At 45.4% G+C, this 461,373-nt stretch carries 427 protein-coding genes, 2 tRNA genes, 1 pseudogene, 1 riboswitch and 1 other annotated feature (2 of these 432 cut by a window edge); of the genes and pseudogenes, 82 read left to right on the top strand and 348 right to left on the bottom strand.

Going from position 1 to position 461,373, the window contains the following annotated elements; translation table 11 throughout:
- From ABIN22_RS06550 to ABIN22_RS06330, 45 genes are all read right to left on the bottom strand, one after another.
- A protein-coding gene (locus ABIN22_RS06550) for a hypothetical protein (RefSeq protein ID WP_346907433.1) crosses the window boundary here: on the bottom strand, positions 1-88 show its beginning. 92 nt of this gene lie to the left of the window's left edge; only the first 88 of its 180 coding nucleotides appear in the window; its start codon is at positions 86-88; its stop codon lies beyond the left edge, outside the window.
- 56 nt (positions 89-144) lie between these two features.
- On the bottom strand, positions 145-297 hold the full coding sequence (locus ABIN22_RS06545) for an XkdX family protein (protein ID WP_346907431.1): 153 nt from the start codon (positions 295-297) through the stop codon (positions 145-147).
- Between the two features lies 1 nt (position 298).
- The gene (locus ABIN22_RS06540) at positions 299-448 is read right to left on the bottom strand and encodes a hypothetical protein (RefSeq protein WP_004605279.1); all 150 of its coding nucleotides are present in this window, start codon (positions 446-448) and stop codon (positions 299-301) included.
- Position 449: 1 nt separating this feature from the next.
- Positions 450-1,748 carry an RNA-directed DNA polymerase gene (locus tag ABIN22_RS06535; protein ID WP_346907429.1) on the bottom strand — a complete coding sequence of 433 codons (1,299 nt, stop codon included), beginning with the start codon at positions 1,746-1,748 and terminating at the stop codon, positions 450-452.
- Positions 1,749-2,205: 457 nt separating this feature from the next.
- Positions 2,206-3,444, bottom strand: a complete 1,239-nt coding sequence (locus ABIN22_RS06530; protein WP_346907427.1) for a hypothetical protein — start codon at positions 3,442-3,444, stop codon at positions 2,206-2,208.
- A complete protein-coding gene (locus ABIN22_RS06525) occupies positions 3,444-3,830 on the bottom strand; it encodes a hypothetical protein (protein ID WP_055062296.1) in 387 nt (128 codons plus the stop codon). The genes ABIN22_RS06530 and ABIN22_RS06525 overlap by 1 nt, the downstream gene beginning before the upstream one ends.
- 17 nt (positions 3,831-3,847) lie before the next feature.
- Positions 3,848-4,699 (bottom strand): BppU family phage baseplate upper protein, encoded by an 852-nt coding sequence (locus ABIN22_RS06520; protein ID WP_055062297.1) that lies wholly within the window; start codon positions 4,697-4,699, stop codon positions 3,848-3,850.
- A gap of 4 nt (positions 4,700-4,703) precedes the next feature.
- On the bottom strand, positions 4,704-5,714 hold the full coding sequence (locus ABIN22_RS06515) for a phage tail protein (RefSeq protein ID WP_207724089.1): 1,011 nt from the start codon (positions 5,712-5,714) through the stop codon (positions 4,704-4,706).
- An 11-nt stretch (positions 5,715-5,725) separates the two neighbouring features.
- Positions 5,726-6,433: a phage distal tail protein gene (locus tag ABIN22_RS06510; RefSeq protein ID WP_055062298.1), complete on the bottom strand. Its 708-nt coding sequence runs from the start codon at positions 6,431-6,433 to the stop codon at positions 5,726-5,728.
- Positions 6,434-6,437: 4 nt separating this feature from the next.
- Complete coding sequence (locus ABIN22_RS06505) at positions 6,438-9,791, bottom strand: phage tail tape measure protein (RefSeq protein WP_346907424.1); 3,354 nt, start codon at positions 9,789-9,791, stop codon at positions 6,438-6,440.
- 20 nt (positions 9,792-9,811) lie between these two features.
- Positions 9,812-10,336 (bottom strand): hypothetical protein, encoded by a 525-nt coding sequence (locus tag ABIN22_RS06500; RefSeq protein WP_055062299.1) that lies wholly within the window; start codon positions 10,334-10,336, stop codon positions 9,812-9,814.
- Positions 10,333-10,668 carry a phage tail assembly chaperone G gene (gpG, locus tag ABIN22_RS06495; protein WP_055062300.1) on the bottom strand — a complete coding sequence of 112 codons (336 nt, stop codon included), beginning with the start codon at positions 10,666-10,668 and terminating at the stop codon, positions 10,333-10,335. Before gpG ends, ABIN22_RS06500 begins: the two co-directional genes overlap by 4 nt.
- Positions 10,669-10,700: 32 nt before the next feature.
- Positions 10,701-11,336 carry a major tail protein gene (locus ABIN22_RS06490; RefSeq protein WP_346907421.1) on the bottom strand — a complete coding sequence of 212 codons (636 nt, stop codon included), beginning with the start codon at positions 11,334-11,336 and terminating at the stop codon, positions 10,701-10,703.
- Entirely contained in the window at positions 11,333-11,701 is a 369-nt protein-coding gene (locus tag ABIN22_RS06485; protein ID WP_226970632.1) for a hypothetical protein, read from the bottom strand. Before ABIN22_RS06485 ends, ABIN22_RS06490 begins: the two co-directional genes overlap by 4 nt.
- Before the next feature lie 5 nt (positions 11,702-11,706).
- Positions 11,707-12,162, bottom strand: coding sequence for an HK97-gp10 family putative phage morphogenesis protein (locus ABIN22_RS06480; protein ID WP_003506178.1), 456 nt, complete (start codon positions 12,160-12,162; stop codon positions 11,707-11,709).
- A 29-nt stretch (positions 12,163-12,191) separates the two neighbouring features.
- Entirely contained in the window at positions 12,192-12,509 is a 318-nt protein-coding gene (locus ABIN22_RS06475; protein WP_004605268.1) for a phage head closure protein, read from the bottom strand.
- Complete coding sequence (locus ABIN22_RS06470) at positions 12,506-12,817, bottom strand: head-tail connector protein (protein ID WP_003506174.1); 312 nt, start codon at positions 12,815-12,817, stop codon at positions 12,506-12,508. The genes ABIN22_RS06475 and ABIN22_RS06470 overlap by 4 nt, the downstream gene beginning before the upstream one ends.
- Before the next feature lie 53 nt (positions 12,818-12,870).
- Positions 12,871-14,238, bottom strand: a complete 1,368-nt coding sequence (locus ABIN22_RS06465) for a phage major capsid protein (RefSeq protein ID WP_346907419.1) — start codon at positions 14,236-14,238, stop codon at positions 12,871-12,873.
- A 19-nt stretch (positions 14,239-14,257) separates the two neighbouring features.
- Positions 14,258-15,085, bottom strand: a complete 828-nt coding sequence (locus tag ABIN22_RS06460; RefSeq protein WP_003506170.1) for a head maturation protease, ClpP-related — start codon at positions 15,083-15,085, stop codon at positions 14,258-14,260.
- A 2-nt stretch (positions 15,086-15,087) separates the two neighbouring features.
- Entirely contained in the window at positions 15,088-16,518 is a 1,431-nt protein-coding gene (locus ABIN22_RS06455) for a phage portal protein (protein ID WP_430517195.1), read from the bottom strand.
- Positions 16,515-18,308 carry a terminase large subunit gene (locus ABIN22_RS06450; RefSeq protein WP_044910793.1) on the bottom strand — a complete coding sequence of 598 codons (1,794 nt, stop codon included), beginning with the start codon at positions 18,306-18,308 and terminating at the stop codon, positions 16,515-16,517. The genes ABIN22_RS06455 and ABIN22_RS06450 overlap by 4 nt, the downstream gene beginning before the upstream one ends.
- Positions 18,309-18,851, bottom strand: a complete 543-nt coding sequence (locus ABIN22_RS06445) for a phage terminase small subunit P27 family (protein WP_003506163.1) — start codon at positions 18,849-18,851, stop codon at positions 18,309-18,311.
- Positions 18,852-18,915: 64 nt separating this feature from the next.
- The gene (locus ABIN22_RS06440; RefSeq protein ID WP_346907415.1) at positions 18,916-19,524 is read right to left on the bottom strand and encodes a hypothetical protein; all 609 of its coding nucleotides are present in this window, start codon (positions 19,522-19,524) and stop codon (positions 18,916-18,918) included.
- A 175-nt stretch (positions 19,525-19,699) separates the two neighbouring features.
- Positions 19,700-20,137, bottom strand: a complete 438-nt coding sequence (locus tag ABIN22_RS06435; RefSeq protein WP_346907413.1) for a hypothetical protein — start codon at positions 20,135-20,137, stop codon at positions 19,700-19,702.
- Positions 20,085-20,459: a hypothetical protein gene (locus tag ABIN22_RS06430; protein WP_346907411.1), complete on the bottom strand. Its 375-nt coding sequence runs from the start codon at positions 20,457-20,459 to the stop codon at positions 20,085-20,087. The genes ABIN22_RS06435 and ABIN22_RS06430 overlap by 53 nt, the downstream gene beginning before the upstream one ends.
- Before the next feature lie 20 nt (positions 20,460-20,479).
- Positions 20,480-20,911: a single-stranded DNA-binding protein gene (locus ABIN22_RS06425; RefSeq protein ID WP_003506157.1), complete on the bottom strand. Its 432-nt coding sequence runs from the start codon at positions 20,909-20,911 to the stop codon at positions 20,480-20,482.
- The gene (locus ABIN22_RS06420; RefSeq protein ID WP_346907409.1) at positions 20,908-21,495 is read right to left on the bottom strand and encodes a hypothetical protein; all 588 of its coding nucleotides are present in this window, start codon (positions 21,493-21,495) and stop codon (positions 20,908-20,910) included. The genes ABIN22_RS06425 and ABIN22_RS06420 overlap by 4 nt, the downstream gene beginning before the upstream one ends.
- Positions 21,492-22,067: a type II toxin-antitoxin system PemK/MazF family toxin gene (locus tag ABIN22_RS06415; protein WP_346907407.1), complete on the bottom strand. Its 576-nt coding sequence runs from the start codon at positions 22,065-22,067 to the stop codon at positions 21,492-21,494. The genes ABIN22_RS06420 and ABIN22_RS06415 overlap by 4 nt, the downstream gene beginning before the upstream one ends.
- Before the next feature lie 11 nt (positions 22,068-22,078).
- Positions 22,079-22,234, bottom strand: a complete 156-nt coding sequence (locus ABIN22_RS06410; RefSeq protein ID WP_346907405.1) for a hypothetical protein — start codon at positions 22,232-22,234, stop codon at positions 22,079-22,081.
- On the bottom strand, positions 22,231-23,595 hold the full coding sequence (locus ABIN22_RS06405; RefSeq protein ID WP_346907403.1) for a ParB/RepB/Spo0J family partition protein: 1,365 nt from the start codon (positions 23,593-23,595) through the stop codon (positions 22,231-22,233). Before ABIN22_RS06405 ends, ABIN22_RS06410 begins: the two co-directional genes overlap by 4 nt.
- Positions 23,549-23,860 carry a hypothetical protein gene (locus ABIN22_RS06400; RefSeq protein WP_003506150.1) on the bottom strand — a complete coding sequence of 104 codons (312 nt, stop codon included), beginning with the start codon at positions 23,858-23,860 and terminating at the stop codon, positions 23,549-23,551. The genes ABIN22_RS06405 and ABIN22_RS06400 overlap by 47 nt, the downstream gene beginning before the upstream one ends.
- Positions 23,861-23,926: 66 nt before the next feature.
- Positions 23,927-24,265, bottom strand: coding sequence for a hypothetical protein (locus ABIN22_RS06395; protein ID WP_346907401.1), 339 nt, complete (start codon positions 24,263-24,265; stop codon positions 23,927-23,929).
- Between the two features lie 25 nt (positions 24,266-24,290).
- On the bottom strand, positions 24,291-25,265 hold the full coding sequence (locus ABIN22_RS06390; protein ID WP_346907399.1) for a DNA cytosine methyltransferase: 975 nt from the start codon (positions 25,263-25,265) through the stop codon (positions 24,291-24,293).
- A complete protein-coding gene (locus ABIN22_RS06385) occupies positions 25,240-25,401 on the bottom strand; it encodes a hypothetical protein (protein ID WP_171902342.1) in 162 nt (53 codons plus the stop codon). Before ABIN22_RS06385 ends, ABIN22_RS06390 begins: the two co-directional genes overlap by 26 nt.
- Positions 25,402-25,403: 2 nt before the next feature.
- The gene (locus tag ABIN22_RS06380) at positions 25,404-26,183 is read right to left on the bottom strand and encodes a ParA family protein (RefSeq protein ID WP_227065937.1); all 780 of its coding nucleotides are present in this window, start codon (positions 26,181-26,183) and stop codon (positions 25,404-25,406) included.
- A gap of 35 nt (positions 26,184-26,218) precedes the next feature.
- Entirely contained in the window at positions 26,219-26,359 is a 141-nt protein-coding gene (locus ABIN22_RS06375) for a hypothetical protein (RefSeq protein ID WP_004605252.1), read from the bottom strand.
- 15 nt (positions 26,360-26,374) lie between these two features.
- Positions 26,375-26,659 (bottom strand): hypothetical protein, encoded by a 285-nt coding sequence (locus ABIN22_RS06370; protein WP_003506140.1) that lies wholly within the window; start codon positions 26,657-26,659, stop codon positions 26,375-26,377.
- 14 nt (positions 26,660-26,673) lie between these two features.
- Complete coding sequence (locus tag ABIN22_RS06365; RefSeq protein ID WP_346907397.1) at positions 26,674-27,159, bottom strand: VRR-NUC domain-containing protein; 486 nt, start codon at positions 27,157-27,159, stop codon at positions 26,674-26,676.
- Complete coding sequence (locus ABIN22_RS06360; protein WP_004605249.1) at positions 27,131-27,283, bottom strand: hypothetical protein; 153 nt, start codon at positions 27,281-27,283, stop codon at positions 27,131-27,133. The genes ABIN22_RS06365 and ABIN22_RS06360 overlap by 29 nt, the downstream gene beginning before the upstream one ends.
- Positions 27,270-28,055, bottom strand: a complete 786-nt coding sequence (locus ABIN22_RS06355) for a lytic transglycosylase domain-containing protein (RefSeq protein WP_346907394.1) — start codon at positions 28,053-28,055, stop codon at positions 27,270-27,272. Before ABIN22_RS06355 ends, ABIN22_RS06360 begins: the two co-directional genes overlap by 14 nt.
- Positions 28,052-28,972, bottom strand: a complete 921-nt coding sequence (locus ABIN22_RS06350) for a rolling circle replication-associated protein (RefSeq protein WP_100932010.1) — start codon at positions 28,970-28,972, stop codon at positions 28,052-28,054. Before ABIN22_RS06350 ends, ABIN22_RS06355 begins: the two co-directional genes overlap by 4 nt.
- A 306-nt stretch (positions 28,973-29,278) precedes the next feature.
- Positions 29,279-29,440, bottom strand: coding sequence for a hypothetical protein (locus ABIN22_RS06345; RefSeq protein WP_003506130.1), 162 nt, complete (start codon positions 29,438-29,440; stop codon positions 29,279-29,281).
- A 5-nt stretch (positions 29,441-29,445) separates the two neighbouring features.
- Positions 29,446-29,667 (bottom strand): hypothetical protein, encoded by a 222-nt coding sequence (locus ABIN22_RS06340; protein ID WP_003506129.1) that lies wholly within the window; start codon positions 29,665-29,667, stop codon positions 29,446-29,448.
- 85 nt (positions 29,668-29,752) lie between these two features.
- Positions 29,753-30,070 carry a hypothetical protein gene (locus ABIN22_RS06335; protein ID WP_004605244.1) on the bottom strand — a complete coding sequence of 106 codons (318 nt, stop codon included), beginning with the start codon at positions 30,068-30,070 and terminating at the stop codon, positions 29,753-29,755.
- 249 nt (positions 30,071-30,319) lie between these two features.
- Entirely contained in the window at positions 30,320-30,736 is a 417-nt protein-coding gene (locus ABIN22_RS06330; protein ID WP_055062315.1) for a hypothetical protein, read from the bottom strand.
- 151 nt (positions 30,737-30,887) lie between these two features.
- On the opposite strand from ABIN22_RS06330, the gene ABIN22_RS06325 reads away from it, so the two are divergent.
- Positions 30,888-31,259: a helix-turn-helix domain-containing protein gene (locus ABIN22_RS06325; protein ID WP_055062316.1), complete on the top strand. Its 372-nt coding sequence runs from the start codon at positions 30,888-30,890 to the stop codon at positions 31,257-31,259.
- Positions 31,256-31,444: a hypothetical protein gene (locus tag ABIN22_RS06320; protein ID WP_145981893.1), complete on the top strand. Its 189-nt coding sequence runs from the start codon at positions 31,256-31,258 to the stop codon at positions 31,442-31,444. Before ABIN22_RS06325 ends, ABIN22_RS06320 begins: the two co-directional genes overlap by 4 nt.
- A 252-nt stretch (positions 31,445-31,696) precedes the next feature.
- On the opposite strand, the gene ABIN22_RS06315 is transcribed toward ABIN22_RS06320, so the two are convergent.
- Positions 31,697-31,894, bottom strand: coding sequence for a helix-turn-helix domain-containing protein (locus ABIN22_RS06315; RefSeq protein ID WP_004605235.1), 198 nt, complete (start codon positions 31,892-31,894; stop codon positions 31,697-31,699).
- A 71-nt stretch (positions 31,895-31,965) separates the two neighbouring features.
- Here ABIN22_RS06315 and ABIN22_RS06310 point away from each other — a divergent pair, with 71 nt between their 5' ends.
- The 3 genes from ABIN22_RS06310 (at position 31,966) to ABIN22_RS06300 (ending at position 34,038) form a co-directional block, all read left to right on the top strand.
- A complete protein-coding gene (locus ABIN22_RS06310) occupies positions 31,966-32,418 on the top strand; it encodes a hypothetical protein (RefSeq protein ID WP_346907389.1) in 453 nt (150 codons plus the stop codon).
- Positions 32,419-32,593: 175 nt separating this feature from the next.
- The gene (locus tag ABIN22_RS06305; RefSeq protein WP_055062318.1) at positions 32,594-33,685 is read left to right on the top strand and encodes a tyrosine-type recombinase/integrase; all 1,092 of its coding nucleotides are present in this window, start codon (positions 32,594-32,596) and stop codon (positions 33,683-33,685) included.
- Between the two features lie 14 nt (positions 33,686-33,699).
- Complete coding sequence (locus tag ABIN22_RS06300) at positions 33,700-34,038, top strand: hypothetical protein (protein WP_226970647.1); 339 nt, start codon at positions 33,700-33,702, stop codon at positions 34,036-34,038.
- A 218-nt stretch (positions 34,039-34,256) separates the two neighbouring features.
- Here the strand turns inward: ABIN22_RS06300 and rpsI are convergent, their stop codons facing one another.
- Both rpsI and rplM read right to left on the bottom strand, forming a co-directional pair.
- Entirely contained in the window at positions 34,257-34,649 is a 393-nt protein-coding gene (rpsI, locus tag ABIN22_RS06295; protein ID WP_109733943.1) for a 30S ribosomal protein S9, read from the bottom strand.
- Between the two features lie 26 nt (positions 34,650-34,675).
- The gene (gene rplM, locus ABIN22_RS06290) at positions 34,676-35,104 is read right to left on the bottom strand and encodes a 50S ribosomal protein L13 (RefSeq protein WP_109733942.1); all 429 of its coding nucleotides are present in this window, start codon (positions 35,102-35,104) and stop codon (positions 34,676-34,678) included.
- 284 nt (positions 35,105-35,388) lie between these two features.
- Here rplM and ABIN22_RS06285 point away from each other — a divergent pair, with 284 nt between their 5' ends.
- On the top strand, positions 35,389-36,699 hold the full coding sequence (locus ABIN22_RS06285) for an alpha-amylase family glycosyl hydrolase (RefSeq protein WP_346907385.1): 1,311 nt from the start codon (positions 35,389-35,391) through the stop codon (positions 36,697-36,699).
- Between the two features lie 54 nt (positions 36,700-36,753).
- Here the strand turns inward: ABIN22_RS06285 and ABIN22_RS06280 are convergent, their stop codons facing one another.
- The 24 genes from ABIN22_RS06280 to ABIN22_RS06165 form a co-directional block, all read right to left on the bottom strand.
- Complete coding sequence (locus tag ABIN22_RS06280) at positions 36,754-37,857, bottom strand: aldo/keto reductase (RefSeq protein ID WP_109733940.1); 1,104 nt, start codon at positions 37,855-37,857, stop codon at positions 36,754-36,756.
- A gap of 186 nt (positions 37,858-38,043) precedes the next feature.
- Positions 38,044-38,550, bottom strand: a complete 507-nt coding sequence (locus ABIN22_RS06275; protein ID WP_109733939.1) for a flavin reductase family protein — start codon at positions 38,548-38,550, stop codon at positions 38,044-38,046.
- Between the two features lie 108 nt (positions 38,551-38,658).
- Positions 38,659-39,882, bottom strand: a complete 1,224-nt coding sequence (tyrS, locus tag ABIN22_RS06270; protein WP_109733963.1) for a tyrosine--tRNA ligase — start codon at positions 39,880-39,882, stop codon at positions 38,659-38,661.
- Between the two features lie 509 nt (positions 39,883-40,391).
- Positions 40,392-41,135, bottom strand: a complete 744-nt coding sequence (locus ABIN22_RS06265) for a copper homeostasis protein CutC (RefSeq protein ID WP_346907382.1) — start codon at positions 41,133-41,135, stop codon at positions 40,392-40,394.
- A 78-nt stretch (positions 41,136-41,213) separates the two neighbouring features.
- Positions 41,214-42,653, bottom strand: a complete 1,440-nt coding sequence (gene nagE, locus ABIN22_RS06260; protein ID WP_346907380.1) for an N-acetylglucosamine-specific PTS transporter subunit IIBC — start codon at positions 42,651-42,653, stop codon at positions 41,214-41,216.
- 93 nt (positions 42,654-42,746) lie between these two features.
- Positions 42,747-43,232, bottom strand: a complete 486-nt coding sequence (locus ABIN22_RS06255; RefSeq protein WP_118622418.1) for a PTS sugar transporter subunit IIA — start codon at positions 43,230-43,232, stop codon at positions 42,747-42,749.
- Between the two features lie 14 nt (positions 43,233-43,246).
- On the bottom strand, positions 43,247-44,089 hold the full coding sequence (licT, locus tag ABIN22_RS06250; protein WP_109733936.1) for a BglG family transcription antiterminator LicT: 843 nt from the start codon (positions 44,087-44,089) through the stop codon (positions 43,247-43,249).
- 246 nt (positions 44,090-44,335) lie between these two features.
- Positions 44,336-45,373 (bottom strand): hypothetical protein, encoded by a 1,038-nt coding sequence (locus ABIN22_RS06245; protein WP_346907378.1) that lies wholly within the window; start codon positions 45,371-45,373, stop codon positions 44,336-44,338.
- The gene (gene nagA, locus ABIN22_RS06240; protein ID WP_346907376.1) at positions 45,370-46,488 is read right to left on the bottom strand and encodes an N-acetylglucosamine-6-phosphate deacetylase; all 1,119 of its coding nucleotides are present in this window, start codon (positions 46,486-46,488) and stop codon (positions 45,370-45,372) included. The genes ABIN22_RS06245 and nagA overlap by 4 nt, the downstream gene beginning before the upstream one ends.
- Before the next feature lie 52 nt (positions 46,489-46,540).
- Complete coding sequence (nagB, locus tag ABIN22_RS06235) at positions 46,541-47,272, bottom strand: glucosamine-6-phosphate deaminase (RefSeq protein ID WP_109733933.1); 732 nt, start codon at positions 47,270-47,272, stop codon at positions 46,541-46,543.
- Between the two features lie 323 nt (positions 47,273-47,595).
- Positions 47,596-48,981, bottom strand: a complete 1,386-nt coding sequence (locus ABIN22_RS06230; RefSeq protein WP_346907373.1) for an FAD-binding oxidoreductase — start codon at positions 48,979-48,981, stop codon at positions 47,596-47,598.
- A complete protein-coding gene (locus tag ABIN22_RS06225; protein ID WP_109730219.1) occupies positions 48,978-50,171 on the bottom strand; it encodes an electron transfer flavoprotein subunit alpha/FixB family protein in 1,194 nt (397 codons plus the stop codon). Before ABIN22_RS06225 ends, ABIN22_RS06230 begins: the two co-directional genes overlap by 4 nt.
- Positions 50,172-50,209: 38 nt before the next feature.
- Positions 50,210-51,001 (bottom strand): electron transfer flavoprotein subunit beta/FixA family protein, encoded by a 792-nt coding sequence (locus ABIN22_RS06220; RefSeq protein WP_109730218.1) that lies wholly within the window; start codon positions 50,999-51,001, stop codon positions 50,210-50,212.
- 89 nt (positions 51,002-51,090) lie between these two features.
- The gene (locus tag ABIN22_RS06215) at positions 51,091-51,954 is read right to left on the bottom strand and encodes a MurR/RpiR family transcriptional regulator (protein ID WP_109730217.1); all 864 of its coding nucleotides are present in this window, start codon (positions 51,952-51,954) and stop codon (positions 51,091-51,093) included.
- 119 nt (positions 51,955-52,073) lie between these two features.
- Positions 52,074-52,754, bottom strand: a complete 681-nt coding sequence (locus tag ABIN22_RS06210) for an N-acetylmannosamine-6-phosphate 2-epimerase (protein WP_109730216.1) — start codon at positions 52,752-52,754, stop codon at positions 52,074-52,076.
- A 36-nt stretch (positions 52,755-52,790) separates the two neighbouring features.
- Positions 52,791-53,867 (bottom strand): iron-containing alcohol dehydrogenase, encoded by a 1,077-nt coding sequence (locus ABIN22_RS06205; RefSeq protein WP_346907370.1) that lies wholly within the window; start codon positions 53,865-53,867, stop codon positions 52,791-52,793.
- Positions 53,868-53,934: 67 nt separating this feature from the next.
- Positions 53,935-54,768: a carbohydrate ABC transporter permease gene (locus tag ABIN22_RS06200; protein WP_109730214.1), complete on the bottom strand. Its 834-nt coding sequence runs from the start codon at positions 54,766-54,768 to the stop codon at positions 53,935-53,937.
- A complete protein-coding gene (locus ABIN22_RS06195; protein ID WP_109730213.1) occupies positions 54,769-55,641 on the bottom strand; it encodes a carbohydrate ABC transporter permease in 873 nt (290 codons plus the stop codon). It abuts the gene before it with no gap.
- Between the two features lie 66 nt (positions 55,642-55,707).
- Entirely contained in the window at positions 55,708-57,030 is a 1,323-nt protein-coding gene (locus ABIN22_RS06190) for an ABC transporter substrate-binding protein (protein ID WP_346907368.1), read from the bottom strand.
- Positions 57,031-57,051: 21 nt separating this feature from the next.
- The gene (locus ABIN22_RS06185) at positions 57,052-57,993 is read right to left on the bottom strand and encodes a dihydrodipicolinate synthase family protein (protein WP_118622408.1); all 942 of its coding nucleotides are present in this window, start codon (positions 57,991-57,993) and stop codon (positions 57,052-57,054) included.
- A 328-nt stretch (positions 57,994-58,321) separates the two neighbouring features.
- Positions 58,322-59,059 carry a tRNA pseudouridine(38-40) synthase TruA gene (gene truA / locus ABIN22_RS06180; protein ID WP_346907366.1) on the bottom strand — a complete coding sequence of 246 codons (738 nt, stop codon included), beginning with the start codon at positions 59,057-59,059 and terminating at the stop codon, positions 58,322-58,324.
- 46 nt (positions 59,060-59,105) lie between these two features.
- Positions 59,106-59,930, bottom strand: a complete 825-nt coding sequence (locus tag ABIN22_RS06175) for an energy-coupling factor transporter transmembrane component T family protein (protein ID WP_346907364.1) — start codon at positions 59,928-59,930, stop codon at positions 59,106-59,108.
- The gene (locus tag ABIN22_RS06170) at positions 59,923-60,771 is read right to left on the bottom strand and encodes an energy-coupling factor transporter ATPase (protein ID WP_346907362.1); all 849 of its coding nucleotides are present in this window, start codon (positions 60,769-60,771) and stop codon (positions 59,923-59,925) included. Before ABIN22_RS06170 ends, ABIN22_RS06175 begins: the two co-directional genes overlap by 8 nt.
- Complete coding sequence (locus ABIN22_RS06165) at positions 60,756-61,607, bottom strand: energy-coupling factor transporter ATPase (protein ID WP_346907360.1); 852 nt, start codon at positions 61,605-61,607, stop codon at positions 60,756-60,758. The genes ABIN22_RS06170 and ABIN22_RS06165 overlap by 16 nt, the downstream gene beginning before the upstream one ends.
- A 319-nt stretch (positions 61,608-61,926) precedes the next feature.
- Between ABIN22_RS06165 and ABIN22_RS06160 the strand changes: the two genes are divergently transcribed.
- On the top strand, positions 61,927-62,634 hold the full coding sequence (locus ABIN22_RS06160) for a FadR/GntR family transcriptional regulator (RefSeq protein ID WP_109730207.1): 708 nt from the start codon (positions 61,927-61,929) through the stop codon (positions 62,632-62,634).
- Positions 62,635-62,692: 58 nt separating this feature from the next.
- Here ABIN22_RS06160 and ABIN22_RS06155 read toward each other — a convergent pair whose 3' ends face one another.
- The 5 genes from ABIN22_RS06155 to ABIN22_RS06135 all read right to left on the bottom strand — a co-directional run bounded on the left by ABIN22_RS06155 (position 62,693) and on the right by ABIN22_RS06135 (position 67,594).
- Entirely contained in the window at positions 62,693-63,628 is a 936-nt protein-coding gene (locus ABIN22_RS06155) for a DMT family transporter (RefSeq protein ID WP_346907357.1), read from the bottom strand.
- Positions 63,629-63,643: 15 nt separating this feature from the next.
- Positions 63,644-64,162: a peptidylprolyl isomerase gene (locus tag ABIN22_RS06150; protein ID WP_109730205.1), complete on the bottom strand. Its 519-nt coding sequence runs from the start codon at positions 64,160-64,162 to the stop codon at positions 63,644-63,646.
- Positions 64,163-64,293: 131 nt separating this feature from the next.
- Entirely contained in the window at positions 64,294-65,931 is a 1,638-nt protein-coding gene (locus ABIN22_RS06145) for an aryl-sulfate sulfotransferase (protein ID WP_346907355.1), read from the bottom strand.
- Between the two features lie 122 nt (positions 65,932-66,053).
- Entirely contained in the window at positions 66,054-66,656 is a 603-nt protein-coding gene (locus tag ABIN22_RS06140; RefSeq protein WP_346907353.1) for a hypothetical protein, read from the bottom strand.
- A 77-nt stretch (positions 66,657-66,733) separates the two neighbouring features.
- Positions 66,734-67,594, bottom strand: a complete 861-nt coding sequence (locus ABIN22_RS06135) for a DMT family transporter (RefSeq protein ID WP_109730203.1) — start codon at positions 67,592-67,594, stop codon at positions 66,734-66,736.
- Between the two features lie 291 nt (positions 67,595-67,885).
- On the opposite strand from ABIN22_RS06135, the gene ABIN22_RS06130 reads away from it, so the two are divergent.
- The 3 genes from ABIN22_RS06130 to ABIN22_RS06120 all read left to right on the top strand — a co-directional run bounded on the left by ABIN22_RS06130 (position 67,886) and on the right by ABIN22_RS06120 (position 70,666).
- The gene (locus ABIN22_RS06130; RefSeq protein ID WP_118622993.1) at positions 67,886-68,998 is read left to right on the top strand and encodes an ABC transporter ATP-binding protein; all 1,113 of its coding nucleotides are present in this window, start codon (positions 67,886-67,888) and stop codon (positions 68,996-68,998) included.
- Between the two features lie 257 nt (positions 68,999-69,255).
- Positions 69,256-70,164 carry a PucR family transcriptional regulator gene (locus ABIN22_RS06125; RefSeq protein WP_346907350.1) on the top strand — a complete coding sequence of 303 codons (909 nt, stop codon included), beginning with the start codon at positions 69,256-69,258 and terminating at the stop codon, positions 70,162-70,164.
- A 1-nt stretch (position 70,165) separates the two neighbouring features.
- Positions 70,166-70,666: a DUF6106 family protein gene (locus tag ABIN22_RS06120; protein ID WP_118621372.1), complete on the top strand. Its 501-nt coding sequence runs from the start codon at positions 70,166-70,168 to the stop codon at positions 70,664-70,666.
- 90 nt (positions 70,667-70,756) lie between these two features.
- Here ABIN22_RS06120 and trxB read toward each other — a convergent pair whose 3' ends face one another.
- From trxB to ABIN22_RS06070, 10 genes are all read right to left on the bottom strand, one after another.
- A complete protein-coding gene (gene trxB / locus ABIN22_RS06115; protein WP_109730199.1) occupies positions 70,757-71,665 on the bottom strand; it encodes a thioredoxin-disulfide reductase in 909 nt (302 codons plus the stop codon).
- 46 nt (positions 71,666-71,711) lie between these two features.
- Positions 71,712-74,078 carry a ribonucleoside triphosphate reductase gene (locus tag ABIN22_RS06110; RefSeq protein ID WP_118621373.1) on the bottom strand — a complete coding sequence of 789 codons (2,367 nt, stop codon included), beginning with the start codon at positions 74,076-74,078 and terminating at the stop codon, positions 71,712-71,714.
- Between the two features lie 190 nt (positions 74,079-74,268).
- Positions 74,269-74,964, bottom strand: a complete 696-nt coding sequence (locus ABIN22_RS06105) for an anaerobic ribonucleoside-triphosphate reductase activating protein (RefSeq protein ID WP_346907347.1) — start codon at positions 74,962-74,964, stop codon at positions 74,269-74,271.
- A 71-nt stretch (positions 74,965-75,035) separates the two neighbouring features.
- Positions 75,036-75,620: a TetR/AcrR family transcriptional regulator gene (locus tag ABIN22_RS06100; protein WP_181368597.1), complete on the bottom strand. Its 585-nt coding sequence runs from the start codon at positions 75,618-75,620 to the stop codon at positions 75,036-75,038.
- Between the two features lie 95 nt (positions 75,621-75,715).
- Positions 75,716-76,192, bottom strand: a complete 477-nt coding sequence (locus ABIN22_RS06095) for a NanQ anomerase/TabA/YiaL family protein (RefSeq protein ID WP_346907345.1) — start codon at positions 76,190-76,192, stop codon at positions 75,716-75,718.
- Positions 76,189-79,284, bottom strand: coding sequence for a glycosyl hydrolase (locus ABIN22_RS06090; RefSeq protein WP_346907343.1), 3,096 nt, complete (start codon positions 79,282-79,284; stop codon positions 76,189-76,191). Before ABIN22_RS06090 ends, ABIN22_RS06095 begins: the two co-directional genes overlap by 4 nt.
- A 68-nt stretch (positions 79,285-79,352) precedes the next feature.
- The gene (locus ABIN22_RS06085) at positions 79,353-80,639 is read right to left on the bottom strand and encodes a TRAP transporter large permease (RefSeq protein ID WP_109730193.1); all 1,287 of its coding nucleotides are present in this window, start codon (positions 80,637-80,639) and stop codon (positions 79,353-79,355) included.
- Positions 80,636-81,136 carry a TRAP transporter small permease gene (locus ABIN22_RS06080; protein ID WP_109730192.1) on the bottom strand — a complete coding sequence of 167 codons (501 nt, stop codon included), beginning with the start codon at positions 81,134-81,136 and terminating at the stop codon, positions 80,636-80,638. The genes ABIN22_RS06085 and ABIN22_RS06080 overlap by 4 nt, the downstream gene beginning before the upstream one ends.
- An 89-nt stretch (positions 81,137-81,225) precedes the next feature.
- Positions 81,226-82,284, bottom strand: coding sequence for a sialic acid TRAP transporter substrate-binding protein SiaP (locus ABIN22_RS06075; RefSeq protein WP_181368596.1), 1,059 nt, complete (start codon positions 82,282-82,284; stop codon positions 81,226-81,228).
- A 161-nt stretch (positions 82,285-82,445) separates the two neighbouring features.
- Positions 82,446-83,366 carry a dihydrodipicolinate synthase family protein gene (locus ABIN22_RS06070; RefSeq protein ID WP_346907340.1) on the bottom strand — a complete coding sequence of 307 codons (921 nt, stop codon included), beginning with the start codon at positions 83,364-83,366 and terminating at the stop codon, positions 82,446-82,448.
- 258 nt (positions 83,367-83,624) lie between these two features.
- Between ABIN22_RS06070 and ABIN22_RS06065 the strand changes: the two genes are divergently transcribed.
- A complete protein-coding gene (locus ABIN22_RS06065; protein WP_182440757.1) occupies positions 83,625-84,503 on the top strand; it encodes a helix-turn-helix domain-containing protein in 879 nt (292 codons plus the stop codon).
- A gap of 112 nt (positions 84,504-84,615) precedes the next feature.
- Here the strand turns inward: ABIN22_RS06065 and proC are convergent, their stop codons facing one another.
- Together proC and ABIN22_RS06055 are read right to left on the bottom strand one after the other, a co-directional pair.
- Positions 84,616-85,410 carry a pyrroline-5-carboxylate reductase gene (gene proC / locus ABIN22_RS06060; protein ID WP_109730246.1) on the bottom strand — a complete coding sequence of 265 codons (795 nt, stop codon included), beginning with the start codon at positions 85,408-85,410 and terminating at the stop codon, positions 84,616-84,618.
- Positions 85,411-85,582: 172 nt separating this feature from the next.
- The gene (locus ABIN22_RS06055; RefSeq protein ID WP_109730188.1) at positions 85,583-85,852 is read right to left on the bottom strand and encodes an acylphosphatase; all 270 of its coding nucleotides are present in this window, start codon (positions 85,850-85,852) and stop codon (positions 85,583-85,585) included.
- 172 nt (positions 85,853-86,024) lie between these two features.
- On the opposite strand from ABIN22_RS06055, the gene ABIN22_RS06050 reads away from it, so the two are divergent.
- On the top strand, positions 86,025-86,660 hold the full coding sequence (locus tag ABIN22_RS06050) for a GntR family transcriptional regulator (RefSeq protein ID WP_109730186.1): 636 nt from the start codon (positions 86,025-86,027) through the stop codon (positions 86,658-86,660).
- A gap of 52 nt (positions 86,661-86,712) precedes the next feature.
- Here the strand turns inward: ABIN22_RS06050 and hypD are convergent, their stop codons facing one another.
- From hypD to ABIN22_RS06035, 3 genes are all read right to left on the bottom strand, one after another.
- Positions 86,713-89,088: a trans-4-hydroxy-L-proline dehydratase gene (gene hypD, locus ABIN22_RS06045; RefSeq protein WP_346907337.1), complete on the bottom strand. Its 2,376-nt coding sequence runs from the start codon at positions 89,086-89,088 to the stop codon at positions 86,713-86,715.
- A gap of 4 nt (positions 89,089-89,092) precedes the next feature.
- Positions 89,093-90,001, bottom strand: coding sequence for a trans-4-hydroxy-L-proline dehydratase activase (locus tag ABIN22_RS06040; RefSeq protein WP_346907335.1), 909 nt, complete (start codon positions 89,999-90,001; stop codon positions 89,093-89,095).
- A gap of 168 nt (positions 90,002-90,169) precedes the next feature.
- Positions 90,170-90,802 carry a pentapeptide repeat-containing protein gene (locus ABIN22_RS06035; protein ID WP_346907333.1) on the bottom strand — a complete coding sequence of 211 codons (633 nt, stop codon included), beginning with the start codon at positions 90,800-90,802 and terminating at the stop codon, positions 90,170-90,172.
- Between the two features lie 428 nt (positions 90,803-91,230).
- On the opposite strand from ABIN22_RS06035, the gene ABIN22_RS06030 reads away from it, so the two are divergent.
- From ABIN22_RS06030 to hydF, 4 genes are all read left to right on the top strand, one after another.
- On the top strand, positions 91,231-91,488 hold the full coding sequence (locus ABIN22_RS06030) for a TM1266 family iron-only hydrogenase system putative regulator (RefSeq protein WP_346907331.1): 258 nt from the start codon (positions 91,231-91,233) through the stop codon (positions 91,486-91,488).
- A 78-nt stretch (positions 91,489-91,566) separates the two neighbouring features.
- Positions 91,567-92,619 carry a [FeFe] hydrogenase H-cluster radical SAM maturase HydE gene (gene hydE, locus ABIN22_RS06025; protein ID WP_346907329.1) on the top strand — a complete coding sequence of 351 codons (1,053 nt, stop codon included), beginning with the start codon at positions 91,567-91,569 and terminating at the stop codon, positions 92,617-92,619.
- A gap of 78 nt (positions 92,620-92,697) precedes the next feature.
- Entirely contained in the window at positions 92,698-94,119 is a 1,422-nt protein-coding gene (gene hydG, locus ABIN22_RS06020; protein ID WP_346907327.1) for a [FeFe] hydrogenase H-cluster radical SAM maturase HydG, read from the top strand.
- 81 nt (positions 94,120-94,200) lie between these two features.
- On the top strand, positions 94,201-95,415 hold the full coding sequence (gene hydF / locus ABIN22_RS06015) for a [FeFe] hydrogenase H-cluster maturation GTPase HydF (protein ID WP_118621381.1): 1,215 nt from the start codon (positions 94,201-94,203) through the stop codon (positions 95,413-95,415).
- A 23-nt stretch (positions 95,416-95,438) separates the two neighbouring features.
- Here the strand turns inward: hydF and ABIN22_RS06010 are convergent, their stop codons facing one another.
- The 22 genes from ABIN22_RS06010 to ABIN22_RS05905 all read right to left on the bottom strand — a co-directional run bounded on the left by ABIN22_RS06010 (position 95,439) and on the right by ABIN22_RS05905 (position 116,846).
- Positions 95,439-96,395, bottom strand: a complete 957-nt coding sequence (locus tag ABIN22_RS06010; RefSeq protein WP_346907325.1) for a CPBP family glutamic-type intramembrane protease — start codon at positions 96,393-96,395, stop codon at positions 95,439-95,441.
- Between the two features lie 100 nt (positions 96,396-96,495).
- A complete protein-coding gene (locus ABIN22_RS06005; protein ID WP_346907323.1) occupies positions 96,496-98,745 on the bottom strand; it encodes a sensor histidine kinase in 2,250 nt (749 codons plus the stop codon).
- Complete coding sequence (locus tag ABIN22_RS06000; RefSeq protein ID WP_109730177.1) at positions 98,717-99,415, bottom strand: response regulator transcription factor; 699 nt, start codon at positions 99,413-99,415, stop codon at positions 98,717-98,719. The genes ABIN22_RS06005 and ABIN22_RS06000 overlap by 29 nt, the downstream gene beginning before the upstream one ends.
- A 92-nt stretch (positions 99,416-99,507) precedes the next feature.
- The gene (locus tag ABIN22_RS05995) at positions 99,508-100,137 is read right to left on the bottom strand and encodes a lysophospholipid acyltransferase family protein (protein WP_181368594.1); all 630 of its coding nucleotides are present in this window, start codon (positions 100,135-100,137) and stop codon (positions 99,508-99,510) included.
- Positions 100,070-101,356, bottom strand: coding sequence for a glycosyltransferase (locus ABIN22_RS05990; protein WP_346907321.1), 1,287 nt, complete (start codon positions 101,354-101,356; stop codon positions 100,070-100,072). Before ABIN22_RS05990 ends, ABIN22_RS05995 begins: the two co-directional genes overlap by 68 nt.
- 13 nt (positions 101,357-101,369) lie before the next feature.
- Positions 101,370-101,879 carry a DedA family protein gene (locus ABIN22_RS05985; RefSeq protein WP_109730175.1) on the bottom strand — a complete coding sequence of 170 codons (510 nt, stop codon included), beginning with the start codon at positions 101,877-101,879 and terminating at the stop codon, positions 101,370-101,372.
- Positions 101,880-101,974: 95 nt separating this feature from the next.
- Positions 101,975-102,541, bottom strand: a complete 567-nt coding sequence (locus tag ABIN22_RS05980; RefSeq protein WP_118621385.1) for a CDP-alcohol phosphatidyltransferase family protein — start codon at positions 102,539-102,541, stop codon at positions 101,975-101,977.
- Between the two features lie 57 nt (positions 102,542-102,598).
- The gene (locus ABIN22_RS05975) at positions 102,599-104,005 is read right to left on the bottom strand and encodes a glutamate synthase-related protein (RefSeq protein ID WP_109730173.1); all 1,407 of its coding nucleotides are present in this window, start codon (positions 104,003-104,005) and stop codon (positions 102,599-102,601) included.
- Between the two features lie 167 nt (positions 104,006-104,172).
- Positions 104,173-105,891, bottom strand: coding sequence for an extracellular solute-binding protein (locus ABIN22_RS05970; RefSeq protein ID WP_346907318.1), 1,719 nt, complete (start codon positions 105,889-105,891; stop codon positions 104,173-104,175).
- Positions 105,888-107,609, bottom strand: a complete 1,722-nt coding sequence (locus ABIN22_RS05965) for a sensor histidine kinase (RefSeq protein ID WP_346907316.1) — start codon at positions 107,607-107,609, stop codon at positions 105,888-105,890. Before ABIN22_RS05965 ends, ABIN22_RS05970 begins: the two co-directional genes overlap by 4 nt.
- Positions 107,581-109,116 carry a response regulator transcription factor gene (locus tag ABIN22_RS05960; RefSeq protein WP_109730170.1) on the bottom strand — a complete coding sequence of 512 codons (1,536 nt, stop codon included), beginning with the start codon at positions 109,114-109,116 and terminating at the stop codon, positions 107,581-107,583. Before ABIN22_RS05960 ends, ABIN22_RS05965 begins: the two co-directional genes overlap by 29 nt.
- 128 nt (positions 109,117-109,244) lie before the next feature.
- Positions 109,245-110,084, bottom strand: a complete 840-nt coding sequence (locus ABIN22_RS05955) for a carbohydrate ABC transporter permease (protein WP_109730169.1) — start codon at positions 110,082-110,084, stop codon at positions 109,245-109,247.
- Positions 110,084-110,926 carry a carbohydrate ABC transporter permease gene (locus ABIN22_RS05950; protein ID WP_346907313.1) on the bottom strand — a complete coding sequence of 281 codons (843 nt, stop codon included), beginning with the start codon at positions 110,924-110,926 and terminating at the stop codon, positions 110,084-110,086. Before ABIN22_RS05950 ends, ABIN22_RS05955 begins: the two co-directional genes overlap by 1 nt.
- A 75-nt stretch (positions 110,927-111,001) precedes the next feature.
- Positions 111,002-112,345 carry an ABC transporter substrate-binding protein gene (locus ABIN22_RS05945; RefSeq protein WP_109730167.1) on the bottom strand — a complete coding sequence of 448 codons (1,344 nt, stop codon included), beginning with the start codon at positions 112,343-112,345 and terminating at the stop codon, positions 111,002-111,004.
- A 128-nt stretch (positions 112,346-112,473) separates the two neighbouring features.
- Positions 112,474-113,178: a 3'-5' exonuclease gene (locus ABIN22_RS05940; RefSeq protein WP_346907311.1), complete on the bottom strand. Its 705-nt coding sequence runs from the start codon at positions 113,176-113,178 to the stop codon at positions 112,474-112,476.
- Positions 113,172-113,807, bottom strand: a complete 636-nt coding sequence (locus ABIN22_RS05935) for an HAD family hydrolase (protein ID WP_346907508.1) — start codon at positions 113,805-113,807, stop codon at positions 113,172-113,174. The genes ABIN22_RS05940 and ABIN22_RS05935 overlap by 7 nt, the downstream gene beginning before the upstream one ends.
- 37 nt (positions 113,808-113,844) lie before the next feature.
- Positions 113,845-114,018, bottom strand: coding sequence for a hypothetical protein (locus ABIN22_RS05930; RefSeq protein ID WP_181368593.1), 174 nt, complete (start codon positions 114,016-114,018; stop codon positions 113,845-113,847).
- Between the two features lie 37 nt (positions 114,019-114,055).
- Positions 114,056-114,637, bottom strand: a complete 582-nt coding sequence (locus ABIN22_RS05925; protein ID WP_118621390.1) for a xanthine phosphoribosyltransferase — start codon at positions 114,635-114,637, stop codon at positions 114,056-114,058.
- A 32-nt stretch (positions 114,638-114,669) separates the two neighbouring features.
- Positions 114,670-115,179 carry a hypothetical protein gene (locus ABIN22_RS05920; protein ID WP_346907308.1) on the bottom strand — a complete coding sequence of 170 codons (510 nt, stop codon included), beginning with the start codon at positions 115,177-115,179 and terminating at the stop codon, positions 114,670-114,672.
- A gap of 18 nt (positions 115,180-115,197) precedes the next feature.
- Positions 115,198-115,827, bottom strand: a complete 630-nt coding sequence (locus tag ABIN22_RS05915) for a YesL family protein (RefSeq protein WP_118621392.1) — start codon at positions 115,825-115,827, stop codon at positions 115,198-115,200.
- 240 nt (positions 115,828-116,067) lie between these two features.
- Complete coding sequence (locus tag ABIN22_RS05910) at positions 116,068-116,670, bottom strand: flavin reductase (RefSeq protein ID WP_346907306.1); 603 nt, start codon at positions 116,668-116,670, stop codon at positions 116,068-116,070.
- Between the two features lie 105 nt (positions 116,671-116,775).
- Positions 116,776-116,846: transfer RNA gene (locus ABIN22_RS05905), tRNA-Gly, on the bottom strand.
- A 206-nt stretch (positions 116,847-117,052) separates the two neighbouring features.
- Here ABIN22_RS05905 and ABIN22_RS05900 point away from each other — a divergent pair.
- Positions 117,053-117,289, top strand: a complete 237-nt coding sequence (locus tag ABIN22_RS05900; protein WP_346907304.1) for a hypothetical protein — start codon at positions 117,053-117,055, stop codon at positions 117,287-117,289.
- 35 nt (positions 117,290-117,324) lie between these two features.
- Here the strand turns inward: ABIN22_RS05900 and ABIN22_RS05895 are convergent, their stop codons facing one another.
- Positions 117,325-119,466, bottom strand: coding sequence for a sensor domain-containing diguanylate cyclase (locus tag ABIN22_RS05895; RefSeq protein WP_346907302.1), 2,142 nt, complete (start codon positions 119,464-119,466; stop codon positions 117,325-117,327).
- Between the two features lie 247 nt (positions 119,467-119,713).
- On the opposite strand from ABIN22_RS05895, the gene ABIN22_RS05890 reads away from it, so the two are divergent.
- Complete coding sequence (locus ABIN22_RS05890; RefSeq protein WP_346907300.1) at positions 119,714-120,031, top strand: DUF6465 family protein; 318 nt, start codon at positions 119,714-119,716, stop codon at positions 120,029-120,031.
- A 79-nt stretch (positions 120,032-120,110) separates the two neighbouring features.
- On the opposite strand, the gene ABIN22_RS05885 is transcribed toward ABIN22_RS05890, so the two are convergent.
- The 3 genes from ABIN22_RS05885 to ABIN22_RS05875 all read right to left on the bottom strand — a co-directional run bounded on the left by ABIN22_RS05885 (position 120,111) and on the right by ABIN22_RS05875 (position 123,207).
- Positions 120,111-121,520 carry an amidophosphoribosyltransferase gene (locus ABIN22_RS05885; protein WP_109730158.1) on the bottom strand — a complete coding sequence of 470 codons (1,410 nt, stop codon included), beginning with the start codon at positions 121,518-121,520 and terminating at the stop codon, positions 120,111-120,113.
- Positions 121,521-121,637: 117 nt separating this feature from the next.
- On the bottom strand, positions 121,638-122,438 hold the full coding sequence (locus ABIN22_RS05880) for a tyrosine-protein phosphatase (RefSeq protein WP_346907298.1): 801 nt from the start codon (positions 122,436-122,438) through the stop codon (positions 121,638-121,640).
- A 100-nt stretch (positions 122,439-122,538) separates the two neighbouring features.
- Positions 122,539-123,207 carry a Crp/Fnr family transcriptional regulator gene (locus ABIN22_RS05875; RefSeq protein ID WP_346907296.1) on the bottom strand — a complete coding sequence of 223 codons (669 nt, stop codon included), beginning with the start codon at positions 123,205-123,207 and terminating at the stop codon, positions 122,539-122,541.
- A 169-nt stretch (positions 123,208-123,376) separates the two neighbouring features.
- Between ABIN22_RS05875 and ABIN22_RS05870 the strand changes: the two genes are divergently transcribed.
- A complete protein-coding gene (locus tag ABIN22_RS05870; protein ID WP_346907294.1) occupies positions 123,377-123,988 on the top strand; it encodes a 4Fe-4S binding protein in 612 nt (203 codons plus the stop codon).
- A 58-nt stretch (positions 123,989-124,046) separates the two neighbouring features.
- Here the strand turns inward: ABIN22_RS05870 and ABIN22_RS05865 are convergent, their stop codons facing one another.
- Positions 124,047-124,814, bottom strand: a complete 768-nt coding sequence (locus ABIN22_RS05865; protein ID WP_346907292.1) for a MerR family transcriptional regulator — start codon at positions 124,812-124,814, stop codon at positions 124,047-124,049.
- 297 nt (positions 124,815-125,111) lie between these two features.
- On the opposite strand from ABIN22_RS05865, the gene carB reads away from it, so the two are divergent.
- Complete coding sequence (gene carB, locus ABIN22_RS05860; protein ID WP_346907290.1) at positions 125,112-128,336, top strand: carbamoyl-phosphate synthase large subunit; 3,225 nt, start codon at positions 125,112-125,114, stop codon at positions 128,334-128,336.
- A 313-nt stretch (positions 128,337-128,649) separates the two neighbouring features.
- Here carB and ABIN22_RS05855 read toward each other — a convergent pair whose 3' ends face one another.
- The 8 genes from ABIN22_RS05855 to thiS all read right to left on the bottom strand — a co-directional run bounded on the left by ABIN22_RS05855 (position 128,650) and on the right by thiS (position 135,343).
- Complete coding sequence (locus ABIN22_RS05855; RefSeq protein WP_118621399.1) at positions 128,650-129,570, bottom strand: aldo/keto reductase; 921 nt, start codon at positions 129,568-129,570, stop codon at positions 128,650-128,652.
- 165 nt (positions 129,571-129,735) lie between these two features.
- Positions 129,736-130,170, bottom strand: a complete 435-nt coding sequence (locus ABIN22_RS05850) for a hypothetical protein (RefSeq protein WP_118621400.1) — start codon at positions 130,168-130,170, stop codon at positions 129,736-129,738.
- Positions 130,171-130,295: 125 nt separating this feature from the next.
- Positions 130,296-131,678, bottom strand: coding sequence for an alanine/glycine:cation symporter family protein (locus ABIN22_RS05845; RefSeq protein WP_118621401.1), 1,383 nt, complete (start codon positions 131,676-131,678; stop codon positions 130,296-130,298).
- Between the two features lie 242 nt (positions 131,679-131,920).
- Complete coding sequence (locus ABIN22_RS05840; protein ID WP_346907287.1) at positions 131,921-132,520, bottom strand: thiamine phosphate synthase; 600 nt, start codon at positions 132,518-132,520, stop codon at positions 131,921-131,923.
- A complete protein-coding gene (thiH, locus tag ABIN22_RS05835) occupies positions 132,513-133,730 on the bottom strand; it encodes a 2-iminoacetate synthase ThiH (protein WP_346907285.1) in 1,218 nt (405 codons plus the stop codon). Before thiH ends, ABIN22_RS05840 begins: the two co-directional genes overlap by 8 nt.
- Positions 133,731-133,738: 8 nt before the next feature.
- Positions 133,739-134,512, bottom strand: a complete 774-nt coding sequence (locus tag ABIN22_RS05830; RefSeq protein ID WP_346907283.1) for a thiazole synthase — start codon at positions 134,510-134,512, stop codon at positions 133,739-133,741.
- Positions 134,512-135,141, bottom strand: a complete 630-nt coding sequence (gene thiF / locus ABIN22_RS05825) for a thiamine biosynthesis protein ThiF (protein WP_346907281.1) — start codon at positions 135,139-135,141, stop codon at positions 134,512-134,514. The genes ABIN22_RS05830 and thiF overlap by 1 nt, the downstream gene beginning before the upstream one ends.
- 4 nt (positions 135,142-135,145) lie before the next feature.
- A complete protein-coding gene (gene thiS, locus ABIN22_RS05820; protein WP_346907279.1) occupies positions 135,146-135,343 on the bottom strand; it encodes a sulfur carrier protein ThiS in 198 nt (65 codons plus the stop codon).
- Between the two features lie 175 nt (positions 135,344-135,518).
- Positions 135,519-135,625: riboswitch (TPP riboswitch) on the bottom strand.
- 217 nt (positions 135,626-135,842) lie between these two features.
- On the opposite strand from thiS, the gene ABIN22_RS05815 reads away from it, so the two are divergent.
- Both ABIN22_RS05815 and ABIN22_RS05810 read left to right on the top strand, forming a co-directional pair.
- The gene (locus ABIN22_RS05815) at positions 135,843-137,114 is read left to right on the top strand and encodes a DNA methyltransferase (protein ID WP_346907277.1); all 1,272 of its coding nucleotides are present in this window, start codon (positions 135,843-135,845) and stop codon (positions 137,112-137,114) included.
- 2 nt (positions 137,115-137,116) lie between these two features.
- Entirely contained in the window at positions 137,117-137,986 is an 870-nt protein-coding gene (locus tag ABIN22_RS05810; protein ID WP_109730144.1) for a DNA methylase, read from the top strand.
- A 6-nt stretch (positions 137,987-137,992) separates the two neighbouring features.
- On the opposite strand, the gene ABIN22_RS05805 is transcribed toward ABIN22_RS05810, so the two are convergent.
- The 3 genes from ABIN22_RS05805 to asnB (ABIN22_RS05795) all read right to left on the bottom strand — a co-directional run bounded on the left by ABIN22_RS05805 (position 137,993) and on the right by asnB (ABIN22_RS05795) (position 142,059).
- Positions 137,993-139,366: a dicarboxylate/amino acid:cation symporter gene (locus ABIN22_RS05805; protein ID WP_346907275.1), complete on the bottom strand. Its 1,374-nt coding sequence runs from the start codon at positions 139,364-139,366 to the stop codon at positions 137,993-137,995.
- A gap of 262 nt (positions 139,367-139,628) precedes the next feature.
- A complete protein-coding gene (locus ABIN22_RS05800) occupies positions 139,629-140,504 on the bottom strand; it encodes an AraC family transcriptional regulator (RefSeq protein ID WP_346907273.1) in 876 nt (291 codons plus the stop codon).
- A 16-nt stretch (positions 140,505-140,520) separates the two neighbouring features.
- On the bottom strand, positions 140,521-142,059 hold the full coding sequence (gene asnB / locus ABIN22_RS05795; RefSeq protein WP_346907271.1) for an asparagine synthase (glutamine-hydrolyzing): 1,539 nt from the start codon (positions 142,057-142,059) through the stop codon (positions 140,521-140,523).
- 842 nt (positions 142,060-142,901) lie between these two features.
- On the opposite strand from asnB (ABIN22_RS05795), the gene ABIN22_RS05790 reads away from it, so the two are divergent.
- The 5 genes from ABIN22_RS05790 (at position 142,902) to ABIN22_RS05770 (ending at position 148,207) form a co-directional block, all read left to right on the top strand.
- Positions 142,902-143,159, top strand: coding sequence for a hypothetical protein (locus ABIN22_RS05790; protein WP_346907269.1), 258 nt, complete (start codon positions 142,902-142,904; stop codon positions 143,157-143,159).
- A 103-nt stretch (positions 143,160-143,262) separates the two neighbouring features.
- Positions 143,263-144,465: a helix-turn-helix domain-containing protein gene (locus ABIN22_RS05785; RefSeq protein ID WP_346907267.1), complete on the top strand. Its 1,203-nt coding sequence runs from the start codon at positions 143,263-143,265 to the stop codon at positions 144,463-144,465.
- 82 nt (positions 144,466-144,547) lie between these two features.
- Positions 144,548-145,927 carry an MFS transporter gene (locus ABIN22_RS05780; protein ID WP_346907265.1) on the top strand — a complete coding sequence of 460 codons (1,380 nt, stop codon included), beginning with the start codon at positions 144,548-144,550 and terminating at the stop codon, positions 145,925-145,927.
- A gap of 16 nt (positions 145,928-145,943) precedes the next feature.
- Positions 145,944-146,171, top strand: coding sequence for an HPr family phosphocarrier protein (locus ABIN22_RS05775; protein ID WP_346907263.1), 228 nt, complete (start codon positions 145,944-145,946; stop codon positions 146,169-146,171).
- A gap of 14 nt (positions 146,172-146,185) precedes the next feature.
- Entirely contained in the window at positions 146,186-148,207 is a 2,022-nt protein-coding gene (locus tag ABIN22_RS05770; protein ID WP_346907261.1) for a beta-galactosidase, read from the top strand.
- A 225-nt stretch (positions 148,208-148,432) separates the two neighbouring features.
- On the opposite strand, the gene ABIN22_RS05765 is transcribed toward ABIN22_RS05770, so the two are convergent.
- The 11 genes and pseudogenes from ABIN22_RS05765 to ABIN22_RS05715 form a co-directional block, all read right to left on the bottom strand.
- On the bottom strand, positions 148,433-148,525 hold the full coding sequence (locus ABIN22_RS05765) for a putative holin-like toxin (protein WP_018593238.1): 93 nt from the start codon (positions 148,523-148,525) through the stop codon (positions 148,433-148,435).
- 278 nt (positions 148,526-148,803) lie between these two features.
- Complete coding sequence (locus ABIN22_RS05760) at positions 148,804-149,490, bottom strand: D-lyxose/D-mannose family sugar isomerase (protein ID WP_118621410.1); 687 nt, start codon at positions 149,488-149,490, stop codon at positions 148,804-148,806.
- Between the two features lie 94 nt (positions 149,491-149,584).
- Positions 149,585-150,430: a MurR/RpiR family transcriptional regulator gene (locus ABIN22_RS05755; protein ID WP_242995955.1), complete on the bottom strand. Its 846-nt coding sequence runs from the start codon at positions 150,428-150,430 to the stop codon at positions 149,585-149,587.
- 29 nt (positions 150,431-150,459) lie between these two features.
- Positions 150,460-151,323, bottom strand: a complete 864-nt coding sequence (locus ABIN22_RS05750) for a ketose-bisphosphate aldolase (protein ID WP_346907258.1) — start codon at positions 151,321-151,323, stop codon at positions 150,460-150,462.
- 98 nt (positions 151,324-151,421) lie between these two features.
- A complete protein-coding gene (locus ABIN22_RS05745; protein WP_118621412.1) occupies positions 151,422-152,738 on the bottom strand; it encodes an ADP-dependent glucokinase/phosphofructokinase in 1,317 nt (438 codons plus the stop codon).
- 28 nt (positions 152,739-152,766) lie between these two features.
- Positions 152,767-153,603 carry a carbohydrate ABC transporter permease gene (locus ABIN22_RS05740; protein WP_109730137.1) on the bottom strand — a complete coding sequence of 279 codons (837 nt, stop codon included), beginning with the start codon at positions 153,601-153,603 and terminating at the stop codon, positions 152,767-152,769.
- A 2-nt stretch (positions 153,604-153,605) separates the two neighbouring features.
- The gene (locus tag ABIN22_RS05735; protein ID WP_109730136.1) at positions 153,606-154,511 is read right to left on the bottom strand and encodes a carbohydrate ABC transporter permease; all 906 of its coding nucleotides are present in this window, start codon (positions 154,509-154,511) and stop codon (positions 153,606-153,608) included.
- A 107-nt stretch (positions 154,512-154,618) separates the two neighbouring features.
- A complete protein-coding gene (locus tag ABIN22_RS05730; RefSeq protein WP_346907256.1) occupies positions 154,619-155,917 on the bottom strand; it encodes an ABC transporter substrate-binding protein in 1,299 nt (432 codons plus the stop codon).
- Between the two features lie 966 nt (positions 155,918-156,883).
- Entirely contained in the window at positions 156,884-160,489 is a 3,606-nt protein-coding gene (locus ABIN22_RS05725) for a YobI family P-loop NTPase (protein ID WP_346907254.1), read from the bottom strand.
- A 73-nt stretch (positions 160,490-160,562) separates the two neighbouring features.
- Positions 160,563-161,894 carry a M48 family metallopeptidase gene (locus tag ABIN22_RS05720; RefSeq protein ID WP_346907252.1) on the bottom strand — a complete coding sequence of 444 codons (1,332 nt, stop codon included), beginning with the start codon at positions 161,892-161,894 and terminating at the stop codon, positions 160,563-160,565.
- Between the two features lie 143 nt (positions 161,895-162,037).
- Positions 162,038-162,366 (bottom strand): annotated as a pseudogene (locus tag ABIN22_RS05715) (TnpV protein); the annotation flags it as partial.
- A 266-nt stretch (positions 162,367-162,632) separates the two neighbouring features.
- On the opposite strand from ABIN22_RS05715, the gene ABIN22_RS05710 reads away from it, so the two are divergent.
- Complete coding sequence (locus tag ABIN22_RS05710; RefSeq protein WP_346907250.1) at positions 162,633-162,857, top strand: hypothetical protein; 225 nt, start codon at positions 162,633-162,635, stop codon at positions 162,855-162,857.
- A 418-nt stretch (positions 162,858-163,275) separates the two neighbouring features.
- On the opposite strand, the gene guaA (ABIN22_RS05705) is transcribed toward ABIN22_RS05710, so the two are convergent.
- A complete protein-coding gene (gene guaA, locus ABIN22_RS05705; protein ID WP_346907248.1) occupies positions 163,276-164,568 on the bottom strand; it encodes a glutamine-hydrolyzing GMP synthase in 1,293 nt (430 codons plus the stop codon).
- Positions 164,569-164,751: 183 nt separating this feature from the next.
- On the opposite strand from guaA (ABIN22_RS05705), the gene dpsA reads away from it, so the two are divergent.
- From dpsA to asnB (ABIN22_RS05690), 3 genes are all read left to right on the top strand, one after another.
- Positions 164,752-165,648, top strand: coding sequence for a dipicolinate synthase subunit DpsA (gene dpsA / locus ABIN22_RS05700; protein ID WP_346907246.1), 897 nt, complete (start codon positions 164,752-164,754; stop codon positions 165,646-165,648).
- A 13-nt stretch (positions 165,649-165,661) separates the two neighbouring features.
- Positions 165,662-166,240: a dipicolinate synthase subunit B gene (locus tag ABIN22_RS05695; protein WP_346907244.1), complete on the top strand. Its 579-nt coding sequence runs from the start codon at positions 165,662-165,664 to the stop codon at positions 166,238-166,240.
- Positions 166,241-166,319: 79 nt separating this feature from the next.
- On the top strand, positions 166,320-168,170 hold the full coding sequence (gene asnB / locus ABIN22_RS05690; RefSeq protein WP_346907242.1) for an asparagine synthase (glutamine-hydrolyzing): 1,851 nt from the start codon (positions 166,320-166,322) through the stop codon (positions 168,168-168,170).
- 104 nt (positions 168,171-168,274) lie between these two features.
- Here asnB (ABIN22_RS05690) and ABIN22_RS05685 read toward each other — a convergent pair whose 3' ends face one another.
- The 13 genes from ABIN22_RS05685 to ABIN22_RS05625 form a co-directional block, all read right to left on the bottom strand.
- Positions 168,275-168,958, bottom strand: coding sequence for a YoaK family protein (locus tag ABIN22_RS05685; protein ID WP_346907240.1), 684 nt, complete (start codon positions 168,956-168,958; stop codon positions 168,275-168,277).
- Between the two features lie 169 nt (positions 168,959-169,127).
- Entirely contained in the window at positions 169,128-171,485 is a 2,358-nt protein-coding gene (yicI, locus tag ABIN22_RS05680) for an alpha-xylosidase (protein ID WP_346907238.1), read from the bottom strand.
- Positions 171,486-171,508: 23 nt separating this feature from the next.
- On the bottom strand, positions 171,509-172,864 hold the full coding sequence (locus ABIN22_RS05675) for an MFS transporter (protein WP_346907236.1): 1,356 nt from the start codon (positions 172,862-172,864) through the stop codon (positions 171,509-171,511).
- Positions 172,865-172,975: 111 nt separating this feature from the next.
- A complete protein-coding gene (locus ABIN22_RS05670) occupies positions 172,976-173,827 on the bottom strand; it encodes an AraC family transcriptional regulator (protein ID WP_346907234.1) in 852 nt (283 codons plus the stop codon).
- Positions 173,828-173,842: 15 nt separating this feature from the next.
- Positions 173,843-176,509 carry an ABC transporter permease gene (locus tag ABIN22_RS05665; RefSeq protein ID WP_346907232.1) on the bottom strand — a complete coding sequence of 889 codons (2,667 nt, stop codon included), beginning with the start codon at positions 176,507-176,509 and terminating at the stop codon, positions 173,843-173,845.
- The gene (locus ABIN22_RS05660; RefSeq protein ID WP_346907230.1) at positions 176,506-177,213 is read right to left on the bottom strand and encodes an ABC transporter ATP-binding protein; all 708 of its coding nucleotides are present in this window, start codon (positions 177,211-177,213) and stop codon (positions 176,506-176,508) included. The genes ABIN22_RS05665 and ABIN22_RS05660 overlap by 4 nt, the downstream gene beginning before the upstream one ends.
- A gap of 127 nt (positions 177,214-177,340) precedes the next feature.
- Positions 177,341-178,300, bottom strand: coding sequence for a sensor histidine kinase (locus ABIN22_RS05655; protein WP_346907228.1), 960 nt, complete (start codon positions 178,298-178,300; stop codon positions 177,341-177,343).
- 10 nt (positions 178,301-178,310) lie between these two features.
- Positions 178,311-178,982, bottom strand: coding sequence for a response regulator transcription factor (locus ABIN22_RS05650; protein WP_109730113.1), 672 nt, complete (start codon positions 178,980-178,982; stop codon positions 178,311-178,313).
- 153 nt (positions 178,983-179,135) lie between these two features.
- Positions 179,136-181,676, bottom strand: coding sequence for an FAD-dependent oxidoreductase (locus tag ABIN22_RS05645; RefSeq protein ID WP_346907226.1), 2,541 nt, complete (start codon positions 181,674-181,676; stop codon positions 179,136-179,138).
- Between the two features lie 104 nt (positions 181,677-181,780).
- Entirely contained in the window at positions 181,781-182,458 is a 678-nt protein-coding gene (locus tag ABIN22_RS05640; protein ID WP_346907224.1) for an alpha/beta hydrolase, read from the bottom strand.
- Positions 182,442-182,960, bottom strand: coding sequence for a nitroreductase family protein (locus ABIN22_RS05635; RefSeq protein ID WP_346907222.1), 519 nt, complete (start codon positions 182,958-182,960; stop codon positions 182,442-182,444). Before ABIN22_RS05635 ends, ABIN22_RS05640 begins: the two co-directional genes overlap by 17 nt.
- Before the next feature lie 439 nt (positions 182,961-183,399).
- The gene (ebgA, locus tag ABIN22_RS05630) at positions 183,400-186,468 is read right to left on the bottom strand and encodes a beta-galactosidase subunit alpha (RefSeq protein ID WP_346907220.1); all 3,069 of its coding nucleotides are present in this window, start codon (positions 186,466-186,468) and stop codon (positions 183,400-183,402) included.
- An 18-nt stretch (positions 186,469-186,486) separates the two neighbouring features.
- Positions 186,487-187,950, bottom strand: a complete 1,464-nt coding sequence (locus ABIN22_RS05625) for an amino acid permease (RefSeq protein ID WP_109730109.1) — start codon at positions 187,948-187,950, stop codon at positions 186,487-186,489.
- A gap of 402 nt (positions 187,951-188,352) precedes the next feature.
- Between ABIN22_RS05625 and ABIN22_RS05620 the strand changes: the two genes are divergently transcribed.
- A complete protein-coding gene (locus ABIN22_RS05620) occupies positions 188,353-189,219 on the top strand; it encodes an AraC family transcriptional regulator (protein WP_109730108.1) in 867 nt (288 codons plus the stop codon).
- 88 nt (positions 189,220-189,307) lie between these two features.
- On the opposite strand, the gene ABIN22_RS05615 is transcribed toward ABIN22_RS05620, so the two are convergent.
- The 4 genes from ABIN22_RS05615 to ABIN22_RS05600 form a co-directional block, all read right to left on the bottom strand.
- On the bottom strand, positions 189,308-190,615 hold the full coding sequence (locus tag ABIN22_RS05615) for a putative ABC transporter permease (RefSeq protein WP_346907218.1): 1,308 nt from the start codon (positions 190,613-190,615) through the stop codon (positions 189,308-189,310).
- 49 nt (positions 190,616-190,664) lie between these two features.
- On the bottom strand, positions 190,665-192,500 hold the full coding sequence (recQ, locus tag ABIN22_RS05610; RefSeq protein ID WP_346907216.1) for a DNA helicase RecQ: 1,836 nt from the start codon (positions 192,498-192,500) through the stop codon (positions 190,665-190,667).
- Between the two features lie 79 nt (positions 192,501-192,579).
- Positions 192,580-192,945, bottom strand: a complete 366-nt coding sequence (locus ABIN22_RS05605) for an MGMT family protein (protein ID WP_346907214.1) — start codon at positions 192,943-192,945, stop codon at positions 192,580-192,582.
- 30 nt (positions 192,946-192,975) lie between these two features.
- Complete coding sequence (locus tag ABIN22_RS05600; RefSeq protein WP_346907212.1) at positions 192,976-193,470, bottom strand: peptide deformylase; 495 nt, start codon at positions 193,468-193,470, stop codon at positions 192,976-192,978.
- Between the two features lie 169 nt (positions 193,471-193,639).
- Here ABIN22_RS05600 and ABIN22_RS05595 point away from each other — a divergent pair, with 169 nt between their 5' ends.
- Positions 193,640-195,016, top strand: a complete 1,377-nt coding sequence (locus ABIN22_RS05595; protein ID WP_346907506.1) for an MATE family efflux transporter — start codon at positions 193,640-193,642, stop codon at positions 195,014-195,016.
- Between the two features lie 64 nt (positions 195,017-195,080).
- Here the strand turns inward: ABIN22_RS05595 and ABIN22_RS05590 are convergent, their stop codons facing one another.
- A complete protein-coding gene (locus ABIN22_RS05590; RefSeq protein WP_109730103.1) occupies positions 195,081-195,269 on the bottom strand; it encodes a hypothetical protein in 189 nt (62 codons plus the stop codon).
- 340 nt (positions 195,270-195,609) lie between these two features.
- Positions 195,610-195,805, top strand: a binding site (T-box leader).
- 53 nt (positions 195,806-195,858) lie between these two features.
- Here ABIN22_RS05590 and thrS point away from each other — a divergent pair.
- Complete coding sequence (gene thrS, locus ABIN22_RS05585) at positions 195,859-197,820, top strand: threonine--tRNA ligase (RefSeq protein WP_346907210.1); 1,962 nt, start codon at positions 195,859-195,861, stop codon at positions 197,818-197,820.
- Between the two features lie 97 nt (positions 197,821-197,917).
- Here the strand turns inward: thrS and ABIN22_RS05580 are convergent, their stop codons facing one another.
- The 13 genes from ABIN22_RS05580 to ABIN22_RS05520 form a co-directional block, all read right to left on the bottom strand.
- Positions 197,918-198,598 (bottom strand): DUF2461 domain-containing protein, encoded by a 681-nt coding sequence (locus ABIN22_RS05580; RefSeq protein WP_346907208.1) that lies wholly within the window; start codon positions 198,596-198,598, stop codon positions 197,918-197,920.
- Between the two features lie 12 nt (positions 198,599-198,610).
- Positions 198,611-199,465: an RNA polymerase sigma factor gene (locus tag ABIN22_RS05575; RefSeq protein WP_346907206.1), complete on the bottom strand. Its 855-nt coding sequence runs from the start codon at positions 199,463-199,465 to the stop codon at positions 198,611-198,613.
- Positions 199,466-199,659: 194 nt separating this feature from the next.
- Positions 199,660-199,917 carry a TfoX/Sxy family protein gene (locus ABIN22_RS05570; protein ID WP_109730100.1) on the bottom strand — a complete coding sequence of 86 codons (258 nt, stop codon included), beginning with the start codon at positions 199,915-199,917 and terminating at the stop codon, positions 199,660-199,662.
- Between the two features lie 81 nt (positions 199,918-199,998).
- Positions 199,999-200,889, bottom strand: coding sequence for an N-acetylmuramoyl-L-alanine amidase (locus ABIN22_RS05565; RefSeq protein ID WP_346907204.1), 891 nt, complete (start codon positions 200,887-200,889; stop codon positions 199,999-200,001).
- Between the two features lie 85 nt (positions 200,890-200,974).
- The gene (locus ABIN22_RS05560) at positions 200,975-204,187 is read right to left on the bottom strand and encodes a UvrD-helicase domain-containing protein (RefSeq protein ID WP_346907203.1); all 3,213 of its coding nucleotides are present in this window, start codon (positions 204,185-204,187) and stop codon (positions 200,975-200,977) included.
- Positions 204,188-204,203: 16 nt separating this feature from the next.
- Positions 204,204-204,536, bottom strand: coding sequence for an MmcQ/YjbR family DNA-binding protein (locus ABIN22_RS05555; RefSeq protein WP_109730097.1), 333 nt, complete (start codon positions 204,534-204,536; stop codon positions 204,204-204,206).
- 15 nt (positions 204,537-204,551) lie between these two features.
- On the bottom strand, positions 204,552-205,193 hold the full coding sequence (locus ABIN22_RS05550) for a hypothetical protein (protein WP_346907201.1): 642 nt from the start codon (positions 205,191-205,193) through the stop codon (positions 204,552-204,554).
- 54 nt (positions 205,194-205,247) lie between these two features.
- Positions 205,248-205,532 (bottom strand): AAA family ATPase, encoded by a 285-nt coding sequence (locus ABIN22_RS05545; protein WP_346907199.1) that lies wholly within the window; start codon positions 205,530-205,532, stop codon positions 205,248-205,250.
- On the bottom strand, positions 205,514-205,876 hold the full coding sequence (locus ABIN22_RS05540) for a hypothetical protein (RefSeq protein ID WP_346907197.1): 363 nt from the start codon (positions 205,874-205,876) through the stop codon (positions 205,514-205,516). Before ABIN22_RS05540 ends, ABIN22_RS05545 begins: the two co-directional genes overlap by 19 nt.
- 63 nt (positions 205,877-205,939) lie before the next feature.
- Entirely contained in the window at positions 205,940-206,407 is a 468-nt protein-coding gene (locus tag ABIN22_RS05535) for a low molecular weight protein-tyrosine-phosphatase (protein ID WP_346907195.1), read from the bottom strand.
- Between the two features lie 36 nt (positions 206,408-206,443).
- Entirely contained in the window at positions 206,444-208,504 is a 2,061-nt protein-coding gene (locus ABIN22_RS05530) for a restriction endonuclease FokI C-terminal domain-containing protein (protein WP_346907193.1), read from the bottom strand.
- 89 nt (positions 208,505-208,593) lie between these two features.
- Positions 208,594-209,034 carry a hypothetical protein gene (locus ABIN22_RS05525; protein ID WP_346907191.1) on the bottom strand — a complete coding sequence of 147 codons (441 nt, stop codon included), beginning with the start codon at positions 209,032-209,034 and terminating at the stop codon, positions 208,594-208,596.
- A gap of 136 nt (positions 209,035-209,170) precedes the next feature.
- Positions 209,171-210,313, bottom strand: coding sequence for a hypothetical protein (locus ABIN22_RS05520; RefSeq protein ID WP_346907189.1), 1,143 nt, complete (start codon positions 210,311-210,313; stop codon positions 209,171-209,173).
- A 958-nt stretch (positions 210,314-211,271) separates the two neighbouring features.
- On the opposite strand from ABIN22_RS05520, the gene ABIN22_RS05515 reads away from it, so the two are divergent.
- The gene (locus tag ABIN22_RS05515; protein ID WP_109730088.1) at positions 211,272-211,487 is read left to right on the top strand and encodes a helix-turn-helix domain-containing protein; all 216 of its coding nucleotides are present in this window, start codon (positions 211,272-211,274) and stop codon (positions 211,485-211,487) included.
- Positions 211,488-211,553: 66 nt separating this feature from the next.
- Positions 211,554-213,536, top strand: a complete 1,983-nt coding sequence (locus ABIN22_RS05510; protein ID WP_346907187.1) for a DNA cytosine methyltransferase — start codon at positions 211,554-211,556, stop codon at positions 213,534-213,536.
- A 42-nt stretch (positions 213,537-213,578) separates the two neighbouring features.
- Here ABIN22_RS05510 and ABIN22_RS05505 read toward each other — a convergent pair whose 3' ends face one another.
- The 4 genes from ABIN22_RS05505 to ABIN22_RS05490 form a co-directional block, all read right to left on the bottom strand.
- Complete coding sequence (locus tag ABIN22_RS05505; RefSeq protein WP_346907186.1) at positions 213,579-214,526, bottom strand: hypothetical protein; 948 nt, start codon at positions 214,524-214,526, stop codon at positions 213,579-213,581.
- Between the two features lie 12 nt (positions 214,527-214,538).
- Entirely contained in the window at positions 214,539-215,789 is a 1,251-nt protein-coding gene (locus tag ABIN22_RS05500) for an MvaI/BcnI family restriction endonuclease (protein ID WP_346907184.1), read from the bottom strand.
- Positions 215,786-216,304 (bottom strand): helix-turn-helix domain-containing protein, encoded by a 519-nt coding sequence (locus tag ABIN22_RS05495; RefSeq protein ID WP_346907182.1) that lies wholly within the window; start codon positions 216,302-216,304, stop codon positions 215,786-215,788. Before ABIN22_RS05495 ends, ABIN22_RS05500 begins: the two co-directional genes overlap by 4 nt.
- Before the next feature lie 142 nt (positions 216,305-216,446).
- Positions 216,447-216,908 (bottom strand): very short patch repair endonuclease, encoded by a 462-nt coding sequence (locus ABIN22_RS05490; protein ID WP_346907180.1) that lies wholly within the window; start codon positions 216,906-216,908, stop codon positions 216,447-216,449.
- Positions 216,909-217,172: 264 nt separating this feature from the next.
- Here ABIN22_RS05490 and ABIN22_RS05485 point away from each other — a divergent pair, with 264 nt between their 5' ends.
- Positions 217,173-218,246 (top strand): M24 family metallopeptidase, encoded by a 1,074-nt coding sequence (locus tag ABIN22_RS05485; protein WP_109730084.1) that lies wholly within the window; start codon positions 217,173-217,175, stop codon positions 218,244-218,246.
- A gap of 59 nt (positions 218,247-218,305) precedes the next feature.
- On the opposite strand, the gene ABIN22_RS05480 is transcribed toward ABIN22_RS05485, so the two are convergent.
- Positions 218,306-220,063: a DUF2075 domain-containing protein gene (locus tag ABIN22_RS05480; RefSeq protein ID WP_346907177.1), complete on the bottom strand. Its 1,758-nt coding sequence runs from the start codon at positions 220,061-220,063 to the stop codon at positions 218,306-218,308.
- 279 nt (positions 220,064-220,342) lie between these two features.
- Here ABIN22_RS05480 and ABIN22_RS05475 point away from each other — a divergent pair, with 279 nt between their 5' ends.
- From ABIN22_RS05475 to ABIN22_RS05465, 3 genes are read left to right on the top strand one after another with little or no spacing between them, the layout of a single operon-like run.
- A complete protein-coding gene (locus tag ABIN22_RS05475) occupies positions 220,343-220,789 on the top strand; it encodes a LytTR family DNA-binding domain-containing protein (protein ID WP_346907175.1) in 447 nt (148 codons plus the stop codon).
- Positions 220,790-221,230 (top strand): hypothetical protein, encoded by a 441-nt coding sequence (locus tag ABIN22_RS05470; RefSeq protein ID WP_346907173.1) that lies wholly within the window; start codon positions 220,790-220,792, stop codon positions 221,228-221,230. It abuts the gene before it with no gap.
- 20 nt (positions 221,231-221,250) lie between these two features.
- Entirely contained in the window at positions 221,251-221,751 is a 501-nt protein-coding gene (locus ABIN22_RS05465) for a hypothetical protein (RefSeq protein WP_346907172.1), read from the top strand.
- Between the two features lie 2 nt (positions 221,752-221,753).
- Here the strand turns inward: ABIN22_RS05465 and ABIN22_RS05460 are convergent, their stop codons facing one another.
- The 14 genes from ABIN22_RS05460 to ABIN22_RS05395 form a co-directional block, all read right to left on the bottom strand.
- Positions 221,754-222,626 carry a DNA-3-methyladenine glycosylase family protein gene (locus ABIN22_RS05460; RefSeq protein ID WP_346907170.1) on the bottom strand — a complete coding sequence of 291 codons (873 nt, stop codon included), beginning with the start codon at positions 222,624-222,626 and terminating at the stop codon, positions 221,754-221,756.
- 5 nt (positions 222,627-222,631) lie between these two features.
- Positions 222,632-223,285, bottom strand: a complete 654-nt coding sequence (locus tag ABIN22_RS05455) for an endonuclease III domain-containing protein (protein WP_346907168.1) — start codon at positions 223,283-223,285, stop codon at positions 222,632-222,634.
- Between the two features lie 89 nt (positions 223,286-223,374).
- Complete coding sequence (locus ABIN22_RS05450) at positions 223,375-224,640, bottom strand: MFS transporter (protein ID WP_346907166.1); 1,266 nt, start codon at positions 224,638-224,640, stop codon at positions 223,375-223,377.
- Positions 224,641-225,357 (bottom strand): hypothetical protein, encoded by a 717-nt coding sequence (locus tag ABIN22_RS05445; protein WP_346907164.1) that lies wholly within the window; start codon positions 225,355-225,357, stop codon positions 224,641-224,643.
- Positions 225,354-226,061, bottom strand: coding sequence for an ABC transporter ATP-binding protein (locus ABIN22_RS05440; RefSeq protein WP_118620981.1), 708 nt, complete (start codon positions 226,059-226,061; stop codon positions 225,354-225,356). The genes ABIN22_RS05445 and ABIN22_RS05440 overlap by 4 nt, the downstream gene beginning before the upstream one ends.
- Positions 226,062-226,176: 115 nt before the next feature.
- Positions 226,177-226,851, bottom strand: a complete 675-nt coding sequence (locus ABIN22_RS05435; protein WP_118620903.1) for a TetR family transcriptional regulator — start codon at positions 226,849-226,851, stop codon at positions 226,177-226,179.
- A 134-nt stretch (positions 226,852-226,985) separates the two neighbouring features.
- The gene (locus ABIN22_RS05430; RefSeq protein ID WP_346907162.1) at positions 226,986-227,738 is read right to left on the bottom strand and encodes a hypothetical protein; all 753 of its coding nucleotides are present in this window, start codon (positions 227,736-227,738) and stop codon (positions 226,986-226,988) included.
- Between the two features lie 114 nt (positions 227,739-227,852).
- On the bottom strand, positions 227,853-229,124 hold the full coding sequence (locus tag ABIN22_RS05425; protein ID WP_346907160.1) for a sensor histidine kinase: 1,272 nt from the start codon (positions 229,122-229,124) through the stop codon (positions 227,853-227,855).
- A complete protein-coding gene (locus ABIN22_RS05420; protein ID WP_346907158.1) occupies positions 229,124-229,837 on the bottom strand; it encodes a LytR/AlgR family response regulator transcription factor in 714 nt (237 codons plus the stop codon). The genes ABIN22_RS05425 and ABIN22_RS05420 overlap by 1 nt, the downstream gene beginning before the upstream one ends.
- Before the next feature lie 43 nt (positions 229,838-229,880).
- On the bottom strand, positions 229,881-230,621 hold the full coding sequence (locus ABIN22_RS05415) for a LytR/AlgR family response regulator transcription factor (protein WP_346907156.1): 741 nt from the start codon (positions 230,619-230,621) through the stop codon (positions 229,881-229,883).
- Positions 230,618-231,760 carry a GHKL domain-containing protein gene (locus ABIN22_RS05410; RefSeq protein WP_181368588.1) on the bottom strand — a complete coding sequence of 381 codons (1,143 nt, stop codon included), beginning with the start codon at positions 231,758-231,760 and terminating at the stop codon, positions 230,618-230,620. The genes ABIN22_RS05415 and ABIN22_RS05410 overlap by 4 nt, the downstream gene beginning before the upstream one ends.
- A gap of 469 nt (positions 231,761-232,229) precedes the next feature.
- Complete coding sequence (locus ABIN22_RS05405) at positions 232,230-235,277, bottom strand: glycoside hydrolase family 3 protein (protein WP_346907154.1); 3,048 nt, start codon at positions 235,275-235,277, stop codon at positions 232,230-232,232.
- Positions 235,278-235,297: 20 nt separating this feature from the next.
- A complete protein-coding gene (locus tag ABIN22_RS05400) occupies positions 235,298-235,930 on the bottom strand; it encodes a hypothetical protein (protein ID WP_118620909.1) in 633 nt (210 codons plus the stop codon).
- Positions 235,931-235,972: 42 nt separating this feature from the next.
- Positions 235,973-237,280: a hypothetical protein gene (locus tag ABIN22_RS05395; protein WP_346907152.1), complete on the bottom strand. Its 1,308-nt coding sequence runs from the start codon at positions 237,278-237,280 to the stop codon at positions 235,973-235,975.
- A 425-nt stretch (positions 237,281-237,705) separates the two neighbouring features.
- Here ABIN22_RS05395 and ABIN22_RS05390 point away from each other — a divergent pair, with 425 nt between their 5' ends.
- Together ABIN22_RS05390 and ABIN22_RS05385 are read left to right on the top strand one after the other, a co-directional pair.
- Positions 237,706-239,538: an NAD(P)-binding protein gene (locus tag ABIN22_RS05390; protein ID WP_346907150.1), complete on the top strand. Its 1,833-nt coding sequence runs from the start codon at positions 237,706-237,708 to the stop codon at positions 239,536-239,538.
- Positions 239,532-241,253, top strand: coding sequence for a [FeFe] hydrogenase, group A (locus tag ABIN22_RS05385; RefSeq protein ID WP_346907149.1), 1,722 nt, complete (start codon positions 239,532-239,534; stop codon positions 241,251-241,253). Before ABIN22_RS05390 ends, ABIN22_RS05385 begins: the two co-directional genes overlap by 7 nt.
- A 50-nt stretch (positions 241,254-241,303) precedes the next feature.
- Here the strand turns inward: ABIN22_RS05385 and ABIN22_RS05380 are convergent, their stop codons facing one another.
- The 7 genes from ABIN22_RS05380 to ABIN22_RS05350 form a co-directional block, all read right to left on the bottom strand.
- Positions 241,304-244,264, bottom strand: coding sequence for a TOTE conflict system archaeo-eukaryotic primase domain-containing protein (locus ABIN22_RS05380; protein ID WP_346907147.1), 2,961 nt, complete (start codon positions 244,262-244,264; stop codon positions 241,304-241,306).
- 30 nt (positions 244,265-244,294) lie between these two features.
- Positions 244,295-244,885: a class I SAM-dependent methyltransferase gene (locus ABIN22_RS05375; protein WP_346907145.1), complete on the bottom strand. Its 591-nt coding sequence runs from the start codon at positions 244,883-244,885 to the stop codon at positions 244,295-244,297.
- Complete coding sequence (locus ABIN22_RS05370; protein WP_346907143.1) at positions 244,875-245,993, bottom strand: HNH endonuclease domain-containing protein; 1,119 nt, start codon at positions 245,991-245,993, stop codon at positions 244,875-244,877. The genes ABIN22_RS05375 and ABIN22_RS05370 overlap by 11 nt, the downstream gene beginning before the upstream one ends.
- A 60-nt stretch (positions 245,994-246,053) precedes the next feature.
- Entirely contained in the window at positions 246,054-246,440 is a 387-nt protein-coding gene (locus ABIN22_RS05365) for a hypothetical protein (protein WP_346907141.1), read from the bottom strand.
- Between the two features lie 259 nt (positions 246,441-246,699).
- Positions 246,700-247,131 (bottom strand): NUDIX hydrolase, encoded by a 432-nt coding sequence (locus ABIN22_RS05360; RefSeq protein WP_109730063.1) that lies wholly within the window; start codon positions 247,129-247,131, stop codon positions 246,700-246,702.
- Between the two features lie 24 nt (positions 247,132-247,155).
- On the bottom strand, positions 247,156-247,530 hold the full coding sequence (locus ABIN22_RS05355; protein WP_109730062.1) for a hypothetical protein: 375 nt from the start codon (positions 247,528-247,530) through the stop codon (positions 247,156-247,158).
- Positions 247,531-247,956: 426 nt separating this feature from the next.
- Entirely contained in the window at positions 247,957-248,079 is a 123-nt protein-coding gene (locus ABIN22_RS05350; RefSeq protein ID WP_346907138.1) for a hypothetical protein, read from the bottom strand.
- A 136-nt stretch (positions 248,080-248,215) separates the two neighbouring features.
- Between ABIN22_RS05350 and ABIN22_RS05345 the strand changes: the two genes are divergently transcribed.
- Entirely contained in the window at positions 248,216-248,377 is a 162-nt protein-coding gene (locus ABIN22_RS05345; protein WP_346907136.1) for a hypothetical protein, read from the top strand.
- Positions 248,378-248,512: 135 nt separating this feature from the next.
- A complete protein-coding gene (locus tag ABIN22_RS05340) occupies positions 248,513-248,746 on the top strand; it encodes a helix-turn-helix domain-containing protein (protein ID WP_346907504.1) in 234 nt (77 codons plus the stop codon).
- Between the two features lie 220 nt (positions 248,747-248,966).
- On the opposite strand, the gene guaA (ABIN22_RS05335) is transcribed toward ABIN22_RS05340, so the two are convergent.
- The 24 genes from guaA (ABIN22_RS05335) to ABIN22_RS05220 form a co-directional block, all read right to left on the bottom strand.
- Positions 248,967-250,514, bottom strand: a complete 1,548-nt coding sequence (gene guaA, locus ABIN22_RS05335) for a glutamine-hydrolyzing GMP synthase (RefSeq protein WP_346907134.1) — start codon at positions 250,512-250,514, stop codon at positions 248,967-248,969.
- Between the two features lie 260 nt (positions 250,515-250,774).
- Positions 250,775-252,130 (bottom strand): MATE family efflux transporter, encoded by a 1,356-nt coding sequence (locus ABIN22_RS05330; RefSeq protein ID WP_346907132.1) that lies wholly within the window; start codon positions 252,128-252,130, stop codon positions 250,775-250,777.
- A gap of 331 nt (positions 252,131-252,461) precedes the next feature.
- Positions 252,462-252,692, bottom strand: coding sequence for an HPr family phosphocarrier protein (locus tag ABIN22_RS05325; RefSeq protein ID WP_109730058.1), 231 nt, complete (start codon positions 252,690-252,692; stop codon positions 252,462-252,464).
- Between the two features lie 124 nt (positions 252,693-252,816).
- Entirely contained in the window at positions 252,817-254,346 is a 1,530-nt protein-coding gene (locus ABIN22_RS05320; protein WP_346907130.1) for a response regulator transcription factor, read from the bottom strand.
- The gene (locus tag ABIN22_RS05315) at positions 254,321-256,078 is read right to left on the bottom strand and encodes a sensor histidine kinase (RefSeq protein WP_346907128.1); all 1,758 of its coding nucleotides are present in this window, start codon (positions 256,076-256,078) and stop codon (positions 254,321-254,323) included. The genes ABIN22_RS05320 and ABIN22_RS05315 overlap by 26 nt, the downstream gene beginning before the upstream one ends.
- Entirely contained in the window at positions 256,075-257,310 is a 1,236-nt protein-coding gene (locus ABIN22_RS05310; RefSeq protein ID WP_109730055.1) for an ABC transporter substrate-binding protein, read from the bottom strand. Before ABIN22_RS05310 ends, ABIN22_RS05315 begins: the two co-directional genes overlap by 4 nt.
- Positions 257,311-257,411: 101 nt before the next feature.
- Positions 257,412-257,663 carry a sporulation transcriptional regulator SpoIIID gene (spoIIID, locus tag ABIN22_RS05305; protein WP_109730054.1) on the bottom strand — a complete coding sequence of 84 codons (252 nt, stop codon included), beginning with the start codon at positions 257,661-257,663 and terminating at the stop codon, positions 257,412-257,414.
- Positions 257,664-257,859: 196 nt separating this feature from the next.
- On the bottom strand, positions 257,860-258,759 hold the full coding sequence (iolE, locus tag ABIN22_RS05300; protein WP_346907126.1) for a myo-inosose-2 dehydratase: 900 nt from the start codon (positions 258,757-258,759) through the stop codon (positions 257,860-257,862).
- Between the two features lie 87 nt (positions 258,760-258,846).
- The gene (gene iolG / locus ABIN22_RS05295; RefSeq protein WP_118620922.1) at positions 258,847-259,857 is read right to left on the bottom strand and encodes an inositol 2-dehydrogenase; all 1,011 of its coding nucleotides are present in this window, start codon (positions 259,855-259,857) and stop codon (positions 258,847-258,849) included.
- A gap of 194 nt (positions 259,858-260,051) precedes the next feature.
- Positions 260,052-261,086, bottom strand: a complete 1,035-nt coding sequence (locus ABIN22_RS05290) for a LacI family DNA-binding transcriptional regulator (RefSeq protein ID WP_109730041.1) — start codon at positions 261,084-261,086, stop codon at positions 260,052-260,054.
- A gap of 158 nt (positions 261,087-261,244) precedes the next feature.
- Positions 261,245-262,972, bottom strand: a complete 1,728-nt coding sequence (locus tag ABIN22_RS05285; RefSeq protein ID WP_346907123.1) for a cache domain-containing sensor histidine kinase — start codon at positions 262,970-262,972, stop codon at positions 261,245-261,247.
- Between the two features lie 160 nt (positions 262,973-263,132).
- Entirely contained in the window at positions 263,133-264,152 is a 1,020-nt protein-coding gene (locus ABIN22_RS05280) for a Gfo/Idh/MocA family protein (protein WP_109730039.1), read from the bottom strand.
- A 40-nt stretch (positions 264,153-264,192) separates the two neighbouring features.
- Positions 264,193-264,792, bottom strand: a complete 600-nt coding sequence (locus ABIN22_RS05275; RefSeq protein WP_109730038.1) for a cytidylate kinase-like family protein — start codon at positions 264,790-264,792, stop codon at positions 264,193-264,195.
- Positions 264,793-264,794: 2 nt separating this feature from the next.
- Positions 264,795-266,186, bottom strand: a complete 1,392-nt coding sequence (locus ABIN22_RS05270) for an MFS transporter (RefSeq protein WP_346907121.1) — start codon at positions 266,184-266,186, stop codon at positions 264,795-264,797.
- A 257-nt stretch (positions 266,187-266,443) separates the two neighbouring features.
- Positions 266,444-267,367, bottom strand: a complete 924-nt coding sequence (locus ABIN22_RS05265) for a substrate-binding domain-containing protein (protein ID WP_346907119.1) — start codon at positions 267,365-267,367, stop codon at positions 266,444-266,446.
- Between the two features lie 18 nt (positions 267,368-267,385).
- Positions 267,386-267,793, bottom strand: a complete 408-nt coding sequence (locus ABIN22_RS05260) for a metal-sensing transcriptional repressor (protein ID WP_109730036.1) — start codon at positions 267,791-267,793, stop codon at positions 267,386-267,388.
- A 78-nt stretch (positions 267,794-267,871) separates the two neighbouring features.
- Positions 267,872-268,903: an SseB family protein gene (locus ABIN22_RS05255; protein ID WP_346907117.1), complete on the bottom strand. Its 1,032-nt coding sequence runs from the start codon at positions 268,901-268,903 to the stop codon at positions 267,872-267,874.
- A 39-nt stretch (positions 268,904-268,942) separates the two neighbouring features.
- Positions 268,943-270,274: a J domain-containing protein gene (locus ABIN22_RS05250; RefSeq protein ID WP_346907115.1), complete on the bottom strand. Its 1,332-nt coding sequence runs from the start codon at positions 270,272-270,274 to the stop codon at positions 268,943-268,945.
- A 1-nt stretch (position 270,275) separates the two neighbouring features.
- Complete coding sequence (locus ABIN22_RS05245) at positions 270,276-272,075, bottom strand: Hsp70 family protein (protein WP_346907113.1); 1,800 nt, start codon at positions 272,073-272,075, stop codon at positions 270,276-270,278.
- Positions 272,076-272,188: 113 nt separating this feature from the next.
- Positions 272,189-272,794 carry an ABC transporter ATP-binding protein gene (locus ABIN22_RS05240; protein WP_118620928.1) on the bottom strand — a complete coding sequence of 202 codons (606 nt, stop codon included), beginning with the start codon at positions 272,792-272,794 and terminating at the stop codon, positions 272,189-272,191.
- A 9-nt stretch (positions 272,795-272,803) separates the two neighbouring features.
- Positions 272,804-273,727 (bottom strand): ABC transporter ATP-binding protein, encoded by a 924-nt coding sequence (locus ABIN22_RS05235; protein ID WP_346907110.1) that lies wholly within the window; start codon positions 273,725-273,727, stop codon positions 272,804-272,806.
- 88 nt (positions 273,728-273,815) lie between these two features.
- Entirely contained in the window at positions 273,816-274,643 is an 828-nt protein-coding gene (locus tag ABIN22_RS05230; protein WP_430517194.1) for an ABC transporter permease, read from the bottom strand.
- On the bottom strand, positions 274,640-275,632 hold the full coding sequence (locus tag ABIN22_RS05225; protein WP_346907108.1) for an ABC transporter permease: 993 nt from the start codon (positions 275,630-275,632) through the stop codon (positions 274,640-274,642). Before ABIN22_RS05225 ends, ABIN22_RS05230 begins: the two co-directional genes overlap by 4 nt.
- A 102-nt stretch (positions 275,633-275,734) precedes the next feature.
- Positions 275,735-277,345: an ABC transporter substrate-binding protein gene (locus ABIN22_RS05220; protein WP_346907106.1), complete on the bottom strand. Its 1,611-nt coding sequence runs from the start codon at positions 277,343-277,345 to the stop codon at positions 275,735-275,737.
- A gap of 219 nt (positions 277,346-277,564) precedes the next feature.
- Between ABIN22_RS05220 and ABIN22_RS05215 the strand changes: the two genes are divergently transcribed.
- A complete protein-coding gene (locus tag ABIN22_RS05215) occupies positions 277,565-278,581 on the top strand; it encodes a virulence RhuM family protein (RefSeq protein ID WP_346907104.1) in 1,017 nt (338 codons plus the stop codon).
- A gap of 185 nt (positions 278,582-278,766) precedes the next feature.
- Here the strand turns inward: ABIN22_RS05215 and ABIN22_RS05210 are convergent, their stop codons facing one another.
- The 9 genes from ABIN22_RS05210 to ABIN22_RS05170 all read right to left on the bottom strand — a co-directional run bounded on the left by ABIN22_RS05210 (position 278,767) and on the right by ABIN22_RS05170 (position 288,813).
- Positions 278,767-279,636 (bottom strand): aldose 1-epimerase family protein, encoded by an 870-nt coding sequence (locus tag ABIN22_RS05210; RefSeq protein WP_346907500.1) that lies wholly within the window; start codon positions 279,634-279,636, stop codon positions 278,767-278,769.
- Positions 279,637-279,852: 216 nt separating this feature from the next.
- Positions 279,853-280,722, bottom strand: coding sequence for a DUF5104 domain-containing protein (locus ABIN22_RS05205; RefSeq protein WP_346907102.1), 870 nt, complete (start codon positions 280,720-280,722; stop codon positions 279,853-279,855).
- 78 nt (positions 280,723-280,800) lie between these two features.
- Positions 280,801-282,075 (bottom strand): L-cysteine desulfidase family protein, encoded by a 1,275-nt coding sequence (locus ABIN22_RS05200; protein WP_346907100.1) that lies wholly within the window; start codon positions 282,073-282,075, stop codon positions 280,801-280,803.
- A gap of 145 nt (positions 282,076-282,220) precedes the next feature.
- Positions 282,221-283,237 carry a LacI family DNA-binding transcriptional regulator gene (locus tag ABIN22_RS05195; protein ID WP_109730026.1) on the bottom strand — a complete coding sequence of 339 codons (1,017 nt, stop codon included), beginning with the start codon at positions 283,235-283,237 and terminating at the stop codon, positions 282,221-282,223.
- Positions 283,238-283,335: 98 nt separating this feature from the next.
- Complete coding sequence (locus tag ABIN22_RS05190) at positions 283,336-284,292, bottom strand: ABC transporter permease (RefSeq protein ID WP_346907098.1); 957 nt, start codon at positions 284,290-284,292, stop codon at positions 283,336-283,338.
- The gene (locus ABIN22_RS05185; protein ID WP_346907096.1) at positions 284,292-285,269 is read right to left on the bottom strand and encodes an ABC transporter permease; all 978 of its coding nucleotides are present in this window, start codon (positions 285,267-285,269) and stop codon (positions 284,292-284,294) included. Before ABIN22_RS05185 ends, ABIN22_RS05190 begins: the two co-directional genes overlap by 1 nt.
- Positions 285,266-286,786: a sugar ABC transporter ATP-binding protein gene (locus ABIN22_RS05180; protein WP_346907094.1), complete on the bottom strand. Its 1,521-nt coding sequence runs from the start codon at positions 286,784-286,786 to the stop codon at positions 285,266-285,268. The genes ABIN22_RS05185 and ABIN22_RS05180 overlap by 4 nt, the downstream gene beginning before the upstream one ends.
- Before the next feature lie 92 nt (positions 286,787-286,878).
- Positions 286,879-288,045 carry a substrate-binding domain-containing protein gene (locus tag ABIN22_RS05175; protein ID WP_346907092.1) on the bottom strand — a complete coding sequence of 389 codons (1,167 nt, stop codon included), beginning with the start codon at positions 288,043-288,045 and terminating at the stop codon, positions 286,879-286,881.
- 24 nt (positions 288,046-288,069) lie between these two features.
- Entirely contained in the window at positions 288,070-288,813 is a 744-nt protein-coding gene (locus ABIN22_RS05170) for an N-acyl homoserine lactonase family protein (protein WP_242995950.1), read from the bottom strand.
- Positions 288,814-289,240: 427 nt separating this feature from the next.
- On the opposite strand from ABIN22_RS05170, the gene ABIN22_RS05165 reads away from it, so the two are divergent.
- From ABIN22_RS05165 to ABIN22_RS05150, 4 genes are read left to right on the top strand one after another with little or no spacing between them, the layout of a single operon-like run.
- The gene (locus ABIN22_RS05165) at positions 289,241-290,854 is read left to right on the top strand and encodes a class I adenylate-forming enzyme family protein (protein ID WP_346907090.1); all 1,614 of its coding nucleotides are present in this window, start codon (positions 289,241-289,243) and stop codon (positions 290,852-290,854) included.
- Positions 290,855-290,858: 4 nt separating this feature from the next.
- A complete protein-coding gene (locus tag ABIN22_RS05160) occupies positions 290,859-292,448 on the top strand; it encodes an acyl CoA:acetate/3-ketoacid CoA transferase (protein WP_346907088.1) in 1,590 nt (529 codons plus the stop codon).
- Positions 292,449-292,462: 14 nt separating this feature from the next.
- Positions 292,463-293,206, top strand: a complete 744-nt coding sequence (gene fabG, locus ABIN22_RS05155; RefSeq protein WP_109730020.1) for a 3-oxoacyl-ACP reductase FabG — start codon at positions 292,463-292,465, stop codon at positions 293,204-293,206.
- Between the two features lie 24 nt (positions 293,207-293,230).
- Positions 293,231-294,418 carry a thiolase family protein gene (locus tag ABIN22_RS05150; RefSeq protein ID WP_346907086.1) on the top strand — a complete coding sequence of 396 codons (1,188 nt, stop codon included), beginning with the start codon at positions 293,231-293,233 and terminating at the stop codon, positions 294,416-294,418.
- A 154-nt stretch (positions 294,419-294,572) separates the two neighbouring features.
- Here the strand turns inward: ABIN22_RS05150 and ABIN22_RS05145 are convergent, their stop codons facing one another.
- The 3 genes from ABIN22_RS05145 to cls all read right to left on the bottom strand — a co-directional run bounded on the left by ABIN22_RS05145 (position 294,573) and on the right by cls (position 297,811).
- Positions 294,573-294,815 carry an HPr family phosphocarrier protein gene (locus ABIN22_RS05145; protein WP_109730018.1) on the bottom strand — a complete coding sequence of 81 codons (243 nt, stop codon included), beginning with the start codon at positions 294,813-294,815 and terminating at the stop codon, positions 294,573-294,575.
- A 209-nt stretch (positions 294,816-295,024) separates the two neighbouring features.
- The gene (gene tig / locus ABIN22_RS05140) at positions 295,025-296,098 is read right to left on the bottom strand and encodes a trigger factor (RefSeq protein WP_109730017.1); all 1,074 of its coding nucleotides are present in this window, start codon (positions 296,096-296,098) and stop codon (positions 295,025-295,027) included.
- A gap of 237 nt (positions 296,099-296,335) precedes the next feature.
- Positions 296,336-297,811 carry a cardiolipin synthase gene (gene cls, locus ABIN22_RS05135; RefSeq protein ID WP_118620938.1) on the bottom strand — a complete coding sequence of 492 codons (1,476 nt, stop codon included), beginning with the start codon at positions 297,809-297,811 and terminating at the stop codon, positions 296,336-296,338.
- 168 nt (positions 297,812-297,979) lie between these two features.
- Here cls and ABIN22_RS05130 point away from each other — a divergent pair, with 168 nt between their 5' ends.
- Both ABIN22_RS05130 and ABIN22_RS05125 read left to right on the top strand, forming a co-directional pair.
- Positions 297,980-299,752 (top strand): MutS-related protein, encoded by a 1,773-nt coding sequence (locus ABIN22_RS05130; RefSeq protein WP_346907083.1) that lies wholly within the window; start codon positions 297,980-297,982, stop codon positions 299,750-299,752.
- Between the two features lie 118 nt (positions 299,753-299,870).
- Positions 299,871-300,293 (top strand): hypothetical protein, encoded by a 423-nt coding sequence (locus ABIN22_RS05125; RefSeq protein WP_430517196.1) that lies wholly within the window; start codon positions 299,871-299,873, stop codon positions 300,291-300,293.
- Positions 300,294-300,360: 67 nt separating this feature from the next.
- Here the strand turns inward: ABIN22_RS05125 and ABIN22_RS05120 are convergent, their stop codons facing one another.
- The 6 genes from ABIN22_RS05120 to ABIN22_RS05095 form a co-directional block, all read right to left on the bottom strand.
- On the bottom strand, positions 300,361-300,825 hold the full coding sequence (locus ABIN22_RS05120) for a YwiB family protein (RefSeq protein WP_346907080.1): 465 nt from the start codon (positions 300,823-300,825) through the stop codon (positions 300,361-300,363).
- 46 nt (positions 300,826-300,871) lie between these two features.
- On the bottom strand, positions 300,872-301,693 hold the full coding sequence (murI, locus tag ABIN22_RS05115; RefSeq protein WP_181368584.1) for a glutamate racemase: 822 nt from the start codon (positions 301,691-301,693) through the stop codon (positions 300,872-300,874).
- Between the two features lie 18 nt (positions 301,694-301,711).
- Positions 301,712-302,728 (bottom strand): 6-phosphofructokinase, encoded by a 1,017-nt coding sequence (gene pfkA / locus ABIN22_RS05110; protein WP_109730011.1) that lies wholly within the window; start codon positions 302,726-302,728, stop codon positions 301,712-301,714.
- Between the two features lie 150 nt (positions 302,729-302,878).
- On the bottom strand, positions 302,879-306,352 hold the full coding sequence (locus ABIN22_RS05105; RefSeq protein WP_346907077.1) for a DNA polymerase III subunit alpha: 3,474 nt from the start codon (positions 306,350-306,352) through the stop codon (positions 302,879-302,881).
- A gap of 149 nt (positions 306,353-306,501) precedes the next feature.
- Complete coding sequence (locus tag ABIN22_RS05100; RefSeq protein ID WP_109730009.1) at positions 306,502-306,741, bottom strand: polya polymerase; 240 nt, start codon at positions 306,739-306,741, stop codon at positions 306,502-306,504.
- A 75-nt stretch (positions 306,742-306,816) separates the two neighbouring features.
- Positions 306,817-307,638 carry a CvfB family protein gene (locus ABIN22_RS05095; RefSeq protein ID WP_346907075.1) on the bottom strand — a complete coding sequence of 274 codons (822 nt, stop codon included), beginning with the start codon at positions 307,636-307,638 and terminating at the stop codon, positions 306,817-306,819.
- 172 nt (positions 307,639-307,810) lie between these two features.
- Between ABIN22_RS05095 and ABIN22_RS05090 the strand changes: the two genes are divergently transcribed.
- Positions 307,811-308,287: a DUF1648 domain-containing protein gene (locus tag ABIN22_RS05090; protein ID WP_109730007.1), complete on the top strand. Its 477-nt coding sequence runs from the start codon at positions 307,811-307,813 to the stop codon at positions 308,285-308,287.
- 3 nt (positions 308,288-308,290) lie between these two features.
- Here ABIN22_RS05090 and ABIN22_RS05085 read toward each other — a convergent pair whose 3' ends face one another.
- The 19 genes from ABIN22_RS05085 to ABIN22_RS04995 form a co-directional block, all read right to left on the bottom strand.
- Positions 308,291-309,460 carry a hypothetical protein gene (locus ABIN22_RS05085; RefSeq protein ID WP_346907073.1) on the bottom strand — a complete coding sequence of 390 codons (1,170 nt, stop codon included), beginning with the start codon at positions 309,458-309,460 and terminating at the stop codon, positions 308,291-308,293.
- Positions 309,429-310,157, bottom strand: a complete 729-nt coding sequence (locus ABIN22_RS05080) for an ABC transporter ATP-binding protein (protein ID WP_118620944.1) — start codon at positions 310,155-310,157, stop codon at positions 309,429-309,431. The genes ABIN22_RS05085 and ABIN22_RS05080 overlap by 32 nt, the downstream gene beginning before the upstream one ends.
- Positions 310,148-310,885, bottom strand: a complete 738-nt coding sequence (locus ABIN22_RS05075) for a hypothetical protein (protein ID WP_346907071.1) — start codon at positions 310,883-310,885, stop codon at positions 310,148-310,150. The genes ABIN22_RS05080 and ABIN22_RS05075 overlap by 10 nt, the downstream gene beginning before the upstream one ends.
- A gap of 24 nt (positions 310,886-310,909) precedes the next feature.
- On the bottom strand, positions 310,910-311,365 hold the full coding sequence (locus tag ABIN22_RS05070; RefSeq protein WP_346907069.1) for an RNA polymerase sigma factor: 456 nt from the start codon (positions 311,363-311,365) through the stop codon (positions 310,910-310,912).
- Between the two features lie 221 nt (positions 311,366-311,586).
- Positions 311,587-312,288 (bottom strand): acyl-[acyl-carrier-protein] thioesterase, encoded by a 702-nt coding sequence (locus tag ABIN22_RS05065; RefSeq protein ID WP_346907067.1) that lies wholly within the window; start codon positions 312,286-312,288, stop codon positions 311,587-311,589.
- A gap of 66 nt (positions 312,289-312,354) precedes the next feature.
- A complete protein-coding gene (locus tag ABIN22_RS05060) occupies positions 312,355-313,542 on the bottom strand; it encodes a cation diffusion facilitator family transporter (protein ID WP_346907065.1) in 1,188 nt (395 codons plus the stop codon).
- Between the two features lie 27 nt (positions 313,543-313,569).
- Positions 313,570-314,214: a stage II sporulation protein R gene (gene spoIIR, locus ABIN22_RS05055; protein ID WP_242995949.1), complete on the bottom strand. Its 645-nt coding sequence runs from the start codon at positions 314,212-314,214 to the stop codon at positions 313,570-313,572.
- A gap of 150 nt (positions 314,215-314,364) precedes the next feature.
- Positions 314,365-315,042, bottom strand: coding sequence for a GntR family transcriptional regulator (locus ABIN22_RS05050; RefSeq protein WP_109730000.1), 678 nt, complete (start codon positions 315,040-315,042; stop codon positions 314,365-314,367).
- Positions 315,032-315,988: a 4-(cytidine 5'-diphospho)-2-C-methyl-D-erythritol kinase gene (gene ispE, locus ABIN22_RS05045; protein ID WP_346907063.1), complete on the bottom strand. Its 957-nt coding sequence runs from the start codon at positions 315,986-315,988 to the stop codon at positions 315,032-315,034. Before ispE ends, ABIN22_RS05050 begins: the two co-directional genes overlap by 11 nt.
- Positions 315,989-316,230: 242 nt before the next feature.
- Positions 316,231-316,869, bottom strand: a complete 639-nt coding sequence (locus ABIN22_RS05040) for an SGNH/GDSL hydrolase family protein (RefSeq protein ID WP_118620948.1) — start codon at positions 316,867-316,869, stop codon at positions 316,231-316,233.
- Between the two features lie 52 nt (positions 316,870-316,921).
- Positions 316,922-317,878, bottom strand: a complete 957-nt coding sequence (locus tag ABIN22_RS05035) for an ABC transporter permease (protein WP_346907061.1) — start codon at positions 317,876-317,878, stop codon at positions 316,922-316,924.
- Positions 317,879-317,894: 16 nt separating this feature from the next.
- On the bottom strand, positions 317,895-319,376 hold the full coding sequence (locus ABIN22_RS05030; protein ID WP_346907059.1) for a sugar ABC transporter ATP-binding protein: 1,482 nt from the start codon (positions 319,374-319,376) through the stop codon (positions 317,895-317,897).
- 121 nt (positions 319,377-319,497) lie between these two features.
- Positions 319,498-320,490, bottom strand: coding sequence for a sugar ABC transporter substrate-binding protein (locus tag ABIN22_RS05025; RefSeq protein WP_109729995.1), 993 nt, complete (start codon positions 320,488-320,490; stop codon positions 319,498-319,500).
- A gap of 81 nt (positions 320,491-320,571) precedes the next feature.
- A complete protein-coding gene (locus ABIN22_RS05020; RefSeq protein ID WP_346907057.1) occupies positions 320,572-321,585 on the bottom strand; it encodes a LacI family DNA-binding transcriptional regulator in 1,014 nt (337 codons plus the stop codon).
- A gap of 269 nt (positions 321,586-321,854) precedes the next feature.
- Positions 321,855-322,508, bottom strand: coding sequence for a flavodoxin family protein (locus ABIN22_RS05015; protein ID WP_346907055.1), 654 nt, complete (start codon positions 322,506-322,508; stop codon positions 321,855-321,857).
- On the bottom strand, positions 322,505-322,984 hold the full coding sequence (locus ABIN22_RS05010; RefSeq protein ID WP_346907053.1) for a flavodoxin family protein: 480 nt from the start codon (positions 322,982-322,984) through the stop codon (positions 322,505-322,507). Before ABIN22_RS05010 ends, ABIN22_RS05015 begins: the two co-directional genes overlap by 4 nt.
- On the bottom strand, positions 322,981-323,565 hold the full coding sequence (locus ABIN22_RS05005) for a TetR/AcrR family transcriptional regulator (RefSeq protein ID WP_346907051.1): 585 nt from the start codon (positions 323,563-323,565) through the stop codon (positions 322,981-322,983). The genes ABIN22_RS05010 and ABIN22_RS05005 overlap by 4 nt, the downstream gene beginning before the upstream one ends.
- Positions 323,566-323,819: 254 nt before the next feature.
- Complete coding sequence (locus ABIN22_RS05000) at positions 323,820-325,379, bottom strand: DUF3794 and LysM peptidoglycan-binding domain-containing protein (RefSeq protein WP_109729990.1); 1,560 nt, start codon at positions 325,377-325,379, stop codon at positions 323,820-323,822.
- Positions 325,380-325,391: 12 nt separating this feature from the next.
- Positions 325,392-325,808 (bottom strand): protease complex subunit PrcB family protein, encoded by a 417-nt coding sequence (locus ABIN22_RS04995; protein WP_346907049.1) that lies wholly within the window; start codon positions 325,806-325,808, stop codon positions 325,392-325,394.
- Positions 325,809-326,080: 272 nt separating this feature from the next.
- Here ABIN22_RS04995 and ABIN22_RS04990 point away from each other — a divergent pair, with 272 nt between their 5' ends.
- Positions 326,081-326,815 carry a lysophospholipid acyltransferase family protein gene (locus ABIN22_RS04990; protein WP_346907047.1) on the top strand — a complete coding sequence of 245 codons (735 nt, stop codon included), beginning with the start codon at positions 326,081-326,083 and terminating at the stop codon, positions 326,813-326,815.
- 139 nt (positions 326,816-326,954) lie between these two features.
- On the opposite strand, the gene ABIN22_RS04985 is transcribed toward ABIN22_RS04990, so the two are convergent.
- The 12 genes from ABIN22_RS04985 to ABIN22_RS04930 all read right to left on the bottom strand — a co-directional run bounded on the left by ABIN22_RS04985 (position 326,955) and on the right by ABIN22_RS04930 (position 341,170).
- Positions 326,955-328,355 carry an MFS transporter gene (locus ABIN22_RS04985; protein ID WP_109729987.1) on the bottom strand — a complete coding sequence of 467 codons (1,401 nt, stop codon included), beginning with the start codon at positions 328,353-328,355 and terminating at the stop codon, positions 326,955-326,957.
- Between the two features lie 91 nt (positions 328,356-328,446).
- Entirely contained in the window at positions 328,447-329,310 is an 864-nt protein-coding gene (locus ABIN22_RS04980) for a sugar phosphate isomerase/epimerase family protein (protein WP_346907045.1), read from the bottom strand.
- 22 nt (positions 329,311-329,332) lie between these two features.
- Positions 329,333-330,334 (bottom strand): Gfo/Idh/MocA family protein, encoded by a 1,002-nt coding sequence (locus tag ABIN22_RS04975; RefSeq protein ID WP_346907043.1) that lies wholly within the window; start codon positions 330,332-330,334, stop codon positions 329,333-329,335.
- A gap of 18 nt (positions 330,335-330,352) precedes the next feature.
- Positions 330,353-331,558, bottom strand: a complete 1,206-nt coding sequence (locus tag ABIN22_RS04970; RefSeq protein ID WP_346907041.1) for a Gfo/Idh/MocA family protein — start codon at positions 331,556-331,558, stop codon at positions 330,353-330,355.
- 70 nt (positions 331,559-331,628) lie between these two features.
- The gene (locus tag ABIN22_RS04965; protein ID WP_346907039.1) at positions 331,629-332,504 is read right to left on the bottom strand and encodes a sugar phosphate isomerase/epimerase family protein; all 876 of its coding nucleotides are present in this window, start codon (positions 332,502-332,504) and stop codon (positions 331,629-331,631) included.
- 132 nt (positions 332,505-332,636) lie between these two features.
- The gene (locus ABIN22_RS04960) at positions 332,637-333,857 is read right to left on the bottom strand and encodes a helix-turn-helix domain-containing protein (RefSeq protein WP_346907037.1); all 1,221 of its coding nucleotides are present in this window, start codon (positions 333,855-333,857) and stop codon (positions 332,637-332,639) included.
- Between the two features lie 134 nt (positions 333,858-333,991).
- Complete coding sequence (locus ABIN22_RS04955; RefSeq protein WP_346907035.1) at positions 333,992-336,070, bottom strand: cytidylate kinase family protein; 2,079 nt, start codon at positions 336,068-336,070, stop codon at positions 333,992-333,994.
- Between the two features lie 37 nt (positions 336,071-336,107).
- Entirely contained in the window at positions 336,108-337,010 is a 903-nt protein-coding gene (locus ABIN22_RS04950; protein ID WP_118620956.1) for a sugar phosphate isomerase/epimerase family protein, read from the bottom strand.
- Positions 337,011-337,033: 23 nt separating this feature from the next.
- Positions 337,034-337,930 carry a myo-inosose-2 dehydratase gene (gene iolE, locus ABIN22_RS04945; protein WP_346907032.1) on the bottom strand — a complete coding sequence of 299 codons (897 nt, stop codon included), beginning with the start codon at positions 337,928-337,930 and terminating at the stop codon, positions 337,034-337,036.
- A gap of 19 nt (positions 337,931-337,949) precedes the next feature.
- Positions 337,950-338,783: a sugar phosphate isomerase/epimerase family protein gene (locus tag ABIN22_RS04940; protein WP_346907030.1), complete on the bottom strand. Its 834-nt coding sequence runs from the start codon at positions 338,781-338,783 to the stop codon at positions 337,950-337,952.
- A 106-nt stretch (positions 338,784-338,889) separates the two neighbouring features.
- Complete coding sequence (locus ABIN22_RS04935; RefSeq protein ID WP_109729978.1) at positions 338,890-339,894, bottom strand: Gfo/Idh/MocA family protein; 1,005 nt, start codon at positions 339,892-339,894, stop codon at positions 338,890-338,892.
- A 250-nt stretch (positions 339,895-340,144) separates the two neighbouring features.
- Complete coding sequence (locus ABIN22_RS04930; RefSeq protein WP_346907028.1) at positions 340,145-341,170, bottom strand: LacI family DNA-binding transcriptional regulator; 1,026 nt, start codon at positions 341,168-341,170, stop codon at positions 340,145-340,147.
- Positions 341,171-341,407: 237 nt separating this feature from the next.
- On the opposite strand from ABIN22_RS04930, the gene ABIN22_RS04925 reads away from it, so the two are divergent.
- Positions 341,408-342,811, top strand: a complete 1,404-nt coding sequence (locus tag ABIN22_RS04925) for a Sapep family Mn(2+)-dependent dipeptidase (protein WP_346907026.1) — start codon at positions 341,408-341,410, stop codon at positions 342,809-342,811.
- Between the two features lie 20 nt (positions 342,812-342,831).
- On the opposite strand, the gene ABIN22_RS04920 is transcribed toward ABIN22_RS04925, so the two are convergent.
- The 6 genes from ABIN22_RS04920 to ABIN22_RS04895 form a co-directional block, all read right to left on the bottom strand.
- On the bottom strand, positions 342,832-343,506 hold the full coding sequence (locus ABIN22_RS04920; protein WP_346907024.1) for an aspartate/glutamate racemase family protein: 675 nt from the start codon (positions 343,504-343,506) through the stop codon (positions 342,832-342,834).
- 81 nt (positions 343,507-343,587) lie between these two features.
- The gene (locus tag ABIN22_RS04915) at positions 343,588-344,532 is read right to left on the bottom strand and encodes an aminopeptidase (RefSeq protein WP_346907022.1); all 945 of its coding nucleotides are present in this window, start codon (positions 344,530-344,532) and stop codon (positions 343,588-343,590) included.
- A gap of 19 nt (positions 344,533-344,551) precedes the next feature.
- Positions 344,552-345,229 (bottom strand): AroM family protein, encoded by a 678-nt coding sequence (locus ABIN22_RS04910; RefSeq protein ID WP_346907020.1) that lies wholly within the window; start codon positions 345,227-345,229, stop codon positions 344,552-344,554.
- Between the two features lie 49 nt (positions 345,230-345,278).
- Entirely contained in the window at positions 345,279-346,217 is a 939-nt protein-coding gene (locus ABIN22_RS04905; protein WP_109729973.1) for a DUF1177 domain-containing protein, read from the bottom strand.
- Between the two features lie 250 nt (positions 346,218-346,467).
- Positions 346,468-347,259 carry a class I SAM-dependent methyltransferase gene (locus tag ABIN22_RS04900; protein WP_346907018.1) on the bottom strand — a complete coding sequence of 264 codons (792 nt, stop codon included), beginning with the start codon at positions 347,257-347,259 and terminating at the stop codon, positions 346,468-346,470.
- A 30-nt stretch (positions 347,260-347,289) separates the two neighbouring features.
- Positions 347,290-347,559: a hypothetical protein gene (locus ABIN22_RS04895; protein WP_346907016.1), complete on the bottom strand. Its 270-nt coding sequence runs from the start codon at positions 347,557-347,559 to the stop codon at positions 347,290-347,292.
- A 350-nt stretch (positions 347,560-347,909) separates the two neighbouring features.
- Here ABIN22_RS04895 and ABIN22_RS04890 point away from each other — a divergent pair, with 350 nt between their 5' ends.
- From ABIN22_RS04890 to ABIN22_RS04865, 6 genes are all read left to right on the top strand, one after another.
- Complete coding sequence (locus tag ABIN22_RS04890; protein WP_346907014.1) at positions 347,910-349,358, top strand: nicotinate phosphoribosyltransferase; 1,449 nt, start codon at positions 347,910-347,912, stop codon at positions 349,356-349,358.
- Between the two features lie 106 nt (positions 349,359-349,464).
- Positions 349,465-350,523 (top strand): D-alanine--D-alanine ligase family protein, encoded by a 1,059-nt coding sequence (locus tag ABIN22_RS04885; RefSeq protein WP_346907012.1) that lies wholly within the window; start codon positions 349,465-349,467, stop codon positions 350,521-350,523.
- Positions 350,524-350,532: 9 nt separating this feature from the next.
- Positions 350,533-351,903, top strand: a complete 1,371-nt coding sequence (locus ABIN22_RS04880; protein WP_346907010.1) for a UDP-N-acetylmuramoyl-tripeptide--D-alanyl-D-alanine ligase — start codon at positions 350,533-350,535, stop codon at positions 351,901-351,903.
- A gap of 2 nt (positions 351,904-351,905) precedes the next feature.
- Complete coding sequence (locus tag ABIN22_RS04875) at positions 351,906-352,721, top strand: Cof-type HAD-IIB family hydrolase (protein WP_346907008.1); 816 nt, start codon at positions 351,906-351,908, stop codon at positions 352,719-352,721.
- Between the two features lie 11 nt (positions 352,722-352,732).
- Complete coding sequence (locus ABIN22_RS04870; protein WP_181368580.1) at positions 352,733-353,086, top strand: Hpt domain-containing protein; 354 nt, start codon at positions 352,733-352,735, stop codon at positions 353,084-353,086.
- Positions 353,087-353,098: 12 nt separating this feature from the next.
- Positions 353,099-355,177 carry a GGDEF/HDGYP domain-containing response regulator gene (locus ABIN22_RS04865; RefSeq protein WP_346907005.1) on the top strand — a complete coding sequence of 693 codons (2,079 nt, stop codon included), beginning with the start codon at positions 353,099-353,101 and terminating at the stop codon, positions 355,175-355,177.
- Here the strand turns inward: ABIN22_RS04865 and ABIN22_RS04860 are convergent.
- Together ABIN22_RS04860 and ABIN22_RS04855 are read right to left on the bottom strand one after the other, a co-directional pair.
- Entirely contained in the window at positions 355,140-356,063 is a 924-nt protein-coding gene (locus tag ABIN22_RS04860) for a DMT family transporter (protein WP_346907003.1), read from the bottom strand. The two genes, ABIN22_RS04865 and ABIN22_RS04860, sit on opposite strands and share 38 nt — an antisense overlap.
- Before the next feature lie 116 nt (positions 356,064-356,179).
- On the bottom strand, positions 356,180-356,626 hold the full coding sequence (locus ABIN22_RS04855; protein ID WP_109729963.1) for a MarR family winged helix-turn-helix transcriptional regulator: 447 nt from the start codon (positions 356,624-356,626) through the stop codon (positions 356,180-356,182).
- Between the two features lie 211 nt (positions 356,627-356,837).
- On the opposite strand from ABIN22_RS04855, the gene ABIN22_RS04850 reads away from it, so the two are divergent.
- The 4 genes from ABIN22_RS04850 to ABIN22_RS04835 all read left to right on the top strand — a co-directional run bounded on the left by ABIN22_RS04850 (position 356,838) and on the right by ABIN22_RS04835 (position 362,725).
- Positions 356,838-358,586 carry an FUSC family protein gene (locus ABIN22_RS04850; RefSeq protein ID WP_346907001.1) on the top strand — a complete coding sequence of 583 codons (1,749 nt, stop codon included), beginning with the start codon at positions 356,838-356,840 and terminating at the stop codon, positions 358,584-358,586.
- 118 nt (positions 358,587-358,704) lie between these two features.
- Entirely contained in the window at positions 358,705-360,294 is a 1,590-nt protein-coding gene (locus ABIN22_RS04845; protein ID WP_346906999.1) for a response regulator transcription factor, read from the top strand.
- A gap of 11 nt (positions 360,295-360,305) precedes the next feature.
- Positions 360,306-361,283 (top strand): sensor histidine kinase, encoded by a 978-nt coding sequence (locus tag ABIN22_RS04840; protein ID WP_346906997.1) that lies wholly within the window; start codon positions 360,306-360,308, stop codon positions 361,281-361,283.
- Between the two features lie 5 nt (positions 361,284-361,288).
- Positions 361,289-362,725: an ATP-binding cassette domain-containing protein gene (locus ABIN22_RS04835; protein ID WP_346906995.1), complete on the top strand. Its 1,437-nt coding sequence runs from the start codon at positions 361,289-361,291 to the stop codon at positions 362,723-362,725.
- Between the two features lie 72 nt (positions 362,726-362,797).
- On the opposite strand, the gene ABIN22_RS04830 is transcribed toward ABIN22_RS04835, so the two are convergent.
- From ABIN22_RS04830 to ABIN22_RS04795, 8 genes are all read right to left on the bottom strand, one after another.
- Positions 362,798-364,360 (bottom strand): xylulokinase, encoded by a 1,563-nt coding sequence (locus tag ABIN22_RS04830; protein WP_346906993.1) that lies wholly within the window; start codon positions 364,358-364,360, stop codon positions 362,798-362,800.
- A 39-nt stretch (positions 364,361-364,399) separates the two neighbouring features.
- A complete protein-coding gene (gene dhaK, locus ABIN22_RS04825) occupies positions 364,400-366,154 on the bottom strand; it encodes a dihydroxyacetone kinase subunit DhaK (protein WP_346906991.1) in 1,755 nt (584 codons plus the stop codon).
- Between the two features lie 21 nt (positions 366,155-366,175).
- Complete coding sequence (gene rhaD, locus ABIN22_RS04820) at positions 366,176-366,994, bottom strand: rhamnulose-1-phosphate aldolase (protein WP_346906989.1); 819 nt, start codon at positions 366,992-366,994, stop codon at positions 366,176-366,178.
- 25 nt (positions 366,995-367,019) lie between these two features.
- Positions 367,020-368,063, bottom strand: coding sequence for a 2-hydroxyacid dehydrogenase (locus tag ABIN22_RS04815; RefSeq protein WP_346906987.1), 1,044 nt, complete (start codon positions 368,061-368,063; stop codon positions 367,020-367,022).
- On the bottom strand, positions 368,060-369,061 hold the full coding sequence (locus ABIN22_RS04810) for an ABC transporter permease (protein ID WP_346906985.1): 1,002 nt from the start codon (positions 369,059-369,061) through the stop codon (positions 368,060-368,062). The genes ABIN22_RS04815 and ABIN22_RS04810 overlap by 4 nt, the downstream gene beginning before the upstream one ends.
- A 23-nt stretch (positions 369,062-369,084) precedes the next feature.
- Positions 369,085-370,581, bottom strand: coding sequence for a sugar ABC transporter ATP-binding protein (locus tag ABIN22_RS04805; RefSeq protein ID WP_346906983.1), 1,497 nt, complete (start codon positions 370,579-370,581; stop codon positions 369,085-369,087).
- 74 nt (positions 370,582-370,655) lie between these two features.
- The gene (locus ABIN22_RS04800) at positions 370,656-371,669 is read right to left on the bottom strand and encodes a sugar ABC transporter substrate-binding protein (protein ID WP_346906981.1); all 1,014 of its coding nucleotides are present in this window, start codon (positions 371,667-371,669) and stop codon (positions 370,656-370,658) included.
- Between the two features lie 251 nt (positions 371,670-371,920).
- Entirely contained in the window at positions 371,921-373,978 is a 2,058-nt protein-coding gene (locus ABIN22_RS04795; protein ID WP_346906979.1) for an oxidoreductase, read from the bottom strand.
- Positions 373,979-374,156: 178 nt separating this feature from the next.
- Here ABIN22_RS04795 and ABIN22_RS04790 point away from each other — a divergent pair, with 178 nt between their 5' ends.
- A complete protein-coding gene (locus ABIN22_RS04790) occupies positions 374,157-374,909 on the top strand; it encodes a helix-turn-helix domain-containing protein (RefSeq protein WP_346906977.1) in 753 nt (250 codons plus the stop codon).
- Here the strand turns inward: ABIN22_RS04790 and ABIN22_RS04785 are convergent.
- The 11 genes from ABIN22_RS04785 to ABIN22_RS04735 form a co-directional block, all read right to left on the bottom strand.
- Positions 374,906-377,026 carry an ADP-ribosylglycohydrolase family protein gene (locus ABIN22_RS04785; protein WP_346906975.1) on the bottom strand — a complete coding sequence of 707 codons (2,121 nt, stop codon included), beginning with the start codon at positions 377,024-377,026 and terminating at the stop codon, positions 374,906-374,908. The genes ABIN22_RS04790 and ABIN22_RS04785 overlap by 4 nt on opposite strands.
- 15 nt (positions 377,027-377,041) lie before the next feature.
- Entirely contained in the window at positions 377,042-377,680 is a 639-nt protein-coding gene (gene pgmB / locus ABIN22_RS04780; protein WP_346906973.1) for a beta-phosphoglucomutase, read from the bottom strand.
- Positions 377,677-379,995 (bottom strand): glycoside hydrolase family 65 protein, encoded by a 2,319-nt coding sequence (locus tag ABIN22_RS04775; RefSeq protein WP_346906971.1) that lies wholly within the window; start codon positions 379,993-379,995, stop codon positions 377,677-377,679. The genes pgmB and ABIN22_RS04775 overlap by 4 nt, the downstream gene beginning before the upstream one ends.
- Positions 379,992-381,032: a Gfo/Idh/MocA family protein gene (locus tag ABIN22_RS04770; protein WP_346906969.1), complete on the bottom strand. Its 1,041-nt coding sequence runs from the start codon at positions 381,030-381,032 to the stop codon at positions 379,992-379,994. The genes ABIN22_RS04775 and ABIN22_RS04770 overlap by 4 nt, the downstream gene beginning before the upstream one ends.
- Before the next feature lie 95 nt (positions 381,033-381,127).
- Positions 381,128-381,919, bottom strand: a complete 792-nt coding sequence (locus ABIN22_RS04765) for a sugar phosphate isomerase/epimerase family protein (RefSeq protein ID WP_109729949.1) — start codon at positions 381,917-381,919, stop codon at positions 381,128-381,130.
- A gap of 1 nt (position 381,920) precedes the next feature.
- On the bottom strand, positions 381,921-382,985 hold the full coding sequence (locus ABIN22_RS04760) for a zinc-dependent alcohol dehydrogenase (protein WP_109729948.1): 1,065 nt from the start codon (positions 382,983-382,985) through the stop codon (positions 381,921-381,923).
- A 28-nt stretch (positions 382,986-383,013) separates the two neighbouring features.
- Positions 383,014-383,850, bottom strand: coding sequence for a carbohydrate ABC transporter permease (locus ABIN22_RS04755; RefSeq protein ID WP_181368577.1), 837 nt, complete (start codon positions 383,848-383,850; stop codon positions 383,014-383,016).
- Complete coding sequence (locus tag ABIN22_RS04750; RefSeq protein ID WP_109729946.1) at positions 383,843-384,733, bottom strand: carbohydrate ABC transporter permease; 891 nt, start codon at positions 384,731-384,733, stop codon at positions 383,843-383,845. The genes ABIN22_RS04755 and ABIN22_RS04750 overlap by 8 nt, the downstream gene beginning before the upstream one ends.
- Positions 384,734-384,829: 96 nt before the next feature.
- A complete protein-coding gene (locus tag ABIN22_RS04745; RefSeq protein ID WP_346906966.1) occupies positions 384,830-386,146 on the bottom strand; it encodes an ABC transporter substrate-binding protein in 1,317 nt (438 codons plus the stop codon).
- Between the two features lie 70 nt (positions 386,147-386,216).
- The gene (locus tag ABIN22_RS04740) at positions 386,217-387,890 is read right to left on the bottom strand and encodes a sugar phosphorylase (protein ID WP_346906964.1); all 1,674 of its coding nucleotides are present in this window, start codon (positions 387,888-387,890) and stop codon (positions 386,217-386,219) included.
- 105 nt (positions 387,891-387,995) lie between these two features.
- A complete protein-coding gene (locus ABIN22_RS04735; RefSeq protein ID WP_109729943.1) occupies positions 387,996-389,000 on the bottom strand; it encodes a LacI family DNA-binding transcriptional regulator in 1,005 nt (334 codons plus the stop codon).
- Positions 389,001-389,372: 372 nt separating this feature from the next.
- On the opposite strand from ABIN22_RS04735, the gene ABIN22_RS04730 reads away from it, so the two are divergent.
- Positions 389,373-389,642 carry a hypothetical protein gene (locus tag ABIN22_RS04730; RefSeq protein ID WP_109729942.1) on the top strand — a complete coding sequence of 90 codons (270 nt, stop codon included), beginning with the start codon at positions 389,373-389,375 and terminating at the stop codon, positions 389,640-389,642.
- A gap of 83 nt (positions 389,643-389,725) precedes the next feature.
- Here the strand turns inward: ABIN22_RS04730 and ABIN22_RS04725 are convergent, their stop codons facing one another.
- The 3 genes from ABIN22_RS04725 to pfkB are packed head-to-tail and all read right to left on the bottom strand — an operon-like array spanning position 389,726 to position 393,345.
- Positions 389,726-390,469, bottom strand: coding sequence for a DeoR/GlpR family DNA-binding transcription regulator (locus tag ABIN22_RS04725; RefSeq protein WP_118619997.1), 744 nt, complete (start codon positions 390,467-390,469; stop codon positions 389,726-389,728).
- 38 nt (positions 390,470-390,507) lie between these two features.
- The gene (locus ABIN22_RS04720) at positions 390,508-392,421 is read right to left on the bottom strand and encodes a PTS fructose transporter subunit IIABC (RefSeq protein WP_346906961.1); all 1,914 of its coding nucleotides are present in this window, start codon (positions 392,419-392,421) and stop codon (positions 390,508-390,510) included.
- A gap of 18 nt (positions 392,422-392,439) precedes the next feature.
- A complete protein-coding gene (gene pfkB / locus ABIN22_RS04715; protein WP_346906959.1) occupies positions 392,440-393,345 on the bottom strand; it encodes a 1-phosphofructokinase in 906 nt (301 codons plus the stop codon).
- Positions 393,346-393,775: 430 nt separating this feature from the next.
- Here pfkB and ABIN22_RS04710 point away from each other — a divergent pair, with 430 nt between their 5' ends.
- The gene (locus ABIN22_RS04710) at positions 393,776-395,296 is read left to right on the top strand and encodes a DUF1538 domain-containing protein (protein WP_346906957.1); all 1,521 of its coding nucleotides are present in this window, start codon (positions 393,776-393,778) and stop codon (positions 395,294-395,296) included.
- A gap of 2 nt (positions 395,297-395,298) precedes the next feature.
- Positions 395,299-396,000: a P-II family nitrogen regulator gene (locus tag ABIN22_RS04705; RefSeq protein WP_109729937.1), complete on the top strand. Its 702-nt coding sequence runs from the start codon at positions 395,299-395,301 to the stop codon at positions 395,998-396,000.
- Here the strand turns inward: ABIN22_RS04705 and ABIN22_RS04700 are convergent.
- The 9 genes from ABIN22_RS04700 to ABIN22_RS04660 all read right to left on the bottom strand — a co-directional run bounded on the left by ABIN22_RS04700 (position 395,981) and on the right by ABIN22_RS04660 (position 405,974).
- Positions 395,981-397,381 carry an MATE family efflux transporter gene (locus tag ABIN22_RS04700; protein WP_346906955.1) on the bottom strand — a complete coding sequence of 467 codons (1,401 nt, stop codon included), beginning with the start codon at positions 397,379-397,381 and terminating at the stop codon, positions 395,981-395,983. The two genes, ABIN22_RS04705 and ABIN22_RS04700, sit on opposite strands and share 20 nt — an antisense overlap.
- Positions 397,382-397,396: 15 nt before the next feature.
- Entirely contained in the window at positions 397,397-397,702 is a 306-nt protein-coding gene (locus ABIN22_RS04695; RefSeq protein WP_346906953.1) for a DUF2752 domain-containing protein, read from the bottom strand.
- Positions 397,703-397,869: 167 nt separating this feature from the next.
- Entirely contained in the window at positions 397,870-398,475 is a 606-nt protein-coding gene (locus tag ABIN22_RS04690; RefSeq protein WP_346906951.1) for a CD225/dispanin family protein, read from the bottom strand.
- Positions 398,476-398,589: 114 nt separating this feature from the next.
- Positions 398,590-399,567 (bottom strand): DUF1848 domain-containing protein, encoded by a 978-nt coding sequence (locus ABIN22_RS04685; protein ID WP_346906949.1) that lies wholly within the window; start codon positions 399,565-399,567, stop codon positions 398,590-398,592.
- Between the two features lie 14 nt (positions 399,568-399,581).
- On the bottom strand, positions 399,582-400,928 hold the full coding sequence (locus ABIN22_RS04680; RefSeq protein ID WP_346906947.1) for an MATE family efflux transporter: 1,347 nt from the start codon (positions 400,926-400,928) through the stop codon (positions 399,582-399,584).
- 129 nt (positions 400,929-401,057) lie between these two features.
- On the bottom strand, positions 401,058-402,125 hold the full coding sequence (locus ABIN22_RS04675) for a DUF8371 domain-containing protein (protein WP_346906945.1): 1,068 nt from the start codon (positions 402,123-402,125) through the stop codon (positions 401,058-401,060).
- Positions 402,126-402,142: 17 nt separating this feature from the next.
- Complete coding sequence (rlmD, locus tag ABIN22_RS04670; protein ID WP_346906943.1) at positions 402,143-403,534, bottom strand: 23S rRNA (uracil(1939)-C(5))-methyltransferase RlmD; 1,392 nt, start codon at positions 403,532-403,534, stop codon at positions 402,143-402,145.
- An 88-nt stretch (positions 403,535-403,622) separates the two neighbouring features.
- A complete protein-coding gene (locus ABIN22_RS04665) occupies positions 403,623-404,564 on the bottom strand; it encodes a 3'-5' exoribonuclease YhaM family protein (RefSeq protein WP_346906941.1) in 942 nt (313 codons plus the stop codon).
- 120 nt (positions 404,565-404,684) lie between these two features.
- Positions 404,685-405,974, bottom strand: coding sequence for a S1C family serine protease (locus tag ABIN22_RS04660; protein WP_109729915.1), 1,290 nt, complete (start codon positions 405,972-405,974; stop codon positions 404,685-404,687).
- A 138-nt stretch (positions 405,975-406,112) separates the two neighbouring features.
- Here ABIN22_RS04660 and ABIN22_RS04655 point away from each other — a divergent pair, with 138 nt between their 5' ends.
- The 3 genes from ABIN22_RS04655 to ABIN22_RS04645 all read left to right on the top strand — a co-directional run bounded on the left by ABIN22_RS04655 (position 406,113) and on the right by ABIN22_RS04645 (position 410,730).
- A complete protein-coding gene (locus ABIN22_RS04655) occupies positions 406,113-408,488 on the top strand; it encodes an endonuclease MutS2 (protein ID WP_346906939.1) in 2,376 nt (791 codons plus the stop codon).
- A gap of 99 nt (positions 408,489-408,587) precedes the next feature.
- Entirely contained in the window at positions 408,588-409,289 is a 702-nt protein-coding gene (locus ABIN22_RS04650) for a response regulator (RefSeq protein ID WP_109729913.1), read from the top strand.
- 31 nt (positions 409,290-409,320) lie between these two features.
- The gene (locus ABIN22_RS04645) at positions 409,321-410,730 is read left to right on the top strand and encodes a sensor histidine kinase (protein ID WP_118619978.1); all 1,410 of its coding nucleotides are present in this window, start codon (positions 409,321-409,323) and stop codon (positions 410,728-410,730) included.
- Positions 410,731-410,843: 113 nt separating this feature from the next.
- Here the strand turns inward: ABIN22_RS04645 and ABIN22_RS04640 are convergent, their stop codons facing one another.
- Positions 410,844-411,605 carry an SDR family NAD(P)-dependent oxidoreductase gene (locus ABIN22_RS04640; protein ID WP_346906936.1) on the bottom strand — a complete coding sequence of 254 codons (762 nt, stop codon included), beginning with the start codon at positions 411,603-411,605 and terminating at the stop codon, positions 410,844-410,846.
- Positions 411,606-411,672: 67 nt separating this feature from the next.
- Complete coding sequence (gene baiCD, locus ABIN22_RS04635; RefSeq protein WP_346906934.1) at positions 411,673-413,601, bottom strand: bile acid Fe-S flavoenzyme BaiCD; 1,929 nt, start codon at positions 413,599-413,601, stop codon at positions 411,673-411,675.
- Positions 413,602-413,826: 225 nt separating this feature from the next.
- Here baiCD and ABIN22_RS04630 point away from each other — a divergent pair, with 225 nt between their 5' ends.
- Positions 413,827-415,011 carry a helix-turn-helix transcriptional regulator gene (locus ABIN22_RS04630; protein ID WP_346906932.1) on the top strand — a complete coding sequence of 395 codons (1,185 nt, stop codon included), beginning with the start codon at positions 413,827-413,829 and terminating at the stop codon, positions 415,009-415,011.
- 127 nt (positions 415,012-415,138) lie between these two features.
- Here ABIN22_RS04630 and ABIN22_RS04625 read toward each other — a convergent pair whose 3' ends face one another.
- On the bottom strand, positions 415,139-416,302 hold the full coding sequence (locus tag ABIN22_RS04625) for a substrate-binding domain-containing protein (RefSeq protein WP_109729908.1): 1,164 nt from the start codon (positions 416,300-416,302) through the stop codon (positions 415,139-415,141).
- Between the two features lie 226 nt (positions 416,303-416,528).
- On the opposite strand from ABIN22_RS04625, the gene fdxA reads away from it, so the two are divergent.
- Both fdxA and ABIN22_RS04615 read left to right on the top strand, forming a co-directional pair.
- The gene (fdxA, locus tag ABIN22_RS04620) at positions 416,529-416,699 is read left to right on the top strand and encodes a 4Fe-4S ferredoxin (protein WP_109729907.1); all 171 of its coding nucleotides are present in this window, start codon (positions 416,529-416,531) and stop codon (positions 416,697-416,699) included.
- 179 nt (positions 416,700-416,878) lie between these two features.
- Positions 416,879-417,610: a helix-turn-helix domain-containing protein gene (locus tag ABIN22_RS04615; protein WP_118619975.1), complete on the top strand. Its 732-nt coding sequence runs from the start codon at positions 416,879-416,881 to the stop codon at positions 417,608-417,610.
- 83 nt (positions 417,611-417,693) lie between these two features.
- On the opposite strand, the gene dnaB is transcribed toward ABIN22_RS04615, so the two are convergent.
- The 18 genes from dnaB to ulaG all read right to left on the bottom strand — a co-directional run bounded on the left by dnaB (position 417,694) and on the right by ulaG (position 435,718).
- Positions 417,694-419,040 carry a replicative DNA helicase gene (gene dnaB / locus ABIN22_RS04610; RefSeq protein WP_109729905.1) on the bottom strand — a complete coding sequence of 449 codons (1,347 nt, stop codon included), beginning with the start codon at positions 419,038-419,040 and terminating at the stop codon, positions 417,694-417,696.
- 13 nt (positions 419,041-419,053) lie between these two features.
- Entirely contained in the window at positions 419,054-419,503 is a 450-nt protein-coding gene (gene rplI / locus ABIN22_RS04605) for a 50S ribosomal protein L9 (protein WP_109729904.1), read from the bottom strand.
- Between the two features lie 2 nt (positions 419,504-419,505).
- Positions 419,506-421,551: a DHH family phosphoesterase gene (locus tag ABIN22_RS04600; protein WP_109729903.1), complete on the bottom strand. Its 2,046-nt coding sequence runs from the start codon at positions 421,549-421,551 to the stop codon at positions 419,506-419,508.
- Positions 421,552-421,629: 78 nt separating this feature from the next.
- Positions 421,630-422,844: an AI-2E family transporter gene (locus ABIN22_RS04595; protein ID WP_346906928.1), complete on the bottom strand. Its 1,215-nt coding sequence runs from the start codon at positions 422,842-422,844 to the stop codon at positions 421,630-421,632.
- Positions 422,845-423,045: 201 nt separating this feature from the next.
- Positions 423,046-424,098, bottom strand: coding sequence for a hypothetical protein (locus ABIN22_RS04590; RefSeq protein WP_346906926.1), 1,053 nt, complete (start codon positions 424,096-424,098; stop codon positions 423,046-423,048).
- Positions 424,095-424,967 (bottom strand): L-ribulose-5-phosphate 3-epimerase, encoded by an 873-nt coding sequence (locus ABIN22_RS04585; RefSeq protein WP_109729900.1) that lies wholly within the window; start codon positions 424,965-424,967, stop codon positions 424,095-424,097. Before ABIN22_RS04585 ends, ABIN22_RS04590 begins: the two co-directional genes overlap by 4 nt.
- Positions 424,968-424,993: 26 nt before the next feature.
- A complete protein-coding gene (gene ptsP / locus ABIN22_RS04580; protein WP_346906924.1) occupies positions 424,994-426,679 on the bottom strand; it encodes a phosphoenolpyruvate--protein phosphotransferase in 1,686 nt (561 codons plus the stop codon).
- Positions 426,680-426,690: 11 nt separating this feature from the next.
- On the bottom strand, positions 426,691-426,972 hold the full coding sequence (locus ABIN22_RS04575; RefSeq protein WP_346906922.1) for an HPr family phosphocarrier protein: 282 nt from the start codon (positions 426,970-426,972) through the stop codon (positions 426,691-426,693).
- A gap of 28 nt (positions 426,973-427,000) precedes the next feature.
- Positions 427,001-427,489 (bottom strand): hypothetical protein, encoded by a 489-nt coding sequence (locus ABIN22_RS04570; protein ID WP_109729897.1) that lies wholly within the window; start codon positions 427,487-427,489, stop codon positions 427,001-427,003.
- A gap of 280 nt (positions 427,490-427,769) precedes the next feature.
- Complete coding sequence (locus tag ABIN22_RS04565; protein ID WP_346906920.1) at positions 427,770-428,468, bottom strand: L-ribulose-5-phosphate 4-epimerase; 699 nt, start codon at positions 428,466-428,468, stop codon at positions 427,770-427,772.
- Between the two features lie 65 nt (positions 428,469-428,533).
- Entirely contained in the window at positions 428,534-429,346 is an 813-nt protein-coding gene (locus tag ABIN22_RS04560) for a DeoR/GlpR family DNA-binding transcription regulator (RefSeq protein WP_346906918.1), read from the bottom strand.
- A gap of 256 nt (positions 429,347-429,602) precedes the next feature.
- The gene (locus ABIN22_RS04555; RefSeq protein ID WP_181368575.1) at positions 429,603-430,631 is read right to left on the bottom strand and encodes a uroporphyrinogen decarboxylase family protein; all 1,029 of its coding nucleotides are present in this window, start codon (positions 430,629-430,631) and stop codon (positions 429,603-429,605) included.
- A gap of 64 nt (positions 430,632-430,695) precedes the next feature.
- A complete protein-coding gene (locus ABIN22_RS04550) occupies positions 430,696-430,995 on the bottom strand; it encodes a PTS sugar transporter subunit IIB (RefSeq protein WP_109729893.1) in 300 nt (99 codons plus the stop codon).
- A 39-nt stretch (positions 430,996-431,034) separates the two neighbouring features.
- A complete protein-coding gene (locus ABIN22_RS04545) occupies positions 431,035-432,387 on the bottom strand; it encodes a PTS transporter subunit IIC (protein ID WP_346906916.1) in 1,353 nt (450 codons plus the stop codon).
- A gap of 220 nt (positions 432,388-432,607) precedes the next feature.
- A complete protein-coding gene (locus ABIN22_RS04540) occupies positions 432,608-433,447 on the bottom strand; it encodes an HAD family hydrolase (protein WP_346906914.1) in 840 nt (279 codons plus the stop codon).
- Positions 433,440-434,180, bottom strand: coding sequence for a creatininase family protein (locus tag ABIN22_RS04535; RefSeq protein WP_346906912.1), 741 nt, complete (start codon positions 434,178-434,180; stop codon positions 433,440-433,442). The genes ABIN22_RS04540 and ABIN22_RS04535 overlap by 8 nt, the downstream gene beginning before the upstream one ends.
- Positions 434,177-434,638, bottom strand: a complete 462-nt coding sequence (locus ABIN22_RS04530) for a PTS sugar transporter subunit IIA (protein WP_181368574.1) — start codon at positions 434,636-434,638, stop codon at positions 434,177-434,179. Before ABIN22_RS04530 ends, ABIN22_RS04535 begins: the two co-directional genes overlap by 4 nt.
- Before the next feature lie 21 nt (positions 434,639-434,659).
- Positions 434,660-435,718, bottom strand: a complete 1,059-nt coding sequence (gene ulaG, locus ABIN22_RS04525; RefSeq protein WP_118619970.1) for an L-ascorbate 6-phosphate lactonase — start codon at positions 435,716-435,718, stop codon at positions 434,660-434,662.
- A 356-nt stretch (positions 435,719-436,074) separates the two neighbouring features.
- On the opposite strand from ulaG, the gene ABIN22_RS04520 reads away from it, so the two are divergent.
- A complete protein-coding gene (locus ABIN22_RS04520; protein WP_109729888.1) occupies positions 436,075-436,278 on the top strand; it encodes a cold-shock protein in 204 nt (67 codons plus the stop codon).
- Between the two features lie 101 nt (positions 436,279-436,379).
- On the opposite strand, the gene ABIN22_RS04515 is transcribed toward ABIN22_RS04520, so the two are convergent.
- From ABIN22_RS04515 to ABIN22_RS04460, 12 genes are all read right to left on the bottom strand, one after another.
- Positions 436,380-438,962, bottom strand: a complete 2,583-nt coding sequence (locus ABIN22_RS04515) for an FAD-dependent oxidoreductase (protein ID WP_346906910.1) — start codon at positions 438,960-438,962, stop codon at positions 436,380-436,382.
- A 20-nt stretch (positions 438,963-438,982) separates the two neighbouring features.
- Positions 438,983-439,324, bottom strand: a complete 342-nt coding sequence (locus ABIN22_RS04510; RefSeq protein ID WP_109729886.1) for a DUF134 domain-containing protein — start codon at positions 439,322-439,324, stop codon at positions 438,983-438,985.
- 158 nt (positions 439,325-439,482) lie between these two features.
- The gene (gene rpsR / locus ABIN22_RS04505; RefSeq protein WP_109729885.1) at positions 439,483-439,749 is read right to left on the bottom strand and encodes a 30S ribosomal protein S18; all 267 of its coding nucleotides are present in this window, start codon (positions 439,747-439,749) and stop codon (positions 439,483-439,485) included.
- A gap of 49 nt (positions 439,750-439,798) precedes the next feature.
- Entirely contained in the window at positions 439,799-440,242 is a 444-nt protein-coding gene (locus tag ABIN22_RS04500) for a single-stranded DNA-binding protein (protein WP_109729884.1), read from the bottom strand.
- 14 nt (positions 440,243-440,256) lie between these two features.
- Positions 440,257-440,544 carry a 30S ribosomal protein S6 gene (rpsF, locus tag ABIN22_RS04495; RefSeq protein WP_109729883.1) on the bottom strand — a complete coding sequence of 96 codons (288 nt, stop codon included), beginning with the start codon at positions 440,542-440,544 and terminating at the stop codon, positions 440,257-440,259.
- A 130-nt stretch (positions 440,545-440,674) separates the two neighbouring features.
- Entirely contained in the window at positions 440,675-440,863 is a 189-nt protein-coding gene (locus ABIN22_RS04490; protein WP_109729882.1) for a DUF951 domain-containing protein, read from the bottom strand.
- A 73-nt stretch (positions 440,864-440,936) separates the two neighbouring features.
- Positions 440,937-441,737 (bottom strand): class B sortase, encoded by an 801-nt coding sequence (srtB, locus tag ABIN22_RS04485; RefSeq protein WP_346906906.1) that lies wholly within the window; start codon positions 441,735-441,737, stop codon positions 440,937-440,939.
- Between the two features lie 14 nt (positions 441,738-441,751).
- Positions 441,752-443,722, bottom strand: coding sequence for a sensor domain-containing diguanylate cyclase (locus tag ABIN22_RS04480; protein ID WP_346906904.1), 1,971 nt, complete (start codon positions 443,720-443,722; stop codon positions 441,752-441,754).
- A gap of 107 nt (positions 443,723-443,829) precedes the next feature.
- Positions 443,830-444,714 (bottom strand): Cof-type HAD-IIB family hydrolase, encoded by an 885-nt coding sequence (locus ABIN22_RS04475; protein ID WP_109729879.1) that lies wholly within the window; start codon positions 444,712-444,714, stop codon positions 443,830-443,832.
- A 70-nt stretch (positions 444,715-444,784) separates the two neighbouring features.
- Positions 444,785-446,296, bottom strand: a complete 1,512-nt coding sequence (locus ABIN22_RS04470) for an ATP-binding protein (protein ID WP_346906902.1) — start codon at positions 446,294-446,296, stop codon at positions 444,785-444,787.
- A gap of 21 nt (positions 446,297-446,317) precedes the next feature.
- On the bottom strand, positions 446,318-447,622 hold the full coding sequence (locus ABIN22_RS04465) for a vWA domain-containing protein (protein ID WP_346906900.1): 1,305 nt from the start codon (positions 447,620-447,622) through the stop codon (positions 446,318-446,320).
- 15 nt (positions 447,623-447,637) lie between these two features.
- Positions 447,638-448,597, bottom strand: a complete 960-nt coding sequence (locus ABIN22_RS04460) for a leucine-rich repeat protein (RefSeq protein WP_346906898.1) — start codon at positions 448,595-448,597, stop codon at positions 447,638-447,640.
- 221 nt (positions 448,598-448,818) lie between these two features.
- Between ABIN22_RS04460 and ABIN22_RS04455 the strand changes: the two genes are divergently transcribed.
- The 7 genes from ABIN22_RS04455 to ABIN22_RS04425 all read left to right on the top strand — a co-directional run bounded on the left by ABIN22_RS04455 (position 448,819) and on the right by ABIN22_RS04425 (position 455,086).
- A complete protein-coding gene (locus ABIN22_RS04455) occupies positions 448,819-449,289 on the top strand; it encodes a YbaK/EbsC family protein (RefSeq protein ID WP_118619963.1) in 471 nt (156 codons plus the stop codon).
- A 42-nt stretch (positions 449,290-449,331) separates the two neighbouring features.
- Positions 449,332-450,006: a response regulator transcription factor gene (locus ABIN22_RS04450; RefSeq protein WP_346906896.1), complete on the top strand. Its 675-nt coding sequence runs from the start codon at positions 449,332-449,334 to the stop codon at positions 450,004-450,006.
- On the top strand, positions 450,003-451,034 hold the full coding sequence (locus tag ABIN22_RS04445; RefSeq protein ID WP_346906894.1) for a sensor histidine kinase: 1,032 nt from the start codon (positions 450,003-450,005) through the stop codon (positions 451,032-451,034). Before ABIN22_RS04450 ends, ABIN22_RS04445 begins: the two co-directional genes overlap by 4 nt.
- 130 nt (positions 451,035-451,164) lie before the next feature.
- Positions 451,165-451,929: an ABC transporter ATP-binding protein gene (locus ABIN22_RS04440; RefSeq protein WP_346906892.1), complete on the top strand. Its 765-nt coding sequence runs from the start codon at positions 451,165-451,167 to the stop codon at positions 451,927-451,929.
- Positions 451,919-453,955 (top strand): ABC transporter permease, encoded by a 2,037-nt coding sequence (locus tag ABIN22_RS04435; protein ID WP_346906890.1) that lies wholly within the window; start codon positions 451,919-451,921, stop codon positions 453,953-453,955. Before ABIN22_RS04440 ends, ABIN22_RS04435 begins: the two co-directional genes overlap by 11 nt.
- Positions 453,956-454,112: 157 nt before the next feature.
- Complete coding sequence (locus tag ABIN22_RS04430; protein ID WP_109729870.1) at positions 454,113-454,820, top strand: transglycosylase domain-containing protein; 708 nt, start codon at positions 454,113-454,115, stop codon at positions 454,818-454,820.
- A 195-nt stretch (positions 454,821-455,015) separates the two neighbouring features.
- Positions 455,016-455,086 (top strand) — tRNA-Cys (locus ABIN22_RS04425).
- A 485-nt stretch (positions 455,087-455,571) separates the two neighbouring features.
- On the opposite strand, the gene ABIN22_RS04420 is transcribed toward ABIN22_RS04425, so the two are convergent.
- The 4 genes from ABIN22_RS04420 to xylB all read right to left on the bottom strand — a co-directional run.
- A complete protein-coding gene (locus ABIN22_RS04420) occupies positions 455,572-456,918 on the bottom strand; it encodes an ABC transporter substrate-binding protein (RefSeq protein ID WP_346906888.1) in 1,347 nt (448 codons plus the stop codon).
- 2 nt (positions 456,919-456,920) lie between these two features.
- Entirely contained in the window at positions 456,921-459,071 is a 2,151-nt protein-coding gene (locus ABIN22_RS04415) for a hybrid sensor histidine kinase/response regulator (protein WP_346906886.1), read from the bottom strand.
- Positions 459,072-459,259: 188 nt separating this feature from the next.
- The gene (locus tag ABIN22_RS04410; protein ID WP_346906884.1) at positions 459,260-459,898 is read right to left on the bottom strand and encodes a lactate utilization protein; all 639 of its coding nucleotides are present in this window, start codon (positions 459,896-459,898) and stop codon (positions 459,260-459,262) included.
- 138 nt (positions 459,899-460,036) lie between these two features.
- On the bottom strand, positions 460,037-461,373 hold the 3' portion of the coding sequence (gene xylB / locus ABIN22_RS04405) for a xylulokinase (RefSeq protein ID WP_346906882.1). The gene runs 136 nt beyond the window's last position; 1,337 of the gene's 1,473 nt are visible here — the last part of the coding sequence; the start codon falls outside the window, past its right edge; the stop codon is at positions 460,037-460,039.

Raw genomic sequence — 461,373 nt, 5'->3', positions numbered from 1 at the left:
CGTCTGCCTCATTGACCATGTTCCGGAGTTCCTCTTTGACCCCCTCCTCCACTTTTGAGCGTTCAATCATTTCTTGCTGCTTTTTCACGATTCCGGACAACTCCTCCGTTATCTCGCACAACCGTGATATTATTTCAAGCGGTGTCATTTTGCCTCACCACCGGAATATTTTTTTCCCGTGATGTATTCATATTCCTCCGCTGAAATACTTCCTTTTGTGACACGCTCTGCGATCTGTTCCTCGGTGAGAGTGCCTTTCTTGTACATTCTTTTCAGACTTTCGACAAGCATTTTCATATTAAATCAACCCCTCCTCAATCAACTGTTGTGTGTATTCGTCGATGACTGCATCTTTCTGAAACTGTGTCACGGATTCAACGATTCCTGTTGTGTTGGATGCAACAACCTCCTGCATGAGCGTCAATCTGTCATATTCCTCCCGTGACATCTCACGCTCCTCTCGCTGCCATCCGGTGATTTTCTTTCCGTCTGCATCCTCTTTCGTTGCTTTCTTGATATTGCGTCTCTGATATACCGTTGTCGGTGACGCTGTTGTGTCGAACTCCTCCGGCTGTTCTGCCTCCGTTCCGAACACTTCTCTCCATTCTTTCATGTTTTTCTCGCTCCTTTCGCTTTGAATGTTTGCTAACTATTTTCTTTAATTTCTTAACATTCACATAAGGCTTGACCCTTTGCAGGTACATGTCGTATGTGTCTGTATTGCTCAAGTAACCCATGTATGACAGAATTGCGGTTGCATCGTACCATGTGATTTTCTCTTTCTTTGCGACACGGTTGACTTTCCGTGTGCAACTCAACATGATGCTTTCCCGCAGAATCGTCTTGTCGTGATAGAACTGGAATCCCATGAAATCGAGTGGTCTCCCTTTTCTCTTTCCGGTCTTTTTCTCTGTGTAATCGAACCGGAACACCTGCCAGTTTCCTTTCATCTGCAAGTTGAACTTTTCTCTCAAGAATCTCTCAATCTCCTGCTGCATCCTGTGGAGTTCCTTTTTGTTCTTTCCGAACACCACCATATCATCCATATACCGGATATAATGCACCGCTTTCAACTGTTCTTTGATGAAATGGTCGAGAGGCTGCAACATGAAATTTGACAACCACTGCGATGTGTAAAACCCTAAAGGCAACCCGACCTCGCTCCCGTCAATTATCAGTTCGAGGATGTGCAACATTCTCTCGTCTCTGATTTTCTTCTTGAGCCACGCTTTCAAGACATCATGGTCAACACTCTCGAAAAAGTGTCGAATATCCATCTTGAGAACATATTTGCAGTTCTTTTTGTCTCGCTGAATCCACCTCTCGATGTACTTTTTCCCATAATGAGCACCCCTGTTCGGTACGCTCCCGCACGAGAACTCATACATCCCTTTCATGAAAATGTCATAACACGCAGAGACGACAATGTGGTGAATCACCTGCTCATAATTGTATCGAGGTTTCTCAATCATTCTCACTTTTCTGCTCGTTCCCTCGTTGATGCAGACTTTCCCGTGTCTTGATGGTTTCCATGCCTTTTCCGGATGCGGTACGTCGTACCCCTCCGGTGCAGTGTTCTCAAGTTGCTCGACGACGTTCTTGACATGTCTCTGAATGTTGGTCGGCTCTAATATCACTGCAACGTCCGGACGCTCTGTCTTGCCCTTTGCTGCTTTATGAAATTTTTGCTCAACATTGCTATGTTCTAACATAGGCTTGTACAGGTTATTGACGGATTTCTTTCCCATCTTTCTTATCACCTCAAGGTCTTTCTGATATTCTTACTCGACCCTGCCTGCATCGGTATCATTTCCACTGGTTAGGTGTATTTCAACACCCTGCGGTGTAGGAAAAAGGTGTGCTTTTGGTTAAATGCTCCATAATTTGATAAGATTGGCTCGCCACGATGTTCGTGTTCACGTTCGTCGCAGGGTTGTTCACATTCCAGTACGACAAACCGCACTTCGACCCGTTGCCACGGTTGCCACCGAACAGGGCAATGACGCACACCGATTCCCCTGTCATGTCAAGGTCATCTTTTTGTCATGTCGGAGATTCTATCACAATTTTTTCTGTTTGTGTCGGATGTGCCTCCCGTTTCCATCATCGTGGAAAATCCTTGTCATACCGGACACCTCGGAGGGTAAACCCTCCGAACCTCCCTTTTTATTGCGGGGGAGTATCTCCCCCGTTCCCCCTCGCTGCTTACGCAGCAGCAACAGGCGGTTTACAAGAAAGGCTCGCCACGAGGTCCGTGCTCACGCCCGTCGCAGGGTTGTACACACTCCAGCACGACAAACCGCACCCCGACCCGTAGCCACGGGAGCCACCGAACAGGGCAACTGCAACGATCGTATTGTTGAACCATAACCCATCACATTCGTATGTGGTCTCACTTCCGGATGCAACGGTCGGGATTCTTCCGATGTCGGATGCCATTTCCATTCTTGAACAGTAGCCTCCGGATGTTCCGGACGGTGTCAGTCCTGTGTTTGTGTACCCCGCACCTGTTGAGTTATACGGAGGAACTGCTTTCACATGATACACTCCGTTGATAAGCAGCAGACCTCTCAAACGTTTCCAGTAGTTCGCAAAGAAGTTCTCGCAGTAAAATACTTTGACTGCCTGTGTGGTCGATGTATAACCGAAAAACTGTCCTTTTCCGTTGAGCGTTCCGGTCTGCAAGAAATTGTCGGACTGACTGTTTCCGTTTCCAAACTTGCCTTGTGAGTTGGTGCTGCATGTAATCATCGTACACATTTCATACATGAGGTTGATTTCAGAAAATGACTGTTTATCCCATCTGTCACCGTTCTGCTTTGCTGCGGTCGTCTCCTGCTCGTCTGTCATGGACGCTGTCGGTGTGAGACCGGAGAGTGAACGCATCCTGTTGTTGACAACCGAACCCTCGTACATCGGGAAATATGTCACAGGCAGGACATTTCCGTCTGCGTCGGTGTGTGCGTATGCTTTGTATGTGTCATCGTACTGCTCCTCACAGAACACAACAAAATGATAATTGTTCTGTGTCCATCTCTTGACCCAAATCAGAGGAATCTCGGACATTGCATTTCCACCGTATGATGTTTTTGTGATGTCCGATGCTCCTCCGTTCAGCTTGAGAGCATGGTTTTCATGATTCAGTTCATAGTCAACCGTTCCGTCAGTTCTTACCATGACCGGACGGTTTTTCTTTACGAACCAAATATCTCCCCAGTCTCCATAATCGAACCCGCCTCCTGCGAAATTCATTCCTGCGGGTGTCATTCCAACCGCATCATAAAGATATTTGACACGGGTTGCCGGATTGCTGTCGAGGAGGTTGATTCTCATTCCGTATCTTTTCGGTTTTGCTTTTGCGTCCTCGATAATTTTCTTTGTGTTGGAAAGAATCTCCTGCGACGTGGATTCTTTCGCCATGAATATTCTGTCACCTGCTGCCATTATTCACTTGCCTCCTTTGTGATTTCCTCAAAATACAACGTACCGTTTGAGATACCCATTCGATACTTGATTTGTGTCGCATCGTCCTCCAGTTCGACAGTCGTTGCCAGTGCTTTCATTTCTGCAAGCAACTCCGTTCCCTTTTTTACCATGTCGTCATAGTACGTTTTTGCATCTTCGTCCATTCCGGTCTTGATTTCTCTGACCTCCTCGATGTCAAATGCGACAGGGAGGCTCATGAACTCTGTCGAACCGTTACCGATTCGGATGATTCTGTGACCGCTTGTCGTGGTTTCGAGACCCAGTTCTCCATCATCGAGAACCCTCTTGCTCTCCGTCCACTCTGCGGTCGTTCCCTTTTTCAAAGTGATTGTTGCTGTTGCCATTCTTTTTCACCTCTTTCTCAAATTGTGTGTGACGTTCCTGCGATGTACTTGTCATAATCGGTCGTGAACGGTGTTCCTCCCTTGACAAGCAGGAGGTCGGTTGATTTTGGTGTTCCTCCGTCCACATTGATGTTGATGTCCGTCTCAAGTTCTCTGATGCGTTCATAGTAGTCTTTGACTGCTGCCAGTATCGCATCAAGACCGGACTGACTGATGATGATTTTGTTTGCCTCCTCGGTCGCTGTCAGACATTTCTTTGTCTGCTCGATTGCTGCCTCCATCGCCTCGACACATTTTGCAATCGCCTTTGCGGTGTCATCCTCTCTCCGGCTCTCTTTGATTTCTCTTGCCTTTTCAGCAGCCTCTCTCAACCGCTCCTGTGCCTGTCTGACCGCCTCTGCTGCATCAATGGTGTTCTGTGTGTCCTGTGCGATTTGCAGAGCCTCTCTCGCTGCTGCAATGGTGTTCTCCAGTCTTGTATATTCTCCGGAGTGAATGATTTCCGATTCATCCCGCTGTGACGGAAAAATCTCCATCTCAAACGTCGCACTCGTCAGCAATGCACCATTTTGATACAACTGCACCTCACACAATGCTGTTCCGTGAACCTGCAACATGCCTCTTGTGAGAGGAATGAGAGCCTCATTTCCGGACTTTTCTCCATCGTTGTGAACGTGTGTCTTGTCCGGTTTGGTCATGTTGATAATGACCTCCACATTGTCCGGTATCTCATACACGACACCGTCCTCCATGAGCGTCACTCCGATGTACCGTGTTCCCATATCCATCTGTTTCGCTGCAACTGCAAAATGCTGTGTGTCTCCATACAAATCCACTTTGATGTGTCTAATGATTTCCAATTTTCTCACCTCCTCATGACAATTCTTGCTCGGTTCTCTGAACCTCCTCGAATGACAGTCTTGTGTTTGCCAGTTCGACCTTGTTCTTTTCTTTCGTCAACGGGTATTCATAGAATTTCACAATCCTGTGGCTCTCACGGATTCCCGTTGACTTTGAGATCAGCAGCACCGTGTCTCCCAGTGCTATACTGAACACCTCTTTGTACTGTTCTTTTTTCTCCTCGTCCTGCACTGCCTCAACAAGATTGATGATTTCTGCTGTGTACGACCTGTATGGTTTGGAAAGTTCGTCCAGTTTCGCCTCCGCATCCTCTTTCAGTGATTCCGCATCCGTGTATCTTTCATCTTTCCACGTCATCGTTTTCACTTTCTTTGAATACTGGTGATTCTCAACATAATTTTTCCCGTCGATATTCAACATCAATCCATCTTTCCCTATCGGAATGAGCCTTGTTGCAAAGTCGTATGAGTTTGACTGCACCTGCAACCGCTTGAGGTTCAGACGTTCAATGAAATATGCTCCTCTGTCCTCTCCGTATTTCTCATATACCGAAATTCCCTTGTTCAGAGAATCGAACACCATCTCGCATCTATACGTTGTAATTGCCTGTTGAGCGACATCCCATGCAGAACAGTTCTGCTCTATCCGGATTGTTCTCTTTTTGGAAACATCGCACCGGATGACTTTCCATCCAGTTCCGTCGATTGCCTCTGTTAGACATTCATCGACCGTCTTTTCCACAGTCTCGAATCCCTGCGGATATTGTTTGCCCTCCAGTTCCTCGACGTTCAATGTTCCGGTGCATTTGTACCATTCCCCGCTCGGCTCGACCTGTTTGATAACAAATTCGTCCGTGTCGGTTCTGATATATCCCTCCTCTTTGATGTCCGCTGCATACCTGTTTGTCTTTCGGAACTCGAATGTGATTTCCTTATCTCCAGTCTTGAGAGTGCTTGTGATGCACGTTTCTTTTATTCCGGATAAAATACACACCTTTTCGTGTGAATCATTGTACAAATCCATCTGACCGCCTCCTATAACCACATAGGTTTATACTGCAATGTGACAAGTGCGTTATTGTCAGAGAAAATGAGATGATGTTCCTTTTCCTGCCCTGTTGTGAGATACGGAAATTCCATCAATGACACATCCTTGAACTTGTTCTCTCCGTCCATCGTTGCGAATCCTGTTTCTCCGTCAATGATGACGGTTGCTCCTCTCGGAATCGTGTCGATAATAATTTCACCGCAGGAAAGACCGTTGATTCTTAACTGCTCAATGTACTCCGTTGCTGTGATTGTCAGTCTGCACGGTGTCGCCCTGTTTCCCTGTGCCTCAAATATTGCCTCATACGCTCCCTGCCAGTTCAAACTCACTTCGTCGCTGAACCAGTACCCCGTGAATTTGAACTCTGCTGTGTACCGTGTTTTCGTTATTGTCTTGCTCAACGAGTTCCCCGTCATATATGCCTTAAAATGTCGACTGTACCCGTCCAGTGTAAGGACAACACCTTTCTGCAACTCTGCATTGAAATCACTGACATGTTTTTGAACCTCGTCTCTGTCTTTTCCTCTGAACAGGACTGTCACTGTCAGTCCGGACAATGGTGTGTATGTTTCGGATTCCGACGGTATCAATGCCCCGTCGAACATCTCCACCGTCACCCCCGTCTGTGGAGGCTCGAAATCAACTGTCAACTGCTTTGCATCGAATGACCGAATGTCTATGCTGTCAATTTTCATGTCCTCACCTCCGTTTTTTTGTTGCTATTGCAAGATTATCACTGACCTTTTCGGTCGTTCTGCTTGCCACTTCGTCTCCGTCAATATAGTTGTGAACCTCGATAAAAGCGTTCACATTCTGATTGATCGCTTTCAGCTTTCGGTCAAGCATTGAGTTCAATTCTGTGTAAAACTCTGCAAGTGGCAAGATTGCCTCTGCTCCTGCCTCTCCTCCGACCATGAGCCTCGTTCCATTCATTCCGAACACTGTCGGACTTGTCATGATTCCTCCTGTTTTGTACCATTCAACACCGAATGACGGTACAGATGGAGGGTTCAGACTGAACGAACCGGATATACTAAAATGTGGCATTTTCAAATGTGGCAATGACCACTCAAAATTGAAAAATCCCTTGATTCTGTCGATAGCATTTGAGACCGCTGTCTTTGCGGATTCCATCTTTTCGCTGAATTTTGCTCGTATGCTCTCCATGACTGAACCGACCGTTGAAAGAGCACCGTTCAATTTTGTCGAGAAAGATGACTTGATGCTGTCGAGTTTTCCACCTGTCAACGTGTTCGCTGTGGACATGAGTGAGTTCATCGTGTCCTTGATGCCTGTGAATGTAGCCGACACAATTCCTTTCATGCCCCCGCCTTTTTCGTTATAGGCAGATTTCATATTTTCCAGTTTTGTGGAAACATTGGTCTTTGCGGTCTCCATGAGATTCGTCGCTGTGTCCTTGATGTTTGTAAACCTCGTTGACCATCCCTGTTTTACGCTCTCGACCTTGTTTGTAAAATCGTTCTTGAGTGACAGGAGTTTGTTGCTCGCATCTGTGTTCCACTGCTGCATCGTCGTTGAAATCGTCGATTTCATGTGAGACCATCCGGTTGACACATAGGACTGTATTCCGGAAATCTTCGTCGTGAAATCGGTTCTGATTTCCGTCAGTTTATTTGATGCGTTTGTTTTCCACTCGGTCATCTTGGATGTGACCGTCGTTTTCATATTCTCCCAACCCTCGGAGACTTTCGTCTTGATTTCCGATGTCTTTTCGGAGAATTTTGTCTTGATTTCTGTCAGTTTTCCTCCCGACAGATTATCAACGAACGTGAATCCGGCTGTGTAATAGCCTTTGATTCCCTCCCATCCTGCTGCAACTACTCCTTTAATACCGCCCCCGTTTTCCTCATAGGCGGTTTTCATGTTCCCCAGTTTCTCCTTTGCGGTGTCAACTGCTGCCCCCATGAACTTTGTGACAGTATTTTTCACCGCTGAAAACGTCTTTGTCGCTGCTTGTCCGACTGCACTATTCGCAACCGAATCTTTTATCTCGTTCACCTTATTCGTGACCGCCTCTTTTGCTTTCGAGAACGCTCCCGTTATGGTTTCCTTGATTGCGTTGAATTTCTCCTTGACGTTACTCCACAACTCGGATAATTTTTCTTTGACCTTATCCCAGTTTTTATATAAAGCGATTCCTGCTGCGATCAGTCCTGCAATCAGTGTCACAATTAAAATAATCGGACACAGATTCATGACTGCATTGAGGGCGGTCTGTGCCACCGTCATTCCTCCAGTCACTCCGGTCGCTGTCGCTGTTGCTGCGGTATGTGCTGCCTCCGCTGCTGCCCCTGCTGTGTCTGCTGCTGTTCCTGCTGCGGTTGCTGCTGTCTTGGCTGTTATCTTTGCGATGATTCCTCCGACAAACGATGCAAACTGTTGACCCGTTTTCACCGTCGTCGATATTCCCTGTGCTACTTTTCCGAATCCGATTGCTAAAGGACCCACCGCAGCCACCATAAGACCGACCTTGATGATTGTCTGCTGTTGCCCCTCGTCAAGAGAGGTGAACCACTTTGTCAGTTCTTGAATCTTTGTCGTCACCTTTTCGATTACTGGTGCTGCTGCGGTCTGTGCTGTTGTCGCCAGTGTTGACAATGCCAGTTTTGCATTGTTCATCGCTATTGTTGCATTATCAATCGGGTCGAGTGTTCCGTTGTATGTGTCCTCGACCGTCGTTCCATATTCCGACATTGAGGATGACAGGCTTGTGAGGTCAATTCTGTTCTCTCGGATTGCTGTCGCCATTTCCGCAGCACCCTTTTTCCCAAACAGTTCTGTCGCAATCTGTAAAGCCTCTGTGTCCGTCTTTGCGTTCTTAATGCTGCCGATTGTCTCCTCCAGTGCGACATCCATTGACTTTCCCTCGGCTGTTGCGTTCTGCAATGCCTTTTTCAGTCCTGCCAGTGCTGTCGTAGAATCAACACCGTTCGCATCGAATTGAGCCATCAAATTGATTGCTTGTGGTAATGACAACCCCATCTCTTTGAACGCTGAATTGTTATCCAGTACATAACTTTCGAGTTTGTCAACGGAAATTCCTGTCTCCTGTGCTTTTGATGTCAGCAATCCCAACAGATTCCCCGTCTGTGATGTGTCTATGTTCCACGCTTTCATGATTTTGTCCACTTGGTCAACAGACTGTGTCACATTCGTTCCGTTTATGCTCGAAAACTGAATGAATTGCGTTGACAGGCTCTCCAGTTCCTCTCCTGTCGAATGAAATCTCGTGTTTACTTCACCGATAGCCTCTCCGACCGTTGACATGTCCTCCGGCATACTTCCGAAAACATTGTCCGCAGATGCGGTCAATCCCTCCAGTGCCTCTCCGGTTGCTCCGGTCTTTGTCACTATCGTGTCATATCCCTCGTCGAGTTCCTTGAACGCTGCGATTGATGCTGCTCCTATTGCAGCAATTCCCGCAGAAACGACGGACATTTTCTTTCCGAAACTCTCCATCTTTTGTCCTGCTTTGTCACAACCGCTTGTAAATTCATTCAGTTTATGATTTTTCAGTTCCTTGTTTACTTTTTCGAGTTCAGATTCCATCTCGACGAGTGATGCTTTTGATGCGTTCGTCTTTGTGGTCTGATTTGCAAGAGCAGTCTCCGTCTTTCCGATTGCTGTCTCGTTTGCCTTAAATTCCTGCTCCAGTTTGTCGAGTTCCTCTTTCAGTGCCTTTGACTGCTCTGAATTTGCTCCGGTCGCCTTTGTTGAATCCTCATAGGCTTTCTTTGCTGCCTCGACCTTTGTTTTCAATTCCTCCTGCTTTGTCTTTTGGTCTGAAAGTTTCTGCGTGAGTTTTGCTTGTTGCTCACTGTTTAATTGAACGATATTCTTTTGCAGAGTGATTTTTTGAGTGAGGCTCTCGGCTTTCGCCTTGAGTTGGTCTGCTGCCGAACCGAACGCTTTTGCTTGCGTCTGTGCCAGTTTGAACTCACTGGATAACACTTTCATCTGTGACGCAGCAGATTTCATTTGTGACTGATAATCAGACGAATTTGCTGAAATCTTCACGCTTGTATGTGCCATCGGTTCTCCTCCTCTCTGTGTTATGTGTTCTCGTTCACCGTTTCAAGTTCAAATTTCAGATATTTCAGCAGTTCAATGATATTTTCTTTCATGCACTGCCCGTATGATTCCCGCATGAGCCGAATCGCAATTTTTGTCACACGGTCAACGATTTCTCCGCATATCTTCCATGTGTTCTGTTCTTCCTGCTCCTCGTCCTCATATCCATTCTCACGGTCATATTCGTCGAACGCAGATGTCTCTCTTTCGATTGGCTCTGTCTCGACAATGTTCAGCAACGCATCGGAAACAATATCCTGCATGATGAAATGAATCCCCTTTGATGCTGTCAGAAATTCAATGACATCCACCTCACCCAGTTCATCGAGAGACATCCTGTTTCCGAATATCTCTTGAATAATTCTTTTGTTGAAAAACAGTGCATCCGTTATTTTGTCCGAACCGTTTTTCTCCATGAGTGCAGCATATTTCTTGTACTGCTCAACCGTTATGTTATTGATGAATACTTTTCCTGTGCTGCAAGTGATTGTTATTTCCGGAATCACTTGCCACTCTGAAAATTTTTCATCATCTTGTCCATTCTCTTGTTCATTTCCTCTGCGATTCCCATGTCAATCATGTTGAACTCGATGACGATTCCTGCTGCATCCAGTCCGCTCTCTGCGTCCTTTAACTCGTCAACCGTGAACTGATTTCCGTATGCTTTGCAGATGAACAACATCATCGCCTCAATTTCCTGTCGTGAGTATCTTTTTGACGCTCTCTCGGATGTCGCAGCGTCAATCTGTTCTGCAAGTTCGAGATATTCCATGTATGTGTCCGCAGACATTTTCTCCATTTTGAACTCTTTATGATTCACGATAATTTTTCTATTCATTGAATTATCCTCCTGTTATATCCTCTCTTGTTTTACGCTGCTGCGTCCGGTACTTCCTGCACTTTTGAGAACCAGTCTTTGATTGCTTTTGCTGCATCCGTGTCCTCTGCTACAAGGTTGGATTCATCAACAGATACCTCATACAGATTGTCGATGCTACGCTCGTAGAAACTGCCCTTGATGCTCTTGGTTGTAGGTGACAGTTTTCCCTCTTTAGTGCTTGCCTCCTCGCTGATACCCTCTGCAAACTTTCCGACATAAAGCCACTTGAACTCATATTTCCCGTTGAGTTTTCTTTCTCTCCATCCGACAGCGACCTCCGGTGCTCTGTCGTCAGATGACTTTTTCAAGAATCCTTTCTCGTACAACTGCCCGAACAGAATCACTCTGTCCTGCGGTGCAAGAGCATTGATCTCCAGTTCGACATCTGTTCCCTCGTATGAGGTGATGACCTCCTCGGTGTTATCGTCGGAGTAGATTTTCTCACTTGTCCACTTTTCATCAATTTTCGCTTTGATTGCCCTCGCTAATTTCACCGGAGTTCCGGCTGTGTATGCTGTTGCAGTATTGCTCTGCACCAGTGCGATGTAGAAATCTTTCAGACCGCAAGTTCTACTCCTTACAATCTGCTGTGTGGTTTCATTTACCTGTGTTACTGTTTCGCTCATGATTTTTCCTCGCTTTCATAATATTTTGTGAATCGCTGTGCTTTCATATAGATTCCATCTTCCGGTTTTGAATCGTCTCCGTTTCTCCCCTCGAATGAGAACCCATTCTCTTTCATGAGAGACTTGATTTCCCTTGCCAGTTCCACCTCGTCCTCCTTTGAGAAAATGGTGATTTGCAAGGAAAGTGTCACTCCCTCCGCATCATCATCCGAAAAATTGTCATCGGTTTCGCCCAAATCCCACAATGTCACATGACATTTGTTGAGGTCTTTGTCATACCACCCCTGCATCACGGTGATTCCTCTGTCCTCTATCGGCTTGAGTGCGTCTGATGCGTCTTTTATAATGTCCGGACTGCTGTCCATGCTTATCACCCCACTGTCCTGTCTAAATACGCTTGATATTCCTGTTCTGCTATCTTTTGCAGTTCTGCATCTGCCTCCCTGCCTGTTGCATATATGAACTCTTGTGGCGGTCTGTAAATCGTTCCCCAGTTAATAAAACGGACGTAGAAATGACCGCCCTCGTCCTGTGTGTTCTTTTCCCATCCGACATCTGCTGTCGCTCCCGTACCGTTCACCTTTACTTTCCCGATAGGGATTTCATCTGCTGCATGTGCGGACACGGATGATTTTGAACCGAACCCTCGCCCACTTTTTTTGATGTCCTTTGACTTTGGGATTTTTCCGGACATGATTCTCTGTACAACCGGTTCACCTTTTTCAGCGATCGTTTTATTTACCTGTGCAATATCTTCATCCGATGCAGCACTTTCAAACGCTTTCACCAGTTCCTCCAGTCCTTTGAACTCCATGTCAATTTTCATGTCCTCACCTCCGTGTCAGAATGTGACACCTATGCAACCGCACGACATTTCACAAGCACCCATCCGTTATCTGTGAACATCGGTGATGCGTCATAGATGTCGAATCGTGTTCCGTCATACTCTGCATAGAACTCTTTCATTTTCTTTCTGACCTCTTTCATCCGCTTGCAATTCCGAACCTTGAAAACAATGGTGTTCTCAAGACCTGCTTGCAGTGCTGTGTATTTCTCATTTGTTCCCAAACTCTGAACATCGCACCAACACTCATAAAACACCTCTGTTGTCGGTTCTTTCCTGCCCGCCTTGATTTCTGTGGTCACTCTGATTATTTTCACCCGTCCGGTCATTCACTGCTCCCTCCATACTTTTCATTGAGTAGCATGGTTGAGACCGCATTTGTGAGTTGCTGTGTACCGTTCTGATACTTCTCCCTGTGGTCGTACAATTCCTTGACGAAAGAATATACAAGCAATCTCTGACGGGCGGTCAAATTGTATGGGTCGAAATTCGGAATCAGTTCCATCAACTCCTCTGATGCAATCGCCTCAACCATAGTCTCGACAATGTCCTTGTCGTCGTCATAGTCGATGTGATTGTATTTCATGCAGTCCTCAACCAGTTTGTCTCTATACTCTTTCTTTTCCTCGTCCGTCATTTCATTCACCTGCTTTCAATCACAGGGCGGGTGTTCCCGCCCTGCTGCATTTCTTATCCCTGCACAACTTCCGTGATGTTGCCTTTGATGATTGCTCCATCATCAACAGGCTGCACGTCGAAACGGTCACGAACCTTGATTCCGGTCATGTCTTTCTCCCACAAACCTGCTGCCTTGTCGTTCATGTCGATTGTGATGACATTTCTGTCAAATAATGTGATAGCCTCTTTTAAATCGCCCATATACACAGGATGCTTGTATGCTGACACCTTTGCATCGACTGTCGTTTCCTGCTCCTGTCCTTTGCAAGTTACAATATACTTTCCTTTCACGACTTTCCATGCTGTTACGTCGGACGTTGCTGATGCGTCGATTGCTGTGGTTGTTCCGTCGATTGCTAATTTGCTACCGGAGATTGTGAACGCAGGTGAGTACACTGGTTCAGATTTCACAGTCCTGTTTGACACCTTGACAATCGGATATTTACCGAACAACATCATCTGTGTCGGCTGTGTAGGATTCGGCTGCAAAATGTACTTTCCATCCTTATCCTTTAACTTGTCGAGGTAGTTGTACCCGTTCTGATTTGCGATGACCATTGCTCCGGTTGTGATAGCAGGGTCGAGACCCACGTTGAACACGTCCTTGAGGCTGTCGATTGTGGAAATCACAACCTCTTTTCCCTTTGTCATCTCGTCCGCAACCTTGAGAATCATCGCATTTCTTGTCGCCTTTGTTTTCTTGGCAATCCATTTGTTGATGTATGCCATGACATTGGCTGCGGTGTCCTCAAACAGTTCTGCGGTGATTTTTAAGATGCCACCTTTTTTCTTGATTGCATACACAATCTTTTTGAACTTCGGCTCATCCATGTCGGGGAAATCCGCCTCCTCGTCCACATTGTCGAACGGAGTGGAATCTGCATCGACCTCAATGTTTCGAGAACCGCTCTTTGTTGTCACTCCCTCCACATTGACATACTGCTCCAGGTTGTCCTCTGAACGTCTTAACTCGATGATGTCTGTTCTGATGTCCTCCGGAACGGTGACACCGATTCCCATTTCATCATCGTCTCCCTTTGTGGTGTCTGTGCTTAACGCATCCTTGTACACCTTGACATCTCCCTCGTCCGGTTCTCTCTTTAAGAATCCGCACTTGACGATATTGACGAACGCTTTCACGAGGTTTTTCTTGTCTGCTTTTGCCCCGATGGTCTTTGCTGTTCCCGTCGCCACCTTGTCCTCGATCTCCTCATGTTCCTCCTCGTCCAAATCGAACAGTAGGTCAAACTTTTCCTGTAACTCTTTGAGTTCCTCTTTTGCTGCCTTTGCCTTGTCGAGTTTTCCATCGTTCACAAGGCTCTTGACCTCATTCTTTTTGTCGTTGATTGCTTTCAACAGTTTCTGCATTTCCTTGTTCATGAATCATGTCCTCTCTTTCTTAAATTCCATACATGTCGAGGTCTGCAAGAATATCCTGCTTTTCTGCCTCGATTCTCTGTTTCTCTGCCTCTGCTGCTGCATTGTTCCTGTTCTCCAGTTCCGCAAGCACCGCATCGACAATGTCCTTTGTGGCTGTTCCTTTGATGCTCTCCGGAACATGGTTGTATTTTTCAAAATAATCTGATGCACACGCTGCGACTGCTGCCTTTTCATCAATCAAAACGTCGAAATACTCTGCCAGTTCTGCACCGCTGAACCACTTTTCTTTCGCCATGAAAGACTTGATTTTGTCTCTCGTCACACCCTCTTTCAAGTGTTCCTCGTAAACGTCGAGAATTGAATCCTCGCATAAATCAAGTTGTTTGATGACCTCTTTGAAATCGTCTGCGTTGCCCCATGCCATACATAAAGGCTTGTGAATCATCGCCTGTGCTCCTGTCGCAAAATGCAGTTCATCACATGCGAACATGATGACAGATGCGATTGACGCAGCCATTCCATCAACATATCCGACTTTGTGTCCGGAGTATCGTTTCAACTGGTTATAGATTGCCAGTCCTGCGAATACATCACCTCCACCGGAATTGAAATAGATGTCGATGTCCTCATACCCATCCAACTGGTTGAGGAAATCTGCGATGTCCTGCGGGCATCTGTCCTCCTCGAACCACATGGATTCCCATGTTGCTGATACAATGTCACCGTAGAAATACAAGGAACATCTGCTCTGTTCCTCGTCCTGTTCCAAATCCAAATAGCCGACATTTTCAACTTTTCCGCTGCGTTTATTCTTTTTTGTGAAATCAAAACGTCTTTTCTTTGCCATGATTATTCACCTCCCTCCTGTTCTTCCTCGTCCTCTGCCTCGTCGGTTTCGTCCGGTTGTCCTGTTGTGTCCGGCTGCTCTGTGTCCGGCTCTGTTTCTTCCTCCGGTTGCTCCGGTTTTTCGGTCTCCTCTTGCTCGATTTGACCTTTCTGATATGCTGCTCCTGCCATTGTCAGCGGAACGATGCTGCCATTTGCAAGTAAAGTGTCGCCACCCTCTCCATCGGGGAGGTCAAGTTTGCGTCGTGCCTCATTCGGTTTCATGATTGAGCCACTGACACCGTTTTTCAGGTATTCCATTTGTGTCTTTGAATCTGTCCGGAAAAGAACTTTTTCATTGTATTTGTAATAAAAACCGTCATCCTGTTCCTCGTCCGTTAGCATTTTATAGTTGATTTCTTCCTCATACTGCTTGATGACGAACAGTTCTGTGTCAACGTAAAAAGACAACTGCTGCAACTCACTGTTCGCATAGGACGACTTTGAATAGTCGTTGATTTGATTCGGTTTCACACCGAACGCTGCTGCGATCTGCAATGCAGTGTATTTTTTCAATTCAAAGAACTGTGAATCTGACAATTTGATGTCGAGTGGTGTCAGTTTCATCCCTAACGGTACGGGGATGATTTTTCCTGTGTTTCTCGCTCCGCTGCCGAAATCCTCAAACGATTTCACGAGTGCCTCTTTTGCTTTATCATTCAACTCTCCCGTGTATTCAAGCGTCGCTTTCGCTGTCAATCCGCTTTCATACAAGCTGTTCATGTACCTCTGTGATGCCGATGCTCCGGAGATTGTGTCACGGAGAATCTGCTGCACTGGTAAACCTGTCACACCGTCAAAACTGAATGATGTTTTGAAGTGCATGACCTCACTCGTGTCAAATACATACTGACTTCCGGATGTCGGGTCTGTGTAGACATACCACAAGCGTCCTTTTCCTGCGAATATGCCTGCATCATCCACAACAATCTGAACACAATTCGACTGCATCACCCACAGGTCAAGAATTTTGACCTCTCCTCCGTATTTCTTCCGGATGAATTTCTTTCTCATGTACACATAAGCGTTCCCGTAGTGATTGCGGTTGATTTCCACTGTGTTCCAAAATACCGTCGGTGTCATGAACGGGTTCGGTCTCTTGGTCAGCAGTCTCGACGTGTCCGTCTGTTCTGCCTCAATGATTCCTTTGTCCGTTCTCTGATAATATTTGATAGGCATTTTCGCAAGAGTTTCCGACAGCATCTTGAGACATGTGAAATATGTCACCTCTGATGTTGTCTTTCTCCTCCTGCTCAAACCCATGCTCTCAAGGAATGACGGTGAGTTGAGCGTCATCACCCCGCCTGTCAGTTCCGTTGAATCACCGACCTCCGGTGCAGTTTCACCTTTCCACCAGTTCATCAAACTGTTTGCTATTTTTCTAAATGGGTTCATTCTTTCTCACCGCCTTTCCCCATGTATTTCTCATACATTTCAAGCCATTCATTCACAACCTCATTTGTGTCCGGCTTGTACTCCTCTTTCATTGCTGCTTTCCATGCGTCGATGATTGCGTCAATCGGGTCGATTCTGTCCTCGTCGAGTGCCTTGTCGATTTTGATTTCACCGTAACTGTTCGAGATAGTCTTTGCGTTTGCAATCGACCACGTCAGCAGTTCATCGAACGGAACAACCTTGCCTTTTCCGACTTCTGTTCCCTCAATCACGACGTTTCCTGCTTTTATCTCCAGTCTGAAATCAACTGTTGCGTCATTGAGTTCCTTTGCTGTCTGTGTAATTGCCACAGAATCGAATCCCAGTGCCTCAAGGTCTGACAGGAACGCAGATGCGTTGTGTGGGTCATAACACACAAGTTGAGGTTTCAAATCATTCTGTTTGATTAAATCCTCAAGGTACTTGATGATGTACTTGTAATCTGTCTTTATTCCTCCTAGTGTCTCCGTGACTGTCACGAGACCTTTTGAAATCCATACATCATACGGAACTTTGTCCGTCTTGATATGCTCGTCCACTCTGCTCGCAGGTATGAATGAGTGAGTATGCACAAAATACTTTTTCACACCGTCAACCATGTACGGGATGACGATTGCGATGGATGTCAAGTCGCCTCCGGACGACAGGTCAACTCCGACATAGCATTTTGAGCCTCTGAAATCCTTGAGCGTTCGCAATGCTGCACATCGTTTCCAGTCTTTAATGTCCTTGATGTACAGTGCGTTTGACCACTGCATCCACATGTTTAACTGCTTAACGAGGAAATCTCGCAAATCCTCCCCGCCCATATCACGGGCAGTATTCGCAACCGGAACGAGATTCTCCAGTGCATCCTCGTCATATTCGAGAATCGGGTTTGCTTTTATCCAGTTCTCCTTTTTGTATAGGTCATCCGCTGTGTCCAACTGTGCTATATACACGAACTGACTGTCGTTCTCAAACACACCTTTCAGCAGATTGCAGCAATACTCATATAACTTGTAGCAAGGCGATTTCAAATCGAACCCCGCTGTCGTTATGACGGAGATCAGTGCGGATTTTAATTTCTTGATACCTCCCTCAAGCAGTTTGTACATCTGATTTGTCTTGTGAGCGTGGTATTCGTCAACGATTCCCAAATATGCACGGTGTCCGTCCAGTGACTTGGTATCTCCGGATAATGCCTTGATTTCCGAATGTGTACAGAGACAATCTATCGTGTGATTATGCTCATGCACCTTGAACCACTCCGACAAATCCTCGTCGGAATTGATGAATTTTACAATTTCATCAAAAACAATGTTCGCTTGGTCTTGTTTTGTCGCAGTACAAAAGATTTTTCCGTATTTGTACCCGTCAAAATTGCCATAGTAACACGCTAAAATACCATTGATGAACGACTTTCCGTTCTGTCTGCCTAACTGTACATAGGACGTTCTGAACCGTCTGTGACCCTTTTCTTTTGTCCTCCACCCATTCAGAGACCCTAAAATGAAACACTGGAACGGGTACGCTGTCACATTTTCCTGTTCGTCACCCTCTGCGATTGTCAATTCTTCCGCAAAATTGATGATTTCCTCGGACTTTTCAACGTCGAAATAATATTTGTATGGTGCTGCTTTCGCTTTTTCGAGGTCGTCAAGATGCCTTTGACATGCCAGTCTGACATATTCACCTGCAATGATGACACCTGCAACGACATCAAGAGCGTATTGTGTGCAACGGTCGGTCACTGTTGCCCCTGCTGCCATTTATGAACTCGCATACTTGGCGAATTTGTTCTCCGGTTTTGTTTCCTTTGCTTTCGGAACTACCAACCGACACCGACTGCTGACCGTCATTCCGAAATCCGATGCCCCCTGCCGACATTGTTTCATGCAGCGGTCTTGTATAATCATGAGACGCTCCCTCTCACCGTTCACAACCTCCCGTGTTCCGACCTGTACACGTTCCTGTTCTCCTGTGTCCGGATTCTCTCGCATCTCATAGACCGGAACATCGACCATCAACGGAGTTTCTCTGATTTTGTCCGTTATCTCGATGTATTGGTCTTGTGCAATCAGTAATCTCGCCAGTGCATCACAATCCACGTTCGCAATGAGTTTGATTGCAAGCAGTTCTTTTGACAATTTCCGGAATTTCTTCTTTTGTTCCGGTGTCAAATATGCCGGAGGCTTGACTTTGTCGTTTGGGGCGACCACCTCCGCATTTTTTCTCGCCTCAATCTCTGCTTTTGTGAGGTGTTTTTTTCCTTTCATGACCACCAAATCGGTCGGTTGTCTCTGTCCTGCCATGCAGCATCAACCCCCTTTCCGTCCAGTGTTCACGAGTTTCGTGTCACATTCTGACACCTTTTCGTCACTCCCCTGCGTCTTGATTTTCTCGTGGGGAGTTTTCTCCAAAGAAAAGATGGGGTGCGACTAGGAAACGGTCACATAAAACTTTTTCATATCCCCCTGCCTCTTTGAAATGGTAATCAATCAGCGACCTCAACTGTGTCTGTGTTGCTTTCATGCTTGCATTGCTCTGTTTATATAGTGCTGTGATTGTGTTGTGTGTCCGATGGCTCAAGGGTATCAAGTTCAATGGGTTCAACCTCTGCTCCCAGTCCTCCTCAAGTTCTATGATGTGGTGGATGGGGTCTGAATCTTTCAGCGTTATCAACTGGTGTTCGACATACAGAGCATATATATCCACATACTCATACACACTCATGATGACAGGTCTCAACTCCCGCCATTCCTTTGACAGATAGAACTCTGCTGCTCGTGGGTCTCTGCGTGTATTGTTATATGTCACATGCCTTGACTGCTGCCTTGCCTCGCACTGCTCACACATGGTCAATGCCTGTGGGATAAGGCGACCGCATCCCTTACATGCTTTCAATAACACACTGCTCACTCCTCTCTGTCCATCAGTCTCCTGCTGCCTCTCATGCCTTTCAAGAGGCGGGCATACATCGCACATGATAGTGTCCTGCTGCCCGCATATAACAGGAGGGCAAACAGGCAAGAAAAAAGCGACTGCATCTCTGCAATCGCTCACTCAACTGTTCACGCTATCATATTAGCACGTTTATATTTGCTTTTGTTCACCCACTTTTTACCCCCGAAATCACCCTCATTTCACCCCGTTTTCACTCTCATTTCACTCCGATTTTGTCATTTTCGATTGCTTTTGCACCGAATAATTTGATTGAGAGACGTTCTGTCATTGATCTGCACCACTTTTTCGGTGAGTTCTTTCCGCATCCTGTCTCCCTCACAATATCCTCGTATGACTTGCCCTTTATATATACTGCCTCAAGTGCGTCGTACTTGTACCCCTCACCTGCTGCCTCTGCATCCTCTTTCAGCGATGCAAGAGCCTTTTTCATGTGCTCGAACAGAATGACCGTCTCTGCCTTGCACTCTCTGATAGACTGTAGGAACGCTTTTTCTGCCGATATGTTATATCTTGATACATCGTCAATCTGCGACACTTCTGAAATTGCGTCCTTGATATATCGCTCTATTTCCCGATAGTTCTCAAGATACACCTGCGTTTTCTGAATTGCTGTCGTTTCTTTTTCTGTCTCCACGTCGTTTTCCTCCTTTTGACCTTTTCAGAGGCAATCCATGATATTTCCTCCAATTATTTGACTTTTCCTGTCGCCTCGGTCTGTATATGCTCTCAAATGCGGTCAATGCCTCTTTTGCACTGATTCCCGCTTTCAAAAGAGCATCTTGCAGGTTTTCTCCTCCTGCTGACTTGATTTTCTCCGGATGTTCCGGAGATTCCGTCTTTTTCAAGACCGTTGCTGCCTCTGCTGCCTGTTCGATGATTTCAGACACCTCTTTCTCTGTCTTTCCCGCTGCCCGCAGTCTTGAAATGACGTTTTTCACCTTTTCCACGAATCCCATGTCTCCATCCTCCTCCGCACCTAATTGAAAGGGAGTTCTTCGTCGATTCCGTCCGGAATATTCATAAAACCGTCACCTGCATCCGAATACCCTCCGTTGTTCCCGTCCTGCTGCCCTGCTGCTTTCTTACTCTCTGCAAATTCCTGTTCCTCGACAATCACGTCTGTGGTATAGACCTTTTGACCGTCTCTGTTCGTATATGACCCCGTCTGAATCCGTCCAGTGACAACCACTTTCGTTCCCTGCTTGAGATATTTTTCTGCGAACTCTCCATCTCGTCCAAACGCAACGCAGGAAATGAAATCCGCTGACTGCTGCCCGTCTTTTGCTCCTCTACGGTCAACCGCAAGTGTATATCGTGCGATCGCCATTTCCTCCTGTGAATTGTTCCTCGGTGAATATCTGACATTCGGGTCTCTCGTGAGACGACCCATCAAAATGACCTTGTTCATCCGTTTTCCCTCTCTTTCTGCAAAATATACTCATTCTGTGCTTTCTGCAATTCCGTGATGCCTTTTTTGAACTCTGTATCATCGCCATTCATGCAGATTTCAAACAATTCCTCGTATCTGTCAATATTCTCGGTGATGAACGCTGCCTCTGTCTTTGAACGTCTCTGCGTGAGGAACATTCCTTTGATTGTCTCTCTCATGGTCTCGCAGTTCTGTCTCTCCTCCTCCGTTTCCGGAGGAGTTTCTTTCAGCATCTTATCAACGACCCTGTCCACCGCATCCGCAATCTGTTCTTTCCATCCGGATGACGCTTTTTCATCAATGAGTTGTGACTGGATGTCCTCGAACGATGCTCCCGCTGCTGCTCCCGTGATTCTGATGTCCTTTTTCCCTTTTGCAGTAATCAGAATCAAATCATCGTCATACGCTGCCATGTAATAGTCGAATTTTGCATTGAAATTCTCTTTCGGATTGATGACGACCTCCGGTTCACTGCTGCCCTCTGTCTGAATCATTACACCGATATATTTCTGACCTGTTCCCTTTGTCTCGATAAATAATGCTTTTAATTGTCCTTTTTTCACTTTCCCGTTCCTCCATTCAGCATCCTCTCGAATAACTTCTCATATAATGCCTTGTATGTGTCACGCTCCGTCTCAAGTCTCACAACGATCTCCGATGTCTCTCCTGCTTCCTCCTGTGGCTTTTCTGTTTCCTTTTCTTCTAACGACTGCTGCATCGCTTGAATTTTGTTGCGATAGTATTCAATTTCCTCCTGCTGTTTCTGAATCGTCTCGTTGTACTGCTTTGATGTCTTTCCTCCACCACTCAACTGTAAGGAAATCATGAGAGCGATGTCGATGTTCTTCATTTCCTGCTCCGATACCTGCCCGATGTAGTTATTCACACGGTCGGTCGATACCGACGACACCTGTTCACACAATACTGTGGATAATCGTCCGGTACTGCGGACGGTCACATGCGTCGGGAGGTCTGTTTTCGGCTGCGTCGTCATATACACAACCTCAATCACTCCGGAGTGCTTGTTGTTCTCGTCATTGCTGACTACGACTGCGGGTCTGTCCGCAAATTGCTCACTCCCGTTCGTCGCCCCCCCCTCGTGCGATATAGAATATCTCTCCTCGTCTGATGTCATCCATTGTTTTTTTACCTCCTCGCCTCTATATTGTCCATTTCCGAAATTGTCTCCTGTTCCGGAGTTGCCTCCTGCTCCTCGGATGGTTCAATCACCTCTCCGGTATGGAACAGGTCTCCGTCTCCTGCGACTACAACTCCGCACACGTTTCTTTTCTTTTCCATCATTCAGCACCCTCTTTCACGAGTGATGTTGCCATGATGCAATATCCGTCCTCAAGACCCGCAAACTCCTCAAGGATATATGTCACAAGCACTCTCACGGTGCGTCCGGTGTTCTTTCCGTCCTTGAACTCCATCATCTCAAGGATGTCGCCTTTTTTATAGCCTCTATCATTCTTCCGGAGTTCAAATGTCTTTTCTCCGGATGCAACCTCCTCAAAAAATGTTGCTCCCAGTTTAATGTGATGTACTTTCTGACCGTTCTCCTGTGTATCTGACGGGAGGTTGTTCATCTTCTCCTCCTCTGCCTGTTCACGGAGTTTCTTTTTCGTCTCACGGTCGATTGCATCCTGCTCCTCGTTGTATCTCTGTTCATCGGTCTTGTATGCCTCTGCACGGTTCTTGTACTGGTCGCATGAGGTACATGTTCCGGTCTTTACGTTGCATGTCTCGTATTCGGTGCAGGAATAGCAGATTGATGTGATTCCCTCCGGATGCGGTGTCTCATAATCATCGCCCGCTTTCTTTTCCTCCGGAGGATTCATGCTGTTTTCGGATGACTGCTGCCCTGCTGTGTCTGAATCTGACACGGTGTCCTGCTGCCCTGCTGCATCCTGCTCCTGTTCCTGTTTCTGCGGTGATTTCATGTCCTTAATTTCCGTATAGGACAATTCTCCGTTTTCCTTGTACTTTGCAAGTGCCTCCTGCTGCATCTCCGGAGACATCCCACTCAACTCATACGCTGCGGAGAATGTGAGACGCTCGTTGTTGAGTTCCTCTCGAAACTCCGGAATCAGATTGTTGTTGACACTCTCAATCTGTGCGATCTTGGTCTTTGACATCTTGAGCATTGATGCGATGACATCACGGAGGCGACCGGACTGGAGGTCATATCCCTTGATTTTCTTTCCATCCGCTTTCATTCGCTCAAGACACGCTTTGAGACGCTGTTCCTCCTCGATGACATCTTTGAGAGACTTTGTCCGGTATGCGTTTGCGATGATGATTTCCACCTGCTCCTCGTCCTCGTCCTGCGGTGTGGTCAGTTTACAAGTCGCAATCTCAAAATCTTTATATCCCTGCTCGACAAGGTGCTTGAGTGCAAGCCACCGTCTCTCACCTGCGACGATTCTATATTCACCCTGCTCATTCGGCTCAAATACAACCTCAAGATTCTGTTTGAGACCATACATGAGGATGTCTCCTGCCAGTTCCTCAATATCTGCTAAATCGTAGAAATTGAGTTTGTTCCGGTACATCTTGAAAATTGAAATGTCCTTTGTCCGGAATCTCGCCCTCGGTGATTCGTCAACTCCTGCCTTACTGTTCTTGTTCAGTGCGTCCATGACGCTGAATCCTGTTGCCATGTTCTTTCCTCCTGTTTTCTCCCGTCAGTGCGGTCACGATTTCTTTGTATTCCATTTCACACTCGAAAATCTGTGCGTCGAGTGCGTCCAGTCTCTTGTATAACTGGTTTTCGATGCTTTTCGGTACTTTCTCGCCATTCCGCAGCAATATACCGATTATCTGATATTTGCTCTTGCAGGTCAGTTCCGTCAAAATCTGAATCTGTTGCTTTTGATTCTCCGCTCTCCGGAATGACCCGCATATCTCTCTTTCGGTCACACGCATCCGCTCCCCTATTCTGTTAATTTCTGCTTTTTGGTCTCTGTACGCTCGACGTTTATCTCGCCTTTGCTATTCTGTGATATAGATGCTTTGACCCCCCCCTCGGAGGTTCAGAGTGACCTTTGCCAGTCCTCCGGTGTATATCTCCTCAACTGCTGCCTTGAGAATGTTCACGATGCCCTCACTGCATCTCTTTTCCGGTGCTGCTGCCTCTCCGAACAATGCAGCGACGTTCTGCATCGCCTTTTCTTTCCTCTGTTTCTCTTTCTGATACTCAACCGCCTGTTCACAGGTGCAGGACATTGTCGCCTGTTCCTCTGCCTGTGGCTGTGTCAGTTTCTCCTCACTGTCGATCTGCACCATCTGTCCGCAGAATCGGCACGGTGCTGTGTTGATGATGTTTCCCATGTTCATTCCTCTCTTTCTGTCGCTCTCATGCGACCTCCTGCAAAATTATCTTTCTGAATATGCTCTCAAATATTGGAACTGCTATGCTGTTCCCTGCTTGGTCATATAAAGCCTTGTAATATTTCCCGTTTCTCTCTTGAACTGCTTTCGCCCTGTCAAAATCCTCGTCTGTATATCCCATCAATCTCCAACACTCACGCTCTGTCAAATACCGATACCGTCCATCTCCTCGGTCGATGACCTGTGCAGGTGTCCGGTCTTGCCTTGTTGTGATTGTATATGCACAATCTTTGATGACCGTCGCTCTCCGGATTCCTTTTTCTCCGATACATGCAAGGACGGACGGTTGTGTCACATCGTAGATGTCCGGAACGTCATCCTCAAGGAACTCTTGCAGGTTTCGCATCGGTGTCCTTATGAGGTCATCGAACTCAAATTTTTCACCATTCAGAACAGAAACCGTGAACACTCTTTCTCTCGCCTGTGGCAATCCGAACTCTCTTGCATCTAAAACCGCATAATTATTCGTGTACCCCAGTTTTTCCATCTCGACCATGTATCTGTCGAAATTCGGTCTCATGTACTTTGATTTCACATTCTTCACGTTTTCCCATATCACATAACGAGGTCGCCATTCTCCCATATTCTCAATGATATGTATTGTCTCCCACATGAGAGAGGAACGTGTTCCGCTCCCCTCGTCCGAACCTTTTCCTCTGTTGATTCTTCCGTCTCCCGTCGCTTTTCCTTGATGCCCTGCGATGCTCATATCTTGGCAAGTCGAACCATGAATCAAAATATCCGGTTTCAGATTCCATCCGACGACCGTCTGTGTTTTATATTCTAATTCCTCACGGAACATCGAATTGTATGACCGGACTGCTTTTTCATTGATCTCCACATAGTCGATTGCTTTTGTCGGGATGTTCAAATTTCTCAAGGCACATCGGGGCGAACCGATTCCCCCGAATAATTCAAGAATCTGTATTGTATCGTTCATGTCCTGCTGCCTCCTGTTCCTTTATCACTAAATCCGGACACTCACGACAGTCTTGACCGTTCTCCTCACACTGTTCCTGTTCGTGTTCCGTCACATCCTCCATGTCTTTCCCGTACCATCTGCAAAAACCGCTCATGTCTACCCCTCCAGTTCCTTGAGTAATTCATGAACCACATTGCGATAGTCCTGTGACACGATGCAGTTCTTTGAAAACTGCGGGAGGACTGCCATTCTCATGGATGCCTTTTCCGCTACAATCGACCGACGAATCGGTGTGACGAACATGTCAAATCCGGAACTGGTTTTCATCCACTCCTCGAAATCCAGTGATGTCTTGTTTTTCTGCCTCATGGTCACAAGACCTTTGATTCGGAGTTCCGGATTGATTTCCCGCAGGTCGTCAACCTGCTCCTGCAAATTGTGAATCGCCTCGTTTTCATATCCTCCGACCTTTACGGGTGCAATGACGAGTTCTGCTGCCAGTAGAATGTTGATGACCACCATATCAAGCAGACGACCGCAATCACAAATGCAATAGTCGTATGCCTCGGATATTTCCTCCAGTGCATCCCGCAGCCTCGTGACTTGATTTGCCTCCTGCTTGAGCAGCAGTTTCATGTCTGTCTGCATGAGATACCCGTTTGCAGGAATGATGTCAATGTGACTGTACTGTGTGGGTCTTATCAAGTCCGTTGTCCGGTATGACCCGCCCACGCTCACATGACGCTCAAGCAGTTCACTCATTCCTGTTCCCTCCGGCTCGTATGCCTCAAATGTCTTTGATGTATCTCCCTGCGGGTCTCCGTCGAGAATGAGAACACGTTTCTCCTGCTCCTCCCCCAACATGTAGGCGATTGCATCCGATGTCGTTGTCTTTCCGATTCCACCTTTCGGTGACATAACTGCAATAATTCTCATTTTTTCTGTTCCTCCTGTTATCCTCTTGTTACCTGTTACATGAAACCTCTGTCGTCCGGCTGTCTCCATCCGCAGCGGTGCAGGTGCATCCCCTCGCCCACCTTGTAGAGTGTATATGTGAACCCTGCTCCCAGTGCTATGACAACGACTGCTGCCACAATGATGATTTTCCTCATGTCCTCACCTCCCCGCTATATCGTGATTGTGTGGTATATGCACAACTGCAAATCTCTGAAAGAATAGTCCGGTGTTTCCTCCGGTTTCATCGGTGCAATGAGACCCCGTTCCTTGTATTTTCTGTGAGTGATCTCCGGAATTGCTCGGAATCTCTTGACCTCTGCATCTCCTATCTGTGCGACGATGTCCTTGTCAACCTCCATGTTTGCAAAATACTGGTTGTATATCTCCTCACCGTCCTTGATGACCCGAACCCTGTCCGGACTTTCAAGCAACGTCATAATATCCTTGACCGTCATCCTGCTGCACCTCCTCATTTCTTTCTCGGTTTGCTCTCTTTGATTTCCCCGTTCTTGAGGATGCTGTTGTTCGGGATGCTCATTGTTGTTCTTTCCGCATCCTCGAAAAATCCCGTTTGTATTTCTTTCTCTAATTTCAGATATTCCTCAATGACCTTGATTGCCTCCTCTGCTGAATAGCAGGTTGCGACGAAATGTCCTGCTGCTGCCATGTCTGCAAGAAACTCTTTTTGTGTCTCCTGCTGCCTGTTATCACCGAATTTCATCTCGATGTACAATCCGCAGTACAGTCCTTTCGGGTACGGTAGGCATAAATCAGATACACCCGCCTTGACACCCATCTGTTTGAGTTTGACCGCCTCCTGCTTGTTCCTGCTGCCTCCGTTCGGTACATGATGCAGCCATTTCAATTCCGGATAACGATTCACATTCCAGTTCGCCCACGACACGACATTGATTTGCTCCGTGTCCTCACTTCTCATTGCATATCTCATGTTCATTCTCTTTCACCTCTTTCCTGCTGCCTGTCTCCTGCTTGCACATGTCATAATATTCACAGAACAGACACACATGTCTGCAATCCTTGACCCTCAACATGTGCAGAATCCTCTCAATCACCTGCATCCTGCTCCAGTTCCTCCTCAATTTCTTTCATCCGGCTCATGATGGTCTGATTGTACTCATACACATAGATTCCGTTTTTCCATAGGTGTTGTTTTGCTCCCTGCTCCCCGTAGTTATACGCTGCAAGTGCATCTTGAATCGTTCCGTATCTCTCAATCAGTTCCGACAGGTAATCAATCCCGACAAGTACGTTCTGATATGGGTTCGTGAGGTCTGTGACGTTCAGACGCTCCATCCTGTCTCTGTGGCACTCCTCATATATCTGCATGTACCCGATAGAATGACCATCATCACCAACCTTGTCGAATTTATATCCGGATTCTTTCTCAATCAGAGCGACCACAAGGTCATATCTGACCCCGTACTGCTTGCAGACGCAATATGTATATACCTGCATCTTTTCCGGAAAATAGCCACCTGTCCGACTGTATTCCTCCGGTATCTCATAGAGCACGAATCCATCCTCCTCGCCTCCCCAGTCTTCCGACATGGTGTCAAATACTGCATACTTGTCCGGTTCTGTGTCCTGCTGCCATGTTCGCACCTGCTCAAGCATTGCATTTTGTCCGGATGCCTCTCTTTTCTCGTCGATTCTCTGCATCCGTGCATTGAACTCCTGCGACTGCTGCTCATACTCCTCAAATTCCTTGTCATCTCGCATGACAGAGCGTGTCAGACCTATGCTCACAGCGATCGCCAGTAATACCATCACCGCAATATATGTCCGTTCCCGTCTCCTCCTGCTCATTCTTCTCTTTCTTTTTACTTTCATTGCTGCCTCCGTTTCCTCATTCTCGCCCGTATGTAGAACATTGAGTTGAAATCGTTGTAATAGATTCCCGCATCCGTAAAATCAAAATCCGGATACCATTTCAACATCTGCTCACGAACCTGCTCATGTCCTTTTCTCATGGTCTCGACGTATGTTCCGATTTTCTTATATCCTCCGGCTTTTGCTGTCGGTCTCTTGGAATGAACCACCTTGATGTCTGGGTCTCTCAATCCCTGTGAGGAGTTCCACCGTTTCTCCGATTTCACCCTGTTCTTTTCCTCGACGATATACTTTGCCATTCCTGTTAAACCGTTCTCGTCCTTTTGCAGCCTCCGAACCTCGTTCCTGCTGCTCTGTTTCCAACATCCCTCAACCACATCCATGTCCATGTCGCCATCCATGACAATGTGATGATGCCACCGGATTTCCTCTGTCGGATTGTAGGCGGTCACATAGACATATCTTGCGTTCGGGAGACCCCTTTTCTTTCTCTGATAATTCACCCGTCGGATGAATTTCTGCACGTTCTTGATTGCTGCGTCGATGTCTCCGTCTGGAGGGAGATGCTCATTGTCGTATGTAAACGTGAGCCACAAATCCCTGTCCGTGAAATTCTCATTGATAAGACGCTCCACATATTTCCTTGCGTTCTTGTCATTCAGATTCCTTTGAGCCTTGTCATTGTCCTTTTTGATACTCCGACCCTCCGGAGGTACTTCATCCATTTTCTTGAACTGTGGATATATCTCAACCTCGAACTGGTCTCCTGCTCGTATCTCCTTGAGTGCATATACAACCTTTTTCCCATGCTTGAACATCTGCTCAACAAAAAACTCATTCATGTCCTCAAGGCTCTTGTTGTATGCTGCCTCATAGTCATACGGGATGAACGTCATCCCTTTCTTTCTCTTTGCCATTCTGACACCGTTCCTCCTGCTGCCCTTATATATACTTTTCAACGACTTGTTACTATCCATCACAAGGTCGTCAAAAGGGTCTGAAACCCTTTGAATCACGGGGTTTCCCCCGCTTTTTCATGCTTGCAATATGGTGTCAGATTTGCTATAATATTTTTAGGTTTTGAGCGTCTGACACAGACTGCTAAACGGGAGACCGCTGCAACGGTCTCCTTTCTTTTTGCTCTTTTTTCTCATGCTCTGCATATTCATTTTTTAGGTGTATTCCTCGTAAATCGCCCCCTCCGTATCAAACACAAGTCATCCTCACGCTGTTGCAACCGCTGTCTTTCCCTGCTGCTCCCATTTCTGACGTTCCTCCTGTTTTCCTGCCATATATCCGGCAATATAGGACTTGTCAACGTCATCCATCTGTGTGAACCGCTCTGCGATATTCTCAATCATTTCTTTTCTTTCATCCTTTGACATATATGTCACGCTCCTCTCTTTCCTCTGATTCTCTCAAGTTCTGCCTGTATGTCTTTTCCGGAATAATCTGCAAGCAGTTTCTCCGAAATGTGATAAGTCCATATTGATGACATCTGCACCGCTGTTCCGATAGGGAGTTTCCCTTGCTGCATCGCTATTCGGATGAATTGCGGTGATACATTCAATATGACTGCTGCCTCGGTTGGCAATATACGTCCGACTTCCATCCGTCTGACCTCCTGTTCTGACCTGCCTTGTCAATGTGTGGGCGGTCATCCCACACAGACGGGCGACTGCTGCCCGTTTCGGCTCTCAATAGTCGTCCTCAATCTGTTCGTCTGCCTCTGTGTAATATTCCCCGTCATATCCTTTTGACATGATTCTCTGATAGCATCTGTCACACACCAGTCTGAACGGGATTCCATGACAATCCTTTGTGAAATACATATCCTCACGATCAACCTCATGTTCGCACACCGGACATGTCCGAATGTCACGCTCCTCGAATCTGCATGACAACCCATTCTGTCTCCTCCGGCAATCCTCGACCGTTCCGTCTCGTCCTGTCATGAGTTGGTTTTTGCAGATGTCGCAATCATTTCCCTCGTTGAAATATTTCATTTCCTGCATCCTGTTTCCTCCTGTGGAGGCTCTCTCGGTCTGTTCATGACCTCGCCTCTGTTCCGGCTGAATTTACCGTGTTGTGTCTTTTCGCCTTAAAAAGTCACCGAAAACCTGTCATCCAACTATGAACCTTTTAGCAAGTTCACCCGCTGCCATGTTTCTCACGGTATTCCGACGCTGTCTTTCGGCTTGCCATCGTCAGAGCGTCGGTCGCCATCCGGACGCTGACGGGGCGACTGCTGCCCCGTTTCGGCTTTAATAATTCAATTCAATCGGTCTTTTCTTCTCGTCGATGCAATCCTCATAATCAAAATCAAACCATGTGTTCAAATTCAAATCGTGTCCGTCTTTTGCCAACTGTTCAAAATCCTTGTCCTCAAGTGGCTTGATGATGTATTTCCCTGTTTTGATGTCGATGTCCACCAGTTCAACGTATTCGATATGGTAATAACACCCGTTCGGTGTCTTTCTGTAACCACTCCGGTCTCTCACAGCCATTCTCTTGATGTCCTTTTTCTTTTCCGGCTGCGGGATGCTCTTGAGCATTGTTCTGATGCTTTTCACAAATTCTGCTTTTTCAAGATTGCTACTCATGTATAATGTCTCGATTGCTTTGTACTGTTCATCTGTTACGTTTCTACCTGCAAGGGATTCAAATTCGGATTTCATCATTGTTTTGTTCCTCCTGTTTTGTATCTTGTAGATACATCATAATATCTCGCAGATACTTTGTCAATACTTTTTTGTATCTTGAGGAAACTTTTTTATTGATTTTTGTCAGTTACCGTGATATGCTTGAGAAAAACAAGGGAGGTGAAACTATATGACGCAGAATGAGCGTGTCAAGGAAGTGCGAAAGACCCTCGGTCTTACACTTGAAAAATTCGGTGATAGGCTCGGAATCAAAAAGGCAGCGGTTTCTAAAATAGAAAAAGGTGAAAATTCTCTCACCGATGCAAATATAAAAGCGATCTGTCGTGAATTTAGTGTTGATTATATGTGGTTGACGACTGGGGAGGGAGAAATGTTCGTCGAGACCGACGATGACTTTTTTGAAAGAATCGACCGCATCATGGCGGGTGAAAATGAGACCCGCAAAAATATGATAAAAATGCTCTTGTATGCCTCGGATGATGACATCAAGGCATTTGACAGACTTGTTGATTATTACATTTCATTGAGAGAGGAGAAATGATGAAAAAAGCATCTGATTTATATTCTCTCACTCGTCGAGAGTTGATTTTGCTTGAAATGTTTAACATGCTTGATGACGAGGAACAGGTTCAGCGTTTGTGTAGTCTTTCCGGTTATTTGCTCGGACGCAAAATCTTGTCGGAGGACGATTCGATGAAATACCTGCGTGAAATAAAAAAAGACTGACAGTCTTTTTCAACTGCCAGTCTCATGGGTGTACAGATATAAAACGAATTTATATATCCTCTTGAGGACTTTTTCGCTTTGTATCTTACCGACTAACTCAATGATAGTCTCTTTGTAATGCAAGGGAACACCACCCCTTTCCGAAACACATCATATCACATATTTCCATGATTGTGGAAATATCGGAGTTCATTTCCATAATTGTGGAAATCGTCTCCTGTTCCCGCTCACGGAACATGTCATGTGATACAATTATTTGTATTCGGATTCAAACAGGTCGGTGATTTTGACCTCCAGTGCAATCGCTATCGTTTCGAGTTGAAACAATGTCGGTGACACCTTACCGTTTTCGATGTTGTTGAGCGTCGATTTTCCGATTCCGGATTTCTTCGCCAACTCCATCAACGTGAACCCTTTTGAGGTTCTCGTTTCCCATAACAAAACTTTCATCCTGCTCACCTCCTTTCGTAAGGAAAGTGTACAAGGTGACAGATTTGTCCAAAAGAATGGAGGTGTTTTGCATGAAATACGGTGTCAGAAAACCGAATGTCAAAAAGAGCATAAAGGCAAGGACTACCGGAAAAGTAAAGAGGCAGGTCAAAAAGGCTGTGAATCCTCTTTATGGTAAAAAGGGAATGGGGATTGTGAATGACCCGAAAAAGGCTGCTTATAATGCAGTGTATAGTCGAACGACCGTCGGGGTCTCTGATGTGGTGAAAAGTGCATCATCCGGAAACGGACACACATCCGCATCCTATGACGCACCTGCTCCAGTGAAAAAGGAATATTCCGACCGGACATATAATGTCTGCGGAATTATCCTCATGGTTCTCGCTGTTGTGCTTGTGCTTTTGGGATTGCTCCTGCTGCTTGCTGTTCCTGTTGGCGGTGTTGCTGCCATCCTGTTGGGTGTCGGCTGTTTTGCCATCGGTCGCAAGTATCGGAAAATTGTGAAAGAACGCTCTGAAAAATAGATTTGCACATAAAAAGACGACCCGTGCTGCAACACGAATCGCCTTTGTGGAATCTCTTATCTCATGCCCTGCAAAAAGCATTTTGATAGAATCCGAATCCTGTTTCATTCTACCATAAAACCGTGCTTTTTGCACTGGTTTTATTTTTTATACTCTTTTTTAGGATGGTGATTGAATGAAACTACCGAACGGGTTCGGGTCGGTCTATAAATTATCCGGAAACCGACGAAATCCCTATGTAGCAAAAAAGACAAAAGGGTGGGAAATTGACCCTATAACCGGAAAATCAAAACAATTATATATAACCGTCGGATATTACCCGACACGCAAAGAGGCTCTCACTGCATTAGCGGAATACAATAAAGACCCCTTTGATTTACACCATGCAACTATTACTTTCGAGGAAGTATATGAGAATTGGTCGGAAATCCATTTTGAAAAAATTAAGGACACGAATGGTTATAAGGCTGCTTTTAACACATCGAAACCCCTGTGGAAAATGAGATTTGTTGACATCAAACTGGATCACCTGCAAAGTGTCGTCGATAACTCCGGCAAAAACACTCCCACACTTAAAACCTTGAAAATCCTGTGGGGTCTCATGTATGACTATGCTGTCATTCACGAGATTGTGTCTCAAGATAAAAGAGACATGGTCAGATATGTCGATATAAGCAAGGCGGGAAATCCGAACGCATACAACCGGAAACCTTTTTCAAAGAAAGAGATTTCTATTCTGTGGAAATGCAAGGATTCAAACATATATGTGACCGTCATCCTTATTATGATTTATTCCGGTGTCCGTATCGGGGAACTCCTCGACCTTGAGAAAAAGGACATCCATCTTGATGAACGATGGTTCTATGTGAAAGAATCCAAAACAGAGGCAGGAATCAGAGAAGTTCCCATTGCTGAAAAGATTGTACCATTCTTTGAATACTGGATGAACCGGAAATGTGACCATCTGATTTGTACACCCGACGACGAACCTTTTCAGTACCGGAATTATTATGATTCTTACTGGATTCCTCTGATGCTTGAGTTCGGTTTCGGGAAATTCGTCATTGATGAAACGAAAAGAGAACCTGTCTATGACGGACACCGCCCGCATGATACAAGACACACCTGCATCTCTCTCCTTACCGAAAAGGAAGTTGACGAGAGATTCATCAAGAAAATTGTCGGGCATAAAGGACAGGGTGTGACCGAAAACGTCTACACCCACATTGAACTCCCGACCAAACTTGAGGCAATCAATTTGATTTGATGGAGGACAATGTCATGAACAGAACAGAATACAAGAATAATTTTTATAAAGAGCATTATGAACGAATAAACCTCGCAGTTCCTAAAGGAATGAAAGATATTATCCGGACGCTCGCAGCAGACAAGGGAATGTCTATCAACGCATACATTCAAGACCTTGTCAGAAAAGACCAGTGCGGAATGTTCGACACGATGCAGGTTGCAGAAAAGAACAGGGAAATGATTTCCGGAATCACTGGAAACATGCACGACGGATATGACATCATATTCAAGGACGGTCATTCCTGTCACTGCCGGACGAAAAAAGATGTCCGGTCATGTATCATTGAATACTGCAAAGAAAAGGGTGATTGAATCGCCCTTTTTTTTTATGCAAAAATGTGTCTTGCACAAGATTTCAAAAGTATTGCACAAGACACCTGTTTTCGTGTTAGTTACCTGTGTGTTACCTGTTAGTTACCGGAACATTTTCGTGTGTTTTGATGGTGTCTGATAGATTTTCAGAATATAAAGAAAACCCCGAAAATACTGGATTTTCGGGGTTTGTTGCTCTTTTTCGATATTCGGTTGAATTATCTCTTGCTGAACTGCGGTGCTCTACGAGCTGCTTTGAGACCGTATTTCTTACGTTCTTTCATACGTGGATCACGTGTAAGGTATCCTGCTGTCTTCAGAGTAGGTCTGTATTCAGCATCTGCCTCAAGAAGTGCTCTTGAGATTCCGTGACGGATTGCTCCTGCCTGTCCTGTATACCCACCGCCGTGTACGTTAACCAGTACGTCAAATTTATCAACTGTACCAGTCGCAACGAGTGGCTGGCGGACAACAACCTTCAATGTCTCCAGTCCTAAATACTCATCAATGTCTCTTTTATTTATAGTGATTTTACCTGTTCCAGGTACAAGATATACTCTTGCGATAGATTTTTTTCTTCTTCCTGTTCCGTAATATTTTGCGTTAGCCACAGTAATGTCCTCCTTTCAACCTTTCCTTAAAATGTTAATACTTCTGGTTTCTGAGCCTGCTGTTTGTGCTCTGGTCCAGCGTATACATGAAGTTTCGTAAGCATTTCTCTTCCTAAAGGTCCTTTTGGAAGCATTCCTTTAACTGCTAATTCAACTACCATCTCCGGCTTCTTAGCCATCATCTCTGCCAGTGTAGTCTCTCTCATACCTCCTACATAGTCAGAGTGATTGTAGTAGATCTTCTGCTGTAACTTCTTGCCTGTTACTTTTACTTTCTCTGCATTAACTACTACTACGTAATCTCCTGTATCAACATGTGGTGTGAATTCTGGCTTGTTCTTTCCTCTCAGAACTTTTGCGATCTCTGAAGAGAGACGTCCTAATGTACATCCTTCAGCGTCAACCACATACCATTTTCTTTCAATCTTGTCTGGGTTAGCCATATAAGTTTTCATGGGTGTTCCTCCTAATAATAATCATCATATAACTTGCTTTGCTTTTATATGAAATCAGCGCACTCCGGGGCTTTGGTGTATGCTGTTTCTCCTTTTGTCATGCTGTACTATTATAGTATGTACGAATTCAATTGTCAACATATTTTTCAGCATCCGGACATTTTTTTCAGTTCGCGGGGTCTTTCAAGGCTCTTATATTTATGTTATACTTTAAAAGTATTTCCAGTTTTACTAATTAAATATGGAACTTTAACAATTACCTTATTAGAAAGCAGGTGGAACTTATGTGGGCTTATAATGAAACTTTCTATCAGATATATCCTATTGGATTTTGTGATGCCCCGGTTCATAACGATGGAGTGACAGTACCCAGAATACGGAAGATTGCAGGCTGGAGCGAATATCTCCAGAAGCTTGGGATCGGTTCTATTATCCTGAACCCGATCTTTGATTCTGACAATCACGGTTATGATGCCAGGGATTTCAAGAAGATTGACTGCCGTCTCGGAACGAATGAAGATTTTAAATATGTATGTGATACGCTGCATTCCCACGATGTCAAGATTATGCTGGATGGTGTTTTTAACCACGTAGGGCGCGGGTTCTGGGCTTTTCAGGACGTACAGGAGAAGAAATGGGATTCGCCTTACAAGGACTGGTTCCGTATCAATTTCGATGGAAACAGCGGTTATAACGATGGCTTCTGGTATGAAGGCTGGGAGGGACATTATGAACTTGTCAAACTGAACCTCCAGAATCCTGCTGTCGTGGATTATCTGCTGGAGTGCGTCCGTTTCTGGATTGAGGAATTCGGTATCGATGGTCTGCGTCTGGACGTTGCTTACAGTCTGGATCATAATTTTATGAAGCGTTTACGCCGGTACTGTGAGGAATTGAAGCCCGGGTTTGCATTGATCGGGGAAGTTCTTTTCGGTGATTACAACATTATCGTCAATGATGAGATGCTTCACAGCTGTACGAATTATGAATGCTACAAAGGGATATTTTCCAGTTTTAACAGCATGAACCTGTTTGAGATTGCACACTCTCTAAACCGCCAGTACGGACCTGAACAGTGGTGCATTTACCGCGGCAAGCATCTGATGAATTTCGTAGATAACCATGATGTTACCAGAATCGCAAGCATTCTCACGAACAAGGAGCATCTGCCTCTGGCTTATGGCATATTGTTTGGCATGCCCGGCATCCCATGTATTTATTATGGAAGTGAGTGGGGTGAGGAGGGCGTCAAGGCACCGGATAATGATTACGCGCTGCGCCCGGCCTTTGAGGATCCAAAACCGAATGAACTGACTGCGTTTATTACACAGCTGATAGCGGTCCGCCGTGAAAGCGACGCACTCTGCAACGGCGGCTACCATAATGTAGTCATCACCAACCACCAGCTCATTTTCGAGCGGAAAAGTGACAAAGAAAAAGTATTGGTTGCAATCAATGCATCTGACTCTGAATTCACTGCTAATAATGGCGAACTTCAGGGCGATTATACTGACATGATCACACAAAAAGAAGGCACACTGAGCGGGCAGCTCGATATGCCTCCATATAGCGTACAGTTCTTGTCTATTTCTTAACAAGCAGCTTCAAAGGGGTCAGACCCCTTTGAAAATGTGCAGTTACACTTTCATTTATAGTTCTCCGATTTCTTTCAGCCGGTCTACGATCGGCAGATGCTGGGTGCACTGCTTCTCGCATTTTTTGCAGGCAATGCATTCCAGCACTTTCTCTTTCGGGATATCCCAGTGGTTGTCAAGGCGGTCCGGTATGGCCTTTTTATTTCCCGTCAGTATGTACTGGTTATATGCATCCATGTATTTTGGAATTTCGATTTCTTTCGGGCATCCTTTGCAGTACGCACAGCCTGTACAGAGATTGTTCAGAGATTCTCCTCTCCCCTCATATTGTCTTATGATTTCCTCTGCCGGGCGTTCTTCCAGATTCTCTACAGCTTTTACTGCATCGTCCACATGTTCTTTTGTCGTACATCCTGCCAGAGTAATAGTTATTTCCCTGTGGGATGCGACAAACCTCAATGCTGCCTGTGCTACGTTGAGGTCAGTTCCCTCTGTAAGGTATGTAAATGCCTCCGGATTGTTTGGAATCATTCCCCCGCCGAGCGGATTCATGACGACAACGCCCATTCCTTCTTTATACGCCTTTTCAATACCGCTCTGACGGAAACGGTAATTAAGGGCATTATAGCCGATCAGCATGCCTCTGAATTTCCCAGTCTCCACAACAGTCTCAATGTCATTGCCCTGCATATGGGAGGAAAATACAATATTACGGATAAGGCCTTCTTTTTTAGCCTCCTCGAAGAATCCATACAGGACCTCCATATGCCTCTCCCATGACTGCAGATCCAGCATACACCACATATGATAAAAGTCTATGTAATCTGTTTTCAGCCTGTCAAGTGACATCTCCAGTCTTTTTCTGAAATCATCTCTGGTCGGGTTCTCTCCTATTGTATTAAAGTTCGTCTTAGAGGTAATATATACATCGTTCCTCTTCACCTGTGAAAGCGCAATTCCTGTGATAATCTCACTTTTATCATCGCAGTAGCCGGGAGCAGTATCCCAGTAATTGATGCCATTCTCCAAGGCATACAGCGGTATCTCCGCACACTTTTCGAATCTCCCCGCACTGACATCGTCGGCATCGTAGCGCATCGTCCCCAGGCCAATGGCGGACACCTTCATCCCTGTATTTCCATACTCTTTATAATACATAGAAGTTCCTCCTTCATGATTCTTTTCTTACATAATCTGTTTCACACTATTATATCACCTGTGCTTCACTTTATCACCTGTTTACTGTTATTTTTATACAGAAAGCCTCCATTTTATTGATGTTCGCCAGCGCAGGGGCCAAAGATCAAATTTGCCGGAAGCCCTGTCTGGCCTCCGGCAAAATAACTATTCTTTTACAAGAACTTTTACAATCTCTGCCATATACATGGTATGGTAATCCTTCTGGGGATAGCACTTTTCATCGTTTTCTTTTTCATCAAAATGTTCTGCAGCCATATCCTGATGATACTGTTTCTTACACACCAGTATCATATTTGCTTCTTCGAAAGCAGTCGTTCCGTCTACATAATATGGTGTCAGACCTGCCTCCGCTTCCTTATCGCAGTCGCGGCCGGACTTGCTTCCGCAGATGCCAAGTGCTTTTTTGTAGGCCTCATCGTAAAAGGAAAGTGTAAATGTGTCATTGGCATCCACAAATTCCTTTGTGTATCTCTGCGGACGGATATAAACGCTGACTACGTTCTTTCCCCACATGACACCAACGCCGCCCCAGCTTGCCGTCATTGTATTATGGCTGGTCTCATCTCCTGCCGTTACGAGCATCCATTCTTTTCCGATCTTGGTAAACGGATTAAACTGAAGTTCTTCCACAGATATTTCTTTAAATCCCATATTCATTTCCTCCTGTTTCATTAAACGGACCTTCCGGGAAAGTACTATGTTTTAACTGCTTTTGCACCACTCCGGACATCCGCTATAATAAAGTTACTGTACCTGACTCTATTTTATCACAACTTTACGGAAATTTTTCTTACCTTTTTTCAAAACAGCACCGTCCCCGGTAAAGGAATCTCTTGCAAATGCAGCATGGATATCTGACACTTTTTCTCCGTCCACAGCGACGCCGCCCTGCTCTACGGCACGTCTTGCCTCTGATTTAGAAGGAACGAGTCCGCTCTTTAAGAGCAGTGTCAGGATGTCAATGGAACCGTCTGTCATATCGTCGTCTGTCAGCTCTGCCGTAGGCATTTCTGCAGCATTTCCCTGACTGAACAGTGCTCTTGCACTCTCCTGTGCTTTCTTCGCTTCTTCCTCTCCGTGAACCATCTGGGTCAGTTCATATGCCAGAATTTCTTTCGCTTTGTTCAGCTGGCTTCCCTCCCAGTTATCCATCTCATTAATCTCTTCCAGAGGAAGGAAGGTCAGCATACGGATACATTTCAGGACGTCTGCATCCCCGATGTTTCTCCAGTACTGGTAAAAATCGAAAGGCGATGTCTTCTCAGGATCAAGCCACACTGCACCGGACTGTGTCTTTCCCATCTTCTTTCCTTCTGAATTCAGGAGAAGGGTAATTGTCATGGCGCTTGCATCTTTTCCAAGCTTTCTGCGGATCAGCTCCGTTCCGGCAAGCATGTTGCCCCACTGGTCATCACCGCCGAACTGCAGGTTACAGCCATAGTTCTGGTATAATGCGTAAAAGTCGTATGCCTGCATGATCATGTAATTAAACTCAAGGAAGGTCAGTCCCTTTTCCATCCTCTGCTTGTAGCATTCGGCTGAAAGCATACGGTTCACGCTGAAATGGGAACCAACTTCACGCAGAACATCGACATAATTCAGATCCAGCAGCCAGTCAGCATTGTTGACCATAAGCGCCTTGCCTTCTGAAAAATCGATAAAATTGCTCATCTGCTTTTTGAAGCAGTCACAGTTGTGCTGGATTGTCTCCATCGTCATCATCTGGCGCATATCAGATCTCCCTGAAGGGTCACCGATCATGCCTGTTCCTCCGCCAATCAGCGCGATTGGCTTATTCCCCGCCATCTGAAGACGCTTCATCAGGCACAGTGCCATGAAATGTCCTACATGGAGGCTGTCCGCTGTCGGGTCAAACCCGATATAGAATGTCGCCTTCCCGTTATTGATTAAATCAGCAATCAGCTTTTCGTCTGTGACCTGGGCAATCAGCCCTCTGGCCTGTAATTCTTCGTAGAGTGTCATTGTCTTCATCCTTCTTTCTTTTCATAATTTTTCACACCTGAACATCTGTATACAAAAAGAGCCCCTATCCTGAAAGGACGAGGGCTCATAAACTCGTGGTACCACCTTCATTCGCAGACAATTCGCACCGTCTGCCTCAGTGAGTGTATCCGGCAGGTAAACACGGGGCAAAAACCGCTTTATCATGCTTAATCACTCAGTACGTTAACGTGTACCATTCCGTCACAGCCTACTTGCTTCCTGCCGGCCTGTAAGGACCGCCGTCCGGCGTTCGGTGTGAAGCTTGGAGATGTATTCGTAAATAACCGTGTCATGCGCCTCTCATCAGCCGGCTGCTTTCTGTTTTCTCCGCATTATTACTACTTGTTCTCTTCAACGCTTTTCCAGTATTCAATCTTTCAATCCGGCATCTGAATCTGCCTGTGGATTGATGCATCCTATATATGGCTGCTTACGCTGAAATCTTATCTTATTCCCTGCTTTTTGTCAAGGAGTAAAATCAAAATTTTTTACAACTCACCCAATACCCGCACGGCCTCTTTTATGTTCTCCGCCGAAGTCTCCCATATCTCATATTCGCTGAAACCGGGAAATCCCATGCTGACGCCGTCTCTGCGAAATTCCATTCTGCTGTCCCTGACAATTTTTCCAGACATATGGCAGGCAGTCACACTGGTATATGGCACGAGTTCTCTGATTACTTCCGGACTGATCCCGGCGCCGGCCATAATCTCTATCCGCCCGTCACTCTCATTCACGAGACTTTTCAGCAGGTCGCGGCCCTCCCACGCACTGTTTTTCATTCCGCTTGTCAGTATGGTCTTAAGCCCCAGAGAAACAGCCTGTTCCAGAGTCACAAACGGGTCCCAGCTGACATCAAAGGCGCGGTGGAGTGCAACATCCATCTTCCCTGCCGTGTCAGCCAGTGCCTTCATCTGCTGCATATTCAGTGTCCCGTCAGGAGTCAGGATTCCGGTGACAAGCCCGTCTGCCCCCAGTTCCCTGTACATCTGGGTGTCTTCCTGCATCATGGCGAATTCATAATCATCATAACAGAAATCACCGAACCGCGGCCGCAGAAGCACCCTGATCTTCAGGTCAGTATACTTTCTCACCTGCTGAAACAAAGCCTTCCCCGGGGATGTCCCCCCTATAATCAGGTTTCCGCATAATTCTACCCGGTCCGCCCCGCCTTTCTGCGCCTCTATCGCTGACCGTACACTGTCAACGCATGCTTCCAGTATATATTTCATTTCCTGCTCCTTACTCCATGATTCCAAAAAGACCGCTTAACGCGGTCTTTTCAGAAAAGGGATTATATTTGACTCTGTTTATTTACAGAGTTTTTTAAATTCGTCAGCAACAAACTGAACTTTCGTTCCAATGATGACCTGTACAGCTGTCTTGCTAGGTCTGATAACGCCTGCAACACCTGCTGATTTGATCTTCTTTTCATTTACTGCTGTATAATCTTTGATTTCAAGACGAAGTCTTGTAATACAGTTGTCAACACTTGTAACATTTTCTTTACCGCCGACGCCTTCCAGAATGATCTCAGCGATTGCTGTGAAATCATCATTTGCCAGCTGTACCTGTGTTTCATCCATATCGTCATCTTCTCTGCCCGGTGTCTTCAGGTTGAATTTAACAATAACGAATCTGAATATGACATAGTAAATAATTCCAACTACGACACCAATCGGGATCAAAAGCAGTGGGTTCTCTGCAAACGGAGCCTTGAAACTCAGGATCCAGTCAACAAGACCTGCACTGAAGTTGAAACCAGCCCTCACAGGCAGGATTGCCACAACTGCTAATGAAATACCTGTCAGTACTGCATGGATGCCGTAAAGTGCCGGAGCAAGGAACATGAATGAGAATTCCAGAGGCTCTGTAACACCGTTGAAGAATGATGCAATCGCTGCTGAGAATAACAGACCTGCTGCAATTTTCTTCTTGTTTTCTTTTGCTGTATGGTACATTGCCAGCGCTGCTGCCGGAAGACCAAACATCATTACCGGGAAGAATCCGGACATGTACATACCTGTCTGTCCAAGGATACCGCCGTCCATGTTGCCCCAGAATTTACCGATATCATTGATACCTGCAACGTCGAACCAGAATACAGAGTTCAGTGCGTGGTGCAGACCGAACGGAATCAGGAGTCTGTTAAAGAATCCGTATAATCCAGCTCCGATCGCGCCGAGGTTCATGATCATCTCGCCAAATGAAATCAGCGCCTTGTAAATAACCGGCCAAGCGAAGAACAGAACTAAAGATGATACAATAGATGCTCCTGCTGTTACAATCGCAACACATCTCTTTCCACTGAAGAATGAGAATGCATCTGGAAGCTTCGTGCTCTTGAACTTGTTATAGCAGCCTGCTGCGATAATACCGCAGAGGATACCGATAAACTGGGTCTGGATCTTTGAGAATGCAGGGTCAACTGCATCTACTTCGATCTTTAAGAGCATAGAAACAACTGCAGGTGACAGAATCGTTGTAGTCATCAGCCATGATACAAGTCCTGCAAGTCCTGCGGTACCGTCATTGTCATCTGCCATACCAACCGCTACACCAATCGCAAACAAAATCGCCATCTGGTCAATCAGAACACCGCCTGCTTTGAGCAGGAATGCTGCAACAACGCTGTTAGCGCCCCATCCTGTCGGGTCAATCCAGTAACCTATACCCTGTAAAATAGCTGCAACCGGGAGACAAGCAACCGGGAGCATCAAGGATTTACCTAATCTTTGTAAATATTTCATATTTTTCCTCCTTCTCGAATCCTTTTGACTATTAATCCCTTTATTTATTTTAAACCGGTACACTGCCGGCTAAAATACATTGAACCAGTAACCTTATTTCTCTTCCACAGAAAGTACATCATCCCCGGCAGTTACATCCTTACCGGCCATTGCTTCCACAGCGGCATAGTCTCCTGTATTGCAGATCAGCATTGGAGTTATGATATCATATCCGGCCGCTTTCACTTTTTCCAGGTCAACGGTCAGAAGAAGGTCGCCTTTTTTCACCTTATCTCCTGCCTTCACGTGTCCTTCAAAACCTTCCCCGTTCATCTTTACGGTATCCAGTCCTACATGGATCAGCACTTCTGCGCCGTAATCAGTCGTCATGCTCACTGCATGGAGCGTATCAAATACCATTCCAATCTCACCGTCTGCCGGTGCATAAATCTTTCCTTCTGACGGAATGACAGCGACTCCTTTTCCCAGAATCTCCTCACTGAAAGTCGGGTCGTTTACCTCTTTGATTGATACCGCCTTTCCTGCTGCCGGTGCCCCGAGCAGATGTTTTTTGCTTTTTTTCTTTAAAAAATCGAACATGTCTTCTCCTCCTTTTATTTTTCGTTCTCCACCATTGTCACTCTCCGGATATGAATCGAGAGATACATGATCTCTTCCCCGGATATCTTACTATTAGTAGCATCCTCTATATATTTTGCCACCTGTCTGCTGCATGCATACTCTTTCGGATATTTCATCTGCATCATCTCGGCGAGTTCATTCTCCTCATTCGGAAGAAGCTCCTTCCGGTACACTCTCTGGAGCAGGAACTTCACATGTGTCACAAACCGCTCATAATGCAGGGAACCTTCATCGAATTCGATTCCCAGCTCACTCTTTACAATATCCAGAATGTCTTTCATCAGATTCGGGAAATTCAGTGCATCCCGGATATCAGTCCCATACTCCGCATTCACGAAATGAAGTGCTATAAATCCTGCCTCATCATCCGGAAGCGCGATGTGCAGCCTCTCCCAGATAATATCAACCGCATATTTCCCTAACTGGTACTCCTGCTGGTAAAAACGTTTTATCTCCCAGAGAAGTGCATTCTCCGGTTTAATCCCCTGACTGTACCTCTCAATTGCAAAATTAATATGGTCTGTCAGGGTCACATATATGCTCTGGTTCAGCTTCAGCTTTAAATGGCTCTTCGCGTAGGAAATGATATCATTAGATATCTGCGCATGTTCCAGAGGCATATTCGCCAGCAGTTCTTTGAACTGCTCCGCCAGACTCTGGCTCTTGATCTTGAAGATCTTTTCAATCTTCTGCTGTGCCACTTCTCTTCCCGGCTTTGTCCCGAAGCCGATGCCGCGTCCCATGATCACAACTTCCCTGCCTGTTTCGTCGAAGGCTGAAACTATGTTATTGTTAATAATCTTTTCAATTACCATAATTATCCTTCATTCCTATGAAATAAAAAAACCAAATCCTATAAGCATGGCGTAGTACGCCTTGCTTATAAAATCTGGTTTTGCCTGCCTTACAGTAACAATCCATTGGTATTAACTTGATGAATAGACTATAACAAAATTAGTGTCCAAAGTCAACCTCTATCAGCGAAACAGTTTATAATTTGGTTATAATGTTTATTTTTTTTTAATATTTTCGTACAATATTACCAAATTACTCATACAGATCTAGTATTCAAAATATTCCACAAACTTCAGGTGGTTCTTTGCCTCCTGCTGGGTCAGGTACTGCTGCCCTCCCAGGTCACTGCCTTTGGCAGCACTGGCATCCACGTAGATGGTCTGTCCGTTCATCTGGATGGCACAGAATACATACCCTTCCTGATTCATACTGCTCTTTCCCCATATCCCGAGCACGATATGTGACTCCATGCCCGCACGGCCGCACAGCTCTGACAGAATCTTCGCATATCCCAGTGAGGTCGCCTTATGTTCCGTTACAGCCGACAGGTTGTTGTATATATACGCTCCTTCAAATACATCCTCCATACTGGAGAAATCCAGTGCGTCCTCACCGATGCCCACAGCTACGGACATATTCTCATCCAGCCATTTCAGGAAATAATCCACCGCCTTTTTCTCACCGTAATCTGGCGGAAGCTTCTCCATAATCTGAGAGAGTATTTCTTCGGTCTCATTCTGGACTTTTACAATCCCTTCCACTTTGTCTCCGGAATTTCCTGCCAGTCCGTCCTGAATCTCAGACAGGTTCTTCACGGTGCCGTCTTTGTCATAATCACCGGCTTCATTGATCCCTTCCGCGCAGGAAAGGAACAGGATGGCCTTTGTTATCTTCTTTTCTTTGATGGTCGTCAGGTCCGTATTTTTATACTTCACATAGACATCATCTTCTGTCATCGGAATATCATAAAATCCGTAAAAATAATTGTATCCCTCATCTTCCAATGCAGTCGTAACACGGAGATATTCAGGTCCGCTCATGGCTTCCGGGAATTCTACAACCCCGCCTTCCATATTGTCGAGCCTGCTCTTCATCATGTCATAAACCGCGGCTTCCTTCCGGGTGAGCTGGTCGTAGTAAAACGTTGATACAACCGCCTCACCCTTCCTCGGCTCATCTTTCAGCTTCGTAGCCGTCGCACTGGACAGCGTCGACTGGCGCTGCCAGTATGCCAGCGTACAAAGAAGGATAACCGCCAGTCCGATTATAAAGACTGCTTTTTGATGTTTTCGGACAAAATTCATGCTTGTTTTCTCCCATTTACATAAACAGCTTTCACATTCAGTTCTTTATCTAAAAGAACGAGGTCTGCTGCTTTTCCTGGTGTAATACTTCCGCAGGAATCGTAAATTCCGATTTCTTTCGCAGGATTCATGGTCGCACATGCAACGGCATCCTCGAGCGGAATCTCCATCTGCTCCACCGCCACTTTCAGGCAGCCCATCAGGTTCGTTGCAGAGCCGGCGATCGTGCCGTCTTTCAGTGTAGCCTTTGCTCCCTTTACAAATACATCCTGGCCGCCAAGCGTATACTGGCCGTCAGTCAGCCCTGTCGCACGCATACTGTCGCTGATCAGGATGACCCTGTCTGCTCCAAACATAGCAAATGTAGCGCGTACAACAGACGGATGGATGTGGATGCCGTCACAGATCAGCTCTACATGGCAGTCCTCATCATCCCGTGCCGCCCCGATAACGCCCGGATCACGGTGGTTAAGAGGGGGCATTGCATTATATAAGTGCGTAATATGGCTTGCACCTTTCATAAGCGCCTCGGACGCTTTATCGTAATCTGCCGTCGTATGTGCGATTGAGATCACGGTTTCATCTTTTACTTCCTCGATAAACTCCATTGCACCTTCATTCTCCGGTGCAATGTCTACCAGCTTAATCAAGCCGCCGGACTCCTCCTGAAGTTTGCGATAGAGTGCAGTGTCACAATTGCGGATATGATCGGCCGCCTGGGCACCTTTTTTCTTGGCGCTGATAAATGGACCTTCCATATTGATGCCGACCAGTTTTGCACCGCTGCCGCCTTCATATGCCGCCGCCGTCTTCATGATCTCATGAAGCTCAGCCTCAGGGAGTGTCATTGTTGCCGGACATATGGAGGTCACACCGATAGACGCCTCATATTCTGCCATATGTTTGACAGCGTCCAGACTGGCATCGCAGAAATCATCCCCGACACAGCCGTGGAAATGAATGTCCACGAGTCCCGGAATGGCAAAACAGCCTTCTCCGTCAATCACTTCATTGTCATTTTCCGCAGAAGCTGCAAAAACATCTCCGCTGATCACTACCTCACCGGGAGTAAATGTCTTGTCTTCTCCGAAAACCTGTACATTTTTAATTATCATAATTCAAAAACCTTCTTTCTATCCCTGAAGCAGTTCTATGACTTATGCCAGACTATCTCGGGATTTTTGATAATGCTGCTGCATCAGCAACAATCGTTACATCAGGATGCATCTGCAGGATGGATGCCGGAACCGCCGGTGTCACATCGCCGAAGAATGCCTTTGCCACGATATCGGCCTTATCTTCTCCGCTGACAACCAAAAGAACCTTTTTAGCCCGCATAATTGTCCCAATACCCATAGTATACGCCTGTCTCGGAACATCATCCGCTGACGCAAAGAATCTTTTATTTGCCTCGATCGTACTCTCTGTCAGATTTACACAGTGAGTTATTTTGTCAAACACTTCCGCCGGCTCATTAAATCCAATGTGGCCATTGTGGCCCAGTCCGAGAAGCTGGAGGTCAACGCCGCCTAATGATGCGATCAGTTCTTCATATCCCGCACATTCTTTGTCAGAATCAGGCTCCATCCCGTTCGGCACATTTGTGCGCTCTGCATTGATGTTCACCCGGTCAAACAGGTGCTCATGCATAAAATAGTAGTAGCTCTGGTCATTCTCGCGGTCCAGTCCTTTATATTCATCCAGATTTACAGTGGAAATTCCTGAAAAATCAAGGTCTCCCTGCTCATACATCTCTACCAGCCGGTCATATGTACCAATTGGTGAAGATCCTGTTGCAAGCCCCAATACACAATCAGGTTTCATAGTAACCTGTGCTGCAATCAGATTCGCTGCCTTTCTGCTCATGTCTGCGTAATCCTTTGTTTCGATGATTCTCATAGTTTTTTTCCTCCACTATCACTTATTTTTTACCTCATTGCTGGCTTTATTATATACCGGGCGGTACACTTTCCACAAGTCAGTTATCGGAAAAAGACACACGGGTTATCATTTAGAAAGTTCTTTCATACAGCAAAACCAAATTCTGTCAAAAAGGAATAAAAAAACCAGACTCCCAGAGTATAGAGAAACCCTCTATACCCGGAAAATCTGGTTTTGCCTTCTTGGAGTAACAACCCAGTCTCTTAAATTGTTTTAATAGTAGCAAACTGCTGACAAAATGTCAAGGGAAGCCGGAAAATATTTATTTACGTTTTTTACCCTCAGATTACCTTCTGTGGGTTGAGCAGTCCTTTTGGATCGAATACGCGTTTTATCTCCCGCATCAGCCGTATCTGTTCATCTCCCACCTGTTCCCTGAGATACTTTTTCTTCGCATATCCGACGCCGTGTTCGCCCGAAACCGCTCCTCCCAGTTTTAACGCTTTTTCGTACATTTCCGCGAAAACTTCTGACAAAGTACATTTCCACTCTTGTTCTGCAAGCCGGTCCCGGCAGATATAGATATGCAGGTTGCCGTCTCCCGCATGCCCGAAACTGGGGATCCTGATATTGAATTTCTTAGAAAGGCTGTGGGTAAATAGTATAAATTCGGCCACACAATTTCTCGGCACCACCACATCACACTCATCCATCTCCGTAGTTGATGCTTTGATCGCTTCTAGAAAAGCCCCCCTTGCAGACCATACCGCGTCTCTGCGCTCCGGCGTGTCTACAATAAAGACATCTCTGGCTCCATGCTCCAGACAATACTGTGCTACTGTCTCGTATTCTGACTCAACCTGCACAGAAGAACTACCGTCGAATGTAAGCAGAAGGTAGGCTTCACTTTTTGTATCCGGAAACTTTCTTCCCAGAAATTCTTCGGCAAAAAGCAGGACATTTCTCTCCATAAATTCAATAGCCGTGGGAGTCGTTTTTAATTTAATAATCTTTGGTACTGTTTCGATCGCATCTTCTATTTTCTCATAGGGAACCAGTAAACTCACACTTTTGTTTGGTAAAGGCACTAATTTCAAAATTGCCTCTGTAATGATACCCAGCGTCCCCTCCGAGCCGACGATCAGATCTTTTAAGCTGTACCCCGAACTATTCTTTACTATTTTGCCGCCAAATTTCTCTACTTTCCCATTGGGAAGCACCACCGTCAGTCCTCTTACATAATCTCTTGTAACACCATACTTCACCGCCCGCATTCCTCCGGCGTTTGTACTTATATTTCCCCCTATAGTCGCCGACTTTTCCCCTGGATCAGGCGGATACAGAAAACTGTGTTCCTCTGCAAATTGTGCCAGTTCCATCAAAAGGACACCGGGTTCAACCGTCACTGTGAGATTCTCTTCATCCAGTTCTAGCACATGATTCATCAAGGTTGTCTCGATCATGATCCCCCCGCATACGGCTACTGCCGCACCTACAAGCCCGGTCCCTGCGCCCCTGACTACAACGGGAATATCCTGTTTATATGCATATGTCATGATTTTTGAAACTTCTTCTGTCGATATCACTTTTATAAGAACATCCGGATACGCGGTGATACCTCCCAGCTCATCATGACTGTAGTCTTCTCCGATCTCTTTTCCTGTCTGTATTCTTGCTGGCTCTATCAGCCTTTTTAAATAAATGAGCTGTTCCTCGTTTAACTTCATTTCGCACCGCCTTTCAATTGTCTCAGTAATACCGGGAGCACTTCATACAGATCTCCTGCAAATCCGTAATGGGCTACATCAAAAATACCTGCATGCTTATCCGTATTCACCGCAATGATACACTCTGCCGCCCTCATTCCCGCGACAAATTGAACAGAACCTGAAATGCCCAGAGTTATCAGCAGTTTCGGCTTTACGGTCCTCCCGCTTAATCCGATCTGATGCCTGGCATCAAACCATCCTGCTTCAATCAGTGGTCTTGTACATGCCACCTGTGCATTCAGCAGGCCCGCAAGCTCTTTCACCATGAGAAGGTCACTCTGGGTCCGGATTCCCCGGCCGACTGCTATAATTGTCTCTGCCTCTGCAAGATCAACCTCTCTGGGTTTTTCAACTCTGTGAAGTACTTCTATTCCTGATTTCATCTTCTCTTCCGGAATATCCATACTCTTGATGATGCCATCTGCGCCCTCATTTCGCTCAGGCGCGGTGAACACTTTGTACCGGACGGTACATAGCTGCGGGCGGGAGTTTGGTGTATTTATCTGCGCCATGATATTCCCTCCGAAGGCTGGTCGGATCTGTACAAGATCTGTGTTGCTTTTCATTTCAAGCGATGTACAGTCGGCTGTCAGTCCTGTCCTGAATCTGGCCGCAATCCGTGGTGCCAGCGACCTGCCTTTTATCGTTGCTCCAAACAGCATGACTGATGGGTGGACTTTTTCCACAAAGTTCTCTACAATATTGGCATAAAGAGATGCTTTAAATTCGAGGAATCTCTGATCCTCATAAGTATAAATGCAGTCAACCCCGTAATGTCTGAGTTCCTCCCCCGCTTTTCCCAGCTTGTCCCCAATCAGAAGGACCGATACCGGCTGCCTGTTTACCTCCGCCAGCTCCCGTGCCTTTCCGATCAGTTCAAATGTCACAGGATGAATACGGTCATCCTCCCATTCAGCATATACTACAATTCCTTTCCACGCATCTTTGTCTATCTCCGGCCTCTGAAATTCCTCATATGTAATGACACCTGAACTCCCCTTCTTTACACACGCTTTACACATCCGGCATCCGGCCCCGATTTCCAGCTTTTTACCTTCATATGTGATCGCATGGAAAGGGCACATTTTGCACATTTCCTCCGCCGTTTCTTCATTTACCCGGTCCTGATGCACTTTTAAAACTCCCATATCTTATCCTCCTGAGTCTTTGCAAAACCGTTATCCACCTAAACTACAAACTTCTTCAGTTTCAAAATCTCAAATATCCGGTCACCAAGCTCCCTGCCCGGACCTTCAAATAACTGTCTGGATTCATTCTTCTCGGGAGGGAAAATTCGCTCTACCTGAGTCGGAGAACCCAGCAGCCCATAATTTTCTTCATTTACATCCTCAAAATCTGAGAGCGACAATTCAACTATATCCGGGTTTTTCATTTCCGTCTTTCGTTTATAAGAAGGCAGTCTGGGAGAGTTTACATCTTTTTCAATTGTCAGGAGGCAAGGCGTTTTCAGACGGATTTTTCTAAAACAATTTTCTTGATTTTCCGTCACCAGAACCTCATAACCTTCGACTGCTGATATCTCCTTTACATTTGTTACATGCTCCATATCAAGGAACTCCGCTGTTTCCGGTCCGACCTGGGCTGTATCTCCATCTGTTGTCTGCTTCCCGCAGAGAATCAGGTCATACTGTCCTGCCTTTTTGATCCCCTGAGAGAGTGTATAACTGGTTGCAACAACATCAGCCCCGGCAAATTTCCGGTCACTGATCAAAATTCCTCTGTCAGCCCCCATATAAATAGCTTCCTCGAGAACCGCCTTTGCCTGGGCTGGTCCCATTGTAATTACATCTACATTTCCACCGTACTTTTCCTGCAGGATAAGCGCCTGTTCGACCGCATAGAGATCAAATGGGTTCATTTTTGATTCTACGCCATCCCTCTTCAGGACACCCGTCTCAGGATCGATTTCTACAGAAGTTGTTCCGGGAACCTGTTTAATACAAACTAGAATTTTCACTGTATCCCTCCTAAATCCGGGTATACAAAAAATGCCTCAAAATATCCTGTTGTCTACTTCGAGGCTTCTTTTGTATCCGGCACAGTTTGCTAATACATTTTATCTATGATAGACTGTGCAGTTTTCTGATTATACTCATAGCTGGATTCATATGTTTTTCGATAGTATTCGATATAAACAACCTCCATGATATACATCTGGCTCATCACAGCCGTTGTTGAGCCCCCCTGCAGGGGGCCCTCATTTGCGCCGCACAGTAAAACAACATCCGCATAATTCGTAAGAGGTGATTTTGCAAATCTTGTAATATCTGCTACATAGGCTCCTGCCGCCTTTGCCAGTTTGGCAATTAAAATCGAATCTTTTGTTGAACCGGAGTAAGAGATTACGATTGCCACATCATCCTCTGTCAGTGTAGATGCCACCATCGTCTGCATGTGTGAATCTGTATAGCAGTAAACTTTATTAACAATCCTCAGGAACTTATTTGCCGACATCATCGCCATAATCTGGCTCGCCCCCACACCAAAGAAGAAGATCCTCCGTGCCTGAATCAGCTTGTCTGTAAGTTCTTCTATTTTCCCGTAATCGAGCAGGGCCTGCGTTTCCATAAGCACACTGACATTCGAATTCAGCAGTTTTTGGGACATAACCTGAAAGCTGTCTTCCATACTGACGTTTTCTGTCAGAATTTCCTGGCCTTTATTCCTGTCTTCATCCTGAATACTAAGGGAGAGCTGAATCTTAAATTCCTGATACCCCTGCAGTTTCAAGCTTTTACAAAAACGAAATACTGTCGTTTCCCCGACTTTGCACGCATCAGCCAGATCTGTAATCGACATGTACAGAACTTCAGAAGCTTTCTCCAGTATGTAATCTGCAACTTTTTTCTCCGCCTTTGTTAAATGAGGATATGCCGAGCGTATCTGCATTGTAAAGTTATCCTGGCTCATATTTCTACCTCTCCCATATGATCTTGCTTAACGCATAAGTTTTAATCTCATTTTAACCCCTGTTCTCAGTGCAGCACAACAACTTTATTCATAAATTTTTATTCTGATCCGCTATCTCTTTATAAAACCTCGACAAATTTTTTCGTAATTTCCATCGGCCGCGTAATTGCCGTTCCTACTACCGCAGCCAGAACACCCGTATCTAATGCGGCTTTCAACTGCCTGGGCGTCCAGATGCCTCCCTCTGCTATAACCGGTTTTTCTACCTTTTCTACCAGCGTCCTCATCATCTCAAGATCCGGGAGGCGGACATCCTTTGTATACTCTGTATACCCCCTCAAAGTAGTCCCGATAAGGTCAAATCCTAATTCTGCTGCCCTAACCCCTTCTTCCAGCGTAGAACAGTCCGCCATAAATAACTGGTCTTTGTATTTTTCCCTGACTTCTTTAAAGAAATCTTCCAGACTGATATTACCGGGTCTCCTTCTGTCTGTGCCGTCGAGTGCAACAATCTCAGGACGAATCACCATTAACTGATCAATCTCTTTCATAGTAGGTGTAATGAAAACATCTGAATCGCCGTATACTTTTTTTATAATCCCGATCACAGGAAGATCTACCACTTCTTTAATTTGAACGATATCTTCGACCGTATTGGCGCGAATTCCTGCCGCACCTCCCTGCATAGCTGCAACAGCCATCCTCTGCATAATAAAAGAACTGTGCAGAGGTTCATCTTCTAATGCCTGACAGGAAACGATCAGGCCGCCTCTGACCGCATCCAATATTTTGTTTCCCATATAAATTCCTCCCTGAGCGATTATGATATTCCAATGTCAGATAATTTCCTGAAAAGCAAGGTTTAACCGCTTCAGGTCATCTTCATGTACAATATTATTTTTCATAATATTATATTCCCTTAGTTTTGCCACGTTTCCTTCCGTCGGTTCGACCCCTATATTCTTCAGTTTTGTAGGCATATTCATTTCTTTCATCATGGAAAGGATATTCTGGTATTCCTCCTCCGGGTCCCCATTAAAGCGCATCTGCATCAAAATCCCTACTGCCACAATCTCTCCGTGAAGCGCCCCTTTTGATTCTTCCGGGAAGAACATCCGCGTCCCGTCATACAGCCCGTGCGCAACCGCAAGCTGATCGGAACCACTGGAGAAGCCGCTCACCATAGATGTAATAATCAGATTTATGAGCACCAGGTCCGTGAGGAGTCTCTCATCTGCCTCTGGGTTCTGGTACACCTTTAATCCGTTTTCCGTTAAAAACTTATATATAAATCTGGAGTTCGCATATGCCATATATTTATAGATCGTAACCTCGGGGTAATCCATCTCTTTTCTGCCATTTACGATTTCGGGAAGCTTCGCTATTGAGTCCATGATTCCGGAAGCAAAAAGCCGCTTCGGAGATTTCCCGATAATGTCCAGATCCGCAAGTACGGAATCTACTTCTTTTTCTTTCGGAATCGAACAGTCATAACGCCCCTCTTCTTTTGTATACATAATACTTACAGCCGATGCCCCTGCACATGTAGCTACAGATGTCGGCACTGTTATAAGCGGCAGGCCGGCCAGATCTGAAAATACTTTACACAGGTCCATACATTTACCGCCGCCAATTGCTACGATAACCTCTGCCTTCTCTTTACCTGCATCTGCTGCCAGCCTTTTTGCAAAATCAACAGAATTTGGTTCATCCATGATTACCCAGACCACTGCAATCTTTTTCTCCCTCATCTGTGTATCTACCAGACCTCTGACTAAGGGCAGTGTGGTCTTCCCCCCAACCATAAATGCCTTGCTTCCATACCTCAAAATCTCGTCCGGCAGTTGTTGAATCACACCTTTTCCATATAGGAACCTGCTGACACCAATCTTTAAAATCCCTGTTCCATCCATATTTTCCTCTCCTTTTTGTTATTCTCTTTCCCTGATTACATATAAACACGACTCCACACAATAGCCACTATTTATCGCTGCCAGCCGTCAGGCCCCCAATCAGATATTTCTGCGCCATCAGATAGATCAGGATTGGTGGAACGATAGCCAGCACAGTTCCTGCCATAATCCAGTTCCAAGGTGTTACAATATCAACCATTCTGGATAACCCGACTGTCATAGAAACTTTCCCAGCCGAGGATGTCAGAATCATTGGATACAAATAGGCATCCCACCCCGTAAAGAAGGATAACGCGAATGCAGTTGTCACTGCCGGCAATGAAATCGGTAAAATTATTTTCACAAGCGCCATTACTTTCGTACATCCGTCAACCGCCGCAGCCTCCTCCAGATTTACTGAAATACTATCGAAAAATCCTTTCAGCAATAGGATTGGATTTGCTATTGCAGACGCCACCATCGCCAGAATTACAACAATGTACGTATCATACAGACCTGTGGAATTAGAGATTCCATATAATGGCGTTACTATTACGATCTGTGGAATAACCTGGATAGCGACGATCAGCATCATAAACGCTACCCTGAATTTAAATTTAAATCTGGATAACGCGTACGCTGCCAGAATTGAAATCACTATTGTAAAGATACTGGTACCGAGGGCATAAATGACGGAAGCCTTTAAGTACTCCCACATCGGCGTCTGTCCGGCCAGTTCCACATAATTCTGCCAGTGAAAGTACTTCGGATACAACATTTTTTCTCCCAGTTTTTCAAATGGGGTTAAAGAAGTCATTACCGCTGTATAAATTGGAAGAAGGGCAATGATTACCCACATAATTATAATAAAATACCGGATGACATAGTTTTTTATCTTTTTACGCTTCTTTATATTCATCATCTAATTCTCCTCCTTCGCGTTATGTCTCATAAGGAAGAATGCTATAATAGACACGAATATCATTGTAAAGATTGCTATAGCCGCCGCACCGCCTAAGTCAGAATTGATAAATGCCTTTTTGTATATGGTAATACTCAACAGTTCCGTTACATTTAAAGGACCGCCTCCTGTTATGACATATACCAGATCAAAGATCGTGAATGACCACGCCATCAAAATGGTACCGCTCATAATCATGACCGGTTTCAAAAGCGGAAGTGTAATGTGCCAAAAATATTTCAGACCAAGAGCACCATCAAGCCTTGCAGCCTCTTCCACTTCAGAAGGTATCGTCTGTAGTGCAGACAAGAGGCTCATAACAAGGAACGGTACACCTTTCCAGATTCTGATAAAAATAACCGTAGCAAGTGCAAGGTCCGCCCCCAGAAAACTAATCGGCTGATTTATAATCCCCAGACTCAGAAGAATGGTATTTACAATCCCATTTGAAGAATTCAGCACCCAGCTCCACATCGTGCCTGCGAACACATGCGGTATGACCCAGGGAATAATAACAACTGTACGGAAAAAACCTCTTCCCGGTATCGGTTTATTAAGGGCCAGCGCCAGTGTCGTCCCCACTAAAAAGATTCCGGCGATACCGCATACTACCCAGATCAGAGTCCTGACCAACGTTTTTCCAAACGCCGGGGTGAGCAGGTATTCATAGTTTTTCAGCCCGACCCATCCTCGGAAATTACCGATCAAATCTACCTTGGCAAAAGAATACCATAACAAATTGAAAAGGGGGATCGCGAAAATTGCAACAATGATAACAACTGCCGGTATCAGATAAATATAAGGCAGCTTATTTCTTTTTTTCTTTGGTTTCATATACCTGCCACCTTCCAAAAATGTTATTAAAACTGATGGGCAGTTATCCTGCCCATCATAAAATAACTAATCGCTGTAATTTGAGTTTACAGTTTCAATCATATAATCAATCGCCTCGTTGGCACTCATCTTTCTCGTAGCTGCTGCCTGCGCCCCGTCTGCAACTGCCTGTTCAATCATGGCTACATTTTTATCCTTCGGTCTGGAAGCAACTGTCTGCTCCTGCTCTACCAATGCATTCCAGTATTCACCTGAGAACTCTTCTTTTCCTTTCTCTGATTCGAGTATTGGAAGCAGCCCCCACTGAGAAGCATGTCTCGTCTGGTTATCGGAAGACATCAGGTGCTGGATCAGTTTCCACGCCTCATCCTTATTCTTGCAGGCCTCCGGAATTGCCCAGCCATCACAGCCCATAATTGGATGTGAACCGGCCGGACCTTCCGGGAACAATCCTGTATTAAATTTACTTTCTTCGCCTTTATTAAGCTCGTCCAGCAGTTCTTTCACTGCCCACACACCATCAAGATACATACCAACTTCACCGTCTCTGAATAACGTCCTGATTGCATAAGGGTTGTATTCGATCACATTCGCCTGTGTGATTCCATAATCGTTTGTAATGGCAGCTAATTCGTCCAAAGCCTCCGCAAATAACTTACGGTTCTTATCGTCCTTTTCAAATGTAAAACACTTGTCCTTGTCGCTCCAAATATCTGTACCTGTATAACTGGAATAAAAGCTTTCTACTACGTTTGCGAAATCTTCTGTTGCAGATATCCCCCAGCCTAACCCGGGAACACCTGTCTTCTCAGTAATGGTTTTGGCATAGGACACCATATCCTCCACCGTCTTCGGAGGCGTTTCAGGGTCGAGTCCTGCCTGCTTAAATAAATCTTTATTGTACCAGAGTCCAAAGGCGCCTGTAGCCGCGGGTACCCAGTACATCTTTCCATCTTCTGTAGTTGCAATATCAATAACAGACTGCGGTAATTCAGCACTCATTGTTTCATCTGATGCCAGCATATCGGACAAATCCATCAAATATCCTTCCGAAGCCAGATCCCATCCATTTGCTATATTTGTAAATGTCACATCCGGTAAATCGCCCTGTGCACCGAGAAGTTTCAGTTTTGTTGTAGCCTCTGCCCATGCCATCGCCTCAAAATTGACCTTAACACCCGGATTCTCCTGTTCAAAGCTTTCAACAATCGGCTTGAAAATAGGTTCTGCCTTTGTCAGGTCGCCCAGTCTTAATAAAGTTAATTCTGTCTTGCCGTCCTTAGAACCGCCTTCTTCTTTTTCCGCCTTCTTGTCTGATGATCCGCCGCATGCAGTCATAGAAATAACCATTACAGTACAAACTAGCAATGCCAGTATTCTCTTTTTCATAAATATTCCCTCATTTCTATTTTATACTAATCCTACTTCCTCCAGCATCCTCTTAATTTTGGCATCCAGTACTTCATCAATCTCCGGAAGTGGTATCCTGCCCGGTCCACAATTAGAACCTACAAGTGTAGCGGCCCGTTTCAATATTGCAAGCACTACCGGTTCACCGCCTGTCGCACTCTCAGAAGCGGCCAGATCAAGATACGGGGTAAGTCTGTCGCGGATAGCCTTCGCTTTTACATAATCCCCCACACTTCTGGCTTTCCACATCTCCACTGCAATTTCAGGTGCAAAATTAGATGTACTGGAAATAAAACCTGCTGTACCTGCAATCGCCGCAAATGGTTCAAGAAACTCCCCATGTCCATTAATAACCGTGATCTTATCTCCGATTTTACGCGCCACCTTTTCCATCTTGGCAAAGTTTGGTGTACATTCTTTAATGCCTACTACATTTGACGCGCCAACCAACTGCTCCATTACTTCAAGCGGTACATCTTTATGTGTAACCTCAAGGTTGTTATATAGTAAGATTCCAATATTCGTACCTTTGGAAATCTCTTTATAGAATCTTAAGACAGCTTCATCTGTCGGTACGTAATAATAAGGAGAAAGCACCATTACTCCGGCTGCGCCGGCCTGTTCTGCATGAGAAATCAGATCTTTTACGTCTTCAATATTGCTGTGGTTACAGCCTGCTATGATCGGCAGTTCTTCCCCCGCCTCTGCAACTGCAGTCTCAATAAGCCTCTTTCTCTCGGGAATCGTAAGCGCCCCGCACTCACCGGTACTTCCGCCGACAACCAGTGTACAGTGATTATCACGGCTGATCCCCTTGCTCTTCAGAAAACGAATATGTTTTTTCATCCCCTCATAATCAACCTGCCGGTCTTCTGTCATTGGTGTTACTGCAATCGCGCAAATACCTTTCAATGCTTCTTTTAACTCTTCTGGTTTCATCATGTTTTCCTCCTTTTTGAATCCTTTTGTTTTCCTTCTGTTTTCTCTGTTTTTTTAATGTTTCGTTGTAACTTATTTTCATCATATCATTCGCTCCGTAAATTACAATACTTTTTAGGAAAAAATTTCTTTTTCGTTGAATATAAATAAAAAATCTTTTCTTTTTTGTGCACTTTTCAAAAATTATGAAAGTATTTTCAGATAACATTTGTAATTTAGATTATAGAATAGAAGAAAACGGAATCTGCATACATCATTACGTTGCATTCCCGGATATATACGTCTTGAGTCAGGCACATTAAAAAAAGAACCAGAAAGCTCCGGTTCTTTTTTATTCATATTCAATACCCACTAGCATCAGTCCATGCGGCGGTGCGGTGACCCCTGCCGCCTGCCGGTCCTTTGCTTCCAATATGTCTTCCACCTGCTCAGGTGTATAGAAGTTCCTTCCGACACGTAAAAGTGTCCCCACGATGATCCTCACCATATTGTACAAAAACCCGTTTCCCCTGATGCGGATCGTGATCTCATCTTTCTCTTCGATCACACTCAGCTCATAAATCGTGCGCACGGTATCTTCCACGTTCGTTCTCACATTACAGAAACTTGCGAAATCGTGTGTTCCCACAAGATACCCCGCCGCCCTGCGCATTTTCTCCAGATCCAGATGATAGGATACGAAGTACCTCGTCAGTCTTCTTGTCGGGTCCTGGATCTTTGCATTCAGAATGTGGTACTCATATGTCTTTGTGCAGTTACAGTAACGCGGATGCCAGTCTAAAGGGACCTCTTCAGATTTCGTTATTACGATATCGTCTGGAAGCCTCTGGTTCAGCGCGTAGGCCAGACGTTCCGGCGGGATGCCGGTTTCAGAATCAAATACTGCCACGTTTCCGAGCGCATGCACTCCCGAATCGGTACGGCTTGCCCCGATGATCCGTATGTCCTCCCCTGTCAGTCTGGATAATTTCTTATTCAATACTTCTTCTATCGTAATTCCGTTTGGCTGTATCTGCCAGCCGCAGTAATTTGTGCCGTCATAGGCTACCGTAAGTTTGATTCTTCTCATAGCTTCACTTTCAGTTTTTATTATTTTTCCGCTCATTCAACGTTTTCTAGAAAATCCACAGATGGAAGGGGACATAACGCCCAATGCAGAACACGAGCACTACATAAATCAGCGTAGCCGCATAAGCCATGCGGTCTCTGCCCTGATAAACAAGGGGCTTCATCTTCGTCCTGCCGTCTCCGCCCCGGTAACAGCGTGCTTCCATTGCCATTGCCAGATCGTTGGCCCTCCGGAATGCGGATACAAATAGCGGCACGAGAATCGGTATCATCGCCTTCGCCTTCTGTATGATATTTCCACTCTCCAGATCAGCCCCGCGCGCAATCTGTGCCTTCATTATTTTGTCTGTCTCTTCCAGCAAAATGGGGATAAACCGCAGGGCGATGGACATGATCATCGCGACTTCATGTACCGGGACCCTGATCTTATTCAGCGGGTGAAGCAGCTTTTCGATCCCATCTGTCAGGGAATTTGGGGTCGTCGTAAATGTCATAATGGAGGAACCCATGATCAGGTAAGTCAGCCTGATCGCCATGTATACTGCTACATTAAGCCCTTTATCTGTGATGCGGAAGATCCATACGTGAACGAGTTCGTTCCCTTCTCTTGTCAGGAACAGATTGAACAGTACCGTAATCAGAAGGAGCATTATAATGGGCTTAAGCCCTTTTACAATGTACTTAAACGGTACTCTGCTCATACAGATAATGCCCCCGAGAAATGCTGTTGCAATCACATACCCCAGAATGCTGCTCTGCAAAAACAGAGAGATTAGAAACAGAAGGGTACAGACGATCTTCACCCTTGGGTCCAATCTGTGAATGACACTTTTTGCCGGATAATACTGTCCGATTGTAATATCTCTAATCATGCAAACTCCTCATAATTTCTTCTGCCGCTTCCTCCACAGTTGTTGCATCAGTATGCACATCCAGCCCGAGGGCCTTCAAAGCGTGCATGATGTATGTCACCTGTGGTGCTGCAAGTCCTACTTCTTCCAGTTCTTTGTAATGTGCAAACACCCTTTTCGGAATGTCATCCAGCATCTTTTCGCCGTGGTTCATGACAATGATCCGGTCAACATATCTGGCGATATCTTCCATACTGTGGGATACGAGAATCACAGTCATGTTGGTGTTTTTGTGCAGATATTCAACCTGATCGAGAATCTCATCCCTGCCTCTGGGATCCAGCCCCGCCGTGGGCTCATCCAATACAAGGACTTTCGGCCGCATCGCCAGAACTCCCGCTATCGCTGCACGACGTTTCTGGCCGCCGGACAGCTCGAATGGGGACTGTTTATAATATTTCTCCGGAAAACCGACTAATTCCAGAGCCTCTTTGGCCCTTTTTTCACACTCTTCAGGAGGAAGTCCCTGATTCTTCGGCCCGAAACAGACATCGCTGAGTACATCAACTTCAAAAAGCTGGTGCTCCGGATACTGAAAGACAAGTCCGACCTGATTCCTCAATTCTTTCATGTTATATCCGCTGTCGTAAATATTTTTTTCTTCATAATATAAGACGCCGTCTGTTGCTTTCATCAGGCCATTGAAATGCTGGATCAGTGTAGATTTACCGGACCCGGTATGCCCGATGATGCCGACAAATTCTCCCTGTGTGATTTCCAGACTGACGTCTTTTAACGCCTGCTTTTCATACGCGGTTCCGGGGCTGTATATATAATTAATGTGCTCTAATTTAATTGACATAATGCCTCCACCAGCTCCTGTGTCCTTAGGATTCCTTTCGGGAGCTTCAAGCCTCTTTTTCTCAGTTCTTCTGCAAGCATGGTCACCTGTGGAACATCCAGCCTGTACTTTTTCAGCTCTTCTACCTGACTGAAGATTTCCTTCGGTGTGCCATGCATGACAATATGGCCGCTGTCCATGACATACACCTGATCAGCGTCAATGACCTCTTCCATATAGTGTGTGATGAGGATGACCGTGACCTTCTTGCGTCTGCGCAGTTCCTGAATCGTACGGATGACCTCCTTCCGGCCGTTTGGGTCCAGCATGGCGGTTGGCTCATCGAGCACAATACATTCCGGCTCCATTGCAATGACTCCCGCAATTGCAACACGCTGTTTCTGTCCTCCGGACAGCTTATTCGGCGAATTTGTCCGGTACTCCAGCATACCAACCGACTTCAGGCTGTCTTCAACCCGTTTCCAGATTTCCTCTGTCGGCACTCCGAGATTTTCCGGACCGAATCCTACGTCCTCTTCCACCACGGTGCCAATGATCTGGTTATCCGGATTCTGGAACACCATCCCTGCAGACTGGCGGACATTCCACAATTCTGACGGATCCTTCGTGTCCCTGCCATTCACCCACATCGTACCGCCTGTGGGGATCAGTATCGCATTCATGTGTTTCGCGAGAGTCGATTTCCCGGAACCATTGTGTCCAAGTATCGCCACGAAGTCCCCCGGTGCGATCTGGATGTCTACCCCGTCGACTGCACGGTTCATCCCTGTCACATTGCCTTCTTCATCACGCTTTTCATATTCAAAAATCAGTTTTTCTGATCGGACCATATCCATATCAGCTGTGCCTCCGTTATTTTTTCATCCCCGGCCATTCTTGCCTGACCGTACAGGAAATATTTTTGATTATACTACGCAGGTATGCCTGCTGTCCACTATTGTACGGTATCAACTGGCTTTTGGCAAGGTACAATTATGCGTAGTCAGGCAAGGCCAGTTTGTCTGTTACTGCGTATACCTTTTAGTATACAAAGCAACGTACACAGTATTCATTTGCATCCTTCTGGGTTTCCAAGCTTGTTTAAACGAATTTTATGTATTATAATAGCAAATAAAAAACCGGTTTTCACCATGCCGGTAATTTGGAGATCTGCATATGGAATTTTCAAAAATAAGTTCACCCTCACTTCGGGATTTGTTTGTGGAACAGTTGGAACATTTGATTCTGTCAGGAAAATTAAAAATCGGAGAAAAGCTTCCGCCCGAACGACAGCTGGCTGAAATGATGCAGGTGAGCCGGGCCGTAGTAAACGGGGGTCTGGGGGAACTGGAGCGGAAAGGGTTTCTGGTCGTAAAACCGAGAATCGGAACCTTTGTAGCCGATTACCGGCGCAAAGGCACATTGGATACTTTGATGGCGATTATGAAATATAACGGCGGGCGTCTGCGCAACGAAGAAATCCGCTCTATTCTGGAGGTCCGGATTGCTCTGGATACCCTTGCAGCACAATTATGTATTGACCGGATTTCTGATGAGGAAGTGGAACTCCTCCGTGAAAAAAAGGAGCGGATACGGGAGACGGATTCTATCACAGAAGCCTCCCAGGCAGCTTTTGAATTCCAGCATGAATTTGCTCTGCTCTCCCATAATACACTGATCCCGCTGATCTTCCAGTCCTTCCGCACGCCGGTTTCCACTCTCTGGGAGCGTTTCTGTACCCTCTACGGGATACCTGCACTCTACGAGAATACACATACGCTCTGGACCTTTATCCGGGATCGCGATACAGACGGCGCCATCGAATGGATACAGGCTTCAATCGGGAATACAATAGACGGAAGCCGGAAAATCTACTATGACTGATTTTCCAGCTTTACCTAAGTACTTATATTTGTTTGTCTCCTTCACACAGTGCTGCTATTTAGACGGTGCTGTGTGATTTTTTTGTTACGGACTTCGTACTGTTGACGATCAGTATTCCCACGCTGACGAGTATCAGCGCAGACAGGTTTTTCAGGGAAACGAACTGTTCCCCGAGGAAAATGGCTGAGAGCACGACGCCGAATACCGGAATCGTAAAGCCATAAATCGCCACCCTGCCCACCGGGTTATACTTCAGCAGCAGCGTCCAAAGGCTGAATGCAACTGCAGAGATCAGTGCCATATAAATCAGGAGGATCGTAGATTTCAGGGTAAATCCCTCTACATGTCCCCCGAGTGCCAGACCGATTATGATCAGGAGTACACTTCCGAATAAAATCTGATAAGAAGTAATCGTCATCGGGCTTTCCTTATCTGAGATGATTTTCAGCACAACCGTGCTCACCCCATAGGCAACCGTACAGATAAACACCATACCTTCACCTTTGAGCGAAAATCCCGTCCCCCATGCCCCCGGAGCCAGATTGATCACCACCACTCCCGCGAGTCCCAGCAAACACCCGATCCCCTTCTTCCATGTCATTTTCTCCGACTTAATCATAAAATGTGCGGCAACAATGGAGACAAATGCATTCGATGCATTGATAATTGATCCCTTTGTTCCCGTCGTATTCGCCAGCCCAACGTAAAAGAAGAAATATTGTATCGTAGTCTGTAAGAGTCCCTGTCTGAGGATATAGGGAATAGAAGAACGTTTCATCGTCAGGAACCGTCTTTCCAAAATACATCCAAACACAAAAGTCAGGACACCGGCGAGGAAAAACCGGTAGCCAGCAAATAAAATCTGGCTCCCGGTTCCTTCTATTCCAAACCACTCATATCCAACTTTAATGCATGGGAATGCACTTCCCCATAACGCACAGCAGATTAACGCCAGCAGACAGACGACTGCCGGTTTCTGTAATCGCTTTTCCATTGGTAATTCCTTCTCCTATGCCTTCTCCGGCTCGCCGTAATCCTCACCGAAAGTATCGACAGTCACCTTTTTCATCACCTGTGCCTCTAACGGCTTATCACTATAATCCGTTGCAGTCTCGGCAATCTTATTCACAACATCCATCCCCTCCGTGATCTTGCCAAATGCTGCATAAGAACCATCCAGATGCGGAGAATTCTTGTGCATAATAAAGAACTGGGATCCTGCTGAATCCGGATGCATTGCACGTGCCATAGAGAGCACTCCCGCTTCATGGGCCAGATCATTCGCAAACGCATTCTGTGAAAACTCACCCTTAATCGTATATCCCGGACCGCCCATGCCTGTCCCATCCGGGCATCCGCCCTGAATCATAAATCCGCTGATAACACGGTGGAAAATCAGACCATCATAAAACCCTTTATTTACAAGAGATACAAAGTTTTTCACCGTATTCGGTGCGATCTCCGGGTATAATTCCGCCTTCATAATATCCCCATTTTCCATTTCGAACGTAACAATTGGATTAGCCATAATAAACTCCTCTTTTCTTATAAATTCAATACGTCTATTGTAGCGGATAAAGTCAGATTAGTCAATTAGGTACACCACTTAAGTCAATTGGGGACGTAGTATACTTAAGGTTTACTACGTCCCCAATTGACTTAAAATTGATATTTATATACACGGTATATGAACTTTTCCGCATTCATTTTATAACTTGCTATTAGTTTGTGTTCTTTGTTATATTCTCTGAATTCCCCCGCAAACCCTGAATCTGCCAGTACATTCCCGCTAATTTCCTGTACACTGCTTACATAACCTGAATATGGCACTTTGAAGGAATCTGCCAGTTTGAATGTTCTGTTGTTTTCGTCTACAAGGTATTTATAATAGTAGGAAGTGCTTCCGTCTTTTGCGCTTGTTTCGGTCAGGCCTGTGCTGCTCCAGTCGAAGCCGGGCCTTGTCTCGCTGTAGCCGATGTTGTTATTGAACATATAGAGATAATATTGTCCCTCTTTGAGCGTATCGTCTTTTACATATGTAACGGAATGCTGTCCGCCCTGTATTGTGAAGCTGCCGTCTTTTGTGAAAAGGAGATTTTCGTATCCGGTACCGGCCCAGAACTTGTCCGCCCCTATCATGTAATCGAGTTGGGGAGCTGTATACAGATTGCTGACTTTTAGTATCGTCGATGTCTCCCTTGAGCTTAACAGAACTTGTCCTGATCCCATCCATTGAATCGTATTGATGTGCATCCAGTCTAAGTCTCCGTCTGCATTTGCCACACAGGAGGCTTTATAGTTTCCGAGGAGGTCGCCGAGATCGAGTACCTCTGTCACCTGGCCGGTCCTGATATCCAGTTTTACCACTACATCTTCTACGCTGTCCTGTTTATTATCGGTTGCCAGTATCAGGATGTTCCCGTCATCATCGAAGACATAATCGTGATGCAGGCTGTAATCACCCAGGTCATATACGGAGACAACCTGTCCCAGCCGGTTTACTGCGGCTATTTTGGATTCTGATATACTGTAGTACATCGCGCTCTCATCAAATAAAATCCTGTGGCTCCGGTAGCCGAGCAGGGGGACTTCGCCTCTGAGGATGCCGTCATTATCATAATAATACATGAAATCAAGATGCGAGTCATCGTTCCCGAGTATGACATACAATCCATCTGATAGCTCTTCCTCTGCCTTCTCATCAATATCTGTCTCAAGCTTCACTTCCTCGTCTCCCAGCAGGCTCCCCATATTATAGGCATAGGAGCGGGTTGTCACCATCCCGTTTTCTTCCGTAATTGTGAACTTTACTTTATTTTCCATATCTGGAATGAGCCCGATCACCTGAAACTCATGCTCTGTCTGGTATTCCTTTTCCTGAGAAACCTCACGCGTAAAATCTTTGATTTCTTTGTCTGAAACACTGACGGTGTATGTAATCTTCGCGGGATTCTCTGTCTTGAAGTAGACATATGCCGACTGTGTATTCGTACCAAACGGATTATACTGAATCAGCATATTGTCTATCGTATATTCATTTTTAGCTTTTTTCGCCTCAAGTTTTTTAACGATCTTAGCCTGACCCGCAGTATCGTAAGTCTTCTTGATCTCTTCCAGCTGCTTTTCTTCTTCCTCTGTAAGCGCCACGGTCTGTTCTTCATCCGGAGTGCCCAATATCCTGCTGACAGTCGCCTCCATCGCAGAAATGGCCGTGGTTCTCCCAAATATCCCGATTCCTGCAATGATCAGCAGCGTCGGTACAATCCACTTTTTCTTCTTTCCCGGTTCTTTTAACATAAAACATTTCCTTTCACTGCGATAAATTAGCCTCTGAACATTCATATTGTAAAAGAAATTTGTGCCCATTCTATGAAATCTTTTTGAAATTTCATTTTTTATTATGGCTAAAATCAATTCTTTTACCTGACGCAGTATTGTATCAGACCGCCTTTTTCTTCATATCCCGTATTCCACAGGTCCTTCAGTGAGAAGGTTGACGCCTCTCCGTACGTTGCCACGGTGATTAGGAAATCATCCTCTTTTTCCTCGTACCCGTAACACAAGAACCAGTGCCATACAAAATCTTTATATTCCGGCTTTTTATGCCGCAGCATCAGATAAGGCACCGGAAATCCGGCATCGATCTGCTTTTTGATAAGATCTGCCGCCTCAGTGGTGGTATGCTCTCCGGCAAACTCCTGCATACTCAGCCGGTCGTCCCCTGTGTCATTTAAATATTTTGAAAATCCGTCAATGAACATGCTTAGTTTTTTCACCCCGCCGGCGCGTGGTCTTAAGTACGGTTTCATCTTCATCGAGAACTGTATATAATCTTCCTTTTCCAGATTATGGACATCATAGGGATACAGGTGGGCCTGCCCCTGATGCAGCGCAAAATAAATACAACTGTCACACGCGGTCGCAGCCGCACAGCCGCCGACATACATGACCACATTCCGGAACCATTCCTGATTCCCGCCGATTTCACCATCTATTGTAAAATAATCCAGTAATTTTTTCATATCTGCCTCCTGAGTTCTCCCGACGAGCCGACTTCACCTGTTACTGTACATCCCCTCCCTATAGGTGTGTACAGTAATCACTCTTCCCGGGATGATAAACGCGTCGAATAAAAGACTACACCCAAAATAATCACGCCGCCCGCAAGTTCTTTGATCCCCGGCTTTTCACCGAGGAATAGAAACGCCGCTATAATTCCATATACAGATTCCAGACCGGATATGATTCCCGCGGTCTGGACCTTCACATGTTTTAATCCTTCTATATACATAGTATGTGCAAAAGCAGTAAAAACTACCCCAAGCAGAACCAAAACGAGGATATCCTTCCCAGAAACCACCGGCTTCAAAAGGAACAGGGACGGCAGCAGTACAACAGCCGCAGTTGCCTGTTCGTAAAATGCAGTCAGGCTGCTTGTATATTTCTCCATAAACATCCGGTTCATCAGGGACAGGACTGCGTAGGACAGACTGCCCGCCATTCCCCAGATAACTCCCTGTGTCATCGTATTCCCCAGATGGAATTCCGGAACAATAAGCAGCACACCAGCCAGCATCACTACTGCCGAGACTACACTGGAAGACTTCAGCCTTTCATGGAAAAGTACCGGTTCCAAAAATGTAACAAACAGTGGGAATGTAGAAAACGTAAGTGTCCCGACCGCAACCGTGGAGGTCTGGATCGACTGCATAAACGTCGTCCAGTGGACCGCCAGTACAATCCCGGCGGTAATCATCAGTATATAATCTCTCCCCTTATCAAGGCGGACCCGGGCCCTTTTCACTTTTAATAGAAAGAACAGGGAGAGAGAGGAAAAAATAACCCGTCCCAGAACAATGATCACGGCCGGCAGCAGGACCCATTTTGCAAACAGGCCTGCAAGTCCAAACAGCAGGACAGCGATATGTATTGATATCAGACTCTTCTTCTGGTTCTTCATCTATTCTCCTTTATCAGCTTTATCATCATCCACCGCTATGCGTGGAATTCTTTTCAAACCTTTCATAGTATATCATACTCCTTTTCATCTTCCAAACAACATTTTTCCATTTCTTTACTAATCTTTTTTCTTTCCTCCGGAGGTCCGGAATGAATGCAAGGGCATGTATAGTTGTTATGTACATTTTTTTTCGGATTTTTTGGTTACTCGTGACATTGTCCCATTCTCTCTTTTTAGATATACTTATCTCAGAAAACAACGAAACAACATTTTTTCAAGGAGGCTATTAAAATGGCAAGTTTATCATTAAAAGGAATTCAAAAAGTATATCCTAACGGATTTCAGGCAGTAAAAGATTTCAATCTGGATATTGAAGATAAAGAATTTATCATCTTCGTAGGACCATCTGGATGTGGTAAGTCAACTACTCTTCGTATGATTGCAGGTCTGGAAGATATTTCAGGCGGTACTCTTGAGATTGACGGAAAAGTTATGAACGATGTTGAGCCAAAGGACCGTGATATCGCGATGGTATTCCAGAACTACGCTCTGTATCCTCATATGACAGTATATGACAACATGGCATTCGGACTGAAGCTGCGCAAGGTTCCGAAAGATGAGATCGATAAGAAGGTTCGTGAGGCTGCAAGAATCCTTGACCTTGAGAAATTATTAGACCGTAAGCCAAAGGCTTTATCAGGTGGACAGAGACAGCGTGTTGCTATGGGACGTGCAATCGTGCGTAATCCTAAGGTATTCCTTATGGATGAGCCTCTTTCCAACTTGGATGCAAAACTGAGAGTTCAGATGCGTATCGAGATTTCCAAGCTTCATGAAAATCTGGGCGCAACCATCATCTATGTAACACATGACCAGACAGAGGCTATGACACTTGGTACAAGAATCGTAGTTATGAAAGACGGAGTTGTTCAGCAGGTAGATACACCTCAGAACCTTTACAATACACCTTGCAACCTGTTCGTTGCCGGATTCATCGGATCACCTCAGATGAACTTTATGGATGCTATTGTAAAAGTAAATGGCAGCGATGTAACTCTTACAGTTGGAGAGCACGTACTGAAAGTTCCTGCTTCTAAGAAAAAAGCTCTTATTGATGGCGGTTATGACGGAAAGACAGTTGTTCTTGGAATTCGTCCGGAAGATGTACATGATTCAGAATCATTCATTGCAAACTCACCTGACAGTGTAATCAGATCCAAGATCAAAGTTTATGAGCTGCTCGGTGCAGAAGTATACTTATACTTTGATGTAGAAGGTACTCAGATGACAGCCCGCGTTAATCCTCGTACACCTTTGAGAAATGGTGATGATGCAGTATTCGCTCTGGATATGGAAAAGATTCATGTATTTGATAAAGATACAGAGTTGACGATTTTAAATTAATGCTTTAGAATAAGAATATATAAATGAGAGGGGCTGTGCTATTAAGTGCGGCCTCTTTGAATTACTGTCCACAGGCACGCCTGTAAACAGTAACGCGCCTGCCCATTTAGATTCGCCTACGGCGAGGGGGCAGGCTTACTGGCCGATTTACGTAACGGCCCCCAGCCTATCAGCGTAGTGATAGGCTGGGGAGTGAACAGTAACCATTTTGCTTCTATTATTTGATATCTATAATTCTTGGACAAAAGGAGATTCGTATGGGACCTGCGCAGGAACTCGAAAAGGCACTGGCGGAATTAAAACGGATTACCGGTATTACCCTTGAAGTCAGGGCAGATACCCCGGAAGAACTGGAACTCGCCCTCAATCAGATGCACTGCCTTTCACTTGCCTATAAGGAGAAGTATAATAAGAACCACTTTCTGCAGAATTTAATGGCAGATGGGATACCGGCATATGATATATTCGAACGCTCGGCGCGCCTCCATATCGAACCAGAGACCTCCAGAGTCCTGTTTCTGATTGAGACAAAGAACCCTGTGGACGACACCATTACAGAGGTCCTGAAAAACCTGTTCCCCTCTCAGTCCAAGACTTATCAGGTCAGCATGGGGGAACGCAGCCTTGTCATCCTGCGCCCTCTGAAATCATCTGAGACACCGGAGGATATCAGCCATATTGCACATATGATCGTGGATACGCTCAATATGGAGGCCCTGGCCCATGTTCAGGTAGCATACAGCGGCACGATAGACACACTCATGGATCTGCCGGGTGCCTATAGGGAGACAAGCCTTGCGCTGAAAGTCGGCAGACTGTTCTACTCCGAGCAGACTGTTTTTCCGCACAACCAGCTCGGGATTGGCCGTCTGATCTACCAGCTCCCTGTAACCATCTGCGAGAACTTCCTGAAAGAAATTTTCCGCGGTGAGGTTCCCGATACATTTGATGAAGAGACTACTGCCACGATCAACAAGTTTTTTCAGAATAACCTGAATATCGCCGAGACTTCGCGGCAGCTGCATATGCACAGAAACACCCTGATTTACCGCCTCGAACAGATTGAAAGACGGACAGGCCTGGACATCCGAAAGTTCGAAGACGCCATGACATTTAAAATAGCCACTATGGTTATCAACTATTTACAGACAGAAAGGAATTCCTGATATGAATGATGCTTTTTACGAACAACTTGTAGCCCGCAAATCCCGTCCCACAGATATGGTAATCCGCATTGCGATTATTGTGCTTCTTGCGCTCATCCTGCTTATTACCTTTCCCCTGTTAGGCTTTTTGGGAATCCTCATCACTGTGGTCCTTGCTTTCCTCGCCTATTATTTCGTGTTTCCAAAATTGAATGTGGAATATGAATATACTCTGCTGAATCATGATATGCAGGTAGATGCGATTTACAATAAGGCCAAAAGAAAGAAACTAATCACTTTTGATATCCAGCAGGCCGAGATTATCGCCCCGAAAGGATCTCCGAGACTGGGCTCCAGCCATCCGGAGAAGACGATTGACTATTCTTCCGGAGATGCCAGTGCGAAAGCATACGCCATCATGATCTCTCTGGACCAGAAGAATACATGTATCATTATCGAACCTGACCAGACAATGCTCGGACACATCCGCGGCTGGATGGGCTCCAAGTTTTATATGGATTAGGTCCTGATAGAATTAAAACAAAAAACGTTCCGCCTGCTGATTCGGTTAAGAAAGTCAGCAGACAGAACGTTTTTTATTGTCTATATACTATTATGCCCCTGCCAGATACTTGCATGCAGCGAGCGCCGCAACTGCTCCATCAGCTGCAGCCGTTGTCAGCTGGCGTACTTCTTTTGTACGGCAGTCACCGGCTGCATAGACGCCCGGACGTGAGGTCATGCAGTCTTCCGAAGCCTGAATGAAACCATCCGCATCCAGTCTGACATATTCTCTGAAGATGTTATTCTGTGGAATCTGGCCGATCGCGACGAAGACCCCTGACACATCTATTGTAAAGTCCTCCCCTGTCTTTTTATTATTCAGGATCAGTCCTTCTACCATTGTCTCACCGACAATATCCTTTACAGTTGCGCTTAAAACAAACTCTACGTTGTCTTTTCCTTTTAACACATTCACAAGACTGCTGTCTCCGCGGAACTCGTCTCTCCTGTGAACCACATAAACCTTGCTGCAGTAATTAGACAAAAATTCTGCATCCTGCAGTGCGGTATTCCCGCCTCCGATCACTGCTACATCTTTCCCCCGGAAAAACGCCCCGTCACATGTCGCACAGTAGGAAACTCCGGATCCTGTCAGTTTCGTTTCTTTCTCGATGCCAAGATGTCTGTGTGTCACCCCTGTTGCCAGAATCACCGTTCTGCAGGGATACTCTTTGCCTGTTGTCTCTATGATCCTGATTCCGTCTTCGTCGCGGATTCCTGTCACCTGTTCCATGACAGTCTCGGTTCCAAGTTTCATAGCCTGGTCCAGAAGATTCATGGAAAATTCACTTCCGCTTACACTGGCAATTCCCGGGTAATTCTCTACATTATGGGATGCCGTGATCTGTCCGCCAAAGTTCATGCTTTCGATGATCACCGTGCGTTTCCCGGCCCTCTGGCCGTATATGGCAGCCGTCATGCCTGCCGTACCACCTCCGATAATTCCAATATCATACATAGTTATTCCTCCATGCCATTTCAAAACTGCCGTTTATATTCTTATTCTAGTGTTTCTCAGCGTATGCTTTTATATTCGAAGCATTTGCCATTTTCTGCACACCGGACTCGCTGATTACGATCAGGGTCGGTGCCTGCATCACACCATATTTCTTTACTAACTCCTCATTTTCCTCGGCATCAACTACTTCATATGCAATATTTGCCTTTTCCAGTGAACTGCTCGCTATCCTGCAGTTCGGACAGGTCTTTGTTGTAAACAGAAGTGTTCTCATCTCACCTTCCGGTGCCGCAGTCTCACACTCCACTTTTTTTGCCTCTGACGTATGCACGTTCAAATGAGAATTGGAAATATCATATACCTTACGGTCCTTGAACTCCTGTGCTTTTCCGTCATTCCAGTTCTTTACCGGACGGTAGTATCCCGTAATACGGCTGTAAACCTCTGTCTCTTCCCCGCAGTCCGGGCACTTGAAGTGCTCGCCGGAAATATACCCGTGGTTCTTACAGATCGAATATGTTGGTGACATCGTGTAATAAGGAAGTTTATAATTCTCAGCAATCTTCTTCACCAGTGACGCCGCCGACTTCCAGCTTGGAAGCTTTTCACCCAGGAATGTATGGAATACGGTTCCTGATGTGTATAATGTCTGGAGCTCGTCCTGAATATCCAGTGCCTCGAATACATCCTCCGTATATCCTACCGGCAGGTGGGAACTATTCGTATAGTACGGTGTTCCGTCTCCTTCTGCAGCTGTGATAATATCCGGGAACTGTTCCACGTCATGCTTAGCAAGGCGGTATGTCGTTGACTCGGCAGGAGTTGCCTCCAGATTATATAATTCGCCGTACATTTCCTGATAATCGGAGAGGCGCGCCCTCATATGGTTCAGAACTTCCTTTGTAAATTCCTGCGTCTCGGTACTTGTCATGTCCTTTCTGATCCATTTTGCATTCAGTCCGGCTTCGTTCATACCGATCAGCCCGATCGTTGAAAAATGGTTCTCGAATGAGCCGAGATATCTCTTTGTATACGGATATAATCCCTCATCCATTAACTTGGAAATGACAGTCCGCTTTGTATGGAGGGAGTCAGCCGCAATGTCCATCATCTTGTCCAGCCTCTTGTAGAATTCCTCTTCATTCGCCGCCAGATAGGCAATTCTCGGCATATTAATCGTAACGACACCGATAGAACCTGTACTCTCACCGCTTCCGAAGAATCCGCCGGATTTCTTCCTAAGTTCACGCAGGTCCAGACGCAGGCGGCAGCACATACTCCTTACATCGCTCGGCTCCATGTCGCTATTGATGTAGTTTGAAAAATAAGGTGTACCATACTTGGCAGTCATCTCGAACAGCAGACGGTTATTCTCTGTATCCGCCCAGTCAAAATCTCTTGTGATAGAGTATGTCGGAATCGGATACTGGAATCCACGTCCGTCTGCATCTCCCTCGATCATCGTCTCGATGAAAGCCTTGTTGATCATATCCATCTCTTCCTTACAGTCGCCATAGGTGAAGTCCTGCTCTTTCCCGCCGACAATTGCCGGAAGGTTTGCCAGGTCGTCCGGCACGGTCCAGTCCAGAGTGATATTTGAAAATGGTGCCTGTGTTCCCCAGCGTGACGGGATATTCACACCATAAATAAAGGATTCAATGCATTTTTTTACTTCCGGGTAAGTCAGGTTATCGGCCTTTGCAAACGGCGCCAGATAGGTATCAAAGGATGAGAATGCCTGAGCTCCGGCCCATTCATTCTGCATAATGCCAAGGAAGTTTACCATCTGGTTACAAAGTACACTCAGATGCTTTGCCGGTGATGATGTGATCCTTCCCGTAATGCCGCCAAGCCCTTCCTGAATCAGCTGCTTCAGTGACCATCCCGCGCAGTATCCTGTCAGCATGGACAAGTCGTGGATATGGATATCCGCATTCTTATGTGCCTTCCCGATCTCCTCATCATAAATCTCAGAGAGCCAGTAGTTAGCCGTGATTGCGCCGGAGTTGCTTAAGATCAGTCCCCCGACAGAGTATGTGACTGTAGAATTCTCTTTTACCCTCCAGTCCGTGATCTTAACATAACTGTCCACGATTTCTTTATAGTCGAGCAGTGTAGAGTTCAGATTACGAATCTTCTCCCTCTGCTTTCTGTATAAGATATAGCCTTTCGCTACATCTGCATAACCGGTCTTGATCAGCACAGACTCTACGCTGTCCTGAATATCCTCCACTGACACAAGGCTGTTCTTTACTTTTGGTTCAAAATCTGCTGTAACTTTCAATGCAAGCAGATCAATAATGTCCTGATTGTACTCCCTCTCCTGGGCCTCAAATGCTTTTCTGATCGCCTCGCTGATCTTAGCCAGATTGAAGTCCGCTATTTTTCCGTCTCTTTTTGTAACCTGATACATACTGTACGGTCGCCCCTTTCTCTTATACTCGAATCGAATTGAGATAATTTTTGCCCAACCTTTTCAGTTGGGCATCTGAAATTATTCTATCACTGAGCTAATATCTTGTCAATATAAAACAACAATATGTAGTATGCAACTTTTTAGTTTCTAACTACATATTGTTGTTCACTTATCCAAACGAAATGTGTCATTCCACGCCGCGCAGTTCTGCACACGGTATATTCCTTTTCACAATTTCCAGAGCCTGCTCCATAATTTCCTTTGTATACGCCCGCAGTCCGGGCCGGATCAGGTCCCCCGAATCCACAAACCCCTGAAGGTAATAGCGCTCTGCCCCCTTCAGCCACCGGCCGATCGCGGCAAAGTCTTCCCTTTTATGGAATTCCCTGACAACGGTCGTCCGGAATTCATAAGAGACTGCCCCCGACTTTAAGTAATCCACACTCTGCAGAATATTTTCCAGATTGTATTCCTTGATTCCGATCGTCTCACCATATTTATTCGGGGCGTTTTTAATATCCATAGCAACATAATCAACCAGATTCTGTTCCACAAGCTGTCTAAGCCTGCCAATATTACTTCCGTTTGTATCCAGCTTGACCGAATAGCCGAGTGCCTTCACTTTTTCCATAAATGCTGCGAGATCCGGCTGCAGCAGTGGCTCCCCGCCTGTAATGCATACACCGTCGAGGACTCCCTTCCTTTTTTGCAGGAAGGCCAGCACCTCTTCTTCCGGTATATGATTATCCGGATCCACATGAGTAACCAGTGAAGCATTATGGCAGAACGGACATCTGAAGTTACAGCCGGCAGTAAAAATCGTGCAGGCCACCTTTTCCGGATAATCTAAAAGTGTAAGTTTCTGTAATCCCTGAATATTCATCACGGTTCTCCTTCCCTGTTCATGCGCCGTATGCATCTGTAACTCATACGGATATTCTGTTAAAAACCGCTTCAGGCCTTAAAGTGCTCCATCATAATCGGCATATATGCCTTGCTGTACTCTCCCAGTGAATAATCCCCCCTGCTCAGACACCAGTCAGAAATCAGCGCTCGCTCACACAGCGAATAATATTTTGTAATCTCACTAATTGACTTGTCCTGACGTATCTGCCCTTTTTTCTGCCCGTCCTCGATAATTCCTGATATCAGCCGGTAATATACCCTGTTCTGGTCAAGAAGGTGCCTCTGTCCTTTTGCAATCAGCTGTGTAGAATAAAGAGAAGCAAGAAGATCGATGCTGATCCGCTCCTCAATCATGGAATGTACTTTATAATTCAGATACAGGAGCTTGTCGTAATTATTCATCTCCTTGTCCATATCCACATGCAGTTCTTCGTAGTAATCATCCAGAACCGTGGACAGCGTGCTGAGCAGCTCATCCTTTGTATTAAAATAATAGTAGAAAGATCCCTTCGAAGTTCCCGATAATTCAATAATATCATCCACTGTCGTATGATCATATCCTTTATCATGGAACAGCTGCCATGCCGCCGACACGATTCTGGCTTTTACACCTTTATTCTCCGTAGTTTCCATAATCCCCAGCCCTTCTTTTTCATAGATTTCATATATACCATTCTACCATAAAATCACAAGTCTGCAATCGGAAGTTAAGGGACAATTTTTTTGACTTATTTTTGATTCCTGTCTTTTATACGGATTTTAAATACAATCTTCTTCACTTTTTCCTTCCGCCCCGTCTGAATACAGGGCATGTGGCTGTCCTGGGGGAACAGCAGCACAAACATTCCTTTTTTTGCTTTCACCCTCACATCCGGTTCACCACACTCAAGGAATATGACATCTTTTTCCGGCGTCATATCCTCTTTTACTTTACATTCAGAAGTCTCGTGGATATAAAAATATTCTTCTCCTTCTGCAATATACTGCAAATCCAGATACTCCCTGTGCGCCTCCATGACGGACTCTTCTCTCTTCCTTGTATCATAGATCTGTACAAGGGCATATAAGCCCCCGCCATAAAAGTCTGCTCTACCCTCTTCTGTATCTTCTTCCACTGCTTTTCTACAGAAATTCAGGATAAAGTCCAATTCATCCTCCCTGAATAATTGGTACTGTGGCAAATGTTCTATCTTATCAACGATCATCGTCCCTCTCCTTCCTCAACTGACAGTACGATCTGTTCCATGAGTCCATAAGGCTCTGTTACATATTGCGGGGTATAAAGATTCCCTTCTGTCCTGAAATCTTCCCAGCTTAACCTGCTGCATCCGGTATACGTCTGGTGGAACGGCCCCATAAGGTTCCTCAGGCTGCCGGTGACTGTCAGGGTTATCTCATTCACTTTCTTCTTCAGATACGGCGTGATTTCCATAGCTTCACACGACCTGCCAATCAGGACCCCCGCCTCTTCACCATTGACCCGGACGCTGACAAGCACTCCTTTATATGCACCTGCTTTCAGCATAATCCGTGCCCCTGCCGGAACTTCCGCCTGTATCAGGAACCGGTAAGAGACATCACCCGCATAGTGGAACAGCCCCTGCAGGCACCAGTCTCCAAAATAAAGGTGTCTCACCGGCTTTACGATGTACCTCCTGACATCGACACCGAAATCTCCTGTCAGGTATATGTCCTCCAGTTCCATATCATTCTTATAATTACCGGATACAGTCAATGTGTTGGTCCCTTCCGTCAGCCCGGACACCTTAAATTTTTGTATCCCCCGCTCAAGGAACCAGTCTCCGGATGCCGGGCATATTACACCGTTGCAGGATACTTCCAGTCCTTCCGGGTGCTCCACGGCCAGAAAAACGTCTCCTTCCGGCACGTCCTGCACCTTGGCTTCAAATTCCAGCTTAAATGCGGTTCCTCCGTTCTCACACGGTGTGTGGACCCACGTATATCTCTGGGGTGCACCGTTATAGTAAACCTGCCGCATCCCCAGTGTTTCCCTCAAAAGCTTCTGTGCTTTCCACACCGGAAGTTCCTCCTCCGACAACAGTTTGAGACAGTTTTCCCCCATATACACCCTGCATGTATCTAACGTCAGTGCATTCTCCATATTTAAGGATATGTCCGCCTCTGGTCCCAGCACACACCATACTTTGTCTGCCCTGTGCGGATGAAGGTAAGGGAATTCCAATACTCCCGGCCCTTGTCCGCAGGCAGACGCCTCCGTTTTCTCTCCACACTTTAAAAAGAACACTTTACTTTCAGCAGGTGAGAAATGGATCTGTAATCTGGTCCGGTTCTGATCCGCGTAAAACGATGCTTTTTTTATTTTTCCTGTCAGCGGTATATATTCTTCAATTTGGTTACAGTCTGGGAAAGAAGCTCTGACCGATACTCCATGTTCCCGGTTGTGGTTGACCAGAAATACAACATATCCATCCACTGTTTTCCTTACCATCGTCAGGATATCCCCTGCCTCACAGCCTTTCGGGTCTTTCAGGGAAATGATGCGCGGCTGCACTTTCTCAAGCATCCGGTAAGCATGCTCCTCATCCTCCGCCTGACAGAACCCTTCATAATTTCTCAGCACGCCGGCCATTCTTGACGGCGCCCCCTCAATCATGCCGATCATGCCGCCGATCCAGATTACATTTCCACCTGCACGGAGAAATTCCTCCAACTTATCCACAGTCGAAGCGAATAATGTAGTAACTGGGGGGACAATTACAACTGAATACGCCGCCTCCTTCACCCAGAACTTCCCTGATTCCACACGAGCTTCCTTTGCCATGATCATTTCATCCCCGAAATCAAAGTCATAGTGCATCCCTGCCAGTGCCGCTGCCAGACGGTTATAGCGCTCGCCTTCCCTGTTCAGGCCAAAAAGATTCTCATCGAGCCATCCCATGTTCATTTCCACCCGGTTCAAATCTTCCCACGGCGCCGAACGGCTTTTTGTCCATATCGTTGTCAGCGGGTGGATCACCAGAACATCCCTTGCTGCTTTCCCCGCCGTGGTGCATACGGCAAGCCTTGCAAAATAGTCTTCCAGCACATGCAGGTCCTTCCACCAGGTATTCTGATAGTTGAACACCGGCGGATAATCCCGTTTCCTGCATCCGGTAATAGAGTAAAGTGCAAGGTGCTGGCATCGCCTCGTCACGCCGAGCACAAACTGCCAGTCCCCCAGCCACTTCTGTCCTTCAAAGGTCAGCCCCCAGCCTGTGCATCCATAAGTCTCAGATACAACCATCTCTCTGCCATACTGGTTTGCCACACTGGTACACTGTTTCACCGTCAGATATTCCTGCGCCTGCTCCCCTAAAATGTCAATTCCGGGCGCGTGCATATACTGGTAGTGCGGCATAGCGCCCCCGCTGACCCGGACCCCATAACCCAAGTCGTTTTCATACAGCACATGTCCGGTCAGCATAAGCTGACGGTCACTGCACCAGTCATACAGCTGTTTCATATAGTTTTCCCCGAACAGCTCTGTCAGGGTCCACCAGTAATCATGGCGGGTTTTCTTGCAGTCCCCACAGTCATAGAACAGTCCGGGAAGCTTTTCCAGCAGGTCATACCCGCGGCGTTTTCTGAATTCTTTCGCAAATCCCCCGCTCCAGGGAAGCCAGGGACGCCCCTTAGTAAAAACGCTGAAAAAATCGCAGAAATTAGGTTCATCCGTGAAAAATCCCTTTACCGTTTTTCCAAATGCATCCCCGCATGCCTCCTGATACATTTCATGGGTCATTTGGATGAATGTCTTCACGGCATCCGGATTCAGATTATCCGTCGGGGCCATCCCGTTGTACCATTCACTCGGGCCTGAGGTCTCCTGCCGGAATACCAGCGTCTTTCCCTCCTGCCGGAATATGCCGAGGATATCACCGTCTTCCACCACCCGGGCATTTTTTCCGTCCAGTACCTCCAGTGTCAGTCCCTTTGCAGTAAACCGCTCCGGATCGGAAGCGCTCACCATCCCTCCCGCACTACCGGAAGGCCATTTATCCTCGTCATATATCCATGCCTCCAGCCCGTGTGATTCTGCGTACGCCACGGAATCTCTTACAAGGTCCATCCACTCCTTTGACAGGTACTCTGTCTCCAGTCCCTCCCGGGAATGAATGAAGAATCCCCCCATTTTTTCTTTTTTCATCTCCTGCATCTGCCGGTGCAGTTCCTGTTTTTCTAATTTTGCATTCCATCCCCAGAAAGGTGCACTCCTGTAAGTGTTGTCCGGGTCTGCAAGCATTTCCTGTATTTCTTTCAAGCTTTTTAATCCCATATCAGTCTCCATACAGCAAGAAGGCCCTCATCCCTCAGAACGGAGCCTTCTTAAAATTTTTATTTTAGTTACATAAAATGATTCGGTATATACAGGATAATGTCCGGTATATAAGTCACAAGGAACAACAGACCAATCATGATTGCGACCATCGGAATGATCTCCCTTATGACGCCCTGTATCTTCGTCCGCCCAAGACCGGATACGATGAACAGCAGCATGCCGAAAGGAGGTGTTGACAGTCCGATCATCATGTTCAGGCAGATCACTACGCCAAAGTGGACCAGATCGATGCCGAATGCATTCACAAGAGGCAGCACCATCGGTACGAATACAAGCTGGATCGTACTGACATCCAGTACACATCCCAGCAGAAGGAAAATAATATTCACAACAAAAAGGAAGATATACTTATTGTCTGTCAGTCCTGTAAACAGGGCTGCAACTGCGTTCGGCACCTGCTCCAGTGAAATGATGTAGGAAAACAGCATGGAGGTTCCACACAGCAGTGCAAGTGTTGCCGTATTCGCCGCTGATTTCTTAATGATTCCAAACAGTTTTTTCCATCCCAGAGTTCTGTATACAAATGCAGAAATCAGTAACGCATACGCTGATGCAACCGCCCCGGCTTCTGTCGGTGTACATATACCTGAGTAAATACCTCCCAGCAGGAGGATTACAGTAAAGAGCGCTGGTGCTGCAACAAGGGTCGCACGTCCGAACTGTTTCAGGCTCATTTTTACCCCTGCCGGGTAGTTACGTTTATGTGAAACGAATCCTACATAGATCATCAGCAGGATTGCCAGAAGCACTCCGGGCACCATACCGCCCATGAACAGCTTGCCTACGGATGCACCGGAAAGCATGGCATAGATGACCATCGGGATAGACGGCGGGAAAATAGGTCCGACCGTTGCGGATGCTGCCGTAATCGCGCAGCTGAATTCCGGATCATATCCCTCTTTTTTCATCTGTTCAATCTCCATCAGGCCGATTCCGGATGCATCTGCAATCGCCGATCCTGTCATTCCAGAGAAGATTAGGGAAATAAATACATTTACCTGTGCCGTGCCACCCTTCAGCCGTCCCAGAAGTCCGTTGCAGAAAGAAAATATCTTATCCGTAACCTCACCCTCATTCAGCACATTTGCCATGAAGATGAACAGCGGCGCTGCCAGCATGGTGTAGTTTGAAAACATGTTTCCCGTAATAACAGAAAATACCTGTCCTAAATTATCCGGTGCGGAAATCAGGAAATACACGATAGACGCCGCCAGCATAGATAACGATACCGGCATACGTATTATAAAACAGACTGCCATAACTACGAACAGTACAATCACGGCTGTATTCATAATTTCGCACCTCCCTGTGATTCTTTGTATGTCTTAAATGCCTCGGCGATTTTCAGTGCAGATCGGATAATCATTTCTGCAAGCATGTAGATAAATGGTGCAAATATAACAGTATAAGGCAGTTTCAGTACCCCCGTCACCATCTGCTTTCCAAGCAGTGTCCTGCAGCATGGTATAAACGTAATCGCCAGCAGTATAACCAGGGCGACATTATAAACTACCATGCAGATAAACTGCCCTCTTGGCTTCAATGTGTCGTATACGAGCCCGAACACCACATGCTCGTCCGCCTTAATTGCCTGCCCCACCCCGAAAAACATCGTCCACATGTAACCCAGCACGGATATTTCATAGCTCCATGTCACGGGCTGTTTTAAGAAATATCTGCAGATAATGGAAACCATGAACACAACGAAAATCACAGTGAATGTGACGCTGGGCACAAAATATCCCAGAAAATCCATGATTTTCTTTCCCGCCTTCTTGAATGCCTCCAATGTAAAGCCTCCCTTCCTCTCAGTCGGAGAATATACAGCGAAGCCTCACGGATCGCTGTATTTCTCTATCTCTTTTATTTCAGATACATTTACTCATATTTCGCGCCTTCATCCTGAATTTTGTTATACATATCCATGTCCCATGTGGATGTCTGGTCATCATGGCCTTCATAATAAGCTGTAACCTTTTCTTTGAATGCCTTCAGGTCCGGATAAGTAACTGTGCAGCCTTCAGACTCAAGAGTCTCGATGGCAGATTCCTCATCGGCGATTCTTGCTTCGTCATTGGTTGTCCTTGCGTATTCCATTGCCTCTGTCACTGCCTTCTGCTGGTCTTCTGACATGCTGTTCCATGTATCTGTGTTGATGCACGGGATGACAGAGTCTACTACATGGTTAGTGATTGCAAAGTAAGGTGCAACTTCATAGAATTTTGCACTGATACATGTCGGAAGCGGGTTGTCCTGCGCATCCACGGCACCTGTCTGCAGCGCGGTATACAGCTCTGAGAAGGAAAGCGGGGTCGGGTTCGCGCCGAGTGCTTCCCCTAAGTTCAGCCATGCCTCGGAATTTGGCATTCTCAAAAGCTGTCCTGACATATCTTCATATTTATTTACTTCTTTTGCCCTTGTATTGATGATACGGCTTCCCAGATAGAATGCAGAAAGCGGCTTGCAGTTTACATTGTCTGAAATCTTATCAAAGATTTCCTGTCCGGTCTCACCGTTTAATGTTCCTGTCATATGGTCGTAGGAATCCCAGAAATATCCGGAACCAAACATGGAACACCACTCCAGCCCTGACTGCGTGGAAAGTGTCTGGAAGGAAATATACGCCAGATCCGCTTCCCCGGAGAGAAGTGCATCAAATTCGTTTTCAGAAGAAAACAGTGTGCCATCTGAATATGTCTTGCATGTCACGCTTCCGTCAGAAAGCTCTTCCACCTTATCGGCAAACTCCTGCATTGCCTTTGTATGGGAATCGCCTGATACAGATACCGATGTGAAGATCAGCTCCACCTTTTCCCCGGAAGATGCACCGTCAGCTTTTTTGTCTCCTGCGTCCTCAGACTTTCCACTTCCGCACCCTGCCAGTAAGCTTGCTGTCATTGCCACGGTCAACAATACTGTCACTAATTTTTTTCTCATAATAATATCCTCCATACCTCTTTCATGATTTTCCTTTTCAGGAATCCTATTTTCGTTTATCTCATGCCCCTTCCTGCACAGATGGCTGCCTACTGAGCCGCGCCGGAGCTATGATTCTTTTTTATTCTCTTTCCTGTTCCCGCCGTATTTATCCAGCGGTATTATGACTTAAAAAAATTCTCCCTGAACGCCTGCTCCATTGCCCTGAACTGTACAATTTCCATCTGTTTACTTGCAGTCAGCTCTGCGGCGTCTTTTGTCCGGCAGTATGTAGACATTTCAAGCCCTTCCAGCTGCATATGGTATTTTGCATTGACCGGATAGACCTGGCATTCCACCAATGACGCGGCTCCTAAGAAGTTCTGCATTCTCTCCGCCTTCTCCGGCTCTTTTTCAAAATTCTCACAGAGCCATGTATATAGGTCCGCGTGAAAGTTTGCCATCACACCACTGTATCCCGCACATCCCATTTTCAGGCTTTCAAGCAGTGTAGCTGCATTCGCGTTAAAAATCTTAAGGTCTGTATGTTTCACAGCATCTGTCTTCGCTTTTAACTGGGCCAGATCACAGCACGTATCCTTCAGGAATGAAAACTTTCCGGTTTCCGCACAGAATTTCAGCAGTTCCGGCGACAGTACCCGCTTATAAGGGAATGGGCATTCATAAATGCCAAAACTCTCCGCCGGGATCTGGCTGATCAGAGTTTCAATTCCTCTTTTTGCCTCATCCTCACTTCCGCCTTCCTTCGCAAACTGGTTAGATATAAACACATAAGAATCTGCACCTACATCAATTACGGCTTTTGCTTCTTCTACCTGATCCTCCACTGTTTCTGCAACATGTCCGGAAGCAACAACCCCCATATTTTCCGGGGCATTGTCGATGATAAACTTAGCCAGTTCAAATCTCTCCTGCTTTGTCAGGAAAAACATCTCACTTGACTGACATACTGCAAAGACCCCGGCTACTCCCTGTCCATCATACCATTCCAGAAGTTTCAGTACCTGATTATAGTCGATTTTGTTGTCTTCTGTAAATGGTGTGATCATGACCGGCCATACACCGTCCTGAATTACTCTCATATACACCCTCACTTTCTTTGGTCAAATCTGTAACATCTTTGAAGTCCAATTGATTATTTTGTATAAAACAATTATAATATCGTTTTATTTTTTGCGCATTTAACATCATCCCGAGTACAATTTTATACTATTTGTGCATAATGCATATGTTTTTGCTGTACTTTTTTTCATTTCAGGAGCTGTTTTTATCATTTTTGCATAATTAAGTTGTTTTTTATGGTATCATAAATTATAATATCAGACAGGAGGATGATCATATTGAGGGAAATATTTGACGAGTATTGCTGGGAGAAACATAAGCAGGTCCTTACATTTGACTTTCATCAGATTGTAGGGCTTAAAAACTTTGCACATTGGAATATCAACCATGCCTCAAAGCCGACTCCCCTTCATTATCATTCTGACATCGTTGAAATCCACTGTCTGGCCAAGGGCACCCGGGAGACTACGGTAGGCAATAATCATTACATCATTACAGGGAACGAGCTGTTTATTACGTTCCCCTATGAACTGCACCAGACCACTGCAAGCGCAGAATCCCCCTGTGAATTCTACGGATTCCAGATCGACCTTAAGGAGAAGCAGAGCCTGCTCGGGCTGGATGCCAAGTACAGCCGATTTTTAGCCGACATGCTCACCTCACTCCCTAACAGGCATCTGAAAGTAACAAGCACCGGGATCCATATGCTGAAAAAGGCATTCGAGGGGCTTCAATCCAAGAACACGGCCCGCTACTATGCCGGTGTCCAGTATCTCTGCTGCTTTCTGTTCGAACTGCAGAACCTAAAACCGGTGACGGAAGAAGAGGCCCATTCTGACACCCCAATACAAAAAGTTGTTTCTTACATAGACGGGCATTTCCGCGAGGAGCTCAGTCTGGAACAGCTCGCTGATGTCTCCGGATATTCACTCTCGCGTTTTAAGATGAAATTCAGGGAAGAGGTCGGTATAACCCCCGCCGAGTTCCTGACCAGGAGAAGGGTGGAATACGCCAAGCAGCAGCTGGAACTGACATCACGGCCGATCATAGACATTGCTTTTGATACTGGGTTCTCATCCAGCAACTACTTCTGTTCCGTGTTTAAAAAATATGTATACTGCAGTCCGTTGTCATATCGAAGGCGGTTCCGCACCTGATGCAGAAGATGATAAATATCCTAAAACAGGACAGGCCCGCTCCAAATGCTTCTATATGCATTTGGAGTGGGCCTGTCCTTGTATGATAAAAAAATCTTAATCTTTAAACAGATTACATGTTTTTAGAAATTTCGGCACATGCTTTCATTGCCTCGATTACTGCACTTCTGAATCCCATGTTCTCGAGAACCCTAACAGCTTCGATCGTGGTTCCTCCCGGTGAGCATACCATATCTTTTAATTCGCCCGGGTGTTTGCCTGTCTCAAGTACCATCTTCGCACTTCCGTATACAGCCTGTGCTGCGAACTTGTAAGCCTGTGCTCTCGGCATTCCGTCTGCAACTGCTGCGTCCGCCATCGCTTCGATGAACATGAACACGTATGCCGGTGAACTTCCACTTGTAGAAACAACAACATCCATCAGTCTTTCCGGAACTACTTCGACTTTACCGAACGCACTCAAAATGCTGACCGCATACTTCAGTTCCTCTTCTGTTACATGCTCATTCGGGCATGCTGCCGTCATACCTTCGCCGACCATAGCCGGTGTATTCGGCATTGTACGGATGATCTTCACTGCTTTGCCAAACTGCTCTCCCAGCCATTCCAGAGTCTTGCCCGGTGCAATCGTAATGATGATCTGGCCTTCTTTTACACTATCTTTGATCTCTGCAATTGTAGATGCGTAGAACTGTGGTTTTACAGAAAGGACTACAATCTCAGAACTTTCTACTACTTCTTTATTATCTGCTGTCACATTGATGCCGTATTCAGCCTTCGCTCTTTCTCTTCCCGGCTCAAAGATGTCAGAACCGATAATCTCCTCTGGTTTGAAGATTCCTTTTTTGATGATTCCGCCCATGATGGCTCCCGCCATGTTACCTGTACCAATAAATCCTAATTTCATAATCATTCTCCTCGTTTCTTTTTTGTTCATCAGATCCAAAGGGAGTATTTCTCTCCGAGTCTGTCTTAAAGCTTCATAATTGTATACATATTCATAATTTGTATACAATTCTTTCTCTTGCATACAATATAGCATTTTCAGTGCTTTATGTCAATCGTTATTTCATGAAATTCTATCGTACATAGAAGCTGCTCTCCTTCTCCAATGGTATCTCCTTTGTGTCCATCCATTCTATAGAAATAAAGCTGCCTTGATTCAGGCCCACAAGGAGCTTATTAATCATTGGCTCACGTCCCTGCACTTCCATCGTAACGGTGCCGTCCCATTCATTTTTCACCCATCCGGTAAGCTGCAGTGACTGGGCAAGATATTTTGCCGTATAGCGGAAACCTACACCCTGTACTCTTCCGTAGAAGGTAATATGCTTTCTTACCTCTGCCATATTCTCTTCCCCTTCCCTTTATATCTTCCATTCTGCTACTCTATATCATAACATATCTGGAATAATATTGCATTCTGTCCTGATTTACTTTATAATTTGTATACAATTAGGATTTTTCCGTGCCGTGCACCCTGCTGCGCGGCATCATAATCTATATAAACGAGGTATCATTATGGCCGAAAAACATGTTTCTCTGGCGGACCAGGCTTACGAGACGATCCGCACGAATATTCTGAATCTTACTTATCCGCCCGGCATGCAGCTGACCGAGGCAAAGCTCACCGCCGATCTCAATATGAGCCGGAATCCAGTGCGCACAGCCATCAAAATGCTGCAGGCAGAGGGGCTGATCGTCACCGATTATTATAAGTCCATGACCGTGAAGGAAATCACGGAAAAGGACATCCGGGAAATCTACCAGCTGCGGGAACTTCTGGAGGGCAATGCATTCCAGCTCATATTCACCTCTGGCCGCTATGAAGAGTACTCCTACCGGATCGAGGAAAAAATCGTGCGTATGTGCGCCGCGGCCGGGGATATTTACCAGTGGGAGGTTGCCGATACGAACATGCATCTGGAGATCGTCAGCGTCTATGAAAACGACCGCATTAACCGTATTTATGAAAACAATCTCTCAGAACTCATCCGCATGGGACAGAATTCCGTAAAGAACGGAATGGATATTGTAAAAACGAATGAAAATTTAAAAACAATGGTCCAGTACATGCGCGAAAATAATTATGAAAAAGCCTACGCAATACTGAAAGCAGATCATTTTACAATAGGGAAAGAGACCGCACTGGGATAGCCAGGCAGTCTCTTTTTTCATTTATGAATCAATGTTCTGTTCAGATTGGTTCTTAATTAAAACTCTGTTCTGTTCTTTCAATAATCTCATCCTGCAGTGCCTTGCTCAGATTTCTGAAGTGGTCACTGTAACCTGCCACACGCACGATCAGGTCTTTATAATCCTCAGGATGCTTCTGTGCCTGAATTAATGTCTCTTTATCAATGACATTGAACTGAATATGGTGTCCGTCCATGTTGAAGTACGCACGGACTAAGTTCGCCATCTGTTCCAGGCCTTCTTCTCCTGCCACGACACTTGGGGTAAACTTCTGATTCAGCAGTGTACCGCCTGTCTGCAGGTGGTCCATCTTCGCACAGGATTTTACAACAGCTGTCGGACCGTTTGTATCTGCACCCTTCTCCGGGGAAATTCCTTCGGATACCGGTTTGTGTGCCAGGCGTCCGTTGGCGCTTGCCATCATAACGTCACCGAAGTAAACATGGCAGGTTGTCGGCAGCATGTTGATTCTGTACATTCCCCCCAGCATATTCGGCCGTCCCGTTACCTGGCTCCTGTAATATTCAAACACGGATCTCATGATATCATCTGCATAATCATCGTCATTACCGTATTTCGGCGTCTTGTTGCGAACCAGATTTGCGATTCTGTCGTGTCCCTCGAAGTTGTCATCCAGCGCTTTCATCAGTTCTTCCATTGTAAATGTCTTCTGGTCGTAGACGTTATATTTTACAGCTGCAAGGCAGTCTGTGATTGTTCCGATACCTACGCCCTGCAGATACTTGGTATTGTACCTTGCACCGCCGCCGTTGTAATCCTTCCCTTTGGAAATACAATCATTTGTGATGATAGAGAGGAACGGAACCGGCATATTTTCTGCATAGATCTTCTCGATCACGTTGCTTCCCTGCACCTTGATGTCTATGAAATACTTCATCTGTTTCTGGAAAGCTTCAAACAGCTCTTCATATGTCTTGAAATCTACTGCATTCCCCAGCTTCAGTCCGAGCTGTTTGCCCGTCATTTTATCGAAACCATTGTTCAGTGTCAGTTCAAATACTTTCGGGATATTGAAATATCCTGTGAGGATATAAGCCTCGTTTCCGAATGCCCCTGTCTCCACACATCCACTTGTTCCGCCGCGTCTTGCGTCCTCCAGAGATTTTCCTGCGTTCAAAAGCTCCTGCACGATTGCCTCGGTGTTGTAGAATGCAGGCTGTCCCCATCCTTTTCTGGAAATCTCACATGCACGTTTGAGGAACTTCTGTGGTGTCTTTCTGCTGATCTGGACATTGGAGCTTGGCTGGAGGAGTTTCATCTCGTCCATGCAGTCCAGAATCAGGTAGCTGACATTGTTGACGCCATTTTCCCCGTTCGGTGTGATTCCGCCTGTGTTCAGGTTTGCGAAATCGGTGTATGTGCTGCTCTCTTTTAGCGTAATTCCTACTTTCGGAGGTGCCGGCTGGTTATTGAATTTCACCCACAGGCATTCCAGCAGTTCGAGGGCCCTGTCGTCGTCCATGATTCCTGCTTCTGTATCTTTCTCATAGAACGGATTCAGGTGCTGGTCAAGGCGTCCTGGGCTGTACGCATCCCACGGGTTTAATTCGCTTGTAACTCCAAGGTGTACAAACCAGTACATCTGGATTGCCTGCCAGTAGGTCTCCGGCTTATGTGCCGGCACGACATCGCAGTTTACCGCAATCTGGAGCAGTTCTTCTTTTCTCTTTGCATCCGTCTCTTTTTCGGCTAATTCCCTTGCATAGGCTGCATATCTCTCGCCCAGGATCATGATGGCATCACAGGCAAGTTTCATACCTTCTAACTCATTCTTCTTGTCCAGTGCCTCCGGATCATTCATGAAGTCCAGACTGTCGATTGACTTCTGGATATCTTCTTTGTAGTCAAGGAAACCTTTCTCATAAATCTTAACAGATCCGACTGTATGCCCGGGTCCTCTCTGTTCCATAAATTCCGTGAAAATTCCTGCCTCATAGGCGTCCTTCCATTCCGGTGTCATCTGGCGCAGGATCTTGTTTCTCATAGAACGCTTATCCCAGTACGGGATCATAACGTCTTCCTGAATCTTATAATCTTCTTCCTTAACTTTGAAGTTGATCAGGTCTCTGTCATTCATGACATGCATATCTTCCACTGTATGGCAGCAAAGCTCCGGGAAAGTAGGCGCCGCCTGCGGAGAGTCACCTTTTTCTCCGACAATCAGTTCTCCTTCACCGATATATAATGTTTTATTCGAAAAATAATCCTTCAGCACCTGTCCGCGCAGTTCCGGCACTGACAGTTCTCCTTCATACTTCTTATAAGTCTCCGTCTCACTGAGCGCACGCTCCAGATCAATGTGCGCAGGAGTATCCAGACTTAACTTTCTCAGTTTTTTGATACGTTCGTTCATTCCTCTTTCTTCCATTTTCTTAACCTCCTATTTTTACATTATGGTATCCGGCCTGTTGGAACAACTCCACAAAATGATTCATCTCTTCTTTATCCGGTGCATGAAGGTCATTGCCTTCGTAACACATCCCGACTTTCGGGTATTTTCCTGATCCTGTATTGTGATAAGGGAGAAGGTTTACCTTCGCCGCATGAATGTTCTTTTCCTGAAGCCATGCAATAATTGCTTTCATTGCTTCGTCATTTCCATTTACTTCTTTTATCGTGGGGATACGGATATAGATCCTTGCCCCTGTCTGGCTTAGTTTTTCCAGATTTCCGAGTATAACTTCGTTTCCCGCACCCATGTATCGCTTATGTATCTCATTATCCATCGTCTTGATGTCATATAAAAACGCATCCACATAGGGCAGTATCCGCTCAAAGTTCCCATAAGGTGCCTGGCCACAGGTATCGATCATGACGGAAATCCCCATGCGGTGCAGCTTTTTGACAAGTGCTTCCACATAATCCATGTCTGCTGTCATAACCTCTCCGCCTGACAAAGTGACGCCGCCGCCTGACTCTTCATAAAACATCTCATCTTTTTTCAGTTCTTTAACCAGGTCATTCACGGAATATTCATCACCTGCGATCTCCCGCAGATTCAGGTTGCAGACGTCTATACACTGTCCGCACACCGTGCACTTCTCCCGGTCAGTGACCGCTTTCCCGCCAGATATCGTGACTGCCCCGTTCGGACAGGCCGCCGCGCATGCTCCGCAACCTACACACTTCTCCTGATCAAAAAGCAGCTCTTTTTTATAATTCTGTGTCTCCGGATTATGGCACCAGACACACTTAAGACGGCATCCTTTGAAAAAAACCGTCGTCCGTATCCCGTCTCCGTCATGGATAGAATACTTCTGGATATCAGTGATCAGACTCATGATTTAATCCCTCTCTTAACCTTGTCGGGAACAGCAGTTTTTCTCCTTTTAGACTGCCGTTCGTACTATAGTCTAAAAGTAACATATAAACCATTGTTTGTCAATAATTTATCAATATAAAAATGCACTTTTTATAAACATTTTATAACTTTCTTTTTATTCTTAATTTTAGTAACGTACCGCCTCTTCCCTGGTCATCCAGAAATGAATCCCGGTCGTGGACTCATTCCACCTGTCTTCATCAAAGTCCTGTACTTCCACCCACTCCCCTGTCCGGTAAACAAAATTCTCATCCACCGTAGACCATGCCTCGTCAAAATAAACCGAGCAGTCAATACTCTTAATCACAAGCACCTTTGCCCTGCTGCACCTGCATGAACTGCGGGTTGCAGATGTCCTCTTCGCATCTGCTGGAATCAGAAGTTCCGCAATCCTATTGTCACAGCATTTTTTATAGCCAACAAACGCCCCTTCTTCCGGACAGTACAGCCGGAAAAATTTTGTATTTTCATCCGAAATACAGTTCTCCAGCTTTGCCTTCTCCAGTACCGCGCAAAACAGGTTCGCACCCCGGATGTCACACGCCCTCATGTCCGCCCCGCGAAGCGCGCTTGCTTCCAGATCAGCTTCCCGAAGCACTGCACCACAGAAAGAACACTGCTCAAACAAGACATTTTTCAGAATACAGCCCGAAAGGTCTGCCCTGTCAAAACAGACATGATGAAACGAAGCACGCGAAAAATCTATCCCCCTGAGATCCATGCCGGATAAGTCCATATTTCTTAAAACGATACCCTGCATATTCCGCCTTCTTTCTAAACTTTTTATTCGTATATATCATACCACATCCTGTCCCATACCCGGTCACTTAAGTCCTGTAGTTAGACAACGAAAACACCATCGTTATAGAAGCACATTTTTGAACACTTTGCACAAAAAGAAAAACATTTCCCTGTTGATATTGTGAATAATGATCCTCTGTGTTATAGTTTATTATATATTTGTTCTGATTACGAAGGGTCACACCTGAGTAAAAAGGCGCACAGACAACATACAAAATGGGTTCCCTTATCACTTTTTGTGGATAATTAGGGGGAAAGTTTACCCTTTGGATACCTGCGCCTTCTGGTGCGGGTATTTTTTATTTCAAGCGAAACTCAATTTTGTTCCCTCGGGCAACGAGGTAAGTGAACAGTAACAAATATTTGACTTGAAAACAAGGAGGTCTTATGGAAACAAGAATCGCTCAGGTAGGAATCATCCTCAACAGTAACGAATCCGTAGATGAACTGAACCACCTGCTCAGCCAGTACGCACAGTATATCATCGGCAGGATGGGGATTCCGTACCGCGAGAAAAACATCTCCATCATCAGCATCGCAATGGATGCGCCGGGTGATATCATCAGCGCCCTCTCCGGCAAGCTCGGAATGCTGCCCGGAGTCAGCACAAAGACGATATATGCAAAAACAAAACAGACAGATTAACAAATGAAGCTCGTTAAATTATTAACTATGCACGTAGTATTTCTAAGGTTTACTACGTCCCCAATGAGGTACTCAAATATGAATAACTTGGTGAATAAATTAGAGCAAACGCAGTCTCTTTCTAAGGAAGAATGGTCTGCTCTTATCCGCGGCCGGACGACCGGAACGGCGGATTACTTGTTTGAACGGGCCCGTAAGGTCAGGCACAGGTATTATCAACACGATGTGTATATCCGTGGACTGATTGAGTTCACAAATTATTGTAAAAATGACTGTTATTACTGCGGTATCCGCAGAAGTAACCGGAATGCGCACAGGTACAGGCTTTCCAAAGAGCAGATTCTGGATTGCTGTGAAACCGGCTACCGGCTTGGTTTCCGGACTTTCGTCCTGCAGGGCGGGGAAGACGGACACTATACGGATGAGATGCTGGCGGATATTGTGAAGACAATCAAGAGCCGGTATACTGACTGTGCCATCACGCTTTCGGTCGGTGAACGTTCTTATGAGAGTTACCGGCTGTTGTTTGAAGCCGGGGCCGACCGGTATCTCCTGCGCCATGAGACTTATGATCCCCAGCATTACAGTAAGCTTCATCCGCAGGAGCTGACAGCCGCCCACCGGCAGCAGTGTCTCCGGGATCTAAAGGAGATCGGATACCAGGTTGGAACCGGATTTATGGTCGGTTCTCCGTGGCAGACGCCAGAAAATCTGGCGGATGATATGCTGTTTTTGAAAGAGCTTAATCCGCAGATGGTTGGGATCGGGCCCTTTATCCCGCACCACGATACCCCCTTTGCAGACCAGAAAGCCGGTACATTGGAATTGACACTGTTTATGCTGGGACTGATCCGGCTGATGCTTCCAAAAGTCCTCCTCCCTTCAACAACTGCCCTCGGCACAATTGCCCCGGACGGCAGGGAAAGAGGGATCCTCGCGGGTGCAAATGTTGTGATGCCGAACCTGTCCCCTACCGATGTCCGGAAAGATTATTTACTCTATGACAACAAAATCTGTACGGGGGATGAAGCCGCCGAATGCAGGGGCTGTATGGAAAGACGGATGAACTCGATTGGTTACAATGTAGTTGTCGCACGCGGGGATTCACTGAATGTGGATACACGGCCGTAAGTGTAACGATATATGACAGCTTTTAAAAAATATTTGAACCCTAATACAATTTTCAATGAAAGATGGAGGTAACAAAATATGTATGATGTAAACTCAAAACATGCGGACGATTTTATTAACCATGAGGAAATCGAAGAAACACTCGCTTACGCAGACGAAAACAAAGACAATGTGGAATTAATCGATGCCCTGATCGAGAAGGCAAAAAAGAGGAAGGGACTTACGCACAGGGAGGCTTCTGTTCTTTTAGCCTGTCAGATTCCGGAAAAGAACGAGGAAATCTTTAAGCTGGCGGAGCAGATCAAAAAAGATTTCTATGGCAACAGAATCGTTATGTTTGCCCCTCTTTACCTCTCCAATTACTGCATCAATGGATGTACATACTGCCCGTATCACAGTAAGAACAAACACATTGCCAGAAAACAGCTTTCGCAGGATGAAATCCGCCGCGAGGTTATCGCGCTGCAGGATATGGGGCACAAGCGTCTCGCACTGGAAGCAGGTGAAGACCCGGTCCGCAATACGATGGATTATTATCTGGAATCAATCAAGACTATTTACAGTATCAAGCATAAAAACGGGGCAATCCGCCGTGTCAATATTAATATTGCGGCAACAACTGTCGATAATTACCGCCTGCTGAAGGAAGCCGGAATCGGAACTTACATCCTGTTTCAGGAGACATATCACAAGGAGAGCTATCTTCAGCTTCATCCGACCGGGCCGAAGCACGACTATGATTATCACACAGAGGCTATGGACCGCGCTATGGAGGGCGGCATCGATGATGTTGGTGTTGGCGTACTGTTCGGGCTGGATAAGTACCGCTACGAATTTGCAGGACTTCTGATGCACGCCGAGCATCTGGAAGCTGCTTTCGGAGTCGGGCCTCATACAATCAGCGTTCCCCGACTGCGCCATGCAGATGATATCGACGCCGATGCATTTGACAACGGAATCGATGATGATACGTTTGCCAAGATCGTAGCCTGTATCCGGATTGCCGTGCCTTACACCGGCATGATCATTTCTACAAGAGAAAGCCAGAAATGCCGTGAGCGTGTACTCCACCTCGGGATTTCCCAGGTCAGCGGCGGGTCCCGCACAAGTGTAGGCGGTTACTGCGAGCCGGAACCAGACGATGAAAAATCAGAACAGTTTGATGTCAGTGACAAACGAACTCTGGATGAAGTTGTGCGCTGGCTGATGGAAATGGATTACATACCGAGTTTTTGTACGGCATGCTACCGTGAGGGACGTACCGGTGACCGTTTCATGTCTTTATGCAAGAGCGGCCAGATCCAGAACTGCTGCCATCCTAACGCACTGATGACATTAAAAGAATATCTGATGGACTATGCATCTCCTGAAACAAAGGCAATCGGTGACAAACTGATCGATAAAGAAGTGTTAAATGTACCTAATGAAAAAGCCCGTGCGGTAGTAGAGGAAAACCTGCGCCTGATCGCACAGGATAACCGCAGGGATTTCAGATTTTAACATATGGTTATAAATTTTGGAATCCAGATTCATAACGACTCTGGATTCTAAATTTTTCAGACAGACTTAAGGAGGTTTTACATGAGCTTAAATTCCACACCCTCATCCGACCGGATCCACATCGGAATATTTGGCAGGCGAAACGCAGGAAAGTCCAGTATTATCAACGCGATAACCGGGCAGAATCTTGCAATCGTCTCAGACATCAAAGGCACAACAACAGACCCTGTGACTAAGGCGATGGAACTTTTGCCTCTGGGCCCCGTTGTCATCATCGACACCCCCGGACTGGACGATGAAGGCGAACTTGGCCTGCTGCGGATCCAGAAAGCCTACCAGGTACTGAACAAGACAGACATTGCCGTACTCGTTATCGATGCATCCGTCGGAATGACTGCGGCAGATGAAAAAATCCTCGGGCGGATACAGAAAAAGCAAATCCCGTATGTCGTCGTATGCAATAAGGCAGATTTGTCTTCCGAAAAACAGCTGGGCAGTCTGTCAGGCACCGCCAAGATTGCCGCCGGCCAGTTTATCGCCGTAAGCACAGTCACTGGGGAAAACATCTATGAACTGAAAGAACTGATTGCGCGCCAGGCCCCCGTTTCCGACGAGCAGCACCGGATCGTGGCTGATCTGATCAGGCCGTCAGATTTCATCGTACTCGTGGTTCCTATTGATAAATCCGCACCTAAAGGTCGTCTGATTCTGCCGCAGCAGCAGACGATCCGCGACATTCTGGATACGGGTGCCGTTTCCATCGTTGTCAGGGACAGCGAGCTGAAAGATACGCTTGCCGGTCTGGGGAAAAAACCGTCCCTTGTCATAACGGACAGCCAGGCATTCGGAAAGGTTTCCAGAGAAGTCCCTGCAGACGTCCCTCTCACATCATTTTCCATCCTCTTCGCAAGGTATAAAGGAAATCTGGAAACCGTGGTACATGGCGCAGGCACGCTGGACGAACTACAGGACGGTGATACAATCCTGATATCCGAAGGCTGTACTCACCACCGCCAATGCGAGGATATCGGCACGGTAAAACTTCCCCTCCTTGTAAAGAAACATACAGGAAAAGAAATAAACTTTGAGTTTACGAGCGGGACCGAGTTTCCTCTGGACCTTTCAAAATACAGAATGATCATCCATTGCGGCGGCTGTACCCTAAACGAGCGCGAGATGAAATACCGTCTGAAATGTGCCGGAGATCAGGAAATCCCGATCACAAACTACGGGATTGCCATAGCTCATATGAACGGGATTCTAAAAAGAAGCATAGAAATGTTTCCAGACCTGTAAATCCACAAAAACAAAAGGCCGGATTAAATCAAAGTAACAGGCATGTGCATCATGCCGAACAAAAATAGCACCAAACCTCCGATAAACAGCATTCCCGATGCGGCCACGAGAAAAATAACGATCCCGGGCTTTCCGCCCGGGAAAAGTTTATCCCGGTATCCCGGCCTGCCGCTGTGAAGAAGATAATTTCCTATGTACAGACACGATGGCGCGGCAGCACACATCATCATATAGAGGCCCGCACTCAGCATAAACGTATAGCTGCCCTGCACCGCCGCCATATTCAATGAACCTTGGGAATCCCACACTCCCAGCTTCTCATATACCCCGCTCATTCCAAACAGCAGGATGATTGGGAGAAGATTATTGATAAAGTGAAAAATACTATTATAGACCATATTTTCACTTTCCAACAGAATATAGGCCATCACTGCACCACCGATCGCTGTCGGCACAAACCGGACCGGGTCCCCGTGGAAAATTCCGAATACCGCTGCACAGACGACGATTGCGGCCCACCTATGTTTTTCCGGATTCATGCTCCGCAAAAAGACGCCCCTGAATATGGCCTCCTCACAGATGGCCGGAGTAACCGCAACAATCAGAAATGCGGCTATAAAGGGAACATTGATCATCTGGGTACTTAACCCGATATTCACATTCAGGATTCGTTCCGGAAAGAAGATACTCAGCAGCAGCACTAATGTCATTTCAATCAAAAGCGCCCCCACCCACATCAGAACCGTACCAAAAATCCCGCCGGCAGACGGCCTTTTCACCGGAAACAGCTGTTTAGGATCTCCCCTGAATACCAGAACGAGCAGCAGCGCCCCGGCAAGCATAAGCCACTCCGCAAGCAGCGTTCCATATAACCCGAAAGGCGCCAGCATCTTCGGCGAAACAACAAAAATGATCAATGCTGCAAAAGCCAGCACGACCAGTCCCTGCCATAGTTTTAATTGTTTATAATTTTTATCCATTTTACCTCCCAACCATAAAAGCCTGACTTCATGATAAACAATTCTGAAAACGGAACGCAAAGGGGTCAGACCCCTTTGCGGAAGGGTCTCCCCCCTCCACTTAAGTATCTGACCTCACGCTCCTGTATTTACAGCCATCATCTTCTTTTTCCGCATTCTGGCCGAACATGGTATCTGCGGTGATCTGTATCTGCTCCTCCACTTTTTCCTCAGGAGGCTTCTCCCGCTTCGGAAATATGATATCCGCCTTGAATAAATCGGCCTCAGTGGATATCTTCAGTGTGCCATACTGCAGCTCTGTAAAGCTCTTTGCGATCGCAAGCCCAAGTCCTGAACCCTCGGTATTTCTTGAGGAGTCTCCGCGGACAAACCTGTCGGTAATCTCTTCTGTATTGAAGTTCAGTTCTGTGGCTGAAATATTCTTCATGGAGATGCGTACCTCCTGATCTGTCTCCTGCATATCGATGTATACCCGTGTATGCGGCATTGCATATTTGGTAATGTTTACGATCATATTTTCAAAAATCCGATAGGTCTTCTGGCTGTCCAGCCAGAGTACGATCTTGTGTTCAGGCAGTTTCCATCTGAAATCCAGATTTGATTCTTTTATCTTATTATCATACTCTAAACCTACCTGTTTAAGCAAGCCCACAATGTCTACATCCATAAAGTTCATGGCGACATTCTTGCTGGCTGCCTTGCTGATCTCGAATAAATCTTCGATCAGGACCTTCAGCCTCAGGGATTTTCTGTCTAATACTTCGATATACTCCTTTCTCTTATCTTCATTCTTCTCATTCTTCAGCAAATCCGTATAGGTGATAATCGCTGTCAGCGGAGTCTTTAAATCATGAGAGACATTTGTGATAAGTTCTGTCTTCATACGTTCACTCTTTACTTCTTCCTCCACCGCCTTTTTAAAGCCATTCTGAATCTTTTTCAGTTCCTCCTCGATCGGGTTGAAGATTCCCATGTCGCCCTCGATCGGTGTATCCAGATCCCCTTCTGCCAGCTGGTTCGTCGCCCGCAATAGCAGCTTATACTTCTTCTGGGTATCGTGGAAATACTTCCTCAGGAATAAAAACAGGACGATGGAATAAATAACCAGTGCCACCATTCCATAATACCAGAGTGCACAAACAACAATCAGAACTGCAAAGTTTATCAGTACAATCTTTAAAATCGTGCGGTTGGTCCGGTCCTGGAAATCCAGATGTATCAGCGCGTTATACTGTTTTTTGAAAAACGCTTTTCCCCTGCTCCAGAGACTGTCTGCCCCATCCTTTACTTTTTTACCATACGCGTCTCCACCTCTTTTCGACCAGCGTATCACTCTCGCACATAATGTCCTCTGCATCCAATACTCCTTTTTCATTGTAAATATAGAACTTAGACAGACAAAGCACCAGAAAACAATACCATATACGAGCAGCCATGCCGCCGCATTTATTACAAATGACAGAATATCCTTTGCGGGATATCCGGCATTGGATGATATCAAAGGGAGCTGGCTGCTGATTGTAAGCCACACTAATTTTGACATCAGATATCCGCTGCCAGTTACAAATCCCATTACGCACAGTACAATTTCAAAAGGTACATTGTTTATCTTCCCCCTGCCAAATGCAAAGCTCTCTTTCACAGTCAGGAATACCGCTGTGAATGCAAGAAGAACAACAAATGCAGTAATAAAGCCGTTATAAGTGATATTCCCATTTAAATCATAGATGTGATATTCCTGGGTAAATTCATTATCATTTAAATAGGCATTCAGATTCTCTTCTGTAAAACCATAAATCACCTGTACTGTGGATGGTTCTGAAATCGACTGCCATTCATTCGCATCCGTCTGTGACTCCAAAAGATATTGTTCCACCTCATACTGTGAGCGGGCATTCAACTGGTTCCCGCCAACTTCGATATCTGTCAGTTCACCGTCTTCATCGAAAGTAAATGCTGCCCTGAACGCATACGGGGTATTATTCCTTTTTCCCAGATCGGCTATCACATCACCGCTGTTCTTATCCAGCAGTGCATCACCACTCCAGTCAAAGATTTCATAATCCATGTATTTGCGCAGGAGATCGAATTGGTCTCCCCCGTACTCCTGCAGTATATATGCTTTGTCCGTTTCTTCATTTACTTCGTTGTATAAAATATAGTTCCCCTCGATCAGCGCTACTGACATATTCCTGAGAGAATCCAGATTGGCATCATTCCCGTCCAGTCCGTCCTGCATCTGATCCGAAAAAACAGGGTATGCCGCAATCATCCCCAGAGAACAGATGAGCAGTACGACCACTGCCAGTATGACTGCCAGCCTATGACTGTTTTTCAATTTTGTATCCAACTCCCCACACCACCTTCAAGTATTTTGGATTCTTTGGATCTACTTCAATCTTCTCACGGATGTTCCTGACATGCACCATGATCGTATCTGTACTGATCGCCTTCTCCTGCCACACTCTTTCATAAATCTCCTCGGCAGAAAATACACGCCCCGGATTCTTCGCAAGCAGCAGCAGAATCTTATATTCTATCGGAGTCATTTTCACCGGATTCCCATCCACCGAAACCTCCACCGTATCTTCGTTTATCTCAAGCCCGCCGATCACATGCACATTTTCCTTCGGTTCCAGTTTTTCCATAAACCGCCTGTAACGCCGAAGCTGTGAATTTACTCTGGCCATAAGCTCCATCGGCGTAAAAGGCTTCGTCACATAATCGTCGGCGCCAATATTCAATCCCATAATCTTATCTACTTCTTCTGATTTTGCGGAAAGCATAATCACCGGGAAATCGTACTTCTCCCGCAGTTTCATCGTCATGCGGATTCCATCCATTCTCGGCATCATAACATCTACAATAGCAAGATGGATTTCTTCCCTCTCCATCACTTCAAGCCCTTCCACACCATCTGCCGCCTGAAACACCTGATATCCCTGGCTCTGCAGGTAAATCTGTACACCTTCTCTGATCTCTTTGTCGTCTTCTACAATTAAAATATGATTTGTTTCCATCTCTTCCTCCCTGGTATATATTAAATGAGTATTTATGCTGAAAGTACTTTCAGCAATTCAATGATGTCTGCAGAGGGGTCTGACCCCTTTGCTTAGATTTCTTTTACCAGTATACCACATTCTGGTGCATTTGCACTTGTAGGAAGCTCCGGAATATGCTTTTTATCAACTTCTCCATAGTTATGGGCAGCTACTGTTACGGTAGAAAACGGAAGCGGTATCACGTATTTATCCCATCTCCAGCCCAGACGCAGCTTGGAGGAATAAGATACGGATATGCCGACAAAATCCTCCTGTGCCTGCTCTGACAAGTAGAATGCCAGTTTCTTCGGCTCATGTCTTGGTCCCAGCGGTCCGTCCAGTGCAACTGCAATGGAACGTGTCCTTTCATAAGCATTCTGTAAAATTCCTTTCAATGCACCGAAACTTGCGAAGCCGTCCGGAACCCTGAGTGCACTGCCGCCGCAGCGCTTTATCATCTTTTCTATATAATCGCCCCTTGTATCTGCGGTCACAATCACATCTACCGGGCTGGTCTGCTTTGCCAGCTCCGCGAGCACGAGATTCATAAAGAAACTGTCTTCATGCCAGAAACCGAATATCTGGCTGCCCCCGCACATGGAATTTTCGGCCCACTGTACGTTTACCGTTTTTTCAAGAAGCTTTAAATAACCTGTAAATAGATGCACTAAGATTTCCTGCCCAATTTGTCTCATTCTCATATTCTCTTCCCTCTTCTTTTCTCTGATTGATACACTGTGTGTAAAGCAGTTCCTCATATACTGCCAGGCTGGATGAGCGGAAACCGGCTGCTGTTATCTCTGCCTGCTGTTTTAATTTCTGATACCGTTCTTCATTCAGCGCTTCTAGAACTTTTCCCGTCCATTCTTCAATATCTTCATTCGTCATATAACCGTTCTTCCCATCTGCCACGATATCTTCCACACCGGTTGCCTTAACCGCGACTACCGGATTCCCGGCTGCAAAAGCCTCTGCCAATACGATTCCCTGTGTCTCTGATTTTGATGCAAAAAGGAATAATTCACAGGCATTCAGATAATGCTTCATTTCTGTATTTTCTACATTCCCGACAAATACAACTTCTTCAGAAATACCAAGTTCTGCCGCCATTTCTTCTAACTCGTCCCTCATGCTTCCTTCGCCGATAAGGAGCAGTCTGAAAGATTCGTCCATTCTCTCTTTCAGCCTTGCAATTCCTCTTAACAGGAACTTCGGATTCTTTTCCGCCTCCAGACGGGATACCGAACAAAACAGATGCTTTCTTCCCTGAAGGTACTTTTCCCTCAGTTCTGCCGACTTCTCTTCATCTTTAATATAAAATGAATCTTCCAGCCCTGTCGGGAAAACAGCCGTGGGAGTCTTTGTCCCGCCTTTTCTCATAGCCTCCTGCATGCTGGCCGTCGGCGCAAGTATCAGGTCACACTGATTCGTAAACCATTTCATATATCCGGGTACTAGCTTTTCCTTCCCAAACCTGTAAACATTTTGCCTTGCAGCGCTTCTTTCCTCCACATTTTCAAAAAGACGTATATAATGCAGATAATCTTCGTACTTCGTATGGTAGGTATAGATTACCGGGAGATTATATCTTTTTCCAAGGTACAGGGCCATCGGTCCTACATACATCGGGTGGTGCACATGGATGCAGTCAAATTTCTCTGTTTCAAATGCTTCGAGAATCTCTCTGCTTATCATACGCGGATATACCATTCCGTTATCCATCTTCCGCCTGCTGGTCCGGTACCGGATAACGTGTTCCTCACTGTACTCGTCACAATCCTGTGGTAACTCCTTATATTCAGGGGCAAAAACCATCACCTGATGTCCGAGCTTTGCCAGTTCCTTTGCCTGCCTCTCTACCGAGATCGGCACGCCGCCTACAAATGGTTTATAATTATTCGTCAACATTGCAATCCTCATTGTTACTCCTCCTTTATCCCAAAACCTTTATAGCTGCTTCACCGAAGAAATACCCGGCCCCTACAAATACCAGGTTCCATATAAAGATCCCCATTGCCGAGCTTATTGTATATTTCATAAAATCCATTTTTACCATACCTGCCGGGATAGAAATGATCGTCCTTACCATTGGGAGCAACTTGCTGACAAAAACACCGGTGCTTCCCTTCTCACGGATCATCTCCATCTTATTTTCAATCACGGCCTGCTGTTTTGGGAACTTTTTAAAATAGAACCCCATCACTTTCGGTCCGCCCAGTCTTCCAAGAAAATATAAAACCCAGCTTCCGGTCAGCCCTGCTGCCAGAGTCAGTATCATCACGACCGGAAAACTAATTTCTCCTTTCGCCGCCCAGATTCCCGCCAGCGGCATTATCAGGCCTGCCGGAAATCCCGGGAGGTTCATATACTCCAAAAGGACAATCAGGTAGATAAAAAAGGCACCATACTGCAAAAAATATTGAGTTAATGTTTGGATATTCATAGAATCAGCCTCCTTTAACTGTTTATAGAATAAAACAGATTTCTAAAGGAGGCTTACATAAGAATCAAAAGAATTTCTTAACAAGTTATAAGAATTTATGAATCGTGTGCCATCTTCCAGAACACAGGTATATAAGAAACAAAAGAGAAAAGCATCAGCGCCCCGCAAAGGGCAATCATTCCATTCGCCGCGCCCATCGGGATCTGCGGAAACAGGATCAGGATGAACATAACCACATACAGGACAGCCGTACAGACTTTCCCGAACCATTTTGCCCCGTCCAGCATTTTTCCTCTGCGAAGCATAACAATTCCCATGATGGCCATGAATCCTTCTTTTACAATGAACAAAATAATCAAAGGTATCATCCAGCGGAACCGGAAGGAAAGTGCCAGTACGATCGCTCCCTGTGTCAGCTTATCCGCAATCGGGTCCAATGCTTTGCCGACCTTCGTAATCATATGGAATTTGCGAGCCACAAAACCGTCCAGAAAGTCAGTAATGCCCGAAATCCCTATGATGACCGCTGCCGCGTAGTAATCGTTGATTGTCTCTGCTGTTACATATCTCCACACAATAAACGGAATCAATATGATTCTGAAATAGCCCATTAAGTTAGGTATTGAAAATAATTGTCTGCGGATCGGTGTATCTTCATTCATCTTCTGACGCTCCCTCTTGTAATGCCTTTGTCTTTTGCTGCACCTTATCGCTCGTTTCTAAGCGTGGGGGATATCTGTAAATTCGGAAATCTCCCTGCTGATCGTACACAGGTCTTCTGTACTCAGATCATGGATGTCTTCATGTCCCGTGATTCTGGCGAATGTCTTCAGTTCCTCAAAACTGCACGTTAAAAAGTTTCCAACCCTTCTCGATGCAGCATCTACTTTCAGTCTTTCCCGCAGTTCCGGATTCTGTGTCGCAACGCCTACCGGGCAGTTGCCGCTTCCGCATATACGGTACTGCTGGCATGCCGCAGCGATTAATCCTGCGGAAGCAACAGCCACGGCATCTGCCCCCATTGCAATCGCCTTTGCAAAATCAGAAGATACGCGGAGCCCCCCGGTAATCACAAGACTGATATCTTCGGCGCCGTGCTCGCGCAGATACTTCTTTGCACGGTACAGGGCATAAATAGTCGGAACACTCGTTGCATCACGCACAAGGCGCGGACTTGCACCTGTGGCGCCGCCGCGGCCGTCAATGGTAATAAAGTCCGGCTCAGCATACACGCAGTACTCAAGGTCCTTCTCCAGCTTTCCCGCCGCAATCTTGATTCCAACCGGCCGGCCGTCTGACGCAATGCGCAGTTGTGTGACAAGATCTTTTAGGTCTTCCTTGGAATTGACCTCTTCAAATTTTGAAGGGCTGATCACATCCTTGCCGAGCGGTTTGTTTCTGACCGCCGCAATCTCAGGAGTAACCTTTTCTCCCGGAAGGTGGCCGCCCATGCCGGGCTTTGTCCCCTGCCCGATCTTCAGTTCGATCGCATCGGCATTGCGCAGGTTCTCAGGTGTCACGCTGTATTTATTCGGAACATATTCGAATATGTACTTATGTGCCGCTTCCATTTCCTCCGGCAGAATACCGCCCTCGCCGCTGCACATTGCCGTCCCTGCCAGGGCCGATCCTTTTGCCAGCGATATCTTCGTCTCTCTGGAGAGCGCACCAAACGACATGTGGGAAATATATACAGGCCCGTCCAGCACCATCGGCTTCTTCGCATTCTTACCGATCACAGTCTTAATATTAACTTCTGCATGTTCATCCAGCGGAGGAGGATTCAGCTGTGCCCCCAGCAAGAGGATATCATCCCAATTCGGCATCGGCATCTTTGTCCCCATCGCCTCGATGATGGATTTTCCGCTCACTGCCATCTGGTGGATCTCTTCCATATACCGGCAGGAATCATCCTTTCTGTAGAACTCCGGGGAATAAGCGAGAGGGTCCTGCTCTTTCTCAACGGACGGAATCTCATGTTCCTTTTTCTCCTCTTCTCCCTCTTCCTTCTGGAATACACGTACCGGCTGTCTGCACACCGGACATGCCGTCAGCTCAGAAAACGGAACCTCTTCTTTCTCCTCATCATAAATGAATCCACATACTCCACACTTAAACTTTGCCATGCCGTATCCTCCTTTTACCAAATGTAATCTGCATCATATTGATTTCATTATAAACCCGGAAAATCATAAGGTCAACAAAAACAGGAATAATTCTTATTTTCAAATATAACATCACTGCTCTTCTGTAAATACGAATCAATCACTTTATCGTTCCCGATGCCGTGCAGCTAGGGACACGGCACGGTGTGAACAGTAGCGGTCAGTTCCGCCCCTCCCTCTTCATACCACTTCTGCACAAATTCATCAAAATAATTAAGCGGCTTCTCACCGCAGATAATCTGCAGGAATGTTTCGGTTTCCAGCCTTTTCAAATGATGCGGAATCTCCCCGTCTGCATCCCCCATCGGCAGCGGCAGCGTCCCCCTTCCTGATTCGGACAGCAGGCTGACCGCCTGAATCCGGGATGCATAGGCCGCCCATGCATTTACAGTCGTCAGCGTTCCGTTCATATAGGATTTACTTGTCTCATAATAAGCTCTCTCCATCCCGTTTAGTTCCTGAACGCGCATCTCCCCATCCATCACCTGTTTGATATTCGCAGTTGTCCGGTAAAGGCCGTCCCAGTAATCCACATTGATATTCATGGGCCGGGCAGTAGGGTCTACATTCATGGAGAAATAATCATTAATATCGTGGGCATTGAGATCCTCATACCTCGTATAGTCAAAGAGGACACTCACATACTTCCCTACTACCTCCGGATGTTCATAGCCCTTCCTCACAACCACATACTGCCAGTCGTTATAAGACTCCAGCACAGCTTTTTTCTGCCCACTTAAGAGATAGGGTTTCCAGACTGCTGCTCTGTTCCCTTTGCTTGTCGTGCTCAGCGGATTGTTTGGCGCCCACCAGTAACCGAACAGGGCGCCGCACTTTCCTTCCGCTACCATCTGGTCCAGATTCTCCGTACTGCGCAGGAGGAACCGCGGGTCAAGTATCTTCTCTGTATACAATTCGTGCATATAGCCAAGGGCCGCTTTTGTCTCTTCCATCACAGAACCATAGACGACATTTCCCGTATCATCCAGTGTCCATTTGCCCGGGACTGCACCGAACTCTGTGAAAATCGGGTCCGCCCCGTAAGTCGAACTGCTCCCTGAGATCAGCTCCGTGCTGCAGGCCAGCCCCACAGTACTGTTGTCCCCTGCCATGTCCTCTTCCACAAAACGCCGGGCAATCTCCATCGCATCTTCCATTGTCTCTGGTTCCGGAAGGCCGAGCTCCTCGATCCAGTCGGCGCGCATCCAGAGCAGCATCGTACCGTGGTCAATTACCGTATCCGGAAATGCATACAGCTTCCCGTCAAATGTTGCCGAACCAAGAAGTCCGTCCCCGTAGCTTTCATACATTTCCTTAATACGGTCTGTTGTGCATTCCTCGTATACCTGGGATAAATCCTCGATCATCCCCCTGTCTGCCAGACGTTTCAGGGTGTCACGCCCTTTAATGACCAGCACATCAGGAATATCGTTGTCCTCGATAGCCATCTCCACCGCCTGTTCATATGTAGAACCATCCTCCAGTTCAAAAACATCCTTATTCTGGATATTCAGCATCTTTTTTAAATACTGGGTATATGCATTGTCCTCATAGGTCGCCCCGACGGGAAGATTAGCGTGATTCGCCCCTGATATTTTCCCCAGTGTATAAGTAACCGTTTCGGGATATTTGCCATACGGTGTGTGGATAGCCTCCACCATCTGGACGGAATCCTTTTTTTCCTGTTCTGTCCTTGATGCGGCCGGAACATCAGCCTTTGAAGCTGTACGTTCCTGTCCTTCCGATTTTCCACAGCTGCCCAGCAAAAGCGCAGCCAGCCCCGCAGAAATAAAACACTTGGTCAGCAGGGATTTCCTCAAGCGCTTCTTACACCTTTTTTTCCTCATGCCGTCTCAATCCCGCTCCTTTCCTGTGGTTCGTCTATCTGTTTTGGAATACAGATCTCCACGCTGGTCCCTTCCCCTTCCCTGCTTTCAATCGTCACACTGCCCTTCTCTTTATAAAGCAGTTTAATCCTGTCATATACATTATGTACGCCGTATCCGGGAGACTGATATCCCAGAATCTGTTCTGCCTGTTCCTTTGGCATCCCATTTCCGTTATCTCTGACAATAAACGACAGCATGTCCTGTTCTTCCTTCACGATAATCCACAACTGCCTGTCATCCTTTTCCGAAGGGTCCAGACCGTGGTCGATCGCATTTTCAACAAGCGGCTGGAGAATCAGTTTCGGAATCTCACAGCCATATACCGCCTCATCCACGTCCTCGATTACCCGGAAGCTATTGTCATGCATGATCAGCTGAATCCGAAGATAGGCACGGATATTGTTCACTTCACTCTCAACCGTAGTCATCGTTTCTCCACGGTTCAGACTTGTCCGGTAATAGGTGGACAGGTCTAATGTAACCCTGCTGATGTCATCCTCACCTGCCTCGATTGCCTTCCAGTTGATGATAGACAGCGAGTTATACAGGAAGTGGGGATTAATCTGCGCCTGAAGCGCACGCATCTCTGTATGCTGGAGTTCGATCTTTGCCTCGTATACCTCTGAAATCAGCTTATCAAGCTCATCCATCATGCGGCTGAAAGAACGGATCAGCGTCCCGACTTCATCCTTAGAGTCACTGTGCACAGTTACCTTGCGGAATCCCAGATGTACCTGGTTCATATTTTCTGTCAGGCGTTCCAGACAGGACACAAGCCTTTTGGAAAAGAAATAACTAAGCGCCGCAAGCAGGATAATGCAGATTCCGATAATGGGAATGTTGCGCATAACCAGAAGATATGTGGATTTCGTAATGATTTTTTCCGGGCGGTATATGCAGAACGTCCAGTCTGTATTGGACATCTTCTGCTCGGAACAGACGTAATTCTCACGGAGGTATTCCAAAGACTCAGCCTTCTCTGGCCGGTAGTCCGGTTCCATCGAATAACTGGAATAGACGACATTTCCCTCCGCGTCAAACACAAGTCCCCCCGTATTGTCCTTCAGCAGGTTGCTGAAGGGCTCCAGTACTTTCGCATAGTCCAGACGCATCTCAAGGACCGCCGAGATATCCTCATTCCCGTAGAACTTCCTCGCGGCCACGATCTCACGGTCGGCCCCCCTCTTCACAAACCATTCCAGAAGGCTGCGTCCTGTCAGCCGTGAATACCATTCCTGATCACGGATCTCAGACATCGGAATCAGGGTAGTCCCGTGCGCCACCTCGATATTGTCGGAATATATTGTGATCCCCTTGATTTCCTGATGGTAAACAAGCGGCATCTCAAGGAGAGGGTCAACGACATCCGTATAGCGGATATAGGTTTCATAGTCCCGGCTCTCCTTCTGGCTCAGGACATTGCGCAGATCCTGGGAATACGACAGATAATCAATCAGGTTCTCATAGATCTGCACCTGGTTCTCGATGCTCTCCACGGCCTGGTTCACTGACTTATCCATACTGTCAGTCTCCCGCTCCTTCAATTGCCTGATCATGCCCGTCTGCATGTAGGCAACAATGATAATAACCGGCAGAATCCCCGCCGCGATCGTAAGCAGCGCAATCTTGTAGCGGTATTTTAAATCTTTATACTTCTGAAGTATTTTCCTGTTCATTCGCATCTCCCCGCCTGCAGGATTCCGGCGAAGTCCCGAAGAACTCCCGGAAACTCCTGCAGAAATAAGACGTATTTGAAAATCCCACCGACTTTGCAATCTGCGTAATCTTCATGTTTGTATCCTGCAGCATTTCCTTTGCTTTGTTCATCCTCACGTCCCTTATAAAACGGTTCAGGTTCATCCCGGTCTCTTCTTTGAAAACTGCACTTAAATAACCGGCGGACAGGTAAACCTGTTCGGCCAGCATCTCCACACTCAGGTTTTTATCATAGTTATGGTAAATATAACTTTTCACCTGCGTGATTTCTCTCCTGAATCCTTCATTCGTCTCCTGCTGGTAAGCCTCCAGTTCCCGGATCGACTTCTCGGTAATATCCAGCACCTCACGGATTGTCTTGCAGCGGTACAGCCTGTCCACGGTTTTGGACAGTTCCTTTTCTGCATCAGAAGACATGGCCTGAAAGATTTCTTTCACAATGCTTGAAAAGACAAATTTTACATACATCTCTGAAAACTGCTTCTCCGTGCGGTACTTCTGTTCGAGCCTGTGAAAATCCTGCCGCAGGTGCGTCATATCTTTATATTTGATATCCTCTGAAATGCTCCCGAGGATTTCTGCATCCTTCACGGCCGCCGTACTAACATCTTCCTGCTCCTGCCCCACAGTGAACACATGCTGCTTCGGCTGGTAGAACTGCTCCTCCAAAAGTTCTTCCATCCGCTGGAACTGTCCGGGCAGCTTCGAGGTATCCCCTGTCTCTTCACTGATCACAAAATAGCACTCCGTATCGTAACGCTGGCGGAAGAACTGGTACATCTGGTTCGCAAGCATTTCATAATCCGCGTACTTCTCCCTGAATAAAAAGAGGGACTCATTCGAATTCAGGTTCAGGTAAAAAAAGGCCCTGCCGGTCTGCTCTTTCAGGCTTGAAACGAAATGCTCCTCCTCTGTCTCGAAAAAATTATCGGAACTCGCCGCAAGAATCATCCTCACATATCCATCGAGCTCCCCGCCCGCTATTTCATCCAGTTTCCGTTCTTCCTCCTCATTTCCCGTATAGAGATAATTCAGCAGAAAATACTTCTTCAGATAACTTTCTTCCACAGTCCGCTTTTTCTCCTGTTCGAACCGTGCCTTAAGCTTCTCTGTAATCCTTGTAAATGTTTTATGAAACTCCGCGGGGTCTACCGGCTTAAGGACATAATCCACAACACCGTACCGCAGTGCATCTCTTGCATATGTAAAATCGTTATAGCCGCTGAAGATCACGATCTCCATATCGGGATACATCTCCCTCGCCTTCTTCGTCAGCTCCAGTCCGTTCATATAAGGCATCTTGATATCGGAAAACAAAATATCAACCGGCCCTGCGCTCAAAATCCCAAGGGCCGCCTTCCCATTTTCCGCCTCCAGGATCTCCAGTTCTTCTTCCTCCCGTTTCAAAAGAAATTTGATTCCGTTTCTCTCCAGTTTCTCATCGTCTACAATCAATATCGTAATCATTTCCCATTCCCTTTTACATGTCCGAAAACAGCAGTATTCCTCTGCCACACCTGACAGAAGAATACTGCTGCTTCCATATTAACGAGTCCCTTTTATTGTAAATCATATAACTCAGGATTACAAGCTTATTAGCCCTTCACTGCCCCTGCGACAACGCCTTCAATGATATATTTCTGGCAGGCAAGGTAGAAAATGATAATCGGCACGATCGCCAGTACGAGTGTCCCCATCATTGCCCCCATATCTACAGAGCCGTACCCTCCTTTTAAGTACTGCACCGCAATCGGAATTGTCTTATACTTCCTTGTATCCAGTACAAGTGACGGGAGAAGGTAGTCATTCCAGATCCACATGGCCTGCAGGATGGTGACTGTAACACAGGTCGGTTTCGTGACAGGCATAACGATCCTGAAAAATGTCTGGATCGGCGTACATCCGTCCATCATTGCCGCTTCCTCGATCTCCAGCGGGATGGATTTCATAAACCCGGTAAACATAAAGACCGATAGTCCCGCCCCGAATCCCAGATAGATAATAATAATCCCCCAAGGATTTCCCAGTTTGAGCATGTTTGCAATCTTGGACAGTGTATACATCTCCATCTGGAACGGCACGATCATCGCAAACAGACACATCAGATACAAGATCTTGGTAAACTTCGTATGCACTCTGCTGATATACCATGCACACATTGAGCAGCAAAGTATAATCACAGCTACCGAGCCGATTGTGATAAACAAACTCCAGCCGAATGCCTCGAGCAGGCCAGTTTTTTCGATACCGCGTACATAGTTCTCCAGACCTACAAACATATTGTCCGTCGGGATCTTAAACGGGAATTTACTGATATATGCCTTCTTCTTAAAAGAATTGAGAATAACCAGCGCGATCGGATATAAGTACAGCAGGCTGATGATTGTAAATATCAGTGTCAAGAGCCATCCGTGTTTCGTTTTTCTTGGATTCATTACTGCTGCACCTCCTTCGACCTCGTCAGTTTATTCTGTAAGACTGCAATGACACCTACAATGATGAAGAATATAACGGCTTTCGCCTGTCCGACGCCTTCATACCCGGTCCTTCCATAGAATGTATTATAGATATTCAGGGCGAGCAGTTCAGACATCTTGGACGGAGCACCGTTCGTCAGTGCCAGGTTCTGGTCAAAGAGCTTGAATCCGTTTGTCAGCGTCAGGAATGTACAGATCGTTATCGACGGCATAACCATAGGAATTGTAACGCTCTTTAAAATCTGCCGTGGGCTTGCGCCGTCAATCTTGGCCGCCTCGATCAGTTCCCCCGGTATGTTCTGGATACCGGAAATGTAAATAATCATCATGTATCCGACCTGCTGCCAGCACATCAGGATTACCAGCCCCCAGAACCCGTAGACGGATGAATATGTCAGTGTCCGCTCAAACTTTGCCAGAATACCGTTCAGCAGCAGCTGCCAGATATACCCGAGCACGATACCACCGATCAGGTTCGGCATAAAGAAGACTGTACGGAAGATATTCGTCCCCTTAATTCCTTTTGTCAGAAGAAGCGCCACCGCAAAAGCAAGCACGTTTATAAGCAGCACGGATGCAACCGTGAACAGCGCCGTATACCACATCGAATGCAGAAAGGTCGGGTCATCCAGTATCTTAACATAGTTCTTCAAACCGACAAATGTTCCGTCCGTCACCGTTGTAAACTTACAAAAAGATAAATAGATTCCCAGCAAAAACGGGGCTATGAATCCAATTGTAAATGCAATCAGTGTAGGAAGTACAAACACCGGAAAATATTTCTTTATCGCTTTTTCCATCTTCTCACTCCTCACTTAGATAAAAAGCTCCGCCAGAACTGCCGGAGCTTTTTTTGCTATGCTATATCTTCAGATCTACTCGTTTGCTGCCTTGTATTCTTCAGCCCAGCCGTCAACGAATGCTGTCTTCACTGCATCCCATTCTCCGGTTCCCTGTGCGTATTCCAGAAGAGCGCTTCCCACATTATTCTTCCAGTTTTCGGAAGGCATTGTTGTGAAATTCCAGCTTACAGGTGTTTTGCCTGCTTTTGTGTACTCGTCGTTTGCTTCTACAAGCGGATTGGATGGAAGGTAATCATCAAAAGTAGTAAACGGTGTTACGAATCCCATCTCAGTTGACAGAGCTTCGCGTCCTGCATCGCTCTCAACTACCCATTTCATAAAGTCCAGAGTTGCCTGAATATCTTCTTCGGATGCATTCTTGTTCACGCACCAGTAGTTTTCAGAACCTGTACAGAGTCCCTGGTCTTCCTCGCCTTTTGCACCGATGTAGATTGGAAGCATTCCAAGGTCTTCATCTGCTACTTCATTGTCTTTAATATCATTATAAGCCCATGTACCATTCTGATAGAATACAGCCTCACCGAGTGCAAACTCAGATGCCGCATCATCACCTGTCTTAGAAGAAATCAGGTTTGGTTCACATGTTGAATCTGTGATATAGAGATCCCAGATATTTTTGTAGTTATCCAGATATGTTCCTTTAATCGCATCTGTAGATGTGATTCCTTCATCCTTATATTCGTAATAAATCGGCAGGTTAGCCAGATGAGTCTTGAATCTCCAGTCAGAGGAAGAATCCATTCCTGCTGATGTAAACGCGCCTTCTACACCCAGATCATCCTTATGTGCCTGAATGCCGTCTGCAACTTTCTTAAGAGCATCAAAGCTGTTGAGGTCATCAATTGATTTCACTTCCGCATCTGGCAGTTCAAAATATTTATTCAGCAGTGCTTTGTTGTAGATAATGCCGTAAGTCTCGATTACATATGCGATTCCTTTGACTTCATCGCCTTCCTTCAGTACATAATCATCACTCTGTACATCTTTATAAACATCGCTGTCTGCAAGATCATAGCAGTAGTCTTTCCATGTTGCCAGACCTACCGGACCGTTTACCTGAAATAACGTAGGAGCTTCGTCCTTGGCCATTTCAGATTTCAGCTGTGACTCGTATGTTCCTGAAGCTGCTGTCTGTACATCTACCTGTACCCCGGTTTCATCCGTATATTGCTTCGCGAGGTCAACCCACTGGTCTGCCTGCTCCGGCTTGAAGTTCAGATAATACACCTTTCCGCTTCCGCCGCCCTTATCATCTGTTTTGGCTTTCTCCTCCCCGCCTTTACTTCCGCATCCTGCAACAAGGCCCGCTGCCATTGCCGCTGTCAACAGAACTGCAATCAATCTTTTCTTTTTCATAGTTTCTTCCTCCTTTTGATAAAACCTATGTTGTATCTGTTGAGTTCATTATAAGAAAATTCATCAAATCAGGATATAATAAAAAATTCAGAAACATGTTCAATTTCCATGAACCTGTTTCTGAACTCTTATTTCCGCCCGCCATTTAATATATCATCGATGATTCTAGATGCCTCACTTTTCGTAATCGTCTCCGGATCCCATTCCAGAGTTACGCCATTGTTGCGGATGAGGCGTTTCAGGAATCCGATCTGCTTGGGTGTTGCGGCCGTCTCCTTTTTCAGTTTATAATTCAGGGTTACCGGCTGAAACAGCTTCGGCTCCTTCTCCTCGAAATAGTGCGCCAGCGTCTGGTAAAGCTTCGCCGTAGCCAGTGCGTCATGATACGCCCGGTGTGCAGCCTGATTGTCGATATGGTAATAGTCACACAGGCTTCCAAGGCTTTTGGACTCCATATCCTTATGCACCTTGCGGGCAATCTTCAGTGTGTCAATTCCTTCTCTTTCAAAAGTAAGCCCTTGGGAAAGCGCGCAGACCTTCACGAAACTATAATCAAAGATCACGTTATGCCCGATCAGGATATCCTCCTCACAAAACTCCAGAAAATCCCGGACCACATCCTTACTGCATCTTGCGCCGGATACCATGCCATTCGTAATTCCCGTCAGATTCGTGATCACGGGTGATATCTCCTCCTTCGGGCATGCAAACTCCATGAAACGATCCTGTACCCTGCCATCCCGTACTTTCAGCGCCCCGATCTCTATAATCTCATTCTGGTCAGGACGAAGCCCTGTTGTCTCCAAATCAAATGCGATATATGACCTTAACATGTCTCTCCTTCCTTTAACAGCGAAAGAACATCCAAAAGCGTATCATACCGGTGCCATGCCATGTTCAGAATCTCCTGATCCGGCTCTACCAGATCTGGTATGATGACAGCCCTCATTCCCGCAGCCACAGCAGAACGGATCCCCGACGGAGCATCCTCCAGTGCCAGTGCATGCTCCGGGGAAACACCGATTTCGGCGCATGCCTTCTGGTAAATCTCAGGGTCTGGTTTGCCGGCCGAAACCATATCTCCGTAAACCGCACCGTCAAAATACTTTAAAAGGCCGTGCTCTGCCATCAGGCTTGAGGCATGGGCCTTTCTGGAAGAAGTTGCAAGAGCGGCCTTATACCCCTCTTCCTTCGCGAATCTCAAAAGCTCTTCTACTCCCGGTTTTACCTCAAGCCCTTCCTCGTCCACGATCTGGTGGTACTTTTCACGTGTCAGGACAGAAAACCTGTCCATCGGGAAGTCCGGGCATACATGTTCCCGGAAATACGCTTCCCTACGCTTCACATTGAACCCGATCGTATTATAAATATGTTCGCCGAACCTTTCATACCCCAGCACTTCACCCGCATAATCCCAGGAGCGCTGGACGACTCTCTCGGAATTGAAAATGAGCCCGTCCATATCGAAGACAAGCCCATATATAGGTGTTTGAAACTGATTACTCAAAATAAATCCCTCTGCCTGTACAATCATTAATATAAGTGACAACCGCTTCCAATTTCCCCACTGCAGTTTCCATTTCTTCCAGCTCTTCCCCGCGGAGGTCCTTTGAAACAAGAGATTTCTTTACATCCTTAAGCATATGAATAAGTTCCTGATTTTTACTGGCCATAATGACTTCTCCCTTCGTGCTTGTCTGATTCTGTATATTACTGTTCTCTGAAAACAATCTTTCCGGTCTTCGCGTCCATGCTCTCCACAATCGCCAGAGATTCCAGCTGGAATCCCAGATTACGGATACTGCGCCCGCCTGTCTGGAAGCCCTTTTCCACTGCGATCCCGATTCCTTCCACCGTGGCACCGGCTGACTGCACGATCTGGATCAGCCCCTGCAGTGCACATCCATTTGCAAGGAAGTCATCGATAATCAGTACATGGTCATCCGGTGACAGAAACTTCTGCGCCACAATCACATTATTTTTACATTTATGTGTAAAAGATTCTACTTCAGCCACGTACATCTCACCTTCCAGATTGATGCTCTTTGCCTTCTTGGCAAACACAACCGGAACATGAAAATGCTGTGCCACGACACATGCGATGCCAATACCCGAAGCCTCGATTGTTAAAATCTTATTGATCGGTTTATCCGCAAAACGCCTCTTGAACTCTTTTCCCATCTCGTCAAACAGATCGATGTCCATCTGGTGGTTCAGGAAACTGTCGACTTTCAGTACATTTCCTTCTTTCACAATCCCGTCTTTTAAAATTCTTTCCTCTAAAATATTCATCCCTGCGGCTCCTTTTGTTCTTTATCCCTGCTTTACTTTAATATCTTAATATCCTTTTCCGGCATGTTGGCCTGTACAATCTCCAAAAGGCCCTGCTCATCAAATGCCTTCCTTGTCATAACAAGGGCATACTGCCTCTCATAATAAAACCCGGCGGCCTTTTTCGTAATCCGTACTTTCCTGATCTCTTTCCATGTGAAAAACTTTTTATTCTTGTTCTGTATCACGGCAATCCCCCGGTCTGAGACAGAAAATGTAACAGGCTCGCGGTAAATCTGATTATTCCTCATCTGCCTTGCCGCATCAGTCCTCAGCTGAAACGGCGTGGAAAAAGCCATTGCAGCGGCAATTACGATCAGTGCAATCATCCAGCTTATACTGATTCTCCCAACCGCATACATCACCACCCCTGCTATCAAAAATGCAATGGAAAAAACAATGGAAAAAATTCCGGTTAATCCCGAATAGGAGTGGTGCAGCATAAAATCATACAGTGAATCTTTCGTCATCTGCATCTTAAATTTCTTTTCTCTGTTCCCCATGATAAAATAACCTCTCTTTTAATTTTCTTCTTCATCCTTATGGAAGATCTCAAAGACCTTGCGCAGAAGATAAGAATTCAGCCATGTGACCAGTGACACCCCTATCACGATCCAAAGCGCAATCCCTATCATCAGGGTACTTGTATTCAGAAATGTCAGAATCACAGGCCCCGCCGTTATCACGAGCATAAGCAGTGTATAAGGCAGTTTTGCCACTGAAAGTATCAGGGCGTTCTTAAATGTATTCCGAATCGAGTTCTCGTAACGGGCAGTCAGCGGGAACACATAGATTACTACGCAGAGCCATACAATGCTGAATATAATAAAAATACTCTGGAACACGGTCCTCATCGTAGACGACATTCCCGCAGCCACTCTGGAGTCAATTCCGATTATAATACCGAGTACGGCCAGAATCAGCCAGATAAGCGTACTCTTTTTAAAGTTCTCTTTAAAAGCCCCCAGAAACCCTTTTACAATATAACCTTCTTCATTCTTTACGACCTTCAGCATCACCGTATAAAGTGCCGTGGTTGACGCCCCTATCGTCACAAGCGGGATGGAACATACGACCCAGAGAATATTCAGCAGCATAAAATCACAAAGTCTGCCCAAAGCCCGCATTACTACATTATCTGTCCAATTCATGTTACTCCTCTTTTCTTGCTGTACTATACTTTCTGTTTCCATATCTGTCCGTAATTTAGACAAAATGGAATTCCGGCACACCTTGTCGAATCACGCCGGATTTTGAAACATAAAACAATTATACTTGAAAAGGCCAAAGGACACAACACACATTTCAAGAAATTTTTTATCTAGATACTGATAGCCGCTCTGCCTGTAAATCATAAGATTTAAGGGCCGGGCGGCTATTACCTTTTATTCCTATTGTATTGGCTCAAAATCGGAGGCCGGGTGCTTGCAGATTGGACATATAAAATCGGCCGGAAGTTCTTCCCCCTCATATACATATCCGCAGATCTTGCAGATCCACCCCTTTTTCTTCACCGGCTGCGGAGCCGGCTTGATATTCTTGTGGTAATAAGTATATGTTACCGATTCGGCATCTGACAATACTTCCGCATCTGTAACATCTGCAAGGAACATCGTATGGCTTCCCAGATCTGTTTCAGAAATTACTTTTCCTGAAATATATCCGTTCACCATATGGTCCGGATAAGCGATCCCGTTCGCTGCACGTGAAAAGGCGAAATCTGCCATCTTGTCAACATCTCTCCCGCTCTGGAAGCCGAAATGTTTAAAGAGCTCAAAATCAGCCTCTGTATCGATCATGGAAACATTGAATTCCTTCGTCTTCATAATCATGTCGTGCGTATAGTTCTGCTTGTTTACTACAATAATGATCCTGTTCGGCTCCGCCGTCACCTGCATCGCCGTATTGATAATACATCCGTTGTCCTTTTCCCCGTCTTTTGCCGTCAGTACAAATAAGCCGTACGTCAGCTTAAACATTGCCGCCTGATTCATATGATGTCCTCCTCTATATTCTTTCTATTCTTTTAAACTGTATAAAGCAAGTATATCATAGAAGGGTACAAAAAAACAGCCGGATTATTCCGACTGTTCTTTGTAAGCGGGTGATGGGAATCGAACCCACGTATCTAGCTTGGAAGGCTAGTGTTCTACCATTGAACTACACCCGCGTCATCTCTGACACGAGTGATATCATACCATACCTTTTTTTATATTGCAATACCTAAATTAAATTTTTTTTATTTTTTCTTATTTTTTACCATGCACTTTTCAGCCTGTGCCGCGCCTTCCCTCTTGCCAATCCCTGAAAATTGTTTTATATTTATAACTGTTCAGAAGCCTGAACAGAAATATATATCAGAGAGGAGTTACCGAGATGAATCTGAACCAGATTGCCATGCTCCAGAAGTTCAAAAGCAGCATCGACCAGTTCCGCAGTAACCATCCTAAATTTCCAATGTTTGTGCAGGCGGTTGCACAGGATGCCCTTGTGGAAGGCACAATTATAGAAATAGCTGTAACATCTCCCGAGGGGAAACATTACAGCTCTAATATTAAGTTAAAGGAAGAGGATATTGAGCTTATGAAGATGATTCAGCAGATGAACGTCTGAATCATGCCCTGTTTTGCAGGACACCCGGTATTTCTCTAAAATACGTGGTGTCCACCGAATTTCTCAAGAAAAACTTCCCGGGGCAGCGGTTCTGAAAAAAAGTACCCCTGCCCTACATCACAATGAAATTCTTTCAGGATATTTAGCTGGTCTTCATTTTCAATACCTTCTGCCGTGGATATTACCTGATTCAGTCTCCTGCACATATCAATCGAATTCTCTACCACAATCCTTGCCTTTGGATTACTTTTCAGATCATCCACCAGACTTTTATCCAGCTTCAGCTCCACAAAATTCATATTAATAAGGATCGCAAGATTCGAGTACTGGTAGCCATAGTCATCAAGTGATACAACAAACTTGTACTTTTCAAAATCTTCCATCAGCCCCTTTAAAGCTCTGGGTTCCATCTGGCTGACACTCTCTGTCACTTCGATCACGAGCAGTTCAGGCGGTACTTCATACCGTTCCCTGATCTCAGCAAGCCTGTTCACAACGCGGCTTCCCATCAGGCTGAGCCGTGAGAAATTAACAGATACCGGAACCGGGGTGCCCCCGCTTTTTATCCATTCCTGAAGCAGCTTGCACACTTCTTCGAAGGCATAGCAGTCCAGATACTGGATCACGCCTTCCGTCTCGTAAAGGGAAATAAACTTATCCGGAAGAAGGATTTCTCCATCTTCGCCCTCACGCCGCATCAGTGCTTCTGCACCGACCATCGCGCCCGTTTCCAGATTGATCTTCGGCTGGAGGTAGATTTCAAACCGTCCCGCCTCGATGTCACGGACCAGTTTTCTGGCAAGTGCTTTATGCTGCAGGCGCCTGCCGTCCAGTACAGATCCGTAATAGACCTGCTTTTCCACATACATCATGCTGTCGCTGTAGCCAATCTGCTCCTCAATATTAACGTTTCCCCTGCCAAAATTAACACCCATAGAGAAATCGCAGATACATTCATCCTCCGCATAATCTCTCAGGCCGTCCAGACACTCCTCAAATTCTTCCTTCGTCCCGTCTATATACAATGCAATAAACTCATCCCCGCCGATCCGGTAGGAATGTTCTGGGAAATACCGCCGTATCCCCTGTGCCACGCTCCGAATCATCTCATCTCCATATGGATGGCCAAAATGGTCGTTTGCATACTTTAAACCATTGATATCCACGAATACTACGCCAAGTGACTTTAAGTGTGCAGCTTTCAGGTCCTCGATTTTCTCCAGATAACTGTTCCGGTTTCCCAGTCCTGTCAGCGCATCGACATGGCTTAAATCCTTCAGTTTATAAATCATCCGGCGTTTATAAATATCATTGCTCACAAAGAATGCAACCGAATGAAGCAGGCTGACCTGTTCGATATCCTTCGTCGGGTTATCCACACCGATAAATCCGGCAATCTTCTTTTCACCCCCATACCTTTCAGAAGTCTCCTCCCAGATCGGCGCAGCCATATGCCTGTTAACGCCCAGCTTCTGAAGTATCTCTGGCAGCTTGGCCTCCCCTTCTTCACAGTATTGGGGGAAACAAACCGCCTCTTCCTCCTCAAAATGCTCTTTCCACTGGGACACATACTCCATCGGTATATTCTGGAGTTTCTTCTTTCTGGGCATCAGGTCTTTCCTGTGCCATTCATAGGTATTAGACACCGTGTTTTCAGAATAATTACATTCATAGATAAATGCATGCTCTGCCCTGTAAAAGCCCCCGATAATCTCCAGAAGACTATGGATCGCCACATCCATGTCTTCATTCCCTGAAAGCGCATGAATACACTGTACAACTGTCTCCTCGGCAGAAAGCTGCCGCTCCAGATCTTTATTGTGTACCTCACTATCCGTGATATCCACGCAGATCTCCAGCCTGTAATCCTTCCCGTCGATCTCAACAAGCTTATCACGCAGTTTAAAATATTTCCCCAGTTTTTCATTATAATGTTTCCATGTATAAAAACGCTCTTTTGTTATGCGGTCATTCGTACAAAAGGGGCACGGGGTTTTCCGGTTCTGAAAGAGTTCATAACAATATCTGCCCTTATAATCTTCCCCCGGAGCCAGGTCAAGAGTTTCCCGCATAGCCTGATTCAGATAAATCACTTCATATGTTTCCGGATCAGAGATATAGGCTATATTTTCACTTTCATCCACAATCAGAGGATATATCTTTTCTTTTTCAACCATATCATTCACCTGTTTATCCTTCCGCGCCTGCATAAAACATAAGGCATCTCATATTAATTATTCAGCATGTAAAAGAGCTGCCATTTTCCAGACGTATACTGCTATGCTCTGATATTCTTTTTATTATACTATATTTTTTCACGATTTCCTATACAGATTCATGGAAATTTGACAAATGCTTCTTTGACTTATCCGGATAAAAGTACTATAATTCCATAAGACATAATAGAAAAGGGAGTAGTGAAAGATGAGCAAAAGAATCGATAAGAAAAAACTGAAGAGACAAAGTGACTTAACCTCAGGCAGTGTTGGAGCAGCACTTGCCGTACCAGTATCTGAACCGGCCCCATCTGTCAATCCGAAGGCCTGCATGCAGACAGACTTCTTCATCCAATATCAGAATCAGGAATATCTGGAGAGGGAAATTATAGAAAAGATCAGGGAAAAATGTAAAGCTGAAGGAACCGAACTTTCGGCTGCTGGAAAGCTTTGTGTATATCTGAAACCTGAAGAGGGGAAGGCTTACTACACATATGGTGATATCAGCGGATTTGTAGAAGCATAGTCCGTGTTCTTTTCCCACAAAAAACTCCCCGCAGAGCCTGTTCTGCCGGGAGTTTCCTTATATCCATTTTAATCAGGTCCTATTCTTTTCCGTCAAAGCAGTACGTACAGAGCTTGCATGCCGGAAGCCCGATAGATTCCACCAGGTCATCCAGCCTGTGATAGCGCAGGCTCGTGAAATTCTGGCGTCTGCGAACTTCTTCCACCATTTCCTCATAGCGCTTGCAGCATGGGTCTGCATACTCGGCCAGGATTTCAGGTGTTACTTCCTCCTCACGCTCTTCAATGATTCTTCTGGTAATCAGGTCCAGTTCTGATTTAGAGCGGGAGAAATTCAAATATTTACATCCAAACAATAACGGCGGGCATGCCGGACGGACATGTACTTCTTTTGCACCGCTCTGGTAAAGAAATTCCGTCGTCTCCCTTAACTGGGTTCCTCTTACGATAGAATCATCAATGAGAAGCAGTTTTTTATTTTCAATCAGTGCCTGAACCGGGATCAGCTTCATCTTTGCAATCAGATTTCTCTGGCTCTGGTTGGTCGGCATGAAAGAACGGGGCCAGGTTGGTGTATATTTAATAAACGGGCGGGCATAGGGGATCCCTGATTCATTGGCATAACCAATCGCATGGGCGATTCCGGAATCAGGCACCCCGGCAACAACATCGGGTGTTACACTGCCGGCATCACGCTTTGCAAGCATACTTCCACATTTGTAGCGCATCTCCTCTACATTGACCCCTTCGTAGGAAGACGTGGGATAACCATAATATACCCATAGGAAAGAACACATTTTCATCTCTTCTCCCGGAGGGCTTACCGTCTCAACACCGTCCGGTGTGATAAATACGATCTCAGAAGGTCCCAGTTCTTTATAATCACTGTATCCAAGATTAATGTATGCGAAATTTTCGAAGGAAACACAGTATGCGTCCTCTTTTTTGCCAACTACAAGCGGAGTTCTGCCATACCTGTCTCTGGCCGCATATAGTCCTTCCGGCGTCATCAGAAGCAGAGTCATCGACCCGTCTACAATCTTCTGTACATATTGTATTCCGGCGGTAATCGTGTCAGCTTTACAGATCAGGGATGCAATCAGTTCCGTAGCGTTAATCTGGCCGCCGCTCATCTCCTGGAAATGAGTGTGTCCGTTCTCATATACCTTATCCAGCAGTTCATCCATATTGTTAATCTTACCGACCGTTGTAATTGCAAAACTTCCAAGATGTGACTGGATTAAAAGCGGCTGCGGCTCATAATCGGAAATACAGCCGATCCCTAAATTTCCACTTAATTCTTCCACATCTTTATCAAACTTGGTACGGAACGGTGAGTTCTCAATATTGTGAATCGCTCTTTGAAATCCGTCTTCTCCAAATGTTGCCATTCCACCTCTTCTGGTTCCCAGATGAGAATGGTAGTCCACGCCGTAGAAAAGCTCTAATGTACAGTTAGTCTTAGACGCCACACCAAAAAAACCACCCATGTTTTATTCTCCTTCTCAAAACAAATTTTCATCAGTACAGTACGGAGCTGCACAGTAACACCCCGTGACAGCATACAGTGTACCACATTAAACTTCCAGACGTAAAGTAACAGTCTGTCATTTTTCGAGATATTTATCCCGGAGTTTTTGTTTATTATCAACAGAAAGCCCAAGCTGGTTTTCCAGATAAGCATCCATCGACCCGTAGTTTTTATCAATCGTATCCAGTGCTTTTTCCAGATATGCCTGTTCTGCCCCGGCCATTGACTTCGCCGCTTTTACGGCCTCTTCTGGGAGCCCTTTGCTTCGGATAAACTGTTCTAACTGCTCAATGTTTTCGCGGTAATACTGGTTCGTAAGTATGTAGTCTTCCAAAATTGTTTCCCTGTCTACACCCAGCGCAGATAAAATCAGCACAGAGCCAAATCCTGCCCTGTCTTTTCCTGCTGTACAATGCCACAGAATGGCTCCCTCCCCATGATTGAGAAGGACCTCAAAAAAGTTAGAATATCCTTTCTGTGATACCGGGCTTAGTGCAATATCTACATACATATTCTCCATCGCACCGCCCGTAATGAACCCCATCACCTTTTCCAGCGGAAACGCACCTCCTGCCGCAGCCGCCGCCATTCCCTGATTCTCTTTCGCTGATTCGTCAAGAATACCAAAGTGGTAGCTGCACACACCCTCAATCTCAGGGTCAGGCGCCGCCTCTCTCTCAAATGTTGTCCTGAAATCTACCACTTCCGTCAGGTGATATACATTCTTCAGACGGTCCAGATCCCCTTCTTTAGCATCCGCCAGTTTTCCCGTGCGCAGCAGTACGTCCTTTTTAATGCGCCTTGAATCCGCCCCGGTATAGCCGCCGAGCTGTCTGGCATTGCCGATACCGGTAAGGCCTATTGATTTTAAATCCATACCTGCCTCCTGTTTTTACATCATACTTTTTTCGTGCTTTTTGAAAAAAGCACACTCTGTTTTATATTATAGCCTGTTTTCACGTGTTGTACAAGAAGCGTTACTCTTCGGACCGGGTTTCCAGTCTAAACTGATTTTTCTTATACGTCAGCAGCCCATCCTTCTGCATTCTGGACAGTTCCGCCGACAAGGCGCTTCGTTCCACTGACAGATAATCGGCCAGCTGCTGCCGGTTGAACGGTATCACAACACTTTGTCCACCCTGACGCAGGGCCTCCTGTGACAAATAGGACAAAAGCCTCTCCCTGATCGTCTTCGGTGTAATATGATTGATCTTCTGCGCCAGATTCAGATTCTTCGATGCCATGATCGTCACCAGATTCCTGATCAGTCGCTGGTGGTGTCTGCACGAGGAAACACACGTACTCATGACCTTCCATACATCCAGAAACAAGACTTCCGATGGCCTGACCGCAATCACATCCGCGAACATCGGCTCTTCAGATATACAGGCATAAGTCTCCGCAAACACCTCCCCCGGCATTATATTCCCGATAATGTTCTGGTTCCCCCACACATCTGTCCTCACAATGTGAATCCCGCCTGACAGCAGCAGTCCCATTTTGTGTATGGCCTGCCCCGCATGAAAGATGGTGTACTCCTTCGGAAAAGATTTTTCCTGCGCCCCCAGGCACCCCAGCATCTCTTCTGCCTCCTGCTTTGTGCAGCCCTTAAATAATTCTGTATCCGCAATAAACTGATAATCCATTTTTTTCACCTATACAATCTTTTTCTAATTTCGTTGTTTTAACAACATGATTATATTTTAAAGTATAGTACAATACGTATATTAAGTCAAAGTCCTGCATCAGACTGTGGGGATGAATGCTTGTAGAAATGCTTGTAGAAATGCTTGTAGAAAACCAGGAGGATTCAAAATGATACGAAAAATTATAGAAATCAACGAAGAAAAGTGTAACGGCTGCGGTCTGTGTGCCGAAGCCTGTCACGAAGGTGCAATCGAAATGGTTGACGGCAAAGCCCGTCTCATGAGGGACGATTATTGTGACGGACTGGGGGACTGCCTTCCGGTCTGCCCCGCCAATGCCATCAGTTTTGTAGAGCGCAAGGCCGCTGCCTATGACGCCGATGCTGTAAAAAAGCATCAGGAAGAAAAAACGGATGGCCAGCTGCGTCAATGGCCGGTACAGATCAGGCTTGCCCCTGTCACAGCCCCTTATTTTGAAGATGCGAAGCTTCTGATCGCAGCCGACTGCACCGCCTACGCTTATGCAAACTTCCACAAAGCTTTCATGCGCGGGAAAATCACACTGGTGGGCTGTCCGAAACTTGACGCGGTGGATTATGCAGAAAAACTGACCGAAATCCTGACCCATAACCATTTTCAGAGTGTCACCGTCGCACGCATGGAAGTCCCCTGCTGCGGCGGACTTGAGCAGGCTGTGAAAACTGCGCTGATTAACAGTAAAAAAATGATCCCGTGGCAGGTTGTCACATTCACTACCGATGGAAAAATACTCGATGTATAAATAAACACCCCGAAAAGGGAATGCGCTTCTTATGTGAAGGCATCCCCTTTTTCATACCCTATGGCAATTTTGCGGCCCAGTATTCAACTGCTGCCTTTAAGAATCCTGCACAGCCCGGTACGTCACTGTCATAATATTTCGTAAACCGTTCATCTGCCGTGTACATCTGCACCACACCAATATGTGCCTGTACGGAATATTTCTTCCAGGTCATACACAGCCATTCCTTATGAAGCCCGGCAATTCTTTTTCCTGCTTCACTCTCTGGTTCTTCCCCGGTACGTACGGCTACATTCAAACTTTCACAAATCTCTTTTTCCAGCCTCCGAAAGTCTTCATATTCCTCTTCTGTCATATTCAACAGTTTCTGATTTGATCCATCCACTTCTGCTTCCCCGTATCTGCTTCTGATCTCCTGACCATAAGCCTCCTCGTTTTTCATAACAGCATCCCTTTTGAATGCTTCGAATTTTTCCTGATTGCTCATCGTAATTTCTCCCTTCATTGACGAGATCGTCTTCTTCACGGCAGTTATCATACTGTTGATCCTGAGCTGCTCTTTTTCAAGCTCCTCAAGATGTTCATGGAGGGCGTCCATAATATTAAAATCGTCACCATACAGAATCTCCGCAATCTGTTCCAGCTTAAGCCCGCGTTCACGGTAAAATAAAATCTGCTGCAGCAGCTCCAGTTCCCGCTCCCCGTAGTAACGGTATCCCGATTCCCGGACTCCTGCCGGCTTCAATAATCCGATGCTGTCGTAGTAACGCAGGGTACGTGCACTGATACCCGCGATTTCCGATACCTGTCTGATACTGTATTCCATAAGTCTTACCTCCTGCCGTAATTCGAATATACCAGTTGACGCAGCGTCAAAGTCAAGTGGGGATTTATATTTTTATTTTGTATTTCAGGATAAGTGATCCTGTTTCTTCTATATTTATTATATCTGCTTATTAAGAATTATTACAGGCCTTTATATGCTTTTCATATTTAGACATTTTTTTACAATATACGCTCATCTTCGCGATAATTTTCTTTACTTCCACTGCCCTTGTCTACTATAATGTTATTTGACAGGTTATGCCAATTCATAAATTTAAAATAAATAGGAGGACAAAGTATGTCACAGAGAACAGACATCCACAAAGTACTTATCATCGGGTCAGGCCCGATCATCATCGGGCAGGCATGTGAGTTTGACTACTCCGGCACCCAGGCTTGTAAGGCACTCAGAAATTTAGGTTATGAAATCGTTTTGGTGAACTCCAATCCCGCGACCATTATGACGGACCCGGAAACAGCAGATGTTACCTACATCGAACCGCTGAATGTGGAGAGACTGGAACAGATTATCGCAAAGGAACGTCCTGACGCGCTGCTCCCGAACCTTGGCGGCCAGTCCGGACTGAATTTATGTTCGGAGCTTGCTTCAGCAGGTATTCTGGAAAAATACGATGTGGAGGTTATCGGTGTTCAGGTAGATGCCATTGAACGCGGGGAGGACCGTATCGAATTTAAAAAAGCCATGAATGAACTCGGCATCGAGATGGCAAGAAGCGAAGTTGCCTATACCGTTGAGGAAGCACTTGCAATCGCTGACGAGCTTGGATACCCGGTTGTTCTGCGCCCTGCATACACGATGGGCGGCGCCGGCGGCGGACTTGTTTATAACAGGGATGAATTAAGGACCGTATGTGCACGCGGTCTCCAGGCCAGCCTTGTCGGACAAGTACTGGTGGAAGAATCGATCCTTGGCTGGGAAGAGCTGGAGCTTGAGATTGTCCGCGACAAAGATAACAACATGATCACCGTCTGCTTCATCGAAAACATCGACCCGCTCGGTGTGCATACCGGTGATTCCTTCTGTTCCGCGCCGATGCTGACAATCTCTGAAGAGTGCCAGAAACGTCTTCAGGAACAGGCCTACAAGATCGTGGAATCCGTACAGGTAATCGGCGGTACAAACGTACAGTTTGCACACGATCCGGTGAGCGACAGAATCATCGTCATTGAAATTAACCCGAGAACCTCACGTTCCTCCGCCCTTGCTTCCAAAGCAACTGGTTTCCCAATCGCACTTGTCTCCGCTATGCTTGCTACCGGACTGACCTTAAAAGATATCCCGTGCGGCAAATACGGTACTCTGGATAAGTACGTTCCTGACGGAGATTATGTAGTCATCAAATTCGCACGCTGGGCATTTGAAAAGTTCAAAGGCGTCGATGACAAACTCGGGACACAGATGCGTGCAGTCGGTGAAGTTATGAGCATCGGAAAGACATATAAAGAAGCTTTCCAGAAAGCAATCCGCAGTCTGGAAACCGGACGTTACGGACTTGGCTATGCAAAAGACTTCGCTTCCAAAACAAAAGAAGAACTCCTCCATCTCCTGATCACGCCATCCAGCGAGCGCCATTTCATTATGTATGAGGCACTCCGTAAGGGTGCATCTGTGGAAGAAATCCACGGGATCACAAAAGTGAAGGAATGGTTCATTACACAGATGAAAGAACTGGTTGAGGAAGAGGAAGCTGTCGCAAAAGAAAAAGGACACCTCCCTTCAGATGAACTGCTGGCTTCTGCAAAGAAAGACGGATTCTCCGATAAATATTTAAGCCAGATTCTGGAGATTCCGGAAGATGATATCAGAAACCGCCGCATTGAGATCGGCGTGGAAGAGGCATGGGAAGGCGTTCACGTTAGCGGCACGCCGGACAGTGCTTACTACTACTCCACCTACAATGCAGAAGATAAAAACCCGGTAAACGAAGACAAGCCGAAGATCATGATTCTGGGCGGAGGTCCAAACCGTATCGGACAGGGAATCGAGTTCGATTACTGCTGTGTACATGCATCACTTGCATTAAAGAAACTTGGCTTTGAGACGATTATCGTAAACTGCAACCCAGAAACAGTTTCCACAGACTACGATACCTCAGACAAGCTTTACTTCGAGCCTCTGACTCTGGAAGACGTCTTAAGTATCTATAAGAAAGAAAAACCGGTCGGTGTCATCGCGCAGTTTGGCGGGCAGACACCACTGAACCTTGCCGCAGACCTGGAAAAGAACGGCGTGAAGATTCTGGGAACCGCACCGTCTGTCATCGACCTTGCAGAAGACCGTGACCTGTTCCGTGCAATGATGGAAAAACTGGAAATCCCGATGCCGGAATCCGGAATGGCTGTTAACGTAGACGAAGCAATCAATATCGCAAAGGAAATCGGCTACCCGGTTATGGTTCGCCCGTCCTATGTATTAGGCGGACGTGGAATGGAAGTGGTATATGATGATGAAAGTATGTCCAACTACATGCAGGCTGCGGTAGGCGTTACACCTGACCGCCCGATCCTGATCGACCGTTTCCTGAATCATGCAATGGAGTGTGAAGCGGATGCAATCAGTGACGGAACACATGCATTCGTTCCTGCAGTTATGGAGCATATCGAGCTTGCCGGCGTACACTCCGGTGACTCCGCATGTATCATCCCTTCTGTACACATTTCAGAGGAAAATGTAAAAACGATCAAAGAATATACAAGAAAAATTGCAGAAGAAATGCATGTCAAGGGCCTCATGAACATGCAGTACGCAATCGAGAATGGAAAAGTATATGTACTGGAGGCTAACCCACGTGCATCCAGAACCGTGCCGCTTGTATCCAAGGTCTGCAACATCCGCATGGTGCCGCTCGCTACCGACATTATCACTTCCGAAATTACAGGAAGACCGTCTCCGGTGCCGTCATTAAAGGAACAGAACATCCCGAACTACGGTGTCAAAGAGGCCGTGTTCCCGTTCAACATGTTCCAGGAAGTAGACCCGGTACTCGGACCTGAAATGCGCTCCACAGGAGAAGTGTTAGGACTCTCTGCCTCCTACGGTGAAGCCTTCTACAAGGCTCAGGAAGCAACCCAGACAAAACTCCCGCTGTCAGGAACTGTACTGATCTCCGTAAGCCGCAAGGACAAACCAGAAGTTGTAGAGATCGCAAAAAGCTTTGCTGAAGACGGATTTAAAATTGTAGCGACAGGAACGACCTACGACCTGATCCGTGAAAACGGAATCGAAGCTGAGAAAGTAAAGAAACTCTACGAAGGCAGACCAAACATCCTGGACCTGATCACCAACGGAAAGATAGACCTCATCGTCAACACACCGGTAGGAAAAGACAGCGCCCACGATGACAGTTACTTAAGAAAAGCAGCAATCAAAGGAAAAATCCCTTACATGACCACAATGGCAGCCGCAAGAGCCACAGCCAAAGGAATCAAGTACGTGAAAGAACACGGCAACGGGGATGTAAAATCCTTACAGGAACTGCACAGCGAAATCACAGATAAATAGGAATCATTTCTCATTTGAGTCACTACCTTCCGATTCGAATAAAGCAGCCCGGAGTAACCGGGGAAGGGGCTTATGGGAATGCGGGTTTTGATGAAAAGCAGCCCTAAATGAAAACGAGCGGGAAATGAAGGCTGAAATCAGGCTTACAAAGCCTGATTTCAAGCCGGCCTACAGAGTAAACGCATCCAGCGTTTACTCGCATGCCGGCGGTGCCTTCATTTCCCGCTCATTTTCATCTAGGGCTGCTTTTCATCAAAACCCGCACTCCCATAAGCCCCTTCCCCGGTTACGCCGGGCGGACTCTATTCGAAACCTAAGGCAGTATATGCCCCGCACTCAAATAAATCTGATACCACTCTTCCCGCGTCAGGTTTATTTCGCTTCCCTGTGCGATCTCTTCCAGCCTGTTCAGGTTGGTTGTCCCTGCGATCATCTGAACATGGGCCGGATGTCTTAGTATCCATGCTGTTGCTATTGTAGTTGGTGTGGCATCATAACGCTCAGCCAGATCCTCCAGCTGCTGATTCAGTTCCGGATACTTGCTGCTGCCAATAAACACGCCTTCAAAGAACCCATACTGGAATGGTGACCATGCCTGAATCGTCATATCTTTCAGCCTGCAGTAGTCCAGAACACTGCCGTCACGGTCTACTGCCCCGTCTGTCAGCATGTTCACTTCCAGCCCGCTGGCAATCATATTAGAAAATGGAATACTCATCTGAAGCTGGTCCGTTACGATGTCCTGCTTGACATACTTCTTCAGCAATTCTATCTGCATCGGCTTGTGATTCGATACACCAAAGTTTCTGACCTTTCCGGATGCGTTTAAAAGGTCAAATGCTTCCGCAACCTCTTCAGGCTCCACAAGGGCATCCGGGCGGTGGAGCACCAGAACATCCAGAAAATCTGTGTTCAGTCTTTTCAGGCTGTTTTCTACGGATTTAATAATATGTTCCTTAGAAAAGTCATACATAACACCGGGTACGATTCCACATTTGGACTGGAGGATAATATCCTCGCGTCTGAACTCGGTGCGTTCAAATGCTTCTGCGAACAGCGTCTCACATTTTCCGCTGCCGTAAATATCTGCATGTTCAAAGAAGTTCATGCCAAGTTCCATGCATTTATTGATATAATTCTCCAGATCTTCCTCATCCAGAGCATTAATTCTCATGCATCCCGCCGCGATTACCGGAACTTCCAGGCTGCTGGTTCCCAATGTCATTCTCTTCATCTCTTGTATCCTCCTGCATAATAATCGACTTCATTATAGTATCAAAATAAGGAAAAGACCCAACGTAGTCCGCTTGATAAAGTGGCATGTTGGGTTTTCGTTTCTATTATTATATGCTTACCAAAATAGCTTCGTCAAGAGCTTTCAGGGAAATCAGAGACGAAGCTACAAAAACGGCTTCATATCCTTCATGAAATCTTCAAGGGCTTTGACTAATTTTTTTGCTATGGACTTCGCCGGTTCTTCCGCCTCCGTATTGCTGTTGAGGGCCTCGCTAATTGATTTGATTCCCATGCTGCAGCCATCTATCATAAGTTTTGCCACCTCTCTGCGGTTACCCTTGACCATAAGTTTCATCTCTGTCGTCATCCAGGAAAAGGCTTCCGCCATTATGGGTGGTTCTTTTTCGGGTTCCCCGTATTTACGGAGCTGCTGTGCGGTTTCTTCGTCCAGCCTCTTGTATTTTTCATCATAATGCCCGATTACTTTCTCCAGTTCTGCATCTTCCGTGATGAACTTCCTGACCTGTTCGATGCTGTCGATCCCCATTTTACAGCCTTTGCTGCATTCATTCAATAGTTTTACCGTCTGTTCTCCCACACATAATACCTTCTTTCATTTTTTCTTTAGTGTGGGCTTTTTTTGTAAAAATATTCCTCTTCTTGTAAGATCAATTCTGTTGAAAAACGAAAAAGCGTGAGACCTTTCGATCTCACGCAGGGTAGTTATTTCTTTAATTTGTTCTTTCTGAAGTTATTATAGTAGTCGTCATGTACGCTCTTAACTACCTTACTTAAGAATACAAGGCCGATGATATTCGGAATAACCATCATACTGTTAAAGCAGTCTGCCATATCCCATACAAGGCTTACCTTTGCAATAGAACCAAGTACTACACATACACATACCAGAACTGTGTAAATCTTTACGGCTTTCGGTCCGAATAAGTATTTTATATTTGCTTCTCCGAAGAAATACCATCCAATAATGGTAGAGAATGCAAAGAAGAACATACAAATCGCGATAAAGATTGATCCGAATTTGCCGAATACTGCTGTAAATCCTGCCTGTGTCAGTGCTGTTCCTGTTAAAGAACCATCTGGTGTTACCGAGCGTGTTGTGATGATAACAAGTGCTGTTAATGTAAGGATAACGAATGTATCAATAAAAACTCCCATCATTGCTACAAAGCCCTGCTCTGCCGGATGATCTACTTTTGCAATTGCATGTGCATGAGGTGTGGAACCCATACCTGCTTCATTTGAGAACAGTCCACGTGCAACACCTTTCTGCATTGCCTTCTGGATTGTAGCTCCAAGCACACCGCCGCCGATTGCCTGAGGAGCAAATGCACCTACAAAGATTTCTTCAAATGCAAGCGGAATATTCTTGAAGTTAGCAAAAATTACGATAAGTGAACCAATGATATAGAACAATGCCATAATTGGTACGACTTTTTCTGTTACAGAAGCGATACGTTTGATACCTCCTGCAAAGATCAGGAATGCAAGGATGGCAACAATCACGCCTACGATAACAGGATTGATACCGAATGCTCCGTTGAATGCGTCTCCGATGGAGTTGGCCTGTACCGCATTTCCCATGAAGCCTAATGCAAGAATGATTAAAACTGCAAAGACCCCGGCAAGTATCTTACCAAACATATTGTTGTGGAATGCTGCCTTTATGTAGTATACCGGACCGCCGGTAACCACGCCGTCTTTTCCGACAACTTTGTACTTCTGTGCCATCATGGCCTCTGCATAGATCGTTGCCATTCCAAAGAATGCGCTGACCCACATCCAGAAGATCGCTCCCGGACCTCCGACTGCAATTGCTGTTGCCGCTCCTGCCAGGTTACCTGTACCTACCTGTGCAGCAATTGCTGTTGCCAGTGCCTGGAAAGATGACATACCGTCTGCCCCGGCTGCTCCCTGCTTTTTGAACAGGCCCCCAAATGTCCGGTTCCAGCCCTCTTTGAACCCTCTGATCTGAACAAATCCCAGTCTGACTGTAAACCAGACTCCTGCTCCGACGAGTACTACGATCAATAAATAGCTCGTCAGAAAATCATTCACCTTTACAACAATTTCTCCCAATGCTTCCAATGGCTGATCCCCCTGTTCTTAGATTATAGTGTGATTCTATAAATCTATTTATTTTACCTATTCACTAAAATAATATAGTATATTTGCCAACAATTCAATATGTGGAATTGCACAGAATTTATAAAAATTTAATAGAAATTTTATTAGTGAAATTTTTAACGGAGTCCTTTGATTTTACGGGGGTTTCCAACATTTTTGACATTTTTTTGTCTAATAATTACAAAAATAAATTTTGTGCACTTTTACCATTGCATACATTCTGACATCACACATATGCCTGCTGCGCCGCATAAAACCATACTTTCCACGCATTTTTCCGACGCGCTCATCCCGCCAATCGCGTAGACCGGAATCTTCACGGCTGTGCAGACGGAACGTAAAAAATCTTTCCCACGGGGTGCTGCTCCCGGTTTGCATCCGGTCTCAAAAATATGTCCGGCCGTGAGGTAATCCGCTCCCAGCGCTTCTGCCAGAAGTGCCTCTTCAACGGAATGTACCGAAGCTCCCTTCTTCCTGATATGAAGTATTTTTTTCTTAGATACAGGGTGATGCATCTCATCCTGCAGAAGATTCAGAGGATAATGAACCACATCAATTCCACATTGTACAGCCGCATCTGTATAAGTATGTGCAATGCATTGCACGCCATATCTGAGACAGATTTCCTGCACCTGTGCCAGAAGCCGTGCATACTCATTCACAGGCAAATCTTTTTCTCTGACCAGCACCGCTTTCGGATGCCTGGAGCAGATTCTTTCGATTTGCTCCATGTAAGGGCGGTCACATAAATTTCTGTTTGTAACCGCGATGATATTTTTATAACAATCTTCCCCCCTACACATACAGATAATCCTTCATGACCGGCTGCAGGTCCAGATCAAGCAGATCCTGATAGACCTCCTCCACCGAACGCCCGTCCGATATTTCAAACTGGTCGTCGCCCTTCTCTTCGATGTCTTCCACATGTTCGCCGATTCCCGTGCTGACGCCGGCGGAAATCTTCGTGGCCGCAATATTGACAAGATTGTTCCTTACCCGTGCACATTCCCTTGTCGAAACCGTTATACTCGAATACGGCATAAACAGTCTGTAGGCCGTAACTACCTGAAGGAGCTGCGGTTCATGGACATCCATCGGATTGATCTTCTCGTTATTGATAATCGGGCGCAGCCGCGGGCAGGAAAATGCGATTTCGGCGTGCGGATATTTTCTCTGGAGCAGGTAGGCATGCATTCCCGTCGCAAATGCGTCTTTGCGGAAATCGTCCAGTCCGAGCAGCGCCGCAAAACCAACGCCCCGCATCCCGCCTCTGAGTGCACGCTCCTGTGCATTCAGCCTGTACGGGAAGATTCTCTTATGCCCGGCCAGGTGGAGTGTCTCATATTTTTCTGCATTGTAGGTTTCCTGAAATACTGTCACGTAATCAGCACCGCATTTGTGGAGATAAGCGTATTCATCCGAATTCACGGGATATATCTCCAGACCGATGACGTTAAAATATTTTCGTGCAATTTCACAGGCTTTTCCGATATATTCCACACTGGATTTTGCCCTGCTCTCCCCTGTCAGGATCAGGACTTCTTCAAGTCCGCTTTCAGCAACCGCCTTCATCTCCTTCTCGATCTCTTCTTCGCCAAGCTGTGCCCGGTTAATCTTGTTATGACAGTTAAACCCACAGTAAATGCAGAAATTTTCGCAGTAATTGGCTATGTAGACAGGGGTAAACATATTTACACCGTTTCCGAAATGCTTCCTCGTCTCTATTCTTGCACACTGTGCGAGTTCCTCCAAAAGGGACAGCGCCGCAGGGGATAGAAGCGCCGCAAAATCCTCCGGTGTGCGGCTGTCGTGTGCCAGTGCACGCCGGACATCCGCTTCTGTATACTTGTTGTAATCGTATGTATTCATGGCAGATAATACCTGTTCCTGAATTTCCGATTCGATTACTTCCATCCCCGGGAGATAGGTCATATGGTCGATACGGTTTTTCTTCTGCCACTCCTTGATTTCAGCATTTAAAATACTTTCATTTACATGATTCTCTTTGCTCATTTCTCCTCCTATTCTGCCAGAAACCCGGTAAGCGGTGATGAGGCGCTTGCCCCCTGGTCCAGTACACGGCCCAGCCCTGAAAGATATGCACTGCGCCCGGCTTCCACTGCCTTTTTAAAGGCTTCGGCCATTGCAGGGATATCTCCGGCAGTCGCGATCGCCGTATTCGCCATGACCGCTGCCGCGCCCATTTCCATTGCTTCACAGGCCTGTGAAGGTTTTCCTATGCCGGCATCCACGATGACCGGAAGGTCAATTTCATTGATCAGAATCTGGATAAACTCTTTTGTACAGATCCCCTTGTTAGAACCGATCGGTGAACCCAGAGGCATGATACAGGCTGCACCGGCATTTGCAAGGTCCCTCGCCGCATTCAGATCTGGGTACATATAAGGCATTACGATAAAACCTTCCTTTGCCAGAATTTCCGTCGCCTTGATTGTCTCGTAATTGTCGGGGAGCAGATACTTGGAGTCATGGATAACTTCTATCTTCACGAAATCCCCGCACCCGATTTCTCTGGACAGACGGGCTATCCGCACTGCCTCCTCAGCATTCCGGGCTCCTGAAGTATTCGGAAGGAGCGTTACATTTTCCGGTATGTAATCCAGAATATTTGCCATTCCTCCCTCATTTGCCCGGCGCAGGGCCAGTGTAATAATCTGTGCCCCGGCCTTTTCCACGGCTGCCCGTATCAGTTCCAGTGAATATTTGCCCGAACCTAAGATAAAACGTGATTCAAAACAATGTCCCCCGAGGACCAGTGTGTCTTTTTGTTCCATTATTCTTTTCCTCCTATAATTAATTCTGTGATCAGATTTGCTTCATGGGCGGCGCAGAGTGCCACTCTGGGCGCCATCAGCCCATTTCCGGGCGCGGATTCTGCGGTCTCATCCCCGCACAGGTAAAAATGTTCTGTAATCTTCCTCGTATGGATCGCATTGCTGCCGCCATATCCAGCCATGCCGGATGCCGCTATAAGAAACTTGTCCGGGAAATGTTCCAGAATCCCGTTGACCAGCATTGCTTTTGCCTCCGGTTCATCGAACGCCTCACAGACAATATCTTCCTCCTGAAACAACTGCTTCAGATTCTCCGGCGTCACTTTCACACAATCTGTCTTAATATCCAGATACGGATTGATTTCCTCAAGCTCCTGTTTTAATGCCTCTGTTTTGTACAGGCCGATATGCCGGATAAAATACTGCTGCCGGTTAAGATTGGTGATATCCACCCGGTCAAAATCAATCAGGTGCAGGTGCCCGGCGCCGATCCGTGCCAGTGCAAAGGCCACATTGGAGCCAAGTCCGCCAAGCCCGGCCACCGCCACTCTCGCAGTCTTCAGTTTTTTCTGTATTTCCTCTGTATGCCGCTGGATAAGCGCCGCTTCTATTTCTTCGAATGTCAGCATATAATCAGCCCCCTCCCACAAAACTTACAACCTCGATCGTATCCCCGTCCTCCAGACAGACCTCTGAAAAACATCTCTTCGGCACGATATCCCCGTTTCTTTCAACAGCTACACGCTCCGCCGGGTGTTTCATTTCCCTAAGCAGGTCCGCCACGGTCATCCCGGCTGTAAACATCCTGTCCTTTCCGTTTACTTTCAGCATATCATTTCCTCCTCTCGATCATTTTCATGTTTCTTTTATTATGGAAAAAGAGTTCACAAAAGAAATACACCCGCGGTGGTGCACCCCTTCATGAACTCTCATTCACTCTCGTCGGTACTGCTTATGTAATTTAAAGCCAAAACGCAAAAACGGGAAATGCCTCAGGCACTTCCCGTAATATTACTTACTTCCGTTCCTACGTTGGCATTATCCAAATCAGGTATATGGGTCGAAGTTCACAACTTCCTCTCAGCCTATCTATAAGCTCCCCTGTTCAATTTATGTGTATAAATATACATGATCACAAATTTTTTGTCAAGCTTGAAAAAAGCAAATTCTGTACTTTTTTGCGATTATTTGTTACAATATAGGTCGATAACATAAAGTAGGCGTCCTCCGTGAAAAGATTGAAAAAATGCTGGAAATTCTATCAGGAACCCTTCGGGATTAAATTTTGTGTTATACTGTAATTTTAGACCAAAAATGAAAGGAAACAACGATGGCTAACAGCATTCAAAAAGACAGCACTTCAACTTTCATCGATAATATGTCCCTTCCACTCCACAGGTGGTACCGCTATTCAGCCGGTTTCTCAGCAGAGTGGGTTGAAAGTATGATTCATGAATATCTGGCCTCCAGCCAGCTTTCGAAAGATGCCGTCACCGTTATGGACCCGTTTGCCGGTTCCGGAACAACACTATTAGTATGTGATAAAATGGGGATCTCTTCCATTGGATATGAAGGACACCCGTTTGTTTATAAAGTAGCAAAAGCAAAGTTATCATGGCCTGCCGACACGGACCTGTTCATCCGCGAGGCCGATAAGATACTGGACTGTGCTAAGCATTTAAAGACCAAGATGTATACTTATCCTGATATCGTTTATAAGAGCTATGATATCGATAATCTGAAAAAAATAAATTATTTGAGAAAAGCACTGGAAATCAATAAGGATGATACAGATGAATATCTTCTGGCATGGATGAATTTTATTTCAATCCTGCGCAGCGCTTCGCATGCCGGAACTGCCACATGGCAGTATGTGCTTCCCAATAAGACAAAGGCAAGGGTCGCGGATGCATACGAAGCCTTTCAGAAACAGACGGACATCATGTGCGGGGACATGCAGTATATGCAGGCCCATTCCCATGAGTCCAAAGCAAATCTGTTATTTCAGGATGCGAGGGAAGATTCTGACGTCCCTGCTGACAGCGTAGATCTGATTATCACTTCTCCCCCGTATGCGAATAATTATGATTATGCCGACGCGACCCGTCTGGAGCTGTCCGTACTCGGGGAAATCAAGGGCTGGGGGGATTTGCAGAAGAAGATACGGCCAAATCTGGTCCGCTCCTGTTCACAGATGGTTTCCCGCGAGCGCAAAGATACTTATGAATTTCTGAAGTCACCGCTGCTCGAACCGATCTACGAGGAAATACTGGACGTCTGCAGGCAGCTGGACGCCGAGAAGGAGCTCCACGGCGGCAAAAAGAACTATCACACCATGATCGCGCTTTATTTTCTGGATCTCGCTAAAATCTGGAAGAACCTCCGCCGCGTCTGCAAGGATGGTTCCCTGACCTGCTTTGTAATCGGCGATTCCGCACCTTACGGGATTTATGTTCCGGTCGATGAATGGCTGGGCAGACTGGCTATTTCCGCAGGTTTTAAAGAATACTGGTTTGAAAAGACACGTGATCGAAATGTAAAATGGAAAAACAGAAAGCACAGCGTTCCCTTAAAAGAAGGGCGCCTGTGGGTGAGGGGGTAAAAATGGCAAAATCACCGGCACATCGTTTCGGGCAGATTATCGGCGACCTGCTGGAACTGACTATCATTAATTACTGCAGGCCGATTGCAGAAGAATACGGAATGTATCTGGACTATAAGCATAAAAGACCCGCCAGAAACGGGCGAAAAGAGGTCATATGGGCCGATGTCAACGAGAATAAGCACAAACTGGACATCGTGATAGAGGAGAAAGGCAGCGAGTTTGTCATGGGCCATCCCCGCGCTTTCATCGAAATGGCATGGAGACGGTATACAAAACACTCTAAAAACAAGGCCCAGGAAATATCCGGGGCCATCAAACCGTTAATCAGCAGATACAATATTTATTTACCGTTCTTTGGCGCGGTGCTTGCAGGGGATTTTACGGATAATTCGCTGAGACAGTTGAAATCGGAAGGTTTCCGCATCTTATACTTCTCAATGGCGGAAATCGAAAAGGCATTTGCCACTCAGGGAATCGATGCCCACTGGGAGGAAGATACTCCGGAAGAAGAACTTCAGAAACGGGTGGAACAGTACGAAGCGCTGACTCAGGAGCAGACTGACGTGATCGCCAAAGCCCTCCTTGACAATAACCAGAGCCAGCTGACTGCGTTCTGCGATGGTTTAAGAGATGCCCTCCAGAGTAAAGTCACCGGGATTGATGTCGTGACATTGTATGGCAGTTCCAATGAGTGTTCCAACGCCGCCGATGCATGTGCACATATTTCTAAGGGGATATCCACACAGACACTCGGCGCAGAACATTTTTACCAGTATGAGATTGTAATTAAATATTCAAATGGTGAGAAGATCCCCCTGCCCTTTCAGTCTCAGGAAGATGCGGTCAGGGCTTTAAATAAGTTGTTCTAAATATTTTTATTTGTTCCCCTGCTTTTCTGTAAGAAATATCTCGTCATCGAGAAGGTCTGTGCCCCGTGCAACGACTGCGGCCGCAACATTTGCGGTCGTAACATTTACCAGTGTGCGGGCCATGTCTGAAATATTGTTGATCGGCATCAGGAGCACAACGGCTGCGACCGGCAGGTTCATTGCACTGAACAGTGCAACCGCTGAGACGACTCCTATGCCCGGCACTCCGGCCCCGCCGAGAGACAGCACCAGTGTCATGAATGCCAGAATAACATATTCTCCCACTCCCCAGTCCAGTCCCGCCGCATTGACATAAAACAGAACCAGAAGCACCGGCCAGATGCAGGTGCAGCCCGGCATGCCAATTGTCGTTCCCAACGGCGCGGTAAAGTTTGCCACTTCTTCATCTACCCCGACTTTCTTCGTCAGCCCCTCGATTGTCACAGGAAGCGACCCGACACTGCTCTGCGTCGTAAACGCAACGGCCTGTGCATCAAAAATCTTCTGAAAAAATCTAACCGGACTTACCTTTGCATAAAACTTCAATAAAATGGTATTAAAACCGTAGGTATGCAGGAAGCTTACAAAATAAATCAGCGCAACGAGCAGAACCAGCTGGATCAATGCAGTCCTGTCGCTGAATAATTTCCCCGCCGATCCCGCTACAAGGCATAGTACCGCGTAAGGAGTCAGGTCGATCACATATGCCAGAATACGGTATATAATTTTCTTGACCGCCTCTATTAAATCCCGGAATCCTTTTACTTTCTCTTCCCCTTCCTCAGATGCCACACCGACATAAGAAACTGCCACGGCAATCGCAATTATGATGATGGCGGTCACATTGTTTGATGCCATATCCCCGATCACATTCGCCGGGAACAGGGACAGCAGGACCTGGTCAAACGATGTTTTCATCCCCTCATAGGAAGACAGCGTGCTGTCTGTTACCGAAGAAATATCGGAAAACACGGCGCCCCCGCTTTTACCGATCCCTGTTACAATTCCAAAGAACATACTCAGGGCAATAGCGGCCGCCGCTGAAAGCAGGAGCCAGAAAACGGATTTTAGTCCGATGCTTTTCATCTTTTCTTTATTATTCAGTGAAATAAAACCGGATATCACAGAAACGAGGACGACCGGGGCAACCAGAGCCGTGATGATATTCACATAGATCTTACCGATCAGTTCCAGCCAGATGAGCGATGCATTATCCTTTGATGAAAATAAGATACCCAATACAGCCCCCATCACAAGACTGCTCAGTATCACGAGTGTCCAGTTTACTTTGTAAGCGATATAATTCAATACTTTAAACAGAAGCAATGCAATGGCCAGCACCAGCAGCGCTGTCCAGTTTATACTTAACAAAAGGTCCATATAAAAATCTCCTTTTCTTTCCGCTATGACAATGATGCCTTTTTAGATATACCTCTATAGTTTATTACCTTGTAGCTTATCCATCAAATAGAAATTTATCATGTATTTATTGGCGATTTCTATAAAGTGGCTGTAATTCCCAGTACTTTTTATTCAATAACTCTAAAAAACGCACAGCAGACGTTCAGTACAGTCCTGCTGTGCGTTTTAAGATTCCGGCACAAATCACACCGGAAAAAACTTTTATTCTCTTGTCAAAACCTTATTTTTCTTCTACTGTAATCCAGATTTCGCAGTGATAGTCCGGGTCATCCACTTCTGCACTCGGATACACTTCAATGCACACGCCCCCGGCCGGCTGGTATTTACTCGCAGGGAAAAATTCCGTGTATATTTTCTTCCAAAGCTCCCTGAATGCGTCCGGCATGGCCCCAGTGCACGGAAAAATCACCCATGTTTCAGCCGGTATCTCTTCTACTGTCAGGCCTTCTTCGACTTCACCTTCTGTATATGCTGCCCCAATCGCATAGTCAAAATCTTTGCCTCGCATTTCCCCCATGCTGATTCCCACGATGGCATCGCCGAATATATTTTCCGGACGTAAATATCTGCATAAAGTGTCGATCGTACCATTCTCTATACACTCCGCCCATGTGGCCTGTATCGTTTTCTGCGTGATCTCCTCTTCGCCGCCTCCATACCTTTCCTTCTTTGCAATCACCCGGAATGCTTCTCTCTTCTCAATTCTGTAATCCATTGCCGTTCCACCTTCTAGTATCAGTTTTACGGAAACTCTGGAAAAGGATTTGAGATTCACATTCCCGGTTTTCGCCTGCTGGGGCGTAATCCCGTGGAATCTGGTGAATGCCCTGCTGAAACTCTCCGGATTGTTATAGCCGTACCTCAGTGCAACATCAATCACTTTACTGCCGCCCGCGGATAATTCCGTCCCCGCAAGTGACAGTCTCCGGTTCCGGATATACTCGCCTAAGGAATATCCACAGATAATATGGAAGACCCTCTGGAAATGAAAGTTTGATGAATAAGCCTGCGCTGCAACCTCCGCGTAGTCTATCTCTTCCCCAATATGGTCCTCTATAAAATCGACCGCATTCTGCAAGCCCTGCATCCAGTCCATCTTTGCATCCTCCTGTTTAGCGTTTTACAAAGTATTCTTCATACCAGACAAGGAATGTATAGATAGTCCATATTTTTCTCCAGTTATCGGAATTACCACCAATATAGTCGTCGAAAATCGCATTGATCTCGTCTACATTGAAGAACTTCTCGGCCATCTCACTGTGGAATTTCTCCCTCACATCCTGATTGTATCTGTCGTCTGCCATCCATATACGAATCGGCACAATGAATCCCAGTTTTTTACGGAAAGCAATCTCTTCCGGCAGTACTTTTGCCGCAGCCGTGCGGAACGCTACCTTATTCTGTTCTTCGTTTACTTTATATTTTGAAGGCATCCTTGACGCAATATCAAAGATTCTTGTGTCCGTAAGCGGCATCCTGATCTCCAGCCCGGCAGCCGTACTCATCTTATCGACATTCAGGTAAATATCTCCCTCAAGCCAGATCTGGATGTCTACATCTGACATCTTGGAAAGCGGGTCAAGCCCTTCCGTTTCCTCATAAATCCGTTCTGCCAGTTCGATCGGAAGAACGTCCGGATCGTATTTTTTCAGAATCCGTTTCTTCTCGTCTTCCTTCATGATGTTTGTATTGCCGACATAAAACGTTTTTAGATTTTCCCCATAGCGTTCTGCATTGCGGTACATATTATATCCGCCGAAGAACTCGTCTGCGCCCTCCCCGGAATAGCAGATCTTCGTATGGTCGGCCGCAACCTTACAGCCGATGGCAAACACGATGGCCGAAGCATCCCCGAGTGGCTGCTCCATATTGTACATCACATAAGGAACTGTTGCGAAATATTCTTCCGGAGTAATGACACGTCTGAAAAACTTACGCCCGAGAATATCTGCCGTCTGCTGTGCTAATTTCGATTCATCAAACCGTTCTTCCTCGTAGCCGCAGGAATCCGCCATCTTTACATCAGACATCGCCAGTACATAAGAAGAATCCACCCCTCCTGACAGGAATGACTGTGCAGTCTCATCAGCAGACTTCACCTCCGTCATAATCTCCTGAAGCGTTGTATGGATTTCATCCGCCCACTCATCAAGAGACTTACTTTCGTCCGGATGAAATTCCGGCGCCCAGTATCGATGAATCCTCAGTTCCCTTCTCTGCCATGTCAGATAATGCCCCGGCATAAGCTTCTTCATGCCGCGGAAGAAAGTGTTCTCCCCCGCCGGGTATGTAAACGTCAGATATAACTGCAGCATCTCCTCATTCAGCTCTTTCACAAATCCCGGCTGCTCCATAATCTTGCGGACAGAGGTGCCATACAGGAGCTTCCCGTCCGCCGTCTCATAATAATAGAACGGCTTCGTGCCAAACTGATCCCTCAGACAGAAAAGTTTCTTCTCCTCGTCATCCCAAAGGGCAAATGCAAACATCCCATGCATGTGATTGGCCATGTCAGCTCCCCATGCTTCATATGCCTTCACTAAAATTGCCTGCTCACGCTCTTCCCTCGGTAAAGAAGAGTCAATCTTAAGCTCCCTGCAAAGCGCTTCCCAGTTTCGAATATGTCCACTGTATTCCTGAATTTTTATCATGTGTGTGTCCCTTTCGTATAAATAAATTTTCTTATAAATAGTTTGACTTCTTCAGTTGATTTACTTGTCCATTTTAGCATATTATTAAATATTGGGCAACAAATGGGGTGGAAGATGGGGGCTTTCCAATCATTTTACCATACATACTCCTCCATCATTTCCTCCAAAGCAGTTTCTACCTTCTCATCAAATACTCTCGTGACTGACATTTTTGAAACAGCCATTATCCGCAGCTGCAGTCACGGTCAGATCATCCCACTCTTCGTAAAGAGCTAATAGCAAAAATTTCTGTGTAAGAAAAGAAATTTTGAAACAGGGTTTTAACGCTCTGGCTTCATTCTGTTTCAATAGCAGTCCTAGACCTGATGATCTTTCCATACAAAAGGGATTCCTTCTTCTAGCATTTTATCTCTGGAATAATAATTTAGTTATTTCAGATAAAGTACACAATATGCTCCTGTCAGACGTTCTATCTGCTTTTGCTGCCTGCGCAATACCGACAGGCCAGGATTATCTTTCGGTCTGGCTAGAATACATACCTGTTATTCTGGCTTACTGATTTTCTGTTGCCAAAGTGTTGCCACGCGAATATTATACATAAAATGCTCCAACAATCCAATTCTTTTATCGGAACAAAATACTTGTAAACCGTTGGGGTGATTTATAAAGAAAAGTTCTATGCTAGTTTAGAGTTAAATGGTGAGCAAGCAAAAAATAGAATTAACTTATGATTATTTAGAATCTGATAGAATAACTTCTAGAGGTATGGCATGGGTTGATGCAACACTGCCAGAAAAGTATCAATTGGATACGAAATTCCTCGAGAAACATCTGTATTCAGAATGTCTGAAAAAGTAGTTGGATCGCTGGAATATTGGAAAAATGAAACCGGGGATAAAGAGACCATACTATTATCCTTAACTGATTTTGATACATTAGAGATCTATTCTCTGCAGGAACATTATCGGTCATGTTTTATTAGGGATTATTGTATCGAAATGGAATTTAGCGTGGGGCATTTTGTTTGCCTGAAAAGTATTCATAATGTAGAATACTGCTATGTGACGACAGGTTCATTTTTGGTAGCAGGATGGAAATGAATACAGCCTGAATTTTATGCTAAGCAAGTATGAGAAACAAAATGATTTTATGATTGATTTGTTATAAAATAGTAAAAGAGAAAGTTGATCAAAGGAGAATAGGATGAAACTGAAGTATATTTGTAAGCAAATGGTCAGGATTTTACATTGTAACATCGTTTATATAAATTCTTTGGGGGAAATTGAAGCATGTTATGGGGATATGGCAGAAAATTGCAATCCATTATTTACGGATTTGGAGTTTTTTGTTGAAATTCATAACAGAGAGAAAAAGGACTATCCAGAGATGCTTTATGAGAAGAATAGTATTCTTTATGCGATTATCCCTTTTGAGAGTGGAAAAATTGTAGTAGGACCAATTAGTACAGAAAAGCAGACAAGAGATTTAAATAAGTATATGATCCAGACGCATAAAATAAGCGAAGAGGCTGGATTTAGATTGTCTTTCTGCGAACTTAAAGTATTTGGGGCAGGTGTGCTTATGCTTTACCACTGGATATCCGGTAATGAGCTAACCTTAAGCGAATTGTGGAAAAGAAATGAGATTGAGGAATTAGATATTGCTGAAGTTAAGGGAACGGTTTCACAGGTTATTTTTCAACATCAAGAACGAGAACTGCCTCATAATCCATATGATCAGGAATTACGCGAAATGGATAGTATTCGTCAGGGAGATGTAGAGATGCTTCGGCGAAGCCTTTCGGAAACCTATCGAGGGGAAGTGGGTCAGCTCGCAAAAACTCAGATACGCCAGGCTAAGAACATTGCCATTTGTGTGATTACCCTGGCATCACGTGCGGCAATCAGTGGTGGAATGATACCGGAAGAGGCGTTTTCTATTGTTGATGGATATATTATGATGATTGAAGATATGAACAATGCTGTGAAGATCGATGCAATGATGCGTCAGGCAGAATATGAATTTGCAGAACTCGTTGCAAAAATTCATCAAAACAGGCAGAAAAATGAGTTGGTAGAACGAACAAAGAATTATATTTTTCAAAATCTACATAGCGAAATAATCATAGGAGAGGTCGGAAAAGAAATTGGCGTAAATAGCAGTTATCTTTCAGGTTTATTTCACAAAGTAGAAGGGATTACGATTCAGCAGTTTATTAGAAGAGAAAAAGTACGTCTTGCAAAAAATATGCTCCGTTACTCCGAATATGATGTAAAGGATATTGCCAATTATCTATCTTTTTGTTCACAAAGTTACTTTGGAAGCGTGTTTAAAGACCAAACGGGGATGAGTCCAGCCAAGTATAGAAAAATGTATGGACAGTGGAAAAACAAAAATAAATTATAATTTGCTAAAATAAACTATATAATATAAGAAAAATCTCTGTTAGTATGTACCTACAAGAAAACAAGCATAGGAGGAAGAGAAGATGCTTTTAAAAAAATTCATTAACAAAAACGCATCGGAAAAAGTTACGGTAAAAGAAAGATTAGCGTATGGATGTGGAGATTTTTCAAGTAACATTATGTATTCTGCAATGGCAGCATTCCTGTTATTTTATTACACGGATGTAGTAGGGGTAAGTGCAGCTGCAGTTGGAATCATTATGATGTGCTCACGACTTTTTGATGGAGTCAGTGATTTGATTATGGGGGTAATTATAGACCGGACGAAATCACCATTCGGTAAGGCTCGAATCTGGATTCTTCGTTTGGTAGTTCCATATGCGATTGGTACGGTTCTATTGTTTGCTGTTCCTGCCGGATGGAGTGAGACTGCGAAGCTGATTTATATTTTCTTCAGTTATAACTTGGCGTTTACCGTATTATTTACGGGAATTAATCTTCCATATGCCACTCTGACAGCATTGATGACACAGGATCAGTATGAACGTTCTGTACTTAGTATCTTTCGTATGATTCTGGCGACCTGTGGTACACTGTTTATCAAAACCTGTACGCTTCCTGTAGTAAGATTTTTTGGAGATGATGCAAGAGCCTGGACAATGACATTCATTGTATTTGGAGCACTGGAAATCGTTACGTTTATGATCACATTCTTGTTTACGAGGGAGCGTGTGAATACTGCAGACGATGATAAGCGTTTAAAAATTCCAGTAACTATGGGTTTTAAGGCATTGGTAAAAAATAAATACTGGTTTATGGCTACTCTGAATCTGATTCTGATTTTTATTGCACAGGGAATCAATGGTTCTGCTGAAGTTTACTACACGAAAATTATACTTGGTAACAGTAATTTGGTTGGTACCTTTTCAGTTGCACTTCAAGCGACACAAATTATATGCATGTTTTTTATTGCAAGATTTGTCAAGAAGTTTGGAAAGAGAAATGTACTGATGATCGGTGCGGCTATAATGATTGCTGGATACAGTATTATGGGTATTGGCGCAGAAAATCTTACCGTTTTGATTGCAGGATGTATGCTTAGAGGTGTTGGTAACGCAGGAATTTCTGCATGTATGTTTGCAATGGTAACGGATACGATTGAATATGGAGAATGGAAAACAGGAATTCGTACAGAAGGATTGATTAACAGTGCTGCAAGCTTTGGACAAAAAATCGGAAATGGACTCAGTTCTGTTATTTTGGGAGCAATTCTTTCTATTGGAGGATATGTTGGAGCGGCGGTAACGCAGACAGCCGGTGCGATTACTGCAATCAAGGTAAGTTATATTTATGTCCCAGTTATATTGACAGTGATTCAGATTATTGTGCTTACCTTCTATCATCTGGATAAAGAATATGATTCTATTCTAACAGATCTGAAGAGTAGACGTATTTCGAAATAGCAGGAGGAAAACAGATATGAAATGTAAAATAAAATTGAATGGTATTAATGATGTAAAAGAATTTGTAAATATTACTTTTAAAGCAGAGAATGACGTTGATTTAATCTGCGGAAAATACTACATAGATGGTAAATCAATTATGGGGATTTTCAGTCTACCGTTGGATCAGCCTATTGAAATGGAACTGGCTGATGAGGATGCAAAAATGCTTAAGAACCAGCTTGAAAAATTCATTGTGAATTGATGGGGGAGAAAACGATGAAAGAACTTCTTTTTGGAGCTGCATATTATGATGAATATATGCCTTGTGAGCGGTTAGAGCAGGATGTTGCTATGATGAAAAAAGCTGGAATCAACACGGTTAGAATTGCGGAATCCACATGGAGTACCTACGAACCACAGGAAGGTGTCTTTGATTTTTCCCATGTGGAAAGAGTGATGGATGTCATGGAAAAAGCCGGAATTAATGTGATCATCGGAACACCCACTTATGCAGTTCCGACATGGATGGTAAAATCACATCCGGATGTTATCGCAGAAACAATACATGGGCGAGGGATTTACGGGGCACGTCAGATTATGGATATTACACATCCTGTATATCTTTTTTTTGCAGAACGTGTTATCCGTAAACTGATGAAGTGCACAGCACACAGAAAATGTGTCATCGGTTATCAGGTAGATAATGAAACTAAATATTATGGGACAGCAGGAAAAAATGTACAGGAGAAGTTTGTAAAATATCTTCGTAAAAAATTCAATAATGATCTTGATGCAATGAATCAGGAGTTTGGGTTAGCTTACTGGAGTAACCGGATTAATGCGTGGGAAGATTTCCCTGATATACGGGGAACAATCAACGGAAGTTTGGGTGCGGAGTTTGAGAAATTCCAGAGAACGCTGGTAGATGAATTTTTAAGCTGGCAAGCAGCTATTGTTAATGAATATCGCAGAAGTGATCAATTTATTACACATAATTTTGATTTTGAGTGGAGGGGATATTCCTATGGAGTACAACCGGATGTCAATCATTATCATGCTTCGCAATGCCTGACAATTTCAGGTGTTGATATTTATCATCCTTCCCAGGATGAACTTACAGGAACAGAAATTGCATTCGGCGGTGACATGACAAGATCTCTTAAAAATGAAAATTATCTGGTTCTTGAAACAGAAGCGCAAGGGTATCCGGGGTGGATTCCCTACAAAGGTCAGCTTAGACTGCAGGCATACAGTCATTTGGCTTCTGGCGCAAATAGTGTGATGTACTGGCACTGGCATTCCATACACAATTCCTTTGAGACATATTGGAAGGGATTATTGAGTCATGATTTTCAGGAGAATGATTCGTATCTAGAGGCTTGTGTGATTGGACATGAATTTCAAAAAATAGGGAAGTCTTTGATTAACATAAAGAAAAAGAATGAAGTAGCGATTCTTGTTAGCAATGAGGCTCTTACAGCGTTAAAATGGTTCGGAATACAGGCGACAGCAGCGGGAAATAAAGGCATAGGATATAACGATGTTGTACGTTGGATTTATGATGCTTTATATCAGATGAATGTCGAATGCGATTTCATCTGGCCTGAATCAGAAAATCTCAGTCGATACAAAGTGATCTTCGTACCGGCTCTCTATGCGGCTCCCAATGAATTGCTTCAGAAACTGAATAACTACGTTACGGAGGGAGGAAATCTGGTGGCTACTTTTAAAACTGCATTTGCAAATGAAAATGTGAAGGTAAGCCATGAAGTGCAGCCACACATTCTGAACAGCTGTTTTGGAGTAGAATACCATCAGTTTACTTTTCCAAAGAATGTAGGCTTAAAAGGAACAATTATCGATGAGAATTCTGAGGCAAAAGCAAAAACTTTCATGGAGTTGTTGATTTCGGAAGGAGCTGAAGTTTTAGCTTATTATGATCATTATAACTGGAAAGAGTATGCTGCGATCACAAAAAACCATTATGGAAAAGGAATGGCAGTATATCTTGGCTGTATGACGGATCAGGCAACATTGAAGGTCGTAATACGAGATGTCCTTCAGAATGCACATGTGGAAATACCTGTATATAGTTATCCAGTTATTATGCGAAAGGGAACAAATCAATTCGGAAAAAATGTAAAATATTTCTTTAACTATTCCGCTAATGAACAGAATATACCGTTTGTTTATAAAAATGGTGTAGAACTTTTATCAGAAACCCGGATTGAAACGCAGGAAACATTAGACATTCCGGCGTGGGGAGTGAAAATCATTGAGGAATATGATGAGAAGTAATCTATAATTCGGGAATGTAATTAATAAACCGGGAGAACGTCTGAACAGTAACAAATCCCAAGCACTATAACGAGACCAGATATCATGCCCTTGCAATATCTTTGTTCCTAGTATATACTAAACATATAAATAGAGCATCCGCCCACAAGGTGGAAGCCCTCAAGTTAAGGTTTTACGTCTTTTCAGACGCGCCTATCCTTGTTGGCACGACAGGGTAGGCATTTTTTATTTTCGCTTATTCCTATCTATATAGGTCAGCAATGCTATCAGGAACGAGCCGCCCAAAAACAGAAGGCTTAAAACCTCGTATGTATCCATCTGCACCACCTCCCCTCTTCAGTAAAGTATGGGAGGCTTCCACCCTGTACACGGTGCTCATAGGGAAATCTTATTATAAGATTGAGAAAGAATCAATCTCACCATCTTTCATTGATAGTATAAAAAAATTAGCACAAATATAGTTTCCATATATCAGACTCTGATATTATTATTCTTGTTCGTAGTTTTATTACACAAGAAACTGCTGTAAAATTCAACTTAAAATTTTACAGCAGTTTAGTTTTCCGCAAAATGTTACTCTATACCATATCCCCTCTCTATTCTACATCAGGATACTCATTGCATAAAAGCCGGTACGGCTTTTCATCCTCCTCCACTGCCGGAAAACGACCTACCGCTTTATCATAGAAGAAATTATCATTGTCATCATCATTGCACATAGAAACTTCCCCGAGAAGTACCGGTCCCCCCGTTTCCGGGACAATAAAATCATGATACATATATGGCGTAATCGTAATGCTCTGACCAGGTCTTAACCGCACTTTTGTCCCTGCAGGAACCATCTCCCTCTTCCCATCAGAGCATACCTCCACCTCTGTATCCAGCATGGTTTCTTCTTTAGTTCCATTATATACGGTGATATATACATCATTCCCGCCCCGGTTTATGATGTCTTCCATTTTGCTCACATGATAATGCATTGCAGCTGTCTGACCTTCGTAAAGCATCAGAAGCTTTTCTGCATAAGGCTTTTTATATTTCTCCTTCATCTTTTGGTTTCCATTCCGGATTGTAAATAAGGAAAAACCTACCTCTTCAAATTTTCCAAGGCCAAAGTCTGTGATGTCCCATCCCAGCTTGTTATCCCTTATTTCATCGTACTCATGCCCCGCCTTCCCCCAATCTTCTGTTGTCCATGATGCAAACGGGGGCATCTCAAAACCATGCTTTTTGATTAATTGTTCCATATCTTTTATGACTTGATTGATTTTTGAACGCTTCATTCTTTTTCCTCCTTAATCTTAGAAAAGAACAGCGGTACACCAGTCATGCACATCGACACGAAAGGTAAAACCGCTGTTCCAGCAAGAGTCAGAATTACATCTTATATTCTGACAAAATAATCTCCGGCTTATCAGCCTGTTTATTTTTAATCAGCTCTTCATTCATTACAAAATTCAAGAGTGCATCAATCACTGCCGTTTCATTCAGGTGTGCATATCCTTTATAGTAATTAAAAGGCTCTTCCTTGCCGGCAGAAAGCAGCACATAGTCTGCCAGAGCAGCCACCGGTGATTGTGCAAATGCGGTGATTGCAATAATTTTAAGTCCCTTTTCCTTACCTAGTTCCATACCCTGTACGACCTGTCTGGATGTTCCCGACTGTGAAATAGCTATCAGAATATCATCCGGATCAGCCAGATTCACATGATTCAAAAAATATTCTGCTGCCACATTATATGTACTCTTAATTCCAAGCCTTCCCAAACGAAATCCCATATACTGAGTCAGCGGACATGTATTTCCTACTGCCATAAGGTGTGCCTGCCTGCATGTCTTCAATAGGTTAACGCACTTCCACATAACATCCACGTCGATTCTTTCACCTATTGCTATCATTGCTTCTGCATAATCGTGGAATACCTTTCCCACCTCATCCTTATTCTGCAAACGCGATGATGTTGCATACTGCTTTCTTCCTAATTCCCGGCTCAGGGCTATCCTGAACTGGTAATATCCTGTATACCCTATGTGATGGCACATTCTGACAACAGTCGCATCACTCACACCACTTTGCTTTGCCAGCTCTGAAACATTAGAGTCTACCGCCTTCTGAGGATTCTGCAGCACAAAGTCTGCTACCTTCTTTTCTGCTGAAAATATAGAATCATAATTTTCCTTAATCACTTCTAATGCTTCTTTTTCAAATATCGTATTGTCCACTTTCTCTTTCTCCTATATTAAGTATCCCCTTAATATAATGAGGCCTTTCCTATCGTCTGAAATAATTCTAGTTTTTGTTTTGCACACGCTTTCATAGCTTCCATACAAACCGGCTCGATTACATTAGGTTCTCTTAAGCTCTCATCTTTCAGTACTTCTCTCATTTTCTGGAAATATGCAACTTTGATATCAGATGAAATATTAATCTTATTAATGCCCAATGTCACAGCTTCCCCAATCTCTTTATCCGGGTTATTCGAACCACCATGAAGTACCAGCGGTATATCCACCTTTGCTTCGATTTCTTTTAAGATATCAAGCTTAAGTTCTGGATTCATTCCTGCCGGATACAGGCCATGACACGTTCCGATTGCTATAGCAAGTGTATCCACGCCCGTTGCAGAAACAAACTTAGCAGCATCCTCCGGATCTGTGTAGATAATCTTAGCTGTTCCCCCTTCAAAATCAGCCGGGTCCGTAGATCCAATCGTTCCGAGCTCTGCTTCAACAGATACATTCGCCGGGTGAGCAGCTTCCACTACTTTCTTAGTATTCTCGATATTGTCTTCAAATGAAAGCTCCGCTCCGTCAAACATAACAGATGTAAATCCTGCCTGAATCGCATAAATGATTTTCCCGAAATCACCACAGTGATCCAGATGAATACATACCGGGACCGGTGATTTATACGCCCTTTCCCTGATAGCTGTTACCATTTCCGGCCCTGTAAAACTCAACTCATCCGGATGGATCTCGATAATTACTGGAGAATCTGTCTCTTCACAAATATCCATTATCCCAAGAAACATTGAATAATCGGAAATATTGAATGCAGGAATCGCAAATTTATTTTCCTTTGCAACAGATAAGATTTCTTTCATGTTCATTAACATAGCTATTTCCTCCGCATATCTTCTATTATTTTAGTTCAGACATTGAATAATGTCAATCATTGTATGAAATAAAATTTCATTCCCATATTTAATTTTACTCAGAAGCACATCTGCACTCCCCCCACAAAGGAATCCCCCAATCCAATCGTATATCTGGGCTTATCTATATATTTGGAAGGAACCAGTATGACTTCTTTTTGATATTCACTCTCTTTAATTTTCTGATAGTTCTCTGCCCCTTTCGGGCTTAATTCAAATCCCAGCACCTCTTTGACCTGCTCTTTTGTCCCATACCAGCCATTCTGTGCCTTTGCTGTTGCCAGCATATTTCCATACATCAGGCCTTTTTCTATATCTGCTTTCAGCGTATCCCCTACATACATGGAATAATCTTTCGTATGAACAATGACCCCCTTATGTATCCCAAACTTTTTACGAATAAATTTTGCGCCTTGTACACAAGAAATAATATTCTCAGTATCTACATCAAAATCATACATTTCTTTCAGTGTATATTTCAATTCGTCCTCATTCAGGCTTACAATGTCTACACACGAATAGACGGTTTCCAGACACAGCCTTTTCACCTCACTATTATGGTAGTGGGCATCTTCAAAGAAAACGATTCCTTCCGGATTATTCCTGCGGTATTTTTCCACATGCTGCTTCACAAAATCAAGACGTGCCTTTAAAACCTTTGGATCTAAAAGCGCATTAAAGCTTGACAATACATTACTGCTTACATTTTCTGCATTTTTCTCTATCCACTCAAAATATGGTATTGAAAATGGTACAAATTCATTTACGGTAATCTTAGTAATAATCAGACGGTTGGAACAGGGGATGGTCACCTCCTGACTCCCCAGCCTGATCATATCTCCTTTTTTAAACTGGATGATGCAATGAACTTCCTGACTCTGGGTCTGGGACAATTCGTCCGCATGCACCAGCTGCCCTTCCTGAGAAACTGTATAGACAGATGGCGTTTTTAGTAAATCACACACCTCTTTTGAATCGTCTGTCAAATGCACCAGAGACGGACATCCGATTTCCGCCAGAGCAAGCGCTGCCTGAACCGCAGTTCCCCCCATACCGTATTGAAATGGAAAGCACTCTTCTACGAGCCTCGTATCTTCAATATCCGCTTCACCACCTATTCCCCGTGAACAATAGTATACAATCGTCGATAACAGCTCTTCCATCGTATGTATACTGTCTACGATCCCCATCTCCGCCAGCCTCCCGTCCGGAAGGTATTCTTCAAGCATCTGATTCAAAAGCTCTGCCCGGAAATCACACAGAAGATCTAAGTTGCTCGTATATCCCATTGCCGTGTAGCGTTTTTTCTCCACCCGTGTCTGTACGATTTCCCCTAGTTCTTCAAAAGCATGTTCATATTTCTGTTCTATTTCCACATTCTCACCTCTTTTCTGGCAATGCTTATTAATTCTTTACCGATCCTGCTGTCATGCCTGCAATGAAATATTTCTGGAAGAAAAGGAAGAGCACCAGAATTGGCAGCGATCCAAGTACACTCATAGCCATCATCTGGTTCCATTCATATGCATGCTGCCCCATCAAGAGGTTGATACCAACCGGCACTGTACGCATATCATTTGTCTTAGTCAGGGCTAATGCAAACAAATATTCATTCCATGCCTGCATAAAGGTGTACATTCCAACTGAAACCAGTCCCGGTATTGCAGTAGGAACAAGTATTTTCCACAATGCTTTCCAGCGGGAACCTCCGTCAATCATAACAGCCTCATCCAGTTCCTTAGGAAGCGTATTGAAATATCCCGTTGTCATCAAAATGCAGTACGGAAGCGTAAATACTAAATATGTAAGAATCAGCGCCCCATATGTGTTATACAATCTGAGAGTCACTATCAGGCTGATATAAGGTATCAATAACGTAATCGGAGGAACTGCCTGTACACTTACGATAATTGTATTGATCAGCCCTTTCCCCGGAAAATTAAAACGGCTGAAGGCATACGATGCCATAATTCCTACGATCAAAGTTACTATTACAACCAGCCCTGCAATCACGTAACTATTTACAAAGAACCTTACCTGCTCCGGATTTGAAAATATCGCCTTATACGCGTCAAAGCTGAAATTCTCAGAGATCCAGGTCGGAGGCCATGCAAAAATTTCCGCATTAGGCTTAAAGGAGTTCAGGAACATCCACAAAATAGGGAACCCTGCCCATATGACACCCAGAATTAAGATAATAACAATTAAAATCTGAACCGATACTTTTTTCTTTCCTATCATACCTAATCCCCCGATCTCTGCTGTCTGACATAGAAGATTCCAATAATTGTACATACAATAAGAAGAATTACAGCCCCTGTCGATGCCATCGAATACTGATATTTCGTGAATCCCTGCTTATATATATAAGTACTGATCGTCTCTGTCGCATTGACCGGTCCACCACCAGTCGTCATCCATATCAAAGCAAACTGTTGTAATGTCCATACAAAATCCAACATCAGAAGACTGATAAGAATTGGCTTTAGCTGTGGCACTGTAATCCTGAAATATGTCTGGACTGCGTTCGCCCCATCCAAAGCGGAGGCTTCATACAAATCTGTGGAAATGCCTTGCAGGCCTGCCAAAATACTAATCATATAAAACGGATATCCAGACCAGATATTAATAAGAGTAACCGCTTTCAAAGCGATATCCCTGGAAGCCAGAAATGATATATTATCATTCACAAGATTCATTGATGTAATCAGATAATTGATCACACCATTGGGATTCAGCATCATTCTCCACAGAATCGCAATGACTGATGCTGTAAACATCCACGGCAGTGCATAAATCACTCTGAAAATGCCTTTCGTTTTGTCTCCAAGATATCTGGTATTCAGAACTAGGGCAAACACCATCCCTATGATAAGATGAGCTATAATACTGACAATTACAAAGAACAGTGTATTCCTTATCGCAACAAGAAAATTCGGATCGGATAATACTGCCTTATAGTTCTGCAATCCCACAAATACCGGATTCTTATTAATAATCACATTATCATAAAATGAATATCTGATGACCATAAGAATCGGTATCACCAGCAATATAAACATTAAGACGACCGTGGGTAATAAATATACATACGGTGTAGCCTGTCTTTTTAAGATATCCTTCTTGCCTTTCCCTGCTGTTTGGTTCATGAACCTGCCGCCTTTTGCCAATTCATCTCACTCCCTTCGTTTTTTGTTCGGGCTGCACGCGTACGCACAGCCCGTATTGTTCTTCTTTGAAAATATATTCTTCCTAATTATTCAAATGCCGGCTCCCAGGCTTTCTGGGCTGCTCCTAACATTTCATCTACAGATGTTGTATCTCCATCCAGATATAACACTAACTGCTCATTGAAACTTCTCATGAGATCTTCTGATGTCGGAAGGCCTGTAAACTCATTTGTTGCATATCCACTCTGGAAAATCTCAAATGCTTTTTTGAATAATTCATCGTTCTGGGAATAATCCGGGTTGGCATTCGCATTGCCAGGGAATGCATTTGCAAGCTGTGCTAACTCTGCATTTACTTCTGGGCTCATAAGATATTCTACAAACTGCATAGCCTCTTTTTTGTTCTCACAATTCTCAGCAATTCCAATTCCCCAGTTTGCAACATCCATTCCACTCTCGCCTTCGTATCCGTCCATGACAGGCATCTTTGCATAGTCAAAATTCAGGTCCGGGCTTTCTTCTTTGATCAGTGTCAGATGTGAAATTCCATCTACCATGAATGCAAGACGTCCATTTTCAAATTCATTTACCATATCCTGCTCCTTCATAGCCTCTGCCCCATCAGCGATATAGCCTTTATCTTTCATTTCTTTCACAAAATCAACCACCTTGGCAAGGTCTTTATTACCTTCTAAGTTCGGCGCGCCATCCTTCAGCATCGAACCGCCTGAAGCCCATAACCATGTCATAAACTGATTCTGAATGCCATTTGGTGCCTCCGTGGATAATGGAATAGAAAATCCGGCCGCATCTGTATTATTTTTGATCTTATCCAGTGCCGCCAAAAATTCTGACCAGGTGGCTGGAATCTCAGAAACCCCTGCTTTTTCAAGAATATCCATATTTACATACAATGGATATGCAAAATTCACAACCGGGATCATGTATGTATTTCCTTCGTATTTGATCTGGTCTGACAACTGTGAGTCATCATAGCCGTCTTCTTTCATCAGTTCTGTTAAGTTTGAAATGGAACCCTGTTTTGCAAAATCATATACCCACGCACCATCAAGCCCTACTACATCCGCCATTGTGCCTGCCGCTGCACCGGCTGCAATCTGTGTCTTCGTGTCGGCATATGGATTGCTCAAAAGTTCAATCTGGATTCCCGTATCTTTCGTAAAGTCATCACAAATCTTCTGCAGCGCACCTTCCGGAAGCTCTACACCCCACCACTGTTGGAATTCAAGTGTCACACCACTGCTGTCACCTTCCTGTTTCTTTTCGTCCTCTTTTTTTTCGGAGCCACAAGCCGCTAAGGAAAGTACCATAGCACTTGCCAGGCCAATAGAAAGCACCTTCTTCATAACCGTTTTCTTTTTCATAACTTCTCCTCCTTAAATTAAATTTTTTTTCAGCATTTTGAGTTCAGAATCTTTATTTTCTTATTAAAGGCGCATATTTTGTCTTTATTTGACAATTTTTCCGCCCTTTAACCTCAATTAATTATGCTTTTTGTATAAGTCCATTATAAAATAGAATTTCATATTGTCAATGCTTTTTTATGGGTTATATGCATAAACATAAATATGCACTAATACAATATCTTTATTTTGTGCAAAATCACGGTTAAAAAGCTGTTATAAGTAATTTTATTTCATATGTTTCAGGTGACCAAGTAGCTTTAGATTTAGGGGGGATTTATTTTATATAAGATGTTGGCAGACTAGATGCTTTTGGAGTTGAAAACAGTGAACTGCATTCACCTACTGCACTTGCTACAGACGGGAGGAAGACTTTTACAAGCTTGCGTTTCGCATTGGAGCACGCAAAGCATCGTAAATTAGATAGAATTATCTATATGATTGCATATCTGTCAATTATATGGATTATTAAAATACCAAAGCTCTTTACTTAGATTTGATAAAAATGAATTAGACATATATAAGGATGAAGCCGAAAAAGATTGCCAGATTAAGGGCCCACAGGCATAAAGAAACCTCGGAAGCCCTTGTAAAATGGGCATCCGAGGTTTTCTGTCCGTTATTCAAATTCGACAATCACTAGTCAATTTTGTTTAGAGATTATTCGTTGTCGTGTTTATAGTTCTTTTGATTATTTGATTTATCCATATTATCCTGCCTGTTTGAGCTAATGTTATCATTCTGTTATCGGAATTGATAACACACGCTCCGTAACTGTGGATAATAGTAATATGTTCCGTCTCAAATTATAAGCGGTTTTGCTTAGAAAATCAATTTCTCAAAACATACTTTGTTCACTACATCTTGAGAAAATATCATCTTTTTGTAGCTACACTTTCTTTTCTCCGTTCTTGAGCAAATCACGAATTACAATAATTCTTGAGGCAAGGTCTTCGTTGCCGATTTAAATCTGATAATTTTGTAATAGCCCTCCTTTTCAGAATTTTCTTGATAAGAATCAATCAAATTGTTTTCTTTGAAAGCAGTAAGTAGTTTTTCATTTTCATCATTGATTTCAAACTTGGGTCTACTGCGAGTATCAAATATTTTGAGATAGTCCGTTAAGTTAAGCAGGGTGAGAATCTCTTTTATACTATCCCGACATAACTCGGGCATTATTGCTATTAAGAAATCAATCTTTTTATCTCGACTCACCTTATCTGAATGGAGCAGATTATTTTTTAATTTCTCAGAAACAGAGATTGGGTTATCCATGATACTTTCTATATTTTTCACTGCATAATCAAATATTTTTGCTTGGATAGAGTCATCCCATTGCTCAAATGATGAAAACAAATCCGGTAAATCAGATACCGAAAAATTATTATTAAGAATATGCAGGCATACCACAGAAGAATAATTCTTTCCGATTACCGAAATTTCGTCATCAGAAAATTCAAGCAATTTGGTTTTTAGTTTATCACTAATGTCCCAAGTAAGTATCTCTAACAATTCTTTCCGCGAAAACAGAGCAGCGCCCATTATACCAATATACTTTTCTATGTTCTTGCGAATGAAATAACCTTTCGAGTTTAGATAATTTTCACGCATAAATTTTAGGTTGCCAACTGTCATTCTAATAATGTCTGTGTCAATTAGGATAGTGATCTTATCATCAGAAATCTCTGCGATATCAAAATTATCATAAATAAACTTCAATGACACCAATATTTGCTTGTACTTTGAGTTGTTGATATCATTGCATATAATCACGCTATCAAATAGTTTTTCTTTGATATCTTCATCATATTCAGTTTTTGAAAAATCCAAATCAACATCACATCTGTTGATATAAGAAATGACACTTTTATTGAGCTTCACAGTATTAAAGCAATCCATAATATTACACTCTGAATACTGTACTATATCGGCATCCAGCAATGATGCCCATAAGGAACTATCCTCAATCTCTTTTATAGAAGTAATGGTTGTCCGCAGAGCAGAAATATATGATTGTTTATGCTCAGTAGTGAGATCAGTGTTATTTAATACAATAACTGCTACCTTTTCGTCATCAAGAATAGTTCCTCCGCTTATCTGTAAAATAACATCAAAATACTCACTGATATTCTGATTGACATATTGAGTTATTGCGGAATCAGGGTGCAAATATAATAGCGTGTAATTCTTGTGAAAGAAATCATCTTCATTCTTTTCTTCTAAGATTTCTCTTTGAATGAGTTGCAGGTTTTCTGCATTGATTTCGTACAAAGATTTTTCATAGACAGCATGAAACAAATCTTTATTTAGTTCTGCATAATCAAAACCTATGAAACACACTCCAAGTAGCATGAAACAATGAATCAGTCTATCAATGTTAGGATTATCTATTGCAAGGTAGCCACGCGCATTGGAAATATAGTCACATAAGCAGTTTTCTTTATTGACTAATTCAATAATATCGTCGTCAGAATAATAAAGAGAAAAAATCGAATATCTGCGTATTTGATTTTCGGTCAGTAACCGTTCGCTAAGGGCTGTTGAAAATACTTCTGACCATCTCATATTTAAGTATTTAATAAAGGCTGACAATTCAACTGTTGTATCAAAATAAGCACCTATAAATTTAAAATTCTTTGTGTCTTTTAGTTGGTTAATCAATCTTTCTGTATAGTCGATATGAAAAGTCTGGAGCAAATATGTGAATAGGTCAAAATTTAAAGTTTCCTCTTGGTCGAAATCCACTAATCTAAGGTGTGAAACCACTAACTGTGGATCTTTCAATTTATAAGTATATTCTTTGGCTCTTTTATCGGTTATACTTCGTAGGAAAGTTTTATCAACACGGCTTAGGCTATTCTCGTAAAAATAAGTCATATAGTCGGCATAGGTTTCGTCAATATATCCATTGCGAATAAGATATTTTAAGAGATCAAAATATTCGCTGCTTTTTATCTCGTTAAAATAGGTTACTGTTCCAATCTCATTTGTATTTGTAATACTAAATATGGAATCGATATTATCTCTCGTTATAATTTCACAAAGTTGCCTATTTTGTATTATAATCCGTTCTTGTTCGAGAAACAATTTTTCATTTTCTAATTTAAGAATACTATTGTTTAATCGGTTCTCTATAGCCTGTTTGCGTTTTGCATAATTAACCTTATCTGTATCACTTAAATCCTGCTTATATCCATATAGCATAGATCTTTTATCTTCATATGCTACATCTAATTCTTTAATGGTATAAAGATGCTCATTTTTCGCCATATCAATTTCATTAACCTTTTCAGAGATTTGCTTATCAAGTTTTTCTACTTCTTCTGTAATGAATGAATCTTTGCTATCAAAAAGAATATATACAAATCCTTGATTAAGCTGCAAATCTGCAAAATCACGTGGAAATAGGTTCTTATATGCGATAATGGCAAGCATCTTATTACAATCAAGTTCTGTAATATTCAGCCTGTTAAAATAAACTACAAATTCATTGTAGATGTTTTTCAAAAGACGCATATCATCAATGTATAAAGATAATCCTTGCAGAAAGTTTTCGTCAAACTTCTCAAATATCCCTCCTTTTTTGAAATGAGAAATAAACTGATCGTAGGAATTGGAGCTATCCACAACAGGCACAACAGGAACAATATAGTCAAAAAACTTTGTCCTATCTTTGGAAACAAAAATATCATCACGCAACAAGTAAAAAAAACGAAGAACCTTTTTGTCTTCTTTCTGAAGTTGAATATTTGCAAGCGTATTTACTTCGCGAAGTCGCTCGAAAATTTTGTTTGCATTAAAGCGATCCATATCCTCAAATACAATTACATCCGCATCTGCATTCTCAAATAAATACAAAACTTCATTGAGATATTTATCAAAATAAGAATCCTCGCTTTCCTCAAAAATTTCAATTTCATTGCCTTGCAAGTTCAGTTTACGAAAAACATTTTTGTTCTTTTGCACACGTATTAACCCATATACGATAAATAAAAGCAATGTTACCATTAAAATTCCGTCTACCATCAAAGCATATTGATATGTGGATAGTGTTAATATAGATTTGAACCAATTGTTAGGCAGAGTATTTACATAGCTTTTCCATATATCAAAACAAGCAAAATAAATAGCTACAATAAAAAACAAAACTACTTCAATTGTTAGCTTTATAACACTTTTCGCACCCACTTTTTTCTTTACTCTAAAATTGGTCTGCGGTATCTTTTCTGACGGAATTTGATGTATTAGTTGATTAAGAATCTTGCCTTCTAATACAGATTCCTTTACTTCCGCCTCATCTTCTTGCTCTGGAGATTTGAAGTGTGCGAGAGAAATATGCAGAAAGTGCAAATCACTATGTTTTTTCTTATATGAAGCTAAAACGCTGCTTTTACCTGCACTGTATGCGCCTGAAATTGCGACATTCTTTATATCAGAATTATCAAACGCATAATCTATCGCTTCTTCATAAACGTGCAAATCCATATTGTCAATCGGTGTTAATCGTTCAAAATGAAGTGTTCTTTCTGCCACATTTATCACATCCTTTCTTCGTTTCAATAAATTTTATTTCCCAGTATCTTTCTGCTTCAAAATTCATAAAATTTTACCGCAATCGAACATAATAATAAATCATTACTTCCGCCTCTTCTGCAAACCAAGTATCTTTAGCAAATTGCGCTTTATCATCGATAACTATTTTCGCTACACATTCCTCTTTTTCTCCCCATCCAATTTTAGACATTGCCATCTCTTTAATCACAAAATTTGTAAATCCTAAGCCTTCTAATTCTTCTTTCACTTCTTCATAATTTCTTCCCAAGAAATGTTTCTGACTCTCACCAATCTTAATTTCTTCCGGATGTTCCAACGCAATTTCTTCCTCTGTCTTAGCCTCAAAATATTCAATTACTACTTCCGAACTACGTTTATACCAGCCATCTTCAGTAAAGCCATTTACCATAATAGAAATCACATTTCCTTCCTTAACTTTTACAGCTTCTGTATTTCTCACAGTTTCAATATTCACAAATCCCATAGTTAAAAGTTTCGCTTTAATATCGGCGACATTCTTTCCAAGCATTTTCTTCATGACCACTTCAACTGGGAGATTTTTCTCAGCCTCAGATGATTTGGAATTTACATATTCAAGAATATTCTGATACCGTTCACTCTGCTCCCATTCTTTTCCTTCATATGCTCGGACTGCATTTAGCGGATGATCATAGTTTTGGAAAAGAATAAACTCTAAAGTTTTATTCCATGCATTATCAGTTACCAAACTTTTATACTCAAATGCCTGTTCCATAAAAGCTTCACTATTTGCTTCTGCCATAATGTCTTTATCATATCCAGCAAAACGCATCATTACTTCTGTATTTTTTTCAGCTGTTCCATCACAAATAATGGCTGCCCTATCAGCTGAGAATTCACTACATCTCATCCAATACGCAAAGGCCAGCTGAATAGGATACATCGCTATATTCCCTAATCCAGAGACAAATGATGATGCTCCATTCAAAATAGCGCGTCCCATAGTAGTATATAATGTATGATGGCATGCTATATGCCCGCACTCATGTGCCAATACTGTCGGAATTAATTCGTCAGGCAATGTCTCAAACAATCCGGAAGTAATTACAATAAATGGTTTTGTATCTCCATATGTATACGCATTAGGATTCACATCCAATTCTACAAAAAGCTCTGGAATATCAATCCCTAACTTTTCACAAATCGGTGGTAACATATTATAATACTTCGCCATCTGATTATCATTCAAATGCAAATTTGTCGACATGTTGATAAGCCTAAATTGCTGCTCACTCCAAATTTTCATAAATGCTTTCATCACCTGTGAAAATCCTGGTATCGCTTTCAACGCTGCCATTGCAGCCTTATCTGAATCATGTAAATACAGCTTATAATCTAACGCCATCTTTATTGTCTCCTTTGTTCTCTACTAATCACGCATTCATAATTTTTTTCATATTAAGACTATTATACATCATCTATTGTTATAGGGAAAGAAAAAAGCAAGCCCTATCTAAGAGCCCTATCTAAGAACTTGCTCTCTTATTTCTAAGCATATATAATCTCTTTATCCACAATCTCTCTCACACACGTTTGTATATTATTCATTTTCTCTAACCACTCTGAAGTATCCTCTGCCTTTAACTGTTCTGTGATACTCTGTGCCTGCTTCATCTGCTATACAAGCCTTTCAAATCTTTCCTGTGCCTGTTCTTCTATGTCTGCCAGATAACTATTCAACCTGCCGCTTGTAAGCAGATTCAAATATACAACCTTACGATATTCTTTTAAATACCGCAAATGCCTTTTCCCCATACACCGATAAATCGCTGTTCTTCTTCCTCCGGCAAGGTAAGACAGGGGAGAAGATAATCCCCTTACATACAGTATTTTCACGTATCGAAAGGCTGCTAATGCTGTTCGATGGTACTTTTATTCCTTTAACAGAACTACAATTAACTGAATCTAGCACATCAGAGGATAATATATTGCATTCTATAAAGAACATTTTATAAAAAGTAGACTATCTTATTTTTCATCCGCTGACTTTTGTAGCTATAAAGTGAACAAATTGCTTTCCCTTGATTCTATTCTTACAACAGAATTATTGTGTAAATGGGAACAATTATTCAGAGAATTAGATATGGTGCATCAAATATACCTCTACTCATTAAGTGGTAGTGGAATAACCGTTGATGTTAAGTGTGCATTTTTAATTGAACTAGCTGAACCTCTTATAAAGATTGTAAAAAAATATACTAATTTTTTCTCCTCATTAACTCCCCGTCCTCGTGGTGCATCTCTTAAAAATTGTTTAGATGCGTTAATTATGAAATATGGTGTGGATATTTTCAGAAAGGAATTATGAGCAATTTTTATCAGCAATGGTTAATAGCAGGGTTAGAATAATGCATATTAAGTGAGAACAAAAGGGTCTATATTTTAATGGAAATGACTCTGTTTTATATACGTTAAAAATGAGTTTGTTATACCGACGCATAATTTTTGAAGTTTTTAATATTAATGAATCAAATTATATAGATAATCTAAGAAAATGTGTTTCAAGATTGGATAAATGGAATGATGTTTCAGATAAATTCATCTCAAAACTTTCCAAATAGATAGTTTAGATCCAAGAAATAACTTTCGGATTTAAAATTTGTAAAATCCTTATTAGTAAACATGCTAAATAAGCAGGTTACAAAAAGTCTTACTAAAATCTTACTTTTAGAGCAGAAGAAACCCCCGCAATCCTTGCAATTACTGACTTGCGGGGTTTCAACCCTCTACTCGAATTCTATCGTCGCCGGCGGCTTCGGTGACATATCATAGCACACTCTATTGACATTCTCCACCTCTGCCAATATCCTTCCGGTTATCTTCTCCAACACTTCCCAGTCTACCTTTTCGATGGTGGCTGTCATTGCATCTACTGTATTAATTGCCCTCAGGATGACCATGTATTCGAAGCATCTCTCATGGTTTTTCATTCCGACTGATTTGAAGTCCGGCACTACTGTGAAATACTGCCATACTTTTTTATCCAGTCCTGCTTTCTCGAATTCTTCTCGCAGAATCGCATCGGATTCTCTGACAGCTTCCAGTCTGTCTCTGGTGATCGCTCCGAGGCAGCGTACACCTAATCCCGGCCCTGGAAATGGCTGGCGGTATACCATGTGTGGCGGCAGTCCGAGTTCGATTCCGCATGCACGCACTTCATCTTTGAATAGTTGCTTCAGAGGCTCAACCAGTTCGAACTGCAGGTCTTCCGGCAGACCGCCTACATTATGATGAGACTTCACCATTTTAGCTGTCTTTGTTCCGCTTTCAATAATATCGGGGTAAATCGTCCCCTGTCCAAGGAAGTCGATCCCGTCCAGTTTGCGTGCCTCTTCCTCGAATACACGGATGAATTCTCCGCCGATAATTTTACGTTTTTCTTCCGGATCCGCGACGTTTTCCAGTTTGCCGAGAAAACGTTCTGTGGCATCTACATAGATCAGATTTGCGTGCAGCTGGTTCTTGAATACCTCTACAACACTTTCTGATTCATTTTTACGCATCAGGCCATGATTAACATGAACGCACACCAACTGCTGGCCGATCGCTTTCAGCAGAAGTGCAGCGACTACGGATGAATCTACACCGCCTGAAAGGGCAAGCAATACTTTGCGGTCTCCGACCTGACGTTTAATCAGCTCGGTCTGGTCCTCGACGAAATTCTTCATGTTCCAGTTTGCTTCTGCTTTGCACTCATCGAATACAAAGGACTTTAATGTATCCGTATCCGGCAGTTCCGCGTATTGTTTTTCACACATTGATCCCGGATAATCTACGGAAATGACCGGATATCCGCAGTCATAAACTGCCGGATTGACCTCGACTGCCTGTCCGTCTACAACACGGTTTTCTCCACCGTTTAAAATGATTCCTTTGACATTATCCAATGCATTCAGTTCTTCCACGGTGATATCGTGAGGGTGAATCTCGCTGTATACGCCAAGATCGCGGATTTCACGGGCAAGCACTGTGTTATTCGTACTCCCCAGGTCCAGAATAACTATCATGTCCTGTTTCATTTGTTTTCCTCTCTTTCGTTCGATCATTTATAATCCTCACATCTGTTCATTCCTATGAACAATTGCGAATCTTCTTCTATTATAACTGAACACTCTGTGTTTTTCCATCCATGAAATAGAAATATCACATATTTTATTCTCTGCATATAATAAATAAAATTGTATTTTGTCAGGAGTTTCACAATGGAGTATCCACAATACGATTACGCGGTCATTGGCGGAGATATGCGGCAGGTATATCTGGCTGAAGAACTGGCACACCATCAGAACCGCGTCATTTACTATGCCCTGATGGCTGCGCCGGATGAAAGCAGATGCTCAGACGCTTCTTATGTTGCCCCGGCCTCATCTCTTGAAGAAGCAATAAGCTCCTCCGACTGTATTATCTGTCCGATTCCTTTCAGTAAAAATGGCGTCCATCTGAATCAGAACGTTCTGGATAAAGACCTTACGCTTTCTTCCCTGCTGGATTTACTCAGAGAAGGCCAGACATTTTTTGCCGGCTGTATTTCCGGAGAATTTAGGGATGCGGCCCGCAAGGCAGGAGTTTCTGTAAATGACCTTATGCAGGATGAATCTCTTGCGGTTTATAATACGATCGCCACGGCAGAAGGTGCCATCTGCGAAGCCATTCAGAGGAGCCCGCAGAACCTTCACCGCAGCCAGTGTGCCGTGCTCGGTTATGGGAAATGCGGAAGTACGCTTGTTTCTTATCTGCGGGGCATGTTTTGCTATGTATATGCCTGTTCCGACCAGCCGAAGGAACGAGCACTTGCGGGAACGGTTAGTGACCGGACCGGAAGTCTGGAAGAATTTGCGGCATGTGCGGGGAAATTTGATTTTATATTCAATACAATTCCGGCAAAAGTAGTGACCGCAGAAATTTTAAATAATATGAAGTCTTCCGTAACGATCATTGATATTGCCTCTGCTCCCGGCGGAGTGGATTACGCAGAAGCCCGGCATCTGGGACGAAACGCAGTGTTATGTCCGGGGCTTCCCGGGAAATACGCCCCCTCATCTTCGGCCAAAGCGGTAAAAAGAGTCATCGAAGCTGCAATGCTTTCAAATAATGAATAAGGAGTGATGCAAATTGTCTTTAAAAGGAAAAACGATTGGAGTAGCCTTCACAGGTTCCTTCTGTACCTACGAAAAAGCATTTACAGAACTACAGAAACTGGTGGATGAAGGTGCCCTCGTACAGACGATTTTTTCCGATGCAGCAGGAAGTATCGACAGCCGTTTCGGAAGGGCGGAAACCTTCATCGATAAGGCGGAGGAAATCACGGGTGTAAAACCGATGCTGACTATATCACAGGCTGAACCGATTGGCCCCGGAAGCCTGCTGGATATTCTTGTTCTCTTCCCCTGCACCGGAAATACTCTGGCAAAGCTTGCCAACGGGATCACCGATACTCCCGCGCTGATGGCTGCAAAGGCTCATCTGCGGAACAACAAGCCTCTTCTGATTTCCGTCTCAACAAACGATGCCCTTGGAATGAATATGAAAAATATCGGCCTTTTGATGAATGCCAAAAATATATATTTCATCCCATTTGGTCAGGATAATCCGAAGAAAAAGCCGAATTCTATGATCGCGCATACAGAGCTTCTAATTCCTTCTATTGAGGCTGCTTTAGAAGGACGGCAGTATCAGCCGGTCATCCAGTAAATATTCCCCGGAGGGCACATCCCGTAACCCAGTCCCTCCGGGCAGATTCAATATAAGGTATGAAAAAGGAGAAGAAAAAATGTGCGGAATTGCTGGATTTTTTAATCCCTACAGGGATTATAAGACAGAAGAAACGAAGTGGCTCGGCATCTTGAGCGGTATGAATCATGCGCAGAAACAAAGGGGACCTGATGATGAGGGTACTTATTTGAGCCCCATCTGTGGCCTTGCACATGTCCGTCTGGAAATCATTGATCTGGTGACCGGACACCAGCCGCTTGTGAAAGCGTGGCAGGGCAGGGAGTGTGCGATTGTTTTCAACGGTGAGATTTATAACATGGATGAACTGAAAGCAGAATTGCTGCTGGAAGGGGTGAAGTTCCAGACGACAAGCGATACGGAAGTGATTCTGGAAGGCTATATGCTGCATGGCAGGGATTACATCAAAAAGTTAAACGGAATTTTTGCAATCGCCTTATGGGATTCTGCGTCGGAAGAACTATTTCTCTTCCGGGACCGGCTCGGTATTAAGCCGCTGTTTTATACGATGACCGGCGAGACTCTCGTATTTTCATCTGAGATAAAGGGGCTGTTTGCCTATCCGGGGGTAGAGCCGGTTCTTGACAGAGACGGACTGTGTGAAATCTTTGCCCTCGGTCCGGCAAAATCTTACGGGAAAGGTGTTTTTAAAGATGTTCTGGAAGTTCTGCCCGGCCAATGTATCACCTTTGACAGGACCTCCTGTACAGAAGACTTTTACTGGAAACTTGAGAGTCATCCCCATGAGGACTCTTTTGAAAAAACAGTCGAAAAGACCGCATGGCTGGTGGAAGATGCCGTGAAAAAGCAAATGCTCTCTGATATTCCGATCAGCACATTCCTCTCAGGCGGAGTGGACAGCAGCCTTGTTACTGCAATTTGTGCAAAGGAGCTGAAAAAGCAGGGGAAAGTCTTGAATACCTTTTCTTTTGACTTCACAGATAATAACAAATACTTCAAATCCAACTCCTTCCAGCCGAGTCAGGACCGCCCTTTTGTAGAGCAGATGGTCCAGTTTGCCGGAACAAATCACCGTTTTCTTGAGTGCAGCAATCAGGATCAGCTGGACTGTCTCTTTAAGGCAGTTGATGCCAGAGACCTGCCCTGCATGGCGGATGTAGAATCTTCTATGCTGTATTTCTGTTCTCAGGTAAAGGAATATAACAAGGTAACCTTGACAGGTGAATGTGCAGACGAAATCTTCGGGGGATATCCCTGGTTCCACAGTGAAGAGGCCTTCCGGACGGACGCGTTTCCGTGGTCCATGAGTATGCAGCCACGGCAGGCGCTTTTGGATGAAAGCGTCATCCATGAACTGCATATGGAAGATTATGCACGTGCCGCTTATGAAAAGACGATTCACGAAACACCCCTTCTCGCCGGAGATACACCGGAAGAAAAACGCCGTCGGGAAATAGCATACCTGAATCTGCGCTGGTTCATGGTGACCCTGCTGGACCGGATGGACCGCACCAGTATGTATAACGGACTGGAGGCAAGAGTCCCCCTGGCTGATCACCGGATCGTGGAATACATCTTCAGCGTCCCGTGGGAAATGAAGTGCCCGGACGGAATCGTGAAAGGACTGCTAAGGCACGCCGGTGAGGGTCTGCTGCCGAAAGAAATCCTGTGGCGCAGGAAGAGTCCTTATCCCAAAACTTACGATCCCACATATGAAAAGCTGCTCGGAGATCAGCTGAAAGAAGTACTCGCGGATGCAAACGCCCCGGTCCGTACCCTGCTGGATACAAAAAAAGTCCACGCATTCTTGAACAGTCCGTCCGACTACGGGAAACCCTGGTACGGACAGCTGATGGCCGGGCCCCAGATGCTGGCCTATATGCTTCAGGTAAATTACTGGCTGGAAAAATACAAGATCAGGATCATATAGATGGATCAAACAGATTATCCATTCCTAATGAAAGACAGGGCGGAAATGTACACACTCACATTTCCGCCCACATTCATTCTGAAACAACCCGGTTATCAGTCATTTTAAGATCTTTTTCCCATATCTTCTTTGATAAACATCAGTACAAATCCGACAAACAGCAGCGCCGCCGCAATCCAGATGACACGCAGTCCAATATGAATGCTCATCACTGCCCCAACCGCCGCTCCGACCGCGAAAATCAGAATCACAAAATAGTAATGCAGACTTTTTCTTCTTAATTCCTTATCCTTCGTGATATGGTACCTGCAAAGCATTTCCGTCGCACTCCTCATATTTCCGATGCACATGGTTGTCGCACACGGAATTCCCCTGAACTTGCGGAAACTGTTGACCTGCATGGCGCATGCAAAGGACATCAGCACATTTGCCAGTACATCCATCGAATGCGGCAGGAGTCCCACTATGACCAACAATACCACCTCGACAAGCAGTACAATCTGCCGCCAGTGTATTTTCTGATGCTCTTTATATAAATAATGCACCCATTCTGTCACATATACCCCGCCGATAAATGCTGCCAGCGGCATCAGGTAGTGGAGCGCTGTCCCGTAATTTCCCTGTGCCAGATTCTGCCCCAGCAGCACAATATTCCCGGTCTGTGCATTCGCAAAGACCTTCCCCCTGCAATTATAAGAATACGCATCCTGAAAACCCCCGGCCAGCGTCAGGAATACCGCAAGCATCATAGATTCCGACATCTGCCGGCCAGCCTTACATTTCATCATCTGTCATACCTCCCGCCCGTAATAAATATATTAAGAATTAACTGCTCCGTTTATTTTATTCCTCCACCATTATACGGCGTGCCGGGAGAATGTAAAGTTTTTTCTAAAAAGTTTCGGGCTTTGTGCAGATGGATATTATTCATCTGCACAAAGCCCACTTAATATGTCATCACAATTCTATCGTCACTTCGTGTGCCGCAGGAATCAGAATCACTCCCTGTTCGGTGATTTCTTTGATTTCCGCCCCGCTCACCTGTTTCACTTCCTTCATATTTCTGAGCAGATATGACATCTCCTCCACTTTAGAAGTTTTCAGTTTGATTCTGTTTCCGGTTCTGGTTCCGCTTACTGTAAGGCTTGTATTTCCCTTCCGGTCAGGAACATGGCAGACTGCTTCTTTTTCCTCCTGCAGTTCAAACACCTGAATCTGCACATTTTTCGCGAACTCATAATCCGCCGTCTGCTCATTTGCCCCGACAGGCAGGAGAGTATTATCCCTGACAAACAGCGGCAGTGACAGGAAATCATAGGTCTCCTTGTACCATGCCCTGCCTTCCTTCGTCTCTCCCGTAAGCAGGTGCGTCCACGTTCCTTTCGGCAGGTAATACTCAACACTTCCATCTGATGAGAATACAGGCGCCACAAGGATGCTGTCTCCGAGCATGTACTGCATATCCAGATATTTTACCGCCGGATCGTTTTCAAATTCCATAACCATTGCCCTCATGGACGGGATTCCCGACTGGTGGGAAAGGACGGCCATCTGATAAATATACGGCATCAGTTTTAGTTTCAGTTTTGTAAACCTGCGGCATACCTCGACTGCCTCGTCATCAAACAGCCACGGTACCCTGTAACTCTTGGAACCATGCAGGCGGCTGTGGGTGGACAGCAGGCCGAACTGGAGCCATCTCTTGTACACGTCCGGGCTCGCCGTCAGCTCAAACCCTCCGATATCATGGCTCCAGAAGGAGAATCCTGACAGGGTAAATGACAATCCGCCCCTCAGGCTTTCCGCCATTGACTGATAGGTAGCTGAACAATCCCCGCCCCAGTGAACCGGGAACTGTTGTCCGCCCGCTGTTGCGCTTCTGGCAAAAAGAACTGCCTCACCTTCTCCTTTTTCCTTCTTCAGAAGTTCAAAAACCTCTGTATTGTACAGGTTTGTATAATAATTATGCATACCCCACGGATCGGAACCGTCAAAATATTCCACATCCACCGGGATCCGCTCACCGAAATCAGTCTTGAAACAGTCGACTCCCATATCCAGCAGTTTTTTTAATTTTGCGGTGTACCACTTCACCGCCTCCGGGTTCGTAAAGTCCACAAGCCCCATACCCGGCTGCCAGTTGTCCACCTGCCGTATTCCTTTTCCATCAGCGCGTTTCAGGAGATAACCGTTTTTTAGTCCCTCCCGGAAAAACTTCGTCCCCTGGGCAATATACGGATTAATCCACACACAGATCTTCAGTCCCTTTTCCTTATACCGTTTCAGCATACCTTCTACATCCGGGAAAATTCTGCTGTCCCACTCAAAATCGCACCAGTGGAATTCCTTCATCCAGAAACAGTCGAAATGAAAAACATCCAACGGAAGGTCCCGGTCCTCCATCCCCTGTATGAAAGAGCTGACCGTCTCCTCATCATAGCTTGTCGTAAAGGAAGTGGACAGCCATAACCCGAAGGACCAGGCCGGGGGGAGCGCGGGCTTTCCGGTCAAATCTGTGTAATGAACCAGTACGTCCTTGATATCATCCCCGTAAATAAGGTTGTAGCGTATTTCTTCCCCCTTTACGGAAAATCCGACGGCCTCCACCTTTTCACTCGCCACCTCGAAGGACACATGGTCACTGTGGTCCACAAAGACTCCGTAGTGTTTGTTTGTCACATAAAATGGGATATTCTTGTAGGCGATCTGTGACGCCGTTCCTCCGTCTTCGTTCCAGCAGTCAACTACCTGCCCGTTTTTTACAAAGGCAGTAAAACGTTCTCCCAGACCATACACACATTCCCCCGGTGCTAAAGACAATTCTGTCATCATGTATGGCTGATAATCCGCGGCCATATAATTTTCCTCTGGAAACTTTGTCAGATGTTTCCGATCATACTGCATATATCCGAGATTATGGAATCCGCAGGAAGTCAGAAGTTTTCCATCCGCTTCAAAGGAAATCAGGAAATCCTGACGGTTTACACGCACCGTCATCCTTCCCGCAGTCATGACCGCTTCGTCTTCCGTGATCTCCACCGAAACATCCTGCATCTCCCTGTTCAATTCAAATCTTGGTTCCCGTTTTTCATAGCCCTCAAAATGATAGCTCCGCACACTGATAATATCTTTCCTAACCGCGGTAAACTCTGTCGTGATCGTTCCCACATCCAATGCCCCGGAACGATCGCTGATCACACGGAGAGGCGCCGTCACACGCATTCCATTTTCGATTTCTTCCACAGCAAATGCCTGTGCCGCATACTGTGCATTTGCCCGCTCATTCTTTTCCCAGTAACCTTCTGTAAATTTCATACCTGATCTCCTCCTCAATCCGTTTATACAGCTTCTGTCTTCCCGTTGCTTAAGTCTTCCACGATAGAATCATATTCCTTGTCCAGGTGGTAGAACAGCATGATAATAATCTGGATAACTGCGATTGCGGCCGGTATATAAATGAACAGTGCTTTAATCGCCATCACAGAGGACGCACTCTGGGCCACGGAATTTTCTGCATAGTTCCCCAGTGCAAGTATCCATCCGAGCATGGCGGATCCCAGTCCATTTCCGACTTTAAATCCAAAACTGGATGCACTGTTAACCAGACCTTCCGTACGGTATCCGGTCTTCCATTCGCCGTACTCGATCGTGTCAGAGACTATCGCAAACATGCAGGAAGAGATACATGCATTTCCGATTCCTTTCAGCGCAGATGCAAACATAACGCCTGCATAGCTCATTCCCACAAAAGCAAACAGTCCGAATCCGAGTCCATAGATTACCGCACCGACAATCATCATGTTTCGTTTTCCGATCCGCTTTACAAAGAAGGCCATCGTAAACATTGCCACGATCTGGACGACGCTGGCAACGAGGTTCATCGGTCCCACCATTTTCGCATCATGCAATATGACCTTTGCATAGTAAACTGCCGCGCCGCCATTGAGTGAATACTGGATAAAGATGAATACAAGAGTCAGTGTAATCATGATCCAGTACTTATTTTTAAAGAGAATTCCGATCCCCTTGAAAAATGGAACCTTCTCCTGCTTTGTTGTCCTCGAAGGTTTTACCCTTTCTTTTGTTCCCGCAAATGTGATCACAAAGATGATGACCGCAAAGATTCCAAATACTGCAAATGTCTTCGTCCATGCAGACAGATTATCCCCGAAGAATTCCACCAGCGGCAGTGTCAGATTTGTAATCAGCAGTGTCCCGGTTGTAGCCAGCGTCATTCTGAAAATACTTAAGACGGACCGTTCATACTGGTCCTGAGTAATCAATGCGTTTAATGTTGCATATGGCACATTGATTGCCGTGTATACAACGGATGAAACAAGATTGTATGTAATAAAGATATAAATGATTTTTGACGTTTCGCCCAGTCCCGACGGCACGGAAAACAGCAGTATTCCCGCAATGGCAAATGGGACTGCCATCCTTAAAATCCAGGGGCGGCATTTTCCGAACCTTGATTTTGTGCGGTCTACAATGACTCCCATGACCAGGTCCGTCACCCCGTCAAAAAGTCTTGAAACAAGCATGATTGTGCCAATCGTAAGGGCGCTTACTTTTACATAGTCCGTGTAATAGAACAAAACAAATGCTGACATGGCCGAATAAATAATATTGCACCCCAGATCTCCGAAGCCATACGCCAGCCGTTCCTTTACACCTATTTTTGTACCTTCCATTTTTCATTCTCCCTTCCTGAACTGTTACCTCAGATCAAGATGAAGTATATCACAGGTTTTTCAGCCGCATTAGGAGTAAAAACGACTCAAAAATAGTACATTTCCGACTTTTCACAATTTTTCCCGTTCCATTATACGCTTTTCTTTCGGTGTACAGCCAAATCTCTTTTTAAACCACCGCATCGTCACCCGGTAGTTGGTACAGCCATGCCGCTCAAATATCTCATTGATAAAATCATCTGTGTTCATCAGATCATAATATATGTAATTAATCCGGATTTCATATAAGTATTCACTGACCGTCATCCCGATCTGCCGTTTCATAATCCGGGATAAATAATCCGGGTGATAATTAAAGTGCTCCGCCACGGACTGCACCGTCAGCTGTTCTTCATGGTGCTTGTCCAGAAAGGTCAGAATCTCCTTCATTTTCTCCCTATTTTTCTGGTTCCGGCTGACCTCTTTCTCCACCAATTTTATGGAATATGAGTGGACCAGTGAAAACAGCAGGTCATACAAAAGGCTGTTGAACTTCAGCAGATACCCGTCCGGGCGCACCTCATAGATTACATACATATCATGGCAGATTTTCTTCAGCCGCTCCATCTTCGTCGCTTCGGCCGGACTCATCGGTCCGGGCACCGCCTGAAACTGGAGAAGTTCGTAGTCCGGCACATATTTTTCCAGAATTTTATCAGAAACCTGAAGCACAAGGGCCTGGTTCTTTGTACTCCAGATCGAATGGATTTCTTTAGAATTCAGGACAATCAGTTCGCCTGCCTTTACATGGATTTCTCTTGTCTCACAATGAATCTGGATTTCCCCCTCGAGCATATAGATCATTTCGATATGGTCATGCCAATGCGGGGGAACATATCCCCCGTCATCTGCAGATAAATAAAACCTGACATCAATGTCCGCATTACTGAAAACAATTTCGTGCCGCACTTCTTTACTCTCCATAAAGCCCCCTGTTTCTTATTCTCTTATTTCTTCTATAATCTGCTCTTTTAACACAGCCTGCCCGGATATGAGCACCGCCGCAACACAGATCCCTATATTCACCGCCGCCATAAGCAGTATCGGGATTGCCGGCAGTGATGCCTTCGGATGCAGATAGAGATAAACATGTATGATAAAGTAATATAAAAATTTCTGCAGAACCAGATATGCCGCAGCCATGACCAAACTGGAATAAATGCCGTACCTCAGTCCTTCTTTCATGAGCATCTTCCGAAAGCCGGCATCTGTGATTCCCATCGCCCGCATGATTCCAAACTCGTGTTTTCTCGCTGTCACAAGGTACTGCATGCTGTTCATAATATGCAGAAGGCTGATGACCAGCAGAATCAGCGCGACGCCATAGAAAAACAGCATCTTCCTCGCCAGAAACAGGTTCTGCGTCTCAATTTGCTGTGTATAATCCTTTACGATACATTTCCGTATCCCGGATGTTACCTTCTGGATTTTGGCCGACACATGTTCCGCATCTGCGCCTTCCTCCAGACGGATACTCATGGTCTGGTACCCCTCCACGCCAAAATTCTCTTTCATCTGCTCATTCGTCATGATGATGTCAACACGGTTTGTGCCGTCATCTCCGATATAGGTATCCACCTTTGCAAGCGGCCTGCTCGCGAGCGCGGATATCTTAAAATTCTTTTCCCGGTACTGGTTTTCTTCCGCCAGAAACTTCAGGACTTCCTGTGAAACTTCCGTATTTACCGGGGTCTTTAACTGTATTGAGTCTCCCGATGAGAGGCTGATCCCTTCATAGGTTCCCTGTCCGCCCATGAGTGTTTTCAGAATGACGGTATTCTCCTTACGCATTTTTTCAGGATCGATGGACCCTTCCAGTAGATACTCGTTCATTTCCTCAAGCATCCCGTCATCATATCCATAGATGTTGACTTTTAGCTTATAATCGTCTTCACCTGTCTGGACGGCTATGCCATTGTATTTCTCCATCAGAACCGGATCGGGGTCAAAACCTTCCTCCCCGGCGATTTCCGGATAATAACTCGTCCATTTCAGCATACCGTCCGGCAGAGAGATCTCGCCGGGCATATAGCGCACCGCATAGGCGGATTTGATGCCTTTTATATCACGCAGGCGGGCGGCTGTATCTTCCGGCATGATATCCGATAAGACATCGGAATCTTCCAATACCTGCATATCCGATCCAAGGCCGTCGTCCGCCTTAAATTTCAGTTCATTGTTAATCCTCGTGTTCTCTGTCACATAAGCCGTCCCGAGGAAAATGAGGCTCCCGGCCGACAGTGAAATCAGGACACCTGCAAATGCCCCTTTTCTTGCAAACATAAACTTTCTGGTCAGTACTCCCGTCAGGCTCTGGGTCTTTGTACTGTAAATTTTCCGGTTCTTCCTTTTTCCACTGTCTTTTGCGAGTAGCTCCCGGGCCGTCATCTTACGCATTTTCCTGACTAAAATCCATGCCAGAAAAAGAAGCACCAGAAACAGGAATGCAGCTCCCCCCGCTGCCACGCTGCGTGAAAAATGGAATGCTCCCGGGTCCGGCATATTCATCATCTGGGCTGCCTGCTCCTTAGCGGCGCCTGAGTGTACTATAAAATCCTCCGGCTGTACAAAGATTTTTCCTGCCTTCTGATATAAAAGTGCAGCCACACCGTTTCCCAGAAGACACCCCGCCGGATATCCTGCAAGGAAAATCATGCCCAGCTCTGCTGCAAGGATACCAAAAGTTGCCCCTTCTCCGAGGCCCGTTACCTGCATGATACTGTACTGCGACATTCTTTTAATGACGGATACCTGAAATAAACTATAAATAATGAAGATCCCAAACAGTCCAAGTGCTGCGAGGACTGCTTTTTCCGTCAGGTTCCAATACATATTCAGCACCGCCCATATATACGGGAACCCGGTTCCTTCCATAGAAATGCCCGACTTGACAGTCTCCCACAACGCTGCTTTTGCTTCCCCGCCTGCATATCTTGCAACCTTATCATTCATATATATACTCGTTTTATCGGTCTGGAACGTATTTGCGAAATTCACCATCTGACGGTAAACCCTTCTAGATTCATCAAACTTCAGATATAAAAATTTCCCGTTAGTCCCGTAATCCAGTCCTTCATTAACAAAAACCTGCATACCTTCCGATTCAGGCATATCCGATATGATTCCGCTTAAAATGAATTCCTCCCCGTCCAGTTCGAACCTTGCCCCCGGTTCAGCCTCAATCTGCAGATTTTTCAGTGTGTAGGTATCTGCGGCTGCTTCGTTATTCTCCCGCGGATAATGTCCTGCCTCTAACTGGCGCCCCATGAGGGTCATGTAACCGGCGTCTGCATAGCATAATTTTATCTCGAAAGGTTCTTCTATGATCTTGCGGACGGTCAGGACCCCTGCCTTCTCCACTTCATAGCCTTTCCCTTTTGTATGCTCCTGAAAGTCTGAATACCACGGATAATCACAGCGGAGAGAATAATGCCAGTCTCCGTATTTCTCCCTCGCATTTTCCTGAGAGGCAGTCCTGCCGCTGTCAAGCAGGGACCCGATCCCGGTCAGCAGCGACGCCGAAAGTACAATTCCCAGAAACAATGCAAGCGTCTGTTTCTTATAGTATTTTAAATAGGCAAATGCCAGGCGGATGCTGTTTTTCATTTTCCCTCACCGCCTCTTGTATAAAATTCCAGTTCCCCGTCATAGAGTTTCCCGTCTTCGATCCGGATCGTCCTGTCACAGGTCTGGGCAATCGCTTCATTATGTGTCACCATTAGAATCGTCTGATTATACTTTTTACTGCTGGCTTTTAACAATCCCATGACCTCGATTGTTGTATGTGAGTCAAGATTCCCAGTCGGCTCATCCGCCAAAATCAGAGCCGGTTTGTTGGCAAGCGCACGTGCAAGGGCCACTCTCTGCTGCTGGCCGCCGGACAGCTCATTTGGATAGTTCTTCCTCTTTTCCCAGAGTCCCAGTTCTGTCAACAGGTCCCTGATGTATTCGTGGTCCACATATTTCCCCTTGTCAAATGTTACCGGGAGCGCTACATTGTCATACACATTCAGCACCGGCATCAGGCTGTAGTTCTGGAATACAAAACCAATGTTCCTGCGCCTGAAAATCGTCAGTTCCTTCCGGTTCAGTTTTGCCACATCATGGCCGCGGACCACAACCTTTCCCTTCGTCGGCACATCCAGTCCGCCGATCAGGTTCAAAAGCGTACTCTTTCCGCTCCCGCTCGCCCCCACAATCGCCGAAAACTCGCCTAACTCCACGTCAAAACTTACATCACGCAGTGCATGGACCTTGTTTTCGCCGGAGCCGTATATCTTTTCCACATTCTGTACTTCTAATACTTTCATTATTCACACACGCCCTTTCTTTTTCACATGCTCCTTTACATATTTATCTTAACAAGGTCCTCTTACAGTGATCCTACAAATAAAAAAGAAAATCTTACAAAACTGTCAGAATCTATACCTCTCGGTCCTAATTCCGGCAGTTCTGTAAGAAAACAGAAAAACAGCTTCCTTCCCCTTTCACGGAAGCCACATTCATATACCCTTTTTCCTTTTCTAATATCAGTTTGCCCAAATACAGCCCGATTCCTGATCCTTCCACATTTTCCACGTCCGGGCTCCTGTAAAACCGTTTGAAAATCGAGTTCAGTTCCCCCTTATCGATTCCCCGTCCCGTGTCCCGGATCCAGATTTCTGTATACATCTCCATCCTTCTCATACCGATTGTAATCTTTCCGTACTCCGGCGTATATTTTACCGCATTCTCCAGAATATTCGCAAATACCTCCGTCGTCCATTTGGGATTGTGATACAAGAGACAGTCAGGGAAATACTCGGTCCCAATCTCAATCTGTTTCTTCTGGGCCTTTTCATACACCAGATTCACGGCATCAAGCAGCGTCTTTCTAATCAGGCCGGGGCCAGCCTCGAAGACTATCGCATTTTCTTCCAGTTTTACCATCTTAAACAGAGAATTCAATATCCAGTTCACTTTCTCAGACTGCACATGCATTTTGTCCAGAAAATGTTTCCGCTCTTCCTCCGAAAGACTTCTCCCGCCTTTTCCGTCCGCACTCAGGATCTCCTCATACATCATGATATTCGCAAGCGGGGTCTTCAGTTGGTGGGACATGTTAGAGATCAGGCTCTTAACCTGCTCCTTTTCCCCGGCTGCCTGACCGATCTCTGCGCGCAGCTTTTCCTGTATCCGCTCTGCCTTTCCTGACAGGACCGCAGTCTCCCCCTCTTTCAGTCCGGAAGGCGTAACAGCCTTATCATCGAGCAGCTCATCCATCATCTTACATGCCATCCGGTATATCCGGTTCTTTTCCCTGTAAAAAAACAGTGCCGCGGCAGCGCATATGACAGCCGCCATCACCGCACAGACCACGATGACCGGACCTGTGTTTTCCGCCCACATCCATTCCATTTCGTCTCTCCTATGATTCCTTCCAGACATATCCCAGCCCATGCACCGTCTTAATGCATGCCGGTTCTGCCGGATTCTCTTCTACCTTCTGCCGCAGCCTCCGTACATTTACCGAGACAATATTCTCATCCACGAATCTTCCCTCACTGTCCCAGATGCGCTCCAGAATCTGCTCCTTGGAGAGTACCTGGTTCTGATTCTCCATGAAAAACAAAAGAAGCTTATACTCCACCTTCGTCAGGGAAATCTCTTCTTCGCCTTTATAAACCCGGCATTCCTTCGGGTCCAGACGGATTCCGTGCGAGAGCAGGCACTGCCCTTCATCGTTCCTGCCAAGGAGCCGTTTCAGTCTGGCCTTGAGCACTGCAATGGAAAAAGGCTTTGTCATATAATCGTCCGCGCCAAGCTCCAGCGCCTTCACTTCATCCAGCTCCGTGTCCCTTGCCGTCAGCATCAGGATACAGATATTGCTGGTCTTCCTGATCTCCCTGCAGAATTGGAACCCGCTGCCGTCCGGCAGGTTGCAGTCCAAAATCATACCGTCAAAACAGTTCCCAGACATCACATGAACCGCTTCCTGAATACTTCCTGCTGTATATGTATCATATCCGTCCGTTCGCAGAGAAAAAGCCAGCCCCTCCTGCAAATCCGTGTCGTCTTCAATAATCAGAATCTTCTTCATCTCTTACCTCGATATCGTCATTATCATTGCTATACAGAATTATAATATGTCCGGACAGGAAACGTCAATGGCTCCCGGGCCTGTCATCTCATTGACAGGCTGGGAGCCAAAGTTTTTTTATGTCGTTTATAACTGCTGTTCTTCCCTTATTTCTCAGACCCCTGTCTTTGTCATGAGTTCTTTATAGCTCTTCCGTTTTTCAACGGCCTCCATCATTTCCCCCATCTCCGAAACGTCCCCGATCAGGATGACTCCACAGAGCCGGTTATTCAGGAAATAGTACTTTTTATACTGTTTTCTTCCCATATCTTTTAATTCTACCGTCTTATATATGAGATTCGTATTCTTTCCGGTATCTCCGACTGCATAAAGGGCCGTGTTCATTCCGTGGAAGGTCAGCGCTGCCGGAACCGGCGTGTACTCCTTATCGTCCCCTGTGGCATTTGCTCCGGCCGTCCTGCCCTGGTCTGCTGCCTCCGGCCAGATTGCATAATTGATCTGGTTATACTGTGCGCAGTCCCCGCATGCATAGATATCAGGGATACTGGTTTCCATCCTGCTGTTCACGACCACGCCTTTATCCGTCCTGAGCCCCATCTTTTCCGCAAGTCCGATGTTTGCACGTACCCCGCTCGAAATGATGACCAGTTCGGCCGGGATGACTTCCCCGTCTTTTAGTTTTACCCCTGTCACTTTCTCTGTTCCCTGTATGCTCTCTACCTGCACACCGACCCTGATTCCAATGCCGCATCCCTCAATGATGGACTGCAGAAGTGCCCCCGCAGGATAATCAAGCTGGCGTCCCATCAGCATAGGCGCAATTTCCACTACCGTCACTTGGCACTTTGCCTTCTTCATCTCCCATGCTGCTTCCAGTCCCAGAACTCCGCCTCCGATTACGACCACATTCTTCACTTCCGGCAGGAGCGCGGCAATCTTTCTTGTATCCTCCAGCCTGCGTATCGCAACGACAGACTTTTTCTCACTTCCCGGTATCGGCGGTATAAAACATTCTGCCCCCAGTGCATAGACCAGCTTCGTATATTTCAGCCTGCTGCCATCGTCCAGTGCAGCCTCCTTTTCTTCCGTATCAACCGATACCACCCGCCTTCCGAGGATCTGCACGATCTTTTGTTCCTCATACCAGCTTTCATTCTGTATCGCGATCTGGTCTTCATCTAATTCCGCCATGATAGACTTTGTCAGCATCGGCCTGTTGTAGGAACGGTAAGGTTCATCGGAAACGATGACGATCGATCCCGTCGCATCCCGCTCCCTGATCGCTTGTGCGGCATAAAATCCGGCGGCACCGTTTCCCAGAATCAGGTAAAAATCACTGGTGTCATGATGCCATGTGACTTCTTCTGCCTCAACCGGGACAAAGTTCTCCGGTCCGACTCCGCAGACCGGGCAGATTTCCAGGGATGAATCGAAGATTTCACCGCAGACCAGACACTTCACCAGCGTACTTCTGCCCGACTTTTTCTTCGTGTTCGGTTTCTCCAGAAGGACACAGCCAAAATTATAACCATAGTCAAAAGCATCCTGATGGTCCGCCTGATTCGGCTTGAACCGTACCCGGAATCCTTCCACGACCTGCATGCGAAGCTGTTTTAAACGCCCCTCGATATGCGGCACTCCTTCCCCGCTCCAGCCATAGCTTCCGAATGCTCCGGCCAGTTTGCCGCCATGTGTCACAGGAGTCATCGCAAGAGTCAGGTCCCATATCGGTTTCAGCGCCTCCCCTACGATCGTCGGGGTCCCGAACAGGATTCCGTCTGCAAATCCCAGCTCCGCGATTACTTTATCCGTGTCAGAGGTTACCATATCATAAAGCTTAACATCAATATCACCGCATTCCTGAATCCCTTCCGCAATATCCTGTGCCATCTGTTCGGTATATCCATAGGCACTGACATATGGAATCACCACCGTCTTGCGCTGGTTCGGGTTGATAACCGTGCACCATTCTTCATACCACCTGTACATCTGGTCAATCTTGTCATCCAGAACAGGCCCATGCCCGGTACAGATCATGGTGACATCCATCTGCTTTACCCGCTCCAGGGCCCGCTGCATATACGATTTAAACGGTCCGATAATACAGTCGAAATAGTATTTTGCCGCCTTTTTATAATCCTCCTGATTTCTGACCTTGCTGACAAGGACGTCACTGAAGGCGTAGTGCGATCCAAAAGAATCACAGGTAACCAGTATCTGTTCCTCTTCGATATAGGTGTACATCGTATCCGGCCAGTGCAGATTTGGAACTGCCATAAAATACAGCGTTTTGTCTCCAATTGTCATGCGCTGAGCGTCCTTAATCACGATTCCGGTAAAATCCCGGTTCACGATCTCCTTCAGAAACGTATTTGCCGTTCCCGTGGAAATAATCTTCAGGTGCGGACAAAGATCCAACAGACGTTCCACACTTCCCGCATGATCCGGCTCCGTGTGGCTGACCACCAGATAATCAATCTCACTGACCGTCGTGAGTTCCTCCAGTTTTTCAAGGTAATCATCCCAGAACTTTACCTTTGCCGTTTCAAATAAAATGGTCTTGTCTCCGGCTTTCATTACATACGAGTTGTATGTAGTTCCGAATTCCGTATACATAATAATATCAAACACCCGCAGATCACTATCTATAACTCCTGTCCAGTAAAAACCTTTCCTTAGCTCCAGACTCTTCATATGCTCCTCCGTTTCATAATAATTTTCCGTTTCGGTTAGCATTCCACAAAATGGATATTTTAAACATGGAACGTTCATCAGGATTGCTGTGTCTTATATATATGTTACATTTTTTCGATTTGTGTAATTCCCCAGGCGATTCTCTGCGCAACATTTGTGAAGTGGCCTCCGGGCACAGTTTCGTATGTTACCCGGCAGCTTTTTCCCCAGTAAACAGCCAGCTCTTCTGTAATCGTTTTTACCTGCGACATTCTCTGGTCTTTAGTTTTATGCTCCTTACTCCCCAGTGACAGGTAGACTGCCAGGTTTTCAGGTACAGGGGAATGTGTCAGGGCATACTCTTTCCAATTGTCAAACCAGAGCGAACCAGACATACAGGCTATGCGGTTGAAAACCGAGGTGTTGTACATTGCGTACACTGCAAAAAGGCCAGCCATTGAATATCCCGCCAGCCCTCTCACTTTTGGCTCAAAAGGAAGCTTTTCTTCTGCCCCCGGCAGCAGCGTTTCAAGGAAATATTTAAGATAGTCCGGTGCCCCGCCGCCGAAATCTTCCCCCTGCCGAAAAGCTTTTGAAGCAGGCCACGGGGAAAACTGGCGGTTCCAGTCATTACCGGTTACCGCAAGCAGAGTACTGATCCCGGAAAGCCTTTCCCATATTTCTTCCGCCTCCCCCGGAAAGGTGTGAAGCCAGATGACAGATGAGTCAGGAACAGAATCTCCACAAAAAATTTCTATCGTGTAATCGTCTATTTTGACAGAGTCCTTATACACGGATAACATATCCCTCTTTTCTCGGCTTTGCCTTTCCCTGTTCTGCTGCATAGCCTAAAATGCAGTGCCCGACGCCGATATATTTTTCAGGGTCGAGTCCCCACGTTTTCATAAGCTCTTTGCCCTCATTCCCTGCAAACACCTCTCTCGCACGGTGAATCCAGCAAGAACCTATCCCAAGAGAAGCCGCCGCATTCATCAGGTTCCCCATCACCAAAGAACCGTCTTCGACACAAGTTCCCCGCTCCTTGTCCGCCAGCACCACAATAACCGTAGGAGCCCCGTAAAACGGATCACTGTCAGTCCCCATCACCGCTGCATTCAGTGCAGACAACTTCCCGATCATCCCCGGATCCTGCACAACCACCATAACAGGAGACTGCATCCCCATCCCCGTCGGAGCATACGTCCCCGCCCGCAGAATCTCCTCCAAAACATCTTCCGGCACCTGCTCACACCTATAACTCCGAATACTCCTGCGCGTCTCCAACGTGTTCAAAGTCTCATTCATCAAAAACCACTCCTTCACCATATATTTCTTCCATTTTAACACGTAAAAAAAATATGGTAAATAATAATTGCTGCCTCCGTCACGAGCCCTCCTTAGCTGGCATACTTTTCTTACCTGATGCGCCAGCGAAATGAAGGGATAGCCTCCGGCCTGACAAGGACACGCATGCCGTTCTGAATCGCTAAAGCAGCCTCTAGAAATTCTTAGAAGGAGACAGCCGGAAAGGCGGGGAGCTTTTATGATTCCGAATCATAAAAGCGGATGGCCCAGCGCGGGAAATCATCAGCTTTCCCGTGATGTGCCATCTGTGCCCCATTTTCCCGGCTGGATGCTTCTTAGAATTTCTCAGGTCTGCGTCCGCAATTCAAAACGGCATACGTGCCCTTGCCAGACCGGCGGCCATCCCTTCATTTCGCGTCCCCAGTCTAAAACTTACCAGCTAAACTCGAACCCTCTCATGCGCTACGTGTTTGTCGCTTATTTCTTTATTGTTAAACGGCGTGATTCTGAATGACAGTTTGAATGGTTCAAATTTTGCACGGTATCTGTCAAGCTGCCACTCACCGCAGGCATATGTCCCGAGTGCATTTTGTTTGTAATCGATGTTGAATACAACATAATCCCGTTTTTTCAGATCGCATGTGTGTTTTGCATCGTCCAGATCTTTTTCCTCAAAGCGTGATGCACTGAAGTTAAAGCTATCTTCGGTTGACGCTACAAGGCCCATGCCTCTGTCGTTTGTCAAAGATACCCATTTGCAGTCCATGTGGTTTCCGTTTGCCTGTGGAACAACATAGTTGGTAAATAATCCGTCCACTGTATTTTCGTATACTCCCATCATGGCGGCTTCTCTGGAATCTGCATAATTCTCCCCCGGTCCCATTCCGAAGTACCGTACCTGATCCATTGACTGGTCCAGATGCATCGTCACCCCGATCCGCGGGAACATATCCGGCGCCAGATCTGTCCTTCCGGACGGCGTTCCTTCTACCTGAATCAGAACATCCCCTGTCGGGCATACCACATAGGAATACCTTGTCTTGAAATGCCATGCGCTGTTTGTGGTACTGTTGATCGTATCAACCTGTACTCTGAGGAAGTTATTTTCTTCCTGATATTGCACCTCTGTTACCACTTCGTGTTCCAAATGAAGGAAATGTACCTTCTTCATCTGGTCGATAATTTCCATATCGTTGCTGATCGGTGCCCTCCAGAGTGTCAGGCGCGGGCCTTTGCTCATCACTTCCATGCCGTCTCTGACAATGCTGGTGATATTACCGCGTACCAGATCGAAGTCTACATGGAAATTTGCGCCTTCCGCATGAAGGACTGTGTGTTCTTTTGTCACCCTCAGCATTCCCTCAGGAACTATTTCGATTCCTTCTTTATAAACCGGAAGCTTGAACTGTGCCGTTGCAAGCTCATGTCCGACCGGTGCATACGCTGTATGCTCCTTTAACTGGTAGGACAGATTCAGGTAGTATTCTGCCCCCGGCTTTGCCTTTACTGATGCAAAGTCATACGGAATCTTCACTTCTTTCTCTGACCTTGCCGGAATAGAAGGCAGTTCCATGCTTCCGCTCTGAATCATTACATCATCTTCCATTATGCTGTATACAAGACGGAACTGATCCAGATCCGCAAAATCATAACGGCTTATCAGGTGGATGATTCCCTGTTCCAGATTTACCGCTGATGTTGTTACCGGTTCTACAACTTTCTTATATTCATAGAGGCCCGGTGAAGGGGTGCGGTCAGGCATCAGCATTCCATCGATGCAGAAATCTTTGTTGCTCGGGTCATCGCCAAAGTCTCCCCCGTAACGGTAGTATTTTTCACCGTCTTCGGTGTATGACTCGATACCGTGGTCAAACCATTCCCAGATAAATCCGCCCTGAAGTTTGTCATGTGCGTAGAACAAATCCTGATACTCCTTCAGGTTGCCCGGCCCATTTCCCATTGCATGGCAGTATTCACAGAGAATGTGCGGTTTCTCGGATTTTTCTATGATATCCTTCATGAGGAATGGTTTATCCGGGTTTTCCAGCCAGGTATACATCGTCGAATATACATCTGCGGATTCCACATCAAAGTCACCCTCATAATGAACCAGTCTGGAAGAATCCATCTCGTGTGCCACTTCGGTCATCCTGCGGAAGTTGCAGCCGAAAGCAGATTCATTTCCCAGAGACCACATGATGATAGACGGGTGGTTTTTGTCACGCTCAATCATGCGTGTCATTCTGGATACATATGCCGTCTCCCATGTCGGATCGTCCGTGATCCATTTGTAGTCTCCGGTCAGTTCGAAGCCGTGGCACTCCAGATCTGTCTCATCAATCAGGTACATTCCGTATTCATCGCAAAGGTCGTACAGATAATAGGAATCCGGGTAGTGGCACGTACGGATTGCATTGACATTGAACTGTTTCATGAGGATAATATCTTTTTCGATCTCCTCTTTTGCCACAACACGCCCGTTTCTCGGATTATAGTCATGGCGGTTCATTCCCTTGAATATGATGGCAACGCCGTTCACGAGGAAGGTATCGCCATTCATGCGGATATTTCTGAATCCGACATTCTGCGGAATCACCTCAATTACCTGTCCGTCTTTTTCCACGGTCATAAGCAGCTTATAGAGATAAGGAATCTCTGCACTCCAATGTTCTGCGTTTTCTACAACAGCCTCCATGCAGACTTTTTCGCCGTGATTGCCAGCCGTCTCTGTCAGGACTGTATTCCCCTGTGCATCCATAAGTTCAAATGTTACCTGTACGTTTTCTTCTGTCCGCAGTGCCGCCTCAACACGCAGAAGCCCATTTGTATATGTTTCATCCAGATCCGCTGTTACTTTAAAATCACGGATTCCGTCCTTCGGAACGCCGAGCAGTTCCACATCACGGAAGATGCCGCTCTCCCACCACATATCCTGATCCTCAAGGTAGGTCCCGTCAGACCACTGGTACACACGAACTGTCACATCGTTCTCCTGGCCAACCTTTACCATATCAGTAATGTCAAACTCTGATTCATTTCTGGCGGCCTTGCTGTAGCCTGCTTCCTGCCCGTTGACCCAGAGGTGGTATGCGGAATCCACTCCGCAGAATCTTAAGATGATCTGTTTTCCCCTGAAGCTCTCCTCTATAAAGAATGTACGCTTATAGATGCCTGTCGGGTTCTCTGTCGGTACAAACGGAGGGTTGATCGGGAAATTATACCACAAGTCGGAGTAGTGCATTTTCCCATATCCCTGCAGCTGCCAGTTTCCCGGAACTGTGATGTCATCCATAGTGGATGTGTCATATTGGCTTGCAAAAAATCCCTCCGGACTGTATTCCGGTGCATCCAGAAACATGAATTTCCATACCCCGTTCAGATTTTTGAATGCATGTGTGTATTTGTTGTCATTAAGAAGTGCCTTTTCCCTCGTTGGAAATGTTAAAAAATGTGCTCTTGCTGGCATCCTGTTGATGCCATCTATTTGATGGTTTTCCCAGATTTTCATTTTGAATCCTCCAATATATTATTTGATCGTTTTCTGTTTTTTCTCATAACGGTTCCAGCAGATCCATGCAACACCTACGAATATAACCAGACCTACAATATTGTAAGCAAGTGTTCCGATCGGGTTTGCCGTTCCAGCCGGAAGTGTCCCGTCAATCGCCTGTTTCATGAGTGTCGGCTCCGGTACTGTTGACATGAAGAATACAAACAGGAATACAACCATCAGGAAAATACCTGCCACGATACCGAATGTTCTGCTGCCGAATTTGAAGTCCCGCTGCATCTTATCTTTCTTCCAGCGCAGTCCAATATATGCCGCAATCAGGAATAAGACAGGAAGCAGTGAAGTCGCCGCGGTCATGTTGATCAGCATCTCCAGAAAACTGTCCATATTACCGATTCCGAGTGCCGGAATCACTAACAGGATTGTTACAACGATTCCCTGTACAAATAATGCGTTTGTCGGGTTACCTTCCTCGTTCGTCTTAACAAGCCATTTCCCGAATACACCTTCCGGTATCTCGGAGAAAAATACTTTTACAGGGGCTGCCGTCCACAGTGCCAGTGAACCAAGGCTTCCAAGAAACAGAATCAGTCCTACCAGCCTGACAATCACACCGTTTGGAATTCCGAACTTGCCTGCCAGTATCTTGAAGATATCGAAGATACCGTTTGAGAAGTTGCCGGAGAGCACTTCTGATGGTACGACAAGACCTACCGCTACTGCACCCAGCACATACATCACACCAACTACAATTGTGGAGAGCACCATGATCTTAACAAATGTCTTATTACCGCCCTTTACGTCCTTAATATAGACGCCGATACTCTCTCCACCTCCGACTGCCTGTAATACCCAGGCCATTGTCATGAAGAAGGTCCAGTTAAACTTCGGTGTAATGGATTCCATTGTAAATTCCTGTGCCGGAGCCTCACCGAATCCGAATACGACGATAAACGCCAGAATAACAAATACCACACCCATTAATAAACGTGCACTTCCTGCAAATCCTGTAACTTTTGAAATCCAGCTGACTCCCTTTACACATACATAGGTTGCAAGCCAGAAGAGTACAACAGAGATGATTGCGATGATTCTTGTTCCGTTGTCACCCGTAAATACGTTTCTTCCGACAAAAGCATAAGACCCATAGATCAGTGTCTGCGGAAGAAGGGAGCAGAAGAAGAATAAGTTTACGAAGAAATATGTCCAGGCACCAAGGAATGCCCATTTTGGACCTAAAACACATTCCAGCCAGCTGTGCACTCCTGATTCTTTTCCTGAGTTTGCAGATGCAAATTCCGCGATCATCAGTATGAACGGAAGGAAATAAAATACAGAACCGAATATATACGCCGGGATTGTTGCAAGACCTATCTGGATGCTGTTATTGATGATACTAGGGAATGCAAAAACAGCAGAGAAGGTCATCATCATCAGGGCAGCTGCCCCCAGTCTTTCTCTTGAATTTGATTTTTCCATGAGAGTTTCTCCTTATCGTTTTCCTTTTTTTAGCATTTGCGCATCTGCTTTATGATTATTATTGTAGCACCCTGATATTCTGAATTCTATCAGATATGTTGAAGTGTTTTATACTTATGTTGACAGTTTTATATCTTTTATTTTAAAATCCCTTTTTCGTATATGGTAACATCCCCCCACATTTCAGCGTGTTTCCTGCTGTGATTTGATACAAAAATAACAATCCAGCCATTTTACGGCACCCACAGGATTTTATACGATTATCATCTATGTTGAATAGTTATACATATGTTGACTCGCTCTTTTTTCCTGCTTGAACAATCCCCTTACCGGAAGTATACTTTAGTAAATAGAACAATCTGCGTTCTTCAGCTGCAGACCGTAAATACAGGAGGGCATTTCATGGGAAAAATATTTAAAGACGATGCCAGCGTACTGGTTAACGACGATCCGATCGGCAACGAATTCCACCTTTGCGAATGCGGCTATGAGGAATGCCGTCCGACTAAACCTTATGAATTCATCCCGATCGACTACTGGGTCATACATTACTGCATCTCAGGCGAAGGATTCTTTCAGATATTAGACAAACAAAACCATATTCACCCGGGAGATATCTTTATGATCCCTCCACATACAAGAAATAAATATTACCCTGATGCCAAAAATCCGTGGAGCTACCGCTGGATCGGCCTGCGCGGCACAAATGTGAAAAAGGTGCTTGCAAGATGCGGCCTGTCACCGGAACACTATGTCATCCATCATAAAGTGGATCCGCAGCTGGAATCTCTATTTGAAAAAGTCTATGATCACTTCCAGAAGGACCATGAGCTAATGGCACTCGGAAGCGCATACTACCTGTTGGATTACCTCAGCAATAATGTACGCAATGCCCGGCTAGACCATCTTTCACCCGGAGAATTGTATTTTCATTCGGTACTGAATTACATACATAAAAACTATTTTAATAATATCACAGTCTCTGATATCGCTGCTGCCGCTAATATCGACCGGACCTATGTCTTTAAGCTCTTCCAGAAGTATATGGATATGAGTCCCAGCCAGTATCTGCAGCACTACCGGCTCGACAAGGCATGTGTCCTGCTTCGGAAAAGCTCCTTAAGCATAACAGATATCGGGTATGCAGTGGGGTTTCAGCATTCCCCTTATTTTACCAAGCTGTTTACCCAGTACATGGGGGTGACCCCTTCGGAATACAGGAAAGAATTCATGCAGTTCGGCGGTGACGATAACTTCAGCAGCCCTTGAAAAAAGCAGCCATCCGGTTTCCTCGTAAGAAAACCAGATGGCTGTTGTAATCAAGATCTATTTATTTTAAGCTGCCTGATAAGCGATTCTACTTCGTAACTTTGGCGTTCGGATAAATCCGCTCCATCCTCTCATCGGGAAAATGCTCATCAAAGAACTGCCCCACTGTCGTCTGCTGTATCTTCCCTGTCTGCCGCTCTGAATACCTGCCTAATGCAAGTCCGGACATTAGTATATTGATGATCATGAATACAATCATGAGATTGCAGAGAATCTTTCCTGCCCGCATCGGGAGCTTTTCTATCCATCCGCTTAAAACCGGATAAACGGCTTTCATCCAGATCACTGCCGCAATTCCCCAGAAGAAACAGTAAAGGAGGTTAATCCTGCCCCCAAGGTTAAATGCAAAGTCGCTGTAGTCCCAGAACACTGTCCCGAAGACCAGTTCCGTGAAGACGCTGCATATGTATTCATAAGCCCCGCCGAGCACTGTCCCGAATATGAAAATATAACGGTCGCTCTTATCCCTGTATTTATAGAGAATAGCCGTGAGAAGCCCGCAGGCCAGCCCCCATACAATGCTGAAAGGCCCATAGACAACACTGCTCCTGCTCATCAGTTCCCCCGATGTGGCAAGGCAGAAAATTGTTTCTACAATATCTCCCAGAAATGCACCGATAAAGAACAGCGAAACGAGTTTGTAGAAGCTGCAGCCTTCGGCGAATCTCTCCGGTTTTACCTTTTCCTTCTCTTCGGCAGCCGCCGGTTCAATCTCCGGAAATGCCTTCAGCATACGGTTCTGTATCCGCAGTGTAAGCGCATTTTCCAACAGCTTCGATGTCTTATGCAGTTCAGCCGTGATCTGGCTGATCCGTTTATTTTTCTTTAACCCCAGAATCGCAATGGACGACCCGGCCGTATCGATTCCCAGCAGGACAGCCGCAGCCCAGACAAGGATCATCCCGGCTAATTCCGGGATCAGTGAAATCAGGCTGTACAGCAAAGGGTTCAGGAATTTGATAGACACTACTGCACAGAGTCCCCATATAACAGAGGTTTTCAGACAGACATATCCCTCTATATGGAACCTTTCATTTGAATAGTCCCACCATTTTTTATGGAAAATCTTCTCCATGAGCCGCCCGGTCATGTATTCTATGAATGAGGCCAGAATCAGCCCGCCTAAGAACAGAAAGAAGATGTGGTGCTCAAGCTCCGGCAGAAATACCGCAAATGCCACGGCTCCCGCCCCGTAGATCGGACAGAGCGGTCCGTTTACGAATCCCCGGTTAATAAACTTATGTCTTGTTACTGCTGCTACGGCTACCTCACCGCACCACCCGATGAAGGAATAAATGAGGTAGATCCAGAGCAGCTCATATCCTGTATATATCATATTCTCTCCTGTCTTTTGTAGTAATTGGCGTCACCGGTACACCTTTCATTTATGCCTTGAGGGCCTCAAGAAACTTCTCACCATACTTCTGGTATTTTGCCTCTCCCACACCTGATACTTCGAGCATCTCGTCTTTCGACTGTGGCTTCACCGCACACATATGTATCAGGGTCTTATCTGAAAATACAATATAAGGCGGCACTTTTTCTGCCTTGGCAATCTCCATGCGCAGGGCACGCAGCTTCTCGAAAAGCCCCTCGTCCGCTTCTGTCAAATCCACTCCGGATAGTTTTTTCTTTTTCGCCTTCTTTTCTTTCTTAGCCTTGCTTTCCTCCCTCTCCTTCGCCACCTTCATGATGAGAGGTTCCTCCTGTACGAGTATCTCCTCAGACTGGTCAGAAAGTCTCAGAATCGGATATTCGTCATTGGTCAGTATGAGATATTCTTTTAATGTAAGGTAATTGATAATCTGGCGGAGCCGGTGCACCGGAACCTCTTTCAATATGCCATAGTAAGGATTTTCATCCATGCGGCACCTTTGGATTTTGGCATTGCTGCTGCCATGTACCGTATCAATAATCATGACGATACCGTATCTCTGGTGGCTTGTTTTCACACAGCCGATGATATTTTTTGCTATGTCACGGATGTCTACATCTTCAAACTGCGTCAGGCAGTTAGAACAGTTTCCGCAGTAATTGGGAGCCTTTTCACCGAAATAATTTAAAATATACTCCCTGAGGCATTCATTTGTAAAACAGTAAAAAGTCATCTTGCGCAGGCGTTCCCGCTCTCTTTCTTTGACAGCCTCCAGCGTGCCTGCGTCCATCTCATCGGCCGACTCCTGCTGCCTGTCGATAAAGAACTGGTTTGTCACAACATCCTGCCCGCCATAGAGCAGGATACACTCGGAAGGAAGGCCGTCACGCCCCGCCCTCCCGGCTTCCTGATAATAGCTTTCTATATTCTTTGGCATATTATAGTGGATGACATAGCGGACGTTGGATTTGTCAATTCCCATTCCAAACGCATTCGTCGCAACCATGACCTGCTTCTGGTCATAGATAAACTCATCCTGGTTATGCCGCCTCTCAGCATCCCCTAAGCCGGCATGGTATCTCGTCACACTGATACCTTCGCTTTGCAGCTTCTCCGCCACTTCTTCCACAAGCTTTCTTGTCAGGCAGTAGATAATTCCACACTCATCTATGTGGTCCTTCACATAATCCAGCGTAACCTGATAACGGTCTCTTGGATGCATCACGGAAAACTTGAGATTTTTCCGGTCAAATCCGGTTATCAGAACGGTGGGATTCGAAAGTTTTAAGAGTGAAATCACATCATCCCTGACTAATTTCGTTGCAGTTGCAGTGAATGCGCTTATGACCGGCCTGTCAGGGAGCCGTTCTATGAAATCAATGATTTTCAGGTAACTCGGCCTGAAGTCCTGCCCCCACTGTGAAATACAGTGTGCTTCATCAACACTGAGCATAGAGATTTCCACCTGCCGAACCGCCTGCAGGAAAGAATCTGTAAGCAGCCGCTCCGGCGCCACATACACAATCTTGTACTGTCCTCTTGCCATATTATCCAGTGCTTTATAATACTGGTTCTGGGTCAGTGAGCTGTTCAGAAATGCAGCATGCACCCCTGCCTCATTTAAAGCCGCCACCTGATCCCTCATCAGGGAAATCAGCGGTGAAATCACTAGCGTAATCCCCGGGAATATCAGTGCCGGAATCTGATAGCAAAGGGACTTGCCGCCGGATGTCTGTATAATCCCGAATGTATCTTTTCCTTCCAGAATGCTGTCGATTAAAGTCTCCTGCCCTTCCCGAAAAGTATCATAGCCGAAATATTTTTTTAGTATCTCTTCTTTTGTCATATCTGCTCTACTTTCTTTTTATACGATATATGGATCTTCATCAGAATCCCCGTATGCCTTTCCGGAAATATCCTGTGCCTCATATATTTTCTTTCTCGAATTCCCCGCGAAGTCGCAGTGCATCATCCAGAGTGTTCTTCCAGCCGTCCCGTTTCAGGTCGACCCGCCATCCCTCTTCTGTCCACTCTGCGTGCACCCCTTCCTTTTCCAGCATCTGCTTCTGCAGATCCGGTGTGGCAAAAGCAGCCGCACCGCTTAAGATCCCCTTCGCATTCACCACACGGTAGGCCGGTACATCTTCACCCGCACGTCCGTGTCCCAGTGCATAACCGACCTGTCTTGCATGTTTCGGCTTTCCGCACAGTAGTGCAATCTGGCCATAGGTCGCTGCTTTTCCTGAAGGAATCTCCCTGCATACAAGGGCAACTCTTTTATAAAAATCCATAAAAACTCTCCGCTTCGTTTTCTTATTAATCTACTTCTGGTTCATGGCTTCTTTTAAAAATAATGACTTCTGGTCCTTTGCCCTCATCACGGCCAGAATGCCGTCCAGATGATCATACTCGTGCTGCAGGAGTTCTGACAGATCACCTTCCAGCTTCATCTCACAGTCCTTCCACTCTTCGTCCTTATATCGGATGATGCATCTCCTGTAACGCTCTACCTTAACGAGCAGTTCGGGAAATGACATGCAGTCGTCCAAGACATCCATCTTTTCCTCATCGGGAAATGACAGGACCGGATTGATAAAAACTGTCGGTTTCTCAAGAAACATGTAGATCACTCTTTTATGTACGCCGATCTGCGGTGCGGCAACCGCACGTCCCGCATGGTATTTCTCCCGGAAGTCCATGAGGGTATCGTGTAAATCCACGATCGTCTGCTTCAGGCTCTGGAGTTCATTTTCATGAACCTCCGTGCTTGGTTTATAAAGTCTCTCGTTTCCCAGTAATAGGATCTCTTTTATCATAATCTGTAACCTCTCTGCAAATGTACGCAATCAATTTACCCTTAATTTTTAGTATATAACAGGCCTCTTTAAACTGCAAGGGCAGTGTTTGAATAGCTATTCTGGCAGATATTTGATATAATGGTATCAAATCTAATATAAAAAGGAAGCGATTTCATTGCATGGTTCAATGTCTCAGGATGAAAAATTTCAAATGATGACGGAGGCTCCGATCCCCGGTCTGATCGGGCGTCTGGCTGTCCCTACGATCATCAGCATGCTGATTACCTCATTTTACAATATGGCCGATACCTTCTTTGTCGGCAGGGTAGGCACCAGTGCTACGGCTGCGGTGGGGGTTGCATTTCCCATCATGGCCGTCATACAGGCGCTGGGCTTTTTTTGCGGCCACGGGTCAGGGAATTCGATTTCCCGCAGACTGGGGTCCAAGGATTCAGGCGCCGCCGAACAGCTTGCAGCGACTGGTTTTTTCCTTGCTCTTTTCCTCGGCATCGTCGTGATGGGGCTGGGACTGGTCTTTTTAAAACCACTGTGTATCCTGCTCGGCTCGACTGACACGATTCTTCCTTATACCGAGCAGTATCTCGGGATTATTTTAATCGGCGCGCCCTACATGACCGCCCAGCTTGTACTCAATAACCAGATCCGTTTTCAGGGAAACGCCTTTTATTCCATGATCGGCATCACGACCGGGGCCGTTCTGAATATCGCACTGGACCCGCTCTTTATTTTTGTGTTCCACATGGGAATTGCCGGAGCGGCACTGGCCACGATACTGAGCCAGTTTGTCAGTTTCCTCATGCTTCTGGCCGGAATCCGGATTTCCAAATGTATCCCGATCCGTTTCCGTAATATCCGGCTCCACAAAGACCGGCTTCAGGAAATCATGGGCGGCGGCCTGCCGTCCCTTTTCAGACAGGGGCTGGGCAGTGTCGCTACCATGACGCTGAACATTGCCGCAAATCCCTATGGAGACGCCGCAATCGCAGCCATGTCCATTGTAAGCAGGATCATGATGTTTGCGGGTTCCGCGCTGATTGGTTTCGGCCAGGGGTTCCAGCCCGTCTGCGGGTTTAACTATGGTGCCAAAAAGTTCGGGCGGGTGAGGGAGGCTTTCTGGTTCTGCATGAAAGTTTCCACTGTTGTGCTCTTTTTCCTCTCTATAGGAGGTATGCTTCTGTCCGGGCATCTGATCGGGATCTTCCGGAATGATGCGGATGTCATCCGAATCGGGACTACGGCCCTTCAGTTTCAATGTCTAACCTTTACACTGAACGGGTGGATTATTATGAATAATATGATGATGCAGACGATGGGCAAGACTGTATACGCTTCCATACTTGCCTCCGCCAGACAGGGTCTTTTCTTTATTCCGGCACTGCTGGTCCTGCCCCGGCTGTTCGGGCTTCTCGGAATCCAGATGGCACAGGCTGTGGCCGATCTTTGCACCGTCGTAATCACGACCGTACTCTGCAGGATTATTATGACACAGATGCGCAGGGAAGAACAGGAATATGCTGTTCTGGAACCAGAAGAGTCAGAATAGAAAAGGAGCCTGACAAATCAGAACATTATCTGATTCATCAGGCTCCTCCCTTTTTTTCACCATTTTACGCACTCACCCCGCCGACCGTAATTCTCGGCATCCAGAGGAACTTTGCCATTCCAAGAGTAATCGTGTTAGAATAGTTCAGCCCGCTCTCCGGCAGATACACATCTCCCTTTTCACTTGAAACACGCTTATAGCCCTTTTCCTCAAGCTTTTCACCTTCATTGGCAAACCTTGCCAATATCTCCATATAGGAGCCGCCTCAAGTATTGCACATCTCAGCATACAGGACAATGTCTTTTAGGTCCTTCTCATCCATGTACTCTTTTAGTTTATCATCCAATATAACATTCATATAAAATCCTCCTTCGCTTTAATATGTTTTTATCATACCCAACCAGAAGAAGAAGTTCCGTGATTAAGTCACAATAAATATAAAAAGTTTCGCTTGCGAAACTCGCGCCTGCGGCGGTCGCATCGCGACATCTACCACTTACGCCGCAGTGTGCATCCCGCCGGGAGGGTTTATACACTTCACCCTTGACATTCATTTGATTCATGATATACTAAAAACCAAGTTGAATCATATACGCAAAGCTATGACAGGAAGAGTAGGATAATCGATCATTCAGAGAGGGATGTATTTGGTGTGAGCATCTCATGGGACTTTATCTGAAGACCACCCTGGAGCGGCCCTAATCAGGCCCGGCCGACACCGTTACCGTCTAATTGAGTGGCACTTGCAAAAAGGGTGGAACCGCGGTATGAAAGTCTATCGTCCCTGAACAATCGGAAGAAATTGTTCAGGGACTTTTTTATGTTGAAAGGAGAAAAATAGAATGAAGATTACATTAAAAGATGGTTCTGTAAAGGAATATGAAGAGAGTAAATCGGTGATAGATGTTGCATTTGACATCAGTGAGGGGCTGGCAAGGGCGGCCTGTGCCGGGGAAGTGAATGGGGAAGTTGTGGATATGAGGACAGTGATTGACTGTGACTGTACTTTAAACATTCTTACAGCCAGAGATGAAGCCGGGCTTCGGGTTGTCCGCCATACTTGTTCCCATGTGCTGGCGGAGGCTGTGAAGAATCTGTTCCCGGATGCAAAGCTGGCGATCGGGCCGGCGATCGATACGGGGTATTATTATGATTTTGATTCCGCACCGTTTTCAAGGGAAGATCTGGATAAGATCGAAAAGGAGATGAAAAAGATCATCAAGAAGGGGGCGAAGCTGGAACGTTTTACACTTCCCCGTGATGAAGCCATTGCCTTTATGGAGGAGAAGGGGGAACCATACAAAGTGGAGCTGATCCGCGACCTTCCGGAAGATGCTGTGATTTCGTTCTACAGGCAGGGGGATTTTGTGGATCTGTGTGCGGGTCCTCACCTGATGAGTACGAAGGGCATCAAGGCATTTAAACTGACCTCTTCTTCCGGTGCATACTGGAGGGGTGATTCCAATAACGCGATGCTCCAGAGAATCTATGGCAGCGCCTTTGCTACAAAGGATGAACTGAATGATTATCTTGTTTATCTGGAAGAAGTCAGAAAACGGGACCACAATAAACTGGGCCGGGAGATGGAATTATTCACAACCGTCGACGTAATCGGACAGGGACTCCCCCTGCTGATGCCTAAGGGCGCCAAAATCATCCAGACTCTCCAGAGATGGATTGAAGACGAAGAGGATAACAACTGGGGCTATATCCGCACGAAAACCCCGCTGATGGCGAAAAGTGACCTGTACAAGATTTCCGGCCACTGGGATCATTACAAGGACGGCATGTTCGTGCTCGGTGATGAAGAAAAAGACAAAGAGGTTTTCGCACTGCGCCCGATGACCTGCCCGTTCCAGTATTATGTATATAAAGCAAGCCAGAAATCTTACCGCGACCTGCCGCTGCGTTACAGTGAGACTTCAACTCTGTTCAGAAATGAAGACTCCGGAGAAATGCACGGACTGACCCGTGTCCGCCAGTTTACAATCTCCGAAGGGCACCTGATTGTCCGCCCGGACCAGATGGTGGAAGAATTCAAAGGCTGCCTTGCGCTGGCGAAACACTGTCTGACAACACTCGGACTTCAGGATGACGTAACTTACCACCTTTCAAAATGGGACCCAGAAAACACCGGAAAATACATCGGTGATGCTGAAGTATGGAACCAGACTGAGGAACACATCCGCCAAATCTTAATCGAACTGGATGTCCCGTTCGTGGAAGATGTCGGAGAGGCTGCATTCTACGGCCCAAAAGTCGATATCAATGCAAAAAATGTATATGGCAAAGAAGATACTATGATCACGATACAGTGGGATGCACTGCTTGCGGAGCAGTTTGATATGTATTATATCGACCAGAACGGCGACAAGGTCCGCCCTTATATCATACACAGAACTTCCATAGGCTGCTACGAAAGAACTCTGGCATGGCTGATCGAAAAATATGCAGGCATGTTCCCGACATGGCTCTGCCCGGAACAGGTCCGCATCCTCCCTGTTTCCGACAAGTATCTGGATTACGCGGCCAACGTAGAAAAAGAACTGAAAGCAAATGGCGTCCTGAGCACTGTCGACGGGCGTTCCGAAAAAATTGGCTACAAAATCCGCGAAGCAAGGCTTGCTAAAATACCATATATGCTCATTGTAGGAGAAAAGGAAGAAAATGATGGCACCGTTTCTGTAAGAAGCCGTTTCTTAGGAGACGAAGGTGCAAAAGATTTGCAGGAATTCATCGGCGCCATCTGTAAAGAAATCAGGACAAAAGAGATTCGTAAAATAGAAGTTCAGGAACAAAAATAAGATTCATAAAAAATAAACACTGCCGGTCCGAATCCCCATATATACGGCTTCGGACCGGCAGACTCATGTCACATCCCTGTATCCTACGTATGATTTTCTATCTCACAGGCATCTGGAAGCCCCTCAGTGCTTCATTCAAATACTGGTTGAACGGCCTCAGCATGCGGAATCTTTTCACGGCATATTCGATAAATGCATCTGTATCATCCAGCAGCGCATCTTCAAAATGGTCTTCAATATACCAGCTTTTAAATTTCAGATAATCGGCCATAGGATTCCCGGGATCATAGCCTTTGGGAACATTTTTCAGGGAACTCCCTTCCACTTTGAAGGATTCCTTAAACTGTGGCTCCTCCAGTATATCTGTGAATTCTTCTGTATGTGTGCTGATATAATCGCGCACCATCTTTGTTGCATCTTTAAACATATCCGCAAACAGCCCGCCTCCCAGAAAAGATCGTCCCCCCGGACTGATGAAAAGAAAATCGCCAACCGGAACCGGCAGTTTTCCTCCCGGTGATATATGACAGCGAAACGCAGGGTTATAGGGCGACTTGTCGTGGCTGAACCGGGTATCACGCATGATCTTAAAGGTCAGTTCTCCCGGCTTAAACTGCAGAATCCGGCTGTCATCTTTTCCGAGCTCCAGCATCAGCCCCTCTATAAGCCCTTCAAACTGAGCCACCGCGTCCTGATATTCTGCCTTATGTGCATGAAACCACTCTCTGTTATTGTTCTGTTCTAAATTACTAAGGTATGTAAGAATATTATCTGCCATATTGTGTTCCTCCTAAAATTCCTGAATTTTCTTCATCTGGACGGACTTAAGAACCATTTCCATCCTGTCGCGGATTGTTTCCGGTGTCTGGTATGCAGGCAGTTCCTCAAATACCAGTGAAAGCTCGTCCAGCTTTTCCATCTCCTCCTTACAGGCTGACAGCACATCCTTATCCAATGGGTGCATCCTGACATACTCCAGTTTTTTCGGGTTTATCCGGTACTGCTTCACCGCATATGCCGTCCGGCGTCTGCAGCTGCACATACCGCCGCCGAGTCCGCAGTACTCTGCCAGAAATGCCGCCACCCTTTTTCTGATCCTTGAAAGCTTCTGTCTGTAGTTCTCCGGTGTCATATCCAGTATTTGACCGGCCGTGCGGCTGTCGATCTTAAACATGGTTCCCAGAATGAAAATGCATCTGCTCTCAGGATCAAGGCACTGCAGCATCACATTGGTACAGGACATTTTCAATTCCTCCGCCAGCTCTTCCCGGCTCTCCTCTTCAATGACCGCATCGGTCTCATCCAATACCGCAAACTTGATATCATTCCCATAAAACTCAAAATCAAGGGGCTGATGTGCAAACATGGATTTCTTATAATTGAGCAGATAATTTACTGCAATGCGGTAGACCCATGTTCCAAATTCACTGTCCCCGCGGAAGGAAGCCAGATTGGTCATAACGCGCACCAGAATATCCTGCGCCGCGTCCTCCGCATCCTGAACGGTTCCCAGCATCCTGAGTGAAAGGTTGAAAACCCGGTCCCGGATTCCTTCCATAAGTGCTTCCAGTGCCTGTGCATCGCCCTCAATGGCCGCAGCTGCGAGAGCATTTTCGTCTTTCCTATCTTCCTTTGCCATCTCCATATAAACCTCCCATATCTTCTGTATACTGATTCATCTGAATTTTTCCAGATATATTAATTAGACAGCCTGTTTCTTCATCTGTGACAGTTTTTCGAAAACTTTTTCCCCAGTCTGGAAAAAAGCCGGAAAATTTTCCCATCAGAAGAAAAACACCCGTCAGGGACAGCTTTTAGTCCCGGCGGGTGATCCGTATATTATAGTTTAAAATGGTTATAAAAATCTTTCAGGTCAGCTTTCACATCTGCCGGAAGCTGAGTCTTCTTAATCCCCCTGATCGCACCTTCCATCGAATACAGCCGGTGGATGCATGCGGAAGGATCAATGCTCTGAATCTTCAGCCATGCCTGTTTGCTCCCGATCTCTTTCAGCTGCTCGTATGTAGTAATACCAACCTGATTTAACTGTTCTTCCACAACTTCACCTATATTGGGAAGCTTTGATAATTCTCCCATCTTTCTCCTCCTGTTCCTGTATATGTACTGTTTTCATTATAGCTCTAATTTCAGCAATACACCATAGAAGACAGAAAGATTTTACCTGACTTTCCGTTTTAAGCAGTACTGCTCAATCCCCTGAGTAATACCGTCCGCCATTTTCTCCTGAAAAGAAGGATCGGCCATCCGGGTGTCCTCCTGCTCATTTGTCATAAACCCCATCTCCAGAATCACAACCGGAATCTGGCTCCAGTTCATCCCGGTCATGGAATCGCTGATCTGGATCCCCCGGTTTTCAAATCCTGTTGCTTCGCAGTATTTTTCCAGAATATCCTGTGCAAGTTCACTGCTTTCACCGTAGAGACTTCCTGCATATGGGTTTTCCTCAGACACCACCAGACAAAGCGCCCCTGTACTTCCGGGGCTCTCACTCCCGTTTGCATGAATTCTTACGCATAAAACGGCGCCGGAATCGTTTGCCTGTCTTGCCCTCTCCTGATTACTCATCGCAGTTTCGTTATTTTCCCTGCTCATTACCACTTCGTAACCAAGCCGGCTTAAGCGCTCTTTTACTTTTAACGCAATATCCAGATTCAGCTGATATTCTGGAAGTCCTGTATAACGCCCGGTTGTGCCAGAATTATTTTTCTGCTTCATCACGCCCGAACCCGGGGCATCCTCTTCCATACCACTCATATCGATTCCCGGCCCCTGATGCCCGGGGTCGAGCGCTATGATCATCTTCTCCTGGTGCTCCCCGTCATTTTCTTCGCTCTGTGACCGTACCTCCTGCGCTTCGCCTGCATTCACACTTTCTGTATCAGCAGGGCCCCTCTGCTCCACTTCTTGCCGAGACTGTGCGTGAGCCTCTGTCTTTACTGCCTCTGCCTTCTGCTCCAACTGCCCTCTTGCATACAGGCTTGTCCCCGCCAGCATAGTCATAATAACTGCCGCAGCAGCCAGCAGGAGAAATCCTTTCTTCTTTTTCATACCGTACCCTCCATCTGCAATACGTTACTGCAATACTACTATTATATGCCAATGGGTACCATACGTATGACTTCTATATTTACCGTTACATAAAATCAAAGAGACTCAGCTGTTTCCCGCTGTCTGCATTTTTTCGTTTATCTGCCTTTTCACGCATCACCGCCTGATCCGGCAGTTCACTGATAAACAGGGATTCTTCCCCGGAGGAAGTCAGAATCAGTTCTTCCTTCGCCCTTGTCATGCCGACATAGAACAGCCTGCGTTCCTCTTCCATATCTGTTTTGTTATCCTTTTCAAAAGGAATCAGCCCTTTACGCACGCCGTAAATAAATGTGACAGGGAATTCAAGCCCCTTCGCCCCATGCAGTGTCATCAGCGTTACGGCTTCACCCGTATACTTCTTCTCCCCACAGCGCTTCAGGTCACTTTCCACGCCAAGGCTCAGCGCCTCAAGAAACTCTGGCATAGTCTTATAAAATATCGTCATTCCTGCCAGTTTTTTCATCCCTGCATGCTCTTCCAGCTTCATTTCCCGGATCCATGTCTCCAGAAACTTCTGCGGTTTACTCTTCTTAAAAAGTGGGGCGAACTTATCATGCACGGTATCAAAAACACTGTCCGTCACCAGATTTTTATCCAGCTTCCACAGCAGTTTTAAGCAAAGCTTCCTCGAAAATTCATCTTCCGGATTTTCCAGACATTTGAAAAATGCGATACTCCCTCTTACTTCGTCTTCCATCAGGAAGTCTTCACGGCCGGCAGTTACATAAGGAATTCCTTCCGTTCTCAGACATTTTTCAAGCAGTTCGGCCTGCCTGTGTGTGCGGAAAAGTATGGCAATGTCACCAAATCCCCTGTTTTTCTTATTTCCCGCCCCGATTTCCTGTGCATCCAGCATGCCGATTCCGCCTGTCAGCCTGTTTATTTCCTTTGCCGTAAATATGGCCTCTCCCATCTCACCTGCGGCACTTACCAGACGCACCGGATTCTGTACTTTACTGTGCGCTTTCAGCTCCCTTGCATCCCCCGGATTATGGGAAATCAGCCCAGCTGCAGCCTCGACAATGGCCGGGGCACAACGGTAATTTTCCATAAGGCGGATCTCCCGGAGATCTTGGTAATCCCCTGCAAGCCTTGTAAAACATGCTGCGTCAGAACCGCGGAAACCATAGATGGACTGGTCGGGATCACCGATTACAAACAACTCTCTCCCGCCCTTGTTCCATGCCCTAATCAGGCGGTACTGCACGGGGCTGATATCCTGAAACTCATCGACAAGGAGATAGGAAAATCCCTTATCCCAGCCCGGGACGGCACTCCCCTCTTCCATGATTCGCAGTGTCTCAAGAAGCAGGTCGTCAAAGTCCAGCATGTTCTGTTCTCTTAAAATCTGCTGATACAGCTGAAAGCCCCCGTGCCAGTCTTTTCCTTCCGCCTCTAGTTTTATGGCCTCCTCACTTTCCGCGCCTGCTTCTGATTTTTCCAAAGAGATCAGCTTTAGGAGCTGTTTTGGCGTCAGCCCCAGATTTTCCTGTTCTGTAACAGTTCTGGCCGCTTCCAGCGCAGCCATGTCGTCCGCCAGTGAAAACTCCAGCCCCTGTGCTTTCAGGAAACGCAGACAGAGAGCATGGAATGTTCCGATCTGGAGCTGATTTATATTTCGTGACCTTCCCAGTTGTTTCTTAATTCTCTCCCTCATTTCCCCTGCCGCCTGATTGGTAAATGTTACAGCCGTGATCTCGGATGGTTTTACCTTCCGCACTTCGAGCAGATATAACAGATGGGAAATCAGAGTCTTCGTCTTGCCTGTCCCCGGTCCCGCAATGACTGCAATCGTTCGGTCAACGGCATTCACTGCCTGCTCCTGCCGTTCATTCAGTTGATCCGCCGCTGCGGAATTATTTTCACATTCAGAAACCGGCGTTATTGCCATTCCCTGATTCGCTGCCACCTGTTCCTTTATTTCACTCTGTCTCGACGTATTTTCCAATCCTTTTTTCTTTTCTGCATCTGTACTGATATGCAGGGTATCGAAAAAATTCATCTGTCCATTCAGACTGTCCAGATCTTCCTGCGTAAATAATTTGATGGTCCCGTATTCCCCATCAAATCCCGGAAAACGTTCTACCTTGCCATCACGCAGTTTCTGGATTCCCTCTGCCGCCAGATGTCCTGAAACCTTCCTAATGTCTTCGATCGGAACGTGACGAAGAATCTCAAATTCCGGTCCCAGACGGCGCAGCATCTTTTGATATTCCTTCTGCACTTTCGAACTGGCAGCGGAAGCACCTACCGAGGCTCCGATCACCTCCGGCAGCGGCACCAGACTCTCAAACGGCTTCGCCTCGCCGCGCACAAATCCCTCCGGCCTGTCGGCGAGCTGTTCGACTCTGTGTGACACCCCGATCGTCAGTTTCCTCCCGCACACTGGGCAGATTCCCCCGAATTTCTCCGTTTCCGCCGGGTTCAGACAAATACCACATTTCCGGTGGCCGTCAAAATGATATTTTCCCTCCTCCGGGAAAAACTCAATCGTACCGTACAGTCCCCGACCTTCCTGAATGGCATCCCGCAAACCGGAAAATGACAACTCGATATCCAAAAGATTCGCCTCCCGCCCCAGTTTGGCCGGAGAATGTGCGTCAGAATTCGAGATCAGCTGGTAGTTATCCAGCGCGGAAACCCGCCAGTTCATAGGCGGATCGGAGGATAAGCCTGTCTCCATCGCGCGGATATGACCTGACAGATCACCGAAACACTCCTCCACAGAGTCAAAACCCGAAAATGCTCCGAATAGTGAAAAATGAGGTGTCCATATGTGTGCCGGAACATAAACTGCCTCCGGGCACATTTCCAGCATAATCTCCAGAAGGTCATGACAATCTAATCCCAGTATCGGGCGCCCGTCAGAATGAATATTCCCGATCAGCTCCAGTTTCTTCGCCAGAATCTCCGCCGCTTCAAGTCCCGGCAGAAGCAGCAGGCTGTGGACCTTCCGCACTCGGTCATTCTTCTTATAAATAGAACTGATTTCCCCCGTAATTACAAAACGCGGCAGCATCATATCTGCCACGGATTCATCCCGTATCCTGTATTCTTCTTTTAACACATAGAGCCCTTCCTCTGCCGGCTCCAGTTTTTCCGCCATCTCTTCCCGCCACGCCGGATGTGTGAAATCCCCGCTTCCGACAATATGAATCCCCTTCCTTCTGGCCCAGAGATCCAGATTCTCCAGGTTACAGTCCCGGCTCGTAGCGCGGGAATAATGGGAATGGATATGTAAATCTGCAATGTACATTCTAACACCTTCTTCTCTAATGTTTCCCCTTCACCAGATCATAGCTCTCCGCGATTAGCTTCTCGACCGTTTCCTCTGGAATACTCCCGTCCAGAATCAGGGAATTCCAGTGTTCCTTGTTCAAATGATAACCGGGAACAATTGACGGAAACGCATCGCGCCAAAAATCGCGCCATTGGGGATCTGCTTTCACATTTACCCAGAGATTCCCCTGCCGTTCAAAGATCCATGCAAATATTTTTTTACTCCTGTTTAAACGGATCACCGTCCAGTTCGGGTCATGAAACGGGTAATCCTCATACGTCCCCGGAAATGTCAGACAGTATTCTATTAAACTTTTTCGATCCATAACGTTTCCCTCTTCTCAAGATAGTAATTTAAAATTATAACGTTCAATATCCATTGAAAGCCAGTCAACCGCGTCCTGCCATGTCGTAAAAACGGTACTTCCCTTTCTCCTCATCAGCTGGGAAAAATAAGTACTGACCACGGACACGCCGCCCCGGGTCCCCTTCACCGTCATTTCAGGCTCTACCGGGTACCTTGAAATAATATCAAGATACTCTTTTTTCATATAAATCGGATTCCGGCTACTTAGCAGAGAAATCTTCCCTTTACCGCATCCCGTTTCCCCGCCAGCATCAGGCAGCGGATATATCTGGAAAAAGATGTCCAGAGCCTTCCTTACCAGTTCCGGTGAACGATAAACCCCAAAGGAACAGGACAAAACCGTTTTTTCGCCCCGGTCAAGAAGCGTGCACAGGTAAATCTCTCCGTCTGATCCGGTATGGTATCTGCCAATCCCAACACACAGCCTGTCCGGAAAAGAAACCTGCATAACATCAGTATCATTCCACATCATATCTATTGTGCCTGTTGCTGACTGCTCCCCTCCCCATCCGGGCGCGGGACGCAGCTCCTCGTCCTGCTTCCAGCAATAGATCTCCTCCGGAATATTTTCGTAGTCTTCCAGATATAAAATAGGGTTAAAATCCTGAAGTCTCATTTTTCAGTTCCTTTTCTTCCGCTTAAAATTACTCTCCCAAAACTTCTTACTATATTAAAATTCATCTCTGTGCTTTTGAAAAAAATCATACATAAATCTTACATGATCCAGTTCGTTCCATTTTTTCACCTCTGCGTATCTGGAATCAATATCATAAATCCTAGCGTCCAGTGTCCCCAGCATGAATGGCGAATGTGTGGCTATGATGAACTGGCAGTTTAAAAACCTCGACATATCATTTAGTTTTTCTGCAAGGGCAATCTGGTTTTGGGGACTTAATGAAACTTCCGGCTCGTCCATCAGATATAAGGCATTGGGTTCTATCCAGTCGTCAAACAACTGAAGAGACGTTTCCCCGTTTGAATACTTCTCCTGCGCAAAGGTATCTTCTTTACCGGCCGCCCGTCCTCTTCCTCACCTAATGAATAGCCACACTGCGAACAGAACTCCGTGAAATATCCCCTGCTGCCCCATACCGCGACATCCTCAGTCCCATAAAGGGAAAGCACATTCCCGATAATATTGAGAAGTGTTGACTTCCCGCTGGCATTATTTCCGCATAAAACAGTAATCCTGCCAAAAACAAATGGGTCCCACTCTTTGTCAGCAAAAACATTATATGGGTATATGTTGGGATTTTTCACCTTTCCTCCGGACAGCCTGAAACTGCTTAAATAAATCATGTTTGAATGCTCCTCCTGTGATCCCACATCTCTGGCCGGCAAGTATAGGAGTTAACCCGGTATTTATGAAAGCCTGTCATGTTCCAGAATATACCGCAAAAGCCCTTCACAGCCTTCCACAACATCTTTATATGTTCTGTCAAAATTACCGGTATACCAAGGGTCCGCAATATCGCGTGGGTTATCACCGAAATCCAACAGCTTGTGCACCTTATGTTCCGGATCATCGCCGATAATCCGCAGAATATTGCGTATATTCGGATATTCCATGCCTATAATGTAATCATAAGTATGATAGTCCTGCTTCTTCATTTGGACTGCATATTTGCCGGATGTACTAATACCGACCTCTTTCAATTTCTGCACCGTTCCGTAGTGGACCGGATTGCCAATCTCCTCACGGCTGGTCGCTGCTGACGCGATCGAAAACAGGTCGGCCATGCCCTGCTTTTGGACCATGTCGCGGAAGACGAACTCGGCCATGGGGGAGCGGCAGATGTTGCCGTGGCAGATGAATAGTATTTTTATCATTTTAACACATCCTCACTTATATTTTAACCGGGTTAATTATTCCATTCCTTTTTCAATTACATTTGCTAGTGCTCTCATTCTATTTATTGTCCTTTTCTCATCACACAAAATATATTGAACATTCTCAGGAATAGTGTTTTTATTCACTTTTTTCAAGATACCTATTTGATTGTTTGAAAGGGTATTAAATCCCCTAATCAACTCTTCCAAAGAGGGAGAGATACTTGAATTTATTAATAGCAAAAATAAATCTCTAGGCGAAAGACTTTCTAACAATTCCTGCTTATTACAAAACTGTCTAATAATCTCTGAAATAACATCTAACTCTCTTCTTTTGGATGAAATAATCTCTTCGAGTTGCGAAAAGCCATCAGGTGCTTTAAACATAAGGGATATTTCCTGAATACTCAGTCCTAATGCTTCAGATGCGTTTGCAATTTCAATTAATTGTTTATCGGTAATAAGTGCATATTCTTTTTTTAGAGCAAAATTTCTAATAGTTTCGCCACTAAAGCCTGGCCCTATCACTGCAACATAATTAGCATCATTCTTTTCTTTATGAGTATCTAAAGCAATATCACTTATATCCCCATGAGATACTTGTCCGTTTGATTTTGACTTTCCATCAACAATTGCAACAACCATATCGTCATTATGTTTCCATTTTAAAACTACATCTGTATCACCAGAACCGCCTACATGTTCTGATTTAAATCCCATATAACTAAATATATCCGAAATAGCTTCTTCGAATGCCAATCCTGGATTTTTACCTTCTATACATGGATTCGTAGCTGATGCACTTAATCGTTCACAAATATTATCTAATTTACTAGCTCTCCTCTCACACCTGTTCTCTTCTTTCTTAACATTCTCTTCAGAGATATTACATTCTATTGACTTTTCTAATGGTAATGTTTTAGCAAAAATTAGTCCTAGCTTCGTCGTTTTTAAATGAAGGTACTGCGGCTCCTCTAACAATCCCGCTTCTAACAAAAATCCAACTATCCATCTAATTTTTTCATTATTCATGCAAAAACTCTGACCTTTAAGATAAATATTATTGCGAACAACATCATTCTCTGCATATAATAATATTTCTCCTACGAACCGCATATGGACATGAAGAATACGAATAAAATCTAAATCATTTCCTGTTTCTATCCATGCTCGAGCTGCTGCCGTTGCAATATAAATATTTCTACCTACTTCTTCTAACAAACCTGATGCTTTTAAAAAAGGTAACATTGATTCCACACTGCTTAATTTAAGTTCAAATTCATTTTCTATAAATTCAAAAAGTTCTTTTCTCGAAACTCTATTTAGGGCAAATTGAATAATTATTCGAAGATTTTCTATTCTATTTGGACTCGGAACACATATATTATAAGTACACCGTTTCTTATGCAATTCTGGACATTCTTCAAGTTTCTGTAATAATACAGCGATTTCCATAGGGGGTTCAGTAATTTCAGTCTCGTCCATATCAGAATCTTCATATTCTAATACCTCCGGATTTACAATACACCAATCTTTTAATGCTTTTTTTCCCTCTGCTGTTATTTCCCATTTATGATTTCCTGTCGCGTTTATTAATCCTAATATTTCTAGCCAGTCCATTCTTTTTCGAGTATTGCTCAAATTATTCCAATTCAAACCGTACTTCCTACATATTTTTTTGTCTGCCTCTTCTATAGTCACTGGTGCTTCACTCACAACGTCTAACATTTCTCCAAATAAACGAAATCTATCTTGCATTAAATCTGCCAATTTCCTTCTAGTCGGTTTCTCAGCAAAACTGTAGCCCTTATCTGATAAGACTAAACTACCTGAGTGATTATAAACAAGTCCCATCCCCTTCAAAAATGGTGCATATACTCGCCAAGTTTGAGAATTGACCAAGTCTCCAGTAAATGGGACTGCATTTAAATCACACTTCTCACCAGTTTGAAGTACTTTCACAAGTTTTTTTACAAGTTCGTACCAGATCTGTTTCCCACCCCTTAAATCAGGAATAGACCACGCTTTTTTTCTCCATTCACTTTTTTGCTTTTGTACATCTGCTACCAGAACATCAGATACTTGTTTTTTATCCATATTTCCCCTCTTTTCATTTTTCTCCTTAATTAAATGATAGCTACACGCCATTTTCTTATTAAAAAGTATTTATTGCATTATGAGAATGTTTATTCCTGTTTTTTGTACACAACTTTACACTGTTGATAGAGTTTTTTCGTTAATGACAGATTCCATGCATGCATTCTACTATGCCAGCGTTTGTTCTTCAGAAACGTATTCCAGTCCATTTCCACCACTGTCTGCAACTCATAGTCGTCATCAAACTTACATACAATAACATACTCGAACTTCTGGCGATCAGGTACCTCTGATCCTGGTTCTTCCAGTCCATAAAACACACCTGTTGTAGTATTGCTCGTTGATTTTATGCTATACCTGTCTCCTTTTCTGCTGATAGCGTCAATATTTTCTGTCCCCACCGGTGCAGGCGCAAGATTAGGTATACCGGGCGTACTATTATATATTTCAATTGCCAGATATTCCCCTAGTTCCCCGACTACATTATTTGTTCTAATGACTTTACGTCGTTTTAATTCCTTAATCGTCATACTGTATAAATGAATTATTTCCTTTGTATCTTTTTCATGTAAATTTTCCATTTCATTTTATCCTTTATATTCCTTACAATTTTTAGCCATTCTCTGAATGACTATCCTAATACTTCGTTATTACATTGTTTTATATCTAATCTATTAGACCACCTACAAGTGATGGAATAGTTTCTCTAAGTTCTCTTTCCAAAGCATTTATATCTAATACACAACTTTGATCTCGAACATACACTTCTACATTGCGTAACCAAAAATCCAAAGAAACCCAACTATCATTATTTACAAGTTTAATAATATCCTGCAAATACTCCCTTATCATAATTTCATGATTTTGGTTTTCTAATGCCTTTGTATATTTATCTGTAAAATTGCATTTTTCAAATAAATTTCCATTAAAATAATTCGGCTCAATTTTATGGGAAATTTTTAAATAATTAAGCATTAAATATGCCTTATGTAGCACATAAAGAATTTCACTTTTGGGTAACTCTTTTACGCGTCTAACTAAATTAATTAGTTGCGCAAAGGACTCCTGTAAATCATTATTATTTAAGTATGTTACTGCATCATTCAGGATACTCTCTTTATAATAAAATTCATCCTGTTGCTCCGAAACATATGCCACCAAAAATTTTGCCAACTCATAATATCTTTCTTCACCAATGTATTGGACTATCTTTGGCTTCTTACCATCTTTCCTTCTATAAAAATGCCACCCCGTTTTCAAGTAAGGTAAGTATATAAAATAAACGATATCATTTGTTATGGTTACCGCAGATAAAACAAACCATCTAATGCATTTGGATATGCTATTGCTTTCTAAAAGATAGTCTAAATTAATTTCATCTCCATCTATTAAACCACCTACAGGTATAATATTTTCTGAATCAACCTCTCCTCTTGCACTCAATTCATCTAGTATCCCAAAATCATTTTTAATAATATCAATTTTAATTTTCACGTTCAAGATGGGCGACTTTTGAGGGCTTTTTGCAAAAATGGTACCATTTCTTACATAGAAAAATGGCAAAGATCTCTCAAATTTATCCTCCTCCTCCATCTTACGTTTACTTTCCTTCTGTTTTTCTTTTTCTATACGTTCGTATCTATCTTTACTCACCTGAAGAAAATACATTAAACTCGGCACAGATAAAGGAAGGGTCAGTTCAATAAATCTAACAAGTGCCAAATTTCCACTTAATAAATGTATAATATTATCATTGCAGTAATAAATCCCCAACAAAATGATAACATAGCCTAAAATATATTTAAACAATAGAACGCCTCTTTTCTACAGTACTCGTAAAATGTACCATTAAAGTATACTCTTCCATATTATTTTTCTTAAAACACAAATTTAATAGCTAAATAATTCCCCTTCTGTTATTTACCTGATTTTATTTTAACAAAATAATTACTAAAAACCAACAATCTTTGATTTTTACTTAAAACCTATTGTAATCTTTGTTCTCAACGGGTGGCTTCATTGGTCACCTTTTTTTACTATTATATCTATCGAGTTATACATTGTCTCCTCATTTCCATTGTTAAATGAAAATTTCCACCTTCCACACCATCAAGGGCATTGTCGATTATAAATTGGGCATGGAATTATTTTTGGTTTATTAAAATTTTATAAAAAAGTACTTGTTTATCAACTTCCCCAAGTGATACAATACGAGCATAGTAATTTTTTCTATATGATTTTTTCAGAATTCTTAGCACAGTTTTGGTGCAGAATACCCCGTTTTATCCCCCCGAATGTTTAATCTACTCATTAAAATAATTACCTATTACCGCCTTCCTAAAAGCCAAACAAATACACTCTCTCCTTTCAACTTAATGTAAATATCCCTCTTTATTGGAACACAGTAAACAAATCTTTAAGATCATTAACATAGCTTTTCCGCAAAAAAATCAATCAAAGACTATATGCTAATTAAATTCATTATCACGCTTTTATTCTAGCGAATCTAAAGATTTATGTTGTTTTCTATTGTATCACATGCTATTATAGCGTGTATGGAAATGATCAGGTATACTTGCTGAATAAGATGTTACTTTGTAACTCAAATGTACCTTCCAGTATACCTTGGTTGTTGAATGATAATAAAACAGGGTGTCCTCCGGCATAGTTAACTAATTACATAGATTTATCCCCATCGAATTTCTGAAAGATTATATCTTCAATCATGGTAGATGAATCATCATATGGGATATGAAGGAATTTATATATGAAAAAGATTTGCTATAAGAAACTATGGAAACTCTTAATTGACCGGGACATGAAGAAGAAAGATCTTCAAAAAGCTGCTGGTATTAGTTCTGCGTCAATTACCAAATTAGGGAAAAATGAAAATGTTAGTACTGAAACATTAGTCAAAGTATGTAATTCTCTTAATTGTGATATCTGCGATATTGTAGAAATCATTAATGACGACACTGAATAATATACTTTTCCCTCAATTGCCCGATGTTATAACTTTCGATCTAATCATACTCAAAGGAGAAATTATATGGCAACTTTTATAGACTTATTCGCTGGTGCCGGTGGATTTTCAGAGGGATTCTTACAGGCTGAAGCTGCTGGAAAAACCTTTGATTTCCTACTTGCAAGCGATATAAATCCGACTTGTGAAGTAACGCATCGTATGCGTTATAATTACCAACTTGGTCTAGAAACTAAGTTTTTAACCAAAGATATCACGGATTCCGACTTTCTTGAAATATTGAAAGAAGAAATTAATAATCAAAATATTGATGTTATTGTCGGCGGTCCCCCCTGTCAATCTTTTAGTCTAGCCGGAGTCAGAAAAACAAATGATAAAAAAGACGATTTGTTTTCCTATTACCTGCAAGTCATTAAAATGCTTAAGCCCAAATATTTCGTTATGGAAAATGTGTATGGTATACTAACCAAATATCAAGGTAAGATAAAAGAACGTATTATTCATGAAATTAATAGTATTCTTGACCTATCTGTACTGGCCCGGTATATTACTACATCTGAAGAATTAGTATACAATAATCTTAAAGGATTTGAACAGGTTGAAGCAAAGTATTGTATTGAAAAATTAAAAATCTCATTAGATAAGGAACAACAAGAAATTGAGGTTAGTGACCGCTACGTTACTTCTATAAAAAAATTACATGATGGGGATTTTAATAAGGATGAATTGGCCTTTATAAAATGTGCTCTTCTTAAAGAAAAAAAGAATATATCTCACAAATTACTAGACAAATATTTAGATAAACTGATTAATATTTGGACGGATGCTTTTAGGAACAGCCCATCGGTTCCAGAGGCGGATCGAAATGTTGTCCGGGAAACTCTAGCGTTAATGAAACAAAGAGGTGAACTGTATAATCAGAAAATGGCTCTCAAAAAGTCCATCAGTGATGCCCACCTTACAGATTCACCTTCAAAAAGCCACTTTGATGCTGCCGTGGAAAGCATGGAAGACGACACCTTATTAAATATATTTTTTAATGGATGTCAGGTTGCATCTAATAAGGCTGAAAGTGATAATGCTAAAAATGTGATAACCGAAGTTAAACTTGCAATAAACATATTATACGAGCTTGCTACTAATACAGTTAACCGATTAAACTCTATCTTGTCTAAACATTTGGCACAAAAGGATATAGACAAATTAAAAGCTGTATCAACAAATATCCGACTCTATAATATAAAATCAGAACAAGTCCTCCTTGCCTCCGATTATGGTGTACCTCAAGATAGACGCCGGGTGATATTTATAGGTTGCCGCAATGATCAAGTACTTATTACAAATATTCCAGCTACCGTTGCTGAAGGGGAAAAAGTAACAGTCAATGAAGCACTAGATGACCTCATGGGAATCCAGAATGGTTCTATGCAAACAGAGTATGATCCAGACGTATATCAAAATTCATTAATTGATAAACCACTCAGGGAAGTGAATGGAAAACTTAATGGTACTGCACCAATGAAAACATATATTGACTGGTCAAGGGATGGACGTTTAAATCCAAAACGTTTTTTAAAAAAGAATCCAACGTACACTAGTGCTAGCTTTTGGGCAGATGTTCATGAAGATGAGTTTCATGAATATGAACTTGCAAACCACCAGATGTCAAACCAGAATGAAAAAGTATGCCGCCGCTATTCACTAATGAGGGAATGCGGAGATTTTGATCTGGCTAAGGCCAGATATCCAAATGACCCATCAATGAAAACAAATAAACGAGATTATCATTGTCTGCATGCCAATGAACAAAGTACTACCATAATGACATTAGGCGATGATTATTGTCATTATGCCGAAAATAGATCTTTGACCGTTAGGGAAATGGCACGCCTCCAATCCTTTGATGACGATTTTGTATTTCAAGGAAAGCGTACTACCGGTGGAGATCGTAGGAAAGTTGAAACCCCCCAGTACACCCAGGTAGGGAATGCCGTCCCCCCCCTTATGGCAAGAGCAATTGCAGAAGTAATTCTAAAGAATATAAATTAATAAGTAAGAAGGGGCAGTTCAAATTTTAGCTGCCCCTCTTTTTCACATCAATTGAAAATAGTTATATGTAGTCTCCAATTCTGGAATAAACGCTTTAATCGTAGTTATATGGCTATCATTACTCCCCGTTTTTAAATTACGATTCAGCATTTCCTTTACCGAATTCGCTATTCCAGCTTCGGATGGTAATCCCCAATAATTTCCTCCAGAAAGATACATCACCCTGAAAACGCACAATGAAGTCTTTTTAATCTTCTCCAATTTCACTGTAGGCACAGTAACAAATGAATAAGTAAAACGTTTCACATCAGTTATAGAATACCCATTTAATCCAACACTTACCCCTGACCTGAAGTTTGTTGCAGCATATACAGCATCCCAAAGCATTGGGATCTGCGCATTATCATTCCAGTTTGTCTTACATTGAATAATATGAATTTCTATATCATTAAAATCTCTAATACATAAGGCATCTAAAATTTCAAGGATATTATACTTAGACCTATTAGTCTTATATTTATGGATATCATCCCCATTCGTATCTTTTATAGAAATGCTATCCTTGTCACAAAAGTAATCCAATTTATCCGGGAAAGTGATAGCTATTAGGTCTGATTCTGTATTTGAAGGAAAATTACCATAATTTACAGTTATAGCATCATTAATACAAGGGGGCATTAACTTTACATTATGCTTTATTACTACTGTTCTTCGACCTATTAAGCATAAATTCAAATACCAACATACCAATGCCTCCCAATTTGCGCCCCCTCCCGATACATCACTCTGAGATCTGGCTTTTGATGTATTTGTGGTATAAAAGATATCTCTTAACGAATCCCCTAAATTGAATAATTGATACGCCGTTTTTAATGGAGCCAACCTTTTAATTTCTGTTGCCCAAGTCCGCCAAGCCTTTTTAAAACCTTTAGTGGCAAAAAGTTGTCTAATTGATTGTTCTCTTAAATATTCAATAATATTCTGTTGCATATTATCCTCCATTTACAAATCAACAGTCTCGATTTTACCAAATAACTCTGACTTGGCATAAGGCTTGATTCTCCATGCATTACCGTGATTTTTACCACTGTATCCCCCCTCCTTCGTGGTATATCCACGCCAATCGTAGGTAATTACCCCTGATTTTATCAAGGATAAAAATGTCGTAAATTGCGGTGCTCGTGAAAACTCAATTTCATTATATTTAAACTGAACCATGTCGCCAACAACACGGCTTTCAGCTCTTACCCAAAGTGTTGATGGGTGTTTAATATATAACTGTTCCTTTAAATCATCAAATGTCCAAAACGCTGCAACCTCACGCCTGCTGGTTACTGGATTTTCCCATACCAAATTAACCGTCCTCTCTTCATCATTTACGTGAAGGTAAAACCCTTGGCTATTTTGTGGTGCTTCGAAGGAACCTATTGTGATATAAAGGCTACTATAGCCTGAATGAGTTTCGGAATCATAACCATATAATCTTGTAAATGCGGAAACACGCTTTCTATCATTCAGTTCGATATCAGCAACTCGAGTTCCATCAAATCTAGGTCTTAACGTGAATAATGTATCCAACGTTCTCCCATTACCTTTTGCCTTAATTTCAATCAAGCCATTATAATCAGCATTACTTCGATTATTTGTACCTATTCCCAAAAGAGATTCCAGAGTATCTCCGACATCTTTAGGAGCAATTGCGCCAGAACCTTTTGAGTTATCATAAAACCCTCCCCTAATAATTTCTCTAAGAGTTGGCTTTATATCTTCAAACAATTGTGCAATAGCATCTGCCCCGATGGCATTTAAAATATCCTGCTCCATAGGAATATTGTGAGTAAGATTAATAAAATATATCTGTGGTTGCCCATCTTGTTTTTTAAAGGCAGATATGTATAAAAGGTCCCCCTCATTAATTTCACGTTCGTACATTTTGCGTCTAATAGTTTCAATTGAAAACCGACGATCTCCACGAGAATTTGCTACACGATAAAATTTCATATTTACCCATTCTGTTTTTCCTCTTTGAACAAATAAAGCCCTATGAGATATTCCATACTTACCACCATTCATCATCTGATCATATTGAACTATCCCCCAGGAACTGAGTAAATCCCTCAAAATCCCATTTGCATCCAAATTATTTTTATCAATCATTGTGAAAGTCATTCTTAACAATGCATAATCCTCATTTCGATATTTATGAATAAGGTTTATCACTTCGATCTCATCTGAATAAGGTGTAAAAATCATTGTCTTTCCTCCTCCGAAATACGTGAAAATAAATTATACATATCTCCATAAACAGCAAACGCCATAGCATACAAAGTTCTTAAAGTGGGGTTTCTATTTTTCCTATTTACAATTCTGCTTACCATTGATTCAGATACACCTGTCTCAAAATATACATACATCTGCAACTTCTCTAATTTTTGTAAATATCTTTGAAAATTCTCAATAAAAACCAGCAGATAATCATCTTCTTGAAATCCTCCTGAAAAATTCTCACCAGATTTCGGATCCTGTTCCATAAAGTTTCTTGAAAATAACGCTGGATAAGAAACATTAAGAACTTTTGCCAATTTAACAGATGTTATAAATTCTATATTTTGTTTACCATCTTCTAATTTGGATAAACATGTTCGATCATAATTAGCTAATTCAGCTAAAGCTACTAAGGACAAATTATTTTTTATTCGAGCTTTCCTTATGTTGCTTCCAAAAATGACCAATACCTTATCGGCGTTAAACTTATCATCTTGCCACACTATTCTCACCACCCTTATTTTTCTATCTTGGTGTAATTATACAGTTAAATTCCCTTCTCAAATTTACTTATAACCATCATATTTACAGGAAAAGAACCCGAGACATAAAATCTCGGGTTCTTTTTATCAGATCTATATTATTTTATTCGCTATCATCGAGCGTAAGGCAGGCGTCGTTAACAAGCTGTTCAAAGATGCATTCTTCTATAACTGTCACACAACGTGCAGTATCTTTAACAATTTCATCACCCCAGAACCGTATAACAGTCCACCCCATAAACAATAACTCTTTATTATTTTCCTCATCGCGTTCCATATTGCGCAAGATTTTGTTCTCCCAAAATTCTGCATTATTCCCCTTGCGAATCCTCGGACGTAACACCGTATACCAGTCTTTACCGTGAAAAAATTCAGAATCACAAAATATTGCAATCTTATACTTTGTTAATGCAATATCAGGTTTTCCTGGCAGTTTCGAATAATTCTTCCTGTAACGATACCCCTTATGCCACAAGGCTTTTCTAAGTTTAATCTCAATTGATGTATCCTTAGAATGAATGTTGGACATAGCTTTGTGACGTTGTTCCTTTGTAAGTACATCCACCAATCTTATCCTCCAGTACTATTATATATAATTATTCTACCACTCCCCTGACTATAATATCAATTCACATATTCATCTATGGCAATCACCTAGTAAAAGAATGTAATTTTCTCTCCCCATTTTTTCACATCCCCCCACAAATTCATTTTACAATTCACATTCCTAATGAATTTTCAACATTCTTATTCATTTTCATGAATTTTTTCTCCTATTGTGATATAATGCATATACATTAATTTTTACATAGAGAAAGGAGATTCTAAAATGAATGAAAGAATCAACCGCGTATTAGAAAAAATGGAGAAAAAGGGCCTGAGTCAGTTACTTGTATCTGACCCATTGAGTATCCGTTTTCTGACAGGAATCATGGTGAACCCTGGTGAAAGGCTGTATGCACTTCTGCTGAGATCCAGCGGCAATCACACATTATTCCTGAACTATCTGTATTATGTATCCGATACAGGATTTGAAGAGGTATGGTTCAGTGATATGGACGATCAGATTGCTGTTTTGATGGAGCACATTGATACAAAGAGTGTACTCGGTATCGACAAGACATGGCCGGCACGTTTCTTAATTCCGCTTCAGGAGCGCTGCCCGGAATTAAAGACTATCTGGGGTTCTGACTGCATTGATGATGTTCGTGCTGTTAAAAATGAAAAAGAAATCGAGATTATGAAGCATGCTTCCGTAATTAATGACAGTGTTATGGAGAAGGCTGCTGCATTTATTAAAGAAGGCATGACTGAGAAAGAAGTTGCTGACTTTATTGATGCTGAATATATGAAAGCAGGAGCAAGCGGATTAAGTTTTGATACGATCGTATGCTTTGGCGCAAATGCTGCTGATCAGCACCATACACCTAGCGAAACGAGAACACTGAAAGCAGGAGAATGTGTCCTGATCGATATGGGCTGTATCTGGGAAGGATACTGCTCCGATATGACAAGAACTTTCTACTGCAAGAGCGTAGATGAGGAACAGGCTGCAATCCATGACCTTGTCCGCACCGCTGTTGAGAAAGCTGAAGCAGTGATTAAACCGGGAGTTCGTTTCTGTGATATTGATGCACAGGCAAGAGATCTGATTGACGAAGCCGGATACAGCGAATACTGGAGAATCCGTCTCGGCCACTTCATCGGTCAGGAAGACCATGAATACGGCGATGTAAGCCCTATCAACAAGAATGTAGCTGAACCGGGTATGATCTTCTCTATCGAACCTGGTATTTATATTGAAGGAAAATATGGCGTTCGTGTCGAAGACCTTGTCCTTGTAACAGAAGATGGACATGAACTTCTGAACGCAGTAGATAAAAAATATCGAATCGTTGGTTAATTTCCACAAATTCAGAAGGGGTTTATGATAGCTAGATATCATAACCCCCTTCTCCATTTTTAATGCGACACTGCCTCTTTCAAAGCTTTCCTCAACTCCTCATCGCATGCATAGATATACAGTCCATTTACCCCGCGTGTCATCAGAACACGGACTTCATGCTGGATCAGGACTTCTCCGAACTTTTTCCGGGTTCCGTCCGATAAGGTACGGTTCCGGGTTGCTTTTATATTAAAACTCTCATCCGGGTCAAAAATAATTTCACCGTTCCGGTATTTTACAGACGGGCCTAAAATAACGCCTGCGTAATTCAGGTCAAATCCCTGTATTGTGAAAGTGGACCCTACTTCATTAATTGTCTGAGGCTGTTCGGCCCAGGAAAGTGTTTTAATTTTCTTCTTTTCCCGTCTTCCTAATTCTTTTTCCAGTTCACGGTTCCAGGGTTTATGCCAGTCCCCGATCAGCACCTCCCAGTATTTTTGAAGCCGTTTTCTTTTTGATGGTTTTTGATTATATTCCCAGTCATAAGTAGCTATCATTCTGGAGAGCTCACAATCCTCTTCTCTGGCCTTCTTCTTAATTGCAGCTTCCAGCTCTGCGGGAAGATCAAAGATTTGTATTTCATATCCGGTTTCGTCAACAGGAATCTCAGACACTTTTTTTGCTTTCGTGAAATTGTCTATCCATGCAATTGTTTCTTTTGATGCAGCCATTCTCATCTGATTCTTCAATTCAAAATAATTGCCTTTATGTTTGGCGAATTTTCTATAATACTCTAAAGTCTTCGCTTCCCAATACTGCTCTGTCGTTAATATCTGATTTTCATCGAACATAACAACCGTAACGCGTGCCCGGTTTATAATATCTTCAAGCTGATTTTCTCCCCGGTATGATTGTTTACCCTGTGTCAGTAATAAATGTGCCTCATCGATAAAGGCTACATCTATCGGTTCGTCCGTTGAATGGTGATTGATAAAGGTCGTTGGTTTACATACCACCTCGCCATAACGATCTTTCAAACCGAGTTTTTCTGCTATCTGCTGATATACTGTAATCTGTTCATCATGGTTTACCATTAAACAGCATCGCAGGTCATTTATTTTAAGATTCTCCGCCCTTAAATATATCTCGTAGAAAGTGCTGCTGTTAAGAACTGTTTTCCCTGTTCCCGCCTCACCGTCAATGAAAATGAGCTGGCCTCTTTCTTTATTTTTCAGGGCAGTAAAGACCTTTTCTATAATCAATTCTTTTACATTTTCCTGCTCCTGTGTCAGCTTATGTAACGGGGATGCTTTAAATAATGCGGAATCCTTTATTGCACTCTCTTTCGGAAACAATGCTGAGTCTGTCTTCCTCAGCTTCTCCCAGATCAGCCGGAAGATTTCATTCATTTCATCGTCTGTATAATACCGGTTCTGGGGATTGCTGTTTTTATTGTGTATTTTCTTAACGTGATCAGTACTCATCATATAAAGCATAAGCCTGTTTTCGATGTCCAGCGTCAGGGACTTGTTAAAATGTTCATGCCCGATAATATACAGGCTGGCTGGTTTTCTGGTCAGCTGATTCTGCCACTCTGACACATTTCCGGATTTGGCGTAATGCTGCTTTGTCCTCTGGATTACATTCCCCGATTCCCCGATATATACCTCGTAATCGTCACTGTTTTTCCAATTATGGATATAAACCGTAGGATAATCTAAGAGTATCATCTTTTCCTTTTCAGAAGATTGATTCTCTAATTTGTCCTGAAACGCCTGTAAAGCAATTATATTATCTTCTATTCTGTGCACAATGGGTTTTAATTTTGTATTCATAATTACCATGTATGCTGTTTAAGAAAAGTTTAAACACATACTTTTCCTTTCTCTCTAATTGTAACTTGAAATATGTTGTCTGGACGGCCCTGTGAGGATGCTTTTTTACAGCCATTGTATATATTTTATCATTCCTGAATACTTTTCTCCATATCGTTTTTTATTTTCTGCACTCTTTCCTCCCTGTGCGTATCTCATCCCCCAAAAATGTATTTCATCTCATTCCCATCGTATTCCTCCTCACTATCTGCTATGATATATCTCAGGAGGTGGTTTTATTTGCGGGTTACGATAAGGAATGTTAAAACGAAGGCTGAGGAGCAGGTTACCATAGAATGTGTGGCTCTGACACCGGAATTTGAAGATATTAGAAATTACTGTCTTGCTAAGGGAGAGTATCTGGCTGGATACACGGACGGAAATGTCCGGCAGATGGTTTATTATGACCAGATTTTATATTTTGAAGCCGTAGGAGAAAAAGTATTTGCTTATACTCAAAATCAGGTTTATGAGATCAAGAAACGACTGTATGAAATAGAAACGGAAATGATTCCATACAAATTTATCCGTTGTTCGAAATCGTTTGTTTTATGCCTGCTGAAGATTGACTCGATGCGGCCTGCCCTGAATGGACGGTTTTGCGCCCATATGAAGAACGGGGAAGATGTGATCATATCCCGGAAATATGTGAAACAGGTTAAGAAAGCTATTATGGAGGATTTGTAAATGGAATTGAAAGAGTTTTTGAAAAAGATAGTCTGGGTATTTCTGATGATTCAGGCGGGCATCACCATCGCGATCGGGGTGGTTGGTCTATTTACCCATATACCGAATACATTAAGTCCTGTCGCATTTTTTATGCCGTTTGTCTACGCATTTTTCTGTACGCTGGTGTCTCTGGTCACTTATTCCTCAAAGGAACTCAGCGTCAGGAGCCTGCTGATACGCAAGACAATTCAGTTTATCCTGATAGAAGCAACCGTGCTTTTTATCACGTATTCCGTCAAAGCGCTGGTGAACCGATTTATGATCATTGCTGTTGCGCTTTCTGTCTTTATCATTTTTGTACTGCTGAACCTCATTAATTATTTTCTTTCCAAGGCACAGGCCGATAAAATGACGGAAAAATTAAGGCTTGCAGACCAGTTTAGAAATGCCGATTCATAAAATGAAAGAGAGGATTCCTTATGAACCAGAAACGTTTAAAACAAACAGGCAGCACTCTTGCAAAAATAACACGCGTACTTTTCTGGATACAATTTCTGGAGATGGTTCTTGCCGCATTACTCGTCTGCTGGCATGAATTCTTCCCCAGTCATTTTGTCCTGCATTTTGTTTCCGAAGAACTGCTGTTTCAGTTATGTGCCTCCTTAGTAACAGGCTGCTTTATTCTGGGCGTGCTTGCCAGGTTCAGGAAGCTCTGCGGCTCGCTTTCCCAAAATGGAGATCCTTTTCATGCAGCCAACGCCGCAATTTTAAAAAGCATCTCCATAACCGTTCTGGCCGCCTCATTTGTCCTGCCGGCGGCGGAAAAGGTTTTTGTGAAAGCATTTCATCTCTCCGGTTGCAACACAGATGCTGCATCCCTGAGTGTCCTGATCATGCTGACAGCCGCTTTGTTATTCTTCCTGTCAGTCCTCTTAAAGTCAGGTGCAGAGCGTTTCCACGATGCATCGTTATACAAGTAGTCTTATGCCAGCAGTTCGTAATAGAAGATGTATTGCTGCATCACACCCTCACAGCCCTTGTATCTCCGCTTCGGAAATCCCTTCGGGTAATGTTTTTTCAAGGCCTGATTGATATGGGTGTCGACCGGAAATGCTTCCAGCTGGTGGAGGGCGAACAGGCAGATACAGTCGGCCACCTTCACTCCGACACCGAAGAGTTTCAAAAGTTCCTCTTTTGCTTCCTGATAGGGCATTGCCCTGACAGCATCCAGAGAAACCTCCCCGTTTGCGATGCTGCGGGCGGTCCTGACTACATATTTGCTTCTGTATCCGAGATTGCATTCTTTGAGTGCGTCTTCCCCGAGGACCGCCAGCGCCTCCCCCGTTGGAAATGCATGGTAAACGTTTCCATTCGCAGCGGTCTTTTTCTCACCGTACTTCTCACTGATATTCTGGATGCACCTCCGGATACGAACAATATTGTTCTGCTGGGATATCAGAAAGGATACGATCATCTCCCACAAATCCTGATTCAGAATATGTATCCCCCGGCCAAATTCAGCCGCATTCATAAGATATTGGTCTTTCGGGTTAATTCTGCTTTTATATTCCCCATAATCCGTCTCCAGATCAAAATAATGTTTCCAGAAATCCTCATACTCAGAATCTGTGCATCTGAAAATACACTCATTCCCACTCTGGGTAACTTCCAGATACCGGTCCCCTGCTATGACTTCATATGTGCCGCCCTCTATCCGGGTCATCCTGAAACACTGCCCGGAATTACAGATCTGTTCTATGTCAAAACTCTCAAATGTACGCTTTACATATAGTCCGTTTCTTCTGTCACAGTCCCCGTAAACACAGTCCTCGTAAAATCGCTCTGCCTTCACCATATTTCTCAGCTCTTTGCCTCCTCTTCCACACCATTCTTCGCACAGATATCTGCCAGACAGCATTTCTCACAGTATGGTTTTGTCCTTGCCGTACATACATCTCTTCCGTGATATACAAGACGATGGCAGAAATCACTTCCCTCCTTGGGCGGAATGATTTTCCACAGCTCCATCTCAACCTTTTTCGGGTCCTTGATCCCTTCTACAAGGCCGATGCGGTTCGTCAGGCGGATGCAGTGCGTGTCTGTCACGATTGCGGGTTCCCCGAACACATCCCCCATGATCAGGTTCGCACTCTTTCGTCCGACTCCCGGCAGTTTCAACAGTGCGTTGAAATCCCGCGGAATCTTTCCGCCGTACTCATCTTTCAGCATTTTCATGCAGGCACTGATATCCCTCGCCTTGCTCCTGCCCAGCCCGCACGGCCTGACAATCCTTTCAATATCGTCCACGTCGGCTTCTGCCAGTGATTCTACATCCGGATACCTGGCATACAGGTCCTCAACCACAACATTCACACGGGCGTCTGTGCACTGTGCTGCAAGCCGCACACTCACGAGCAGCTTCCACGCCTGGTCATAATCGAGGGTGCAGCCTGCATCCGGGTATTCTTTTCTCAGTCTCTCTATTACTTCTAATGCTAATTCTTCTTTTGTCATATCGCTTTACCTCCAGATTCTGTATTCATTATACCTTAAGAAGCCGTTTCTCTCCACTGGAAATTATAGCGATATCAGGTATTCGATATTTACTCTGCCACTTTCTTATTATAGAATGCGATGATTATACTCAGTACCACCGCCGAATAGAAGACTGCCCATGCTCCCTTTCCGAGCTGCTCGAACACCAGACCGTAGATCGTCTGTCCGACCGGCTGTGCACAGGTAGAAACCGCAATTACCCATGCAATGACTTTTCCTACCATTTCCTGCGGTACCGTTATCTGGATGAAGGACATGATCTGTATTGTGTATATGGATGCAATGGCCATGATGACCAGCCCGGCCGCGGCAAGGACTGCATATGACGTCCAGGGTGAACAATCCAGCATCAGGACGATTCCCATTGGCAGCATGAGTATTCCGCAGGATGCCAGAAGCTTCCAGCTCTTGCTGATCTTCAGTTTTTCTCCTAAAATACCGGCACCGATGCCGCCCAGTAACCCCCCGACTGCCAGAATCCCCTGCATAAATCCATACAACCTTGATGCCTGACTCTCACTGAAATCCAGTAGCTGCAGGACGATAACCGGAAGCCCGATGATCATCAGCGAAGAGAGAACAAGGTTTACTCCCGCACAGCAGAGTGTCAGTCTGCCGATCTCCGGCTTTTTCTTTGTTATAAAGGAAAGACTTTCTTTCAGGTCTTCGCCTGTTTCACGCAGTATGGATTTGCTCCGCTCCCTTTTTACAAGTGGCATGTGGATAAATATTTCCATGACAGCCGATACGAAAAAGCACAATGCCGCTGTATAAAGAATCGGGTAGATTCCCCACAGGCTGTATGCAATCCCGCCCAAAGCCGGACCAAGAAGGCCGGAAAGGGAAGAAATCATGTTAATAACCGCATTCGCAGTCATGACACGATCCGTTTCTACCAGGGCAGGAATACTCGCCTGCACGGACGGCTGATACGCCCCGCTGATTCCATAAAGCATAAAAAGCATAACCAGCACGAGCCCTGTCAGATTCACTCTTCCATACAATATGAGGAATAGTACCGTCAGTCCGGATGTGAAGAAATCCAGAAATACCATGATGTTTCTCTTATTCACCCTGTCTGCAATGATTCCGCCGACCGGCGACATGACTGCCAGTGGTAGGAACGCAAACCCGGATACGATTCCAAGCAAAGCCGCCGACCCTGTAACATTCAAAAGATGGATGGGCAGTGCAAACCGCATCACCGCATTTCCAAACAGGGAGATGATCTGTCCTGCCACCACAAGCCAGAAATCTTTCGTAAACCCGGTACTCTGTCCTGCCGTCATTACACTCTTTTCCCTGCTGTTCATCTATTTTACCTCCATATTCTTGACTCTGTGTATAATCTTCATCGTAATCACTGCACTAACCGCAAGTGTGACCCCCACGGCTGCAAGCAGGAACAAATATCCCTGTAACCCTGAGGAAAACAGGCTTGCCGACAGCATATTTGCAAGCGGAATTATGATAATCAGTGAAGAAACAATTTCTGTCACAACGGATGATTTCCAGAATCCAAACCATAAGGAAATCAGGGCTATATTCCCCGCCATGACCGCCATCCCGGCGCTGTACAGAAGCACTGCCAGAGCCTCATTTACCCCAAATCCGGTCTCCAGAGGCCTGAAAATGAAGGATACCACTGCAGCTGCCAGCATCGCGGCCAGATTGGTGAGAAATGCCCCTCCGGACGTAAGACCCCATGTGATTGCCATTTTGGTCCGGATCAGTTCTTCCCGCCTGATCGGATATGAAAAGAGCAACAGAACCTGTTTCCCGATATAATCTTCCAGAACTGTCCTCGCATTGAGAACCGCCCCGAAGACTGCAAATTCAGCAAACGTCACACAGGATACCAGCGTAGTTATGTTCCCCCAGACCGGGTCTATCTGGCTGAGTTCCATCTCCTCTTTTGGCATCAGCATAAACAGCATTGCTACAAACAGGCTGAATGCCGCCATTCCCAGTACCGCATACAGATACGGCCTTTTATTTATCTTTTTCCATTCCAGATGAAATAATCTCATATTGTTCCTCCTTTCATGATCTGCAGAACTTCCCGCTCGAATTCTCCGGCTTCTTTCTCTCTGTATTCCTTCATACTGAACTCCTTTTGTATCTTCCCGCCTGCTATGATTCCCACCGTATCCGCCATCTGTGCAATATCCCCTAAGATATGGCTGGATATCAGGATGGTCATGCCGTCCCCGGCGGACTTCATCAGCACCCTTTTCATCTCATCTGCGGCAACCGGATCGAGACCATTGAACGGCTCGTCGAGTATTAATATTTCCGGTCTATGCAGCAAGGCCCTCGCTATGGCCAGACGCTGACGCATTCCAAGGGAAAATGCAGATACAGGCTTTGAACTGATCCCCTCAAGGCCTACTGTCCCAAGTATTTTCCCCACATCTGCCTGCACTCCCATGTATTCCAGATGCAGGTTTAAATTCTCCTCTGCCGTCAAATGCTCATAAAAGACCGGTACCTCAATCAGACTGCCCAGATATCTCTGAATCTCTTCCTTATTCTCCCACGCCGGCATCCCATGCACATATACACGGCCCGAAGTCGGCTCCAGAAACCCTGCCGCCAGCTTTTGCAGCGTTGTCTTCCCTGCCCCGTTCACGCCCACAAGCGCATAGATTTCTCCCTTTTCTACTGTCAGTGAGCACTCCTCCAGAACAGTGGTGTTTCCATATTGCTTTGTAATTCTCTTTACTTCTATCATATATGCCTCCTTTTTAATACCGACCGTTGGTATGTATTTAGGTAAAAAGTGTGCCGCCTGCAAAAACCGTACCTCCGGCAGCATAGCGGCGTTCCTCTTTTACACTGGTAAACAGCTATTCTTCTTTATTTTTCTGATTCTCATTATTATTATAAATTCTCGCATATTCTTCGATGTTCCGGATCATATCTTCTGTAATAATATCCAGATCCAGAAGCTTTAATAAATGACCGTAGAACTTCACCTTCTCTACCATCTCTTCCGGCCCGCAGTGATAAACCATAGGATTCAGCCATATGTCTCCGAGCAGCATCATCACTTCGGCCAGCTGCCGGGGATACTCCGTATGAATAGAACCGTCCTTCATTCCTTCCTCTAACACCTTATAGACCATATTGGCAGCATCCTGCTGGACGGTATCGCGGAAATACGTGATCAGCAGCTGCGGATTTTTCAGCATATCAGGCGCAGCCTGAAATATATCCTTCTGGGCCGGATTCGACAGGGATAAAACAAAAAGTTCCTGCAGCTTCTCCTTCCCGTTCAGATCTGTTCTGCTGCAGATCCGGTACATCGCAGTCTCCGAGCTTGAATAAAGCATTTCAGCTACAGCAGTCATGATCTCTTCTTTTGATTTGAAATGGTGGTAAATAGCACCCTTGCTCAAACCGCCTAAATGATCGATGATATCCTGAATTGAAGTATGGTCGTATCCGCGCTCTATAAAAAGCTGGGCTGCAGTATCAATGATCAGATTCCTTGTCTCCTCAGGATGTTTGTTTCTAGCCATAATCTGCCTCCTGTGAATATCCGGTTCCATTTAAGATCCGGAATTATAATACTATGTCTTTTAACATACTAACGGTATGTTTATTATACATACTGCCAGTATGTTTGTCAAACAATTTTGACATATATTTAGATTTATTCAAAAAAGTCATCCTCCCACTGGTCCAGTTTGTATTCATATTCCTTTTCCAGTTCATCCAGACGGTTCTGGATTTCATCGGAATAATGCTCTGAATCCATATTGCCCATTACGGCATTGATAAAAGAGTCACTGACATGAATTTTCCAGATGCCGTCCTCTTTATATGCTCCCACCGTAATATCCAAAACAGAGAGCCCCTCTTCCTGCTCCATGATACTGACCACGCTGTTATCACCATAATCTATTTTATGGATATCCCGGATCATGGATATCAGGCCAGTTCCGTCACTGTTTATCATATCTTCCATGATACTGATCTCATATTTTCCCATCACATCTGACATATCAATATTCGTGACAGTCATATCAATCTGTGCTTCCTTCCCGGATACCCGCACATCTTTTATTTCCCATGAAAGATTCTGTACAATCTTATCGGCAAACCTCTTATTTGCCCGGTACCGCTTTCCCTTCAGCCCCGGCTGCTGTAATTCATTGAATATCTGGTATTCCTTTTGTGTGGGTATACCAATCCAGTTTCTGTGTGTTCTTACATAATTATCTGTCCTTGCATTAAATGCATCCAGATCCAGTTCTTTCAGCGCTTCCATTGAATCAAGCAACACTTCTTCCGGCGTATCAGTCTTTGCTTCTGCCGTTCCTGCTCCACATGCTGTCAGCCCAAAGACAAAAAATATCAGTATTGCAAGTGACGGTATCAGCCATTTCTTTTTTTTCATGTTCATATTCCCATCTCCTTTTTCGTACCTGCAGTTTTCTATATTTTATTGCGGCGGCACTTAGGCATCAATCCCCGCAGCACGAAAAGACGGTCAGACAGCAAAAAAAGACGCTCCACCCTATACAGGTATCATAGCCGAAAAGAAAAACCATCCGTCCTCACATCTGAGGATGCTGGTCCCACAATTTTTCTGAACCACAGACTGGACATTTATAAGGCCGATACCATGTCCCTCTTCCGGCTTCGTCGTAGTGATCCTGTTATCCCTGATTTTTACAGGCTCCTTAACCGGATTTCTTATCGACAAAATGAGTTCTCCATCCTCCACTGTCATTTTAAATTGTATCACTTTATTCGATTCCAGCTTTTCACAGGCCTCGATTGCATTGTCAAGGAGGTTGACCAGAATCGTAACGATGTCCTCCTCACCCATTGTCAGGGAAGAAAGATCATTGACTGAAATCGTCATGGTAATCCCCTTCTCCCGTGCATAACTGTACTTTTGGTTCAGCACCACATTTACAGCCGTATGATTTGTATTTACATGGTCCGCATTCATACGGATACTTCCGTTCAGCGCAGTGAGATACTCCACCGTTTCTTCCGTCTTTCCCTCCGCAAGCATCCCCTGTATGCAGTTCAGCTGGTTCTTATAGTCATGCAGAAACCGTCTCTGCCGCTCATAATTTTCCTGCATGCTCTGATACATATTCATCTGGTTCTGCGTGCGCTCTCTGCCCAGCCTGAGATTCTGCATCTCCGCCTCTCTGACCAGAATATCCCACAGAAAATAAAATGCAGCCATATTCACCAGTCCGAATCCCGCCAGAACAAGTACCCTGACATACTCATTACCCTCCTGCCCATTCCAGGGGTACATCGTTGCGGCTATGATAATCACCATGCAAAAGACCGGGAAAAATAAAAAACGGGTCCACTTCGTCCCTGACATTACATTCGTTTTCCCCTTATATTTGAAATGGAACAAAAGCATCAGGCAAAGCAGAAGGATGTCTGATACAGACTCCTCCACAATCTGTATACTGATGCCAGTGATCGGCAGCAGGTAAATGAAGGAAATCGTCAGTATCTCTACAATCCAGAAGATTCCACAGAACAGTATCGACAAAAACACGTTTTGAACAAACCTGACACGGTAATAGATCTGCACTGCTATGCAGATTACTGCCGTAAAACGAATTGGCTGTATGGCATACGGAGGTATTTCTGACATAGAAATTATTATAATGCCCAGTGTAAATGCCAGCAATTCCGTATATTCGATCCAGCCGCGCCTCCACCGCCTCTTTTCAAGGAGAGTGTCAAAAAATACTTTGCAGCTTATACTCATCACCAAAGATAATGCAAGACTCTTTAGAAAAATTTCCATTACACTACTCCTTTAAATGCTACGAATGCTTCCTTCACCGCCCTGTACCGCAGACGCGGAACAGGAAGCTCCTCCCCAAGATCCAGAAGTACCGCATAATTACTGATCCTGCGGATGTGCTTCATGTTTACCAGATAGCTTTTATGAATGCGTAAAAAACCATACCCGTCGAGGGCCGCCTCAATTTGATCGAGTTTTTCATAAATCTGGTAAGTCACAACCCCGGACTCCAGATAATGGAAAACAGACTTATGCCTCTGGCTCTCAATGTACAGGATATTGTCCGTATACAGCCTCTTCTCCCCTTCTGAAAAAGAAAAACTGACCTGCTGCAGGCGCATCTTCTGCAGGATGGCATCCATACACTCAGGCAGCGCCTCCTCCAGAGAGTCCTTCATGATATAGCGCACCGCATTTACCTTATAACCGTCCAGAACATAATTGATAAACGCTGTCACGAGCACGATAAATGTCTCCGACTGAAACGCGCGTATCTGCATGGCCGTCTGGATTCCATCCATTTCATTCATATTGATGTCCATGAAAACAATATCGTATTTAACGACGTTTTCCTTCCGGGAGAGAAAATCCTCGCCGGAAAGGAAAAGATGAATTGTGGCTTCTAAGTTATGGTCGGTCAGATAAGATTCCAGATACATTTTCATCTTATCTCTGTAAAATTTTTCGTCATCACAAATAGCAATCTGAAGCATGTGGGCTGTTTCCTCCTGATATCTTATTTCTTATCCGCCTCCATTAACCTAATAAGATACCATGCGTCCCAATATAGGACATATATCCGTCCATCGCCTCATGATACCTGCTTCTCCCTATTGGGAGCTCTTCTCCTGTTAAAAGGGTTACCTTTTTGCTGTCAAACCGCTTAATATATTTGCAATTTACGAGATAACCTTTATGGGTCCTAATGAACCCATATTTCTTCAGTGTTTCCTCCAGTATTTCCATTCTGGAATATATCTTCTTTATCTCATTACCACATATATGTATCTCTTGAACATTCTTATAGCATTCAATATATCTTAGTTTGTCTATATTGACTGTAATAATCTCTCCCTGCCGGTCCCTGAAATGTACTGTCTGAGCTTCTTTGGGCTTTTTCTCCTGTTCAATATAACGATGGATTACCTCATTAATATCATCCATGAAATTCCCTTTTCTCACAAATCCAAATGGCTGGATTGCAAATGTATCATACATCCTGTCCATTCTGCTTGAAACGAATACAATAGAACTGCTGCCACCAGCTGCTGTAATTTTCCTGCCAAGCTCTATACCGTCCATTTCCGACATACAGATATCAAGAAAAATCAAATCATAATCTGTATGGTTCATATGCTCTAGAAGCTGCATCGGCGATGAACAAGTCGCAATCTCTGTCTCCACCCCTTCCTCACTAAATACTGCCTCCACAGAGGCGGAAATGATGGAAAGAGCTTTTTTTTCATCATCGCAGACAGCTACATGAACTGTTTTCATGAATTCCCCTCCTTGTTTTTTCCTATGCAGAGATCCAGAAGAAATTCTGCAATAAAAACCCCATCCTCAATTTTGTTACTATAATGACCGTTATATTTATGGACAATGTGCTTTGCTATGCCAATTCCTTTTCCATGATATACATGGTCCTTCTTTGTAGAAACAATAGGTTTTTCCAGAAAACTCTTTTTTTTCTTTGTCTGATTCGTAAACCTGGCAAACAGATAATCTCCCTGTACGCTCATAGTAATGGAGACGACCGGAGATTCAATTCGCTCTGCAAGACAATTTTCGATGGCATTATCCACGATATTGGTAATTAAATTACATAAATCCAATTCACTGACTGACAGTTCGGATGGCACAAGAATCATAAAATCCATTTTCACTCCAGCTTCATCTGCCTTTGCTTTTTCCAAATTAAATATTGCGTTCAGAATTCTGTTACCACAATCTATATACGAAATAAATGGTTTTGAAAAAGTTCCCAGAACCTCATCGAAGTATCCCTTCAGTCCATCATAATCCTGATTCTGCAAAAGTACCCTCATATAAGAATACTGATTATTGATATTATGGCTTATTTTTCTCAGTTCATTAAGATTATGGTCAGATATTGTCAGAAGCTGTGCTGCACTCTGAGTAAACTGAGCTTCTGACATCAGTTCCAGCACATGCTTCTGTTCCCTGCACAAGGAATAAGTCATCAGATAATTAATCGCGTTAATTACATACAACGCAATTAAAATCAATGATATCAGTATTCTAACAGACGTAACATCCGTTTTTTGGGGCGTCAAAAAGTAAATTGCTAAAAAATCATATATAATCACAAAAGCCGTGGAAATCGTACAACAGGTAACATTTAGCCTTGCAGCATATGTGCTGACTTCGTATTCAGATACTGGTCTTTTTTTAATCGTCCATGCTGCAAACAAAATCAGGAAATCGGCTATGATCTTAGTCCACAAACTGTCAAAACCGTTAACATATCCTTCTATTACATTTCCAATAGACGTTCCCAGTTCAATTACGATTACTGACATAGAACAGACCGCAGATGCTGTCACAATCTTTGCTGGTACAGGATATTTACAAAAAAATGCTGCGAACAGAACAACACCGAATAAATAAGACATCCAGGAACCCACTCCCGTGAAATAAATATGCTTAATTGAAAGCAGGTATATCAAAAAATTAGTAGTAAAAAAAATTAAAATTAACAACAAAACCTCAAGTGCCGCTTTTAATAGCGCTCTGTGTTTTTTAGAAATGGATTCTAATGACATGACCGTCAGCACCGCCACACAGAACATTTGAAACCAAAATGCGTGGTCGGCCCAAATATTAATATACTCTGTCAGAACCTTCATGGTTTCCTTTATCCCCTCTTAATTCATACTTTCATACAGTACGATATCTGCTATACTTACGATTCTCATATATGCAGCTAATCTCTATCCTTAATATTATTATGCTTTTTTTGCCTTGTCAATAAAGCAGCCCAAGTTCCATTTAATAGTCAAAGATCCCCGAAAGAGCTGTCCAACAAGAATTTTTATTGTTCTGCTCCAACGGGGATGCTTTTTTGTTATGAGTTAAATGCCTTTAGTATTCTTCTTCATCTTCTGGTGTCTTTTCCTGAACGATAATTTCTTTTAATTTTATTTTACCCCTTCCCAGCATAATGCAGTATGCAATCCCAGCAAGAGAAAGTATAACCACTACACTCCAGACTGCTATCAATATCTTCTGCCACGGGGACATCGTATAGCTTACATTGTCGCCAGGAGCCATTCCCATTACTGCATTTGAATTTGCCTTGTTATAAAGCAGGTATCGGGTGGACTGCTTCAGCCAGTATACTGCTGTGGCACTTGTTGTATCATAAAGCCCATTTGTACCATTATTCGTCAACGTCAGATTCTGTCCTCTCCGTAAAGAGTAATCTGTAGTCATGTATGTGTTTGGTTCACCGCCTGCATCAGATACTATCGTTCCGGTAAATCCACACTCATCCCTTAAAATACTGTTGATAACCACAGATGCTCCCGCGTAGGTCGCTCCAATTCTGTTGTAAGCGCTCATCAGACCTGTAGCTGCAGACATCTCTTTACTGGTCATTGCATATTCGCCGTCATCGTCAACATCATAATAATTTATAGTCATGGTGGCTTCTTTTATATAAATTTCAAAAGATCTGTTGTAAATTTCACGGAATGTCTGCTCATTGCACCATGCACAGTATCCATTTTTCTGCCGGTTCAGTTCCTGCTCATTCAGTGCGTAGTGCTTCATAAATGTAATCAGACCTTTTTCCGACGCCCCTGAAGCCTCTGCCGCTGCCATTTTTCCCGAAAGCAGGCTGTCTTCTGAATAGTACTCATAATTGCGTCCTGCAAAAGCAGAGCGGTGCGTATTAATTCCATAGCCATACAAGCCGGTTATTCCCTGCCCGTCTTCTTGTTTTAACTGATATGCCTCCTCAGCAAATGCAGAGCCCAGACGTTCTGAAAGTTCTGTATTGAATGTGGCCGCAACCATTGGTGCCCCACAATACCATACATTAATGTCATATTCCGAAATTTTTAGCTGCGCTGCATAGAACCCGTATGGCGAATCTGCATCATAACTCTTCGGAACGCCGTTCTCACTATCTCCCATTTCATTCCAGCCGCCGTTCATGAACATATATGCCATAGAGTCTACGGTAAACTGATTAATATAGTCATCCCATTTCTCATCATCGATATCGACACCACGCATATCTGCAAGCGTATAGTCTGTCTTATCTATATCTGTCTCTGGCATCTCGCTGATCTCATTCTGCTCCTCATCCCACACGTCATATATTTCGATCTCTTTAATGGCCCGTTCATCTGTCAATAAAAGGTCATTACCTTCCGGTGCCGTTGGGAAAGATGCTGCAAAGTCTTTACGGCTGAAGTTATGGATGTAACCATCGCCAGTCTTACCTTCTGTATAATCTGTAAATCTATAATTTGTGGAATCATCCAATACATTTGTAGCAACAACTTCATCAGTTGTCCTCTTACCTGCCCCATCTTCATTATAAACAATTTTAGAATCAATCTCCTGTGACCATACATGCGAGGTGTCCTCTTTATCAATCTCTGTCCAGCTATGGCTGTTTTCGGAAAGATAGAATGTATATTCTCCTTCATCTAGAATATATGCTTTTTCATTTACATAATCATAAGAACTGAAATAGTCCCTGCTTGCCGTTATTGTTAAAGTTTCACTGGCACCAGGCTCCAATTCCTGCGTTTTTGCAAAGCCAATCAGCTGAACATGAGACTTTTCCACCTGACCTGCCTCCCACGGGGCACTTACATAAATCTGCGCTACAGCTTTTCCCGCAGTTTCACCCGTATTGGTAACCTTTACAGCAAAAGTATATTCCTCTGTCTCCTCATCAAACAAAGGGTCACTTGCATATTCCATAGAGAAATCTGTGTAGGAAAGCCCATACCCGAATGGATATACAACGCTCTGTCCATAATCATAGCCTTCATAATTTCCCTGCATTGCCTCATATGCCGCGGTCTCATAATAACGGTATCCAGTATAAATTCCCTCTTCGTATTCCACAAAATAAACAGAGGAATCCTGATATGTATCGAAATCACTGGAATTCTGATATTCAAAATTTCCAAAATTATAATAAGTTGGATCTTCTCTCAAATTGCGGGCATAAATATCTGACAGATGTCCAGATGGGTTAACATCCCCTGAAACAATTCTTGCCAAAGCAGTGCCGCCCTGAGATCCGCAGCAGCCAGCCCAGTATGCGCCTGTAATTTTACTAAAATCATAAGTGTTTCCGCTGTATGGATCCGTGTACATACCGGATGTTTTATAGTTTTCATCATTAGGGTCAAGGAATCCTAATTCCATCGTATTTGCTGCATTAACCACGATAATGACTTCCGGGAAATTTTTACATGCATAATCAATTAAAGCAAGCTCTGCATTCTTAAGGGATAGTCCGGTGCGGTTATACTCTGCAGTACCAAGGTCTCTTTCCTGATCATTACCCTCGCCTGAATTACGGGAAACCGTAATAATTGCTGTGTCGTATTCCGCATAAGTACTTACTGCACTTGCAAGTGCTGACTCTGGATCTGCAAAATCATCGGATGCCGTCGCATATAAATCAGTTACAGCCTGGTTCGTATCAAAATAATTGGATAGTCCGACACCTATAGACACTGCATTCTCTGTAGTCGCTGGATCTTCTCCGCCTGACATGTTATTATGCCAGGATTTATAACCTAAAATGGTAACTTTTTTGGACGCAGCCTCATCGGAACTGCTTACCAGTGGAAGTGCCTTCCCATTAACACCATCCGCTTTTTCATCATTGCGCAGAAGCACAATTCCCTCTTCGGCAGTCTCCTGTGTAATGGCCGCTGCATTGTCTCTGGATTCTGTATCAGATGTAGCTGTATACTCAATATAATCACCGCTTAAACCATCACTGCTCGTTTCTGTTTTGATAGTACCTGCCCCAAGGAACTGGTCCATATATTCTTTATAATAATACATAACATTTGTGATTACAGTCATTAGAATCAATACAACAGCGATGATTGCCGAAAGAGAGATGATTCTTTTTTTCGCACGTTTCGTCATAGTTTTTTCTCCTTTAATTTCTACTGCTGTGGCATCTTTGTTATAACAGGAATCTTTCTTGCATATGCTTTCTGATATAAAAGAAAACTTCCATTTATAATTTTTATAGCAGCTGCTGTCAGACATACCGCACAAAGCGCTTTCGGAAACGCCAGAAGTCTGAATGTTCCCGCTTCAACTGCGGGTAACAGATATGTATCCTTAAAATTATTCAGACCTTCACTGGATGCTGTCAATACAGCCAGCCTTGTACAGTTTACAAGTGTAATTCCACCAAAAGTCAGTGCAGCTGCCATAACATATTCCAGCACTGCCTTTCTTTTGTTTTTCCCTTTCCTGTACATAACTGTACAGATTATCAATGATAATATAGGTATATACATACCAAGACAGGTCCATATATTAAACCCAAACTCATAATACCCCGGAATATATTGAATCCCGATGCCATAGTAGATTGCCTGCCAGCCTGGATAATCCACACCATTTCCAAACTTATCTGTGCCTTCTACTGTGAGGTTGAATACTGGTGCAAAATTAAACATGATAAGCATCACCAGACTTCCGACAGCAGCAATAATACTGAATACAAACAAGACTTTACGCAATTTTTTCATTTTATCTAATTTTTCCTGAACTTTCAGATTAGACATATTCTTTCTCCTTACTTATCAAATGTATGTTCATTTCAGACTTTACTGAAACGTAAATGTGCGCTCATATTCTTCCGTCCCAAACATACTGGTGACTGTTATCTTCACATCCGCTGTATAAGTGTCACCGTTTTTCGTCGTATTGTAAGTCTGTCCGCCGATTATAAGTGAGTATGTATCTGCCCCTTCATTATATGTATAGGTTGAAGTCTCATTAACAGTTCCCTCAGAGCACACTTTTAAAAACCCTTTTTCGGTAAGTTCAATGGTATAATCGGCTTCCGTACAGGTAAGGTTTTTAACAACAGTTCCCTCAAAGTCTTCGTCCGTATAATCATCTGAAGTTATTCCTTCAGCCAGAGGCAGATAGCATGTAAGCGTTGTGGAAGGTCCCATCCCCCCAGTAGAGGTGTAATTCAGACGGTATCCTTCTTTACCAGAGATATCACAGTAGTCTGCGGTTATTGGTCCCCCTGCATCAATTGTAAACTCATGTGTTGATGTATCTTCGGTCCATGTCCCCCCGCTATAGGTCATAGTGCTTCCGTTTTGACTTAATACGGCAACTGTGCCATCCTCTTCACAGTAAATCTTAATATTAATGGCATTACCTGTCTGGCTGTTTCCATTTCCTTCAAAAATGTAGGTCGCATTCCGCTCTTCCGCTATTACATAGTCATCTGCCATTTCGTTTCTGAATTCAACATCTTTTGCCTGAAACTGTACCTGAACCGCTTCCTGTGCCTCCCCGTCCACTGTCGGTGCCAAATCATAATAAAAATATTGCCTGCTGCTTGCTTTATCAAAGTTCGCAGTGACGGATGTATCCTGCCCGTCATCAAACGTCAACGTATATCCCCAGCCATCCTCATAAGACCAAGTTCCATTTATTGTAAAATCATAAGCAGTTAGGTCTTCCGTGCTTTTTGAACCTGCATCCTCTGTCTGGGCAGATTTGTCTCCTGAATTGTCAGTATCTGAATCTGCTGTTCTTGAATCCTCTGTGCCTGGATTGACTGGTTCCGTTTCCTGCATATCCGGCGCACCGGTTCCCGGAGCTGCCATTCCCTCCTGCTGACCCGTTTCCTCTGCAATTCCTACACATGTTCCCTTCAATTCAAATGAATTATCATCCGAAAGGTTCACTGCAATGGTATAGGTATGATTTCCTATTGTTACCTCCTGGTCCCAATTTGTTTTATCTGCCGCTACAAAAGACAGTACATAATTTGACTCTTTCTGTTCTGTTACTTTTGATGTACCATTACTTTGATTTGCACATCCAGTCATAAAAGCTGCGGAAGATATACCTGCCGCTAATAGCAATGCTATAACTCTTCCTCTTTTCATAAGTTCCTCCTTCTCAATACCTCTTTCATATGATGTTACTGCCCACTGGCCTGCAAACAGTAATTAATTGATATCCGAACGTTCTTCTACCTGCTTCCTATTGTAGAATCTGGGGGATATGTTTACAATAATTTGGGGTATAACGCTTTTTATATATGACAAACGGTATTAAGAAAAAAATGAACTGTAACTATAGTGTGACAAACAACACTTGACACCATAATTTTCGAGATTATACAAATAGATGCGAATTTCCCCTGAAATAACCGGGGCATTCCTGCCTGATTCCCCTGTCAATTTTCTGTCAACCATGTTAAATAAACTACTTATGTCCCAGGTAATTACAACCCGCCCTGTTCGATGATATAATATGAAACACTGCGGGGTAAAGCAGAATAGCATTATGTAAAAAGGGGATTAAATCAATGAGCAGATTAGAGATTGCTTCGCCAAACAGGGCCCGGATCGTCATGGAAGGACTCTATAAAGATCTGGAGCGGAGAATTGAGTCCAGCCCTCCGGGATTATGTCCTGTGGATATGTCACGCGCATTTTTGGAATTATGCCATGCGCAGACTTGCGGAAAATGTGTGCCATGCCGGATCGGGCTCGGACAGCTGAATCATTTTATCAAGGATGTCCTTGATGGAAATGCGACTATGGAAACTTTAGATATTATGGAGGAAACTGCTTTGTCCATCATGGACTCTGCGGACTGTGCGATTGGCTATGAAGCCGCAAGGATGGTTTATAAAGGGCTGATCGGATACCGGGATGATTATATAGAACACATCCAGAACGGGCGGTGCACCTGCACCTTCCATCAGGCTGTACCGTGTGTTTCACTATGCCCTGCCCGGGTAGATATCCCGGGATATGTGGCCCTCATTCTGGAGGGAAGATATGCCGATGCAATCCGCCTGATCCGGAAAGACAATCCTTTTCCGACCACATGCGGGTTTATCTGCGAGCATCCGTGTGAGGCGCGGTGCAGAAGGAACATGATGGATGATTCTATCAATATCCGGGGGCTGAAACGGGCTGCTGCTGATTTTGCCGGAGAGGTTGACCCGCCGGAGTGCGCGCCCAGCACTGGGAAACGTGTAGCAGTTCTCGGCGGAGGACCGGGCGGTTTAAGTGCGGCTTATTATTTACAGCTCATGGGGCACCAGACGACCGTGTATGAGATGCTTCCGAAACTCGGAGGAATGCTGCGCTACGGAATTCCGAACTACAGACTTCCAAAGGAACGTTTAGAGGAGGACATCAACAGCATTTTAAAGACAGGCGTAGAAGTAAAACACGGCCTGAAGATCGGTCAGGATATCACCATCCAGGAGCTAAGGAAACAGTACGACGCCGTGCTGATTACGATCGGGGCCAGCACGGACAAGAAACTGGGACTCCCCGGAGAAGATGCCGACGGCGTCCTGTCAGCTGTGCAGTTCCTGCGCAACGTAGGCAGGAATGAGATCATGGATTTGTCTGGCAAGCATGTTGCGGTTATCGGGGGCGGCAATGTATCTATGGATGCCGTGCGGACCGCCAAACGGCTTGGTGCCGAGAAGGTAAGCATTGTATACCGGCGCAGGGTGGCTGATATGACAGCCCTTCCGGGTGAGATCGACGGGGCCGTTGCCGAGGGAATCGAATTACAGACATTAAAGGCTCCGTCAGCCATTGATGTGGATGAAAACGGACATGTCAGGGGAATCTCTGTCACGCCCCAGATGATCAGCACCATCCGGGACGGGCGTGCCAGTATCAGACCTACCGGGGAAGAGGACATTTACATACCATGTGATGTATTGATTGTTGCAATCGGGCAGAACATTGAGACGGCACATTTTGAAGAGGCCGGCATACCGGTCGTAAGAGGTAAAATTGTAACCGAAAGTTCCGGTACTTTTGAAAATATCCCGGGAGTATTTGCAGGAGGCGACTGTGCAAGTGGTCCGGCCTCTGTCATAAAAGCGATAGCCGCGGCCAAGGTTGTAGCTGCCAACATAGACGAGTACCTCGGATACCGTCATGAAATATCCTGTGACGTGGAAATACCGGAGGCCAATCTGTTTGAACGCACTCCGTGCGGAAGAATCAACTTAACCGAGCGTGAGGCATGCGAGAGGGTCCTCGATTTTGACGGTGTGGAAAACTGCATGACGGAAAATGAGGCAAGACAGGAGGCATCCAGATGTCTGCGGTGCGATCATTTTGGTTACGGAATATTTAAAGGAGGTCGGGAACGATTATGGTAACGTTTATGATAGACAATCAAAAAATACAGGCAGAAGAAAATACTACTATCATGGAGGCTGCCCGCCAGAATGGTATACCGATCCCCAAACTCTGCTACCTGAAAGGGATCAATGAGATCGCGGCATGCCGTGTCTGTGTGGTTGAGTTAGAAGGCTCTGACCGGCTGATTACTTCCTGCAATAATGTGGCAGAAGAAGGGATGGTCATCTATACAAACAGCCCGAAGGTACGAATGGACCGCAGAAGAAATGTACAGCTTATCCTGTCCCAGCACGACTGCCAGTGCGTGACATGTGCACGCAGCGGAAACTGCAGCCTTCAGAAAATCGCCAATGATTTAAACATCATTGACATTCCCTTCAAAATAGAAATCGATAAAAGACCGTGGAACCAGAAGTTTCCTCTGATCCGGAATTCTGCCAAGTGCATCAAATGTATGCGGTGCGTGCAGATATGTGAAAAAGTACAGGGGCTGGGAATCTGGCATGTGGAAGGCACGGGTTCCAGGACAACCATCGGTGTAACCGGACACAGACGTATTGAAGATGCAGACTGTTCCCTGTGCGGCCAGTGTATTACCCATTGTCCGGTAGGGGCCTTAAGAGAACGTGATGACACAGAAAAAGTGTGGGAAGCCATCGCGGATCAGAAAAAGATCGTAGTCGCGCAGGTAGCTCCGGCCGTGCGTGCGGCATGGGGTGAAGAACTGGAAATGGAGCCTGAGGATGCAACCGTTGGCAAAATCATGGATTCCCTGAAGCGGATGGGCGTGGACTATGTTTTTGATACCGCATTTTCGGCCGATTTGACCATCATGGAGGAGGCGGGGGAATTCATCAGCAGGTTTACGAACGGGGAGCTGAAAAGCAGGCCTATGTTTACGTCCTGCTGCCCGGGATGGGTACGGTTTGTAAAGTCCCAGTATCCGCATCTGGTAAGACAGCTGTCTACGGCAAAATCCCCGCAGCAAATGTTCGGCGCCGTCATGAAAACGTATTTTGCGGAGAAAATAGGCGTTTCTCCCGATGACATTTATACCGTATCCGTCATGCCGTGTGTTGCCAAAAAAGGGGAACGCGAGAAAGAACTTTTTTACGGGGAATACGCGGGACATGATATTGATGCGGTAATTACCACAAGAGAGCTTGTTAAGATGATCCGTTCTGCACATATCTGCCCCGACACCTTACAGGACATTGAAAGCGACCGGCCTATGCAAAGCGGCTCCGGCGCGGGACTAATTTTCGGGGTAACCGGCGGCGTCATGGAGGCAGCACTTCGTACCGCTTACCATACCCTGACAGGAGAGAATCCACAGGCTGATATCTTCAAACCGGTAAGAAGCAAAGGATTTGATGCAAATTCCGGCGTACAGGAGGCCGATTTCACAATAAACGGAACAACACTCCGAATCGCTGCAGTCAGCGGACTTGGAAATACAAGGAACCTGTTAGAACGAATGCAGAGAGGCGAGGTCCAGTACGATTTCGTAGAAGTCATGGCCTGCCCCGGCGGCTGCGTGGGCGGCGGCGGACAGCCAATCCACGATGGCGAAGAACTGGCTCACGAAAGAGGAAAGAAACTCTATGGGCTGGACAGCGATGCAGAGGTGAGATTTTCTCATGAAAATGAAGATATCGCGGTGATATATGAGGAATTCTTCGATAAACCACTGTCACACAGGGCACATATGCTGCTGCATACGGAGCACTAAAAGCTGGAGGAAGCTGCTTGGACATTGCCAAAGCAGCTTCCTCACCTTCCCTATCCAAATGTCAATTCCATCAATTCGGCAGCAATACTTTTTCCTTTTACACGCATCATACTGTCTTCTATCTTCTCTTTAGCCAGCAAATTCATATTTCCATACCAAACGAGTTCCTGATCTATAATCGAAAAATGCTCGCAGGAGTCTTCCACTGTTTTGATGTAAAATCCTGCTTGTCTCATATCCTCATGAAGTCTCATCCAAAAAGCCGTGTCCCCATAACCATAGGAATCTGGTGCCCATGTAACAATCGTCACTTCTACTCCCGAAGCTTGTTTTTCTTTCAGCAGGTCTATAAGTTCATATACTTTGGGACCACTGATTGCCGGGCTTGAAATAACAATCCCTTTATCCGCTTCCAACAAATCTTTTTTGTAAACTTCCTGATAGTTCTCACTATCAAAAATAGCATTAGCTGTTTGTTTATCATGCTGTAAACCACTGCATATTTCATATCCGATCTGCTTATATGCTTTCATGCGTTTTGCATACATTTTATCAAACATTGAAATATGGCTGTCAACATAATCATAAACAATTACATTTCTTTTTCCTTTATAATCCCTGTTTAGTCTTCCAGCATATTGTTCTACCACGCTTCGGAAGGAAACAGGGGTTGCCATAATCAGTGTATCTAATCTGGGAAAATCGAACCCTTCACCTATCAGACTCCCGGTTGCCACCAAAATCAATGTTTCTTGCGGTGCTACATTCTTCAGTTTCCCACAAATTTCCTTATGTTCTTTTTTCGAGTTATTGCCGGTCATGAGAAACACTTTGTCTGCATAATCTTTCACTCGTTCATATAATTTTATCGAATGGTCTTTATATTTTGACAGTACAACCGGTGTCCTTCCCGCATCTATGCATTCTTTTACATCTGAAAGAATCAACTCATCCCTCACTTCATTGTACCTTAGAATTTCATACGCTTCATTTGGATTCATCTTATCTGTCACACCCCGCGGCGGTACTGTTCTTGTAAATCTTGGATACACCAGATGTGCGATCCCCTGTGCCTTTGCTTTTTCCTTTGCCGTATAACTATAACGGATGGGGCCAAGCAACATATCATTTATCTTTTCCAATCCGTCTGACCGTTTCGGGGTAGCAGTAACTCCATAAACATACCTTGCTTTTACTTCCTTCAGGACATTTGCAATTGTATCTGATGCGGCATGATGACACTCGTCCACAATCACCATTCCATACTGTTCAAGCAAAGGATGCCATTCTCCTTTTTTACATAAAGAGCCCGCCATAGCAATATCTATAATACCCGTCATAGAATCATGTGCTCCCTGTAATTTTCCAATCAAACTTTTCCTCAGCTTAACTCTTCCGGTTTTTGTTTTGTATTCCGGAAGTTCTTCCTGTATGACAAGGAACCGTTCCAATGCATCCCTCCATTGATCCAGTAATGCTGATGATTCGAGAAGGATTAAAGTATTTATCTTCTTCTCAGCAATAATCGCACTACATACAACCGTCTTTCCGAAAGCTGTTGCTGCATGTAAAATGCCATTGTCATACTTCACCATTTCTGCCAAGGCCGGTTTTTGTTCTTCCCTCAGTTCTCCTCTAAAAGAAATGTCAATCTCTCTCCCCTTTTGTCTTTCATCACTTACTTCATAATCAATCCCGGCACCTTCTGCATTTTTAATCAGTTCACTATACAATCCTCTCGGTATCTCAATATAACCACTCAAATGATCTTTTCCAAGATATATCCATTGTGAGGTGTTAAAATTAGTTGTCCCTATTGCCTGATTTTTATAATAAATTGGATTTCTGACCGCAGCCATTCTTCTGATTTTATTCTGAATAGCCGGTTTTAGATTCAGACTGTCCACATAAATCCCATTGGATAAGGTAATATTTAATTTTCCATCCACATCTGCACGGCTAAATGCTTTCTTTATCTCCCACGGTTTACTGCGATTTTCTGTGATTATATCATGGGTATCGTTTATATCCGATACAGCCCACTCATTCATCCTAGCCTCTATAAAATCAACAGACAGCTTCGGCTTACTCCATAAGACTTTCCACTGATCCGGATAGGCATTCCAGCTACTGTCTATAAATGCACTATTTCCATTTTCCAGCGCCTTTCCCTGCAGTGGCAGTGCAATTAAACTTCCGATCCCTCCCTCGGTCAGCATATCCTGAGCCGGCAGCATACGATCATAATATTTGAAGGATTTTAGGTTGACCTGTTCCGCTCCTTTCTCTAATAATGCAACTCCAAACTTCCTGACAAGTGCCGCTGAAATAGCCTTATCAAAGAAAATCCATACATGTGCGCCCCTGCCCGATCTGGATCTTTCTACCAATGGGTCAATTCCATTTAAAGTACAGATTGTGCGCATAGCCTCCACTTCTTCTATCCATGTATCATCCTCATTTGCAAAATCGTACTTTTCTGCACCTTTTTCATGGTTATCAAAATCATATACAAGAAACCGGCATGTTCCGTTGGGCAGTAACGGATACACCCCGATAACATCCGATGAATTATAGGACCTTCCGTGCAAATGATTCAGAATATCTGCTTTTGTTAATGGCTTGTAAGCCTGATGCGGACAATCTTTGCAGTTCATTCTCTGTTTGTGCTTTTTCGGACAATTCTCCTGCCAGAAGTTAAGACACTGGGTAAAATAACTGGCTTCCCCTGTCTCTTTCTTTTCAGACCTCTTCGCATATACATCCTGTCTCCCCCAAAATCTTGCATAGAAGAAATTTGCCATATCGTCAGTAATCTGCTTCGGATGAATAATCCTTTCGCCTTGTTTCGGATCAAAGGCTTCTGTTTTTTCAGGTTCTTTTAATTTATTTATTTCCTGTACATAAGAAATACCTGAACGATCCAGAATATTCTTTAATATTTGGTTTTCCAACTGCAGGTCATTCATCTGCTTTTGCAGTAAACTGATATTTTCGATAGGATTTCTCATAACATAACCTCGATTTCATCTTCTTCCGGCTTATTCTTTTACGGCTATAATATTCAGCCATGCCTCTTCCCCGCGTCCGGCACGTACATCTTTCGTAATATAACAACTCCAGCTGCTCCAGCCTCCTGAGTCAGCCAATAATGCCGATGCTTTTTCCTCCGTGCAGTCATTAAAATAGCGCCCGTCTTTAGTTCGTTCACCGTTTCCATACTTGAAAGAAGCATATAAGATTCCCTTCGGTACCAATGCTTTATTGATTTTTTCCAAAACAGCATTTATTTCCCCCGCCGGAACGTGCAAAAGTGAGGCACACGCCCATATGCCGTCAAAAGCATTTTGATAGTTAATTTCTGTAAAACGAGTACAAATCACCTGCTGCCCTATATTTAATGATGCCAGTCTGCAAAGTTCCGGCGACCCGTCAATTGCCGTTACTTCATAACCCAGCTTTTTAAAATACTTACTGTCTCTCCCACTTCCGCAGCCGAGATCCAGTATCCTTGCCTTTAAAGGGAGCCTGTCCAGAAACATTTGATACAGTTGCGTAACATCTGCATATACTGTGCCGCGATAAAAATCTTCCGCATATTTCTCATAATACTCTAATGTCTTATCTTCCATATTCCCATTCCTTAAAGCCCATGTTGTGTGCAGACTGGTAAACCGGTAGAAGTATCCCCTCCAGATTGCGGTAGTACTCTTCTTTTGTCAGACCTTCCCGGTATAACTGCATCCATGCCTCATCGCTGTTAACGTGTTCTTTGCGGCAGTGTTCAAATTCATCAAGGATTCTCCCATGTGCCCACGTCGTCTGGTATGCCCGGTATTCGATTTCACATAGTTTTGGGAAATAAATATCCCATACCGGTAAATGGTTGCTCTTGCTGCTGTTTGCACTTTTTGTAGTTGGATTCAAATTCCACAATTCATCATGGGTCACATAAGACCAAGGTACAAAATGGTCGATAGAAATGTCTTTCGGTTCCAGTTCCCTACCCGTATAAATATCCCTGATCGGAGCTGTTTCGCATATCAGTCTCCAGTACTTCTTTACCCGCGCAAGCTTCCGCTCCTGCGGTGGATTGAGCTTGTTTACAATTCCGGGGATATTGGGATTTCTCCTCTGGAGGTATGTAATCATGTTATACTGAAGCCATCCCCGCAGGATCTCCTGATTTTTTATAATATAGTGCTTCCACTGCGGAGTAATTTCTATCTGTGAATCCAGACCCGATAATCTTACAAAATAATAGATCAGACGACTTTCCTTATTAATCTTCTCCGCAACCTTTTTCTCAGAAACTTTCCACCCGTTCCCTTTCAGATACTTCATGAACGGAGCCTGAAGACGGTACGGGACATTGTAAGTCAAAGTACGCTTTCTCTTTTTTAATTCCGAATCATTACTATTTTTCAGATAAGCAAGAATATTTTCCTTCTTCTCATTCGTTTTCATCCCACTGCTTTCATATATATAATGTACAAGGGATTCCAACGTATCGACCGGACCAAGATTCAGACGATATTCTGAAACCATGTACCATGCGTCTGCAATCATTTCATTGACTAACTCATCATAACTAATGACTGTTTTATCCTGACTAACAAGACGCACTATGGCCTGAAACCAGAAAAGTTTATAACATTCACTCATGTTGTCGAATAAATGCGGCAAATATGAGATTTCAAGATTGTCATCCTGTGGGAGGGAGTATTGTATATCAGTCATGCATTGCCTCTTTCTAAAATTCTTATATATAAAGAACTCTGGTTTATAGATAGGGTTTGTTTAACAAATATCCGCCGTACCGGTCTCTTTATTTCTGATGTAATGGGTTGCGTAATTGCGTTCTATCGTCTCCTTACCACTTTTACTGAAACGAAGCTTTCTATTCTTGTCTTTCGATCCCCACTGCTTATAAACTGTGTAAGATTCCTTTAGCTCTTGGTCTTTGGCATATTCTCGTATTGCCTTCGAAATGGTAGTCAATTTCCCGAGATTAATATGACATACACGCTCCAGATAATCAACCTTACCTGTACGCCATCTTTCATAGTCTTCTTTTGACAGGATATTTAAATCAAGAAGAGTCTGGATGGGCGTTGCGCAGCCACTGGTCTGCAACTGGTGGTTTAGGGAGGACTGGACTTTTATTTTGAGATCTTGGTCATTCATGGGAATGTCTCCTAGTACTTACTCGCAGCATAAATTGTTTGGTATTAATGTTTATTATACTTAATATGGGGGTATAAGGAAATCCCTGAATTGGGAAATGTATGAATACAACCGCTGTTCCTAAAAAAAGAACAGCTCAGCAATTATATTCTGAACTGTCCTTATCTTTTCAGGCTTCTGACAAATGAAAGCAGAATCGGAAATTTATTAACAATAAGATTTCAAGGTATCTAAAACATAACATCTTGATAAACTCAAGTTATATAAATTTGCGTCTTTCTGCCTCCTGTAGCAATTTTGGCTGAATCTGTGGGTATGTCCAGTTGTCAATCAGGTTATCGCAAATTATAATGTTTTCAATTTCACTGTGTATATCCCCGAAAGAATAAACTTCCGCAAAAAACAACATACCAAACGATTCTTCATTGACAGTTTCGTTAATTCCCGTTTTTTTAACGGAATATATGCATACCTGTTTGATTACATAATCAATGGCACCGGTCTCCTCCTTCAACTCTCGCTCCGCGGCTTCCAGAATTGTTTCACCATCTTCTCTGTGTCCGCCGGGTACTTCATATGTTTCTCGTTCTTTGTGCTTACAAAAAACCCATTTCCCATTATGTTTAGTAATGATAACTGCAAATTTTAGCAGTTCGTCTGCAATGTTATCATAAAACTTTACTTCAACCATTTGCTAACTCCTCTGATATGCAAATTAACACTTTCCCTCTTTAATAAACGCAATTAATTTTTCAACATCGTCAAATTCATCATAATCCCCAACAATACCATCACGATGATATACAACGCCATTTTTCTCGTTATGTTCCAAACAATCTAACAGCATTTCTTCTCCATATCTTTTAACAAATAGAGTAAAACCATACGGCTTTATTTTTGACAGCAGACCTTTCCTACAATCTTCTCTACAACTATAACAGTGGGAGTTATGTTTTTCTATTGAGCATTTCCTATTTTCGCACCATTCTTTACCCGGACATTTTCCTGAATTACACCCCTGACAGCTTGTGTTTTCAGAACACAAACAGCACGCAAGCCCACATCTTGCAATTCCTAATTCACGTTTCATAAAAGACCTCCTAGTTTCAAATATGATAGATACACCAAAAAACCATCCAGTTATACTGGAATTCTGCCGGGGAGGGAAAAGATTTGAATTTTAATGGAACACTACTCCCCTGTATGCTAGAACATCCAGATGGAAAGTACCTATGACAGAGAAGAATACTCCTGAATCCCTTTATCCGTATTGATGGAATAGATAGGAAGGGGAAGCATTTGGAAGATTAAGAGAAAAAAATAATACCCCGTCTATCAATGGTATGGGCGAATTGCCTTGAGAAGTAGATAATACTACTTCTGGAGCATTTACTTTGGAATGGATGTTTTCTTAATTTATGTTTATAATACTACTGGATAATTCATCTGTAAAGTTCATGTTTCCTAAGCATCAATGAGTCTTATGAAATAAATCCAAACAAAGTGTCATACAACTCTAATCCCTTGTCGGAAGGTAAAACGCATTAACGCCAGCCTTTTCTCCTTCAATGTCCATTTCAACCCAATAATCTCTTGTAGAACATGCCAGATACCAGTCCTGTAATGAGTAAATCTCCAATGTCTGAAAGTCCACTAAACATAGCGGAATAGCTTTTTTATCTTCGTACTTCCATACATTACTTTGCCCCGTGTACTTAAAATGTACTTACTAACTGTACTTGTTTTGTACTTAACTTAGGCAGAAAGGAAATATTATGGAAAAAGTTAAACATCTGGGATTACGCATTGATTCCGAAACTCATAAGAAATTAAAAAGTCTTGCTGAATTTGACGGGCGTTCCATAAAAGGAGAAGTGTTATATCTAATTCGGCAGGCAATCGCACAGCATGAGCATAAACATGGGTCTTTAAAATAGGATTCCATCCATATTTTTTCTGCTGTTATCATTTCGCCCTTCAAGTGGACTCATTCTAGTCCCATTCTATCATTTTTTCTTTATAAGATAAAGAGAAAACGGACTAATTTTAGTCCACTCGTAAAGGAATAAATGATGGAACAAAAAATAAAGCAAGACGGAATTGATATTGGGGGAAATATTCGTAGAATACGATTAGAAAAAGAAATCGGGCAGACTGAATTGATTGGTATGCTGGATTTAAAAGAAACCGGAATGCCCCGAGAAGCCTTAGTTAAGATTGAGCGTGGTATTCAGCATATTACTGGCACACAGCTTCGTGGTATCCGTGATTGTCTGGAAACCACCTATGATGAACTCTTAAAGTAAATCAAAATATAATAAAATCCCTCTTGTGGTATGTGCGTGGCTGTAAAGCGGCAAGAGTGGACAGATGGCGTAACCTATAACCATGCGTGGGCGATTGTAAAGAGGGGCCCATTCCCCTCCGCCATACTCATATAAGAAAGTCAATTTTTCTAAATAGAGCCAAACGACATAAAACACCCCGGAAATGCCCATTTTATCAACATTTCCGGGGTTCTGCCCGTTATTCGAACTCTATCGTCCCCGGCGGCTTCCCCGTCAGATCATAGAATACTCGATTTACATGATTTACTTCATTTACAATCCTGCTGGTAACCCGGTGCAGCACTTCCCAAGGCACTTCTGCGGATTCTGCTGTCATAAAGTCTATCGTATTCACCGCCCTCAATGCCACTGCATAATCATAGGTACGTTCATCCCCCATGACTCCTACAGACCGCATATTCGTAAGCGCTGCAAAATACTGGCCGACAATCTTGTTCATTCCTGCCGCATCCATTTCTTCGCGGTAAATAGCGTCGGCATCCTGAACAATCTTTACTTTCTCTTCGGTTATTTCCCCGATGATCCTGATTCCAAGTCCCGGCCCCGGGAATGGCTGTCTGAACACCAGTCTTTCTGGTATACCAAGTTCCAATCCAGCTTTGCGCACTTCATCCTTAAACAGATCCCTCAGCGGCTCAATAATTTCTTTAAAGTCAACATAATCCGGCAGCCCGCCTACATTATGATGTGACTTAATGACTGCTGATTCTCCTCCCAGACCACTCTCTACGACGTCTGGATAAATAGTCCCCTGTACAAGGAAATCTACTGTTCCGATCTTCTTCGCTTCTTCCTCGAAAACACGGATAAACTCTTCACCAATGATCTTTCTCTTCTCTTCCGGCTCCGTCACACCGGCAAGTTTTTCATAGAACCGCTCCTGGGCATTGACCCTGATAAAGTTCAGATCATAATGACCTTCCGGTCCGAAAACCGCCTCCACTTCATCGCCTTCATTTTTTCTAAGCAGGCCATGATCCACAAATACACAAGTCAGCTGTGATCCAATCGCCTTAGAAAGCATAACAGCTGCCACAGATGAATCTACACCACCGGACAAAGCACATAGTACTTTTCCGTTACCAACCTTCTCCCTGATAGCCGCAATCGTTTCCTCAACAAAAGCGTCCATCTTCCAGTCTCCGGCACAGCCACAAACATTTTTCACAAAATTATTGATCATCTTTGTGCCTTCCACTGTATGAAGCACCTCCGGATGGAACTGAATCGCATACAGTCCTTCTGCCGCATTCTCAGCTGCCGCTACAGGACAATCAGCCGTATGGGCTGTAATCTCAAATCCCGGAGCCTCCTGTGAAATAGCGTCAAAATGGCTCATCCAGCATATCGTAGGTGTAGATACATTTTCAAATACCTTCGAATCCTGCTTGTCGATCAGCACTTCCGTCTTACCATATTCCCGCACTTCGGCACGTCCCACATTACCACCTAAGACATGCATCATCAACTGGGCGCCATAACACAGTCCCAGCACAGGAATTCCCAGTTCAAAAAGTTCTCTAGAATAAGTCGGGGAATCCTCCTCATAACAACTGTTCGGCCCCCCCGTCAGGATAATCCCTTTCGGTTTCATTTCTTTGATTTTTTCTATATCGGTCTTATAAGAATAGATTTCGCAATACACGTTACATTCTCTGACACGCCTTGCGACTAACTGGTTATACTGTCCGCCAAAATCGAGGACAATCACTAATTCGTTCTTCAAAGTCTTCCTCCTGCTCAAAATAAAAAAGCTGTGAAACAGCTATTTTTGATTTACTTACCTATTATAAAGTAGCACTTCCCGTTTTACAAGACTCTCTTTGTGAAAAATTCACCTTATACCTCAATTTTCCCGTAGTTTTCCACAATAATACAAGAATAGTTGTGAATAACTTCACTTTGGTACAGGGCAAACTTCAAAAAGTGACACCACAAAACTCAATTGGGGACGTAGCCTTCCTAAGAAAGATTACGTCCCCAACACTATATGGTTCTCTTCAACTTCCACTTTCCTCTAACATACCTAACGCACATACATACTGCCCTGAAGCACCAGTCAATGACCATTGCCACCCATATCCCGAATACGCCCATGCCCATATACCGTCCAAGTATATAGCTGAACACGATTCTGAATACCCACATGGAGAATATTGATATGATCATTGTGACTTGTGCATCTCCTGCCGCGCGGAGTGTCGAAGGCACGGAGAAGGACAGCGGCCAGATGATCATGCAGCTGATGCTGTGGAAGTATAAGATTTGTTTTGTTGTCTCGGCTGTCAGGTCTGACAGGTTATATGCTCTTAATATCAAAGGAAGCAGCATGAAGATTGCTGCGTTCATGATCCAGATGAGTACATACACGATCCCGACCAGTTTTTTTGTATAGTAGTGTACCTGTTCATAGTCTCCCGCACCGACGCACTGTGCGATGACGGATGTGATTGCCAGATTGAGGGCCATTCCGGGGAGGATCTGGAAGAGTGCCACGGCGTTGCTGACTGCATTTGCCGCGATTGCGTATGTACCGAATGTAGATACAAGGCTTAGTACCAGTATCTTGCCGAGCTGGAACATGCTGTTTTCAAGGCCGTTCGGGACACCGATCGTCAGGATTCTCTTGATCATCCGCCAGTCAGGATGGTATTTTAGTGTCCGCTTCACGTGCAGCTGGCGCTTCTGGTCGCACAGCAGTGCCATGATCATGATTGCAGCCGCCATTCTGGATACGAGTGTGGGGATCGCCACGCCTTCTGTTCCGCGGTGGAAACCGTATATCAGGATTGCGTTTCCTCCGATGTTGATAATGTTCATAATGATGGAAACCTGCATGGAAACCTTGGAGTTCCCCATTGCGCGGAATGTCGCCGCTCCTGCGTTATACAGTGCCATAAACGGGATGGATGCGGTTACGATCATCAGATAAGTGTTTGCGTGTCCCATGACATCTGCATCGATTGCACCGAATACTACATGCAGGATAAACCATTTGCCGCAATAGATGACTGCCATGATTCCGATTGCAATAATCGTGATAAACCAGACAATCTGTGTGGATGCCTCGCAGGCGGACTTTTCGTTCCTCTGTCCGAGGTACTGCCCGGACACAACTGCGCCCCCTGTGGCGAGAGCCGCAAATGCATTAATAAACAGTACCATGATGTTATCTACAAGTGAAACACCAGATACTGCCGCCTCTCCTACGCTCGCTATCATAATAGAATCTGCCATGCCGACCAGGACAGCCAGAAGCTGCTCGATGATCAGCGGGATAATCAATGCCCTCAGTGCCTTATTATCGAATAAATAGGCACTCCTGTCTACTTTTGCTTTCATACGTTTTCTTATTTCCTCTTTCAGTAACTTTCTTCCTTCATTCCTTTAAATAAAATAGAGTTTCGCTTGCGAAACTCGCGCCTGCGGCGGTCGCATTGCGGCATCTACCACTTACGCCGCAGTGCGCATCCCGCCGGGAGGGCTTTTTGTTTCATAGGACGTACTTCCTATGAAACAAGATAAAAACTCCTCAACGCATTTTATTATACGCCGAGAAGTTTTCACAGACAAGCAATAACAATTTTTTCAGTAATAAATGTAAATATTAGGTTAAATTCCATATCTGCTTTAGTACTAATGTTAAAAAGCATTTACGTGGAACACCCCGTTTTTAAGCAGCTTTATATTTAGAGAGTTCTTCTTCAAGCTCTGAGCAGTTCTCGTCATAAATTTTCAGCTCGATCGGATTGTTGAATCCAAGGTTCATAATTCCGAGGATTGACTTCGCGTCAACCACGAATCTGCCTCTCTTCATGTCCATATCATACGGATATTTTGCCACTTTGTTTACAAATTCTAATACTTCTTCGGGGTTGCTGAATTTAATCATCATTTCACTCATTGTTTTCTCTCCTTTTTCAGAATATCTATTTTACCTTCGATTAGCCTCTGCTTTTTTGTTATCGACATCATATCACAATTTTTTCCAATCACAAGGTAAAAATATTTGAAAAAGGTAGAAATATTTAATGGACTGACTTGCGAAATTCGTTTGGAAGCATTCCCATTTCTTCTTTGAAGACTTTGCTCATGTATTTCGGATCTGAATAACCGGCAAGTTCGGCAATCTGGTTCAGCTTCAGGTGTGTATCAAGCAGAAGCTCTTTTACCTTCTCTATCCGGTACTTCCTGATTGTCTCCGAGAAGGTTGTCCCGGTCTCCTTTTTGAACAGGGCACTGAGGTATTCCTCTGACACGAACAGCTTGTTCGCGACTTCTTCAAGCGTGATTCCCTGATCGTAATATTTGCGGATCTGCTGCTGCGCTTTCTGTACGAGTACGCTGACCGGCATCGCTTCCTCTTCCGGGATTTCCAGGTCAATGATCTCAAACAGTTCTTTCAGGCTGCTGCCTATCTGGTCCCAGCTGACTGCTTCAGAAATGGCCTGCAGGATATTCTGGATCTTCAGATCGGCTTCTATCCCCTGCGTTTCTTTGTATGCATTGAATACCGACCAGCTGAAACGTATAACAGACTTCTTTATTTCATCCGGCGTATGCAGTGCCTTTTTGTAATACTCAAATAATAATTTAAAATATTCGATTACCTTCTCTTTATCTCCGCGTTTTGCCGCCTGACAGGCCTTGTCCTCCAGTTCTGTCGGGTGTTTTAACGGAACCGTTTTTATGGCTTCGATATCCTCCTGCCGAATCAGGCTGCCTTTTTCCAGAAGAAGGTTCCATTCCCGTTCCCTAAGCATTTCCTCCATTACTTTTGGAAGCTCCAGCAGGCTGTCCACACTTCTCCAGAGGCAGACAGCAGGACTTTTCAGATTACTGCACAGCATGGGTACGACCGATGTCCGGAAATACTGGTATTGTGTGGCCTCCCGGGGCAGGCGGTAAAGGATCATGATCAGCATCTGCCATGCGTCTGACTCTATCACACAGGAGGCAAACTTTACGGTATGGTCACCAACATCCTCCAACAGTTCTCTTGCCGTCTTTTTCTGCTCCTCGTACCCGCTCCCAAGCCAGAGCACAAACACCTCCGCCGGTTCTTCTACCGTAAACCCGTACCGTTCTTTTGTCAGGCTGTGAAACTGGGCATCCGGCTTGATCTGTCCGTTTAAACATGCGAGAAATATCCCTTCCACAGAAAATGCCATATCACGGCTTTGTTCCTTTTCAAGTGCATTTTCGATCTGCTGGAGCGCCCTTTTCAGTTCTGGTATCTTTATTGGTTTCAGCAGATAATTCTCGATGTTCAGCTCAATGGCCTGTTTCGCATAATTAAAATCAGAATATGCGGATAAAATCAGTACCTTACACTGGTTCCCCTCGCCCCGCAGTTTCCCAAGCATCTTAAGCCCGTCCATTTTGGGCATCTCAATATCCATAATTACCAGATCCGGCTCTGTACTGTTGATTAGCTCATACCCCTCCTTTCCGTCCGCCGCTGTCCCCGCCAGCTCATAATCGGGATTTATCTTATGAAGTATTTTCGCAATCCCTTCCCGGATTGGCGCTTCATCTTCTACTATCACGATCCGCATTTATAGAACCTCCTTCTCTGACATCATTCACGCACAGCGTTCCCCGTGCTGTTTGGTGGGGTATGAATAGGTGTGCCTTCGTATAGCTGCCCTGAAGGCTCTCGAAGTAAATGTCCGCTTCCTCTCCATAGTATAGTTTCAGCCGTTTCCGGACATTCGTGATTCCCACATGCCCGTCCATTTCTTCCGAATCATCATTCAGCTTTTTCAGTAACCCAGGTGCAATTCCCCGTCCATTATCTTCTATAATAATGTGGAGCTGTTCCCCAGCAGCCCTGATTATAATTCGAAGACAGCATTCCCCTTCTTTTTCCGGAAAACCATGCTTGATTGCATTTTCCACGAATGGTTGGAGTATAAGCTTGTGTATCTGGTAGCCCATGATTTCTTCCGGTACCTGCTCATCAATATGCAGCTTCTTCCCCAGTTTCGCTGCCTGCAGCATTGTATACTCTCTCAGCCACCCCATTTCCTGACGGATCGTCGTCGTCCCCCCGGCGTTTTTTACGGTGTAGCGCAGGATATCTGCCAGCGACCCGACCATTTCACTGATATCATACTGTTCATTTTCAATCGCCTTCCAGTTGATCGTATCCAGTGTATTATACAGGAAATGTGGGTCGATCTGCGCCTCCAGTGCTGACAGCTCGGCATTCTTCTGCTCTACAACAGCTTCCTTCACCTGCCCGATCAGACTGTCTATATGTACCACCATCTCATTAAATCCGCCGCTGATCCGCCTGATCTCTACAGGCATGTTGTCAGGAACCTCCACGCTTACAGCAAAGTTCCCTTCTTCCGCCTCGTTCATCGCCTCTACCAGAGAATCCACTGCAAAGAGATACGGCTTAGTAAACCGGTAAATCAGAAACAGCATCGTGACCGCTGAAACCACGGCAATCACGCATAGAAAAAGGACCTGCTCCCATATCGCCATATGATAGTCTTCTAACGGCTGCTCATTGCACAGGGTAAAGCCGCTCTTTGTATTTGACGCTTCTGTGTATTTATTTGACGCCGTGTCCTGTATGGCGGAAAATTTTCTGCCGATATCAGATGAATTGGGAGAACTGATGACTGTATCGCCGTCCAGAAGATACGTTGCATTATCCATTCCCGTCACAAGTGCCTCCCTGATCTGCTCCTCGTTAATACTTATGACTACAGTACCCAGCTGCTCATGGATATTTTTATAATCAACCAGTTTTCTTCCAATCTGAAACAGATAGTTCTTCTTTTCATTTGCCGTAACAGGCGTCGTTACGCCCTGATAGACTTCCCCTTTTTCGATTTCCGGAAATACAATCTCATCCGCCCAGATACTGTTCGTCGACGAAGAATTCAGACGGTCATAGAAGATCACATTCCCATTCTGCAGAAAAATGGTAATCCCTTCTATTCCGTCATTACGGTTGCAGATATGGCTGAGTTCATGTCTGAGAGTACTCGTATTGACATCCAGATCATCCTGGTCCTGTATGATCTCTTCCACCGTATCAATAATCGTGTCATCTGTACACATATCATACAGGATGGTGGCATACTTGTCCAATACCATATCCAGACACTGTCCGGCATTATTAATATTGCTGCTAATACGCCCGTTCATATTGTCTTCCAGACTGCTCCTCAAACGGACCTGTGATATGACTGCAAAGATGCTCACCGGTATCAGCGCCGCCATCAGGAACCCGAATGCCAGTCTTTTCCTGAGTGTTCTTTCTCGCTTCATCGTTCTCCCTCCCTGATGTCCTTCATCCGTTCTGCTGCATCAAGGAAGATTTCATCTTCGTCCTTTTCACCGATAATCTCTGCCTCCATTGTATCTGTAATGACAATAGAAATGTAAGGCCATTCCACCGAAAATTCTCTCGTTCTGGCAGATTTGGTAAGTTCTATCATACTTCGCTTCAGGGAGTCCTCCTTATACTGGTTTTCCAGTACATCGGCGCGAGGGGCCATATAGGAAGACCGTTCCATGTATTCCTCCATTCTGTCCTTATCACTGATATATTTTAAAAATTCAATTGCTTCCTCCTGATGTCCGCCTTTTGTAACTCCAAACACTTCTCCTCCCAGCACCGAGATTCTTGTGCCGTCTCCTGCTGCCGGCAGAGCCGTCACGCCATACTCCAGAGCCGGGTTAATCGCCCTTACAGAATCAATCATCGTCGTGGAGTTGACCATCATTGCAATATTGCCCTCCACAAACTGACGGATCAGGTCCCCCGACGTCAGGTTGATCGTCTGTCTGCTCATCGCATCCGCCTGCGTCAGTTTTCTGAGAAAATGAAACGCTTCCCTGCTTTGCGGCGAATCCAGCTGATCCACCGATCCCCCCATAGACCACAGCAGGGGCAGGAAACTGTATACACTCTCCTCACTCTGCAAAGCCGGCATGGCGAATCCACAATGGGTATCCGTCGAAAGCCTGACGGCAGTCTCATAAAGTTCATCCCACGTCTCTGGCACCTCTTCCCCGCTGTTCTTAAGAATCTCCTTGTTATAAAACAGGGCGGTACAGTTCATTCCATAAGGCAGCCCCATCATCCGGCCGTCTATCGTGCATGCCTCCTTCACTGCGGGCAGGTATTCCTCAATCCCGTCTATTTCATCCGTCAGGTCCACAAACGGCTCCATTGCGTGAAAATATTTGAAATCGGACGAATCTACAAGCGCAAGGTCCGGCATATTCCCGTCCGCCATACTGAGTGCAAGCCGTTTCTTAAAATCCTCATCCGGCACATACTGGGTGGTCACTTCAATCCGGTCCTGAGACCGGTTAAAGCTGTCCACCAGATATGCCAGCTCCTTTTTACTATAGCTCTGGCTCCAGTAATACCAGAGCGTCACCTTTTCCCTCTTTACTTCTACAGGCCTTTCTTCCTTCGTGCACCCCGCGGCAAGTCCTGCCGTCAGTAAAATTGCCATCAGGACGGCGCAGATTCTTCTGTATTTTTTCACAAGTCTCTCTCCTGTCATAAAAACTGTTCTTTGCAGAAAGTTGATTTTAATGCATATAATCATTATAGCATAAACATCAACCTCACAAAACCGGCAGTTCCCTAATGCTGATGGAGATACTTTTCTCTGGTGGCAAGTCCGCCGCGTATATGCCGTTCGGACTTATTCATGTCCAATATCTTGCGCGCCTCTCCCGCTAATGCAGGATTAATCTGAAGAAGCCGCTCTGTTACATCTTTATGTACGGTACTCTTGCTGATCCCGAAACTTTTTGCCGTCTGCCGTACCGTAGCACTGTTTTCTATGATATAATTGGCGATTTCCACGGCTCTCTCCTCAATATAATCTTTCAAAAAAATCCCCCTGCAATCATTGTTTTTACAATGTATGCCGGGGGAAGAAAGAGTATGACTTACTAATACGCTTTACCTTTCATATTTTCATGCTATAAGTAACCCATCTCCATATCCAATTGAACATAAAAAGCAGCCGCTAAATCAGATTCCTCCGATTTCACGGCTGCCAGTTTCATTTCAATATCCTCATTTATTATAAACCTGTCTTCTCCGCAATAAACTTTCTTGCTTTTATAGCATATTCAAGCGGATTTGCCTTAGCCGGGTCCTGCTCTGCCTCTACCAGCATATATCCTTCATATCCTGCATCCTCCAGCACCTTGAAGATAGGGTCGAAATCGATGCATCCGTCGCCAGGAACGGTAAAAGCGCCGAGGCGTACGCCTTCCAGGAAGCTTAAGTTCTCGTTCTTTACCTTTTCTACAATTTCCGGACGGATATCCTTCAGATGTACATGTTTGATGCGGTCTACATATTTCGTTACCATCTCCAGAGGATCAGCCCCGCAGTATGTGAAATGTCCTGTATCAAACAGCAGGCTTACATATTCGGGATCTGTATTAGCCATCATGCGTTCTACCTCATCCGGGTTCTGTACAACGGTTCCCATATGGTGATGGAACGTAAGGGCAATGCCGTATTCCTCTTTTGCGATCTTTCCAAGTTTGTTCATACCTGTACAGAATGTCTCCCACTCTTCGTCATTCATTACATATTTGTGTCCAAATATCGGAGTATCCTGCATTCCCTGTACACTGTGGCTCTGCTCGGAAGCGCCGATTACCTTTGCTCCCATAGCTTTAAGGAAGGTAAGCTGTGCACGGAAGTCTTTTTCTACCTCTTCGAATGGCTTTGTAATCAGGAATGAAGAAAACCACTGGTTGCAGATTTCGATTCCACGGAGTTCCAGAGCTTTTCTGAGCACCTCTGGGTCTTTTGGATATTTATTTCCTACTTCTGAACCTGTAAAGCCAGCCAGTGCCATCTCGCTGACACACTGCTCGAATGTATTCTCTTTTCCCAGATCCGGAAGATCATCATTTGTCCATGCGATTGGTGCGATTCCTAATTTTACTTTATTCTTATCAAACATTTTATATTCTCCTTTATTCCATCATATATTTATTAAATTTTAGTAACTGTTCAGGACCATGAACAGTTACAATTTTATTACTTTGGATTACATAATTTCTGAAATCTTAACTGGTCTGTGCTCTTCCAGTGACTTCTGAGCTGCGAGTCCCATTAATACCGGCTTCAGGCCATCTATTACATTCAGCGGAGTCTCTTTGTCGTTTACAATTGCATCGATGAAATCTGAGATTTCTTTTCCGTATGCTTCCATGTATCTCTCGAGGAAGAAGAACATCGGCTTCTCGCCTGTTACGCCTTCTGCATTGCTGATCACTGCGCTGGACTGGCTGTCATTGCTTACTGCAACCATTCCTTCTGAACCGAATACTTCCGCTCTCTGATCGTATCCGTAAACTGCTTTTCTGCAGTTATCGATAACTGCAATCGCACCGTTTTCCATCTGCAGTGTGATGACTGCCGTGTCGACATCTCCTGCTTCTCCGATTGCCGGATCAACCAGGTTCGCACCCTGTACGTATACTTCTGTTGCATCGCATCCTGCAAGGAAACGTACCATGTCAAAATCATGGATTGTCATATCAAGGAACATTCCACCAGATACTTTTACATAGTCGATGCTCGGCGGCTCAGGATCGCGGGATGTGATCTTGATGATCTCTGGTTTTCCAACCTTTCCTGCTGCAACTGCCCTCTGGACTGCCTCGAAGTTGTGGTCGAATCTGCGGTTGAATCCTACCTGGTATTTCAGGTTGGTTCCTTCCAGTGCTTCGATGACTTCTTTGATCTTATCGACATCATGATCAATTGGTTTCTCACAGAAAACATGCTTTCCTGCTTTGATAGCTTCCAGTGAAATCGGTGAATGTGTATCTGTAGATGAGCAGATCAGAACTGCATCAATCTCAGGATCGTTGATAATCTCCATGTAATCTTTTGTTGTGTGCTCAACACCCATGCTCTTTGCCCACTCTGCTGTCTCATCGTTCAGAAACGGGTCTGCAACCGTCTTGATCTGTGCATCCTTTACTCTTGTGCTGATGCTTGTAATATGTACTCTTCCAATTCTTCCTGCTCCAATAATACCGACCTTTAACATAATCTTTTCTCCTTTTTCTTTTCTGATTATTCGATTTATGTGCCTTGGCGTGTCCGGACACGCCTCCTTCATGTGTTTATAATACCATTGCGTGCCCGGAAACGCAAGACGGAATAATACACAATAATAGGGAGTAAATTTTATTGATTTTTACCAAAAAAAGATGTGAACTGCCAGAGTGCAGTTCACATCTTTTATTGGGGTATCGTATATGCGTTACGAATCATAATTTCTGTATACTTAAATTCTCCCTGAGGCTCCTCCCCATGAAACAACAGGCGGAAAAGTATCATAACAGGCTCGTAGCCCTGTACATAGGCGTCCTGCCCGATCAGCAGGCTGATGGCACCGTCCCTCAGGAATTCATAGTTCCTGCCCATGAAATCATTGGCTACAACCTTGATTTCTCCGGCTTTTCCGAGATCCTCCAGTACCTTGCACATGCCTTCTTCACCGTGGGAGTTCATAAAGATTCCTTTTAAATCTGGATTCTCCGTCAGGACTTTTTCTGTAAGCTGGCCTGCAATCGTATTATCTTCAAAGCAGTATTCCGGCCCCAGGAGCTCTACTTTTGGATACTTCTTTTCCATTTCCGACTGAAATCCCCGGACTCTGTCGCTCAGTGACGGGTTCGAACTGTATCCTGAAATCATGGCAACCTTTCCTTCCCCCGACACCAGCTCTCCCATCAGCCCGGCCGCGGCACGTCCACACTGGAACGCATTCTGTCCCACGAAACAGAGCCGCTTCGTATCCTTTACATCGGAATTGAATGTCACAATGGGGATCTGGTATTCCTCCACATATTCATCGATCTTCGACTTTACGTCTGCATCTTCCACAGGTGCAAGAGCGATGGCGCTCACCCCTTCTTCACGCATCTGCTCCATCGCCTCAAGAACACCTCTTGCGCTGATGTGCGGGATCTTCGTCAGCAGCACGGTCCCTCCCAGATTATCGACCTCTGCCTTTGCCTGTTCAATTCCCTGTAGAACGGTCTGCATAAATGGTGTCTCCGCCCCCTGAAGGATCACACCAATCTTGAGATTCTGTTTACTCATAGAAAGAGCCCGGCCAAACTGATTCGGCCGATAGCCCATTTCCTTCGCGATTCTCTTTATCTCTTCCGCCACTTCCGGTTTAATACGCCCCCGGTTGTTAAGCGCACGGTCCACAGTTCCCCTCGATACGCCTGCGGCCTCCGCAATCTGCCGGATTGTAACTCCCATACTCTCACCTTTTTTCTATGTGCCCGGTACTCCCTGCAGCATCTGTCATGCCCCATGATACAAAACACGCCATATTTCTCCCATTATATAATTAACCGGGAAAATATGCAACATATAACACCCGTATGACTGCTGTCCTATTCTTTTTACAGGCTCTCCTATAAACAGCCGCCTTCTCTGCTGACCGGCAGAAAAATAGCAGCGGTTGTCCCTTCCGGCCCGCTTTCATAACGGATACCGCCTTTTTCCCCATAGTATAATTCCAGACGTTCTTTGATATTCGGGACCCCGATCGCGCTCAGCCCATTTGTTTTCTTCGCCCTGCTCTTAAGCAGGGTATCGATCTGTTCCTGTGTCATTCCCCTTCCGTTGTCAATCACAGAAAGGGTCAGCGTTTCCCCATGAATCCTGCCCTGAATGCGGAGGTCACCTTTTTTCTCTTTCGTATCCATACCGTGCAAAATCGCATTTTCCACAAGGGGCTGGAGGATCAGGCGCGGCAGGTAACAGCCGAATGCCTCCTGCTCTACATCATACGTTACGTCAAAGCTTCCCTGATAGCGGAATTCCTGAAGATGGATATAGTTATTTAAAATGTGCAGTTCATCGGCGACAGTAATGAATGTCCCCTTTTTATTAATACTCGCCTGCAAAAGCTCCACAAAGTCCCCGATCAGATCCCCGAGCTCCGTTTCCCCCTTAAGGAGGGCTGCATACTTGATGGAATTCAGTGTGTTATACATGAAATGCGGAGTAATCTGGTATTGAAGCGCCTCCAGTTCAGCATCCTTTTTCAACTGTTCTTCCTTGATCACCTGGGCGATCAGGTCTTCTATGTAATCCAGCATATGGTTGAATTCTTCCGAAAATTTACCGATCTCATCCTCAGTCTCCACGTCTACCCGGAGGCTTAAGTCCCCCCTGCCTACTTTTTCCACGGCGTCTGTCACCTTTTTAATAGGCCTGTACACAACTCTTGTAATGTAGGAGGCAAGTACACATGCGACTGCCAGAAAGAGAAGGCATACCCCGGCAAGGAAAATCTGCATCTGGCGCAGGTCCTTCAATACTTCACTCTTCTGTACCGCAAGATAAAAACTACAGTTTGAAAAAGGGGCACGATAAAAAATACGGATTTCTTTGTCCGAACCTGCAGACGCTATCCCATTCTGCACCGGAAACTGATCTGCCTGCTGATATGTTGTCCCTGCCTCCCCGTAATCTTTGCTGCTCACGATCATATTGTATTTATCTACAATGACAGCACCGGAAACTTTTTTATCATAAACCGGCTCCAGATAGGCATAGTAAAGGTTCCTCTCATCCGTATTGGCAAGCAGATATCCCAGAACCGTGCCATCATCATCCGGTACATCCTGCACGACGGTCAGCTGTTTTCCGGAATCATGCACCAGATCTTCCATCATGAGCGGAGCCGCCTCTTCTTCCTGAATTTCCTTTATTTTCTGAATTTCTGCGGACGGAATATCCCTTTTTATAATCGGATAATCTTCCGATGTGACTGCCAAATTTTCTTCCGGGAAAATAAAATACAGAGAACTCAAATCTTTATACTGGGTACGGTAGTTTCTTAGAATTTCCGCAATCTCCTCCAGTGTGTCCGCATTCCTGTCCTTCCTATACCGGCGTATGGCAGCAGTCAGATCTTCATTTCTGGCCGCCTTAACGCTTACATAGTATACCTCCTGCATGGAATGATCCATTGAGGCTACAGTCTGCTCCACCCGCCCATAAAGGGTCTCGGCGTAATTTTCCTCGATCATTTTCGCCGACCGGAAATAGAACACAAGAGTCAGGAGGATGGCCGTTACCATCGTGACAGCAAGAATTGCAAGTAATACTTTGGTTTTAATACTTTTCCGCATAAGATCTCCTTTTTCAGGATTATAAATTCAGGTACGTCCCAAGAGAGGTACACTGTTTTCATTTCGTTAACACTAATTATATCATAAATACAATAAAGTAAAATAAAAAGATGTACCGCCGGTAATGCGGTACACCTCCACTGATTCTTTTTGATACTTTCTAATAGTTAATCTTCACAATTCCGCCGTTTTTCCAGGCTTCTGTTGTTGCAAATCCGATTTGTGTAGATTTTGTTCCATCATATACGGTTACTTCTGGTTTTCTTCCTTCTCCTACGCAGTCGATAAACTCCTGCATCTCCAGCTGGTAGGACTCGGCAAATCTTTCCGGGAATCCGCTGACGCATTCTACAACTGCCCCGTTCTTGTCATAGATCATGCAGAGGTTCTTCTCCGGAACCGGACTGATTCTTAAAGAGCCTTCTGTACCAATAATTTCTGTTTCTACATGGTAACCATGTGCCGCGGTGCGGCCTACATGTACGAATCCCAGCGCACCGTTTTCACAGCGGTACATTGCAACGCCGGTCTCGTCATCCCCTGCCTCTTTAAATTCAGGATGCTTGAATGTCGCACCTGCAGCGTAAACTTCAACCGGGTCAGAGCCTAAGAACCATCTCATCAGGTCAATATCGTGGATCGCCATATCAATAAAGATTCCGCCGCTTGTAGCCGCAAACTTAATTGCCCCCTCTACCAGTGCCTCCGGATCGATTCCGGTTGCTTTTACCATATAAGGTGTGCCGATTGCACCTTCTTCAATTTTCTTCTTTGCGTAAGCATAGGAAGGGTCAAAACGGCGCATGAAGCCAAGGAAGAAAGAAAGTTCCGGATGGCGCTCTACTGCTGCCTCTGCCAGTTTACATTCTTCTACGGTTACACCAAGCGGCTTGTCGGAAAATACGTGCTTTCCTGCATCAAGCGCTGCAGCGATCTGCCAGCAGTGCTCCCCGCTGGTTGTTACGATTGCAACCGCGTCAATGTCAGCTTTCTCCAGCATTTCCCGGTAATCTGTATATACATCTGTTACACCAAGCTCGCTTTTTGCATATTCAAGCTCCGCCGGAACGATAGAACATGCTGCTGTCAGTTCCGCATTTGGAATCTTAAATGCAATATTGTTGGCATGTACTTTTCCCAGTCTTCCTAATCCTGCAATTCCTACTTTTATTTTTTCCATGATTTTTTACCTCTTTCTTTTAAATATAATTATAAAGTTCTTATTTCCGGCAGTTTTCCACATAATTTATAATAAGATCCACAGCCTTCTCAGGACCGATCTGGCTCGTATTGATCATTAGATGATAGTTCTGCGGGTCCCCCCACTTCTGGCCTGTATAGTAATTGTAATAACGTTCACGGGTGCGGTTCTCTTTTTCCAGCTCCTTAAAAGTCTTGTTTCCGTACAGCTCTTTTGCTCTGTTTTTCCGGTATTCCTCGTCTGCATAGATGAAGAAGTTATAGCATTCCGGGAAATCTTTCAGCACTACATCGGCACATCTCCCGAGAAATACCGCGCTTTCTTTTTCGGCAATGTTTCGGATAGCTTTAGCCTGTTCACGGTACATTTTATTGTATGGAGGAATCGTCTCATATCCAAGCGAAGTGACACCGTCCATAAATGTTCTCTCTGGCATCTTATAAGACATATCCAGTATGGCGCTTATATCCATTTCCCCTGCGTCCATCTTCTCGGCCGCCAGATACAGAATCTGTCTGTCATAACAGCGGACCTGCATTCTCTTTGCAAGCAGTTCAGCCACTTCCCTGCCGCCGCTTCCATACTGGCGGCTAATCGTAATCAATGTATGATCTTTCATCTTTACAGCTCCCCTCTTGATTCACGTTCAATTAACTCTTTCATGATTGACGGGTATGCTTTATCCAGCTTGTAGAGAGCAAGTGTAATAAATGCAACCAGCGCAATCAATACAGGTCCGAATTTGTAAATATTGACGATCATATTCAGCGCGGAATCCGGCTGGGCCGCACTTCCTGCGGATGTGCTGATATAACCTGCCGCGGATAACAGTCCGGTCATCGTTGCCGATGCGAGTCCTGCCCCAACCTTTGTTCCGATAGAACCGCCTGCAAATACAAGGCTTTCCTGTCTGATGTGTGTCTTCCACTGTCCGAATTCAACAACATCACCAACCATTCCGAATACAACGGCATTCAGTGGTGCCAGTCCGACAGCACGTGTCAGGCAGCTCATTACCATCCATGCAAAGCTGTATGGATTAAAGAAGAATATAAGCTGGCCTATCAGGGCAATTAAGGAACCTGCCAATGCAATATTTCGTTTTCCGAACTTTTTAATCAGCGGTGTGCAGGCAAAGATACCGGCTACCAGAGTAAGTGTCTCTGTCAGGAACAATGCGCTGTACATCCATGTGTCATTGCCGAATATGTATTTACAGTAATATGGCAGGATTGTTCCTGAGATACCGAATGATACGCTCTGTACCATCCACAAAACAAGGACTGCCCAGAAGTACTGGTTTTTAAATAATGCGGAGAAGGATTTTCCAAGCGGTACCTTCGGCGCTTTCTGTTTTGCCTCGATTTTTACGGTTTCTTCACATCTGAAGAAGCAGACAAGCAGCAGGATCAACGCAAGTACCGCCCATATGGACATCGTTTTGATCCATGCAGCCTGGTCATCCCCGAAAAGTTTTACGATCGGTAATGTACAGGTTGCTGCTATGATTTTCCCGATCGGGGAAAGTCCCATTCTCACAACACTTAACATATCTCTTTCGGATGATACACGGGTCATCATCGCTGAAAGACTTCCATAAGGAAGGTTGATTGCGGTATAGCAGACGGTTGTACAGAAGTTATATGTTACAAAAAGATAAACAAACTGTAAAACACCTGTTGTGTTTGGCACCGTAAAAAGCAGAACTGCCGACAATGCAAACGGTACACTCATCCAGAGAATCCACGGTCTGGATTTGCCCCATTTGGAATTTGTCCGCTCCACGATCACACCCATGATCAGGTCAGACACACCATCAAATAATCTTGACAAGAGCATGACCATTCCGACCGTAGCCGGGTTGATTCCTACATAGTCCGTATAAAACAGGGTCAGCAGTGTGCCGACCATTCCGAATACCACGTTGCACGCCACATCACCGCTCGCATAAGAAAGCTTAATCCCCATTGACAGTTTTCCGTCGGGTAGTTTTTGTTCCGTTCCATTTTCCATTACTATATTTCCCTGCCTTTCTTAAATTGATCTCTCACATCTCTTTGATGATTTTATTCTACCTTTTTGACAGGAAAATCCTAGTAATCGAAATTTTAGTTTTTTAGTTTATTTTAAAGCTGTTTTTTAGAAGGGGGAAATATTTTTTGTATTCATGGTACAGTTTTTTGAACCGGCAGATTTAGAAATGGATATTTTTTTATATTTTGGTTCTTTTTTTTAGATTTTTCAAAAAAAGAGTACTGCTCCGGTTCCGGTCAGTACTCTTTTACATTTTTACGCGTCAGTATCTTAACATCCAGAATATCCTGCATGTCCTGTTCTTTTCCGTCCTTTTCTCTCATGATATAGGAAACCGCCTCGTATCCAATGTCACTGCCTGACTGTGCCCCGAGCACGGCGATCCTGCCATCCTCAACGGCACGCAGCGCATCCTCCTGGGCATCCACTGTCGCGATCACAATTCCTGTCCCTTTCGTCGCCTCAGTGATTCCCAGCGCAGTCACCGCACTTGTCGTCATGATCCCGTCCAAATCCGGATATTCCGCGAGAATCTCCTCCATCTCCTGTTCCGATACCCGGAGATTACTGTACCCGCTCCTGACTACCTCAATCCGGATATCAGGCTCTGTCTCCATATAATCCGTGAATCCCAGAACACGCTGTTTATGGGATGCCTGTTCCTGGCTCCCTGCAATCACTGCCACATTCCCCTGGTGCCCCATTTTTTCCGCAAGAACCTTTGCCAGTTCGTATCCCACCATCTTATTATCTATCCCTATATATGGTACTGCCATATCCTCTATCGGCGTATCATAAGAAAAAACAGGAATCCCCTTCTCAGAAGCTGTCTGCACATAGTCCCTGTTGTCATAGGAATCTATGGGGGAAACAGCGAGTGCATCCACATCCATTTTTATCAAATCACGGATCATTTTTTTCTGGATGTCCTTGTCCGTTTCCGTATCAGGTGAAAGAATGACTACTTTTGCTCCGAGCGCATCCGCAGCCTCTTCCATCCCGGCACACACAGACATCCAGTATTCACTGTTTCTTGACTTCGTGACCACACCGATCACATAGTCCCCTTTCGCCTCCTGCTGCCCGGCCGGGGCACAGGATGCAAGAAGCATCGCCGCCAGAACGATAAGCATGGATGAAATCTGGATTCTTTTTTTCATCTGAATACACTCCTTATACTATTTCATAAACTTATCGATCGCCTGATTCAGCATCCTGATTGCCTCTTCGTCATTTTCTTCGACAGCCTCCACTATGCAGTGACTGATATGGTTCTTCAGGACAACCTTTCCGGTATTATTGATTGCGGACCGCACCGCGGCCAGTTGTATGAGCACCTCGCTGCAGTCCTCATCCTTCTCGACCATTCTCTTTACCGCTTCCATATGTCCGATTGCCTTTGAAATCCTGTTAATCACAGCCTTTTTTTCAGACGCGCTGTGGACATGGTGGTGCCCTGTTCCATGTGCATGGCTGTGCACATGTTCTGCCTCAGTGCCGTCATGAGTATGGCTGTGTTCTGTTCCATCATGTGTATGGACGTGCACATCTTTGATCTGCTCTGCCTTGTTGTTTTTCTTTTCCATCTGTCCCATTCTTTCTATATTTTATATAATTCCGGGGGCAAAACACATTCTGTCCCCGGATGCCGTAACATTTTCTGTCTACAGCATCTCCAACTCGTCTCTGTCCATAATCAGGTTATCTGTGAAGGGATTCACTACAAGCCCATGAAGAACATGATTCTTCTTTATCAGGGAGAGTACCTCTTCTGCCCCCATCAAAACAGCGGACGGCACATTCCCCTCGTCTCTTTCCCATGCCTTTAGCTCATTCCAGTCTGTGAAAACCGGCTGGTATCCCTCACCGTCAGGGGTGTTTAAGTATGGGAATTCCATGACACTGTTCTCTTGGACCATTCCCCTGGCACGTTCAGCATCAGTAAGTTCAAACTCTGCCATGACTAAAAATATGGCATTCCCTGCCAGTTCCCTGTGAATCAGCTCTGCTATATCCAAAACATCTGTATCAAACCGCCCAGTCAAAAGTCCCTTCAGCCTCGGATTTTCCACCGGTCCGTTCCCGGCCGTTACATTCGGCGCCACGCTGCTGATCACGCTGCCCGGCAGTACATCTTCTTCAGACGCATCCTTTGTCCAGAAGCCGATCCTTGTCCCTGACTCTGCACTAAACGCCCTTTTGACCTCTTCGCCCAAAAATACTTTCAGTTTCCCTGTCCTGACCGCTTTCTGTGACCCGTCTGCCCCGAGAATCCATACTTTATCACCCACAGACATAGTATCGCCCTTTACAATTCCTGTAATGATACAGCCCTCACCGTGGACCGAAAAAATATCCTCCACGAGCAGTGTGTATCTCCGCGCAGGTGGTTCCTGTCTGACTTCGACAGTATTTACTGTTTCTTTTTCTGTTTTTGTTTCTTTTTCCTTTTTTACCTTCTTATACCTGAATTTAACCAGCCGCCTGCCCCTAATCAATTGGATTCCTGCAAACACCATGCCGCCTCCGGCGGTTGTAAAAAGGAGAAATATAAGCATCACGATGAATTCAACCCAGCTCAGCCCCACACTGGCGATCTCAACGGCTTCCGTAATCACACTTAAAAGCCCGGCCAGCGCTGCAGCGCCTCCTGCCAGAATCAATATCCCCCCGCATATTTTCTTTATCACTTTCATGCCGTATATTCTCCATCCCAATTTTTCTGCGGCACCGACCTACTGCCTGACCGAATTATAAATAACGCTTTGGTCCGCATATTCTTCCAATTTCGCACGGACCTCGTCCTCACTGATACTGCTTTCCTTACTTACAGTAAAATCAGCCTTCACATAATCAGCAATACCTGCCTGCACTTCTATCTCCACCACATTGCCGCTCTGCACAAACCGGCTGTCTTTCAGTGCCTGAAGAAACTCCAGAAACAGAGGGCTAAATTCCTCCAATGGGACATCCTGCAGCTGGATGACATTCGTATTTCCCAAAGAAGAAAGCTTCAGTATCAAACCACATTCTTTTGCACACATACTTACAGTCTCATACTCCAGATCATCCAGAATGTCGTCATATTCCATACTTGAAACAGCCCACGACAGGTGAAAGCTCTCCGGCACACCATGCTCTCCATCCGTTTCTGCAAGAAAATATTCTGTGTCCTTATCCTCCACGGGCTGTAAAACATTTCCTCTGAACGCTGATGCATGGGATTCACTTACGGTGCATGATATCTGATATTTTTCTTCAATATACTCTTCTATCTTCTCAGGCGCACGAACCTCATTTATCCGGCTCTGCTTTGTATCCTCCCTGAAACCGAATGCAGTCGCGAGAATCGATATGCAGACAAATATAATCAGCCCGATCCTCTTGTCCCTTTGTTTGCGCCTGTCTTTTTCATCTAGCAGCTTTTGCCCGTTAAAGACCAGTTGTAATCTTTTTTGGACTGCAAGTTCATCCGATGCTTCTTTTTCCAGAACTTCTCTGATCTGCATTCTGGTTCTCTTTTGGAAATTCAGCGTCCCGATTCTGTCTGTCAGCCTGGATAAGAAATACGGATTATGGACCGCTTCTAAAAATACCGGTTCCTGAAGATAACTGCACCATGCTTTGTGGGACTGCAGTCCACTCATTTTAAGAAATGAATCCAGTTTATCCAGAGCAATCTCGACGAGAAAAGCATCGTATAAAGCACGGCGGATATTCTCTCGCTTTTCTTCCTTCGCATACTTTTCCGTCAATGTGCCAATTCTTTCAGCCTCCTGCCATATATGGCCGGAATCTTCTTCCTGAACATTATGGTTTGTCTCCGGCACTTCCTCTTTCACCGCGCCCCCGGTAAAATCAGCCATCACAAACTCATCTTGCACACTGCTTTCAGACTTCGCCATCTGTAATGCCGCCTCATATGCCTGGCGGATCTGCTGGAATTCCTCCAGGAAGTCTTCCGGATGGTATTTGGCCGCCTGCTTTGCGTAAGCTCTTTTTATCTTTCTGGTATCACTGGTTGGTTCGATCTCCAGCCGTGACCAGATTCCTGATCGTCCACTCATCTTAACTCGTCAAATGTCCTTTCCCCAGCCATGCATCCAGATCCGCATCCAGTTCGCCATCCGCTTCTTCCTGTTTTGCCTCCTCGTACCATCTGTCAGAAAATGACCGGAACTCTTCCTCCGTACGGAATATTGCCATACTGTCCTCTGCCGCATCCAGTGCCCGGGTAAAGTATTCCCTGCCCTTCTTAATCTTCAGATCATTCTGGGTTTCCAAAAGAAACTGGAAATATTGCATCTGGTCCAGCAGAAATTCCCGCAGTCTCGGACCTGCCTGCGCATACAATGACTCACATCTTGAGAGCAGATAGGCATTCTCCTCCCGTTCCCTCGGATGAATCTTTAATTTCTGCATTTCTTCCAAAGTCTCCTGAATCTGTGCCTGACTCATCCTGTTCTTCCTATCTATAATGACAAGGTGCCTCGTTTCATTTGTACTGAGGACTCTCGCATCCACCTCCAGAATTCCGTTGATATCATATGTAAAACGGACCTCTGCGGCTTCTTTCTCCGCAAGTGCAGGAGGCACCGGGACCTCGATTTCACCTAGCAGGATGTTATCTTCCGCAACAGGCGCCTCTCCCTGATAGATCGCGAATCTCAGGATTTTCTGGAAATCCGAAATTGTCACATACTGCCGTGACCTGCTGACAGGCAGTGCGCTGTTCCGCTCAATAATCGGGGACATCACCCCGTCCTTAATCTCCACTCCCAGAGTAAACGGACACACATCCGTCAGAAGCATGTCCCTGATCTCCGCTTTTCGTTCCTTAATTCCTGCATATGTACCGGTGCCCAGTGCAACAATGGTGTCCGGCGATCCTAAGAAAACAGCCTCCTTCTTTAAGAAATGCTGCAGATACAATCTTACCGCCGGCATGTTGCAGGAACCGCCTACAAGGATGATCCTGTTTATGTCTTCCCATTTCAGTTCTGCCCCGAGAACCGCCTGTTTTAAGGGTTCTATCAGCCTTTTGAAGATTCCCGCCGATGCCTGGATCATTTTCTCCGTATCAAAAAATAATGTACGTGTCTCACCGCCGTAATGAACAGTCATCTCCGCCTGTTCCGCATCTGACAGCGCGATCTTACAGGCTTCTGCACTCTTCAGGACTGCGGCCTGCTCTGAAAGAGAAAGTTTTTTTAACTCCATTCCCTGCTCTCTGCAGAAATACTCAGCCATAGCCCGGTCAAAATCACAGCCCCCCAGATGGTTATCCCCGCTGACAGAAACGACATTTATAATATTGTCAAAACAGTCTACCACAGATACGTCCAGAGTCCCCCCGCCAAAATCGAAGACAAGCTCAACCGTCTCTTCCTCTGGATACAAATGCTGACAGGCCAGCGCCGCGGCAGACGGTTCATTAATAATCCGCTTCACGACAAGACCTGCCAGTTCTCCTGCACGCTTTGTTGCATCCCTCTGGGCATTATTAAAATAAGCCGGCACACTTACTACCGCCTCCGTTACTGTTTCCTTAAGATAATTCTCCGCGTCTTCCCTTAACTTTCTGAGCACAAAAGAAGAAAGCTCTTCCGGGGTATAGCTCTTTTGCCCCAGCTTGTAAACCTTCTCCGTCCCCATAAACCGCTTGAATACACAGGCCGTGCACTCAGGATGTGAGATCAGCCGTTCCTTCGCAGTCTTCCCGACAAACACAGTCCCTGCTTCATCGACACTCACCACACTCGGTGTTAACACCTCCCCGAATGCATTTGGAATCAGTTCACTGCACCCATTCCTCCAGACAGCCGCCAGACTGTTCGTTGTCCCCAGATCAATTCCAATCACTGCCATGCGCCGCGCCCTCCTCTAATCAACTAACTATATCTTAGCAAATTTTCGGGGCTATTACTACGACTTTTTTTAATCTCCGGTTCCTGTGCCATTACGATTCGCAGGGCCGGTTCTCAGCCATCCAGCCTGATCTCACTGCTGCACACTTTCTCTAACAGCGGCTGGTTATGGCTGACCGCTATCAGGCCAATCTTTCTCTCTGTCACTTCCCTGAGCAGGAAATTCCAGATCTGGCTCTGGGTGATCAGGTCCAGCATCGTGCTGATCTCATCCGCCAGCAGGAATTTTGTCCTTCTCCCCAGCGCGCGCGCCAGACAGAACCGCTGTAGTTCCCCGCCGGAAAGCTCTGCCGGAAAGCGGTTCATCCAGTCCTTTTCTATGCCCAGTTCCACCAGGATTCTTTCCTCTACCTCATCGCCCTCCCGGATCACTTCCTTCATCCGAAGCCGCGGGTTGACCGCCAGCTCAGGCTGCTGCCAGACCATCTGTACCGGGCAGTATCCTTTATAGGAGGAAACAGGTCTGCCATCCAGCAGGATTTCTCCCTGATCGGGCGTTAAATACCCAGAAAGCAGTTTGCACAATGTCGTTTTTCCATACCCGCTGGGAGCGATCAGCCCGACTCTCTGCGAATCCTCCACAGTCATACTGAAATTATCCAGTATTTTTCTGCCATCTTTTTTATATTGATAAGATACATTTTTTAGCTCTAATTTCATCTTATACTCCTATGTCGCATATAAACATCTGACCCGGCCGCCACGTAAACTACGGTACGGGATATCGCTCCGGCACTCCTGTGTACACATACTGCACCTTGGTGAGAAGGGACATCCTTCCGGCATTTCCTTGACATACGGCTGTACGCCTTCTATAAACTGAAAGCCATGCTGCGGCAGCGCCCGCCAGAGTGCCTTTGTATACGGATGCCGCAGGGTCTCTTCCCTAATAAAATCTTTACTCGCGGCTTCTTCCACGGTACAGCCCGCATAAAATACGACCACCCGGTCCGCAGTTTCCAGTGCCAGCTCCAGATCGTGGGTAATCACCAGAACACCCGCCCCCAAATCAGCGAGTTCCCGGAAATGCCCCATCGCCCGTTTCGCCACTTTCAGATCCAGTCCCGGCGTCGGCTCATCTGCAATCACAAGCTTCGGCTCCTCGATCAATGCCGTCGAAATCAGGATTCTCCGGTTCATGCCTCCTGATAGTTCAAACGGGTAAAGGTCCTCCACTTCTTCTTTCAAATCATATCTGCGGAAAATGTTCTTCAATTTTTCAACCGTCTTCTGATCGTTTCTTCCTTTTCGGATCTGCTTTCCTATTTTAACAAGCGGGTCCAGATAGGACAGGCTCTGTGGTACCATCACAATCTCACTGCCGCGCAGTTTTTCAATGCGCTCCTGCGTCAGTTCACTGCCCCTGTAAGTCATCCTTCCGCCTCTGGCTGCGTTGTAAGGAAGAATGCCGAGTACCGCATGGGCCAGCAGACTTTTTCCCGAACCGCTCGAACCGACCACGGCCACCATCTCCCCTGCATTGACTTCCACATCCAGATCACGGATTACATCGAGCTGCGACTGGCGCATACCGTTTGTATACTGTAAAAAAGAGATGTTCAGGTGTTCAATTTTCAGGACCGGCTCCTCCATGAACCTTCCTCCTTCCGTTAGGTACAAGATTGCACCTTTCTTCTTTAATTTAAGTTACCGTGCACGCCCGGAGGGGGTGCACAGTAACTTATTTATGTACACTGCCCGGGTCTGTCAGTTTCCGCAGGTTTTCCCCTGCCACATAGAACAGTACAACGACAAGAACAAGCGCAGTCCCGGGAAATAAAGCAAGCCACCATTTCCCGGTTACAAGATATTTCATAGATTCTGATAAAATGATGCCGATTGCAGGCTGTTCTGAGGAGAGCCCGAATCCCAGAAAAGTGACGCTCGACTCATGCAGGATAGCATGTGGAAAAAGTAGCACCAGACCGGTCAGGAACTGGGGCATCAGGTGCGGGAGTATATGCTTTCCTGCAATATACCACCGGCTCTTTCCCAGTTTTCCTGCAATCTGGATGTAAGGACTTTCCTTTAACTGCATCACTTCCGCCCTGATCAGACGCGCAAGAGACGGCCAGTGGGTCAGTGCCACGCCCCATGCCACACCGCGGAAGCCTTTTCCCAGCGCCACGGAAATCAGGATCAAAAGTAAAATATGGGGAATCCCCATCAGCAGGTCAATGACAAAGGAGATTACGGCATCCACCGTTTTCCCCAGCGTTGCAGCCGCAATTCCCAGAGCCAGAGCGATAAAAGCGCTCACTGCCGCCGCTGCCATCCCCAGCAAAACGCTTAAGGAAATCCCCTTTAATGTCCGCACAAGCATATCTCTTCCGAGCCAGTCTGTCCCGAAAGGATATCTAAGGCACGGTTCCAGATTCTTTCTGGAAAAATCCGTCACTCTCGCCGCATCGCCGCAGAATGCCCCGCCAATGCAGACTGCCAGAAGGATGACCGCGCTGACTGTCAGGCCGAGCAGGACTCTCTGTCTCCCGTTTAGATGTCTCATCATGCTGCCCCTCCTTTTCTGATCCTCGGGTCAACGATGCCGTAAAGAATGTCCGCAATCATATTTCCGCCGAATACAAACAGTGCACTGATGATCGTGATCGCCATCAGAAGCGGCATATCACTGCCGAGTCCCGCAGATACCGCCGCCTGCCCCAGTCCCGGATAGGAGAATACCTGTTCCACCAGCACCGAGCCCCCGAAGATTTCACTGACCGCTGCAAAATGAAGCGTAATTGCGGGGAGCAGTGCATTGCGCAATCCATGATGCCAAAACAAAACCAGGCCCTTTTCCCCTCTCGCCCGTGCAAAGAGTACATATTCACTTTCCATGATCCCGATCATCTTTTCTCTTGTGTGCAGGGCAATGTTAGAAACTCCGGTGATACTGAGTGTCAGTGCGGGAAGGACTGCATGGTACACCCGGTCGAAAAATGTGACTCCCGCGGCTTCCACCCCGATCGGAACACTTAAACCGACTGGCAGGATTTTCAGCCAGACACCAAACACCATCAAAAGCAGCAGTGCCAGCCAGAATGTGGGGGTGCTGGATATGAGAAGGCAGTATCCCTTCACAAGCCTGTCAATCCATCTTCCACGGTTCATCCCCGATATGACTCCGAGGAAAAAGCCCAGAATCCCGGACAGAATCCAAGCAGTCACCATAAGAAACAGCGAATTTGCCAGTTTTACTGCAATCACATCTGCCACTGGCTGGCGGTACAGCAGGGAAGTTCCCATGTCTCCCCTGATGAAATCCGCTGCCCATGAAACATATTGTTTCACAGGTGATTCCCCTACACCCCAGTATTCTTCCAGCTTTTCTACCTGTTCCCGGCTCATGCTTCCCAGCGCCGCCTGTCCCACATTTGCCTGCAGAGGGTCAATGGGAGACGCTTTCATCAATATAAAAGTAAGCATGCTCGTCGTAAGAACCAGAAGGACCATACGAATGACCTTATTTCTGATTTGTATTCCCAGTCGTTTCTCCATTCTTTCCCCCTAATGAACCAGAAACAGGACGCGGCTTTTCTGCCTGCGTCCCTTCTGTTTTATCTTTGCACCTACGGATAATGCGCCTTATATAGTCCGCCCTTATTCCCATGACCACTGATCGACGTTATTCACGATAGACCAGCCGTGCCCGTGGGGATGTATTTTCTGGTCAGCCACCTTAAGGCCGTCCTTTACGAAATACAGGTGGTCGATATTGCACAGCCAGATCCACGGGATATCTCCGTCCTGTGTAATCCCCGTTGTCCCGTCCCACTGTGCCTTCTGCCAGAGCTCATAGGATTCCTCAAGTGACCCTGACGCAAGTGCCTCGTCCATATAACGGTCAACTGTCTCGTTTGCATAAGGGGAATACTCCGCCTGACCGATCCCTGTACCTGAGAGTGTGTGGTAAATATTGTAAAGCTCCATCGGCGTATGCGCGCCCCATCCCCATACAAGAGGTTCTGACTGCGCACGGTCATAGGCCGTGTCCCATCCCACACCTTCGGTCGTAACTTCGATCCCGATTTCCTTCAGCTGATTGGATACGTCTTCCGCCAGCGCCTGACGGACAGAGTCCCCGTTACTAAACATCAGTGTAAAGGCCGCCTTTATACCGTCCCTTTCCCGGATACCGTCATGCCCTTCCTTCCAGCCGGCTTCATCCAGAAGCCTTTTTGCTTTGTCAGAATCATATGTTACTTCGCTGTCACCATTGTACCACGGCATCTTGTCGCACACACTGTAAGCTTTCGTTCCGTATCCATTCAGAACATTTTCAATCATCTCATCGCGGTCAATTCCAATATTAATTGCCCGCCTTACATTTACATCCGCCGTAAATGCATTTCCATAAGCAATCCCGTCTTTCTCCTGTGGTTCTGCAACAGGAAGATTAAAACCTCTGTTATCCACAGTCTGCACGGCAAGCAGATGATAGCCGTCTACTGACTGGTCACTGTAGGAAGCAGCCGTGTGGGCCACATCCACCTGTCCCGCCATCGCTGCCGCAAGTGCCGCATCCTCCTCCATGAACAGGACTGTCACCTTTTTCATCTCGGGGGCCTCCCCATAATAATCCGGGTTTGCCTCAAAGATAACCTGCTGCCCTTTGTCCCACTGCTTCATAATGTAGCGTCCGGAACCAACCGGATTCTGTCCGTAATTCTCATCATAGGCGTGTTCCGGCACAATTCCCACGATCGCCATTGTATAGGGCCAGATGGAATACGGTTTTGTCATTTTAAATTCTACCGTAGTATCGTCCACAGCCACAGCCCGGTCCAGCATCGTGAAGTCGTTCACAGAACTCTTCTCCTTACAGTTATTATATGTAAAAGCAACATCCTCTGCCGTCAGCTTTTCTCCGTCAGTAAACTTCACATCATCCCGTATGGTGACAGTCCATGTCAGGCCGTCCTCGCTTACAGAATAATCCACTGCAAGATCTTTCTCTATCTTCAGGTCTTTCGTAGTCGTGGTCAGAGTGCTCTGGATCAAAGGCTCATGCACATGCTCCCCGGCTCCCCACCCATACGCAGGGTCAAAGCCGGATTCCGGCTCCGAAGTCGTCGGCATAGTCACAATGACAGAATCTTTATTATCTTTATCCGCAGCCTGTTTTTCTTCACTGCTTTTTCCGGAACACCCCGTCAAAAGTCCCGCCAGAAGGCCGGCGGCACACAATATACTGATCACTTTTCTTCCCATATATTCCCCCTGTTTCATTATTTTTTTCAGTATATCATTGTGATTTTTATGACACAACCCCCGGTGGGGGATAGAAGTGAGTTGGGTTTCGATGGTTTTGGCTGGCAAAGAGAGGCGGCTAACTTTCAGATCTAACTCTCGAATATTGGGTTTTTAGAAAATAAAATCTGTGCTATACTTAATTTAAATGTGAAAAGCCAAGGAATTTGGAGGAATGTGATGAAAGAAATGATAAACCCACTCTCTGATATCATCATGTATAATAAGCCAGATGGAAATGTTAATATTGAAATTCTTGTGCAGGATGAGACCTTATGGATGCCTCAAAGTCGTATTGCAGAATTGTTTGGTGTAGATAGAACTGTAATAACAAAGCATCTTCGCAATATATTTAAGGAAGGCGAATTAGATGAAAGCTCAGTATGTGCAAAAATTGCACATACTGCTTCTGATGGAAAAGTATATAAAACGAAATTTTATAATTTAGATGCTATTCTATCAGTAGGATATAGGGTAAACAGCCGTCAGGCAACGATGTTTCGCATCTTTGCAAGTCAGATCTTAAAAGAATACTTAATTAAAGGTTTTGCAATGAATGATGAGCGTTTGAAAAATCCTAATAATATTTTTGGCAAGGATTACTTTGATGAGCAATTAGAAAGAATCCGAGACATTCGTAGCAGTGAAAGACGATTCTATCAGAAGATTACAGATATTTACTCTCAGTGTAGTGCGGATTATGATGTAAATGCAGTAGAGACAAAGCAGTTTTTTGCCACTGTTCAGAATAAACTTCACTACGCAGCAACAAAGCATACTGCGGCAGAGATTGTATATGAAAGAGCAGATAGTTCAAAGCAAAATATGGGGTTAACATCCTGGAAAAATGCACCAGATGGAAATATACGAAAGAACGATGTGTCTATTGCAAAGAATTATCTTCAGGAGAATGAGATTAAGGAATTGAATGAAATTGTAACTATGTATCTAGATTACGCAGAACGTCAAGCTAGACGGGGAATTGTAATGTATATGAAGGACTGGGTAGAAAGACTAGATGCATTTTTACAGTTCAACGAAGCAGAACTTCTTCAGGATAAGGGCAAAGTAACACATGAGATTGCCAAAGCATTTGCAGAAAATGAATTTGATAAATTTAGAAAAATCAGAGATAAGGAATATGTGTCTGATTTTGATAAATTGCTTTTAGAAATACAGCAGAATGGAGAGTCATAGCATTGATACAAAGACATTTCGTCAAAAGATACTTGATCTCACTATTTGAGTTGTGTAGCAGGATTCTAATGATGAACCGGCATCTGTACTATTAGAGCGCATTAGAGATGAAAAGAAGCCTCCACACAGTGTCAGCTTCTTTCCCTCCGGCAGTCCTACTGTTTCAGCTAATCGCCGGATATCATCTATGCAACTACAATCTGATACGTTTTCGTAAATGTTCCCATTCCTTCTAACTTGTTAATTCCGGGTTTTTCGGATATGTCCCCCTCAAATCCACGGTTGTCGCATCTTCCGGCCCAAGGTTCCAGACATACGAAAGGAGCATCTTTGACAGACCAGATTCCAAAATTCGGGAATCCCTCACACTTCATGCCTACATAAGGCGTTCCGTCCTTTCTGCAGATCCATACTTCCTCTATCTGCCCGTCATCGAAGATCAGTGCATCATTCTCAAACAGTTTTTCAGACAACGGATATTTGGCATCCTGAAGCTCCATCTGGAATGTCTCGTCCACATTCGCCGTGCCTGAATTAGGATCGATCAGAATATACTGCAGGCTTTCCTTTCCCGGAAAATGCAGACAGTAACCGTCCTTCTTCCCCTCCTGTTCTGCAAAACGAAATGCCGGGTGTCCGCCAATGGTGAAATAGATCGTCTCATCGGAAGGATTTCTTACCTTCCATTTTACTTCGACTGTCTTTTCCGTCAGAGTATAGGAAATATAAAGTTCAAAGTCAAACGGGTACACTTCCATCGTCTCCTCATTCGAATGCAGGAGGAATTCGGCCCTGTCTTTCTTACAGACCGTACATGTGAAAGTATTATCTCTTGCAAACCCATGCTGAGAAGTCGGATACTGGGTTCCCTGGATACGCACAGTATTCTGGTAAGTCTTTCCTACATTCGGGAATAAGACAGGTGAATGCCGTTTCCAGTAAACGGGATTTCCCTCCCACAGCACGTCCGTCTCCTTTTGTTTGTCATAAATTCTTGTGAGTTCGGCGCCTTCCTCCGAAATCTCCACACAAAGATATTCATTTTCCAGTTTCATTTCCAGTTCCTCCATTCTCATTCGTGAGCGGTCTCGGAAACTCAATAATGCCCGAATTTCCGCTCTTTTTTCTTACTCTTCTTTTTCTGCTCCCTCCATGTGTGAGGAAACAATGGCATTCCATGCATGACTGCCAAATGGTTTCCATGAAACTCACTCCTTCCTGCATCCTGAATTCCAAGAAACCTGACAAGCCCAAGGGAAAGCAGACTACTCTTATTCTGTTTCCCAAGGCGTAGAAATGGCATTCCTATCCGTGTCATTCACGACCTCCACTTTAAAAATAGTTCCGGTTTCCGATTGGGGCGGAATATTCACCCATATTATGGCATACCGTTTTTCGCCTCCTTCATCCGGAAGTTCATAAGCATATGTCAGCCTTGGACATGTTTCTGAATTTGGTTCTCCAAATTGTTTCACAAATGCATTCCAATCATCGTTTTCCTCAAGAAATGTTAAGATTTCCTCCACTGTTATTGTACGATCCATCGGGGTATAGACATTGGGATAATATCCAATTCTTCTGGTTAGGTACTCCTTATCGCTATCTTTGATCACATGCAGGCCATTCCCTTCAGGCCATACAGTGTCTTCATTGCACTCTTCTTTTTCAGACAGAAAAACCAGATCCTTGATTCCAACATTATCCTGATCTTCATCATCCAAATACACAATTGTCATATAACAATAATAGTTCTTATCCCCAGATACCACAGGAAACCATTTATTTATTTCTTTTGTTTCTATACCATAGTCATTACTATAGGAACCAGAACACCCCTGTTCTATATCCAGACTGTCTATGGGTTCTTGATAAACATCAAACAGATATTCTATCATATCGTCCATATCCCTGTCTTTTTTCACTACATTCGGAGCAAAAAGTGCTTTGATAGCCTCTTTATCACGATTGTCTACCGCTTGAAAAAAGTCGCTGGCTGTCTGTTGGAATATTTCTTCCTCATTGCTGCTATCCGGAAATCTGCTGGATGATGTCCGAAAAACTATACCGCAGCCTCCGATTCCGATGCAAACGGAAAACAACAGCATAATGATAGCATTTTTTTGTATAACTCTTTTTTTCATACTCCTTATTTCCTCCATGCAACAGGTTCTCGCATCACACCAATGACTTGGAACCCTTGACATGGTCACTCTGCCTGACTACTCTACCATGATCTTAATAATCTCTTCGTTTGTCTCGCGCATTCCTTCCTTGCCGAGCCGGCCGACATTCTGGATTGTCTTCTCCACACCCTTTGTGATGATTCCGTCGCCTCCGTAGAACTGCTGCCCGCGGATATACATGTTATATCCAAGGATTCCCGCATCGACTGACGCTGCAATCTTAGCGGCACAGGATGCTTTTGCACCGTCGCAGACCATACCGGATACAATCGCAAGCGCATTCACGACTGTATGGGCGATCTCCTCATATCCTCCGCCGCACAGAAATGCAATCCCGGCGCCCGCTGCCGCTCCGGCGCTTACCGCACCGCAGTACGCGGACAAGCGTCCGATGCCCGTCTTCTGATGGATCGCCACCAGATTCGATAATGCCAGTGCACGGAACATTTTTTCTCTGTCTGCTTTTAATTCCTTTGCATATTCCAGAACCGGAAGGGAACAGGTCATCCCCTGATTGCCGCTTCCGGAATTAATGATAACCGGGAGCTCACAGCCGTTCATTCTCGCATCCGAACCGGCAGCCGCCATCGCTTTCGCACGGTTTCTAACGTCGTCCCCATACGCCTCCAGAATCACGTTTCCAATATTCGCCCCGTAATTCCCGCGCAGACCCTCCTCAGCAATTGCGGTATTGTAATCGATCTGGCGCTGGAGAACTTCCCTGATATCCTCCACATCCACGGTCTGGACGAAATCCCAGATTCCTTCCACGGTCAAAAGGCTGCGGTCCGTCAGCCCTTCCTCCGACTCCCCGCGCACCGGGATATCCAGCAGGATCTCACCGTCCTTATCAATATGTACAATATTCGTATGGTAATTCGCAATCCGTACCTGTGCATAGGACTCGCCTGCAGAAACCGTCACGATAATATCAAACGTAATACCGTGGTCAATATGCTCTACTTTAATCTCCTTCTCCGCCAGAAACTCCTGCATCTCTTCGATCTCTTCCCGGGAAACCTCTGAGATAACTTCCAGTTCCTTCTCCGGGCGCCCTGCAATGATGCCTGCAACCGCTGCCGCCGGAATCCCTTTTAAATGGTCCGTATTCGGCACGATGACACTCTTCACGTTCTTAATAATACTCCCGCTTGCCCCGATATGTACCCTCTCCGGCAGGCACCCCAGCACTTCTCTCGCCTTTGCGGCAGCATATGCAAGCGCGATCGGCTCCGTACACCCCATTGCAGGAACCAGTTCTTCTTTCAGAATCTGTACATACGCACTATACCTTTCATCTGATTTTTTCATTTGACTTCTCCTTCCAAAACATACCGGAATCTATCCGATTCACATATTACAAATGTACACTATTCTGAACGAAAGTGCAAGAAATGTGATGAACAAAAAAACTGCCGCAGCATGCATTTGACAGCACACTGCGGCAGACAATGATTTATTCTTTGCATGGACCGGTTGTCTTCCTTATGACCAGCGTCGGTTCCAGAATGACCCGCTCCGGTTTTGCGTCCTTTTCCTCCAGCTGCTTCAGCATCAGCCTTGCGGCGTGTTCGCTCATCTTATCCACATGCTGGCTGATCGTCGTCAGTTCAATCCCTTTCATGGCCGAAAACTCGATATCATCAAAACTTACTATAGAAAGGTCCTCCGGAATACTGAGCCCATTTTCCCTGCACCCGTCGATGAATCCGATCGCCGTCATATCGTTGACAACAACCATCGCGCTCGGACGTACCTTTAAGTCTTTCACGAAATTCCGGGCCAGCGTAATGCCGGTTTCCATCTTCAGGTCGCTTTCATAGACATATTCTTCATTGAAAGGAAGGCTGAAGTTACGCAGTGCCTGCCTGTATCCTTCGAAACGCTGTGAGGATGCAGAAGAGACTCCCGGCCCCCGGACAAATCCGATATGCTTATGTCCGAGTTCCAGAAGATGCATCACTGCCATATACCCTGCCTGGAAATTATCCGTCAGGACAGAGTCGCCTGTATATGAGGGCAGAATACGGTTGACAAGCACCATAGGGACATCCATCGAATGAAGCATGTCCTCCACGATCTCGGTCTGGGCCGTAATCAATATCAGCCCGGCAAAATTAAATTGTATTGTTAATTTCAGAAATTCGATTTCACGCTGGACGTCATATTCGCTGTTAAAAACCATGACCATATAGCCATGACTGTTCAATATCCTCTGAATGTTAAAAGCCAGATCCGCATAGAAAGGATTCCTTATATCTCCCAATATCAAAGCCACAATATTGACACGGCCCCTGCTAAGGCTTTGGGCGATTGTATTCGGTTTGTAACCAATCTCGTCCACCAGATCCAGAACTTTCTTCCGCAGCTCGTCCCCCACCCCACTGTTGCCGTTGATTGCGCGGGAAACAGTCGACTTTGACACACCCAGCATTTCCGCAACGTCTGAAATGCTATATTTTCCATTCTTCATAAAGTTGGTTTCCTTATATTTCCTCTGATATACAGATTTTATGCTAATATCCCCGCAAAATCAACCATTTTCTTACTTTATGGCTCCATTTTCCAACTTTATTGACGAAGTTTTGGCGCCCTGCTGTTAACCATCAGAATTGCAATCAGGATAATCCCCTGTATCAGAGACCTTAACCCTGCTGCCATGTTGAGCGCCTGAAGGATATTTGTAATCAGGATCAGCACCAGTGATCCAAGCGCGCCGCCGATAAATGTTCCCTTTCCTCCTGCCAGTTTTGTCCCGCCTATTACGACTGCTGCGACAGAGAGCATTGTGTAACTGCTCGCCATGTTCATCTGGGCAGTGCCCGCGTATCCGACGAGCATTAACCCCGCCAGCCCTGCGGTCGCCCCCGCAAAAACATAAGCCAGTATAATGACCAGACGGCTGTTGATCCCGCACAGATTTGCGGCATTCCGGTTATTCCCTGCGAGAAACAGACTTCTCCCGTATCTGCTCCTGCGCAGGAAAAGAACTTCCAACACAACCAGCAGGATAATAATTACAGTAGGCAGGATTCTCAGCGGGCCGACAAGCGTTTTGGAGATACTCTGGAGCTCCGGGCTGACCGTGACAGACGGCTGCCCCTTCGTAACTAAGATTGAGAATCCGTTTACAACGCTCGACATGATCAGCGTCATGACAAGGGGCACCACTTTTAATACCTGCACGCCAATACCATTTAAAAGTCCCACGACCGCCCCCATCAGGATCGTAGCCGGAACCATCAGTGCAAAGGAAAGTGCACCGCTTCCTACAGCCACCATCGGACCGAACAGTGCCGTCATCGACATAATTGCACCAATCGACATATCAAGCCCGCTGTCCCCTGAAATGATGACTGCTGCCTGCCCGATAGATGCCATTGTCAGGATAGAAGTCGTCATCAGGATACTTGAAATATTATTCATGGACAGAAAACCGGAACTCAGTACCTGACCGAGTATCATGAGCAGAATACTCCCGACAATCGCGGGAAGATATGGATTGTTCAGCTTTTTTATCTTTTCCATTACTTTGCACCTCCTTTAAATACGCCGGTTATCTTTGCTTTCAGTTCCTTATCCGCCGCAATAATAGAGAACACAACACCAATCAGAAGTATCAGCCCCTGGATAAAACTCTGGACAAAGGAGCTTAAGTTTGCGGAAACCACGATGGAAATCAGGATACTTAAGAACGCTGCCCCGAAAATGCCGCCCCAGATGTTGCCGGTCCCGCCGTTCAGTGAAACACCGCCGATAACAGCAGCCGCGATGGAATTCATGCTCATGCTCGCCCCGATGGACGGACTGCCTGCACAGGTATTTGCGCTGATGCAGATTCCTGCAATACCCGCGGCCAGCCCTGCAAACGTATGCACGAAAAACCTCAGCGCAACTACATTCACGCCGGACGCATACGCTTTCTTTACGTCTTTTCCAAGCGCAAACAGATGTAGTCCCGCCGGCAGTTTCATCACAAGGACCCAAATGAGTACCAGAATCAGGATCAGGACGATCGGTGTGGGGATAACCCCAAACAGATTACTGCTGTACCAGTCCGCGAAGCTGAAATCAATCGAGCCTCCGGGGTAGGGCAGTATCCACAGCGCAATCCCTGCAAAAGCCGTAGAAGTCGCAAAAGTCGTCAGCAGCGGGTTGACGCGCATGACCCCGATGATGAATCCGTTGATCATACCGCAGAGAACCGCACAGCCGAGGGCGATCAAAGCCGCGGCCACAACAGAGTAACCCTTTTCACACAAGGTCACAATAATTACATTTACAAGAGATACGATCGAACCAAGTGAAATATCCGTACCTGCTACAAGTATGGTCGCGGTAACTCCTATTGCCACGCAGATGGCCGCCGCATTAGTCGCAATAAATGACTGGAAAAAGGACAGGCTCAGCCCTCCCGTGATCGCGCCATTAATGGCAAGAAATACGATAAAAAGCAGCAGGGAGGGGAACCCACTCCATGTTACAACTTTCTTTACTTTATTCATTCTACTGCACCTGCCTCTCTCTTCTTTTCACCTTCCTGCGGCATCGTATTTACAGGCATAGATGCAGCGGATATATTTTCTCTGTTAATCGCATCCCCTTCCAGAACTGCGGATACTTTTCCTTCATACATAACAATGACTCTGGATGTTTCTGCCATAGACGTGATGCTGACCAGTTCATCGTCATCGCTGGATATCATGATTACGGCATTTCCTTCCTTTGCAAGTTCTGCAAATACCTCATGAAGGTCCCCCCTTGCCTTGACGTCAATCCCTTTTGTCGGGTCGTCAGCCAGCAAAAGCCGAGGTTTTGTACAGAGCCAGCGGCCTACCACCACTTTTTGCTGGTTGCCTCCGGAGAGTGAGGTGATCAGCTCACCCGGATTATCATAGCGGACATGAAAACTGTCCAGTATTTCTCTTGCATTACCGATCTTTTTGTGTTTAACCAGTTCCTGGACCGCCGCTATGTTTTCAGACAGATTCCGATCCTGGAATGTCCCGTCTCTTTCTCTGTTACCGGAAATGAAGGCAAAGCCCTGTGCTACGGCCTGCTTCGCATTATGCAGCTTGTGGGCCTTGCCGTCGATCTCCAGTTCAATTTCCCCTGAAACACCATACAGTGCCCTGATCAGTTCTGTCTGGCCATGTCCCTGCAGACCCGCGATACCGATGATTTCTCCCTTTCCAATCTCAAGGCTTTCTACCGTTCCATAGGACGGGATCGGAATATGCTTCGCCCGTATAAATACATCCCTCTTCGTCCCCTGATGATGCTTTCCTTCACCATGATAGGATTCGATCTTTCTTCCGACCATCAGAGAAAGGAGCTCGTCTTCAGTCTTTTCCTGCATCGGGTAAGTCCCCAGAGTCTCCCCGTTCCTCATGATCGTTACACTGTCACACATGGCATACAATTCCACCATTCGATGAGAAATAAACAGGACAATACACCCTGTTTTCTTAAGTTCCCGGATAATATCATCTACGATTTCCACATCTTCCCGGTACAGCGCGGATGTAATCTCATCGATAATCAGAATCTTTGGTTTCTGTACCAGAGCCTTTGCCAGTTCCACCATATACTGCTGGTTAGCCGCCAGCTCCTCCACTTTCTTCCCCAGCAGAGATTCCAGATGCATCCGTTTCAGGATTGTTACAGCCTCTTCTTTCAGTTTCTTTCTGTCTGTAAATTTCCCCTTCACCGGGACATCACAGATGCAGATATTTTCTTCTACAGTCAGATTTCCAAAAAGGCTCAGTTCCTGGCTTGTCATAATGACATGATGCTTTTTCGCATCTTTCGGGGACTTAAAGTCAATAGGTTTCCCCTGAAACAGGATTTCTCCGCTGTCACGTCCGATCAGGCCGCCTATCACCTTCGCCAGAGTCGATTTCCCGGACCCGTTTCCTCCCAATATCGCCCTGACCTCCCCCTCTTCTATCTCCATCTGTGCCTGTTTTATTGCCACTACTGCCCCATAATGTTTCGATATATCCCGAAAAGCAAGTCCCATCGAATTTCCTCCTTATGTTTAATGAACAAAAGACCGGCGGACTTTACCTCATTGTCCGCCAGTCCATTTATAAGCATTTCTATATTTACTTATTATTCAAAGAACTGGTCAACCTCTTCCTGGGTAAGCCATCCGTCCAGTGCTGCTGTATCGGCGGAATCCTTAAGCAGGTCCACTGCTTCTTCCAGAGTGATTGCCTTTGTTCCGTTCAGTCCTTCCATCCATACCGCATTCTGGTCTCCGTCTTTTGTAACAACATACGGCGGGTCAAGCATGATCGAATTGACCATGTTTTCGTCCATCGGATTTGCTACAAGAAGGTCTTCCTTCACAGTCTTTCCCTGAAGCAGGCGTACCGTAACGTCCAGTGCTGTTACGGCGCTGCCCGGTGCATAAGAAACGCCGATTGTTGTAAGGTCCGGCATAGTGCTCCATTTTGTAAAGAATGATTTTGTATAGTCACCTGTCATAATCTTAGGTTCTTTTCCTGCATTTTCGTATGCCTTGATGATACCTTCCCCCATAACATCCTGTGCCAGTACGGCGTCGATGTTGTCATAGCTTGATAAAAATGTCGTCATGACAGACTGTGCATCTGTCTCTGACCAGTTGCCGGGAGCGGAGCCGAGAATCTTGATATCCGGATAATCTGCAAGTACATCCTTGTTTGCCTGTACACGTAAAGTATCGGCAGCATTGCCTGAAACACCTGAGATTTCAACGATATCGCCCTTTCCGTTTAACTGCTCTGCCATCCAGACTGCCTGGATTTTCTGCCAGCTGTAGTTATTTCCGCAGACACAGATCGTTCCTTCATAAGCGGCCGGATCGTTTGCAATTACTACCAGAATGCCTTTCTTCTGTGCTTTTTCCACTGCTGATTTAATCGTTGTAGGAGAAACGGCATCGATCATAATCGCATCTACACCTGCATCGATCATTGCGTTGATCTGGTTTAACTGTTCCGTTGCATCACTGTTTGTATTAGAAACCATATAATCTGAGAGAACACCATCTGCCTTATACTCTTTGGCACGGTTCTCGAAGTCTTCTACCATCTGCGCACGCCACGTATTGCCCCAGTATCCGTTTGAAAATCCTACTACAAAGCCGCTGTCCTTGTCTGACTTTGCAGCTGGTTCTTCTGTCTTCTGCGCATCGTCTTTTGGTTCATCCGTTTTCTTTTCCGGGCTGCTGCATGCAGCGAGTCCGAATACCATTAATCCTGCAAGCAAAACTGCCAATACTTTCTTCTTCATAAAATGATCTCCTTCTCTTTTGTTTTAAAGTACCTGAATAAATGTTTCCGCCCCGTCCTTAACCGCCGGTTCATGGCCCGGCAGGATATAGTGTGATGACTGCCGGATTCTCTGGAAACTCTCATACGTCTCCGGTACCATAACAACAATATTGGGCTCCAGATTCCCATTTACATTCTCTGCAACGTTACAGATATCACCGGATACACACACAACGCCCGCTTCTGTATGAAACAGTACTGACTGGTGGCCCCTCGTGTGCCCCGGCGTTGTAATCACCCGAAGTCCCGGAAGTATCTCCGCATCTCCGTTTAAAAACTCCCACTGAAAATAGTTGACTGCATTTTTGTCGTAGCATAAGCTGTCATAAAACGGCACTTCTGGAACAAGAGGTGCGAATGCTGCCTCCCATTCCTTTTTCTGTATGTAAAATTTCGACTTGCGGAACTTTGCGTTGCTTCCGCAGTGGTCACAATGGAGGTGCGTGTTGATGACGATATCAACCTCCTCCGGTTCCCATCCCATAATCCGCCTTACAGCCGCGACTGTGTCCTGTTCCGGGGTCTGGATAACCCCCGGCTCCGCCTTGCGGTACTCTTCCAGATCGCGTATCCCTGTGTCAACCAATACTTTATGTTCTCCGTCAGTTGCACCTGCACACCAGATAGGAACTGTAATCTGCTCCCCTTTTCCCTTGTAGTGAGTCATCGCGGAACGGTCCAGTACGATACTCCCTGCCTGGATAGCCTTTACTATCCACTTTTTCATAATGCATCCTCCTTTTCTGTTAGATATCGTTTTCATTATTTTCCTGCAACACCACCATCCATTTTTAGAAACCGTTTTCTCTCGTGTTGGCTCTACTATATCATCAACTTTTTCTAAAATCAACCGATTCTCTTCATTTTTTTGTGTTTCAGTATTCGTTTTGTTAAATTAATTCATTTTAGGCTTTCATTTTTGTGCACTATTCACATATTTTTAATTTAGTTTCTTCGTTTTCCCTTGTATTTATCTGAATATTCAATTTTTGTAGGAGTTTTATTTTATTATTTTAAAAATATTCAGATTATTTTGTGCACTTGTTATATTTTAGCTACAAATTTTTGTATATTTTTACTCTATTGACTTTGAAAACATTCTGAAATAAGATTAGATTGTAACGCAACCGTTTTCTTTAAAAGGAGGTTCATTTATGTACCGTGGGACTGAACTCTGGAAAGATTTAATTTCCTTTCAGTTAACGCAACAGAAACTTAAAAGTGGCCGGGAGATCGAAACCTTCCCTGATATACCACACAATCTATACGAAGCTCTGTCAGATACCGCCGGGTTATATCCGGATAAGACAGCCATTATAGATCATTACGGGCGCACATGCAGTTATTCCTGCTTAAAAAAGTATGTGGACGGCTTTTCCTCTTATCTGGTCAGCGAATGCCATGTCGGTTATAAAGACCGGGTCGCCCTGATGCTGTACAACAGCCTTGAGTTCTGCGTCGCATTTCTTTCTTTGATCAGAATAGGGGCCGTGACTATCCCCCTGCCGACGAAATATAAAGAGCAGGAAGTGAATTCACTGGTATCAAAGTCCGATGTAAGCCATATCATCTGCGATGAGGATTTCTATAGCTGGTTTTCCCGCTGTGAAAACAACAGTATCTTCGTCCTGAAGTCCGGTAACCAGGAGGCTGGGTATGGTTTTTCGGAATTCACATCAAAAGAGGCTGTTCCCGAAATGCCGGCAGATACAAGGGAAGATACCGCCCTTTTGATGTTTACTTCCGGGACAACATCCAAGAGCAAAGGTGTGGTAATCAAAAATTATAACATCATGCATGCGGTTGTCTCCTATCAGAAAGTCTTACACATTACAGAAAAGGATATTTCCATCATCCCGATCCCGATTTACCACATCACAGGGCTGGTCGCTCTGCTAGGCCTCTTTGTATATGCCGGCGGAACACTGTACCTCCATAAGTATTTCAATGCCGGCAGGGTACTAACCTGCGTGAAAGAGCATAATGTCACTTTTCTGCATGCCTCACCGACAGTATTTTCCATGCTGCTTGCAGAATCCGGACATTTCCCGCATCTGCCGAGTTTAAAGACATTCGCCTGCGGAAGCAGTAATATGCCGAAAGAAAAACTGCGCCAGATCCATGAATGGCTTCCGCACAGTACGTTCCACACCGTTTACGGGCTGACAGAGACAACCTCCCCGGCATCCATTTTTCCCGGGGACGCCGGGGCTAGCTGCTTTATCGGTTCCTCAGGTCTTCCGATTCCCGGCACCTGCTTCCGAATCTTAAACGATGCCGGAGCAGAACTCCCGCCCGGCGCTGTGGGTGAGATCTGGATATCCGGAACCGTCGTTCTGGATTCCTACTATAAGACGGACACCCCTTCCCTGAAGGATGGCTGGCTCGGGACAGGAGACCTCGGATATTTCAACAAAGAAGGATACCTCTTCGTTGTCGACCGGAAAAAGGATATGATCAACCGCGGCGGGGAAAAGATCTGGAGTTTTGATGTGGAAAACGAAATCTACAAAATAGAAGGAGTCGAAGACACCGCAGTTGTCGGCATCCCGGATGAGATCTACGGCGAAGTTGCCGCAGCGGTCGTAAAATCACTGCCCGGTATGATTCTCACGGAGGAATCCATTCAAAAAGAGTTAGGCGGCAGAATTGCAAAGTATAAGATTCCGGCCAGAGTCCTTATTCTGGATGAAATCCCCGTCACCCCGAACGGGAAGGTAGACAAAAGAACTATTAAAACTTTATTTTTATCTAAATCAGGAGGTTAAAACTATGAGGAAACCTGTATTTGTAACCGGAGATGAAGCCGCTGCCATGATCCGGGACGGCAGTACCATCGCCACCATAGGCATGACGCTCGTCTCTGCATCCGAGACAATCCTAAAAGCCGTGGAAAAACGCTTTCTCGAAACAGGAAGCCCGAACCACCTTACACTCGTCCATTCCTGCGGGCAGAGCGACCGCGACCGTGGGATACAGCATTTTGCCCACGAAAAAATGCTGTACCGCATCATTGGCGGGCACTGGGGACTGCAGCCGAAGATGATGGAACTGATCGCCGACAATAAAATCCTCGCCTACTGCATCCCCCAGGGCCAGTTTGCACAGTTGTACCGCAGCATGGCGGGAGGAGAACCGGGCAAGATCACAAAGGTTGGTCTGGGAACCTTCATTGATCCGCGCATCGACGGTGGAAAAATGAACGAAATTACGAGGTCCGCCCCTGATATCACAGATGTCGTTACCATCGGTGGCGAAGAGTATATGCGTTACAAACCAATCCCACTTGACTATTGCATCATCCGGGGGACATATGTAGACGAAGCCGGCAATTTGACGACAGATGAAGAAGCTATGAATCTGGAAGTCTTCTCCGCTGTGATGGCGTGCAAGAAGTTCGGCGGCACGGTAATCGCGCAGGCCAAGTATAAAGTAAAATCGGGAACGCTCCACTGTAAACGAGTGACGGTCCCGGGTATTTTTATCGACGCCGTCGTCATGTGCCCAAACCCGGAGGAAGACCACCGGCAGACACACAGTTTTGCCTTTGACCCGGCATACTGCGGTGATATCAAAGTCCCGGCCGATAACTCCGATGCACTCCCGCTGACGGTCCGCAAAGTAATCGGGCGGAGGGCACTGATGGAGCTTCGCGAAAACGATATCCTCAATGTAGGGACCGGAATACCAAACGACGTGGTCGGTCCGATTATCGCGGAAGAACAGATTGATGATGACGTTACAATCACCGTAGAATCCGGTATCTACGGCGGAATCCCGATGGGAGGGATTGATTTCGGCATTGCCAAAAATAATTTTGCCCTCCTCAGACATGACGACCAGTTCGATTACTACAACGGGGCCGGCGTGGACGTGACTTACATGGGCGCCGGGGAAGTGGACAGTGACGGCAATGTAAATGCCACAAAACTTGGGCCGAACCCGACCGGGGCCGGCGGCTTCATCGACATCACAACGAATGCAAAGCATGTCGTCTTCTGTTCCTCATTCACCGGGAAAGGACTGGAGTGCTCTTTTAAGGGGGACAGGCTCCATATTGACAGGGAAGGCTCCCTCATCAAATTTGTAAACAAGATTCAGCAGATTTCATATAACGGAAATATTGCACGCGGCAAGCACCAGAAAATGCATTACATAACAGAAAGGGCTGTTTTTGAGCTACGCCCGGAAGGACTTGTCCTGACCGAGACAGCTCCCGGCATAGACCTGCAGACGCAGATTCTTGACCTCATGGAATTTAAACCAATTATAAGCCCTGACCTAAAGGAAATGAATCCTGCCATCTTCCGTGAAAACGGGCCTTTTGGACTCAGGGATTTCATTCATACCAATCAATCATAAAGGAGGATTTATCTATGCGCTTAAAAGACAAAGTTGCTATCGTAACAGGAGCAGGACGCGGTCTCGGAAAAGGGATTGCCGTAAAACTTGCGGAGGAAGGGGCAAAGGTCGTAGTTGCCGACATGGCACCTGCCGATGATGCCGTGTCTGAGATCCGCAGCACAGGAGGCACGGCCTGCGCATTCCCCGTAAACGTCGCAAAGCAGGAAGAAGTCAGGGCCCTGGTCCAGTTTGCTATCGATACTTATGGCACTTTGGATATCATGGTCAATAATGCGGGCATCAACCGTGACGGAATGCTCCATAAAATGCCCGCCGAAAACTGGGATACGGTTATCGCCGTCGACCTGACCGGAACCTTTTACGGAACTCAGGAGGCCGTGAAATACATGCGTGGCAAAGGTTCCGGAAGAATCATCAATATTTCCTCCGGCAGCTGGCTTGGCAACATCGGCCAGGCTAACTACGCGGCAGCAAAAGCCGGTGTTGTCGGCCTGACAAAGACTGCTGCAAGAGAAAATGCAAGAAAAGGAATTACCTGCAATGTTATCTGCCCCGGCTTTATCGAGACAGATATGACCGTAAAATTAAAGGAAGTCAACGATGGAGCCGCATGGGACAGCATGATGGGCAGGATCCCGATGGGTTATGCGGGAAAACCGTCCGATGTAGGAAATATGGTCGCTTTTCTGGCGTCTGATGATGCCGCATATATCACTTCTGAAGTCATCAATGTCGGCGGCGGTATGATCGTCTGACACTCATAGAAAGGAGATTTTGCCATGAATCAGTTTAAAGATGTTGTTATTGTCAGCGGGGTCCGTCTTCCTGTCGCAAGTTTCGGAGGGAGCCTGAAGGATTTGTCCGCTATCGATATGGGCGCAATGGTTGTAAAAGAGGCCGTAAACCGTGCAGGCATCCAGCCATCCGATGTCGACGAAGTAATTATCGGACAGGTCGGACAGATAGCCGAAAATGGCTTCGTTGCAAGGGCCATCAGCCTGAAAGCAGGCATGCCGAAAGAAACGACTGCCTATTCAGTCAACAGACAGTGTGGTTCCAGCCTGCAGGCTATCGCCGACGCTGTCATGGAAATCCAGACCGGGTTCGCCGATGTCGTTGTTGCAGGCGGGGCAGAGAGCATATCCCAGCTGCCGTACTATGTAAAAGACGCCCGCTGGGGAGCCCGCATGGGACACAAAACCTTCGAGGACGGGGTCATTGACATCCTCACATGGCCGATGGACGGTAACCACAACGGTGTTACCGCAGAAAACGTAGCCACAGAGTATCACGTTTCACGTGAAGAACAGGATGCTTTCTCACTCCAGAGCCACCAGCGGGCATGTACCGCCATAAAAGAGGGCAAATTCAAGGATGAAATCCTGCCCGTAGAACTGAAAGACCGGAAAGGGAATGTAACCGTGTTTGATACGGACGAGGGGCCAAGAGACGGTCAGACTATCGAGAAGCTGGCAAAGCTGCGGCCTTGCTTTGTAAAGGACGGGACCGTAACCGCCGGCAATTCTTCCAGCCTGAATGACGGTGCAGCCGCGGTTGTCGTTATGTCGAAGGAAAAAGCAGAGGAGCTGGGAGTCGTGCCGAAGTTGAAGATCGAGGGCTATACCGTTGCCGGATTCGATGCCGAACTGATGGGATATTCCCCGAAATTCTCAAGTGAGCAGCTGGCAGAGAAGCTTCACATCAGCCTGAAGGATATCGACATGTTTGAGATCAACGAAGCCTTCGCAAGTCAGGCATACGCCGTAAGCAGAGATCTGGGGCTTGATATGGAGAAAGTCAATATATACGGGGGCGGAATCTCTATCGGACATCCAATCGGGGCCACCGGAGCAGTCCTGACCGTAAAAGTGCTGTATGAATTAATGCGTACCGATAAAAAAGATGCCATGATCAGCATGTGCATCGGGGGCGGGCAGGGGATTTCCATGTATTTCACAAAATGCTGATGAATCCATTTTTCATAACTGATGGCTGCCTGCAAAAATAGATACCTGCGTGAAAGCGCTAAGAAAGCCGGCTTCTGGTTTTCCCAGAATACCGGCTTTCTTCCTTTACTTTTCGTCCGCCCTGAATTTTTCACCGTCAGGCCCGCTGTCTTTCTCAGGCAGCGTTCCTTTTCCGTACATACGCCTGAATCTTATCCAGCAGCTCTCCACAATCATCACTGTGGATGACAAGCTCGACATGGTCGGCTTTGCTGATTGCTATTACACCTAAAATGGATTTTGCATCTACTATATTTTTCCCGCTTTTAAGATCGACATCGTATTCACACTGATTCATAATATCCACAAACTCAGTAATATCTTCTGGCTGGCGAAAACAAATCTGAACTTTCTGCATGTCCTGTTTTCCTCCTTTACTTTGTGTATATGGTTATTTTATCCATAATACTGGGATTTATTCCCTAAAAGCAAGGACTTTATTTGTAAATTACTATGTCGCTATTTGCAGAATTATGTCGAATCATGCTGTAATAGCATAAAAAGGACCCGTTCACGTCTTTTCTTCCGTAACGGGCCCCTTGTCTTTGACTTAAATTTTCTTAACCTTTACTTCGCTGTCTCGGTGCTGCTGTCGCTCTGTTCCACCTGAACACAGTTGTCTGCCAGATATTTTCCAACCTTCTGCTGGCGGATTGCATTTTTCACAGTGTCTTCTCCGACCTGTTCTTTAAAATCCTCTACACTTTCATACTGTCCGTTTTCCGCATATTCGGCAATCTGTTCCTCATATTCCTTGTCAGACGGCTCCAGGTTCTTCTTCTCGGCAATCAATTCACAGGCCAGTTTTCTCTTTAGTGCTGTCTCCGCAGCTTCTTTTGCCTGCTTGTCAAAATCTTCCTCGGTCATCTGCATGGCCTGCTCAACGAAGTCTTTAAATTCCATGCCATAGGCTGCTGCCATATTCGTATAATATTCTTTGATGGAATTGATCTGCTCATCGAGGGCCCCATCCGGGTATTTCTTCACTTCTACCTGGTCCGCAATCGCTTCCAGTGCATTGTTCTGCAGGGTGTTCTCCATGCTCTCTTTGTTATTATCTTCCAGCTGTTTTCTGATCTCTTTTTTATATTCTTCTACAGTCTTGGATGTTTCACTGTTTTTCTTTACCCAGTCATCTGTCAGTTCCGGAACGATTCCGTTTAAGGTAACCTTAAATACAGCTACTTTGTCAGCCATATCTGCATTCTGGTAATCTGCCGGGAACTTTACAGTGATATCAAACTCATCCCCTGATTTGTGTCCGACGATTTGTTCTTCAAATCCTTTATAGTCTCCATTCGCGCCGATAAAGCTGCCAGATCCGAGTTCGAGTACTGATCCCTTATCACTGCCGCCTTCAAACTCTGTTCCATCCACGCTTCCGACATAATCAATATTGACCCTGTCCCCGTTCTCAGCCGCCCTGTCCGTGATTCCGCCGTCTGCTGCGGATGTTCCCAGGTTCGTCTGGATCACGCTTTCAACATTCTCATCCGTCACCTCGGCAGTCTCTACTTTTGCAACCTCAAGACCGTCATACTGCTTCACCGTTATATATTCATTTGAGAGCTGCTTGCTGCATCCTGCGAGAGACGCTGCCATCAGAACGCTCAATGTCAGTGCCAAAATTCTTTTCTTCATTCTTTCACCTCATATTATCTTCACTTTATTCATGCAGTTTCCATTTCTGCATACTTTACCGTTGTACCATAAATACTAAACTCGTGAAATACCTCGCTAAGTATTTAGGTATATGTCTTACTAAGCGTGTAAGAACCATGCTAAGTGCGAGCATTATATCACATTTCACTCCTTATGGAAAGGGATTTCATAGACTTTTCACGTTTGGCCAAAATAAACGTCCAAAATAAACCATTTCTACAGTAGAGGAGACAGCAGTCTTGAGAACTGTTCCTTCACCCGGATGACAAGTCCTCTCTGGTCATATACCTTGCGTGTAACATGGGTACATTTTGTCATATCATTTTCAAAAGCCCTCTCAAGGCGCTGCACGGTTCTTTCGCTGTAAACCACCGCGTTCACTTCGAAATTCAGTCCAAAGCTGCGGATATCCATGTTTGCGGTTCCCACACATGCCACCATTCCGTCTACACTCAATGTCTTCGCATGTAAAAAACCGTTATTGTATACATAACACTTCGCCCCAGCCGCTACCATATCGCCGAGATAGGAATATGTTGCCCAGTAAACGAATGGATGGTCCGGCTTGCAAGGAACCATGATCCTCACGTCGATTCCTGAACGGCTTGCAATCTTCAGCGCATCCAGTATCGAATCATCCGGAATCAGGTACGGGGTCTGCAGATATACATGGTCCTTTGCACTATGAATCAGGCGCAGGTAATTATCGTGTATCGTCTTCGTCTGCGAGTCAGGGCCGCTTGAAATGATCTGGACCGGGTCATGCCCGTTTCTCACATAATCGGGAATCTCAAACAAATGGTCCTGCACAAACAGGTTCTCTTTTGCCGCATAATTCCAGTCCAGAACAAAACGCACGGCCAGAGATGTAACCGCCGCCCCCTCTATGCACAGGTGTGTGTCTCTCCAGTAACCAAACTTTTTATCCAGTCCCAGATATTCCCTTCCCACATTAAAGCCGCCCACAAAACCAACACGTCCGTCAATGACAACAATTTTCCTGTGGTTGCGGTAATTTACGCGAAGCTGCAGCTGCCCTAAAAGCGCAGGAAAGAACTCCGCAACCTGTACACCGCCTTTTTCAAGGCGTTCCCAGTCCTTATTATGCATGGTGCGGCATCCCATACTGTCGAACAGTACCCTGACCTCAACACCCTCTTTTGCTTTCTGGATCAGCACAGGTTCAATTTCCCTCCACAGCTCGTCGTTGCGGATAATGTAATACTGCATATGGATGTAGCGTTTTGCCTGCTTCATCTCGTCAATCAGCGCACGGAACTTTTCTTTGCCATCCGTATAGATGCGCACATCATTGTTATCCGTTAAAACGGCTTCTCCCGCCTCCAGATTATAAAGGATCAGGTCCTTAAATCTCGCCATCTCCGGATTCGCCAGCCTCAGCTTCTTCCGGTATATCGTCTCCTCCTGCCGCCTGACGGCATATTTTAACTCCCCTTCTATCTCCTTTGCCTTAAACATCCTGCTCTTGTGAAAATCCTGACCAATCACCAGATAGAGGAAGAATCCGAGAATCGGGATAAAGTAGAGCAGAAGGAGCCAGGTCCACACGGTCTGTGGATTCCGGCGCTGAAAGAAAATAATGATCAGAGAAAGAAAAATATTGATAATGAATAGATTGTCCATGACGAAATGATAAGATATAACCAATCCATTCCATAATGTTTCTGCCATAAAATTAAAACTCCTTCTTTATCTGTATGTAACTTATATGATTATACTATTTTCTCAGGCGAAAAGTAACCCCAAATTATCAGCTTAAGGGTTAAACTTGATTATATCTCCCAAAAAGGGTATCATATTATAAATTTGGACTACAAAAATTACAGGAGGCAGTCATTTATGCAGCAGTTTTTAGAAACCGAGATCAAGAGAAGAGAAGCCGCCCTGGCAGAATATAATAGAACGGCAAATATCATCGGCATTTTCAAGGTAATCTGGATCGTGATGTGCGGTATCACGGTTTATCAGGTATGGACAAATCATTTCCCCCTGAAACTGATTCTTTTGTTATGTGCTGAAATCATAGTTTTTATTTTATCCCACCTGTATCATATCAGGGAACTTGAGCGTGCCGGGCATGAAGCCGGGCTTATTCGCATTGCGAAAAAGAATATCAGCCGGATTACGGGCGGCTGGTGTTCCTTCGAGGATACGGGCAAAGAATTTATCGATTATAACCATGACTATTCATCCGATCTGGACATTGTCGGAAGAAATTCTCTTTTTCAATACCTGAATAGTACGAACACTTATTATGGGAGGCAGCGGCTCGCCAGTGACCTGCTTTCCCCCGGATTTTCAAACGAGGAAATCCGGGAACGGCAGGAGGCTGTTTCGGAGCTTGGCAGCGACTATGCATGGACCAGCCAGATCGAATACCTGTCTTCTAAAATCGGCATCGATGCATCCTTTCCGGAACTCATTTCCGAACTACAGGAACAGAAACATTTTATAGAAGGCAGGCCCGTAAAATGGCTGGTCTCTTTGTCACGCATACTGACCATTACAGCTGTTCTCCTCTCCCTGCTGACCAGAGACACTCTTATTTCGGCTGCCGCAGGTGTAATGATGATCTTTCAGCTGCTTATATGGTCTGTTGGTTTCTCGAAAATCAACCGGTATCTCGGAATTATGCTGAAGCTTCCATATAAGATTGCACGTTATGATGATATGATTCAGGAGATTGCCGGATACAATTTTCATTCCGAAAAACTTAAACAGATTCAGGCCGTTGTGTCCTCCGCGCAGGAGGCGATCCACAGTCTCTCCAGAATATCCGGCAATATCAGCCAGTGTCAGAACGGGATCGTCAGGACCATACTGAATATTCTTTTCCTATGGGATTATAAAAATGCTTTTGACCTTGACCGCTGGAAACAGGAACACGGTGCTTCCACCGAATCATGGTTTGCCGCGTTAGGGGAACTGGAAAGCCTGATCAGCTTTGCCAATCTGCCGCGCTGCTTAAGTACTTCCTGTATCCCCGTAATATCTGCACGCCCAAATATCATCGAAGCCCGCGGCATGGGGCACCCGCTGCTCAATAATACGCAGAGGGTGTGTAATGACCTGAATCTCGATAACCACATCTTCATTATCTCCGGTTCCAACATGTCCGGGAAAACTACTTTCATGAGGACAGCAGGCATTAACATGATTTTGGCAAATGCGGGAAGCTGCGTGTGTGCACAGCAGATGACCTTTACCCCCATGAACGTCATCACCTCCATGCGTATTGCCGATGAACTGACGGAAGGAATCTCAACTTTTTATGCAGAACTAAAACGCATAAAAAAGATTATCGATGCAGCAAAGGCGGGCACATGCCAGTTATTCCTGATCGACGAGATTTTCCGGGGGACGAATTCTGCAGACAGGCTCAGAGGCGCCGAGGAAGTCATCAAGACACTCTGTACTCTTGGAACCTCAGGCATGATTACCACGCATGATCTGGAGGTCTGCAAACTCTCGGCATCCTTCCGGCGTATCGTGAATTACAGTTTTAACGAACATTATACTGACGGGGAAATCTGCTTTGATTATAAAATCAAAAACGGAGTTTCTAAAACTACCAATGCGGAATATCTGTTAAAGAAAGTAGGGATTCTGTAAGCCCGAAAGATATCAAACTGCTTGCACTTCCCTACAAACAATGGTACAATATTATTTGCATAATTGCGGAAAAAGAGTATTTTTAGGAGGGTTCGTCGTGAGTTTAGGATTAAAGATAATGCTCATTGTACTGGTTGTTCTGATCATTGCATTAGTCGTACTATATTTCTTCGGCAAAAGAGCAGAGAAAAAACAGGCAGCACAGAAAGAACAGATGGAAGCAGCAGCACAGAATGTCAATATGCTCATCATTGATAAAGGTAAGATGAAGCTGAAAGAAGCCGGATTCCCAAGTGTAGTGATCGAGAATACCCCGAAGTATTTAAGACGTACCAAGGTACCGGTCGTAAAAGCAAAAGTCGGTCCAAAGATCATGACCCTGATGTGTGATGCTGAGGTATTCCCATTGATCCCGGTTAAGAAGGAAGTAAAAGCAACAGTCAGCGGAATCTACATAACTGCTGTCAGAGGACTCCGTGGTCCGCTTGAAGCTCCGCCGAAAAAGAAGGGATTCTTTGCACGATTCAAAAAAGACAAATAATAAGACAAAACAGGAAAACAATAGCCGCAGTAATCTGACAAAAGTCAGAAGCTGCGGCTGTTTTTATTCAACGGACCTCAAAGGGGTCAGACCCCTTTGAATATATCTCCATTTTTATACTGCAGTCTGCCAGTGGTTCATGATTGATATCCAGCTCATAGTCAACACTGACACCAATGTTATCGTCTGTGACATTGACTTCCATATTCCTGGTATTCACTCCCACAAGCATCTGCCCGTAAGGGGTTTGATAGTAAGTGAGATTCTTCTTATTTCTCTCGAATATCATATGGGCATTGGATATACCGGTTTTCATGATCTCAACACTATCAGTCCCACTTATCTTTATTTTGTTTTTGATTGTACCAGGCATACCCTCCATCACTTCTTCGTAGATGACGTAGTGCTTGCCGTTTCTTAAATAGTAGCTGGCAGGGGTTACGACTTCTATCGGTTCGTTTTCCGCATCTGTCATCCCTGAAATAGCATCCATGTGCATCCCTGATATGCTGACCAATACATCCTTTGTCATATGCTTCACCTAATATCCTGATCTGTTCATGAGTACAAATAGATCATCAATATTCCTCTATGTTCACTACATTTGTTTCTGATATATCAAACGGCATCACCGTGTTTGCAAAATTGCGGAACTTTTCTGCCGTATCGCTTACATAAAACTCGTACCGGCTGTACGGTTCCTTTGTGCCGTCGTTTACCATGTCCCGCTCTTCCAGAAGCTTCTTTAAATCCATCGCAGTTTCATAGGCAGGATTCACAATCTGGATCTTATCCCCCATATAGGCGCGGATCTTGGAGCGCAGAAGCGGGTAATGTGTACATCCTAAGATCATCGCATCGATATCTGTATTCTTCATGGATTCCAGATAGTGTTCAATGATTTCCTGCGTTACATGGTGCTCCTTGAACCCCTCTTCCACCAGAGGCACGAATAAGGGGCACGCTTTTTCTATTACGGTAACGTCAGGGTTCATCCCGTGGATGATCTTTGTATACATTCCGCTCTGGACCGTGGCGTCTGTGCCGACGACCCCTACCTTCTGGTTGTGGGTTGCCTCGACTGCCGCACGTGCTCCCGGAATGACAACGCCCATAATCGGCACGTCGAATTCGTCCCGGACGGCCTCCAGCGCAAGCGCACTGGCGGTATTGCAGGCGATAACGATGGCTTTCACCTGCTTTTTCTTCAGAAAACGGATGATCTGTTCTGAGAAACGGATGATCGTCTTCTGGGACTTACTGCCGTATGGAACGCGGGCAGTATCCCCGAAATACACGATATTCTCATTGGGCAGCTGCCTCGTCATCTCACGTACTACTGTAAGCCCGCCGACGCCTGAATCGAATACACCGATGGGCGCCGTCTTTTTACATTCCATACTCAATGCGCTCGTCTCCTAGATTGCTAATATTTTTGCGATATCATACTGATGTGCAGGAATCTGTTTCTTCATGGACAGAGCTTCCTCCATATCATAATCTACAAACTTACCGTTCTTGTATCCTACAACACGGTTTGTCTTTCCTGCACAGAGAAGCTCTACTGCCATTGCCCCCATTGTGGATGCATATACTCTGTCCTTGCAGGTCGGGCTTCCTCCGCGCTGCATGTGTCCCAGAATCGTTGCCCTTGTCTCAATTCCTGTTGCTTCCTCGATTCTCTTTGCCATGTTGATAGAGTCGCCGACACCCTCGGCATTGATGATGATATAGTTCTTCTTGCCGCGCTTCTTGTTCGCCATGATATCAGCAATCAGGGCATCCTCATCATAATCCTTTTCTTCCGGCATCAGGATTCTTTCCGCACCGTTTGCAATACCGCACCACAGTGCCAGATAACCTGCGTCACGTCCCATAACCTCGATGATACTGCATCTTTCATGAGATGTAGACGTATCACGTACTTTATCAATCGCTTCCATTGCAGTATTCACAGCCGTGTCAAACCCGATTGTATAGTCTGTACAGGCAATATCCAGGTCAATCGTTCCCGGAAGGCCGATTGTATTGACTCCCAGATGTGACAGCTTCTGGGCACCGGCGAAAGAACCGTCTCCACCGATTACGACAAGTCCGTCGATTCCATATTTCTTACAGATAGCAGCGGCTTTCTGCTGTCCCTCTTCTGTACGCATTGCCTGGCAGCGTGCTGTCTGAAGGATGGTACCTCCGCGCTGAATTGTATCAGATACATCACGGGCGGATAAATCTATAATTTCCTCTTTCAGAAGACCATGATATCCTCTTCTGATTCCACGAACCTTCAATCCCTTGGAAAGAGCCGTTCTCGTAACGGCACGGATAGCCGCATTCATTCCAGGGGCATCTCCACCACTGGTCAGAACTCCGATTGTGCGAATCTGATCTTCAATCTCGTCCAGGATAAGTTCCTTTTTTGCTTTTGTTTCTGCCATGTTCATATCCACCTTTCTTAAAAAATACCTACCTAATCATAAAGTTCACACTCAAGCACTCTGCTTTTGTCTGTCGTGGATCGATGTGCAATACAACTGCACATTACAGTTTGCTTAAATTTTAACACTTCGGGTATTATTCTAACCTATTTATATATGGTTTTCAATAGGTTTTTCTACCACTTTTACCCGCTTTTCACCGTAATGGTTCATTAATCTGCCTAATATCTGCGAATTGATACTGATATTCCGGTTCCTCGGAAGCCGTTTTACTGCCCGCTCTTCCTGACAGTACACTACCACCTCATCGTCGCCTTCAGAGTCAGCCAGATATCCATACATGATCTGCTCACCCTCCTGAAATTGCGCCTTATTCGGAAATTGTATCCAGAGTTCCCTCTTTGTCTGCTCAAACGGGATAATCTTCTCACAGATCAGCTTACTTGGTTTTTCATCCTCTTCGGAAACTCTTCCCTTCACAAATACCTTATTATCTACCTCCAGCAGAACACGGTTTTTCTCGAAATCTCTCGGAAATACTACAACTTCCACGGTACCGAGCAGGTCCTCGATCGTCAGGAAGGCCATCATCTGGTTCGTCCTCGTATGCTTCACAGTCTTATCCGTAATCATACCGCCGATGATCTCCCGCGTCCCGTCATGAACCTTCGTCTTTCCGGTCTCCTCATCGGGCTGAAAATCCGCCGTCGTCGCAGAGATAGACTTCCTCCACTTCTCCTCGTACTCTTCCAGCGGGTGTCCGCTGATATAGATTCCGAGTACTTCCTTCTCAAAGGCCAGGAGGTTTTCCTTAGAATACTCTCCCACATCTGGAAGCTTGATTTCAAACTCACTCTTCTGCTCGTCATCTACCAGGTCGAAAAGTGTCATCTGCCCTGTCATAGCATATTTCTTTTCCTGGTTGACATGGTCCACAATCTGAATATAAATACTCATAAACTGTTTTCTTGTGCCGCCCAGACTGTCCAGTGCCCCAGATTTAGTAAAGTTCTCAATAATACGCTTGTTCAGAACTTCTTTTACAGAAAGCCTGCTGATAAAATCTTCCAGATTCTTAAACGCTCCGAACTCATCCCTGTCTGCGACAATCGCTTCTATGACCGGCTTCCCGACACCCTTAATGGCTGCAAGGCCATAACGGATATTACCTTCGTCCACGGAAAAATTCGCCACACCACGGTTAATATCCGGCGGCAGGATCTTAATGTCCATCTGGCGGCAGGCATAGATATATTCTGCCACTTTCGGAGGGTTTTCAATCACGGATGTCATAAGTGCGGCCATAAATTCAACCGGATAGTAATATTTCAAAAACGCAGTCTGGTAGGCAACTACCGCATATGCCGCCGCATGGGACTTGTTAAATGCATACTTTGCAAAATCGATCATTTCATCGTAGATTTTGTTCGCCGTTTTTTCGTCAATACCGTTCGCGATACAGCCTGGAACACCATTTTCAGGATCTCCGTGCACAAATATCTGCCGCTCCTTCTGCATGACATCGCCCTTTTTCTTGGACATGGCACGTCGCAGCAGGTCACTCCGTCCCAGCGTATATCCCGCCAGATCACGCACGATCTGCATAACCTGTTCCTGATACACGATACAGCCGTAGGTTGGTGCCAGTATCGGCTCCAGCTGCGGGCAGTCATACGTGATCGAACCTGCGTCATTCTTCCCGCGGATATACTGCGGGATGAAATCCATCGGCCCCGGACGGTACAGTGAGATACCGGCTATGATATCCTCAAGGCTGTGGGGCTTCAGTTCCTTCATGAAGCTCTTCATCCCGGCACTTTCTATCTGGAAAATTCCCTCTGTCTTCCCCGTCCCGATGTAATCCAGCACATCCTTATCGTTATAATCGATCTTATCCATATCCAGATCCGGGCATTTGTCCTTCGCCATCAGTACGGCATTCTGGATTACCGTCAGCGTACGCAGCCCAAGGAAGTCCATCTTCAATAGTCCCAGTTCTTCCAGGGTCGTCATCGTAAACTGTGTCGTAATGGAACCGTCCTGCGCCCGGGACAGCGGCACATATTCATCGACCGATTTCTGGCTGATCACGACTCCGGCCGCGTGCATGGAGCTGTGCCTGGGCAGTCCCTCCAGACGTCTGGACATATCGATCAGGTACTTCACCTGTTCATCCGTCTCATAAGTCTTACGCAGCTCCGGGTTCATTTTCAGTGCTTTATCAATCGTGATGTTCAGTTCTGTCGGGATCATTTTCGCAATTGTGTCTACAAACGCATACGGCAGGTCCATGACACGCCCTACATCCCGGATGACGCCCCGGGCAGCCAGCGTACCGAATGTAACAATCTGTACCACCCGGTCCTTACCGTATTTGCGTACCACATAGTCTATGACTTCCTGTCGTCTTTCATAACAGAAATCCACGTCAATATCGGGCATGGATACACGTTCCGGGTTCAGGAATCGCTCAAACAGCAGCTGGTAGCGGATCGGGTCGATGTTCGTGATTTCCAGACAGTAGGAAACAATACTTCCGGCGGCTGACCCACGCCCCGGTCCTACCGCAATCCCGTTGTCCTTCGCATACTTAATGAAATCCCATACGATCAGGAAATAATCCACATATCCCATGTTCTTGATGACATCAAGCTCGTATTTCAGGCGTTCTTTCAGTTCATCCGACGGATTGCCGTAATGCTTGTCCAGACCTTCAAAACAGAGCTTGTTCAGGTATTCCCATGATGTCAGGCCGTCCGGCACATCATACTTCGGCAGCTTTGTCACGCCGAACTCAATATCCACCTCGCAGCGGTCCGCGATACGCTGCGTATTATCCAGCGCCTGAAGCGCATACGGGAATAAACGTGCCATCTCCTCAGGGGACTTCACATAGTACTGCCCGCCCTCGTAGCGCATCCGGTTCTCATCTTCCAGTTTTTTCCCAGTCTGGATGCAGAGCAGGATGTCGTGCGGCTTTTCATCCTCCGCATAGGTATAATGCACGTCATTCGTCGCCACCAGGTCGATGTCCAGCTCCTGGGACATCTTGAGAAGCTGCTGGTTGACCAGAGCCTGGTCCGGGATTCCGTGGTCCTGAAGCTCCAGAAAATAATTTCCTTTTCCGAAGATCTCCTGATACTCCAGCGCGGAATTCTTCGCCTCTTCATAAAGTCCCTTCGTGAGATACCTCTGCACCTCTCCTGCAAGGCAGGCACTCAAAGCAATGATCCCCTCACTGTACTCCTTAAGAAGCGCCTTGTCGACACGGGGTTTGTAATAGTACCCCTCCACAAAACCTTTTGAAACAATCTTCATCAGGTTGGCATACCCTGTATTATTCTCCGCGAGCAGGACCAGATGGTAGTAGCGGTCCTCGCCCCCGGTAATCTCCCTGTCAAACCGGGAGTTCGGCGCAACGTACACCTCACAGCCGAGTATTGGCTTGATCCCCTGGCTCTTTGCCTCACGGTAAAAATCAATTACACCGTACATAACACCGTGGTCGGTGATCGCGGCGCTGTTCATCCCCAGTTCTTTTACTCTCGCCACATATTCTTTTATCTTGTTTGAACCATCCAGAAGGCTATATTCTGTATGGACATGTAAATGCGCAAATTCCATTGTTCACCTCTGCTGCCGCCGTCTGCCGCGGCGGGAGTCTTACCGTGCACGCCCGAAAGGTGTGAACAGTAACTATCTATAATGATAAAAAGGGCGGTCCCCTCAGAGACTGCCCTTATATGCTTCTTTTACCTATGTGCAACCTGATCTTATTGTCCGCCGTTGATCATGAAACCAATCAGTTTGTCTGTATCTTCTTTTTCATATGCGATGATCTCCAGCTCCGGGATCTCGCCGTTAGAGAAGATGTTTGCCATAGAAACATACTGAGAAAGCTTTGACTTCAGGTTCAGTCTGTCTCCTTCACCTGTCACTAATTCTACTCTTCCTTTACAAGCGTCAACTACCTTGAAAAATGCCTCTATGTCTGTAATATTCTGTACTTTCATTTTACTCAGTCTCCTTTCAATCTACTACGTCTTACTCCCCTATTATATCTTATTTCAAGGGGATTGCAAGAATTTTTAACGAATTCGGATGGTTTTTTCCAGAATTTCAATCTTGCCGGCTTTCAGCAGGCGCCCTACCGCACGCTTGAATGCAGCCTTGCTCATGCCAAATTCTTCTTTGATCCGCTCCGGGTCCGCTTTGTCTGTAAACGGAAGTTCTCCGTCGTAGCTTTTCATCACGTTCATGATATACTGTGCGTCCTTGTCCATCTGCTCCGGGATCTTGCCGCGGATACTTAAGTCCAGCTTTCCGTCTTCCTTCACCGCACTCACGCGCGCCTCAACCACGCTTCCCACCTTCAGGCTGCCATACGCTTCCTTCTTTGGGATCAGCGCAGAGTACTGGCTGTCAACTGCTACGAATACGCCGAATTCATCGCTGGTATCGTAAATAATCCCACTTACTTTGTCATCCTTTTTATAAGGGGAATCTGTTGAAAGTATGTGATATACTTTCATCGTCGCGCAAAGGCGGCTGCTCTTGTCAATATAAAGAGAAACAAGGCACTTGTCCCCTTTCTGCACTTTCGCGGTCTGTTCCTTGAACGGCAGGAACAGATCCTTCTCCAGCCCCCAGTCAAGAAACGCCCCCAGTTTTCCTACATCCACAACATCCAGAACCGCCAGCTGTCCGAGCATAATCTTCGGCTCATGTGTTGTCGCAATCATCCTGTCGTCTGAATCCCTGTATAAAAAGACCTCTATCGGGTCACCTGCCTCAATGTCCTCCGGCACCTGTTTTTTCGGGAGCAGGACACGCTCTTCGTCACTCCCCAGATATACTCCGAAATCTACTTTTTTTACAACAGTTAATATCTGCTTTTCACCTAACTTCATTCATAAATCTCCTTTTTGTTACCGCTTAGTCCGATACTCTGTAAGTATAACGTGAATCCGGGGAATTAGCAATTATTTTCCACGGATTTATTGACTATTCCGGTCCTGAATATATAATGAAGTTATATCTGTTGCAATTTTTAAGCATTTTATTCGAAAGGTGGTATTCTTTATGAAAAAAAACATCGAAGTTCCCACAACCAGATACCACAGACTCCTGACTATTCTGTCCCGGATTATACTGATCGGAACATTTGTATATCTCATCATCAGATGGGGGCAGTTCCCGGACCGGATACCGGCACACTTCAACGGTGCCGGCGAAATCGACCGCTGGGGCGGCAAATATGAACTTCTATTCTGCCCTGTCGCGTCTGTCTTACTGTATCTTTTTATCGGTGCTTTAGAACAGCATCCCGAAGTATGGAATACCGGGGTAACGATCACATCCGAAAACAAGTACCGGATTTACGCCCTCCTGAAAAATATGATTGTCACATTAAGATTCGTTATAGTGCTTACTTTTTCATTCATTACGATAAACAGTTCCTTCGCCAGGCCGCTGCCCGTCTGGTTTACAGCCGTATCACTGCTTATGGTGTTTGGTCCGATGGCGTATTTTATGATCCAGATTATCCGCAGAAGGTAGCCCCTATTTTTCTTTTACCTGAAATCCGCGGTAGACTCTGCTGCCTGCAAAAACTGCAGTCGCACTGAGAATAAGGTAAAATAAAGGTGCGGACTGCCATACGCCGTAATATTTTCCGAATGCGGATATCATCATGTCCCCGAATGCATCCGGCAGTCTCATCATGTTTACGGGAACATATGCCCATATCTGGGCTAATATTTTATGCTGTGCAGGTATATTGAAGAATGACGTAAATATCAGTATCCCCACCATGACCGCCATCGGCACCGTGTTGTTCCTGCATTTCTCAGCAAGAAACATAACAAAGGCACTCTGCAGAACCGCCGCCGCAATCCATAATCCAAGCAGGACCAGCAGCATTTCCCCCATGTTTAAATCCCATGAAAGGAAGGGGTAAAACACCTGTACCTGTGTACGGATTCCTTCTGTCCCATAACACGCCGCTGCCGGTATTAGTATACAGAGAAACAAGGCTATTGTTGTTATGACTGAAAATGAAATCCCAGTAAATATCTTCGCCCCGAACAATACATTTTTCCCGTATTTTGTACACAGTGAAATCTGTGCCGTTTTCCTGTTGTGTTCTTCCGAAAAAATCAACGGTATACATATGGCAATGAACAGTGTCTGCATGATAGCGATGATATCCGCGAGATTGATGATATTCTTATAGCCCGCCGCATAATGATAGGTGAAAGGCGTTTTAAGGTTCTCATTTTTCTTCCTCAGCTCTTTGATTTCCCCCTCGGATAAATGTCCGGCCTCCCAGCGGTTCTCAAGTACCTGGTTTCTGATCCCGTAAATATCCTCTTTGAAATCAAAAATTCTGTCTTCCTGATAATTTATGGCTCCATTCGACCCGATTGATATGGCGAAAACCCTCATATCGTCCGGCACGTCACGGTCTGCCGACTGATCCCTTCTGTCTAGTTCCTTCATCATGCTGCCGTCAATCTTTTTCCCGTTAAAATCTTTCGCCGTGTTGCGGTCATTTTCCTGTATCTCAGCGTATGTGTATGTTGTTCCTCCGCTGGATACTGACATACTGAAGAAAGGGTATAATACAGCGTACACGGCACCTGCACACAGGATCCCCAGTGTAATCCAGACCATCTTTTTCTTCAGCAGTTTCTTATATTCATATCCTGTCAGTCCCCAAAAATGACTCATCTCCATCCTCCTCAAATTGTTCCAGATAAAAGTCTTCCAGTTTCTCCCCGATGGCGTCCTCTGTTCCGTTAAAGATTAACCGTCCTTCTTTCATGATCAGTATCCTGTCGGCGATTTCTTCCACGTCTGATACAATATGGGTCGAAAGCAGGACGATGTTTTCTTTTCCCAGATCCGCAATCAGATTGCGGAAACGTACCCGTTCCTTCGGGTCAAGGCCGGCGGTCGGCTCGTCTAAAACGAGCAGCTTCGGACGGTTCAGCAGTGCCTGGGCGATGCCGAGGCGCTGTTTCATGCCGCCGGAATATGTCTTGATTTTTTTCTTCTCCATTCCTTCCAGCCCCGTCAGCACCAGAAGTTCTCTGCACCTGTTCCGGGCTGACGGCCTGTTCAGCCCTTTTAAAAGGGACATATACATGAGGAAATCCAGTCCGGTAAAGTCGGGATAGTACCCGAAATCCTGCGGCAGATATCCCAGGGCCGACCTGTATTCCTCGCAGGATACGGGCATCCCCTGAAAGGATACCATCCCGTCTGTCGGTTTTAACACCCCGCATATCATACGCATCAGCGTCGTTTTTCCCGCCCCGTTTGCCCCCAGCAGGCCATATACGCCTGCCGACAGGGTCATGGACACCCGGTCCACGGCGATTTTATTTGAATATTGCTTTGTAAGCCTGTCGATTACTAATTCCATACATACTCCTCCGATTGTCTCATGAATTTGATGCATTCTCTTCCTGTCAGCAGCACTGCTGCCAGAAACAGAACCAGCATACCTGCCGTGCCCAGGTAATCATAAAGCACAAACCGTTCTATGACCCCGTTTATGACATTTGCCCCGCTAACAATGGCCGAGACTCCGAGACAGACATAAATACTTTCTTTTCCATGTATTTTCCTGACAATCCATAAATTTAAAAATGCAGTTACCAGATAAGGGAACATGATCGTGATCCCGTTCAAAATGATTCCTGTCCGGTTACCAGCCTCCACTGCCAGTATACACGCCAGCAGCACAATAAGGTTGCTGATCCCCATAATAAAGATCTTTGCAGTAACTACTGTTTTCAGGCAGTATCTTGCCGAAAGTTCCAGTTCGTCCATGCCGTACTGCATGGAACGGCCGCTTTCGGATACTGCCGCAAGTGCCAGAAACGGTACAAATGATGCCGCAGCCCAGACGGCTTTCCCATCTGCATACCGGATACTTAAAAGAGTCAGTACGAACACAGATGCCCCAAGCAGCCAGTTCCAGATACTGATGTAGGGAACCTGATATCCCAGAAATCCAAGAAACGAAATTCCTGACATTTCCGGGCTTCTCTGTGCCTTCTGCTCCAATTCCTGAAGGAAAGCATCCTTTCCCACAGGGTCCGGAGCCTGATACATTTGTTTCAGTTCTTCCCTGAATTTCCTGTCCATAATGATTCCTCCTTTCACAGCCGTTTAATAAAACTCTCCCATAATTGATTTTAATTTTTTCAGACAATTCTGCGTTTTCCTACGCACGGAAAAACGGGAAATATTCAGAATTTTGCTGATATCATTCACAGAAACTTCATTTACATAACGTAGGAATATGAGCTCCTGTTCCTCCTGCTCCAGTTTCCCAAGCGCACGCTGCAGGTCAATCCTAACCTCCGTGTTTTGACTCCCGCAGTCATATAATGCCGCATCTTCTGTAAGCTCTGCTGTTTTTCTCAAACGGCAGTAGTCGATGCACTTATTCCTTGCAATCGTATAAAGAAACGGCAGGCGCCTGCCTGTTTCCTTATAATTGCAGTCCTCCAGAAAGCGAAGAAACGTTTCCTGCGTTATGTCTTCTGCAGTCTGACGATGCCGAAGCTTCATATAACAATACCGGTAAACCTTGTCGTAATCCTCCTCCAGACCTGTATACACGCGGGAAATCCTCCTTTCTGCTAATTGTAGGAATTGTGCGGGAATTGCGTGGGGGCAGACCCTTTTGCAAAGGGGTCTGACCCCTACGGCAATTTCCAAACTATTCATACAATATGATTAACGTTTCATAACCGGCAAATGTGCGGGTTAATAAGCTAAAAAGCAGCAAAACCTTTCCGGGTTTTTTATCCCCTTCAGGTTATGCTGCTGGTTTTTTCTCACTATTTGAATTCTATCACTGCATAGAGCTTTCCGTCTGCGTCACAAAGTTCCACGACTATCCGGTCCGCTTCATATGCCGTTTTCGGGTAAATGACATCTCCAAGGACGGCTGACTTCTTATACTCAACACGAAGCTGGTGCAGTTTCATATCCTCCGGCAGTATCTCCAGCGCCATCTGGACGTACTGGCAGTTATTCACGTGTTCGTTTGTATCAATATGATATTTGCGGACTGGAAATGAGGGCAGGCTTTCGCTTGTCTCCGGCAGTTTAATCTTCCGTCCTTCATATTCCATATCAAGCGGCGGCTCCATTCCGTAAGGCACGATATCCTCTTCCCCCGGTTTTGCCGGACGTCCCTTCTCAGTATCCATAAACACCCAGACAGAGTTGGCATAGGCGATTCTGTTTCCGGCTTCATCCTTCATGATGAAATTCCGGTCACCATACAGGCCTTTGAATCCGGTGGCAAATGTTCCGACCGTGATCTGTTCCCCCATCTTCGGGAAACGCTCCACGATCACCTGCCAGTAGGAAAGGATCCATGCCTTTTTCCTCTCTTTCAATACGCCAAGCCCCAGACCAATGTCCTCTGACTGGAAGGTACTGCAGTCCTGAAAATAATTGATGAGTCCGGGAAGGGTCAGTGTCCCGCGGTGGTCTATTTCACTGTATCTTACTCTGCTGTCAAATGAATACATATCTTTCTCCTTCTTTCCTGTTCATCAGTCGTTACTGTTCACAGGCATGCCTGTAAACAGTAACCATCAGTCTTCGTTTTTCCCGGACACAAAAGTGTGCTCCATTGTAATTACGCAGCGATACCGGTAGTCCGTCTCCCTAAGCCTTGTAGCAAGTTTTTCATGGAGTTCTCTTTTCTGGCTGTCGCTGTAGGTAATCGGAACAACCATGTCAAAGATCAGATTGATCTGCTCCTGCCCTTCAACCAGCCTGAAATCATGGATGGTGCAGTTCGCGTCCAGTCCGTTCAGCGCTCCCTCCACCTGCCTGCGGATTTTCAGTACCTCTTCGTCCTGCGTCTCAATCGGGTCCATATGTACAACGAGGAATATCCCCAGCTGGTCGATTGCATCTCTTTCTATCCGGTCTATGATCTCATGTGATATCTCGATATTCACATTATTCGGAACTTCCGCATGGATGGACGCCATGCTACGGTTAGGTCCATAATTATGTACGATCAGGTCGTGCGTACCTTCAATCCCTTCATACTTTTCAACAAACCTCTTAATTTTTGTATAAAGGTCCGGGTCTACCGCCTCACCGATTAAAGGCTCCAGTGTATCCTTCGCGATACCGACGCCTGCCCACATCACGACAAGGGCGACTCCGACTCCGACAAATCCATCGATGTTGATTCCGGTCAGCGCAAAAAATACGACAGAAACAATTGTTGCCCCTGTTGTGATAACATCTCCCATAGAATCAGTAAAGACAGCCATCATCACTTTGGAATCTATTTTCTGCCCTAATTTCCTGTTGAAAACGCCCAGCCACAGTTTCACACCGATCGAAAGCAGCAGGATAATTACAGATACGAGTTGGAAATTCAGCATCTCCGGCGTCCGTATTTTTGACAATGAATCTTTTAAAAAGGTAAAACCAACTTCCAGCACAAGAAATGCCACTACAAGTGCTGCTATGTACTCCACCCTGCCATGCCCGAACGGGTGGTCCTCATCAGCCGGTTTTCCGGCCATTTTCACACCAATAAAACTGATTACCGAGGAGCCCGCGTCCGACAGGTTGTTGAATGCATCCGCCGTGACGGCAACACTGTGCAGGACAAGCCCGATGACAAATTTAACTACAAATAAAAAAACATTACAAAAGATGCCCACGATACTGGATAATACACCATAAGCTGTACGCACGGACACCTTTTCCACATTCTCATAATCTTTTACAAAACGTTTTACTAAAAACTCAGTCATTTTCCCCTCCGTATGGTTACCGGAGTCCTATTTTAAGCTCTCCAGAAAATACCATTTTATCTTAAAGTCCGATTGTGCCGTCACCTGTGAATACTCATCTTCTGTCAGCACGTTCTTCAATTCTTCTTTTCCTTCATCCGGTACGACCGCATTTGCCGCATCTAAAAAACAAAGGTTCGGATACAGGACACACCACCAGTTATGCCCTTTGGCAGCGCCGATTTCTATTCGCAGAGCCTCATAATTACCTGCCGGAAAAGTCACGTCCCCATATGTCTTATCTGGGAAATAGCAGGTCGTCACCGCCGCACTTACCGTGTAGTCCTTCCCTTCATTTTCAATTGTCAGAGCCGCAATGTGCTCCAGATCATCCGTATGCCTGCGCATCCATTCCTTCGTTTCATCCACATCAAGGCCTTCGGGCACCGCATCCTTCAAATACGCGAGCACCTGTTCCTTGACCTCCATCTTAAGCGCCTGATCCTCATCACTGTCGCTGTTCGCCAGAATGTGGAACCGCAGCACCTCCGAGGCAAGATGCTCCTGCGTCTCCGCCCGGGCCGTCAGCTGCATGCGCCATGTAATAAATCCCATAATCAATGTTGCCACTATAACCGCAAGGATTAAAATAATCCTGTTTGCGCGTCTGTCTATATAATAAGTTCTGTCCATATGTAACTCCCTCCGTCTAATTGATATCTGATTGATATAGGAAGTATTAACAGAACTCATACAATTATACATTGATATAAACATATTTTAGCGGAGAATTTCAAAGGGGTCTGACCCCTTTGCGCTCCGTTTTCAGAATATTCTCATTTTTTATTCGTTCTTGTTCCTCAGGATGTCGATTACTGCCTCTACCTGGTTCTCGATGTGCTGGCTTGTGATGTCGGCTGCACGGTCACTGTCCCCCTGCTCGATTGCACATATCATGTCCTGATGTTCTGCCAGAAGCTTTGAGTGGCACTCTTTTTGTTTCAGATATTCGACGCGGTAGCGGTACATCTGCTCACGCAGGTTATTCAGCAGCTGGATTAGTCTCTCATTGTCCGTTGCGAGATATATGATGTCATGAAATGCCACATCGGCCTCGGCAATCCGCGTAATGTCCTCACTGTCCAATACTCCCTCGAAATCTTTGGCCGCCTGCTTCAGGTTCTCGATTCCTTCTTTATCAATCCGGTCACAGGCGAGGCGGATCGCCAGTTCTTCCAACGCCCCCCTGACCTCCAGAACATCTCTTAAGTTCTTTTCCGTAATCTCCGCGACTTCAGCCCCTTTCCTCGGGATCATCAGGACGAGGCCTTCCAGCTCCAGCTTGCGGATTGCCTCACGGATTGGTGTCCGGCTCACCCCCAGCTTGTTGGCAAGCTGAATCTCCATCAGACGTTCTCCGGGCTTAAGTTCTCCCCGCAGGATAGCCTGTCTCAGCGTATTGAAAACAACATCCCGAAGCGGGAGGTATTCATTGATATTTACTTCGAATTTAGGCTCCATATTCGTTCCTCCTTGCACCATGTATGTTCGTCACATACACCTGCTTTGCCAGTGCTTTTTCTCTAATCTTATCCTGTGCTTTCCTTGCCTGCGCCTTGTTCTCAAACAACCCGAAAACGGTCGGTCCGCTCCCGCTCATCATCGCGTTCAGGGCACCCTGTGCCTTCATTTCGTTCTTGATCTCTTCGATGACCGGGTACATGGGGATCGTCACATCCTCCAGAACATTCCCCATCGCTGCCGCCACTTCATGCAGGCTGCCCTTCTCCAGACCGGAAATCAGGGCATCGATGTCCGGATGCTCCACAATCTCTTTTGCATCCAGCGCTTCATACACCACTTTTGTAGAAACACTGATCGCGGGCTTCGCAACAAGAACGGTGCATTTCGGCATCGCAGGCAGAACGGTTAGTTCCTCCCCAATTCCTTCCGCCAGTACGGTCCCGCGCATGATGCAGTACGGTACATCCGCCCCCAGCTTCACTCCTCTCTCCATCAGTTCCTTCTGGGACAGTCCAAGCCCGAACATCTTATTCATCCCAAACAGTACCGCTGCCGCATTGGAGCTTCCCCCGGCCATACCGGCTGCCACCGGGATATGCTTATCCAGAGTAATGACAACACCTTCGTTTATCTGAAATTCCTCAATCAACATTTTAGCTGCCTTGTATGCAATATTATTCTCATCCGTAGGAAGAAAATACAGGTTCGTACTCACTTCAACACCCGGGTTCTTCGTCCGCTCAATTTTCACATCATCATACAGGTAAATGGACTGCATCACCATACGCACATCATGGTAACCATTCTCCCTTCTCCCGAGAACATCCAGTCCCAGATTGATCTTCGCAAGTGCCTTTAATTCTATCCTCTTCCGGGTTCCTCTAAGCGCCTGCCCATCAGAAGGCTGTGCGGGCTGTACCGCACGGTCAGGTATCCGTTTCATCCTTCGTCCTCCTTTGTATCTTGTATACATTATACCTACAGTATACTCATATTTTCCCCAAAAATCAATTATTTATCTGCTTAGTTTACAGCCTGTTAGTTAATTTTTTTGTTTATTCATCACGATTCCTTCATAAGAACGCACTTTCTTCGTATGAAACAAAAATAAAGTCCGCAAGTCCAATGGTGAACTTACGCACTTTATTGTTTTTATCAATTCCCGGCATCCCCCGTCACAGCGGCTCAATTTTCCGGAAAGATTTCCCTGATTTTTTCTTCTATTATATCAGCCATCTGCCTGTGCCCCTTTTCCGTATAATGAATACCGTCTGTGTCGTTGATCTCGATCCGCCCATCCGGATTCAGGTAATGTATCTCGTACTTTCCCGCAATTTCTTCATAGTAGTGGGCCAGCATCCTGCTTTTCTCCTCCGCACCAGCCAGCATTTGGTCCAGATCCGGATTGTTTACACTGTGGATGGGGACCGGGGTGACAAGCAGAATCTCCGGTGCCTTAAAATCGATTCCTGCGTCAGATTTTATGATGGTCCGTATCAGATTTTCCATAGACACCGATACATCAAATGCCGATACCGAAAAACGTATCTTTAAATCATTCGTTCCCAGCATGACAATGACAAGGTCCAGCGGTTTGTGGCTGTCCAGACAGGGAAGCAGGTATTTCTTCCCGTTTTTATATTCTTCTACCGGGTCATCCCACACAGTCGTCCTGCCGCCCAAGCCTTCTTCTATGACGTAATAATCTTCGCCTAATTTCTTTTGCAGGACTCCCGTCCATCTTACGTCTCTTGGATATCGCGTCAGTAAATCTGATTTCAGTCCATATGTATTGGAATCTCCGAAACATAATATTGTTCTCATGCTACTCCTCTTTCTTTTACATATTCTAAAAATAAACCCTCGGCCAGCTTCCTTAATCGGCTTTCAGCTTTTTCACTTTTTCACGATTGGAAAATGTATCAAAGGCAACTGCAAGGATTAGTACCAGCCCTTTCACAACCTGCTGGTAGTACTCACCGATATTCATAATCGTCAGTCCTGTGCCAAGCACTCCGATGATTAAGGCTCCGAGGAATGCACCTGATATCTTCCCTTTTCCACCGTTTACGCTGACACCGCCGATTACAACAGCTGTCACGACCTCAATCTCCATGCCTGTACCAGAAGCCGGGGCGCCGGAGCTGATCCTCGCCATCAGGATGGTACCTGCGATTCCTGCAAGGAAACCGCTGATCGAATAGAGGGAAACGGTAATCTTATCGACAGATACACCCGCCAGCCGCGCGGCCTCTATATTTCCCCCTATCGCGTAAATATACCGTCCAAAATAGGAGCGGTTCAGGATAAAGCCTGCGAAGAGTACGATGACCAGCATAATGATGACCGGAACCGGGATTCCGCCCACGTAGCCCTGCCCCAGTGTTACGACAGATTCCGGTATTTTATAAATAGGAAGTCCGCTCGAAATGATATAAGCAAGCCCCCTCGCAACTGTCATCATACCGAGTGTAATGACGATTGCCGATACTTTCAGCCGCACGATCAGAAAACCCGTGACGGTCCCGAAAACCGCTCCGGCCAGAAGTGTAACAAGGATCGCCAGCACAGGGGCAATCCTTACTTCAACCAGAAGTTTTGCACAGATTACGCCCGTCAGCCCAAGAAGGGACCCTACCGTAAGGTCCATTCCGCCGGAAATAATTACAAAAGTCATTCCTACGGATAAAATACTGAGCACCGCGACCTGCCTGAGTATATTGAAAATGTTTTTCGCCGCTAAAAATGAATCTGTCATGATTGAGAAAAATGCAATCAGCACGACCAAAATAATCACTGTGCTGAACTGCTTTAATATATTTTTGTTCTTCATCTGATATCCTCCCGCATTATTTTCCTGAAGCCAGATCCAGAATTTTAGCCTGGGTCGCCTCTTCTTTTGAAAGTTCTCCCGTCACTTCGCCCTCATGCATAACCACGATCCTGTCTGACATGCCTAGCAGCTCCGGCATTTCCGATGAAATCATAATAATTGCCATCCCCTCCCGTGCAAGCTCGTTCATCAGGACATAGATTTCCTGTTTTGCTCCCACATCGATTCCCCTTGTCGGCTCATCGAAGATGATAATATCAGATTTTCCTGCCAGCGATTTTGCAAGCACGACCTTCTGCTGGTTCCCGCCTGACAGATTCTTTGTCAGCTGTTCCATAGAAGGAGTCTTGATTCTCAGACGCTCGATAAACTGGTTCGATAAGTCTTTATCCTTCTTTCGATTGACAATAGATCCTTTCGAGATACCCTTGATCGAAATAAAAGAGACATTTTCACGGATCGACATCTCCAGAAGTGCACCATGCTTCTTCCTGTCCTCCGGAATCAGGGCAATCCCCTCCTTAATACCGTCCTTCGGGCTCGAGATATCCGCCCTCTTTCCATCAATCCAGACCTCTCCCTGCGCTATAGGGTCTGCCCCGAAAATTGCCCTTGCCGTTTCCGTCCTTCCTGCCCCCACAAGCCCGGCCAGTCCGAGGATCTCCCCCTTCCTGACATAAAAAGAGATATCCTTAAGCAGCGCATGTGTATACAGGTGCTTCACCTCTAACGCGACCTCCCCGATCTCCCTGTCAGCTTTCGGGAATTGTTCCTCCAGAGTCCTGCCTACCATCATATTGATCAGTTCCGGACGGTTCGTCTCCTTTGTTAGCTTTGTACCGATATACTGGCCATCCCTCATAATCGTAATCCGGTCTGAAATGCGGAAGATTTCTTCCATCCTGTGGGAAATATAGATGACTGACACGCCTTTTTCCTTCAATTTATTCACAATGCCAAACATGGCCTCGATTTCTCTCGTCGTAAGCGGGGCAGAAGGTTCGTCCATAATCAGAACCTTCACATCCCCCGTAATCGTCTTTGCGATTTCTACCAGCTGCTGGTAGGCGACTGTCAGGCTTTTTACAGGGGCGGTTACATCAATCTCAATTCCAAACTCCTTCATGATCTCTTCCGCTTTCTGGTTCATAAGCCTCCTGTCTATAGTGAGTCCCTTCTTCAATTTCTGTCCCAGAAATATATTTTCCGCGATCGAAAGTTCGGGAACCAGATTAAATTCCTGATAAATCACCCCGATTCCCAGCTTTTGTGATAGTGCCGGTGTCATATTCCCATATTCCGTTCCTTCAAAATATATACTGCCGGCATTCGGCCTGACGGCACCGGATATCGTCTTGATCAGGGTTGACTTCCCGGCACCATTCTCGCCCATCAATGCATGGACTTCTCCGGGATAAAACTGGATACTAATATGGTCCAGCGCTTTTACGCCGGGATATTCCTTCGTAATGTTTTTAAGTTCCAGTACTGCCTGCATACCTTTCCTCCTCTAAAAAATGGTGCAAAAAGGGCATCGCCTTTTCACTGAGGCAATAATCTCCAGAAAAAACGATGCCGTTTTTGATTTCAAACAGAATATAATATCCTGTTTCACAATTTTATTTTACATAATCTTTGATATTGTCCGGTGTCACTGCAACCAGTTCCTGATTAAAGTCCTTCTCGACATCCTCACCTTTGATCACCTTCACACAGGTCTCCACAAGCTGTTTCCCTGTAGCTGTCGGATTCTGGTCGACGGTAAACTGGTAGATTGTCCCCTCAGAAATCTTGTTCAAAGCTTCTTCTGTCGCATCAACACCTGCGATAATGTATTTCTTCGGATCGGTCATGCCGTTTGCCTTGAATGCCTCATATGCCCCGAGAGCCGCGCCATCGCTGACTCCGCACACAATCCTTAAGTCCGGGTTCGCCTGCAGGAAGTTCTCCGTGGCAGTCATGCCTTCCGCCTGATCCGCTGCTGTCGCGTCAGCAACAAATTCTACATTCGGTGCGTTCTCGGCTACACCTTCCATGATTCCGACCTTCCTCTGGATTACGGATTCCAAAAGGTCATAATTCAAGGTCGCCGCTTCAATCTTCTCATCTGTCCCCCAGTTATCAGCAATCCACTTGCCGACAGCAAGTCCCTGTGTGTATCCCAACTGATACTCATCAGCCCCGATATAAGCATCATAACCGTCTACCTTGGAAGTATGGCAGACAACCGCGATTCCGGCTTCTTTTGCCTCTTTAATAACCGGCGCTACTGCTTCCGTATCAACCGCCGTCACAATAATGCCGTCAACACCAGCCGAGATAAAGTTCTCCAGCGCCGCTACCTGCGTCTCGGAAGAGTTGTCCGCATCATTGACGATCAGCTCCCCGCCAGTCTCATCCACTGCTGCCTGTGCAGAATCCACCATATCGATGAAAAACTGTCCAGACATCGTAAGAACGGAAATCCCGAGCTTGTACCCGTCATCCTTTGCATTGTCCTCCTTGCCCGAATCAGAAGCAGGACTGTCCTCCCCGCCTTTGCTGCTGCATCCAGCCGCCAGACTTACTGCCATGACGGTACATAAAATCACACTTAATATTCTTTTCTTCATTGTATTTCCTCCCTGTTCGCTTGGCTTTATATTCACCTTTTCCAGAAGGTATGCCGGCCAGGCCTCAGGAAAAGGGAAATATCAATTCGTCGTTTCTCTCACAATGAGTTCTCCATCAAATACAATATGGTCCTCCGTCTCTCTGCCCTCAATTTTGGCAATCACAATCTCAGCAGCCTTCTGGCCCATCCTTCGGATCGGCTGGCTGATCGTCGTCAGCGGAGGTTCAATCATCTCGCTTAAAGAAATATTATCAAACCCAATGATATTCATATCCTCGGGGATTCTGACCCCCTTCTTCTGAAGGTGCTGCACACATCCAATTGCAAGTGTATCAATCGCAGCCAGTATGGCATCCGGCCTTTCTTCGAGCCCTATAAAATACTCGGCGGCCTCATGCCCTAATTTGATATAGTCAGGCTCCTTCTTCTGGGTAATCCGGTAAACAAACTCCTCGCGGTACGGCAGCCCGCAGTCCTTCAGCCCCTGAAGATACCCTTCGTACCGTTCCTCAATCACACTGATATCGCTGGTATTCCTGATATATCCGATCTTGTGCCTGCCATGCTCGTACAGATAATGGACCGCCCTGCGGTTTCCCTTAAATCCATCTGTATAAACATAGGCTACATCATCATTCTCTGAAAAAATCTTATTCGTAAACACAACCGGGAGCTGCCTCGATAACTCTTTTAAGTAATTCAGCATGGCCTCGCTGTTAGAATATGTATTGTAAATAATCCCGTCTACCTTCCGCTTCAGCAGCTCCTTCGTATATTCAATCTCCGCGTTGGCATGGCGCTCCGTATTACAGACGAGTACCATATAACCATATTCCAGGGCAACATCCTCCACCCCGCGGAACATCTCGCTGTAAAATATATTCGTATATTCGGGAACCATCATCGCGATTGTCTTCGTCCGCCCTGTACGGATTCCCTGTGCAAAATAACTGGGGGAATACTTCAGCTCCTTAATCGCCTTCTCCACAGCTATCCTGGTCTCTTCTTTTACCCCGTCTTCTCCATTCAACACTCTGGATACGGTTGACTTTGATACTCCTGCCGCTTTTGCGACATCAAATATTGTACTCATATGCGAACTTCCTTTCATGTGCTTTGTATTTCATTATACAAGAATGTCCGCTTCATTACCATAAAAGTTGTTAGGGAACGTTCCCATAAAAGTGTAAAAAAATAAGTACTGGTGCTTTATTAATATAAAATATACTGATGTATATATGTTTATCATTTAGGGAACGTTCCCATTCCCTAAATCAAATATACTATCTGTTCCCTGATTTGTCAACAGTTTTTGCTCATTTCGTAATCTTTCACAAACTTTTCGTTTTCTTTTTATACATATTACCCAAAAGAATCTGGGAGAAATGGCCGGTCCAGTCCATGTTCGAGCTGCCCGTTATCCCGCCAGAATTTCTTCCACATGATATGGCTTACCCCGATTTTATTCATTGCCTCTAACATCTTCACTTTCCGCGGCGTCAGTTCATAAATCCCCGCCAGCAGGGCCGCTGCTTCCCGGTCAAACTGTCCCTCTCCGGCGAAGCCTGCCCCCAGCGCGTTCAGATGTTTGAAACGCTTTCTGTTCATAAATTCAGGAAGCATCGATGTCCCCGCCGCATCGCCATTGGTCACGGTGCCAAGGTTCTCATACCCTAAGCGTCCCGCAAACTGGTCTAAATAACGCACTAAAAATCTTGCCTGCGCCCCTTCTATAAAGCCTGCCTGCACGACAAACCCAATCTTCTGCCCTTCCCCGCACGGGCGCATCTGTTCGAACAGCTTCATCAAAATCCCGGGCATTGCATGGACATACAGCGGCATAAAAATGAGTAACGTATCATACTGCCGGAGCATTTCCGCAAGGGTTTCCGGGTCTTCTTTTACTGCATATCTGACCGGATATTCCTCACCCGCACCAGATAAAAACTGCCGGATAAAGATTTCCGTATTTCCATTCTTTCCCCGAGGGGAGCCATTTATAATCAGAGTACTCATGCTGTTCTCTCTTTCTTCTCATTTTCAGAGTGAATCAATACTTTTGGAATGTGGAAATGATAAAAGACACGGCCCAGATATTCTTCATATAGTATCCGTGCCTCACGGCTGCTGAAATCTCCTTTGTAATAAACCTCAATCTCCGGATAATGATCATACCGCGTCACATGCATGGATTCCCCTGTCTTGTAAGTCGTATAGGGCAGAAAATGGGGGATCATCCTGTCAAATAGTGTTTTCAGCTTCCCGCTTACGAAATCACAGGATACGCCAATATAAAAGATGACCTTATCGGCCTGCATAAACGCCCTGTAAAAATCATCCAGGTCATGGGATGCACACCGCCCCGGGGTTCTCTGCCAGCAGCTCCAGCAGCCGGTGCAGTCCCGGACTTCCCTCGACGACAAATCCAGTATAAAGGTTCCTTTTTCCGCAGCCGGGGTATCTTCCCTCTCACTGACGATTACTGTCCTCATACGCCCTCCTCCTTTGAAATATAATCCGCCATTGCCATCACAAGTACATCCAGAGCCTCCTGTTTTCCACGCTCGCTGAACATTTCATTAGAGGCAACGACACTTAAACAGTCCGTCAGCATTGCGACCGCTTCCATCTTGTCATTTCCTACTTTCAGCAGTTCGAGGCTCCTCTTAAAATAATCATCAGACTTCTTCGCCTCACGCTCCCTGTATTCGACAGGCAGTTTTCTCAGAAGGATCTCCATGTCGGCCGGGGATAAAAATAATATCAGGCTGTCCTGTGACAGCATCACTTCCCTGATCAGTGCTGCGCACCGTTCCCTATCACGCAGATCCTGCTGCATAATCTCTTCCATGCGCGCAAATAATGCTTTCTCATTCTGCTTAAGCACTTCATAGATGCATACTTCTTTTGATGGATAATACATATAAAATGCTCCCTTGCTGATTCCTACGGCTTCTGTAATATCATCCACGGTTACTTTGCGTACTCCTTTTTTCCGGATAAGCCCGATCGTGGCATCATACATTGCATCCTTAACCAGACCGCGCTCTTCCTCTGAAACAATCTTGGGCATATTGGCTTCTCCTTTTTACTGACCATTTTTATTATTTTTAGTCATTATAGTCAGTTTAAATCATTATTGTCTCTTTGTCAAGAGGATACATCAAACAGGTTTGTCCGCCTGGCCCGCTTCTCGTGGTAAAAAAAGCAGACAGGGCTGCCCCAGAATAAAGTTTCCTTTACAGATATAAACCGCGGACGCATCATCCGCGGCATATCCTTCCGTTCCCTTTTTTCTAAGACAGCCCTGCCCGGCAGTCTGTTTTTTTACAAAATGCTCATATTCTCTTTGAAGATCAGCAGTTTATCCCCCGGCTTGATCGAATCGCCCTCCAGTTCGTTGACTTCCTTAATGCCCTCTATCGTTGTCATATAATTCTTTGCCAGATTCCACAGCTCATCTCCGTCTTTCACGACATATCCTACAATGCCCGGACGTTTCTCCATTTCTTCCATAGATACCGGGGTCAGCTCCACATCGGTAATTACCTGCATTGGAACCGGTTTTCGCATGAAGATATCGAATGCGAGGACTGCCTTGACTTCTACCGCTTCACTGCCGGCCAGATTCACAGAAAGCTGCTCTACATGGTAAGAAATATTGTAGCGCACGTCTTCCGTCATTCCCGGACACTCTAAAAGGTAGGAGAAAGGCACCATTCCCTGCCAGCCGCCGAACGGCATGGCATCATCCGCTCTCAGGTACAGGAAATTAAGATGCAGGATTCCCTCTATCTGAATACCGGCATCCGTCTGCTCCATATGCTCAATCTGGACACTGCCCTCACTGTGGCATATCTGCAGGACGTCATCCTTAAGTTCTGGAAGGGACAGTCTTTCGGATACCTTGCATTTCGAATAATTCTGGACTAGCAGCTCCTCATAAACCGCTTCCCTTGTCTCAAATCCACAATTCTGTTCAAGGGAGTATAAATCCTCCAGAAGTTCAACCTCTTCCTCCACATAAATATTCATTCTTAGATTCAGCGTCCCTTCGATACCCAGCAAACGCATTTCTCCGTCCTCATCCATACGGATATCCACGAGCGTGTCTTCCAGACTGCTGTGTACATAGTAATACATGCCCTCTTCCACACCGCCGCACTCAATCCGGCCCTCATAAGGAACGGTCTGCTCCAGCCAGTCTGTCTTCCCGTCCTCGGATAAATACATACAAAATACGAGCATTTCGCCTTTCAGCTGCATTTCATCCTGACCGAGCCGTATCTCCAGTTTTCTGCTGCTGACGTCGGTCAGCAATAGCTGCCCTATACTTTCTTTCGTGCCGGGAAGGGTGATTTCTTCCTTGATCCGGTAAGTATCTTTTTTGGTCGTATGCAGCTCAAGAAGGTTTACACGTTTCATTTTCTTGTAAATGGGAACGGAACTGTCGATATCCACGGTCGTTTCCTCGTCCTCCAGCTTTTCCCTGCCGATTTCCATTTCTACCATCGCGCGGATGCTCAGCTTGCGGGAGTGCACGAGTGTGGAAGTAAATTCTACGCGGATATTCTGAATAAAATAGCTCTCCATCTCCCCACCGTCAGTGTACACCATTTCTTCAAAAGGAATCTTCCCGTCCAGAACCGCCGGCTGTGGATCGCCTGTCGCTGTCACATAAAGAATCTGAAAATATAATTTTCCGGAGATGCGTATGTAATTCTCTACCAGCTTAATGTCCTCTATTTTTACCGTCCCGCTGCCCTGGATAATCTGCTGGACGTCTTCCTTTGCGTCAGGAACATTGTAATCCTCGTCCAGATAGAACTGGTCAAATGTCCGTTTCCCTTCCTGTGTGTAATGTACCTGTTTTTTAATCAATTCCATATGCATCCTCCTCTAATCAAACACGATATTTTTGTCAATATATTCCAGTTTCACCACCACATAAGGGTATGTGACCACATCTTGTGTTTTCTCGCCCTTCTCAGGTCCCAGCAGATTCGTATGTATATAAACAGCATTTTCTGTTTCATAAAGCCCTGTCACTTCCACGCTGTACCCACTTTTCTTCTGCGGCCCGTACCCCTCCGCAATATACAGGTATCCCTGATCGGCATAGGTCAGCTTGAAAGGCATATCCCTGTTCTCCTGAATCGCCGCCTTTAACTCATCCGGCACCTTTTCCTTATCCATGACGGTAAAATCCAGATCCCGCAGTTTTTCCGTTTTCTGCGGACGCGAGATGCAGCCCGTCAGTGTCAGCGCTAACAAAAGAACCGACAGAAATAATATCCTGGAATACAGTTTCTTCATATCCATTCCCCGCGGTATATTCTCTCTATTATCTTATTATGCGGGGCAGATAAATATACCACCAAACATTACTGTGCACAGTAACCGTCAAACTCCTTTGCCCTTTGACATAGAAACAGGTTAAAATAGCTGTAAAACAGAAAAAAATGCCGCAAATATCCTTCTCATTACTTGTTATTTGCTGTATGCTTTAGTATAATTGAAAAGCAAATATCTAAGGAGGGGGATCCCTTCTGGTATATTTTATTTATTAAGAAAAGAGGATTTTCCTTATGTTCAGATTTATTTGTGTCGTAATTTTTCTGGTGACGTTTCTGATACTCTCGATCCCGGTTTTTCTGGTCGAATGGATCATCGGAAAGTTTTACCGCCAAAAAAGGGACTACAGCTCCCTGCGCATTGTGCAGTGGGCATTCAAAGTCATCCTGAAGTTTACAAGTGTTAAGACAACCGTGATCGGAGAAGAGCATGTACCGGACGAGCCGGTTCTTTTTATCGGGAACCACCGCAGCTTCTTCGATATCCTGCTTACATACTCCCGTTGCCGCCGGCTGACCGGCTATGTTGCAAAGAAGGAGATGGAGCATATCCCGCTGCTTTCCACGTGGATGCGTTATCTCTACTGCCTTTTCCTTGACAGAGAGAATCCGAAGGAAGGGCTCAAGACGATTTTACAGGCAATCGATTATGTTAAGAACGGGATTTCCATCTGTATTTTCCCGGAGGGGACCCGCAACAAAGGCGAGGAATTAAGTATGCTCCCGTTCAAAGACGGCGCATTTAAAATCGCTACTAAGACAAACTGTGCGATCATTCCTGTTTCTATGAATAACACGTGTGCCATATTCGAAAAACAATTTCCAAGAATTAAAAAGGTGCATGTTGTCATTGAATACGGAGAACCAATTTATCCGAACAATCTGGATAAAGAAGACAAGAAGCATATCGGAAGTTATGTACAGAATATCATTCAGGAAACGATACGCAAGAATGCAGACCTTGTATAGTTTCAGGGCATTATCTAAATGCGTCTTTTAAAGTGATAAAACGTAAATATCCCCACCGGAATTCATGTTTCGCAGCATTGAATTTCCGGTGGGGATATGCTTTTTCTAATTTCCCCGGTTATCTGACTTTCCGGCAGGATCAGTTCGCAGCATGGTCACTGCGCTTCTTTTCCAGTATTCTTGCATTATCTTCTACTCTCTTCTTCCCTAATGGATATAAAAATTTTAAAACAACTGCCAGAAGAATGAAGCCCGCGGCAGGTACCAGACAGGTAATGTTATAAATCCCATTCACAACACTCTCCTCATAAGCGGAAGCCTGTGTATAGCCTACAATTGCAAGCAGGCCGCCCGTCAGCCCGGAAGATGCCGCCTGCCCCAGCTTACGTGCAAAGGAATAGACTGCATAGATGGTTCCGTCTGAGCGCTCTCCCGTCCGCACCTCTGTATCATCAATGACATCGGTAATCATCGCCCAGCAGATCAGACTATAAACAGCAAGCCCACTATAAGCCAGTGCATACATCCCTACGAATACCCATGCATTGTGGGTGTGCAGGAAAAATGTAATTACGAGTGCACCTGCTCCAAATAAGGCACTCATGATTCCCAGCTCCTTTCTCCCGAACTTTTGGGACAGCTTTACGGTAAACGCTGCACAGACCAGTGTAACAGCCGTACTGACCAGCCCTGATGCAGACTGTGCCCTGATATTCCCAAAGTAGTTAGGGTAAATATAGGACGACATCGCACCCAGTGTCAGCTGGGCCAGCAAAAGACAGATGGAGGCCGCCACAATCCCTACTAAGGCTCTGTTTTTTACAAGGCTGCCAAGCAGTTCCCTCAAGTCAAATTTTTCTGTCTTCTGTGGCAGCTTAACCCGCTCGGTGGTCATATTGTAACAGAGGATATAGCAGATTACCGCACATATAGAGCAGGCCAGTGCTGCAATGCTCATTTTCGTTCCTGATAAAGCACTGTTTCCATTCGCATCGGTATAGTAAACGAACAGCGGCAGTGCAACGCCGATAACCGTATTCGCCAGTGTGGCACCGATGGTCCTCCAGTTAGACAATTGGGCCCTCTCAGCAGGCTCACTGGAAATAGCAGACGCCATAGAACCATATGGTATATTAATGCCCGTATAGCAGATACTTCCCCACAGCAGATATGTAAAAAACATCCAGAATATCTTGAATCCCATGCTCATGTCCTGAAACCAGCTGGCATACATGAGGAGAGATGCGACTGCCACCGGACCGCACATCCTGCGGATCCAGGGCAGGAATTTCCCCTTTGCCCCCACCTTGCTTCGGTCTGTAATTTGTCCCATGATTACATCCGTAAAGGCATCCACGAAACGGGCCGCCATCATCATCAGTCCCACCAAACCCGCAGAAACGCCCATGACGTCTGTATAAAATTTCAGCAGGAACATAGAAGACAGTATAAATGTAAAATCATTTCCAAAATCTCCAAACATGTATCCCAGCTTATCAGCAAATCCAAATTTTTTTATCGAAGTATTGTTAGCTCCCATAAAATCTTCCTCCTCTTATCTTTCATGCGTTCCTTTTAATTGTAAGGCCGGGCACTTTTCTGCCCGGCCTTACGCATGTCCCTTAACATGCCTACAGTTCAAACCAGCTTCCATATCCCATCTCAGTCAGATGTTCTTTACTGATACGCAGGCTCTCAAAGGGATCTCTTCCATATGTATTATCCTGTTCGATCAGAAAATATTCACTTCCTCCTGCAAGACCGGCTTCCATACATTCCTTAATTGGCAGTGTTCCCTCTCCCACTTCAGCAAATTCCACCATATTTGCAAATGCCTGCATAAAGGATGCAGAATCAAACACACCTTCCGGCAGCTTCATCTGTCCAATGCGGTAATCCTTCAGGTGCAGGAGACGGATCCGTCCTGCATATTTTTTTATGTATTCCACAGGGTCCTCCCCGCCTCTCTTAATCCAGTGTATGTCCAGCTCAAACCCCATCTGTTTTGTGGTATCTTTGATAATGTCCAGCAGATACCGGCCGCCATATCTTATAAATTCCATATGATGGTTGTGGTAGTAGAGGTCAATGCCCCTCTCTCTTAGTTTAATCGCCATTTCGTCCGCCCGTTTCACAAAATCCAGCGCCTCCTCTTCACTGCCCATGCAGCTTATCGGGAGCATGCCAATCCGGAGCATATCACAATTTAATATCTTGCAGTCCTCTACAATTTTTTCAAAATTCTCAGTCAGGTATTCTCCCGGCATCCCCGGGGTTATCGGTTCTAAAGCTGCTGTGCAGGCTGCTGCCTTAATTCCGAAATCATCACACGCCTTTTTCATTCCCGCTACATTCTCCGGCGTCATTGGAATCTGGCTGATTTCCACGCAGTGGAACCCCAGCTTTGCACATGCCTCTAAAGTACCATATGCGCCTAATTCATCTATTTTTTCTTTGATCGTGCTCATCTGAACACCAATTAATCCTTTTTTCATGATTTTACGTTCCTTTCTATCTCTACAAAGTAATAAACTGAGCGGTTCTTCCAGACTTCTGTATGGCATCTATCAGCCTCATGCTCATTACCGCATCCGATACGTGAAGGTAGTTCTGGCTCTCCCTTTCAAGCGCATCGTAAAACAGTGTTATAAGCCTGCCGTGGCTGGCCCCATAATAAAACTTTGTCCCCGGAACCTTATTGTCCTCTGCCAATTCCACTTTGCCGCCGTCCGGCATCAGACGGTACAAAATATTATCCATGATTACAAATTCCGCCCTTTCAAGCTGCACCGCTATCTGAACGCTCTCGTTTTTATAATTCGCGTTGGTAGCTGTAAACAATCCGGAAGCGCCACTCTCATAAATAAGGCGTGCCGTAACCGTGTCCTCCACCTCGATCCCGTAATCCAGAAGCTGCCCTGAGGATGCCTTTACCCCTTTTACAGGGCCGCCCAGATAATAGAGTAAATCCAGCGTATGGATGGACTGGTTAATCATACATCCGCCCCCGGCGGTTTTCCATTTTCCCCGCCACGGTTTTTCCTCATAATATTCTCTGGTTCTGCACCATAAGACGCTTCCCCTTGTTCCTGTCACATTCCCATACTCCCGGCTGTCAATGATTTTCTTTAGCATTTCGACAGACTCATTAAAACGGTTCTGCAGGCAGATTCCTATGTGCATCTTTGGGTGTTCCTTCTCAAAAGCTGCAAACTCTGCAGCCTCCTTTGCATTTATAGCTGCAGGCTTTTCACAGAATACGTGGGCCCCCATGCCGATACATGCCCGGGATACGGGTACATGCAGATAATGCGGCAGGCAGATATGGACGGAATCCGGCTTCTCTTGTCTGAGCATTTCTTCATAATCTGTATAAAATGGGATTGACTCCGGTGCATAAGCTTTCCGTTCTGCATCAATGTCACAGACAGCTGCCAGCATAATATTCGGATTTTCCTGAATCGCCCGGATATGAATGCCGGATATATCCCCCAGGCCGATTACAGCTGCTCTCTTCATTCTCTTTCCCCCTTTCGCTTAATTCTCCTGACGTACAGGAAACAAGCCTTCTTCAGCAATCCGCTTATTAAGTTCTTCGAGATATAAGTCCTCATCCACAGGATTGTCCACTTCCTTTCCCAGCCACGAAGAAAGCAGAGTTGCATTCGCTAAGTTCACACCATGAATCCCCTCCGAGCCCGGTGCCAGAAGAGGGGCCCCCGTCAGGATATGTAATGCGAAATCCTCCATAACCGTCATATGCTGTGCGCCCCAGCAGTCGGCGTTCTCAAAGGTTTCCACCGTGAACATTTCATTGGATTTCGCTGCATTCCCCTGTACAAGCTGCATCACGTCCAGCATACTCAGCGTGGCGTTCATCTCGGCTTCACTCTTTTTAAGGCGTATCACCGTGGCTGTCGCACTTCCCTCAACCACAATCTTCCCGCCGGACAAGTCAATCTCCAGACGGTCCGTACCAATCGGGTCATGGGTGCAGGTAATAAAGCTTCCCGTGGCCCCGTTCGGGTATTCGGTCACGATAGTCACATCATTCTCCACACCGATTTCTCTGTGACATCCATACAGGCACTTGGCGTATACCTTACTCGGCACGCCACAGATCCATTGCCATAAATCCAGCTGGTGGGGAGCCTGGTTCACAAGAACCCCTCCGCCTTCCCCGCCCCATGTGGCCCGCCAGTCACTCTGCCGGTAATAACTGTCCGGCCTCCACCATGAATTGATGATCCAGTTGGAACGGCGGATTTCACCCAGCTCTTTGGAATCCACTATTGCTTTTATTTTCTGGTATAATTGGTTCGTACGCTGGTTAAACATGATTCCAAACGCCACGTCAGGATGGGCTGTGGCACACTCATTCATCTCGCGGACTGCCTTTGCATAAACACCTGCCGGTTTTTCCACCAGTACATGGCAGCCGTGTTCTAAGCAGTAAATGGCAATTTCCGGATGCAGATAGTGGGGGACTGTAGTCACCACGGCGTCCACATCTCCTGAATTCACCATGTCCTTCCAGTCTTTATAGAAAGGAATTTCCGGATACTTCTCCCTGCAGATTGCTTCTTTCTCAGGGTCAATATCACACAGGGCACCCAGAGTACAGTGAGGCGGGCACTCTGGCGCCGGGATTCCCTGAACTCTTCCCTTACCTGTTAAAAAACCAGCATAGGCCCCTCCCTGGGCACCAATACCAATGAGTCCAAAACGAATCTTTTTTTCCATAACTTCCTTCTCCTTTTCATTTTTTATAAACTACACTTTTTGAATCTCGTTTCCCAGCCGGAAGATGCATTTACATCCCCTCCAGAATTTTACATAAAGCATGGTACTGCATGGCATATCCTTCTGCTCCGTCCTTCGCCTTGTTCTCGCGGATAACGCTCTTCGCATCCTCCTTTTCCAGAGATGACAGGGAATCAAACAGTACCAGATGGGGTTCCAGCGTTAAAAATCCCTCATACCCTTCTTCCCTGATGGCCCTTGTCAGAAGCTTTTGAATCTTTCCATCTCCCGTTCCACATACTACATTTTCCTTATTTCCAGATTGTGCATCTTTGATGTGGATATAAGAAATATAAGGTTTTAAAAGATTCCAGCATGCCTCGGTATCTTCTTTACACTGTACAAAATTAGCAAAGTCAAATGCACAGCGAAGGTGTGGGTCTCTAAATTCTTCCATTAGTAATCTGCACCGTTCTTTGGTATCACCGAAAATCCCTTTTTCATTCTCATGGAGGAGAACCAATCCATAATTTTGGGCGATTTCTAAAAACCGGGCCATTCTGGTAAAAACCGTCTCCCTATAGTCCTCTGGGTTCTTTCCATCTGGAATGTAAAAACTGAAGATCCGGATATATCTGCAGTTTAAAATCCCTGCAATCCTGCACAGGGTGTCCAGCTGCTTAAGCTGCTTTTGAAACCCATCTTCATCTTCCACACCGGCCTTGCCGATCGGGGACCCCAGTGAGGATACCTGAACTTTAAACCGGGCAAGTTCAGGCAGAAGCTGTTCTTTTACTTCCTCCTCCGTGTACGCTTCAATCCCCTTTCCATTTGCAGACCTGAGTGAAATGTAGTGCATCCCCAGTCCCGTTACGGTTTCCAGCTGGGTTGTAAAATCGGCACTGATTTCGTCTGCAAATCCGGAAATCATAAACTTCTCTTTCATTTCTTCCCTCCTTCAGATTTTATCGAGTAAACACACTCTAGCACGGATATTTAAAATCCAGCAGGACAAATATTAGTGATTCAGGTAATATGATTTGTTTTTATCTTATAAGCAAAAAAATAGAACCCCTTTTCAATTAAGGGGTCCTGCATTCTTCGGATAACTCTTTACCTGCCGGACATATTCGGTAGGCGTCATCCCAATTATTTTTTTAAATAGTTTTCGAAAGTAGTTTGCATCATAGATGCCGCTTTCCGAAGCTACATCCTGAATCTGCATATTAGTGGAATTAAGAAGTTTTACGGCCTGCCTGATTCTCTGCTGGTTTACATAATCGGAGTAGGTCACGCTCATCTCTTTCTTAAATAAAGTTGATAAATAACTGGAATTCACAGAATACTCTTCTGCCATCCGTTTTAAAGACAAATCGTCTGTCAGATTTAAATTGATATGGTTCACTACTTTTTGAATCACCGGAGAACAGCCGCGCAGGGAGTAGTTGCGCACCAGCATACAATATTTTCGGAGTATTTCTTCAATAAAGCGGTCATATTCCTGTCTCCTGCTGATTGTTTCAATCCGCTTAGACATCTCGACAGACAGGGCGTCTATATGAGCCGGATGGACACCTCCCGCCTCGGCCGCTTTCCGGCACACAGTATTGGCTATAACCAGCCTGTTTCTCAGATTGCGTACCGGGTCCTTGTACCTGTTGTCTACCTTGTATTTTCCCATCAGGTTAAAAGCTTTCACAGCCTCTTCGGTATTACCGGAGGATATCGCCTTCAGCATATCCGCCTCGACGGCATAGCGCTCCTCAATCATTCGAAAGGACAGTACATCTTTTGCCGTCTCAAACTGATATTCGCTTATGAGTCCCGTCAGGGTCACATATTCCTCCCGGATGTGCATTTTTTCCTGATACAGGACCCTCGTCATGGTTCTGCACATTTCTCTCCACTGGTCCATATTATTCAGAATCGGTACAGCGTTGTAGTATTCCTTCAATTCATTCACATAGCTTCTGGGGATTGCCTTTCTCTCCATCAGCTCATTCAGCTGTACCTGATCCAGATATCCGTCCCTGTAAGGCCCAAGAATCACAAAATCCCCGTATGGCTCCTCCTTTGGTATCGGAACTACACTATATTCCACGTCAAAATAATCATTTACATAACAAATCGTTCCCTCTTTGCCAAAATCTCTGATTAACTGGATAAAGTATTCCTTTTCCCCCGGCTGCAGCAGTGTCTGGCGGAGTCCCAGATCGAAATCCGGTATGTCATCTGTCCCGGATTTTACCAATGTCAGATTAATATTGCTGCACCAAACAATGTGTTTCCACATTTCCATAAAATCAACCGTCATAGACTTCCTTCACTACTTTCTTTTTTCAACATTATATACTATATCCGTGCCCTTTTCTACACACAGACACTTTTAAAGAAAGCAGTTCAATATCAAAAGTAGTTTTAGAGGAAGAATTATCAGCCCTTCTGTTTCTCTTTCTTCTCAACATAATCGAGTATCATGCGCACCGCACCTTCCACTCCGGTTTTTCCGACATTTACTACCATATCGTAATGTTTCGGGTCATCCCTTCTGGCACCTGTGAATTTCCGGTAATACTCATTACGCTGTTCATCCCTCTCTTTGAGTTCCTTCAGACTCTGACCCTCATAATACTCGGCGCCCTCCCGCTCACGGTACTCATCATCCGCATACAGGAAGAACGAATATGTATGAGGCTGCTTTGCCAGTACAAAGTTTGCACAGCGGCCGAGGAATACTCCCGGAGACTTACTTGCAAGTTCCAGAATCACTCTGCTCTGCTCCGTAAACATGCTCACATCTGTCATATCCTCCGCAACTCCCGCTGCCGGATATGTATATGGTGAGAAAGTAAGAGGTTCATTTTCATTGTATGAGTCCAGATATTTCTGCACATCTCCCATCTGTGCGTCTTCCAGCCCCAGCTTCTCTGCCAGCAGACAGATAATCTGCCTGTCATAAACCCTGCACTCAAGCTCTTTTGCAAGGCCTTCTGCGATCCTTCTTCCGCTTGCGCCATAGACACGTCCGATGGCAATATTGATTTTGTTTCCGTTTACTGACTGTGGGATATCCACTGTATCTCCGGATCCGGCTGCATCTTTGCCCTCTCTTGCAATCAGCTCACGCATCATGCGGTCATACTTTTTATCGAGTTTATAGCAAAGGGCAATCAGGAACATAATGATCCAGATTGCGATCGGTACATAAAGGTAAAATGTCCTGATTACGGAGACCGCCTCTGCCGTCTGCTCTGCCGCAGTGGCTTTCAGCCCGTCAAATGCCGCCATAGAAAGAACAGCACCCATGATTGCAGATGTGAAGCCTGAACCAGCTTTCTGTCCCATACTCATAGAAGAAAACATCAGCCCTTCGATCCGCAGCCCGGTTTTCCACTGTCCGTACTCGATCGCATCGCTAGGCAGTGAATACTGGACTCCATAGAACGGGGCGATTCCGATCCCCCTCATGATGCAGGTCGCAATACCAAGGGTCACGCTTGTACTATTAAGGAGAAACAGCAGCTGCCCCGCAATCCCGAGCAGGCACCCTGCACAAATCAGGTTCCTTTTCCCGAATTTCGGCAGTAACTTCGGCAGCAATGCAATACCTATAATGGTTGCAATTTTTTCAGATGCAGACAGAGGCATAACCAAATCCACATTGCCTAAAATATACTGGCAGTAATAGGTCAGGTCCGTTCCGATAATGATCTGGTACACCGTATAAAACAGCATCAGTCCCAGTGCAATCAGGAAATAAGGATTTGTCACCGTCGCCTTTAAGGCGGTCCAGAACGGAATATTTTCTTTGCTTTTCTGTGCAGTCTGCACGCGCTCCGTGCAGGTTGTGTATGTATTCAGAAGTACAAACACGGAAATTACCGCATATACACTCGTCACGATGATCCACGCCGCCTGTTCGTTGTGTATCATCCCGGCTACTTTGTTAATCAGCGGCAGGGTAAATGCCGTGATGACCATGCTGGCCGTGATGGACAGAACCATACGGACATTGCAAATAACATCTCTTTCCCTGCGGTCACGGCTCATCAGGGAACCTAGCGCATGGAACGGCTGGCTGATCGCCGTATAGACGACCGTATTCATAATATTATAAGTGACGAAAGCGTATATGATTTTCCCTGTGGGCCCCAGCCCCGGCATCGTAAATAGTACTACGGCAGCCAGTGCATACGGGACGGCCAGACGCAGGATCCAGATTCTGGATTTTCCGTATTTCGAATGCGTGCGGTCTATAATGGTCCCCATCAGGACGTCTGAGAAACCGTCAAACACACGGGATACAAGCATGATCATTCCGACTGCCCCTGCTGAGATTCCCACCACATTTGTATAGAAATAAATGAGAAGGGTGGTTGTCATTGTATACATCAGTGTCAGCGCCGGATCGCCGAAACAATACGCGAGCTTCTCCGATACCGGCACTTTTACAAATTCGTTCATGTCCTTCCCATGCTGCTTAAAATTCAATAATTCGGCTGGTGATTTCATAATACAGATTCCTCCCGGTTCTTATCTGCGTAAGAGCCTATCTCAAGAGTTCTTTCTCTATCCTCTCTCTTGCACGCGGTGCTTCTACATCCATGCGTTCCGGGTATCCGAATATGGATACACAGGATATTGCGTCTCCGCCAACCTTAAATGTCTTATTTGCAAAATCCATTTTACGCAAAGTTTCAAAAATTCCTTCAAAATCCACATCGCCCTCTCCCATCGGGTTATGCTGGTGGATGGAAACATCTTCTTTCCCCCTCTGGTTCAGCCACGGTGGATTCAGGATATACCGGCAGTCCTTCGTCTGGTTGAAGGTATCTGCGAAAAGTACATGACTCAGATCGTCTCCCGCATATTCCAGCATGGAACGGACGTCCCCTTTTCCCTGGTCATAGAAGAAACCGTGGGGTGCAGAGTACACATATTTCAGGTTGTCAGAGCGGTAACTCTTCACAAGGTCGCAGGTTTCATTATTCAGCTCGCAAAAATCCCACGGATGTGACTGGATCTCTACACGTATTCCTTCCTTCTCAAAAAGCGGAAGCAGCTCATCCATTGAGCGGAACCACATACCATTGCAGATCTCCTGCTGGTTCGGGTCGCCGGAAAGCTCCGTGTTGATTACCTGTACGCCCATATCCACGGCGATCTCCACGATACGCTTCCAGTTCTCCACCGCAATCCTGCGCTGCTCCTCCGTCGGCCCCGACCACCGGTATACCACAATGAAAGAGGAAATCTCCACGCCCGTTTCCCTCAGGGCCCTGCGGTACTCTGCCTCACACTCTCTGGAGAAAAGCGGGTGCTTGTAAAACGGATTGATCCTCGGATGCGGTGACTGTTCGATATATTTATATCCCCAGTCCGCAACCTGATGTACCATATCGCTGATCCCCATCTGTTTTGCGAGGACATCAACGTCAAATGCAATCTTCATAATCAGACTCTCCTCTCATTTTCTTACAAACCAGTTTTTTCTGCAATATATTTTCTCGCCTTTAGTGCATATTCGAATGGATTCGCTTTCGCCGGGTCCTGTTCTGCCTCTACGACCACCCAGCCTTGGTAATCTGCTTCCTCCAGAATCTGGAAAATCGGTACAAAATCCACATCCCCGTCTCCCGGTACGGTAAATGTCCCCGCACGCACGCCTTTTAAGAAACTCCATTTCCCGTCCCTCGACTGCTTTACAACTTCTTTTCTTAAGTCTTTCAGATGGACGTGGCGGACCCTGTCCACATATTTCTTCAGAATCTTTTCCGGATCAATGCCGGCAAATGACAGGTGGCCGCTGTCAAACAGCAGGAAGACCAGTTCCGGATTCACAGATTTCATAAAACGGTCAATCTCCTCTTCCGTCTGCACAACCGTACCCATGTGGTGGTGGAAAGTGAGCACCATGTCCTGGTCTTTCGCAATCCTGCCGAGCTTGTTCAGGCCTGTCACCAGCTTCTCCCACTCTTCGTCATTCATCACATACTTGCCTTCCTGAATGGGATGGTCCAGCATTCCCTGTATGCTGTAGCTCTGCTCGGAAACACCGATGCATTTCGCCCCCACCTGCGTTAGGAACTGGCACTGTTTGATAAAGGCAGCTTCTGTCTCCTCATACGGCCTGCTGATCAGAAACGAGGAAAACCATTGGTTGCAGATTGTCATGCCCCTCAGGTCAAGGGCTTTCTTCAATACTTTTGGATCAGCAGGATAATGACTGCCCACTTCTGAGCCCTTGAATCCGGCGAGGGCCATCTCGCTTATTGTCTGCTCAAATGTATTTTCCTTTCCCAGATCAGGCATGTCATCGTTCGTCCACCCGATCGGGGCAATTCCAAGAGATACTTTATTTTTATCAAGCATGATGATTCCTCCTAATGTCCTATCCGAAATATTTCTGCACGAATGCTTTTGTTACTTCTGCTGCCTTCTTCACATTTTCATCCAATGACATCTCATAATATTCCGGACGGAATTCTTCAATCGTACATACACCGTCAAATCCGATTGATTTCAATGCAGCTGCAATCCCTGCATGGTCCACAACGCCTTCTCCCGGCCAGAGACGCTTGTCATCTCCACAGGAACCAAGCGGCAGGTCTTCACAGTCATTCAGGTGGTATGCAAAAATCTTCTTTCCGTCTGCATTCTGAAGGTCCTCGAGCTTTGAGCACATTTCGTGGAAGTGGAAAGTATCTACCGTAATACCTACATTGTCTCTGTCTGCAGCCTTTACGACATCATAGGCTGTTCCGAACTGATTAATAGAGCAGTTTGGAGCACCACAGAATTCCAAGGAGATGTTGATGCCGGAGCCGACCTTGTCGGAAAGATAACGGAGTCTCTGTACAGCCTCTTCCTTGATCTCTGAAACACTCTTGTCTTTTACGTCAAACTGAGGTACGGTAATCAGCATTTTCATATCAATTGCATTGCAGACCTTAATAATGAAATCCGTTTCCTCATCGATCTCTTTTACCCCCTCCTCATCTCTCTGGTTGAAGTAGATCAGGGTGTTGTAAGCCCACGGTTTCAGATGGTGGTTCTGAAACCAGTCAGCGAGTTCTTCCAGTGTGTGGTCCTTCAGGTAATCCTTGATGCAGTCAAAACGAATCTCTATGTAATCAAAACCATATTTTTCACATGCTTCCAAATCTGCCATTAAAGACTGTCCTTTACACTCCAGTGCTGTTGCTTCATTAAATCCTATTTTCATTTTCATATCCTCCTGTCAACGAGTTCTCTTCCCGAGACTACTATATTGATTTATTTTAATATCCTAATTATTTTAGCGTACACGTGCACGCGTTATTCAAAAAAAATTATTTATAGAATTCTGGTTTTTCAACGGTTACAACTTTTTCAATCTCCCCGCTTTCCTGAGCCTTTACGAGTGCATCTGCCGTAACAGCCGCAAGGTAGCCGTCCCATGTACTTGGCCCTTCAATTACTCCTGCTGCCGCACAGTCAACCCAGTTCTGGATCTCTGCATCATATGCGTCTTTGAAGAGTACGAAGCAGTCTGTTGTGATTTCTGTAGAACACTGTGCATTCTTTCTGACAGAAGGAGCCATCGGTGTTCCCATCTTCAGTGCGCCGTCCTCGCAGACAACTTCACAGTTGATATCATACCCGAACTTACAGTTTACAAAACATTCCACATCAATGCAGATACCGCTCTTTGTACGCATAAGCATAATCTGTGGATCTTTCAGTTCGGAGTGTGAGTACTTCGTTACCTTTGGCATGATCACCTGAACGCTGTCATAGTCGTCATCTACAAGCCAGTGGCAAAGGTCGATCTCATGGATCACGGTGTCGTGTACTGCCATTGGTGTGTTATAGTTTGTTCCAACCTCTGGATTCCTGTGTGTGCAGTGCATGATCAGCGGCTCACCATACTCTCCTGTCGCAATCGCGTCCTTGATCTGGTTGTACCCCTTGTGGTAACGACGCATGAACCCGAGCTGGATCAGATGCTTTCCTGACTGTACCTCTGCATCCATAACCTTTCTACAGTCATCTGCCGTTGTACACAGCGGCTTCTCGCAGAATACTCTTTTTCCGGCTTTAATCGCCTCCAGAAGGTCATCCACATGTGCAAATCCCGGCGATACAATTAATACTGCATCTACATCCGGATCGTGAATCAGTGCCTTCCCGTCTGTGTAAATCTTTGCCCCGCCTGCAATCCCGGCAGCTTTCTTTGCACCTTCCTCAAATACATCTGATACGGCAGTTACCTGTGCCCCCTGAATTCTCTCTGTGATTCTCTGGATATGATCTCTTCCCATTCCGCCGCATCCGATTACTCCTACATTTAACATTTTTGTTTCCACCTTTCATCTTGTTTGTTTTATGATGTGTTCTTGTTTTTGTTTCTGTGATTGTATAATATCATTGCGGGCACGTGTACGCAATAGTTTAATTGCACAAATTTTAATCTCCATTTTTATTCAACTTCACTATTTGACAATTAATAAACAAAAAAAATGTGCAAAATGACTTTTTCCACTGCTGAAAAAATGCTTTTTGCACATTTCTTTGTTAAATTTAACCAGATCCCCTCAGGGAGATTTATATATTATATTTTGTTTTTATCACAATCTCTGTATACTGGTATTCTTCCTCCGGGTCCTTTCCGTCAAACAGTTTGTCAAACAGCACCATGACCGGCCTGTAGCCCTGTGAATAAGCATCCTGTCCCAGAATAAACTGAATCGTCCCGTTCTTAAGTGACTCGATGTTGGAATCCGTGATGTCATTGGAAATCACTTTTACACTTCCTTTAAGTCCCTTCTCCCCAATCACCTGGCAGACGCCCTTCGCACCGGAGGCTGCCAGATAGATTCCGTTTAATTCTTTATGTTCTTTTAGAACTTCCTGTGTAATCTCTGCCGCCGCCCTGTCATTATCATAAGCATACCGGATTCCAAGCAGCTTAACATCCGGCCTGCAATAGTTCAGTTCATTGATAAACCCCTCCGCACGCTCCTTGTGGGATTGATTGGACGCATAGCCTGAAATCACCTGGACAACTGCATTATCCGGCAAAATTTCCGCCATAAGGCCGGCTGCCGTTCTTCCGCTCTGTCCCGCATTCTGCCCGATGAAACACATTCGCTTTGTTCCTGCTGCATCGGAGTTGAATGTAACAACAGAGATGCCCTCTTCTGTAAACTGGTCGATCGTATCGGCCAGCTTTTCTTCATCTGACGCGACGAGGCCGATCCCGTTGTAACCGGCCCCCTTCATCTTATGCATTGCCGCTATAACCTTGTCAGAATCAAGCTCTGATATCTTCCTGATAGTTACCGTGGCACCGAGGCGCTCAACTTCCTGCTTCGCGTCCTTTGCCCCTTCCAGCACCCCCTGCATAAACGGGGTTTCCATAGACTGTATGATGATCCCGATCTTGATCGAGTGCTTTGCCATCGCCAGCGCTCTTCCCGCTCTATTCGGCTGGTATCCCATCTCATCTGCAATTTTCCTGATCTTTGCAGCCACCTCCGGATTGATCCGCCCGCGCTCTTTCAAAGCACGGTCTACAGTCCCCCGGGACACACCCGCTTTATCGGCAATCTGCTGTAATGTTACCGCCATTGTACTCTTCTCCCACTTACTTTTCTTCCTACTGCCAATTCAGCACTTAGACATCCTTTTTTAGAATCTCATTATACAAAATTATGAATTGCACGAGTTTCTTCCCTATGATACTATATTTTTATATTGTTTTGTACTAATCATGAACATTGTTTGCTATTTTGTCAACATTTTTTTAAGTTTCTATTACAACGGTACTATTAAACATTTTTTCATTTTGACAAAAGGAATTTTTTTATGAAAAATCAGATGTTATTTGGTCATAAGATAGATCAATATTTTGACGATATGCTGGCAGACCTTGGCGCATTAGTTTCTATCCCTTCTGTATGTGATACCTCCTCCAGGCAAAAACCATTTGGCCAGCCATGCAGGGAGGCACTCGATTACATTCTGAATCTGGCCGGGAGGCTTGGGCTTACGACTGCAAATGTGAATTATTATGCAGGAGAGGCAAGCTATGGTACCGGAAATTCATACATAGATATTTTAACCCACGTCGATGTCGTTCCCGCGGGGGACGGATGGAATACAGACCCCTATGAAATGGTGAAAAAAGGAAGCTTTTTATATGGACGGGGTACGGCAGATGACAAAGGTGCCGCCATAGCTTCTCTCTATGCACTCAAGGCACTGAAGGACGCACATGTTACAGGCAATTACTGCCTCCGCACGGTATTTGGCTGTGGTGAAGAGATTGGAAGCAACGATTTGGATGTGTATTACCGCAAACGTGGATATCCCGTAATGGGATTTACTCCGGACTGTTCTTATGGAATCTGCGGCAGCGAGAAAGGAATCCTGTGTGCAGACTTCTCTGTCCCACACAGCAGATGCAGCGTTGTCAAGTCTTTCCATGCAGGACTTGCTGTAAATGCAGTTCCGGACAGGGCACATGCAGAAATTTTTTGTTCTAATATACAGTATGACAAGTTAAAGGCCGCCATTCAGGGAAATTCCGGTTTTTCCATCCGAAAAGAGGGGGATCTCGCCTTCCTTAACACTGTCGGGAAAGCCGCACACGGTGCAGAACCTGAACTGGGAGAAAATGCAGCATCGAAACTCATACATCTGTTATATGAGGTATTTACGCGGGATGAATTAGGACTGTTACTGACATTTGCCGCTGAAAAAATCGGGTTGGAATATGATGGTTCCTCACTGGGAATCCGAATGGCCGACAAGGAATCCGGCCCCCTGACTTTAAATGCCGGGATAGTTGCTGTGCAGGATGGCACGGAGCTTATATCAGCTGATATCCGCTATCCCGTCACTGCTTCAAAAGAAATGATTATAAATCAGCTTAGGCAAAATGCCACTGCATATCAGGTAACCGTTACAGAAATAAAGCATATGGCACCGCTTCATATCCCCGCGGAATCCTTCATGATTTCGGCAATGTCTGACGCCTATAGGGCCGTTACCGGAGAAAACTGTAATATCTATTCCACTGGCGGCGGAACCTATGCAAGACATGCCCGCAATACCGTTGCCGCATTCGGGCCTGTCTTTCCGGACGAGCCGCCCAGCAATGCACATGGTCCCAATGAACATATCGAACTGGGGCATTACTTAAAGCACTCAAGAATCTGTCTGGAGGCAATGTACCGTCTGTTCACTGCCCCCATTTCTGTTCAGTAATTATTTTCGCTCAGTGGCCATCATTTCCGCTGGCCGATGCGATGTGAAGACCGGCGTACCTTTTCGAAATACGCGAATAAACCCTCTGCTATGACCGGGTCGATGACAGGCAGCCCTGTTGTTTCTTCCAGTTCGCCGGCAATTCCGATCGTCCCCAGTCCCGTGCAGGCCAGTGCGATTACCTGCGCGCCCTGATCTTTCAGCTCCATGCCTTTCTTTAGTGTACTGGCTCTTCCCTCCGGGGTCAGCAGGTCCAGAGTACTGTCTACCCCGTCCGGCTTCCCTAAGATCATTTTCCCATGAAGCAGACGCCTGTATGCGGCAGGGGCATAGTCCGTGATCCCCAGAACCCCGATTTTTTCTCCATACTTAAGCGCCAGTGCGGCCGTTGTCTCTCCGCCGCCCGTTACCGGGATGCCCGGTATCTCTTTTCTGATTTCTTCTACACCGGGGTCGTCCGCGCAGCTGACGATCAGCATATCTGCATCCTGAAATGTCTTTGCTGTCTCAACAATTTTAGGAATGGCTATCCGGCACAGTTCTTCGCTGTGTATTCCCTCATACTGATCGGGAATACATTTCGTCTCTACCTCGATTCCGGGAAATGTTTCCATTATCGTTTTCCCGTGTGCCAGAAGTACTTCCTGATCATCCGTTGTCAGTACCCGGATTAACCCTACTTTAAATGTTTCCATATGTTCCCTCCCGGCCGTATTATGTTTCCGGCCCTGTTACTGTGCCCACCCTTCTGCTGTGCACAGTAACTCCTGCTTTTGCTATACCATGAACTTTCCGTCTTTTATAACGAGAATATCATCCAGATAGAGTGTCGGTTCCAAAATGATCCCATCCATGTGGCACTCTGCCTTGTTGGTCCCTCCAAATGAAGTGTTTGTCCCAAATGCTATATGGACGGTCCCATATACTTTTTCGTCTTCCAGAATAATGCCGTTTAAGACAGCAGCTTCATTCGTTCCGATTCCCAGTTCGCAGAGTGTGGCGTTTTCTTCCGATTTCAGCAGTATGTCCAGATTCTCACTCTTTTTGCCTGTCACAGACCTTAACTTTCCCCCGGAAACCACTACCTCCAGCGGGGCATCCAGTTTTCCGATGCCGACCATAGAACCGTCTATGATCATTTCCCCATCCGAGCCGTCTTCCAGCGGGGCAATATACGCTTCTCCCGACGGAAGGTTGCCGCATTTTCCGGGACACTTGTAAACTCCGGGACTCGGCACCCCGTTCCGGCCTTTTAAGGAAAGATTCAACACCTTCCCTGCTTTTTCAATGCGTGCCGTCTCTGCTGTCGTCAGCATTGCAGTGATCCTGTCCGTGAGTTTTTCCACTTCATTATAATCGGCCGTCATTGCTCCCTGGCTGAACATTTCCTTCGTGATCCCCGGCATGGTTGCCACCCTTGCCCCGGCCGCAGCCGCCTGTATTCTTGCATTTGTATGGGTCAGCGACTTTGCTGAAGGCGCTATCACGATGTCGGCGCCCTTCATCGCTTCCGCAACGGCCTTAGGAGGCTCTTCGCCATTCACGGTCCTCTCTTTCATAATCAGGATCATGCCTTCACATCCAAGATTCTTCGAGGCATCGTAAAATGCTTCGCCGATTTTCCTCCTGCTGTCGTCTGTTACAACAAGCACAGATTCCCCCTCTTTCGCATCCAGACACGATTTCAGGATGCCTTCTGCAATATTTACCAGTTCATTCATGTCTAACTCCTCTTTCATGTTATTTCACATCTGTCAGTTCAGATACAACTCTCGCAAGAAGCGTCCTCGGCAGGACAACCATTTTCCCTGTCTTCTCTGCGAACATATCCTTCATCTTTTGAGTATACCCAATACAATCCAAAACGATCAGATCGGCATCCATTTCTTTTGCCTCATCTGCTGCTTTCTCCAAAGTCTCCCAGTCTCCGTACGGGGAGGCGGCTATGGATTTTACCTGCTTGACATAATTTTTCCATTTATTCTCTGTCTGCTCCAGTTGAAGCGGGGACGGGGTCATACAGATGATATTGGATTTCTTGCTCATCAGCGGGACAAGCCGGTCCAGTATTTCGCACGGATAGATAAGCGGGATGTTCTTTGCCGATAGTGTCTCTGGAAAGCTACCGGTGCAGAACACCATGATCAGCCGGCATCCGTCCTCTTCCATCCTGTCGATCGCTTCCTGAAGGCGCGGGAGAATATAGCGCTCGGCAAATGTCACGGAACTCCCATCATTCAGCCTTGATACGAGCACATAGTCCCCTTCCCCGGGAGCAAACCTGGCAATCTGTTCCCTTGTCAGGCCATCCAGGCCGCCTGCCTGAACAAGTTCGATCCTGCCGCCAAATATATCCATAATATCTGCAGTCACATCCACCCGGGGTGACTGCCCGATTGTAATTGCACCTATCTTCATACCGAATCCCTCCTGCATTTTATCACTTTGGGTTCTTCATACTGAAACATTATTCTTTTCCAAGTGTCTGGAAATGTTTCATTGTTCCATAAAGTTTCTGCATTCTTTCAAATTCCTCTTCATCATAGAACCTGCACTGCCCCCTGCCAAATGCTTTTGCAACTTCCAGCATGAAGCGTGCCGCTTCCTCTATGTCTGACGCATGGCTTGCCCCGGTTGCACATCCCGGCACCATTGTTTCTGCAGTAATTGCAACACCAACTACAGGCGCATTGGTAGCCGTACATGGCTGGAGCACACTATTTAAATGGTGCAGGTCATTTCCGTATGGAGTGATATCCTGAATTGCCAGCGGGAATACATATGGCAGTTTTCCTGTCGTTATCTGCATCAGGTCCAGCAGGTCATCGGATGTGCGCAGGATGTATCCTTCTTTTACAGTCGGGGAAATCGCGAATCCCCTCGTGTTGATAACGCGGTTTCCTTTGGTCGTATCCACGGAAAGGATTGCATCAAGGTCATCGGAAACTTCCTCTTTATTTACCTGGGACATCTCTACAGGAGAGCCCATGAACGGTACGGGATCATGCGGCGCCGTCGGTGCATGCGGGCAGATATGTGTAGAGATAAATACATCTCCTTCCAGTACGTCCCCCTTGTTCTGCATATCCAGAAGCTTTGCCGCCAGCGCTACAGCTGCCAGTGCGCCGTCCCCGTCGGATACGAATCCGATCCTTTCCGGGCGTGCACCAATTCCACCAAGCCTACCGAGAAGTCCGATCGTCGGAGCCGTCCCCCCCTTTGCCTTGCCATTGCTGCCGGGGATTCTCACCTTCAGCATGTCTGTAGTTCCTTTCGGTCCTTTTAGCTCGTAAACGGTAATGTCCGCATCCGGCTGGATAGCACGGAGATATTCCTCCACCTTTTTTCCCGTTACAAAGCTGCTGTCCAATACCTCATACGCATCGATAATCTGTTTCATTAACATTTCCTGTTCCTCCTTTTTCATCTCTTCTAAAATTTAGAATTCCGTTAAAACAAAAAGCCAATGCAGGCCACCGGAATGTGCGGTCGTTTCCCCACATCCGGTAATGCCCTGCATTGGCGCCTTAGGTTCAGTATATCATTTTAAATAGCGAAAGTCCTTATTCATGACTGACAAATCTCAGTGCTCTTTTTGTGCACGGTGCACAATCATATAAGTTGTCCTTCATCGCCAGAGCCCCACTTTGGAAATACTAGACGTTTTTCTTTAAAACAGTCATCGCCGTGTAATGAAGGATATTAAACTCCTCAGGTGCAATTTCCTTTAGCAGGGCCCTGTGCTCCGTTTCGAAGCTCTCAACCTCTTCTTCTGACAAAGAGGCCCCGATGCCCCGGCACGCCTTCATCCGCCCGTTCCAGCTTTCCCTTGTGAAAGGCACCTGTATATCAAAAACCTTTTCACTTTCCATTGTAAAATATATTCCGTATACATCTGGTATGGAAATTGGATGCCTCCGCTCTTTGCACCCCGTCCACGCGGGGTTGTATTTTAAAATCAGGTCCTCACTTTTTCCGGCAATCATGTCCTCAAACGGGAGCCACGCCATGTACAGAACAACGAACCTTCCGCCGGGTTTCAGCATTCTCCAGATGAGAGGCGCAAGTTCTTCATGATTGAAATAGGTAAAACACTGACAGGCAGTGATCACATCAAACGTCCCGTCCGGAAAGCCACATTTTTCGGCAGGCGTACAGTGAAACTCTATATCCATGCCGCATTCTTTCGCAAGAGCGGCAGCCTGGCTGATCTGATTTTCCGAGATATCGATTCCTGTAAAATCGGCCCCATACCGATACATGTTGCGCGGAATCACACCTGTTCCCGTTCCAATATCCAGTACCTTCTGGCCTTTCACGCACAAGCCCATGTCGACCAGATTCTGATAAAACTCCTGAGGATAGATATCCCTGTATTTTGCATAATCAGATGACGTTCGTCCCCAGTCGAAAGCTTTCCCGTGATCTATATTTTCATTCTGAATCATATCTGGTGTCACCCTCCTTCTTTGCCATATTTAGCGTGGTTTTACATCCCTTATTAAGTACGATGCCTCATCATAATCCTCTTTCTTTACATAAATCGTGTACTCATACTCCAATTCCAGCTTCTCACCAAATGTCCCCGTATGAGCCCTTGAGCCTGCCGCCATCGGGGAGGGACTTTTTCTGTTTATAGTCTTAATATCATAGTCAATCTTATTTTGCGACAAAATGTTTCGTATTTCCGACTGTTCCCCCATATTGTATGTACTTACCAGTTCTTTGCGGTTAAATACTGTAATCATCCTCGTCCTCCTTTTCTTCCTGCGAACATGGGCATCTTGTTATTCACATTTTATCACTATGAACAGATAAAGTCACTTGCTTTATATAAATTGGGAGCGTAAACCACAAAGTATTTGCTCTTTCACGATTTTTGTATTTGTGGTATACTATTTACACTTAGCGAGGTTTTATCGAGCTTAGTGAAAATGCATACCTGAACACTTGATGAGGTTCTTTCGAATCTAGTGTTCATGGTATACTGTTCCCGTGCATATACTGCACATTTCCCCTCCGGCATCCTGCAATATTTGCCGCGCAGGCGGATGAATCTGCAGCGTTTGCTGCAGAATAAGGTAAAAAGGAGAATATTATGAGTACGCAGAATCTTACATTGCTGACAGACCTGTATGAGCTGACGATGATGCAGGGCTACTTTGAAACTCAGGAGAATGAAACGGTTGTATTCGATGTGTTTTTCCGCGAGAATCCGAATAAGAGCGGATACTCCATTATGGCAGGGGTAGAACAGGTAATCGACTACATCAAGAACCTCCATTTTTCATATGAAGACGTAGACTATTTGAGAGGCCTTGGCATTTTCAGTGAAGACTTCCTGCACTACTTAAGCGGCTTCCATTTCAGTGGAAGTATTTATGCAATTCCTGAGGGGACTGTGATTTTCCCGAAGGAACCGCTTGTGAAAGTGATTGCACCTATTATGGAAGCACAGCTTGTCGAAACTGCGATTTTAAATATCATTAACCACCAGAGCCTGATCGCAACCAAGACTTCCCGCGTTGTGTTTGCAGCACAGGGGGACGGCATCATGGAATTCGGGCTTCGGCGCGCTCAGGGACCGGACGCGGGGCTTTACGGTGCGAGGGCTGCCATGATCGGCGGGTGTGTCGGCACCTCCAACGTTCTGGCCGGGAAGCTTTTTGACGTTCCGGTTATGGGAACCCATGCGCACAGCTGGATCATGAGTTTTAAAGACGAATATACCGCATTTAAGGAATACGCAAAGTTATATCCTGATGCATGTACTCTTCTCGTGGACACTTACGACACACTGAAGTCCGGTGTGCCGAATGCGATCCAGGTTTTCCGGGAGATGAGGGAAGAAGGAATTATTTCCAAGCATTACGGTATCCGTCTGGACAGCGGGGACCTTGCCTATCTGTCCAAGCAGGCCCGCAGGATGCTGGATGAGGCCGGATTTACGGATGCAGTCATCGCAGCTTCAAACGATCTGGATGAAATGCTGATCCACGATCTGAAGATGCAGGGCGCAGCCATCACTTCCTGGGGCGTTGGCACGAACCTGATCACTTCGAAAGACTGCCCGTCTTTCGGCGGGGTGTACAAGCTGGCTGCCATCCAGAACGCAGAGGGTGAATTCATACCTAAGATCAAGATTTCTGAAAATACAGAAAAGATCACGAATCCGGGCAACAAGACAATCTACCGTGTATATGATAAAGAGACTGGCAAAATCCGCGCCGACTTAATCTGTTTCGCGGATGAGACATATGACACATCCAAAGAACTGCTGCTGTTCGATCCGAATGCAACCTGGAAGAAGACACGGCTTGCGGGCGGTACTTACACGATGCGTGAGATATTAAAGCCAATATTTATACACGGAGAATGCATTTACACCTCCCCGTCTGTCATGGAAATTGCAGAGTACTGCAGACACGAAAAGGAAACATTGTGGGACGAGACAAAACGTCTCTTCTACCCGCACCGCGTATATGTTGATTTATCACAAAAACTGTATGACACAAAAGCAGCATTGCTGGATGACCTGAGCCGGTAAACCGGCCCTGTGAATTGCGTGAATTTAACATACGATTAATAACATTAGAATATTCTGAAAATGGAGAGCAAAGGGGTCAGACCCCTATGAAAAAGGAGATTTATTTATGAAGATTATAGTTTTAGCCGGAGGACTCAGCACGGAACGTGATGTGTCTCTTTCTTCCAGCGCGGAGATTTGCAAGACGCTGCTGGCAAAGGGGCATGATGTTTTTCTGCTGGATGTGTTTCTTGGTTTCCCGTATGATATAGATAAACTGGAAGAGGTGTTTACGCTTCCGGGACACGGTCTTGAGATTGCGAAAAATGTAGGTACTACGGAGCCGGATATTGATGCAGTTAAGGCTTCGCGCCCGGACCAGTCGGACTGTTTCCTCGGGCCGAATGTGATCGAGCTCTGCCGTATGGCTGATATTACGTTTCTCGGGCTCCACGGAGGTGAAGGCGAGAACGGCAAGCTTCAGGCTACTTTTGACCTGCTTGGCATTAAGTATACGGGACCGGATTCTCTCGGCTGCGCCGTGGCTATGGATAAGGGCTTTACGAAGCAGGTGTTCCTGCAGACAGGAATTGATACACCGGCAGGCGTCAGCCTTCATAAGAAGGTAAAGGAAAACTCCCTTGAAGCGCTCGGACTTACCCTGCCGGTTGTTGTGAAACCTTGTTCAGGAGGGTCCAGCATCGGCGTTTATATTGTGAATTCCGAAGAAGAATATGAGGATGCCCTGAAGAAGTCTTTTAAATATGAAGATGAAGTCGTAATCGAGGAGTATATCAAAGGGCGCGAGTTCGCCTGTGGGGTGATCGGCGGCAAAGCGCTTCTTCCTATTGAGATTATCCCGAAGACCGGTTTCTTCGATTATGCTAATAAATACCAGGATGGTGCAACCAACGAGGTCTGTCCCGCCGACATCAGCAGCGACATCTCTGACCGGATGATGGAACTTACTGTAAAGGCTTATCATGCTTTGAAACTAAATGTCTACAGCAGGGCGGATTTCCTGCTTGATGATGCAGGTAACCTCTACTGTCTGGAGATGAATACCCTTCCGGGAATGACAGCGGCAAGCCTCCTGCCGAAAGAAGCAAAAGCAATGGGGATTGAATATGGTGATCTGTGCGAACTGATCATCCAGAAGTCTTTGGAAGAAAGATACCAGAAATAGGAGTACGCTATGAAAAATATGACGTTAAAAGAAATCGCCGTTGCATGCGGCGGAATTTATTATGGGGATGAAGACTGCTATTATAAGGAAGTCAGCAGTGTCACCATCGACAGCCGTAAAATTGAAAAGGATTGTCTGTTTGTTGCCATCAGAGGCGCGCGCGTTGACGGCCATATGTTTATCCCCCAGTCCATCCGCGACGGAGCCCTGTGTGCCCTGTCTGAAAAACGGATCGAGGGTGCCTCATATCCTTATATTATGGTAAATTCCTGCGTGCAGGCTTTGAAAGACATTGCGGAACATTACCGCCGTTCTCTTCATGTCAAGGTCGTAGGAATATCCGGAAGTGTGGGAAAGACGAGCACAAAGGAAATGATTGCATCTGTTCTCGGCCAGAAATTTAAAGTCCTGAAAACAGAGGGCAACTTTAATAATGAAATCGGACTGCCGCTGACCGTATTCAAGATTCGCGAGGACCATGAGGTGGCTGTCTTAGAAATGGGAATCAGCGATTTCGGTGAAATGGAACGGCTCGCCAAGATTGCCCGTCCTGATATCTGTGTAATTACGAATATTGGATGCGCACACCTTGAACAATTGAAGTCCCGTGAAGGAATACTAAAGGCCAAGACTGAAATGTTCCTGTATATGAATCCAAACGGAAGTATTGTCTTAAACGGTGACGATGATATGCTTTCCACCGTAACTCCTGCCAACCGGATCGACCCGATCTTCTTTGGCCTGGACCCCGGATGCAGATACTATGCAGAAAACATTGAAAATCTCGGTTTAAAAGGAACCACAGCCTTGTTCTGCACTCCGGATTCCGAGTTTACCGCACATATTTCCATCCCCGGCTCACATATGGTATACAATGCGCTCGCCGCGATTGCAGTCGGACGGGTTCTGGGAATGGATGATGCCGGAATTAAAAAAGGCATTGAGGCTTTAGTCCCTCTGGCCGGACGCAGCAACCTGATTGAAACTGGTCACCTGACGATCATTGATGACTGCTACAATGCAAATCCAGCTTCTATGAAGGCTTCCCTTGATGTCCTTTCAAAGGCAGACGGACGGACTGTTGCTATACTTGGCGATATGTTCGAGTTGGGGCCGAAAGAATGTGAGATGCACAATGAGATCGGCCAATATGCTGCAAAAGCCGGAATCCACATGCTTGTCTGTATCGGTGATCTGGCCCGGGAGATCGCCCGCGGCGCTGCTTCTCTGGAAACAGGTATGGAAATTTACCACTATGACACCAAAGCAGAATTCCTGAACAGCGTGGATTCTGTCATCAACGAAAACGATACAATTCTGATAAAAGCTTCTCACGGGATGGAATTTCCCGAGCTGGTAGAAGCGCTTAAAACGAGGTAATTATGGAATATCAAATGCTGGTACTGGATCTGGACGGCACGCTGACCAACTCTGAAAAGAAAATCACACCGCCTACCAAGAAAGCTCTGATCGAGATTCAGGAAGAAGGAAAAAAAGTAGTACTGGCAAGCGGACGCCCCATCAACGGTGTGCTGCCGCTCGCCGAAGAACTGGAGCTTAAAAAGTACGGAAGCTACATTCTGTCCTTTAACGGGGCACGTATCACCAGATGTTCCGACGGCCAGCTCCTCTATAACCGCACACTGCCCCGGGATGTACTGAAACCGGTTTATGACATTACCTGTTCCTATCCCGGACTGGATATCATCACCTATGAAGGGCCTGATATCATTTCAGGCATTGCCTGCAACGAGTATACCGAAAAGGAATCTTATATAAATAAGATGCCTGTCGTACATATGGATGATTTCACAGGACACCTTACCTTTCCTGTAAATAAACTCTTGATCACCGGCAACCCGGCCGTGATAGAAGAAGCAATGGAAGATTTGAAAAAACGTTTTCACAAGCTGCTGAATATCTACCGTTCTGAGCCTTATTTCCTTGAAATTATGCCACAGAACATAGATAAAGCCTACTCTCTCCAGAAACTCTTAAGCAGTCTGGGCCTGACTGCGGACCAGATGATCTGCTGCGGGGACGGCTACAATGACCTGTCCATGATCGAATATGCGGGACTCGGAGTTGCTATGGAAAATGCACAGCCAATCGTGAAGGACAGCGCCGATTTTATCACTCGCTCGAATGATGAAGACGGAATTTTATATGTAATCGAAAAATTTATGAAAGAAACATGAGGCATCTGAATATGGACATTCAAAAATTTTATGAAACAATCGGTGTTGATTATAATCTTGTACTTAGAAGACTTCTGCGTGAACATTTGATTGATAAATATCTGCACTTATTCTTAAAGGATAACAATTTTGACCGCCTGGGAAAAGCACTGGAAGCACGAGATTATGAGGAAGCCTTCAAAGCTGCCCACACGCTCAAAGGACTCTCTTTGAATCTGGAGCTGACCCCTCTTGCAGAAGCTGCCGCAGAATTGTCCGCCTATCTAAGACCCCTGACTGCTGAGACACTGGACCCTGATGAAGTGGAAAAAAAATACGAGAAAGTTAAGACCGAATACGAAACCATCAAAAATCTGATATCTTAAAGGAGCGCGTCAATGAAAAGCACTGTACAAAAGAAAACGATTCTAATCGTAGATGATGCAGAACTCAACCGCTGTTTACTGTCAGATATACTCCAGGACGATTACAATATCGTCGAAGCATGTAACGGGAAAGAAGCTATTGAGATTCTAAAGCATAATGATGCATCCATATCCCTGATCCTGCTGGATCTGATCATGCCTGAAATGACCGGGTTCGATGTCCTTGCCCTCATGCAGAAAAACCACTGGCATGAAACAATCCCTGTCGTGATTATTTCTTCTGAAAATTCTGCTGAATATATAGAAAAAAGCTACGAATATGGTGTCGTGGACTACATTAGCAGACCCTTCGACCCAAGTATTGTAACCCAGCGTGTGAAGAATACAATTATCCTGTATTCAAAACAGAAGGAACTGGAGTCGCTGATTAAGGAGCAGGTCATCGAAAAAGAGCGGAATAATGCCCTCATGATCAATATTTTAAGTACGATCGTTGAATTCCGAAACGGTGAATCCGGCCTGCACGTCATCAGGATCCGGATCATCACAGAGATTCTGATGGAGGCACTCAGGAAACGTTATCAGGAATATAGTATGGATGAATCCCATATCGCCCTGATTTCCAATGCAGCTGCCCTGCACGATATCGGTAAAATCGAGATTCCAGAAGAAATCCTTAACAAGCCCGGAAAACTGACATATGAAGAATTCGAGATTATGAAGACGCATTCTGCATGCGGTGCGGAAATGCTTGAAAACTTAAGGTTCGGCAACGATGAAGAACTCGTGAAATATGCACGGCAGATCTGCCGCTGGCACCATGAGCGCTGGGATGGCAACGGCTATCCGGACCATCTCAAAGGAGATGATATCCCTATCGCGGCCCAGATTGTTTCCCTTGCAGATGTGTACGATGCCCTCGTGAGTGAGCGTGTCTATAAGCCGCCTTATACACATGAGCAGGCGATACAGATGATTCTGAACGGTGAATGCGGCATGTTCAACCCAAAGCTTATCGCATGCCTGAAAGAAGTCAGCGGCCATCTGGAGCAGGCAGTTAAGCTCAGGAGCAAGGACCCCGGCCATCTTTTCGATGTTAACCAGCTCTCACGGGAAATTGTTCAGAAAAAAGGTGTCAAGCTGTCCGACCGGACACTTTTCCTGTTAGAACAGGAACGGACAAAATATCAGTTTCTTACCTCCATTACGGATGAAGTATTATTTGAATATGACTTCAGTACAGACACCATAACTTTTTCAGACAGGTGCCGGGACGAATTTAATATTCCGACTATTGTCACCGAATTATTTTCTCACAACAATCTGCGTGGAATCATTAGTGAGGAAGATTTCCAGAAACTCACAGAACTTGTTTATTCAGCAAGTCCTGCATCCCCGACCTTCCACACACAGCTTATCATGACGACATCGGACGGTTCCGAAGAGTGGTATGAAATCGTCGGGCGGACTTTATGGTCCAATGACGATCAGAATGAACAGTTGTACAGCTGTGTAGGCAGAATTGCAAATATACACCGGCAGACAATCGAAGGCAGACGCCTCGAAGAACTGGCACAGAAGGATTCGCTGACGAATCTCTTTAACAGAGATGCTGCCCAAAAAGTTGTCACCCATATTCTGGAGACCCGAAATCAGGCACCGGGCTTAATGATTTTATTCGATCTGGATAATTTCAGGGAGCTGAATGAAAATAACGGCCATCTGTTCGGAGATCAGATTTTAAAGCATGTAGCCAGACTGACCGAAAATAATATCCGGAAAATGGATATTGCCGCCCGTGTAGGCGGCAACGAATTCATGGTATACCTGCATGAGGTCGTATCCGAAGAATTTATGCTAATGTACTGCCGCATGCTTTCCATTGCCCTAAAGCAGTGTTACCAGGGGACGGAATATACCATCAGTATCGGTGCGGCGGCTTATCCGAAGGACGGTACCTCCTACAGTGAATTATTCACCCACGCAGGGCAGGCCCTTTATGAGTCAAAACACAGCGGGAAAAACTGCTGTACAATATACCGGAATGACGGCACTATGCAGGCCGCTTTTGAGGGAGCTGTGCCAGAATAATCGCCGTAAATACAAGCACACAGCCGAAAATTTCCTTCGGTGACAGAGTTTCATTTATCAGTATCCAGCCGGCAAGCGCCGCAAATACGGATTCCATGCTTAAGATCAGAGAAGCCACCGTGGGGTCCGTATTTTTTTGTGCAATAATCTGCAGCGTATAGGCGACTCCGCAGGAGAGGACCCCCGCATAGAGCAGAGGAAGCCATGCAGCCGCCACTGCCTCAAAAGTCGGTTTCTCACTTATAATCATAGGCACGGCGCACAAAATTCCGGCTACCCAGAACTGAATACAGGAAAGCTTCACACCGTCCACCTTTGGCGAAAAGTAATCAATAATTAAAATATGTAATGAAAAAATGAATGCACAGATCATAACCAGAAAGTCCCCATAAGAAATAAAAAAGCCTTCCTTTATACATAAAAAGTACATCCCGATAATGGCCAGTCCCACGCCGATCCATGTCTTAAGCCCGACCTTTTTTCCAAGAAACAGCCCGAGCACAGGCACGATCAGAATATATAACGCCGTAATAAACCCGGCCTTTCCCGCACTGGTATAGACAAGCCCGATCTGCTGAAGGGAGCTCGCCGCTGCAAGGGCAATACCACAGCAAAGGCCGCCGGTTAAGAGTATCTTCTTATCTCCACGCTTCTTCTGGCCTTCCTCTATACTTCGTGAATCCGTCCGGTATGCCGGGCCTTTGGGGTCCTTTCTTCCCATGATCCATATAACAGGCAGGAGTACCAGACCTCCCATCAGACATCTCAGGGAATTAAATGTAAACGGCCCCATATAATCCATTCCGACACTCTGAGCCACAAACGCACTTCCCCAGATCAATGCGGTCAATACTAACAGTGCATCATTTTTTAATTTCGAGTTCATCTCTCATTCCATCCTTTACTCTTATGTAATACAATTTCACGCACTGTCCAGTATAGCACCTCCATCCATGTTTTTCCAGACTCCATCTTTTACATTTTTCCCTGACTGTTCCCGGCCTAATCCAGCCCGGGCAGTATTTCTTCCAGCACTTTCATTGCCTCGTTCAATCTCCGCAGTTCTTCCTCTGTCAGTTTTTCCTCGAGCTTTTGGATAAATCCTGTATTTTTTAGGTAATATTCATCCAGATATTCCACTGCCTGTGGTGTCAGGCATATCCGGACGGACCTGCGGTCTTTCTCGTCATGGACACGTTCCACAAACTGATGATCACACAACTTATCAATCAGCTTCGTCACCTGCTGTTTGGGAACCTTTAACTGCTGTGCAAGTTCTGTCATTGTGGTGCTCTCATACTTTCTGACAGTCTCCAGACAGTAGTAGGTTTCCAGACTCATCTCCTTATTCAGTGACTCCCTGAACGGCCGTACCAGTTTCGAATTCCAAGCCGGAAATACTCTCAGAAGACTCCGGACAAGTTCTTCAGACAATTTTTTCGTTTTCATAAGCTCTCCTTTTGTTACCATTTCGGTATCTTGACAAACATGTGGGGAAGTGTTATGCTTTTTAATTAGTAAATAAAATATGACTATCATTGTAGGTTGACTTTTACTGATTATATAATAGAAACCACTAAAATTCAAGCGCGCCTCTATTTAATCCATAGAAAGCCTGATCTTCTTTCAAAATTAATTCAAACAGGAGAGTGAATCATTCATGAGCAAAAAATTCAAAATTCCAGCAGTGATAAAGGATAACTTCCGCTTCAGTACTCTTAGCTTCCTTTTTATCATTGCCTATGTCAATATCTTTCAATTTGTTTTCGGCCCTGAAAACTCCATCGTCGGCGTAATCTTCACGATCATGATGTCCGCCTCGATGGTGCGGGACCTCACTGCCACACCGATTCGGCATTTTCTTGTCCAGTCGGCGGTTCTTGTTTGGATGGCAATAGCAGCATGCCTGGTAACTATTCTCCCTGCTTTACCGGGTTTTGCTGTCAATTTTATCACGATAGCACTCATTTTGTATGCATTTACGTATGAATATTCCAGCCATTTATATTTTCCGTATATTTTATCCTACCTCTTCCTTGTATTTATCTCACCGGTTGAGTTAAGCCATCTGCCCATGCGGCTTTACGGCATGCTGACAGGGGCACTGTCTATTATCCTGTATCAGCTCTTTATGGGAAGGAAACGGGTGGCCGAAACTGCAAATGATGTATTAAATGAAATGATCGACGATGTCGGAAAGATGATTTCATTCCGGCTGGACCAGTCCGGGGAGCAGCCGGATTTTTCCGAGACCAGACGCAGGCTGTGCCGCCTGAGCCAGACCGTATATGACCGGAGGAAGAAGATACTCTGTGTCTCCGATGCCAGCTTTTCCATGATTGATGCAGGGCGGGGTCTGGAAAACCTGCTCCTTCTCATCAGTGAGATGCCCCAGAAACTCTCTTCCGGGAACAGAACTCTCCTGATTCATACAAAGTCCTGGCTGGAGATTTTCCGCGCCTTTCTCAGTTCTGAAATCCAAACCATGCCGGAACTGACACTGGAAGGGCTGTCTGAATCATCCACTTGTGACACTGCGGATACTGAAGATACAAAAACTGCCCTTACATTTTACCAGACGCTTTCATATACCCGTAATAAGCTCCTGCACATGACCGATCCCAAACGGAGAATCCACTACCGCAGGACCGCCCTCTCCCTGAAAACACAGCTTTACGCGGCTCTGGACTACAGCCCTGTACGAGCCGTTTATGCTGTTCGTACCGCACTGCTCCTCTCCTGCGCAACAGCACTTGTCCAGTTCCTTGGACTCCCTCACGGGAAATGGCTTCTATTTACACTTGCTTCCGTATCACTGCCTTACGCAGATGATGTTCCGGTAAAAATAAAGAAACGTATCCTCGCAACCTTGATCGGGGGCGCCATCTCCGTTATCATATATTCCCTGATCCCCTCCCCTGCGGGACGTACAGCCGCCATGATGCTGTCCGGTTATATTTCCTTCTACTTTTCTGATTACACGGAAACCTTCGCGTGTTCAACAATCGGCGCACTGGGCGGGGCTGTATTTATGAGTAGTTTTGGTTTTCAGGCTGTAGGCAGTATGTTCGTAATCCGTATCTGCTACGTACTGGCCGGTGCCCTTATCGGTTATCTGGCCAACTGCCTGATATTCCCCTACAGCCGGGCCAAGGCGACAAGACAGCTCTGGAAGAGATACATAACCGTCACAGAGCTGCTGACCAAAATATGCCAGTCCGTATCGGCAGATGCACAGCTGTATTATAATCTTGTTATTCAGGCACATCTGCTTGAAGAGAAATTGTCTGCTAATGCATGTCTGGAAAAATGGGAAGGCAGCTCTGAACTGCTGGCAAAATTCCGGAATAAGGTGCGTCAGGCACACAGAGTCCATATCCCCGAACGTGAAAATGCCCCGGTATCATAACCGGGGCTTTTTCACTGCCAAAACTATCGCTTTCGTTTTCTGCTCTATATTGTATCTATTTTTTGATTTCCTTCTTTTATTTTGTTATACTATTTATATCCAAACGAAGGAGGTCACTATGTTTACCGCACTGTTAGCAGACGACGAAATTAATATTTTAAATCTATTAGAAAAGCTGATTGACTGGAATGCCCTGAATATTGAAGTGATTGGTAAGTGTCAGTCCGGCTCCGAGGCATATCAGGCCATTATTTCCCGTAAACCCGATATAGTTATTATCGACATTAAGATGCCCGGATTATCCGGTCTTGATGTTGTAAGACAGATTCAGGAGGAAGGGGTCTTCCCCAACTTTATCCTGATCAGCGGTCACAAGCAATTCGAATATGCCCGCTCGGCAATCCAGTATGGTGTCGAGAATTATCTTGTGAAGCCAATCAACAAGCAGGAATTAACGGACAATCTGATCCAGATCATCCACCGTATTGAAAAAGAGCAAACCAGCAAGGATTACAAAGTAATGTTGGAACAGCAAATAAAAACGAACATTGCACTTTCCCGTGAGCAATTTTTAAAGATGCTCTATTTATCACCGGACTTATCGGCACGACAGCCACTCGAAGAAATCAACCGTCAGTACGGCTTCCACTTTGTACATGATCACTACAGAGTAATTTCTATAAAGCCGGATACAAAGGAACTTTTTACGCTTCCTCAATACCAGATCCTGCTAAAGCAGATATACGAATACATCACCTTAAAGCTGGATGCTTATCCACTCATAACATATGGAATCATCGAATCTGACGAGATTATGCTTTTGATCAACTATACATCTGAAGAAGATCTGGCATGTTCACTTGCCTCTATTTTTGAAACTTTAAAGAATAAATTTTACAACTATTGTTATATTACAATGGGGATTTCTTCTGCGTCCGTGGACCTTTTCCAGGTTTCCTTCCAAGAGGCCCGCATTGCTATAATGAGCCGAATCACGCTCGGTAAAGATCGTATGATTGATTACAACGGCCTGTCGCGTTTTAGGCTGAAACTGAATAAGTCACATCTTCTGGACCAGTTCGGAACCTACATAGACACACTGAATATAGCAGGGATCGAAAAGGCTTTTTCACAGCTTTTACTGGAAATATCGGACGAGTCGGCAAGCCCCGTTTCAATTTTTGATTTGTTCATCAGTCTTATTCAGCTTCTGGAGGAACGCCTGACCGACCTTTATAACAATGCGGAAGAAGATTTTACATTTTCAAGAAAACAATATGTATCGCAAATACATAATGCCACATCCAAGGAAGAGCTTGTACAAAGTATGAAGCATATCATGATTAAAGAAATCACTTCCTACGAAAAGTTTCAATACAGTAAAGATAGCCGGTACATCAGTCTTGCAAAGCAGTACATATATGACCACATCGACCAAAATATCACTCTTAATGATGTGGCCGAAGTGCTATTTATCAATCCTTCCTATTTCAGTGCCCTTTTCAAAAGAGAAACGGGGGAAACATTCAGTAATTACATAACGGGTACACGGATGAAACATTCAAAGGAACTGCTTAAAAATCTCCAATACTCCATTGCAGATGTCAGTAGCATGGTAGGGTATCAGGACTCCAAATATTTCAGTAAAGTATTTCAGAAAACTGTTGGAATCAAGCCTTCCCAATACCGGAAACTTTATACAAGCTGAGGTGATCTGCCATGAAAAAACTTTTATTGAAAATAGGGCCTTTTTATAAAAAATTACTGGTATTTTTCATTGTAAATATTGTAAGCATCTTCCTGTATGTTCTTGTTCCATTAGGAAAAGTCAGGGGGCTCTGCCTGTTTCTTCTTGCACTGTCCTATATACTGGCCGTACCTTTTATCCTCCTGCCGCTTAAAACGCTGTATCTGCATTTTTCGTGCCACAGGATACTAAGCGATGAGCGGCTCCCCGAAGATAATGCAGATTTCTGCCTGATCAACGATTTTCTACAGGCTTCTTACGAAAAATCGCATTCCATCGAGAGTGCCCTTTCTGATAAGAATATAGATTATCTGTCCAAACAGATCAACTCGCACTTCTTTTACAACACACTGGACTCCATAAGGGGAAGAGCTTTCTGTGATGGGGCTTATTTCGTTGCCGATATGATTGAAACATTATCCTCTTTTTTCCGCTACAGCATTTCGAGAAAAGGGAATATTGTATCTATACAGGATGAACTGCAGAACCTTGATTCCTACATGAAGATTCAGATGTTCCGCTTCGGCAACAGGATACAGTATGAAGTTTCTCTGGAATCCGACAGCATCACCCGCTATCAGATTCCCAAGCTCACACTGCAGCCAATTGTTGAAAATGCAATTATACATGGTATTGAAAGCTATGAATGTGGCGGGCTGATTTCGATCAACATATTTGAAACCGATTCAACCATCGTCATACATGTTAAGGATAATGGGGTGGGGATTCCGAAAGAGAAGTTAGATCAGATCAATCTGAATTTCCAGAACAATCATTTTGAAAGCCCGGAGGTTCAAAAGAAACATATGAATATCGCCCTGAATAACATTAATAACCGGATCTGCCTGCTCTACGGCAGCGGATTCCACCTTCACATTTTCAGTACAAAAAATCTAGGGACTGATGTGCAGATTACGCTTCCCAAAATCTTAACGGAAAAGGAGATGTAGAACTTATGAGAGAACATTTACTTCAGATCGAAAATTTGTATTTCGGCGGTCTCGACAGTGCTGCCTCTTCTCTTAATATCTCTGTCTACAGAAATGAGCTCATTTCCATCTGTAGTTCTTCCTCGCTCTGTGTAGATTCACTGAAGAATGCATATAAGAATCACCAGATGAACGGCAGACTGACATTTCCGGATAAAAAAACGGTCTCTCTGTCTAAAGGTACACCACTTAAGTATATTTACAGCATTTCAAGGTACGCACATCTTGTTCCGGCACTCTCCATTACAGATAATATTTTCTCTCTCCGCAGATGCACATTTCCACACTTTCTGTACAATTCAAAGCATGCCCGAATTGCCGCAGCCGATTTAATGAATGAGCTACATTTGCAGGTAAATATTGATACACCGGTTTCGGAGCTGACCGCGGCAGAAGAACACCTGCTTCTGCTTGCAAAGGCATTTGTCTCATCCGCAAAGCTTGTCATACTGGATAATATTGTGGAGTACTATACTTATGCAGAGCTTTGTCTGTTGCTTGGTCTTATTAAACTCCTTCAGCGCCGGGGAGTCACATTTCTTGTTTTTACAAACGGTCCTTCCCTGCTTACACAGATCTCGGACCGTATCTTTGTAACACAGAATTATGAGATTACCAATATTCTATACCACACCGAATACAGTGACAAACTACTATCCTCTATGATGTTGGGGGATGACCCACATATCACCAATGCGAAAAAATCTTATCCCAAGAACGAAGTCCTCCTCTCTCTTGACTGGTCATGCCTTTTTGCGAATCTGCCTAAGATCAAGCTCCACCGTCAAGAATGCCTGTGCGTGTTTAATTATAACGGTTCTAATATCAACGATATCTACGACCTGTTTACCAGATATTTTCCATATGAACTGGATGGCAAAACCTGTACGGGTTATGCCTCGGCCGTCAAAAACGGTCTTGCACCGATTGCCATATCAAGAATTGAGGACTATTTTTTTCGGGAACTTTCACTAAAGGATAATCTAACTCTCCCCATCCTGCATAAAATCAGTACAGCCGGAATCATCAATAAGAAACTTTTAAACTATTGTATCCACTCATCTATGGAAAAAATGAATGGAAACAGCGGAAATGGAACAGACGGACTTCTGAAATCAGTACTGCTTAGATGGCAGCTGACGAATCCAAAGCTGATGCTGATTTCTGACTTAAATGTAACAGACTCTGACCGGCCGGAAATCTATCCCGTCCTGAATGACATCAATAAATCTGGCTCGGCACTGATCATCCTGTCTTCGAATCTCTATGACTGCTTATATTTTGCGGATTCTCTTCTTGTCATCCGGAATTCTGCTGATTACCGCTTTTTTCATAAATCAGACTCTGTTTCTTTTGTACAGGATGTAAAATCTTATATATACGGTAATCTGGACATGCCATAATGTGGCAGTTTCCATGTATCCTATAAAAGAAGAAAACGCAATGCTGACATTTTCTTAGCATTGCGCTTTCCTTTATAATTCCAGTTTTCCTACTATTCTTTCAAGCTCCTTATAATCCCCGTCCAGATGGTTCCGCATCCTGATAAAAAGCGGGTACAGTTCTTCATATATGTTACGCCAGGCTGGAATAGGTTCTATCATTTCTTCCGGACACTTTAGAATATTATAAGCCTCCTGTATACTGTGATATATACCCACTGCATATCCAGCAAGCATGGCATCGCCCTTGGGCGCCCCACTCAGCGTCTCCGCAACATAAACCGGCATATCCAACACCGATGCCTTGATTTTCAGCCATTCTCTGCTATTTGCACATCCACCGGCTATCTTGATGTATTTTGTATCGGCCCCTTCCTTCTTCGCCTCCTGACAGATTTCCTTCAGCGCGAATGCATTTCCCTCATAGATGGCTCTCAGCATATCCGCACGGTCAGTCAGCGCCGTTGCCCCCAGATACATCCCTCTGATCGAGTTGCTCCAGAGTGGCGCACGCTCTCCCATAATATATGGATAAAAGAACAGTCCTTTGCATCCGGGGCCGGCCGCATGCACCATGTCTTCATATACATCATATATAGACTTTTTTTTCTGTTCAGCCATTCTTGCCATTTCGTGCTCTTCTCCCATCACTTTTCGAAACCACCGCACCGTATCACCTGAAGAGTTTGTCGGTCCGAAGAGAAGGCAGGGGACTTCCTTAGTTCTCACAATCGGAGTAAAGCTCAGTAGTTTGGAGTCCGGTGACGGAGGCATACGACCGGCAAAGAAATTATTGCTCGATGTTCCTGTAATCTCGGCGGCTTCCCCCTGCTTATTCAGTCCAATCTCCAGTAACGCCATCGCGGAATCCACACCGCCAACCAGAACAGGCGTCCCCTTTTCCAATCCTGTCTGCGCGGCAGCCTCCCTTGTCACGGTCCCCAATATCTTATGTGCCGGTTCCACCGGTGGCATCAGTTCTTCTAAGGGGATACCGATTGCCTTTGACAGTTCCCGGGACCAGCACTTGTTACGAATATCATAGCATAGTGTCATTTCAGCCTGGCACTCATCCAGCGCAAGTTCCCCTGTCAGCATATAATTGAGATAAGTATTCGCTTTCACGATATGGCGTGTCTTTTCATAAAGCTCCGGCTGGTGGTTTTTAAACCAGATAATATTCGTAATCTGGTAATAGGGGTCCGCATAAGCGCCGAATTCTTTTCGGATTCTTTCCCTGCCATATATCCGCTCCATCCATGCAGTCTCTTCCACCGCCCTGCGGTCCATCCAGATATGCGCCCTGCACAGAGGCTTTCCATCTGCATCCAGTGGAAGCATTGCCATTCCCTGAGAACTGACGCTAACCGCTGAAACAAATGTATCATGCATGGAAATCTGGCTTAAGGTCTGCCGGATCGCACGTGCTGTGTCTTCCCACCAGAGACAGGGGTCCTGCTCTGCCCAGTTGTAATGGCTGGAAATCGTCTGATAAGAACCCGCTTCTCCTTTTGCCATACATCGGCCATCCTCTGAAAACAGCATGGCCTTTACGTTTGTCGTTCCCAGATCTACGCCTAATATAAGCTTCTCCATCTCTTCAAAAACTCCTCCCGTATGAATCTTGCATTCTGTTTATGATGCAAAACGCATGAAGTCTGCTATCTCAGTAAAAATCACGCCCAGAGCGTATGCCCCAGCATCCGGATATCCCAGGCTCCGCTCTCCGACTGTTCCGGCACGGCCCATTCTCGCTACAATATTCTTAGTCTCTTCCGCTCCGTTAACCGCTGCCACAGCTCCCGCTCTGAAAGCATTCTCCCATGTCCCGCCCTGTTCTATAACACTCCGAATTGCCTGTACACATGGAATCAAAGCATCTATCAATGTCTTATCACCAATGACGGCACCCCTTCCGAAGGACCGCTCTCCTGTCTTCTGAATTCCTGCTACCGCTGCCTGCATCATGTCTGCAAATTCCGGAAGTGTCAGGTACCCCCTGTTTCCCGCTTGCAGCGCAGCTGAACGGAACGCAGACCCCCACACAGGACCCGAGGCCCCGCCACAGTTTTCCATAATAATCATGGAACAGGAAAGTAAAAACTCCTTTACCGTAGAAAAATGTTCTTTTAACAGCTCATCCCATTCCCTCTTCACTTCTCTGAATCCTTTTGCAATACTCATCCCAAAGTCACCGTCACCAGCATAAGAATCTAGTTTGCAAAAACTTTTTTCATTCTCTAGAATACAGTGACACATCTCACATACGATTGCTGCAAGATTCTGCACAGTGAGTCTCTGGTCTTTAATCACTTTCCACGTCTCTTCGCACAACATCTCTTCCCTGAGCTCTTTCTTCTTTTTCTGAAGCGGAATGAACGACTGCATTTTTACAGGACCATCCACTCTGAAATACGGTGCATAACTTGGCTGGTCAATATATTCTTTCAATTCATCATCAAGCTCCATTAGAGAAACTGAACAGCCCATCATATCAATACTCGTCATATAGTTTCCCACAAACCCGCGGTAAATGCGTATTCCTGCCTCATCCAGCAGGCGGCTGACCTCATAATTCATTATAAATAATTCCTGTAGCGGCGTAGAACCAAACCCATTCACAAGCAGGACAGCCTCATCATCCTTTTTGATGTGCAGGTCTTCTATGATCTGCATAACCATTCTGGATGCTAGTTCGGATGCATCTAACGTGTGTTCCCGATACCGGCCCGGTTCGCCATGAATTCCGACCCCGTATTCCATCTCATCCTCTCCGATATCGAAAGTTGGAACTCCTGAGGCCGGTACCGTACAGGATGTGTAACCGGCACCAATTGTCCTCACATGATCAGCTGCCTTCTGGGCAATCCTCTTTACCTCATCCAGTCTAAGTCCCCTTTCTGCGGCTGCACCTGCTGCCTTATGTACAAGTACCGTTCCCGCAACGCCTCTTCGTCCTACTGTATACAGGCTGTCAGTAACGGCAATATCATCTTCCACCTTGACCCACTCCACAGGAATCCCTTCTTCCTCAGCCATCTCTGCAGCATTTGTAAAGTTCATGACATCCCCACTGTAATTCTTAATAATCAGGAGGACTCCCTTATCCCCTGCCACAGACTTGATTCCCTGATATACCTGAATCTGAGATGGTGAAGCAAAGACATCTCCACATACCGCCGCATCCAGCATACCTTTCCCCACATAACCCGCATGTGCCGGCTCGTGTCCGCTTCCTCCGCCGCTGATCAGGGCCACTTTATCACTTTTCAATTCCTTCCTTCTGATAATTCTATATTTCTGCTCAAACACAACATCCGGATTCATGTGTGCAATGCCGCTTAACATTTCCGGTACAACATTTTCCGGCTGGTTGATTATTTTTTTCATATTCCTCCTCCTTTCGTCTACTTAATGTTTTTTAAAGAGGAACTTATCAGGCAGGTCCAGTTGAAATACCTTTGCCATGTCTCTGAAATTCTGTACACTCGGTACCTGCCTTTTTATCGATGTCATGGACAATGTTTTCACCAGAATCTCCGCGCCTTTTTCTATGGTATTCATCAAACCGAATGTGCTGTCGAAAGTTTCGCCTGTTACAAACAAACCATGCTGTGCCCACAATACCACATCATATTCACGCATTTTTTCACAGGTTAGTTCCGCAATCTCTTCTGTACCCGGCACCATCCACGGCAGGACTCCCATTCCCGCAGGAAAGATCATAGCACATTCCGGTTCCATCTCCCACAGCTCTCTCGTAAAAATTTCATCGTTAATGGGAAGGACAAAGGAAAGTGCGATAATGTTGGCCGGATGGGCATGGTATACAAACCGATATGTTCCATTTGCCACCTCCTTTTTCACAGATTGGCACATGAGGTGTGCAGGCAGCTCACTTGTCGGAATGCCATCATTTTCAAGCCCCCATACAACCCGCCAGGCTGTTCCGTCTTCATTCATTTCAATAACACCGAGTGTCTCCTCCGGGTATATCTCAGCATTCCTCATCGTTTTACCGCTTCCGGTTACAATAAAATATTCTCCTGCCAGATTTACAAGCTGTTTTCCAATAGGCACCCATTCTCTACTCTTAAACTCCAGTCCCGCTAATTCCTCTTTATCTGCGCGGTAAGTAAGATTTCCGCCGTGACACTCATGCCAGCCCATTAGATAACCATCGCTGCACATGCGGATAAATTTCTCCAGACTTTCAGGTCTTTCCATCATTGTCATTCTCCTCCATAACTTCCTTCTATACCTGAAACTTAAGTGGTTCCCCATTCAGAAACCGTTCAATCTCTGTCACAATAATCTTAAGGCTATTCTTAAGAATGTCGTTTGTAATCCCTGCCGAATGCGGCATCAATGTGACATTATCCATCTTGAGGAGCGGTGAGTCATACGGCAGCGGTTCTTTCTCATACACATCCAGCCCCGCCCCCCTTATCTGCCCCGAATCAAGTGCCCGGATCAGAGCCCGCTCATCCACCAGTCCAGCTCTTGCCGTATTGATAAATATGGCATTTTTCTTCATCATGGCAAACTCATCTGCACCGATCATGTGCTTCGTCTCAGGACAAAGCCTAGCATGCATAGTAATAATGTCTGCCGTCTTAAGAAGTTCCGGAAGCTCCACCTGTTCGACACTGTCTTCTTTCAGGATACTGGGAGATGTTATCTTTTCATATGCGATCACTCTGGAACCAAAACCTTTTGTAAATCTCTTTGCTACCGTCCTCGCAATTCCCCCATAACCGACAATACCTACGACCAGATTCGATATAGCTGCATGGGAAGCATCATTATACTTTTCTTCCACCCATTCCCCCTTCGTGGCAATCAGATTCCTCCTTACAATTCCCCTGCACTCTGACAATGCCAGTGCAACCGTCATATCTGCAACTACTTCTGCGAGTCTGGACGGAGCAAAAGAGACCTTAATTCCCCTGTTCTTTGCATATTCTATGTTGATATTTTCATATCCGCTGCGTATTGTCACAATCACTTTCAGGTTCTCCGCCGCATCAATCACTTTCGAGCTGATTGCTCCCCACTGGATTAAAAGAACATCTGCGTCCTTAATCTTATTTAATACCTCTTCATCCGGTGTGGTCCATTCAGGCCCCTCATCCTCCATTTTCTGTACATATTCTTCAAACGTCTGCATCCGGAATATATTTGTATCTTTTGCATAATCTATCTCCAGATCACGGAATATTTTCAAATCTGACTTCTTACAGAATGCCTGAAACTCATCCGCCAGCTCACTGAAGCGGTCTACCACTAAGACTTTCATACTGCCGTACCTTCTTTCTGATGATTCATTTTCTTATTCTCATGGCTGATAACCATCTTCTGGCTTTTTGCCCTCTTCTCTCTCAGACAATCAATACTTACAACTACAATCAGTACAATTCCTTTACATAGTAGCTGCGTATAGGAATCTACGCCTTTTACACCGAGTCCGTTGCTCAGCACGCCCATGACGAGCACCCCCTGAACAACACCGAGCATCTTTCCCTTTCCTCCTGAAAAGGCAATGCCTCCTACCACACAGGCTGTAATTACATCCATTTCATATCCTTGTCCTGCCAGCGGCTGGCCAGATGCAATACGGGACATTAATACGATAGATGCAAGTCCGACAAAAACGCCATTAATTACATAGGACAGAATCATAATCTTTTTCGAAGATAAACCTGACAGACGCGTTGCCTCTTCATTGGAACCTACCGCGTAGAAATATCTGCCCAGATATGTACGGTTCAAAATAAATGCCCCAATTAGGAAAATAGCAATCATTATGATAATCGGAATGGGGACAATTCCAAAAATATATCCCTGTCCGATAATTTTCATACTGTCCGGCAGTCCATATACCGGGGACGCACCTGTAAAAATATAAACCACTCCCTGAAGCACCTGTTGCATTGCCAGTGTACAGATCATGGCCGGCATCCCTGTCGTGACGATTGCGAATCCGTTGAACGTCGAAATCAGCACAGCGATTACGATACCGGTGATACATGCCAGAATACTTGGCACACCGTTAACGATCATCATTGCCGTCGCACAGCTCACAAGAGATAGCTGGGAACTAATTGACAAGTCAAGACCTCCGGCAATCATAACCATAGAAAAACCAGTAGACAGAATTCCCAGCACTGCAATCTGCCTTAACAGGCTCATCCCATTGCCGATTGTCATAAACCCGGGTGCTGTAATTCCGAAATAGGCAATTACGATGATTAATAATATCAGCACCGTAAACTTATTAAAAAACTTTTTCAGCATATCCACTTTTTCATTCCTCCTTGTCAATTCATGGATGCATAATCCATAATCCCTTCCTGACTGAATTCACCTTTACTTCTGTCCAGACTTCCTGATATCTTTCCTTCCCTCAGGACCAGAATTCTATCTGACATCCCCATCAATTCCTCCATCTCTGAAGATACCATGATAATGCTGATTCCCTGCTCAGTAAGCTCATTCATCAAGTGATAAATTTCCTGTTTTGCCCCGACGTCAATCCCCCGGGTTGGTTCATCAAAGATAAGGATTCCTGCATTACCAGCCAGCCATTTTCCTACAACGACTTTTTGCTGGTTCCCGCCGCTTAAGTTTTTAACAAGTTGACTGACAGAAGGTGTTTTGATCCGGAGTCTTTCCACCTGTTTGTTCACACACTCGTTCTCAAGGCTCTTATTGACCAGCGTTCTTCTCGACATCAACTTGTAATTCGGAAGTGCCAGATTTTCTTTCACCGACAATTCAAGAATAATCCCCTGCTGTTTACGGTCCTCCGGTATCAGGGCAATGCCAAGATTCACAGCCTGAGCCGGGCTATCTATATGAATTTTCTTTTCTTCGAGATAAATGTCCCCGCTTTCTATCTTATCAGCTCCGAATATCAATCTTACCAGTTCAGTCCTTCCTGCCCCTACAAGGCCTGCAAGGCCCAGAATTTCTCCCTTTTTTAGATTGAAGCTTATATCCGTAAGGCCATTCCCACATAGATGTTCGACTCTGAGCGCCTCTTTTTGAGGTACGGTGCTGCGTGGAGGATACGTTTCCTTCAATGTTCTGCCCACCATGAGGTTAATCAGAGTCTCTCTGTTCAGATCCTCGGTCTTTTCTGTTGCCATTTTCTCGCCATCTCTCATAACTGTAATCCGATCTGTCATTTCAAAAATTTCACTTAATCTATGAGAAATATAGATAATTGTAACTCCTTTTTTTTTCAGCCTTCTAATCAGTTTAAAAAGAAGTTCTACCTCATTTTGTGTCAGCGGTGAAGTAGGCTCATCCATAATCAGGACCCTGACTTCTTGACTGACCGCCTTTGCAATCTCTACCAGCTGCATCTGTGCAACAGTAAGATCTTCTACGAGTGCATCCGGGTTTATATTAATCCCCATCTCCTCAAAAAGCTTCTTTGTCCTCTTTTTCATTTCTGAAAACTTGACCATAATACCGTTTCCAACAAAACGCCCCATGAAAATATTCTCTGTTACTGATAATGTGGGAACCAGGTTTAGCTCCTGATGAATGATACGAAGTCCCTTCTCAGTCGCCTGATGTGGTGTTATTTTTTCAAACTTTTCATCCCCAATGCAGAAGCTGCCCTCATCCGCTTCTATGACTCCAGATATCACCTTCACTAATGTGGACTTTCCGGCACCATTCTCTCCCATGAGTCCGTGCACCTCTCCCTCGTGAAAATCAATGGATATATCCTTCAGTGCAATAACCCCCGGATAAGTTTTTACAATATGATGTACGGACAGGCTTATTTTATTTTCTTTTTCCATATACAAGACCGCCTTTTTATTTGTCATTAAGAAAGGCACCTCTTTTCGAGAATGCCTTTCCCCTACTTATCCTTTTATTTCAAAGCTTCTTCAGCATTCTCTATCGTCACCGGTTTCATCGGGAAATAATTTACCTTCTCATATTCTGAGCCCTCTCCCGTTACGTCTTTCTTTGCGCAGTCTACCATGTTCTCTCCAACCTTATTTAATTCCAGATCAACAACACACTTGAAAATACCGCCTTCTGCAACATATTCCTTCGATTTCTTTGTTCCGTCACAGGAGAACAGTCCTCTGTCTGTTTCTTTTTCGAGTCCAGCCTGTGCAAATGCCTCATAAACTCCATGCATCGTATCATCGTTAATAGATACAACCACGTTCATGTCCGGGTATGCCTGAAGGAAATTCTCTCCCGCTTCCTGTCCTGCAAGAGCTGTTGTCCCTGCACCTGTGATCACTATTTTTCCTTCTGGCAGCAGCTCATCTAATGCCTTTTTGATTCCGTTTTCACGCTGTGTCAGGAATTCTGATGATGGTTCATTCACAAGCCCGATCACAGGGTTTATGCCTTTTTCTACCAGATTCGCCTTTGCCCATGTTGCTGCCTGTTTTCCAATCTCGTATCCAAGTTCTTCATTGGAAGCTACAAAACAATTTGTGAAGTCGCAGTTAGGTTCTGTATCAAATGTAATAATTTTAATCCCTGCATCATAAGCTTTCTGTAATTCCTCTGCCCCGTCACTGGCGTTCATTGGATGTACAATCAGAACATCTACACCGCTCGTCATAAAGTTCTCGATTCCTGTAATCATCTTCTGCACATCCATCTCGTAGTACATCAGTGTCGCATCAATTCCCAGTTCCTCAGCCTTGGCTTTCATTGCGTTTCCCATATCACTGATAACCTGTGTGGACGCCTGATTCAGAAGAATTCCGACCTTTACTTCCTCATCACTGCCCTGATCTGTTTCCTGTTCTATTTTTTCTTCTTTCTTACTATCGTCCACCAACTTGCTGTCTGTACTGCATGCACAAAGTGAGAATACAAGAGCTGCAGATAATAACATCGTAATAATTTTCTTTTTCACCTTTCTTACCTCCTCATATCTTTAAGTTCCTTCAAGCTTGAATGTAATCTTATTATACCTGTATTACAATCATATACAATGAGTCTGCTTTTGTAAAAAGTGTACTTTCTTTAGTATTTTTCTTTTTTTCATTATGATTCACTTTCGAAACCATGATTAATAATAAGAACAATAAATAAAGCCCCGCAAAACTCACAGACTATCTGTTTTGCGGGGCTTCATTTATCGCCCTTTATAATATTTCCTTGTTATCAAATATCCTTTGCAATATCATATGCCTGCCATACGGCACCCATAAGGTTCCCGACTTTAGCTGCATCTCCAATCACATGCACATTTTTTCCACTCTGTTCTGCCAGAGGCGCACCGGCTATATATCCGATCGAGGTCACAACACTGTCAGCAGGTATCGTCATTTTTCCTGTTTTTTCTTCTATAACTACTCCTTCATCCGTAATCGCCATAACTTTCGCTTCTGTATGGGCTGGAATCTCATAGAAACGGATAATCTCCCGGAGCATGTTGCTGTTTGCCGCGCACAGATTCGGCACATTCAGAATATCATCCAGCATTTCTACTATGACAGGTTTCTTACCTTTACGCACCGCATCATATGCAATCTCACACCCTGTCAGCCCGCCTCCAATAATTACGACACGGTCACCAGTTTCTTTATAGCCGCGCAGATATTCGATTGCGTTCATGACATTCCCACGTTCCGCACCTTCTGCGTTTAAGCTTCTCGTTCTGGCTCCGGTGGCTATTATAATTTCCTCCGCATCCAGTTCTCCCAGCTTTTCGGACGTCATTTCCGTATTCAGGCAGACCTCTATTCCCAGCTTCTCAATCTGGTGGATATACCACTGAATCAGCATCTTGTCTTTCTCTTTAAAATCCGGTGCCGCCGCGGCAATAAATACACCGCCAAGTTCACCGCTTCTTTCGTAGATTGTGACCTCATGTCCGCGTAGGTGTGCAACCCTTGCTGCTTCCATGCCACCGATTCCGCCGCCTATTACGGCAACTTTTTTCTTCGTTTCCGCTTTGGTAATCTCCCGCTTTTTCTCTTCCAGTGTTCTCGGGTTGATTGCACAGTGCCCGTTGCCTACAGGATTTATGCCTGTAATTCCATTCTTTTCCCTGCTGATGGCAAAACATCCATTGTGGCATGCAATACATGGCCGGATATCTTCTATACTTCCAGATTCTACCTTTGCACAGTATTCCCCGTCTGCCAGCAGCTGACGTCCGATTGTTACACCATCAATCTTTCCTGATGCAACTGCCTCAGAAGAAATATCCGGGTCTTCCATACGCCCGGCACAGAATACCGGAATGTCCACGTGCTGTTTAATAAATGCCGCATCATCCAGATTACATGCAAGGGGCATATACATTGGCGGATGTGCCCAAAACCAGGAATCGTAGCTTCCGTTGTCCGCATCCAGGGCGTCTGCGCCTGCTGCCTCAATAATTCTGGCACAGGCAATGCTCTCTTCCCTGTCTCTTCCGAATTCCTGATAGTCCTCACCCGGAAGTGCCCCTTTATTAAAGCCACGCATTTTGCTTGTTACGCTGTAGCGCACGACAACCGGATAGTCTTCACCGCACGCCTCTTTGATTCCCCTGATAATGTCTGTCACAAACCTGCAGCGGTTTTCCAAACTGCCGCCATATTTATCAGTCCTTTTATTTGTATTCGAAATGGTAAACTGGTCCAATAGATACCCTTCATGCACCGCATGTATCTCAATCCCGTCAATGCCAGCCTGTTTACACAGCACTGCCGACTTTGCAAAGCCATCTATAACATCCTGAATCTCCTTTTCCGTCATGGCGCGGTGGAGCACATTTGGGTCCCACACGTTGGGCATCCCGTCACTTGCCGCACTCAGAAGTTTGGCTGTGCCTGTCAGCTTACCTAATACCTTTCCTGTCATTGCCTTTTTCAGCATCTCCTGCATGACAAGCACTCTTCCGAAACCGGCCCCTATCTGGAGGAAGAACTTTGTATCGTACTGATGTATCTCATCCATCAGGCTCTTAATCGGTCCCAGAAACATCTTTTCATTCTGGTACAGCCATTTGTTCCCCATCATACTCTTTACACAGGTAATTCCGGGAATAAGCAGTCCTACCCCGTTGCTGGCCCTCTCCAGCAGATATTCCCTGCTGTTTTCATTAAACTTGAAACCCGTCATCCATTCGATCGGAGTCGTCCCCTCCATAGGGGCATGGACAAAACGGTTTTTCACGGTAACACTTCCCACCTTCATCGGCGTAAACAGAACTTCATGCTCTTTCTTCATGTCACACTTTCCTTTCTTATGTAATTTGTACGATTTCTAAAACTTCCGTTTTCATGCTTCTTATTCCGGACAATTCATGTTAAAATTATAACAGAAGCTTTTTTGTGATACTAGCATTCTTGTAACGTAATCGCACTAATGTAAGATAAAGTGATAAACTTAAGAAAGGATTGCTGATATGGACTATATTTCAGATGACCTCACTAATTGGGAATATATGCAGGCAAGTGAGCTTTGGTATCATTCAGAACTAAACTTGAAACATTGTGTTGAGCTGGGTGATGAAGCAGGTGCACGAAAGGCCCTTGTGGAATTAAAAGAGGCCGTAGAACAGCGTTTCAGCCCTATCGTGAAGAAAGAAGAAATGGTTACGATTTTTCTGGGGATTATCGGTGGTATTCTTCACTTTGCATGCCGTGATGCCGGGCTGCCTCCCGCTTACCTGACCATGATGATACTTTACCAGAGAGAGACACTGACCGCTTCCATCATGAAGGTTCCCAGTCTCTCCATGTCGCATCCCACTCTTCTTGAGGGGCTAAATGCCTGTATCTCAGAGGCATGCAGTCTGATCCGGAATCTTTCCCTAAGTGAATGCAGTCCTTTGACCCGGCGCTGTATTTCTTTAATCCAGCGCCGGCTCACGGATAAACTGAGTGTGGAAGAACTGGCCAGTATCCTCGGTGTTACAAGGCAGTACCTGTCAACACGTTTTAAAGAAGAGACAGGCAAATCCCTGACAGACTATATCAACTGGCAGCGGATCACACTGTCCAAATATTACCTCCGGCAGAAAAGCCTGAACATTACTCAGGTTGCCATGATGTGCGGCTATTCCGATTCAAACTACTTCGGACGCATATTCAAAAGGCTGGAGCATATGACTCCAAGAGAGTATGTCGCGCTGCACGGTGGGTTTCCGGTACTCTAGCTGGTTTTGACCTCAATCTTCCTATATTTCGTATGTCCACCCTGCAATGCAGACACTCCGATGCTTCCGGTAAGGTAGGGGTGTTCTTCATCCACCGCTGTCAGCGACACTCCATCCTGAACACTAGCTTCTATCCGGTTTCCGCTGACTCTGATGCTTATCACATACTCATTTCCGGGCTTCCATTGATACTCTGCTTCTGTAAGTACACGGTAACCGTTCTCATTTTTCAGAATTGCAAATTTGCCGCCCGGCAGGAACCCTGCCGCATAAGAACGCACTGCCCCCTGAACCCGTATATTCTGCATATGTGTTCCTGTATTAAGAGGAGTGCACGTAAAGGCAGCCGTATAGTCTCTCCAGTCATATCTTCCGGTGTACGCCTCCGCATAGTCCGCGCAGGACAGGTGCATCTGACCGCCTTCCAGATATAGCATTCCCTTCAGTCTGGTAAACTGCCTGACTTCGCGGTGGAGCCCCGGCCAGACTTCTTCCTCTTCTTCCTCAAAGAGAATCGTATAGTCTGCCCTGCCCTCCGTGTAGAGGTCATCTATCATCCCTACAAAGCTTCCATCCCAGCTATTTTCTTCTTTTATACAGAAGCAAAAACCAATTTCTGCTATCAGGCCTCCTTCCATCTCCGGGATTTTCCAGCCCATCTCTATCCACTTCCCTTTTTCCGGATTTACACTTTCTCCAAGCAATATCTCTCCGGTATTCTGTTCTTTTGCATAAAGACAGACTTGTGTGTTACATCCATATTCCGGTATAAATACACTTCCATGTATCGTCTGGCCCGGATACACAATTGGTGAAAAACTTGGGTCATAGCGGCTATCATGAAAATCATCGGGACAATAATATGTTTTCTTATACACATATATATGTTCACCTGTTCCGGCATGGTTCCCGACTATCTTAAGGCTTCTGGAGCCATCAAAAGCTGTCTCATCCGTATTCTCAACGTGAGTGCTGCCGGGTCTCTCTTTCCGTACACGGATCGCATGGGTGGAACCCGGAAATTCAAAATGGCAGCTGTCTATACGCCCATCTGCTATATGTTTCCACGGTTCCGGCATTTCTTCTCCCGCAACGGCATATGCTAATTTTGCTATATATAACGCTCCATAAGGGATATCCTGAATATTCAGAGAGCCAATTACGCTGGAACATGCCAGAAAATCGTTAATCGGTCTTCTCCATTTCTGATAGTTTATTGCTGCCAGGCCGCCCCGTACTCCCATAATTGTAGCAAGGTTTCCCACATTACAATCCGTATCCCAGCCACACATATTGCAAATATTTAACGTATCTGAAAAATCACCTTCTCCATAAAGTAATGCCAGAATAATCACCGCCGCATTCGGGATGATATGGCAGTTTCCGGGATATTTGCTGTATCCCCAATTATCATGTACATATTGGAAACACACTCTCCAGTCACCGGGATGGGCATGGTAAAACCGCTTAACTGCGCGCACCGCCCGTGCATATTCACAGTCTTCCGGGATATAAGACAGCCCTTTCTCAATGATTTTCTCTATCTCATTTTCTACAAAAGCATAGCTGATACATACAGCAATGAATATCCCTCCATAGATTCCATTTCCCCCGTGAGTAACACTGGCTGCTTTCTGTGCATATTGGGCTGCCAAATCCGGATTTCCCGGAGTGACAAGCCCCCATGTGTCAATAAAAATCTGTCCTCCGATCTGCTCTGCCATCGTACTCCCATTCTGCGCAATGCTGCCGCTAAGCGGTGCAGGGATTGAATTCCTGAGGTTCAGATATGCGGTGTGTTCTGTGGCCGTCCCATACCCGCCCCACCAGAAGAATCCGTGTTCATAGGGGGCATAGTTAAGCAATGCTTCTGCAACATCCTGTGCCTGAATGGAATATCCGCTGCGGCTGTCTTCCAATGCCCTCAGGAAAAAAAGTGGTCCATTACTGTCATCATCTGCTGCGAAATCCTGATAATCTATCAGATACCCGTCTGGTTCTCCATACAGTTCTCTAATTTTTTCATAAGTCCAGCCTTCAATGGGAGCTCCCAGACGGATACCGATTATCTTCGCCAGCCAGCCGGCATAAATCTGTTCTATGTATTTTTCTTTCATTGTCCATCTCCCCGGCTATAACATTTCTATGCCTGACAATGCTTCCGTATCGGGAACAACAATATCCGCTTTTCCTAAAATAGCTTTGTCGCCGACCCCGATACATTTCATCCCGCCTGCTAATGCCGCATCAATTCCGGCGGCCGCGTCTTCTATTACAATACATTCGCTGCATGGGACACCAAGCAGTTCGGCCGCCTTTATAAATACCTGCGGGTCAGGTTTTGCACGTTCTGCCAGATTCCCGTCAACAATCGCGTCAAATTGGTCCGCAAGTCCTAGTTTTTCTAATATCATCCGCCCACTTTTGCTTGCAGACCCCAGCGCAATCTTATAGCCGGCCCTTTTTTGCCTGCTTATAAATTGAGAGATACCGGGAAGAATCTCTGACTGGTCAATACCTGAAATCATATTCAGATAATAACCATTTTTTCGTTCCGCCAGTTCCTGTTTTTGTACCTCACTCATCCCTGCCAGCCCGCCGACTTCCAGAACAATTTCCAGCGAGCGCATCCTGCTTACGCCCTTCAGCCTCTCATTATGTTCCTCTTCAAATGCAAATCCCAGTTCTTCTGCCAGCTTCCGCCACGCCAGATAATGGTATTTTGCAGTATCTACTACAACACCGTCCAAATCAAAAATGATTGCTTTCATGCACTCTTTCCTTCTTTTCTTTCTATTATAAATACTTGAAGGGAATCTTTCAGTTCATATACTTCTCCTCCAACCGCTACCTTAAGGGGGCTTTCTTTTGGCGGCGGCGTTCTCCCGGCCCCTGTGTCCTTTAAGCAGACCTTCGTATTGCTCAGAGTTAGTTCAATATCCTTCCCCCTCACTTTTATGTGAAAATGTATTTCCTCCCAATGTTCAGGAAGCCGGGGCGTAAGGTGCAGAACTTCCCCTTCATAGTTTACCCCTGCAAATCCAAATACAATGCAGGTCCAGATCCCCCCAAGCGAAGCCGCATGAATTCCGTCTGTCGTATCATTCGGATTCCCGTCCAGATCAATCACCATACATTTCTCAAAAAACTTCCATGCCAGATCCATCGCCCCTATTGCCGCACATGCCTGAGCATGGGCACAGTAGCTTAGGGATGAATCGTGTATGGTCCTCGACTCATAATATAATACATTCTTCCGGACAACTTCCGGAGAAAACATCTGAGGAAACAGATTTAGAAGCATTACCGTGTCAGCCTGTTTGAGCACCTGCATATCTACAATTTCATCTCTCGAATAGTCCTGCAGCACTGCCTGTTTCACTTCTGATTCTTTATACTTTTCGATATCTGTAAGACATTTTTTTGTAAGGAATGTGTCATCCTGAGGAATTATCTGCTGTTCATTAGGTTCCGGAAGATAAATCTTCTCTGAGAATTCCTCCCATGATTTTCTCCTTTTCCCTACCTTGAGCCTATGGTAAAGGCCAGGGGTCACTTTTTCTGCCTTTCCTGCCAGCGATGCGGCTAACGATACGCAGTATCTCGCCATATAATTGCTATAAGCATTGTTATCAATATGCTCTGTATATTCATCCGGTCCGATGATATCCCGTATAACATAAGCCTTCCTAACCTCGTCCCATTCTGCTCGTGATACCCAGAAAGACGCTGCCTCAAATATGATTTCATACCCAAACTTTTCCATGAACCTGTCGTCACCTGTCATGCTGTAGTATTGCCAGACAGCATAGACGATATCTGCCGTCACATGGTGCTCTTTTATCCCTGACCAAACCTTATTGGCTTTGCCTGTATAAATATTCAGTGCAGCGTACAAAGGTGTCTCTTCCTTTCCGCTGACCGCCGCCTCCCAGGGGTACATGGCACCTTCATAGCCATAAGCCGCAGCCTTCTCCCTTGCACCATCCAGTCCTTTATACCTGAACTCTAAAAGTTGTCTTGCCGCTTCTGGAAAATTATATAAGAAAAAGGGAAGTACAAAAATCTCAGTATCCCAAAAAACATGTCCTTTGTATCCTTCTCCCGTCAGCCCTTTTGCAGCAATACTGCTTGAAGAACTGCCCCAGGGCATCATACCAATCAAATGATATTGAGCAAATGCGATAGATGCCTCTTCCTCCAGAGTAGCCCCTTTTATCCTGATTGCAGCCTGCTGCCAAAGCTTAGACATCTTCTCTTTATGGGCCGAAATTACCGAAGCATATCCCTTGGAAATACAATCCTTTAGTATCTCTTTCTGTCTGTCCAGCTCTGCCATATCTTCCTGCTTATGGATATAAACATATTTTTCAAACTCCCAGCTTCCGCCTTCCGGTACTGTAACATCGTATGATGCTTCCACACTGCGTCTTTTCAGTGTAAAGACAGGGGTCCCGCATTCACAAGAACTCTCCGCCAGAATGCTTAATGTATCCTCCGTCAGATATCCTTTCATCTGCATTATTTTCCGGTCATATACCCTGCAGTTAATCTTCTGGAAATGTGAAACACCGCTGTTCGTCTGCTGTCCGTCAATGCCGCTAATCAGCTTTCCACTGGTGCCTGCACCGCGGCAGACAGAGATCCTAATGCTCTGTACAAACAGATGTCTGTTTTCCATAGATGCAAAACGCCGCTCAACGACTTCAATTTCTGTACCTGACTTTAATTCGAAACTGACTGATATCACTAATTCTCCTGTATATATATTGAATTTCCGCTCGTACCCCTTTATCATTGTACGGTCAGGGCATATCTCTTCCCCATCCAAAATCAGTCTGAATTCAGTTACATCAGGACAGTTTACCAGTTCAGTCACTTCGTCCTCGTAGGCACAGTTAAACAAACCAGCAACGAACATCCCCCTTTTCCCATTCAGTGATGGAAGTCCCCCTGCCCCCCTTACACCAAAGTAGCCATTGCACTGTGCAAACACAGATTCTGTTTTCAAGTGGAACCGTGGTTGATATTCCCGCTGCGCGAGCCAGATTCCATCTTCCTTTTTTTCTATATCATAATAAATCATTCCATTATCACCGGCCTTCCGCTGTCTGCTGACTTGTATAGAGCCTCAATCACTTTCTGGACATAGGTCCCCTGTGCGGCTGTCACCAGAAGTTCTTCCTGCCCCAGACAGGCATTTACAAAATTTTTGTCACTGTCCATATGCCAGTCCCTCATTTCCATGAACGGGTATGTACTGTCTGTGAGCTGTCCATCCTTCTCCCCATAAACCTCCAGAGGAAAAAGGCTTGCGCCAAGTTTCTCTCCATACAGCGTAATATTCCTCAAGTCTTTTTCCTTCTGGTTGATGGCGAAAGACGTCTCAATCAAAAGGCTTGTTCCATTCTCAAATCTAAGGAACCCGAATACGCCATCCTCTACCTGAAAGCAGTCTGGGTTCCAGCTCCCCATCAGAGAACAGCCGCCCATTTTGCCGATCCTGTCACTGGACGTGGCGCAGACATAGGTGATTTCCGGGTATTCCAACAGGTATAATGCCGCATCCAGCATATGTGCACCAATATCAATCAATGGCCCGCCGCCCTGCATTTCTTTATTCGTAAAATTTCCCCAGCCGGGAATTCCCCTTCTTCTATGCCACTGCGCTTTCGCATGGTAAATCGTACCGAATTCCCCATTACGCACCTTCTCCTTCATCAATGCCACATGTTCACTGTGACGGAAATGAAAACCATAGGACAGGACCAGATTCCTCTTTCGGGCTTCCTCTTCCATCTGCCAAGCCTCCCGGACCGTTATTGCCGGAGGTTTTTCGCAGAGTACATGGCAGCCGCATTCCAAGGCATCCAGGGTCATCCGGCAGTGGAACTTATTTGGCACACATATCGTAACTGCATCCGGCTTTAATTCTGAAAGCATCTTCTTATGGTCCTGATAAAAATTCTGTATTCCAAACTGCTCTGCAAGTGCTTTTGCGGCATCCAGATTCACATCGCATATACCGACTACTTCTGCCTGATCCATCTCTCTAAAGTTCGGAAGATGGGTCACTTTGGCTATCTGTCCGGCGCCAATGACAGCCATTCTCAATCGTTTCATCTTACAACCTCCTCATATTCCAAAGCCCCGCAGCACGCCACTAAGCATCTAACCTGCCTGCGTTACGGGCTGCGGGGCATTTTCTTTTGCCGTCCCTACAAAAACTGTTTCATGAAATCAACGGACTTCTGATAAACCTCCAGAGGATTCTCACCGCGGATCCGTCCTTCATTCACAACATCGCCTTCATATCCAATATCCTTCAATGTCTGTATATGGCGTTTCCAGTCAATGGAACCTGTACCCGGCTGATACCTGTGGTTTTCAGCAATGTGGACATGCCCGACTGCATCCCGGAACTTCATCAGCGACTCTGAGATATCGTCTTCTTCTATCGCCATGTGATAGAAGTCGGCGGTGATTTTCACCATCTTAAACTGTCCCATCTCTATGATATCCATTGCATCCTGAAGCGTATTGAGCATATGGTCCTGATAGCGGTTGAGTGGTTCCAGATACAGATATATGCCGTTTTCCTCTGCCACAGCATCCAGTTCTTTTAAAGATGCCAGAATTGCTTTCACATCTCCTTCATGGCTTCGCGGTGGTGTCATAGGCGGAAGGCGGAATGTAAACATCCCCCATGCGGCAGGCACTACGACACCCTTTCCGCCTACCTCTTTCAGCGCACGTATGATTTCCTTCAGGTCTTCCACGCCATTTTCTCTGCGCTCCTCAATAAAATCGCCAATCCATCCCCTATATCCGCCACACGCACTCGATACAGGCAGTCCTGACTCTTCAATCGCCTTTTTTACCATATCAACATGATCGGTTAACACTTTTCCGTCAATTTCAAAACATTCAAATCCCATTGCTTTCACAAATTTAAACTTTTCCACTAAATCCTGCGGAAAGAAGTCTTTGTCCTGAGTTCCTAAACGCATTTTAATCCCTCCCCATGAAATCGATTCCCAATTTGATACTCTCTTCCGGATGCTGGTCTACATAATTACAAAAACCTTCCGCACACTCTTCGAATGGGACCACTGGATAAATAATATCCTCACAGTCCAGATACCCGTTCATCAGCAGTTCCCAGCACACATCCTCAATGCGGTGCCTGTCCCATCTCGGATATTCCGGATTCGGCTCACTGCATGCACGGGAGAAGATAATCTTCCCATAATTAAAATGGGCTTCCTGTCCAAGCCACAGTCCTGCCGGAAATGGCTTTGCAAATGCAACATATGCGATAGTCCCATTATAGCCAAGCCCCTTCAAAGAAGACTGCAGCGCATGGACATTCCCGCTTGTTTCAATGATCACATCGGCTCCCATCTTCCCTGTCAGCCTTTTAATCTCCATCCCTGCATCACAGGCAGTGGAATCCAACGTATAATGGGCACCATGTTTCTCAGCAATTTCCCGCCTTTTTGCAATAGGGTCAATTCCGATGACTGTTACAGCACCAATCTTTACTGCAAACTGGAGGGCTATCTGTCCGATTGCACCCAGTCCAATGACTACTACACGGTCTCCCGGGCGTACTCCTCCATCACGGATTCCACTTAAAGCGAACTGTGCCGGATCGTAGCATACTGCATTTTTAGCAGATGCATCTTTGCTCATTTTGCGCAATTTATAGTTGTCTACTGCATTTACAATCTGTGTCTCCTTAATCGGTCCATAAGAACATACCCTGTCTCCGATCTCATATTCCGTAACGTCTGCCCCTTTTTCCGTAATGGTTCCGACAAACATATTTCCAAGAGGAAGGTCTCCAAATTCAATCCCCCTCGGTTCCTCTTCATCCCGTTTGGCAAACACACGCCATTCTTCATCAAATTTTCCGTCAATAAAAGGAGTGGTACCCCTGAAATCCGCAAGCTCCGTGCCATGCTTTGGCGCCGCAAATTCCACCTGTACTTTTACTTCATTGCTTAATATTTCCCTGTCTTCATATTCCTTTAACGCCGCTTCCCTCGGTGCAACTGCTACTAATTTTTTCATCTTTATCCAATCCTTCCTTTCCTGTCGTCTATCCTTTTACGCCGCCGTCTGTGCTGCCGCTCTTAATGAGCCGCTGGCTAAATCCATACATAATGATTACAGGTAATGATGTAATCAGTGAAGCCGCCATCATTCTGCCCCATACATAGTCCGGTGTATTAAACAACGAGTTCAGGCCAATCGGAATCGTCATCATATCCGGAGAATCTATGAAAATAGAAGCAAACAGTACATCATTCCATGCAATCATAAATGCATATACAAATACGGAAATCAATCCCGATATGGACAATGGAACAACAATCCTGAAAATAATCCCCATCTTACTTAATCCGTCTACCCTTCCTGCTTCTTCCAGTTCCTTGGGAATCGTATCGAAATAACTTCTTGTCATATAAATCGCCGTGGGCAGTGTCTGTATAATCATACAGATGATGACTGCCTCCCTGCTGTTTTTCAGCCCTACTGCTGACAGCATGCGGAATAACGGTACAATCAGAAGGATTCCGGAGAACATATAGACGAGGAAAAACATCTCGCTGATACCCTTTTTCCCTTTGAACTTTAGTTTGGAAAGTGCATATCCGCCCAGAATACCAAGGAATACTGCAACAACGGAAACAGTCAGGGCAATATAAAGGCTGTTGCCAAAATATTTAATAAATGGAAAGATTTTCGGGTTAAATATGTCTATAAAATGCTGGAATGTCCATGCCTTCGGTATAATCGTCGGGGGAAATGCGATTGCTTCCGATGTCGCCTTCAAAGATACGCTGAGCATGATAATAAAGGGGAAGAGCAGAACCAATACCAGCAGGACAACCCTTACATAAAAAAATACTAATTTCCCTGTTTTTTTATTCATCTTCTTCAACTCTCAGCACCTTCTTTCTAATCAGCATAACCAGACTGAATATCACAACAAACAGTATGATGGAAATTGCTGCCGCCTTTCCAAAGTCATGTGTCGCAAATGCCATGTCATACAGGTAAACGCCAAGTACATCGACCTGTTTCGTCAGCAGGTAAACCTCTGTGTAAATGTAGAATACCCATATAGTACGCAGGCTCACAACCGTAACAAGGGTTGGCTTTATAGCCGGATAAGTAACGGTCATAAATTTCTGCCAGCTATTTGCCCCATCCATATCCGCCGCCTCGTACAGACTCTTGTCTATAGACTGGAGAATTGCAACAAATGACATGTAGGCATACGGGAAAAATTTCCATATAGCAAAGATTGTAACTAATATAAACGCACTGGCCGGCTGGTCAAACCAAAGCGGAACCTCTTTTGCAAGATGCAGGACATCCACAATAATATAGTTGATGATTCCATAAATATTATTGAACATATACCGCCATGCAAAGATAAGACACACTGCCGGTACAACATAAGACAGGATAATAATCGAATTCACCATTTTTTTCCCGACAAAATCCCTGTTCATAAAAACTGCAATCGCCAGACCAAACGCAGTACTGATTACCGTAACCAGAACAGTAAATACCAGGGTGATGAACACGGAGTGATAGAACCCTTTGTCCTGGAATACCGCTATGTAATTACTAAGGCCTACAAACTCAGAGGCCATTTTGGGATTTACCGGCACATCCTGAAAACTGATTAAGATGTTATAAATCATCGGATAGCCAATTAAAAGCGCTAATAAAATCAGGCTGGGAGCTAAAAGTGCATATGCAAACCGCGTATCACTTCCACCCAGTTTTCTGTTCTTCGGCTTCATTCCTTTCCCCTTTCTCTCTTTTAATCGGGACCGGCCGCCTCGCTGGCCGGTCCTTATAGGTTAATGTGCTCTCAGATCCAATAAGCAGCTGCCTTCCTACTTTATCAGGCCTTCCACTGCTGACTGTGCTGTCTCAAGTTCTTTGTCCACATCTGCATTCTGTACAACAACGTTATTAATCAGCTTACTGATAGCGCCAGTGTTGGTGACATCACCCATTTCTGTAAAGTTCTTGCCGCCGACTGTTCCAAAAAGCTGCAGGTTCTCAACTGCTACTGCAATATCATCATTCAGGTTCTCGTATACCTTACGCTCATCCATGTCCGTGAAAGCCGGGTCTCCGCTGACCGCCTTCAATACCGGCTGTATTCCGCCAGGTGCCATATTCAGCCACGTAATGTTATTATCTTTTTCCAACAAGTAGCTTACAAATTTTTTAGCTGCATCTGTCTGTGCCTCATCCATACCTTCTGCAATGCCAAGCACGGTAATTGTTCCATATGCAACCTGTTCCTTCTGGTTCGGCAGAACAAGTGCTAAATCACCTGCAAACCCGGCTTCATTCACTGCACCTAAAATGTAAGTGGAATACATCGCCATCGGCGCATTCTTTCCTACGAAAGCATCTTTTACGTCAGCAACCTCTGTAGATCCCGGCATAGAGTAAGACGCAAGCTCTTTATAATATTCCACTGCCTCTTTCATCTCCGGTGTATTCACGGTAACATTTTTGTCACTGTCAAATACATTGGCCCCGTTTGAAAGCGCAAACTGGGAGAATACCTGCTCTGTAAACGCAGATTCAGATGTCGGCATTGCAATACCATATTTTTTATTAGCCGGGTCATTGAATGCCTTTGCAATTTCAAGAACATCATCCCAGTTCTCAGGAACATCAAATCCTTTTTCCTGCAGCATTGCAGTGTTCACCCAGATTCCCTGTACCCAGCTGCACAGCGGAACACCTACATAGCCGCTTCCGTCTTCTGTCTTCGTTACTTCAAGCGCGCCTTCATAGAATGCATCTTCTCCAACTTCATCCACAACTGCCTGAACAGCATCTAAGCTGGTAAACTGGTTCGCAACACTTGTCTTCGCCTGGTCCTGGCTGTATTCAATAATCGCCGGAAGCTCCCCGCTTCCTCCAAGAGCTACGATTTTAGAGTCATAATCATCCTCGTTCACAGGAATAGATTCTACTGTTATCCCCTCATTCTCTGACTCGAATCCATCTATCAGCTCCTGTACCACATCCTGTCTCTCCTGCTCTACCTGCTGATGCATGAACTGTATCTTGACAGTGCCTCCCTTATCAGAGCCGCCCTCAGTATCTTTTTCTTTCCCTGCGCATCCTGCTGCAAGAGTAGCTGCCATTGCTGTAATTAACAGCACGCTTAATACTTTCTTTTTCATAATCTTCTTCTCCTTTTCTTAATAAATTGTTTTTTATTTGTGTCAAAGAGTCCTTCCCCTTTGCAACAATCTACTGTTTTTTTATCCAGGCCGCTTCGTATGGCCCAAGTACTATCTTATCTTTTATTTCCTCTCCATTCAGAAGGTTGGTGCCTGAAAGCCCGTACCGCCCGATGGGCACCGTTTCACCGGATACATTGATGAATGCCTCAATACTTTCACCCGCCTCTTTCGCAATCCTCCTGACAGCAAGCACTCTGCCGTCAACATTTAGCACTTCCTGCACAGCCTGAGGTGCAAACGCCTTCTCCTGCTTCCGGATATTCAGCCTCCTGATCATTTCTTTGAATATTCTGCTTCTGTTTGTATCTCCATCCAGCTGCTCTTTCAGAAAACCGTAATCCAGCTGTTCCCGGTTAATGCGCCTTGGTATGCCGGAAACTGTCATTCCATAGTAATCATTTCTGGAGCCTAAAAGACTGTGTATATAAATCCCCGGGACACCCTGCATAGACAATAAAATCGTCTCTGCTGCCAGAAATCGCCCTATCCTTGTTTCATCGGAATCTTCCGGACCTGCCAGTGCATCCTGATAATTGATATTTAATTCATATGGACTTTTTGTCCCATCCCCGTTATCTTTATAGGAAACCCTTCCGCCGTGTTCCAGCGTTGCTTTCACTAGAAATTCTCTTTGTGCATCGTCCAAAATCCCCTCCGTGGGTCTGACTCCGATTCCATCATGAGAACTCAGGAAGTTAAAAAATGTAACATCCTCCCCCGGCAGCTCAAGCCCTGCCATCCATTGACTTAGTATGGAAGCATCCCCTGTCAGGAGAGAGTACATAACAAGTGGAGGCAGCGGAAATTGATACACCAGATCAGCCTCATCTTTTCCGTCCCCCAAATAGCTGATATTATCTTTGTGGGGTACATTTGTTTCTGTAATCAGCTTGGTTCCCGGGGAATATACGCTCAGGACATCCTTCATAAGCTTGATTAATTCATGTGTCTGCGGAAGATGCATACATGTTGTCCCCGCCTCTTTCCACATAAAACCAATCGCATCCAGCCGGATGAACTTTGCCCCCATCCTTCCGTACATTACCAGAAGATCCAGAACCTCCGCCAGAACGTCAGGACTGTTAAAATTCAGGTCAATCTGGTCCTCACTGAACGTTGTCCATACAAACTTTGTTCCTTCTGCCGTCTGAAACGCTGTCAGAAGCGGCAGTGCCCTTGGCCTTGTCACCTTACTGTAGTCGGCATCTGGATCGCAGGTAATAAAGTAGTCTGTGTATGGCTGTTCACACTCCAGATATTTTTGGAACCAATCACTGCTTTTAGAAATATGGTTGATTACTGCATCAAACATTAACCCGTATCGCTTCGCCAGCATTCCAATATGCCCCCAGTTTCCCAATGACGGATTAATCTCTTTATAATCCACCACTGAAAAACCATCATCTGATGTGTAAGGATACATAGGCAGAAGATGTACATTGCCTACTGCATCTTTTACATAGGCATCCAGAAATTCACTCAGGACTTCCAATGCCGGGGCATCCCCATTCACGATAGAATCGCCATATGTAATCAGCATCGTATCCGCCTGTGATAACTTTCGTGCCTTTAACCCGGTTTTTTCATATTTTTCCAATTGTTTTTCAATTTTCTGCTTTGCACTGGCAGCCTTTTCCTCTGTACCATATATAAACTTCAGCCGTCTCTCAATTACTTCCATTGATTTCTCCTGTTCTCTGTATTTTTCCAACGTTTTCCCATTCTAAAGGCTTCCATAAGCATTTATATGACAACGTTGTCAAATTTTGGTAAAAAAATCTACTTATCAGGTAGATTTTCTTTCTATAATTTTCGTCGGGAACTTGAACCTCTTCTTTTTATTAGAATCTTTCCCATTCTCAATCTCTTCTACAACATAATCCATACAGCACTTTGCAAGGATGTCAAAATCCTGTGCCACTGTAGAAATAGGCGGATAATAGAACTCTCCCAGAGGAATGTTATCAATCCCAAGAACCGCCACATCTCCCGGAATCTCCAGTCCTTTTTCGTAGATTCCGCGATAAACGCCCAATGCACGTTCGTCACCAGATACAAAGAACGCCTCTATATCATAAGTTTCCAACACTTCTTTCGACTTATGGTAAGCCTTCTCCACCGTGTCAAGTCCGTCAAATATGTGATATTCGGCATCCATGCTTTGCATGATTCTTTCAAACCCTTCGATACGCAGCTGTGTGGACAAAAACTTCTTTTCACCTATAAACAATGCGATCTTGCGGTATCCCTGCTCAATCAGGTACTTCCCGCCGTTATAGCCTACATCGAAATTATCCAGGCTGACTGATGGAACATCCTGATTCTCTGATTCTCCGAAAAGTACATATGGTATATTATGCTTCTCAAAGTATTCAACCCTGGGGTCATTTAGGATGTTCTCCAAAAGTATTGCACCGTCAGCCAGTCCACTGGAGATGAGATAAAATCCGTCTGTCTCATCCTCCTCAAATCGTTCACTGTTAGACGGTGAGAGGACAACCTTCATATTCTTCTGCTTTGCATACTGGAACAAATATTTTAATATAATGTTATGCCATATGCTGAGATGTTCTTCATGATGTCGGTCTGCAAAGACTACGATGATGTTGGTCCTGTTCCCCTTAAGTCCTTTAGCCAGCATATTAACCTGATATCCTGTCTTTTTCATGGCAGCATAAACTTTTTCTTTTGTCTCTTCACTGACATGAGGGTTATTATTCATCACTCTGGAAACTGTTTTGATCGAAACCCCGCTTGCCTCAGCTACATCAATAATTGTTGCCTTTTTCATAGTCTTTTTCACTTCCTTTGTCCTACGTTGTCATTATATATAATCCCTCTGTAAAAATCAAGCATTTCCGGCAATAACAATTAATTTTGTAAAATGCAGACAAGAATGAACTGCGTTTTTTAGACATAATTCACAAAGATAGATTACTCGTAAAAATTTTTATCAGAAGCTGTAAAATCAATCTGGACGGGGTACAGCTTTTGGATTATGATTTCCTATTAAATGAGGACAGTCTGGATAACGAAATGTTCACTACAGCTGCCGCCCGCATTGACGTTATGTCAAATAGTATTGTATAATAAAGAAAAGTGTATGATTTATCCGTCCCCTGACCGGGCCGGTATGTATATAACATAGAAAGCAGGTGATACTATGCCATTTAAACGTGGTGATACATGTTATATTATGGAGGATAATCCACACCCTACGCAGGTGAAAGTCGTCAGCAAGCAGGGTACGACCTATATCGTACAGCTGATTGGTTCCTGTGGTGCGATGAAACTTCCCGAGGAGAGGCTCTTTGCCACCTCTGAAGAAGCCGAAGCAAGCAGGAAAGCTCCCAAAGCGTCTGTAAGCGTACAGCTTTCCGATTCAAACGGGAGATCAAACGTGATCGAGATTCAGGATATGTTTAAGAAATAATTGAAATGTTAAAAACCGTATCTTTAGAGATGATTAATGGTATGCTCATAATCCTCTGCAAGATACGGTTTTTATTTTTTAAATTATAATACTATCCTTATATTTTCGCAGTCCCCATAGCCTTCCACTCTGTTATCTGTAAGTATCTGCGCGGCCTGGAAATCTGCAAAAGTAACAGCGCTGACTTTCCCGAATTTGGAGGAATCCCCCAGCACGTACCTGTCCCGGCACTGCTGCATCGCGGTCTTTTTTATCAGGGCTTCGTTGGCATCCGGCGTCGTAAATCCGGCATTTCTGCTGATCCCGTTTGTCCCGAAGAATCCTTTTGTAAAATGATAGCTTTCCAGTGTGAGCAGCGCCTGATTCCCGACCACGGCCTCTGTAGAAGCCTTCAGTTCCCCGCCTACAAGGAATACCCGCAGTCCTGCAGCGGCCAGTGTCTGTGCATGGACGACGGCATTGGTCACGAAGGAGGCCTCTGACTTTGCCAGATAATCCAGCATACGCCCTGTCGTGGTCCCCGCATCCAGATAGACAAAGTCTTCCGGCTGGATCAGGGAAGCCGCATACTTTGCAATCTTCTGCTTCTCATCTTTCTGTACCTCCACCTTCTGTGCCACGGTTGGTTCGGTGGTCATTAAGGTGTGGTCTGCCGCGATGGCGCCGCCGAAAACTTTTACAAGCCTGCCCGCCTGGTGCAGTGCTGTTATGTCCCTCCGGACGGTTGATTCGGAAGTGTGAATCAGGTCTTTTACCTCTGTGACTGTGATACTCTTTTTCTCCTCCAGCAATTTCAATATCAGTTCATATCTTTGTTCCGTCAACATGACCTTCTTCTCTCCTTCCCCATCCTTACGGTAACTGTTTAAGCTTTTTTCGTCTTAAATACACCCAGCAGTACTGCTGAAATCACCGTTCCGACTACAAGTGCCAGCAGATACATCAATGCATTTCCCACAACCGGGAATACAAAGATTCCACCGTGCGGCGCCATCAGTGTACAGTTGAACAGCATGGATAACGCGCCCGCTGCGCCAGAGCCTATGATACAGGCAGGAAGTACATGGAGCGGATCGGATGCTGCAAACGGGATCGCTCCCTCGGTGATGAATGCCAGACCCATGATAAAGTTAGTCGGCCCTGTCTGGCGTTCTTCCTTTGTAAACTTGTTCTTAAACAGCAGTGTTGCAAGGGCAATCGCACACGGTGGTGTCATACCGCCGACCATTACTGCTGCCATTATATCATAATTCCCTGCTGCAATGGAAGCAGTTCCGAACACATACGCAGCTTTATTGAATGGGCCGCCCATATCGATCGCCATCATGCCGCCCAGAATCAGGCCGAGCACTACTTTACTGGAACCACCCATATGGTTCAGCGCTCCGTTGAGCCCCGTATTAATACCACCCATGATTGGCTCTACAACAAAGTTCATCGCCAGTCCCATGACCAGAATCCCAACAACCGGGTAAATAAGGACAGGTGCAATCTTCTCCAGGGCATCCGGCAGCTTGTCACAGAGCTTGCGGAGTCCGACAATCAGATAGCCTGCCGCAAAACCTGCTACTAATGCACCGAGGAAGCCGGATTTTCCGCCGGCTGCAAGCATACCACCCACAAACCCGACTGCCAGCGCCGGCCTGTCGCCGATCGCCATTGCGATAAATCCTGCCAGTACCGGAAGCATGAACCCAAATGCCGTGTCCCCGATCCCTTTAAACAAAGCCGCAGCCTGTGTGATGGAACCAAAATTTGCCCTCTGGTCCGCCGGAAGTGCATTGATATCTACACTCAAACCATCTATCAGGAATGCAATGGCAATCAGGATACCGCCTCCTACTACGAACGGCAGCATATGCGAAACACCGTTCATCAACTGCGTATAGATCGTATGGCCTATACTGCCCCCGCTCTTTGCGTTGTCGGCCTGTACCGCCGCGCCGGATGCTGCGTGGTAAACAGGCACATCCCCGGATATCGCACGCTCCACAAGCTGGTCTGCTTTGCTGATCCCGTCCGATACCTGACACGCGATAACTTTTTTCCCGTCAAACCGGTCCATCGGAACCTGCGCGTCAGCAGCTACTATGATGCAGTCTGCATCCGCTATTTCTTTGACCGTGAGCACATTTTTCGCGCCACCGGAGCCCCTGGTCTCAATCTTTACAAAGCAGTTCTTCGCTTTCGCTGCCTTCTCGATCCCCTCTGCTGCCATATAAGTATGGGCGATCCCGGTCGGGCAGGACGTCACAGCAAGAATCTTTACCTGTGCATCATCAGCGGAGCCGGTATCTGCGAGACGTTCATCAATATCACTCTTCTCCTCATCCGCCTTATTGATGATCTCTAAGAATTCATCCACAGTCCGGGCATTTCTCAGTGAATTCGAAAACTCCTCATCCATCATCAAAACAGAAAGCTTGCTCAATACATCCAGATGTACATTATCCTTCGTATTCGGCGCCGCAATCAGGAAGATCAGCGTGACCGGACCACCATCCAGAGAATCGAAGTCCACGCCCTCCTTTACAACCATAGCCGCCAGTCCCGGCTTCGTAACTGCATCACATTTCCCGTGGGGGATGGCAATTCCTTCTCCGATTCCGGTAGTGCTCTCTTCTTCCCTTGCGTAAACCTGTTCGCGGTATGCGTCAATATCATTGATCTTACCGCTCTTATTCATCAGCTCTACCATCTGGTCGAGTGCTTCCTTCTTGCTCTTTGGCGCCCCGTCCAGGGAAATACTCCTTTTATCCAGTAAGTCTGTTATTCTCATACTCATTTCCTTTCATTCTCACATCAATGTCTTGTATACGGCTTCAATCTCACTTCTGGTTGCCAGGTATTCGGAAAAAGCGCTGGCGCTTCCCGCGGCTATTCCCATATGGAAGGCATATTCATAGTCTCTTTGCTTCAGCCAGCCAGCCAGGAATCCGGCCACCATAGAGTCTCCGGCTCCCACACCGTTGACCAGGGTGCCTTTCGGGGCAGGCGAGGTATAAACCTGCCCGTCCTCCACGACCAGGACCGCGCCCTCGCCTGCCATTGAGATCAGAACATTGCGCGCCCCCTTTTCCTGCATCTTCCTGCCATAAGGAATGACCTCATCCCTTGTACTTAAATTCACGCCGAATATCTCTCCCAGCTCATGGTTATTTGGCTTGATCAGGAAGGGCTGGTAATCCAGCACATTCAGCAGGAGGTCCTTCGTGGCATCTACGACGATCCTTACTCCCCTGCCTCTCAGCCTTTCCATAATCTTCTGATAAATGTCATCCGGCATAGAAGCAGGAATACTCCCGGCAAGGACCAGTACATCCTCCGCTTCCAGAGCATCCAGCTTCTCCATCAGCATACTGACCTTTTCCTCACTGATGTCCGGGCCCTGTCCGTTGATCTCTGTTCCGTCGATGGACTTCAGCTTCAGGTTAATCCTTGAAATCCCCTCTTCTATCTGTATAAAATCCGACCTGATCCCGGCTGCTTCTGTCTCCTTGCATATCTCTGCCCCCGTAAACCCGGCCACAAATCCAAGCGCCGTGCTTTCAATTCCCAGATTGCCAAGCACGGTGGATACATTAATGCCCTTGCCCCCTGGAAGAATCAGTTCCGAGCTGGTCCGGTTCGTCAGGCCCAGCCTGAAGTCTTCCACGGAGACAATATAGTCGAGCGACGGGTTAAAGGTTACCGTATATATCATCTCATTCCCTCCTGTTCTTTTGATGATTTTATTATATAACCATATTCATTCAAATTCAATCAAATTAATTCACAAATATTTTACTTCTTTTTTGTATATTTTGCACGATTATGACCGATATTAAATTATTTTGACCGATTTAAAGGTTGTTACTTAGTCAATTACTCCGTAACTGCCTTTTAAGGGTTACCTGAAACTAACTTTTATGGTATACTATTTACACTTAGCGAGGTTTTATCGAGCTTAGTGAAAATGCATACCTGAACACTTAACGAGGTATTTCACGAGTTTAGTGTTTATGGTATAATGCTCGCACTTGGCGAGGTATTTTCGAGCCTAGTAAGACATACACCTAAATACTTAACGAGGTATTTCACGAGTTTAGTGTTTATGGTATAATTAGGAAAACTAAGAAAGGAAAAGAAGCCGTTTGAACAAAAAATTAAAAGAGAAAATTAACGACTCCCTCTCCTCAGTATTACCTATAACTGCCATTGTTATGCTGCTTGGCATTTTTGTAGTCCCCATGGAAACCGGCACGGTCACTCTGTTTTTAAACGGAGCGCTGCTGCTGATTATCGGCATGGGGTTTTTTCAATTAGGTGCTGAGATGTCAATGACACCTTTAGGCGAAGGCGTCGGCGGGCAGATTTTCAAAAGCAGGAAACTTGTTATCACGATAGCGGTCTGCTTTCTGATGGGGGCGATCATCACGATAGCCGAGCCTGATCTGCAGGTTCTTGCGAATCAGGTCGCCTCCATCCCCAATCAGGTGCTGATCCTGTCTGTTGCTATCGGCGTCGGTGCTTTTACAGTCGCCGCAGTACTCCGGATTCTCTTCCATGTTACACTGCGCGGGCTCCTGGCCGTCTTTTACGCCGCCTTATTCCTGATTTCTTTTCTGGCTCCGGCTGATTTTGCGGCCGTTGCCTTTGATGCCGGCGGCGTCACCACCGGACCCATGACAGTCCCTTTTATCATGAGCCTTGGTATCGGACTTTCTGCGGCCAGAAGTGATAAGGATGGGGCAAATGACAGCTTCGGTCTGGTGGCTATCTGCAGTATCGGCCCCATTCTCGCCGTACAGATGCTCGGTATCTTCTATCATCCTAAGGACGCCGTGTACAGCATGGTAGAAATTCCCGCGGTCGTTACCGTTCAGGATGTCGTCCGCCTCTTCACCGCGGAGATTCCACATTATGCAAAGGAAGTCATGGCTTCCATGATGCCTGTTCTGGGGGTGTTCCTCATCTTCCAGCTTCTAGCGCACAAGTATCACAAACGTCAGATCATTAAAATGCTGATCGGCTTCCTCTATACGATTATCGGTCTGATCCTTTTCCTGACCGGCGTCAATGTAGGCTTTGCACCTGTCGGCAATCTGCTTGGCTCCGCAATCGCAGGAGACAGTATCAAGTGGCTGCTCGTTCCTGTCGGTATCCTGATCGGTTATTATATCGTCAAAGCCGAGCCTGCAGTACAGGTTCTAAACCTGCAGGTAGAGTCCGTTACCAACGGAACTATTACCCGGAATGCGATGAACAAATGTCTCTCCATCGGTGTATCCGCAGCCGTAGCACTCTCCATGATCCGGGTGTTTACCGGGATCAGCATTTACTGGATTTTAATTCCGGGATATGTCCTTGCACTGATTCTTACCCGGTTTGTCCCGCCTATTTTCGTTGGTATCGCATTTGACTCCGGCGGTGTTGCGAGCGGGCCTATGACCACCACATTCCTGCTCCCCCTGGCTATGGGTGCATGTACAGCTTCCGGGGGCAATGTGGTCACCGATGCATTCGGCGTCGTGGCTCTGGTCGCACTTGCCCCGCTGATTGTCATACAGATTATGGGAGCCATTTATAATTATAAACTCAAAAAACGTCTGGTACCGGCAGAACCTGAATTGCTTGAAGACGATGATGAGATCATTGACCTGGAGGATGAATAGAGATGATAAAAAGTAAAGAACCGATGCTGCCGCGTCTGGTCATGGCGGTGACAGATATCAAAACAGAGCGGAAACTTTCCCGGATTCTGGAGCAGCGCCACTGTTCCATGTATTTCCAGTGTTTCTGCCTCGGGACTGCAGGAAATGAACTTCTAAATTTATGCGGGCTGGGGGAAAGCGAGCGAATACTGACTATGTGGATCATGCCAAAAGAATTTGTGCACAAATTATTTTTAGAGATGGACCAGACGATCCATTTTAAAGAGAAAGGCGGAGGAATCGCAGTAAGTCTTCCAATGACAGGGCTTCCGGCTAATCTTGCTAATTTTCTGAAAGACCATGTAATGTTAGAGCTGAAAAAGCAGATGGAACAGGAGGAAGAAAACATGTCTAAGGAATCCGTTTATTCTATGATTTTAGTAACCGTGAACCAGGGGTACAGTGACGATGTGATCGATACGGCAAAAAAAGCCGGGGCATCCGGGGGTACAATCATCCGCGGACGCCGCCGCGGTATCGAGGAGCCGATGCATTTCTGGGGGGTATCACTCCAGGAAGAACTGGAGATCCTGATGATCGTCGCACCAAAGGATAAGAAGTCTGAGATCATGTCCGCGGTCAGCCGGGAGCACGGACTGCATTCACCGGCACAGTGCCTTGTTATGTCTATGCCGGTGGATGAGATTATTGGTCTGGAGGAGTAACAACGGGTGCAAACACCGTTTTCCTCACCCGCACAGCCATATAGATGATGCCCGTCATATCAGCCAGAAACCAGCCGATCGGTATTGCCCACCAGATCCCCATCACACCGATGGCAGGAACCGGAGACAGCACATATGCCAGAAGCACGCGCGTTCCCAGCGATATGACGGTCAAAATCAGTGACATTTCCGGCCTGTTGATGCCCCTGTAAAATGCGTACAGCAGGAAGAGAATTCCGATTCCGCAGTAGAATGCACCTTCCACCCTCAGGTATCCGACCCCGATATTGATGATTTCCGTTTCCGACGGCGATACAAACAACAGCATCAGGTATTTTGCGAATCCAAATACCACGACCGAGATAAAGAGGCAGAAAATCATAGAGATACCAAGCGCATGTTTTACCCCTTTTTTCACGCGGTCTTCCTTCCCCGCCCCGAAATTCTGTGAAACAAACAGGGAGAATGCATTCCCGAATTCCTGTGCAGGCATGTAGGCAAACGAATCGATCTTAACCGCCGCCGTAAAGGCCGCCATGACAGCGACTCCAAAACTGTTTACCAGTCCCTGGACCACCAGTATCCCGAAGTTCATGACCGACTGCTGGATCGATGCCGCGAACGAAAAACGGGCGATCTCTTTTATGGATTCCTTCGTTGAAACGTGACTATTGTTCTCAGCAAGAAGTCTCTTTTTCCATTTACCCGGGGTCAGTGCATCCCGAAGCCAGGGTTCTTTTACCCACGCATAAATGCCGATCCCCACCCCTGATATCGCCTGCGAAATCACAGTCGCGGCCGCTGCGCCGCCGATCCCCCAGCCAAATCCGAGCACGAACAAAAGGTCGAGCGCAACGTTTAACAACGAGGTGCCACCGAGGAAATAAAGGGGGATGACTGAATTTCCCAATGCCCTTAAGAAATAAGAAAAGTAATTATATAGGAAAACAAAGAAAATACCTGCAAAAATAATCAGCACATACAGCCGCATCATGGCCATCAGCTCTTTCGGAATCCGGAGCAGGCGAAGAATCTGGTCCGTCAGCAAAAAGGACAGAATATTCACCACAATCGTAATCCCGCCAATCATAAAAAATGCAGCACGTATACAGTCCTGCATTTTCAGAATATCCTTTTTCCCATAATAAAAAGAAAATACCGATCCGCTGCCCATACACAGCCCGATCAGAATCGAGGTCAGAAAACTCATCAGCGTGTAGGCCGTCCCTACCGCCGCCATCGCCTCTGCCCCTAAAAATTTACCTACAATTAATGTATCCGCAATGTTATAAAACTGCTGGAGGAGATTGCCGGCAATCATCGGGCCCGCAAAGATAAGCATCGTTTTTGTAACATTACCGGTCGTCAAGTCTTTATTCATGATTCTCTGGTTCCTTTATATCCGTGTGGGCGCTAATAATTCAAACGGGAAACAGGGTATATTCCGCAGGACTCCGTACAGCAGGATCACGACAAGAAGCCAGCACAGATACTTATCCGATATATGTCTGTCTATATGGTTTCCCCCTGTAATCATCCAGTCCAGACTCCTCGCAATGAAATATGCCGCTAGAAACAGCATTACAAAAATCATAAGCGGATTATAACGGAACGCCTGATACAACTCCCCGTGTAAAAGGGCATAGCTGGCACGCCCGGCGCCGCAGCCCGGACAGTACAGCCCTGTAATCGAATAAAACACACATGGGATGAATGGTACCTTTTCCGGATTGTGGCTGTACAGGTATGACGCCCCCAGTAAAAACAGGACGGCAATACTAAATAGTATTGCTGCCCTTAATGTCCTGTATTTTTTTATGTACTGTCTCAGTTTCCATCACTTCCGATCCTTTTACCACATCCAAAAGTTTAATAATAATAGTAAGAAGAACTTCCTATTGCCACAAGCAGAAAATAGATAATACCGCCCACTACGCCGACTACCGCCGCAATGATGGAGAAAATCTTCGCCTTCTTCGCACAGTCTCTGGCCTCATCCATCCTGCCTGACATCTGCGCCGTATTGATCTTGCTTGCAAATACGATGGCCGGGATTCCCAGCGGTATACAACAGCAAATCGTTGTGAGAATGGCAAACACTAAGTATGGTGTCGTATTAATCATATCCTGCGGATATGGTTCCTGATACTGGTTCTGATATTGATTCTGGTATTGGTTCGGGTCCTGATATTGATTCTGGTACTGGTTCGGGTCCTGATATTGATTCTGGTACTGGTTCGGGTCCTGATACTGGCTCTGGCCCTGATAGGTTCCCTGCTGCTCGTAATAATAAGACGGCCCCTGGTCTGCCGGATTGGACTGCTGCCCGGATGGCTGCCCCGAGCCTGCTGCGGCCGTCTGTGAATCAGTCTCCCTGCTTTCCGTATTCGGCGGAACGGCTGTCTGGGCTGCCCCACAGTTCGGGCAGAACCTTGCATTGTCGTCAATAGTCTGGTTGCAGTTCTTACAAATCATATGCGTTACCTCATTCTTTCTGTAATATTCTTCTGATAATCTCTGCGGCACAAAAATTGCATTTGTTTTATTATACACTATTGCCGGGATATCTTCCAGAAGATTTCTGCAATATTACATAGTGAGAGAAACATCAGAGTTTCCATCGTTTCTCCTTTCAAACAATATCATCTGTCCATCTTTCAAAGACTTTACATTTCTTTCTTTTATTATATCCGATTCGTTTATTTCTCCGAACAACAACGGTGATTTTGGGTTATGCATCTGAAAGTTTTTAGAAACCGTTTTTCCATTGTGATTTGCATAACAATATAGGCAGCCATTTTTACACGTATTATATGCTCCTATATCAATGCTTGAAACACATCCACATTCAGCCCTTTGATTCGTATCCTTACCAACGTTTAATCGAAAACCACCTATTCTTTCAATTCTTTCCTGGTCAATACATTTCGCATGTCTAATGCCTAGCATTTTATAATCATTTTTTTCAGCACAAGCATCTATATAGAAACCATACTCTTTCGCAATATTTACAAATTGTTCCAGTAATTCCATTTGCATTTCATAAGTATCTTTCATAATACCGAGCGGACTCAGATTCCGTTCCGTATTTCTGTATACATCCAAAAAACTGACCGTACATTTCTCTGTATATTCTCCGAGCTTCGATGCTAACACCCTGAAATATTTGCAGTGGTAATCCATTGTATACTGCCCGCTAAAAAAGATAGGATCATATCTCCAAATAACTTTCTCTTTTCCTATTTCTTTCGAAAGTTTTTGAAAAGCCGGTATAAGCATTTTATTTTTTGACGGTAAATCAGGCTCAACATCCGGCCCATATGCACTTAACGTAACCTGAAAATAATAAGTATAATCTGACAACTCATTCAAGCGTTTCAGCATAGGTATTGGGTTCTTCGTCCAAAAAACAATCGCATCCAAAACATCAGGTGATAAATCTATTTTGCTGACTTGGTGCATATTCATCGGATTTCTCACCAACACATATTTTTCTTTTAATCTGTGAAACATCCAATCAGAAAAATAAGATGGTATATCGGTTCTTCTGCTTGCACTAATAATCACTAAATCACCTCCGGTTAAGTTCCCCCGCTCACAGGGCTATTCCAGTTTCCTTTCCAGATATAAAGAATGCTCAGAGCTGCCCCCAAAAACCACGAGGTCGGATAGACCATCATCAGCAAATCCACACTATGCTTTACCGCCATTGCCACTCCTATCCATATGATACGGAACAAGCAGAGAGAAATCAGGAAGATGAACATCGCCTCCTTCGTCTTTCCGGCTCCCCTCATAGTACCTGCGAGGATATGAAGAATTGCAATTCCCCAGTAAAACGGGCAGAAGAACCGCATAAGATAAATCCCGCATTCCACCACTTCCCTGTCACTGGTAAACACTCCGATGACCTGCGGTGCAAAAAGCATAAGGAGTATACCGCTGGCTACAGCATAGACGATTCCCATCGCCGCTGACGTGAACATCCCCTTCTTCACACGTTCCAGTTTCCCCGCCCCGATATTCTGCCCGGTAAAGGTGGATGCCGCCATTGCTATACTCATTACCGGAAGCAGGTTGAAGCCATCTATCCTCAGATATGCCGCATAGCCTGCCATTACCACAGAACCAAAACTATTCACCGCGGACTGTACGAACACATGTGCCACAGAAATCACGATATTCTGTATACCTGTCGGAAACCCAACCCGGATAATCCGTCCCAGCAGCTTATCGTAAAAACGGATATCCCGTATTCTTACGTGGTATATCTCGTCCGTCCTTGTCAGAAATAAAAAGATAAGCACGCTGGAGATAAACATGCTGATAACTGTAGCAAATGCGGCCCCTGCAATCCCCATCTTTAACACTACGACAAATAACAGATCAAGAAATATATTAGCTATGGCCGCTATAATTAAATAGATAAGGGAACGTTTCGAATTACCAACAGCATTTAGGATCCCTGCCGCCATATTATAAATAGCAGAAAACACAATCCCTGCGAAAAAAATCTGAAGGTATACCACTGCATCCTGAAACAGTTCCGCCGGTGTTCCCATCGCCCGCAGAATAACAGGCGCCAGTAGAATACCTGCCGTAGTCAAAACAATTCCTGCCACAATTGAAATCGCAACAGTGGTATGTACAGCCTTATGCAGCCCCTCCTTGTCCTGTGCGCCAAAAAACTGGGATATTATAATCCCTCCCCCTGCCGATGCACCGACAAAGAAGCCAACCAGCAGATTCACAACGGCACCGCTTGCCCCGACTGCAGCCAGTGCCTTGCTCCCAACATAATTTCCCACAATAATAGAATCCACCGTATTATATAATTGCTGGAACAAATTCCCCATAATAAGCGGAATTGCAAAAAACAGTATTTTCTTCCAAATCGTACCTTCTGTCATAATCGTTGTCTTTTTCATAAGTTTACCACTCCCAATGAAAGTTTATTTCATATGAGATCCCTCCAACGCCCTAAGCAATTAAATCCATCCCTATTTTTCCAATCTCTTCAGTCTCTTTCTATTAGTCAGAAAAGTCTTCCCTCCTTTTCACAGTAACGAGGGTACTTTTCGTTTCCTTAAATCCAAAATCGATATATTAATATATAACTGTACTGTATCTGTATATACATTTTCACGAATAAATCGCACTGCCCTATCATAGTCATCGTCCGTAAAGCACGCAACCAAATAGAATGCATTTTTATATTCAGATGTTCGCATATAGCTAGTTAATTGTTTTTCATACCCCTTTTTTAGATAGGAACTACTCGCTCTTTTTACTTCTACCAAAACTTTTTCATCTTCTTGGTTATTTTTGTAAATTTTAAAATCAACCTTCCCATCCCCTAGAACTGCCTCCCTGGTAATCTCTATATCCTGTTTGTAAAAGTATGCATCCATTATATTCTCTAAAATTAAGTGTATGCGTTCTTCTTTAACAGGCTCGTCATGTTCCCAAAATAATTTATATAAATTTCCATAAACCATTCTGTGTTCAATATAACTTAGCAAAGCTGAAACTTCATCAGAAAGAGTAATGTGTTCCGTTTGGTATTCCGCTTGTATATCTAAGGGTAATATTTCAAAATAGTAATCGATATTAATTCCCAATCTTTCTTCAATAATGTTATTGCCAAACTTGCGACTATTATATATTAAATCAAGAAAGGTAAAATCTGTGTCTATAAACAAAGAGTCAGTATAACAATATATGTCATAATAAAACTCTATACACTCCTCAAGCGAATACTCGTTATTAAATTCTTCATAATCTATTTGGGCAGCCTCTGAGATTAACTTTTGACACTCTTCATTAAAATAAAGCTCTTTAAAGTAGGACACATCTTTTTGTAACTCAGACATATAATTGATAAATTCATATAATATAATTTCATGAAAAGCCGTCATTTCATGATAAAAACAGTCTTCAGTCCATAAAAATAATTCTTCAAAAGTTTTTACACATTTTTGATACTGCTCTCTGTACAAATATTTGGGGAGTAAAGCTTCGATTATATCACCTAAGTCAGTGTCCTCATTGAATACCTCAACCAATAAAAAATTGTGTATGATATAATTATATAGCTTTTGATGATTAGTCTGAAATATAAACATAAAAAACTCCTTTACTTTTACATTTTCAGTTCTAACAAAGCTACACACTCCGTATGCACGCTCATCGGAAACTGATCCACCCCTCGAACTTTCTTTATCTCATACCCGGCCGCGCAGAGATATTTCAAATCTCTTGCCAGCGTAGCCGAATCACAGCTCACATAAATAATCTTTTCCGGTCCCATCTCCACCATTGTCTTCAGCAGTGACTCCTCGCACCCTTTCCTCGGTGGATCTACTACAATCACATCCGCACAGGCTTTCTCACCCGGATGTTCCTCTCCATATCTGTTATAATACTCTGGCAGCACATCTTCTGCCTTACCCACATAAAATTCTGCGTTCTCTATCCCATTGATCCGTGCATTATTTCTTGCATCATCAATCGCCTGCGGTACAATCTCCACACCATAAACCCGTTTTGCCCCCTGGGCCAGAAACAGTGAAATAGTGCCTATTCCGCAATATAAATCCCAGACCGTTTCATACCCCTTAAGTCCTGCATATTCCAAAGCCAGTCCATAAAGCTTTTCCGTCTGTACCGGATTCACCTGATAGAATGATAGCGGAGAAATCTGATACTTTATATTACCGATATAATCCGTAATATATCCCTGTCCCCACAGGACCTCATAGCCATCCCCCATGATGACATTTGTATTCTTCATATTAGAACTAATGCTGATACTTGTCATACCATCAATCTTTACCAATTCCTCTATCAATTCCTCACCGTGAGGAAGCTTCTTCGCATTAATCACAAGACAGACCATAACTTCTTTCGTCGTAAATCCAAAACGAATCAATGCATGACGCATAATCCCTTTCCCACTTTTCTCATCATAAGACGAAATCCGGTACTCCTTCATAAAAGCCAGAATGATCTCAAGAATCTCCCGATTCACAGGAACCCCTAAGGCACATTCCGTATTTGCTATAATATCATGCGTCCTCCCGGCATAAAAACCAGTAACCGGATTCCCCTCTTTATCTGTTCCAAACGGAAACTGCGCTTTATTCCTATAATAAAAAGGCTCATCCATCCCAATAATCGGCTCCATCACTTCCTCCAGAAGCTCTGTAGAAAATCCCCCGATACGTTCCAGATTGCCTTCAATCTTCCTGTTTTTAAACTCTAGCTGCTTCTCATAAGACATTTCCTGAACCTGACATCCCCCACATTTCCGGGCAAATTGGCACTTCGCTTTTACACGGTCAGGTGAGGGCGTAATAATATTCATTAATCTTGCATACCCATAACTCTTCTTAGCCTTCATCACCTTCGCTTCAACCACATCACCAATCACCGCATCCTTAATAAATAAGGTATAGCCATTCACCTTGCCTATACCTTCCCCACTCACTCCAATATCATCAATTGTCACTGTAACAATATCATTCTTTTGCATAAATATACCCCTTTTGCACGTTTTGGTACACCACTAACCTTAATTGGGGACGTAGTATTCTTTAAAAAGATTACGTCCCCAATTAAGGTTAGATTGATGTTTTCCTCAGGTTTGATTCGAATAGTCTGTTATACCCCAGCCATTCTGTCCCTGTTTTGTCTTTGAATATTTCTGTTAATGTCTGCATTTTTGCGTCTGCGTTATCGGCCAGGTTGAGTGCCATTGCTTCTGCCAGTGCTGGTTTTTTTGGAGAGCCGTATTCGAGTTCTCCGTGATGGGCGATGATGCAGTGTTTTAGTTCGCTTGCCAGTTTTTCTGGGAAGCCGGGAATGGCGCGGATTGCTTCGCTTACCATTTCTATGCCTATGATGATGTGGCCCAACAGTTGTCCGTCATCGGTATAGTCGTTATCCGGAAATGCGGAAAGTTCTTTTGTTTTGCCTATGTCGTGGCAGATAGCGGATGCGATCAGCAGGTCTTTGTTTAAGATTGTGTATGTTCCTGCAAAGTATTCACACAGCTTTACAACACTGAGTGTATGCTCGAGCAATCCGCCTGCAAATCCGTGGTGCACTGTTTTGGCTGCGGAATGGCCTTTGAAGGCTTTGATGAATTCTGCATCGTCGACATAGTAGTATTCTACAGCCTGACGGAGGTAGTCATTGGATATCTGGCGTATATAGGACAGAAGTTCGCTGTACATTCCCTCCACGCTTTTTTCTGATGTAGGCATGTAGTCGGCCGGGTCGTACTCGCCTTCGCCTACTTTTCTGATTTGTTTTACGTTCAGCTGCAGGTTGTTGTTGTAGCTGATCACTTCACCGAATACTTCGATAAAGTCCTTCTCATCATAATCGGCGATCCCCTGTGAATTTGGGTCCCATACTTTTCCGTCAAGTGTTCCTGTCTTATCCTGAAGCAAAAGATTGTCGTAAGCCTTACCGTTCCTCGTCTCGGCAGAACGTTTTCCTCTGCACAGGTATATCCCCCTTATTGTTTCTCCTTCATGTAATTCGTTAATAAACTTCATGTTGTCCTCCATTCTGTATGTGCTGCCTTTCAGGCAAAATTACATAATTCAGGCTGCCAAGTATCCTGGCAGCCGTATCGCATTTCCAGTTATCTGTTTATTACTGTTCACTCCCCAGCCCTACTCCAGACTGCCTACAGTCACCGTAAAGTCAATGTCAACATAACCTCCGGCACCACGGCGTTTTCCTTTCAGTTTTACAGGCTGTCCTACCTTGCATTCCAACACTGCCTTTTCATAGGACAAGAGATTCGAAAGTTTTTCTCCGGCAAGTTCCTGCAAAACATCGCCGTTCTGTATACCTGCTGCCATTGCAGGTGAATCCGTACTCACCTGTGTAACATAAATTCCGGTTGGCATCTCCTGCTCTTTTGCAATTGCATCATTGATTGTAGTTCCGTAAATCCCTATATATGGTACGCTGTCGCCGTTCACCAGAAGTTCGATCGTAGCCTTCAGGTCCGATATCGCAATTGCCTTTGCGGTATTATTCTCCGTCTCATTCCAGATCCCCGGCTTAATCATGCCGATCACTTCACCCGACAGATTGAATAAAATACCAGTACCGTTCGACGCTGCCGCAATATCCGTGGCAAGAACACGGCGCTGCCCGTCTGCCAGTGTCTCCTGATATTCATTGGAACTTACGATTCCATATCCGATTCCGTCTGCATATCCGAAGGTATTACCCAGAGCCATCACCAGATCGCCCTTTGTAGTGAGGTTCGAGTTTCCAAGTGCTGCCACCTCTATATTTTCCCATGTTGTACTTGTAAGCTTGACACGCGGAACTGCAAATACCGCAAGTCCACTGTTCTTGTCCTGCTTTTTCAGGGACACTCCATACTCGCTGTTATCCGAGAATGTAACTGTCCACTTTTCAGCCTCTGCACAAATTTTGTTTTCACAGAGCATCAGGAGTTCCTGACCGTTGTCCGCCACGATGATTCCGGCGGCACTGTTCTGGGTACCGCTTCCGTCGGAAGAAAGGGCCGCATCAGCCTGTACCGGCTGTATGGATACTACACCCTTATTTGCATCCTTGGCAGTCTCATAGACGCTTTTCATAATCTCCTTATAGCTTTCCGCGTCTAATACAGGGGTCTGAACCACTTCTGCCTGTGGATCCTGCGCGGGTTCCGTCTCCGGTTCCTCATCATCCGGGATGGTCACGGTCTTCGGGCTGCCCTGAAGTTTCGTCTGTGCCCAGGGTTTGAGCGCAAAAAAACCAAGGCAGGCGAACGCTCCGAAAATCAGTCCATAGATACCTACTCTTGCGAGTTGTGTCAGGATCTTTCTCCTGGTGACTGGTTTTGGCTTAATCGTCTCCTGCAGGAAAGAAAACTGCTCTTCTTTCTGCTCTTCCAATCCATGTTCCGGCTTCTGCTTCGGATCTTCATCGTACGGCATAGGTTCTAATCTCCTTTAGTCTATAGTATAACCGATTCATGGGGATTGTTCAATAAGTATCCTTTTCAATTTATCCTTTTCATTATGCATTAAATAAGGTAGAATGTACCTATGAACTTAAGCAAAAAGGTGAAAAGTATGAATCAGAAAACATTATATAAATTAGAATTTGATAAAATTATCTCGTTATTGGAGGAACAGGCCTCTTCTATGAGGGGAAAGCAGCTCTGCCGTAAGACAAAGCCAATGACAGACCTGGAGCGGATTAATACCTGCCAGGAGCAGACGGCCGCTGCATTTACAAGAATCGTAAAGAAAGGGCGCATTTCCTTAAGCGATGCCTTCCCTGTCGGGGAATCCCTGAAAAGGCTGGAGATCGGGGGCGCCATCGGGAGCGGGGAACTGCTTCGCATCTGTAAGCTTTTGCAGACCGCAGCACGCGCAAAGTCATATGGCCGCCACGATACACAGGAGGAACTGGCTGACTGTCTGGATGCCTTTTTCGATCAGCTGGAACCATTGACTCCGCTGACGATGGAGATTGAACGGTGCATCCCTGCCGAAGATGAAATCAGTGATGAGGCGAGCAGCACCCTGAAAAGTATCCGCCGCAGTATGAACGCACTCAATGATAAAGTACATGCAACGCTAACGAATCTGGTAAATGGTTCCTTACGCACTTATCTGCAGGACCCGATCATTACCATGAGGGGGGACCGCTATTGTGTGCCCGTGAAGGCAGAATACCGCAGCCAGGTGAACGGACTGATCCATGACCAGTCTTCCACAGGGTCTACGCTGTTTATCGAGCCAATGGCAGTTGTCAAACTGAACAACGATTTAAAGGAACTCTATGCCAAGGAACAGGAAGAGATTCAGGTGATTCTTGCCCGCCTGAGTGCGGACACCGCTGAATATATAGAAGAAATCCGTACCAATTATAAACTGCTGACCGATCTGGATTATATTTTTGCAAGGGGTTCTCTTGCACTGTCCATGAACGCCAGCCGTCCGGTCCTGAATACAGAAGGCCGCATCCGCATCCGCGAGGGGCGCCATCCGCTGCTGGACCCGAAGAAAGTCGTACCAATCACCGTTTCACTCGGTGAAGATTTTACACTGCTCATCATTACCGGACCAAATACCGGCGGTAAGACGGTTTCCCTGAAAACAGTGGGGCTCTTCACACTGATGGGGCAGGCAGGGCTTCATATCCCGGCCGGGGACCGTTCAGAACTTGCCATTTTTCATCAGGTTTACGCAGATATCGGGGACGAGCAGAGTATTGAGCAGAGCTTAAGTACCTTCTCTTCCCATATGACTAATATTGTATCTTTCCTGAAAGATGTGGATGAAAAGTCACTTGTTCTATTCGATGAGCTTGGCGCGGGAACCGACCCGACTGAAGGTGCGGCGCTTGCTATTGCAATCCTTTCCCATCTTCATCAGCGGAATATCCGTGCAATGGCTACCACCCATTACAGTGAACTGAAGGTTTACGCATTGTCTACACCGGGCGTTGAGAATGCCTGCTGTGAATTCGATGTAGAAAGCCTGAAGCCGACGTACCGCCTGTTAATCGGAATTCCCGGGAAAAGTAATGCATTTGCCATTTCCGGAAAATTAGGACTGCCGGATTATATCATTGAGGATGCAAAACAGAGACTGTCGGAGCAGGATGTCTCCTTCGAAGACCTGCTGACCGATCTGGAATCAAGCAAACGCACCATCGAAAAAGAACAGGAAGCGATCGCCGCCTACAAAAGGGAAGTCGAGTCGCTGAAAATACAGGCAAAACAGAAACAGGAAAAGATCGAGGAACAGCGCGACAGAATCCTAAAAGAGGCGAATGAAAAGGCCGGCTCGATTCTGCGTGAGGCCAAAGAGCTCGCGGATGAAACAATGAAGAATTTCCGCAAATTCGGGAAAGAAAGTATTTCCGCCGCCGATATGGAAAAAGAGCGTGAACGCCTGCGCCAGAAGATAAAAGAAACGTCTTCCGCCAATGCCCTCCCTGTCCAGAAACAGAAAAAGGCATACAAGCCGGGAGATTTCAAGCTTGGAGAATCCGTAAAGGTACTGAGTATGAACCTCACCGGGACCGTCAGTTCCCTGCCGGATTCCCGCGGTAACCTCACCGTACAGATGGGAATTCTAAGGTCACAGGTAAATATATCCGACCTTGAGATCATCGATGAGCCAGCCTCTTATTCCACAGGCAGCAAGAAAGGCACTTCAAGAAGCAAAATGAAGATGAGCAAATCCCTGTCCGTCAGGCCGGAGATCAACCTTCTCGGCAAAACTGTAGATGAAGCAGTCTCCGAACTGGATAAGTATCTGGACGATGCACTGCTCTCCCACCTGAACACCGTGCGTATCGTACACGGAAAAGGCACCGGGGCGCTTCGCAAAGGCATCCACGAATACCTCAGGAGGCAGAAGCATGTCAAATCCTACCGGCTCGCAGAGTTCGGAGAAGGGGATGCAGGGGTTACTATAGTTGAATTTAAATAATACACAATATCACAGAAATTAGGGTTATCACCCCGAATTGTTTTAATTGTCAGAATACGGAGTTCAAAGGGGTCAGACCCCTATTAAAGGAGGCATCTCATGGTTGCTAAACAGAAAATTTTGATTGTCGATGACGACGAGAATATCGCCGAACTGATATCGCTGTACCTTGTGAAGGAATGTTTTGATACAAAGATGGTTTATAACGGGGAGGATGCGCTGTCTGCCTTTGAGACTTACCACCCGAACCTGATTCTTCTTGACCTGATGCTGCCGGGTATTGACGGTTACCAGGTCTGCCGTGAGATCCGGGCTAAGTCCTCCACGCCGATTATTATGCTCTCCGCAAAGGGAGAAGTGTTCGATAAGGTTCTGGGACTGGAACTGGGTGCGGATGATTATATTATGAAGCCTTTTGATTCCAAGGAGATGGTGGCCAGAGTCCGTGCCGTCCTCCGCAGATATCATCCTGTGAAAACCGAGGAGCCTGCCGAGGATAAGGCGAAATGCGTTGAGTATGAGGGGCTGACGATCAACCTTACGAATTATGCCGTTGTATGTGACGGCCACCCGGTGGAAATGCCTCCAAAGGAGCTTGAGCTGCTTTATTTCCTCGCGGCATCCCCGAACCAGGTGTTTACGCGTGAACAGCTCCTCGACCAGATCTGGGGCTATGAGTATATCGGAGACACCAGGACCGTGGATGTGCATATTAAAAGACTGCGCGAGAAGATCAAGGACCATCCGTCCTGGGGGCTGAGCACCGTGTGGGGAATTGGTTATAAATTCGAAGTAAAGTAAGTTTGTAATAGACATAAAAAGGAAGTGCGGCATGAAGAGTACTTTGTACTTAAAGTTTATCATCATCTATATTATATTTGGATTCCTGAGTTTTTTCACGGTTGGAATTCTGACGAGCCAGCTGATGCTTGACCGTCTGGAAAAGAATGACTCTCAGAATTTATACAAGCAGGCAAATGTAATGGCTGCCGACTATCTTCCGTCCTATTTTCAGGAAGATAACTCCACGCGCGCCGTGCATTCCCAGTTAAATGCAGCAAAACAGTACCTGAATTCCTCACTCTGGTTCGTAAAAGAGGATGGTACCCTGATTACTTCTGCCAATCTGGAAAACACAGCCGCACCGGATATGATCGAGAATTTCGACCCTGCCGAGATCGGGAGCGACCAGTATATTATCGGGGATTACCACGGGTATTTCAAGGAGGACGTAATCACAGTCATGGCCCCTGTGACACAGGGGTTTTATATCCGTGGTTACCTCCTCATCCATAAGCCCGTCTCCTATATCCAGCAGACAAGCAGCAGGATGATGTTCCCGGTCTATATAACTGTTGCCGTGATTTTTATATTGTCCTTTATCCTGCTGCTCGCCTTCCACTTTTTTATTTACCGGCCGCTTCGCCAGATCACCGAGGCAGCTACCCAGTATGCGTCCGGGAACCTGACCTATGAAATCCCGGTCAACACACATGACGAGATGGGATATCTTTCGGCCTCACTGAATTACATGTCCGTCCAGCTTAGGGACATGGAAGAATACCAGAAGAAAATCGTAGCAAACGTCTCCCATGATTTCCGTTCCCCGCTGACCTCCATCAGGGGTTATGTGCAGGCCATGACGGACGGGACGATTCCACCGGAGCTGCATGGTAAATATCTCGATATTATTTTATTTGAGACAGAGCGTCTGACAGACCTGACAAAAGACCTTCTGACATTGAACGAATTCGATACAAAGGAACTGCTTCTTGATAAAACAGAATTCGATATTCAGGAAATGATTAAGAATACGGCAGCTTCTTTTGAAGGCGCCTGTACCCCGAAACGTATCTCCATCGGGCTTTTGCTGCTTCCCGGCGAAGTCCTTGTTTATGCAGACAGACGCAAGATACAGCAGGTCCTCTATAATCTGATCGACAATGCGATTAAGTTCAGTGAAAATGAATCCTCCGTCACGATCGAGGTAACTGCGCGCGGTGAGAAGATTTTTGTCTCCGTAAAAGATTCCGGCATCGGCATTCCGAGGAAAGAACTGAACAAGATCTGGGAGCGTTTCTACAAATCAGACCTTTCACGTGGCAAAGATAAAAAAGGAACAGGCCTTGGACTTGCAATCGTAAAAGAGGCAATACAGGCCCACGATGAACATATTAATGTAATCAGTACCGAAGGGGTAGGGACAGAATTTATCTTCTCACTCAGTAAAAAAGAAAATTAAACTTCCATGTGCAAAAGGCGCCGGACAGGAAGGACAATCATGAATGATTGTCCCCCTGCACGGCGTCCTGTCTTATTATCCCAAAATAGTTTCTATACTTAATGGTGTCTCATCTATTGCGTATTACCGCCGTCTACACTGATAATCGCCCCCGTCATGTAAGATGATGCCTCGGAAGCAAGGAAAGAGATCACCCCGGTTATCTCAGATGTCTGCCCCATGCGTGCCGGCCCTAAGAGAGCTGTCGACGCTTTCGGCTGTACAAACTGGTGCTCCTGCATATACTTTCCAACTGCAATTGTCAGCGGCGTAATAATCCCGCCCGGGCAGACGCTGTTGACCCGGACACCGTATTTTGCCATCTCGATCGCCGCATCTTTTGTCAGTCCGATGACTGCATGCTTGGTAGCCGAATACACACCGAACCCGGTCTCCGGACGGATACCTGATGAAGATCCCGTATTGACGAGGTGGCCGTATCCCTGTTTTTTCATGACACGGAGCGCGTGCTTCATGCCAAAGAAGCATGCCTTGAAGTTATTGTTTGTTACATAGTCAAAATCCTCTTCCGTAATATCTTCGAAAAGCTTTGGCATATGGATGACACCCTGATTGTTAAAATAGAAGTCTATCTTCCCATACTTCTCTGCCGCAAACCGGATAAATTTCTCCGCCTGTTCCTCGACCGCCATATTAATTTCGAGAAAGTCCGCCTCTACATTCTGTTCTCTGCACAGAGCCAGCGTCTTTTCCCCTTCTTCCTTATTCCAGTCACAAAGGACCATCTGAAACCCATCTTTTGCGAGTTGTACAGAACAGTCACGTCCGATTCCTGTTGCCGCTCCTGATACCAATGCTACTCTTTTGTCACTCATGTCCATACCTCCATATATGAAATCATTTCCCGATACATTTACACACACCAGAGGTGTGCACACTAATCTATATTTCCCGCGCAATTCTCGCGGCATCTGCCGTCGCATCGATTGCACGCCTCGGTTTTTCTGCATCCCCTATCGTATAAACCGGAATCCCTTTTTCCCTGCAAAGTGCTTCTTCCGATGAAAAATCTGCGCTGTGTACCCCTACGGCTGCCACGACATAGTCACACGGAATCGTCTGTTTTTCTCCTCCGTTGTCCACGACAACACCGTCCGTGGTAATCTCCAGACACTTGCAGTTTGGCATCTGCGTCACACCTTCCATATAGAGGTTTTCCATGACGCAGACCTTTCTGGTCGTCCCCAGATCGGTTCCAAGCCCTTCCAGCATTTCTACTACAGTCACCTTACACCCTTTGTCTGACAGATATTCTGCAGTCTCCAGACCTACCAGGCCGCCGCCGATTACTACCACATTTCCTTCCACTGATGCTTTTCCGCCCAGAATTTCGTGTGAATTTTTCACATGCGTCAGATTAATACCCGGGATAGGCGGGATAATCGGCAGTGCACCGATGGCATTGATCACCGCGTCCGGCTTCAGTTCTTCTATCAGGGCAGGAGTAACCGGTGTATTCAGTCTCACATCCACGCCGCGCCGTGTAATCTGCTCTCCCTTGCTCATAGCTGCGAGCTTCATTTCCAGCTTCCTCGGAGCCTCGCCTGCCAGAAGGAACTGTCCCCCGAGCCTGTCAGATGCTTCGCACAGAACCGGGTGGTGCCCCCTTGCATAGAGGACGTCTGCCGCTTCCATTCCAGCCATGCCCCCGCCTGCGATGAGTACTGTCTTCGGTTCTTTCGTTTTGGAGATGCGGTATTCATTTTCTTTGCCAAGGACCGGATTTCTCAGGCAGGTAATGTGCGGAATCACATGGCTTTCGCAGGCATCGTAGCATCCCTGGTTGCAGCCCACGCATCTTACGATATCATCCAGCCTGCCTTCTTTGGACTTATTACAGAATTCCGGGTCAGCCAGCTGTGCGCGCCCGATTCCGACCAGATCCAGCTTATCTTCCTGAAGAAGCCGGTCGGCCAGTTCCGGATCATTAATACGCCCCACACCCATCGTGACCATGCCGGTCTCCCTGCGGATCCGCGCCGCGTTTTCGATGTTGAACGCTCTCGGGAGATCGATCGGCGGCACCTCAAACTTAATACCTGCACTGATAATATTTCCTCTCGAAATATCCAGCACATCCACGCCTGCTTCTTTTGCCAGTTTACAGAACGCGATTACATCCTCAATCGTCATGCCGTTTTCCAGATAATCGTCCTGTGCGTCAATACGCATAAACAACGGCATATCGTCCGGTATGTTTTTCCTGATTGATTCGATGACCGCCAATGGAAAACGGGCCCGGTTTTCAAAAGTGCCTCCATACTCATCCGTACGTTTATTGATTGCAGGAGACAGGAAGGAATGCAGGATATAGTTATGTGCCATATGTACCTCCACACAGTCATATCCCGCCTCCACGGCTCTGTGTGCAGCCTTCCCGTAGCATGTCGTAAGTTCGTCGATCAACGCCTTGTCAGCGCCCTTTACAACATATCCGGGAGCCAGCTCCAGATCACTTGCAACGATAACCTGAATCCCCTGGTGCGCCGCAACTGCGATACTGCCCTGCCACAGCTGTACACCGGCTTTCCCTCCTGCTTCGTGGATTGCATCCGTGAGCCGTTTCATGCCCGGTATGAAACGGTCCTCTCCCAGTGACGGGTAAATCCCCGGCACGGATGGCTGGTGGACCCCGGTAACCTCTACCATATTGAGTCCGCTGCCTCCTTTTGCACGGTCTACATGATACTGGATCAGCTGTTCTGTTACTTCATTGTCCTTCGGGAATTTTGTCCCCATTGCAGGCATGATAATGCGATTCTTAAGTTCCAGTCCACGCAGTTTCATTGGTGAAAACAGATAAGAAAACATTCATTCAACCCCTTTCTTTTGGTTCATATGTTAGTTCCATTATTTCATATCTGTTAAAAACTTAAAGCACATTTTCATCATAACCTTTCTCAATGCGGGGGACATTTTTTAGATAAATATTATCATTTTAAACTGATATGCTTTTCTTAATTCACCTGAAACCGTATAATATAGATAATGAAACTGAAGCTAAAATTGTTCTGTACTCCCCTACAGGAGGTGTTTATGGAAAAAAAAGAGATGCATTCCTACTCAAATTCATTTTATCACCGCAGCCAGCTCACCCTTGAAAATGTGGCGGTTGAAACTGATACTCTCAAAAACAGCGAACAGCCTCATGCACACGACAATATAGAATACTGCCTGATACTTGGCGGAACGGGGTACCTCGATGTAAACGGGGAGCGCTATACCATCAGTACAAATGATTACATCCGATTTTTCCCCTTCCATGTCCACCGGCTGGTTCCACAGGAGCCTCTTCGTTTTCTCAGGATTTCTTTCCCACTGGAGCTCCTTGTTTATCTGGATATGAGCAAGAGTTTTGCAAATGACAGCCTGTATATCCTCGAATGCGGCTCGCCCGTTGTTGCTCTTTCGGACAAGGACTCGCCCTCCATGCAGCAGCTTTTTCTGGAGATTAAGCAGGAACTTAAGAAGAAAAATGACTTTTATGAGTTTTTCGTTCTCTCAAATGTCATGAAGATGGTAAACATCTACGAACGCATGGCATTAACCCAGAACAAAAGCCGTGACGCACAGCATAACCTTCTCTGGCAGGTTCTACAGTACATGCATGTTCACTTTAACAGCAGCGCAGGTGAGGTCGCAAAGGCTTTTTCTATTTCTGTCCCTTACCTCAATTACCTGTTCCGCTGCATAACCGGCAGCAATTTCGCGGAAAACCGCCATCAGGTCCGTATCCGCAATGCCTGCTCCATGATGCAGTTCGAGGAACTTTCTATCGCCTTTATTGCAAATTATGTGGGGTACCATTCCCTCTCGACATTTTACAGGGTGTTTCATAAACTAAAAGGGATGACGCCCGAGGAGTACCGTAAAAAAAGTCCCTCAAATGCAGTTTACCGCTCAGATACCGCATGGCAGATTCTGCTATATCTTTTCGAGCATTACAATGAGAATCTGGATATTGTCAGTGTTTCCGACTATTTCTTCATGAGCAGGGCCACCCTGACGGAAATACTGAAACGGAATTACGGAACCGGCTTTTCAAGGCTTCTGACCTCCATCCGCCTTGTCTACGCAAGGGCGCTCCTCGCTGGGACAGAAATGCCGGTATATGATATTGCCATGACAGTCGGCTTTCGTTCCATACGGACGTTTCGCAGAAATTTTGAACAGGATACCGGCATGACCCCTTCTTCATACAGGGGAAGTGAATGTACTTAATTCCGAAAACATAAAGACAGGTACCTGCACTTCCCTTGCCCGGGACATACAGATACCTGTCTTTCTTTATTATAAGGCTATAAAACGTTCTTAAAGTCTCACTACTTCACAATCTTCATAGCAGTTGTTACTCATACAGCATATTCTGTATGGACTCTTCCTCCAGGTTCTCCTGTGTCACCCAGATATATCCTGTATCAACAACCGCCTCATTGCCGCTTTGGAGGATTGTACGTGATGCCGCAATCACGGATGCATAGCCGATTCCAAACGGATTCTGTACAACCAGCCCGCGGATATCTCCGTTCTTAAGTGATTCAATCTGGTCTTTTCCGCCGTCAAACCCCATCAGGATAATATCATCTGACTTTTCCGCCTGCTTTAAAGAAGAGAGTGCAAGCTTCGTTGCCGTCACATTCGTCCCGAAACAGCCCTTCACATCAGGGTGCTTCTCAAGATAGTACTGGATTACATCTTCGTCTGTCAGGCTGTCAGGTGTAATCTCTTTCTCCTCTGCCTTTTTATTCTTATTCTTTTCTTCTGCGATTGCTTTTTTCAAATCATCCATCTTGTCCAGATAAATCGTCTCTTCAATCGTTACATCTGGATGGTTATTCTCAATCTCTTTCTTAAATCCATCCTCACGCTCTTTGCTGGAAGCTGACTTGGAATCATGTACGACCAGCAGTACCCCGCCTTTATTCTCTATCTCGCCGCTTAACTTATAAGCGCCCGTCCCGGCCGCCTCCTCATTATTTGTCTTGATTGTGCACTGGATTCCCTGATAGGAATTACCTGAGTCCAGTGCAATGATCGGGATACCGTTCTCTGACGCCAGGTCAAACTGGACGGTGCAGGCATCTGCATCTATACTCGCAATCCCGATTGCATCGGGATACCGCGCAAGCTCCTCATCGAGAATATTCACCTGCTCGTCAATGTCCTCCCCCACTCCGGGAGCATTGTAAGTCACCTTGACCTTGTCATCCCCCTTATATCCAAGCGCCTTGTTCAGATCCTCAGCCGCCTGTTCAACACCGCTCTTAAGTGCCTTCCAATAGGAAGAACTGTCATCCTTTCCTATGATAGATATATAAGCCCCGGGCTCTAACTTTAATCCCTGTACATTATTGTATGCTGACGGTGAAATCGCGTTGAGATTGTCCTGATATGGCGGTTCTTCCGTTGTATCTCCCGTAAACTTCGGAGTCTCCTCCTTTTTACTGCATGCACAGACAGCCAGCATAATGCAAAGTACAGCCGATACGATGATTGTCCACTTCTTTTTCATATAATTGCCTCCAGATCTTGTCTTACTGTCTCCAGATTACCACTTATATACTATACACTAATCCTGTGAAAAAAAAAGGAATTTTTTCTTAATTTTTATAAAAAGTTATAAAATTGTACCTGATTTAAAGCATAAAATAGCTTGTATATTTAACTGTTTTATATTAGAATAAGCATAACGGCAGTTATAAAATACTGCTGCACATTTCAAAAAGGAGGATACATACATGGCACGAGTAATAAGTGATGAATGTGTAAGCTGCGGATCTTGCGAAAGCGAATGTCCAGTAGGAGCTATCGCTGAAGGTGATGGCAAATACGTAATCGACGCTGATGCTTGCGTAGATTGTGGAGCATGTGAGTCTGCTTGTCCTACAGGGGCTATTTCAGCAGAATAATTTTAGTAATAAATCGCAAAGTGATCACAAGCTGAGAATGCCGTCCTCTGGTGGGGGCGGTATTTTTATGGCATAATTTGACGAACGATTTATGTCTTTTCCCTATACATGCTATGGTATAATAACACCGAACACAAGAATCTTGTAACATCATTGTCTTAAGGAGGTATTGGTATAATATGGGTGAAGTCAGGTTTATGATTTCTGAAGCCGCCAAGCAGGTGAAGGTAGAATCCCACGTACTGCGTTACTGGGAAGAAGAACTGGAACTGGTAATAGGGCGCACGGAAATGGGGCATCGATATTATACAAAGGACGATATACAACTTTTTCGCTGTATTAAAAAACTCAAAGATGAAGGGATGCTTCTAAAGGACCTGAAACCCTTAATCCCAGAACTAAAAGCAACACGTCTTAAGATTCAGGAGACCGCTCCGTCAAAGTCTCAGGAACCTGAGAAACAGGCTTCCCTGCAAAAGCAGGACACAATAAAGAGCATAAAGCCGGCTGGAGAAGCAGCATCTCTTCAGAGTACATCCGCCAAAACAGCACCTGCAGCAAAAGCTGCCATAAGGGAAATGGCGGTCCCCGCAGCAAAGGACAAGCCTGCTGCCCCTGAAATCATTCAGGCCGAGGTGATCCCGGTAACGCAGTTAGAACAGGTCAGAACCCTCATAGGCGATGTCCTGACAGAAGTCGTCACAACCAACAACGAGTCACTCAAAAAGGATATCAGCAAGAGTGTCACAAAGGATGTGATCCGGGAAATGGACTTCCTCTTCCAGGCCAAGGAACGCCAGGAAGAAGAACACTACCGCAAGCTGGACTGCCTGATCCGCCAGCAGCAGGCCAACCGCCGCGATGCTGCCCGCGAGACTCCGATTGGAAAGCTTAAAAAGCTTCTCAACTAGTTCCGCGTGCAGGGCCGGGGCAGGACAAAAAAGAGGAAAACCGGAACACAATCGTTACTGTCCCTGTTTTCCTCTTTTTTATTTTACTCCGGCTGCCGCAGCTCGTTTCCAAAACGGGTATACTGCGGAATCCAAGCCAGTCTGACGGTTCCGACCGGGCCGTTTCTCTGCTTTGCTATGATAATCTCGGCAATTCCCTTATCTTCCGTATCCGGTATATAATAATCCTCACGGTAAATAAACATACATACATCGGCATCCTGCTCAATGGCCCCGGATTCTCTTAGGTCAGAAAGCATAGGTCTCTTATCCGTCCTCTGCTCAACCGCACGGCTCAGCTGTGAAAGCGCAATAACCGGCACATTCAGTTCCCTTGCCAGCCCTTTCAGCGAACGCGAAATCTCCGAAATCTCCTGCTGCCGGCTTTCATTGCTTTTCCCCCCGCTCCCGCTCATCAGCTGGAGGTAGTCGATGATAATCAGGTCCAGCCCGAGTTCCATCTTAAACTTCCTGCATTTGGAACGCATCTCCGTAATAGAAATACCGGAGGTATCATCAATAACGAGTCTCGATTTCCCGATCCTTCCTGCGCCTTCTATCAGTTTTTCCCAGTCTGTGTCCTTTAAGTTACCTGTACGCAGAAGCTGGGCATCTACATGCGATTCCAGAGAAAACAGACGGTTAACGAGCTGTTCCTTTGACATCTCGAGACTGAAGATTGCCACAGCGCAATTCTGCCTGAATGCGGCATGCTGTGCAATGTTTAGAACAAAGGCCGTCTTACCCATTGAAGGCCTTGCCGCTATCAGGACCAGGTCTGAGCGCTGCAGTCCTGACAGCTTATAATCCAGATCTATAAAGCCTGTCGGGATACCTGTCACACTCCCCGTTGTCTTAGAGGCTTTCTCTATCACATCCAGTGCATTCAGTACGACCTGCTTGATTGGGACATACTCCTGTACACTTCCACGCTCGGCCAGTTCGAATACACCCTTTTCCGCCTTATCCAGAATCGCTTCAAGGGGCTGGTTCTCCTGATAACATGCGGTGGTGACTTCTTCGTTAACTTTAATGAGCTGGCGCAGTGTAGCCTTTTCCCGTACGATCTCGGCATAATACTTTACATTCGCCGAGGTTGTCACGCTGGCTACAAGGTCTCTCGCAAATTCCATGCTGCTGATCTCCGGGGGAACGTTCTTTTCCTTCAGATGTTCCTGCAGTGTAATCAGATCCACGGGTTTTCCCGCCTGAAACAGTTCCACCATAGAATCAAACAGTATCCCATAAGCAGTCTGATAAAAATCATCCCCGGTGAGGACCTCAGATGCAGCCATGATCGCGTCTTTGTTCATCAGCATGGCTCCCACGACAGCCTGCTCCGCTTCCGCGCTGTGAGGGAGTATTCTCTTAATCGCTGCTTCCATTTCCATAAAGCGAATCCCCTTATGCTTCTTCTGTTACAACAACTTTAAGCTCAGCCGTTACTTCCGGGTGTAACTTAACCGGAACATGGTGAGTGCCGAGCGTCTTGATCGTTTCCTTTAACTGGATCTTCTTCTTGTCAGCTTCCACTCCCATCTGGTCTTTTACCGCGGCCGCGATTTCCTTGCTGGATATTGACCCGAATGTCTTCCCGCCTTCTCCGACTTTGATGGAAAGTTCCACTTTCCCAGCCTCCAGCTCTGCTTTTAACTGCTTTGCGGCATCTAAGTTCTCCTGCGCGATCTTGTCTTCTTTCTTTTTCTGGAGCTTAAGCTCGTTTAAGTTCTTATTGTTTGCTTCAACACCGAGCTTTTTCGGCAGAATGAAGTTTCTTGCATATCCGTCGTTTACATTTACAATTTCTCCCTTTTTTCCGAGAGATTTCACGTCCTGTAATAAGATTACTTTCATAATTAAATATCTCCTTCTTCAATCATCTGGTCTATTGTTTCTTTCAGCACCTTAATTGCCTGATGCATATTTGTATGGTCAAACTGTGCTCCGGCAGAATTGATATGTCCGCCCCCGCCAAGCTTCTCCGCAATAATCTGCACATTCACCTCATCAATGGAACGCGCACTCAGGTAAATCCTGCCTTCGTAGATAGTAAGTACAAAGGATGCCTTGATACCGCTGATGTCCAGCAGCTCATTCGCGGCCTGTGCAGCAAGCACCGTCGGGCTCTCAATATCTCCCGGGCTCTGTGCAATGGCATACTCGTCCCTGTAAACTTCCGCCATGCGGACGGCTTCTGCTTTTGCACGGTAAGACTCCATATCATCGCGGAACATTTTGCGTACGCGTGTAATGTCAGCGCCGCATCTCCTTAAAAATGCCGCCGCTTCAAACGTACGCACACCTGTGCGGTTCATAAAGTTGCGTGTATCGATCATGATTCCCGCATACAGGCAGTCTGCCTCAACAGACGGAAACTTAATGTCATCTACAATATACTGCAGTACTTCCGCAACCATCTCACTCGTTGAGGATGAGTACGGTTCTACGTAAGAAAGAACCGCGTTCTCGATTACATTGCTGCTCTGGCGGTGATGATCGAGCACGGCAATCGTCTTGGAACACTTCAAAAGTTCCGGACACTCGGTCATCTGCGGCTTGTTCGTATCCACAACAACTACCATTGTATTATCCGTCACATAATCCAGCGCCTGTTCCGAGGTCAGGAAAATGTCCTTCCCGTATGCCGGACTTCCGGCAATTTCATCGTACAGGGGGCGCACCGAAGTCGTGATCTCATTGATAACGACATGGGCCTTCTTCTCCAGTTCCACAGCCGCACGGTAGATTCCCATACATGCCCCGAGAGAGTCGGCGTCACCGATCTTATGCCCCATGACAATGACCTGGTCCTTGGCCACGATAAATTCACGCAGCGCCTCCGCCTTAACACGCGCCTTAACACGGGTATTCTTTGCCGTCTGTTCCTTCTTGCCTCCGAAATATGTAATTCCTTTGCAGTCCTTGATGACAGCCTGGTCCCCGCCCCGCGCCAGCGCCAGGTCAATGGCAACACGCGCATAGTTGTAGCTCTGTGCGTAGGTCGAAGTATTCAGCCCGAGTCCGATACTTAAGGTCGCGGAGCGGGCGTTTCCGATGTTTACCTGCTTTACATCCTCCAGAAGTGAGAACTTGTCTGCCTCGATCTTCCTGTAGCTTTCTTTCTTGATAACAATAAAGTACTTGTCTTTCTCAAGCTTTTTCACGATTCCGTCTATATCGCCGATATACTTGTTGATCTTACGATCAATCAGCGCAACAAGAAGAGACTGCCGCACTTCCTCGACACTCTCCATGACTTCATCATAGTTGTCAATATAGATCAGTCCGGCAATCAGGCGCTGGTCTTCATTTTCTCTGATGTATGAGTTCAGTTCCGTAACATCCTTCATATATACCGCGATGAAGTATTCCTTCTCACGCGGGATCTGAAGCAGCTGCTCAGCCTCACTGAATCCCTCAACTGAAACTCTTCTAAGCTCTACCTGATAGTCTCTTTCCTTGTAAACAACCTCCAGCTCTACATGATCCGACTCCTCACGCGGGAATACCCCGGTGTTCAGCTCCGGAATCAGTTTGTTCAGATACTTTTCCCGTTTCTGTCCTTCAATCATGTCGTTAAAGCTGTCATTCTTCCACAGGATCCTTCCATCTTCCAACAGGATGGCGTATGGAATCGTCAGTTCCTTAAGTAGTGTGTTCTGTATCCCCTTATACTGTGTAGAAAACTGAATTAAATCTGCCAGAATCAAAGAACGGTTGTAAAAGTACAGAAGCCCTACTATCACCAGATAAACGACGACAAAGACGGACATCATAACGCCTGCCTTCCTGTCGATCATGTACATCCAGATATTCATTGCAATCAGAAGCACCGTCATAATCAACGGCCACTGCATGTACATTCTGAGCTGCCCCTTTAGTCGCATATTCTTTTTTCCCATGCTTTTTTCCTCATAGTCCTTCTATCATGTTACCGTTAATGTTTCTAGTATAGCACTTTTTTGTATATTATTCTACTTCTAGTTTTCATTCCCAGTATTCCCGGAACTCATTCCTGATACCTCCACCGATTCCCCGGTTGTATTGTCTATCTGAATCCCTTTCTTTTTCAGCTGCCAGTATACGTTATTCCGGAATAAAGTATAGACAACTGACACAATCGGGATAAATACAAGCATACCAACAATTCCCATCAGGCTGCCGCCGATACTGACCGCAGCCAGCACCCAGATAGACGGGAGTCCGACCGAACTGCCGACCACTCTCGGATAAATCAGGTTGCCTTCGATCTGCTGGAGCACGAGGAACAAAACAACGAAAACCAGCGCCTTCATCGGTGCGACCATCAGGATTAAGAACGCCCCGACCACACATCCGATGAACGCTCCGAATATCGGGATCAAAGCGGTAAATGCAATCAATATTCCGACCAGCATCGCATATGGCAGGCGGAATACCGTCATTGTCACGACAAACATCGCGCCGAGTATCACTGCCTCCACACACTGTCCTGTCAGGAAACTTGAAAATGTCTTATAGGTCAGGGAACAGACATCCAGTGCCTTTTCCACATACTCTTCTTTCAGATAAGCGTACATGATCTTCCTGATCTGAATGTTCAGCTTTTCCTTCTGAAGCAGAATGTAGCAGGCAAACACAAAGGCAATGAAGAAAGTCGCCAGCCCGCTCACAATACTCTTGGCAACTGTAAATGTAGAACCGAGGACGCTGCCGGCGCCGTTTTTAAAAAATGACACCATGCCGTTGAGCACCTTGTCCCAGTCAATCTTAATGTCATTCACCATCGCTACGATTTCTTTATTGTTATTAAACATTTCTTCCACCCAGGACTGGACCTTCGGCACGAAATCCTGAATATTTTTCCCGAGTGACATGAAAGTGCCGCCCAGTTTCGGGACCACGACAAATATCACGAGAGAGACGACACCCAGCACGATAATAATTGTCAGCACAAGACTCAGCGGCCTTGCCAGCTTCTTAACCGGATGCCGGTCATTTGTATTCTTATTATAAAAGAGCTTCTCTTCCAGAAAATGCATCGGCACATTCAGGATAAACGCAATTGCAGCCCCCAGCAGAAACGGAAACATAATCCCGAGGAGGAACCCGAGCGCCTCCAGTACGACCGTATATTTCCACAGGGCGATGAGCACCACAAGTGTAAAAAGGATTAAGCCTCTGATCTTTCGTAAATTTTCCTTATTAAATTCCATAAAATACCCGCTTTCTATATATGCACTAATCAAATTGTAACCGGTTATTCCACATTTTAACATATCAATCCTTTAAGTTCCACTTTTTCATGCAGGAAAGCCGAAACTTTCACAAGGCTGCAAAAAACCGGAGAAAAGCGGTCTCACAGGATTATCGCTTTTCTCCGGTCTTTATTCCCCCGTGCACGGGGCTGCATATTTTCATTGCTCTGAAATCGTATACATTGCCACCTCATCCGTCTCACGGTTTGCAGAGATGAGTATATCTCTGCCGTCTTTGACATAATGAAACACATTCGCGGAACCACAGTCTTTATCCAGAATTTCCGAATGGTATTTTTTTTCTTCCTTGTTATAAGTAAACAGGATCAGATTCCGTCCGCCTTTTCTATGGCCTACAACCAGGGCCGGTATTCCGCACAGGCTGCCGCCGTAGATGGCATGTGTGAATTCGGCCGGCTTTTCGTATTCGTATACCTGCCGGTATTGTCCGTCCTGCTTTTTATAAATACTGATCTTCTCACCGTGGAACGGGGATAATACGGCAAGCTCTTTTTCCCCGTCTTCATCCATGTCCACCAGAACCGCATCGCTGGCCGGGGTGTCCAGAAGCTGGTTCACCGTCCACGCACCCTCCTGATTTTCGGGCGGGATGAACTGAAAGACCCCGCAGTCCGCAGATATGATACATGTATCTGTACCATTTTCTTTCACACGGTAATATCCGTGGTTTTTTAACATATTGTCTTTAATCACGGTCAGAGAAAGCTGGTTGCCGGCATGGCAGCCGCTCAGGTCTTTTGGAAGCATGGCCGCATAGACCTTTCCGGGCATGGACCAGTCATCTTTGTATTCGTGACCCGATTTCAAAGCGCAAGCAATCAGGTATCTCACACCATTACGTTCCACGATATCAAAGCGGTGGACATGGGGGAGCTTTACGAGTGTCCTCACTTCCCATTTTCCGTCTGTCTGCGGCGTGACGATTACAATTTCAGCATCCTTTGAATCGTTGGGCGAATAGAATCTGTGTGTTGCCAGAAACTGTCCGTTTGTCCCCGGCACCTGTACCATACTCATGACTCCGCCCGGCTCATTCCATATGGTGTCTTTCTCTCTGCCGTCCAGATCAAAAAGCAGACACCTGTCCGTCTTTTCGGCCGCAACCAGAAAATAATCTTCATGGTTATATTTAAGTGGAGCTATCGAATAGCATTTTGTGAGATTTGAGATTACTTTTTTATCTACTTTCATGAAACATACCTCTCTTCTTCGTCCTCCTGCTCCTGCACCTTCAGTATTTCCGTAAACATGGTGTTCGCAGAATGCAGATCTTCTTTCCAGTCCGGGTTCCCCGTATACCAGAACTCGGTCACATACTTGCGGATTCCCAGCTTCCAGGCTGTCCTGATGGCACTCTCGAAATCAACATGGCCGTGGCCGAACGGGATTTCCCGAAACTTTCCCGGAACTGTTTCTTTCAGGTGCATCGCCACAAGGTGTCCCTTTCCGATATACAAATCTTCCAGCACATCCGTCTTATATGTATCCGCCGCATTCGTGATGTTGCCGATGTCCGGGTACACATTCAGATAACTGGAATCGACCAGGGTCACATATTTCATTGCCTTTTCGACGGTATTCATGAATTCATTTTCCATCGTCTCAAATCCGAGCACAACTCCTGCCATCTCTGCCATATTCACAGCCTTCTTTAAGTTGGCCAGAAAACGCTTTTTTGTTTCCAGGCTGGACTCTTCATAGTAGACGTCGTATCCGGCAAGCTGGATGATACGGATTCCTAGATCATCCGCCAGCTGGATCGCCTTTGCCATAATCTCCATGCCTTTTTTACTCACTTCCGGATCGTCGCTGCCCAGCGGGTATTTCCGGTGTCCGCTTAAACACATGGTCCGCACGGGCATCCCAGTCTCTACCATCAGCCGCACAAGTTCCAGCCGCTTTTCACTGCTCATCTCCAGACGGCTTAACTTTTCCTCCGTCTCGTCGATGCTGATTTCCACGAAATCATACCCCGCCTCTTTGGCGGCCAGTAGTTTTTCTTTCCATGACAAATGTCCGGGCATCGCTTTTTCATAAAGCCCCAGTGTATATCCCTTCATAACAGACCTCCCAAACTCCTGCTGCCCTATTCTTCCAGCAGCCGCATGATGTCTTCGACTGCCGGCTGTTTCATCACCTCTTTGGCAAGCCTTTCAGCTTCATCCGCGGATGCATTTCTGATCTGGTATTTTACATTTGCAGCTTCTCCCGGTGATACGCTGAATTCATCCAGCCCCATTCCGAGCAGCAGCTTAACCGCTTTCGGATCGCTCGCAAATTCCCCGCACATCCCGACTTTTTTACCAAACTTGTGACCTGCGCGGATCGTCTGGTAAATTGCCCGCAGAACAGCCGGATGATAGGAATTGTACATCGCTGCAATCTTCTGGTTGCCCCTGTCGACCGCCAGGAAATATTGTGTCAGATCGTTCGTGCCAATGCTGAAAAAATCTACCCGCTCCGCCAGTTCTTCCGCCATCATGACGGCTGCCGGCGTCTCGATCATGACGCCCACTTCCAAATCCGCACCATAAGGGATCCCTTCCTTTGCAAGCTCCTCCCTGCTCTCTTCCAGAATCTGAAGTGCTTTTAGCACTTCTTCTACAGAAATAATCATCGGGAACATGATCCGTATATGCCCGGATGTACCCGCTCTTAAGAGCGCCCTTAACTGTGTCTTTAAGATAGAAGTCTGGTCCAGCCCGATGCGGATCGCACGGTAGCCGAGGAACGGATTCTCTTCCTTCGGGAATTCAAAATAATCCAGCCCTTTATCGCCTCCGATATCGAGTGTGCGTATCGTCAGTTCCTTATCCCCGAGCAGTTCTGCCGCCTGCGAATAGACCTCAAACTGCTCCTCCTCTGTCGGAAAATGATCACTCTCCATATACAGGAATTCGCTCCGGAAAAGCCCGATTCCATCGATCTGGAACTGCACGGCCCGTTTCACATCCTCAAGGCTTCCGACATTGCCGCATACCTCCAGTTTTCTTCCATCCTTCGTGACCGTTGGCAGTGCGCTGGATTCCTCCAGTTCCTTCTCAAATTTACGGAACTCCTCTGCCTTCTTTGTATATTCCTGAATCTCCTCCTGACCGGGATTCACAAGGATAACTCCTTGTGAAGCGTCCATAATGACAAAATCGCCATTCTTTACTTCGTCCATGATTCCGCTGGCCCCGACAAGGGCCGGTATTCCCATCCCCCTTGCCATAATCGAAACGTGGCTTGTCACGCCGCCCAGCTCCGTGATGAAGCCCAGTATATAATCCAGATTCAGCTTCGCCGTATCTGACGGGGCCAGGTCTCTTGCAAGCAGGATTACCTTTTCCGTGATTTCATCAAAATTCCCCTCATTCAGCCCCTTCAGTTTACGCATCAGCCGGTTGCGGATATCCTGGATATCTGCCGAGCGTTCCCTCATATATTCATCTTCCATCATTTCAAATATCATGCGGAATTCTTCTGCCGTCTCATGAAGCGCCATCTGTGCATTGTAATTCTGATTCCGAATGCGTCCCAGTACGCCTTCCTTCAGCGCGATATCCTTTGCAAGCTCCAGATGTCCCGCGAAGATATCCGATCCCTCCGCCAGAGGCACCAGATCGGCAATTACATCTTCAACCGCCTGTTCATACGCCTGAATCTCTTTCTCCACTTCCGGCTCCTGTACAGAGTTCCCGGCCGGACTTAAATCCTGCTCCTCAACGAGAAAAACCCTGCCCATGACAATGCCTTTCGATGATGTCTTTTTTACCTCGATCCTCTTCATCTCAAAACTCCTTATTTCCCCTCGCCGTCCAGCTCTCCCAGACCGCCTGCGATTGCATTAATCAAAGTCTTTAAGTCTTCTGCTTCTGATTCCCCTGAACATTCTACTGTAATCTCATCCTGACACTTGATTCCGGCAGCCATCAGGACAAGTACGCTTTTGGGATTTACACGTTTGTCTCCTTTTACAAGAGTCACCTCGGATGCACATTTTGAAGCAATGCCTGACAGGATTCCTGCCGGTCTTAAATGAAGCCCTGACGGGTTCTTTACTGTTATTTTTTCGCTTACCATGATTTTTCTCCTTTGTCTTTTCTATTCTTTACACACATTTTTTCATATTCAGGGTGTCCTCCAGAGCGCTCTGAATATATATATTGGAAACATGCTGCTCCAGTACGCGCAGGACTTCTTTGAGCTTGTACTTGCCGAAGAACAGCTTATGTTTGCCTTTCTTTGTCTGGCATACCACTTTGATCTTTGCCGTCTGGTATGCATCAATATGTACTTCCTGAATGTCTTCCCATCTCACGGTATAAAAGATCTTCTCCATACCTTTTTCTGAAAAACCTCTCTTGATGGCCGCAGACCCGAATATGGCAACTAATAACAGGATGTTCCTGATATTTGCCGGCAGGGTGTCCGCGTCTGACAACGGGAAGATGACCAGCGCAAAGAGAACAATCAGGGTAAACGAGAAAAAATCATCCTTACCTTTCATAACAATGGTCCGGTTCCTCTTGAGGATAAAATAAATCTCAACGACCAGACAGGCAATAAACAGGAAACATAACAAATAATTCCACATCATAATCTTCCGCCCCTTTCTTTATGTTCAGTATATCATTAACTTTTTCATAAATCAATCACTTTGTTCTTAATTATATGATTACTTAGCCTTATTATACGATCATTTTGTTGTTAAATGGATTTATATTCATTATACGAATTATTATTTTATTTTTATGATACAAAGAGGTTCAAAAAACACCTGAAACGAAAAAAATCCCGGCACCCGAAATTTTTTACATTTCGGATACCGGGATCTGTTGTTTTATATACAGCTGTTTTTTATATCTGGCTGTCCTTTCTTATCCTTGGCTGCCCTGTCCGTAATATGCATCCGGACCGTGCTTGCGCATATAGTGTTTATCCTGAAGCACCTGCGGCGCCGCACTGACTTTGGGGTTCAGCATCTCTGTACGGTATGCCATCCTGGCCACTTCTTCCAGAACAACGGCGTTATGCACCGCATTCGCGGCGTCCTTCCCCCACGTGAACGGGCCGTGGTTCGCACAGAGTACGCCCGGCACACTTGCCGGATCTCTATCCCTGAACGTTTCTATGATCACCAGCCCGGTGTTCTTCTCATATGCGCCTTCAATCTCCTCCCCGGTCAGGCTCCTTGTACAGGGAATGCCGCCATAAAAATAATCCGCATGAGTCGTCCCATAGCACGGTATGCTTCTGCACGCCTGTGCCCATGATGTCGCCCAGGGGGAATGCGTATGTACGATTCCGCCCACTTCAGGACAGGCCTTGTACAATTCAAGATGGGTCGGTGTATCAGAAGACGGCTGATACCGCCCCTCAACCTTGTTCCCTTCAAGATCCATAACAACCATGTCCTCCGGCTTCAGGCATTCGTATTCCACGCCGCTCGGCTTAATCACAAACAGTCCGGCCTTACGGTCAATGCCGCTGACATTTCCCCATGTATAAGTTACCAGCCCCCGTTTTGGAAGCTCCATATTTGCTTCATATACTTTCTGTTTTAATTCTTCTAACATTATATCCTCCTGTCAGAGGTGTTCCCAAAAGCCCGGAATTCGCCTGGCCATTCATCACAGACGCGCTAACTAAGTTCAGCAGATCCGCTGTCCCGTAAGAGATGTCCGTCTTTCGTGACACAGAACACATTGACCTCATGCTCACGAAATCCATCCGTAATCTCTGCCGGTGCCTTTTCATCGGTTATCACATTCAGAAGAGATTCCGTCGGACAGCTCACGAAACTGGAATTTCTCCCAAGCTTTGTATGGTCCGCCAGAATGTATGAGGTCCCGGTAACCCGCTGCAGCATGAGCTGGTTGATATTTACCTCGCTCAGTATTTCCGTGGTCATCCCGCTCTCCGGGCTCAGACCCGAACACCCTATAAAACTTTTCTTTGCTGTTACCTTGCTGATATTATTCGTGGCAAACTCCCCGACCATTGCCTCTTTAATCTCCCGAAGCTCCCCGCCGCTTAAAATGATGGAAACATTGGAGGAATGTTCCATGAAAATTGCCTTTCCGTTGTTCGTGATTACGGTAACTCTTTTATCCTTTATATACTTTATCATCTGCAGTGCAGTAGAACTTGTGTTAATAAAGATCGTATCCCCGTCCTCGACAAGAGATGCCGCATATTCGGCGATTCTCTGGCGGTACAGCTTCACTTCATCCTGCTCCGTATAGATCTCCGGGACTCGGTCTTTCACAGTGGCGCCTCCGTAGAATCTTTCCAGCTTCTTCTGGTCCTCAAGATACTGGAGGTCCCTCCGAATTGTCAATGGGGAAACCTGAAGTTCTTCCGCCAGTTCCTGCACCTTTACGAATCCGTTTGACTGTAAGGCCAGCAACACTTTGTTTCTCCGGTTGTCAACTAATGCCCTGCTTCTTTTCATATTCTGTTCCTCTTTTACAGCTTAATCAGTCTGTCCTGTTTCAAGCTCTACTTTCTTAACTATATAGGTTTTATGATAACCTTCCATTCAATTATATGAATGATTCAAATAATCGTCAAGCTTAACCTGCCTGATTACGCTGATTTCCCTTGAATCAAAAAGAGCAGTGCCATTTATGCATCTGCTCTTTTCAGGTTACTACTCACGGGGCCGTGAATAATAACCTTTTCAGGGATGGTATTACTCGTAAACATCATTACTTCTTAAAGTTTCCATACTTCTCAAAGCATTCCAGAGCATAGAGCATAGACTCCTTCGTTGTACCAATCGCATCAAGATAACCATATTCAACCCCGATCAGTCCGCCCTTAGGTGTTGCCCACTTTTCTATCAGCTCCTTTGCCTCCTGTTCGATCAGTTCCTTATCTCCGGTCGGCAGTGTGGCCTGAATGTCGATCGCAGCCTCGAAGCAGATGCGCCCCTGCGCGATGGCAGATACTTCATCAATGCCAACCAGCCGCGGCTGGTGGATGTTGATGATATCTACTCCCAGTTCGATCAGGTCTTCAAGAATGTCATTAATCTTTCCATCCGTATGGAACCGGATATCCATGCCGCATTCATGGGCCTTGTCAAATATCCGTTTATACTGGGGCTTGAATATCTCCCGGAAGATATCCGGTGAAATCATCAGGCTGTTCTGGGTTCCCCAGTCATCTGTCGTATCATAACAGTGGACCCTTCCCTCCCCGAGCCTGTAGGCTTCCTCAATGATCCCGATCTGATAGTCTGCAAGCTTTTCCGCCATCGCTTCAATCTCTTCGGGTTCGATCAGGCAGTCCATTAATGTGTTTTCGAATCCCCTTAAAAAATGCATACGCTCAAAGATACACTGCGGGCTGTTTAATTGAACGTACAAGCCCTTTTTTTCTGCTTCATCGAGAGCCTCTTTCAGCCCTTCGAAACGGCCTTCAGCCTTCGGGTCCGGGAAAACGTAGTTCTCCATATCCTCCCATTCTTCAATCGGGATATTGCTCACCTGCCCCATGTCTGATCCGCTGGAATCATCGCTTTCCCAAAGGCATCCCCATTCGTCATACTCCCCGCTTTTCGGGCGTACTTTTTTGGAGACCGTATAGTGTGCATCCTCCGGCCATGTACTCCTGGGTGGCAGGACGAAAATACGGCATACATCCCCTTTTCCCGCAATCCGGTCAAAGCGGAGGCCAATTCTGTCCGGGCCCGTAAATTTCACGTTTCCTTTTATAATTTCATAACCTGTCATTTTCATCCTCCTCACCTGGGTATATGGCTCAAATCCATATCCCCGGCTGTTTCCATTTAATCTGTTACTTCATTTCGTTCGGGAAATGTTCTTTCACTGCTGCCAGAAGTGTCTCTGTAACAGCCTTTGTGTCGATCAGGTTCTTCGTCTCTGCAATCACCGCATTACTTGGTGGAAGCATTCCCGCCCACTCAGGGCTTGTCAGTACGAGGTCTGTATTCGTCACATAAGACAATGCCTCACCGAATGAACATGACTCTACAGCTGCCTCAATATTGTGCTCGTCACAGATTTTCTTTACACTGATCTTCAAAATCGTACTGGTTCCCATACCATTTCCGCATACACATAAAATATTAAGCATCTTTTTTTCCTCCTGTTATATTTTGTTTATTCTAACTGGTTAACCTGCAATCGGGATTCCAAGCAAGCTTCCGATACCTTTGAAGATTGCTATGATTGCTACCCATATTGTCGCATAATCTGCGCTTCCCTGCCACCATGTTAATTCCATAAGTTTTACCGCGAGGGCGGAACCTAATATCTGGATAAGACCGTTTGCCGTACAGATTACAGCTGCCGCTTTCCATCCGCCGAACTTATTGGCAAAGATCGCGATTGTCGCATTATCAAAGAACAGCGGGATGAATCCCGGTACGAGGAAGATCGGTGACTTGAACACAAGAAGTCCGACCAGTCCGATTACCTGTCCCAAAGCACCAAAGAGAAGTCCGAGTACAACTGACTTTGGAGCGAATGCGAAGATTGCGGCACAGTCAACACCTGCAACTGCACCTGGAAGCAGTTTTTCTGAAATACCTTTGAATGACATCATGAGCTCACCGACAAACATCCTGACACCACTGAGCAGTACAACGATATTTGCTGTCAGTGTTATGGATATCCACACGAGGAATACGATGTTGTTGGTGAGTCCCGCCTGATTCAGGCCTTCTGCACCACGGAGCCAGTCGATCTGGTCGCGTCCGACTACCAGCATAATGACTGCTGTGGAAACAAACATAACAAGTGCTGTTGCAATGATATTATCCTGAAGGAAGTTGAGAGATTCCGGCATTTTCTTTTTCTCAATATCATCTTTTTCTGCATTACCGATCTTCGGAGCTATCTTATAAGCAACGTAGTCCACAAACATCTGCTGGTGTGCAACCGTAAAATCCGCACCTGTGATCTTCTTTGTAGGTTCAATCAGGAGTGTAGAGCAGATTCCCCAGTACAGCGCTGTTACCACTGCCGCAATCAGGACTGTCGGCATCATCCCAAGGCCAAGGAAACGCCATACAATATAAGTACTGATACCTGCCTGGACGATCATCGCGTTGCCTGTCAGATAAACCGCACGGATTCTGGTGAACTTTCTTAAGCCTACCAAAACCAGATTGAGGATAAAAGCAACAAGCAGTGTATAAATCCCCCACGCTGCCCCTGTTCCAGCGCCCAGTACCGCGTCCATCTTTTCGTAACTGGCGGTCATTGTCGGGTAGGTATTCAATCCGGCTCCCTGAATTCCCGTCGCATTCTGTAGTGCAGTCAGAAGCTTACCGAAGTTGGCGATCAGGGCGCCTGATCCCATCCCCATTACAATGATACCGATAGAAGCTTTCACGGCCCCCGCAAGAGCTTTGGACAATTTCTGCTTCATTGCAACGTAACCTATAAATACGATTATTGCCATAAGCAGGAATGGCTGTCCGAAAATTTGTTTCAAGAGTAAATCAAGAATTGAATTTAACATAATTCCTCTCCTTCCTTTGTAACCATTTTTACGATTCTTTTGTGCATTATGTATTCTTGATAATTGTATTATAGTGTCGTTTATGATGATTGTCAATCTTATTATATGATTGTTTGTGCTATTTTATGAATTATTTCGTTTTATATGATGTAATTTTATCAATATCAGTGATTAAAATGCATTAATTCTTATTTTATGAACTTATTTGATCATATATTCACTATTTAGACAAAATATCCAGTATATTTTCCAGATAGACTGCAACGCCATCGTCATTATTACTGACTGTCACATGGCTGGCCGCTCTTTTCAGTTCTTCTACACCATTTTCCATACAGATCCTGTGTTCTGCACACTCGAACATGCTCAGGTCGTTTTCAAAATCACCGAATACGCACACTGCATCTGGGCCGGCCCCCATGTCCTCCATGATTTTCAACAGGGCAGCCTTTTTCGAAACTTTCCTGTCAAACGCTCCTAAAAGCCCGTACCCTGTCGGTTCATAATGTACTCCCGGCATATGGTCTATATATCTTTTGTAAGCGTTAATCTTCTCCTCATCGTCCTCATAGGCGACGATTTTTGCAGCGGTCGTGTATCCCGCCACAGGGGTGCTTCTTAAAAACTCTTTTGCATTCAGCTTCACAGGGCAGCCTACATCCTGTGACAGCTTTTCATAATCACTGATTCTTTTTTTCAGTTTCCCGCTTCCCTCCGAAAAATACATTTCCTGATCGGAATACATCATAAACGTCATTTTATGTGCGTTCAGGTACGACAAAAGCAGGGCCGTATCGTCTTCGGCCAGATAATTACAGTGCAGAATTTTATTATCATTTCTGCGTACCATTGCCCCGTTGTTGGACAGCAGATACCTGCAGCCCCCGATCTTCCTGTCATAAACAGACATCATCTGCTCATCCCGGCCGGATGCCAGACAGACCGCAATCCCCATCTGCTGTATTTTCTGCATAACGGACGCCGTACGTTCCGTAATTCGTTTTTGATCATTTAAAAGTGTTCCGTCCAGGTCGCAGACGACCAATCTGATGTCACCCATTGTTTTCTTCTCCTTTTATGCAGCGCACCTGCTCCTCCAGTTCCCGGCAGATTAACCTAAACAGAGCCTCTCCCTTTTCTCTTGTTGCACAGGCAGCGTCACCAAAGGCACCACTTTTCAGAAACTTTTTCCAGGGCACAGGCTTTTTCCCGTAAAAAAACGGAACCGGCGGGAACTCAGCCGTTGCTGCTTCCATGTCCACCAGTTCCTCTGCGGCATATAACATCAAAGATGTCTCCAGTTCGCCTGCATGCCAGACACTCCCGTTCCACACCGGAGATGTCAGTATATGCTGCGCTTTCTTTTCAATTCCCGCATTCTTAATATGGAACACGTTCCCGCCGAGCCCCCTGTCCGTCAGTTCTCTCATAACCTCCTCCATTACCTTATGGTTTCCGTTATGAAAGGAATACAGGATGACCCGTCTCGGGCAGACACGCAGAACACTTTCGACTGCCTGAAGGCAGTACTCCCTTAAACAGTCCGGGGAAATGGATATAGTTCCTTCAAACTCCTTTGCAGACCATACCTGCCCATACGTGATACAGGGGTAATAATATAAATTTTCCTTTTCACACACCGCTTCTGCAAAGGCATGTGTCAGGATGATGTCCGTCCCAAGAGGCAGGTGGAAGCCATGTTCTTCCACCGACCCTGCGGTGACCATGATCCCCTCACTTTTCTGTATGCATTCCTTCGCAGAATCCCAGCTGTGGTAAAATAGATTTCTCATAGGTCTGAATATTTTGCGTCGAGTTCAAGCAGTCCTTCCACATCCCTGACTTCCATCAGCGCATCCATGATATCCGCCGTGAGGAGCATGTTCGCCAGCTTTTCCATATTCTGCATGTGCATCTCATGGTTCTTTGATGCCAGCACGAAAAACAACTTCGCATCCTTATCCGGATTTCCTTCTTCGAAGTGCACCGGCTCTTCCAGCTTCATGAAGGAAACCGCAGTATCATTCACACCGACCGCTCCCTCCTGGGAATGCGGCATGGCAATGTTGGGTGCAAAAACAATATACGGGCCATACTTCTTAACGCATCCGATCACCGCATCTATGTATGCCTGCTCGATTGACCCATCATCAAGCAGCGGCTGGCAGGAGGCGGCAACAGCCTCCTCCCATGTATCAAATCCTTTATGAAAGCAGACTCTGTTCTTTTCTACTAATTCTTTTAACAGCATAGTATGATTCTCCTTTTCTGACTACAAAATTGACCGGAATGGCACATTCGGTTCATCTGTAAAGCAATCTTCAAACCCTCTTCTATAATGGAACTGTTTTTTATCTTTGTCCAGAGGCCAGATATATTTTCCGCCCACGTCCCAGATAAACGGGGTAAACTGATACTGGAGCACGTCTTTCTTGTAATTGTAAAGCATCATAATCTCAGCAGGATCTGCCTTGAAATTTGTCCACACATCATAGTGAAACGGAATGACAACTTTACACCTGAGAGCCTCCGCCATTCTAAGAATGTCTACAGAAGTCATCTTATCCTGATTCCCTGCCGGATTTTCCCCGTAGGAGCCGAGTGCAACATCTATATTATAATCCTTTCCGTGCTTTGCGTAATATGTGGAATAATGGGAATCACCGCTGTGGTACACATTACCTGCGGGTGTCTTAATCAAATAGTTTACAGCCTTTTCATCCATATCGTTCGGGCATGTATTTCTGATATCCTCATCTGCGGTTACGAGACACGTTCTGTCAAAGGAATCTAGCACCACAATTTCACAGTCTTTTACCTGAATTACATCCCCCGGCCTCACAACTCTGCAGCGGTCTTTTGGCACTCCGTAGCTCAGCCATTTTTCCACACTCTTCATAGGCCCGATAAACGGCACGTCCTGACCGCAGTTCTGCATAACAGCCGCTGCAAAAAACGGGTCGATATGGTCATTGTGGTAATGTGTAGACAGTACGGCATCCACCTGTGTTACAGCAAACGGGTCATATACGATCGGAGCCGCACGCAGATTCGGCTGTGTCATGCGTCCGCCGGTCATGTTGCGCATCTGGTGGAACGGGGCCATCTCTTTTGTCTTTTTGCTCCTCTTCCCGTTTCCGAACCAGAGATCGACTGCAATGTTCGTATTGTTCTCGGATTTGATCCAGAGTCCCGTACATCCAATCCACCACATCGCAAAGGTGCCCGGTGCCACCACTTCCTCGTCAATCTCCTCGTTCAGCCAGGTTCCCCATTCCGGAAATGCACCGAGCACCCACTTTTCTCTTGTCAGCTCATTCACCATACTCATTTTTCTTCCTCCTGTTTTTAATCATTCATATGTTTCATTAAAACTATCATTTATATGCTTTATGCGCTTATTTTATCATCTATTATGAATGTTTTCAATGTATTTATATGATTATTTATCATTTATATGAACATTTATGAATGCTTTTATCAGTCTTTCTTCCTATATCCAAATTTTTCTGAAATCTATTGACTATTTCGCAATGTTATGCTAAGATGTAATAGTATTTTCATCGGATTTAGATTTCACATATTTTTGTAAGTCATTATGTTCCATTGATAATGCTTTACAAAAATATGTGATTTTTTATTATCAGAGGATTTACAAATAATATTATTTTTTTAGGAGGTATTTCCATGAATAACGGTACAGTAAAATGGTTTAACGCACAGAAAGGTTTTGGATTCATCACAAACGACGCTAACGGTGAAGACGTATTCGTACACTTCTCAGGAATCGCTGCTGATGGTTACAAGAGCCTTGAAGAAGGACAGAAAGTAACATTTGATATCACAGAAGGAAACCGCGGACCACAGGCTGTTAATGTAGCAGTTGCTTAATTAGCTTTGGTATGTGTCTTTTAAATAAGATATAAATGTAACAGAAAAGAGGGAGCAGCGCCGTCAGGCAATGCTCCCTCTTTTCTGTTTTCATTCCCAGCTTAACAGGTTGCCCCGCCCTTCAAATGTTTCTGGGCTGCAAGGTTCTCTGTTTTTCTGGACAGCAGGTCATCTTTAAGCAGCTGCTCCTGCACGTTTTCAAAACCAAGGCGTGCGATCGTATCTCCGAAACGTTCTCCTGTGTTTCCCTGTTCCCTGAACAGCAGAATTGCTTTTTCGATCGTATCCAGAGCTTCTTCTTTATCAGTGAATACTTTATCCAGATATCTTCCCTGAGATGCTTTCTTTCCCCAGCGGCCGCCTATGTAGATGCGGTATCCGTCTGTATAGTCTTCCACTACGCTGAACGGGCATTTGCCGATACATCTGCCGCAGTGGTTGCACGCATCATCATCGATCACGATTTTTCCGTCTTCCATCTTTGCAATGCCGATCGGACAGCTTTCCGTCACCTGACAGACTTTGCATCCTTTACATTTTTCCAGATCAACCTGCGGAATACGCTGCCCGATAATTCCGATATCATTCAGGTCGGGCTTCACGCAGTTATTTGGACATCCGCCCACTGCTATTTTAAACTTGTGCGGAAGCTTGACTGATGAATAACCGTGATAGAAGCGTTCGTGTATTTCTTCTGACAGCGCGAATGTATCAGTCAGACCATACTGGCAGGTCGTTCCTTTGCAGGATACAACCGGACGTACTTTGGAACCTGTTCCGCCTGTCTCGAGGCCTGCCTGCATCAGATATTCCCTCAGCGGTTCGATGTTGTCAAACGGTACTCCCTGAATTTCCATTGTCAGGCGGGAGGTCATTGTTACTTCACCGCTTCCGTACAGCTCCGCGGCCTCTGCTATGGTACGTGTCTCATCCGCAGTTATTTTCCCGTTTCTCGTGATTACACGGCCATTGAATTTGTCTGCGGTCGTCTTATCCCGCAGGAAACCAAGACCTTTAACTCTTGTAACTTCATCGGCTGGAATCTCAGTTTGTGTATTCTTCACCTTTACGTCGCTGAAGAACACGCCGCCTTCCAGCGCCACTGTATTTGAGTAGCCAAAGTGGCGCAGTCTGTTCTGCAGGAAGTAAGCACGTTTTCCTTTTGTACAGACAAGGAGGAGCTTTTCGTCCTTTCCGATTCCCTCTAGTTCACCCTTCACGGCCCCAAGGTTGATGTACTGCGCACCGCGGATGGCAGGTGTCAGTCCCACATCCAGCACTGTATAGCCTTCTGCTTTTCCTTCTGCATATTCTGCCGGTGTCATGCTGACCATATCGCCGTTTATTTTATTCAGCAGGATATAAACCGCCTGTACAAACGGGTGGATCGCTGTTGAAAACGGAGGCGCGTAAGCAAAATCCGCGTTCTCATAATCTTCCAGTACAGCCCCCATGTTCAGGCCCACTACAGCAACATCTACCATTTTGTCGACAGCCCCCGGGCCAAATACCTGAACTCCCAGAAGCTTATGTGTCGTTTTGTCTGCAATCAGTTTTGTGATAAAATATGCCGCATCCGGATAGTAATGGGCCTTGTCGTCTGTTACAGAGAGTGCCGTTATGACATCATAGCCGGCCGCTTTTGCCTGTTCTTCTGTTAGTCCTGTTCTTCCGCAGTTTAAGTTCGGCAGTTTTACAACACCGGTGCCAAGGACACCTTTATATTCTTTTTCGTCCCCTGTCATTATTTGCGCCAGTGTACGTCCTTCCATGTTGGCGGAAGATCCCATCGGCGACCACTGCCTGCTGCCCGTGATCCGGTTCGTAACCATTGCACAGTCCCCCGCCGCATATACATCCGGCAGATTTGTCTGCATGTGGCCATCAGTTAAAATAGTTCCCTTGAACATCTCAATTCCTGTATCCTGAAGGAATGCGGTATTTGGACGGATGCCCGCCGCCATAATAACCATCTCGCACGGGAATGTGCCCGCGCTCGTCTTAAGGCCTGTCACTTTCCCCTCTCCGAGGACAGCTTCTGCTTTTGTACCGGTTATCACCCGGATTCCTTCTTTGAGAAGGTGCTTTTTACCGTAAGCCGCCATCTCCGGGTCCAATATATTAGGGAGTATCTGGGATGCAAAATCAATCACAGTTACCTGTATTCCTCTCAGCTTCAAGTTCTCGGCAACCTCGAGGCCTATAAAACCGGCACCGACAACAACTGCTTTTCTCACATGGTTGGTTTCTGCATAGTCTCTTACACCGATTGCGTCATTCGGGGTACGCATTTTGAATACTCCCGGAAGACTAATTCCGTCAATCGGAATAATGGCCGGGGAAGCACCCGTCGCGATGATCAGTTTGTCGTATGTATAGGTTTCCTCCGCATCTGTTGACAGATTCTTTGCCCTTACCACTTTCTTATCTGAATCCAGTCCTACTGCCTCTATGCCTGTCAGTACTTTTACCCCAGTCAGTGCAGAATATTTCTGCGGCGTGTTTACGATCAATTCTTCTTTTTCTTCGATCACTCCGCCCACATAATACGGCAGCCCGCACCCGGCATAAGATATATCCTTGTCTTTCGTAATAATCGTAATCTCAGCGCTTTGGTCCTGACGCTTTAACTTTGCTGCTGTTTTAGTACCGGCAGCAACTCCTCCAATAACTAACACGTTCATTGGCTTATCTCCTTTTCTTTTTACTTCTGTCTGTGACAGCAGTGCACTTCATTCACGCACTCCGGTTTCATCGCCTCGCAGACGATCACATCGCCGCCTTCGATCCTGATTTCCTTCCCGTTTACCATCGCATCCGCAATCTTCTGCCTGACTTCCTCATAAATTCTGGTGACCGTGGGACGGGAAATGTTCATTTTCTTCGCGCACTGCTCCTGGGTCAGTTTTACATAATCCAAAAGCCGGACTGCCTCGTATTCATCATACCCGATGATAACAGTCTCTCCGCTTTCATGGCCGACTGGCGTAAAACCTTTCACTTTTGGTCTGGAACAGATGCACCTGCATTTTTGCGGTCTTGGCATATTGTCACCCCTTTTCTTTTTCTAGTATACCACTTAATGAACATATGTCAATAATATTGTCAATAATTTCACGATTCGCTTTGTGTACAAGGAACACGCCTTTCTATTACGCAAAAAGACCGCCGCTGCAACGATGCAGTGACGGTCTGTACTTTTGATTAATCCTGTACGTATGGCATTAAAGCAATGTGTCTTGCTCTCTTGATTGCTACTGTAAGAGCTCTCTGATGCTTTGCACAGTTTCCCGTGATTCTTCTAGGAAGAATTTTTCCTCTTTCAGAGATGTATTTCTTTAATTTTGCTACGTCTTTATAATCGATTTCGTTATTCTCTTTACCACAGAATACACAAACTTTTTTTCTTCTGCGAGCCGGTCCTCTTCTCTTGAAACCGCCTTCTGGTCTGCTACCTTTATCGTAAGCCATTTCTCTTTACCTCCTATATTAATAATAGAAAGATTCCACAGTCCGTGTCTTAGTTAAACGGTAACTCTTCATCAATCCCATCCGGGATGTTCATGAATCCGTCACCTGCATCAACACTTGGTGCCGGGCTTGGCGCTGCCTGATGGAAGGAGCCTCTGTTCGCATCGCTTTCCGCTCTGCTCTCAGCAAATTCCTGATCCTCGACAATTACTTCTGTTGTGTATACTTTCACGCCTTCTTTGTTCGTGTAGCTTCCTGTCTGGATACGTCCTGATATGGAAACACGCATTCCCTGGCGGAAATACTTCTCCGCAAACTCTCCTGAGCGGCCGAATACAACACACGGAATAAAATCCGCTGTCGGTTCATTGTCTCTCTTGAACTTACGGTCAACAGCCAATGTATATCTTGCAACTGCAGTTGCACTGTCACCCTGTGAATATCTAACTTCCGGGTCTCTTGTGAGACGCCCTACTAAAACTACTTTGTTCATATATACCTCTTTCTCTATGCTTCCTGTCTAACGCATAAATATCTGAGTACATTGTCCATGATGCGGATACGTTGTTCAACTTCTCCTGGAACAGTACTGTCAGATTCGAAGTGGATGAAGTAGTAAAATCCTTCTTTCATCTTCTGAATTTCGTAAGCAAATCTTCTCTTACCCCATTCATCAACGTCAGTAACATTGCCGCCGAAACGAGCGATTAATGCTTTCACTTTTTCAACAACTTCTGCCCTAGCGTCGTCTTCGATTTTTGCACTGACAACAACAGCTAACTCATACTTGTTCATGTCTTTAGCACCTCCTTATGGTCTCTGGCTCCCGTACCTTAGCGGGAACAAGGAATTAATGATATCCGTGAATCTATAAATTCAACGGGTACGTCACGAATTCTTATTCTACCATAAGAAGTTGTCCAATTCAAGACTTTTTGCGAATTTCTTTTGTATTTTTTTCCACTAACCTGCGCGGAACCATGATCTGGTGGCTGCATCCCACACACTTCAGACGGAAATCCGCCCCAACCCTTAAAATCTCCCATTCATGGCTGCCGCACGGATGAGGTTTCTTCATGCGGATGACATCTCCGACATCAAATCTGTCTGGCATAAACGCCCTCCTTTTTTAATAAAATGAGAATATTCTGAAAACGGACCGCAAAGGGGTCAGACCCCTTTGAAAACTACTCGTTCTCCACAAGCACCCCCTGTACAAGGAACCTCTCATCATCATTAATATTCGTACAAGTCGACAGGCTGACGATGCGTGACTTTGCGTCCAACGTTACATCTACCTGGTAATTAGATGAGTTCCTGCACATTTGCAGGTAATCTGTGTATTCTTTCTCATTCTCATATGTTAGGATATAGTTTGCCGCTATATCCTTTACGGTTCCTGCCGAGAATACTTTGTAGGTAAGCTTTCCGTTCGGCGTATAGATATAAAAATATGGATGCGCTTTGCAAAAGTCTTCACTGGCATATTCGTTCAACTGTGAAAACATCTCCCCGCCTACTTTAAGGTTATGTCCGTAGATGAAGGTATTCAGATCTGTAAAATCTTTGTTATTGCGCATGTCCATAAAAATGGCGCCCAGCTTGTTATCGTTGGCCGAAAATGTTTTGGTCAGGTATTCCTGGTTGTCCGAGCTTTTAACCACTGGATAACTGATTATGGACGGTTCGTCGAAGCGGAGCCACGCTACGGTGTCGGGATTTTCTTTCAGGAGTGCATCAAAATCCACCTGAAAGTTATCTCCATTTCCTTCATCACCGTCTTTACCCGTATCATCCTTTATGATAGCCAGCTTTTTGACATCATCGTATTCTTTTCCGCCGGAATAGTATGGGACCAGCATCATGACAAGCTGATACGCAGAAAATATAAATACGCAAATTGCCGCAATTAGTATTGTGGTAGTGACAATGTCTCCCACCCTGCTCCTTTTCCTTGAAGATTTCTTCTGTCTTTTCTTTCTGCTCATTCCTGTCTTCTCCTCTAATGGCTCATGCACTGTTTGTCTTCAGCAGCTTCGGCAGGCATCCCCTGCACTAATCTGCACAGTGCTTCCTGTGCCCGTTCTTTCCGCAGGAATACGCTGATCACCTGAGAAATCACAGACAGCGTATCGATCTGCTGTTTTGTCCACAAGCGGTTCGTTTCACACTCATCAAATCCTACGAACCCCTTTTTCTCCCCCTTGTCCATAATAAGGCACTGGAGCATGGACTTGATCCCTTGTTTTTCTAACAGTTCACGGAGCGGTTCGTCCAGCTCCCTGATGTCGCGGCAGTAAAGCAAACCGTTTGCGTTGAAATTGCTATAGTAGTCGCCCAGCACACTCCCCGGCACCCCCTGCAGTTCCTCCTTTTGAGGGCCGATTCCTTCCCTGCACCACTCGAATGTATTATAAGTTGCCTCCCCATCCTCTGTATCTTCAAAAATATAGGCACGGCTGACACCGAATTGTGTTCCTACTATATTCAGGATATCTTCAATTCCCCTTCTTACGTCTTCCGACTCATACAGAGAGGAAAAAATGTAACTTACAATCCCCGCCTCTCCCTGCCACATCTCCTCGGAATTGTCTGCTTTTCGCTGTGTCGAATAGCCATTCCCTATGCTGCTTTCCATCTTGAGGCCTTCTTCATAAAACCTCCATGTATTCTTGCCTTCCGCTTTCGCCTTATAAAGAGCAATATCCGCCTTTTTATACATCGTTTCAAACGCGTATCCATGTTTCGGCACAAAGGCAATTCCTATGCTGCTGGAAAATGTATACTTATCCTCTTCGAGCAGGTGATTGAATATACCGATTACTTCCTGTGCTTTCCTCTCGACTGCATCCACTTCACGGATATCTTTCATAATGACAGCAAACTCGTCACCGCCGATCCGGCCGATGATATCACCGCTTCTGAATATCCGCTTCAATCCCGCGGCAATCTCTGCCAGAATGACATCCCCGCTCAAATGCCCGTAAACATCATTAATATACTTGAAATCGTCAATATCTATCATGAAAAACGCGGCCATTTCTCCCCGTTTCATCTTGGAGAGGTACTGGTCCCCGAGCATCTGGACAGTCCCCTTGTTATATACGCCGGTAAGGGCATCCTTTTCGGCCCTCTCCTTCAGCTTTTCGGCCTCCTGCCTCTCGTTGTCGATGTCTATAATCACACCGATTACCTTTTTCTTGTCACCTGACGCACCAAGCTGCAGGGATGCCCTGATCCTGCACCATATAAATACACCATCAATCCTCTGGATACGGATTTCTGTTTCTTCATATGTGGCATTTCCTACCAGCTTATAGTACAGCTGCATCAGTGTTTCCCTGTCCTCTGGATATATATGCCCGTTTTCCAGAAGCTCCTGCTCTACATTGGTGGAAAACGCCTGATACCCGAACTTTTCTTTCCAGTTATCAGACCACATTACGCTGTCCTTTTCCACATCCCACTCAAAAATAATGTCCCGTGTCTGCTCCATGATGATCTGGTGTCTCTCAAGACTCAGACGCAGTGCTTCCGTCACAGCCCGCTGTTCTGTCACATCCGACAGAATACAGTAATAAACATCGTATCCGTTCCGGCGGACGAGCTGCCCCTGATCGTATATCATTTTCAGTGTCCCGTCCCCGCACTTCACGCGGTACTCAATCTTCTTTGTGCTCCCCCTGCTCATCTGCTCCCCTACAGACTTTGCAGTTGCCTCCCAGTCTTCTTCATATATAATGCTGCGGAATTTATTATCATACTTTTCCTTCAGTTCCTCTGCTGTATACCCCAGAAGCTTTAAAAAGCCATCGCTGTATTCTAACAGTTCCAGTCCGTTATCCATATCCGCGCTGCAGCACATAACACCGCCCGGAACATTCTGTATCAGGGCATTCAGATTCTTATTCTCTTCTATTAATTCCTCTAATGAACGTTCTTTATGTTCTTTTTTATCCTTTTCTGTCTCCATACCCGAACTCCTTTAAGATAAATGAACGTGCTGTCTTTCCTTTGCTTATTGTATCACAACCCGGCTCATAAATCTCCTATTTCTGGACGAATCTGAAATTTTTCCCCTCATTTATCATTTCCATATTTCTTAAGCATTTCGTTTATTACAAATGCCACACCATGTTCCTGATTTGATTTCGTAACATGTCTGGCAGCTGATTTTACTTCAGGCATGGAATTTTCCATTGCAACCGTTGCCCCGAATTCCATAGACAGCATGGAATAGTCATTCATACTGTCGCCGAATACCATGACTTCATCCATTGTGTATCCCAGAGATTCAATATATTTCTTAAGCACAGGGCCTTTCTGTGCCTTTACATCCGTAATCTCAAGATTCGTCTCAAAAGAAGCCGCCACAGCGATCCGGGAGTTTTTCTCCAATTCCAGACGGATCCGCTCCAGCATCGAAAGGTCCCCTGAGTACAGAAAAATCTTATATACCGGCACACCTGCCGCACGGAGTTCATCAAATTTTGAAATGATGATTGTGCTTTTCCGTACACGCTGGTAAAGGGGATCCAATTTTGCCTGTTCCTCACTGATATCTTTATCCAAATGGAAGACCTTCAGCTGGCGGACAAAACTCTCTTCAATCTCCTCTTCATCCCCGATCCGGTAATCAAAATCGTCCGTACAAAAAACAACCGATACCGGATACTTTTCCAGTGCATGGTAAACTTCTTCGCACAGGTCCATATCGATCGGGGCCGTAAGAACAACCTCCCGTTCCTGATTGCGGACTTCCGCTCCGCTGCCCACGATATAATCACAGGTCAGCTCCACATCCTTCAATTCCTCCATCGCCCCACGAAAATTCCTCCCGGTTGCGACCATAAACCGTATCCCCGCTTCACAAGCCTTATGTATCGCCTTCAGCGTTTCCGGCGCCAGTTTGTGATTATCATCCAAAAGCGTGCCGTCCATGTCGGACGCGATCACTTTAATCATCCTTACTCCTCCTAATTTTAAGAATATTCTGAATATGGACCGCAAAAGGGTCTGACCCCTTTGCAGCCCCTTACTTTATCCCGTGATTGAGCATGTCCTCCACCTGATCCATCTGGCGCACGATGTCCTGCTGTCTCTCATCGAACAAAAGTCCCTTGTTATAGCGGTAATACTGGTCGCTGCCGTTCTCTTTGATGAACCAGACGCTATAGTAATTCGCGTTCAGCTCGGTAATAAACGCCACCATTTCCTGGCTTTCCCCGAAGGCATCTTCCAGGAAATTGAACACGTTTTGTAGTGTCTGAGATGTATAAGCAATTTCTTCTTCTCGTGCATCTACTTCTTTTTCAAACATCGCTTTTACTTCGTCGAATGCCCCGTCTCCGATAAACAGTTCACCCTTGATATTAACCGAAAACCGCTCCAGGGCCGCAATAACTCTTTTCATGGTCAGTTCTTCTCTGTGTGTCATGAGCTCGGAAGTTTTCAGTTCTTCCATGTCCTTCTCTGCCATATGCCAGATGTCTTCCAGCATGGATGTTACCTTGTTTTCTCTGTAGTAGATCAGGTATTCATAGAGTTTCGTTACATAAGCGTCCATCATATGGCAGCTTTCAAACAGTTCACTGAGTTTTCCGTTCAGCAGGCTCACGATGCTCAGATGCTCGTCGAACGGCGCCGCTTTCACTTTCTGCAGTGTGGCTGTGTTCCATTCACCCGCCAGAATATCTTCAATCCCGTAGTCTTCTTTATATTTATAGTAAAGTTCCAGATAGTTCGCAAAGTCTTTTGCTATCATGCGGTGCTGAATGTACTGGTATACCACATCCCTGTCGATTGTTTTATGCAGGTGCTCGTATATCTGGATTAGCTGTGACAGGTCCTCCCATCCGCGCGCCGTGGCAAAATATTTGCCGTCCACGGTTGTCTCTATGCGGTAAAAATTCTCTTTTCTCAGCTCGAGGTAAGAGATCACCGCCGGGTGCAGCCCTTGTTTGTACGCATATTCTTTCCAGACGTCAAAGTTTTCTTCCACGTCGATCTTCTTAATCCGGTCCAGCGTCACCACGTCAAAATCCCGCACGGATTTGTTATATTCCGGAGGATTACCCGCAGCCACGATAATCCAGCCTTCCGGCACCTTCTGGTTTCCGAATGTCTTCCCCTGGAGAAACTGCAGCATCGTCGGCGCAAGCGTCTCCGACACACAGTTAATCTCATCAATAAACAGGATTCCTTCCTCAATCTTTGTCTGTTCTATCTTCTCGTAAACAGATGCGATGATCTCACTCATCGTATATTCTGTCACCGAAAATTCTTTTCCGCCGTAAACTTTTTCCTTAATAAAAGGGAGTCCCACCGCGCTCTGTCTCGTATGGTGTGTAATCGTATAGGCCACAAGACCGATCCTGCATTCCTTCGCAATCTGCTCCATGATCTGTGTCTTCCCGATTCCCGGAGGCCCCATCAGCAGAATCGGCCTCTGCCTGATAGCCGGAATCCTGTATTCCCCGAATTCATCTTTTGCCAGATAGGCCTCAATTGAATCCTTTATTTCCTGCTTTGCTCTCTTAATATCCATCGTTCACTCTCCTCTTAATCATTATTCCGTCAGTATCAGCTTGACCGCCCACGCCGGAACGTCCACGTCATGATAATCTTCCTGCATAAATACGAATGCCGTCTTATAGGGAGGCAATCTGTTCGGATATATACCATACCCATCGGTAAAATAAATCAGACCCCGCAGGTCTTCAAACTCCCCCTTATTCAGAAGTTCATCCACATATGCAAATGCGGGCCTGAAATCTGTACCACCTTCACCATATAAGGTAAGGTGTGACATATAATCTTCCAGTTCTTCGAGACTAGTAATGCGCTGGTCAGAGTGTACGGCCTCATCACACTGGATAATATGAATATTCACCTTTTTGAAGAAACTATTTTCTTCACTTAAAACCGAATATGTTTCTTCAAGGAATTTGCGGACCAATTCCCCTGAGCAGGACATCGATGTATCGATCACCACCACAAACTCAGAGACCTTCCGCACTTCCTTCGTCTCCTGCGGCTCGATCAGGGGCATATTCCCATATACGCGCAGCCCATAGCTGTAAAAAGAATAGTCGAACGTGTCCGGGTCAACAGCAATTTCTTCCCGCAATACCGAAAATTTCCTCAAAAACTCCTTATAATCATACCGCTCCTTATTCTCAATCTTTATCTGGTCCAGCAAATCTCCCGCCTTCTCGGAGGCCTCCTTCGAAAAGGTCTCAAGATCTGTTTCCATCCGCTCATTGATTTCCTGCCATTTCCGATTCAGGTCCGGGTCCGGTTTCTGGTCAGGCTGTTGGTTCTCCCAGTATTTATGGTCATCCACATAAAACTCCGCTTCCAGACGCTCCAGTTCTTTATCGGAAAGCTCCCACGCTTCCAGAATTGCGTAAATCCTCTCGGCATTCAGAACCTTTCCTTCCAACTCCATCTTCCGGTAGGTCTCCCGCCTAAGCAGGCTTTTCGGAAACCTGACTGATCGGTGGAAGTTACTGTCTGTCATGTGCTCTGCTGCAATATCACAGCTTAAGTTCCAATACCTGTCATCCATCCCACGCTTTACCATGTGGCGGAAGATACAGTGGAACACCATATGCAGGTAGCCCCGGTTCACCAGAATCCGGTTCTCCCGGTACAATCCCCCCAGATACTGCGGGTGGAAATAAATCACACTCCCATTCGTCCCAAAAGGATTGACTGACGTATCCATCTGATATGCAAAACTGCTCAGGGCCACATCCAGAAAACGCATTCCGAGATAAAGCTCATCCCGGGCGGCACTTAGTATCTGATTTCCCAGACCTTCCAGATATACTGCCGCTTCTTTTCTTTCCTGATCATCCATTCCTGTCATGGCTGTCCCTCCTTTTTACAGTTCAAATCTCTTCGTCTTCTTCGGTACATTTTTTTGTTTCTCATTCATAAGATAACTCAAAATCTCCGTTTTCCCCTGCCTTGCGGCAAGTTCGAGGGCATATTCAAGCATTTCACCGTTCCATATCCCGTTTTCTGTAATTACTCTTATCCCCGGGAAATTTTCCTTTTCCAAAAGATACTTTATAATTTCTTTATATCGGTCCTGTATCAGATTCTTATAAGCAGCCCTGTAATTCTCCGCCAGTTGATAGGGGTATTCCAGCCTGCCAAAAGCAATGTCGGCCAGCACCCCCGCTTTGTCGCGCGCTGCCGCCACAGAAAAAAGACTATCATATTTGCGGTAATCTATTTCCTTATTATAGAAACATTGCCTGTAATTATTCCCTGACCCGTGATGTTGTGTAAATAAAATACGGGCCGGCGTATTCTCCACAGCCTCCTCATAATGCTCCGGAAATACGAGGACTGCCTTTTCATTCGTTTCTCCATAACAAAACGTGACATCGATGCGCTGCCATAATTCCCCAAGAATCTCCTTCACACAGGACTGGCTGCCGCCCTCCATGTGCACAGTCAGAGACTTCAGCGCACTGCAGCCGGTAAACGCGCCGCTCCCGATCTGCATCAGCGTATGATAAAACTCCAGCTTTCTCAGCCGTTTACAGCCGTAAAAAATATAATTCCCAATTTCCCGGACTGTCCCCGGAAAGACAATTTCCTCCACACAGTTTCCTGCAAGAAGATGCTCTTCCTCCCCAAACAGGCCCAGTTCATTATTTCTATAAACGAATACCTGCCCCTCCTCGCCCGTTTTCCGGTCAGAAAAAGCATACGCGGCCACAGATATGACGGGCAGACCATCGATCTGCTCCGGCAGCACAACTTTCGTGTCATTTCCAAAACAACGGATGATCTCGATACAATTGTCCTTTATCTGATAATACAATTTCATAAGCCGGCTGTCCTCTTTTCTAAACTATTACTGTGCAGCGTGATATGCGGCATGGTGTGCACAGTAACTCTAAACTCACTTCCCTATTATAAGAGCAGTGGCGTATTTTTTCAAGAATCCGTTCTTACTTGACATTTCTATTATTTCGTACTACGCTTTATTTTAAGTAAATTTTCACCACTGTATGAAGTAATTGTGGATAAGTGAGGAGGCTTTCTACCATGTCTGTTGAAAAAGTTAGAGAATATTTCGAGCCTTTCGGCCTTGCCGGTAGGATTCTGGAGCCGGAAGCGTCCAGCGCCACTGTGGAAGAGGCGGCCCGGGCAGTCGGATGTGAACCGGCGCGGATTGCCAAGACAATGTCGTTCATCACCGCGGACGGCCCTGTCCTGATCGTTCTTGCAGGCGATGCGCGCACGGATAATAAAAAGTATAAAGCAGCATTCGGAGAAAAAGCAAAAATGATCCGCCCGGATGAGGTAGAGGACCTGATCGGACATGCCCCCGGCGGGGTATGCCCATTTGCCGTGAAGGCCGGTGTTACAGTATATCTGGATGAATCACTGAAGCGTTTCGAAACCGTTTACCCGGCCGCCGGAAGCAGCAACAGCGCCATCGAGCTGACACTGCCGGAGCTGGAGGAATATTCACATGCCGCAAAATGGATTAACGTTGGAAAAGACTGGGAATAAGATACAGCAAGCCATGTTTCCCGGTAAAGGAGGTTTTTTGTTTTGTACCGAATTCTTGTCATAGAAGATGACCCGGATATCCGGGCAGAATTAAAACTGCTTCTGGAAAATGCCCTATATGAGGTGGATGTGATTGAGGATTTCACGCAGATCGTATCTCAGGCAGAAGCATGTGCCCCGGATCTGATTCTACTGGATATCCAGCTTCCGGGAATCAATGGTTTGTCCCTTTGTCAGGATATCCGCAGGAAAATGGATACTCCTGTTATTTTTGTCACCAGTTTTAATAATGCAATGGATGAACTAAATGGCATGATGATGGGCGGGGACGACTATATCACAAAGCCCTACCACGCCCCGATCCTGCTCGCACGGATAGCCGCTGTCCTAAAAAGGACCGGCAAAAAAGGCCCCCAGAAGGATCCTTACCACTTTATATGGAAGGACTGCGAACTGAATATGCTGGATGCGACATTGTCCTGCCGCGGCAGGTCTGCCGAACTCACAAAGAATGAACTCCGGATATGCTATAACCTGTTTTCCAAAGCCGGGCAGATCGTTTCCCGGGAAGAATTAATCGATGACTTATGGGATAACCAGATTTTTATTGACGACAACACACTGAGCGTCAACATCACCCGAATCCGCGGTAAACTAAAGGATATCGGGGCCGGAAACATGATTGAGACGAGGAGAGGGCAGGGGTACCGGATATGACGTTATGGAATTTTCTAAAAGATAAAATCATGCTCCTTTTGCTGCACCTGCTGTGCATGCTGGGGAGTTTTTTCTATTTTTCTGCATGCGGCGTGAATACAGGTCAGCTATTTCTCTTTTATATGGCATGGCTGTTTTTGCTTACCGTTTACCTCCTTGTCATCTGGCGGCAGAGAAGCCATTATTTTCACCAGATTTTTCAGATTCTGGATACATTGGACAAGCCATACCTGATCTCCGAGGTCATGCCGGATTCCTGGCGTCTGGAGGACAGGCTGTACCGCAGCGTTTTAAAGGACTCCAATAAGTCTGTCATTGACGCGGTACACCATATGGAAACCGAAAGCACCGAGTATAAGGAGTTTATCGAAAACTGGATCCACGAGGTAAAGCTCCCCCTGACTTCCATGAACCTGATGTGTGATAACCGGAAAGCATCTGCATGGACCCCGAAAGACACTGCCCTTTTGAAGTCACATTTAAGCGAACTGGAAAATGATGTGGACAAGGCTCTTTACTTCGCGCGTTCTGACACGGTTTATCAGGATTACATGATACGGGAAATCTCCCTTGAGAATGTCCTAATGAACGTAATCCAAAGAAGCAGGCCCTATCTGATACAGAACCATGTCCGGATTGATATGCAGGCAGAAGCCAAAACTGTTTACTGCGACGACAAATGGCTGGAATTTATGATCAATCAGATTATCCTTAATGCGGTAAAATATAAGAAGCAGGACAATTGTGTCATCACCATCCGCACCCGGAAAGAAACCGGCAGCACCACGCTGACGATTGAGGACAACGGAACCGGCATCCGGCAGGAAGAACTGGGCCGCATATTTGATAAAGGTTTTACCGGCAGCAACGGCCGGAAAAACCGCAGGTCCACAGGGATTGGATTATATCTGTGCAGGAAACTGAGCCGCAAGCTCGGGATTACACTGGAAGCAGATTCCGTGGAGGGTGAATTTACAAAGATTTCCCTGATTTTTCCGGACGGGAGCCAATATTTCGGCAGAGAATGAGAAACCTTTCAATTTCGTAAGGTTTCTGCAAACTACATTGATACCAGACCGGAACATTTTCTATTACCATAATAATAAGTAAATGAATAACCAACTTTAAATCTGGCAATAGGAAAGAGAGGAATGTTTTATGAAAGAGCTTCTTCGCATCGAGGATGTTGAAAAATATTATGGAAGCAACAAAAATCTTACCAAAGCAATCAATCGAATTACGTTTACTGTCAATCAGGAGGAATTTACCGGGATTATGGGCGCCAGCGGAAGCGGAAAAACGACACTTCTCAATCTGCTTGCAACCGTTGACACCGTAACTTCGGGACATATCTGGTACGGAAATGAAGACATCACGCGCATGAATGAAGACCAGATGGCAGATTTCCGCAAAAATAATCTGGGATTTGTTTTTCAGGACTATAACCTTCTGGATACGCTGACACTAAAGGAAAATATATCTCTGGCAATGTCACTGACAAAGAAGAGCCGGAAGGAAATTGCTGAACGTACAAAGGATATCATGGAGCGTCTGGAAATCTGGTCATGCAGAGATAAGTTTCCCTATGAGGTGTCCGGCGGGCAAAAGCAGCGCTGTGCGTGTGCAAGGGCCCTGATCAACCACCCGCAGATTGTCTTTGCAGATGAGCCTACCGGCGCACTGGATTCCAAATCCGCCCGGATGCTGCTCGAGACGTTTACCTATATGAATCAGGAAATGAAGGCTACTATCCTGATGGTAACCCACGATGCTTTTTCGGCAAGTTACTGTAACCGCATCCTCTTCCTGAAAGACGGGCAGATCTTTCACGAACTCATAAAAGGGAGCAGGACCAGAAAAGTATTCCTGAATGAAATTCTGGATGTACTTTCCCTGACGGGAGGTGATGGGTATGCTGAGTAAGCTCGCCCTGCGCAATGCAAAACGGTCTTTTAAAGATTATTTTATCTACCTGATCACGATGATCTTCATTACTTCCCTGATGTTTGCATTCAACTCCATGATCTTCTCTGAAGACATACAGAAGATCAGTTCAGAAGCAGGCATCATGGGGATGATGATCGGGCTTGCCACATTTTTTATTGTCCTGATCATCATCTGGCTGATTCACTATATGATCCGGTTTATGGCCGAAAAACGAAGCCGTGAATTTGCCACGTACCTGCTGCTTGGCTTTCATAAAAAACAGGTCGCCAGTTTGTTTTTCAAAGAAACGGTAATCCTTGGAACAGTTTCTTTCCTCATCGGGCTGATCCCCGGCGTCTTCCTGCAGCAGGTGATTACAACCCTGATCTACGCGATTGTGGATACAGAATACAGCCTGCATCTCGAATTCAAGGCCGGAACACTGCTGATGACGGCAGCAATCTTTGCCGGTTCCTATTTTCTGGCCCTGATCCGCAATAAGAAACGTTTCCGGAAGATGAACATCCGCGATATGATGTACCTGGACCAGCAGAACGAAGAATTAAATAACGGGAATAAATCCGGCAGGCAGTGGATGTTCTTTGCCGCAGTTCTCTATATGCTGTTCTTTAGCTGGATGATGGTCAGCGGGCGGTTTACCGATGGAAATATTTATTTTATGATTATTGGACTAATTGTTTCGGTATATTTCCTTTACATGGGTTTATCGGCATTCCTGATCGGATACATCCGCTCCGGTAAAAACGGTGTCTTAAAGGGTGCCAATATCTTTGTACTCAGGCAGCTCGCCTCAAAAGTGAAGACCATGCAGTTTACACTTGGGACACTGACCGTACTTTTCATGGTGGCCCTGCTTGGTTCCTCACATGCACTGATGCTGAATCAGTTTCAGACGACACAGGCCGATATCAACTGGCCTTTTGACATCGCGGTTTACAATCCCGATCCCGGATATGATTTTTCTGCTGAAAACGAACTGATAAAAAAAGACAGCAAAATAAGCTCCGAACTGGTTTACCAGATCTTTGAAGACCATAAGAGTGATTTCAGGAAATTCATGGAGAAATATTACCGCGATGTCCTTGAAAATTCTGTGGCAAATGACAGCGCTTACTTTAAATATGACACTTATATGAAGCTTTCGGACTACAATACACTCCGGGAAATGGCGGGATACGAAAAAGTTTCATTAGAAAAGAACCAGTACCTGATCCAGATCAAGTCACGGCTTGAGGATGCCGGCAGACGTTTTTCCCATACCTCGTTAACCATCTCCGGAAATGAATATAAATGTGCAGGTGTCTACACGGAAGGGTTCGAGCAGAACGGACATAACGGAGCCGACTACCTGCTGGTGGTCCCCGATCAGGCTGCTGACGGTATGAAGCCTTATTATTCCCTCCTCACAGCACAGGTAAAAGGAAGCGTACAGCCGGACCTGACAGACAATCTGCTGGATCTCCATGATTCCGGAAAAAGTATCCTTGACGAAGATTACTATGAAACGGACATTGACCGTGGATACGGGACAGACATCATGTACGTGTCCAACCAGCATGTATATGTACGTGAGATAGAGACAAAAAGTATGAAGTCGCTTCTTTCCACAATTATCTTCCCGCTCTTTTATGTGGGGCTTGTTTTCCTGTGCGTGGCGCTGACTGTCCTCGCGGTACAGCAATTGAGCGATTCCGCCAAATATAAGCACAGGTATTCTCTCCTTAGCAAACTTGGTCTGCGGGAAAAAGAAATAAGCTGTGTGATTTTAAAACAGCTGTTCCTGTATTACCTCTTCCCCTTTATCACGGCCATTGTAATCAGCGGAGGAATCGTACTTTACGACAGCAGAGAATTCTTCAAACTGGCAACTTCGCAGGCGCCGTCCTGGTCATACTTCGGCATCTCAATACTGCTCTTTGGCGGCATTTACCTGATCTATTTTATCGCAACCTACGTGGAATTCAGGCGGAACATTGGCATATGGGAAAAGAACTTGCGATAAAGGCTCTTTCGAAAAAATTAAGGAATTTGTAAGATTAATATCATGTTAAAACAAGATTGATATGTTATATTTTGTATATAAGAACTGTCCATGATTCTGGACAGTTTCATGTACAAAGGACGCTTATCAAATCGGGAATACGAAAGAGAGTGATATTATGAAACTAATCCGAAGATTTCTGGCATTTATATTCCTCTGCATTCTCTGTGCAGGCTGTTTCATCGGCTACCGCGGTTACGAGCGGTACCGTCAGGTTCTAGAAACGGAAAGCCTTCAGGAAAAAGTTGCGGAAATTAAAAATAATCCATCTTATACGACTCTGGACCACCTGCCTCAGATTTATCTGGATGCGGTCGTCGCTGTGGAAGACAAAAGATTTTACAAACACCCGGGTATTGACCCCATCTCCATTGCACGTGCCATAAAAAATGATATTCAGGCCTGGGAACTGATCGAGGGAGGCAGCACCATCACACAGCAGCTTGCAAAGAATCTTTATTTCAATCAGGAGCGGAGTATCACGCGCAAAGCTGCAGAAGGTTTCATGGCTTTAAAGATCGAGCGGGAATACAGTAAAAAAGAGATCCTGGAGCTCTACGTCAACAGCATTTACTTCGGCGGGGGATATTACTGCATTGCGGACGCAAGCCGCGGATACTACGGAAAAGAGCCTGCCGAGATGACTGACTACGAAAGTACAATGCTGGCCGGAATCCCCAACGCCCCTTCGGTTTATGCACCTGACGTGAATCCTGATCTCGCACATTCACGCCAGCAGAAAGTACTGCAGAGTATGATTAACCAAAAATATATTACACAGGAAGAGTCCTCAAGGATTGCCAATGCAGGAGAGACTGCCTTTTAACCGGACCGGGGGAATACCCCCGGTTCTTCTTTATTACTGCGGGCACCTCTCTGGTGTGCAGTGACGATTTTATGTCATGATTTTTCTACACATTTTTGAAACACATTTTTCCCATAAATCTTGACTCGTCAAAAATTATCTGGTATAATTTAAGAGCTGTTTGAGTATGATATATAGTAAACTCAATTCAGATATGGCGCAGTAGCCAAGCGGTAAGGCGTGGGTCTGCAACACCCTGATCACCGGTTCAAATCCGGTCTGTGCCTTCTTTAAAAGTCTCGAAACTTAAGGTTTTCGAGGCTTTTTTATTTCTATAAATTCAGGCAGAACAAATTTATGAAGTTTCTGCCTCTATGGCTATGGAGCAAATGTCATTGGATAAAGAAGATATAAATCTGCTAAAAAAATATCAGAACGCTGAAGATAAAGAGCGTATAAGACAACGTCTTATGAATAATTTCAGGGAGGAATAAATGAGTGACAAAATCTACTGTTATCCTGACTCAGACGTTTTAAGATATATATCCCTGGGCTGGAAAAATTCGCACAGTTGATATTGCAAAGTCAAATATGTTTTGCAAGGTGCAAGTATAGATTCTTTTCTTTGTAATTACGAAAAAATGGAAATATTGTTTGCTAAAATCATCGAAGTTCGGTAAGTATTTTCTTTAAATTTTACTGCATTACAGTCAAATTGCTAAGGGTCCGTTTTCAGGACCCTCAGCATAAGAGAATTGAGCTATACCACCATTTATTTTTCTTTCCCTCGCCCTATAGAAAGTGCAGTATTGCAGCTTTGGTCAATACCGGCGGCAACCTCAGCCGGTGTCTTTTTTTCCAGCAGCAGATCCTTGATATTCAGGTAAAATACATCGCGGACCCCCTGCCAGTTCAGGTTGTTCCTGATATTGTCCACAATATTCGGCGTATTGTCACCATAGGCCTTCAGCATCCGTATCTCGTCCTGATACTTTTCTGTCACAGAATGATTGACAGGCAATGTTCCCAGCGTATACTTCATCAGGTCCTCATCCGTATAAATATAGCGGATAAAATCCTTGGCTGCCTGTATCTTATCTTCATTACCATTGTCAAAAATGCAGAACCCGTTAACACTGCTGGTTGCATATCCTTTTCCGTCCATACTTGGAAAGTTAGCCGCAAATACATCCAGTCCCTTGTCCCAGATGTCCCACAGATTCGTAAGGTTTCCCATGCATAAAGCCATCTGGCCATTATTGAACAGGTTGACACAGTCAATCAGTTCCATATTTTCCGCGCCCTTTGGCGTGATTCCTTTATCATTCAAGTCCTTTAGCCACTCAAGCGCTGCGATCCCCTCGGGTGTATCTACTGCGAAATCCCCCTCTTCATCGTACAGGGTTCCGCCATATGCCCTGAGCAGGGTCATGATATGGCTGTCGCCCTGATTATTAGCCGCATACATCATAAGTACAAATTCTTTTTCGGGATCCAGTGTCTCCTGCAGCCGCTGTAATATCACGTTGAATTCCTTTGTAGACCACTGTGCTATCGTATCCTCAGCCGGTATATACTCGTCAAGGCCTGCCCTCTCCATCATCTCCTTATTTACAAGCAACGTATTCTGGAGCTGCTGAAACGGCATTACATACACCTGACCATCGATGGAGCACTGTTCCCAAATATTTTCATCAATATCCTTTTGCAGATCTTCATCTATGATATCATCCAGAGGTATGAGCCACCCATCACTGACATATGTGGGTGTATTATACGAACCTGAAAAAAAGATATCTGCTGCTTCATCCGTACCATATTTATCGGCCAGCTGTTCTTTCTCGTCCACATAATTATAACGTCCTATTTTTAAATCTACATCATATTTATCATATTGATTTTTAAACCGCTCGAATGCATCCACAAATAAATCATAAATTTCTGCTTCGCCAATACCCGGTATATTTCCAACCCCAATCGGCGGTGTTTTTATGCTTATTGTAATTTTTTTCAGATTCTTCTCTTCATACGTGCCTTTGCCGGATGTTTTCTGGCAGCCTGCACATGAAATACACAGCATAACTGCCATTCCTATGCCTATAATCCGTTTCCCCTTCATCCTCATTCCTCCTGTGCCCTGAAATCTCTGATTTTGTTTAACAAAAGCGGAACATCAAGCGGCTTGGTAATTACATCATCCATACCGCTTTCCAATGCTTTTTCCGCATCCTCCCGGAAAGCATTGGCAGTCATTGCAAATATGGCAACCCGGCTGCTGTCCGGTCTGTTTAATGAACGGATTAATGCGGCGGCCTGATAACCATCCATAACCGGCATCTGTATATCCATGAGTATCAGGTCAAAATAGAATGGCCCGCTATTTATAAATGTATCTGCCGCCTCCTGTCCATTCTCTGTTTCAGTCAGAATACAGCCCTGCTCTTTCAGTATAGAGACAACTATCATGCGGTTGATTTCATTGTCCTCTGCTACAAGTATTCTTTTCCCTTTCAGGTTCCATTCTTCCTCTTTGATATTAGAATCCTCTTCCGCAGCACTGCCTGCCTCCCTGCCGGAAGCACCCTGTGCTACAGGAAACGGTATTGATACCGTAAATATGGTACCTGAACCAAGCTGGCTCTCCACGGTGATAGTACCGCCCATCTTTTCTACAAGCGTCTTGCTCAAAGTTGTTCCAAGACCGGTTCCATTCTGGGAAGCAATACGCCGCTCCTGTTCAAATGGCTCCCAAATCCTCTCCAGAAACTCCGGACTCATACCTGATCCTGTATCCGCCACAACGAAAGTAGTAAGCGCCGCCTCAGCTTTAAGCTCCTGCCGTATCGTCAGACTGACCTTACCTCCTTTGGGAGTGAACTTAAACGCATTCCCCAGAAGGTTCGTAAGCACCTGCTTAACGCGCAGTTCATCCCCGGTTACAAAGGGACAGGGCACCTCGTCCGCATCTACTGTAAAACACAAACCTTTTTCCTCAGCCTGCATTTCCAAAAGTGTTTTTATTTCTTCGACAATCCGGGCTATATCCATTTCCTTTTGATAGATCTCCATCTGTCCGCTTTCAATCTTAGACATATCCAGCACATCTGTAATAACACTTTTCAAAAATTCTGCAGATACCTCTGCTTTTCTGAGGTACACTTCCATCTTCTGCGGATCATTTAAATTCTTACGCATCAGATACTGCAGCCCCACAATACCATTCAGCGGCGTCCTTATTTCATGGCTCATATTTGCCAGAAAAGCGGATTTTGCCTGTTCCGATGCCTGCGCTACTCTTACAGCATTCACATTATTATAGAATAAATATGTAAACAGTATAATGATGATTCCCAGCAGCAGGAAAAACGGGAGAGAGCGCACCACCAGAGTCCGCACCTGTTCGGATGTCACTTGTGTAGACACCTGTACCACCAGATACCAGTCATCACCGCCTTTATATTCCATTGGCTGGAACAGTGCATAAAAGCTCTCCCCGTTCAGGTCATATTCGACAAAAGGACTTTCTCCTCGCTCTAGCGCTTTCTTACAGGCCTCCAGAGAGGAACCTCTTTTAAAATCCGCCTCCTTAAGCCCCACAAAATAATTCTGGTCTGTTTCAGTGCTGTAATACTGGCTTGCGGTAATGATTTCACCCGAAGGTTCCATAACAGCTGCAATTCCCTGCCCATCGAAACTTTCGAGGCGCATCTGGCTGGCAATCTCAGAAATAGGTACCAGACCTATAATGCCGCTGATATTTTCTCCCGCACAGTTAATTGGCATCTTTAGGTGTGTTCCATAGATGAGGTATTCTCCCCACTGTTCACGATTATCCTCACTGTGCCTTGCCACAAAGTGCTCTCCTGACTGCTGGAAGATTTTTTCCCACGGCATCTCCTCCAGGGCCGTTTCCAGATAAGCATTGCTGTATACCCTCTCATCTTCTGTAATCAAATATAATTTATCAAAGGCCGTTACCTGTGCTTCCACACTCAAAGTATATATAACATCTTCAATACTGTTATTTTTTGAAGATTCCACCCGTGTCAATACCGTATCCAATGTCTCCCACTTTGCATTCATCTGATTCTCCACATTCAGATTGTCATGGTCCGCGATCTGCTTCATAAACGATTTCGTAGTGGAATAAACTGCCTGGCCTACACTTTTCTGATACAGGAAATACCCTATGCCTAAAACTGCAAATGCAGCGGTAAGAATCAAAGAGAAGTTCCACCAGTTGGGGCCGGACTTCCGTCTGGGATCTTTCATTGTTATATTTCCTCCATATTTTACCGGAAAGTTATAATACGAACGGTCAGAAAGATACATCACTTTCTGACCGTCCAAGATAATAATATTTAAACGTACTAAACCTTCTCGTACTTGGACCCTATACCAAATAAGTATAGCATCCATATGGAAATAAATCAATAAAACTACCAAACATATCCGTTAGATTAGAATCCTAATGCATCATTCACAAGGATCACCTTCATCCTCCCATCCACCGCTGAACTGCGCGTTACAAGAATCTGGCAGCAGAGTGATTTCGCCCCTTTGCAGTCATAGCACATACCGGTATTACGGCACGGTGTTTCCGTATCCAGACGGGCTGCATTGATAGTACTGGCCTCATCCCTTGCACGCTTCGCCGCATCCTCAACATTCCTCACAATCTTATTCATCCCAATAACCAGAATGACATTTCTCGGCCCGTAAGCAATCGCTGCGATACGGTTGGCAAACTTATCTATATTTACAAGCACGCCATCCCGCGTAACCGCATTGGCACTTGCAAGAAAATAGTCGCTGTCAAAACATTTCAGCTCCGCCGCACGTTTCTCCTCCGGAGTCTTACAGACATCCCGGTTAATCACCTCGTAATTCCCCTCACAGACTGCCTGTTTCAACCCGATCTCACTGATAGATGCCGATCCGCCCCAGCCAACCGTGCTCCCTTCCGGAATCAGTTCCAGCGCAATCCTGAGCGCCTCCTCTTTATCCTTAGCATAGTATCCTTCAATATTTCTGTTCTTCAAATTCTTAATCACGTGCCCTGCCAGCAGCTGGTTACGTTTCGTGCGGTTCTCTTCCATTGCTTGTCCTCCTCTTTTTCACTTAATTGGTTTCATTTGTTAGTATTCATTATAAACGGGATGGGACTTAAAATCCACACAAAAGCGCAAAGGGGTCTGACCCCTTTGCGCTCCATTTTCAGAATATTTTATCAATTTCTATTCGGCCAGTTCCTGAAACAGTCCTTTTACGGTCGGATATATCTTTCTGAATTTCTGATACCGTTCTTCATATTTTGCAACGAGTTCTGGGTCCGGTTCTACAGTCTCTATGACTTTTACAAGCTTTCCGGCCGCTTCTTCCACGGATGCATATTCTCCGCAGCCAACTGCCGCCAGTATGGCTCCGCCGTATCCCGGTCCTTCTTCACTCTCGATGACATCTACTTTTAAGTTCATAACATTTGCAATAATCTTCTTCCACAGCGGGCTCTTTGCACCGCCGCCGCAGATCTTTGTCCGCTCGATCTTGATTCCAAGGCTTCTTGCAACCTCGAGGGAATCTCTTAAACCGAAGGCAACCCCTTCCAGAACCGCCTGTGTCATATCTTCCCTTGTTGTGTCCATCGTCATTCCGATAAATGTTGCGCGTGCTTTCGGATCATTGTGCGGGGAGCGCTCTCCCATCAGGTATGGAAGATAGAATACCTGATTCTCTCCCAGTTTTACGATGCCTTCCTGCTCTGATGCATATTCCTTTGTTTTTAAGATTTCATCCATCCACCATTTGTTACAGGAAGCTGCACTTAACATACATCCCATCAGGTGATAATATCCGTCCGCATGTGCAAAGGAATGCAGTGCATTATTTTCATCTACGCCGAACGACTTGCTGGAAATAAAAATTGTGCCTGACGTTCCGAGGGATATGTTACACATACCATCTCCGACCGTGCCTGTTCCCACTGCTGCCGCCGCATTGTCTCCTGCACCTGCCGCTACTTTCACATCACCTGTAAAGCCAAATTCTTCTGCCAGGTCTGCCTTGATACTTCCTACAATATCATAGCTCTCATACAGTTTCGGAAGCTGTGCTTCTGTCACACCGCAGATTTCCATCATTTCTTTTGACCAGCATTTATGCTCTACATCCATAAGAAGCATACCTGACGCATCTGAATAATCCGTGCAGAATACACCGCTTAACTTGTATGCAAGATAATCCTTCGGCAGCATAATCTTACTGATTTTCGCGAAGTTATCAGGCTCGTTTTCTTTCATCCAGAGAATCTTCGGGGCCGTGAATCCTGCAAACGCAATATTTGCAGTATACTTGGACAATTTATCTTTTCCAATCACATTATTCAGGTAGTCTGTCTCTTTCCCTGTACGGCCGTCATTCCACAGGATCGCCGGGCGGATCACGTCATCATTCTCATCCAACACAACAAGTCCGTGCATCTGTCCTCCAAAACTGATTCCCGCAACCTGAGATTTATCGCAGTCAGCCGTCAGTTCCTTGATTCCCTCCACAGTCTGTGCATACCAGTCCTGCG

The sequence above is a fragment of the Faecalicatena orotica genome, assembly GCF_905197545.1.
In the GTDB taxonomy this organism is placed as follows: domain Bacteria; phylum Bacillota; class Clostridia; order Lachnospirales; family Lachnospiraceae; genus Faecalicatena_A; species Faecalicatena_A orotica.
The sequence above is the reverse complement of the archived record's forward strand: the minus strand, read 5'-3'. Positions and strand labels throughout refer to the sequence as shown.

Excerpts from the sequence above, each read along its gene's own strand:
- ABIN22_RS06545 (WP_346907431.1), bottom strand. The coding sequence starts at position 297 with ATGAAAATGCTTGTCGAAAGTCTGAAAAGAATGTACAAGAAAGGCACT.
- ABIN22_RS06540 (WP_004605279.1), bottom strand. The coding sequence starts at position 448 with ATGTCACGGGAGGAATATGACAGATTGACGCTCATGCAGGAGGTTGTT.
- ABIN22_RS06535 (WP_346907429.1), bottom strand. The coding sequence starts at position 1,748 with ATGGGAAAGAAATCCGTCAATAACCTGTACAAGCCTATGTTAGAACAT.
- ABIN22_RS06530 (WP_346907427.1), bottom strand. The coding sequence starts at position 3,444 with ATGGCAGCAGGTGACAGAATATTCATGGCGAAAGAATCCACGTCGCAG.
- ABIN22_RS06525 (WP_055062296.1), bottom strand. The coding sequence starts at position 3,830 with ATGGCAACAGCAACAATCACTTTGAAAAAGGGAACGACCGCAGAGTGG.
- ABIN22_RS06515 (WP_207724089.1), bottom strand. The coding sequence starts at position 5,714 with ATGGATTTGTACAATGATTCACACGAAAAGGTGTGTATTTTATCCGGA.
- ABIN22_RS06510 (WP_055062298.1), bottom strand. The coding sequence starts at position 6,433 with ATGAAAATTGACAGCATAGACATTCGGTCATTCGATGCAAAGCAGTTG.
- ABIN22_RS06505 (WP_346907424.1), bottom strand. The coding sequence starts at position 9,791 with ATGGCACATACAAGCGTGAAGATTTCAGCAAATTCGTCTGATTATCAG.
- gpG (WP_055062300.1), bottom strand. The coding sequence starts at position 10,668 with ATGAATAGAAAAATTATCGTGAATCATAAAGAGTTCAAAATGGAGAAA.
- ABIN22_RS06490 (WP_346907421.1), bottom strand. The coding sequence starts at position 11,336 with ATGAGCGAAACAGTAACACAGGTAAATGAAACCACACAGCAGATTGTA.
- ABIN22_RS06485 (WP_226970632.1), bottom strand. The coding sequence starts at position 11,701 with ATGGACAGCAGTCCGGACATTATAAAAGACGCATCAGACGCACTCAAG.
- ABIN22_RS06480 (WP_003506178.1), bottom strand. The coding sequence starts at position 12,162 with ATGAAAATTGACATGGAGTTCAAAGGACTGGAGGAACTGGTGAAAGCG.
- ABIN22_RS06475 (WP_004605268.1), bottom strand. The coding sequence starts at position 12,509 with ATGACCGGACGGGTGAAAATAATCAGAGTGACCACAGAAATCAAGGCG.
- ABIN22_RS06470 (WP_003506174.1), bottom strand. The coding sequence starts at position 12,817 with ATGACGGACGAGGAAAAGAAAGAGTATAGAGACAAACTGGTTGAGGAC.
- ABIN22_RS06465 (WP_346907419.1), bottom strand. The coding sequence starts at position 14,238 with ATGAACAAGGAAATGCAGAAACTGTTGAAAGCAATCAACGACAAAAAG.
- ABIN22_RS06460 (WP_003506170.1), bottom strand. The coding sequence starts at position 15,085 with ATGGCAAAGAAAAGACGTTTTGATTTCACAAAAAAGAATAAACGCAGC.
- ABIN22_RS06455 (WP_430517195.1), bottom strand. The coding sequence starts at position 16,518 with ATGAACCCATTTAGAAAAATAGCAAACAGTTTGATGAACTGGTGGAAA.
- ABIN22_RS06450 (WP_044910793.1), bottom strand. The coding sequence starts at position 18,308 with ATGGCAGCAGGGGCAACAGTGACCGACCGTTGCACACAATACGCTCTT.
- ABIN22_RS06445 (WP_003506163.1), bottom strand. The coding sequence starts at position 18,851 with ATGGCAGGACAGAGACAACCGACCGATTTGGTGGTCATGAAAGGAAAA.
- ABIN22_RS06440 (WP_346907415.1), bottom strand. The coding sequence starts at position 19,524 with ATGTGCGATGTATGCCCGCCTCTTGAAAGGCATGAGAGGCAGCAGGAG.
- ABIN22_RS06430 (WP_346907411.1), bottom strand. The coding sequence starts at position 20,459 with ATGGGATTCGTGGAAAAGGTGAAAAACGTCATTTCAAGACTGCGGGCA.
- ABIN22_RS06425 (WP_003506157.1), bottom strand. The coding sequence starts at position 20,911 with ATGAACAAGGTCATTTTGATGGGTCGTCTCACGAGAGACCCGAATGTC.
- ABIN22_RS06415 (WP_346907407.1), bottom strand. The coding sequence starts at position 22,067 with ATGACATCAGACGAGGAGAGATATTCTATATCGCACGAGGGGGGGGCG.
- ABIN22_RS06410 (WP_346907405.1), bottom strand. The coding sequence starts at position 22,234 with ATGATGGAAAAGAAAAGAAACGTGTGCGGAGTTGTAGTCGCAGGAGAC.
- ABIN22_RS06405 (WP_346907403.1), bottom strand. The coding sequence starts at position 23,595 with ATGGCAACAGGATTCAGCGTCATGGACGCACTGAACAAGAACAGTAAG.
- ABIN22_RS06400 (WP_003506150.1), bottom strand. The coding sequence starts at position 23,860 with ATGCGTGTGACCGAAAGAGAGATATGCGGGTCATTCCGGAGAGCGGAG.
- ABIN22_RS06395 (WP_346907401.1), bottom strand. The coding sequence starts at position 24,265 with ATGGGAAACATCATCAACACAGCACCGTGCCGATTCTGCGGACAGATG.
- ABIN22_RS06390 (WP_346907399.1), bottom strand. The coding sequence starts at position 25,265 with ATGAACGATACAATACAGATTCTTGAATTATTCGGGGGAATCGGTTCG.
- ABIN22_RS06385 (WP_171902342.1), bottom strand. The coding sequence starts at position 25,401 with ATGAGCGGTTTTTGCAGATGGTACGGGAAAGACATGGAGGATGTGACG.
- ABIN22_RS06380 (WP_227065937.1), bottom strand. The coding sequence starts at position 26,183 with ATGAGAATTATTGCAGTTATGTCACCGAAAGGTGGAATCGGAAAGACA.
- ABIN22_RS06375 (WP_004605252.1), bottom strand. The coding sequence starts at position 26,359 with ATGAGGAAAATCATCATTGTGGCAGCAGTCGTTGTCATAGCACTGGGA.
- ABIN22_RS06370 (WP_003506140.1), bottom strand. The coding sequence starts at position 26,659 with ATGACGGTCAAGGATATTATGACGTTGCTTGAAAGTCCGGACAGGGTT.
- ABIN22_RS06365 (WP_346907397.1), bottom strand. The coding sequence starts at position 27,159 with ATGAACATGAGATATGCAATGAGAAGTGAGGACACGGAGCAAATCAAT.
- ABIN22_RS06360 (WP_004605249.1), bottom strand. The coding sequence starts at position 27,283 with ATGCAGGTGATTGAGAGGATTCTGCACATGTTGAGGGTCAAGGATTGC.
- ABIN22_RS06355 (WP_346907394.1), bottom strand. The coding sequence starts at position 28,055 with ATGAAAGTAAAAAGAAAGAGAAGAATGAGCAGGAGGAGACGGGAACGG.
- ABIN22_RS06350 (WP_100932010.1), bottom strand. The coding sequence starts at position 28,972 with ATGGCAAAGAGAAAGAAAGGGATGACGTTCATCCCGTATGACTATGAG.
- ABIN22_RS06345 (WP_003506130.1), bottom strand. The coding sequence starts at position 29,440 with ATGTCAAAGGATGAAAGAAAAGAAATGATTGAGAATATCGCAGAGCGG.
- ABIN22_RS06340 (WP_003506129.1), bottom strand. The coding sequence starts at position 29,667 with ATGGAAGTCGGACGTATATTGCCAACCGAGGCAGCAGTCATATTGAAT.
- ABIN22_RS06335 (WP_004605244.1), bottom strand. The coding sequence starts at position 30,070 with ATGCAGGAAATGAAATATTTCAACGAGGGAAATGATTGCGACATCTGC.
- ABIN22_RS06330 (WP_055062315.1), bottom strand. The coding sequence starts at position 30,736 with ATGATGAAATCCGAATTTGAATCCCTTGCAGGTAGAAACGTAACAGAT.
- ABIN22_RS06325 (WP_055062316.1), top strand. The coding sequence starts at position 30,888 with ATGACGCAGAATGAGCGTGTCAAGGAAGTGCGAAAGACCCTCGGTCTT.
- ABIN22_RS06320 (WP_145981893.1), top strand. The coding sequence starts at position 31,256 with ATGATGAAAAAAGCATCTGATTTATATTCTCTCACTCGTCGAGAGTTG.
- ABIN22_RS06315 (WP_004605235.1), bottom strand. The coding sequence starts at position 31,894 with ATGAAAGTTTTGTTATGGGAAACGAGAACCTCAAAAGGGTTCACGTTG.
- ABIN22_RS06310 (WP_346907389.1), top strand. The coding sequence starts at position 31,966 with ATGAAATACGGTGTCAGAAAACCGAATGTCAAAAAGAGCATAAAGGCA.
- ABIN22_RS06305 (WP_055062318.1), top strand. The coding sequence starts at position 32,594 with ATGAAACTACCGAACGGGTTCGGGTCGGTCTATAAATTATCCGGAAAC.
- ABIN22_RS06300 (WP_226970647.1), top strand. The coding sequence starts at position 33,700 with ATGAACAGAACAGAATACAAGAATAATTTTTATAAAGAGCATTATGAA.
- rplM (WP_109733942.1), bottom strand. The coding sequence starts at position 35,104 with ATGAAAACTTATATGGCTAACCCAGACAAGATTGAAAGAAAATGGTAT.
- ABIN22_RS06285 (WP_346907385.1), top strand. The coding sequence starts at position 35,389 with ATGTGGGCTTATAATGAAACTTTCTATCAGATATATCCTATTGGATTT.
- ABIN22_RS06280 (WP_109733940.1), bottom strand. The coding sequence starts at position 37,857 with ATGTATTATAAAGAGTATGGAAATACAGGGATGAAGGTGTCCGCCATT.
- ABIN22_RS06275 (WP_109733939.1), bottom strand. The coding sequence starts at position 38,550 with ATGGGATTTAAAGAAATATCTGTGGAAGAACTTCAGTTTAATCCGTTT.
- tyrS (WP_109733963.1), bottom strand. The coding sequence starts at position 39,882 with ATGACACTCTACGAAGAATTACAGGCCAGAGGGCTGATTGCCCAGGTC.
- ABIN22_RS06265 (WP_346907382.1), bottom strand. The coding sequence starts at position 41,135 with ATGAAATATATACTGGAAGCATGCGTTGACAGTGTACGGTCAGCGATA.
- nagE (WP_346907380.1), bottom strand. The coding sequence starts at position 42,653 with ATGAAATATTTACAAAGATTAGGTAAATCCTTGATGCTCCCGGTTGCT.
- ABIN22_RS06255 (WP_118622418.1), bottom strand. The coding sequence starts at position 43,232 with ATGTTCGATTTTTTAAAGAAAAAAAGCAAAAAACATCTGCTCGGGGCA.
- licT (WP_109733936.1), bottom strand. The coding sequence starts at position 44,089 with ATGGTAATTGAAAAGATTATTAACAATAACATAGTTTCAGCCTTCGAC.
- ABIN22_RS06245 (WP_346907378.1), bottom strand. The coding sequence starts at position 45,373 with ATGAATTTTGTCCGAAAACATCAAAAAGCAGTCTTTATAATCGGACTG.
- nagA (WP_346907376.1), bottom strand. The coding sequence starts at position 46,488 with ATGATAATTAAAAATGTACAGGTTTTCGGAGAAGACAAGACATTTACT.
- nagB (WP_109733933.1), bottom strand. The coding sequence starts at position 47,272 with ATGAGAATCATCGAAACAAAGGATTACGCAGACATGAGCAGAAAGGCA.
- ABIN22_RS06230 (WP_346907373.1), bottom strand. The coding sequence starts at position 48,981 with ATGAAGTTAAACGAGGAACAGCTCATTTATTTAAAAAGGCTGATAGAG.
- ABIN22_RS06225 (WP_109730219.1), bottom strand. The coding sequence starts at position 50,171 with ATGGGAGTTTTAAAAGTGCATCAGGACCGGGTAAATGAAGAAACGGCG.
- ABIN22_RS06215 (WP_109730217.1), bottom strand. The coding sequence starts at position 51,954 with ATGAGCCAGGATAACTTTACAATGCAGATACGCTCGGCATATCCTCAT.
- ABIN22_RS06210 (WP_109730216.1), bottom strand. The coding sequence starts at position 52,754 with ATGGGAAACAAAATATTGGATGCGGTCAGAGGCGGCCTGATCGTTTCC.
- ABIN22_RS06205 (WP_346907370.1), bottom strand. The coding sequence starts at position 53,867 with ATGGATGGAACAGGGATTTTAAAGATTGGTGTCAGCAGGTTCCTATAT.
- ABIN22_RS06200 (WP_109730214.1), bottom strand. The coding sequence starts at position 54,768 with ATGATGAATATAAAGAAGCGTAAAAAGATAAAAAACTATGTCATCCGG.
- ABIN22_RS06195 (WP_109730213.1), bottom strand. The coding sequence starts at position 55,641 with ATGAAACCAAAGAAAAAAAGAAATAAGCTGCCTTATATTTATCTGATA.
- ABIN22_RS06190 (WP_346907368.1), bottom strand. The coding sequence starts at position 57,030 with ATGAAAAAGAGAATACTGGCATTGCTAGTTTGTACTGTAATGGTTATT.
- ABIN22_RS06185 (WP_118622408.1), bottom strand. The coding sequence starts at position 57,993 with ATGATGAAACCAGAAGAGTTAAAAGAAGCATTGAAAGGTATTTGCGCG.
- truA (WP_346907366.1), bottom strand. The coding sequence starts at position 59,059 with ATGAGAAGAATCAAACTTACGGTAGCCTATGACGGCACAAATTACTGC.
- ABIN22_RS06175 (WP_346907364.1), bottom strand. The coding sequence starts at position 59,930 with ATGATTAGAGATATTACAATCGGACAGTATTATCCGGCAAAAAGTGTC.
- ABIN22_RS06170 (WP_346907362.1), bottom strand. The coding sequence starts at position 60,771 with ATGTCAATTAAATTAGAGCACATTAATTATATATACAGCCCCGGAACC.
- ABIN22_RS06165 (WP_346907360.1), bottom strand. The coding sequence starts at position 61,607 with ATGGATATGGTCCGATCAGAAAAACTGATTTTTGAATATGAAAAGCGT.
- ABIN22_RS06160 (WP_109730207.1), top strand. The coding sequence starts at position 61,927 with ATGGAATTTTCAAAAATAAGTTCACCCTCACTTCGGGATTTGTTTGTG.
- ABIN22_RS06155 (WP_346907357.1), bottom strand. The coding sequence starts at position 63,628 with ATGGAAAAGCGATTACAGAAACCGGCAGTCGTCTGTCTGCTGGCGTTA.
- ABIN22_RS06150 (WP_109730205.1), bottom strand. The coding sequence starts at position 64,162 with ATGGCTAATCCAATTGTTACGTTCGAAATGGAAAATGGGGATATTATG.
- ABIN22_RS06145 (WP_346907355.1), bottom strand. The coding sequence starts at position 65,931 with ATGTTAAAAGAACCGGGAAAGAAGAAAAAGTGGATTGTACCGACGCTG.
- ABIN22_RS06140 (WP_346907353.1), bottom strand. The coding sequence starts at position 66,656 with ATGAAAAAATTACTGGATTATTTTACAATAGATGGTGAAATCGGCGGG.
- ABIN22_RS06135 (WP_109730203.1), bottom strand. The coding sequence starts at position 67,594 with ATGAAGAACCAGAAGAAGAGTCTGATATCAATACATATCGCTGTCCTG.
- ABIN22_RS06130 (WP_118622993.1), top strand. The coding sequence starts at position 67,886 with ATGGCAAGTTTATCATTAAAAGGAATTCAAAAAGTATATCCTAACGGA.
- ABIN22_RS06125 (WP_346907350.1), top strand. The coding sequence starts at position 69,256 with ATGGGACCTGCGCAGGAACTCGAAAAGGCACTGGCGGAATTAAAACGG.
- ABIN22_RS06120 (WP_118621372.1), top strand. The coding sequence starts at position 70,166 with ATGAATGATGCTTTTTACGAACAACTTGTAGCCCGCAAATCCCGTCCC.
- trxB (WP_109730199.1), bottom strand. The coding sequence starts at position 71,665 with ATGTATGATATTGGAATTATCGGAGGTGGTACGGCAGGCATGACGGCT.
- ABIN22_RS06110 (WP_118621373.1), bottom strand. The coding sequence starts at position 74,078 with ATGTATCAGGTTACAAAAAGAGACGGAAAAATAGCGGACTTCAATCTG.
- ABIN22_RS06105 (WP_346907347.1), bottom strand. The coding sequence starts at position 74,964 with ATGAATATTCAGGGATTACAGAAACTTACACTTTTAGATTATCCGGAA.
- ABIN22_RS06100 (WP_181368597.1), bottom strand. The coding sequence starts at position 75,620 with ATGGAAACTACGGAGAATAAAGGTGTAAAAGCCAGAATCGTGTCGGCG.
- ABIN22_RS06095 (WP_346907345.1), bottom strand. The coding sequence starts at position 76,192 with ATGATCGTTGATAAGATAGAACATTTGCCACAGTACCAATTATTCAGG.
- ABIN22_RS06090 (WP_346907343.1), bottom strand. The coding sequence starts at position 79,284 with ATGGGATTAAAAAGCTTGAAAGAAATACAGGAAATGCTTGCAGACCCG.
- ABIN22_RS06085 (WP_109730193.1), bottom strand. The coding sequence starts at position 80,639 with ATGAATACAGCCGTGATTGTACTGTTCGTAGTTATGGCAGTCTGTTTT.
- ABIN22_RS06075 (WP_181368596.1), bottom strand. The coding sequence starts at position 82,284 with ATGAGAAAAAAATTAGTGACAGTATTGTTGACCGTGGCAATGACAGCA.
- ABIN22_RS06070 (WP_346907340.1), bottom strand. The coding sequence starts at position 83,366 with ATGAGAGTAATTCAGGACGGTGTATGGCCGGTCATGATCACACCATTT.
- proC (WP_109730246.1), bottom strand. The coding sequence starts at position 85,410 with ATGAAATTAGGATTTATTGGTACAGGTAACATGGCGGGAGCCATCATG.
- ABIN22_RS06055 (WP_109730188.1), bottom strand. The coding sequence starts at position 85,852 with ATGGCAGAGGTAAGAAAGCATATTACCTTCTACGGAAGAGTACAGGGT.
- ABIN22_RS06050 (WP_109730186.1), top strand. The coding sequence starts at position 86,025 with ATGGCCGAAAAACATGTTTCTCTGGCGGACCAGGCTTACGAGACGATC.
- hypD (WP_346907337.1), bottom strand. The coding sequence starts at position 89,088 with ATGGAAGAAAGAGGAATGAACGAACGTATCAAAAAACTGAGAAAGTTA.
- ABIN22_RS06040 (WP_346907335.1), bottom strand. The coding sequence starts at position 90,001 with ATGAGTCTGATCACTGATATCCAGAAGTATTCTATCCATGACGGAGAC.
- ABIN22_RS06035 (WP_346907333.1), bottom strand. The coding sequence starts at position 90,802 with ATGCAGGGTATCGTTTTAAGAAATATGGACTTATCCGGCATGGATCTC.
- ABIN22_RS06030 (WP_346907331.1), top strand. The coding sequence starts at position 91,231 with ATGGAAACAAGAATCGCTCAGGTAGGAATCATCCTCAACAGTAACGAA.
- hydE (WP_346907329.1), top strand. The coding sequence starts at position 91,567 with ATGAATAACTTGGTGAATAAATTAGAGCAAACGCAGTCTCTTTCTAAG.
- hydG (WP_346907327.1), top strand. The coding sequence starts at position 92,698 with ATGTATGATGTAAACTCAAAACATGCGGACGATTTTATTAACCATGAG.
- hydF (WP_118621381.1), top strand. The coding sequence starts at position 94,201 with ATGAGCTTAAATTCCACACCCTCATCCGACCGGATCCACATCGGAATA.
- ABIN22_RS06010 (WP_346907325.1), bottom strand. The coding sequence starts at position 96,395 with ATGGATAAAAATTATAAACAATTAAAACTATGGCAGGGACTGGTCGTG.
- ABIN22_RS06000 (WP_109730177.1), bottom strand. The coding sequence starts at position 99,415 with ATGGAAACAAATCATATTTTAATTGTAGAAGACGACAAAGAGATCAGA.
- ABIN22_RS05995 (WP_181368594.1), bottom strand. The coding sequence starts at position 100,137 with ATGAGAATGAGACAAATTGGGCAGGAAATCTTAGTGCATCTATTTACA.
- ABIN22_RS05990 (WP_346907321.1), bottom strand. The coding sequence starts at position 101,356 with ATGAGGATTGCAATGTTGACGAATAATTATAAACCATTTGTAGGCGGC.
- ABIN22_RS05985 (WP_109730175.1), bottom strand. The coding sequence starts at position 101,879 with ATGAATATCCAAACATTAACTCAATATTTTTTGCAGTATGGTGCCTTT.
- ABIN22_RS05980 (WP_118621385.1), bottom strand. The coding sequence starts at position 102,541 with ATGAATGAAGATACACCGATCCGCAGACAATTATTTTCAATACCTAAC.
- ABIN22_RS05975 (WP_109730173.1), bottom strand. The coding sequence starts at position 104,005 with ATGGCAAAGTTTAAGTGTGGAGTATGTGGATTCATTTATGATGAGGAG.
- ABIN22_RS05970 (WP_346907318.1), bottom strand. The coding sequence starts at position 105,891 with ATGAGGAAAAAAAGGTGTAAGAAGCGCTTGAGGAAATCCCTGCTGACC.
- ABIN22_RS05965 (WP_346907316.1), bottom strand. The coding sequence starts at position 107,609 with ATGAACAGGAAAATACTTCAGAAGTATAAAGATTTAAAATACCGCTAC.
- ABIN22_RS05960 (WP_109730170.1), bottom strand. The coding sequence starts at position 109,116 with ATGATTACGATATTGATTGTAGACGATGAGAAACTGGAGAGAAACGGA.
- ABIN22_RS05955 (WP_109730169.1), bottom strand. The coding sequence starts at position 110,084 with ATGAATCCAAGAAAAACGAAACACGGATGGCTCTTGACACTGATATTT.
- ABIN22_RS05950 (WP_346907313.1), bottom strand. The coding sequence starts at position 110,926 with ATGGAAAAAGCGATAAAGAAATATTTTCCGGTGTTTGTACTTCCTACA.
- ABIN22_RS05945 (WP_109730167.1), bottom strand. The coding sequence starts at position 112,345 with ATGAAAAAGAAAAGATTGATTGCAGTTCTGTTGACAGCGGCAATGGCA.
- ABIN22_RS05940 (WP_346907311.1), bottom strand. The coding sequence starts at position 113,178 with ATGTTAAGGTCATATATCGCATTTGATTTGGAGACAACAGGGCTTCGT.
- ABIN22_RS05935 (WP_346907508.1), bottom strand. The coding sequence starts at position 113,807 with ATGGACGGGCTCATTTTCAATTCCGAGAGAGTCGTCCAGCGCTCCTGG.
- ABIN22_RS05930 (WP_181368593.1), bottom strand. The coding sequence starts at position 114,018 with ATGGCCAGTAAAAATCAGGAACTTATTCATATGCTTAAGGATGTAAAG.
- ABIN22_RS05925 (WP_118621390.1), bottom strand. The coding sequence starts at position 114,637 with ATGAATATTTTAGAGGAAAGAATTTTAAAAGACGGGATTGTGAAAGAA.
- ABIN22_RS05920 (WP_346907308.1), bottom strand. The coding sequence starts at position 115,179 with ATGGGGAACAGAGAAAAGAAATTTAAGATGCAGATGACGAAAGATTCA.
- ABIN22_RS05915 (WP_118621392.1), bottom strand. The coding sequence starts at position 115,827 with ATGAATTGGACAGATAATGTAGTAATGCGGGCTTTGGGCAGACTTTGT.
- ABIN22_RS05910 (WP_346907306.1), bottom strand. The coding sequence starts at position 116,670 with ATGAATCAGGCGGCAATGTTTAAGCTGACGTACGGCTTATTTGTACTG.
- ABIN22_RS05900 (WP_346907304.1), top strand. The coding sequence starts at position 117,053 with ATGAATCTGAACCAGATTGCCATGCTCCAGAAGTTCAAAAGCAGCATC.
- ABIN22_RS05895 (WP_346907302.1), bottom strand. The coding sequence starts at position 119,466 with ATGGTTGAAAAAGAAAAGATATATCCTCTGATTGTGGATGAAAGTGAA.
- ABIN22_RS05890 (WP_346907300.1), top strand. The coding sequence starts at position 119,714 with ATGAGCAAAAGAATCGATAAGAAAAAACTGAAGAGACAAAGTGACTTA.
- ABIN22_RS05885 (WP_109730158.1), bottom strand. The coding sequence starts at position 121,520 with ATGGGTGGTTTTTTTGGTGTGGCGTCTAAGACTAACTGTACATTAGAG.
- ABIN22_RS05880 (WP_346907298.1), bottom strand. The coding sequence starts at position 122,438 with ATGGATTTAAAATCAATAGGCCTTACCGGTATCGGCAATGCCAGACAG.
- ABIN22_RS05875 (WP_346907296.1), bottom strand. The coding sequence starts at position 123,207 with ATGGATTATCAGTTTATTGCGGATACAGAATTATTTAAGGGCTGCACA.
- ABIN22_RS05870 (WP_346907294.1), top strand. The coding sequence starts at position 123,377 with ATGATACGAAAAATTATAGAAATCAACGAAGAAAAGTGTAACGGCTGC.
- ABIN22_RS05865 (WP_346907292.1), bottom strand. The coding sequence starts at position 124,814 with ATGGAATACAGTATCAGACAGGTATCGGAAATCGCGGGTATCAGTGCA.
- carB (WP_346907290.1), top strand. The coding sequence starts at position 125,112 with ATGTCACAGAGAACAGACATCCACAAAGTACTTATCATCGGGTCAGGC.
- ABIN22_RS05855 (WP_118621399.1), bottom strand. The coding sequence starts at position 129,570 with ATGAAGAGAATGACATTGGGAACCAGCAGCCTGGAAGTTCCGGTAATC.
- ABIN22_RS05840 (WP_346907287.1), bottom strand. The coding sequence starts at position 132,520 with ATGTGTAGGGGGGAAGATTGTTATAAAAATATCATCGCGGTTACAAAC.
- thiH (WP_346907285.1), bottom strand. The coding sequence starts at position 133,730 with ATGAGCAAAGAGAATCATGTAAATGAAAGTATTTTAAATGCTGAAATC.
- ABIN22_RS05830 (WP_346907283.1), bottom strand. The coding sequence starts at position 134,512 with ATGGAACAAAAAGACACACTGGTCCTCGGGGGACATTGTTTTGAATCA.
- thiF (WP_346907281.1), bottom strand. The coding sequence starts at position 135,141 with ATGCTGACATTCGAAGAAATAGAAGCGGCGCTTATCCAGCGGCATACA.
- thiS (WP_346907279.1), bottom strand. The coding sequence starts at position 135,343 with ATGCTGAAAGTAAACGGAAAGGACAGGATGTTTACAGCCGGGATGACC.
- ABIN22_RS05815 (WP_346907277.1), top strand. The coding sequence starts at position 135,843 with ATGGCTAACAGCATTCAAAAAGACAGCACTTCAACTTTCATCGATAAT.
- ABIN22_RS05810 (WP_109730144.1), top strand. The coding sequence starts at position 137,117 with ATGGCAAAATCACCGGCACATCGTTTCGGGCAGATTATCGGCGACCTG.
- ABIN22_RS05805 (WP_346907275.1), bottom strand. The coding sequence starts at position 139,366 with ATGGACCTTTTGTTAAGTATAAACTGGACAGCGCTGCTGGTGCTGGCC.
- ABIN22_RS05800 (WP_346907273.1), bottom strand. The coding sequence starts at position 140,504 with ATGGACTGGATGCAGGGCTTGCAGAATGCGGTCGATTTTATAGAGGAC.
- asnB (WP_346907271.1), bottom strand. The coding sequence starts at position 142,059 with ATGATAAAAATTCAGGAATACAGTGGACATATTCGAAACTGGGAAGCG.
- ABIN22_RS05790 (WP_346907269.1), top strand. The coding sequence starts at position 142,902 with ATGTCTGAAAAAGTAGTTGGATCGCTGGAATATTGGAAAAATGAAACC.
- ABIN22_RS05785 (WP_346907267.1), top strand. The coding sequence starts at position 143,263 with ATGAAACTGAAGTATATTTGTAAGCAAATGGTCAGGATTTTACATTGT.
- ABIN22_RS05780 (WP_346907265.1), top strand. The coding sequence starts at position 144,548 with ATGCTTTTAAAAAAATTCATTAACAAAAACGCATCGGAAAAAGTTACG.
- ABIN22_RS05775 (WP_346907263.1), top strand. The coding sequence starts at position 145,944 with ATGAAATGTAAAATAAAATTGAATGGTATTAATGATGTAAAAGAATTT.
- ABIN22_RS05770 (WP_346907261.1), top strand. The coding sequence starts at position 146,186 with ATGAAAGAACTTCTTTTTGGAGCTGCATATTATGATGAATATATGCCT.
- ABIN22_RS05765 (WP_018593238.1), bottom strand. The coding sequence starts at position 148,525 with ATGGATACATACGAGGTTTTAAGCCTTCTGTTTTTGGGCGGCTCGTTC.
- ABIN22_RS05760 (WP_118621410.1), bottom strand. The coding sequence starts at position 149,490 with ATGAAGCGTTCAAAAATCAATCAAGTCATAAAAGATATGGAACAATTA.
- ABIN22_RS05750 (WP_346907258.1), bottom strand. The coding sequence starts at position 151,323 with ATGTTAATGAACATGAAAGAAATCTTATCTGTTGCAAAGGAAAATAAA.
- ABIN22_RS05740 (WP_109730137.1), bottom strand. The coding sequence starts at position 153,603 with ATGATAGGAAAGAAAAAAGTATCGGTTCAGATTTTAATTGTTATTATC.
- ABIN22_RS05735 (WP_109730136.1), bottom strand. The coding sequence starts at position 154,511 with ATGAACCAAACAGCAGGGAAAGGCAAGAAGGATATCTTAAAAAGACAG.
- ABIN22_RS05730 (WP_346907256.1), bottom strand. The coding sequence starts at position 155,917 with ATGAAAAAGAAAACGGTTATGAAGAAGGTGCTTTCTATTGGCCTGGCA.
- ABIN22_RS05720 (WP_346907252.1), bottom strand. The coding sequence starts at position 161,894 with ATGGCGTTAGATTATAAGCTGTATTTACATGATTCAGATAAGGCTGCA.
- ABIN22_RS05710 (WP_346907250.1), top strand. The coding sequence starts at position 162,633 with ATGGTGCATCAAATATACCTCTACTCATTAAGTGGTAGTGGAATAACC.
- guaA (WP_346907248.1), bottom strand. The coding sequence starts at position 164,568 with ATGAAACAGGACATGATAGTTATTCTGGACCTGGGGAGTACGAATAAC.
- dpsA (WP_346907246.1), top strand. The coding sequence starts at position 164,752 with ATGGAGTATCCACAATACGATTACGCGGTCATTGGCGGAGATATGCGG.
- asnB (WP_346907242.1), top strand. The coding sequence starts at position 166,320 with ATGTGCGGAATTGCTGGATTTTTTAATCCCTACAGGGATTATAAGACA.
- ABIN22_RS05685 (WP_346907240.1), bottom strand. The coding sequence starts at position 168,958 with ATGATGAAATGTAAGGCTGGCCGGCAGATGTCGGAATCTATGATGCTT.
- yicI (WP_346907238.1), bottom strand. The coding sequence starts at position 171,485 with ATGAAATTTACAGAAGGTTACTGGGAAAAGAATGAGCGGGCAAATGCA.
- ABIN22_RS05675 (WP_346907236.1), bottom strand. The coding sequence starts at position 172,864 with ATGGAAGGTACAAAAATAGGTGTAAAGGAACGGCTGGCGTATGGCTTC.
- ABIN22_RS05670 (WP_346907234.1), bottom strand. The coding sequence starts at position 173,827 with ATGGAGAGTAAAGAAGTGCGGCACGAAATTGTTTTCAGTAATGCGGAC.
- ABIN22_RS05665 (WP_346907232.1), bottom strand. The coding sequence starts at position 176,509 with ATGAAAAACAGCATCCGCCTGGCATTTGCCTATTTAAAATACTATAAG.
- ABIN22_RS05660 (WP_346907230.1), bottom strand. The coding sequence starts at position 177,213 with ATGAAAGTATTAGAAGTACAGAATGTGGAAAAGATATACGGCTCCGGC.
- ABIN22_RS05655 (WP_346907228.1), bottom strand. The coding sequence starts at position 178,300 with ATGGAATGGATGTGGGCGGAAAACACAGGTCCGGTCATCGTGGTCTGT.
- ABIN22_RS05650 (WP_109730113.1), bottom strand. The coding sequence starts at position 178,982 with ATGAAGAAGATTCTGATTATTGAAGACGACACGGATTTGCAGGAGGGG.
- ABIN22_RS05645 (WP_346907226.1), bottom strand. The coding sequence starts at position 181,676 with ATGAAGAGTCTGGAGCTAAGGAAAGGTTTTTACTGGACAGGAGTTATA.
- ABIN22_RS05640 (WP_346907224.1), bottom strand. The coding sequence starts at position 182,458 with ATGTTATCCGTGTATAAGGACTCTGTCAAAATAGACGATTACACGATA.
- ABIN22_RS05635 (WP_346907222.1), bottom strand. The coding sequence starts at position 182,960 with ATGAATGAGACTTTGAACACGTTGGAGACGCGCAGGAGTATTCGGAGT.
- ebgA (WP_346907220.1), bottom strand. The coding sequence starts at position 186,468 with ATGAAAATCTGGGAAAACCATCAAATAGATGGCATCAACAGGATGCCA.
- ABIN22_RS05625 (WP_109730109.1), bottom strand. The coding sequence starts at position 187,950 with ATGGAAAAATCAAATTCAAGAGAAAGACTGGGGGCAGCTGCCCTGATG.
- ABIN22_RS05620 (WP_109730108.1), top strand. The coding sequence starts at position 188,353 with ATGGGAAAAATATTTAAAGACGATGCCAGCGTACTGGTTAACGACGAT.
- ABIN22_RS05615 (WP_346907218.1), bottom strand. The coding sequence starts at position 190,615 with ATGATATATACAGGATATGAGCTGCTCTGGATCTACCTCATTTATTCC.
- recQ (WP_346907216.1), bottom strand. The coding sequence starts at position 192,500 with ATGACAAAAGAAGAGATACTAAAAAAATATTTCGGCTATGATACTTTT.
- ABIN22_RS05605 (WP_346907214.1), bottom strand. The coding sequence starts at position 192,945 with ATGGATTTTTATAAAAGAGTTGCCCTTGTATGCAGGGAGATTCCTTCA.
- ABIN22_RS05600 (WP_346907212.1), bottom strand. The coding sequence starts at position 193,470 with ATGATAAAAGAGATCCTATTACTGGGAAACGAGAGACTTTATAAACCA.
- ABIN22_RS05595 (WP_346907506.1), top strand. The coding sequence starts at position 193,640 with ATGTCTCAGGATGAAAAATTTCAAATGATGACGGAGGCTCCGATCCCC.
- ABIN22_RS05590 (WP_109730103.1), bottom strand. The coding sequence starts at position 195,269 with ATGGAGATATTGGCAAGGTTTGCCAATGAAGGTGAAAAGCTTGAGGAA.
- thrS (WP_346907210.1), top strand. The coding sequence starts at position 195,859 with ATGAAGATTACATTAAAAGATGGTTCTGTAAAGGAATATGAAGAGAGT.
- ABIN22_RS05580 (WP_346907208.1), bottom strand. The coding sequence starts at position 198,598 with ATGGCAGATAATATTCTTACATACCTTAGTAATTTAGAACAGAACAAT.
- ABIN22_RS05575 (WP_346907206.1), bottom strand. The coding sequence starts at position 199,465 with ATGGAGATGGCAAAGGAAGATAGGAAAGACGAAAATGCTCTCGCAGCT.
- ABIN22_RS05570 (WP_109730100.1), bottom strand. The coding sequence starts at position 199,917 with ATGGGAGAATTATCAAAGCTTCCCAATATAGGTGAAGTTGTGGAAGAA.
- ABIN22_RS05565 (WP_346907204.1), bottom strand. The coding sequence starts at position 200,889 with ATGAAAAAGAAGAAAGGATTTCTCCTGCTGGCTGCTGCGGCAGTTATT.
- ABIN22_RS05560 (WP_346907203.1), bottom strand. The coding sequence starts at position 204,187 with ATGTACATTGCAGATTTACATATCCATTCCCATTATTCCCGCGCTACG.
- ABIN22_RS05555 (WP_109730097.1), bottom strand. The coding sequence starts at position 204,536 with ATGGATCGAAAAAGTTTAATAGAATACTGTCTGACATTTCCGGGGACG.
- ABIN22_RS05550 (WP_346907201.1), bottom strand. The coding sequence starts at position 205,193 with ATGAGACTTCAGGATTTTAACCCTATTTTATATCTGGAAGACTACGAA.
- ABIN22_RS05540 (WP_346907197.1), bottom strand. The coding sequence starts at position 205,876 with ATGATTTATTTAAGCAGTTTCAGGCTGTCCGGAGGAAAGGTGAAAAAT.
- ABIN22_RS05535 (WP_346907195.1), bottom strand. The coding sequence starts at position 206,407 with ATGATAAAAATACTATTCATCTGCCACGGCAACATCTGCCGCTCCCCC.
- ABIN22_RS05530 (WP_346907193.1), bottom strand. The coding sequence starts at position 208,504 with ATGGATAAAAAACAAGTATCTGATGTTCTGGTAGCAGATGTACAAAAG.
- ABIN22_RS05525 (WP_346907191.1), bottom strand. The coding sequence starts at position 209,034 with ATGACGATTAAGGAATTAAAACGACGTAAAGTCATTAGAACAAATAAT.
- ABIN22_RS05515 (WP_109730088.1), top strand. The coding sequence starts at position 211,272 with ATGAAAAAGATTTGCTATAAGAAACTATGGAAACTCTTAATTGACCGG.
- ABIN22_RS05510 (WP_346907187.1), top strand. The coding sequence starts at position 211,554 with ATGGCAACTTTTATAGACTTATTCGCTGGTGCCGGTGGATTTTCAGAG.
- ABIN22_RS05505 (WP_346907186.1), bottom strand. The coding sequence starts at position 214,526 with ATGCAACAGAATATTATTGAATATTTAAGAGAACAATCAATTAGACAA.
- ABIN22_RS05500 (WP_346907184.1), bottom strand. The coding sequence starts at position 215,789 with ATGATTTTTACACCTTATTCAGATGAGATCGAAGTGATAAACCTTATT.
- ABIN22_RS05485 (WP_109730084.1), top strand. The coding sequence starts at position 217,173 with ATGAATGAAAGAATCAACCGCGTATTAGAAAAAATGGAGAAAAAGGGC.
- ABIN22_RS05480 (WP_346907177.1), bottom strand. The coding sequence starts at position 220,063 with ATGAATACAAAATTAAAACCCATTGTGCACAGAATAGAAGATAATATA.
- ABIN22_RS05470 (WP_346907173.1), top strand. The coding sequence starts at position 220,790 with ATGGAATTGAAAGAGTTTTTGAAAAAGATAGTCTGGGTATTTCTGATG.
- ABIN22_RS05465 (WP_346907172.1), top strand. The coding sequence starts at position 221,251 with ATGAACCAGAAACGTTTAAAACAAACAGGCAGCACTCTTGCAAAAATA.
- ABIN22_RS05460 (WP_346907170.1), bottom strand. The coding sequence starts at position 222,626 with ATGGTGAAGGCAGAGCGATTTTACGAGGACTGTGTTTACGGGGACTGT.
- ABIN22_RS05455 (WP_346907168.1), bottom strand. The coding sequence starts at position 223,285 with ATGACAAAAGAAGAATTAGCATTAGAAGTAATAGAGAGACTGAGAAAA.
- ABIN22_RS05450 (WP_346907166.1), bottom strand. The coding sequence starts at position 224,640 with ATGAACAGCAGGGAAAAGAGTGTAATGACGGCAGGACAGAGTACCGGG.
- ABIN22_RS05445 (WP_346907164.1), bottom strand. The coding sequence starts at position 225,357 with ATGAGATTATTTCATCTGGAATGGAAAAAGATAAATAAAAGGCCGTAT.
- ABIN22_RS05440 (WP_118620981.1), bottom strand. The coding sequence starts at position 226,061 with ATGATAGAAGTAAAGAGAATTACAAAGCAATATGGAAACACCACTGTT.
- ABIN22_RS05435 (WP_118620903.1), bottom strand. The coding sequence starts at position 226,851 with ATGGCTAGAAACAAACATCCTGAGGAGACAAGGAATCTGATCATTGAT.
- ABIN22_RS05430 (WP_346907162.1), bottom strand. The coding sequence starts at position 227,738 with ATGAACATGAAAAAAAAGAAATGGCTGATACCGTCACTTGCAATACTG.
- ABIN22_RS05425 (WP_346907160.1), bottom strand. The coding sequence starts at position 229,124 with ATGGAAATTTTTCTAAAGAGTCTTGCATTATCTTTGGTGATGAGTATA.
- ABIN22_RS05420 (WP_346907158.1), bottom strand. The coding sequence starts at position 229,837 with ATGCTTCAGATTGCTATTTGTGATGACGAAAAATTTTACAGAGATAAG.
- ABIN22_RS05415 (WP_346907156.1), bottom strand. The coding sequence starts at position 230,621 with ATGAAAACAGTTCATGTAGCTGTCTGCGATGATGAAAAAAAAGCTCTT.
- ABIN22_RS05410 (WP_181368588.1), bottom strand. The coding sequence starts at position 231,760 with ATGTCTTATTTATTCGGTGTTGTTCTGTTCGCAGCATTTTTTTGTAAA.
- ABIN22_RS05405 (WP_346907154.1), bottom strand. The coding sequence starts at position 235,277 with ATGACGAAACGTGCGAAAAAAAGAATCATCTCTCTTTCGGCAATCATC.
- ABIN22_RS05400 (WP_118620909.1), bottom strand. The coding sequence starts at position 235,930 with ATGTCTAATCTGAAAGTTCAGGAAAAATTAGATAAAATGAAAAAATTG.
- ABIN22_RS05395 (WP_346907152.1), bottom strand. The coding sequence starts at position 237,280 with ATGAAAAGAGGAAGAGTTATAGCATTGCTATTAGCGGCAGGTATATCT.
- ABIN22_RS05390 (WP_346907150.1), top strand. The coding sequence starts at position 237,706 with ATGAGCAGATTAGAGATTGCTTCGCCAAACAGGGCCCGGATCGTCATG.
- ABIN22_RS05385 (WP_346907149.1), top strand. The coding sequence starts at position 239,532 with ATGGTAACGTTTATGATAGACAATCAAAAAATACAGGCAGAAGAAAAT.
- ABIN22_RS05380 (WP_346907147.1), bottom strand. The coding sequence starts at position 244,264 with ATGAGAAATCCTATCGAAAATATCAGTTTACTGCAAAAGCAGATGAAT.
- ABIN22_RS05375 (WP_346907145.1), bottom strand. The coding sequence starts at position 244,885 with ATGGAAGATAAGACATTAGAGTATTATGAGAAATATGCGGAAGATTTT.
- ABIN22_RS05370 (WP_346907143.1), bottom strand. The coding sequence starts at position 245,993 with ATGACTGATATACAATACTCCCTCCCACAGGATGACAATCTTGAAATC.
- ABIN22_RS05365 (WP_346907141.1), bottom strand. The coding sequence starts at position 246,440 with ATGAATGACCAAGATCTCAAAATAAAAGTCCAGTCCTCCCTAAACCAC.
- ABIN22_RS05360 (WP_109730063.1), bottom strand. The coding sequence starts at position 247,131 with ATGGTTGAAGTAAAGTTTTATGATAACATTGCAGACGAACTGCTAAAA.
- ABIN22_RS05355 (WP_109730062.1), bottom strand. The coding sequence starts at position 247,530 with ATGAAACGTGAATTAGGAATTGCAAGATGTGGGCTTGCGTGCTGTTTG.
- ABIN22_RS05345 (WP_346907136.1), top strand. The coding sequence starts at position 248,216 with ATGGAAAAAGTTAAACATCTGGGATTACGCATTGATTCCGAAACTCAT.
- ABIN22_RS05340 (WP_346907504.1), top strand. The coding sequence starts at position 248,513 with ATGGAACAAAAAATAAAGCAAGACGGAATTGATATTGGGGGAAATATT.
- ABIN22_RS05330 (WP_346907132.1), bottom strand. The coding sequence starts at position 252,130 with ATGAAAGCAAAAGTAGACAGGAGTGCCTATTTATTCGATAATAAGGCA.
- ABIN22_RS05325 (WP_109730058.1), bottom strand. The coding sequence starts at position 252,692 with ATGAGTGAAATGATGATTAAATTCAGCAACCCCGAAGAAGTATTAGAA.
- ABIN22_RS05320 (WP_346907130.1), bottom strand. The coding sequence starts at position 254,346 with ATGCGGATCGTGATAGTAGAAGATGAAGCGCCAATCCGGGAAGGGATT.
- ABIN22_RS05315 (WP_346907128.1), bottom strand. The coding sequence starts at position 256,078 with ATGAAGCGAGAAAGAACACTCAGGAAAAGACTGGCATTCGGGTTCCTG.
- iolE (WP_346907126.1), bottom strand. The coding sequence starts at position 258,759 with ATGTTTGATAAGAATAAAGTAAAATTAGGAATCGCACCAATCGCATGG.
- iolG (WP_118620922.1), bottom strand. The coding sequence starts at position 259,857 with ATGTTAAAGGTCGGTATTATTGGAGCAGGAAGAATTGGAAGAGTACAT.
- ABIN22_RS05290 (WP_109730041.1), bottom strand. The coding sequence starts at position 261,086 with ATGGGAGTTACAATCCGGCAGATTGCGGAGGCCGCAGGCGTATCGAGG.
- ABIN22_RS05285 (WP_346907123.1), bottom strand. The coding sequence starts at position 262,972 with ATGCGGAAAAGTATTAAAACCAAAGTATTACTTGCAATTCTTGCTGTC.
- ABIN22_RS05280 (WP_109730039.1), bottom strand. The coding sequence starts at position 264,152 with ATGGAAAAAATAAAAGTAGGAATTGCAGGATTAGGAAGACTGGGAAAA.
- ABIN22_RS05275 (WP_109730038.1), bottom strand. The coding sequence starts at position 264,792 with ATGAAAGATCATACATTGATTACGATTAGCCGCCAGTATGGAAGCGGC.
- ABIN22_RS05270 (WP_346907121.1), bottom strand. The coding sequence starts at position 266,186 with ATGGAAAATGGAACGGAACAAAAACTACCCGACGGAAAACTGTCAATG.
- ABIN22_RS05265 (WP_346907119.1), bottom strand. The coding sequence starts at position 267,367 with ATGAAAAAAAGAATCCAGATTTCATCCATGCTTATCGTTCTGGCGGCG.
- ABIN22_RS05260 (WP_109730036.1), bottom strand. The coding sequence starts at position 267,793 with ATGGAAAAGAAAAACAACAAGGCAGAGCAGATCAAAGATGTGCACGTC.
- ABIN22_RS05255 (WP_346907117.1), bottom strand. The coding sequence starts at position 268,903 with ATGAAAGTGATAAAGAAAATATGCGGGGGGATATTGATTCTGGCAGGA.
- ABIN22_RS05250 (WP_346907115.1), bottom strand. The coding sequence starts at position 270,274 with ATGAGTGGACGATCAGGAATCTGGTCACGGCTGGAGATCGAACCAACC.
- ABIN22_RS05245 (WP_346907113.1), bottom strand. The coding sequence starts at position 272,075 with ATGGCAGTGATTGGAATTGATCTGGGGACAACGAACAGTCTGGCGGCT.
- ABIN22_RS05240 (WP_118620928.1), bottom strand. The coding sequence starts at position 272,794 with ATGAAATTAGAGCTAAAAAATGTATCTTATCAATATAAAAAAGATGGC.
- ABIN22_RS05235 (WP_346907110.1), bottom strand. The coding sequence starts at position 273,727 with ATGGAGGAGCCGGTCCTGAAAATTGAACACCTGAACATCTCTTTTTTA.
- ABIN22_RS05230 (WP_430517194.1), bottom strand. The coding sequence starts at position 274,643 with ATGATGAGACATCTAAACGGGAGACAGAGAGTCCTGCTCGGCCTGACA.
- ABIN22_RS05225 (WP_346907108.1), bottom strand. The coding sequence starts at position 275,632 with ATGGAGAAACGACTGGGAATACAAATCAGAAATAAGGTCATTCGTATG.
- ABIN22_RS05220 (WP_346907106.1), bottom strand. The coding sequence starts at position 277,345 with ATGGGAAGAAAAGTGATCAGTATATTGTGTGCCGCCGGCCTTCTGGCG.
- ABIN22_RS05215 (WP_346907104.1), top strand. The coding sequence starts at position 277,565 with ATGAAAGAAATGATAAACCCACTCTCTGATATCATCATGTATAATAAG.
- ABIN22_RS05210 (WP_346907500.1), bottom strand. The coding sequence starts at position 279,636 with ATGAAACTGGAAAATGAATATCTTTGTGTGGAGATTTCGGAGGAAGGC.
- ABIN22_RS05205 (WP_346907102.1), bottom strand. The coding sequence starts at position 280,722 with ATGAAAAAAAGAGTTATACAAAAAAATGCTATCATTATGCTGTTGTTT.
- ABIN22_RS05200 (WP_346907100.1), bottom strand. The coding sequence starts at position 282,075 with ATGAAAAAATCAGATGAAAGGTATAGTGCGTATGTACAGATTCTGAAA.
- ABIN22_RS05195 (WP_109730026.1), bottom strand. The coding sequence starts at position 283,237 with ATGAAGAATGGAAAATATAGCATTTCAGACGTTGCGGAAATGCTGGGT.
- ABIN22_RS05190 (WP_346907098.1), bottom strand. The coding sequence starts at position 284,292 with ATGGAAAAGATAAAAAAGCTGAACAATCCATATCTTCCCGCGATTGTC.
- ABIN22_RS05185 (WP_346907096.1), bottom strand. The coding sequence starts at position 285,269 with ATGAATAAAGTAAAGAAAGTTGTAACATGGAGTGGGTTCCCCTCCCTG.
- ABIN22_RS05180 (WP_346907094.1), bottom strand. The coding sequence starts at position 286,786 with ATGGGACTTGCTTTTCGGGATATATCGAAACATTATGGGGCAGTAGTG.
- ABIN22_RS05175 (WP_346907092.1), bottom strand. The coding sequence starts at position 288,045 with ATGAAGAAGAAAGTATTGGCAGTTTTGCTTGCAGGATTAATGGTATTC.
- ABIN22_RS05170 (WP_242995950.1), bottom strand. The coding sequence starts at position 288,813 with ATGAAAAAGTGGATAGTAAAGGCTATCCAGGCAGGGAGTATCGTACTG.
- ABIN22_RS05165 (WP_346907090.1), top strand. The coding sequence starts at position 289,241 with ATGTACCGTGGGACTGAACTCTGGAAAGATTTAATTTCCTTTCAGTTA.
- ABIN22_RS05160 (WP_346907088.1), top strand. The coding sequence starts at position 290,859 with ATGAGGAAACCTGTATTTGTAACCGGAGATGAAGCCGCTGCCATGATC.
- fabG (WP_109730020.1), top strand. The coding sequence starts at position 292,463 with ATGCGCTTAAAAGACAAAGTTGCTATCGTAACAGGAGCAGGACGCGGT.
- ABIN22_RS05150 (WP_346907086.1), top strand. The coding sequence starts at position 293,231 with ATGAATCAGTTTAAAGATGTTGTTATTGTCAGCGGGGTCCGTCTTCCT.
- ABIN22_RS05145 (WP_109730018.1), bottom strand. The coding sequence starts at position 294,815 with ATGCAGAAAGTTCAGATTTGTTTTCGCCAGCCAGAAGATATTACTGAG.
- tig (WP_109730017.1), bottom strand. The coding sequence starts at position 296,098 with ATGAAGAAAAGAATTTTGGCACTGACATTGAGCGTTCTGATGGCAGCG.
- cls (WP_118620938.1), bottom strand. The coding sequence starts at position 297,811 with ATGGCAGAAACATTATGGAATGGATTGGTTATATCTTATCATTTCGTC.
- ABIN22_RS05130 (WP_346907083.1), top strand. The coding sequence starts at position 297,980 with ATGCAGCAGTTTTTAGAAACCGAGATCAAGAGAAGAGAAGCCGCCCTG.
- ABIN22_RS05125 (WP_430517196.1), top strand. The coding sequence starts at position 299,871 with ATGCTCATTGTACTGGTTGTTCTGATCATTGCATTAGTCGTACTATAT.
- ABIN22_RS05120 (WP_346907080.1), bottom strand. The coding sequence starts at position 300,825 with ATGACAAAGGATGTATTGGTCAGCATATCAGGGATGCACATGGATGCT.
- murI (WP_181368584.1), bottom strand. The coding sequence starts at position 301,693 with ATGGAATGTAAAAAGACGGCGCCCATCGGTGTATTCGATTCAGGCGTC.
- pfkA (WP_109730011.1), bottom strand. The coding sequence starts at position 302,728 with ATGGCAGAAACAAAAGCAAAAAAGGAACTTATCCTGGACGAGATTGAA.
- ABIN22_RS05105 (WP_346907077.1), bottom strand. The coding sequence starts at position 306,352 with ATGGAATTTGCGCATTTACATGTCCATACAGAATATAGCCTTCTGGAT.
- ABIN22_RS05100 (WP_109730009.1), bottom strand. The coding sequence starts at position 306,741 with ATGAAAGTACAGAATATTACAGACATAGAGGCATTTTTCAAGGTAGTT.
- ABIN22_RS05095 (WP_346907075.1), bottom strand. The coding sequence starts at position 307,638 with ATGAAGTTAGGTGAAAAGCAGATATTAACTGTTGTAAAAAAAGTAGAT.
- ABIN22_RS05090 (WP_109730007.1), top strand. The coding sequence starts at position 307,811 with ATGAAAAAAAACATCGAAGTTCCCACAACCAGATACCACAGACTCCTG.
- ABIN22_RS05085 (WP_346907073.1), bottom strand. The coding sequence starts at position 309,460 with ATGAGTCATTTTTGGGGACTGACAGGATATGAATATAAGAAACTGCTG.
- ABIN22_RS05080 (WP_118620944.1), bottom strand. The coding sequence starts at position 310,157 with ATGGAATTAGTAATCGACAGGCTTACAAAGCAATATTCAAATAAAATC.
- ABIN22_RS05075 (WP_346907071.1), bottom strand. The coding sequence starts at position 310,885 with ATGGACAGGAAATTCAGGGAAGAACTGAAACAAATGTATCAGGCTCCG.
- ABIN22_RS05065 (WP_346907067.1), bottom strand. The coding sequence starts at position 312,288 with ATGTATTCATTTGACAGCAGAGTAAGATACAGTGAAATAGACCACCGC.
- ABIN22_RS05060 (WP_346907065.1), bottom strand. The coding sequence starts at position 313,542 with ATGACTGAGTTTTTAGTAAAACGTTTTGTAAAAGATTATGAGAATGTG.
- spoIIR (WP_242995949.1), bottom strand. The coding sequence starts at position 314,214 with ATGGACAGAACTTATTATATAGACAGACGCGCAAACAGGATTATTTTA.
- ABIN22_RS05050 (WP_109730000.1), bottom strand. The coding sequence starts at position 315,042 with ATGGAGCCTAAATTCGAAGTAAATATCAATGAATACCTCCCGCTTCGG.
- ispE (WP_346907063.1), bottom strand. The coding sequence starts at position 315,988 with ATGAAACGGATACCTGACCGTGCGGTACAGCCCGCACAGCCTTCTGAT.
- ABIN22_RS05040 (WP_118620948.1), bottom strand. The coding sequence starts at position 316,869 with ATGAGAACAATATTATGTTTCGGAGATTCCAATACATATGGACTGAAA.
- ABIN22_RS05035 (WP_346907061.1), bottom strand. The coding sequence starts at position 317,878 with ATGAAGAACAAAAATATATTAAAGCAGTTCAGCACAGTGATTATTTTG.
- ABIN22_RS05030 (WP_346907059.1), bottom strand. The coding sequence starts at position 319,376 with ATGCAGGCAGTACTGGAACTTAAAAACATTACGAAGGAATATCCCGGC.
- ABIN22_RS05025 (WP_109729995.1), bottom strand. The coding sequence starts at position 320,490 with ATGAAGAAAAGAATATTAAGTGTGATTTTATGTACCGTCATGGCAGTA.
- ABIN22_RS05020 (WP_346907057.1), bottom strand. The coding sequence starts at position 321,585 with ATGAGTACAATATTTGATGTCGCAAAAGCGGCAGGAGTATCAAAGTCA.
- ABIN22_RS05015 (WP_346907055.1), bottom strand. The coding sequence starts at position 322,508 with ATGAGTACTCTGATTATAAATGGCTCCCCTCGGGGAAAGAATGGAAAT.
- ABIN22_RS05010 (WP_346907053.1), bottom strand. The coding sequence starts at position 322,984 with ATGAGGACAGTAATCGTCAGTGAGAGGGAAGATACCCCGGCTGCGGAA.
- ABIN22_RS05005 (WP_346907051.1), bottom strand. The coding sequence starts at position 323,565 with ATGCCCAAGATTGTTTCAGAGGAAGAGCGCGGTCTGGTTAAGGATGCA.
- ABIN22_RS05000 (WP_109729990.1), bottom strand. The coding sequence starts at position 325,379 with ATGGAATTGATTAAAAAACAGGTACATTACACACAGGAAGGGAAACGG.
- ABIN22_RS04995 (WP_346907049.1), bottom strand. The coding sequence starts at position 325,808 with ATGAAGAAACTGTATTCCAGGATATTATTTCTGTCGGTTCTTTTGTTA.
- ABIN22_RS04990 (WP_346907047.1), top strand. The coding sequence starts at position 326,081 with ATGTTCAGATTTATTTGTGTCGTAATTTTTCTGGTGACGTTTCTGATA.
- ABIN22_RS04985 (WP_109729987.1), bottom strand. The coding sequence starts at position 328,355 with ATGGGAGCTAACAATACTTCGATAAAAAAATTTGGATTTGCTGATAAG.
- ABIN22_RS04980 (WP_346907045.1), bottom strand. The coding sequence starts at position 329,310 with ATGAAAAAAGGATTAATTGGTGTTCAGATGAGCACGATCAAAGAAAAA.
- ABIN22_RS04975 (WP_346907043.1), bottom strand. The coding sequence starts at position 330,334 with ATGAAGAGAGCAGCTGTAATCGGCCTGGGGGATATATCCGGCATTCAT.
- ABIN22_RS04970 (WP_346907041.1), bottom strand. The coding sequence starts at position 331,558 with ATGGAAAAAAAGATTCGTTTTGGACTCATTGGTATTGGTGCCCAGGGA.
- ABIN22_RS04965 (WP_346907039.1), bottom strand. The coding sequence starts at position 332,504 with ATGAAAGAGAAGTTTATGATTTCCGGATTTGCAGACGAAATCAGTGCC.
- ABIN22_RS04960 (WP_346907037.1), bottom strand. The coding sequence starts at position 333,857 with ATGGAAATGTGGAAACACATTGTTTGGTGCAGCAATATTAATCTGACA.
- ABIN22_RS04955 (WP_346907035.1), bottom strand. The coding sequence starts at position 336,070 with ATGAAATCACCAGCCGAATTATTGAATTTTAAGCAGCATGGGAAGGAC.
- ABIN22_RS04950 (WP_118620956.1), bottom strand. The coding sequence starts at position 337,010 with ATGAAGATTGCATTTGACGTTGATGTCCTCGCAAAACAGATGGGGATC.
- iolE (WP_346907032.1), bottom strand. The coding sequence starts at position 337,930 with ATGCTTGATAAAAATAAAGTATCTCTTGGAATTGCCCCGATCGGGTGG.
- ABIN22_RS04940 (WP_346907030.1), bottom strand. The coding sequence starts at position 338,783 with ATGAAAATAGGATTTAATGAAGCAACAGCACTGGAGTGTAAAGGACAG.
- ABIN22_RS04935 (WP_109729978.1), bottom strand. The coding sequence starts at position 339,894 with ATGTTAAATGTAGGAGTAATCGGATGCGGCGGAATGGGAAGAGATCAT.
- ABIN22_RS04930 (WP_346907028.1), bottom strand. The coding sequence starts at position 341,170 with ATGGCGGTAACATTACAGCAGATTGCCGATAAAGCGGGTGTGTCCCGG.
- ABIN22_RS04925 (WP_346907026.1), top strand. The coding sequence starts at position 341,408 with ATGAAAAATCAGATGTTATTTGGTCATAAGATAGATCAATATTTTGAC.
- ABIN22_RS04920 (WP_346907024.1), bottom strand. The coding sequence starts at position 343,506 with ATGGAAACATTTAAAGTAGGGTTAATCCGGGTACTGACAACGGATGAT.
- ABIN22_RS04915 (WP_346907022.1), bottom strand. The coding sequence starts at position 344,532 with ATGAATGAACTGGTAAATATTGCAGAAGGCATCCTGAAATCGTGTCTG.
- ABIN22_RS04910 (WP_346907020.1), bottom strand. The coding sequence starts at position 345,229 with ATGAAGATAGGTGCAATTACAATCGGGCAGTCACCCCGGGTGGATGTG.
- ABIN22_RS04905 (WP_109729973.1), bottom strand. The coding sequence starts at position 346,217 with ATGTTAATGAAACAGATTATCGATGCGTATGAGGTATTGGACAGCAGC.
- ABIN22_RS04900 (WP_346907018.1), bottom strand. The coding sequence starts at position 347,259 with ATGATTCAGAATGAAAATATAGATCACGGGAAAGCTTTCGACTGGGGA.
- ABIN22_RS04895 (WP_346907016.1), bottom strand. The coding sequence starts at position 347,559 with ATGATTACAGTATTTAACCGCAAAGAACTGGTAAGTACATACAATATG.
- ABIN22_RS04890 (WP_346907014.1), top strand. The coding sequence starts at position 347,910 with ATGAGTACGCAGAATCTTACATTGCTGACAGACCTGTATGAGCTGACG.
- ABIN22_RS04885 (WP_346907012.1), top strand. The coding sequence starts at position 349,465 with ATGAAGATTATAGTTTTAGCCGGAGGACTCAGCACGGAACGTGATGTG.
- ABIN22_RS04880 (WP_346907010.1), top strand. The coding sequence starts at position 350,533 with ATGAAAAATATGACGTTAAAAGAAATCGCCGTTGCATGCGGCGGAATT.
- ABIN22_RS04875 (WP_346907008.1), top strand. The coding sequence starts at position 351,906 with ATGGAATATCAAATGCTGGTACTGGATCTGGACGGCACGCTGACCAAC.
- ABIN22_RS04870 (WP_181368580.1), top strand. The coding sequence starts at position 352,733 with ATGGACATTCAAAAATTTTATGAAACAATCGGTGTTGATTATAATCTT.
- ABIN22_RS04865 (WP_346907005.1), top strand. The coding sequence starts at position 353,099 with ATGAAAAGCACTGTACAAAAGAAAACGATTCTAATCGTAGATGATGCA.
- ABIN22_RS04860 (WP_346907003.1), bottom strand. The coding sequence starts at position 356,063 with ATGAACTCGAAATTAAAAAATGATGCACTGTTAGTATTGACCGCATTG.
- ABIN22_RS04855 (WP_109729963.1), bottom strand. The coding sequence starts at position 356,626 with ATGAAAACGAAAAAATTGTCTGAAGAACTTGTCCGGAGTCTTCTGAGA.
- ABIN22_RS04850 (WP_346907001.1), top strand. The coding sequence starts at position 356,838 with ATGAGCAAAAAATTCAAAATTCCAGCAGTGATAAAGGATAACTTCCGC.
- ABIN22_RS04845 (WP_346906999.1), top strand. The coding sequence starts at position 358,705 with ATGTTTACCGCACTGTTAGCAGACGACGAAATTAATATTTTAAATCTA.
- ABIN22_RS04840 (WP_346906997.1), top strand. The coding sequence starts at position 360,306 with ATGAAAAAACTTTTATTGAAAATAGGGCCTTTTTATAAAAAATTACTG.
- ABIN22_RS04835 (WP_346906995.1), top strand. The coding sequence starts at position 361,289 with ATGAGAGAACATTTACTTCAGATCGAAAATTTGTATTTCGGCGGTCTC.
- ABIN22_RS04830 (WP_346906993.1), bottom strand. The coding sequence starts at position 364,360 with ATGGAGAAGCTTATATTAGGCGTAGATCTGGGAACGACAAACGTAAAG.
- dhaK (WP_346906991.1), bottom strand. The coding sequence starts at position 366,154 with ATGAAAAAAATAATCAACCAGCCGGAAAATGTTGTACCGGAAATGTTA.
- rhaD (WP_346906989.1), bottom strand. The coding sequence starts at position 366,994 with ATGATGGAAAGACCTGAAAGTCTGGAGAAATTTATCCGCATGTGCAGC.
- ABIN22_RS04815 (WP_346906987.1), bottom strand. The coding sequence starts at position 368,063 with ATGAAAGTCTTAGTGGTAGACCGCTTCAGTGAGCTGGCGGATGAGTTT.
- ABIN22_RS04810 (WP_346906985.1), bottom strand. The coding sequence starts at position 369,061 with ATGCTGAAAAAGTTTTTTAATAAGTTTACGGTGCTGATATTATTAATC.
- ABIN22_RS04805 (WP_346906983.1), bottom strand. The coding sequence starts at position 370,581 with ATGGAAAAAGAAAATAAAATAAGCCTGTCCGTACATCATATTGTAAAA.
- ABIN22_RS04795 (WP_346906979.1), bottom strand. The coding sequence starts at position 373,978 with ATGAAGAAAGAGCATGAAGTTCTGTTTACGCCGATGAAGGTGGGAAGT.
- ABIN22_RS04790 (WP_346906977.1), top strand. The coding sequence starts at position 374,157 with ATGGACTATATTTCAGATGACCTCACTAATTGGGAATATATGCAGGCA.
- ABIN22_RS04785 (WP_346906975.1), bottom strand. The coding sequence starts at position 377,026 with ATGAAAGAAAAATACATAGAACAGATTTATGCCGGCTGGCTGGCGAAG.
- pgmB (WP_346906973.1), bottom strand. The coding sequence starts at position 377,680 with ATGAAAGCAATCATTTTTGATTTGGACGGTGTTGTAGTAGATACTGCA.
- ABIN22_RS04775 (WP_346906971.1), bottom strand. The coding sequence starts at position 379,995 with ATGATTTATTATGATATAGAAAAAAAGGAAGATGGAATCTGGCTCGCG.
- ABIN22_RS04770 (WP_346906969.1), bottom strand. The coding sequence starts at position 381,032 with ATGAAACGATTGAGAATGGCTGTCATTGGCGCCGGACAGATAGCCAAA.
- ABIN22_RS04765 (WP_109729949.1), bottom strand. The coding sequence starts at position 381,919 with ATGCGTTTAGGAACTCAGGACAAAGACTTCTTTCCGCAGGATTTAGTG.
- ABIN22_RS04760 (WP_109729948.1), bottom strand. The coding sequence starts at position 382,985 with ATGAAAAAATTAGTAGCAGTTGCACCGAGGGAAGCGGCGTTAAAGGAA.
- ABIN22_RS04755 (WP_181368577.1), bottom strand. The coding sequence starts at position 383,850 with ATGAATAAAAAAACAGGGAAATTAGTATTTTTTTATGTAAGGGTTGTC.
- ABIN22_RS04750 (WP_109729946.1), bottom strand. The coding sequence starts at position 384,733 with ATGAAGCCGAAGAACAGAAAACTGGGTGGAAGTGATACGCGGTTTGCA.
- ABIN22_RS04745 (WP_346906966.1), bottom strand. The coding sequence starts at position 386,146 with ATGAAAAAGAAAGTATTAAGCGTGCTGTTAATTACAGCAATGGCAGCT.
- ABIN22_RS04740 (WP_346906964.1), bottom strand. The coding sequence starts at position 387,890 with ATGGAAGTAATTGAGAGACGGCTGAAGTTTATATATGGTACAGAGGAA.
- ABIN22_RS04735 (WP_109729943.1), bottom strand. The coding sequence starts at position 389,000 with ATGAAAAAGGCAACAATTATTGATGTAGCTGAGGCAAGCGGGGTTTCG.
- ABIN22_RS04730 (WP_109729942.1), top strand. The coding sequence starts at position 389,373 with ATGCCATTTAAACGTGGTGATACATGTTATATTATGGAGGATAATCCA.
- ABIN22_RS04725 (WP_118619997.1), bottom strand. The coding sequence starts at position 390,469 with ATGTTGACGGAACAAAGATATGAACTGATATTGAAATTGCTGGAGGAG.
- ABIN22_RS04720 (WP_346906961.1), bottom strand. The coding sequence starts at position 392,421 with ATGAGAATAACAGACTTACTGGATAAAAGGAGTATTTCCCTGGACGGG.
- pfkB (WP_346906959.1), bottom strand. The coding sequence starts at position 393,345 with ATGATATATACGGTAACCTTTAACCCGTCGCTCGACTATATTGTCTCC.
- ABIN22_RS04705 (WP_109729937.1), top strand. The coding sequence starts at position 395,299 with ATGATAAAAAGTAAAGAACCGATGCTGCCGCGTCTGGTCATGGCGGTG.
- ABIN22_RS04700 (WP_346906955.1), bottom strand. The coding sequence starts at position 397,381 with ATGAATAAAGACTTGACGACCGGTAATGTTACAAAAACGATGCTTATC.
- ABIN22_RS04690 (WP_346906951.1), bottom strand. The coding sequence starts at position 398,475 with ATGATTTGTAAGAACTGCAACCAGACTATTGACGACAATGCAAGGTTC.
- ABIN22_RS04680 (WP_346906947.1), bottom strand. The coding sequence starts at position 400,928 with ATGAAAAAGACAACGATTATGACAGAAGGTACGATTTGGAAGAAAATA.
- ABIN22_RS04675 (WP_346906945.1), bottom strand. The coding sequence starts at position 402,125 with ATGTTTATATTTCAGACTAATCATCAAAAGCTATATAATTATATCATA.
- rlmD (WP_346906943.1), bottom strand. The coding sequence starts at position 403,534 with ATGCAAAAGAATGATATTGTTACAGTGACAATTGATGATATTGGAGTG.
- ABIN22_RS04665 (WP_346906941.1), bottom strand. The coding sequence starts at position 404,564 with ATGAAGTTTATTAACGAATTACATGAAGGAGAAACAATAAGGGGGATA.
- ABIN22_RS04660 (WP_109729915.1), bottom strand. The coding sequence starts at position 405,974 with ATGCCGTACGATGAAGATCCGAAGCAGAAGCCGGAACATGGATTGGAA.
- ABIN22_RS04655 (WP_346906939.1), top strand. The coding sequence starts at position 406,113 with ATGAATCAGAAAACATTATATAAATTAGAATTTGATAAAATTATCTCG.
- ABIN22_RS04650 (WP_109729913.1), top strand. The coding sequence starts at position 408,588 with ATGGTTGCTAAACAGAAAATTTTGATTGTCGATGACGACGAGAATATC.
- ABIN22_RS04645 (WP_118619978.1), top strand. The coding sequence starts at position 409,321 with ATGAAGAGTACTTTGTACTTAAAGTTTATCATCATCTATATTATATTT.
- ABIN22_RS04640 (WP_346906936.1), bottom strand. The coding sequence starts at position 411,605 with ATGAGTGACAAAAGAGTAGCATTGGTATCAGGAGCGGCAACAGGAATC.
- baiCD (WP_346906934.1), bottom strand. The coding sequence starts at position 413,601 with ATGTTTTCTTATCTGTTTTCACCAATGAAACTGCGTGGACTGGAACTT.
- ABIN22_RS04630 (WP_346906932.1), top strand. The coding sequence starts at position 413,827 with ATGGAAAAAAAAGAGATGCATTCCTACTCAAATTCATTTTATCACCGC.
- ABIN22_RS04625 (WP_109729908.1), bottom strand. The coding sequence starts at position 416,302 with ATGAAAAAGAAGTGGACAATCATCGTATCGGCTGTACTTTGCATTATG.
- fdxA (WP_109729907.1), top strand. The coding sequence starts at position 416,529 with ATGGCACGAGTAATAAGTGATGAATGTGTAAGCTGCGGATCTTGCGAA.
- ABIN22_RS04615 (WP_118619975.1), top strand. The coding sequence starts at position 416,879 with ATGGGTGAAGTCAGGTTTATGATTTCTGAAGCCGCCAAGCAGGTGAAG.
- dnaB (WP_109729905.1), bottom strand. The coding sequence starts at position 419,040 with ATGGAAATGGAAGCAGCGATTAAGAGAATACTCCCTCACAGCGCGGAA.
- rplI (WP_109729904.1), bottom strand. The coding sequence starts at position 419,503 with ATGAAAGTAATCTTATTACAGGACGTGAAATCTCTCGGAAAAAAGGGA.
- ABIN22_RS04600 (WP_109729903.1), bottom strand. The coding sequence starts at position 421,551 with ATGGGAAAAAAGAATATGCGACTAAAGGGGCAGCTCAGAATGTACATG.
- ABIN22_RS04595 (WP_346906928.1), bottom strand. The coding sequence starts at position 422,844 with ATGGAATTTAATAAGGAAAATTTACGAAAGATCAGAGGCTTAATCCTT.
- ABIN22_RS04590 (WP_346906926.1), bottom strand. The coding sequence starts at position 424,098 with ATGAAAGTAGATAAAAAAGTAATCTCAAATCTCACAAAATGCTATTCG.
- ABIN22_RS04585 (WP_109729900.1), bottom strand. The coding sequence starts at position 424,967 with ATGAAGGGATATACACTGGGGCTTTATGAAAAAGCGATGCCCGGACAT.
- ptsP (WP_346906924.1), bottom strand. The coding sequence starts at position 426,679 with ATGAAGAGGATCGAGGTAAAAAAGACATCATCGAAAGGCATTGTCATG.
- ABIN22_RS04575 (WP_346906922.1), bottom strand. The coding sequence starts at position 426,972 with ATGGTAAGCGAAAAAATAACAGTAAAGAACCCGTCAGGGCTTCATTTA.
- ABIN22_RS04570 (WP_109729897.1), bottom strand. The coding sequence starts at position 427,489 with ATGATGTGGAATTATTTGTTATGTTTCCTGTTTATTGCCTGTCTGGTC.
- ABIN22_RS04565 (WP_346906920.1), bottom strand. The coding sequence starts at position 428,468 with ATGTTAGAAGAATTAAAACAGAAAGTATATGAAGCAAATATGGAGCTT.
- ABIN22_RS04560 (WP_346906918.1), bottom strand. The coding sequence starts at position 429,346 with ATGAAAAGAAGCAGGGCATTAGTTGACAACCGGAGAAACAAAGTGTTG.
- ABIN22_RS04555 (WP_181368575.1), bottom strand. The coding sequence starts at position 430,631 with ATGACAGGTTATGAAATTATAAAAGGAAACGTGAAATTTACGGGCCCG.
- ABIN22_RS04550 (WP_109729893.1), bottom strand. The coding sequence starts at position 430,995 with ATGCTTAATATTTTATGTGTATGCGGAAATGGTATGGGAACCAGTACG.
- ABIN22_RS04545 (WP_346906916.1), bottom strand. The coding sequence starts at position 432,387 with ATGTTAAATTCAATTCTTGATTTACTCTTGAAACAAATTTTCGGACAG.
- ABIN22_RS04540 (WP_346906914.1), bottom strand. The coding sequence starts at position 433,447 with ATGGGTGACATCAGATTGGTCGTCTGCGACCTGGACGGAACACTTTTA.
- ABIN22_RS04535 (WP_346906912.1), bottom strand. The coding sequence starts at position 434,180 with ATGAGAAATCTATTTTACCACAGCTGGGATTCTGCGAAGGAATGCATA.
- ABIN22_RS04530 (WP_181368574.1), bottom strand. The coding sequence starts at position 434,638 with ATGCTGTTAAAAGAATTAGTAGAAAAGAACAGAGTCTGCTTTCATAAA.
- ulaG (WP_118619970.1), bottom strand. The coding sequence starts at position 435,718 with ATGAGTATGGTGAATGAGCTGACAAGAGAAAAGTGGGTGCTCGGTGCA.
- ABIN22_RS04520 (WP_109729888.1), top strand. The coding sequence starts at position 436,075 with ATGAATAACGGTACAGTAAAATGGTTTAACGCACAGAAAGGTTTTGGA.
- ABIN22_RS04515 (WP_346906910.1), bottom strand. The coding sequence starts at position 438,962 with ATGAACGTGTTAGTTATTGGAGGAGTTGCTGCCGGTACTAAAACAGCA.
- ABIN22_RS04510 (WP_109729886.1), bottom strand. The coding sequence starts at position 439,324 with ATGCCAAGACCGCAAAAATGCAGGTGCATCTGTTCCAGACCAAAAGTG.
- rpsR (WP_109729885.1), bottom strand. The coding sequence starts at position 439,749 with ATGGCTTACGATAAAGGTAGCAGACCAGAAGGCGGTTTCAAGAGAAGA.
- ABIN22_RS04500 (WP_109729884.1), bottom strand. The coding sequence starts at position 440,242 with ATGAACAAAGTAGTTTTAGTAGGGCGTCTCACAAGAGACCCGGAAGTT.
- rpsF (WP_109729883.1), bottom strand. The coding sequence starts at position 440,544 with ATGAACAAGTATGAGTTAGCTGTTGTTGTCAGTGCAAAAATCGAAGAC.
- ABIN22_RS04490 (WP_109729882.1), bottom strand. The coding sequence starts at position 440,863 with ATGCCAGACAGATTTGATGTCGGAGATGTCATCCGCATGAAGAAACCT.
- srtB (WP_346906906.1), bottom strand. The coding sequence starts at position 441,737 with ATGAGCAGAAAGAAAAGACAGAAGAAATCTTCAAGGAAAAGGAGCAGG.
- ABIN22_RS04480 (WP_346906904.1), bottom strand. The coding sequence starts at position 443,722 with ATGGAGACAGAAAAGGATAAAAAAGAACATAAAGAACGTTCATTAGAG.
- ABIN22_RS04475 (WP_109729879.1), bottom strand. The coding sequence starts at position 444,714 with ATGATTAAAGTGATCGCGTCCGACATGGACGGCACGCTTTTGGATGAT.
- ABIN22_RS04470 (WP_346906902.1), bottom strand. The coding sequence starts at position 446,296 with ATGGATATTAAGAGAGCAAAGCAGGAAATAAAGGATTCAATTGAGGCC.
- ABIN22_RS04465 (WP_346906900.1), bottom strand. The coding sequence starts at position 447,622 with ATGACAGGAATGGATGATCAGGAAAGAAAAGAAGCGGCAGTATATCTG.
- ABIN22_RS04460 (WP_346906898.1), bottom strand. The coding sequence starts at position 448,597 with ATGAAATTGTATTATCAGATAAAGGACAATTGTATCGAGATCATCCGT.
- ABIN22_RS04455 (WP_118619963.1), top strand. The coding sequence starts at position 448,819 with ATGTCTGTTGAAAAAGTTAGAGAATATTTCGAGCCTTTCGGCCTTGCC.
- ABIN22_RS04445 (WP_346906894.1), top strand. The coding sequence starts at position 450,003 with ATGACGTTATGGAATTTTCTAAAAGATAAAATCATGCTCCTTTTGCTG.
- ABIN22_RS04440 (WP_346906892.1), top strand. The coding sequence starts at position 451,165 with ATGAAAGAGCTTCTTCGCATCGAGGATGTTGAAAAATATTATGGAAGC.
- ABIN22_RS04435 (WP_346906890.1), top strand. The coding sequence starts at position 451,919 with ATGCTGAGTAAGCTCGCCCTGCGCAATGCAAAACGGTCTTTTAAAGAT.
- ABIN22_RS04430 (WP_109729870.1), top strand. The coding sequence starts at position 454,113 with ATGAAACTAATCCGAAGATTTCTGGCATTTATATTCCTCTGCATTCTC.
- ABIN22_RS04420 (WP_346906888.1), bottom strand. The coding sequence starts at position 456,918 with ATGAAGGGGAAACGGATTATAGGCATAGGAATGGCAGTTATGCTGTGT.
- ABIN22_RS04415 (WP_346906886.1), bottom strand. The coding sequence starts at position 459,071 with ATGAAAGATCCCAGACGGAAGTCCGGCCCCAACTGGTGGAACTTCTCT.
- ABIN22_RS04410 (WP_346906884.1), bottom strand. The coding sequence starts at position 459,898 with ATGGAAGAGAACCGCACGAAACGTAACCAGCTGCTGGCAGGGCACGTG.